The organism is Flavobacterium sp. 9R (assembly GCF_902506345.1).
Classification (GTDB): domain Bacteria; phylum Bacteroidota; class Bacteroidia; order Flavobacteriales; family Flavobacteriaceae; genus Flavobacterium.
This window is the reverse complement of record NZ_LR733413.1, coordinates 1,400,172-1,861,544: the sequence shown is the minus strand read 5'-3', so window position 1 is coordinate 1,861,544 and position 461,373 is coordinate 1,400,172. Positions and strand designations below refer to the sequence as shown.

General features: G+C 35.4%; 398 protein-coding genes, 6 tRNA genes and 1 pseudogene (2 of these 405 running past the window's edge). 242 read left to right on the top strand and 163 right to left on the bottom strand.

The genetic code is table 11. From position 1 onward, the window contains the following. From FLAVO9AF_RS08235 to FLAVO9AF_RS08215, 5 genes are all read left to right on the top strand, one after another. Nucleotides 1–417, top strand: the 3' portion of a protein-coding gene (locus FLAVO9AF_RS08235; protein WP_159686946.1) for a type I phosphomannose isomerase catalytic subunit. The gene continues 552 nt to the left of window position 1, outside the view; 417 of the gene's 969 nt are visible here — the last part of the coding sequence; the start codon falls outside the window, past its left edge; the stop codon is at nucleotides 415–417. 70 nt (nucleotides 418–487) lie between these two features. Beyond that, nucleotides 488–754 carry a hypothetical protein gene (locus tag FLAVO9AF_RS08230; protein WP_159686943.1) on the top strand — a complete coding sequence of 89 codons (267 nt, stop codon included), beginning with the start codon at nucleotides 488–490 and terminating at the stop codon, nucleotides 752–754. A gap of 78 nt (nucleotides 755–832) precedes the next feature. After that, nucleotides 833–906: transfer RNA gene (locus FLAVO9AF_RS08225), tRNA-Thr, on the top strand. Nucleotides 907–1,043: 137 nt separating this feature from the next. After that, nucleotides 1,044–1,120 (top strand) — tRNA-Thr (locus tag FLAVO9AF_RS08220). A gap of 1,326 nt (nucleotides 1,121–2,446) precedes the next feature. Beyond that, the coding region (locus FLAVO9AF_RS08215) for an IS3 family transposase (protein WP_159690973.1) at nucleotides 2,447–2,638 on the top strand (192 nt) is incomplete at its 5' end. Between the two features lie 70 nt (nucleotides 2,639–2,708). On the opposite strand, the gene FLAVO9AF_RS08210 is transcribed toward FLAVO9AF_RS08215, so the two are convergent. The 10 genes from FLAVO9AF_RS08210 to FLAVO9AF_RS08165 all read right to left on the bottom strand — a co-directional run bounded on the left by FLAVO9AF_RS08210 (nucleotide 2,709) and on the right by FLAVO9AF_RS08165 (nucleotide 12,299). Continuing rightward, entirely contained in the window at nucleotides 2,709–4,565 is a 1,857-nt protein-coding gene (locus tag FLAVO9AF_RS08210; RefSeq protein ID WP_159686940.1) for a peptidase M61, read from the bottom strand. Between the two features lie 122 nt (nucleotides 4,566–4,687). After that, complete coding sequence (locus FLAVO9AF_RS08205) at nucleotides 4,688–4,966, bottom strand: DUF2805 domain-containing protein (protein ID WP_159686937.1); 279 nt, start codon at nucleotides 4,964–4,966, stop codon at nucleotides 4,688–4,690. Nucleotides 4,967–5,082: 116 nt separating this feature from the next. Then, on the bottom strand, nucleotides 5,083–5,910 hold the full coding sequence (locus FLAVO9AF_RS08200; RefSeq protein WP_159686934.1) for a sterol desaturase family protein: 828 nt from the start codon (nucleotides 5,908–5,910) through the stop codon (nucleotides 5,083–5,085). A 26-nt stretch (nucleotides 5,911–5,936) separates the two neighbouring features. Beyond that, entirely contained in the window at nucleotides 5,937–6,539 is a 603-nt protein-coding gene (locus FLAVO9AF_RS08195) for an alpha-ketoglutarate-dependent dioxygenase AlkB (RefSeq protein WP_159686931.1), read from the bottom strand. A 68-nt stretch (nucleotides 6,540–6,607) separates the two neighbouring features. Further along, the gene (aqpZ, locus tag FLAVO9AF_RS08190; RefSeq protein WP_159686926.1) at nucleotides 6,608–7,315 is read right to left on the bottom strand and encodes an aquaporin Z; all 708 of its coding nucleotides are present in this window, start codon (nucleotides 7,313–7,315) and stop codon (nucleotides 6,608–6,610) included. 50 nt (nucleotides 7,316–7,365) lie between these two features. Continuing rightward, a complete protein-coding gene (locus tag FLAVO9AF_RS08185) occupies nucleotides 7,366–7,722 on the bottom strand; it encodes a MauE/DoxX family redox-associated membrane protein (protein WP_159686923.1) in 357 nt (118 codons plus the stop codon). Nucleotides 7,723–7,796: 74 nt separating this feature from the next. Next, nucleotides 7,797–8,690: a DMT family transporter gene (locus tag FLAVO9AF_RS08180; protein ID WP_159686920.1), complete on the bottom strand. Its 894-nt coding sequence runs from the start codon at nucleotides 8,688–8,690 to the stop codon at nucleotides 7,797–7,799. Nucleotides 8,691–8,761: 71 nt separating this feature from the next. Next, on the bottom strand, nucleotides 8,762–9,928 hold the full coding sequence (locus tag FLAVO9AF_RS08175; protein ID WP_159686917.1) for a DUF1501 domain-containing protein: 1,167 nt from the start codon (nucleotides 9,926–9,928) through the stop codon (nucleotides 8,762–8,764). 9 nt (nucleotides 9,929–9,937) lie between these two features. Continuing rightward, nucleotides 9,938–11,320 carry a DUF1800 domain-containing protein gene (locus FLAVO9AF_RS08170; protein ID WP_159686914.1) on the bottom strand — a complete coding sequence of 461 codons (1,383 nt, stop codon included), beginning with the start codon at nucleotides 11,318–11,320 and terminating at the stop codon, nucleotides 9,938–9,940. A 55-nt stretch (nucleotides 11,321–11,375) separates the two neighbouring features. Beyond that, the gene (locus FLAVO9AF_RS08165; RefSeq protein ID WP_159686911.1) at nucleotides 11,376–12,299 is read right to left on the bottom strand and encodes a LysR family transcriptional regulator; all 924 of its coding nucleotides are present in this window, start codon (nucleotides 12,297–12,299) and stop codon (nucleotides 11,376–11,378) included. A gap of 282 nt (nucleotides 12,300–12,581) precedes the next feature. On the opposite strand from FLAVO9AF_RS08165, the gene FLAVO9AF_RS08155 reads away from it, so the two are divergent. From FLAVO9AF_RS08155 to FLAVO9AF_RS08140, 4 genes are read left to right on the top strand one after another with little or no spacing between them, the layout of a single operon-like run. Further along, nucleotides 12,582–12,866 (top strand): hypothetical protein, encoded by a 285-nt coding sequence (locus FLAVO9AF_RS08155; protein WP_159686906.1) that lies wholly within the window; start codon nucleotides 12,582–12,584, stop codon nucleotides 12,864–12,866. Further along, nucleotides 12,844–13,701 (top strand): DUF6671 family protein, encoded by an 858-nt coding sequence (locus FLAVO9AF_RS08150; RefSeq protein ID WP_236552298.1) that lies wholly within the window; start codon nucleotides 12,844–12,846, stop codon nucleotides 13,699–13,701. Before FLAVO9AF_RS08155 ends, FLAVO9AF_RS08150 begins: the two co-directional genes overlap by 23 nt. 3 nt (nucleotides 13,702–13,704) lie before the next feature. Then, a complete protein-coding gene (locus FLAVO9AF_RS08145; protein WP_159686903.1) occupies nucleotides 13,705–14,661 on the top strand; it encodes an L-threonylcarbamoyladenylate synthase in 957 nt (318 codons plus the stop codon). A gap of 23 nt (nucleotides 14,662–14,684) precedes the next feature. Continuing rightward, nucleotides 14,685–15,653, top strand: a complete 969-nt coding sequence (locus FLAVO9AF_RS08140) for a sodium-dependent bicarbonate transport family permease (RefSeq protein WP_159686901.1) — start codon at nucleotides 14,685–14,687, stop codon at nucleotides 15,651–15,653. On the opposite strand, the gene FLAVO9AF_RS08135 is transcribed toward FLAVO9AF_RS08140, so the two are convergent. The 4 genes from FLAVO9AF_RS08135 to htpG form a co-directional block, all read right to left on the bottom strand. Next, nucleotides 15,626–16,057, bottom strand: a complete 432-nt coding sequence (locus FLAVO9AF_RS08135) for a DUF2721 domain-containing protein (RefSeq protein WP_159686898.1) — start codon at nucleotides 16,055–16,057, stop codon at nucleotides 15,626–15,628. The two genes, FLAVO9AF_RS08140 and FLAVO9AF_RS08135, sit on opposite strands and share 28 nt — an antisense overlap. A gap of 101 nt (nucleotides 16,058–16,158) precedes the next feature. Next, entirely contained in the window at nucleotides 16,159–16,992 is an 834-nt protein-coding gene (locus FLAVO9AF_RS08130; RefSeq protein ID WP_159686896.1) for a hypothetical protein, read from the bottom strand. 108 nt (nucleotides 16,993–17,100) lie between these two features. After that, nucleotides 17,101–18,048: an MASE1 domain-containing protein gene (locus FLAVO9AF_RS08125; RefSeq protein WP_159686893.1), complete on the bottom strand. Its 948-nt coding sequence runs from the start codon at nucleotides 18,046–18,048 to the stop codon at nucleotides 17,101–17,103. 149 nt (nucleotides 18,049–18,197) lie between these two features. Beyond that, nucleotides 18,198–20,084: a molecular chaperone HtpG gene (htpG, locus tag FLAVO9AF_RS08120; protein WP_159686889.1), complete on the bottom strand. Its 1,887-nt coding sequence runs from the start codon at nucleotides 20,082–20,084 to the stop codon at nucleotides 18,198–18,200. A gap of 181 nt (nucleotides 20,085–20,265) precedes the next feature. Between htpG and FLAVO9AF_RS08115 the strand changes: the two genes are divergently transcribed. The 3 genes from FLAVO9AF_RS08115 (at nucleotide 20,266) to FLAVO9AF_RS08105 (ending at nucleotide 22,541) form a co-directional block, all read left to right on the top strand. Beyond that, nucleotides 20,266–20,766: a lipocalin family protein gene (locus FLAVO9AF_RS08115; protein ID WP_159686886.1), complete on the top strand. Its 501-nt coding sequence runs from the start codon at nucleotides 20,266–20,268 to the stop codon at nucleotides 20,764–20,766. 10 nt (nucleotides 20,767–20,776) lie between these two features. Continuing rightward, on the top strand, nucleotides 20,777–21,466 hold the full coding sequence (locus FLAVO9AF_RS08110) for an OmpA family protein (protein WP_159686882.1): 690 nt from the start codon (nucleotides 20,777–20,779) through the stop codon (nucleotides 21,464–21,466). 130 nt (nucleotides 21,467–21,596) lie between these two features. Beyond that, complete coding sequence (locus FLAVO9AF_RS08105; RefSeq protein ID WP_159686879.1) at nucleotides 21,597–22,541, top strand: ABC transporter ATP-binding protein; 945 nt, start codon at nucleotides 21,597–21,599, stop codon at nucleotides 22,539–22,541. Between the two features lie 278 nt (nucleotides 22,542–22,819). Here the strand turns inward: FLAVO9AF_RS08105 and FLAVO9AF_RS08100 are convergent, their stop codons facing one another. Beyond that, complete coding sequence (locus FLAVO9AF_RS08100; protein ID WP_159686877.1) at nucleotides 22,820–25,228, bottom strand: S9 family peptidase; 2,409 nt, start codon at nucleotides 25,226–25,228, stop codon at nucleotides 22,820–22,822. A 400-nt stretch (nucleotides 25,229–25,628) separates the two neighbouring features. Here FLAVO9AF_RS08100 and FLAVO9AF_RS08095 point away from each other — a divergent pair, with 400 nt between their 5' ends. From FLAVO9AF_RS08095 to FLAVO9AF_RS08025, 14 genes are all read left to right on the top strand, one after another. Beyond that, nucleotides 25,629–26,636, top strand: coding sequence for a 3-oxoacyl-ACP synthase III family protein (locus FLAVO9AF_RS08095; RefSeq protein ID WP_159686872.1), 1,008 nt, complete (start codon nucleotides 25,629–25,631; stop codon nucleotides 26,634–26,636). A 255-nt stretch (nucleotides 26,637–26,891) separates the two neighbouring features. Further along, on the top strand, nucleotides 26,892–27,038 hold the full coding sequence (locus tag FLAVO9AF_RS08090; RefSeq protein ID WP_201296286.1) for a hypothetical protein: 147 nt from the start codon (nucleotides 26,892–26,894) through the stop codon (nucleotides 27,036–27,038). Between the two features lie 132 nt (nucleotides 27,039–27,170). Continuing rightward, nucleotides 27,171–28,166, top strand: a complete 996-nt coding sequence (locus FLAVO9AF_RS08085; protein ID WP_159686869.1) for an isoaspartyl peptidase/L-asparaginase family protein — start codon at nucleotides 27,171–27,173, stop codon at nucleotides 28,164–28,166. A gap of 259 nt (nucleotides 28,167–28,425) precedes the next feature. Next, nucleotides 28,426–29,100: a copper homeostasis protein CutC gene (locus FLAVO9AF_RS08080; protein WP_201296285.1), complete on the top strand. Its 675-nt coding sequence runs from the start codon at nucleotides 28,426–28,428 to the stop codon at nucleotides 29,098–29,100. Between the two features lie 375 nt (nucleotides 29,101–29,475). After that, nucleotides 29,476–30,699 (top strand): DUF3883 domain-containing protein, encoded by a 1,224-nt coding sequence (locus FLAVO9AF_RS08075; RefSeq protein WP_159686865.1) that lies wholly within the window; start codon nucleotides 29,476–29,478, stop codon nucleotides 30,697–30,699. 75 nt (nucleotides 30,700–30,774) lie between these two features. Continuing rightward, nucleotides 30,775–31,419: a hypothetical protein gene (locus FLAVO9AF_RS08070; RefSeq protein WP_159686862.1), complete on the top strand. Its 645-nt coding sequence runs from the start codon at nucleotides 30,775–30,777 to the stop codon at nucleotides 31,417–31,419. A gap of 205 nt (nucleotides 31,420–31,624) precedes the next feature. Beyond that, the gene (locus FLAVO9AF_RS08065; RefSeq protein ID WP_236552297.1) at nucleotides 31,625–32,200 is read left to right on the top strand and encodes an outer membrane beta-barrel protein; all 576 of its coding nucleotides are present in this window, start codon (nucleotides 31,625–31,627) and stop codon (nucleotides 32,198–32,200) included. Between the two features lie 157 nt (nucleotides 32,201–32,357). Next, complete coding sequence (locus FLAVO9AF_RS08060; RefSeq protein WP_159686859.1) at nucleotides 32,358–32,873, top strand: hypothetical protein; 516 nt, start codon at nucleotides 32,358–32,360, stop codon at nucleotides 32,871–32,873. 73 nt (nucleotides 32,874–32,946) lie between these two features. After that, entirely contained in the window at nucleotides 32,947–33,555 is a 609-nt protein-coding gene (locus FLAVO9AF_RS08055) for a hypothetical protein (RefSeq protein ID WP_159686856.1), read from the top strand. Between the two features lie 869 nt (nucleotides 33,556–34,424). Then, the gene (locus tag FLAVO9AF_RS08050) at nucleotides 34,425–35,873 is read left to right on the top strand and encodes an NAD(P)/FAD-dependent oxidoreductase (protein ID WP_159686855.1); all 1,449 of its coding nucleotides are present in this window, start codon (nucleotides 34,425–34,427) and stop codon (nucleotides 35,871–35,873) included. A gap of 793 nt (nucleotides 35,874–36,666) precedes the next feature. Further along, nucleotides 36,667–37,149: a glutathione peroxidase gene (locus FLAVO9AF_RS08040; protein ID WP_201296304.1), complete on the top strand. Its 483-nt coding sequence runs from the start codon at nucleotides 36,667–36,669 to the stop codon at nucleotides 37,147–37,149. Nucleotides 37,150–37,151: 2 nt separating this feature from the next. Beyond that, entirely contained in the window at nucleotides 37,152–37,601 is a 450-nt protein-coding gene (locus FLAVO9AF_RS08035) for a MarR family winged helix-turn-helix transcriptional regulator (protein WP_159686852.1), read from the top strand. Between the two features lie 169 nt (nucleotides 37,602–37,770). Then, the gene (locus FLAVO9AF_RS08030; protein ID WP_159686850.1) at nucleotides 37,771–38,007 is read left to right on the top strand and encodes a hypothetical protein; all 237 of its coding nucleotides are present in this window, start codon (nucleotides 37,771–37,773) and stop codon (nucleotides 38,005–38,007) included. Further along, complete coding sequence (locus FLAVO9AF_RS08025) at nucleotides 37,998–38,315, top strand: type II toxin-antitoxin system RelE/ParE family toxin (RefSeq protein WP_159686848.1); 318 nt, start codon at nucleotides 37,998–38,000, stop codon at nucleotides 38,313–38,315. The genes FLAVO9AF_RS08030 and FLAVO9AF_RS08025 overlap by 10 nt, the downstream gene beginning before the upstream one ends. Nucleotides 38,316–38,436: 121 nt before the next feature. Here the strand turns inward: FLAVO9AF_RS08025 and FLAVO9AF_RS08020 are convergent, their stop codons facing one another. After that, nucleotides 38,437–40,851: an outer membrane beta-barrel family protein gene (locus FLAVO9AF_RS08020; protein ID WP_159686846.1), complete on the bottom strand. Its 2,415-nt coding sequence runs from the start codon at nucleotides 40,849–40,851 to the stop codon at nucleotides 38,437–38,439. 342 nt (nucleotides 40,852–41,193) lie between these two features. Between FLAVO9AF_RS08020 and argS the strand changes: the two genes are divergently transcribed. From argS to FLAVO9AF_RS08000, 4 genes are all read left to right on the top strand, one after another. Next, nucleotides 41,194–42,972 carry an arginine--tRNA ligase gene (argS, locus tag FLAVO9AF_RS08015; protein WP_159686844.1) on the top strand — a complete coding sequence of 593 codons (1,779 nt, stop codon included), beginning with the start codon at nucleotides 41,194–41,196 and terminating at the stop codon, nucleotides 42,970–42,972. 31 nt (nucleotides 42,973–43,003) lie between these two features. Then, nucleotides 43,004–44,482 carry an SGNH/GDSL hydrolase family protein gene (locus FLAVO9AF_RS08010; RefSeq protein ID WP_159686841.1) on the top strand — a complete coding sequence of 493 codons (1,479 nt, stop codon included), beginning with the start codon at nucleotides 43,004–43,006 and terminating at the stop codon, nucleotides 44,480–44,482. Nucleotides 44,483–44,549: 67 nt separating this feature from the next. Next, nucleotides 44,550–45,878, top strand: coding sequence for a GDSL-type esterase/lipase family protein (locus FLAVO9AF_RS08005; protein ID WP_159686839.1), 1,329 nt, complete (start codon nucleotides 44,550–44,552; stop codon nucleotides 45,876–45,878). 9 nt (nucleotides 45,879–45,887) lie between these two features. After that, on the top strand, nucleotides 45,888–47,585 hold the full coding sequence (locus FLAVO9AF_RS08000; RefSeq protein ID WP_370516452.1) for an MBOAT family protein: 1,698 nt from the start codon (nucleotides 45,888–45,890) through the stop codon (nucleotides 47,583–47,585). A 227-nt stretch (nucleotides 47,586–47,812) separates the two neighbouring features. On the opposite strand, the gene FLAVO9AF_RS07995 is transcribed toward FLAVO9AF_RS08000, so the two are convergent. The 4 genes from FLAVO9AF_RS07995 to FLAVO9AF_RS07980 form a co-directional block, all read right to left on the bottom strand. Continuing rightward, nucleotides 47,813–49,240, bottom strand: a complete 1,428-nt coding sequence (locus FLAVO9AF_RS07995; RefSeq protein ID WP_159686836.1) for a TolC family protein — start codon at nucleotides 49,238–49,240, stop codon at nucleotides 47,813–47,815. 34 nt (nucleotides 49,241–49,274) lie between these two features. Next, nucleotides 49,275–52,397 (bottom strand): efflux RND transporter permease subunit, encoded by a 3,123-nt coding sequence (locus tag FLAVO9AF_RS07990; RefSeq protein WP_159686833.1) that lies wholly within the window; start codon nucleotides 52,395–52,397, stop codon nucleotides 49,275–49,277. Between the two features lie 28 nt (nucleotides 52,398–52,425). Then, nucleotides 52,426–53,538 (bottom strand): efflux RND transporter periplasmic adaptor subunit, encoded by a 1,113-nt coding sequence (locus tag FLAVO9AF_RS07985; protein ID WP_159686830.1) that lies wholly within the window; start codon nucleotides 53,536–53,538, stop codon nucleotides 52,426–52,428. Nucleotides 53,539–53,641: 103 nt separating this feature from the next. Further along, nucleotides 53,642–54,004: a hypothetical protein gene (locus FLAVO9AF_RS07980; protein ID WP_159686828.1), complete on the bottom strand. Its 363-nt coding sequence runs from the start codon at nucleotides 54,002–54,004 to the stop codon at nucleotides 53,642–53,644. A 477-nt stretch (nucleotides 54,005–54,481) separates the two neighbouring features. Between FLAVO9AF_RS07980 and ffh the strand changes: the two genes are divergently transcribed. The 5 genes from ffh (at nucleotide 54,482) to FLAVO9AF_RS07955 (ending at nucleotide 59,308) form a co-directional block, all read left to right on the top strand. After that, complete coding sequence (gene ffh / locus FLAVO9AF_RS07975; RefSeq protein WP_159686825.1) at nucleotides 54,482–55,834, top strand: signal recognition particle protein; 1,353 nt, start codon at nucleotides 54,482–54,484, stop codon at nucleotides 55,832–55,834. A 125-nt stretch (nucleotides 55,835–55,959) separates the two neighbouring features. After that, complete coding sequence (locus FLAVO9AF_RS07970; protein ID WP_159686821.1) at nucleotides 55,960–56,838, top strand: bifunctional 5,10-methylenetetrahydrofolate dehydrogenase/5,10-methenyltetrahydrofolate cyclohydrolase; 879 nt, start codon at nucleotides 55,960–55,962, stop codon at nucleotides 56,836–56,838. Between the two features lie 122 nt (nucleotides 56,839–56,960). Next, nucleotides 56,961–57,575, top strand: a complete 615-nt coding sequence (locus FLAVO9AF_RS07965) for a hypothetical protein (protein ID WP_159686818.1) — start codon at nucleotides 56,961–56,963, stop codon at nucleotides 57,573–57,575. Between the two features lie 6 nt (nucleotides 57,576–57,581). Next, nucleotides 57,582–57,875: a transcriptional regulator gene (locus tag FLAVO9AF_RS07960; RefSeq protein WP_159686814.1), complete on the top strand. Its 294-nt coding sequence runs from the start codon at nucleotides 57,582–57,584 to the stop codon at nucleotides 57,873–57,875. 53 nt (nucleotides 57,876–57,928) lie between these two features. Further along, entirely contained in the window at nucleotides 57,929–59,308 is a 1,380-nt protein-coding gene (locus FLAVO9AF_RS07955; RefSeq protein ID WP_159686812.1) for a DUF4173 domain-containing protein, read from the top strand. Nucleotides 59,309–59,352: 44 nt separating this feature from the next. Here the strand turns inward: FLAVO9AF_RS07955 and rluF are convergent, their stop codons facing one another. The 4 genes from rluF to FLAVO9AF_RS07935 all read right to left on the bottom strand — a co-directional run bounded on the left by rluF (nucleotide 59,353) and on the right by FLAVO9AF_RS07935 (nucleotide 63,045). Continuing rightward, the gene (gene rluF, locus FLAVO9AF_RS07950) at nucleotides 59,353–60,171 is read right to left on the bottom strand and encodes a 23S rRNA pseudouridine(2604) synthase RluF (RefSeq protein WP_159686809.1); all 819 of its coding nucleotides are present in this window, start codon (nucleotides 60,169–60,171) and stop codon (nucleotides 59,353–59,355) included. Nucleotides 60,172–60,258: 87 nt separating this feature from the next. Next, nucleotides 60,259–61,110 (bottom strand): alpha/beta fold hydrolase, encoded by an 852-nt coding sequence (locus tag FLAVO9AF_RS07945; RefSeq protein ID WP_159686806.1) that lies wholly within the window; start codon nucleotides 61,108–61,110, stop codon nucleotides 60,259–60,261. Between the two features lie 36 nt (nucleotides 61,111–61,146). Next, complete coding sequence (locus FLAVO9AF_RS07940) at nucleotides 61,147–61,926, bottom strand: zinc ribbon domain-containing protein (protein WP_159686804.1); 780 nt, start codon at nucleotides 61,924–61,926, stop codon at nucleotides 61,147–61,149. 3 nt (nucleotides 61,927–61,929) lie between these two features. Further along, entirely contained in the window at nucleotides 61,930–63,045 is a 1,116-nt protein-coding gene (locus FLAVO9AF_RS07935) for a Nif3-like dinuclear metal center hexameric protein (RefSeq protein WP_159686801.1), read from the bottom strand. 229 nt (nucleotides 63,046–63,274) lie between these two features. Between FLAVO9AF_RS07935 and FLAVO9AF_RS07930 the strand changes: the two genes are divergently transcribed. The 3 genes from FLAVO9AF_RS07930 to FLAVO9AF_RS07920 are packed head-to-tail and all read left to right on the top strand — an operon-like array spanning nucleotide 63,275 to nucleotide 65,880. Then, nucleotides 63,275–64,015 (top strand): hypothetical protein, encoded by a 741-nt coding sequence (locus FLAVO9AF_RS07930; protein WP_159686798.1) that lies wholly within the window; start codon nucleotides 63,275–63,277, stop codon nucleotides 64,013–64,015. A 55-nt stretch (nucleotides 64,016–64,070) separates the two neighbouring features. Continuing rightward, nucleotides 64,071–65,096 (top strand): tetraacyldisaccharide 4'-kinase, encoded by a 1,026-nt coding sequence (lpxK, locus tag FLAVO9AF_RS07925; RefSeq protein WP_159686795.1) that lies wholly within the window; start codon nucleotides 64,071–64,073, stop codon nucleotides 65,094–65,096. Continuing rightward, the gene (locus FLAVO9AF_RS07920) at nucleotides 65,068–65,880 is read left to right on the top strand and encodes a purine-nucleoside phosphorylase (protein ID WP_159686792.1); all 813 of its coding nucleotides are present in this window, start codon (nucleotides 65,068–65,070) and stop codon (nucleotides 65,878–65,880) included. Before lpxK ends, FLAVO9AF_RS07920 begins: the two co-directional genes overlap by 29 nt. On the opposite strand, the gene FLAVO9AF_RS07915 is transcribed toward FLAVO9AF_RS07920, so the two are convergent. From FLAVO9AF_RS07915 to FLAVO9AF_RS07865, 11 genes are all read right to left on the bottom strand, one after another. Next, the gene (locus FLAVO9AF_RS07915; RefSeq protein ID WP_159686789.1) at nucleotides 65,877–68,060 is read right to left on the bottom strand and encodes an ATP-binding protein; all 2,184 of its coding nucleotides are present in this window, start codon (nucleotides 68,058–68,060) and stop codon (nucleotides 65,877–65,879) included. The genes FLAVO9AF_RS07920 and FLAVO9AF_RS07915 overlap by 4 nt on opposite strands. Next, nucleotides 68,060–69,064, bottom strand: a complete 1,005-nt coding sequence (gene gap / locus FLAVO9AF_RS07910; protein WP_159686786.1) for a type I glyceraldehyde-3-phosphate dehydrogenase — start codon at nucleotides 69,062–69,064, stop codon at nucleotides 68,060–68,062. Before gap ends, FLAVO9AF_RS07915 begins: the two co-directional genes overlap by 1 nt. A 28-nt stretch (nucleotides 69,065–69,092) precedes the next feature. Then, nucleotides 69,093–69,962, bottom strand: coding sequence for a lipoyl synthase (lipA, locus tag FLAVO9AF_RS07905; protein ID WP_159686783.1), 870 nt, complete (start codon nucleotides 69,960–69,962; stop codon nucleotides 69,093–69,095). 124 nt (nucleotides 69,963–70,086) lie between these two features. Next, nucleotides 70,087–70,908 (bottom strand): energy transducer TonB, encoded by an 822-nt coding sequence (locus FLAVO9AF_RS07900; RefSeq protein ID WP_159686780.1) that lies wholly within the window; start codon nucleotides 70,906–70,908, stop codon nucleotides 70,087–70,089. 198 nt (nucleotides 70,909–71,106) lie between these two features. Next, nucleotides 71,107–71,658, bottom strand: a complete 552-nt coding sequence (locus FLAVO9AF_RS07895; RefSeq protein WP_159686777.1) for an RNA polymerase sigma factor — start codon at nucleotides 71,656–71,658, stop codon at nucleotides 71,107–71,109. Beyond that, complete coding sequence (locus FLAVO9AF_RS07890; RefSeq protein WP_159686774.1) at nucleotides 71,649–72,755, bottom strand: glycosyltransferase; 1,107 nt, start codon at nucleotides 72,753–72,755, stop codon at nucleotides 71,649–71,651. Before FLAVO9AF_RS07890 ends, FLAVO9AF_RS07895 begins: the two co-directional genes overlap by 10 nt. A 73-nt stretch (nucleotides 72,756–72,828) precedes the next feature. Continuing rightward, complete coding sequence (locus FLAVO9AF_RS07885) at nucleotides 72,829–73,443, bottom strand: FMN-binding negative transcriptional regulator (protein WP_159686771.1); 615 nt, start codon at nucleotides 73,441–73,443, stop codon at nucleotides 72,829–72,831. A 148-nt stretch (nucleotides 73,444–73,591) separates the two neighbouring features. After that, nucleotides 73,592–74,605, bottom strand: coding sequence for a UDP-N-acetylmuramate dehydrogenase (gene murB / locus FLAVO9AF_RS07880; protein ID WP_159686768.1), 1,014 nt, complete (start codon nucleotides 74,603–74,605; stop codon nucleotides 73,592–73,594). Nucleotides 74,606–74,636: 31 nt separating this feature from the next. Then, a complete protein-coding gene (locus FLAVO9AF_RS07875) occupies nucleotides 74,637–75,308 on the bottom strand; it encodes a DUF2461 domain-containing protein (protein ID WP_159686765.1) in 672 nt (223 codons plus the stop codon). Between the two features lie 2 nt (nucleotides 75,309–75,310). Continuing rightward, the gene (locus FLAVO9AF_RS07870; protein WP_159686762.1) at nucleotides 75,311–76,009 is read right to left on the bottom strand and encodes a thioredoxin domain-containing protein; all 699 of its coding nucleotides are present in this window, start codon (nucleotides 76,007–76,009) and stop codon (nucleotides 75,311–75,313) included. A 194-nt stretch (nucleotides 76,010–76,203) separates the two neighbouring features. Continuing rightward, a complete protein-coding gene (locus tag FLAVO9AF_RS07865; protein WP_159686759.1) occupies nucleotides 76,204–77,283 on the bottom strand; it encodes a DNA replication/repair protein RecF in 1,080 nt (359 codons plus the stop codon). A 201-nt stretch (nucleotides 77,284–77,484) separates the two neighbouring features. Between FLAVO9AF_RS07865 and FLAVO9AF_RS07860 the strand changes: the two genes are divergently transcribed. The 6 genes from FLAVO9AF_RS07860 (at nucleotide 77,485) to FLAVO9AF_RS07835 (ending at nucleotide 83,966) form a co-directional block, all read left to right on the top strand. Beyond that, nucleotides 77,485–78,258 carry a tol-pal system YbgF family protein gene (locus tag FLAVO9AF_RS07860; protein ID WP_159686756.1) on the top strand — a complete coding sequence of 258 codons (774 nt, stop codon included), beginning with the start codon at nucleotides 77,485–77,487 and terminating at the stop codon, nucleotides 78,256–78,258. Between the two features lie 321 nt (nucleotides 78,259–78,579). Next, nucleotides 78,580–79,152 carry a 6,7-dimethyl-8-ribityllumazine synthase gene (gene ribH / locus FLAVO9AF_RS07855; protein WP_159686753.1) on the top strand — a complete coding sequence of 191 codons (573 nt, stop codon included), beginning with the start codon at nucleotides 78,580–78,582 and terminating at the stop codon, nucleotides 79,150–79,152. 174 nt (nucleotides 79,153–79,326) lie between these two features. Beyond that, a complete protein-coding gene (mutL, locus tag FLAVO9AF_RS07850; RefSeq protein ID WP_159686750.1) occupies nucleotides 79,327–81,192 on the top strand; it encodes a DNA mismatch repair endonuclease MutL in 1,866 nt (621 codons plus the stop codon). Continuing rightward, nucleotides 81,189–81,947 (top strand): rhomboid family intramembrane serine protease, encoded by a 759-nt coding sequence (locus tag FLAVO9AF_RS07845; RefSeq protein ID WP_159686747.1) that lies wholly within the window; start codon nucleotides 81,189–81,191, stop codon nucleotides 81,945–81,947. Before mutL ends, FLAVO9AF_RS07845 begins: the two co-directional genes overlap by 4 nt. Nucleotides 81,948–82,004: 57 nt before the next feature. Beyond that, on the top strand, nucleotides 82,005–82,871 hold the full coding sequence (locus tag FLAVO9AF_RS07840) for a rhomboid family intramembrane serine protease (RefSeq protein WP_159686745.1): 867 nt from the start codon (nucleotides 82,005–82,007) through the stop codon (nucleotides 82,869–82,871). A 51-nt stretch (nucleotides 82,872–82,922) separates the two neighbouring features. Continuing rightward, complete coding sequence (locus FLAVO9AF_RS07835; RefSeq protein WP_159686742.1) at nucleotides 82,923–83,966, top strand: endonuclease/exonuclease/phosphatase family protein; 1,044 nt, start codon at nucleotides 82,923–82,925, stop codon at nucleotides 83,964–83,966. A 135-nt stretch (nucleotides 83,967–84,101) separates the two neighbouring features. Here FLAVO9AF_RS07835 and FLAVO9AF_RS07830 read toward each other — a convergent pair whose 3' ends face one another. The 7 genes from FLAVO9AF_RS07830 to FLAVO9AF_RS07800 all read right to left on the bottom strand — a co-directional run bounded on the left by FLAVO9AF_RS07830 (nucleotide 84,102) and on the right by FLAVO9AF_RS07800 (nucleotide 90,210). Next, nucleotides 84,102–84,725 (bottom strand): WbqC family protein, encoded by a 624-nt coding sequence (locus FLAVO9AF_RS07830; RefSeq protein WP_159686739.1) that lies wholly within the window; start codon nucleotides 84,723–84,725, stop codon nucleotides 84,102–84,104. A 78-nt stretch (nucleotides 84,726–84,803) separates the two neighbouring features. Continuing rightward, nucleotides 84,804–86,360: a signal peptidase I gene (gene lepB, locus FLAVO9AF_RS07825; protein ID WP_159686736.1), complete on the bottom strand. Its 1,557-nt coding sequence runs from the start codon at nucleotides 86,358–86,360 to the stop codon at nucleotides 84,804–84,806. A gap of 38 nt (nucleotides 86,361–86,398) precedes the next feature. Further along, nucleotides 86,399–87,103: a 4-hydroxy-tetrahydrodipicolinate reductase gene (dapB, locus tag FLAVO9AF_RS07820; protein ID WP_159686733.1), complete on the bottom strand. Its 705-nt coding sequence runs from the start codon at nucleotides 87,101–87,103 to the stop codon at nucleotides 86,399–86,401. Nucleotides 87,104–87,129: 26 nt separating this feature from the next. Next, nucleotides 87,130–87,690: a DUF5683 domain-containing protein gene (locus FLAVO9AF_RS07815; RefSeq protein WP_236552296.1), complete on the bottom strand. Its 561-nt coding sequence runs from the start codon at nucleotides 87,688–87,690 to the stop codon at nucleotides 87,130–87,132. Beyond that, nucleotides 87,690–88,589 carry a ParB/RepB/Spo0J family partition protein gene (locus FLAVO9AF_RS07810; protein ID WP_159686730.1) on the bottom strand — a complete coding sequence of 300 codons (900 nt, stop codon included), beginning with the start codon at nucleotides 88,587–88,589 and terminating at the stop codon, nucleotides 87,690–87,692. The genes FLAVO9AF_RS07815 and FLAVO9AF_RS07810 overlap by 1 nt, the downstream gene beginning before the upstream one ends. Before the next feature lie 5 nt (nucleotides 88,590–88,594). Beyond that, nucleotides 88,595–89,362, bottom strand: a complete 768-nt coding sequence (locus tag FLAVO9AF_RS07805; RefSeq protein ID WP_159686727.1) for a ParA family protein — start codon at nucleotides 89,360–89,362, stop codon at nucleotides 88,595–88,597. A gap of 215 nt (nucleotides 89,363–89,577) precedes the next feature. Next, nucleotides 89,578–90,210: a PliI family lysozyme inhibitor of I-type lysozyme gene (locus FLAVO9AF_RS07800; RefSeq protein WP_159686723.1), complete on the bottom strand. Its 633-nt coding sequence runs from the start codon at nucleotides 90,208–90,210 to the stop codon at nucleotides 89,578–89,580. 232 nt (nucleotides 90,211–90,442) lie between these two features. Here FLAVO9AF_RS07800 and FLAVO9AF_RS07795 point away from each other — a divergent pair. From FLAVO9AF_RS07795 to FLAVO9AF_RS07775, 5 genes are all read left to right on the top strand, one after another. Beyond that, a tRNA-Pro gene (locus tag FLAVO9AF_RS07795) sits at nucleotides 90,443–90,517 on the top strand. Between the two features lie 218 nt (nucleotides 90,518–90,735). Continuing rightward, nucleotides 90,736–91,683, top strand: coding sequence for a thioredoxin-disulfide reductase (trxB, locus tag FLAVO9AF_RS07790; RefSeq protein ID WP_159686719.1), 948 nt, complete (start codon nucleotides 90,736–90,738; stop codon nucleotides 91,681–91,683). A 786-nt stretch (nucleotides 91,684–92,469) separates the two neighbouring features. Then, entirely contained in the window at nucleotides 92,470–92,772 is a 303-nt protein-coding gene (locus FLAVO9AF_RS07785) for a GIY-YIG nuclease family protein (RefSeq protein ID WP_159686714.1), read from the top strand. A gap of 796 nt (nucleotides 92,773–93,568) precedes the next feature. Further along, nucleotides 93,569–94,507 carry a glycosyltransferase family 4 protein gene (locus FLAVO9AF_RS07780; protein WP_159686710.1) on the top strand — a complete coding sequence of 313 codons (939 nt, stop codon included), beginning with the start codon at nucleotides 93,569–93,571 and terminating at the stop codon, nucleotides 94,505–94,507. A gap of 751 nt (nucleotides 94,508–95,258) precedes the next feature. Further along, the gene (locus FLAVO9AF_RS07775) at nucleotides 95,259–95,720 is read left to right on the top strand and encodes a dTDP-4-dehydrorhamnose 3,5-epimerase family protein (RefSeq protein WP_159686706.1); all 462 of its coding nucleotides are present in this window, start codon (nucleotides 95,259–95,261) and stop codon (nucleotides 95,718–95,720) included. A 197-nt stretch (nucleotides 95,721–95,917) separates the two neighbouring features. Here FLAVO9AF_RS07775 and FLAVO9AF_RS07770 read toward each other — a convergent pair whose 3' ends face one another. Further along, nucleotides 95,918–96,751, bottom strand: coding sequence for a hypothetical protein (locus FLAVO9AF_RS07770; RefSeq protein ID WP_159686703.1), 834 nt, complete (start codon nucleotides 96,749–96,751; stop codon nucleotides 95,918–95,920). A 1,326-nt stretch (nucleotides 96,752–98,077) separates the two neighbouring features. Here FLAVO9AF_RS07770 and rfbC point away from each other — a divergent pair. The 33 genes from rfbC to FLAVO9AF_RS07605 all read left to right on the top strand — a co-directional run bounded on the left by rfbC (nucleotide 98,078) and on the right by FLAVO9AF_RS07605 (nucleotide 137,704). Further along, entirely contained in the window at nucleotides 98,078–98,626 is a 549-nt protein-coding gene (gene rfbC / locus FLAVO9AF_RS07765; RefSeq protein WP_159686701.1) for a dTDP-4-dehydrorhamnose 3,5-epimerase, read from the top strand. A 936-nt stretch (nucleotides 98,627–99,562) separates the two neighbouring features. After that, complete coding sequence (gene rfbD, locus FLAVO9AF_RS07760; RefSeq protein ID WP_159686698.1) at nucleotides 99,563–100,417, top strand: dTDP-4-dehydrorhamnose reductase; 855 nt, start codon at nucleotides 99,563–99,565, stop codon at nucleotides 100,415–100,417. Nucleotides 100,418–100,523: 106 nt separating this feature from the next. Next, nucleotides 100,524–101,393 (top strand): glucose-1-phosphate thymidylyltransferase RfbA, encoded by an 870-nt coding sequence (gene rfbA / locus FLAVO9AF_RS07755; RefSeq protein ID WP_159686696.1) that lies wholly within the window; start codon nucleotides 100,524–100,526, stop codon nucleotides 101,391–101,393. 693 nt (nucleotides 101,394–102,086) lie between these two features. Continuing rightward, entirely contained in the window at nucleotides 102,087–104,030 is a 1,944-nt protein-coding gene (locus FLAVO9AF_RS07750) for a polysaccharide biosynthesis protein (RefSeq protein WP_370516451.1), read from the top strand. 1,671 nt (nucleotides 104,031–105,701) lie between these two features. Further along, nucleotides 105,702–106,571 (top strand): ABC transporter permease, encoded by an 870-nt coding sequence (locus FLAVO9AF_RS07745; protein WP_159686693.1) that lies wholly within the window; start codon nucleotides 105,702–105,704, stop codon nucleotides 106,569–106,571. A gap of 55 nt (nucleotides 106,572–106,626) precedes the next feature. Beyond that, nucleotides 106,627–107,928: an ABC transporter ATP-binding protein gene (locus tag FLAVO9AF_RS07740; protein ID WP_159686690.1), complete on the top strand. Its 1,302-nt coding sequence runs from the start codon at nucleotides 106,627–106,629 to the stop codon at nucleotides 107,926–107,928. Further along, nucleotides 107,921–108,625, top strand: coding sequence for a class I SAM-dependent methyltransferase (locus tag FLAVO9AF_RS07735; RefSeq protein WP_159686684.1), 705 nt, complete (start codon nucleotides 107,921–107,923; stop codon nucleotides 108,623–108,625). The genes FLAVO9AF_RS07740 and FLAVO9AF_RS07735 overlap by 8 nt, the downstream gene beginning before the upstream one ends. Then, a complete protein-coding gene (locus tag FLAVO9AF_RS07730) occupies nucleotides 108,606–109,727 on the top strand; it encodes a glycosyltransferase (protein WP_159686680.1) in 1,122 nt (373 codons plus the stop codon). Before FLAVO9AF_RS07735 ends, FLAVO9AF_RS07730 begins: the two co-directional genes overlap by 20 nt. Next, nucleotides 109,720–110,622: a glycosyltransferase family 2 protein gene (locus FLAVO9AF_RS07725; RefSeq protein WP_159686677.1), complete on the top strand. Its 903-nt coding sequence runs from the start codon at nucleotides 109,720–109,722 to the stop codon at nucleotides 110,620–110,622. The genes FLAVO9AF_RS07730 and FLAVO9AF_RS07725 overlap by 8 nt, the downstream gene beginning before the upstream one ends. Beyond that, entirely contained in the window at nucleotides 110,622–111,458 is an 837-nt protein-coding gene (locus FLAVO9AF_RS07720) for a glycosyltransferase family A protein (RefSeq protein WP_159686674.1), read from the top strand. Before FLAVO9AF_RS07725 ends, FLAVO9AF_RS07720 begins: the two co-directional genes overlap by 1 nt. Continuing rightward, nucleotides 111,458–112,360 carry a glycosyltransferase family 2 protein gene (locus FLAVO9AF_RS07715; RefSeq protein WP_159686672.1) on the top strand — a complete coding sequence of 301 codons (903 nt, stop codon included), beginning with the start codon at nucleotides 111,458–111,460 and terminating at the stop codon, nucleotides 112,358–112,360. The genes FLAVO9AF_RS07720 and FLAVO9AF_RS07715 overlap by 1 nt, the downstream gene beginning before the upstream one ends. After that, nucleotides 112,357–113,268 carry a glycosyltransferase family 2 protein gene (locus FLAVO9AF_RS07710; RefSeq protein ID WP_159686670.1) on the top strand — a complete coding sequence of 304 codons (912 nt, stop codon included), beginning with the start codon at nucleotides 112,357–112,359 and terminating at the stop codon, nucleotides 113,266–113,268. The genes FLAVO9AF_RS07715 and FLAVO9AF_RS07710 overlap by 4 nt, the downstream gene beginning before the upstream one ends. Continuing rightward, entirely contained in the window at nucleotides 113,265–114,212 is a 948-nt protein-coding gene (locus FLAVO9AF_RS07705) for a glycosyltransferase (RefSeq protein WP_159686667.1), read from the top strand. The genes FLAVO9AF_RS07710 and FLAVO9AF_RS07705 overlap by 4 nt, the downstream gene beginning before the upstream one ends. Then, nucleotides 114,202–115,113, top strand: coding sequence for a glycosyltransferase family 2 protein (locus FLAVO9AF_RS07700; protein WP_159686665.1), 912 nt, complete (start codon nucleotides 114,202–114,204; stop codon nucleotides 115,111–115,113). Before FLAVO9AF_RS07705 ends, FLAVO9AF_RS07700 begins: the two co-directional genes overlap by 11 nt. Next, nucleotides 115,110–116,123, top strand: coding sequence for a glycosyltransferase family A protein (locus FLAVO9AF_RS07695; protein WP_159686662.1), 1,014 nt, complete (start codon nucleotides 115,110–115,112; stop codon nucleotides 116,121–116,123). The genes FLAVO9AF_RS07700 and FLAVO9AF_RS07695 overlap by 4 nt, the downstream gene beginning before the upstream one ends. Beyond that, nucleotides 116,113–117,039 carry a glycosyltransferase family 2 protein gene (locus FLAVO9AF_RS07690; RefSeq protein WP_159686660.1) on the top strand — a complete coding sequence of 309 codons (927 nt, stop codon included), beginning with the start codon at nucleotides 116,113–116,115 and terminating at the stop codon, nucleotides 117,037–117,039. Before FLAVO9AF_RS07695 ends, FLAVO9AF_RS07690 begins: the two co-directional genes overlap by 11 nt. A 99-nt stretch (nucleotides 117,040–117,138) precedes the next feature. After that, on the top strand, nucleotides 117,139–117,861 hold the full coding sequence (locus tag FLAVO9AF_RS07685) for a cytidylyltransferase domain-containing protein (protein WP_159686657.1): 723 nt from the start codon (nucleotides 117,139–117,141) through the stop codon (nucleotides 117,859–117,861). Between the two features lie 61 nt (nucleotides 117,862–117,922). Continuing rightward, on the top strand, nucleotides 117,923–118,963 hold the full coding sequence (locus FLAVO9AF_RS07680) for an N-acetylneuraminate synthase family protein (RefSeq protein WP_159686655.1): 1,041 nt from the start codon (nucleotides 117,923–117,925) through the stop codon (nucleotides 118,961–118,963). A 716-nt stretch (nucleotides 118,964–119,679) separates the two neighbouring features. Beyond that, nucleotides 119,680–120,804, top strand: a complete 1,125-nt coding sequence (gene neuC, locus FLAVO9AF_RS07675) for a UDP-N-acetylglucosamine 2-epimerase (RefSeq protein WP_159686652.1) — start codon at nucleotides 119,680–119,682, stop codon at nucleotides 120,802–120,804. A 70-nt stretch (nucleotides 120,805–120,874) separates the two neighbouring features. Further along, nucleotides 120,875–122,278 carry a UDP-glycosyltransferase gene (locus FLAVO9AF_RS07670; protein WP_159686649.1) on the top strand — a complete coding sequence of 468 codons (1,404 nt, stop codon included), beginning with the start codon at nucleotides 120,875–120,877 and terminating at the stop codon, nucleotides 122,276–122,278. Between the two features lie 183 nt (nucleotides 122,279–122,461). After that, the gene (locus tag FLAVO9AF_RS07665; protein ID WP_159686646.1) at nucleotides 122,462–123,895 is read left to right on the top strand and encodes an MBOAT family protein; all 1,434 of its coding nucleotides are present in this window, start codon (nucleotides 122,462–122,464) and stop codon (nucleotides 123,893–123,895) included. A 608-nt stretch (nucleotides 123,896–124,503) separates the two neighbouring features. Beyond that, entirely contained in the window at nucleotides 124,504–124,836 is a 333-nt protein-coding gene (locus tag FLAVO9AF_RS07660; RefSeq protein WP_159686643.1) for a GIY-YIG nuclease family protein, read from the top strand. Between the two features lie 489 nt (nucleotides 124,837–125,325). Then, nucleotides 125,326–126,216 carry a hypothetical protein gene (locus FLAVO9AF_RS07655; protein ID WP_159686640.1) on the top strand — a complete coding sequence of 297 codons (891 nt, stop codon included), beginning with the start codon at nucleotides 125,326–125,328 and terminating at the stop codon, nucleotides 126,214–126,216. Nucleotides 126,217–126,248: 32 nt separating this feature from the next. Further along, a complete protein-coding gene (locus tag FLAVO9AF_RS07650) occupies nucleotides 126,249–127,397 on the top strand; it encodes a glycosyltransferase family 4 protein (protein ID WP_159686637.1) in 1,149 nt (382 codons plus the stop codon). After that, a complete protein-coding gene (locus FLAVO9AF_RS07645; protein WP_159686634.1) occupies nucleotides 127,397–128,944 on the top strand; it encodes a glycosyltransferase family 2 protein in 1,548 nt (515 codons plus the stop codon). The genes FLAVO9AF_RS07650 and FLAVO9AF_RS07645 overlap by 1 nt, the downstream gene beginning before the upstream one ends. After that, nucleotides 128,934–129,932: a glycosyltransferase family 2 protein gene (locus FLAVO9AF_RS07640; RefSeq protein ID WP_159686631.1), complete on the top strand. Its 999-nt coding sequence runs from the start codon at nucleotides 128,934–128,936 to the stop codon at nucleotides 129,930–129,932. Before FLAVO9AF_RS07645 ends, FLAVO9AF_RS07640 begins: the two co-directional genes overlap by 11 nt. After that, a complete protein-coding gene (locus FLAVO9AF_RS07635) occupies nucleotides 129,932–130,741 on the top strand; it encodes a bifunctional 2-polyprenyl-6-hydroxyphenol methylase/3-demethylubiquinol 3-O-methyltransferase UbiG (protein WP_159686628.1) in 810 nt (269 codons plus the stop codon). The genes FLAVO9AF_RS07640 and FLAVO9AF_RS07635 overlap by 1 nt, the downstream gene beginning before the upstream one ends. A 6-nt stretch (nucleotides 130,742–130,747) precedes the next feature. Next, nucleotides 130,748–131,863, top strand: coding sequence for a glycosyltransferase family 4 protein (locus FLAVO9AF_RS07630; RefSeq protein WP_159686625.1), 1,116 nt, complete (start codon nucleotides 130,748–130,750; stop codon nucleotides 131,861–131,863). Nucleotides 131,864–131,879: 16 nt separating this feature from the next. Then, nucleotides 131,880–132,869 carry a hypothetical protein gene (locus FLAVO9AF_RS07625; protein WP_159686622.1) on the top strand — a complete coding sequence of 330 codons (990 nt, stop codon included), beginning with the start codon at nucleotides 131,880–131,882 and terminating at the stop codon, nucleotides 132,867–132,869. Further along, nucleotides 132,869–133,939, top strand: a complete 1,071-nt coding sequence (locus FLAVO9AF_RS07620; RefSeq protein ID WP_159686619.1) for a glycosyltransferase — start codon at nucleotides 132,869–132,871, stop codon at nucleotides 133,937–133,939. The genes FLAVO9AF_RS07625 and FLAVO9AF_RS07620 overlap by 1 nt, the downstream gene beginning before the upstream one ends. Nucleotide 133,940: 1 nt before the next feature. After that, the gene (locus FLAVO9AF_RS07615; RefSeq protein ID WP_159686616.1) at nucleotides 133,941–135,281 is read left to right on the top strand and encodes an O-antigen ligase; all 1,341 of its coding nucleotides are present in this window, start codon (nucleotides 133,941–133,943) and stop codon (nucleotides 135,279–135,281) included. After that, nucleotides 135,253–136,269 carry a glycosyltransferase family 4 protein gene (locus FLAVO9AF_RS07610; protein WP_159686613.1) on the top strand — a complete coding sequence of 339 codons (1,017 nt, stop codon included), beginning with the start codon at nucleotides 135,253–135,255 and terminating at the stop codon, nucleotides 136,267–136,269. The genes FLAVO9AF_RS07615 and FLAVO9AF_RS07610 overlap by 29 nt, the downstream gene beginning before the upstream one ends. A 43-nt stretch (nucleotides 136,270–136,312) precedes the next feature. Then, nucleotides 136,313–137,704, top strand: a complete 1,392-nt coding sequence (locus tag FLAVO9AF_RS07605) for a sugar transferase (RefSeq protein WP_159686610.1) — start codon at nucleotides 136,313–136,315, stop codon at nucleotides 137,702–137,704. A 105-nt stretch (nucleotides 137,705–137,809) separates the two neighbouring features. On the opposite strand, the gene FLAVO9AF_RS07600 is transcribed toward FLAVO9AF_RS07605, so the two are convergent. The 3 genes from FLAVO9AF_RS07600 to FLAVO9AF_RS07590 form a co-directional block, all read right to left on the bottom strand. After that, entirely contained in the window at nucleotides 137,810–138,940 is a 1,131-nt protein-coding gene (locus FLAVO9AF_RS07600; protein WP_159686607.1) for a DUF4105 domain-containing protein, read from the bottom strand. A 296-nt stretch (nucleotides 138,941–139,236) separates the two neighbouring features. Continuing rightward, nucleotides 139,237–139,554 (bottom strand): rhodanese-like domain-containing protein, encoded by a 318-nt coding sequence (locus FLAVO9AF_RS07595; protein WP_159686604.1) that lies wholly within the window; start codon nucleotides 139,552–139,554, stop codon nucleotides 139,237–139,239. 1 nt (nucleotide 139,555) lies between these two features. After that, nucleotides 139,556–139,849, bottom strand: a complete 294-nt coding sequence (locus FLAVO9AF_RS07590; protein WP_159686601.1) for a rhodanese-like domain-containing protein — start codon at nucleotides 139,847–139,849, stop codon at nucleotides 139,556–139,558. Nucleotides 139,850–140,226: 377 nt separating this feature from the next. On the opposite strand from FLAVO9AF_RS07590, the gene tgt reads away from it, so the two are divergent. The 9 genes from tgt (at nucleotide 140,227) to FLAVO9AF_RS07545 (ending at nucleotide 148,844) form a co-directional block, all read left to right on the top strand. Next, a complete protein-coding gene (gene tgt, locus FLAVO9AF_RS07585; protein WP_159686598.1) occupies nucleotides 140,227–141,357 on the top strand; it encodes a tRNA guanosine(34) transglycosylase Tgt in 1,131 nt (376 codons plus the stop codon). A gap of 96 nt (nucleotides 141,358–141,453) precedes the next feature. Beyond that, a complete protein-coding gene (locus tag FLAVO9AF_RS07580) occupies nucleotides 141,454–142,545 on the top strand; it encodes an LptF/LptG family permease (protein WP_159686595.1) in 1,092 nt (363 codons plus the stop codon). After that, complete coding sequence (locus tag FLAVO9AF_RS07575; protein ID WP_159686592.1) at nucleotides 142,532–143,422, top strand: DMT family transporter; 891 nt, start codon at nucleotides 142,532–142,534, stop codon at nucleotides 143,420–143,422. Before FLAVO9AF_RS07580 ends, FLAVO9AF_RS07575 begins: the two co-directional genes overlap by 14 nt. Nucleotides 143,423–143,531: 109 nt before the next feature. Beyond that, the gene (locus FLAVO9AF_RS07570) at nucleotides 143,532–144,485 is read left to right on the top strand and encodes an acetyl-CoA carboxylase carboxyltransferase subunit alpha (RefSeq protein WP_159686588.1); all 954 of its coding nucleotides are present in this window, start codon (nucleotides 143,532–143,534) and stop codon (nucleotides 144,483–144,485) included. A 141-nt stretch (nucleotides 144,486–144,626) separates the two neighbouring features. Further along, entirely contained in the window at nucleotides 144,627–146,165 is a 1,539-nt protein-coding gene (gene dnaB / locus FLAVO9AF_RS07565) for a replicative DNA helicase (protein WP_159686585.1), read from the top strand. A 120-nt stretch (nucleotides 146,166–146,285) separates the two neighbouring features. Next, a complete protein-coding gene (locus tag FLAVO9AF_RS07560; protein WP_159686580.1) occupies nucleotides 146,286–146,663 on the top strand; it encodes a hypothetical protein in 378 nt (125 codons plus the stop codon). Between the two features lie 2 nt (nucleotides 146,664–146,665). Further along, nucleotides 146,666–147,295 carry a hypothetical protein gene (locus FLAVO9AF_RS07555; protein ID WP_159686577.1) on the top strand — a complete coding sequence of 210 codons (630 nt, stop codon included), beginning with the start codon at nucleotides 146,666–146,668 and terminating at the stop codon, nucleotides 147,293–147,295. Nucleotides 147,296–147,387: 92 nt separating this feature from the next. Further along, nucleotides 147,388–148,179 (top strand): sensor histidine kinase, encoded by a 792-nt coding sequence (locus tag FLAVO9AF_RS07550; RefSeq protein WP_159686574.1) that lies wholly within the window; start codon nucleotides 147,388–147,390, stop codon nucleotides 148,177–148,179. 2 nt (nucleotides 148,180–148,181) lie between these two features. Beyond that, complete coding sequence (locus FLAVO9AF_RS07545; protein WP_159686570.1) at nucleotides 148,182–148,844, top strand: response regulator transcription factor; 663 nt, start codon at nucleotides 148,182–148,184, stop codon at nucleotides 148,842–148,844. 7 nt (nucleotides 148,845–148,851) lie between these two features. Here FLAVO9AF_RS07545 and FLAVO9AF_RS07540 read toward each other — a convergent pair whose 3' ends face one another. Continuing rightward, the gene (locus FLAVO9AF_RS07540; RefSeq protein WP_159686567.1) at nucleotides 148,852–148,992 is read right to left on the bottom strand and encodes a hypothetical protein; all 141 of its coding nucleotides are present in this window, start codon (nucleotides 148,990–148,992) and stop codon (nucleotides 148,852–148,854) included. Nucleotides 148,993–149,272: 280 nt separating this feature from the next. On the opposite strand from FLAVO9AF_RS07540, the gene FLAVO9AF_RS07535 reads away from it, so the two are divergent. Together FLAVO9AF_RS07535 and cobA are read left to right on the top strand one after the other, a co-directional pair. Beyond that, nucleotides 149,273–150,535 (top strand): asparagine synthetase B, encoded by a 1,263-nt coding sequence (locus tag FLAVO9AF_RS07535; RefSeq protein WP_159686563.1) that lies wholly within the window; start codon nucleotides 149,273–149,275, stop codon nucleotides 150,533–150,535. A 234-nt stretch (nucleotides 150,536–150,769) separates the two neighbouring features. Then, on the top strand, nucleotides 150,770–151,543 hold the full coding sequence (gene cobA, locus FLAVO9AF_RS07530) for a uroporphyrinogen-III C-methyltransferase (protein WP_159686561.1): 774 nt from the start codon (nucleotides 150,770–150,772) through the stop codon (nucleotides 151,541–151,543). Nucleotides 151,544–151,751: 208 nt separating this feature from the next. On the opposite strand, the gene FLAVO9AF_RS07525 is transcribed toward cobA, so the two are convergent. The 3 genes from FLAVO9AF_RS07525 to FLAVO9AF_RS07515 form a co-directional block, all read right to left on the bottom strand. Beyond that, entirely contained in the window at nucleotides 151,752–152,300 is a 549-nt protein-coding gene (locus tag FLAVO9AF_RS07525; RefSeq protein ID WP_159686557.1) for an acyl-CoA thioesterase, read from the bottom strand. Nucleotides 152,301–152,456: 156 nt separating this feature from the next. Beyond that, the gene (locus FLAVO9AF_RS07520; protein WP_159686554.1) at nucleotides 152,457–153,896 is read right to left on the bottom strand and encodes a rubredoxin; all 1,440 of its coding nucleotides are present in this window, start codon (nucleotides 153,894–153,896) and stop codon (nucleotides 152,457–152,459) included. A 50-nt stretch (nucleotides 153,897–153,946) separates the two neighbouring features. Beyond that, on the bottom strand, nucleotides 153,947–157,459 hold the full coding sequence (locus FLAVO9AF_RS07515; RefSeq protein ID WP_159686552.1) for a nitrate reductase: 3,513 nt from the start codon (nucleotides 157,457–157,459) through the stop codon (nucleotides 153,947–153,949). A 272-nt stretch (nucleotides 157,460–157,731) separates the two neighbouring features. On the opposite strand from FLAVO9AF_RS07515, the gene FLAVO9AF_RS07510 reads away from it, so the two are divergent. The 5 genes from FLAVO9AF_RS07510 (at nucleotide 157,732) to FLAVO9AF_RS07490 (ending at nucleotide 163,583) form a co-directional block, all read left to right on the top strand. Continuing rightward, a complete protein-coding gene (locus FLAVO9AF_RS07510) occupies nucleotides 157,732–158,436 on the top strand; it encodes a Crp/Fnr family transcriptional regulator (RefSeq protein WP_159686549.1) in 705 nt (234 codons plus the stop codon). A 308-nt stretch (nucleotides 158,437–158,744) separates the two neighbouring features. Then, the gene (locus tag FLAVO9AF_RS07505) at nucleotides 158,745–160,172 is read left to right on the top strand and encodes an alginate export family protein (RefSeq protein ID WP_159686547.1); all 1,428 of its coding nucleotides are present in this window, start codon (nucleotides 158,745–158,747) and stop codon (nucleotides 160,170–160,172) included. A 118-nt stretch (nucleotides 160,173–160,290) separates the two neighbouring features. Then, nucleotides 160,291–161,502 carry a CmpA/NrtA family ABC transporter substrate-binding protein gene (locus tag FLAVO9AF_RS07500; protein ID WP_236552295.1) on the top strand — a complete coding sequence of 404 codons (1,212 nt, stop codon included), beginning with the start codon at nucleotides 160,291–160,293 and terminating at the stop codon, nucleotides 161,500–161,502. A 264-nt stretch (nucleotides 161,503–161,766) separates the two neighbouring features. Further along, complete coding sequence (ntrB, locus tag FLAVO9AF_RS07495; RefSeq protein ID WP_159686544.1) at nucleotides 161,767–162,654, top strand: nitrate ABC transporter permease; 888 nt, start codon at nucleotides 161,767–161,769, stop codon at nucleotides 162,652–162,654. 122 nt (nucleotides 162,655–162,776) lie between these two features. After that, complete coding sequence (locus FLAVO9AF_RS07490) at nucleotides 162,777–163,583, top strand: ABC transporter ATP-binding protein (RefSeq protein WP_159686541.1); 807 nt, start codon at nucleotides 162,777–162,779, stop codon at nucleotides 163,581–163,583. A 488-nt stretch (nucleotides 163,584–164,071) separates the two neighbouring features. Here FLAVO9AF_RS07490 and FLAVO9AF_RS07485 read toward each other — a convergent pair whose 3' ends face one another. The 10 genes from FLAVO9AF_RS07485 to ric all read right to left on the bottom strand — a co-directional run bounded on the left by FLAVO9AF_RS07485 (nucleotide 164,072) and on the right by ric (nucleotide 175,236). Beyond that, the gene (locus FLAVO9AF_RS07485; protein ID WP_159686538.1) at nucleotides 164,072–165,409 is read right to left on the bottom strand and encodes an MFS transporter; all 1,338 of its coding nucleotides are present in this window, start codon (nucleotides 165,407–165,409) and stop codon (nucleotides 164,072–164,074) included. 373 nt (nucleotides 165,410–165,782) lie between these two features. Then, the gene (locus FLAVO9AF_RS07480; protein ID WP_159686535.1) at nucleotides 165,783–166,448 is read right to left on the bottom strand and encodes a response regulator transcription factor; all 666 of its coding nucleotides are present in this window, start codon (nucleotides 166,446–166,448) and stop codon (nucleotides 165,783–165,785) included. 101 nt (nucleotides 166,449–166,549) lie between these two features. Continuing rightward, a complete protein-coding gene (locus tag FLAVO9AF_RS07475; protein ID WP_159686531.1) occupies nucleotides 166,550–168,361 on the bottom strand; it encodes an ATP-binding protein in 1,812 nt (603 codons plus the stop codon). A 6-nt stretch (nucleotides 168,362–168,367) separates the two neighbouring features. Next, nucleotides 168,368–168,955: a DUF4202 domain-containing protein gene (locus FLAVO9AF_RS07470; protein ID WP_159686527.1), complete on the bottom strand. Its 588-nt coding sequence runs from the start codon at nucleotides 168,953–168,955 to the stop codon at nucleotides 168,368–168,370. An 80-nt stretch (nucleotides 168,956–169,035) separates the two neighbouring features. Beyond that, nucleotides 169,036–169,413: a nitrite reductase small subunit NirD gene (gene nirD, locus FLAVO9AF_RS07465; protein ID WP_159686525.1), complete on the bottom strand. Its 378-nt coding sequence runs from the start codon at nucleotides 169,411–169,413 to the stop codon at nucleotides 169,036–169,038. 93 nt (nucleotides 169,414–169,506) lie between these two features. Beyond that, nucleotides 169,507–172,014 (bottom strand): nitrite reductase large subunit NirB, encoded by a 2,508-nt coding sequence (gene nirB / locus FLAVO9AF_RS07460; protein ID WP_159686522.1) that lies wholly within the window; start codon nucleotides 172,012–172,014, stop codon nucleotides 169,507–169,509. A gap of 303 nt (nucleotides 172,015–172,317) precedes the next feature. Continuing rightward, nucleotides 172,318–172,752, bottom strand: coding sequence for an Rrf2 family transcriptional regulator (locus FLAVO9AF_RS07455; RefSeq protein WP_159686520.1), 435 nt, complete (start codon nucleotides 172,750–172,752; stop codon nucleotides 172,318–172,320). Between the two features lie 26 nt (nucleotides 172,753–172,778). Further along, entirely contained in the window at nucleotides 172,779–173,231 is a 453-nt protein-coding gene (locus FLAVO9AF_RS07450) for a CopD family protein (protein ID WP_159690950.1), read from the bottom strand. Beyond that, complete coding sequence (locus FLAVO9AF_RS07445) at nucleotides 173,225–174,436, bottom strand: hypothetical protein (RefSeq protein WP_159686517.1); 1,212 nt, start codon at nucleotides 174,434–174,436, stop codon at nucleotides 173,225–173,227. The genes FLAVO9AF_RS07450 and FLAVO9AF_RS07445 overlap by 7 nt, the downstream gene beginning before the upstream one ends. Nucleotides 174,437–174,504: 68 nt before the next feature. Then, on the bottom strand, nucleotides 174,505–175,236 hold the full coding sequence (ric, locus tag FLAVO9AF_RS07440) for an iron-sulfur cluster repair di-iron protein (RefSeq protein ID WP_201296284.1): 732 nt from the start codon (nucleotides 175,234–175,236) through the stop codon (nucleotides 174,505–174,507). Nucleotides 175,237–175,495: 259 nt separating this feature from the next. On the opposite strand from ric, the gene FLAVO9AF_RS07435 reads away from it, so the two are divergent. The 28 genes and pseudogenes from FLAVO9AF_RS07435 (at nucleotide 175,496) to moaA (ending at nucleotide 203,754) form a co-directional block, all read left to right on the top strand. Further along, nucleotides 175,496–175,930 (top strand): cytochrome c, encoded by a 435-nt coding sequence (locus FLAVO9AF_RS07435; RefSeq protein WP_159686515.1) that lies wholly within the window; start codon nucleotides 175,496–175,498, stop codon nucleotides 175,928–175,930. A gap of 106 nt (nucleotides 175,931–176,036) precedes the next feature. Continuing rightward, nucleotides 176,037–177,371, top strand: coding sequence for a cbb3-type cytochrome c oxidase subunit I (locus tag FLAVO9AF_RS07430; protein ID WP_159686513.1), 1,335 nt, complete (start codon nucleotides 176,037–176,039; stop codon nucleotides 177,369–177,371). Between the two features lie 244 nt (nucleotides 177,372–177,615). Beyond that, the gene (locus FLAVO9AF_RS07425; protein WP_159686510.1) at nucleotides 177,616–178,407 is read left to right on the top strand and encodes a CbbQ/NirQ/NorQ/GpvN family protein; all 792 of its coding nucleotides are present in this window, start codon (nucleotides 177,616–177,618) and stop codon (nucleotides 178,405–178,407) included. Between the two features lie 124 nt (nucleotides 178,408–178,531). Then, nucleotides 178,532–180,307 (top strand): nitric oxide reductase activation protein NorD, encoded by a 1,776-nt coding sequence (locus FLAVO9AF_RS07420; protein ID WP_159686508.1) that lies wholly within the window; start codon nucleotides 178,532–178,534, stop codon nucleotides 180,305–180,307. Nucleotides 180,308–180,314: 7 nt separating this feature from the next. Next, nucleotides 180,315–181,280 carry a DUF438 domain-containing protein gene (locus FLAVO9AF_RS07415; RefSeq protein ID WP_159686506.1) on the top strand — a complete coding sequence of 322 codons (966 nt, stop codon included), beginning with the start codon at nucleotides 180,315–180,317 and terminating at the stop codon, nucleotides 181,278–181,280. Between the two features lie 74 nt (nucleotides 181,281–181,354). Further along, the gene (locus tag FLAVO9AF_RS07410) at nucleotides 181,355–181,936 is read left to right on the top strand and encodes a cytochrome c oxidase subunit 3 (RefSeq protein ID WP_159686503.1); all 582 of its coding nucleotides are present in this window, start codon (nucleotides 181,355–181,357) and stop codon (nucleotides 181,934–181,936) included. A 370-nt stretch (nucleotides 181,937–182,306) separates the two neighbouring features. Next, nucleotides 182,307–183,791, top strand: coding sequence for a copper-containing nitrite reductase (nirK, locus tag FLAVO9AF_RS07405; protein WP_159686500.1), 1,485 nt, complete (start codon nucleotides 182,307–182,309; stop codon nucleotides 183,789–183,791). 91 nt (nucleotides 183,792–183,882) lie between these two features. Next, nucleotides 183,883–184,206: pseudogene (locus tag FLAVO9AF_RS07400) on the top strand (cytochrome c); the annotation flags it as partial. A gap of 26 nt (nucleotides 184,207–184,232) precedes the next feature. Beyond that, complete coding sequence (locus FLAVO9AF_RS07395) at nucleotides 184,233–185,003, top strand: formylglycine-generating enzyme family protein (RefSeq protein WP_159686494.1); 771 nt, start codon at nucleotides 184,233–184,235, stop codon at nucleotides 185,001–185,003. Between the two features lie 27 nt (nucleotides 185,004–185,030). Further along, nucleotides 185,031–185,663 carry an SCO family protein gene (locus tag FLAVO9AF_RS07390; RefSeq protein ID WP_159686491.1) on the top strand — a complete coding sequence of 211 codons (633 nt, stop codon included), beginning with the start codon at nucleotides 185,031–185,033 and terminating at the stop codon, nucleotides 185,661–185,663. Between the two features lie 554 nt (nucleotides 185,664–186,217). After that, a complete protein-coding gene (locus FLAVO9AF_RS07385) occupies nucleotides 186,218–187,486 on the top strand; it encodes an alginate export family protein (RefSeq protein ID WP_159686488.1) in 1,269 nt (422 codons plus the stop codon). Between the two features lie 102 nt (nucleotides 187,487–187,588). Then, nucleotides 187,589–189,061: a nitrate/nitrite transporter gene (locus FLAVO9AF_RS07380; RefSeq protein ID WP_159686485.1), complete on the top strand. Its 1,473-nt coding sequence runs from the start codon at nucleotides 187,589–187,591 to the stop codon at nucleotides 189,059–189,061. Nucleotides 189,062–189,138: 77 nt separating this feature from the next. Then, entirely contained in the window at nucleotides 189,139–190,731 is a 1,593-nt protein-coding gene (locus FLAVO9AF_RS07375) for a magnesium transporter MgtE N-terminal domain-containing protein (protein WP_159686482.1), read from the top strand. Nucleotides 190,732–190,786: 55 nt separating this feature from the next. Beyond that, entirely contained in the window at nucleotides 190,787–191,836 is a 1,050-nt protein-coding gene (locus FLAVO9AF_RS07370) for an MFS transporter (RefSeq protein ID WP_159686479.1), read from the top strand. 112 nt (nucleotides 191,837–191,948) lie between these two features. Further along, a complete protein-coding gene (locus tag FLAVO9AF_RS07365; RefSeq protein ID WP_159686476.1) occupies nucleotides 191,949–194,165 on the top strand; it encodes a molybdopterin oxidoreductase family protein in 2,217 nt (738 codons plus the stop codon). A 16-nt stretch (nucleotides 194,166–194,181) separates the two neighbouring features. After that, nucleotides 194,182–194,751 carry a 4Fe-4S dicluster domain-containing protein gene (locus tag FLAVO9AF_RS07360; protein ID WP_159686473.1) on the top strand — a complete coding sequence of 190 codons (570 nt, stop codon included), beginning with the start codon at nucleotides 194,182–194,184 and terminating at the stop codon, nucleotides 194,749–194,751. A gap of 112 nt (nucleotides 194,752–194,863) precedes the next feature. Then, nucleotides 194,864–195,379 (top strand): Rieske (2Fe-2S) protein, encoded by a 516-nt coding sequence (locus FLAVO9AF_RS07355; protein ID WP_159686470.1) that lies wholly within the window; start codon nucleotides 194,864–194,866, stop codon nucleotides 195,377–195,379. Nucleotides 195,380–195,443: 64 nt separating this feature from the next. Next, complete coding sequence (locus tag FLAVO9AF_RS07350; protein ID WP_159686467.1) at nucleotides 195,444–195,692, top strand: DUF6755 family protein; 249 nt, start codon at nucleotides 195,444–195,446, stop codon at nucleotides 195,690–195,692. Nucleotides 195,693–195,768: 76 nt separating this feature from the next. Continuing rightward, complete coding sequence (glp, locus tag FLAVO9AF_RS07345) at nucleotides 195,769–196,944, top strand: gephyrin-like molybdotransferase Glp (protein WP_159686464.1); 1,176 nt, start codon at nucleotides 195,769–195,771, stop codon at nucleotides 196,942–196,944. A gap of 101 nt (nucleotides 196,945–197,045) precedes the next feature. Continuing rightward, a complete protein-coding gene (locus FLAVO9AF_RS07340) occupies nucleotides 197,046–197,351 on the top strand; it encodes a hypothetical protein (protein WP_159686461.1) in 306 nt (101 codons plus the stop codon). Nucleotides 197,352–197,573: 222 nt separating this feature from the next. Beyond that, nucleotides 197,574–197,903, top strand: coding sequence for a winged helix-turn-helix domain-containing protein (locus tag FLAVO9AF_RS07335; RefSeq protein WP_159686458.1), 330 nt, complete (start codon nucleotides 197,574–197,576; stop codon nucleotides 197,901–197,903). Next, entirely contained in the window at nucleotides 197,900–198,649 is a 750-nt protein-coding gene (locus tag FLAVO9AF_RS07330; protein WP_159686455.1) for a sulfite exporter TauE/SafE family protein, read from the top strand. The genes FLAVO9AF_RS07335 and FLAVO9AF_RS07330 overlap by 4 nt, the downstream gene beginning before the upstream one ends. A 13-nt stretch (nucleotides 198,650–198,662) precedes the next feature. Next, nucleotides 198,663–199,232 carry a molybdenum cofactor guanylyltransferase gene (locus FLAVO9AF_RS07325; RefSeq protein ID WP_159686452.1) on the top strand — a complete coding sequence of 190 codons (570 nt, stop codon included), beginning with the start codon at nucleotides 198,663–198,665 and terminating at the stop codon, nucleotides 199,230–199,232. After that, nucleotides 199,229–199,471, top strand: coding sequence for a MoaD/ThiS family protein (locus tag FLAVO9AF_RS07320; protein ID WP_159686449.1), 243 nt, complete (start codon nucleotides 199,229–199,231; stop codon nucleotides 199,469–199,471). The genes FLAVO9AF_RS07325 and FLAVO9AF_RS07320 overlap by 4 nt, the downstream gene beginning before the upstream one ends. A gap of 459 nt (nucleotides 199,472–199,930) precedes the next feature. Beyond that, nucleotides 199,931–201,007 carry a HesA/MoeB/ThiF family protein gene (locus FLAVO9AF_RS07315; RefSeq protein ID WP_159686446.1) on the top strand — a complete coding sequence of 359 codons (1,077 nt, stop codon included), beginning with the start codon at nucleotides 199,931–199,933 and terminating at the stop codon, nucleotides 201,005–201,007. Between the two features lie 215 nt (nucleotides 201,008–201,222). Beyond that, nucleotides 201,223–201,744 (top strand): molybdenum cofactor biosynthesis protein MoaE, encoded by a 522-nt coding sequence (locus FLAVO9AF_RS07310; protein ID WP_159686443.1) that lies wholly within the window; start codon nucleotides 201,223–201,225, stop codon nucleotides 201,742–201,744. 98 nt (nucleotides 201,745–201,842) lie between these two features. Continuing rightward, nucleotides 201,843–202,757 (top strand): bifunctional molybdenum cofactor biosynthesis protein MoaC/MoaB, encoded by a 915-nt coding sequence (gene moaCB, locus FLAVO9AF_RS07305; protein WP_159686440.1) that lies wholly within the window; start codon nucleotides 201,843–201,845, stop codon nucleotides 202,755–202,757. Then, nucleotides 202,747–203,754 (top strand): GTP 3',8-cyclase MoaA, encoded by a 1,008-nt coding sequence (gene moaA / locus FLAVO9AF_RS07300; protein WP_159686437.1) that lies wholly within the window; start codon nucleotides 202,747–202,749, stop codon nucleotides 203,752–203,754. The genes moaCB and moaA overlap by 11 nt, the downstream gene beginning before the upstream one ends. 266 nt (nucleotides 203,755–204,020) lie before the next feature. On the opposite strand, the gene FLAVO9AF_RS07295 is transcribed toward moaA, so the two are convergent. From FLAVO9AF_RS07295 to FLAVO9AF_RS07250, 10 genes are all read right to left on the bottom strand, one after another. Further along, nucleotides 204,021–204,824, bottom strand: a complete 804-nt coding sequence (locus FLAVO9AF_RS07295; protein WP_159686434.1) for an endonuclease/exonuclease/phosphatase family protein — start codon at nucleotides 204,822–204,824, stop codon at nucleotides 204,021–204,023. 92 nt (nucleotides 204,825–204,916) lie between these two features. Next, nucleotides 204,917–205,324, bottom strand: coding sequence for a hypothetical protein (locus FLAVO9AF_RS07290; RefSeq protein WP_236552294.1), 408 nt, complete (start codon nucleotides 205,322–205,324; stop codon nucleotides 204,917–204,919). A 187-nt stretch (nucleotides 205,325–205,511) separates the two neighbouring features. Next, nucleotides 205,512–206,489: a hypothetical protein gene (locus FLAVO9AF_RS07285; RefSeq protein ID WP_159686431.1), complete on the bottom strand. Its 978-nt coding sequence runs from the start codon at nucleotides 206,487–206,489 to the stop codon at nucleotides 205,512–205,514. Nucleotides 206,490–206,519: 30 nt separating this feature from the next. After that, on the bottom strand, nucleotides 206,520–207,746 hold the full coding sequence (locus FLAVO9AF_RS07280) for an SMP-30/gluconolactonase/LRE family protein (RefSeq protein ID WP_159686428.1): 1,227 nt from the start codon (nucleotides 207,744–207,746) through the stop codon (nucleotides 206,520–206,522). A gap of 208 nt (nucleotides 207,747–207,954) precedes the next feature. Continuing rightward, nucleotides 207,955–208,317: a BRCT domain-containing protein gene (locus tag FLAVO9AF_RS07275; RefSeq protein ID WP_159686424.1), complete on the bottom strand. Its 363-nt coding sequence runs from the start codon at nucleotides 208,315–208,317 to the stop codon at nucleotides 207,955–207,957. Nucleotides 208,318–208,545: 228 nt separating this feature from the next. Further along, nucleotides 208,546–209,232, bottom strand: coding sequence for a PH domain-containing protein (locus FLAVO9AF_RS07270; RefSeq protein ID WP_159690941.1), 687 nt, complete (start codon nucleotides 209,230–209,232; stop codon nucleotides 208,546–208,548). A gap of 309 nt (nucleotides 209,233–209,541) precedes the next feature. Beyond that, complete coding sequence (locus FLAVO9AF_RS07265) at nucleotides 209,542–209,811, bottom strand: hypothetical protein (RefSeq protein WP_159686421.1); 270 nt, start codon at nucleotides 209,809–209,811, stop codon at nucleotides 209,542–209,544. A gap of 117 nt (nucleotides 209,812–209,928) precedes the next feature. Further along, on the bottom strand, nucleotides 209,929–210,597 hold the full coding sequence (locus tag FLAVO9AF_RS07260; protein WP_159686416.1) for a response regulator: 669 nt from the start codon (nucleotides 210,595–210,597) through the stop codon (nucleotides 209,929–209,931). A gap of 7 nt (nucleotides 210,598–210,604) precedes the next feature. Then, nucleotides 210,605–212,326 carry a tetratricopeptide repeat protein gene (locus tag FLAVO9AF_RS07255; RefSeq protein ID WP_159686412.1) on the bottom strand — a complete coding sequence of 574 codons (1,722 nt, stop codon included), beginning with the start codon at nucleotides 212,324–212,326 and terminating at the stop codon, nucleotides 210,605–210,607. Nucleotides 212,327–212,371: 45 nt separating this feature from the next. Beyond that, entirely contained in the window at nucleotides 212,372–212,548 is a 177-nt protein-coding gene (locus tag FLAVO9AF_RS07250) for a hypothetical protein (protein ID WP_159686409.1), read from the bottom strand. Nucleotides 212,549–212,894: 346 nt separating this feature from the next. Between FLAVO9AF_RS07250 and FLAVO9AF_RS07245 the strand changes: the two genes are divergently transcribed. Further along, nucleotides 212,895–213,749, top strand: a complete 855-nt coding sequence (locus FLAVO9AF_RS07245) for a hypothetical protein (protein WP_236552293.1) — start codon at nucleotides 212,895–212,897, stop codon at nucleotides 213,747–213,749. Between the two features lie 139 nt (nucleotides 213,750–213,888). Next, complete coding sequence (locus FLAVO9AF_RS07240) at nucleotides 213,889–214,065, top strand: histone H1 (RefSeq protein WP_159686403.1); 177 nt, start codon at nucleotides 213,889–213,891, stop codon at nucleotides 214,063–214,065. A 608-nt stretch (nucleotides 214,066–214,673) separates the two neighbouring features. Here FLAVO9AF_RS07240 and FLAVO9AF_RS07235 read toward each other — a convergent pair. Beyond that, complete coding sequence (locus tag FLAVO9AF_RS07235; protein WP_159686398.1) at nucleotides 214,674–214,991, bottom strand: nuclear transport factor 2 family protein; 318 nt, start codon at nucleotides 214,989–214,991, stop codon at nucleotides 214,674–214,676. An 18-nt stretch (nucleotides 214,992–215,009) separates the two neighbouring features. Continuing rightward, nucleotides 215,010–215,804: an SDR family oxidoreductase gene (locus FLAVO9AF_RS07230; protein ID WP_159686395.1), complete on the bottom strand. Its 795-nt coding sequence runs from the start codon at nucleotides 215,802–215,804 to the stop codon at nucleotides 215,010–215,012. A 124-nt stretch (nucleotides 215,805–215,928) separates the two neighbouring features. Here FLAVO9AF_RS07230 and FLAVO9AF_RS07225 point away from each other — a divergent pair, with 124 nt between their 5' ends. After that, the gene (locus FLAVO9AF_RS07225) at nucleotides 215,929–216,288 is read left to right on the top strand and encodes a helix-turn-helix domain-containing protein (protein WP_159686390.1); all 360 of its coding nucleotides are present in this window, start codon (nucleotides 215,929–215,931) and stop codon (nucleotides 216,286–216,288) included. A gap of 41 nt (nucleotides 216,289–216,329) precedes the next feature. On the opposite strand, the gene FLAVO9AF_RS07220 is transcribed toward FLAVO9AF_RS07225, so the two are convergent. The 7 genes from FLAVO9AF_RS07220 to FLAVO9AF_RS07190 form a co-directional block, all read right to left on the bottom strand. Beyond that, complete coding sequence (locus FLAVO9AF_RS07220; protein ID WP_159686387.1) at nucleotides 216,330–216,767, bottom strand: Rid family detoxifying hydrolase; 438 nt, start codon at nucleotides 216,765–216,767, stop codon at nucleotides 216,330–216,332. 54 nt (nucleotides 216,768–216,821) lie between these two features. Beyond that, nucleotides 216,822–217,730, bottom strand: coding sequence for an alpha/beta fold hydrolase (locus tag FLAVO9AF_RS07215; protein WP_159686383.1), 909 nt, complete (start codon nucleotides 217,728–217,730; stop codon nucleotides 216,822–216,824). 107 nt (nucleotides 217,731–217,837) lie between these two features. Next, entirely contained in the window at nucleotides 217,838–218,659 is an 822-nt protein-coding gene (locus FLAVO9AF_RS07210; protein ID WP_159686379.1) for an alpha/beta fold hydrolase, read from the bottom strand. 19 nt (nucleotides 218,660–218,678) lie between these two features. Next, nucleotides 218,679–218,873, bottom strand: a complete 195-nt coding sequence (locus tag FLAVO9AF_RS07205) for a hypothetical protein (protein WP_159686375.1) — start codon at nucleotides 218,871–218,873, stop codon at nucleotides 218,679–218,681. 93 nt (nucleotides 218,874–218,966) lie between these two features. Further along, nucleotides 218,967–219,542, bottom strand: coding sequence for a Crp/Fnr family transcriptional regulator (locus FLAVO9AF_RS07200; protein WP_159686371.1), 576 nt, complete (start codon nucleotides 219,540–219,542; stop codon nucleotides 218,967–218,969). A 103-nt stretch (nucleotides 219,543–219,645) separates the two neighbouring features. After that, nucleotides 219,646–220,470, bottom strand: coding sequence for a helix-turn-helix domain-containing protein (locus tag FLAVO9AF_RS07195; RefSeq protein ID WP_159686368.1), 825 nt, complete (start codon nucleotides 220,468–220,470; stop codon nucleotides 219,646–219,648). Between the two features lie 485 nt (nucleotides 220,471–220,955). Beyond that, nucleotides 220,956–221,975 carry a hypothetical protein gene (locus tag FLAVO9AF_RS07190; protein ID WP_159686365.1) on the bottom strand — a complete coding sequence of 340 codons (1,020 nt, stop codon included), beginning with the start codon at nucleotides 221,973–221,975 and terminating at the stop codon, nucleotides 220,956–220,958. A 199-nt stretch (nucleotides 221,976–222,174) separates the two neighbouring features. Here FLAVO9AF_RS07190 and FLAVO9AF_RS07185 point away from each other — a divergent pair, with 199 nt between their 5' ends. The 10 genes from FLAVO9AF_RS07185 to aspA all read left to right on the top strand — a co-directional run bounded on the left by FLAVO9AF_RS07185 (nucleotide 222,175) and on the right by aspA (nucleotide 231,923). Then, the gene (locus tag FLAVO9AF_RS07185; RefSeq protein ID WP_159686362.1) at nucleotides 222,175–222,690 is read left to right on the top strand and encodes an RNA polymerase sigma factor; all 516 of its coding nucleotides are present in this window, start codon (nucleotides 222,175–222,177) and stop codon (nucleotides 222,688–222,690) included. Nucleotides 222,691–222,739: 49 nt separating this feature from the next. Further along, the gene (locus tag FLAVO9AF_RS07180; protein WP_159686359.1) at nucleotides 222,740–223,639 is read left to right on the top strand and encodes a FecR family protein; all 900 of its coding nucleotides are present in this window, start codon (nucleotides 222,740–222,742) and stop codon (nucleotides 223,637–223,639) included. A gap of 84 nt (nucleotides 223,640–223,723) precedes the next feature. After that, nucleotides 223,724–226,171, top strand: a complete 2,448-nt coding sequence (locus FLAVO9AF_RS07175; protein ID WP_236552291.1) for a TonB-dependent receptor plug domain-containing protein — start codon at nucleotides 223,724–223,726, stop codon at nucleotides 226,169–226,171. Between the two features lie 130 nt (nucleotides 226,172–226,301). Further along, the gene (locus FLAVO9AF_RS07170) at nucleotides 226,302–226,697 is read left to right on the top strand and encodes a hypothetical protein (protein WP_159686353.1); all 396 of its coding nucleotides are present in this window, start codon (nucleotides 226,302–226,304) and stop codon (nucleotides 226,695–226,697) included. Between the two features lie 17 nt (nucleotides 226,698–226,714). After that, complete coding sequence (locus tag FLAVO9AF_RS07165) at nucleotides 226,715–227,557, top strand: DUF5777 family beta-barrel protein (RefSeq protein WP_159686350.1); 843 nt, start codon at nucleotides 226,715–226,717, stop codon at nucleotides 227,555–227,557. Nucleotides 227,558–227,580: 23 nt separating this feature from the next. Then, nucleotides 227,581–227,952: a cytochrome c gene (locus FLAVO9AF_RS07160; RefSeq protein WP_159686347.1), complete on the top strand. Its 372-nt coding sequence runs from the start codon at nucleotides 227,581–227,583 to the stop codon at nucleotides 227,950–227,952. A gap of 139 nt (nucleotides 227,953–228,091) precedes the next feature. Beyond that, nucleotides 228,092–228,646, top strand: coding sequence for a YceI family protein (locus tag FLAVO9AF_RS07155; RefSeq protein ID WP_159686344.1), 555 nt, complete (start codon nucleotides 228,092–228,094; stop codon nucleotides 228,644–228,646). A gap of 119 nt (nucleotides 228,647–228,765) precedes the next feature. Continuing rightward, nucleotides 228,766–229,200 carry a hypothetical protein gene (locus tag FLAVO9AF_RS07150; protein WP_159686341.1) on the top strand — a complete coding sequence of 145 codons (435 nt, stop codon included), beginning with the start codon at nucleotides 228,766–228,768 and terminating at the stop codon, nucleotides 229,198–229,200. A gap of 395 nt (nucleotides 229,201–229,595) precedes the next feature. Then, entirely contained in the window at nucleotides 229,596–230,363 is a 768-nt protein-coding gene (locus FLAVO9AF_RS07145) for a DUF2490 domain-containing protein (RefSeq protein WP_159686338.1), read from the top strand. Between the two features lie 150 nt (nucleotides 230,364–230,513). After that, entirely contained in the window at nucleotides 230,514–231,923 is a 1,410-nt protein-coding gene (aspA, locus tag FLAVO9AF_RS07140; protein ID WP_159686335.1) for an aspartate ammonia-lyase, read from the top strand. 220 nt (nucleotides 231,924–232,143) lie between these two features. Here the strand turns inward: aspA and FLAVO9AF_RS15770 are convergent, their stop codons facing one another. The 5 genes from FLAVO9AF_RS15770 to thrS all read right to left on the bottom strand — a co-directional run bounded on the left by FLAVO9AF_RS15770 (nucleotide 232,144) and on the right by thrS (nucleotide 236,164). Further along, nucleotides 232,144–232,362 (bottom strand): RepB family protein, encoded by a 219-nt coding sequence (locus FLAVO9AF_RS15770; RefSeq protein ID WP_159690938.1) that lies wholly within the window; start codon nucleotides 232,360–232,362, stop codon nucleotides 232,144–232,146. Nucleotides 232,363–232,807: 445 nt separating this feature from the next. After that, nucleotides 232,808–233,152 carry a 50S ribosomal protein L20 gene (gene rplT, locus FLAVO9AF_RS07130; protein WP_035623056.1) on the bottom strand — a complete coding sequence of 115 codons (345 nt, stop codon included), beginning with the start codon at nucleotides 233,150–233,152 and terminating at the stop codon, nucleotides 232,808–232,810. A 146-nt stretch (nucleotides 233,153–233,298) separates the two neighbouring features. Next, on the bottom strand, nucleotides 233,299–233,496 hold the full coding sequence (gene rpmI, locus FLAVO9AF_RS07125) for a 50S ribosomal protein L35 (RefSeq protein ID WP_024982756.1): 198 nt from the start codon (nucleotides 233,494–233,496) through the stop codon (nucleotides 233,299–233,301). 147 nt (nucleotides 233,497–233,643) lie between these two features. Continuing rightward, a complete protein-coding gene (gene infC / locus FLAVO9AF_RS07120) occupies nucleotides 233,644–234,201 on the bottom strand; it encodes a translation initiation factor IF-3 (protein WP_370516465.1) in 558 nt (185 codons plus the stop codon). Between the two features lie 16 nt (nucleotides 234,202–234,217). Next, a complete protein-coding gene (gene thrS, locus FLAVO9AF_RS07115; RefSeq protein WP_159686332.1) occupies nucleotides 234,218–236,164 on the bottom strand; it encodes a threonine--tRNA ligase in 1,947 nt (648 codons plus the stop codon). Nucleotides 236,165–237,401: 1,237 nt separating this feature from the next. On the opposite strand from thrS, the gene FLAVO9AF_RS07110 reads away from it, so the two are divergent. The 3 genes from FLAVO9AF_RS07110 (at nucleotide 237,402) to hemN (ending at nucleotide 239,826) form a co-directional block, all read left to right on the top strand. Next, nucleotides 237,402–237,749: a hypothetical protein gene (locus FLAVO9AF_RS07110; RefSeq protein ID WP_236552290.1), complete on the top strand. Its 348-nt coding sequence runs from the start codon at nucleotides 237,402–237,404 to the stop codon at nucleotides 237,747–237,749. 101 nt (nucleotides 237,750–237,850) lie between these two features. Continuing rightward, on the top strand, nucleotides 237,851–238,324 hold the full coding sequence (locus FLAVO9AF_RS07105) for a hypothetical protein (RefSeq protein ID WP_159686326.1): 474 nt from the start codon (nucleotides 237,851–237,853) through the stop codon (nucleotides 238,322–238,324). Between the two features lie 137 nt (nucleotides 238,325–238,461). Next, nucleotides 238,462–239,826, top strand: coding sequence for an oxygen-independent coproporphyrinogen III oxidase (gene hemN, locus FLAVO9AF_RS07100; RefSeq protein WP_159686324.1), 1,365 nt, complete (start codon nucleotides 238,462–238,464; stop codon nucleotides 239,824–239,826). Nucleotides 239,827–239,840: 14 nt separating this feature from the next. Here the strand turns inward: hemN and FLAVO9AF_RS07095 are convergent, their stop codons facing one another. The 8 genes from FLAVO9AF_RS07095 to FLAVO9AF_RS07060 all read right to left on the bottom strand — a co-directional run bounded on the left by FLAVO9AF_RS07095 (nucleotide 239,841) and on the right by FLAVO9AF_RS07060 (nucleotide 248,582). After that, a complete protein-coding gene (locus FLAVO9AF_RS07095) occupies nucleotides 239,841–240,542 on the bottom strand; it encodes a sulfite exporter TauE/SafE family protein (protein ID WP_159686321.1) in 702 nt (233 codons plus the stop codon). A gap of 27 nt (nucleotides 240,543–240,569) precedes the next feature. Next, nucleotides 240,570–241,025, bottom strand: a complete 456-nt coding sequence (locus tag FLAVO9AF_RS07090; RefSeq protein WP_159686319.1) for a FixH family protein — start codon at nucleotides 241,023–241,025, stop codon at nucleotides 240,570–240,572. Between the two features lie 31 nt (nucleotides 241,026–241,056). Next, complete coding sequence (gene ccoG / locus FLAVO9AF_RS07085) at nucleotides 241,057–242,475, bottom strand: cytochrome c oxidase accessory protein CcoG (protein ID WP_159686317.1); 1,419 nt, start codon at nucleotides 242,473–242,475, stop codon at nucleotides 241,057–241,059. Between the two features lie 84 nt (nucleotides 242,476–242,559). Continuing rightward, entirely contained in the window at nucleotides 242,560–243,504 is a 945-nt protein-coding gene (locus FLAVO9AF_RS07080; RefSeq protein WP_159686314.1) for a cbb3-type cytochrome c oxidase N-terminal domain-containing protein, read from the bottom strand. Nucleotides 243,505–243,522: 18 nt separating this feature from the next. Then, complete coding sequence (locus tag FLAVO9AF_RS07075; RefSeq protein WP_159686312.1) at nucleotides 243,523–243,702, bottom strand: CcoQ/FixQ family Cbb3-type cytochrome c oxidase assembly chaperone; 180 nt, start codon at nucleotides 243,700–243,702, stop codon at nucleotides 243,523–243,525. Between the two features lie 8 nt (nucleotides 243,703–243,710). Continuing rightward, nucleotides 243,711–245,894, bottom strand: coding sequence for a cytochrome-c oxidase, cbb3-type subunit I (gene ccoN / locus FLAVO9AF_RS07070; RefSeq protein ID WP_159686307.1), 2,184 nt, complete (start codon nucleotides 245,892–245,894; stop codon nucleotides 243,711–243,713). Between the two features lie 7 nt (nucleotides 245,895–245,901). Further along, on the bottom strand, nucleotides 245,902–246,084 hold the full coding sequence (ccoS, locus tag FLAVO9AF_RS07065; protein WP_064715144.1) for a cbb3-type cytochrome oxidase assembly protein CcoS: 183 nt from the start codon (nucleotides 246,082–246,084) through the stop codon (nucleotides 245,902–245,904). A gap of 107 nt (nucleotides 246,085–246,191) precedes the next feature. Then, entirely contained in the window at nucleotides 246,192–248,582 is a 2,391-nt protein-coding gene (locus FLAVO9AF_RS07060; RefSeq protein ID WP_159686304.1) for a heavy metal translocating P-type ATPase metal-binding domain-containing protein, read from the bottom strand. 109 nt (nucleotides 248,583–248,691) lie between these two features. Between FLAVO9AF_RS07060 and FLAVO9AF_RS07055 the strand changes: the two genes are divergently transcribed. Continuing rightward, nucleotides 248,692–249,372, top strand: a complete 681-nt coding sequence (locus FLAVO9AF_RS07055) for a Crp/Fnr family transcriptional regulator (RefSeq protein ID WP_159686301.1) — start codon at nucleotides 248,692–248,694, stop codon at nucleotides 249,370–249,372. 5 nt (nucleotides 249,373–249,377) lie between these two features. Here the strand turns inward: FLAVO9AF_RS07055 and FLAVO9AF_RS07050 are convergent, their stop codons facing one another. The 4 genes from FLAVO9AF_RS07050 to def form a co-directional block, all read right to left on the bottom strand. After that, a complete protein-coding gene (locus tag FLAVO9AF_RS07050; protein WP_159686296.1) occupies nucleotides 249,378–250,820 on the bottom strand; it encodes an APC family permease in 1,443 nt (480 codons plus the stop codon). 44 nt (nucleotides 250,821–250,864) lie between these two features. Beyond that, complete coding sequence (gene mazG, locus FLAVO9AF_RS07045; RefSeq protein WP_159686294.1) at nucleotides 250,865–251,638, bottom strand: nucleoside triphosphate pyrophosphohydrolase; 774 nt, start codon at nucleotides 251,636–251,638, stop codon at nucleotides 250,865–250,867. A 78-nt stretch (nucleotides 251,639–251,716) separates the two neighbouring features. After that, nucleotides 251,717–252,190 (bottom strand): DUF5606 domain-containing protein, encoded by a 474-nt coding sequence (locus tag FLAVO9AF_RS07040; RefSeq protein ID WP_159686289.1) that lies wholly within the window; start codon nucleotides 252,188–252,190, stop codon nucleotides 251,717–251,719. A 78-nt stretch (nucleotides 252,191–252,268) separates the two neighbouring features. Then, nucleotides 252,269–252,856, bottom strand: coding sequence for a peptide deformylase (def, locus tag FLAVO9AF_RS07035; RefSeq protein WP_159686285.1), 588 nt, complete (start codon nucleotides 252,854–252,856; stop codon nucleotides 252,269–252,271). 194 nt (nucleotides 252,857–253,050) lie between these two features. Between def and FLAVO9AF_RS07030 the strand changes: the two genes are divergently transcribed. Beyond that, on the top strand, nucleotides 253,051–255,264 hold the full coding sequence (locus tag FLAVO9AF_RS07030) for an FUSC family membrane protein (RefSeq protein ID WP_159686282.1): 2,214 nt from the start codon (nucleotides 253,051–253,053) through the stop codon (nucleotides 255,262–255,264). A gap of 53 nt (nucleotides 255,265–255,317) precedes the next feature. Here FLAVO9AF_RS07030 and FLAVO9AF_RS07025 read toward each other — a convergent pair whose 3' ends face one another. The 3 genes from FLAVO9AF_RS07025 to FLAVO9AF_RS07015 form a co-directional block, all read right to left on the bottom strand. After that, a complete protein-coding gene (locus FLAVO9AF_RS07025) occupies nucleotides 255,318–256,808 on the bottom strand; it encodes a malate:quinone oxidoreductase (RefSeq protein ID WP_159686278.1) in 1,491 nt (496 codons plus the stop codon). Between the two features lie 131 nt (nucleotides 256,809–256,939). Next, nucleotides 256,940–257,350: a Holliday junction resolvase RuvX gene (ruvX, locus tag FLAVO9AF_RS07020; protein ID WP_159686273.1), complete on the bottom strand. Its 411-nt coding sequence runs from the start codon at nucleotides 257,348–257,350 to the stop codon at nucleotides 256,940–256,942. Between the two features lie 108 nt (nucleotides 257,351–257,458). Beyond that, nucleotides 257,459–258,073 carry a PAS domain-containing protein gene (locus tag FLAVO9AF_RS07015; protein ID WP_159686268.1) on the bottom strand — a complete coding sequence of 205 codons (615 nt, stop codon included), beginning with the start codon at nucleotides 258,071–258,073 and terminating at the stop codon, nucleotides 257,459–257,461. Between the two features lie 268 nt (nucleotides 258,074–258,341). Here FLAVO9AF_RS07015 and FLAVO9AF_RS07010 point away from each other — a divergent pair, with 268 nt between their 5' ends. The 3 genes from FLAVO9AF_RS07010 to FLAVO9AF_RS07000 all read left to right on the top strand — a co-directional run bounded on the left by FLAVO9AF_RS07010 (nucleotide 258,342) and on the right by FLAVO9AF_RS07000 (nucleotide 261,148). Then, nucleotides 258,342–259,157 carry a 2,3,4,5-tetrahydropyridine-2,6-dicarboxylate N-succinyltransferase gene (locus FLAVO9AF_RS07010; RefSeq protein ID WP_159686265.1) on the top strand — a complete coding sequence of 272 codons (816 nt, stop codon included), beginning with the start codon at nucleotides 258,342–258,344 and terminating at the stop codon, nucleotides 259,155–259,157. Nucleotides 259,158–259,293: 136 nt separating this feature from the next. Further along, nucleotides 259,294–260,370, top strand: a complete 1,077-nt coding sequence (locus FLAVO9AF_RS07005) for a glycosyltransferase family 9 protein (RefSeq protein WP_236552289.1) — start codon at nucleotides 259,294–259,296, stop codon at nucleotides 260,368–260,370. Continuing rightward, nucleotides 260,360–261,148: a glycosyltransferase family 2 protein gene (locus tag FLAVO9AF_RS07000; protein WP_159686262.1), complete on the top strand. Its 789-nt coding sequence runs from the start codon at nucleotides 260,360–260,362 to the stop codon at nucleotides 261,146–261,148. Before FLAVO9AF_RS07005 ends, FLAVO9AF_RS07000 begins: the two co-directional genes overlap by 11 nt. Here FLAVO9AF_RS07000 and FLAVO9AF_RS06995 read toward each other — a convergent pair. Beyond that, the gene (locus tag FLAVO9AF_RS06995) at nucleotides 261,145–261,909 is read right to left on the bottom strand and encodes a lipopolysaccharide kinase InaA family protein (protein ID WP_159686259.1); all 765 of its coding nucleotides are present in this window, start codon (nucleotides 261,907–261,909) and stop codon (nucleotides 261,145–261,147) included. The two genes, FLAVO9AF_RS07000 and FLAVO9AF_RS06995, sit on opposite strands and share 4 nt — an antisense overlap. Nucleotides 261,910–262,157: 248 nt before the next feature. Between FLAVO9AF_RS06995 and FLAVO9AF_RS06990 the strand changes: the two genes are divergently transcribed. The 3 genes from FLAVO9AF_RS06990 (at nucleotide 262,158) to FLAVO9AF_RS06980 (ending at nucleotide 267,930) form a co-directional block, all read left to right on the top strand. Next, nucleotides 262,158–263,057, top strand: coding sequence for a polysaccharide pyruvyl transferase family protein (locus tag FLAVO9AF_RS06990; RefSeq protein WP_159686256.1), 900 nt, complete (start codon nucleotides 262,158–262,160; stop codon nucleotides 263,055–263,057). A gap of 488 nt (nucleotides 263,058–263,545) precedes the next feature. Further along, complete coding sequence (locus FLAVO9AF_RS06985) at nucleotides 263,546–266,542, top strand: TonB-dependent receptor (protein WP_159686253.1); 2,997 nt, start codon at nucleotides 263,546–263,548, stop codon at nucleotides 266,540–266,542. Nucleotides 266,543–266,553: 11 nt separating this feature from the next. Next, nucleotides 266,554–267,930, top strand: coding sequence for a RagB/SusD family nutrient uptake outer membrane protein (locus FLAVO9AF_RS06980; RefSeq protein ID WP_159686250.1), 1,377 nt, complete (start codon nucleotides 266,554–266,556; stop codon nucleotides 267,928–267,930). A gap of 431 nt (nucleotides 267,931–268,361) precedes the next feature. On the opposite strand, the gene FLAVO9AF_RS06975 is transcribed toward FLAVO9AF_RS06980, so the two are convergent. Then, the gene (locus FLAVO9AF_RS06975) at nucleotides 268,362–269,318 is read right to left on the bottom strand and encodes an arginase (RefSeq protein WP_159686247.1); all 957 of its coding nucleotides are present in this window, start codon (nucleotides 269,316–269,318) and stop codon (nucleotides 268,362–268,364) included. 8 nt (nucleotides 269,319–269,326) lie between these two features. Next, nucleotides 269,327–270,610 (bottom strand): ornithine--oxo-acid transaminase, encoded by a 1,284-nt coding sequence (gene rocD, locus FLAVO9AF_RS06970; RefSeq protein ID WP_159686244.1) that lies wholly within the window; start codon nucleotides 270,608–270,610, stop codon nucleotides 269,327–269,329. 244 nt (nucleotides 270,611–270,854) lie between these two features. On the opposite strand from rocD, the gene FLAVO9AF_RS06965 reads away from it, so the two are divergent. The 9 genes from FLAVO9AF_RS06965 (at nucleotide 270,855) to FLAVO9AF_RS06925 (ending at nucleotide 279,292) form a co-directional block, all read left to right on the top strand. Next, the gene (locus FLAVO9AF_RS06965; RefSeq protein WP_159686241.1) at nucleotides 270,855–271,307 is read left to right on the top strand and encodes an Lrp/AsnC family transcriptional regulator; all 453 of its coding nucleotides are present in this window, start codon (nucleotides 270,855–270,857) and stop codon (nucleotides 271,305–271,307) included. A gap of 11 nt (nucleotides 271,308–271,318) precedes the next feature. Beyond that, a complete protein-coding gene (locus FLAVO9AF_RS06960) occupies nucleotides 271,319–272,413 on the top strand; it encodes a cyanophycinase (protein ID WP_159686238.1) in 1,095 nt (364 codons plus the stop codon). Nucleotides 272,414–272,467: 54 nt separating this feature from the next. Then, on the top strand, nucleotides 272,468–273,322 hold the full coding sequence (locus tag FLAVO9AF_RS06955; RefSeq protein WP_159686235.1) for a cyanophycinase: 855 nt from the start codon (nucleotides 272,468–272,470) through the stop codon (nucleotides 273,320–273,322). Between the two features lies 1 nt (nucleotide 273,323). Continuing rightward, nucleotides 273,324–275,525: a penicillin acylase family protein gene (locus FLAVO9AF_RS06950; protein ID WP_159686232.1), complete on the top strand. Its 2,202-nt coding sequence runs from the start codon at nucleotides 273,324–273,326 to the stop codon at nucleotides 275,523–275,525. 90 nt (nucleotides 275,526–275,615) lie between these two features. Then, the gene (locus tag FLAVO9AF_RS06945; RefSeq protein WP_159686229.1) at nucleotides 275,616–276,389 is read left to right on the top strand and encodes a dienelactone hydrolase family protein; all 774 of its coding nucleotides are present in this window, start codon (nucleotides 275,616–275,618) and stop codon (nucleotides 276,387–276,389) included. Nucleotides 276,390–276,607: 218 nt separating this feature from the next. Beyond that, the gene (locus FLAVO9AF_RS06940; RefSeq protein ID WP_159686226.1) at nucleotides 276,608–277,621 is read left to right on the top strand and encodes a M28 family metallopeptidase; all 1,014 of its coding nucleotides are present in this window, start codon (nucleotides 276,608–276,610) and stop codon (nucleotides 277,619–277,621) included. Nucleotides 277,622–277,862: 241 nt separating this feature from the next. Continuing rightward, on the top strand, nucleotides 277,863–278,432 hold the full coding sequence (locus tag FLAVO9AF_RS06935) for a Crp/Fnr family transcriptional regulator (protein WP_159686223.1): 570 nt from the start codon (nucleotides 277,863–277,865) through the stop codon (nucleotides 278,430–278,432). Nucleotides 278,433–278,510: 78 nt separating this feature from the next. After that, entirely contained in the window at nucleotides 278,511–278,864 is a 354-nt protein-coding gene (locus FLAVO9AF_RS06930) for a YciI family protein (RefSeq protein WP_159686220.1), read from the top strand. An 11-nt stretch (nucleotides 278,865–278,875) separates the two neighbouring features. After that, nucleotides 278,876–279,292, top strand: coding sequence for a hypothetical protein (locus FLAVO9AF_RS06925; protein WP_159686217.1), 417 nt, complete (start codon nucleotides 278,876–278,878; stop codon nucleotides 279,290–279,292). A 576-nt stretch (nucleotides 279,293–279,868) separates the two neighbouring features. Here FLAVO9AF_RS06925 and FLAVO9AF_RS06920 read toward each other — a convergent pair. From FLAVO9AF_RS06920 to FLAVO9AF_RS06905, 4 genes are all read right to left on the bottom strand, one after another. Further along, nucleotides 279,869–279,942, bottom strand: a tRNA-His gene (locus FLAVO9AF_RS06920). Nucleotides 279,943–280,018: 76 nt separating this feature from the next. Then, nucleotides 280,019–280,735, bottom strand: a complete 717-nt coding sequence (gene bshB1, locus FLAVO9AF_RS06915; protein ID WP_159686215.1) for a bacillithiol biosynthesis deacetylase BshB1 — start codon at nucleotides 280,733–280,735, stop codon at nucleotides 280,019–280,021. A 227-nt stretch (nucleotides 280,736–280,962) separates the two neighbouring features. After that, nucleotides 280,963–282,063, bottom strand: coding sequence for an isochorismate synthase (locus FLAVO9AF_RS06910; protein WP_159686211.1), 1,101 nt, complete (start codon nucleotides 282,061–282,063; stop codon nucleotides 280,963–280,965). Nucleotides 282,064–282,090: 27 nt separating this feature from the next. After that, the gene (locus FLAVO9AF_RS06905; RefSeq protein ID WP_159686209.1) at nucleotides 282,091–282,516 is read right to left on the bottom strand and encodes a PaaI family thioesterase; all 426 of its coding nucleotides are present in this window, start codon (nucleotides 282,514–282,516) and stop codon (nucleotides 282,091–282,093) included. 172 nt (nucleotides 282,517–282,688) lie between these two features. On the opposite strand from FLAVO9AF_RS06905, the gene FLAVO9AF_RS06900 reads away from it, so the two are divergent. The 9 genes from FLAVO9AF_RS06900 (at nucleotide 282,689) to FLAVO9AF_RS06860 (ending at nucleotide 299,019) form a co-directional block, all read left to right on the top strand. Beyond that, nucleotides 282,689–284,218: a hypothetical protein gene (locus FLAVO9AF_RS06900; RefSeq protein ID WP_159686206.1), complete on the top strand. Its 1,530-nt coding sequence runs from the start codon at nucleotides 282,689–282,691 to the stop codon at nucleotides 284,216–284,218. A gap of 111 nt (nucleotides 284,219–284,329) precedes the next feature. After that, entirely contained in the window at nucleotides 284,330–286,099 is a 1,770-nt protein-coding gene (locus tag FLAVO9AF_RS06895) for an endonuclease (RefSeq protein ID WP_159686204.1), read from the top strand. A gap of 101 nt (nucleotides 286,100–286,200) precedes the next feature. Continuing rightward, nucleotides 286,201–289,863 (top strand): phosphoribosylformylglycinamidine synthase, encoded by a 3,663-nt coding sequence (gene purL / locus FLAVO9AF_RS06890; protein WP_159686201.1) that lies wholly within the window; start codon nucleotides 286,201–286,203, stop codon nucleotides 289,861–289,863. A gap of 286 nt (nucleotides 289,864–290,149) precedes the next feature. Further along, complete coding sequence (locus tag FLAVO9AF_RS06885) at nucleotides 290,150–290,590, top strand: hypothetical protein (protein WP_159686198.1); 441 nt, start codon at nucleotides 290,150–290,152, stop codon at nucleotides 290,588–290,590. A 208-nt stretch (nucleotides 290,591–290,798) separates the two neighbouring features. After that, on the top strand, nucleotides 290,799–292,580 hold the full coding sequence (locus tag FLAVO9AF_RS06880) for a long-chain fatty acid--CoA ligase (RefSeq protein ID WP_159686195.1): 1,782 nt from the start codon (nucleotides 290,799–290,801) through the stop codon (nucleotides 292,578–292,580). Nucleotides 292,581–292,865: 285 nt separating this feature from the next. Continuing rightward, the gene (locus FLAVO9AF_RS06875; RefSeq protein ID WP_159686192.1) at nucleotides 292,866–293,357 is read left to right on the top strand and encodes a MarR family winged helix-turn-helix transcriptional regulator; all 492 of its coding nucleotides are present in this window, start codon (nucleotides 292,866–292,868) and stop codon (nucleotides 293,355–293,357) included. A gap of 66 nt (nucleotides 293,358–293,423) precedes the next feature. Further along, entirely contained in the window at nucleotides 293,424–295,814 is a 2,391-nt protein-coding gene (locus tag FLAVO9AF_RS06870; protein WP_159686189.1) for a 3-hydroxyacyl-CoA dehydrogenase/enoyl-CoA hydratase family protein, read from the top strand. Between the two features lie 77 nt (nucleotides 295,815–295,891). After that, on the top strand, nucleotides 295,892–297,073 hold the full coding sequence (locus FLAVO9AF_RS06865; RefSeq protein ID WP_159686186.1) for an acetyl-CoA C-acyltransferase: 1,182 nt from the start codon (nucleotides 295,892–295,894) through the stop codon (nucleotides 297,071–297,073). Between the two features lie 155 nt (nucleotides 297,074–297,228). Then, complete coding sequence (locus FLAVO9AF_RS06860; RefSeq protein ID WP_159686183.1) at nucleotides 297,229–299,019, top strand: acyl-CoA dehydrogenase family protein; 1,791 nt, start codon at nucleotides 297,229–297,231, stop codon at nucleotides 299,017–299,019. Nucleotides 299,020–299,094: 75 nt separating this feature from the next. On the opposite strand, the gene FLAVO9AF_RS06855 is transcribed toward FLAVO9AF_RS06860, so the two are convergent. The 3 genes from FLAVO9AF_RS06855 to FLAVO9AF_RS06845 form a co-directional block, all read right to left on the bottom strand. Further along, the gene (locus tag FLAVO9AF_RS06855) at nucleotides 299,095–300,039 is read right to left on the bottom strand and encodes a hypothetical protein (protein ID WP_159686180.1); all 945 of its coding nucleotides are present in this window, start codon (nucleotides 300,037–300,039) and stop codon (nucleotides 299,095–299,097) included. Nucleotides 300,040–300,198: 159 nt separating this feature from the next. After that, nucleotides 300,199–301,413: a TCR/Tet family MFS transporter gene (locus tag FLAVO9AF_RS06850; RefSeq protein WP_159686177.1), complete on the bottom strand. Its 1,215-nt coding sequence runs from the start codon at nucleotides 301,411–301,413 to the stop codon at nucleotides 300,199–300,201. A 35-nt stretch (nucleotides 301,414–301,448) separates the two neighbouring features. After that, nucleotides 301,449–302,513 carry a hypothetical protein gene (locus tag FLAVO9AF_RS06845; RefSeq protein WP_159686174.1) on the bottom strand — a complete coding sequence of 355 codons (1,065 nt, stop codon included), beginning with the start codon at nucleotides 302,511–302,513 and terminating at the stop codon, nucleotides 301,449–301,451. Nucleotides 302,514–302,608: 95 nt separating this feature from the next. On the opposite strand from FLAVO9AF_RS06845, the gene FLAVO9AF_RS06840 reads away from it, so the two are divergent. The 5 genes from FLAVO9AF_RS06840 (at nucleotide 302,609) to FLAVO9AF_RS06820 (ending at nucleotide 314,930) form a co-directional block, all read left to right on the top strand. Further along, nucleotides 302,609–303,502 carry an ABC transporter ATP-binding protein gene (locus FLAVO9AF_RS06840; protein ID WP_159686171.1) on the top strand — a complete coding sequence of 298 codons (894 nt, stop codon included), beginning with the start codon at nucleotides 302,609–302,611 and terminating at the stop codon, nucleotides 303,500–303,502. 36 nt (nucleotides 303,503–303,538) lie between these two features. Further along, the gene (locus tag FLAVO9AF_RS06835) at nucleotides 303,539–304,375 is read left to right on the top strand and encodes an ABC transporter permease (RefSeq protein WP_159686168.1); all 837 of its coding nucleotides are present in this window, start codon (nucleotides 303,539–303,541) and stop codon (nucleotides 304,373–304,375) included. A 15-nt stretch (nucleotides 304,376–304,390) separates the two neighbouring features. Beyond that, nucleotides 304,391–306,715, top strand: coding sequence for a T9SS type B sorting domain-containing protein (locus tag FLAVO9AF_RS06830; protein ID WP_159686165.1), 2,325 nt, complete (start codon nucleotides 304,391–304,393; stop codon nucleotides 306,713–306,715). Between the two features lie 347 nt (nucleotides 306,716–307,062). Beyond that, nucleotides 307,063–312,084 carry a T9SS type B sorting domain-containing protein gene (locus FLAVO9AF_RS06825; protein WP_159686162.1) on the top strand — a complete coding sequence of 1,674 codons (5,022 nt, stop codon included), beginning with the start codon at nucleotides 307,063–307,065 and terminating at the stop codon, nucleotides 312,082–312,084. A 65-nt stretch (nucleotides 312,085–312,149) separates the two neighbouring features. Beyond that, on the top strand, nucleotides 312,150–314,930 hold the full coding sequence (locus FLAVO9AF_RS06820; protein WP_159686159.1) for a T9SS type B sorting domain-containing protein: 2,781 nt from the start codon (nucleotides 312,150–312,152) through the stop codon (nucleotides 314,928–314,930). Between the two features lies 1 nt (nucleotide 314,931). Here the strand turns inward: FLAVO9AF_RS06820 and FLAVO9AF_RS06815 are convergent, their stop codons facing one another. Then, the gene (locus FLAVO9AF_RS06815; RefSeq protein WP_159686156.1) at nucleotides 314,932–315,777 is read right to left on the bottom strand and encodes an AraC family transcriptional regulator; all 846 of its coding nucleotides are present in this window, start codon (nucleotides 315,775–315,777) and stop codon (nucleotides 314,932–314,934) included. 174 nt (nucleotides 315,778–315,951) lie between these two features. Between FLAVO9AF_RS06815 and FLAVO9AF_RS06810 the strand changes: the two genes are divergently transcribed. From FLAVO9AF_RS06810 to FLAVO9AF_RS06790, 5 genes are all read left to right on the top strand, one after another. After that, on the top strand, nucleotides 315,952–317,859 hold the full coding sequence (locus tag FLAVO9AF_RS06810; protein WP_159686153.1) for a beta-L-arabinofuranosidase domain-containing protein: 1,908 nt from the start codon (nucleotides 315,952–315,954) through the stop codon (nucleotides 317,857–317,859). Between the two features lie 12 nt (nucleotides 317,860–317,871). Then, nucleotides 317,872–319,707, top strand: a complete 1,836-nt coding sequence (locus tag FLAVO9AF_RS06805; RefSeq protein WP_159686150.1) for a glycoside hydrolase family 13 protein — start codon at nucleotides 317,872–317,874, stop codon at nucleotides 319,705–319,707. 7 nt (nucleotides 319,708–319,714) lie between these two features. After that, a complete protein-coding gene (locus FLAVO9AF_RS06800) occupies nucleotides 319,715–320,635 on the top strand; it encodes an alpha/beta hydrolase (protein ID WP_159686145.1) in 921 nt (306 codons plus the stop codon). A 94-nt stretch (nucleotides 320,636–320,729) separates the two neighbouring features. Further along, nucleotides 320,730–322,862: a GH92 family glycosyl hydrolase gene (locus FLAVO9AF_RS06795; protein WP_159686141.1), complete on the top strand. Its 2,133-nt coding sequence runs from the start codon at nucleotides 320,730–320,732 to the stop codon at nucleotides 322,860–322,862. A gap of 38 nt (nucleotides 322,863–322,900) precedes the next feature. Then, nucleotides 322,901–323,317 carry a DUF2141 domain-containing protein gene (locus FLAVO9AF_RS06790; RefSeq protein ID WP_159686137.1) on the top strand — a complete coding sequence of 139 codons (417 nt, stop codon included), beginning with the start codon at nucleotides 322,901–322,903 and terminating at the stop codon, nucleotides 323,315–323,317. A 182-nt stretch (nucleotides 323,318–323,499) separates the two neighbouring features. On the opposite strand, the gene typA is transcribed toward FLAVO9AF_RS06790, so the two are convergent. Beyond that, complete coding sequence (gene typA, locus FLAVO9AF_RS06785; protein WP_159686133.1) at nucleotides 323,500–325,296, bottom strand: translational GTPase TypA; 1,797 nt, start codon at nucleotides 325,294–325,296, stop codon at nucleotides 323,500–323,502. Between the two features lie 171 nt (nucleotides 325,297–325,467). Here typA and FLAVO9AF_RS06780 point away from each other — a divergent pair, with 171 nt between their 5' ends. Beyond that, nucleotides 325,468–327,168 (top strand): BhlA/UviB family holin-like peptide, encoded by a 1,701-nt coding sequence (locus FLAVO9AF_RS06780; RefSeq protein WP_159686130.1) that lies wholly within the window; start codon nucleotides 325,468–325,470, stop codon nucleotides 327,166–327,168. Nucleotides 327,169–327,178: 10 nt separating this feature from the next. Beyond that, complete coding sequence (locus FLAVO9AF_RS06775) at nucleotides 327,179–327,580, top strand: response regulator (protein WP_159686126.1); 402 nt, start codon at nucleotides 327,179–327,181, stop codon at nucleotides 327,578–327,580. 62 nt (nucleotides 327,581–327,642) lie between these two features. Here the strand turns inward: FLAVO9AF_RS06775 and rpsT are convergent, their stop codons facing one another. From rpsT to proS, 4 genes are all read right to left on the bottom strand, one after another. Then, the gene (rpsT, locus tag FLAVO9AF_RS06770; protein ID WP_159686122.1) at nucleotides 327,643–327,894 is read right to left on the bottom strand and encodes a 30S ribosomal protein S20; all 252 of its coding nucleotides are present in this window, start codon (nucleotides 327,892–327,894) and stop codon (nucleotides 327,643–327,645) included. A gap of 140 nt (nucleotides 327,895–328,034) precedes the next feature. Then, nucleotides 328,035–328,106, bottom strand: a tRNA-Glu gene (locus tag FLAVO9AF_RS06765). Between the two features lie 47 nt (nucleotides 328,107–328,153). After that, nucleotides 328,154–328,225: transfer RNA gene (locus FLAVO9AF_RS06760), tRNA-Glu, on the bottom strand. Nucleotides 328,226–328,303: 78 nt separating this feature from the next. Next, nucleotides 328,304–329,782, bottom strand: a complete 1,479-nt coding sequence (gene proS, locus FLAVO9AF_RS06755; protein ID WP_159686117.1) for a proline--tRNA ligase — start codon at nucleotides 329,780–329,782, stop codon at nucleotides 328,304–328,306. Nucleotides 329,783–329,885: 103 nt separating this feature from the next. Between proS and FLAVO9AF_RS06750 the strand changes: the two genes are divergently transcribed. The 5 genes from FLAVO9AF_RS06750 (at nucleotide 329,886) to FLAVO9AF_RS06730 (ending at nucleotide 335,464) form a co-directional block, all read left to right on the top strand. Next, a complete protein-coding gene (locus FLAVO9AF_RS06750; protein WP_159686112.1) occupies nucleotides 329,886–330,878 on the top strand; it encodes a hypothetical protein in 993 nt (330 codons plus the stop codon). Nucleotides 330,879–330,920: 42 nt separating this feature from the next. After that, nucleotides 330,921–332,423: an OmpP1/FadL family transporter gene (locus FLAVO9AF_RS06745; protein WP_236552288.1), complete on the top strand. Its 1,503-nt coding sequence runs from the start codon at nucleotides 330,921–330,923 to the stop codon at nucleotides 332,421–332,423. 323 nt (nucleotides 332,424–332,746) lie between these two features. Further along, nucleotides 332,747–334,057: a 30S ribosomal protein S12 methylthiotransferase RimO gene (gene rimO, locus FLAVO9AF_RS06740; protein ID WP_159686107.1), complete on the top strand. Its 1,311-nt coding sequence runs from the start codon at nucleotides 332,747–332,749 to the stop codon at nucleotides 334,055–334,057. Nucleotides 334,058–334,089: 32 nt separating this feature from the next. Continuing rightward, on the top strand, nucleotides 334,090–334,542 hold the full coding sequence (locus tag FLAVO9AF_RS06735) for a hypothetical protein (protein ID WP_159686103.1): 453 nt from the start codon (nucleotides 334,090–334,092) through the stop codon (nucleotides 334,540–334,542). A gap of 22 nt (nucleotides 334,543–334,564) precedes the next feature. Next, nucleotides 334,565–335,464: an N-acetylmuramoyl-L-alanine amidase gene (locus tag FLAVO9AF_RS06730; RefSeq protein ID WP_159686098.1), complete on the top strand. Its 900-nt coding sequence runs from the start codon at nucleotides 334,565–334,567 to the stop codon at nucleotides 335,462–335,464. A gap of 56 nt (nucleotides 335,465–335,520) precedes the next feature. Here the strand turns inward: FLAVO9AF_RS06730 and FLAVO9AF_RS06725 are convergent, their stop codons facing one another. Then, nucleotides 335,521–336,162 (bottom strand): hypothetical protein, encoded by a 642-nt coding sequence (locus tag FLAVO9AF_RS06725; RefSeq protein WP_159686094.1) that lies wholly within the window; start codon nucleotides 336,160–336,162, stop codon nucleotides 335,521–335,523. A gap of 78 nt (nucleotides 336,163–336,240) precedes the next feature. After that, nucleotides 336,241–338,754, bottom strand: coding sequence for a mechanosensitive ion channel domain-containing protein (locus FLAVO9AF_RS06720; protein WP_159686091.1), 2,514 nt, complete (start codon nucleotides 338,752–338,754; stop codon nucleotides 336,241–336,243). Between the two features lie 279 nt (nucleotides 338,755–339,033). Between FLAVO9AF_RS06720 and FLAVO9AF_RS06715 the strand changes: the two genes are divergently transcribed. Continuing rightward, on the top strand, nucleotides 339,034–340,599 hold the full coding sequence (locus FLAVO9AF_RS06715; protein ID WP_159686088.1) for a YdiU family protein: 1,566 nt from the start codon (nucleotides 339,034–339,036) through the stop codon (nucleotides 340,597–340,599). A 46-nt stretch (nucleotides 340,600–340,645) separates the two neighbouring features. On the opposite strand, the gene FLAVO9AF_RS06710 is transcribed toward FLAVO9AF_RS06715, so the two are convergent. Then, nucleotides 340,646–341,341 carry a hypothetical protein gene (locus tag FLAVO9AF_RS06710; RefSeq protein ID WP_159686085.1) on the bottom strand — a complete coding sequence of 232 codons (696 nt, stop codon included), beginning with the start codon at nucleotides 341,339–341,341 and terminating at the stop codon, nucleotides 340,646–340,648. 127 nt (nucleotides 341,342–341,468) lie between these two features. Here FLAVO9AF_RS06710 and FLAVO9AF_RS06705 point away from each other — a divergent pair, with 127 nt between their 5' ends. The 5 genes from FLAVO9AF_RS06705 to FLAVO9AF_RS06685 all read left to right on the top strand — a co-directional run bounded on the left by FLAVO9AF_RS06705 (nucleotide 341,469) and on the right by FLAVO9AF_RS06685 (nucleotide 345,703). Then, nucleotides 341,469–342,050: a hypothetical protein gene (locus FLAVO9AF_RS06705; protein WP_201296282.1), complete on the top strand. Its 582-nt coding sequence runs from the start codon at nucleotides 341,469–341,471 to the stop codon at nucleotides 342,048–342,050. Between the two features lie 140 nt (nucleotides 342,051–342,190). Continuing rightward, on the top strand, nucleotides 342,191–342,751 hold the full coding sequence (locus tag FLAVO9AF_RS06700; protein WP_159686082.1) for an L-threonylcarbamoyladenylate synthase: 561 nt from the start codon (nucleotides 342,191–342,193) through the stop codon (nucleotides 342,749–342,751). A 35-nt stretch (nucleotides 342,752–342,786) separates the two neighbouring features. Further along, entirely contained in the window at nucleotides 342,787–343,170 is a 384-nt protein-coding gene (locus FLAVO9AF_RS06695; protein WP_159686079.1) for a GxxExxY protein, read from the top strand. 23 nt (nucleotides 343,171–343,193) lie between these two features. After that, on the top strand, nucleotides 343,194–344,615 hold the full coding sequence (locus FLAVO9AF_RS06690) for a CCA tRNA nucleotidyltransferase (protein WP_159686076.1): 1,422 nt from the start codon (nucleotides 343,194–343,196) through the stop codon (nucleotides 344,613–344,615). A 65-nt stretch (nucleotides 344,616–344,680) separates the two neighbouring features. Further along, a complete protein-coding gene (locus FLAVO9AF_RS06685) occupies nucleotides 344,681–345,703 on the top strand; it encodes a COX15/CtaA family protein (RefSeq protein WP_159686073.1) in 1,023 nt (340 codons plus the stop codon). A gap of 14 nt (nucleotides 345,704–345,717) precedes the next feature. Here the strand turns inward: FLAVO9AF_RS06685 and FLAVO9AF_RS06680 are convergent, their stop codons facing one another. After that, entirely contained in the window at nucleotides 345,718–346,188 is a 471-nt protein-coding gene (locus FLAVO9AF_RS06680; RefSeq protein WP_159686070.1) for a hypothetical protein, read from the bottom strand. A gap of 162 nt (nucleotides 346,189–346,350) precedes the next feature. Here FLAVO9AF_RS06680 and FLAVO9AF_RS06675 point away from each other — a divergent pair, with 162 nt between their 5' ends. After that, nucleotides 346,351–347,124 (top strand): CDP-alcohol phosphatidyltransferase family protein, encoded by a 774-nt coding sequence (locus tag FLAVO9AF_RS06675; protein WP_159686067.1) that lies wholly within the window; start codon nucleotides 346,351–346,353, stop codon nucleotides 347,122–347,124. 94 nt (nucleotides 347,125–347,218) lie between these two features. Here FLAVO9AF_RS06675 and FLAVO9AF_RS06670 read toward each other — a convergent pair whose 3' ends face one another. From FLAVO9AF_RS06670 to FLAVO9AF_RS06640, 7 genes are all read right to left on the bottom strand, one after another. Beyond that, the gene (locus FLAVO9AF_RS06670; protein WP_159686064.1) at nucleotides 347,219–347,986 is read right to left on the bottom strand and encodes a LytTR family DNA-binding domain-containing protein; all 768 of its coding nucleotides are present in this window, start codon (nucleotides 347,984–347,986) and stop codon (nucleotides 347,219–347,221) included. 107 nt (nucleotides 347,987–348,093) lie between these two features. Further along, complete coding sequence (locus tag FLAVO9AF_RS06665) at nucleotides 348,094–348,444, bottom strand: 2TM domain-containing protein (protein WP_159686061.1); 351 nt, start codon at nucleotides 348,442–348,444, stop codon at nucleotides 348,094–348,096. 26 nt (nucleotides 348,445–348,470) lie between these two features. After that, entirely contained in the window at nucleotides 348,471–348,776 is a 306-nt protein-coding gene (locus tag FLAVO9AF_RS06660) for a 2TM domain-containing protein (protein WP_159686058.1), read from the bottom strand. Between the two features lie 2 nt (nucleotides 348,777–348,778). After that, nucleotides 348,779–349,105 carry a 2TM domain-containing protein gene (locus FLAVO9AF_RS06655; protein ID WP_159686056.1) on the bottom strand — a complete coding sequence of 109 codons (327 nt, stop codon included), beginning with the start codon at nucleotides 349,103–349,105 and terminating at the stop codon, nucleotides 348,779–348,781. A gap of 2 nt (nucleotides 349,106–349,107) precedes the next feature. Continuing rightward, a complete protein-coding gene (locus FLAVO9AF_RS06650; protein ID WP_159686053.1) occupies nucleotides 349,108–350,463 on the bottom strand; it encodes a histidine kinase in 1,356 nt (451 codons plus the stop codon). A 73-nt stretch (nucleotides 350,464–350,536) separates the two neighbouring features. Continuing rightward, entirely contained in the window at nucleotides 350,537–351,160 is a 624-nt protein-coding gene (locus FLAVO9AF_RS06645) for a hypothetical protein (RefSeq protein ID WP_159686050.1), read from the bottom strand. A gap of 135 nt (nucleotides 351,161–351,295) precedes the next feature. Then, nucleotides 351,296–351,700, bottom strand: a complete 405-nt coding sequence (locus FLAVO9AF_RS06640; RefSeq protein WP_159686048.1) for a DUF2141 domain-containing protein — start codon at nucleotides 351,698–351,700, stop codon at nucleotides 351,296–351,298. Between the two features lie 224 nt (nucleotides 351,701–351,924). Here FLAVO9AF_RS06640 and FLAVO9AF_RS06635 point away from each other — a divergent pair, with 224 nt between their 5' ends. Beyond that, nucleotides 351,925–352,167 (top strand): hypothetical protein, encoded by a 243-nt coding sequence (locus FLAVO9AF_RS06635; protein WP_159686045.1) that lies wholly within the window; start codon nucleotides 351,925–351,927, stop codon nucleotides 352,165–352,167. Continuing rightward, nucleotides 352,160–352,456: a type II toxin-antitoxin system RelE/ParE family toxin gene (locus FLAVO9AF_RS06630; RefSeq protein WP_159686043.1), complete on the top strand. Its 297-nt coding sequence runs from the start codon at nucleotides 352,160–352,162 to the stop codon at nucleotides 352,454–352,456. The genes FLAVO9AF_RS06635 and FLAVO9AF_RS06630 overlap by 8 nt, the downstream gene beginning before the upstream one ends. A gap of 311 nt (nucleotides 352,457–352,767) precedes the next feature. On the opposite strand, the gene FLAVO9AF_RS06625 is transcribed toward FLAVO9AF_RS06630, so the two are convergent. Next, nucleotides 352,768–354,954, bottom strand: coding sequence for a TonB-dependent receptor (locus FLAVO9AF_RS06625; protein ID WP_159686040.1), 2,187 nt, complete (start codon nucleotides 354,952–354,954; stop codon nucleotides 352,768–352,770). A gap of 264 nt (nucleotides 354,955–355,218) precedes the next feature. Here FLAVO9AF_RS06625 and FLAVO9AF_RS06620 point away from each other — a divergent pair, with 264 nt between their 5' ends. From FLAVO9AF_RS06620 to FLAVO9AF_RS06550, 15 genes are all read left to right on the top strand, one after another. Continuing rightward, the gene (locus tag FLAVO9AF_RS06620; RefSeq protein ID WP_159686037.1) at nucleotides 355,219–355,875 is read left to right on the top strand and encodes a carbonic anhydrase; all 657 of its coding nucleotides are present in this window, start codon (nucleotides 355,219–355,221) and stop codon (nucleotides 355,873–355,875) included. A 70-nt stretch (nucleotides 355,876–355,945) separates the two neighbouring features. Then, on the top strand, nucleotides 355,946–356,341 hold the full coding sequence (locus FLAVO9AF_RS06615) for a hypothetical protein (protein WP_159686035.1): 396 nt from the start codon (nucleotides 355,946–355,948) through the stop codon (nucleotides 356,339–356,341). A 155-nt stretch (nucleotides 356,342–356,496) separates the two neighbouring features. Then, nucleotides 356,497–357,036 (top strand): hypothetical protein, encoded by a 540-nt coding sequence (locus tag FLAVO9AF_RS06610; RefSeq protein ID WP_159686032.1) that lies wholly within the window; start codon nucleotides 356,497–356,499, stop codon nucleotides 357,034–357,036. A gap of 65 nt (nucleotides 357,037–357,101) precedes the next feature. Next, a complete protein-coding gene (locus FLAVO9AF_RS06605) occupies nucleotides 357,102–357,521 on the top strand; it encodes a four helix bundle protein (protein WP_159686030.1) in 420 nt (139 codons plus the stop codon). Nucleotides 357,522–357,616: 95 nt separating this feature from the next. Then, nucleotides 357,617–358,675: a nucleoid-associated protein gene (locus tag FLAVO9AF_RS06600; protein WP_159686027.1), complete on the top strand. Its 1,059-nt coding sequence runs from the start codon at nucleotides 357,617–357,619 to the stop codon at nucleotides 358,673–358,675. A gap of 112 nt (nucleotides 358,676–358,787) precedes the next feature. Beyond that, on the top strand, nucleotides 358,788–361,160 hold the full coding sequence (locus tag FLAVO9AF_RS06595) for a GAF domain-containing protein (RefSeq protein ID WP_159686024.1): 2,373 nt from the start codon (nucleotides 358,788–358,790) through the stop codon (nucleotides 361,158–361,160). A 381-nt stretch (nucleotides 361,161–361,541) separates the two neighbouring features. After that, the gene (locus FLAVO9AF_RS06590) at nucleotides 361,542–362,105 is read left to right on the top strand and encodes a hypothetical protein (RefSeq protein WP_159686022.1); all 564 of its coding nucleotides are present in this window, start codon (nucleotides 361,542–361,544) and stop codon (nucleotides 362,103–362,105) included. A gap of 149 nt (nucleotides 362,106–362,254) precedes the next feature. Then, nucleotides 362,255–363,073, top strand: a complete 819-nt coding sequence (locus FLAVO9AF_RS06585; RefSeq protein ID WP_159686020.1) for a hypothetical protein — start codon at nucleotides 362,255–362,257, stop codon at nucleotides 363,071–363,073. 193 nt (nucleotides 363,074–363,266) lie between these two features. Further along, entirely contained in the window at nucleotides 363,267–363,554 is a 288-nt protein-coding gene (locus FLAVO9AF_RS06580) for a hypothetical protein (RefSeq protein WP_159686017.1), read from the top strand. Nucleotides 363,555–363,626: 72 nt separating this feature from the next. Beyond that, entirely contained in the window at nucleotides 363,627–364,172 is a 546-nt protein-coding gene (locus FLAVO9AF_RS06575) for a hypothetical protein (protein WP_159686015.1), read from the top strand. Between the two features lie 134 nt (nucleotides 364,173–364,306). After that, nucleotides 364,307–364,615 carry a DUF3784 domain-containing protein gene (locus tag FLAVO9AF_RS06570; RefSeq protein ID WP_159686012.1) on the top strand — a complete coding sequence of 103 codons (309 nt, stop codon included), beginning with the start codon at nucleotides 364,307–364,309 and terminating at the stop codon, nucleotides 364,613–364,615. A 183-nt stretch (nucleotides 364,616–364,798) separates the two neighbouring features. Continuing rightward, on the top strand, nucleotides 364,799–365,092 hold the full coding sequence (locus tag FLAVO9AF_RS06565; protein WP_159686010.1) for a type II toxin-antitoxin system HigB family toxin: 294 nt from the start codon (nucleotides 364,799–364,801) through the stop codon (nucleotides 365,090–365,092). Between the two features lie 5 nt (nucleotides 365,093–365,097). Then, complete coding sequence (locus FLAVO9AF_RS06560; protein WP_159686007.1) at nucleotides 365,098–365,454, top strand: type II toxin-antitoxin system HigA family antitoxin; 357 nt, start codon at nucleotides 365,098–365,100, stop codon at nucleotides 365,452–365,454. A 268-nt stretch (nucleotides 365,455–365,722) separates the two neighbouring features. Then, nucleotides 365,723–366,460 carry a carboxypeptidase-like regulatory domain-containing protein gene (locus tag FLAVO9AF_RS06555; protein WP_159686003.1) on the top strand — a complete coding sequence of 246 codons (738 nt, stop codon included), beginning with the start codon at nucleotides 365,723–365,725 and terminating at the stop codon, nucleotides 366,458–366,460. 11 nt (nucleotides 366,461–366,471) lie between these two features. Continuing rightward, nucleotides 366,472–367,224: a DUF1835 domain-containing protein gene (locus FLAVO9AF_RS06550; protein ID WP_159686000.1), complete on the top strand. Its 753-nt coding sequence runs from the start codon at nucleotides 366,472–366,474 to the stop codon at nucleotides 367,222–367,224. Nucleotides 367,225–367,277: 53 nt separating this feature from the next. Here FLAVO9AF_RS06550 and FLAVO9AF_RS06545 read toward each other — a convergent pair whose 3' ends face one another. Continuing rightward, entirely contained in the window at nucleotides 367,278–368,468 is a 1,191-nt protein-coding gene (locus FLAVO9AF_RS06545; protein WP_159685996.1) for a Pycsar system effector family protein, read from the bottom strand. 25 nt (nucleotides 368,469–368,493) lie between these two features. Between FLAVO9AF_RS06545 and FLAVO9AF_RS06540 the strand changes: the two genes are divergently transcribed. Then, nucleotides 368,494–372,222: a metallophosphoesterase gene (locus FLAVO9AF_RS06540; protein ID WP_159685991.1), complete on the top strand. Its 3,729-nt coding sequence runs from the start codon at nucleotides 368,494–368,496 to the stop codon at nucleotides 372,220–372,222. On the opposite strand, the gene FLAVO9AF_RS06535 is transcribed toward FLAVO9AF_RS06540, so the two are convergent. Together FLAVO9AF_RS06535 and FLAVO9AF_RS06530 are read right to left on the bottom strand one after the other, a co-directional pair. Beyond that, complete coding sequence (locus tag FLAVO9AF_RS06535) at nucleotides 372,205–373,083, bottom strand: hypothetical protein (RefSeq protein WP_159685986.1); 879 nt, start codon at nucleotides 373,081–373,083, stop codon at nucleotides 372,205–372,207. The genes FLAVO9AF_RS06540 and FLAVO9AF_RS06535 overlap by 18 nt on opposite strands. Before the next feature lie 90 nt (nucleotides 373,084–373,173). Beyond that, on the bottom strand, nucleotides 373,174–374,484 hold the full coding sequence (locus tag FLAVO9AF_RS06530) for a T9SS type A sorting domain-containing protein (protein WP_159685983.1): 1,311 nt from the start codon (nucleotides 374,482–374,484) through the stop codon (nucleotides 373,174–373,176). Between the two features lie 447 nt (nucleotides 374,485–374,931). On the opposite strand from FLAVO9AF_RS06530, the gene FLAVO9AF_RS06525 reads away from it, so the two are divergent. Together FLAVO9AF_RS06525 and FLAVO9AF_RS06520 are read left to right on the top strand one after the other, a co-directional pair. Continuing rightward, nucleotides 374,932–375,219, top strand: a complete 288-nt coding sequence (locus FLAVO9AF_RS06525; RefSeq protein ID WP_159685979.1) for a hypothetical protein — start codon at nucleotides 374,932–374,934, stop codon at nucleotides 375,217–375,219. A 60-nt stretch (nucleotides 375,220–375,279) separates the two neighbouring features. After that, nucleotides 375,280–375,759, top strand: coding sequence for a hypothetical protein (locus FLAVO9AF_RS06520; protein WP_159685976.1), 480 nt, complete (start codon nucleotides 375,280–375,282; stop codon nucleotides 375,757–375,759). Nucleotides 375,760–375,826: 67 nt separating this feature from the next. Here FLAVO9AF_RS06520 and FLAVO9AF_RS06515 read toward each other — a convergent pair whose 3' ends face one another. The 9 genes from FLAVO9AF_RS06515 to FLAVO9AF_RS06475 form a co-directional block, all read right to left on the bottom strand. Beyond that, nucleotides 375,827–377,545 carry a cellulase family glycosylhydrolase gene (locus FLAVO9AF_RS06515; RefSeq protein ID WP_159685972.1) on the bottom strand — a complete coding sequence of 573 codons (1,719 nt, stop codon included), beginning with the start codon at nucleotides 377,543–377,545 and terminating at the stop codon, nucleotides 375,827–375,829. A gap of 4 nt (nucleotides 377,546–377,549) precedes the next feature. Next, nucleotides 377,550–378,542, bottom strand: a complete 993-nt coding sequence (gene mgrA, locus FLAVO9AF_RS06510) for an L-glyceraldehyde 3-phosphate reductase (protein ID WP_159685967.1) — start codon at nucleotides 378,540–378,542, stop codon at nucleotides 377,550–377,552. A 31-nt stretch (nucleotides 378,543–378,573) separates the two neighbouring features. After that, nucleotides 378,574–380,088, bottom strand: a complete 1,515-nt coding sequence (locus FLAVO9AF_RS06505; RefSeq protein ID WP_159685964.1) for a hypothetical protein — start codon at nucleotides 380,086–380,088, stop codon at nucleotides 378,574–378,576. A gap of 191 nt (nucleotides 380,089–380,279) precedes the next feature. Then, complete coding sequence (locus tag FLAVO9AF_RS06500) at nucleotides 380,280–380,735, bottom strand: hypothetical protein (RefSeq protein ID WP_159685961.1); 456 nt, start codon at nucleotides 380,733–380,735, stop codon at nucleotides 380,280–380,282. A gap of 5 nt (nucleotides 380,736–380,740) precedes the next feature. Continuing rightward, nucleotides 380,741–383,725, bottom strand: coding sequence for a beta galactosidase jelly roll domain-containing protein (locus tag FLAVO9AF_RS06495; protein ID WP_159685958.1), 2,985 nt, complete (start codon nucleotides 383,723–383,725; stop codon nucleotides 380,741–380,743). Nucleotides 383,726–383,867: 142 nt separating this feature from the next. Further along, nucleotides 383,868–384,554, bottom strand: coding sequence for a carbohydrate-binding protein (locus FLAVO9AF_RS06490; RefSeq protein ID WP_159685955.1), 687 nt, complete (start codon nucleotides 384,552–384,554; stop codon nucleotides 383,868–383,870). After that, nucleotides 384,541–385,179: a hypothetical protein gene (locus tag FLAVO9AF_RS06485; protein WP_159685952.1), complete on the bottom strand. Its 639-nt coding sequence runs from the start codon at nucleotides 385,177–385,179 to the stop codon at nucleotides 384,541–384,543. Before FLAVO9AF_RS06485 ends, FLAVO9AF_RS06490 begins: the two co-directional genes overlap by 14 nt. Before the next feature lie 11 nt (nucleotides 385,180–385,190). Next, complete coding sequence (locus tag FLAVO9AF_RS06480; protein WP_159685949.1) at nucleotides 385,191–388,199, bottom strand: discoidin domain-containing protein; 3,009 nt, start codon at nucleotides 388,197–388,199, stop codon at nucleotides 385,191–385,193. Nucleotides 388,200–388,378: 179 nt separating this feature from the next. Continuing rightward, nucleotides 388,379–389,251 carry an AraC family transcriptional regulator gene (locus FLAVO9AF_RS06475; protein ID WP_159685946.1) on the bottom strand — a complete coding sequence of 291 codons (873 nt, stop codon included), beginning with the start codon at nucleotides 389,249–389,251 and terminating at the stop codon, nucleotides 388,379–388,381. Between the two features lie 506 nt (nucleotides 389,252–389,757). Between FLAVO9AF_RS06475 and FLAVO9AF_RS06470 the strand changes: the two genes are divergently transcribed. The 10 genes from FLAVO9AF_RS06470 to FLAVO9AF_RS06425 all read left to right on the top strand — a co-directional run bounded on the left by FLAVO9AF_RS06470 (nucleotide 389,758) and on the right by FLAVO9AF_RS06425 (nucleotide 405,731). Continuing rightward, a complete protein-coding gene (locus FLAVO9AF_RS06470; RefSeq protein WP_159685943.1) occupies nucleotides 389,758–392,814 on the top strand; it encodes a TonB-dependent receptor in 3,057 nt (1,018 codons plus the stop codon). 21 nt (nucleotides 392,815–392,835) lie between these two features. Then, nucleotides 392,836–394,515, top strand: a complete 1,680-nt coding sequence (locus FLAVO9AF_RS06465) for a RagB/SusD family nutrient uptake outer membrane protein (RefSeq protein ID WP_159685938.1) — start codon at nucleotides 392,836–392,838, stop codon at nucleotides 394,513–394,515. 104 nt (nucleotides 394,516–394,619) lie between these two features. Then, nucleotides 394,620–396,269 (top strand): IPT/TIG domain-containing protein, encoded by a 1,650-nt coding sequence (locus tag FLAVO9AF_RS06460; RefSeq protein ID WP_159685935.1) that lies wholly within the window; start codon nucleotides 394,620–394,622, stop codon nucleotides 396,267–396,269. Nucleotides 396,270–396,416: 147 nt separating this feature from the next. Further along, nucleotides 396,417–398,087, top strand: coding sequence for a glycosyl hydrolase (locus tag FLAVO9AF_RS06455; protein WP_159685930.1), 1,671 nt, complete (start codon nucleotides 396,417–396,419; stop codon nucleotides 398,085–398,087). A 152-nt stretch (nucleotides 398,088–398,239) separates the two neighbouring features. Next, nucleotides 398,240–399,382, top strand: coding sequence for a glycoside hydrolase family 26 protein (locus FLAVO9AF_RS06450; RefSeq protein WP_159685927.1), 1,143 nt, complete (start codon nucleotides 398,240–398,242; stop codon nucleotides 399,380–399,382). A 30-nt stretch (nucleotides 399,383–399,412) separates the two neighbouring features. Further along, nucleotides 399,413–400,798: an MFS transporter gene (locus tag FLAVO9AF_RS06445; protein WP_159685924.1), complete on the top strand. Its 1,386-nt coding sequence runs from the start codon at nucleotides 399,413–399,415 to the stop codon at nucleotides 400,796–400,798. A gap of 29 nt (nucleotides 400,799–400,827) precedes the next feature. Continuing rightward, on the top strand, nucleotides 400,828–402,015 hold the full coding sequence (locus FLAVO9AF_RS06440) for a glycosidase (RefSeq protein ID WP_159685921.1): 1,188 nt from the start codon (nucleotides 400,828–400,830) through the stop codon (nucleotides 402,013–402,015). A gap of 4 nt (nucleotides 402,016–402,019) precedes the next feature. Further along, nucleotides 402,020–403,204: an AGE family epimerase/isomerase gene (locus tag FLAVO9AF_RS06435; protein WP_159685918.1), complete on the top strand. Its 1,185-nt coding sequence runs from the start codon at nucleotides 402,020–402,022 to the stop codon at nucleotides 403,202–403,204. 9 nt (nucleotides 403,205–403,213) lie between these two features. Beyond that, entirely contained in the window at nucleotides 403,214–404,446 is a 1,233-nt protein-coding gene (locus FLAVO9AF_RS06430; RefSeq protein ID WP_159685915.1) for a glycoside hydrolase family 26 protein, read from the top strand. Nucleotides 404,447–404,453: 7 nt separating this feature from the next. Beyond that, complete coding sequence (locus FLAVO9AF_RS06425; RefSeq protein WP_159685912.1) at nucleotides 404,454–405,731, top strand: cellulase family glycosylhydrolase; 1,278 nt, start codon at nucleotides 404,454–404,456, stop codon at nucleotides 405,729–405,731. A gap of 69 nt (nucleotides 405,732–405,800) precedes the next feature. Here the strand turns inward: FLAVO9AF_RS06425 and FLAVO9AF_RS06420 are convergent, their stop codons facing one another. From FLAVO9AF_RS06420 to FLAVO9AF_RS06400, 5 genes are all read right to left on the bottom strand, one after another. Further along, nucleotides 405,801–406,757, bottom strand: a complete 957-nt coding sequence (locus FLAVO9AF_RS06420; protein ID WP_159685910.1) for an aldo/keto reductase — start codon at nucleotides 406,755–406,757, stop codon at nucleotides 405,801–405,803. A gap of 97 nt (nucleotides 406,758–406,854) precedes the next feature. Then, on the bottom strand, nucleotides 406,855–409,149 hold the full coding sequence (gene bglX, locus FLAVO9AF_RS06415) for a beta-glucosidase BglX (RefSeq protein WP_159685908.1): 2,295 nt from the start codon (nucleotides 409,147–409,149) through the stop codon (nucleotides 406,855–406,857). Nucleotides 409,150–409,412: 263 nt separating this feature from the next. Beyond that, nucleotides 409,413–410,792, bottom strand: coding sequence for a sialate O-acetylesterase (locus FLAVO9AF_RS06410; protein WP_159685906.1), 1,380 nt, complete (start codon nucleotides 410,790–410,792; stop codon nucleotides 409,413–409,415). Then, nucleotides 410,782–411,909, bottom strand: a complete 1,128-nt coding sequence (locus tag FLAVO9AF_RS06405; RefSeq protein WP_236552286.1) for an SGNH/GDSL hydrolase family protein — start codon at nucleotides 411,907–411,909, stop codon at nucleotides 410,782–410,784. The genes FLAVO9AF_RS06410 and FLAVO9AF_RS06405 overlap by 11 nt, the downstream gene beginning before the upstream one ends. Nucleotides 411,910–412,124: 215 nt before the next feature. Beyond that, nucleotides 412,125–412,550: a DUF1573 domain-containing protein gene (locus tag FLAVO9AF_RS06400; protein WP_159685904.1), complete on the bottom strand. Its 426-nt coding sequence runs from the start codon at nucleotides 412,548–412,550 to the stop codon at nucleotides 412,125–412,127. Nucleotides 412,551–412,705: 155 nt separating this feature from the next. On the opposite strand from FLAVO9AF_RS06400, the gene FLAVO9AF_RS06395 reads away from it, so the two are divergent. Both FLAVO9AF_RS06395 and FLAVO9AF_RS06390 read left to right on the top strand, forming a co-directional pair. Then, on the top strand, nucleotides 412,706–413,971 hold the full coding sequence (locus FLAVO9AF_RS06395; protein WP_159685902.1) for a sensor histidine kinase KdpD: 1,266 nt from the start codon (nucleotides 412,706–412,708) through the stop codon (nucleotides 413,969–413,971). Beyond that, nucleotides 413,964–414,647: a response regulator transcription factor gene (locus tag FLAVO9AF_RS06390; protein WP_159685900.1), complete on the top strand. Its 684-nt coding sequence runs from the start codon at nucleotides 413,964–413,966 to the stop codon at nucleotides 414,645–414,647. Before FLAVO9AF_RS06395 ends, FLAVO9AF_RS06390 begins: the two co-directional genes overlap by 8 nt. Before the next feature lie 73 nt (nucleotides 414,648–414,720). On the opposite strand, the gene FLAVO9AF_RS06385 is transcribed toward FLAVO9AF_RS06390, so the two are convergent. The 4 genes from FLAVO9AF_RS06385 to FLAVO9AF_RS06370 all read right to left on the bottom strand — a co-directional run bounded on the left by FLAVO9AF_RS06385 (nucleotide 414,721) and on the right by FLAVO9AF_RS06370 (nucleotide 420,613). After that, nucleotides 414,721–416,262, bottom strand: a complete 1,542-nt coding sequence (locus FLAVO9AF_RS06385; protein WP_159685898.1) for an acyl-CoA carboxylase subunit beta — start codon at nucleotides 416,260–416,262, stop codon at nucleotides 414,721–414,723. 37 nt (nucleotides 416,263–416,299) lie between these two features. After that, nucleotides 416,300–417,739 carry an acetyl/propionyl/methylcrotonyl-CoA carboxylase subunit alpha gene (locus tag FLAVO9AF_RS06380; protein WP_159685896.1) on the bottom strand — a complete coding sequence of 480 codons (1,440 nt, stop codon included), beginning with the start codon at nucleotides 417,737–417,739 and terminating at the stop codon, nucleotides 416,300–416,302. A 7-nt stretch (nucleotides 417,740–417,746) separates the two neighbouring features. Next, a complete protein-coding gene (locus tag FLAVO9AF_RS06375) occupies nucleotides 417,747–418,232 on the bottom strand; it encodes an acetyl-CoA carboxylase biotin carboxyl carrier protein subunit (protein WP_159685894.1) in 486 nt (161 codons plus the stop codon). A gap of 161 nt (nucleotides 418,233–418,393) precedes the next feature. Further along, nucleotides 418,394–420,613, bottom strand: a complete 2,220-nt coding sequence (locus tag FLAVO9AF_RS06370; RefSeq protein ID WP_159685891.1) for a radical SAM protein — start codon at nucleotides 420,611–420,613, stop codon at nucleotides 418,394–418,396. A 157-nt stretch (nucleotides 420,614–420,770) separates the two neighbouring features. On the opposite strand from FLAVO9AF_RS06370, the gene FLAVO9AF_RS06365 reads away from it, so the two are divergent. Next, a complete protein-coding gene (locus FLAVO9AF_RS06365) occupies nucleotides 420,771–424,847 on the top strand; it encodes a T9SS type B sorting domain-containing protein (RefSeq protein ID WP_159685889.1) in 4,077 nt (1,358 codons plus the stop codon). 41 nt (nucleotides 424,848–424,888) lie between these two features. On the opposite strand, the gene FLAVO9AF_RS06360 is transcribed toward FLAVO9AF_RS06365, so the two are convergent. Continuing rightward, nucleotides 424,889–426,172 (bottom strand): MFS transporter, encoded by a 1,284-nt coding sequence (locus FLAVO9AF_RS06360; protein ID WP_159685886.1) that lies wholly within the window; start codon nucleotides 426,170–426,172, stop codon nucleotides 424,889–424,891. Nucleotides 426,173–426,294: 122 nt separating this feature from the next. Here FLAVO9AF_RS06360 and bshC point away from each other — a divergent pair, with 122 nt between their 5' ends. The 3 genes from bshC (at nucleotide 426,295) to FLAVO9AF_RS06345 (ending at nucleotide 429,695) form a co-directional block, all read left to right on the top strand. Beyond that, entirely contained in the window at nucleotides 426,295–427,884 is a 1,590-nt protein-coding gene (gene bshC / locus FLAVO9AF_RS06355) for a bacillithiol biosynthesis cysteine-adding enzyme BshC (RefSeq protein WP_159685884.1), read from the top strand. A gap of 14 nt (nucleotides 427,885–427,898) precedes the next feature. Further along, nucleotides 427,899–429,167, top strand: a complete 1,269-nt coding sequence (locus FLAVO9AF_RS06350; RefSeq protein WP_159685881.1) for an acyltransferase family protein — start codon at nucleotides 427,899–427,901, stop codon at nucleotides 429,165–429,167. A 108-nt stretch (nucleotides 429,168–429,275) separates the two neighbouring features. Continuing rightward, nucleotides 429,276–429,695: a nucleoside-diphosphate kinase gene (locus FLAVO9AF_RS06345; protein ID WP_064715300.1), complete on the top strand. Its 420-nt coding sequence runs from the start codon at nucleotides 429,276–429,278 to the stop codon at nucleotides 429,693–429,695. A gap of 188 nt (nucleotides 429,696–429,883) precedes the next feature. On the opposite strand, the gene FLAVO9AF_RS06340 is transcribed toward FLAVO9AF_RS06345, so the two are convergent. The 12 genes from FLAVO9AF_RS06340 to FLAVO9AF_RS06285 form a co-directional block, all read right to left on the bottom strand. Further along, on the bottom strand, nucleotides 429,884–430,180 hold the full coding sequence (locus FLAVO9AF_RS06340; RefSeq protein WP_159685879.1) for a DUF721 domain-containing protein: 297 nt from the start codon (nucleotides 430,178–430,180) through the stop codon (nucleotides 429,884–429,886). Continuing rightward, on the bottom strand, nucleotides 430,161–430,601 hold the full coding sequence (locus FLAVO9AF_RS06335) for a hypothetical protein (protein ID WP_159685876.1): 441 nt from the start codon (nucleotides 430,599–430,601) through the stop codon (nucleotides 430,161–430,163). The genes FLAVO9AF_RS06340 and FLAVO9AF_RS06335 overlap by 20 nt, the downstream gene beginning before the upstream one ends. 458 nt (nucleotides 430,602–431,059) lie before the next feature. Continuing rightward, nucleotides 431,060–432,013 (bottom strand): signal recognition particle-docking protein FtsY, encoded by a 954-nt coding sequence (ftsY, locus tag FLAVO9AF_RS06330; RefSeq protein ID WP_159685873.1) that lies wholly within the window; start codon nucleotides 432,011–432,013, stop codon nucleotides 431,060–431,062. Between the two features lie 114 nt (nucleotides 432,014–432,127). Then, nucleotides 432,128–432,280 carry a DUF4295 domain-containing protein gene (locus tag FLAVO9AF_RS06325; RefSeq protein WP_066310049.1) on the bottom strand — a complete coding sequence of 51 codons (153 nt, stop codon included), beginning with the start codon at nucleotides 432,278–432,280 and terminating at the stop codon, nucleotides 432,128–432,130. A 69-nt stretch (nucleotides 432,281–432,349) separates the two neighbouring features. Next, the gene (rpmG, locus tag FLAVO9AF_RS06320; RefSeq protein ID WP_007805817.1) at nucleotides 432,350–432,532 is read right to left on the bottom strand and encodes a 50S ribosomal protein L33; all 183 of its coding nucleotides are present in this window, start codon (nucleotides 432,530–432,532) and stop codon (nucleotides 432,350–432,352) included. Nucleotides 432,533–432,560: 28 nt separating this feature from the next. After that, on the bottom strand, nucleotides 432,561–432,797 hold the full coding sequence (rpmB, locus tag FLAVO9AF_RS06315; RefSeq protein ID WP_024980263.1) for a 50S ribosomal protein L28: 237 nt from the start codon (nucleotides 432,795–432,797) through the stop codon (nucleotides 432,561–432,563). A 74-nt stretch (nucleotides 432,798–432,871) separates the two neighbouring features. After that, complete coding sequence (locus FLAVO9AF_RS06310; RefSeq protein ID WP_159685870.1) at nucleotides 432,872–434,122, bottom strand: CinA family nicotinamide mononucleotide deamidase-related protein; 1,251 nt, start codon at nucleotides 434,120–434,122, stop codon at nucleotides 432,872–432,874. Between the two features lie 42 nt (nucleotides 434,123–434,164). Further along, complete coding sequence (locus tag FLAVO9AF_RS06305; RefSeq protein WP_159685868.1) at nucleotides 434,165–434,509, bottom strand: Hpt domain-containing protein; 345 nt, start codon at nucleotides 434,507–434,509, stop codon at nucleotides 434,165–434,167. After that, nucleotides 434,509–435,120, bottom strand: coding sequence for a fumarylacetoacetate hydrolase family protein (locus FLAVO9AF_RS06300; RefSeq protein WP_159685865.1), 612 nt, complete (start codon nucleotides 435,118–435,120; stop codon nucleotides 434,509–434,511). Before FLAVO9AF_RS06300 ends, FLAVO9AF_RS06305 begins: the two co-directional genes overlap by 1 nt. Nucleotides 435,121–435,196: 76 nt before the next feature. Next, nucleotides 435,197–435,967: a 3'-5' exonuclease gene (locus FLAVO9AF_RS06295; protein WP_159685863.1), complete on the bottom strand. Its 771-nt coding sequence runs from the start codon at nucleotides 435,965–435,967 to the stop codon at nucleotides 435,197–435,199. A gap of 175 nt (nucleotides 435,968–436,142) precedes the next feature. After that, nucleotides 436,143–437,453: a dihydrolipoamide acetyltransferase family protein gene (locus FLAVO9AF_RS06290; RefSeq protein WP_159685861.1), complete on the bottom strand. Its 1,311-nt coding sequence runs from the start codon at nucleotides 437,451–437,453 to the stop codon at nucleotides 436,143–436,145. Nucleotides 437,454–437,536: 83 nt separating this feature from the next. Further along, complete coding sequence (locus tag FLAVO9AF_RS06285; RefSeq protein WP_159685857.1) at nucleotides 437,537–438,700, bottom strand: glycosyltransferase family 2 protein; 1,164 nt, start codon at nucleotides 438,698–438,700, stop codon at nucleotides 437,537–437,539. 115 nt (nucleotides 438,701–438,815) lie between these two features. Here FLAVO9AF_RS06285 and FLAVO9AF_RS06280 point away from each other — a divergent pair, with 115 nt between their 5' ends. The 9 genes from FLAVO9AF_RS06280 (at nucleotide 438,816) to secA (ending at nucleotide 451,310) form a co-directional block, all read left to right on the top strand. Beyond that, nucleotides 438,816–439,739 (top strand): T9SS C-terminal target domain-containing protein, encoded by a 924-nt coding sequence (locus FLAVO9AF_RS06280; RefSeq protein ID WP_159685854.1) that lies wholly within the window; start codon nucleotides 438,816–438,818, stop codon nucleotides 439,737–439,739. Between the two features lie 71 nt (nucleotides 439,740–439,810). After that, nucleotides 439,811–441,673 (top strand): ABC-F family ATP-binding cassette domain-containing protein, encoded by a 1,863-nt coding sequence (locus FLAVO9AF_RS06275; protein ID WP_159685851.1) that lies wholly within the window; start codon nucleotides 439,811–439,813, stop codon nucleotides 441,671–441,673. Nucleotides 441,674–441,716: 43 nt separating this feature from the next. Continuing rightward, nucleotides 441,717–442,190 carry an FKBP-type peptidyl-prolyl cis-trans isomerase gene (locus FLAVO9AF_RS06270; protein WP_159685848.1) on the top strand — a complete coding sequence of 158 codons (474 nt, stop codon included), beginning with the start codon at nucleotides 441,717–441,719 and terminating at the stop codon, nucleotides 442,188–442,190. Nucleotides 442,191–442,348: 158 nt separating this feature from the next. Next, the gene (locus tag FLAVO9AF_RS06265; RefSeq protein ID WP_159685845.1) at nucleotides 442,349–443,128 is read left to right on the top strand and encodes an O-methyltransferase; all 780 of its coding nucleotides are present in this window, start codon (nucleotides 442,349–442,351) and stop codon (nucleotides 443,126–443,128) included. A gap of 115 nt (nucleotides 443,129–443,243) precedes the next feature. After that, nucleotides 443,244–443,930: an ABC transporter ATP-binding protein gene (locus FLAVO9AF_RS06260; RefSeq protein ID WP_159685842.1), complete on the top strand. Its 687-nt coding sequence runs from the start codon at nucleotides 443,244–443,246 to the stop codon at nucleotides 443,928–443,930. A gap of 24 nt (nucleotides 443,931–443,954) precedes the next feature. Further along, nucleotides 443,955–446,882 (top strand): pitrilysin family protein, encoded by a 2,928-nt coding sequence (locus tag FLAVO9AF_RS06255; RefSeq protein WP_159685839.1) that lies wholly within the window; start codon nucleotides 443,955–443,957, stop codon nucleotides 446,880–446,882. Nucleotides 446,883–446,981: 99 nt separating this feature from the next. Further along, on the top strand, nucleotides 446,982–447,551 hold the full coding sequence (locus FLAVO9AF_RS06250; RefSeq protein WP_064715265.1) for a cob(I)yrinic acid a,c-diamide adenosyltransferase: 570 nt from the start codon (nucleotides 446,982–446,984) through the stop codon (nucleotides 447,549–447,551). Between the two features lie 106 nt (nucleotides 447,552–447,657). Then, nucleotides 447,658–447,879: a DUF2795 domain-containing protein gene (locus FLAVO9AF_RS06245; protein ID WP_007138072.1), complete on the top strand. Its 222-nt coding sequence runs from the start codon at nucleotides 447,658–447,660 to the stop codon at nucleotides 447,877–447,879. 86 nt (nucleotides 447,880–447,965) lie between these two features. Then, nucleotides 447,966–451,310 carry a preprotein translocase subunit SecA gene (secA, locus tag FLAVO9AF_RS06240; RefSeq protein WP_159685836.1) on the top strand — a complete coding sequence of 1,115 codons (3,345 nt, stop codon included), beginning with the start codon at nucleotides 447,966–447,968 and terminating at the stop codon, nucleotides 451,308–451,310. A gap of 100 nt (nucleotides 451,311–451,410) precedes the next feature. Here the strand turns inward: secA and FLAVO9AF_RS06235 are convergent, their stop codons facing one another. After that, a complete protein-coding gene (locus FLAVO9AF_RS06235) occupies nucleotides 451,411–452,073 on the bottom strand; it encodes an RNA methyltransferase (RefSeq protein WP_159685833.1) in 663 nt (220 codons plus the stop codon). Between the two features lie 370 nt (nucleotides 452,074–452,443). Here FLAVO9AF_RS06235 and FLAVO9AF_RS06230 point away from each other — a divergent pair, with 370 nt between their 5' ends. The 4 genes from FLAVO9AF_RS06230 (at nucleotide 452,444) to FLAVO9AF_RS06215 (ending at nucleotide 457,635) form a co-directional block, all read left to right on the top strand. After that, nucleotides 452,444–453,151, top strand: coding sequence for an NAD-dependent deacylase (locus FLAVO9AF_RS06230; RefSeq protein ID WP_159685830.1), 708 nt, complete (start codon nucleotides 452,444–452,446; stop codon nucleotides 453,149–453,151). Between the two features lie 58 nt (nucleotides 453,152–453,209). After that, the gene (gene purB / locus FLAVO9AF_RS06225) at nucleotides 453,210–454,556 is read left to right on the top strand and encodes an adenylosuccinate lyase (protein ID WP_159685827.1); all 1,347 of its coding nucleotides are present in this window, start codon (nucleotides 453,210–453,212) and stop codon (nucleotides 454,554–454,556) included. Nucleotides 454,557–454,566: 10 nt separating this feature from the next. Beyond that, nucleotides 454,567–455,205 carry a hypothetical protein gene (locus tag FLAVO9AF_RS06220; protein ID WP_159685824.1) on the top strand — a complete coding sequence of 213 codons (639 nt, stop codon included), beginning with the start codon at nucleotides 454,567–454,569 and terminating at the stop codon, nucleotides 455,203–455,205. A gap of 198 nt (nucleotides 455,206–455,403) precedes the next feature. Beyond that, nucleotides 455,404–457,635, top strand: coding sequence for a cation:proton antiporter (locus FLAVO9AF_RS06215; protein WP_159685821.1), 2,232 nt, complete (start codon nucleotides 455,404–455,406; stop codon nucleotides 457,633–457,635). A 237-nt stretch (nucleotides 457,636–457,872) separates the two neighbouring features. Here FLAVO9AF_RS06215 and guaB read toward each other — a convergent pair whose 3' ends face one another. Continuing rightward, the gene (gene guaB / locus FLAVO9AF_RS06210; protein ID WP_159685818.1) at nucleotides 457,873–459,345 is read right to left on the bottom strand and encodes an IMP dehydrogenase; all 1,473 of its coding nucleotides are present in this window, start codon (nucleotides 459,343–459,345) and stop codon (nucleotides 457,873–457,875) included. Between the two features lie 150 nt (nucleotides 459,346–459,495). On the opposite strand from guaB, the gene FLAVO9AF_RS06205 reads away from it, so the two are divergent. Then, nucleotides 459,496–461,373: the 5' portion of a cation-translocating P-type ATPase gene (locus FLAVO9AF_RS06205; RefSeq protein ID WP_159685815.1), read on the top strand. Its footprint extends 624 nt past the window's final position; 1,878 of the gene's 2,502 nt are visible here — the first part of the coding sequence; its start codon is at nucleotides 459,496–459,498; its stop codon lies beyond the right edge, outside the window.

Here is a 461,373-nt window from a genome sequence, read left to right as displayed (position 1 = left end):
GGATTAGTCATCGCCGAAATTCAGCAAACCTCAGATATAACCTATAGATTGTACGATTTTGATCGTGTTGATGCTCACGGAAATACTAGAGAACTGCATATTGATTTAGCTTTAGATGCAATCAATTATAAAAAGGTTGACACACAAAAGCAATATACTAAATTAGTTAATCAATCTAATACTATGGTTGATTGTCCCTATTTTACAACGAATTATATTCCGTTGCAAGACGAGATGGTAGTAAGTAAAACAGGAGAGTCTTTTACTGTGTATATGGTTGTTGATGGATGTTTTTCTATAGATATAAATGGGGTAGAATACGACTATCAAACTGGTGACACGGTTCTTGTTCCAGCTGCATTACAGTCTTTTAAGTTAAACGGAAATGCTTCTCTTTTAGAAATTTACATTTCATAGTTAGTAATCGAAAGATTATATGTACTTTTGCAAACGCAAATTTTAGTACAATATAATAAATTAAATAAAAATGGCAAACGTTAAGAATTTAAAGAAAGACATCAACTACGTTTTAGGAGATATTATTGAAGCAGTTTACTTGTATGAATTAACTACTACAGGAAAACCAACCGAAGAAACTAATGCTTTAATTGACGAAGCTATTGCTGCTTTTGATGCTTTGATTGCAAAAGTGAACCAAAAAAATGTGGAAAGTAAAAAAGCACATTTCAAACAAATTAATTTGGAGTTAGAACAAACTGCAAATCAATTGATTGCTAAAATCAACGAATTGTAATCGAAAAAAAGTAAAAAAAAGTCTGAATTTGTTTTGGAGAATTCAAATTCAGACTTATATTTGCACCCGAAATAAGACGCCAGCGTAGCTCAGTCGGCTAGAGCAGCTGATTTGTAATCAGCAGGTCGTGGGTTCGAGTCCCTCCGCCGGCTCTAAAGAAAACCATCTAAGAAATTAGATGGTTTTCTGTTTTTGTTGTCTAGCAACAGATTTTAAAGTTCTTGTAAAACTTTGTGAATTTGTTTTGCAAAATTGAAATATGTATTTATATTTGCACCCGAAATAAAACGCCAGCGTAGCTCAGTCGGCTAGAGCAGCTGATTTGTAATCAGCAGGTCGTGGGTTCGAGTCCCTCCGCCGGCTCCAAAGAAAACCATCTAAGAAATTAGGTGGTTTTTTGTTTTTAGCCTATTTTCTTTAATGGTTTATCTTTTGTTTTGTTGGTTGTTCTCTTCTGGTAAATGCTAATGGTGTTTTTCTTTTATTTTCTTTTTCAGGAGCTATTTCCGGCTGTCCGTTCTATCTCTTAGGGCGAACCCCGCCCCAAGAGGATGCCACTACCATCCGGGCTAGGGCATTTGTGTTTACAACAGGTTTTTGTCTTTGTTTTTACATGTACTTTATGTTTTACGCTTTGTTCTGATTTTTTACAATGAAGTTAATTGCTGTTTTGTCATTCCGACAAAGGAGGAATCACATAGTACAATAAGTAGTATGGTTTTTTAGATTGTATTTCTGCTTATTTCTAATATATCATGCTGTGTCTAGTAATCCTCGAGACCGCCCATAAAGACGATGCTAGTGTGTTTGTCGTAAAAAGGTGTTCTGTATTTCTTTTTATGTTTAATGTATTATTCTTTATTGCTACATATATAATGTATAGATAGAGTATGAATAGAGTATGGATAGAGTATAGATAGAGTATAGATAGAGTATAGATAGAGTATGGATAGTGTATGAGTAGAGTATGAAGACACTATATATATAGTACTTATGCAATAATGAATTAATAAGTATTACTATATATAATTAGTGATTGGCTCTTGAATGTCTTCGATACGTCCTGTAAATAGAGTAAGAACGGGGTATAATGTGCGCTAATTGGGCTTTAAGAGTAGAGTGTCTGTGGTAGACCATTTTTTTTACGGCGCTAATGTTTGTGTTAAATAATGATTATCAATGTTTTATTGTTGCATTAAAAAATAAATCAAAAAAAGGTTTGCAAAAGGCTTGTTTAAACGAAAAAAGGTGCTACTTTTGCACCCGCAACAACGCAGACGTTCTTTTATATACTGGCAGGTTATTGAGATATTCGGGATTAGATTTCTGAAAAAAAATATCAAAAAAAGCTTGTGAGAAATAAAAACGTTGCTTACCTTTGCACCCCGCAAAATACGGAAAGTTCCTTGAGAGATTGATAAGAGAATGAGATTTAAAATGAGATAAAAATTTTCAAAAAAAAGTTTCAAATTTTCTTGCCAGTTAAAAAAGAATTACTACTTTTGCACCCGCTTTGAGAAACAACGAAAGGCGGAAAGAAACTGAAATAAATTCAGTTTAAAATAAAGAAGAATACGTTCCTAGACATATTGAATTGACAGCCGTTTCGATGCAAATCGAAACAAAGAAATAAGAGTAAGATAATCGAGAGATTAGAATAAAACCGAGAGTAACTGATTCGAATAATAAAANGATAATGCCATTATTGAAAACTTCTTCGGAATATTAAAATCAGAATTGTTTTATCTAAAAAAATACACCTCAATAAAGCAATTAAAAATGGAAATCAAAGAATATATAAACTATTACAATAACGACAGAACCAAGTCCAATTTAAACAAAATGAGCCCGACTAAATATCGAGCTCATCATTATCAAAATTAATTATAAATTTGTCCAAACTTTTGGGTTCAGTCTATATTTCTAAATTGGGATTTGTGTATTTTAAATTGAATTAGCCTTTTAACCAAGCTTCTTTTATTGTGTTTTTTGAAGCATCTTTTGAGCTAAAGGTTTCTTTTTCTTCATATGGTAAAGCTACTTTTCCGTTTATTGTTTCTTCTTTTCCATCTCTTTTTATCTTTAACGAAATAGTCTCGTTTTCTTTCCAATCTTGACTAGTCGTTATCAATTCAAATATGTTTTCTTTATTAAAGTTTTTTCCATTGATGGCAACTATAATGTCTCCACCTTTTAATGATAATGCTTTAAAAAATTCATTTAGTTCGATGTTTGGAAGTATTACAATTTCATTAGTTTGTGGATTAATTGTAATATATGGTCTTTGACCTTTCAAAAATATTCCACCTGGAACTTTAACGGTTGATTTAGATACTCCTACTTTGTTTAGAAATAAGTCGTAAGGAATTGGTGTTGGGCCTGAAACATAAGTTTTTAGGAAATCACCTACTTCTGGATAGGTTAATGCGACAATTTTATCAAACAATTCTTTGTCATCAAAAGCTTTTGTAACTCCATATTCATTTGATAATTTGTGCATTAAATCAAGGATTCCTCTTTTTCCTTCTGATTTTTCACGAATTATAATATCAATGCACATTCCAATTAAAGCTCCTTTCTGATAAACATTTAGATATTGTGCTTTGTACGGTTCTTGTAATACATTAGCGCTCATTGTTGTGAAAGGCATAGTATCATTCATTCTTTTGGCTTGCTCGATTTTGTCAGCAATTCTTTCATAGAAAGCTTCCTCTGTAATCAGACCTTGATTGATTTGGAAAAGGTTAGCAAAATATTCAGTTACCCCTTCGTACATCCAAAGGTGTTCAGACATTTTTGGTGTGTTGTAATCAAAATATTGAATCTCTTTTGAATGTATGGTTAGTGGCGTAACAATATGGAAGAATTCGTGCGAAACAACATCTTTCATTTGTTCTTGAAGCATATTTAATGGAATTGTTTCTGGCATTACAACTGTAGTTGAAGTTGGATGTTCTAGAGCTCCAAAACCTTTCGCATCATTAGGTTTCATGCTTGACAAATACAATAGCACAGTGTATTTTTTATTTGCATTGATTTTACCCAAAAAAGTTTTTTGAGCCATCATCATTTTCTTCATTTCAGGTGTAATGTTCTCAGCAGTTACTTTTTTTCCTGGAGAAAAAACGGCAATTGTAATGTCCATTCCATCTACAGTAAAAGTAGTATAATCTGGTTTTGCATACATTACTGGGTTTTCAACTAACTCTCCATATCTTGAAACTACAAATTCGTCTGAGTTGTTTTTTGAATCTAAATCAATCATAGATGTAGCACCCCAAAGTGTTTCTGGGTGAGTAATGTTAACTCTGTATGGAATTTCTTTTTTGTCTTGAAAGTAGCCAACAAAACCGTGCATGTTAACCATAAAATTGGTTCCAGCTTCTATGTTTGTTCCTGCAGGAGAAAAAATGTCTTCTTGACCAAAGCCTGCACCTTTTTCAGAATCAAAAGTGTCATTGACTAAGTAAGTGATTTTGTATAATTTTTTTGCACCTGGAATGGTCCACGTATTTTCATCCGTTTTTTTTACTTCTAATAGTGTACCTTTATTATCGAATGCTTTTAAATCGTCGATATATCTGCCGTAATTGTCATTAGAGTAAGTTCCTGGGATGATTTTTGGAATACTATAGGTTATTTGGTCTGAGTTGATTTTAGGTGCTAAGATGGTTACTTGTACTTTATCGTCTTTTACATCAATCAAATCTATTGTTACATTTACTTCTTCTTTTTTGTTTGAAGTAGATACGGTTGATTTACAACTTAGCAGCACAGATGCAAGCGCTAAGGACACTATTATTTTTTTCATTTTTTTCATTTAAGTTTTAGATAGGTCTATTAATCTATACACTTGTTACATAATTGTTGTAGTAAATTTATTTTCTTTTGTATCAAAAAAAACTCCTACAAGAAAGTAGGAGTTACTATGTGTTAGTCTAATTTATTTTTAATGTAATATTTTCCGTCTAAATCTTCATCAAAATCGTCTATTTTTAATGGTTTAGGTTTAGGTTTACTTGCAATTGCTTTCTTCTTCCACATTTCATATTTTTCGGCAGGCATCTTCTTTTTCATAAATTCTAATACTTCTTTTTCAGAAAGTCCGAATTCTTTTTTAATTATCTCGAAGGGATTTCTTTCTTCTAAGGCCAACGTAACAAGCTTTTCTGTTTGTTCCCAGTTCAATTCTTTGCGGTTACTCTTTTTCATCACATGAAAATTAATTCAAATTGGTGTTAATGATTAATAAAATAGGTATCTAACGATATACCAATATTAATAAAAATAATAATTACTTTAATTAAAATGCTTCTTTTTTTTGTCTCTTAATCAATTTCGGGAGACCTATGTTTTTGGAAAGGAATATTTAATAAGTTTTTTAACTCATTGTGTTCTTTTGGGTCTTGATGGGTATCAATTCCGTAGATTATATCTTTTCTTGGCATAGTTTTAAAGGTTCCAAACAGACGGTCCCAAACTGAAAATATATTGCCATAATTACTATCCGTATATGGGAGTTTGTAATGATGGTGAATTTTATGCATATCAGGTGAAACAATGAAGTAACTTAAAAAAACATCTAATTTTTTTGGTAAGGCTATGTTAGCATGATTGAATTGAGTTGCTACAACCGATAATGTTTGGTATAAAAACACCATCCACATTGGACTTCCAATGATAAAAACTCCTAATAGTGTAAAAGCAAATCTAATGACACTTTCTCCAGGGTGATGCCTATTGGCTGTAGTAGTATCTATCCAAGTGTCTGAATGATGGATAAGATGGAAACGCCACAAAACTTTTGTTCGATGTTCGATGAGATGTACCAAATAAGCTCCAATCAAATCCAATAGCAATAATCCAATAATTGCGTACAACCATAATGGCATTTCTGGTAGTATTTGAAGAATTCCGAAATTATTTTCAACAGTCCAATCGGCTGTTTTTAATAAAAGATAGGCTAAACAAAAATTAATGACAATGGTCGTTAATGTAAAAAAAATATTAATTCCGGCATGTTGCCATTTTTTATAATCAAAACGGAACAATGGAAATGCATTTTCGATAAGCCAGAAAATCGTAATTCCTCCAACTAAAATTAGGCTTCTATGCGAAGAAGGAATAGTGGTAAAATAAGAAACAATTTCATTCATAATCAATTTGGTTAAGTTTTTTGGTTTTATGGAATAATTCTGAAAGTTAGGTTAATTCTGGGGCCAATTGGTTTTGTTGTTTTTGGAATTTGATGTTTCCAAAAGTGCTGGGTAGTCCCTTTCATTACTAAAAGACTGCCGTGTGCTAAAGGTATATTTATTTTTTGATTTGGAATAACATTGTGTTTGAGTTGAAAAATTCTTTCTGCTCCAAAACTCAATGAAGCTATGATGGGATTGGTTCCTAATTCTTTTTCATTGTCAGCATGCCATCCATTACTGTCTTTGCCGTCACGATAATAATTAAGTAATACCGTAGAATAAATTGTTTCTGTTGCTTTTTCTACTTTTTCTTTAATGTTCATAAGCAGTGGTGACCATTTATGAGGATGCATAGTAATATTCGAGTAGGAATAGGATTTTCCTTCGTTGCCAAAAAGCGCGGTTAATCGGGGTTGTGGATACACTTTTCCGTAGACTTTGATGTCGTCTTGTTGCCAAGGAATTTCCTTTTGTAAAGTGTCAAAAAAGATGGTTGCTTCTTCAGTTGAGAAGAAATTAGGGTAATAAATAATGGATGCATCTGGGACATCAAAAACAATAGGTTCAGAATCAAAAAGGGATTTCATTTGGTAAAAATAAAGAGAAAAAGAACATCAATTTTGTCCTTTTTCTCTTTTTGATAAAAGATTATTTTTTATGCTTCTGAGTGGTCTTGTAATAGATTTTTATAGATAAAACCAGCAACTACTGCTCCTAAAATGGGTGCTACCCAAAATAACCATACTTGCCCTAAAGGTTCTCCTCCCACAAAAATAGCTTGTGACAATGAACGAGCAGGGTTTACAGAAGTATTGGTAATTGGAATACTGATTAAATGAATTAGCGTCAGTGCTAAACCAATGGCAACTCCAGCAAATTTTCCATTTGCAAATTTATCGGTAGCGCCTAGGATAACCAATAGAAAGAACAAGGTTAAAACAAACTCTGCTATAAATGCAGCTTGCATAGAATAACCATCAGGTGAGAAAGCTCCAAAACCGTTAGAAGCGAAAGCTCCAGCTTTGGTATTATCAATCACGAAGCCTACTTTTCCAGAAGCAATAGTGTACAATGTACCAGCGGCTGCTATTGCTCCAACAGATTGTGCGATGATGTATGGAACTAAATCTTTGGCTGAAAATCGTCCACCAGCCCATAAACCAAAAGAAACGGCGGGATTAAAATGCCCACCAGAAATGTGTCCAACAGCATAAGCCATTGTTAATACGGTTAATCCAAAAGCTAGAGCAACTCCAGCAAAGCCAATTCCTAAATTAGGTATGCCCGCAGCGAATAAAGCGCTACCACATCCTCCAAAAACAAGCCAAAATGTTCCAAAAAATTCTGCAAATAGTTTTTTCATAAGTATTTAGTTTTTATATGGTTACTAGTTTGTTGTGAATTCTTAAAAATTTATAAAGTATAAGTGTAAGCCCAATACATCAGCAGGAATTGTAAGGGTAAACGCAGGTATAGCAACCATTTGGGAAGCCCCATACTTGCTTTTGGATTGGTTAACATAAAAATATGTGTTGGAAAAACAGCAATTAGCAGCAGAATAATTCCCCAAGCAGCATACTGGGTAGTTGGAGGAAAAAGTAATGAAACCCCTAGAATAATTTCGATAGCTCCGCTTAAAATGTTTAGTAAAGAGGGATTAGGAAAATAGGTAGGTATGATTTTTTGATATAAACGAGGGACTCTAAAATGATTGATTCCAGCAATTATATAGAGAAAAGCCATTACATACAAATGCCAAGGTGAATTCATAACAAGTTGTTTGTTACGAATTTATAAAAAAATTAACAGTTTGATGATGTTATTGAAAAATATTTTGGATTTGATTACTTTTTTGAAGAATTGGTATTCATTATTATGATGGCAACGATGATTAAAATTATTCCAAACCATTGAACAACGTTAACGTCTTCATTCAAAAGAACGTAAGCCATTGTTACAGAAACAGGTAATTCGAGGGCAGAAACTATACTGCCAAGTCCAATTCCAGTAAGAGGAAAACCTGCATTCATCAACAAAGGAGGAATAATTGTTCCGAAAAGAGCCAAAACAATTCCCCATTTCATAAAAATTCCCATTTGAAAAGGACCTACTTGGGTAACTAGCGCAAAACCAAACACGATGATGGCACCACCAAGCAGCATATATAAGCTTCGTTGAGCAGATGAAATGTGATTAGCAATATGATTTGCGGTAAACATAGTAGCAGTAAAAGATGCAGCGGCAAGTAAACCTAGGGCAATTCCTCTCCAATCCAAAGAAGCCGTTGTAGCAATTACGTTTGTAGCCAAAAAAGTTCCTATTAAGACAATGATGACTGCGATTATTTTCTTGAGTGCTGGTAATTTTTTGTCGATGGCCATTTCTACTACTACACCCATCCAAACGGTTTGCATCAACAGTACGATAGCAATAGAAACAGGAATGTATTTTACAGCTAAATAATAGAAAACACTCGTCATTCCCAATGAAGTCCCAGCGGCGATGAGTTGGAAAATGTTTTTAGAAGTCGCCTTTACAACCGTATTTCCTTTTTTGTTTTTTTGAAATAAATTAATCAATAGCATACCAAGAATACCAAGTACGAATTGAGCAGTCGTTACTTCTGGAGTCGAATAGCCTTCGTCGTAGGCCATTTTTACAAAAGTAGCCAACATACCATAACTCGTTGCACCTAATCCTACCAGAAAAACTCCTTTTAATACTTGATTCTTTGTCATTTTTTAATTTTTAAAAAGCGGGCAAAGATAAGGCATTTCTTTTTGAATCGATGCTTAAGTAGGTAATAGGTTTAGAATAAACCCTGAAGCGGACTATTTTTTATGCCGATTTTCGTTGGTTCAAAGGCCAATTTCTGTTGTAAAAGAGAGGCATACACACTTCTAAAGTCGATTTGGTATTTTAAATCGCCTGCATCTAAATCTGTTAGGTTTGGATTTTTTCCAAGTACCTTACCTTTTGTAGTGCCACCAATTACAAAAAGCGGTGCTGCCGTTCCGTGATCGGTTCCCTTTCCGTTGTCTTTTACTCTTCGACCAAATTCAGAAAACACTACTATGGTTGTGTTTTGCAATACTTGTGCTTTTTTCAAATCGGAATAGCAACTAAAAATGGCATCATTAAGTTCGCTTAATTTATTTTGATGAATGGCCAATTGATTGTCGTGCGTATCAAATCCTCCGAGTGAGGTATAGTATACTTTAGAATTCAAATTTCCTTTTATCAGTTTAGCAATCCATTCTAAATTTTTGGCTAAGCCAGTTTTTGGATAGCTAACTTCAGAGGGAGTGCTTTTTTTGAGAGCATCTTGAATGGCATCGGCGCCTTCTGAAACAGAATTGGCAATTTTTCGAACAAAATCCAATTGTGGGTTGTTAGATAATTGATCTTTGGTTTCTGCAGCGTTACGGCTGTTGAACCGATTGGGGTCTTTTACTGTAATACTGTTGGGTTCTTCGCCTTTTAATGCTAATGTATCAATAGTATCGATGTTGATTCCTGCTGTGGGTTGGTGGTCATTGCATTGCAAATCCAAGTAGCGTCCAAGCCAACCTTGACTGAGGTATTCTTGATTAGTTGGAGCAGTTTGCCAAATTTCTTGGCTTCTAAAATGAGAGCGAACAGGATTAGCATATCCTACATTTTGGATGACCGTTAAATCACCATTTTGTTGCATTTTAGCAAAATCCTTTAGCGCCGGATGAAAGCCCATTCCGTTATTTCCAGCAATAACGTTTTGTTTCGCTATTCCAATTGATGGACGATGGTGATAGTACAATTCATCTTGATAAGGAATGTAAGTATTGAGTCCGTCGTTTCCGCCATTCAACTGAATAAAAATCACGCATTCATTTCCTGTAACAAGTTGTTGTGTGCCAAAGGCGTGAAGAAACTGAGGAAGAATCAATGTTCCTCCTGTAAAAGTTCCTGTTAGCGCTAAAAAATTTCTTCTGTTCATAACTTGGATTTAAATAAGTTGAAATTCAGGTGATTTTATGATAGCATTAAAAAGCCGAAGTACAGCGTTATTAGCTCCAGTGGATTGAGGGTCAAAGTCGTACTTTAGTAATTTTTCAAGGTCTTGTTGCAAAGAGGCATCGGTAGTGAACAACAATCGGTCAGTCAGTTCTTTTATGATTTCTTTGTTTGTTCCTGTGTTGTTCCATTCCAATGAAATAGATAATGACTGCTTTTTATCTAATGTATTTTCTCTCTCTTGTTTTGGTCTTGGAATACTTTTTCCGCTACAAAGCAAATCGGCAACATTGTTTCGTTGTAAGTAAATTTGCGAGGTAAGCCAACTTTTTCCGCCGTCCCATCCTTTTACATTGGGTGGATTGAACAAATCCATACCTTGTTGTTTTAAGAAAAAAGCAATAGTACTGGATTGTGGTCTTTGGGTGTGTAATTCGTTAGTTAGTAATAGAATGTATTCTAATGGGTTTTTAATTTTCGAACCTCCAGTATCGTTTTTAGCATATTCTTCCGAAAATATTTTGACTAACAAAGGTTTAATTTCAAAATTGACTTTTCTGAAGTAGTCACCATAATAGGTCACTAATTCTTGTTTTGGTTCGTCGTAAAGGAACCATTTTAGCATTTTTTGTGTTAGTAAATAGGGGATTTTTGGGTGGTCAAAAATGGCATCTACCATTTCATCCAGTTTTAAAACACCTTTTTTGCCAAGGTATTCAATGGGCTCATTGTCTTCTAAAAATCGACGATACATCGCAGTGGTTTCTCCAATTCCTAATCCTGCCAATCCTTTGGCTCCATTTTTTATGTCGGTTTCAGAGTAGTTGCCTATGCCGAGAGTGAAAAGTTCTAGGAGTTCTCTACTCAGGTTTTCGTTCAATTTCCCTTTTTTATTATCAACATTATCGAGGTAGCGTACCATTGCGTTGGTTTGCATTACTTTTTTGGTCAATGTTTTAAAATTGCCAAAAGCATTTTCTCTAAGGAGTTGGTTCTTTTGGAAAATCCAATAATTGACTTTGACTTTTTGATAAGCTGTAACAAAATGATTCTCCCAAAAAAGTGTCATCTTTTCTCTCAACGGAAACTCGGTTGTTTTCATTTCATCAATCCACCAAGCTTTTAATTCATTGGAGGTTTGAATTTCTTTTTTTAGCAATTCTTTACCAACTTCTGAATCTTCTTTTCTGGTTTGTCTGATTTTTTTGAGATCTTCTAATGACTTTGGACTGTCAGAAAGTAATGCAGGTGCGCTAGTATTGAAGGACGCTTGAAACGATTGTTGAAGAAAACGTTCCATCCCTAATTTTTGAATCGTAAGTGCTTGTTGATTGCTAAAACCTAGTCGTTGAGACCAAAGAAACTCTTTTTTCATATTCCAAGCTATTTCAGGATAAGACTCAAGGAGTTGCTAAAAGTTTAATTAACCTTTAAAAGGAATTGGCCCAATCAAATTTACTTTTGATGATGTCTTGCTTGTATTCTTCCAAAAACGCAAGATAGGCCTTGGCTATTGGGGAGAAATTTTTGTTTTTGTGCCAAATTAAATTCCAAGTAGACTGTATGGGTAAGCCACGCACAGGAATGATTTGAAGATTACCAGTAGTGATTTCATTTTTTATTCCAATGATGGGCATAATCGAACATCCTAATCCTGCAATGACGGCTTGTTTTACGGCTTCATTACTAGTGAGTTCTAATTTTTTCTTAACGTTCAAATTGTTCAAAAGCATAAATTGCTCCATACTTTGTCGGGTTCCTGATCCCATTTCTCGCAAAATAATTGGAATGTTTTCTAAAATGTTTTTGTCATAAATTTTTTCTGGAAACTCGGTAGCTGAGTTCGAAACTAGAAACAAGCGATTGGGCATTAGCTCTATTCGATTGACGGTTAAAGTCTCGGGTAAAATAGAAACCAAAGAAAAATCGACTTCATTTCTTTCTAAACTTTTAATCACTTTTGATTTATTGGTTACATCCAAAATTAATTCTACATCGGGATGCAGTTTTAAGAAGTCGGCCAGAAAATAAGGCATAATGTATTTTCCAGTGGAGACGATAGAAATCTTAAGCCTTCCGCTCAATTTTCCTTGATAGGCCTGCATTTTATAATTGATGGCGTGTACTTCATTGATGATTTTTTCAGCGGCTAGTACAATTTCTTTCCCGAAATCAGTTACATACAATTTTCTACCAATAATTTCTGTCAACGGAATTTCAAATTGATCTTGGAAATTTTTGAGTTGAATAGAAACAGCGGGTTGTGTCAAATGCAGTTCTTCAGCCGCTTTAGTAATACTTTGACATTGTGCTACTTTTAGAAATACTTGTAATTGGTGGAGTGTATAGTTCATAAAAATATTTAATGATGTTTATTACAAATATAAATAAAAATTAATGACTTGATTTATTGAATTTTGCCACAGAAAAAATAAAATTATGAACCATCAAGAATTGACATTGTTTCAAAAAGTGAAATTGACAGCAGTACTTATTGTGTTACTTGTTGTGCTAGCCTTTGCTTTTTTAGAACCTGAGAATTCCTTTTTTAGTGTACTGTTAGTAATTGGTATTCTTTGTGGTACACAGATATTGAAAGATTTAAAATATAAACTTTAATTAAAATAGCCCTTTTTATGGAAAAAGACTTCCAATTTCAATTAATCGATGGGGAATTTACTCCAGCAGGAGCAGCCAAAGTGCTATTCCCTTTGATTAACAATAAGATTAATTATCATTCTTTGGAGAGTTTTAGTAATGAAATTCGGTTTGAGAAAGATGCTACCAACTCTAAGAAGAGAATTTCAGAGTTGCAAGAAGTACAGTTGCAAATTCAAGAATTATTAGAGAATGCAGAAGAAAACGGTTTTAAGTTAAAAATCACTAGCCAAATTAAAATTGAGTTGGACAACGCTAAATAGTTTCAAAGGGCGTCAGCTTGTGATAGCCACTATGCATCATAAAGAGCAAGTGATGGCTCCTATTTTAGAAAAAGGTTTAGGTGTTATTTGCACTACTCCAAAAGATTTAGATACCGATAGTTTTGGTACTTTTTCAGGAGAAATAACTAGAGTTTCTGATGCCTTGACCGTGGCGCGTCAGAAATGTTTAGCAGCAATTGTTGCCACAGATTGTGATTTGGCAGTAGCCTCCGAAGGTTCATTCGGTCCTCATCCTTCTGCCTATTTTGCAACAGCAGACGACGAATTGGTTGTTTTAATTGATCGACTACATAATTTAGAGATTATCGGCAGAGCAGTAAGTTTTAAAACCAATTTTGCAGGGAAGGTTGTTGAATGTGAAAAGGATCTTCTCGATTTTGCCTCACAAGTAGATTTTCCGACGCACGGATTGATTTTGAGAAGTAGTCAGGAAAGTACTGAAGGAATGGTAAAAGGTATACTTTCTGAGAAAGTGCTATTGGAAAGTTTTCATACTATACAATCTAAATATCATTCGGTGTTTGTTGAAACAGATATGAGAGCTTTGTACAATCCTACCCGAATGGAAATCATTAGCGTAGCAACTAAGCAATTGGTTCAAAACGTTCAGTCCTTGTGTCCAGAATGTCAAACTCCTGGATTTACCATTACAGATGTCAAAACGGGACTGCCTTGTTCTTGGTGTGGGAGTGCAACATCCTCTGTATTGAGCCATATTTATAGTTGTAAAAAGTGTTCTTATACCCAAGAAGATTGGTATCCGAAGCATAAAAAAACAGAGGATCCAGGTTTTTGTAATTATTGTAATCCTTAACGAATGAATAATACTAAAGATTTAACAAAAGCAATACAATTGCTACAAAAGGAATCAGTAGTAGCTATTCCTACTGAGACTGTTTATGGTTTGGCTGGCAACATATATAGTGAAAAAGCCATCCGAAGTATTTTTGAGTTAAAGAATCGCCCAATGTACAATCCCTTGATTGTGCATTTAAAATCGTATACCGAATTAGAAAAAGTTGCTGCGAATATTCCAGATAAAGCGAGATTGTTAGCTGAAACTTTTTGGCCTGGGCCATTGACATTGGTTCTTAAAAAACAAGAGAATATTTCCGACTTGATAACTGCAGGAAAGGATACAGTTGCGGTTCGAGTGCCCAATCATCCAGTTGCGCTGGCACTTTTAAATCAGTTGGATTTTCCCTTAGCTGCTCCAAGTGCGAATCCTTTTGGCTCAATCAGCCCTACTACAGCAGCGCATGTTGCGAATTATTTCGATTCCAGTTTAGTCCATGTTTTAGATGGAGGAGCATGTTCACAAGGTATCGAGTCAACCATTGTTGGATTTGAAGAAGACCAAGCTGTTTTGTATCGAGCTGGTGCTACATCCATAGCGGATATTGAAGCAATAGTTGGGCCTTTAAAAGTTTTTACTAAAGATGATGTAGCTCCTGTAGCACCTGGGATGTTATCCAAGCATTATGCTCCTTCTACTAGTACAATTTTCTCAGAAGATGTTGAAAAAATACTTGCAACAATCACTGAAAAAAGGGTAGGGGTAGTGTCTTTCTGCAAAGAATATAACCACCCAGCTATTCATTATCAAAAAAAATTGTCAAGCAATGGTAGTTTAGAAGAAGCAGCCAGTAGATTGTATGCAACACTTCATGAAATGGATGCTCAGCCTATTGATGTTATTATAGTCGAAAAAGTTCCTAACGAAGGCATTGGGGTAGCCATCAACGACAAGTTGTTAAGAGCCTCAGCAGTATAAATTTTAAAAACAAAACAAAACCTATGAATTTAGACTTACTAATTGAAAACGTTACTAATCCTGCATTGCTTTTCTTTCTTCTCGGAATCATAGCCGTATACTTAAAAAGTGATTTAGAAATTCCAAACAATACCTCCAAGTTTATTTCTCTTTACCTTTTGTTTTCTATTGGGTTTAAAGGAGGGCAGGAGTTGGCGCATAGCGAAATCAATATTGATATATTCTGGTCCATTATATTTGGAATGGCAGTTTCTGTTTTGATACCCTTATACACTTTTTTCATCTTAAAGAAAAAATTTAGCATAGACAATTCAGGAGCTATTGCTGCGGCCTATGGTTCTGTGAGTGCGGTTACTTTTGTGACGGCGATTTCTTTTTTAGAGATGCAAGGTCATAGTTTTAGTGGACATATGGTCGCGGTTATGGCACTTATGGAAGCTCCAGCAATTATTGTGGGTGTAATCTTAATCAGAATGTATAGTAAAAAAAGTGCTACTGAACAGCCATCTAAATTATCTGAGGTTATTAAACATTCATTTACGAATGGAAGCGTATTGTTAATTATAGGTAGTTTAATAATTGGTTTGCTGGCTAGTGATAAAGCTGCTTTAGGAATCAAACCTTTTACAACAGATATTTTTAAGGGGTTTTTGGCAATATTCTTACTTGATATGGGAATTGTAAGTGGTAGAAAACTAGGTGACTTCTTTAAAAGTGGTTGGTTCAGCTTTTTCTTTGCCATCATTATTCCTTTGATTAATGGTTGTATTGTTGCTTACCTGAGTCAATATATTACAACAGATATTGGGAATCGCTTCATATTTGCCGTACTAGCTTCTAGTGCATCTTATATTGCTGTACCTGCGGCAATGAAAATTGCAGTTCCAAAAGCGAATCCGGGGATTTTCTTACCAATGGCTTTAGCAGTCACGTTCCCTTTCAATATTACTTTCGGAATGCCAATTTATTTGTCGATTGTATTAGCGGGATAGTCTTTTGTTTTTTCTTTTTGAGTCAAATCACTTAGATGCAATCGCAAAGCACCGACAGAAATATTAATTTCCCAAAATGATAATCCTAAGGAAAGCAATAAGGCCAATAAACTAAAACCAAATAAGTAAATCCCAGCAATTTGTTGGTTGAGATACAGCAATAACATGGCGAAAACAGATAGAAATAAACTCATTACGCCTGCCATTTGCATGTACCGAATTAGTGTTAACCGCAAATTTAGATTTTTGATTTCTAACAAAATCATGCTGTTCTCTTTCTCTTTGTAGGCTTTTTTTAACCCACGTATAATCGTGGCTAAAGTTAAAAAACGATTGGTATATGCCAATAAAATCAAGGAAGTTGCAGAGAATAGTAGTGCTGGGGTTTCTATTTGTAGTGTCATCTTTTTTTTTACAAAGGTCGGATAACTTTGACTTGAATTCAAAAAAAAAAATCTTCGTTTCAGTAATTGAAACGAAGATTTTTTTTAATGAAGATTTTGAATTACATAGTTAAGTTAAAAACTAAACCATTTTCATGGGTATAGGTGAATTTGTTGTCACAATCTCCATTTCCGTAATCAATTGTACCGTTAAGTAGACTACCTTTTACGGTTAGTTTTCCTTTTGAAACATAATCACAATTGTATTTCTTTACCAAAGATTCAGCTACAGTTAAAGTTAAACTTGGTCCGTTTTCTTTGCTTACAGTATGATTTCCTTGTGTCATCTCGTAAGTGTTGTCTGCAAGTACTAATGGAGTACCTACTCCTTCCGTTTGTTTGATGGTATGCGTTCCAGAATTTAAGAACACCATTCCTTCTAAGTTGGTAAGTTTACCATTGGTAATGGTTCTGCTCCATTGTGGAATATTTGGGGTTACAGTTTCATTAACATATACTACTGTTCCCTCTACTTTTAATCCGTTTACATAATAGTTTTCGCGTTCTATTTTCATAGTGGCTTTTGGAGTGCTTACTAAACCAGACAAAGTAACTTTTAATTTTCCTTTTCGAGTGATGTTGTTAGTAGTACAACCCGTTCCAAAGTCTATCGTTATCACTTTTGGAAAAACATTAGGCGTTAAGTTGTCTACAGTAATAGTAGCACAAGCTCCTACTAAAGAATTTACAGTAGATTTATTGGTTGATTTCGATAAAGAATTTTCGAAGGTAACTTGCGTTCCCGTTTTGAAATCCAGTTCGTTGATGGCGTCAATTGTGGCTGAAGCTACTACGGTGTTCGTGTCTGTTGCATTTACTATTTCATCTTTGGTACAAGAAGTAACAGAAAAAGCAGCTGCAATTATGACTAGCAGTACTTGTTTTACATTTTTCATACGGATAAGTTTAAGGTTTGGTTGCTTCAAAAATAGTAAAAGCAATGACATAGCCATAATAAATCGCAGAAAATAATTAACAGCTGTTTGAGTGCGTGGTTTCCTTTTTTAGGCTTTTATTTTGTCAAGTTTTTTATGCAAATAATCAGAGTAGAAACCAGCCATTATCAAAGCAATCATAGTACTTAACCCGAAAAAAGAATTAATATACGTCAATGACGCTTCTGGTGTTGTCATGGCAAAAGAACCATAGCCCAAACTTCCGTAAATTGTCGATAATAGGGCAAACAAAGCCGCAATAATTGAAACCCCTCGAATTCTGAAACGGAAAGTAGCCCAAAGTAAAACGATGATTAAAAGGTATTGGTCGTCTGCATGGTCGAAAGCGACCAAAACACAGATAAAAATAGTAACCAATCCTAAGGCCAAAGCCTCTAATAAAGAAGTAGCGATAATTTTGATATGATAACGGTATAGCCAAGAAGTCAAAAATGGCGTGAGGATTATCGTTCCAATAAAGTCTCCTTGCCACCAAGTTGTCCAGTTGAATATGAAATGATTTGGAGCACTTAGACCAAAAAGGGATATGACACTTACTCCAAGTAAAGAACAGATGGCGGAATAAAACACACTAATTGCCAAAAATATAATAACTCCCCATCCTGTCTTTAAAGGATAAGTTCCTTTATTTAGAAGATTAATAAAATACGCACCTAAAGCGGCACCTAACGTAACACCAGAAGCCACTAAAACAGCCGACAAAACAGTTGAAATTAAGGGTAGTTCAAGCATTTGGCTGGTGTCCCAAAATGAAAACATGTTAGCTACCACTGAGCCAATCCAAATCCCAATTAGCGTTTTTCTGCCCATAATTAAAACCGAAGCTAGTGCAAATCCTGCTGCTGTGTATATTGGAGCGATGTTATCTGGAGTAACAGTAATTTGATAGCTAATAAAAGCTAGGGCGTTATAAATAAAAGCTACTAGTGCAATTTTTATAGGAGCTGATTTCAAAAAAGACGGCAGGAAATAATCGTTGGGAGCTTGTTTGTACATGTTTTGAGAGCTTTGAAAATTCTCAATAAAAATACATAATTTTTTGATTCGGTTAAACAGTTGTAAAAGTTCTGTTTTTTCTCAGTAGGAAGCATAAAAAAAACCTGCAAATGAAGATTTGCAGGTTGATGATTATGGTAAAAAATATTTTATTTAATCATTTCAAAACTTCTTTTTACAAAGGCAGTCAAAGCTTCTCCTTTTAATAAGTTTTGAGATAGTTTCGCCAAATCTAAGGCTTGTTTTACCAAGTTTTCTTGAACCGTTTTGTCTTCGTTGTTCAAGATGCTTGTAGCCAAATCTGAATTGGTGTTTACCACTAAGTTGTACATTTCTGGGAAATTACCCATTCCAAACATTCCACCGCCACCGGTTTGACTCATTTCTTTCATACGACGCATGAATTCTGGTTGTGTGATGATGAATGGTGCTGCACTGCTATCCAAAGCTTCTAACTGAACGGTATACGTTTGTTTAGGAACAATAGTTTCCACTACCGTTTTTAAACTTTCTTGTTCTTCAGTAGATAATTTAGAAATCGCAGTTTCTTCTTTTTTGATTAAATTATCAATGTGGTCAGAGTCCACACGAACAAAAGTTAATCCACTATTGTCTGATTCTAATTTTTGAATCAAGTGAGGAATGATTGGAGAATCTAGCAACAATACTTGGTAGCCTTTATCTTTTGCAATTTCGATATAAGAGTGTTGTGCTTCTTTGTTTCCAGCATACAATACTACCAATTTACCATCTTTGTCTGTTTGGTTTTCTTTGATAGCTTCTTTCAATTCTTCAAGTGTGAAATATTTATCATCTACCGTTGGATACAATACGAAGGCTCCTGCTTTTTCGTAGAATTTATCTTCAGAAAGCATTCCGTACTCTAGTACAATTTTGATATCGTTCCATTTGGCTTCAAAATCGGCTCTGTTTTCGTTGAATAATGATTTCAACTTATCCGCAACTTTACGAGTGATGTAGTTTGAAATTTTCTTCACAGCACCATCAGCTTGTAAACCAGAACGAGAAACGTTCAACGGAATGTCTGGAGAATCAACTACTCCGCGAAGCATCATTAAGAATTCAGGAACAATACCTTCTACGTTATCAGTTACGTAAACTTGGTTTTGGAACAATTGAATTTTATCTCTTTGGATTTGTAAATCTGCTCCTAATTTTGGGAAGTACAAAATTCCAGTTAAGTTGAAAGGATAATCAACATTTAAGTGAATATGAAATAAGGGCTCCTCAAATTGCATTGGATACAATTCACGATAGAAGCTTTTGTAATCTTCATCTTTTAAATCTACAGGTTGTTTAGTCCAAGCTGGATTTGGGTTGTTGATGATGTTGTCAACTTCAACGGTTTCGGCTGTATAATCTTCTGGAGCATCTTCTGGCTTAGGAAGCGTTTCAGTTTTGGTTCCAAATTTAATTGGAATTGGCATGAACTTGTTGTATTTGTTCAACAACTCTCTGATTTTACTTTCTTCCAAAAATTCTAAAGAATCTTCTGCTACGTGCAACACGATTTCAGTACCGCGGTCGGTTTTGTCGCAAGGTTCTAATGAAAATTCTGGGCTACCGTCACAAGTCCAGTGAGCAGCTGGTTCGTCTTTGTACGATTTAGTGAAGATTTCTACTTTTTCAGCCACCATAAAGGCAGAGTAGAATCCTAAACCAAAATGTCCAATAATACCTGAGTCTTTAGCAGAATCTTTGTATTTGTCCAAAAACTCTTCTGCACCAGAAAAAGCCACCTGATTGATGTATTTTTCTACTTCATCAGCAGTCATTCCTAGACCTTGGTCAATGATGTGAATTTTTTTTCCCTCTTTGTCAATTTTAACTTCAATGATTGGATTGCCATACTCTACTTTAGCCTCTCCTATACTGGTTAGGTGCTTTAATTTTAGAGTAGCATCGGTTCCATTTGAAATCAATTCACGCAAGAAGATTTCGTGATCACTGTATAAAAACTTTTTGATTAGAGGAAAGATGTTTTCTACTGAAACATTAATTTTACCTGTTGTCATAATTAAATACTATTTTAAGTTGAATTTGATGCAAACCACGCTTCAAATAGAATACCATTTGCTATGAAAATGACAAAATGTCGCAACGACTATTTTTTTAAAAAAAACAGTTGAATTCGTGTTAAAGCAATTTTTTGCGTCGTATATTTGTTAATCTATTAATTTTAAACCAGTTATAGTTATGAGGAAATTTATTCTATTGGGCACCTTTGTTTTTTTGCTTTTTGCCTGTAAATCTAGTGCCCCAGCAGTTGCCCCCACCGCTCCCGTTGCAGCAACCAAATTGGATAAAAAATCACAAGTTGCCATCAAAGGAAATTGGCAAATTGCAGATGTGACGTATCCCGGTTCTGAGTATTTTAAAGTAAATTCATTCAACATTGCAGATTCTAAATGCTTTATCGGTAGTACTTGGAATTTTATTTCTAATAACAACAAAGGTAGTATGGCTTTAGCTGGTGCTGGTTGTACTTCATTTTCCTCACCTATCGTTTGGAGTATTAATAGTGAAGGAATGTTTGTTCTGAAAATAGTAGAAGCAGGTGTAAAATCCAAAACCGTACAATCCGGATTTTTATTGAAAGTTGCTAATCAAACCGAGACTAGCTTTGAACTTATCGATAAAATAGATGTTGCGGGACAACAGAAAGACATCGTTTATCATTTTAAAAAAACTAATTAATTTATAACTTATGAAAAAAATCACCATACTAAGTCTAACTGCTCTATTTCTATTTAGCAGTTTTTTCACAGCTTGTAGTTCAGTAAAAAATGCCAATAACACGCAAAAAGGAGCGGGAATTGGTGTAGCCGCTGGTGCTTTAATTGGAGGAATCCTTGGTAATAATTTAGGTAAAGGAGGAAATGCAGCATTAGGAGCGGCCATTGGAGCAGCTATTGGTGGAGGAGCCGGTGCCCTGATTGGAAACAAAATGGACAAGCAAGCTCGCGAAATTAGTCAAGCTTTGCCAGGAGCAGATGTACAACGCGTGGGCGAAGGAATCCATTTGACATTAAATGAAAATGCTGTGCGTTTTGATTTGAACAAATCGAGTTTGACTCCTCAAGCACAAGCCAATCTGGACAAACTGATTCCAGTTTTTAAAGAATACGGCGATACCAATATTGAAATTTTTGGGTACACTGATAGTTCAGGAAAACCAGAATACAATTTGACTCTATCTGAAAAAAGAGCCGAATCCGTAAAAACCTATTTGATTGGAAAAGGATTGGACGCCAGCCGATTTAAAACCTCAGGTTTTGGAATTGCAGACCCAATTGCTCCAAATGATACTCCAGAAGGTATGGCCAAAAATCGTAGAGTAGAATTTGCGATTACCGCCAATGCCAAAATGATTCAAGATGCGAAAAATGGTCAATAATTTGATATAGAAAAGAAAGCTAAAAAGCTGTTTCTTTGGAGACAGCTTTTTTTTATATAAAATGAAATTTTCAACCGCTTATTTTTTTTAAAGCCACTATCTTTGTTTTTTATTAATGATACAATAAATAATGCTTGAAGTTCAAAATATTTCCTTCGCTTATACAGACAAAGCGATTATTCAGAATGTTGATTTTACCGTAGAAAAAGGACAAAATATTGCACTAATTGGCGAGAGCGGTTGTGGCAAAAGTACTTTGTTGAAACTTATTTATGGTATCTATGATTTAAATGAAGGGAAAATTTTCTTTAATAAGACACGCGTGCTAGGACCCAAATACAACTTGATTCCGGGGATGCCCTTTATGAAATATCTGGCACAAGATTTTGATTTGATGCCTTATGAAACGGTTGCCGAAAATGTGGGCAAGTTTTTGTCTAATGGATTTTTGCCTTTAAAAAAATTGCGTATTCAAGAGTTACTCGAAATGGTCGAAATGACAGAGTATGCCAAAGTACGCGCCAAAGATTTGAGTGGAGGACAACAACAACGCGTTGCCTTAGCCAAGGTTTTAGCCGTAGAACCTCAGGTGTTGTTGTTAGATGAGCCGTTTAGCCATATTGATAATTTTAGAAAAAACGCTTTACGTCGTAATTTATTTGCTTATTTAAAGAAAAAAGAAATTACCTGTATTATTGCTACCCATGACAGTACCGATGCACTCTCTTTTTCAGATGAAACCATAGTTTTACAGCAAGGGAAAATAATTGAGAAAGCACCTTCGGCAGAAGTCTATCAATTTCCGATAAATAAATATGTGGCCTCTTTATTTGGTGAAGTCAACGAATTGAGAATGTCGCAATTAATGCCTATTGAAGGAGAAGATGAAATGGTATTGCTGTATCCACATCAATTAAAGGTCTCTCCTGTTGGTACAGTGAAAGCCGTGGTCAAACAATCCTATTTTAAAGGAAGCCGTTTTCTAATTAAAGCCGCTTTTGATAGAAAGGCCATTTTCTTTGAACACGAAACAGCATTAGAATTGAACCAAGAGGTACTATTGAAGATTATGTAACTTCTAATTGAAAGTATAAAAAAAAGAGACAACTTTTCGGGTTGTCTATTTTTTTTGCACCAAATTGAATTTATGTATTTTGCACTTTGGTTGAAATTATTTTTTTTACCACATAGAAACATAGAATTTATAGCTTTATTAAAGAAAAAATAGACGTTTTACTGTTCACATAGATATTCTATGTGTAAAATAGTGCTATTTCTATTTTTTCTTTGGCTTGTTATCATTAATCTATGATTCTATGTGGTTATTTTTTTATTTTAAGTTCGTCAAAAGCCTTAGTTTTTCAAATGCTTTTCTAAGAATTGGTCTTGTTCCCATAGTAAGTGCAAGATGTTTTCTTTGGCGGCGTAACCGTGACTTTCTTTAGGTAAAATTACCATACGTGCAGGGCCACCCAATCCTTTTATAGCTTGGAAATAACGTTCTGTTTGCAAAGTAAAAGTACCAGGATTATTGTCCGCTTCTCCGTGAACTAATAGTAAAGGAGTTTTCATTTTGTCTGCGTGCATAAAAGGCGACATCGTATTGTATACCTCAGGTGTTTCCCAATAATTACGTTGTTCGCTTTGGAAACCAAAAGGCGTTAAAGTTCTGTTGTAAGCGCCACTTCGAGCAATTCCGCAAGCAAAAAGATTGGAATGTGTCAATAAATTAGCCGTCATAAAAGCACCGTAAGAGTGACCACCCACAGCGACTTTTTTTCTGTTGATATACCCCAAAGCGTCTACTGCGTTGATAGCAGCTTCGGCATTGTCTACTAGTTGGGAAATAAAGTTGTCGTTAGGTTCCGTTTTTCCTTCTCCGATAATTGGGAACGAAGCGTCGTCTAAAACCACATAGCCTTTGGTCACCCAGTACACAAACGAACCATAGTTAGGAAAGGTAAATTCGTTAGGATTTTGAGTGCTTTGTCCTGCGCTGTTTTTGTCTTTGTATTCGGCAGGGTAGGCCCAAATTAGTAACGGCAATTTTTCTTTTTTGGCTTTGTCATAACCTACAGGCAAGTACAAGGTTCCAGATAATTCAACACCATCTTTACGTTTGTACTTGATTACTTCTTTGCTCACATTTTTGATGCTTTCAAATGGATTTTTGAAATCGGTGATAGGAGTAAGTTTGTCTTTTTGGTTGATGTTTCTGAAGTAGTAATTTGGGTAATCGTTTTTGGACTGAATTTGTACCAAAACCGTTCCTTTTTTGAAATCCTCTACTTCAATCAAATCTTCTTTTTTGTCTTTATAAGCCGAGGTATACAAACGTTTGCTTTGTAACGTTTTTAAATTCAATTCGTCAATGAATGGAAACTGTCCTTCTTTGGTGTACCCATCTCCAATACGGAAAGCTTTGTCGTTTTCGATAGCCAAAACATAGCGGTTGTATTGGTTTTTTCTAGTTTCAAAATTACCTGGATCAGCGTAAACGTCTTGTGAGTTTCTGTCGGTAATTACTTTTGGTTGTTGTGATGGATTTGACGGATTGATTAAGTATGTTTTGGTGTTTCTAGTGTCATACCATTCATCTGAAACGATAGCAACGTTGTCATTCCCCCAAGTAATATCGCTAAAACGTTGAGGTGTTTTTACTAACGAAGTTGGATTGGCTGTAAAGGGAGCTTCCCATAAAAACATTTCGTCTCTAAACGCAACTTTATTCGCTGGATCTCCTTCGTCTAGTGCTTCTACAAAAGCCAAAGTAGCTGGTTTGTCGTTTCTCCACATCAGGGATCTTTTTCCTTTTTGAACCGCCATAAATCCTTTTGGCATAATTTCGGTCAATGGAGTTTCGTTTACGATTTTTACTTCCCTTCCGCTTTTGTCATACACTACGGATTTCATTGGGAAACGATTCAAAGGAACGATATAAGAAAACGGTTTTTGAATCGTAGTAATCATAATATAATTTCCATCAGGAGATAAACTTTGACCTGCAAACATATCTGCCGATTTGAATAGCGTTTTATTACCACTTAAGGTGATTTTGTATAATTCAGAAGTGATGATGTTTTCAAAATTGATCTCGTCATTTTTGTTTTTCAACATATCTGGATACGTTCTGTTTTGAGATTTTGCACCACTAGCATTCGAGATAATTGGCCCAGCTGGCAAATCTTTTTTGGCATCCAATAAAGGTTTTCTGTTGCTAGGCAAAAGTTTTACTAATACTGTTTCGTTGTCGCCAAACCAGCTAAACGGAGCGCCTAAGTTGGCATTCAAATTCGCCTCGGTTAATTTTTTGGCTTGAGCCGAAGCCACATCAATTACCCAAAGTTCTACACCATTGGCAGCGGTATTTGTAAACAAAATTTTAGTATCGTTCGGCGACCAAGACAGATTGCTAATTTTTGCATTAGCTGGTAATCCCGCCACTTGAACTTCGTTTTTGTCTTTTATTTTTCGAAGTTTTAAGTTGTTGATGTACGTTACTGTACTCGAAATGTTGGTAATAGGATTGATACGCAATCCGCCCAAACGCAATTCTTCTTGGTTGAGGTCGTCAAGCGTTTTGTAGGTGTTTCGGTAAGAAAGCAAAAGGTATTCTTTTTTGGTATCCATCGAAACCGAAGGGGCTCGTTCGTAATCGGCTAAGTCTAAAATGGATTTAGAAGGTTTTTGATAGCTCAGGTTTTCTTGAGCCAACATAGAAAAACCGAAACCTAGAAACAGGAGTGTGAGTTTTAACTTCATGAAGTAGTGAATTAGTTGAAAGAATTAGTTATGGTCTAATTAGTCCAACGGTAGCAAAAAATGTTACAGCTCGAAAGTGTTAAATTGATTTTTATTGTGACCTATGATTTTTTATGGTTTGATGAATCTATGGAGTGTTCAAAGCTATAGTTTTCTAGGATTTCATTCGTAGAAATGGATTGTAATAAAGAGAGATGACTATTGCATTTTTCTGGAAAAGATAGAAGAGTTAGACTTATTTTTAGCCTTATTTTCAGTACAAGAGCATATTGACTTAAATATAAATGATTTATTTTTTTAGGTTAAAAATGATTATATCAAAAAAAAGACTAAATTGTGTGGCGTCTTTTTAAAAGATGTTTAATTTTGTCAATCAATTTTTAATGAAAAACAAGTACTTATGTATCACTCTAAAATAGCAGGGTTAGGATTTTATGTTCCTTCGAATGTGGTTACAAATGACGATTTGTCAAAGATAATGGAAACCAATGATGAATGGATTCAAGAGCGTACAGGAATCAAAGAACGTCGTCACATTATCAAAGGGGAAGATACGACCACTACAATGGGAGTAAAAGCAGCCGAGATTGCTATTCAGCGTGCCGGTATAGCCAAAGAAGATATTGACTTTGTAGTTTTTGCTACTTTAAGTCCCGATTATTATTTTCCAGGACCAGGAGTTTTGGTACAACGCGATTTAGGTTTAAGAACTGTAGGCGCTATTGATATTAGAAATCAATGTTCAGGTTTTGTGTACGGATTGTCAGTTGCTGATCAATATATCAAAACTGGAATGTACAAAAACGTTTTGGTGATTGGATCTGAGGTGCATTCTTCAGGATTGGACATGACAACTCGAGGTCGTGGTGTATCAGTAATTTTTGGTGATGGAGCAGGAGCAGCTGTTTTGTCAAGAGAAGAAGATTTGACCAAAGGAATTTTGTCTACGCATTTGCATTCAGAAGGGCAACATGCTGAGGAATTATCACTTATTGCGCCGGGAATGGGTGGTCGTTGGGTAAATGATATTTTGGCCGATAATGACCCGAATGACGAAAGTTATTTCCCTTATATGAACGGACAATTTGTATTCAAAAATGCTGTAGTTCGTTTTGCTGAGGTAATCAACGAAGGATTACAAGCCAACAATTTAGAAGTTTCAGATATTGATATGTTGATTCCACATCAAGCGAATTTGAGAATTTCTCAGTTCATTCAGAACAAATTCAAGTTGAGTGATGATCAAGTATTCAATAACATTCAGAAATACGGAAACACAACCGCAGCTTCTATTCCAATTGCTTTGACCGAAGCTTGGGAACAAGGAAAAATCAAGTCGGGCGACACCGTTGTTTTAGCTGCTTTCGGTAGTGGATTTACTTGGGCAAGTGCGATTATTAAATGGTAAACTAAAGTTACGACTAATTATACGAAAAGGTCTAGAGCAAATGTTCTAGACCTTTTTTTGTTAATTGGCATTGACTCGTGTAAGTTCGAGAGTTTTATTGTTTTTAGCTAATTCAAAAGTCTTTAGTGGTTTATGAACAGTTAGTGATTGATTTTTTCTATATTTGGAAGTGTGGAAGAAAGAAACTTATACATTATTGCAGTAATCAACTTATGATTCTTGATGAAAAAAAGTTTACTGAATTAAAAAAATAGTATGACCACTGAAACTAAAATAGAGCGAAGAAATAAAATTCTAAAGGGACTTGAAAAAGCCTATGAGAAAATGCTTGATTTTAAAAAAGAGCGTAAAAGTGAGCTTGTAATTATTAGAGACAATAAAATAGTGAAGATAAAATTATAAGATAGCTAAAGCACTATTCTTGCAAGTTAGTTGATTTTTCCTTTTTTAAATTTTTTGATTATTGGTATTTTGTTATATGTTTGGGATTGCATTTATTTCCCTAATTTGGTCACAACCAAAAAAAATAGTACAATGACCAATCGTCGCCATTTTCTAAAAACCGCCACTATAGCTTCAGCCGCAGTAGTCTTGCCTTCTTTTGCTAGTACTTCTGAAGAAACACCTATTCCAACCCCTTCCAAAATCCGAAAACCTATAGTACTGTCCACTTGGCGTTTTGGCCTTCAAGCCAATGCTGCCGCTTGGGAAGTTCTCAAAAATAATGGTAAAGCCTTAGACGCTGTGGAAGCAGGAGTGAAAGTTCCCGAAGGCGATCCCAACGAACGCAGCGTAGGTTACGGTGGACGACCTGATCGCGACGGACGTGTCACGCTCGACGCTTGCATTATGGACGAAAAAGCCAATATTGGTGCCGTGGGTTGTTTGGAACACATCAAGCATCCTATTTCGGTGGCGCGTGCCGTAATGGAAAAAACGCCTCATGTGATGTTGGTAGGCGATGGCGCTTTGCAGTTTGCCCTTTCACAAGGTTTTACCAAAGAAAATTTATTAGTCGAAGCCAGCGAAAAAGAGTGGAAAGAATGGCTCAAAACCAGCGAGTACAAGCCCATTGCCAATATCGAAAACCACGATACCATTGGAATGATTGCTTTGGACAGTCATGGCGATTTGTCTGGCGCTTGTACTACTAGCGGTATGGCGTTCAAGATGCACGGCCGTTTGGGCGATTCGCCCATTATTGGAGCAGGTTTGTATGTCGATAACGAAATTGGAGCCGCTACCGCCACAGGACATGGCGAAGAAGTTGTGCGTATTTCGGGTTGTCATTTGGTGGTCGAGTTGATGCGACAAGGAAAATCCCCTCAAAAAGCCTGCGAAGAAGCCGTGGCGCGCATTGTAAAACTCACCCAAAACCGTGGCAAAAACCTCAAAGACATCCAAGTTGGATTTATTGCATTGAACAAGCAAGGCGAGTATGGCTCGTATTGCATTCAAGGTGGATTCAATTATGCGGTGCACGATGCTTCGGGCAACCAGCTCATCGATGCGAACTACTTTTTAAAATAATTTAGGCTTGAATTTAAAGTTTAAAAAATAACCACATAGAAACATAGATTAAATGTAAAGCGTTAGAGCAAATAAGAAATAGCACTATTTTCCACATAGAATGGCTATGTGAATAGTAAAACGTCTTCCTTTTTCTTTAAAGACTATAAACTTCTATGTTTTAGCCTGCACTGAGGCATCGAAGTGTGGTAAAAAATGATGTAACTAATACCTTCAAGTTTATATTCAAACTCATTTTAATCTACCCAATACAATAAAAATGAACCAATTAGAAATCGCCTGTTTTAGCTTAGAAGCAATTGCCATCGCCCAAGAAAATGGCGCCGACAGAATCGAATTGTGTCTCGACCGAGCCGCTGGTGGCATCACACCTCCCGCCGAAATGGTGCAAGCCGCACGTGCCCTGACCACCGTAGCGCTCAACGTGATGATTCGCCCACGCGAAGGCGATTTTGTCTACACCGAAACCGAGTTCCAAGAGATGAAAAACAGCATTGCCGCTTTCAAAAATCTTGGCGTCGATGGTTTTGTGTTTGGGATACTCCATCCCGACGGCAGCATTCATACCGAGGCCAATGCGGCTTTGGTGCACTTGGCGCATCCGTTGCCTTGCACCTTTCACCGCGCTTTCGATGGCATTGCTAATCCGCTGCAAGGGTTAGAAACGTTAGTGACTTGTGGCTTCAAAACCGTCCTCACTTCTGGCGTGCGCACCAATGTGACCGAAGGCGCTGACCTCCTACAACAATTGGTCGCACAGGCTAGTGACCGCATTACGGTGATGCCTGGAGGCGGATTGCGCTCGAGCAATGCCCACTGGCTGAGTCAAACCACCCGAGCCGTGTACTATCACTCCGCCGCGATTACCGACCACAGCGAACTTCCCAACCCCACCGAAGTCGCCCTGCTAAAACAACAATTGAATACCCTTTAACATCGTATTTTGGGCATGACCCCGAGGCAAACGACCCTGCATAACCACAAATCCCTGCTCCTCGGGGTCGGGCTGTACGCTATATCTCTTGGGGCGAACCCCGCCCCAAGAGGATGCCGCTCCCATCCCTTATGCGGGCAAGTCGGCAGTTTTTAGTGCTTAGAAAGCAGTAAGCAATGGGCAAATTTTGTAAGAAGATTTCAGAAAATTTTTATAAGTTTCGCTGAAAAAAGGATATATTTGGGATTACATAAAGTATGACGCTTATCATACCTGTCTGCCCCAATTTGGGTGGCTTTGTATGCTTTTATATATTTATTGAACTTGTTCCATTTATAAAGCAGAGCCTGAAAACTGGCCATAATATTAACCTAAATGAAAATAGCTGAATTAAGAGATTACCAAATTGAATTTGAAAAAATCAGAGCAGATTATAGTTCAGGTTTTAAAGTGATTGATCGTGTACGAAAAAAATTCACATTCGACTATCCAATCCACGTAATTGCAAATTTGACAAAAGATGAATACGTAATAGGAAAAGGTGATTCAACATTTTGTAATAGAATAGAAAATGATCTTAATGATTGGGGAAATATTCACGGAAGTCCAGCAATAAAATTTGGTTTATATTTTGGAAAATACGGTGAAGATAAATCTCGAAAATATAGAATTGGACGAAACGAATATGGAACGGATGAAAATATCGCACTTAAAAAAATACTTTTTTCAATAGTCGAACTTTTAGAGAACAAAGATAATTTTAATGTATTAAGGAGAAATCCGATTTCTCCAATGTATAAAGGAAAAATATTATCAGTTTATTATCCAAACGATTTTTTAAATATTTTTTCTGCAAAGCACTTAAATTATTTCATTAATATTCTTGGTTTAGATAATGACTCGAAGTCTGAATTAGATAAACAAGCATTGTTACTTAACTACAAGAATAGTGATAAAGTGATGAAAGGATGGAGTGTCTTCGAGTTTAGCAAATTCTTATACAAATCGTTTGGAAACCCTAATGACGAAGTAAAAGAAGATAATATTTCCAAAGAACTCAAAGATTTTAGATTAAAGGATTTTCCGCCAATTGAAAGTTTGAAATTTGACTATGTTGATTTACAAACAAATGAACTTCCAGAGCCGAACGAAAAAGAAATATGCAAAGAAACAAAAATTGATTATTTTAATCGCTCAAAAAAAATCAAACGAATTGGAGACAGAGGTGAACAAATTGTTTTAAGAGCAGAAAGGCACTTTTTAAAGAAAAATGGCAAAATGGATTTAGCAAAATTAGTTGACCGAGTTTCTGAAAGAGATGATAGTGTTGGATATGACATAAAATCCTATGATTTGGACGGAAGCGAAAAACTTATTGAAGTCAAATCAACTTTAAGAAAAATTGGTAAAAGCAATATTTTCCTTTCAGCAAACGAATTACAAGTTGCGGAAAATAAGAAAAATTATTATTTCTACATTATTTATGAAGTTGGAAGTACAAGACCGAAGATATGGAGAATTAAAAGTTCCGATTTATTAGGCGATGAAAATATCGTAAAAGAACCTATTTTATATAAAATAAGTATGAACACAAAATAACTTGGTACAACACACATTACAAGCAATTTGTCCAATTGGCTTAACTTAGATTAAAACCACTTATTTACACAAACTATGAAACGACCAAATTTCAATACTCAAGTATCAAATGCTATTAATAATGGTGAAACAACAATAGAGGAATTAAAGGCTATTGAGCCAATTTTAATAGAAAATTGTAAAACGAGTATTAAACAAATGTATAATTATTATTTTATAACACTTGTATTAATTTTTTTATGGTTTCTTGTTGATAACTCAATAATTACTGAAGTAAAATTGTTTGATGTAAATCTAAAAAACAAAAAAATATTGATTATTGGAATTCCTTTTTTAGCAATTGTATGTTATTATTTTTCTATAACATATATGGCTTTTAATCAATTAATTGATGCTGGATTAAAACAAATTCAAGAAAAAATATATCCAAATATTGGTAAAAGTTCAATCTTAGAGTTAACAATATTTCCTTCTTTGATAGAGTTAGAAAGTATAAAAATGAGACTATCAGAGGAATCTTTATTACGTACAATATTAAGTACAACAGGATTCATTTTGATATCTGTATTGTTTATCTTTTTACCATTAGTAATTAACAGTGTAATTTGTTATGAACTTTTTATAAATGAAGACGTTTCGTTTTGGTATCCTTTAATTTATTCTTTAATTCTAGTTAAGATATTTTGCAATATAATTTTCTTTTTTTGTCAAGTGCAATAAGCTGCTTTTTCGCCATACTCTAAATGATTAACCAATAAAGTAAAACACTAAACTATACAAAAATGAGAAAAATTATAATTATTGCTTTTCTAGTGCTAACGAACCCCGGCTAACGCAAGCGTCCCCCTCGTGCCCATAACGATGTCTCATCCAAAAGTAAGTTTACATAATTAGAATAATCCATTTATCTAGATTTCAATACAAAATGAAGAATTTGTCTTTTTCCTTACGTGCTATTGTTGCATTCGTTTTTTTTCTTTTTTCTTTTTCATCCCAAGCGCAATTACAGCCTGGGAACTATCTTACTGCTGCGGTGGGTATTGGGTATAGCTTTCCTGATTCAGATATCGATATTAGTGGTTCTGGGTTTTATGCTCAAGGTGAGTATGTGCACAATATAACCAAATGGTTCGGAATACGTCCTTATGCTGGTCTTGTGATTACCTCTCCAGATGACAACAAAAACCAACAATTTTCGGAAGATTTTCAGGTTACAACAAAGGCCTTTTTTCTAGGAGGAAAAGCCCGTGTTGCAGCACCCATTCCGTGGGTGGCTCCTTATTTTGAAGTGGGTATTGGAGCTTCGATTGGTTCATTCAAAACCATCACACCCGAATTCAATATCAAAAAAAGCGGCGTTTTGATGCACGTGCCTTTTAGTATTGGTTTGGCTCTTGGTCGTAAGCATAATTTTGATGTTGGATTTACATATTATATTCACGATGCTGCTAAGCAATTTAATGGTGCTTTTGCTGTTGGATATTCTTTTCCTTTAGATTAATAATTTAGTGATGTAGATTCCTAGATATTAACTTGGATTTTCATTTATTCGACCGCGAACAGCTATGAAAATGAAACTAAGGAATTTAAAGAGTAATGCTGATTTAGTAGAAGAGACAATAGAAAACAGGGACTAAATAATTTTAAAAAATATAATTATGTTTGAATTAATTTGGGGGATATTTAATGGAATACTGCTTTTGTACTTCATTGTTATTTGTTTTAAATCAGTAAAGCTTATTAAAGAGGAAGTAGGATTTCTAGCATCCTTAGTTTTTGTTTTAGGTTTGTTATCATTTATGTCAAACTCAAATGATAAAAATTTAGCAGATAAGAATATTGATTTTTTAAACCAGACAAATCCTAAAAAAACTTTTAATGGGAATTCATTTTTTCATGAAGTTTTATTAGAAGATAATTTAATATCTAAGATTGGATTGTCAATAATTGTTGGTGAAAAAGGAACTGAATTAATAATCTTAAATGCAAACTGTCATAGGTCTGGTATTATAAGTGGTACAAATTGGAATGTTGAAAACGTAGATATCGACAAACAAAAAGATAAAAATTACTGTTCCTACTTAGTCAGAGGAAAAATGGATTGGAAAATTCTGGGAATCACCATTTTTTCAGAGTATAAAACATTTCGAGGGAATGCATTACTAAGAAAGTAGCGTTTCCCCCCTCGCTAGCGCGAGCGTCCCGCTCGTGCCCATAACAATTTAACCCGAAACCTAAAATAAGAAAATGAAAAAAAGAGTACTGCTATTTTTATTGTTTAGTGTAACGCAGCTGCATTACAGTCAAAAATCCATTACAATGACGAACAGCTACGGAAGTGAAAACCAAGAAATTCAAAACTTAATGGATTTTGAGAAAATTTACACCGAGCGATTAAACTTTGCAAGTGAAGAGCTAAAAGGAAAGCATTATGAAGTGAGTCTTGAAGAATTCAAAAATGGTAAACTCATTAGGACTAGTTCTCTTTTTGATAGTTCAGACAGTGATTATTTTAAAATTGAGTCAAATAGCGAATCTTTAAGTTTCTTTTTCAAACTAAGTGATGGAAAATTAAAAACCTATATAAGAGGAAAGAAGTTCGGGAGTAAAAAGTATTACTTTAAATTGTATAGCGATTCAGATGAATATGCATTAAAAGACTTTTTTGGAGGTAAAAAAGAGGTGACTATTGATTTTCAAAAGAAAAATGCTGTTTTTGGAATTATAACCCCTACTATACATAAAGACGGTTCAGGTTCTTATTGTGAAGTCGCACAATCCGATATTGCACCTGAAAAATTGGGTGAGCATTTTAATATTCCTCATTATTTTATTGTTTCGATAAAGTTCAAGTAGAAAAGTATTTTTACTCAGGCCTTCTATAAAATCTTTTGAATTTACTTAAATAGCTTTGTATACATCCTGAAGTGTTCTTACTTCTAAATAAATTTATTGCGTATGCTGCTCGAACGTCTCTGACTTCGAGCTATTTTAAATTATGTCGATGTCCGTAAACACGATAAAAGTCTCACGACTTTTTACGATAACTATCTTTAGAATGATTACCTCTTCAAAAGGGTAAAGAAAACTACAAAATTACCTTGGGCTATTTTGTGGTTTTTTGTTTTTATATAATTTGGTATTGGGTTATGAAAACAAAACGTACTCGCTTAGCCCCGATTACTATGATATATACAAACTAAAAATTCATTTATTTTTTAGTTTAAAAAAAAGACATAACAAGCCTTCGAATAAGAATTACACGAAGGTTTGTTGTGCCTTTCATAAGTTATTTTTATTCGTAAACATCATAAATTTATCAAGATAGGTTTCTTTATTCAATAAAACTGACAAAGTCCTAATCGGGGCATAAGTAGCTAACTTTGATCGAAGAGAAGGTTCACTTTGTCAGTTTGGTTGTTGATTAAAAGTACTTTAAATTTATTTAGCAAATCTAAAGGATTGCAGTGGCATCCTTGCTTGCCGGGGTTCGGCAAGCAAGATATAACGTAAAGCGGGACGACTCGTGTGGTGCGCAAAGAAGTGCTGCTTCTATTAATAAAATTACTGTTGGCGCCAATGCTTCTTCAGCTCAACATCAGATGCAGTACTTTACTATTCCTGCTTTTTATTTGTCCCTTCCTAGTAGTACAGCAACTCTAAAAAACCGACTCGTTTTTTATCGCTATTTTTGCACCCAATACTGTTGAGTAGTTGAATAGGATATGGATAAAAAGAATACGCCTTGCTGGAGCAGTTGTCCAGACTGTCAGGGGCAAGGCAAGAAAAGTCAAAGACTTCGTAAAAAAGTGCGATTGCAATATCAGCAGTTGGTAGCCAAACTCACGGTTGCTGGTGAAGTGGCTTTGCCTGAAGCGCCTAAAGCCCCTTTGGTGTCTTGTTCGTTATGCGGTGGTTCGGGATTGCTTCCATCAGAAAATTTTCCTGTAGTAGATTATGAAAACTATCCCCATATCGCCATTATTGGTGGCGGAATTGGTGGCGTGGCGTTGGCTGTAGCTTGTTTGCATCGCGGCATTCCGTTTACGCTTTTTGAGCGTGACACCCACTTTGAGGCCCGTTCGCAAGGCTATGGACTGACCTTGCAGCAAGCGAGTAAAGCCATAGAAGGTTTTGGGATTTTTTCTTTGACCGAAGGCGTGGTTTCTACACGGCATTTGGTCCATAAGACTGACGGAACAGTTGTAGGCGAGTGGGGGATGAGAAAATGGGTGCAGCCAACCGAAAAAAAATACACCAAACGTTCCAACATTCATATTGCGCGACAAGCGTTACGTTTGGCACTAGTGGAGCAACTCGGAGGGAAGGACAACATACAATGGGGACATCAATTGCTCGATTTTCAAGAGGAAGCTTCGGGTAAAATCCAGTTGCGTTTTCAAGTCGGTGCGCAAATCAAAACAATTGCAACCGATTTGGTCGTGGGTGCCGATGGGATTCGAAGCGTCGTCCGTCAGCAATTGATTGGAGAGGAAGTTACTCCTTTGCGTTATTTGGGTTGTCTTGTGATTTTAGGAATTTGTCCTTTGGATGCCCTGCCAACCCTAACTTCAGAGTTGTTGGATTCGGCTACTGTTTTTCAGACGGCGAATGGTCACGAACGTATCTACATTATGCCTTTTACAGAAGATTCGGTGATGTGGCAATTGAGTTTCCCGATGGAAGAATCCGAGGCCAAAAAATTAAGCGCACAAGGTGCACAAGCCTTGAAGGAAGAAGCGTCTCGAAGAACGCAATGGCATTCTCCAATTCCACAAATAGTCGATGCCACAGCGGCTGCTCAGGTATCGGGTTATCCCGTATATGATAGAACTTTGTTGACCACAGCTCAGTTTGAGAACGCAGGAAATAGCACTTTGATCGGCGATGCTGCACATCCTATGAGTCCGTTTAAAGGGCAAGGAGCGAATCAAGCTTTGTTGGATGCTTTGGCGTTGGCTCGTGGCATCACCAAAGGCTGTAAACCTTCTTCTCAATGGAGGACAGTAGGATTGCGAAAAAGTGTTTTGCTCCCCTTTGAAGCTGAGATGATTGCCCGAAGTGCTGTTAAAGTCAAGGATTCTGCCGCCGCCGCCGAATTTCTGCATTCGGATATCGTACTTTATGAATCGGATGAACCGCGAGGACGAATACTCAAACGCAAAAAGCAGTAAGATTTAAAACTAGAACGCGGATGACACGGATGGTACGGATTTTCGCTGGTTTGTTTTTATATTGAATCTGTTTAAATCTGCGTCATCTGCGTGCCATTTTCAAAGTATTTTCAATAACAAGTTGTCGAAGCCAAAGTATAAAATTTATTATTATTAGAAAGCTGATGACACGGATGGTACGAATTTTCGCTGGTTTGTTTTATATTGAATCTGTTTAAATCTGCGTCATCTGCGTGCCATTTTCAAAGTGGTTTCCAGTAAAGGGTTGTCCAATAAAAGTTTGACATTGTATTTATTTCTAAAGGGTGTGTTTTTTTATTTAAAAAACGCATACATTTGTATCGCACACGATTTAATCGTAAAAGATAAAATAATGAAAACAACATTCTTTCAAAACAGTATGCGCATTCTTTTGGGCGCATTTATGACTTACGCAGGTGTAAGTCACTTAACATTTAACAGAACGGCATTTTTAGCACAAGTTCCCAAATGGCTTACAACAGACCTTGGTTTTATGGATTTTGTGGTGTTGTCTTCTGGGATAGTCGAGATGGCATTGGGATTGGCACTTATTTTTTGGGTGAGTCAAAAAATATACGTTGGAATAGCGCTTGGGATATTCTTTATTTTGATTTTTCCGGGGAATCTTTCACAATACTATTACGGCATCGATTCTTTCGGATTGAATACCGATAACAAGCGTTTGATTCGTTTGTTTTTTCAACCCGTTTTAGTGCTTTGGGCACTTTGGTCCACTGGAGTTTTGGCTTATTTATTGAAAAAGAGAAAGGCTATTTCGCAACAGTCTTTTTATGATTTTGAAGCTGAATCCATTCAAGGCAAACGAATTCCAATGAGTGCTTATAAAGGAAAAACAGTACTCGTTGTCAACACCGCTAGTCAATGTGGATTGACGCCTCAATACGAAGGTCTTGAAAAGTTGTATCAAAAATATGAGAGCCAAGGGTTGGTAATTTTGGGATTTCCTTGTAACCAATTCGGGAAGCAAGAAAAGGGAAGTGCGACAGAAATTGAAACCTTTTGTCAAGTCAATTACGGTGTTAGTTTTCCAATGTTTTCGAAAGTTGAGGTAAATGGAAGCCAAGCGCATCCTTTGTTTGTGTATTTGAAAGCAAGTTTAGGAGGTATTTTGGGAAGTACAATAAAATGGAATTTCACTAAATTTGTCATCGATAAAAATGGACGTCCTGTACAACGTTTTGCACCGATTACAACCCCTGAAGCCATCGAAAAATACCTTCAAGAAATCCTCTAACAATGGAAAAAGATTTTAGCACGTTATATCTCGAGAACCAACTTTGTTTTCCGTTGTATGCGGCTTCGCGTTTGACCACAAAGCTGTATACTCCTTTTTTGGAAGACCTGGGGATTACGTATCCGCAGTATTTAGTGTTACTGGTTTTATGGGAAACGGACGCACAAACTGTAACTGAAATAGGCACTCGTTTGGCTTTAGAATCGAATACGTTGACGCCTCTTTTGAAACGCCTCGAACAAAAGGAATTGCTCTCTAGGTCACGTTCTTCGAAAGATGAGCGAGCCGTTTTGGTTACTTTATCAGCAAGTGGGCAAGCACTCAAAGAACAAGCCGTTTGCATTCCGCAAAAAATTATGGAATCTTTTGCCAATGCTTCTGTCAGCCAAGAGGAGCTTTTAGCTTTTCAAAAAACATTGACTAAGTTAGTGGAGTTGTTGCGTGAAGAATAGCGGTTGTATTTTCCTTACTTTAGGTAGCCTTTTATTGTTCGTTTTTAGAGCAAAAGTTATCTAAAAAATGTCTTTTAATTCATTAGGTTGTATAATCTTTATTTTTAAAATAGTCATAAAGCAATTTAGGAGTTATTTTAATTTGTAATTTTGAAAAAAAGATTGGAAAATGGATTTACAAACACGAAAATTAAATTTCATCCAAGACTTTCTAAAATTAGAGAGTGAGAAAACGATTGCTCAATTTGAAAAGTTGCTTAGGAACACAGCTGCGAATGAGGAAGAACTGAATCCAATGACAGTAGATGAATTTCATAAAAGAATTAATAAGTCTTTGGAAGATGTTAAAAATGGTAAAGTAACAGATGCGAATGACCTTTTAACAGAAATTGAAAAATGGAGTTAAAAGTCAAGTGGACCGATTTTTCTAAGAATGAGTTGAAAAATATTTTTGAATACTACAAAGACAAAGCCAGTGTTGCTATTGCTAGAAAACTTGTCACGGGAATTGTAAATGAAACGTTGAGGTTAAAGCTTCAACCGACAATTGGACAAGAGGAAGAATTGTTGAAAAATAGTGATAAGGAGTTTCGATATATAGTTTTTAAAAATTATAAAATCATTTATTTCGTCAATAGTCAACTGAATACGATTGAAGTAGTTGATGTTTTTGATACTAGACAAAATCCAATCAAAATCAAGAGAACTAAATAGTAAATGAGATTGTAACTATTGTTTTATACTTCTCATTTCAAAACAAAGAACCCCTAGAGTTGGCAGTCTCTAGGGGTTCTTTTTCTACAAGTAAAATAAAAAATAAGGAAAGGATTCTGGGTTAAAACATACCTCCGCCTCCTTTATTCGTGTTGTCGTCTCTTTGTTTGCGTTGTAGACTTTTGTTTTTTCCACCACCAAAACCGTAGGTTACACCCAAGTATACTGTTTGGCTTTCCCAAGTAAATTCTCCAGTTTGCGGATAAGGATATTCAGCATCAAAAGCATAACGCATAGTGTTGAACATATCGTTGAAACGCACACTAATGTTCATTTTGTTGTCTAGCAAAGTATAGCGCGCACCACTGTCAATTTTGTACATTTCTTTGCTGTTGTTTTGCAATCCATCCACACTTCCTCTGTAGAATCCGAAAAGTAAAAAACTTAAGCGTTTGTTGGCTTTGAAGTTAGAGTTCAATCGACCATTGAAAGCTGAAACAGTCACATTTCTTTCCAAAGGTTTGCTAGTGTTGGTAGTTGGATTGAATTGGAAAACCACACCTTGTTGTTTGATGCTCGAAAAATCAATAGCTGGCTGTATGTCCCACCATTTGGTGATTTTATAATTGGCAGACACTTCAAATCCAGAAGCCGTATTGTTGTCGAAGTTGGTGTAGGTCAAAATCTGTCTTTGTCCACTTGGATCATTTTCGTCAGGGTATAAGATACGGCTGATTTGGTCGTTGATGCTTCTCACGAACACCCCAGCGGTAATGCTTCCTTTTGTTAAAACTTTGGTGTAATTCACTTCAATCGAATTGGTGAATTGAGGCAATAATTCTGGATTTCCAAAAGAAGTCACCAAAGGAGTTGCAAATTCACGAATAGGTTTGGTTTGTTCTAAACCTGGGCGGTCCACACGACGGCTATAGCTCAATTGCAACGTATTTTTCTCATTCAAATTATAAGTCAAATACGCAGAAGGATACACTGTAATGTAATCGTCATCAAAGGTGGTTTTTCCTCTGTTCAAGTTGGCTGCTACTTTATAACTTTCAAAACGGGCTCCCACTTGGTAACTAATATTTTTGAATTTTTGACCAAAAGTGGCATAGGCAGAATAAATGTCAATATCGTAAGTGTAATTCGATTGTTGATCAGCTGGAGCTACTAATGGATTTCCGGTGCTGTAGTTGTTTTCTGTTCTCGTGATTCTGGCTTCGGCACCAGCTTCAAGTGTTGATTTTTCGTCAATTGGATTAACGTAATCAATGTTGAACGTGCTTAGTTTTTGAGCGTCTTTGATATTGTCTTTGAAAAAAACAGTGCTGTTTGAATTGTTAGTCGTAGTCGTTTCGGTATCAAAACTCGCTCTTTGGGTTTCTTTGTAATCGTTAAAGTTGGCTTCTACATCAAGTGTGTGGCCTTCTTTTTTGAAAATATGCTTGTACGCCAAGTTGTAAGTTCCGGTTTGATTGGGTCCTTCGTAAGTGGATTTTTGAAGAATTCTGTCAATCGTTCCTCCGTTGTTGTAGTCAATATTGGTGTTTACATTTCCAGTTCCATCCGCTTTGTTTTGGGTGGTGTAAAATGACAAGGTATTGTGGTCGTTGATCAAATAGTCCATTCCTACTTTGTATAAAAATGAATCATTTTCATTCGAAATATCTAATCTTTGCACTAGATCTTGATCCAATCTCGCGATTTTTCCATCGTTGAAATAAGTACCAAAGTTGCGTCCTCCGTTACCAAAGAAATTTACTTTGCCAACTTTGTAATTCATATCCAAAGATTGGTTGTATTTGGCAGTTTCACCAAAGGTAATTCCACCGCTAAAGCTTCCGTTAAAACCAGTATTAGCATTTTTGTGCAAGATGATATTGATGATACCCGACATTCCTTCAGGATTGTATTTGGCACTCGGATTGGTAATCAATTCTATTTTTTTGATAGAAGTCGATGGGATTTGTTTTAGCAATTGCGCTGGGTCAATGTTGGTTGGTCTACCGTCAATTAAGACACGAACATTTTCATTGCCACGCAACGATAGTTTTCCGTCTTGATCCACATTTACTGAGGGAATATTGTTCATAATGTCAGAAGCCGAAGCGCCTGCCGTGGTCAAATCTTTTCCAACAGTGATTACTTTTCGGTCGATTTTTTGTTCGATTGTAGAGCGTTCGCTTACGATGTTTACGCCTTTCAATTGCGTCGCTTCTTCTTCTAAACTAACTTTAAAAGTAGCTTCTTTTTTGTTTTCGCTTAAAATGGCTGACCCGATGTATTTTCTAAATCCGATGTATTGAATTTCGATAGTATAGCTTTTTAAAGCCAAATTCTTGATGGTGAATTCACCCTTGTCATCAGTGTTTGCGCCCGAGATAACTTTTCCGTTATCTTTGATTGAAACGATAGCATAAGATATCGGAGCGTTTGAAGTTTTTTCGGTGATTTTTCCAGTGATTTTCCCAGAATTTTGTGCCGTTCCTATTCCGACTACGCATAGTAGTAGAAAGGTAATTAGTTTGATTTTCATGATTGATTGATTTTGATTGATGTTTTATTTAGACTGAAAAGCTTGCGATATGTTACAAAGAAAATTAAGAAATGTTTACTTTGAAAGACGATTATTCCTTTTTTATGGGCTTTTGAGACTCATTTTGGTTAAACAATGTTTGGTTTTAATCGATTTTTAGTCAGGAACTTATCGCTAGAAAAGGATAGGGTGCAATCTTTTTTTGGAACCCTTTCAAAAAAAACAGAAAACACTCTGATTTTTTTGAGCATCTTTAGGAAAAATCAAACAAATTCGTTGGGCAAGCGGTTTTCTAATTGCTAAATAAGCAGTATCTTTGCGCACTTTTAAAATACACTATACATGTCATTACAACAGATTCTTACTCCGTCGATTCACAAAGCCGTTCAAACCTTGTTTGACGTAACTCTTGATAAAGTTGAATTTCAAGCGACTCGAAAAGAATTCGAAGGAGATATTACCTTAGTTATTTTTCCCTTATTGAAAGTAATCAAAAGCAATCCGGTAGAATTAGGAAACAAAATAGGAACTTATTTGGTAGAAAATGTAGCCGAAGTGGCTCGTTTTAACGTAGTATCTGGTTTTTTGAATATTGTCATTGCCGATGCCTACTATTTGAATTTTTTCAACGGAATCAAAGACGACAACTGTTATGGTTTTGTAACGCCAAGTCCAGATGCGAAAGCGGTAATGGTAGAATATTCTTCTCCCAATACCAACAAACCTTTGCATTTAGGACACGTTAGAAACAATCTTTTGGGGTATTCAGTGGCGGAAATCATCAAAGCTTCTGGAAAAAAAGTATACAAAACACAAATCATCAACGATAGAGGAATTCATATTTGTAAGTCGATGTTGGCTTGGCAAAAATTCGGAAACGGAGCCACTCCAGAAAGCACAGGCTTGAAAGGAGATAAGTTGGTGGGTAATTATTACGTAGCTTTTGATAAGGCATACAAAGAAGAAATCAACCAATTAATGTCTGAAGGTAAAACGGAAGAAGAAGCGAAAAAACAAGCGCCTATTCTTTTAGAAGCCCAAGAAATGCTATTGAAATGGGAAGCTGGTGATGCTGCCGTGAAAGCGCTTTGGAGCACAATGAACCAATGGGTGTATGATGGTTTTGCGACTACCTACAAGAATTTGGGCGTTGATTTTGATAGTTATTATTACGAAAGCAATACCTATTTGCTAGGAAAAGATGTTGTGCAAGTAGGATTAGATAAAGGTATTTTCGAAAGAGATCCTGATGGTTCCGTTTGGATTGACTTGACTGATGAAGGTTTGGATCGTAAGATTGTTTTACGTTCAGACGGGACAGCGGTTTATATGACGCAAGACATTGGAACAGCCATTCAGCGTGTAAAAGATATGTCTGATGTAGGAGGAATGGTGTACACAGTAGGAAATGAGCAAGATTACCACTTCAAAGTATTGTTTTTGATATTGAAAAAACTAGGTTTTGATTGGGCTTCTAGCTTGTACCACCTTTCGTACGGAATGGTAGATTTGCCTTCAGGAAAAATGAAAAGTCGTGAGGGAACTGTAGTAGATGCCGATGACTTGATGCAAGAAATGACCAATACGGCTCAAAAAATTGCAGAAGATTTAGGGAAATTAGATGAATATTCAGCCGAAGAAAAGGCTGCTTTATATAGCACCATTGGATTAGGAGCTTTGAAATATTACATTCTAAAAGTTGATCCTAAAAAACGCATCTTGTTTAATCCCGAAGAATCGGTTGATTTTGCTGGAAATACAGGACCTTTCATTCAGTATACCTATGCCAGAATCCAGTCGATTATTCGTAAAGCTGCTTTCGATTTTTCTGCGCCAAGTGCTCTAAACGAATTGAATGACAAAGAAAAAGAACTCATCAAACAATTAGAATTGTTCCCAGAAGTGATTCAGAATGGAGCTCAATATCATAGCCCTGCTTTGATTGCCAATTACACTTATGAGTTGGTTAGAGAGTATAATTCGTTTTACCAAGCGGTTTCTATTTTAGGAGAGGAAGACCAACAGAAGAAAATTTTTAGAGTACAATTGTCTAAAAAAGTAGCCGATACGATTGCTGCAGCTTTTAGTTTGTTGGGAATTAATGTTCCTGAACGTATGTAATTTTAAATGTTTAAAATCAAAAGACATTCTTGTGAATACACCTAAATCGTATTTTTTTCGCTCTTTTCTGATTATCCTGATGGCAGCTTGCTTTTTCTTAGGATTAAAAGAAGTATTGCCAAAAAAAATATTTGCAGCAGCCAAAGGTCCTTCTAAAAATGTATTGATTGACAGTATGTTGATTGATGCATTTGAATCGGAGCCCGACAGTGTAGCGATTACGCCCAATGATACGATGTCCGATCAAAAAATTGTTTTTGAGGAGTCCTTTGGCGTAACTTTTCCTGAAGAATCAATGGATAGTTACAAAGGGTATCAGTATTTGATTCCTTTTTATGAGCGATTGTATCAATTAGAAACCAGTCAAAATGGTAAAGTTCGTATCGCTTATTTTGGTGATTCTATGACCGATGGCGATATGATTGTGCAAGATGTTCGTGCAGCATTTCAAAATAATTTTGGTGGAAAAGGCGTTGGTTTTGTTTCGATTACTTCAGAGTCTGCGGCTTCTAGAGGTTCTGTTTTGCACCAGTTTTCTGAAAATTGGAAAATGCAATCCTATCTGAATGTCAAAAATCCAATTCGTCCTTTTGGAGTAAATGGTCACGTGTTTTTTGCCAACGATACCAATAAAGATATTTGGGTGAAATTTGGCGCTGGTAGAGCTAGAAATACTGCCTCGTTAGATAATCCCACTTTGTTTTACGGAAGTTCCGCAAATACTTCTGGATATATAAGTTACCAACTCGAAAAGGACACCATCAACAAAAGTTTGACCGCCAATAATCTGCTAAATACAATCGTTTTGAAAAACGGTAATATGAAAGCGTTAAAGGTGAATTTCAAAAACGCTCAATCTGTTCCGATATATGGGTTTAATTTTGATGACGGAAAAGGGGTTCACGTGGATAATTTTTCACAACGAGGTAATTCTGGAATTCCTATTTCAAAGTTTGATCCTGCTTTGATGCAAGCTTTTCAAAAGAAATTGAACTATAATTTAATCGTTTTGCATTACGGTACGAACGTGTTGAATTATGGTACAAAAGATTACAATTGGTACGCTAGAAGTATGACCAAAACCGTAAACCGTTTACGAGAAGGTTTTCCGGGAGCTTCGATTTTGATTGTTTCGACTGCTGATAAAGCTTCGAAATACAAAACCGAAATGAAAACCGATTCGGCTGTAGTACCTTTGACTAATGCTCAACGCAACTATGCCCTCAAAACCCAATCCGGATTTGTGAATTTGTACACGCTTATGGGTGGAGATGGCTCAATGGTAAAATGGGTTGAGCAAGAACCCGCTATGGCCAATAAAGATTATACGCATTTCAATATACGAGGTTCTAAAAAAGTAGCAGGAATGATTTATGACCAAATTATGAATGGCTATCAGGAATACAAAAGATTGCGTAGAACAATAAAAACTGTAAAACCGGTAGCTCCTAAGGATAGCGTGATAGCGCAACCCGTTGTTCCTAAAACAGAAGAAACCGATGAGAACTAAATTCCTTTTTTTCTTTTGCTTTGTAGTCTTTAAAATGTTTTCTCAAAACGCGTATTTACCTGTGCTTATGTCTATATCATCTGTTAACGAAATCATTGATCCTGAGTTTTATCCAAGAGGAATTCAGAATACGGAGCGACTTACAACATTTTTTACCAAATTAAAAGTGTTGCAAAGTACCCAAAAGGGGAAATTGAATATTGTCCACATTGGGGATTCCCATATTCAAGGGGATGTAATGACGGCAGTTTGTAGAAACAATTTGCAAAAGAATTTTGGGAATGCTGGTCGTGGTTTGGTGTTTCCATATACACTAGCGCATACGAATGGCTCTCCAGATGTCCGTTTTTCATCAAATGTAAAATGGACGAATCACCGTAATATCTTGCCTTTGAATGGAAGTCCAGTCGGTATAAGCGGTATTTCATTGACTAGTAAATCAAAAAGTTTGCGTCTTACGTTACAGGTAAAAAACAAAGACTATTTTTTTAATACTTTAAAAATAATCACTCCTAACAACGAATCGCTTTTTGAAAGAGCGGGTGAGGTTGAAAAAATGGTTACTATAAAAACTGTTCCAAAAAAGGTTGTTCATACCATTAAGAAAGGCGAAACGCTTTCGACCATTGCGGATCATTACAACGTAAGTACGGCAAAACTTAAAAAAGAAAACAAACTCACAAGTACTAAAATTACGGCGGGTAAGACATTAAAAATTCCTACCAACCAAACCAGTGAGAAATCGGTAGTAAAGACAAAGTATCATTCTGAATCTTTTGAAGAAGATATGAATTATCATTTTTTTGAGTCAGAAAAACCATTAGATCGTTTTGTTCTTTTGCCAAATGAAGAAGCTCCCTTGTATGCCTTGAATGGAGTGGTTTTAGAAAGTAACAACGCAGGAATTATTTATCATAATATTGGTGTAAATGGCGCTAAATATTCTGATTACAATAAATATCCTCTGTTTTTTGATCAGTTAAAAGCCCTGCAACCCGATTTGATTATTGTGTCTTTGGGAACCAATGAATCCTATGGTAAAATCACGCCATTGGATTATCTAAGACAAGTGCAGGAATTTTTATTGAAAGTTAGAGCACAAAATCCAGAAGCAGATGTTTTGATTATTACGCCACCGCCATCATTTTTGCCTCATCATCGTCTTAATACTTATGTAGATGAATATGCTAAGAGTTTGGTGAGTTATGCAACCTTAGGGCAATACGCAGTTTGGGATTTGTTCCAGACGTTAGGTGGAATGCACGGCGTTAGTAAAATTTATGGCAAAGGATTAATGAATCCAGACCGCGTGCACTATACCACAAACGGGTATCAGTTACAAGGGAATATGTTGTCGAATGTGCTGCTCAACGCTTTTAAAGAATTTAATAAATAAAACTAGATTGTGATTACTATTACAGATATAACAAATTGGTTAAAAACCACTTTTGGCACTATAGATGCAGCTCAAGTGAATGAATGGATTACGTTCAATCCAAAAGAGCCTATTCTTTTTAATACCGCTTTTTTCTTAGGACTTTTTTTATTGTTCTATCCTATTTATATTCTTACGACCAAAGCCAAAACTAGGGTGTACCGACACATTTATGTTTTTGCTTTCTCGTTATTCTTTTATTATAAATCCAGCGGAATCTATTTTTGCCTCTTGTTGTTTTCTGGTTTGGTCGATTATACGTTGGCTAAATTTCTGTATGAAGAAACCAAAGAAGGTTATCGTAAATTTTTCTTGATAATCAGTATTATTTTCAATTTGTCTTTTTTAGGCTATTTCAAATATTCTAATTTCTTAATCGACAATTACAATCAGCTATTCGAAGGTCAGATTCATTTTATCGATGTGATTTTACCTGTTGGGATTTCGTTTTATACCTTTCAATCGATGAGTTATATCATCGATATTTATAGACGAGAATTAGAGCCCACAAAGAATATGTTGGATTATATGTTTTTTGTGTCCTTCTTTCCACAGTTGGTGGCGGGGCCAATCGTTCGTGCTTCGGAGTTTATTCCGCAAATTTATAGCAAGATTCAATTGTCTCGTGCCGATTTTGACTCAGCCGTATTTCTTATTATGGGCGGTTTAATCAAGAAGACCGTCATTTCAGATTATATCTCTTTGAACTTTGTCGATCGCGTATTCGATGCACCCAAAAGTTATACTGCTTTCGAAAATCTTATGGCATCGTATGGCTATACGATTCAGATTTATTGTGACTTTTCAGGTTATTCCGATATGGCTATCGGGATTGCTTTATTGATGGGTTTCAAATTGTCAGTCAATTTTAGAACCCCTTATCAATCGGCCTCTATCACCGAGTTTTGGAGAAGATGGCATATTTCATTGTCCACTTGGTTACGCGATTATTTATACATTTCCGTAGGAGGAAACCGTCGTGGTAGTTTTGGAGGGTTTTTATTTCCTTCGTTATTCTTTGCTGGGTTGATTGCTTGGGCAACTTGGTATTATCCCGTGAGTCCAATTCCGTTGGTGATTGCTATTGCTTCACTGTTGGTTTTCTGTTTGACATTCTTATTAGCCAAAGACAAGAAAAGAACGATGTTTACCAATGTGAACTTAATGACTACGATGTTACTGGGTGGCTTTTGGCACGGCGCAAGTTTGAAATTTATTATTTGGGGTGCTTTACACGGCATTGCTTTGGCGGTTAATAAATTGTTTTCAGATTATTTTCCTTCTTCCAAAGATTCTAAATTCACGTTTTGGAAAGCTATCACCACAGCTATTTCGGTACTAGTTACCTTTCATTTTGTGGTTTTCTGTTGGATATTTTTTAGAGCCAAAGATTTCTCTGTGGCCTTAGATATGATTACTTCAATCGGGGAATTACAATTCAATTGGGAACAATGGGCGATAGTCATTTCTGGTTATGAAAACGTGTTTATAATGATTGCTATTGGGTACGCGCTCCATTTTGTTCCAGCCAAAATCACTCAAGGACTAAAAACGATTTTCGACAAGCTACCGATGCTTTTCAAAGCCTTAATTCTAGCGCTTACCTTCTGGTTGGTTGCTGCAATGGCTTCAAGCGAATTAGTACCTTTTATTTATTTTCAGTTTTAATTTTTTAGGATGGTATCAGTTGCAACACTAGATTTAGCAATACTTGTCAAGTGTAAAAAAAATTGATTTATATAAAAACTTCAGAAAGTACGTATCATTTTGTTGTGATGATTTTCTGGTTTTATCATTTTATAACTGAACTCTTATTTATTTAAGTTTAGTATAAAAACAACAAGGGCTTAAAGCCCTTGTTGTGTAAAGTAATATGACTAGCAGGATAAGTTTTACTAGTTTATTCCACCACCTAAAGCTTTATATAAATTGATAATGGCTTGATGTTGTAGTTTTTTGGTAATGATGAGTTCAATTTTTGAGTCTAAAGCAGTTCTTTGTACTAATAATACTTCTAAGTAAGTGGCTCTTCCGGATTTAAACAAATCGTTGGCAATTTCGGTTGACTGTGTATACGAAGAAACCTCTTTGTTTTTTAGTTCATAAAGTTCATTCAAGTTTTTTACATTGGACACTTCATTGGACACTTCGATATAGCCGTTCAGTATTGTCTTTTGATAATTGAGTAATGCTTCAGTTTGATTCGCTTTCGTCGTGTTAAATTGTGATTTAATAGCACTTCTGTTTAAGAGAGGTGCAGTCATTCCTCCAAGAATAGTGTATGCTATTGATTGTGGAGATTGAAAAAGCAATCCAGTAGTAAAGGCTTGGAATCCCGCTGCTCCTGTAATTGTAAAGCTAGGATAAAACGCTGCTTTTGCTGCTTTTACATCACATTTAGTAGCAAGTAGCGTAAGTTCTGCTTGTCTGATGTCGGGTCTATTGGTTAGTAATTGCGAAGGAATACCTAAGTTAACAATGGAAGGGTCTAAGGTGTTGAATTTAGTTTTGTCTCGAATTATAGTTTGCGGAAATTGACCACAGAGGAAGTTAAGTTTATTTTCTACAACGGTAATTTGTTGTAGTATTTTAAACTCAAATCCTTTGGAATTGTTGACTTGTCCTTCAAATTGTTTTACAGCCAATTCATTGAGTATACCCGTTTGTTTTTTTATCTTGATGATTTCAAGAGCAGCTTGTTGCAACGTAATGGTTTCTCGAATAATATCGAGTTCATTGTCTAAGGCTAGTAAATCAAAGTAGGTCGTAGCGACTTCGGCAATTAATGCCGTTTGAATGGCATTTCTACCTTCTATAGAACTACTAAAGCGGGCAACTGCGGCTTTTTTATTAGAGCGAAGTTTCCCCCAAACATCCACTTCCCAGCTTGCATTGAAGCCCGCAAAGTAGTCAGGTAGGTTTTCTGGAACTACTCTTCCAGGTTGAATATCTGTACTGGCGTTTCCAGCGCCATCCATTGTAAACAATCCAAATTTGCGCTGTGCGGCTGATAATCCGGCACTCAAAACAGGAAGCTGAGCTCCTTTAGTGAATTGGACTCCTGCACGGGCAATTTCAATTTTTTGAATCGCAATCTGCAAATCGTAATTGTTGTTGATGGCAGAGGTAATCAGTTTCTTTAGATTATCATCTTTGTAAAATAGCTCCCATTTTACCTTCGCACTGTTAAGCGTATCTTTTGATTCCAAATAGGTAGCGGGTAAAGGCGTAAGTTGTTGTTCCGCTACATTATTTGTTGTCTTGCATCCAAAAAGACCAAGAGTTATAATGAGGAAAAAAACGATTCTTTTGAATTGTAACATAATTGTTTGAAGTTGATTCTTTAATGAATAAAATTTATTTTACGGCTGTATTTTTATAAGTCAAACTCGCAAAAATGTAGTAAAGCCCGGGAATAATTAGAATCCCGAAAATGGTACCAAACAACATTCCTCCAGCAGCTGCTGTACCAATAGTTCTATTTCCGATGGCACCAGCACCCGAAGCAAGCATAAGTGGAAGCAAGCCAGCAATAAATGCAAACGAAGTCATCAGAATAGGACGCAAACGTGCTAGAGCTCCTTCTATGGCGGCTTGAAATGGAGTTAACCCTTCCTTTTGTTTTAGAATGGCGAATTCAATAATTAATACGGCATTCTTTCCTAGTAGTCCAATAAGCATTACCATAGCGACCTGAGCATAAATGTTGTTTTCTAAACCCAATGCGACCAAGAGGAAAAATGCTCCAAATACTCCCGTTGGCAAAGATAAAATCACCGGCAGTGGCAAAAGAAAACTTTCGTATTGTGCCGCTAACAAGAAGTAAATAAATAGTAAACAAATAAGAAATATATAAATGGCTTCATTTCCAGCATTCGCTTGCTCTCGCGAAGAACCACCCCAGTCAAAACCGTATCCCTTTGGAAGTTTTTCGCTAGCAACAGCTTTGACAGCAGCAATGGCTTGCCCACTACTGAATCCCTCTTTTGGTTCACCGTTTAACATCGCTGCTGGATACATATTGTAGCGAGTGATTTGTTCCGGGCCATATACTTTTTCAATGGATAAAAAGGAGGACATCGCAACCATTTCACCTTGAGAGTTCTTAGTATAAAGCTTTAAAATATCCTCAGGCTTTGTTCTGAACTCAGGAGAGGACTGCACCATAACTTTATACATTTGATTAAATCTGATAAAATTGGTGGCATATTCACTTCCTAAATAGGTTTGTAGCGTATTCAGAATTTCGCTTATTACCACCCCTTTTTGCGCAGCTTTGGTATTGTCAATGTTTACAAGGAATTGAGGGAAGCTTGCATCAAAAGAAGAGAACGTGTTTTTTATTGCTTCATTTTTGTTCAATTCTAAGGCAAAATTTCGTGCTACTTCTTCTAATTTTTTCAAATCACTTTTGCCTGTTTTATCTAGAATTCGCAATTCAAATCCACTTGAGTTTCCATACCCAGGAACAGGGGGAGGGGTAAAAAATTCAATTTTACCATCTTTGATGTTTTTAGTGTCTTCTTTTAGCTTCTGGATTATTTCCTGGTCTGTCGTTCCTTTTCTTTCTTTCCAGCTTTTTAAGCTAATTAAGTTCATCCCGAATGACGCACCAGTTCCATCGGTAAGGAAATTGTAGCCTGCTAAGGTAGAAACAGAGGCAACACCTTCTATTTTTAAAGCAGCTTCTTGTATGGCATCTACTACTTTTTCAGAGCGTTCTAATGTGGCGCCTGAAGGAGTTGTGATACTTGCATAAATGGTTCCTTGGTCTTCATTTGGAATAAAACCAGTTGGTAAGAATTGTCCAATTCCAAAAGTTCCAACGCAAAATAAACCAAGCGCTAAGGCCGTTACTACACGTCTATTCACAACGTACTCTAGTATTTTTCGGTATCGTATTGCTACTGAATTATAGCGAGCGTTAAAGGCATCTATAAAGCGATTGATAAGGGTATTTTTGCGTTCTTGATTGTGAGTATTCTTTAGCATAAGAGCACACAAAGCGGGTGTCAATGTTAATGCAATAACACCTGAAAGTACAATTGCGATAGCCATTGTCACAGAGAACTGTCTGAAAAATACCCCTGAAGGTCCTGGTAAAAAGGCTACCGGGATAAATACAGCAGACATTACCAAAGTAATCGCTATAATAGCTCCACCAATCTCTTTCATAGCACTTTCTGTAGCTTCTTTTGGATTGAGATGTTCTTCTTCCATTTTGGCGTGTACGGCTTCCACAACAACAATGGCATTGTCTACCACAATTCCAATGGCTAAAACCAATGCAAAAAGCGTGATTAGATTGATACTAAACCCAAAGAGTTGCATAAAGAAGAAAGTACCTATTAGTGATACGGGTACCGCTATAGCAGGAATCAAAGTAGACCTAAAGTCTCCCAAGAAAATAAAAACTACTAAAGCAACCAATAGAAAAGCTTCTAGTAAGGTATAAAGTACACCTTCAACAGAGGCGTTCAAGAAATTGGAAACATCATAACTATAAGTGTATGATATTCCTGCCGGGAAAGAGGACTTTAACTCGTCCATTTTATTTTTAATATTTTCAATTACATCGCTTGCATTACTCCCGGGACGTTGTTTTAAAACAATTGCAGCAGATGGTTTTCCGTTTTCTTTGGATAAAACATCATAATCTAGTGAGCCAAATTCTATATCGGCAATGTCTTTCAATCGCAACAGTTCTCCCTGAAAATCACGCTTTATGATTACATTTTCATATTGTTCTTTGGTATTGTATTTTCCAGTATATTTTACTACATATTGTAGGGATTGTTCTATTTTTCCGGAGCTTTCGCCCACTTTTCCAGGGGCCGCTTCTATGTTTTGCTGCTTAAGATTTTGAATGACTTCTTCGGTCGAAATATTATAAGCAGCCATTTTTACTGGGTTGAGCCAAACACGCATTGCATATTCTCGTTGTCCCATTATATCGGCATAACCCACTCCTTCAATTCGCTTTAGTTCTGGTATGATATTGATATCAGCAAAATTGAATAGGAATTTTTCATCAAGATTGGTGTCTGAACTTAATATGTTAAGATACAACAGCATACTGTTTTGTACCTTTTCAACAATTACTCCAGACTTAATTACTTCTTCGGGCAATTCATCCAGAACAGAAGAAACTCTATTTTGTACGTTGACAGCGGCAATTTCTGGGTCTGTCCCCGCTTTAAAGATGATGTTGATGACACTGGTTCCGTCGTTTCCTGATACAGACGACATATAAGCCATTCCAGGCACACCATTCACAGCACGTTCCAAAGTAGTTACCACTGCTTTTACACAGGCTTCAGCATTTGCTCCAGTATATTTAGTGGTAACCGTCACTTCTGGTGGAGCAATATCTGGGAATTGGGTCATAGGTAATTGTGTCAATGACAATACCCCTAAAAGAACAATAATTAATGAGATAACTATTGATAGTACAGGTCTATGTATAAATTTTGAGTACATTGTTTTGTTTTTTTTAAGTCTACAGACTTTATAGTTTTGAAATTAATTCTTGCATTCGTTTGGTTTCAGGGAATATTTTATCTCCTTCTTTCAAGTTCTGAATGCCTTCATATATAATTCTGTCCGATGTTTTTAATCCCGACTCGATTACATACAAGTGTTGAATGCGTTGTTTGATTTCAATATTTCTTGCGCGTACAATGTTGTTGTCATCTACTACATAAACGTATACTTTGTCTTGTATTTCAAAGGATGCTTTTTGAGGAATAAGCAAGGCTTTTTTTATAGTATTGGTCAGCTGAATTTTTCCACTTGACCCATGCTTTAATAGTAAATCTGGGTTTGGAAATTTGGCTCTAAAAGCTATGTTTCCAGTTGTTTTGTCAAATTCTCCTTCAATTGTTTCAATGCTTCCTTTGTAAGCATGTGCTTTGTTATTGGCTAAGAGTAAAGTAATATCTGCAGCGTTATTCTCTTTTTTTTGCTCTTTAAATTGCAAGTATTCCTTTTCGGATACATTAAAATAGGCATAGACAGAGCTGTTATTGGATATTGTGGTAAGAAGCGTTCCCTCATTGATTAAACTTCCAATTTTGAAAGGAATTCGATTGATTACACCATCAAAAGGAGCTTTTATTTTTGTCAATGAAACTTGAATTTCTGCACTAGATTGATTCGCTCGATATTCATCAATACGAGCTAAAGCGGCTGTATAAGCGGCTTGTGCTTTCTCTAATTCTGTTTTGGATACAATGTTTTTGTTGGCTAGTGTTTTAATGTTTTGCAAGTCAAGTTCTGCAGTTTTTGCCTCAGCTAAAGCATTTTTGACCATTGCTTTCGCTTTAAGAACATCTTTTTGTAAAGTTTGGCTACTTATGGTGAAAAGTAATTGGCCTGCTTTTACAGGTTTACCTTCATCAACGTATATTTTTTCGATGTAGCCATTAATTTTTGTTCTAATCTCAACATTTTGAAGGGATTGTATTTCTGCTACATGGTCTATCGTAAAAGTGGTGTCTACCAAAATAGGATTAGTAGTAGGGTATTTTTCTAAAGCTATTTTTTCGCTTTTGTTTGAGTTGCAAGAGAAAGTAGTCCCAATAGCAAGAACTAGGACAAAAATCAAAATAATTTTGTTCATTTTTATGAAAATTAAATAATAGTAAGTACAGTGTTTTTCTGCTTTATCGACAATCCTTTTGCTTAGGATGCACAACAAAACAGCAACTTAGTGTAATAATTATTTAATTTTTTGGAGGAGGAGGAACAATATCTTGGTGACACTGACGTGGCTCTATATGGATATAATTATCAGATATTTTTCTATAATTGAAAACCAAGGGTAGCTGATAATGAAAGCTAATAGGAAATAAGGAAGTCTCGAAACTATCCTCAATTTCGTTTACAGAGTTTTGTTCGCTATCATTTGTTGTTTCAAGCGGTGAGTCTGAGTTTGTATCTTTAGATGTAGTCGATAAATAATTCAAAACAGTTTGTTTACTCTTTTTATCGCTTAATGAAATAGAGGAATACGCTCCTGTACTGGCAAGTGCAGTAGTGTCAACAAAGAGTAGTAGCGTAATAAGCCATATCAATACTGAGCGCATATGAATAAATCTTTTTTCCATTATGAGCTGCAAATATATACGAATTCCGTAATGCGTTTTGCTATTTAAGAATATCTTAGGTATTTTTTAGTAAAATCATAAGACTTGTTTTTTTACTCTTTGTGTTTTTTTGAATTTGGTTGGTTATAGCAATGATTTTGAGTGAGTTGACACTTATGTTCTAGCGTACAATACTTTTTAGGAGCGGAGGCAATAGGCTTTTTTTGTAGGCAGGTTTCCCGCTGTCCACTATATCTCCTGCCTTGTTTGGTCACAAGTCAGGAGTATGCCGTTCCCATCGGGGCTAGGAAGTTAGCATAAAGCTTTTTTGGATTCATACCAAAAAGCAAAATTGAAGAATTTGCAATTACCTTTTTTTAGTTTCCAAAAACGTCTAAAATCTCCAAAGTTTAAAGTTCAAATCTTTGTGCCTCTAAACCTTTATAGTATATTTGCATTTCAAAAAAATAGAAAATTATGTTCGATAATTTAAGCGATAAGTTAGATAAAGCGTTCCATATTCTTAAAGGTCACGGGAAAATCACCGAAGTCAATGTAGCCGATACCTTAAAAGAAGTTCGTCGTGCGTTGCTAGATGCCGATGTTAACTTTAAGATTGCTAAAGATTTTACAGCCAAAGTTAAAGAAAAAGCCATTGGTCAAGACGTATTAACGACCTTGCAACCAGGACAATTGTTGGTAAAATTGGTCAAAGACGAATTAACAGAATTAATGGGAGGTGATGTTGCTGGAATCAATTTGTCTGGTAATCCATCCGTAATTTTGATGTCAGGTTTGCAAGGTTCTGGTAAAACTACCTTCTCTGGAAAATTAGCCAATTATCTTCAAACCAAAAAAAATAAAAAAGTCCTTTTAGTTGCTTGTGATATTTATCGTCCAGCAGCGATTCAACAATTATATGTTGTTGGAGATTCTATAGCCGTTGAGGTCTATTCTGAACCAGAAAACAAAAATCCAGTTGAGATTGCACAAAATGCGATTAAACACGCCAAATCCAATGGATTCAATGTTGTAATCGTCGATACCGCAGGTCGTTTGGCTGTGGATGAAGAAATGATGAACGAAATCGAACGCGTTCACAAAGCCATTCAGCCACAAGAAACCTTGTTTGTCGTAGATTCGATGACAGGTCAAGACGCAGTAAATACAGCAAAAACCTTCAACGACCGTCTAAACTTTGATGGAGTAATCTTGACGAAATTAGATGGTGATACTCGTGGTGGAGCAGCATTGTCTATCAAGACTGTTGTAAACAAACCGATTAAGTTTGTAGGAACAGGAGAAAAAATGGACGCCATTGATGTGTTCTATCCTGTTCGTATGGCAGAACGTATCCTTGGAATGGGAGACGTTGTTTCTTTGGTGGAGCGTGCGCAAGAGCAGTTCAACGAAGAAGAAGCTAGAAAATTACAAAAGAAAATTGCTAAAAATGAGTTTGGTTTTGATGATTTCTTAACCCAAATTCAGCAAGTAAAGAAAATGGGTAATATGAAGGATTTGGTTGGAATGATACCAGGTGCTTCTAAAGCAATGAAAGATATCGAAATTGAAGACGATGCGTTCAAACATATTGAAGCCATTATCCATTCTATGACACCTGGCGAAAGAAGCAAACCAGCACTAATCGACGCCAAACGTAAGATTAGAATCGCAAAAGGTTCTGGTACAAAAGTGGAGCAAGTCAATCAATTGATGAAGCAATTCGACCAAATGAGCAAAATGATGAAAATGATGCAAGGTCCAGGCGGAAAGAATTTGATGAAAATGATGGGCGGAATGAAAGGAATGCCTGGAGGAATGCCTAGATAATACTGATAGTTTCAAGTTTCAGGTTTCAAGTAATTGATACTTAAACTTGAAACTTTTTACTTTAATAAAATAGAAGTCTCAATTACTTGAAATTTTAAACAATAAACCTGAAACCTTTTTTAGAAATGCAACTACTAGACGGAAAAAAAACATCAGAAGATATTAAGAAAGAAATTGCCATTGAAGTACAACAAATGAAAGACAATGGGGAGAAAGTGCCTCATTTGGCTGCAGTAATTGTAGGTACAGATGGTGCTAGTTTAACTTACGTTGGTAGTAAAGTGCGTTCTTGTCAGCAAATTGGTTTTGAATCTACTTTGGTGAGTTTGCCAGAAAGTATTACAGAAGCAGAGTTGTTGTTGAAAATTAAAGAATTGAATGAAGATGATGATTTAGATGGCTATATCGTGCAATTGCCATTGCCAAAACATATTGATGAACAAAAAATATTAATGGCAATTGACCCTGACAAAGATGTAGATGGTTTCCATCCAGCTAATTTCGGAAAAATGGCTTTAGATATGGATACTTTTATTCCTGCTACGCCCTTCGGAATTATGCAATTGTTAGAGCGCTATAAAGTTGATACAGTAGGGAAACATACAGTTGTAATTGGAAGAAGTCATATCGTAGGCCGTCCGATGAGTATCTTGATGAGTCGTAAAGGGAATCCAGGTGATTCAACCGTTACCTTAACCCATAGTAGAACCAAAAATATTGAGGAATTTACTAAAAATGCTGATATCATTATCACCGCATTAGGTGTTCCAAATTATTTGAAAGCCGATATGGTAAAAGATGGCGTTGTTGTAATTGACGTAGGAATAACTAGAGTAGAAGACGCTTCTCACCCAAAAGGATATGTAATCACCGGCGATGTTGATTTTGATGGGGTAAGTAAAAAATCCTCATTCATCACTCCAGTACCTGGTGGTGTTGGGCCAATGACCATTGCAATGCTGTTGCAAAATACATTATTAGCGAGAAAAATGAGAATGAAGTAATTGTTCTTTTTTTATAATTTATAGAGCCACTTTTTTAAGTGGCTTTTTTTTAAAAATCAATTAAAATAAATACGTGGTGTTTGATTTATTTTATTAACTTTGTATTTCAAAGTACTTTTATTATGACTGAAAAGCATCAAGAAGATTTAGTGCATATCCGTTCCATGATGGAGCGTTCTTCACGTTTCATTTCTTTAAGCGGTTTGTCTGGCGTTTTTGCTGGTTTGTCTGCTCTACTAGGAGGTGTATATGTGTACCAATTGTTTAAAGACAATGGTATCGAGTATTTTGAAGATAATCATCAGTTATATTCTACTAGTTTAATTACCGAATTAATCCTTACAGCATTTGTTATCTTGTTCTTTGCACTTGCTTTTGGTATTTTTTTTACAGTTAGAAAAAGTAAAAAATTAAAGTTGCCAATCTGGACTTCAGCTACCAAAAATATGCTTTTCAATTTAGCAATTCCTCTAATTGCTGGTGCTATCTTTTGTTTTGCACTTGTTTATCATCAGATGTTTATTTTGGTAGCGCCTAGTACCTTGATTTTTTATGGTTTAGCATTGTTGAATGCTGAAAAATATACTTACTCAGATATCAAATACCTTGGATTTTCAGAGGTAGTTTTAGGAAGTATTGCTTTGTTTTTTGTGGGATACGGTTTAGTATTTTGGATTCTCGGTTTCGGTATATTGCACATTTTCTATGGTTTATTATTATTCAAAAAATATAAATAACCATCAATGGGAATTATAGATAAATTAAATAAAGATTTCGAGAGTCGCGTCAGATTAGGCATTATGTCTATTTTGATGGTTAACGATTGGGTAGATTTTACCGAAATGAAATCGCTATTGGATATAACCGATGGAAATTTAGCCAGCCATTCCAGTGCTTTAGAAAAAGGGGAATATATCGAAGTTAAAAAAGAATTTGTTGGTAAGAAACCCAAAACTTCTTATCGAGTAACGAATAAAGGACGTGTTACCTTTGAACAACACCTCAAAAGTCTTGAAAAATTATTGAAAACTAAATAACTATTTTTTTGTCTAATTACTTTGAAATGCAAAGTACTTTTAAATTTTAAATTATGAAAAAACACCATTTCATTTTTGCCTCAAGCTTTGTTTTTACCTTGCTTTTTTACAATCAGTCTGTTGGTTTAAACCTTGCTATTTTTGGTTTGTTTCTGACAGCAATGATTGTTTATTTTTTTAAAAATCAGTTCGTAAACAAATCCCATTGGTGGCTAGTTTTTACTTCTGTCTTATCTTGTTTGTCGTTTGCTTGGTATGGCGATTTTGCTTCTTTTTTAGCGCTTTTTCTCTCTATTATTATGCTACAATTTAGGACACAATTGGTCGAGTTAAAATTGATTCAATTAGTTCCATTGATTGTTGTTAATGGATTTGCTTCTTTAGGTCGCCCTTTTTTGTTTGGACAATGGTTGCCTAAACGAGAATTAAAAAATGATTTTGCCAAAAAACTAATTGCCTATGTAGTGATTCCACTAGTGTTTTTGTTGTTGTTTTTTGTCGTATATTCTTTTGGTAGTGACCATTTTTCGGCACTTTTTACAGACTACACTTTAGACTTGGATATTTTTGAACTGCTTTTAATGGTCTTGATTGGGTTTTATGTTTCCTTTACTTTCTGGAATTATTGGGTTCCCGATATGTCTTATGAACTTAATGAAAAGTTAGCTAATGACTTCGTAATAGCCAAGGAGGTAAATCAACCCACTTTTTCTTTTTTGGATTTAGATTTTGAAAGAAAAAGTGGTGAAATTACTTTGTGGTTGCTTAACGTTATGCTTTTGGTTTTTATAGTCACCTACAACTACGAACAATTTTTTGAAGTATCAGCAAGTAGCTCATTGAGTAAAGCGACGCACGAAAGAGTGAATGCCGTTATTTTTTCAACAATTATGGCGGTTGGTGTTTTATTGTTTTACTTTAAAGGTGGTTTTAATTTTGATAAAAAAGCGGTTAATCTTAAACGCTTGGCCAAAATTTGGATTGTTTTAAATAGTGTGTTAATCATAAGTACGTTTATTAAGAATTCAGAATATGTTGCTTTTTTTGGTCTGACATACAAAAGGTTGGGGGTTTATGCCTTCTTGATTTTGGCTTTTATAGGTTTGGGGTATACTTTCATAAAGATTATTCGTCAAAAGACCAATGCATATATTTTTAATCAAATGGCGTGGTTTTTTTATGGAACCATTCTGGTGTGTGCTTGTATCAATTGGGGAAATGTAATTACAGTCTACAATATTTCGGTAGGGAAAGGAGTTGAGCCTGCTTTTCTATGTAGCTTGAATTTTAATGATGAAGCGAGGGAAAACTATTTTTTAGCGAACAAAATCAATGCTCCTGAGCAATATTCCTATAGACAAGGTTTTATCCATCAACAAAAACAGGAATCTTTTTTATCTAAGGTTTTGTATTATGAATTTATAAAAGACTAAGACATAAATAATAAAACCCAAGACATTTATCTTGGGTTTTCTATTTAGTATTCTCCTCTTTTCTTAAATCTAGGGTCGTCTTTTTTGATGAACTCGGCTCTTCGTTTTGGAGCTTCAGCTTTAGCTTTGGGTAAGCTGGCTTCTTCTGTTTTACTTGAAGGTTCAATTAGTGTATTGAGTTCCTTGATTTCGGCATCGGTTAAATCTCTGTAGCGTCCTACTGGAATATCCAATGAGATATTAATGATTCGGATTCGTTTCAAAGCAGTTACTTCATAGCCTAAATATTCGCACATTCTTCGTATTTGACGATTTAAGCCTTGTGTTAAAATAATTTTGAAGGTGTATTTACTGATTTGCTCTACTTTGCATTTGCGAGTTACTGTTTCCAAAATCGGAATACCGTTACCCATTCTTTGAATGAAACGGTCGGTTATGGGTTTGTTTACAGTAACTGTATATTCTTTCTCGTGGTTGTTTCTAGCACGCAAAATTTTGTTCACAATATCTCCGTCATTGGTCATAAAAATTAAGCCTTCACTGGCTTTATCCAATCGGCCAATAGGAAAAATACGCTTTGGGTAATTAATGTAATCTACGATATTGTTACGAACTTCTAGATTGGTTGTGCACTCAATGCCTACGGGTTTGTTGAAAGCCAAGTACACTAATTTTTCGTGTTTTTCAGTAATCAATTTTCCGTCTATGCGTACTTCATCTTGAGGCGAAACTTTGGTTCCCATTTCAGGAACCACACCATTAATAGTTACGCGGCCTTCTTCGATTAGTTTATCGGCTTCACGACGAGAACAATATCCTGTTTCGCCAATGAATTTATTGAGTCGTTTTAGATTTTCTTCCATAATGCAAAAATACAAAATTGAATAGCAGTTTATGATACTAATACAATTGTTTGTTTTTATAATTAAAATTGTTTGTTGGGAGGATTCTTAGCTTTCTTTTTCGAATAAAAAATCACTTACTTTATGATACAGTTGGTTGTCGTGCATACTGTGTCCCAAACCATTAGTTTCATAGAAAATGGCATCTTTCCAAGTGGAAGCAATTTTTTTAGCTTCTGCAATTTTTACCACAGGGTCTAATGTATCGTGCGCAATAAAACCTTTTGTATCCACTTTTTTAGCAAACAGTTGACTTGAGAATTGATGAATGTCTAACTTAAAATGGTTTAAATAATGATTCTCGATATTTTTAGCAATGGTAGTATTGAGTCGCAATAATTTGATAAAATTCGAAAGTATAATGGTAAAATCACTTGGAGTACCTAAAATCACCATTTTTTTTATCGCTTTGTTTTGATACATCGATTGGTAATACAAACACGTTTGGCCTCCAATGGAATGACCAATAAGGTAATCTGGATTGAATTTCTGAACTGCAAGATGAATGAATGCTGCATATTGTGGAATACTAAATTCTTTACCGCTAGAGAGACCGTGGGCGGGTGCGTCAATAGCGACAATGGTGCTACCAGACTTTTTTAGGAACGGTAATAATTTTTCCCAACGAGAAGCATTGCTTTCCCATCCGTGAACTAATAAAATTATAGTGTCATTCCCTTTCCAAGTATAGGTTTGAAAGAAAGAGTCTTCATAACTTATTTTTTCGGATTGCGCCTGTTGTAGAATCTCAGGAAGTTGTTCGTTATTTAGTTTCCCAGCTCTTGGTTCACTAAATAAACCATAAGCAATTTTGGTTGCTTTTTTTGGGAACGCAAAACTTAGTAGATTTAGACCTAAACCTAAGAATTTGATATAAAGATAAAGTGCGGTTTTTTTCATATCAAAAAAGCCTCCTAAAAAGGAGGCTTGTTAGATTTAGATTGTTGAGAACAATTGTTCCATTTTTTCTCTTTCTTCCTCAGCAAGGACACTATCAACCAAGATTCTTCCTGAGTGCTCATCGATGATGATTTTCTTTCTTGCAGCAATTTCAACTTGCGTTTGTGGTGGAATAGTGAAGAATGAACCTGCAGACGCTCCTCTTTCAATAGAAACTACCGCTAATCCGTTACGAACGCTGCTTCTGATTCTGTTGTAAGCAGACAAAAGACGTGGTTCAATATTCGCTTGATATTCCGCAGATTTTTCAGTTAAAAATTGCTCTTCTTTTTGAGTTTCAGCCATAATAGCTTCTAACTCTGATTTTTTATGTTTTAAATGAGAAGTTTTAGCTTCTAATTTTTCTCTAGAATTAGTGATAACTTCTTTTTTGTGTTCGATAGAAGCTTTCATTTCTTTGATTTGCTTTTCAGCCAATTGAATTTCTAATTCTTGAAACTCTACTTCTTTTGTCAAAGAATTGAATTCACGATTGTTACGAACCGTTTCTTGTTGTTTGGTGTATTTTTTAATCGCTTCTTTGTGCTCATCGATGGCATTTTTCTTTACTTTAATCAAGTCTTCGATAACCTCAAGATCTGCTTTTAATTTTTCGGTACGAGTGCTCAAACCTGCAACTTCGTCTTCTAAATCTTCCACCTCTAAAGGAAGCTCTCCTCTTACGTTTCTAATTTCGTCAATTCTTGAGTCAATAAGTTGTAAATCGTAGATTGCTCTTAACTTTTCTTCAACACTTAATTCTTTCGTAGTAGCCATATTCTATAAGTACTTAACTGGATTTGTATTTTCTTCTGATAAAATGATTCCGCTTGGTAGCGAGACGGGTGCAAAATTAAGGATTTTTTTTCGAAGATACTCAACAATATAATTTTTTGTATAACGTTCGCTTTCAAAATGTCCGATATCTGCTAAAAGTATTCGATTTTCTGCTTCATAAAACTGATGATATTTCAAATCTGCGGTCAAATAGGCATCGGCTCCTGCCTGAATGGCTTGTGAAATGGCAAAACTTCCTGCACCACCCAAAACGGCTACTTTTTTGATGGGACGACCCAAAAATGCCGAATGTCGAATGCCCTCTGCTTGCATTTTTTCTTTTATAAAATGCAAAAAGGAAGATTCCTCCATCGGTTCTTCTAGTTCACCGACCATTCCTAGTCCAATCTTTTGGTAATTGTTTTGCAAATCATAAATTTCGTAAGCTACTTCTTCGTAGATATGAGTAGTAAATAATGCTTTTAAAATTTTTGACTGCAAATGTTTTTCAAAAACAACTTCTATTTTAGTTTCAGTTCCTGTTGATAAAACGCCTTTTTGTCCTACCACGGGATTGCTATTTTCGTTGCCTAGATAAGTGAAAGTGCCTTCTGAATTAAAACTACAATTATCATAATTACCAATGCTTCCTGCGCCTGCTTGAAACAAAGCGTTTCGAACGGCATCTGCATTTTCTCTTATCGTGTAGGTAACTAATTTGCGAATATAGTTTTGTTTGGGAACCAATATTTTGGTGTTCGACAAGCCCAAGGCATCGCAGAAGATTTGATTTACGCCTTCAGGATGATTGTCTAAAGCGGTATGAACGGCATATATGGCAATGTCATTTTTAATTGCTTTTAGAATTGCTTTTTCAACATAATTTTTGCCTGTAATTTTTTTAATGCCCGAAAAAAGAATGGGGTGAAAGCAAACAACCAAATTGCAATTTTTATTGATGGCTTCTGTAATTACATTTTCTAAGGCGTCGTGACAAACCAAAACACCCGTAGTTTCAGCATCTTGGTCACCAACTAATAAGCCTACATTGTCGAAATCTTCGGCATAACCTAGTGGCGCCATTTCTTCAAGTAAAGCAAGGATTTGTTTTATTTTCATTCAAAAGAAATTTTGAGTATTAGATTGATTTTGTTTTCAGTTGTGAGTACTTGAAAAGCCTAACAAATATACTCTTTTTAGTTTTTTTATTGAATAATTATCAAAGGGCTATTTGTTCTCTTTTTTCGTCTAAGAATAAAATTTAAATATTCATTAACAGTAAATTAGGATAGTTTTTGAAAGACAGAATGATAATTGGGTATTTTTGTAGTCTAATTTTTATGTAATTATGAAGCAACTGGCCATTGTTTTTGGACTTTTATTTTTCTCTTTTGGAAAGGCACAAACCACTAATCTGTTGAAAGGAAAAGTGATGTGCGATACATTGGCAGTTAGCGGAATCGAAGTAATCAATTTGACTTCAGAGCAAAGTACCAAAACCGATAGTCGCGGTTTTTTCGCTATTTCCGCCAAAAGCAAAGACGTTTTAGCGTTTTATTCGAAAGAGTATGTTTTTAAAAAGGTGGTTGTTGTTCCAGAGTACTTTCAGATGAAACAATGGAAGGTTAGCCTCATTAAGTCAGCTATCGAATTGGATGAAGTAGTCGTTAAAAACACCAAATTAAATGTCCCTAAGTTTACATATGAGCAAGCGGCTGCAGCTCGAATTTCTAAAGAGGCTGCAAATCCGAAAAACCCAAATGTATATGATGGTACCATTACCAACGGTATGGATTTTATGGAAATTGGAAGAAAAATAATCAGTCTTTTCAAAAATCCAGACAACCCAAAACAAAAAAAACAGCCTGAGGAAGATTTTATAGCTTATGCTAAAGCTAGTATTGACGAGTCTTTTTATAAGCAGAAGCTTGGTCTTCAGAAAAATGAAATAGATAATTTCTTAAGCTATTGCAAAGAAGACCCTGAATCAAAAATAGTTTTTATAAACAAAGACGAATTGACATTGTTGGATTTTTTACTCAAGAAACAAAAAGCATATCTCGAGTTAATTCGTGAGAATAATAAGTAATGACTTTTTCTTAGATGATGCGTCTCAAATGCTCAATTTGTTATAATTTCGTAGTATGAAATTACTCCGAATATTACTTTTTCCTTTTGCTGTTGTATATGGCTTTATTACTACTATCCGAAATTTTCTTTTTGATATCGGATTTTTAAAATCGTATTCGTTTTCAATACCCATTATAGCTGTTGGTAATTTAAGTGTTGGCGGAACGGGCAAAACGCCTCAAATTGAATATTTGATTCGGTTGCTTTCAAACAAATATAGTGTGGCAACTTTGAGTCGTGGGTACAAGCGACAATCTAAAGGTTTTCTACTAGCGGATTCATCTGTAAATGCAGCGATTTTGGGAGATGAACCTTTTCAGTTTTTTCAAAAGTTTCCTGCTATTCAAGTAGCTGTAGACGCTGACAGGAAAAATGGTATAGAGCAATTGTTGTCTCAAAAAAAATCTCCTGAAATTATTTTGTTAGATGATGCTTATCAACACCGCAAAGTAAAAGCAGGTTTTTATATTCTATTAACGGCTTACGGAGATATTTATGCTAATGATTATATATTGCCAACAGGAAACTTAAGAGAGAGTAGAAGGGGGGGGCAAAGAGCAGCGATTGTGGTGGTAACCAAATGTCCAAAAAACCTTCCTACTTCGGAACAAATAAGGATAAAAAACCAACTCAAGTTAGCCGATAATCAGCAATTATATTTTACCTTTATTGATTATGAGGATTCGGTTTACTCAAAAGAGACCAAGCTAAAATTGGCCGATTTAGAAAATGAATCCAAATTGCTTTTGGCAGGAATTGCAAAACCAGAATCTTTTTTTGAGCATCTCAAAGCAGAGGATGATGAATGTTTGACATTTCCAGATCATCACCATTTTAGCGAAAACGAAATTACGGCTATTCAAAAGCAAGCCAAGGGTAGAAAGATTATTACCACCGAAAAAGATTATGTTAGATTGAAAGATTCCATTCTTTCTGAACAATTGTATTATTTACCAATTCGTAGTTCTTTTATCAGTAATGAAAAAGAATTCGACCAAACCATTTTAGATTATGTGGGAACAAGTTCAAGAAACCGTTAGTTTTATTCAAAATAAAATCAATTTTGCACCTGAGTATGGGGTGATTTTAGGCTCAGGCTTAGGAAGTTTTACAGAAGAAATGGAAATTGTGTACACGTTGCCGTATACCGAAATCCCAAATTTTCCAGTATCAACAGTACAAGGTCATAAAGGCGCCTTGGTATTTGGAACAATTGGTGACAAAAAGGTAGTGGCGATGCAAGGGCGCTTCCATTTTTATGAAGGCTATTCAATGAAGGAAGTGACGTTTCCTGTTCGTGTGATGAAATATTTAGGCATTACCAAATTGATTGTTTCTAATGCTTCGGGAGGAGTAAATTCTGAGTATCAAGTGGGTTCGATAGTGGTGTTGAAAGACCATATTAATTTCTTGCCAGAGCATCCTTTACGTGGGAAAAATGACGAACGTTTTGGTCCACGTTTTGTCAATATGAGTGAACCGTATAGCCGAAAAATGATTGCTCACGCTTCTTCATTGGCGGAACAATTAGCCATCAAAGTGCATATCGGAATATATTTAGGTTTGCAAGGCCCTACTTTTGAAACGTTGGCTGAATATAAAATGGTAAAAATTCTAGGCGCTGATTGTGTCGGAATGTCAACCGTACCCGAGGTTATCGTTGCTCGCCATATGGAGGTCGAGACTTTTGGTGTTTCGGTTATAACTGATATGGGGGATGCAGATAGTATTGATACCATTTCACACGACGAAGTCCTCGAGGCAGCCAAAGGTGCTGAGCCTAAAGTCAGACAATTAATTAGAGAATTGATTCTGACCTATTAATTAGCAATGTATTTTGATATGATAGTGTAAAATTCTTCTGGTATGAATGGTTTGGTAATCACATCATTCATACCGTAAGAAAGTAGTGTTTCTCTATTTTCGTCTAGTGAAATTGCTGTCAAGGCGATAATTGGTACAGTATTATCAAATTCTCGAATCTGTTTGGTGGCTTCGGTGCCATTAATTCCAGGTAAGTGCACATCCATTAAGACCAAGTCATATTCGTGGTTGTGCATCAATTTGACTGCATCTTCACCATTGTCTATAATGATGCAAACAATTCCTTTATTCTCAAGCATTTTCTTGGTAATCATTTGGTTGATTTTGTTGTCTTCTACCAATAATATTTTTTTGCTTCTGAATTGTTCTTCATCATAATTTACTACTTTTTCTGTAGCTTCCTCTAAACTTTTTGCTATTGTAAATGGTAAGCTAAATGAAAATGTAGACCCTTTTCCTTCTTCACTCACCAGCTTTATTTTTCCACCCAAGACTTTGACTAGCTTTTTTACAATGGTTAATCCTAATCCTGTTCCACCGTATTTTCTGTTGATTTCTACCGAGCCTTGAGAGAAGTTTTCAAAGACTAATTCGAGTTTATCCTGTGGGATTCCAATTCCAGTATCGATAATTTGAAAATTGATTTTGGCTTTGTCGTCTTTAATTTTAATCAAATTGGCTACAATTGTGACCGTTCCGTCGTGGGTAAATTTTAAAGCATTATTGATTAAATTCAAAAACACTTGCGAAAGTTTTGTGGGGTCGCCTATGAGATAATTCGGAATATTGTTATCAAATTCTAAGTTGAATGCATTGTTGTTGGTCAATGCAAATTTGTTCAACGAGCTTTGAATATTTTCTAATAGCTCTTTTAGGTGAAACGAGATGTTCTCTAGTTCAATTTTATTGGACTCGATTTTGTTGATTTCAAGAATTTCATTGATAAAAGTGGCTAAGTAATTTCCTGAAAATTGAAGTGATGCCAAATAATTCAACTGCGATTTTTTTGGTTTTTCCTCTAGTAACAAATGGGTGATTCCGTTGATGGCATTAAGAGGTGTTCGCAATTCGTGACTTACAGTCGAAAGGAATTCAGCTCTGGCTTTAGAAGCTTTTTCTGCATTGTTTTTTGCAATGATTAATTCTTGATTTTTTTCCTTTAAGAGCTTGTTGCTTTCATTTCTGATGATGTTGTTTTTGTACAGGGACAAACTCAAAAGTGACAAAATCGTGATTAGTGCAATAGCTAAAATATTGATTAGCTTAGAATACTTATTAGCATCTTCTGCTTGTTGTTGCTCTTTGTTCTTCTTTATGATGGCTTTGTATGCTTCATCACGCTTGAATTGTTTGAAGTTTTCTTGATTTTGCTTTGCGTTGATGATTTCGGCCAAATGCATTTTGAGTAAATGATATTCTTCCAAGTAAGAATAGGCTTGGTCAAAATTGCGCATTCCTTTGTAGCATTTGCTGAGTTGTAGCAGGATGTTTTCCTTACTTTTTAGGTTTTTGGTGGTTTTGTTCAAAGCCAAAGCTTTTTCCAAAAGGGCAAGTGCTTCTGGATATTGTTTGTTTTGTAGTGTTATAATTCCAGTATATAGATAGACTGCTTCTATATTGTTTTTTTCAGTAGCAGGGTCTGAATTTGAAAGAACTCTGTCGAAATTGACAGAAGCAATATCGTATTGATTGTTGCTGAAATATAGTTTTGCCTTTCTTAAAAGCAATAAGTTGACCTTTTTTTTGAGTGCGGGCGTAATTGGTAAATTGTCCGCTTTTGCAAATGAAAGGGATGCTTTGTTCCAATCTTTTTTTTCAATAGCACAATACCCTTCAAAATAGATGGCTTTGAATTTATTGAAATCCGCTGGGTTTTTGGTGTTCAGTTGACAGCTTTGTTCAAAATAATTCTGAGCCTCATTGTATTTTTTTAAATCAAAATACAGCTTACCAAGTACAAAGTTTCTTTCGATTTGTGCTTCGATATTTTTGGTAGTTTGGCTGTATTTTAGCGATTTATTTGCAAAATGAAGGGCTTTCTCGTAATTGTGAATTTTGAAATTGTATTGTGATAAATTATGATAAATAGAAATACTGTCGATGATTTGTGTAGAGGAAGCAGATAGCATAGTGCTACTGACCAATAATAGAATCCAAAAGTATTTTATTTGTTGTTTCATTATTTGTATTCCTGTTTTGTGTGTAAAATCAAATCAATAATTCTAGAGGAATAGCCTATTTCATTGTCATACCAGCCCACAACTTTTACCATTTTGTCTATCACAGAAGTTAGTTGACCGTCAAAAAGACAAGAGTGGGTGTTACCCAGAATATCTACAGAAACGATAGGGTCTTCAGTATAATCTAGAATTCCTTTCAGTTCCTTTTGAGAAGCATTTTTAAAAGCTTTGTTGATTTCTTCAATCGAAACGGCTCTTTTTACATTAAAAGTTATATCAGTTAGAGAGCCATCCGGAACGGGAACACGTATACCACAACCTCCAATTTTGCCTTCCAATTTAGGAAAAATTTTTGTGAGTGCTTTGGCTGCACCTGTTGTCGTGGGGACGATAGATTGACTTGCACCACGAGCTCTTCTTAAGTCTTTGTGGGGTTGGTCGTGTAGACTCTGATCGGTTGTATACGAGTGTATGGTGGTAATGTAAGCTTGCTCAATACCGCATAATTCATCAATAATTTGAATCATAGGTGCGGCATTGTTTGTGGTGCAGCTGGCATTGGATATAATGGTTTCGGTTCCGTCAAGGATGTGCTCGTTTACGCCCAAAACCACCGTTTTTATTTGTTCTACTTCGGCGGGAGCGGATAAAATCACTTTTTTGGCACCTGCTAAAATATGTGCATTGATCTCGTCGAAAGTTTTGTATTTACCCGTAGATTCGATGACATAGTCAATGTTGTGTTTTTTCCAATCCAGATTGGCTATGTTTTTTTCATTAAAAAACAAGTAATGTTTGTCGGCAATGATAAGGCCAGTAGTGTCGTGACTTACTTTTTCAGGTAAGATTCCGTGAATACTGTCGTATTTTATCAAGTGAGCCATTGTTGCTACATCGGCAATGTCGTTTATAGCGATCACTTCGATGGTAGGATGGTTGACCAAAAGGCGGAATAAATTACGTCCAATCCGTCCAAAACCATTAATTGCAATTCTTGTTTTCAATTCTGTATTTGCTATTTTGAAAATCCTTTTATAAAATATGTTTTTGTGCTTTGTAAGAAGAACGAACAAGTGGCCCGCTTTCTACGTGTCTGAAACCAAGTTCTAATGCATAGGCTTCGTATTTAGCAAATTGTTCTGGCGTGATAAATTCTTTTACAGGAAGGTGTTTTTTGCTAGGTTGTAGGTATTGACCAATGGTAACAACGTCTACTTTAGCTTCGCGTAAATCTCTAAGTGTTTGAAAGACTTCCTCTTCTTGTTCTCCAAGACCTAACATAATTCCAGATTTGGTTCTGTTGATGCCTTTTTCTTTTAAATAACGCAGTACTTCTAGGCTACGGTCGTATTTGGCTTGTATGCGCACTTCACGAGTTAGTCTTCGAACGGTTTCTACATTGTGTGAAACCACTTCTGGATTGGCTTCAACAATGCGGTCAATGTTTCTTTCTATACCTTGGAAATCTGGGATAAGTGTTTCCAGTGTGGTGTTTGGATTCATTCTACGAATCGCTTTTACGGTTTCGTTCCAAATAATAGAACCGCCATCTTTTACATCATCTCTGTCTACACTGGTGATTACAGCGTGTTTGATGTTCATTATTTTTATTGACCGTGCTACTTTTTCAGGTTCGTCCCAGTCAATGGTTTCTGGTCTTCCTGTTTTTACACCACAAAAACCACAAGAACGAGTACAAATATTTCCTAAAATCATAAATGTAGCGGTTCCTTCTCCCCAGCATTCTCCCATATTTGGGCAGCTTCCTGAGGTGCAAATGGTGTTTAAGCTGTATTTATCTACTAATCCGCGTAATTCAGTATATTTTTGTCCAATCGGCAATTTTACTTTTAACCATTTTGGTTTGCCTATTGGTAATGTGTTATCTGTTGTCGTTTCCATATCTTCATTTTTTCAGAGTCACAAAGATAGGGCAAAGTTGTATGTAAAAAAAGAAGTTAACACATCAGTTTTTGAGTGAATTTTGCATAAAAAAAGCAGAACATTTAGTTCTGCTTTTTTGAAGTTATTCTGCTTTTATGATGATGGGCAGAGTATAAGCTGTACGCATAGGTTTGCCGTTTAAAATTCCAGGATTCCATTTGGTTTTTAAAGATTTCAAAACTCGAATGGCTTCTTGTCCTAATCCGTATCCAGGGTCTTTTAACACGCGAATGTCAGTCAAGCTTCCGTCTTTTTCGATTACAAAAGCTACCGATATGCGGATGGTTTCTAATCCTTCGATATCTGGTTTTGCAAAGTTATTCCCCACATAGCTATAGAATTTTTTCATTCCTCCAGGAAATTCTGGCGATTTGTCTAGTATAGCGGTGTTAACAATGTTATTATTGGGTGCCTCTACTTCAGGAGTTGTGCCGAGTGTTGCAGTAGTCACCGTTCCAGTTGTAGCCTCACCTGTAACAGCAGTTGTTGTATTCGATTGTGAAAACTCATTGTTTTTTGGAACGTCTGGAGTGGCCACATCTGCATTTACAACTTGCGGATTGGTCATGTTTTGGGTAGTTACTACGTTTTCTACAGGATTTTTTACCGTTGGGAGTGCTGTTTTTTTAACAGGTTCTTCAGGTGTCACCGGAATGATTTCGTCTAAATCTATAGGTCGTATTTCAAATCCTGGAATTTCTGGTGCTACAATGGTATTTGGGCTTAGCTTGTTAATGACCATAGCAATGCAGACGATAGTGGTAATTAATAAAACGCCAAGAAAAAAAGCAGATACCGTGTTTTTGGTACTTTCTTGTCGTAATTGATAGGCTCCATAATTTTTGTTTTTGTCTTCAAAAACAAGATCAATCCAGCGGCTTTCGTAAATACTTAATTTTGACATGGTGTATAGTTTTAGAGGTTAAGTAACTATAGAATCATAAGCAGTATTTTTATATTTAACAACGTCAACAAGTATTTTCTTATTGTGTTAAATTACAAAAATAATTGCAAGTATTTAACTTTATTGATGTAAAATGTAATGTTATTGCTTGTTTTTGTTGAAAAAACTGAAGAATCGAAGTTTTGCTTTTTGATGAAACTAGCGTTTTTGCTGGATAATTTCTGCTAGTAACTTTTTAGCTCTCAGGAGTTTGATTTTTACATTACTAATGGGTTCGTCAATTTTAGTAGCGATTTCTTGGTAGCTTAATTCTTGAAAATAACGCAATTGAATGACTTCTTGGTAATGTGGTTTTAATTCTTTGATGAATTGTAATAAACGAGATAAATTTTGTTCCGTAATCAATTCGTCTTCTGCTGATGGGGTAGTGTCAGCAATATTTTGAGCTTGGCGGTCTTGCTCCTCGGTGATTTCTACGAAAAGATTGGATTTTTTTTTGCGCAATAAGTCGATGTGGACATTTTTTGCGATGGCAATAAGCCAAGTATTGAATTGAAATTCGCTGTTATAGGTGCTAATTTTATCGAACGCTTTTGAGAATGTTTCGATAGTGATGTCTTCTGCATCGGTTTCGTTTTCGGTTCTTTTGAGCATAAAGCCGTATACCTCATTCCAGTAGTGATCTAGTAAGAAAGTGAAGGCAATTTGGTCCCCTTTTTTAGCTTTTTCAATTTTTTTATTTATTTCCAATGTACAGGTTTTGAGAAAATATTGGTAATAAAGATATTAATTTGTGTGAATATAAGCCAAAATTCAAGAACAGGATACCAATAGATGATGTCTTTTTCTTTTAGTTTTTTAGCTCCTAATCCAAAGCTAATCCAAGTGAATAAATATCGGAAAGCAATTAAGCTTGCAACGATTATCCATTCAAATTGAAAAGCAAGTAATACAATTGCGGTTATTATGAAAAGTAATTGGGAACAATAAAAGACACCAAGTTGGAATTGGTCTCCCAATTTGTAATGTTCAGCGGTTGCTGCGTGTCGTCTTTTTTGATTGAACCACTCTTTGAATGTTTTTTTAGGTTCAGAATACGTAAAACTTTCTGGAGTGTAAGCAATGGTTGTGTTTTCTTTATTTGCTGCTTGATTGACAAATAAATCATCGTCGCCAGAACGCACTTGAATGTGGTCAATAAATCCGTTTACATCAAAAAAAACGTCTCTTTTGTAAGCTAAATTTCGTCCGACTCCCATATAAGGACGGCCTGATTTTGCCCAAGAAAAATATTGTATTGCTGTTAATACGGTTTCGTAGCGAATGATTTTGTTTAAAAAAGAATTGGCGATTTTGGTATAACCTCCATAGCCTAAAACTATCTTTTTGTCACGGTCAAAATGAGCGGACATATTGGTAATCCAGTCTTTGGTAAGCGGGAAGCAATCGGCATCGGTGAATAACAAATGCTCATATTTTGCTGCTTTAATCCCTAAGGTCAAAGCATATTTTTTATTGCCCCAAAAGGCTTCGTTGTTTTTTACTTTAACTAATCGAATGTTGGGATATTGTTGTTCAAAGGCTTCAAAAACCTCTAATGTTTCATCGCTAGAAGCGTCATCTATCAGTACTAATTCGAAGGTTGGATAGTCTTGTTGTGCAAGAATCGGAATGTATTCTTTTACGTTTTCTTCTTCATTTTTGGCACAAACGATTACCGAAATAGGAATATTTTTAGCGTTGATTGCATCAGGTTTTGTGAAGGAAAATTTACTAAAAACGCCAATATAGTATACAAATTGTATTACGATTAGTGCGATAAAAAAGTATAGTAGATATAAAAACATTGTGTTAATTAGTTTCTGATAGGATGGCTGCAAAGTTAATTATCAATTGTAAACTTTCCATACAATCGGTGATTTACTTTCTTAATTTTTTCATTTCTTCTGCAACTGCAATAGCTGAAGGAGATTGTGTTTTTGCTAACTCTTGAATTATGTTTTTGTAATTGTGGTCGTCGCGATTTTGTGACATTTTTTGTGTCGCTTCAATTTGAGTGATTTCAATTTCAAAACCAATTACGCCCTTGGCTTGTCGCATCGTAGCTTTGGATAATTCGCTAACTTTTACCGGACAGGCTGAGGCTTGTTCGTATTTGTCTACCAATTTTGTTAGAGAATCGATTACAGCTTCTCCGTGAATGATTTTTACTTTTCCGTATACGTGAACGGCTGTGTAATTCCAAGTGGGTACGTTTTCGTGGTCGTACCAAGAAGATGAAATGTAAGCGTGCGGCCCCGTAAAAATAGCTAAAACTTCGGTGTTATCTTCAAAAGCGATGCCTTGTGGATTTTCTTTGGAAAGATGACCGTGCAAAATTTCTTTACCCTCGCTATTGTAATCCAATTCCATTGGGATATGCGTGGCCCACAATTTTCCGTTGGTTTGATTGATTAATATGCCAAATGCATTTTCTTTTAGAAAGGCGCGAATGCTATCGGGATTTTCTAGTTGGTAAATATCGGGTGTGTACATTTTTTGAGATTTTTGGATGTTTACAAAAAAGCCTTTTGTGGCTCTTTAGCCCCGATTGAAGCGGAAATCCTTTTGTGCCGGGGTTCGGCACAAAAGATTATAGCGAAAAGCGGGAACCTTGTTTCCTGAATAGCCTATTGTTTTGCTCCTAAATGATATTCACTTCGGCCTCGATGTGTATGCCAAAAGTGTTGAAAATAGTTTCTTGAATGTTTTTGGAGACCGCCACGATTTCTTGCCCCGTTGCGTTGCCATAATTGACAAGAACCAGCGCTTGATTTTTGTGAATTCCGGCGTCGCCAAAGCGTTTGCCTTTGAAGCCCGCTTGCTCGATTAGCCAGCCAGCAGGTACTTTGATCTCGGTAGGAGAGACCTCGAAAAAGCGCATTTCGGGAAATTTTTTATGAATGCTTTCGAAATCGGCTTTCGGAAGGATTGGGTTTTTGAAGAAGCTACCGCTATTGCCAAGCTCTTTTGGGTCTGGTAATTTGCTTTGTCGGATGGCAATTACGGCGTTGCTCACGTCTTTTAGCGTGGGTTGTGTAATGCCGTTTTTGGCTAATTCTCCAGTAATATCGCCGTAAGAGGTGTTGATGTGGTGATTTCTCTTGGTTAATTTGAAAATCACGCTAGTAATTACGAATTGACCTTTTACTTCGTTTTTGAAAATGCTTTCGCGGTATCCAAAATGGCAATCGGCATTGGTAAAACTTTTGATTTCTTGAGTGGCTATGTGCATAGCGTGGCACGAAACAAAAGTATCCTTGATTTCAGTGCCATAAGCGCCAATGTTTTGAACCGGAGTAGTGCCCACATTGCCCGGAATAAGCGACATATTTTCTAATCCACCAAAATCTTGCTCGATGGTCCAAAGTACAAACTCGTGCCAGTTTTCGCCAGCTTGGGCTTCCACCCAAACAAAATCGTCATTGGCATCGATTATCTTTTTTCCTTTCAAATCGATGTGGATGACTAAGGCGTCAACGTCTTGGGTCAATAGCATATTGCTGCCTCCACCCAAAATGAATTTTTTTTCGTTGGGATGCTGTGCTAACACCTGTTGCAGTTCTTCGGTAGAGTGAACGGCAACGAATTGTTTGGCTTTGGCTTCAATGCCAAAGGTGTTGTAATTTTTTAATGAAAAATTTTTGAGGATTTCCATAGGGAGTAGTATTTTGTCTGTTGCAAACAGGTTATTCTATTTCTAAAGCTCTGTTGAGGAATTCGTTTAGCGGTCGCAAAGCAATCATTTTTTGGACCATTAACGGAATGAAATCTTTGTGCGTCAAAAGTTCAGGCTTGAAGTTTTCTGTAGCGGTATAGCTTTTTAACTTTAAAAATTCAATGGCTGGGTTGTCTTTTTCGCAGCCTCTTGGTGGATTTTTTAGCGTTGAATTTTCGTCACGATTCAGTGCTTTGTAATTAGACACGAAATCTTTGTCGCTAGTTATGGCTACTAAATCGTCATAAAAAAAGTTGATTTCTTTTCGAATTTTCTGAATTTGTTCGGGTTGAGGACAATACATTCCACCACCAACAAAAGGGTTTTCAGTATCGATTTGTAAATAATATCCAGCCGATTCTACATTTTTTGCGCCAGTAGAAAGCCAAATGCCTAAATGGGTTTTGTAAGGTGATTTATCCTTTGAAAAACGAATATCACGATTGATTCTGAATACACAGTTTTTTACTTCCAAAAGTGCTAAAGTTGGGTCCAAAGGCTTCATACTATCCAATAGGTCAGATGTTAGTTGGTAGTATTCTTTTTTTACAGCTTCGTATCGTTTTTTATTGTCTAAAAACCACTCTCTGTTGTTGTTGGTTTTTAAATCTTTCAAGAATTGTATCGTACTTTCCGAAACCATAGTTATAGTATTTGTTTTTTCAAATCTTCTTCGCTTACAAAACCGCTACTTTTCCATTTAAGGTTGTTGTTTTCGTACAAAAGTAAGGTTGGAAGTTCTTCTACTTTTAGTTCTTTCATAATGGTTTTATTTTCATCGGCGTTCAAACGAACAATAACAACTTTGTCGCTATTTTCTTTTTGCATTTTTAATATGAAAGGTTCCATTTTTTTGCAAGGCGCACACCAAGGCGCGAAGAAATTGATTAGTACTTTTTTGTCTGACTTCAAAAGTGCTTCAAATTGTTGACGGTTTATTCCAACAAGTTTATCACTTGGTTTTGAAAGGCCAGCCGCTTCCCATTTTAGAATACCACCTTGTAGGTCATAAATGGTTGTAAATCCCATTTCTGCTAATTTTGCTGCAGCTTTATTGCTGCGACTTCCTGCTTTGCAGTATACAAATACGGGTTTTGTTTTGTCTAATGTTGCAGCATTTGTGGCAAAATCAGCATTGAGCCAATTGACGTTTTTGGCATTTTCAATATGGTCGCCTGCAAATTCTTGAGGGGTTCTTACGTCAAGGATTTGTGCGTTAGGGGTGTTTTTTATTTTCTCTGCAAAAGCTGAAGCTTCTAGTAGTTGTATGTTTTTTGAAGTTTGACTTTGACAAGAAGTAAAACTAAAAAGCATTGCCAATGCGATGATAATAATGTTTTTCATATATGTAAAATTTATTTTTTAGTGGTCATATATGCAATCGCCTTTTATTTATTGGTGTTTGCTTGCAGCAAACTCTTTGTTAATGGCGATTTCATAGGTATTGAATGATTTTATGTAAAAGTAATTATTTTTTAGGCTTTGGTTGAAATAAAACACTTCAAATCTTGAATGCTAAAGCGTGTTCTTTTTGTTTGCTACAAATTGAAAACGGTATAGCTTTGATAAGTCGATTGCAGTATGGCCTCAGTTCTTTCGGGATGAGTGTCCGAAATAAAGAGTTGTCCAAACGAATCGTCTTTTACCATTTCGATAATTTTGGCTACTCGAAATTCATCTAGCTTATCAAAAATATCATCAAAAAGCAGTATTGGTTTTACGCCACTTTGTTGTTTCAGAAAATCAAATTGAGCCAGTTTTAGCGCAATCAAAAATGATTTTTGTTGGCCTTGTGAACCAAATTTTTTGATAGGAAACGAATCAATCTCAAACGACAAATCGTCTTTATGGATGCCAACGCTGGTGTACTGTAACGCTCGGTCTTTGGCTAAATTTTCATTTAGTAAGTTCAAAAGAGAATTTTCATAAAGATGACTTTCATAAACCAATTGTACTTGTTCTGCGCTTCCTGTAATGGCTTGATGATGCTTATTGAAAATGGGTAAAAATTCGGCAATAAAGGCTTTCCTTTTTTCGAAAAGTAAGGCAGCAAAACCATCCAATTGCTCGTTGTAAATAGATAAGGTGTCCTTGTCAAAAACGTGATTCAAAGCAAAATACTTCAATAAAGCGTTGCGCTGACTGATTGTTTTTTGATACTGAATCAATTGCTGTAAATAGGTCGCGTCGAGTTGCGAAATCACGCTGTCCATAAACTTTCTTCGGGTTTCGCTGCCTTCTATAATAAGGTCACGGTCGGCAGGCGAAATAATTACCAGTGGAATAAAACCAATGTGGTCCGAAAATTTGTCGTAGGCTTTTCCGTTTCTTTTTAAAATCTTTTTTTGCCCTTTTTTGATGCTGCAAACTATTTGTTCGTTGCGCTCATTTTTTTCAAACAAAGCATCAATTACAAAAAAATCCTCACCGTGTTTGATATTTTGAATGGCCAGCGGATTGAAATAACTTTTACCGTAAGCCAAATGATAAATGGCATCCAGAACATTCGTTTTTCCAATTCCGTTTTTGCCAACAAAACAATTAATCTTGTTGTCAAATTCAAATTCAGCTTCGGCAAAATTTTTATAATTGAATAAAGAAATTTTTTTTAAATACATAGTGAAAGCTCCCTTTTTATGGACAACAACCTCGTTTATGAGGGCTAGTTTAGAGGGGCGCAAATTATTGAAAATTATCCATATTATTAAGGTTTTCAAGAATTGAAAAAAGAAAGAAGATAAAACTGAATATAAAATCAATTTTTTTTACGTCTGTTTCAATAAAAATTTTATTTTTGCGGCTCACTAAATTAATTTTAAATGGCTACTTACAGCAAACGAGGATATAAAACACCAAAAGAGAAAGAAGTAAAAGAACCAATCGAAGAAGTTCAAATTAATGAAAAAGACAGTGCTACAGCTGAAGTTTTCTCTAAGCTAGACGAAACAGCATCAAGAACTGAAGATTTTGTTGCCAAAAACCAAAAAATCATTATTGGTATCGTAGCAGGTATTGCTTTGATAACTGTAGGATATTTAGCGTACCAAAAATTTATTGCTACTCCACAAGAAGAAGAAGCAGCTAACGAAATGTTCGTAGCCCAACAAAACTTCCAAAAAGCAACTGACGGTGTAGCTAGTGATTCTTTATACAAATTATCATTAAACGGGTCTGAAGGTAAATTCGGATTTATCAAAATCGCTGACGAATATTCAGGAACTTCTGCTGGAAATTTAGCCAACTACTATGCGGGTATTGCTTACCTAAATACAGGTAAATATGCAGAAGCAATCTCTTATTTAGAGAAATTCAAATCTGATGACATTATCCTAAGCGCATTGGCAAAAGGAGCTATTGGAGATGCTTATGCTCAAACCAACAAGCAAGAAGAAGCTTTAGATTTTTATGTAAAAGCAGCTGAATCGAACAAAAACGATTTTACTACGCCACGTTTCTTGATGAAAGCTGGTAAAACGGCTTTGAGCTTAGGCAAAAAAGAAGACGCTTTGAAATACTTTACAGATATCAAAGAAAATTATGACGCAACTCCAGAAGCTGCTGTTGTAGATGGATTGATAGGATTAGCGCAATAAAAAGCACTTTTTTCCAAAATAATTTGAGGTTAGAAACCAAAGGAGTTCGAATTAATTTTTGAATACTTTCATTTCTAACCTCTTTTTTTATGCCTATATTTACTACTGTTTTTTAGGAGCAGCAACAATAGGCTTTTCAGCGAAAATCGTCCCGCTGTCCTTCCTATCTTTTGTATACAGCTGTCAGGTTTTATCACCTGCCAGCTGTATACAAAAGGATATTCCCTCCCATCGGGGCTAGGAGTAATGTTTTTGCTTTTTTGGCATCATTCTTAAAAGGCAACAAAAAGTACAAGAGTTTAATTTAAATAAAACAATACAATGGCAACCGTAAACAAAAATTTATCGGATTATAATAAAAACGAAGTTCCAGATGCCAAAGATTTCCGTTTCGGAATTGTGGTTGCAGAATGGAATGAAAATATAACAGAAGGGCTTTTCAATGGCGCTTACCAAGCCTTGATAGAAAACCAGGTGCCCGTTCAGCACATTATCCGTTGGAATGTTCCAGGTAGTTTTGAGCTGATTTATGGAGCTAAAAAAATGCTTCAAACTCAAAACGTAGATGCGGTTATCGTGATTGGTTGTGTGATTCAAGGTGAGACCAAACATTTCGATTTTGTTTGCGAAGGCGTTACCCAAGGCATCAAAGACCTAAACGTACAAACCGATATTCCTGTAATTTTTTGCGTACTAACCGATAATACGATGCAACAATCGATAGACAGAAGCGGAGGAATTCACGGTAACAAAGGTACCGAAGCCGCCATCGCAGCTATAAAAATGGCATACATTCGTCATCAAGCTACGCTAACGCATCAATTTCAACATCAAAATCTTTTAGGAGCTGGCGCTTTGCAAATTGAAGACAAGCCATTACAACTTGAAGAATAGCGTTATAATTTCTTAATTTATACAACCTATACTTCGAATTTTAAAGTATAGGTTTTTTGTTTTTTTTATGAGTGCGACGCTAGCAAAACCCAATAGTTTTTGCTTAAATTTGTCCTCCTCGGTTTTTGATTTTTTTAATCACAAATCCTTAATCTCTAAATCTAATTTTTTTTAATGTCGAGTATTATTCAATTGCTGCCAGATCACGTCGCTAACCAAATTGCTGCTGGAGAAGTAGTGCAAAGACCTGCATCTGTAGTCAAAGAATTGCTAGAAAATGCAGTCGATGCCAAAGCAACCGACATTAAATTAATCATAAAAGATGCCGGAAAATCACTGGTACAAGTCATAGATAATGGCGTTGGAATGAGTGTGACAGATGCGCGTTTGTGTTTTGAACGCCACGCTACTTCTAAAATCCGTTTGGCCGAAGATTTATTTTCATTAAACACCAAAGGGTTTCGTGGAGAAGCATTGGCTTCTATCGCAGCGATTGCCCACGTAGAAATGAAAACCAAGCAAGATCAAGACGAATTGGGTACTCACATTATCATCGAAGGAAGTAAGTTTGTTTCCCAAGAAGTCGCTGTTTTACCCAAAGGAACATCTTTTGCCGTAAAAAATCTTTTCTTTAATATTCCAGCCCGTCGTAATTTCCTAAAATCGGATACTGTTGAATTTCGTCACGTGGTCGATGAGTTTCAACGTGTGGTTATGGCGCATCCCAAAATTCATTTCACTTTTTATCACAACGGAAATGAAATGTTCAATTTGCCTCCTGCCACTTTGCGTCAGCGTATAGTTGGAATTTTTGCTGGTAAAACCAATGAAAAGTTAGTTCCAGTTAGCGAAGAAACGGAAATAGTAAGCATTCAAGGTTTTGTTAGTAAACCCGAATTTGCAAAAAAGAGTAGAGGAGAGCAGTTTTTCTTTGTCAATGACCGATTCATAAAAAGTGGCTATTTGCACCACGCGGTAATGGCAGCTTTTGATGGTATTTTGAAAGATGGTTTGCAACCTAGTTACTTTTTGTACCTCACCGTTGAGCCCAATACGATTGATATCAACATTCATCCTACAAAGACTGAAATTAAATTTGACGATGAACACGCTTTGTATGCTATTCTAAGAGCTTCTATTAAGCATAGTCTTGGGCAATTTAATGTAGCTCCTGTATTGGATTTTGATAGAGATGCCAATTTGGATACACCGTATCATTATAAAGATTTGGAAGGTTCTTTTCCTACGATTGAAGTTAATGGTAATTTTAACCCTTTCGCTGAATCGACTCCAACACCTCAAAAATCCTATTCAAGTTATAAGAAACCAGAAGCTACGGCAAGTTGGGAAAGCTTATATGTTGGGTTAGAACCAGAGATAGAACGTGACCCAGAACCCGAGCAATTTTCTAGTATGGCTTTTGAAACAGATGCGATTTCTTCCTCATTGTTTTCGGATAACGAAGTAGAACAAGCGGTTCAAAAAACATATCAAATTCATAAAAAATATATTGTTTCGCCTATAAAGTCAGGAATGGTTATTGTCGACCAACAGCGCGCTCACCAAAGAGTGTTGTATGAGCAGTTTTTGGCCAATATGACTATGCACCAAGCGGCTAGTCAGCAGTTGTTGTTTCCGTTGAATTTATTCTTTTCGACCGATGAAATGGCGTTGATTGCAGAATTGCAAAGTACATTGACTGCAACAGGCTTTGTTTTTGATACTTCGGCTACAGACCATGTGGTGATTTCAGGTATTCCTGTTACGATTTCAGAAAGTGAAGTGGCTTTGGTCATCGAACAATTATTAGCTGATTTGCACGATGGGATTCCAGAAAATAGTTTTAGTCAAAGCGATACGATAGCCAAATCAATGGCCAAAAGTTTAGCAGTAAAAACAGGAACGTACTTAACCGAAAAAGAACAAGAAAATGTGGTAAACGGTCTTTTTGCATGTAAAGAACCCAATATTTCTCCTTTTAATAAACCTACTTTCATTACTATGCGTGTGGAAGATTTAGATAAAAAATTTGCTGTATGATGAATATCACACCTACCGTTAAGCAATTGTTGATTATTAACGTGCTGTTTTATATTGGTTCTATGATTGTGGGCGAACCCGCGTATCGTTTATTGTCTATGTATTATTTTGACAATCCAGATTTTCATGTGTGGCAAATTTTCACGCATATGTTTATGCATGCTCCATTACCAAATGTCATGCATATCTTGTTTAATATGTTTGCTTTGTATTCTTTTGGTTCTGCCTTAGAGCACTTTTGGGGCGGCAAAAAGTTTTTGTTTTTTTACATTTCATGTGGATTAGGAGCGGCTTTGTTGCATACAGGAGTGAATTACTATTTCTTTGAAAATGGCTTGAATACTTTAATTTCAAATGGTTTTACTAAAGCTGATATTTTGCAAGTTTTGAATGAAGGAAAAATAAATACAAGATGGCAAGAATTGCTTACAGTTACTGAGTTCAATGAGTTTGTAGGAGCTTATTTTGGGACAGTAGTTGGCGCTTCAGGAGCAATTTACGGACTGTTGGTTGCCTTTGCTTTTATGTTTCCTAATGCAGAGTTAGCATTGATGTTTATCCCAATTCCAATCAAAGCAAAATACTTTGTGCCAGGATTATTATTAATCGATTTATATTCTGGTGTAACAGGAGGTTCTATTTTTGGCGGTTCTTCAGGAATTGCTCACTTTGCGCATTTGGGAGGTGCTCTGCTAGGTTTCTTGATGATGTGGTACTGGAAAAAAAATCAATTCAATAACAATCGTTGGAATTAAAAAAGATAGTTCTTTTTTATAGCTTTGCTTATATTTGAGTCATTAATGCATCACTTTATGAATATATTCGATGATTTAAAATCGCGTTACCGTTTGGGAGATGTTGCATTGCAATTCATTTTCTGGAATGTAGGCATCTTTTTAATCTCTATACCTCTTTTTTACCAATTTAAGTTTGGTCAATTTGTTTTTCCTGATTGGATTGCTTTATCATCAGACCCTTTGGTTTCTTTACGACATCCTTGGACATATCTATCGTATGCTTTTTTTCACGACGGGATTGGTCATTTATTTTTCAATATGCTTGTCTTGCATTTTTGTAGTCAATTATTTTTGACCTTTTTTACTACTAAGCAGTTTGTGGGACTCTATGTGCTAAGTTCTATTTTTTCGGGGATAGTGTTTGTGGTTTCTTATTATTTTTTACAGTATACTTCGTTAATTGTTGGAGCTTCGGCAGCAATTTATGCAATATTGGTAGCCACTACAGCCTATCAACCTCTAATGGAAGTGCAATTGTTTCTTTTTGGTAGAGTAAAGTTGTGGTACATAACAGCTTTTGTTTTATTGCTTGATGTGCTTCAATTTCGTTTAGAGAATATGGGCGGGCACATCGCTCACTTTGCTGGTGCCTTTTTTGGTTTTTTATTTATAAAACTATTGGTTAATGGTTTGGATTTGAGTAAATTGGTTTCTGGAATAACTGATTTTTTTATGAGTTTGTTTCAAAAGAAAGAGAAAAAACCGTTCAAGAAAGTACACGTTAATTACGCAAGAAAAGAACCAACAAGAACGACTTCTAGAATTGTTACTAAAGACAAAACCCAACAACAAATCGATGAAATTTTGGATAAAATTAGTCAGTCGGGTTATGATTGTCTGACCAAAGAAGAAAAAGAATTTTTGTTTAAAGCCGGAAAATAATGTCGTTTTAGATGCAGTACATCTAAATCTTCAACTTGAAACTAATAAAAAATGAAAAACCTATCTTGGTTCAATAAAATAATGTTTTTCTTGAATATAGTGCTAACTGTATTCACCTTTACGGCTTACATTTTTCCTTTTTTGTCGCCCAAAGTGTTTCCGTTGTTTGCGGTTTTTACCCTTTTTATGCCTGTCTTTTTTGTGCTTAACGGTTTGTTTTTCATTTATTGGGGAATTCAGTTCAAAAAGCGAATGATTCTATCGGGTTTGGTATTACTGATGGGGATTACTTTTATCAATAAATTTTACAAGTTTTCACAAAAAGTCCACCCTGAGTCTCCAAAGGACTTTAAAATAATGAGTTACAATGTCCGTCTTTTCAACGTATTCAAATGGATTGATAGAGACGACATACCAGAAGTAATTTTGGCTTTTATCAATCAAAACAATCCTGATATTCTGTGCATTCAGGAATATTCCAACCACGGGAATATTGATTTAAAAGTCTATCCCTATCGTTATATTTTTATTGAAGGCGACAAAATTCGTACAGGTCAAGCCATTTTTTCAAAATTTCCTATAATTAATCAAGGCAATATTGTTTTTCCTCATTCTAACAATAATGCCATTTTTGCCGATATCAAGCGAGGAAAAGACATTATTCGCGTATATAATATCCATTTTCAATCCATAAAAATTTCGCCAGACGTACACGAAATTTCCGAAAATATCGAAGTCATCAATCAACAAAAATCACAGAAATTATACAACCGAATTAGCAAAGCTTTCAGGCAACAACAAGAACAAGCCGAAATTTTTATCGCTCATAAAAAAGAATGTACCTATCCGTTAATCATCTGTGGCGATTTGAACAACAGCGCCTTCTCGTACGTGTATCGCAATGTAAAAGGCAAATTGAGAGACACTTTCGAAGAAGCCGGAAAAGGCTTTGGGCAAACCTATACCTTTCGATACTACCCTGCGAGGATTGATTATATTTTTGCAGACAATCAAATGGAAGTTAAAGATTTTCAGAGTTTTCCCGAGTTTCAAAACTCAGACCATTATCCCATCATAGCCAAATTGAGTTTTTAAAAGTAGTTTTAGGAGCGAAACAAAAGGCTTTTTTGGAGTTATGGTTTCCCGCTTTTCGCTATAATCTTTTGTGCCGAACCCCGGCACAAAAGGATTTCCGCTTCAATCGGGGCTAAAGGACCGTCAATAGGTAATTTATTTCACAATAATCTTTTGATTTTTCAGATAATCCAAAGCAAATTTTCCTTCATTAAAAATCAAATCCAACACACTTAAGTTGTTAATAAAGCCGTGTTTATCATCAAAAACTTGAGTATAGGTTTCAAAAACATTAGGGTCTTTTTTGCCATTTACTAGGCTTCGAGCGTCAAAAATGTCATCTGCTACTTCGTGAAAATATTCATCTGTCTTTTTAAATTCTAGCGGATATCTTAGGCATTTTTCCACTAAAGCAATGGTTTCAAAATTCAAATCCATCAAAAAGTGGTGTTTTTTTTCAAAAAATGGCATAAAATCATCTTCAAAAAACTCAAAGAAAGGAGAGCTTCTATAACCCGCTTCAAGCGATTTAAAGTGCTGCTTTTGCCAATCAAAATCATTTTCAATGGTAATGTCTTTTGTTTTTTGATGTCCTTTGTTGGCGTGCTTAATAGGAATATTTAGCATTTGAATCCCATTCGGGCTATAAATGTAAGTTCTATTTCTATTCGTCTGTTTTTGAAAATTATCTTCAACTTCAAAGGTCACCACTTCCGACTGTACCATAGCCGCAAACTGACTGATAGAAGGGAAATACGAGGGGTGTATTAATGTATTCATACTACTTTTTTTAAAGTCAAAAGTCATATCTATCCGAAAAGGAAAAATATGACTTTTGAAGAAACGTTGTACATTGGGTTAAATCTCAGTTTTAGCTTTTCTTTTTTTCCAAAAATATTCTCCAATAAAGAAAGCAACTAAAGCAAATAAGAAGTACTTGAAATAAGATTGTGGTTGGCCTTCTCCGCTAACCGTTGTGAAAACGCGGTCCCAACGGATTTTGTTGATGCCTTTTCCGTTAGTATCCCAACTCAACCAAATAAAAATAGGTTTACCCACAATATGGTTTTCTGGAACAAATCCCCAATAACGACTGTCTTCAGAGTTATGGCGATTGTCTCCCATCATCCAATAATAATTTTGATCAAAAGTGTAATTAGTAGCTACTTTACCATCAATTCTGATTTCGGTTCCGTTTACTTCTAATTTTTTATTTTCATAATCGGTTATGATATTTTTGTAAAAAGGAAGCGTTTCTAAATTCAAAGCCACCGTTTTTCCTTTTTGCGGAATATAAATTGGTCCGTAGTTATCTTGATTCCAGTTTTTGGTATGAGGAAAGACACTTTTCTCTCCTCCTTTTGAAATTATTCTAGTCACCGAAGTAATACCTGGTACTTGTTTAAAGCGTTCAGCTCCAGCAGCCGTTAGGGCACTAATAAATAAAGTATCTCTTTTTTGGTCATCTAAAAAGCCTGCAGGGTCTGTAATGTCTAGTTCTTTGAATAAAGTTTCAAAATCAATTGGCGTTTTACCATCCAAAGCCAATTTGTATGAATATTGAGGTTTGGCTCTTTCTGGTAAGATAAGTTCTTTTCCATCAATGTAAATTAAACCATCTTTTATAGATAAATTATCGCCAGGTAAACCTACACAACGTTTTACGTAGTTTGATTTTTTATCGATAGGTTTGTCAACACGCAAACCAGATTTGTCTCTAAATTTATATACTGTGTCTACTGGCCAGTTGAATACTACGATATCATTTCGTTTGATGTCTTCGATAGAAGGGAATCGCATATATGGCAATTGTGGCCAATTTAAATACGATTTTTTCTTAGTTAATGGAATGGTGTCGTGAACCATTGGCATTGCAACGGTAGTCATCGGAACTCTTGCTCCATAGTTCATTTTGCTTACAAACAAAAAGTCTCCTACCAATAATGATTTTTCCAAAGATGAAGTCGGAATGGTAAATGGTTGAATGAAATAAGTATGAACAATCGTAGCAACAATAACTGCAAATAGCAATGAGCTTACAGTATCAGCCGCTTTGTGGTCAGGCGCTGTGTCTCTGTCTGCTATATAATTTAATGGTTGTGTATAATTGATGTAATACAAATAAAAACCAAAGGTTAGGATTACCAAGATAGTGTCTACTGTTGAGCGTCTTCCAAAACTACGTAAGGTTTCTACCCAAACCACAGGAAACATAATTAAGTTGATTACTGGAATGAACAATAAAATCGTCCACCAAGTTGGTCTACCGATTATTTTCATTAATACGATGGCATTGTAAATAGGAATAGCCGCTTCCCAGCGTTTTCTTCCTGTACTTTCGTACATTTTCCATGTCCCCAAAAAATGGACTATTTGAATAACTAAAAAGAATACAAACCAAGAATATAGTGTCATAGGATTCGGTATTTTTTAAAACTAATGTAGCTCTATGATTATTTAAAATTTAAAACATCTTTCATTGTGAAAACGCCTTGTTTTCCTGCCAACCATTCTGCAGCAATGACAGCACCTAAGGCAAATCCTTCTCTGTTGTGAGCAGTATGCTTGATTTCGATGGCGTCGATAGGGGAATTGTAGGTTACCGTATGCGTACCAGGTACTTCCCCAGTTCTAATGGCTTCAATGTGGAGTTCGTTTTCTTTTGGACTTGCATCCAAAGTCCATTTAGAATAGTTACTATGTTCCATAACTCCCTCGGCTAGGGTTATAGCCGTTCCGCTTGGTGCGTCTAATTTGTGGATATGGTGAATTTCCTCCATTGACACTTTATAAGAATCGTAAGGAGCCATTATTTTTGACAAATAGGAATTCAATTCAAAAAAAAGATTTACTCCTAAACTGAAGTTAGAGCTAGAAATAAAACCACCCTTTTTTTCTTTACATAAGGCAATCATTTCGTCATAGTGTTCTAACCAACCAGTAGTGCCAGAAACTACAGGGACATTGTTGTTAAAACTAGCCGAAATATTGGCAACTGCTGCTGCTGGGACACTGAAATCTATAGCAACATCGGCTTTTTCTAGTCCTTCGTAAGTATTGAATTCGTCTTTTTTCAAAACAATTTCGTGGCCTCTTTCAAGTGCAATTCTTTCAATTACTTGGCCCATTTTTCCGTATCCTAAAAGCGCAATCTTCATTTTTTTTGATTTAAAATAAGTACTTCTTAAAAAGTATAATTGAAAGTTAGTCCAACGTTGGGACGAAACGTTACATCGTTTGGGTAAATTTCAGGTTTTAAAGAAAGATTTTCATTTACATTAAACTGAATTAAAGCCGCATCTACATTGGCGTCTATAATGTTTAAAACATAAAAACCAACGGTTACTAATGCCGATAAATCTCTGTTGCGTTGGTAGAATTTTTGTCCTGCAATGAGTCGGCTATTGTCTAAATAAGAAAATTTATCATCGTTGTAGCCTTCTAATCTTCTTTTGTAAGCATCCCGGTATTGATTGTATTTTCTATTATTGTCAATATAAAAATACAAGCTTGTGCCTATTCCAGCATAAACTAATGGAATTTTCCAATACTTTTTATTGTAGGCTTGACCTAAACCTGGCAAAATAGCAGAGTAAAAAGCAGCTTTTGCAGGTGTTAGTGGGTCAATATCATTGGATTGGACAGTGTCTTTTGCAACTAAACCTTCCGTTTTTTTATCTTGTGCAAAAACAAAACCATTCCCGAGAAAAAAAGTGAGGATACATGTGGTTAGGAATTTAGTCACTACCCTTTGATTAATTTGATAATTCGGTTTAAATCTTCTTGAGAGTGAAATGGAATTGTTATTTTTCCTTTTCCGTTACCAGCCACTTTTAAGTCTACTTTGGTTCCAAAATAAGAATTAAAACTGTGTTGTTGTTCGTCATCAATTTCAAAAGCTGCAGATTTTGAAGGGGTATTAGATTTTGGCAACAAACTTTCGTGATAGTTTTTTACCAAAGTTTCTGTTTCACGCACAGATAGATTCTGGCTAACAATTTTCTGATACATCTGGGCTTGTACGTCTAAATCCTCAACATTGATGATGGCACGACCATGTCCCATACTGATGAAACCGTCTCTAATTCCAGTTTGAATAATTGGGTCTAGTTTTAAAAGACGTAAATAGTTGGCAATGGTAGAACGTTTTTTACCCACTCTTTCACTCATTTGTTCTTGAGTCAACTGGATTTCATCCATTAAACGTTGGTAGGAAAGTGCAATCTCAATTGGGTCTAAGTCATGACGTTGAATGTTTTCCACCAAAGCCATAACCAATGATTCGTTGTCATTGGCAATTCGTATGTATGCAGGCACTGTGGTAAGTCCTACTAAAACAGAAGCGCGCAAACGACGTTCCCCAGAAATTAATTGGTATTTATTAAAATCTAATTTACGAACCGTAATAGGTTGAATCACACCTAATTCTTTAATAGAAGTGGCTAATTCACGCAGTGATTCTTCATTGAAATTAGTCCTAGGTTGAAATGGATTAATTTCAATAGCATCAATTTCAAGCTCAATAATATTACCAACAACTTTGTCTGCATTTTTATCCTCAACCGATTTAATATCGTTTTCAGGGTCTTTTAATAATGCGGATAATCCTCTACCGAGTGCTTGTTTTTTTACTGCTTTTGTCATAAAACCTATTTGCTATTTTTCTTTATTATTTCTTGAGCTAAGTGAATATAGTTTACTGCTCCTTTGCTAGTTGCGTCATAGTTGATGATGCTTTCACCAAAACTAGGAGCTTCACTCAGTTTCACATTTCGTTGGATTACAGTTTCAAAAACCATATCGTTGAAATGCTTTTGTACTTCTTCTAAAACTTGATTAGATAATCGTAGTCTAGAATCATACATAGTTAGTAATAATCCTTCGATGTCTAAATCTGGGTTATGAATTTTTTGAATACTTTTTACGGTATTCAATAATTTTCCTAATCCTTCGAGTGCAAAATATTCGCACTGAATAGGGATAATTACAGAATCCGCGGCAGTAAGTGCGTTCAAAGTTAGTAAACCTAAAGATGGAGCACAATCAATTAAAATGTAATCGTATTCATCTTTGATGCTTTCTAATGATTTTTTGAGCATGTACTCACGGTTTTCTTTGTCGACCAATTCGATTTCGATAGCCACAAGGTCGATATGGGAAGGAATCACGTCTACGTTTGGAGCGGTACATTTAAGTAAAGCTTCGTGTGGCGTATGACTGTGTTCTAAAATTTGGTAGGTGCCAATTTCAACTGACTCAACGTCAATTCCAAGTCCTGACGTGGCATTAGCTTGAGGGTCAGCATCAATTAATAAAACTTTTTTTTCTAAAACACCTAATGATGCTGCAAGATTTACGGATGTTGTGGTTTTTCCAACGCCTCCTTTTTGATTAGCAATCGCAATGATTTTGCCCATTTGTTTTTGAATTTTGAGCGGTAAAAATACAATTTTTTATGGTTATTGAAAATCTATTTTGTTAACTTTTGCTAATGCTTAGTTAATCATTTCTTACCATTGTTGAATTGCTAATTATAATCTCTTTTTATTTCATTTTTATTAAATTTTTTGCTTTTAAAAAGTGTCTTTTTTGTAAGTAGTATCAATCAATATAAAGTAATTTGATACCTCGATTAGTATTCAATGATTTTGTCAACTGCAAAAACTTTTGAAGCTTCTCCGTTTTTTAATTTGTACTGAATTTGTCGCATTCCACCTGTTGGCTTGCTGTTAGTGTCTCCTTCTTTATAAATAGGAAATCGTTGCACTAAAGTGCCCTCAACAATTGCAAATTCATCATGGCCCATATATCCTTTGTTCGCTTTAGGATTGTCTACCATACTTGGGATGGTGATTTCGCTCATTGATTTATTGTTGTTCCCAGAAAAACCAATTGCCGTACCATAACTTCCACTTCCAGCACTAGTAATATAAATCATTAGCTCTGGAGAGCCATCCGTATTTACATCATCTACTTCTACATTGGTAACGGTACCGTCAATCGTTTTGGAGACTTTTGTGTTGTCTGATTCAAAACCTGAGGGTTGAATCGTTAAGGTATCGCCTGATTTAGTTATTTCAAAACGTATCGTTTTATAAGCTACAGTCTTTTTAAAATCTGTTTTTGGTTCTACTGGTTCTGAACTGGTAGTAGTAATGGAATCTTTTGGTTGAGTAGATTCAGTAGTGGTTTCAGATTTCTTTTGACAACTAATTGACAAAAGAAGAAAAGTTAGTGCTAAGCTGGTTAAATGATTTTTTTTCATTTTAAATAATTGTTTTTTAATTGATTAGGAGATTAAAGTTAGTAAAAATGAAATAACAATGCCAATTTTTATCTTAATAATTGCTACATACTTTTGTTATTCAAAGTTGGTCTAAGTAATTGTAATTGAATTGAATCTTTTGTTTTACTGCTTGGTGTAAGGCATTAAATAATTTTATTTTTGAAATAACTTGTGATAGCCAAAAAAGTGTTCTATATTTGCACCCGCGTTACGGGGTGTAGCGTAGCCCGGTTATCGCGCCTGCTTTGGGAGCAGGAGGTCGCAGGTTCGAATCCTGCCACCCCGACAAAAACCTTTCTGGATTTCAGAAAGGTTTTTTTATTTTCTACTTGTTACGTTTATGATAAGCGACTTCAAAAGAAACATTTTATAACAAATACTATTGTAGTTTACTTAGTAAGAATGTGTTTTTTTATTACTCCATAATCAAAACAAATACTTCAAAGCGAGTTATTATTTTTTAAAATCCTATTTTTGCGTGTATTTTAAAAAACTCAAAACACAATGTCAAATACTATCGAAAAAATAAAATGCCTAATTATAGGTTCAGGTCCTGCTGGTTATACCGCTGCTATTTATGCTGCTAGAGCCAATATGTATCCTGTTTTGTACCAAGGAATGCAACCTGGTGGACAGTTGACAACGACCAATGAAGTTGAAAATTTCCCTGGTTATGTAGATGGTGTAACTGGTCCAGAAATGATGATTCAGTTGCAACAACAAGCACAACGTTTTGGCGCTGATGTGCGAGACGGTTGGGCTACCAAAGTTGATTTTTCTGGTGATATTCACAAAGTTTGGATTAACGATACTATCGAATTGCACTGCGAAACTGTAATTATTTCTACAGGGGCTTCTGCAAAATATTTAGGTTTACCATCAGAACAACATTATTTAAAAATGGGTGGCGGAGTTTCAGCTTGTGCCGTTTGTGATGGCTTTTTCTATAGAAACCAAGAAGTGGTAATCGTTGGAGCAGGAGATTCTGCTTGCGAAGAAGCACACTACTTATCTAAATTGTGCAAAAAAGTAACAATGTTGGTTAGAAGCGAAAAATTCAGAGCTTCCAAAATTATGGAAGAAAGAGTACGCAAAACCGAAAACATCGAAATCCTTTTAAACCATGATACAGTTGAAGTTTTAGGAGATGAACAAGTGGTTTCAGCTATCAAAGTAAAAAACAAAACCACCGATGAAGTGTATGACATTCCAGCTACCGGATTTTTCGTGGCCATTGGTCACAAACCTAACACCGATATTTTCAAAGATTACTTGACCTTAGACGAAACGGGTTATATCATAAACGTTCCAGGAAGTTCAAAAACGAATGTAGCAGGAGTTTTCGTAGCAGGAGACGCCGCCGATCACGTGTACCGCCAAGCCATTACCGCTGCAGGTACAGGTTGTATGGCAGCATTGGATGCCGAGCGTTATTTGGCTGCCAAAGAGTAATTTTTTTAGGAGCAGTATTCAAATCGCTTTCTTGTGAGCAAAGTCCCGCTCTCCGTTATAATCTTTGTTGCCGAACCCCGGCAACAAAGGATTTTCACTGCGATCCTTTAGATTTGCTAAATAAATTTAAATTACTTTTAATCAACAACCAAACTGACAAAGTGAACCTTCTCTTCGATCAAAGTTAGCTACTTATGCCCCGATTAGGACTTTGTCAGTTTTATTNTGCAGAGAGGCGTCGTTCTCGATACATTTTCTATACCCTTGTTGCCGCAGGGCATAGAAAACACTCGAACTGACGCTTGGAGGACTCAAGAAGTTCTCGAAATACGAATCGTCAGACCGAGTGGTTTTTAGAAAATGCGTTAGCTTTTTCTGAAAATTGTATCGAGGGCGTTTGGGTGCAGAGAGGCGTCGTTCTCGATACATTTTCTATACCCTTGCTGCCGCAGAGCATAGAAAACACTCGAACTGACGCTAGGGGGACTCAAGAAGTTCTCGAAAAGTGAAACGTCAGACCGAGTGGTTTTTAGAAAATGCGTTAGCTTTTTCTGAAAATTGTATCGAGGGCGTTTGGTTGCAGAGAGGCGTCGTTCTCGATACATTTTCTATACCCTTGCTGCCGCAGAGCATAGAAAACACTCGAACTGACGCTAGGGGGACTCAAGAAGTTCTCGAAAAGTGAAACGTCAGACCGAGTGGTTTTAAAAAAATTGCTGTCGCATTGTCTTTAAAAAACACTCGAACTGACGGAAGATTTGAATTGTAATTATTTGCTGATAATCTATGAAACTTTCTTATGTCTATATTCTAAAATGTTCAGATGGTAGTTATTATACTGGCGTTACTAGTAATTTGGGACAAAGATTGTTTAGACATAATACGGGCTATTATCCAGATTGTTACACCGCTAACAGAAGGCCACTTGAACTTGTTTTTTATTGTGAGTTTACGGATATTACTATAGCAATTGAAAAAGAAAAACAAATTAAAAAGTGGTCAAGAGCAAAAAAAGAGGCGTTAATTAATGGCGATTTCGAAGCTTTAGTGAATTTAGCTAAAAAAAGGTTCTCGATACGCATTAAATAGCTATGGCAATTTAATGCACTCGAACTGACGCCTCGGTTATCTCGTTGCTTGCTTAGGGAAATTAAGAGGTTCTCGTAAAACGAATCGTCAGACCGAGTGGTTTTAAAAAAATTGCGGTAGTTTTTTTTGAAAATTGTATTGAGGGCGTTTGGTGCACATAAGGGTTCTCGATATGAATTGAAAAGCTATCGCGTTTCAATTCTACTCGAACTGACGCCTCGGTTATCTCGTTGCTTGCTTGGGGGAACCCAAGAAGTTCTCGAAAAGTGAAACGTCAGACCGAGTGGTTTTTAGAAAATGCGTTAGCTTTTTTTAAAAATTGTATCGAGGGCGTTTGGGTACATAAGGGTTCTCGATATGAATTGAAAAGCTATCGCGTTTCAATTCTACTCGAACTGACGCCTCGGTTATCTCGTTGCTTGCTTGGGGGAACCCAAGAAGTTCTCGAAAAGTGAAACGTCAGACCGAGTGGTTTTAAAAAAATTGCGGTAGCTTTTTTTGAAAATTGTATCGAGGGCGGTTTGTTTCTCGATATGAATTGAAAAGCTGTCACGTTTCAATTCTACTTGAACTGACGCATCGGTTAACTCTTTGCTTGCTTGGGGGACTCAAGAAGTTCTCGAAATACGAATCGTCAGTTCGAGTGATTTTCGAAAAATGCGATAGCTTTTTTTGAAAATTGTATCGAGAACATTTGGGTGCACAAAAAGCTTCTCAATACGTTTTAAATAGCTGTAGCAATGTAATGCACTCTAGCTAACGGCTGGGAGTTATAAATCAAAATTTAGTTTAAAAAATGATATATATTCTATTTTTTCTAGTTCTGCTACTAGCGGAACTTTTTTATTTTAAAATTGCGGATCGGTTTAATATTATCGATAAACCTAACTTGCGTTCTTCTCATACCCAGATTACCCTACGAGGTGGAGGGATTTTATTTCCCATAGCGGTGGTGCTTGGTTTTGGGATGGGGTACGTGAGTTGGCCTTTGTCTTTGTCGATCTTACTCGTTGCAGTGGTTAGTTTTATTGATGATATCCGTCCATTGTCGCAATTTCCAAGATTATTGGCTCATCTGTTGGCTATTGGTTTGGTGTTGTATGATTTAGAACTCATAACATTGGGCTGGTGGTGGCTGCCGGTAGTAGCAATTTTGTTAATCGGTTGGACCAATGCCTTTAATTTTATGGATGGCATCAACGGGATCACGGTCTTGTATGCTTTGGTGAGCCTCGTTTCTTTCCGTTTTTTACCAGAATTGGTAGAAGATGTGCCTATGCTTGATGTTATGGGAATAGCCTGTTTGGTATTTGCTTTCTTTAATTTGAGAAAAAGAGCTAAAACCTTTGCGGGTGATGTAGGGAGTGTAGCTATGGCTTTGTTTTTGGGTTACTATATGGTGAAGTTGATTGTGGCTACGCAACAAATAGGCTATTTGCTTTTCTTCGCTGTTTATGGTATAGATGCAGTTCTGACCATTTTCAATCGCCTTCGCAAAAAAGAAAATATACTCGAAGCACATCGTTCGCACTTGTATCAGTATTTGGCTAATGAAAAGCGCTTGCCCCATGTGGCTGTGGCTGTAGGGTATGCTGTGGTGCAGTTGGGAGTGAATTACTCTGCCATTTATTTGATCCAACAACAGGCTTTGACGCTTACTGTTTTTATATTGATTTTAATAGTGATGAGTGGGGTGTATTTGGGTATTAGGTATTGGGCGACGAAAGAAGTTTAATGGTTTAATCGGTTAACTGGTTAATCGGTTAATTGTTTAACTGTTTAATCGGTTAACTGGTTAACTGGTTAATTGTTTAAAATTGTTTAATCGGTTAACTGTCTAATCGGTTAATTGTGCGGTTGTTTAAAATTGTTTAACTGTTTAATCGGTTAATTGGTTAACTGGTTAATTGTTTAAGGTTGTTTAAAGGTTTAATTGGTTAATCGGTTAACTGTTTAAAGTTGTTTAAAATTGATTAATCGGTTAACTGGTCAATTGGTCAATTGTGCGGTTGTTTAAAATTGTTTAACTGTTTAATCGGTTAACTGGTTAATCGTTTAAGGTTGTTTAAAGATTTAATTGGTTAACTGGTTAATCGGTTAACTGTTTAATTGTTTAATCGTTTAAGGTTGTATAAAGGTTTAATTGGTTAATCGGTTAACTGTTTAAAGTTGTTTGAAAGTTTAATAGTTTTACCGCGAAGTTCGAAAAGTGTTTCGCAAGGTTCGCCAAGGAAGTATTCAGTATTCAGTTGGAAAGTGATCAGTGGGTGTTTTCAGTTTAGCCAATCTTAAATAGACCTGAAAACAGGTTTTATTGAAACAAAGCCTCTCGACTGTACTTCGACTTCGCTCAGTATAAACTACTCGAGGTGACAATCAAAGGTAGAAGATAGAATGTAGAAGATAGAATGTAGAGGTTAGAGGTGGAAGGTAGTTGACAATGTACAGGAAAGTTCAGTTGGAAGTTAACAAGACAAGAAAATGATATGGGAGCTATAGTGAAACAACCTAGACTAATAGAAGGAGGTATCCATACCGATCTTAGAGGGCAAATTTCGTTTGTGAATGGGATGGTCTTTGAAGAGATTGCTCGGTTTTATATTATCAGTAATTCTGAGGAGCACCCTTTGCGTGCTTGGCAAGGGCATCGCATTGATAACAAGTATTTTTATTGTGTACAAGGTTCCATCCGAGTACATTTTGTCAAAGTGGACCACTGGGAATCTCCTTCGAAAGACCTGTCTGTGGAGAATGTCTTGCTTTCGGCTAACGAAAGTAAAGTCTTGCACATACCTGAAGGCTATGCTAATGCCATTGAGTCGCTTGAAGCGGGTTCAAAATTGATTTCTTTTTCGACTTTACCACTGGAACGTACGGCTGAGGATGACGTGCGATTTCCTCCGGAGATGTGGCCTATCGAATATGCTAATGGAAATTCCAAATTTTAAAATTCCAAAAAGTGAACCGCGAAGACACAAGGTCGCAAAGTGTTGTACATGGTTCGGAAAGTTTAGTGAGGAGGATAACCGCAAATTCACAAATTTTTTCGGATTTTGAGCTATCGGGTAGGCTTTATAAGGAGTTAATTGATGCTATTTTTAAACCCTTTCTGAGTTTTGGATTCTGAAAGGGTTTTTTATTGGGGTTAGGAAAAGCTAAATGGAGGTTTTAAATTTTCAGCTGAGGTTTCGGTTTGAGCTGGAGTATTATCGTTGAGGTGTTGGGGAAAGTAGTGGTAAGCTATTAGGGTTGCCGTGTTGTGTTTGCGGTGGAGCGGGATGTGTTTGCTACCGATTTGGTTGGAAAAGCCAATAAATAAAAAAGTGAGGTGGAGGTCTTGGTCTGTAGGCGGTTTAACCGTTATGGTTATGTCTTGTGGGGTACTGGTTTTGGGAAAAAATTGTGGTTCGCCATAGATGGTGGTGAAGTGGTTGGTTTCTAGGTTCCAATTGGCAATGGCTAGATTGAAGGTGATATGAGTGGCATCTTCAGGCCAATTGAGGTCGGTTTCTAAATTACAATTTGAATACTTAAAACCGTGGTTTTTTAGTGTCCATTTATTTGAGGGTAGTACCAGTGGAAGGGGGCGTAATTTGTTGCTTTCAAAGCCTAAAAGGAGTTCTTGACCGTATTTGGATTTGATGCCTTCAGTTACTAAACGATTCCCTCGTTCATTATTATGGTCTTCTTTTACGATATTCAAAAAGAGGGCGTTGGCTCTTCCTGCATAACTGCCGTCTTTTGCGTTATTATTAAAGGCTTGCGTTAATCGACGAAATATTTTGGAAGTTTTAGAACAATGGCTCATTTCTTGGCCTTGCATTTTTATGAGGTGATCGTTGGATGCGTTTCGGTTCTTTTTGGTCGTCTTAGCCGAATCTGCTTTTTTGCGAACGCGGTTGATTTTATCTTGATCGAGATAAAAGTTTAGGTCGTCTATCGTGCCAGTGATTGCAAAGGGTGCTTTTACTATAGCCATACTTTTTTTTGTTGAAAGATATTGCATACTGTTTTTCGTTTCTTGATGGTTGTCATTTTTGAACATAAAATGACACAAATGTCACAAATGGCTCAGTGCAAACGATGTGGTTTGCCACGGATGCACGAATTAATTTTGAAAAGTTTGTGATGTGGGATTACCGGTTATCGGTTATCTGTTTAATCGGTTAACTGTTTAATCGGTTAATTGTTTAAGGTTGTTTAAAGGTTTAATTGGTTAATCGGTTAACTGCTTAATTGTTTAAGGTTGTTTAATGGTTTAATCGGTTAACTGTTTAATCGGTTAATTGTTTAAGGTTGTTTAAAGGTTTAATTGGTTAATCGGTTAACTGCTTAATTGTTTAAGGTTGTTTAATGGTTTAATCGGTTAACTGGTTAATCGGTTAACTGTTTAATTGTTTAAGGTTGTTTAAAGGTTAATTGTTTAACTTGTTAACTGTTGAATTGTTTAACTGGTTAATCGGTTAATTGTGCGGTTGTTTAAAATTGTTTAAAAGTTTAATCGGTTAACTTTTTAAAGTTGTTTGAAAGTTTAATAGTTTTACCGCGAAGATTGCAAAGGATTACGCAAGGTTCGTTAAGGAAGTATTCAGTGTTCAGTTGAAAAGTGATCAGTTTGTGTTTTCAGATGAGACCTACCTTAAATAGACCTGAAAACAGGTTTTATTGATACGAAGCCTCTCGACTGTACTTCGCTTCGCTCAGTATGAACTACTCGAGGGAACAATCAAAGGTAGAAGGTAGAGGTTAAAAGGTAGAGGCTAGAAGTGGAAGGCGGTTAACAATGTACAGGACAGTTCAGTTAAGTATGCTAAATGTGTAGTGTTTACTATAGCGCCTCCCCTCTAGAAATCGAAGATTTAACGACTCCAAAAATAAATAGTTACTGGAGTTATAGGTGCTGGGGGTGTGTTTTGAAGTAAGATACTGTGAGTTTTCGTTTACCCCAAACCTAAAGGGAGCCGAAAACAAGAAATTCCGAATTTCAAAAATCAATTTTATAACTTTTGGTCATCGTTACTTTTTCGACCCTTTAAGGTAGGGGGAATGAAAAAGGAACTAGCAGCCTCTCGATTGTGTTTATGGTGCCATTCATCAAGATATCACTTTTCCTGTGAGGAAACTAGCTAACTAAGTAATCAATTAATTAATAGTTAACCCCTTAACCGATTAACCAGTTAACCAGTTAACCATTTCATCTATTAACCCATTCAACAGTTAACCAGTTAAACGATTAACCAGTTAATCCATTAACCGATTAACCATTTAACCTTTCCCATCTAAAATAAAAATATAAATTTGCAGCATGAATAAAGAAGAAACATTTATTAAAGATTTAGTAGTACTTACTCCTGATGTTTTTGAAGACGCTCGTGGGTATTTTTTTGAAGGCTACAATAAAAACAAGTTCAGTGCTCTTGGCATTGCCATCGATTTTGTACAAGACAATCAGTCGTTTTCCCAAAGAGGGACTTTGAGAGGCTTGCATTATCAAAACCCACCTTATGCACAAACGAAATTAGTTCGGGTGTTGCAAGGGGAGATTATGGATGTGGCGGTCGATTTGAGAAAAGATTCTCCGACCTATGGACAGCATTTTGGCATTAAATTAACTGCTGAAAATAAAAAACAATTGTTAGTACCTCAAGGTTTTGCTCATGGCTTTTCGGTTTTGAGTGAAACGGCGGTGGTATTGTATAAATGCGATCAGTTTTATAACAAAGCCAGTGAGGGTGGGATTCGTTTTGATGATCCTACATTAAATATTGATTGGGGAATGGAATTGAAGAAGGCAATTGTTTCAGAAAAGGATTTGGTTTTGCCTGATTTCGCTAATTGTAATAGTGAGTTTTAGGAGATGAGGGTAATTGGTTGTCAGTTATCGGTTATCGGTTATGTGTTATCAGTTGTGAGTTATTAGTTGTGAGTTATCAGTTGTGAGTTATCAGTTGTGAGTTATCTGTTATCAGTTATGAGTTATGGGGTGGTTATAGTGTTTTAATTTAACCGCAAAGTTTTAAAGGGTTACGCGAGGGTCACAAAGATTGCTTAACTGGTTAGTCGGTTGTCAGTTATCTGTTATCGGTTGTGAGTTGTGAGTTATCAGTTATGAGTTATGGAGTGGTTATAGTGTTGTAATTTAACCGCAAAGCTCGCAAAGGGTTACGCGAGGTTCGCAAAGATTCCTTAACGGGTTAGTCGGTTGTGAGTTATCTGTTATCGGTTATGAGTTTGAGTTGTGGGGTGTGAGTTATGGAGTGGTTATAGTATTGTAATTTAACCGCAAAGCTCGCAAAGGGTTACTCGAGGTGCGCAAAGATTGCTTAACGGGTTAGTCGGTTGTCAGTTATCAGTTATCAGTTATCAGTTATCAGTTATCAGTTATCAGTTATCAGTTGTGAGTTATGAGTTATGGGGTGGTTATAGTGTTGTAATTTAACCGTAAAACTTGCAAAGGGTTACGCGAGGCTGGCAAAGATTGTTTTAAAGGTTAATCGTTTAATCGGTTAAGTGTTTAATCGATTATACTTTGTAGTTAGGTAGAGGATGATTGTTTAAGATGGTTTAAAATTGTTTAATTTGTTACCTGCTTAATCGGTGACTTGTTTAAGGTTGTTTAAAGGTTTGATGATTTAACCGTAAGGTTCGTAAAGTTTGGTTGTTAAGTCTACTTGTTTGAATGGAAGGTTATATAGAGTACCTGACTTAGTTCGCCTTTTATTACAGGGTACTGCTTAGCGTCAAGCATCAAGCATCAAGCACCAAGCATCACAAACCACTAAAAAAATATATGAAAAAAATACTAGTTACGGGAACGAATGGACAATTGGGGTCTGAATTAAGGGTTTTGTCTAAAAGGTATACTCAATTTGAGTGGGTTTTTACAGACAGAGGAGAATTGGATTTGTGTGATTTGGTTCATTTGACAATGGAATTATCTAGAATGCAACCTAATTATATCATTAATTGTGCTGCCCACACAGCGGTAGATCGGGCAGAATCTGAATTCGAATTGGCCGATGTATTGAATCATCAAGCGGTAGCGGTGCTAGCGAAATGGAGTGCCAAAAACGATTGTAAGTTGCTCCATATTTCTACTGACTATGTTTTTGATGGAACCGCTGCCACACCTTTGGCAGAGTCGGCTCCTACGACGCCAATTAATGTCTATGGACAAACGAAACTAGCAGGTGAGTTGGCTTGTGCACAGGAATGCCCAAGCAGTATCATTATCAGAACTTCATGGGTGTATTCTAGTTTTGGTGCCAATTTTGTAAAAACGATGTCGCGTTTAATGCAAGAAAGAGATAGTTTGAATGTGGTCAACGATCAAATTGGTAGCCCAACTTATGCGGCAGACTTAGCCCAGGCTGTACTAACCATTATTATCCATCCTACTTGGCAAGCAGGAATCTACCATTTCTCCAATGAAGGCGAAATCAGCTGGTATGAATTTGCCCTAGCTATTCAAGAGATTGGTGGATTTGATTGTAAGGTAAGTGGTATTCCAACTTCTGCTTATCCGACTCCAGCGAAACGTCCACAATATTCGTTATTGGATAAAAGTAAAATTAAAGCTACTTTTGGAGTGATGGTCCCGGATTATAAGGAGAGTTTAGAGCTTTGTATGAGGCTGTTGCAATAGTTTTCAGTTATCTGTTTTCGGTTGTCAGTTATCAGTTTTCGGTTATCAGTTGTCTTAATACTTAATACTTAATACTTAATACATAGTACTTAATACTAAAACAAAAATGAAAGGAATAATACTAGCCGGTGGATCCGGTACCCGTTTACATCCCCTAACATTGGCGATGAGCAAACAAATGATGCCCGTTTATGACAAACCAATGATTTATTATCCGTTATCGACCCTAATGATGGCGGGAATACACGAGATTTTGATTATCTCTACGCCGCACGATTTGCCTAATTTTAAAAAGTTATTGGGTGATGGTAGTCAGATAGGCTGCCAATTCAGCTATGCGGAACAAGCGATTCCTAATGGTTTAGCACAAGCTTTTGTGATTGGGGCAGATTTTATTGGTGATGATTCGGTGGCCTTAGTTTTGGGGGACAATATCTTTTTTGGAGCCAACATGCATGAATTGTTGCAATCGAATACAAATCCTGAGGGAGGAGTGGTTTTTGCGTATCATGTTTCGGATCCAGAACGGTATGGGGTGGTTGAGTTTGATGAAAATCAGAAAGCACTTTCAATAGAAGAAAAGCCACTACAACCTAAGTCCAATTATGCAGTACCAGGTTTGTATTTTTATGATAATTCGGTTGTAGAAATTGCTAAAAATATTCAGCCTAGTGCTCGAGGAGAATATGAAATCACCGATGTGAATAAAGTGTATTTGGCACAAGGCAAACTCAAAGTAGGCATACTGAGTAGGGGAACGGCATGGTTGGATACAGGTACGTTTAACAGTTTGATGCAAGCCGGTCAGTTTGTTCAGGTTTTAGAAGAACGTCAAGGTTTAAAAGTGGGTTGCATTGAAGAAATCGCTTGGAGACAAGGCTTTATCTGTGAAGCCGAATTAAAGGCCATCGCTGAACCCCTTCGCAAGTCGGGTTATGGCGATTATTTGTTGGGCTTGTTGAAGCAGAGAGGTTAATCGGTAGATTGTTTAATCGGTTAATTGGTTAATTGTTTAATCGTTTAATGTTGTTTAAAAGTTTAATGGTTAACTGGTTAATTGTTTAATCGTTTAAGGTGGTTTAAGGGTTTAATTGTTTAATGTTGTTTAAAAGTTTAAGGATTTAGTCGGTTAACTGGTTAAAGGTTTAATTGTTTAAGGTTTTTTAATGGTTTGGCGATTAAAGGAGAATTGTTTAATCGTTTTACTTACTAGAAATAATCCTTTGGTTGAAGGGCAAATTAAAAAGGAGTAGTAAACAGCTTTTATCCGTGAGTAATTGCTAGAATCATAGATTAAAGCTAGTCAACATAGAAAAAACAGCAATAGCACTTTCTGAAACTGATAAGCTGTGTGAATTGTAAAAGGTCTATTTTTTCTCTTAAACAAAACTATCTTTTCTATGTTTCTCCTACGTGGTAAAAAAACAATTGCACTCAACGGAAAATGATAGTAAATTCAGTTCAACAATGAATCAGTTCAACAATTAATGAATTTTAATGATTAACTAGCTTAACAATTGCCAAATTCAACAATTAACCAGTTAACCATTTCCACGATTAACCAGTTAACCAACAAATACTACCGGTAGGATATATTAACATTTTTATTGTCCATACTTTCCCAATAATTTGTATTTTTGTTCACATTAATTTTAAAAGAAATCGCATTTTGAGTACAGCTACACAAAATTTTTTTTCTAGAGCGAACCTGAAGTTCAATATTCATAATTTGAGTTATTTACCTCGATGGATTATCGTGGTGATGGATACTATGGTACTCAATGTCTCTTTCTTTTTTACGGTATTGATTTTTAAGGGAACTGGTTTAGAATATATCGTTACGCCACATTATTTAGTGTACATCAGTTTGTTGATGGGGGTTAATGTGTTTTTCTTTTGGTTGTTCCGTACCTATTCTGGTATTATTCGTCATTCTTCTTATATTGATGCTGTCAAGCTATTGTTTTCTCAAATGGCGGTATTGGTAGTTTTTTTAATCACTAATTTCTTTTATGAAGTCAGTACAGGGGAAAAAGCCATTTTGAATACGGCCTTGTTTATTAATATTGTACTTTCTTTTTGTGGTTTGTTCTTGTATCGCGTGGTGGTCAAACAAACTTTCGAATTGTATTTTTCGGATAAAGGAACTAATAAATTGATTCGCACCATTATTTATGGGACGGATGCCAATGCTATTTCAGTAGCCAATGCACTGAAGTTTGAAACTCCATCGCGATTTAAGATTGTTGGTTTTGTGGATAAGAACAATATGAATTCGAATAAACGAATGTTGGATTTGCCCATACTTGTTCAAAAGAAAAAATTACCCACTTTGATGCGATCTGTTGGTGCTGAGGCTATCATTATAGCGGATAAGTCCTTAAGTAAGGAAGAACAATTGCAAATTGTAGATAAGTGTTTAGAATTCAATTACAGGGTATATACAGTGCCTTTGATTTCGAACTGGGAAAATCAAAAAGAGATTTCAGAAAAGGTAAAAAACATTCAAATTGAAGACCTTTTGGAGCGTAATCCTATTATTTTGGATAACAAAACCATTTCAAAAGATTTAAAAGATAAAACCATATTAATCACAGGAGCTGCTGGTTCTATAGGAAGTGAAATCGTGCGTCAAGTGATTCAATTCAAGCCGCATTCGATAGTTTTAGTGGATCAAGGGGAGACTCCATTGCATCAATTGACTTTAGAATTAGAAACTATTGTTACCGATTCCAATTTGCATAGTGTTATTGCTGATGTTCGCAATAAAGAAGTAATGCGCAGAGTATTTAGAACGCATTCTCCACAAGTGGTGTATCATGCAGCAGCCTATAAGCATGTTCCTTTGATGGAAGAAAATCCTGCACAGGCTATACAAACGAATGTTGAAGGTACCAAGAATGTTGCGGATTTATCTTGTGAATTCAAAGTAAAAAAGTTTGTTATGGTTTCTACTGACAAAGCGGTTAATCCGAGCAATGTCATGGGAGCAAGTAAGCGAATTGCGGAAAAATATGTGCAATCGTTGCAATTGAAAAGTATCAGAGAGAATAATGGAAAAGGAACCAAATTCATTACGACTCGTTTTGGAAATGTATTGGGTTCTAATGGCTCTGTAGTACCTTTGTTTACCAAACAAATTGCAGCTGGGGGGCCTGTTACCATTACGCACCAAGATATTATTCGTTACTTTATGACGATACCAGAAGCCTGTCAGTTGGTTTTGGAAGCGGGTTCTATGGGCAAAGGTGGCGAGATTTATATTTTTGATATGGGTAAGCCTGTAAAAATTATTGATTTGGCTAGGAAAATGATAAAACTGGCTGGTTTTATTCCGGATAAAGACATTCCAATCAAAATTGTTGGATTGCGTCCAGGTGAAAAATTGTATGAAGAACTTTTAAATGACACTTCTAAAACCATTCCAACTTATCACGAAAAAATCATGATTGCTGAGGAAATTCAGGATGAATTTGAAAATCTGCACCTTGAAATTGAAGAACTAATCGGAATGTCTACTTTCTTTAGTAATGAAGATATTGTAGGTAAAATGAAAAAAATTGTACCTGAATTTAAAAGTATGAATTCTGCCTTTCAGTTTTTGGATAGTTAGTGGGGGTTAATTGGTTAATTGTTTAATCGGTTAACTGTTTAATCGGTTAAACGTTAATGAGTTAAGGGTTTAGTCCTGATCATTAAGTTCACTAATAATACTGATGCTTTCAGTATAAGAAATAAAACCCTTTCAGGTCTTGAGATTTGAAAGGGTTTCTCTTTGTTTTCAATTCTAAAGAATACTGAAAAGGGAAAATTTAGTAGTTTGTATTTCAAATTCCAAAAGTTTAACCGCAAGGTTCGCAAAGTGATTACGCTAGGATCGCCAAGGAAAATTTCAATAAAAAAATCTTAATTCCGAAAGTTTAACCGCAAGGTTCGCAAAGGGATTACACTAAGTTCGCCAAGAGAAATTTTAATAAAATATCCAAATTCGAAAGTTGAACGCTCAGACCCTAAAACTTACGGTTTCCAATACTGTCAAGTCGAGCGCAGTCGAGACTGTTTAGAAGCACATAATTCATATTGCTTGTTAAGATAAAAAAGTTCAAAACACCCTACTCTTCAAAATATCGTCCTTATTACTTTTTCCTCCGTTTAGGGTGGGGATAAGAAAAAGTAATTTCTACATAAATCGAGACTATTTTTTACTACGACTACTTTGTGTTCCTTTGCGTAAATATTTGTTAGCATTGCGGTTAAATCTCTATGCTAACGCTATCTGTGTTTTTTTAAGCCAAGAACTTATATGCCCTTATTTGCCTTATATGGTTCAAACCACTTCCGTTTTCAATCCAAAACTTTATTGACTTAATATGTTTTAACCTTTGCGTTCAATGGCGTAATCCTTTACGGACATTGCGGTTAAATTTCAATGCTAACGCTATTTGTGGTTTTTTTAAGACAAAAACTCATATGCCCTTATTTGCCTTATATGGTTCAAACTACTTCCTTTTTCAATCCAAAACTTTATTGACTTATATGTTTTAACCTTTGCGTTCAATGGCGTAATCCTTTACGGACATTGCGGTTAAATTTCAATGCTAACGCTATTTGTGGTTTTTTTTAAGACAAAAACTCATATGCCCTTATTTGCCTTATATGGTTCAAACTACTTCCTTTTTCAATCCAAAACTTTATTGACTTATATGTTTTAACCTTTGCGTTCCTTGCGTAACCCTTTGCGTTCCTTGCGATTAAATCTCAATGCTAACGCTATCTGTGGTTTTTTTAAGCCAAAAACTAGTATGCCCTTATTTGCCTTATATGGTTCAAATCACTTCCGTTTTCAATCCAAAACTTTATTGACTTATATGTTTTAACCTTTGCGTTCCATTGCGTAATCCTTTGCGGACATTGCAGTTAAATTTCAATGCTAACGCTATTTGTGGTTTTTTTTTTAAGACAAAAACTCATATGCCCTTATTTGCCTTATATGGTTCAAATCACTTCCGTTTTCAATCCAAAATTTTATTGACTTATATGTTTTAACCTTTGCGTTCATTGCGTTATCCTTTGCGTTCATTGCGGTTAAATTTTTTATTAGCCGACTACGTTTTTGTTATGTATACTAAATAGTCGTTTTCTAAGATAAATAAAACCCTTGCTGCGTCTTGCATACTGAAAGGGCTTCTCTTTGTATAGGATTGAAAGATTATAGCTATCTTTGTCGCAAACAAAGCTAAAAATCGATTGTTACTGATTTTTAGCAATAGCTTTTGCACCCAAAATGAATACCACACCTACCCAAAATGAAGATTGGTTGTTTGAAATAACACCCAAGAATTCCTTTTTTTCACTGCCTCTGAAAGAGGTCTGGCAGTACCGTGATTTGTTGTTCCTATTTGTGAAGCGAGATATTGTAACAGTTTACAAACAAACTGTTTTAGGACCCTTGTGGTATTTGATTCAGCCCTTATTCACTTCGATTACTTTTACCATTATTTTTAATTCCGTTGCTGGAATCGAAACAGGAGTTGTTCCGCCATTTTTATTCAATATGGCTGGGATTACCGTTTGGAATTATTTTACGGCCTGCTTGAATGGTACCTCTGATACTTTTAGAGCCAATGCTGCAATATTTGGAAAAGTGTATTTTCCAAGAATCATCACTCCAATTTCTATAGTAGTTTCCAATTTAATAAAGTTGGGGATTCAGGTTTTTATTTTTCTAGTCTTTTATGCCTATTTTTATGTTCAAGGAGCAGAAGTTGGTTTCCATTGGACGGCAGTTTTTTTTCCATTCTTAGTGTTACTTATGGGAGTTTTAGGTTTGGGACTGGGAATGATCATCTCTTCTTTGGTTACTAAATATAGAGATTTTACGCATCTGATTGGTTTTGGAGTGCAGTTGTTAATGTATTTATCGGCAGTGATGTACCCTTTAGCGCTTATTGAAGATAAACTGCCGAAGTATGGATGGTTAGTCCATTACAATCCCTTGGCTTATATCATTGAAACATCACGATATATGTTATTGAATGTGGGGACCTTGTCTGTAAAGGGGCTACTTTTTACTTTTGTAGTTACTATGCTCGTTTTTTTTCTGGGTCTGCTTATATTTAATCGAACAGAGAAAAGTTTTATTGATACGGTGTAGTTTAGTGTTCAGTAGTCAGTTTTTAGTATTCAGTTGATTTATAGTGCGATAATTAATGGGTAAAGATATTATTTTAAAAGCCGAAAACATCTCCAAGCAATACCGATTAGGTACCGTTGGGACAGGTACGCTCAGTCACGACTTGAACCGTTGGTGGCACAAGATAAGAGGAAAAGAAGATCCGTATTTGAGAATTGGCGAGACTAATGATAGAACCACAAAAGGAGCGTCGGATTATGTTTGGGCTTTGCAAGATATTAATTTTGAGGTACAACGAGGAGAGGTACTGGGAATCATAGGAAAGAATGGCGCTGGGAAATCGACTCTGCTAAAGATTTTATCCAAAGTAACCGCACCCACCACGGGGAGCATCAAATCACGAGGACGTATTGCCTCTTTATTGGAAGTAGGTACTGGATTTAATGGTGAACTCACCGGACGCGAAAATGTCTATTTAAACGGTGCTATTTTAGGGATGACCAAAAAAGAAATCACTGCCAAGTTAGACGAAATCATAGCTTTCTCGGGTTGCGAGCGTTATATAGATACTCCTGTTAAAAGATACAGCAGTGGAATGACCGTGCGTTTGGCCTTTGCCGTAGCCGCATTCCTAGAACCTGAAATCTTAGTAATCGATGAGGTGTTAGCCGTAGGCGACGCCGAATTCCAAAAGAAAGCCATCGGTAAAATGCAAGACATCTCCAAAGGCGAAGGAAGGACGGTCTTGTTTGTGAGTCATAATATGGCGGCGGTGAAGAGTTTGTGTACGAGGGGGATTGTGATGGAGCAGGGGAGAGTGGTGTTTGAAGGGGGGATTAATGATTCAATCAACTTATATTTAAATTTAGATAAAAAGAAAAATACAAGTACCGAAGTTGTTATATCGGATAGTAATAGAAGGTTTGTTAATACCAAAGAGATTGAATTTTTATCAGCTAAACTTTTAAATCCGTTATACGAAAATTGTTTTGCTAACTCAAAAGATATAGTAGTTGGTTTAAATTTTAAGGTAAATAAAAAAGTAGCTAAGTATAGAATTGCTGGGTCAATTTTTAATAGTGAGGAATATAAAGTTGGTACTTTTTTTACGAATGACAAAGACTTTTATGCGCAAGGAGAGTTAGTATATGAGGAGCTTTCTATACATAACCATAATCTTGCAAAAGGAGAGTATTATTTTGCTTTATCAATTGGAATAGGGAATGAAGAATATGGTAATGTTGAGTATGATATTGTTTATGAGGTTTTAAATTTTGAAATTACTCACAAATTTGATTTGGATTCTCCAATTAATAAGTGGCCTAGAGATTGGGGAAATTTATCGTTTCAATCAAAACTAAAGGTATCAAATGAATAATGAATTTGTCAATATAAAGTGTACTTGCTATAATTTAGATAGGTTTTATATTAGGATGTCTATATTTAATGCTTTGAAAGTTACAATTCCTAAATTAAAAGATAATCTTCTAGATATAGGTTGTGGTAAGATGCCCTATAGAGAGTATATTTTAAAAAATAGCAGAGTGAATAACTATGTAGGTCTAGATATAGAAGATGCATTACAATACGATTCTGAAATTAAACCTGATTTTACTTGGAATGGAAAAGAAATGCCTTTTGAGGATAGTTCATTTGAATGTGCTTTTGGAACAGAAGTTTTAGAACACTGCCCAAATCCTGAAGTTGTTTTGAAGGAAGTTTTTAGGGTTTTAAAACCAAATGGGCTTTTCTTTTTTACGGTTCCATTTATATGGAATTTGCATGAAGTACCAAATGATGAGTATCGTTATACTCCTTTTTCATTGCAACGCCATTTGGAAGCATCAGGGTTTACTGATATAAAAATAAAAGCGACGGGTGGTTGGCACGCATCAATGGCTCAAATGCTAGGACTTTGGGTAAGAAGAAGCCCAATGAGTTCTAGAAAGCGAAATGTTTTGTCTTGTATTTCGAAACCTATAATTAAGTATCTAATTAAGTTGGATAAACCAGAGCATGTTGTTTTTAAAGAAGGTCAAATGATAACAGGATTGTATGGAACTGCAAAAAAATAAAATTGCGATGGTATCACCATCACAAAATGCATATTCTGAAACCTTTATTCAAGCCCAGAAAAAAGGACTTGATGGTATGGTGTTTTATTATTATGGAGGTGGCTTGCCGACTCATTTAGAGCAATATGGAAAATTGCTTCGTCGGAAATTTTTTTTAGTTTACAAAATTAAACGAAAATTAGGGTTTACTCATTTTAATGCAGATGAATTGGCTTTTATAGACTCTTTAAAAAAGAATAAAATACAAGTTGTATTAGCACAATATGGAACAACTGCAAACTGTATCGTAAAAATTTGTGAGTACTTGAGGATTCCTTTAATTACTCATTTTCATGGATACGACGCATCCGTCAATTCTGTTATTGAAAATTGTGACAACTACAAAAAAGTATTTGATTATAGTTCATCTGTAATTGCTGTTTCCATTTCAATGAGTGAAAAACTCATACAATTAGGTTGTTCAAAAGATAAAATATTATATAATACATACGGGCCAGATTGTTCCTTTGCAAATATTGTTCCCGAATTTATTGATTCAACTTTTATCGCCTTAGGTCGTTTTGTAAATAAAAAGGCTCCGTATTATACGATTTTAGCATTCAAGCAAGTGCATAGCCAATTTCCTGACTCAAGGCTTATTATAGGCGGTACTGGAGAATTATTAGAAGTCTGTATAAATTTAGTAAGAACTTTGGGATTGGAAGATGCTGTACAACTGCCAGGTATTATGGATAGAACTCAATTTGTAGAATATTTATCAAAAGGATTGGCTTTTGTACAACATTCCGTTACCGCTCAAAACGGTGATCAAGAGGGTACTCCGTTAGCTGTTTTAGAGGCATCAGCTGCAGGTTTACCTGTGGTTTCTACAAAGCATGCAGGTATTCCCGATGTAGTTATTGACGGAGAAACGGGTTTTATAGTCCAAGAACACGATGTGGATACTATGGCTGAAAAGATGATATTACTCTTAAAGAATAAAGAATTGGCAGTACAGTTGGGTAAGAATGGAAAAGAGAGAATTAAAAATGAATTTTCATTACATAGACATTTGAATGTTATCGATGATTTAATTGCAAGAATAATCAATACTTATGAATAATCCACTTTTTTCTATTTTAATAGCAAATTATAATAATGGTCATTTTTTTAAAGATTGTTACCAAAGTATTATATCCCAATCTTATGAGAATTGGGAAGCTATTATTGTAGATGATGGTTCAACGGATGATTCTATTACAATAATTCGAAATTTAATCCAAAACGATTCACGATTTAAGTTGTTTCTAAATGATAAAAACAGAGGTTGTGGTTATACAAAAAGTAGGTGTGCTACTCTAGCCAATGGAGTAATTCTTGGTTTTTTGGATCCTGATGATGCATTAAAAGAAAATGCTTTAGAGGCGATGATTCAGTCACATTTTGAAAATCCTGATGTTGCTATCGTAACTTCAAAATTTGATTTGGTTGATTTAAACATGAATTTTATAGAAGCTGGAAGACAAGGTGCTAGTATTTCAAAGGACAAATCATATTTAACTTCTGTACAAGGAATATTAACAGCTTTTGCGACTTTCAAAAAAGCCAAATACATTATGTCTGAAGGTATTGATGTTAAAATGAAAAGAGCTGTGGATCAGGATTTGTATTATAAACTAGAAGAGCAAGGAAGGCATTTATTTTTAGATGTATCTCTTTATTTATATCGTATTAATGAGAATAGTATTTCGGCTAATGCTAATGTTTATAAAGCACAATATTGGCATTTTTATTCGCAGGTTAAAGCATACAAAAGAAGAAAAAAGTTAAATTTAGTAATAGATAATTTTTCTAAAGTTCAATTAAAGAAGTTAAAGTCTAATTATTATATGCTTCGATTTGAAAGAGCGAAAGATTTGAACCAGTTTTGTAAAAGATATTATTTTTTGATAAAAGCTATCGCAATTTTTCCTACACATAAACTACAATATAAATTAAAATCATTATTTGACCTGTGATGTATCACCCTAGAGTATCAATTATTGTTCCTTGTTATAACCAAGCCCAGTATTTGGCTGAGGCTTTACAATCTGTATTGGGCCAGACGTATGAGAACTGGGAATGTATTATCGTTAACGATGGTAGTCCAGATAATACAAAAGAGGTAGCTCAAGAATGGGTAAAAAAAGACTCTAGATTTATTTATTTGTATAAAGAAAATGGAGGACTGAGTAGTGCTAGGAATGCTGGTATTGCTATTGCAGATGGAGAGTTTATTCTCCCGTTAGATGGGGATGATCGAATTGGAAAAGATTATACTTTATTAGCTATGAAAGCTTTTCAAGAAGATTCTGATTTAAAATTGGTCTACTGTAAAGCTGAAAAGTTTGGAGAGGAATCGGGGAGTTGGGATTTGCCTGATTTTTCGCTTCTTAATTTGGCTAGGCAAAATATGATCTTTTGTTCTGCTTTTTTTAGAAAAAAGGAATGGGAGAGAGTTGGAGGTTATGATGTTAATATGATTTATGGTTGGGAAGATTGGGAATTTTGGATTACCATTTTAAAAGCTGGGGGTGAAGTAAAATGTTTGGATGAAGTTGGTTTTTACTATAGAGTTAAAGAAGTCTCTATGATAAAAATGATTGATAAAATCAACCAGCAAAAAAATTTGGAATATGTAGGTGTTAAACATGCTGATTTTTTTATCCAACAGTTTGGTACATTTTGGAGTATCGAAAATCAAATATCAGTTATTAAGAAAAAGCATGAAACTAATTTAAAAAGCGAAAAGTTTGTTGTTGATTTGTTTTGCAAGACTTTTTTTGGGTTTACGATTTTTGGAATTTTAAAATAATGCTCGCAATAGTTATCCCATATTATAAACTTACCTTCTTCGAGGCAACCTTGCAGTCCTTGGCACAACAAACGTGTCAAGATTTTAAGGTGTATATAGGTAATGATGCCAGTCCTGAAGATCCTTCGATGATGATAGAAAATTATAACGGAATGTTTGATTTTTTGTACCATCGATTTGAAAGCAATTTAGGAGAGACTTCATTGACAAAACAATGGGAAAGATGTATAGCACTATCGGGTAATGAAGAGTGGTTGATGATTTTGGGGGATGATGATGTGTTGGGAGAAAAAGTAGTTGAAGAGTTTTATAAAAATTTAGAGGAGATTACGCAAAGGGGAATCAATGTTGTACGATTTTCAACTCAAATTATAGATGAAATAACCAATACAACTTCTAAAATTTTTGTAAATCCTAATTTTGAAAATGCTGCTGATTTTTATTGCAGGAGAAATTTAGGTTTAGTAAGATGTTCTTTATCTGAACATATTTTTAGAAAGAAAAGTTATGTAAAGTATTCTTTTCAAGATTATCCACTGGCTTGGCATAGTGATGATTATGCTTGGATTCAGTTTTCAGAAAGCAAACCAATACTAGCCATAAATAGTGAAAAAGTAAGCATACGAGTGTCAAATGAAAGTTTGACAGGAAGTAAAACTAATCTAAAAGATAAGAGAATTGCTGAATCTATGTTTTATATGGATTTAGTTAAGCATAATTTGAATTTATTTAACAAAGGAGAGCGATTTAAGTTTTTAATGAAAGCTGAAGTGTCAATTAAAAAGTATAGGAAATTAAGCTTAGAAGAATGGAATATTTTGTTTTTGAAATATGTTCATAATTTTGCATTTATTCCTTTTTTAAAATTTACAAGAAGATTCTTGAAAAGTTTTTATCAATGAAACAGGCTCTAATATCCATAATCATCCCTACCTACAATCGAGCCCACTTAATTGGTGAAACCCTTGATAGTATTTTGTCGCAAACATATTCTAATTGGGAATGTATTATTGTGGATGATGGGAGTTCTGATGATATTGCTGGGGTTTTGATAAGTTATATTGAAAGAGATTCTAGATTTAAGTTTTTTAGAAGAGCAGATGATAAAATAAAAGGAGCAAGTTCGTGCAGGAATATTGGTTTTGAATTGAGCCAAGGGGAATATATTCAGTATTTAGATTCGGATGATATAATTTCTGCTAATAAATTAGAAGCTCAACTTGAGGTGCTTTTGCGAGAAAGTGAAACTACTTGCGCAATTTGTAAATGGGGAGTTTTTGATAAATATCCTGAGGAAAGTATTGTAAAGGAAAGTATGCCTTATTACAAAAATTGGGTTTCTATTAAAGATTTTTTTGATGTTTTAGGAGAATATGGACTATATGTTCCAATACACTCGTATTTGATTTCAAGAAATATGGTTGTAAATGCAGGAAAGTGGAATGAAGATTTGTGTATCAATGATGATGGAGAGTTTTTTACTAGATTATTATTAAAAACAACTAAAATTGTATATGTAGAAAAAGCAATGGTTTTTTACAGGAAAAATAATGAAAATGGGTTAAGCAGCTATAATAATCAAAAATTAAAAAAAATAAAATATAGTTGGAAACTAATTGAAAATCATTTGAAACCAATTTATATAGGTGAGAAAATACAATATGTCTTAAGTGCCAAGAAGAGAATTTTTGAACAGACTAAAGAGGGATTTCCTTTCTTTTTTGTTTTGAATTTCTATTTTTTTAGAGAGATTATTGTTCACTATTATTCTAAACGAATATGGCAAAAAATAAAAAATAATTATAAATGATTTCTGTAATAATTCCAGTTTACAACTCAGCATTGTATATCCAAAAAGCAATTGAATCTGTTTTGGAACAACCTGAGGATATTGAGATTGTTATTGTCGATGATGGAAGTACAGATTCCTCTTTGACTATTTGTCAAAAGATGGCAAATGATAATAGTACAATTAAAGTAATTCAGCATCCAGATAAGAGAAATCATGGTCGTTCAGCCAGTAGGAATTTAGGGATTAAAACTTCAGTGGGTAAGTATATAGCATTTTTGGATGCTGATGATTATTATTTGCCGGGTAGGTTTGCAAATGATTTAAAAATACTGGATTCGGAGGAAAGTATAGATGGTGTTTACAATGCAATAAGTGCTCATTTTTATAGAGAATTTACTTTAACAGAAAAGAACAAATTGCAGTTAACAACGCTACGAGAGAAAGTAGCACCAGATAAGTTGTTTGAAAGTATGGGACCAATTGGTCATTTGGGCTATTTTTCTGGCATTGGGTTAACGGCAAATAGGAGCGTTTTTGAAAAAACAGGTTTTTTTAATGAAGAACTAGTCGTTGCAGAAGATACAGAATTATGGATACGAATGGCACTTGTTGCCAACTTGAGATCGGGGAATATCAATCAACCAGTAGCAATGCGTGGTGTACATTACAGCAATAGTTCTTTTAAAGAGCATGATTTGTATGAAATTAATAATCTGAAAATGTATGAGTCATTATTAAGGTGGAGCTTCGAAAAACAAGTACCAAATAGGAGAATAGATTTGCTCTGGAAAAAAATATGGGTTAATAGGGGGATAAATAATAAAGGCTTAACTTCGGATTTAGTTTATTGGTTCGGTAGTGTTATAAATCACCCTACCTTATTAAGTTTAAAAAGGGTTTATACAACATTCCCAGTTTTTAAAAGAGTCAAATATATTTTACAATTAAAAGATGTCAGATAAATTAGTTTCAATTATTATACCAGTTTACAATAGAGCGCTTTTGATTGGAGAAACACTTGAAAGTATTTTGTGTCAGTCCTATGCAAATTGGGAGTGTTTATTAATTGATGATGGTTCATCTGACAATACTGCTCAAATAGTCAATGATTATGTTTTAAGAGATAGTCGTTTTCAGTATTACTTTCGACCTATAAATAGAAAAAAGGGCGCCAATGCTTGTCGTAACATTGGATTTGAATTGAGTAAAGGTGACTATATCCAATGGTTTGACAGTGATGATTTGATGCACAAAGATAAACTGAAACTCAAAATAGAATGTTTAGACCAATCTAAAGTAGATTTTGTCGTTTGTGAAGGAATCGAATATAAAAATACTATAGATAATGTTGTTCACCATTGGAATGAGATTCAGAGTAATTCAGTATTGTTAGATCATATTCTTGGAAAAGTTAATTTTCATACTAATGGACCATTATTTAAAAGATCATTTTTAAAGAATGTTCCTCTTTTCAATGAGAGTCTTCAACGAAAACAAGAATGGGAATTTTATTCAAGATTGCTCACTCTCTCAATAAATTATAAACCACTGAATTTACCTTTGTATTATTTTAGATTACATAATGAAAGTATAAATGGTTTAAATGCTATTACTACTTTAAAATCAAGAATTATATCCAATAGTTTAGTTTTTAAATTAGCTAAAAATAATTTAAAAGAGTATGATTTGGAGATTGTGAGGAAACAATTTTTTAATAAATACCTTATGTTTTTTAAAATTGCTAAGAGTCAAAACAAAGTTTATTTTATGTTCTTGTCTGTATTCTATGCCATTTTAATTTTGACACCGAGAATGTTCTTTAGCTTACTTTTTAAAGTTATAAAAAGAAAATTAAAAAGATGAGAATAGGCTATAATCCACAAAAAGACAAAGTTCAAGAAGAATCTAGATATCTTCATCAGGTGATTATTCCTGTGTATATTCCGAGCCAAGAAGGGTATTTTAAGGATAGTTTTGCGATTTTAAAATTGTGTTTAGAGTCCTTATTGACCACGGTACATGAAAAAACATTTATCACAATAGTTAATAATGGGAGTGAAAAAATTGTTGCAGCTTACCTTGATTTACTTTTAGAAGAAAATAAAATACAAGAACTCATTCATACCGAAAATATTGGGAAGCTTAATGCTATTTTAAAAGGCTTGGCTGGGAATGCTATTGAGTTGGTTACTATCTCTGATTCGGATGTATTATTTTTGCCAAATTGGCAAAAAGAAACCCTAAAAGTATTTATGGAGGTTTCGAAAGCTGGAGTGGTTGGTATAGTTCCTCAATTTAAGACGTATGAGAGTAATTGTGGGAATGCGTTATTTGATTCTCTATTTAATTCTAAACTTCGATTTGTACCAGTAAAAAACAAAGAATCCTTAATTCGTTTTTATGATAGTTTGGGTTGGGATAGGAATTATAACCAAGATTACTTAGCCTATGCATTAGCTTTAGAAGTCAATCCTGAGTTAAGCGTTTTGATAGGTTCGGGACATTTTGTAGCTACTTATAAAAAAGATATTTTTGAATCTGTGCTTACTTATATTGGGTACAAAATGGGAGGATCAAGTGAAGGTTATTTGGATACTTTGCCTTTGGAAAAAGATTATTGGAGATTAACCACAGCGGATAATTATGCCTATCATATGGGCAATACAATCGAGAATTGGATGGTGGTCGATATTCCAAATAAAAGTAAAGAAAATGTTATTGTTGAATACAGTTTTCTGAAAAGAAAAAAAATAAACAGCATTTTGTATTTTATAAAAAACAGACTTTTTGTAAAGTTTATTTCTGTAAAAATTTTAGTAAAACTTTTTTTGAAATGGAAAAAATTGCCTAAAGAAATGATTGATGCCTACTAAAATACAAGACAAAATAAAATTTTCTATCCTAATCACAACCAAAAACCGTTTGCCTGATTTGGTGTATACGTTACAACGCATTCAGCATTTGATTGAAAGAGAGGACGTAGTTTGTGTGATTTGTGATGATGGTTCTCAAGACGGAACTTCGGATTATATACTGCAGCATTATCCAAACATTATTTTGCATACTAATGGACAATCTAGAGGCTATTTATTTTGCAGGAACAAAATGTTGAATGAAACTCAAGCAGATTATGCCATTTCATTAGATGATGATGCACACTTTGTTACTGTACAGCCGCTAGAAAGCATTGCTGCCTATTTTGGAGAAAACCTCAAGGTAGGTTTGCTAGGACTTAGAGTCTTTTGGTCTAAAGAACAACTATCAGAAACTACGTCAACTGAACATTCTATTCGAATGAAAAGTTTTGTAGGTTGCGGTCACGTATGGCGAATAGCGGCTTGGAGAGCTATTCCGAATTACCCTGAATGGTTTGTTTTTTATGGAGAAGAAGATTTCGCTTCGTATCAATTATTCAAACAGCATTGGGAAATTCATTATTTGCCTGAAGTTTTAGTACATCACAGAGTGGATATCAAAGCAAGAAAAACTCAAGCGGATTATAGTCTTCGTTTAAGGCGTTCATTACGTTCTGGATGGTATTTGTATTTCTTGTTTTATCCTTTAAAAAGTATACCAAGAAAAATGGGCTACTCTCTTTGGATGCAATTCAAATTGAAAGTATTTAAAGGAGATTGGAGAGCTTTACAAGCAATCGTTTCGGCATTGTTTGATTTACTAAAGGCTACTCCTAAAATTATAAAAAACAGCAATCGATTGACTTCAGAGGAATATAGAGCTTATCAAAAATTAGAAGACGCTAGAATTTATTGGGCACCCAAAAAAGAATAGCTTTGCTATAATCGTTCAAATTGAAAAGAGCATTTTCAATTTGAACGATTTATGATAAAAATTTTTATAACTTGTTAGTTATTATATAATTGTTTGCAAATGAAAACTATAGCAATAATTCCCGCTAGAGGAGATTCGAAGCGACTTCCTAAAAAAAATGTACTGCCTTTAGGAGACTTGCCTTTATTGGTACATTCCATACGCTATGCTTTGGTAAATAGTGAAATTATTGACGCTGTTTATGTTTCTACTGATGATGTAGCAATAAAAGAGATAGCCATAGCAAACGGAGCTCAAGTTATTGATAGACCTAAGAATATTTCGGGTGATTTGGAACCCACTGTTTCTGCATTGCGGCATGTGTTGGAATCGATAAATGAGGAAGTGGCGTATGTTATTTTGCTACAACCTACCAATCCATTGCGACCATTGAATTTGTTAAAGGAGGCTTTTGATATTTTTACAAAAGGAAACTATAACAGCCTTTTTACCGTTACTAGAAACCATCAGAAATTTGGGAAAATAATTGACAATACATTCCAGCCTTACAACTATAAACTGGGGCAACGCAGTCAGGATTTAGAGCCTTTGTTTTATGAAAATGGATTGCTGTACATAACCAAAGCATCTCTGATTTTGCCTCTCGATTTAGCCTGTCCTGAGCGAAGTCGAAGGGCTCGAGATGACAGTAAAATTATTTCAGAAAATGCTTTTCCATTCGAAGTAAATCATATTTTTGCCACTGTTGACATCGATACTCTAGAAGACTTTGAGTATGCGGAGTATTTAATGGATAAAGTGTCTCGACTGCGCTCGACTTGACACAATACGATATATTTGTCACCTCGAGCGCAGTCGAGAGGCATAACTCATAACTCATTTTATGAATCCATTTATAGAAATAGCAAGTAGAAAAATAGGCCCAGATTATCCACCTTTGGTGATTGCCGAAATTGGCATAAACCACGAAGGGTCATTGGAAGTAGCCAAAGCAATGGTAGATGCTGCTCAACGAGCTGGAGTGGAAGTAGTGAAACACCAGACCCATATCGTCGAAGATGAAATGGCAGGAGCAGCCAAGAATGTAATTCCAGGAAATGCCGATGTTTCTATCTACGAAATTATGGAGCGTTGCTCGTTGAATGAAGCAGACGAATTGGAATTGAAAAAGTATGTAGAAAGTAAGGGGATGATTTTTATCTCAACTCCTTTCTCTCGAGCCGCTGCCGAACGATTGAAAAAATTCGATATACCCGCTTATAAAATTGGATCAGGAGAGTGCAATAATTATCCGCTTTTGGAACATATTGCTTCTTTTGGCAAACCAGTTATTTTGAGTACCGGAATGAATACTATTGAAAGTATTTGCAAAGCGGTGGCTATTTTTGACCGTCATCAAGTACCAGTGGCTTTGTTGCATACCACCAATTTGTATCCTACACCTATACATTTGGTTCGATTTGGAGCCATGACGCAAATGCATAACGCTTTTCCAGATAAAGTATTTGGATTAAGCGATCATACACTGAATAACAATGCCTGTTTGGGAGCAGTCGCTTTGGGAGCTAGTATTTTAGAACGCCATTTTACGGATCACATGCAGCGCACCGGACCCGATATTGTATGTAGTATGGATGAGGCAACTACCAAAGAATTGATTGTTAGTTCGAATGAAATTTGGCAAATGCGAGGCGGTGTTAAAGCTCCTGCCCAAGAAGAGCAAGTGACTATTGATTTTGCTTTTGCTACCGTTTGTGCTATTTCGGATATCAAAGAAGGAGAACTATTTACCAAACAGAATATTTGGGTAAAACGCCCTGGTACTGGTGCCATTTTGGCGGAACACTTTGAATCGTTAATAGGTAAAAAAGCGACTCGAGTTATTGCAAATGATGAACAGTTGAGTTGGGAGGATATTAGATAACACACCCCCAGCCCCTCTCTAGAGGGGAGTTAGGAGTGCAAATAATCAGCTGAACGGAATAGAAGAATGACTTATAAAGCCTTAAATGTTAATGTTAACATTGGCGCATTCCTCTCTTGAAATCGTAGATTCAACGACTCCAAAAAAAAAAAATAGTAACTGGAGTTAGAGGAGTTAGGGGTGTATTTTAAATAATAACAACTCGTTGGTTGAAATGTAAATTAAAATAAAGAATTAACCACACTTCGATGCCTCAGTGCAGGCTAGAATCATAGATTAAAGCAAGTCTACAGAGAAAAAACAGAAATAGCACTATTTCTCACATAGATAAGCTATGTGGATAGTAAAACGTCTATTTTTTCTCTTAAAAAAACTACAAATTCTATGTGTCTATGTGGTAAAAATAATTTCACCAAACGAGTATTAATAGTAATATTTTATACATTTACCTCCCAACCTCCTCTAATTCCTTTTTTATCTTTTATTAAGGAATCGTTGCATCTTTGATTTTATGAGTGGACTTAAAACTTAATTATCAAAATTTAAAAATTACATCTCATCATTATTGACCAAAATAGCTAATTTAGCACTCACGAATCTCCTCTATAGAGGGGTTAGGGTGTGTTCAATTGAAAAGTTGAGTCAGAACAAAGCCATAAATTTGAACACCCCCTTTAAAGGATGAGTCAAAATCATGTCTCACATTCAATAAGTAAATGAAAAAAATCGTATTTCTAACGGGTACTCGTGCCGATTTTGGTAAAATAAAATCATTGATTTCAATTCTGGAATTACATCCTGAATTTGAAGTTTTTGTTTTTGTGACGGGTATGCATTTGCAGGAGGAATACGGCTATACTTTATTAGAGATTGAACGTTGTGGTTTTAGCCACATTCATACTTTTTCAAATCACACCCATGAAACGACTATGGATTTGACTTTGGCAAAAACCATAGAAGGCTTGTCAGGGTATGTAAAAGAAATACAACCCGATTTAATCGTCGTTCATGGGGATCGAGTAGAGACTTTGGCGGGAGCGATTGTAGGTTCTTTGAATAATATTTTGGTAGCACACATTGAAGGCGGAGAGGTGTCGGGCACAGTAGATGAATTGATTCGCCACAGTGTGAGTAAATTGAGCCATATTCATTTTGTTTCCAACACTGAGGCAGCACAGAGATTACAGCAGATGGGCGAAATCAAGGAATCTATTTTTACTATCGGTTCGCCTGATATTGATATTATGTTTTCGGAGCAACTTCCGGATCTAGCCGTTGCTAAAAGCTATTATCAATTGGATTTTGAAGCATATGCCATTGCCATGTTTCATCCTGTAACTACCGAGATTGATCAGATGGAAGCCTATGCCCAGAACTTCGTTGGTGCCTTGCTTGCTGATCGTCATAATTATTTGGTGGTCTATCCAAATAATGATTTAGGCAGCCGATTGGTTTTAAAAGCTTACGAAGCTTTGAAAGACAATCCCAGATTCCGCATCATACCTTCTTTGCGTTTTGAATATTTTCTGACCTTGTTGAAAAATAGTCAATTCATTATAGGCAACAGCAGTGCAGGGATTCGAGAGGCACCTTATTACGGAATTCCGATTATCAATATAGGAACTCGTCAACAAAACAGAGCGGTTCATGCGGATATCCTTCATGTTGATTATCAATCAGCGTCTATTTTGGCAGCACTTACTACTATCGATGTTCATAAAGTAAACGTCGGGAATTCAGATTTTGGACAAGGGAACAGCGCACAGTTGTTTTTGGAATGTCTTAAGGAAACAACGCTTTGGAATAGCAATCATCAGAAACAGTTTAGAGATAACTTTTAAACCTTTTGAGGGTTTGGAACTCGGAAAAAGGTATACCTCAAAAAGAGTGGAATAAAACAAAAACAAACAATTGACAACAAAACCAAAAATAGTAATCTTATTGCCTGACGGTATTGGACTTCGAAATTTTGCCTATTCTGAATTTCATACTATCGGAGAAAAAGAAAATTTCGACCTCGTGTTTTGGAATAACACCCCATTTGATTTAAAGACACTTGGTTTTACCGAAATTAAAATCGGAAATTCTAAATCCCATCCTCTAACCGAGACCTATAAGAATGCTCGCAAGCAAATAGAGTTAAACCTGAATATTCGAAGGACTAAAGACCGCGTTTATGACACCTATCGTTTCCCTTTTTCGTACAATACTGTAAAAAAGGCGATTAAGAGCAGTGTTACTCAATTAATGACTTTTACGCATTCTTCTCAATATGGATTAACTCGTATTCGGAAAATAATCAAACAGAAAGAGCGTAAAACCTTTTATTATCATCAGTGTTTGGAAACCTTACAAAAGGAACGACCTGCCCTTGTGTTTTGTACCAATCAGCGTCCGATGACGGCTATTGCTCCTTTGTTGGCGGCAGAAGAATTGGGTATTCCGACAGCCACCTTTATTTTCTCTTGGGATAATTTGCCCAAAGCCACAATGGTAGTCGAAACGGATTATTATTTTGTATGGAGTGATTTGATGAAAAAGGAATTGCTAATGTATTATCCTTATATCAAAGTATCGCAAGTTTTCATCACTGGCACTCCACAGTTTGAGTCGCATTTTGATAAGGCCAAGATACTGTCTAAAGAAGATTTTTGTAAACAGTACCACTTAGATTTAAATAAAAGATACATCTGCTACTCGGGTGATGATGTGACTACTTGTCCTGATGATCCCAAATATTTAGAAGATGTGGCTATAGCTGTTCGTGAATTGAATCAAAAAGGGCATGCACTAGGTGTTGTTTTTAGACGTTGTCCAGTTGATTTCTCTACTCGTTATGATAAAGTCTTGGAAGACTATAAAGATGTAATTGCTCCAATTGTTCCTCTTTGGGAACGAATCGGAGAAGGTTGGAATACGATATTGCCTACGCCTGATGATATTGCGCTACAAAATGTAACCATTGAGCATACGGAAATGGTTGTCAATTTGGGTTCTTCTATGGTATTTGATTATGTGGCGCATCACAAACCGTGTGCTTTTATCAATTACGATGTTGACCAAAAGATAATTACCGATTGGTCGGTTAAAAAAATATACCAATATGTTCATTTTTGTTCCATGCCCAACAAAGAAGCTGTTTTATGGATCAATAGTCCAAATGAAATCTCGGCAATCATCGAAAAAGGAATCACAACACCTTCGTCAATAATCGAAAATGCCCAAAAATGGTTTGAAGTAATCAATCAACAGCCACCGCAAGTAGCTTCTCAACGAATTTGGAAAGCCATAAAAACTATCATTTCTAAAGAATAATGCGTTTCTTTGCACTTAAAAAAAGCGAGTAGTATCAAAAAAATAAACAAAGCCATTCTCATTACTAGTTTTTAAAATTTGTGTAATCTGTGCAATCCGTGTTTTTTGATTTAAATCATTTATTTATTAGTATTCATACTATTCGTGTTTGATTTTTATTTTGAGTGAATTTTAATATAAAGTATGTTTTTCAATTCTTTGGCTTTTGCCATTTTCCTTCCCTTAGTGTTTTTTTTGTACTGGTTTGTTTTCAATAAAACCAAAAACACTCAAAATGCTTTACTTATACTTGCTAGCTATTACTTCTATTCCTGCTGGGATTGGCGGTTTTTATTCCTGTTAGTGTTTTCTACTTTTTTGGATTATTATACAGGTATTCAAATTGAAAAAAGCACCAATGAAAAAGGACGAAAGTTTTGGTTTTGGCTTAGTGTTATTGTCAACTTGGGATTTTTAGGGGTTTTTAAATACTTCAATTTCTTCTCGAATTCGTTTGCTCAATTGTTTACTTCTCTTGGGTTTAAAGCGAGTCCACTACTTCTGGATGTGATTCTTCCTGTTGGAATTTCTTTTTACACCTTTCATGGCTTATCCTACGTCATTGATATTTATTACAAGCGCATCAAAGCGGAGTATAACTTTGTCGATTATTCTTTATTTGTGAGTTATTTTCCCCTGTTGGTGGCAGGACCAATCGAAAGAGCCACTCATTTGTTGCCTCAGGTCAAAGTACAACGAACCTTCGATTTAGAAAAAGCTAAAGAAGGCCTTGCTCAATTCGTTTGGGGATTGGTCAAAAAAGTAGTCATTGCGGATACCTGCGCTACTTATGCGAATGCAGTTTTTGATAACTATCCCTCAATGAATTCGTTATCCTTGATGCTGGGAGCTATTTATTTTGCATTTCAAATTTATGGTGATTTTTCAGGCTATTCCGATATGGCTTTAGGGATGTCAAAACTGTTTGGAATTGATTTATTGAAAAACTTCAATTATCCCTATTTTTCAAGAGATATCGCCGAGTTCTGGAGACGTTGGCACATTTCGTTGTCCTCTTGGTTCAGGGATTATTTATATATTCCGCTTGGAGGCAGTCAAGGTGGAATGTGGTACAAGATTCGCAATACCTTTATTATTTTCTTAGTGAGTGGCTTTTGGCACGGTGCCAATTGGACCTATGTGGTTTGGGGATTATTAAATGCCATTTACTTTCTACCTTTATTGGTATTGCAAAAAAACAGGAACAATACCGGCCCTGTGTTATGGAGCTACGACTGGAAAGGAATACAAACCATTTGGAACATTCTTTTGACTTTTACTTTAAGTACAATTGCTTGGGTCTTTTTTAGAGCAAAATCCATAACCGATGCGGTTTTGTATTTAAAGCAAATGGTCATCAACGGAGATTTTAGTTCGCAGTATTTGTCAAACGAAAGGTACAATTACGAAATACTCCTTTTAATTGGTGTTTTTGTAGTGGTAGAATGGAACAACAGAAACCGAGTAGAGCCCTTATCAGGGCGCTATAGTCTTCTTAAATTTGGTTTAGCTATTGCAGCCATTATGGCTTTAGGGACTTTTTCGGATTATAAGGAGTTTATTTATTTTCAGTTTTAAGAATAAAGCGTCTCGACTGCGCTCGACGTGACAGAGAGATATGATTTAATTAGTTGTCAAATCGAGCGCAGTCGAGATTGTTGTTTATAAAGGAAAATTGCTATTTAAAGGGGTCTCGACTGCGCTCGACTTGACAGTTTGAGTTGAGAGTTTTGTTGTCAAATCGAGCGCAGTGAGATTGTTGTTTATAAAGAAAAATTGCTATTTAAAGGGTCTCGACTGCGCTCGACCTGACAGTTTGAGTTGAGAGTTTTGTTGTCAAATCGAGCGCAGTCGAGATTGCTTTATTAGAAATAAATTTGAGTATACAGTAGGGTCTCAACTGCGCTCGACCTGACAGTTTGAGTTGAGAGTTTTGTTGTCAAATTGAGCGCAGTCGAGATTGCTTTATTAGAAAGAAATTTGAGTATAAAGTAGGGGCTCGACTGCGCTCGACCTGACAGTTTGAGTTGAGAGTTTTTGTTGTCAAATCGAGCGCAGTCGAGATTGCTTTATTATAAAGAAATTTGAGTATAAAGTGGGTCTCGACTGCGCTCGACCTGACAGTTTGAGTTGAGAGTTTTGTGGTCAAATCGAGCGCAGTCAAGATGATTTTTAAAATATAAATTATGAAATTCTACTATGTTTATATTTTGGAGTGTAAGGATGCTTCCTTGTATGTGGGAGTCACCTCGGATATGGACAGAAGATTGAATGAACATAATGCAGGTAAATACCCAGATGCATATACACATTCTAGAAGACCAGTAAAATTGGTTTTTTGTCAAGAGTTTATGGATCCTAATCAGGCAATTGAGTTTGAGAAAAAAATTAAGAAGTGGAGTAGATTAAAAAAGCAAGCTTTGATTGATGGCAATTTTGATAGGTTGCAAAATTTATCAGAATGTAGAAATGCTACTCATTATAAATATGATCCTAATAAGGGAGAAGAGTTTGAGTAAAGGGTCTCAACTGCGCTCGACCTGACAGTTTGATTTGAGATCATTTGTTGTCAAATTGAGCGCAGTCGAGATTGCTTTATTAGAAAGAAATTTGAGTATAAAGTAGGGGCTCGACTGCGCTCGACCTGACAGTTTGAGTTGAGAGTTTTTGTTGTCAAATCGAGCGCAGTCGAGATTGCTTTATTATAAAGAAATTTGAGTATAAAGTGGGTCTCGACTGCGCTCGACCTGACAGTTTGAGTTGAGAGTTTTGTTGTCAAATCGAGCGCAGTCGAGATTGCTTCATTATAAAGAAATTTGAGTATACAGTAGGGTCTCGACTGCGCTCGACCTGACAGTTTGAGGCAAGAGTTTTTGTTATTAAATCGAGCGGAGTCGAGATTGCTTTATTAGAAATAAATTTGAGTATATAGTAGGGTCTCGACTGCGCTCGACCTGACATAGAGCATAAAGTAACATAAGAATAAGATAGAATCACAAGAATCACAAATGAAACAATTTTTACTATACACATTAAAAATAGGATTACTTACAGTGTTTATCGCTGTGGTATTGGATTTTGGCTATACTAAAGTTTTTTTGCAATCCTCGAATAGAGGGAAAATTGAAAAAGTCTTCAATTCCAAAGACGAAAAGTATGATGTGGTCATTTTAGGGTCATCCAGAGCGAACAATCATTTTGTGTCACAAATGTTTGAAGACAAAGGGCTGAAAACGTTTAATTACGGGATGAGTGGCGGCCATTTGTTTGAAGCTTCCTTGTTGTTGAAATTGATGATTGAACGCAATTATCAAATTAAAAACGTCATTTTAGAAGCCGATTTGAATTTGTCGAACGACCATCAAGCGGAAGGAATATCGGCGAAATTCTTGCCATTCCTCCACGAATCCGAAACCATAAGAAGACATTTTGAAAAGGAATCCGATTATATGGAGTTGTATTATATTCCTTTTTACCGTTATGTGAAATACGATGCCAAAATAGGAGTTCGTGAGGTTTGGGATACTGCTAAAAAGAAACCTACGAGTTTGTTAGATAACAAAGGCTACTATCCTTTGGGCAAGAAACCGAATGCCAATATGAAAAATAATATTGCGAATTTGAACCCCTTGAAAAAGAACCAATATTATTATGAAATCAAACAGCTTTGCGAACAAAAAGGAATTAACTTTATTGCTGTAATGACTCCTATGTGTGGAAACACCAAAGGAATGGATTATTTTGATAAAGTGAAAAAACTATATCCAGAAATCCATAATTATGAAAAGGTAGTTTCAGAAGATCGTTATTTTTCATCTTGTGGACATCTCAATGATGCTGGAGCTAGGTTGTTTACAGCTAGAATTTTAAAGGATTTTTTTAATACCCCTCACAAGTAATTGTATCAGTTTTAAACGTGATTAACGAAAAAATGAATATAGCTTTTTTAACTCCAGAATATCCTCACCCCAATACGGGCCACTCTGGTGGTATTGGCACAAGTATTAAAAATTTGGCGATTGGTCTTTTGGCTCAAAAATGTAAAGTGCGAGTACTAGTTTATGGGCAAAGGGAAGATGCTATTTTTGAGGATGAGGGTATTTGTATTCAACAAATAAAAAACATAAAGTGTAAAGGATTATCATGGTGGTTGACTCGAAAAAAGATTCAAAGAATAATTAATCAATTGTATGATTCAAAAGAAATTGATTTGGTTGAAGCACCTGATTGGACTGGAATCACTTCCTTTATTACACCCAAGAAATGTCCAATTGTAATTCGATTACATGGATCTGATACTTATTTTTGTCATTTAGATAAACGCCCAGTGAAATGGATTAATAAATTTCATGAAAAAAGAGGGTTACAAAATGCTGATGGATTACTATCGGTAAGTCAATATACAGCCGATGTTACCAAAGCTGTTTTTGGGTTGGATAAAAAAATCACAATTATTCCAAATCCGATTGATACGCATTTGTTTAGTGCTAATGCTGAAAATTCAAATGAAGAAAAAAGCATATTGTATTTCGGAAGTATTATTCGAAAAAAAGGGTTGTTGGAATTGCCCTTGATCTTTAATAAGGTTATTGAAAAGAATCCTAAAACAAAATTGGTTTTGGTAGGCAAAGATGTTCCTGATATTACTACCGGAAACCCTTCTACTTGGCAAATGATGCAAGTATTATTTTCGAAGCAAGCTAAGGAGAAAGTGATGTATTTAGGAAGTATTCCGTATGCCGAAATAAAAGCTAAAATAGCCGAGGCTACGCTATGTGTTTTTCCTTCATTTGCAGAGGCCTTTCCAGTTTCTTGGTTGGAGTCAATGGCGATGCATACACCGATTGTCGCTTCCAATATTGGTTGGGCCAAAGAAATGATTGATGACGGTAAAAGTGGTTTTTTAGTAGATCCTAAAGATCACAATTTATTTGCAGATAGAATTAACGAATTATTGGAAGATATTGAATTGAGAAAGAATATTGGTATTTCAGCGCGATGTACTATTGAAAATGTATTTGACATAAAAAAAATTGCACTACAAAATGTCGATTTTTATGAATCTATAATTAGTAAATAGTGATTGTTATCTACCACAATACCAGACAAGTTACTCGGGTTACATCGGATAATCTAGAAGTAATTGATTTTGATGATTCAAAGTCAATAGCTTGGGTGCTGATGCATATTGCAATGCAATTTCCTGATAAAAAAATAGCTTGGTGTCATCAAGATTGTGAAAAGTTTGTGAACTGGAATGAATTTCCAAAGGTATTGCACCATAACAAAATTATGGCATCATTTTCTCCTTCTATTCAGATTTATTTAGGAAGCGAAATTGGTTATGTAGAGGAGTCTCCATTTATAAATGTGAATAAACGAGTGAGCTATCCTACTTGGCAAATGAGTAGTATTATTGGAGGGATGCACGCTTCTGTACTAGTTCGATTTAAAGAAAAAATTAAGGAGCGTCGTAATTTTGATTATTTTTTAAATAGTATGGCAAAATTGGGAATGCCATTGGGTTTATTATGTTATTCGGAGCCTAAATTGTTTAAAAATTTTCCTGAGTGCCCTCAAAATAAAGCAACTATTTTCACGCTATTTCAATTCGTATACCAACACTATAAAACGAGTTGGATGTTTTTGTTGTTGCTCAATTTGATGGTATACGAAAAACGATTGCCGATTTTTGCTTTTTTGAAGGTACTGTTTTATAGAAAGAGAAATAATAGTGCAATTTCTTTGGATAGTATTGTTGTTCATTCAAATAGAGAAGTGGTACAAGAAGCCACAATTGATGTTATTATTCCTACGATAGGTAGGAAGGCCTATTTGTATGATGTACTAAAGGATTTATCACGACAGACCCACTTGCCTAAGCGGGTAATCATAGTGGAACAAAATCCGATGGAGGGAAGTATGTCTGAATTGGATTATTTAAAAAATGAAAACTGGCCATTCAAAATCAAACACATATTTACCCATCAAGCGGGAGCTTGTAATGCGAGGAATCTGGCATTGTCTAAAGTGGATAGTGAGTGGGTTTTTTTGAATGATGATGACAATAGGTTTGAAGAGGACTTATTAAAAAAAACTATAGAGAACATTAAAAAGTATGGCGAAAAATGTATTACAACATCATACTTACAGCCCTACGAAAAATTACAGTATTTTAGTGTTCATCAAACAGGGATATTTGGTTCAGGTAACAGTTTTATAAAAGCAGAACTATTACGGAAGGTTTCTTTTGACAAAGCTTTGGAGTATGGTTATGGTGAGGATACTGATTTTGGATTGCAGCTCAGGAAAATAGGCGTAGATGTGATTTATTTCCCTGACCTAAATATAGTGCATCTTAAAGCGCCTATGGGAGGTTTTCGAACCCAACCTGTGCTGCATTGGCATAAGGAAGCTATACAGCCCAAGCCTTCGCCAACAATTATGTATGTTAAGCAAAAACACAATACTCAAGAGCAGATTTTAGGCTATAAAACAGTTTTGTTTTTCAAATTTTATAAGATGCAAAAAACTAGAAACCCTTTTATATACCTAAGGAAGATGAAAAGGCAATGGGATAGAAGCGTTTTTTGGGCTAATCAATTAAGAAAAATAAATGAAATTTAGTTTAATAATTTGTACCTACCAGCGTCCGAAGCCTTTGTTGCAATTGTTGCAGTCGGTTCAGGAGCAAACTTTGTATCCCGATGAAATTCTGATTATTGACGGGTCAACTAACGAGGCAACCCAAGTTATTTTGGAGCAAAATCATTTCCAAAACGTATGCTATTTTTTAGTGCCCAAAGAACAAAGAGGTTTGACCAAGCAACGCAATTTTGGAATCAATATGATAAGTGCGGATAGTGAAATCGTTTGCTTTTTGGATGATGATACGGTTTTGTCAACCGATTATTTTGAGCAATTACTAAACACTTATCAAAAATATCCAGATGCGCTAGGAGTAGGCGGGTACATTCATAACGAAACCAAGTGGGAACCTATAGATACTAATTATAAGCCTCTAATAGATGAGTTTTGTTTTGATGGATGGAAAAGAAAAGACGGAAGTCGATTTGTTTTAAGGAAAAAGTTAGGATTAGATAGTGATTGTTCGCCAGGATTTTCTTCTTTGTATTCACACGGAAGAAGTGTAGGCTTTTTACCTCCAAGTGGCAAAATTTATGAAGTAGAACAATTGATGGGGGGTGTTTCTTCTTTTACTAAAAAGGTGTTTGAAACACATCAATTTTCCACTTATTTTGAAGGCTATGGCTTGTATGAAGATGCAGATTTTTGTTTGCGAGTTGCTACAACAGGCAAATTATACCTGAATACAGCGGCTACATTGAACCATTATCATGCAGGATCAGGCCGTCCCAATCAATTCCATTATGGCAAAATGGTTGTGCGAAATGGTTGGTATGTATGGAGGATAAAGAATCCAAACCCCTTGTTAAAACACCAATTGAAATGGCATGCGATTACTTTATTATTGACTTTCATTCGATTTAGCAATACCTTTACTTCAAACCAACGTGAAAAGGCTTTTACTGAAGCTTGTGGAAGAATGATGGGATGGTGGAGTTTGATTTTTAATAAACCAAAAGAGAAGTAATGAAAACTATAGAATCAACCGTAGCAATAAATAAAAAGCAAGCTGAATTTTACAATACTAAAAAGAAAAATTGGATCACTCAGATTTGGTCTAAATTTAGAAATGGTACTTTGAATAGGATAAAAAAAGGTGTTGGTATACAAGATCAGGCTTATCTTAAACATAAGGAATGGTTTGGTGATTTGAGTTCGAAAAGAGTTTTAGATTTAGGATGTTTTTCTGGAAATTATTGGTCAATGTACTTGGCTGAGCATTCAAAAGTATACATCGGAATCGATTTGAGTGATGTGGCTATTGAAAAACTGCGTCAGCGTTTAATCGCTTTTCCCAATGCTAGTGCTTTAGCTATTGATTTTTTATCATCGGAGTTCAAAGAAAAGGATTTTGATTTAATCTATGCCTACGGAGTTTTGCATCATTTTGAAAATACAGAAATGCTAGTTGATAAGCTCAATGAAAAATTAGCACCCAAAGGACAAATTATAAGTTATGATCCATTGCAAACGAGTTTGCCCATAAAACTAATCCGATTACTATACCGTCCATTTCAATCCGATGCCGCTTGGGAGTGGCCATTTACCAAAAAAGTGTATTATCAGTATGAAGAGGCTTTTGCAATTATAGAAAGACATGGGCTTTTGGGTAAATCAAAATGGATGGCTTTGTTGTCTGTGTTGCCTTTTTCTGAAAAATGGAAAGCAAAAATAGGACAAAAGTGGCACAAAGAGGATTGGGAAAAATCTAGCACGTCCAACTCTGTATTGTTTAGTTGTATGCATTTAACTATGTTAATGGAAAAAAAGAAATAATTAGAAATGAAATTCGCTATTATCACTCACGTCATACATAAACAACAGGGGGATAAGTATTTTGCATACGCACCTTATGTACGAGAAATGAATGTTTGGGGGCAATTTGTAAAGCAGCTACTAATTGTTGGAGTATTTGAAGAACAAGAACCCACGGCTATTGATTGCGCTTATCATCATAAGGAGATTATTTTTATACCAATTGGCGCTATTGATGTGTTAAATTGGCAGTCAAGAATCACTACTTTTTTTAAACTACTAAAAATAGCTTGGCAAATTTTCAAAGCGATGTATCAAGCCGATCATATTCACTTGCGTTGTCCTGGGAATATCGGTTTGTTGGGATGTTTGGTTCAAATTTTATTTCCTTTCAAATCGAAAACGGCCAAGTACGCTGGTAACTGGGATCCTAAAGCCAAACAACCTTGGAGTTATCGTTTGCAAAAATGGCTATTAAGTAATCCCTTTCTAACTCGCAACATGCAAGTATTGGTTTATGGGGAATGGGAAGGCAGTAGTAAAAACATACTCCCTTTTTTTACCGCCACGTACTGCGAAGCCGAAAAAACATCTTTAAAAACTCTTACCTTTGGGAATACCATTCGATTTGTTTTTGTAGGAACTTTGTCTGAGGGCAAACGTCCGATGTATGCTGTAGCATTGATTGAAGCCTTATTTAAAGGAGGACATGATGTTTACTTAGAACTGTATGGGGAAGGCCAAGAAAGAGCAGTGTTGGAAAAGTATATTGAAAAAAATCATCTGGGGAGCTTCATCGAATTGAAAGGCAATCAATCAAAAGAAGTTGTTATGACAGCATACCAAAACAGTCATTTTGTACTCTTGCCCTCTCAAAGCGAGGGTTGGCCTAAAGCGATAGCGGAGGGGATGTTTTGGGGAAGTGTCCCATTGGCTACTTCTATTTCATGTGTCCCTTTTATGCTGGATTATGGTAATAGAGGGGTTTTGTTAACTGCTCGATTAGAACAAGATGTACAGGAAATTGAAGCTGTGTTGAATGATGAAATAGATTATTTGAGAAAAAGAAAGAATGCCTCCGATTGGTCCCGAAACTACACTTTGGATGTGTTTGAAAAAGAGATTAAAAAATTGATCAAATAAAATAAAATGAAATGAAATGAAGAAGTATTTAATTGGTATTTTGTTTTTTGGATTAATGATACTACTGGTCATTAATAATAGGACCCCTTTTTTTCAGCAAAAATCAGGAGGTTGGTCTGTAGGTTATGGAAGCTCTAAAGTTTATCCAAAGACTATACAAGTAAATCAAAATGAAATTTATTCTATAGAAGCTTTAAAAGCTCAAAATGACAGTACAGTATTTTTAGCAGATCCCTTTTTTGTAAAAGAAAAAGACACTTTTTATCTTTTTTTTGAACATAAAAAAACAAAATCCAATGCGGATATCGGTTTACTGACCTCAACAGATGGTAAAAACTATATCTACAGAGGTACTGTACTTAGTCAAGATTTCCACCTTTCCTATCCTCAGGTTTTTAAATATAAAAATGAGTTTTATATGGTGCCTGAATCTAAACAAGCTAATGCCGTTTTGCTGTATAAAGCGTATCGATTCCCTTTCGATTGGAGAGTTTGTGATACCTTGCTTTATAACATTAGATTAAAAGACCCATCGATTTATATTTCAGATTCCTTAAATATTATGATGGCTTCAGATGATAAGTTAAATTTATACTTGTATGAAGCGGATTCTCTTTTTGGAAAATGGAAACTTCATAAAAAACCAATTGCACTTATGGGAACAGAAGCTAGGGCAGGAGGTCGTTTTTTTGCTGATGCTAAAGGTTTGATAATACCCGTTCAGAACTGTACTAATGGCTATGGCTATGGTTTGTCGCTGTATCGTTTATCTTTTAATAACGATAACTACTCAATGAAAAGGGAAGTTCCGTTTTTCTTGAAAGGACAGATTAACATCAAAGAGTTTCGCGCCGGAATGCATCAATTGGATATCCAACAATTAGGTCCCAATCAATTTTATTATGTTTATGACGGAAATTATTTGAAGAACGATTCTAAAACCTTTAATTTATGGGGGCCTTTGAAATGGACTTATATTGATTTAAAAAACTGGCTATTTAATTAATGCGTATACTACAACTAATAGACTCCTTAGAAGCCGGTGGTGCGGAGCGAATGGCGGTAAATTATGCCAATGCACTTGCGAGTACCTTAGAGTTTTCGTCACTTGTAGCTACGCGAAAAGAAGGTTCTTTGTTAGAACAAATGGATTCAAAAGTGGCTTATCTTTTTTTGAATAAAAAAGGCAAACTCGACTTTGTAGCGCTATGGCGCTTGCGTTCTTTTGTTTTGCTACATTCGATTACCCATATGCATGCCCATAGTACTTCTTTTTTTATCGCCTTTCTATTAAAATTATGTTGTCCATCCTTAAAACTAATATGGCATTACCATTATGGAAACGATAAAGGAATATCGAATAAAAGACTTTTAATTTTTAAAGTTATAATTCCATTTTTTAACGGCGTAATTGCAGTGAACCAAAACCTGAAGGTTTGGATTGAAGATAAGTTGAAATATAAGGAAGTTATCTATTTACCCAATTTTGCATCTTCTAATAAAGCAGAGAATAAAACAATTCTTGAGGGTGTTGAAGATAAGCGAATACTATTCTTAGCAAATTTGAGACCAGATAAAAATCATTTTTTACTTTTGGAGGTGGCTTGTATGCTTAAAATTTCTCATCCTGATTGGACCTTTCACTTGGTAGGGAAAGATTTTGATGACGCATATTCTCTTGCAATAAAAAACAAGATAAGAGCATTTCAATTAGAAAATCAAGTATTTTTGTACGGAACAAGAGAGGATATTAACTGTATCTTGGATCAAAGCGATATAGGAATTTTAACTTCTGCTTCAGAGGGCTTGCCTGTAGCCTTATTGGAGTACGGGATGCAACCGTTGGCAGTAGTGGTAACAGCAGTAGGCGAATTACCGAACATCATAAATAATGGTCTCAATGGTTGGCTAGTACCTCCTAATGATGCTGTATCTTTTAGCAAGGCTTTAATTTCCTTAATTTCGAATACCTCTATAAGGAAAAGTATGGCATTGGCTTTACAACAAACGGTTTCGGAAGGATATTCCTCAAAAGGGGTTTTGCAAAAATACCTACAATGGTTAGAAAGTTTATAAAATGAAAAAAGAAGAGGTCGTTTATCTTTATTTAGTAGCCTTACATGCATTTTTTGGCTATGTGTTTTTTTTGTTTCCTTTTCTTAGTAAAGTGTATGGCATTGCGATATTGGGTTTTGGAATATATTATATTATCGAATCTAAAAATAAACATAACGAAGCGCTGCTAATGGCGGCTTATGCAGTAAGTGCCGAAATCATGCTCCGAATGACAGGCGGAACGTTTGTAAATGAATACGGCAAGTACCTCGTCATGCTCTTCCTTTTTTTAGGAATGCTTTTTTCAGGTTTTTCTAGAAATGCCTTGGTCTATTGGTTATTTTTGTTTTTTTTAGTGCCAAGTTTGGTATTATCAACGGTCACTTTAGATCTTACTACTGACGTTAAAAAAGCCATTGTGTTTAATATATCAGGACCAGTTTGTTTGGGGATTTCGGCTATTTATTGCTATAAACGGGAGCTCACTTTTCAGCGGATGCTTGGGATAATCACGGCTTTTTCTTTGCCTTTACTCTGCTTGGTCACCTATCTTTATTTTTACACCCCCAACATACAAGATGTGGTTACAGGGACACAATCCAATTTTGAAACTTCAGGAGGATTTGGGCCTAATCAAGTTGCTACCATTTTGGGATTGGGAATCTTTATCTTTTTTGTACAATTGATGCTTAATTCCTCTAATGGGATACTCCAAATCATTAATGGAGGTTTAGTGTTGTTTTTTGCTTATAGAGGCTTGATTACTTTTTCAAGAGGGGGAATCTACACAGGTGTTGCCATGGTACTTTTATTATTAGCGATATTGTATTTTCAAGCTAATTTTCAAACCAAGCCAAAAATTGCAGGGATTATTGTCTTGTCCTTCTTAGCTACTTTGGCGGTTTGGAGTTACAGTTCCATAAAAACCAATGGGCTCTTAGACAAACGCTATGCCAATCAAGATGCTGCGGGTAGGGAGAAGAAAAGCCAACTTTCTGGAAGGGAAGTTCTTATAGAATCAGAGTTAAAGATGTTTTATGAAAATCCAATTCTAGGAGTAGGTGTGGGAAAGAATAAAGAGCTTAGAAAAAGTCAAACAGGTATCGATTTGGCTACTCACAATGAAATTACTCGTATGTTGGCTGAGCATGGAACTTTAGGTATAGTTGGTTTGCTGATTTTATTGATAACGCCACTGTATTTATTTGCAGTTGACCGACAAAACATACTGGCGCTTTCTTTTTATGTATTTTGGTTGTTAACCATCAATCATGCAGCGATGCGGTTATCAGCGCCAGCTTTTATCTATGCCTTATCACTTTTAAAAGTTTATCGTGAAGCACCTGCTGTATATAGGAAATAAGCTCGCTAAAAATGGAAGCAATCCAACAGCCATAGATGTCTTAGGGCCTCTTTTGGAGCAAGAAGGATACCAAATCAGCTATGCTTCTATGAAACGCAATCGGCTGTTTCGTTTGTTAGACATGCTGTTTGCGACTTGCTTTGCTAGAAATATAGACTATGTTTTGATTGATACCTACAGCACCACCAATTTTTGGTATGCCTACTTGGTAAGTCAGTTGTGTAGAATAAGGAAGTTAAAGTACATTCCTATTCTACATGGTGGGAATCTTCCCAATAGATGGCAAACACATCCGAAAAGTTGTCAACGCCTTTTTTATCATGCTTATCGTAATGTTTGTCCTTCGCTTTACTTAATGGAAGCTTTTGGAAATGTGGGTTGCCCAAATTTAGTGCATATCCCCAATGCCATAACCCTGGAGAAGTCTAGTTATAAAGAACGCCCTTTAGCTAACCCAAAGATACTATGGGTAAGGGCATTTGCAGCACTATACAACCCAGAAATGGCTATTCATGTTTTTAATAAACTGCTAAAAACTTTCCCTAATGCGGAACTTTGTATGGTAGGACCAGATAAAGACGGGAGTGGTATAAAGACAAAAATACTGGCAGAAAATTTAGGAATTAAAGCGGATTTTAAAGGAAAACTAACTAGAGAGGAATGGACAGAATTAGCGCAAAACTATGATCTCTTCATTAATACGACTCATTTTGATAATACCCCAGTTAGTGTCATCGAAGCCATGAGTTTAGGTTTGGCAGTGGTGTCTACTAATGTTGGCGGCCTTCCTTTTTTGATAAATAATGGTGTAGACGGTCTTTTAGTAGCTGATAATGATGTGGAAGGCATGCATAACGCCTTACTTTTTTTGTTAAAAAACCCTTCAGAATTTATCAAAATCACAAAAAAAGCCAGAATAAAAGCTAGTTTTTTTGAATGGAATCAAGTAAAAGATAAATGGTTCTTAATTTTTAATAAAGACACCTAGAATAGTTAAAATTCAGTAACTTGCGTCAGAATACCACAGTTATATGAATAAGAAGAGAATGCATTTTGAACTTTCAGAACGAAAGTTCTTGTTACGGCTAGTAGACCTCATTGTAGTACTTGGGTCTTTGTACCTGATGACAGAAGTGTTCCATTTCACCTATTTTGAATTTTCAACCAACACTTTTTATTGGCCTATCGTTTTTTCTAGTTATTTACTGCTTCTCGGAGGTGTTTTTGAAATGTATAACCTTCAAGTTGCAGGCCATCCTTTTCAAATTCTCAAAAGTATTTTACTGACTACTTCAGCAACCGTTTTGTTGTATTTGTTGACTCCTTTTCTGTCTCCCCAATTGCCAAAAAGTAGAATACAGTTATTAGTGTTTTACAGCACGATTTTTTTTGCACTCTACCTATGGCGCATGTTTTATGTACAATTTTTAGCTTCGAATCGCTTTGTTCAAAATGTCATTTTAATATGTGATAAAGGGCAGCTAGAGCAATTAGTCTTAGATCTTGAAGATGCGGATCCCTACTATCGAATTATTGGCTATGTGAACTCAGACAGAGAGAATCAAGAAGCGATAGATTACAAACTAAAAAAGGAAATTCCAATAGACCAATTGACTAAATTTGTGAGGAGGTTTGGGGTTTCTGAGATTGTGGTTGCCTCCCAAAAAACAGATGGAATCACAACAGAATTGTACCAGCAATTACTTCATTTGTTGGAGTCTGGAAAAAGTATTCGAGAGTATGTTCATGTCTATGAAAACAAAACCCAGCGCATACCTGTACATCAAATTGCAGAGGATTTTTACCGTTTTTTTCCTTTTAGTAGGAGCAATCAAAACAAATTGTATTTGTATCAAGTGCGTCTTTTTGAACTTCTTTTTTCTGTAACGGGTATTGCAATAGGTGCCTTGATGGTCCCTTTTTTAATGGTAGCCAATTGGTTATGGAATAGAGGCCCTTTGTTTTACACACAAGAGCGTGTAGGGAAAGATGGAGCGCTATTCAAAATTTACAAATTTAGGAGTATGGTTGAAAATGCTGAAACTAATGGTGCCGTATTTTCTAAAATTGGAGACACCAGAGTAACGCCATTTGGGAAGTTTTTACGAAAAACCCGTATAGATGAAATCCCTCAATTTTTAAATATTTTAAAAGGTGATATGGGGGTAATAGGTCCACGCCCTGAGCGACCTATGTTCGTTGAAGAAATTTCAGCAATTATGCCTTTTTATGAAACCCGACATATTATTAAACCTGGACTTACTGGTTGGGCACAAGTGAACTACAATTATGGAGAATCCATAGAAGAAAGCTTGGTGAAACTACAGTATGATTTGTACTATATCAAACACCGTAGTGTCTTTATCGATATTAGCATTATTTTTAAAACCATTTCAACAGTAGTTTTTTATCGAGGGCAGTAAAATGAAAAAATCTCAATTCTCAAATTCCAAATTCCAAACTCAAATTCCAAACTCAAATTCCAAACTCAAATCCTAAATCTCAAATCCTAAATCCTAAATCAAAATCTATCGATTCTCCTTGTTTATTCGATAGACGATGAATGAAGTGACTCCAATCAAAGGTAAAAGAAACCAAAATGACGCTTTATTGATTAGTAATACAGTGTATAGTAAGAAGCAACCCCAAATAATGTAGCTCAACAATTGTATGGCTTTGTTGTTTTTTTGAAGTACAAAAAACATAAATACTAGCAAGGTAGGATTGAATAATAATACATTGTAATTGTTGGCCAATTCCGGATGTAACGAATACTCACCCATAAAAATAAAAAAGAGGCCTAAAATCCCAAGTGTAGTTAAAAAGACCATAGCAACACTTTTTTTTCTCCAAAACACAAGCAGCAACAAAAAAGCGCCATAGGTATAGGCGTTATTCCACCATGAACGATTTTGGGTTGGCGCTATAGTTAAAAGTGCAACAACAGGTTCACTTAAGGGTTGATGGTTAAGTTGGCTTTTTTTTAGACTTTCCAATAAATCGAACGGAAGAAATAGGGAAGTAGCTTTTTGATCTACTTTGGTTCCAAAAATACTACTTGTACCCAGTTGTTCGTAGAAATGATTTTTGAAGTAGGGGAATAATACCTCTCTGTAGGTCTTTTCAGTAGCGTCTTTTTTTGTGATTGCTTTTGTGCCAATTGTTTCGTTAAGCAAATCGACTACCATAGTTGTACAATTGCGATCAATAAATTTATAGGTATAGAAGCGTTCTTCTGACTTTAATGTTTTGTTGAGTTGATCAAAAAGCTGCTGTTTTAAGGGAAGTGATAAGCGAAGCTTTTGTTCATAAACACTTCTTCCCTCATATTGGTATCGTCCTATAAACTCCGAAAACGAGTCGGCTACCACAAAGTATTGTAAATCTCCTTTTGCAAATTTAGCTACAAAATTAGGTGTCGAAAAATCAAATGCGCCATAATTATAAACAACATCTAGGAATTGTTCTGGGTCAGCAATACGGACTGCGGTATGCCCGAAAAGGGAATACGATTCGTTTCCTGTAGCACAGGTTAGTACACTTACTGTTGCTTTTGGTGAAAGCGGTGCTAGCTGAGCTGAAACAACAGCGCCCCACAAAAAAAGAAGTACAGATAGATTTATTTTGTTTAGTCTTGCAAGTAAGGAAGTGATAGGCATAAAAGTACGCTTGAATTGATTTCAGGCGTAAAAATAAAGCATTCTACTGAGTTTACTTCAAAATTAATTTCAAAAAAGAAGTAAAAGCAGCTTGCCTTTTAAGCTTATTTTTTAGGTATTCCATTCTTTTGATGAACGCGTTTTGTGATTTTACTAGATTTATGTTGTTAGCAAACAAAAAGGCGCTACAAGATCTGTTAGTATCGCCTTTTTATTGTGCATTAGCTTTCTTCTATTACAGTCACAGAAAAGGAATAGTTTTGACTGTGACTAATAAGTTTTTTTATGTTAATGTGTTACAAGAGTTTGCTATTCAAGCTGCTCCATCCACCTCCATTGTAAACTTCTGTATAGCCACTTGCTTTTAAGATGCTTTTGGCAGAAGCGCTTCGCATTCCAGAGGCACAGCAAGTAATAATGACTTGATTTTTATTTTGTAATTGATTTAAATTTTGACGCAATACATCAACGGGGATATTAAGGGAACCTTTGATGTGACCTCCTCGGAATTCACCTTTGCTTCTTACATCTACGATTATAGCTCCTTGCTGAAGTAATGTTTTATAATTTATGGCTGGGCCAAGGCCGAAAAGGCGTTTTAAAAGAGTAAGCATATTAATCGATTTTGTTTTGTAAGGATTGATAAAAATTCACGTTCAACCAAGAGCCGCCATTCAGACACTCTATACCTTGCTGTGAAAGATAATATTCTGCCTGACCGCTGCGTCCACCAGAAGCACAACATAAAATGAGGGGAGTAGCCAAGGCTTTTATTTCCTCTAGGCGTTCTGGAATTTCATTTAGTGGAATATTGATAGAAGTAGCAACATGACCGCCCATAAATTCTTCTCGGGTTCTTACGTCTACAATGGTACCGCGGCTTTCTTTAATGAAATGTTCTAATGTCATAAGTATTCGTTTTTTTGTTTGAGTAAGGCAAAAGTAAAGGTACAAAATGGGTTTTTGAGTAACAATTGTTACACAATCAAATAAATTTTGGATTCCCGTAGGGACAGGTCGCGACTTGTTTCTAAATTATATGTATTGACAATATGTTGTAATTTATGTTTAGGTGTTTCTATAGATGCGTAAGGGATGGAAGCGGCATCCTCTTGGGGCGGGGTTCGACCCAAGAGATATAGTGTACAGCCCGACAGCGCCGTAGCTTGCGGAGGTGGTGATACGCCCAAAAGATAGCATTGTTAAATAAAATCCTAAATCGTAATTCGTAAATCTGAAATAAATTATCTTTGCCGTCCCGAACGGTCGGGAGAAAAACGAGAGAGATGAAATTTGATTTATTACAAAAAGATACACAGTCTAAAGCAAGAGCAGGTAGTATTACTACCGATCATGGGGTAATTGAAACCCCTATTTTTATGCCTGTGGGAACTGCAGGAACGGTAAAAGGAGTGCATCAACGCGAATTGGCAGACGATATTAATCCGGATATTATTTTAGGAAACACTTACCATTTATACCTGCGTCCGCAAACTGATATTTTGGAAAAAGCGGGAGGATTGCACAGATTTATGAATTGGGATCGTAATATTTTGACCGATTCAGGAGGTTATCAGGTGTACTCTTTATCGGCAAATCGAAAAATAAAGGAAGAAGGAGTGAAGTTCAAGTCACATATTGATGGGTCATACCATTTTTTTACACCTGAAAATGTGATGGAAATTCAGCGTACTATTGGAGCTGATATCATTATGGCTTTTGATGAATGTACTCCTTATCCTTGTGATTATCGCTATGCACAGCGTTCAATGCACATGACGCACCGTTGGTTGGATCGTTGTATCAATCATTTAGAAAAAGTACCTTATAAATATGGATATGAGCAAACATTTTTTCCTATAGTGCAAGGGAGTACTTATAAAGATTTGCGTCGCCAATCGGCAGAATACATTGCCAATGCGGGACAACAAGGAAACGCTATTGGTGGACTTTCGGTAGGGGAACCAGCAGAAGAAATGTATGCAATGACCGAAGTTGTTTGTGAAATCTTACCAGAAGACAAGCCTCGTTATTTGATGGGGGTAGGAACACCAATTAATATTTTGGAAAATATTGCTTTAGGAATAGACATGTTTGATTGCGTAATGCCAACACGTAACGCTAGAAACGGAATGTTATTTACCGCTAATGGTTCCATCAATATTAAAAATAAAAAGTGGGAAGCCGATTTTTCACCAATTGATGAAATGGGAATTACCTATGTAGATACTTTTTATACCAAAGCTTACTTGCGCCATTTGTTTGCATCGAATGAAATGCTAGGAAAGCAAATTGCTACGATTCATAATTTAGGATTCTATATGTGGTTGGTTCGTGAGGCAAGAAAACATATCTTAGCGGGCGATTTTAGACCTTGGAAAGAAATGATGGTCAAAAATATGAGCCAAAGATTATAAAAAAAATAGGAAGTTAGAAGTTAGAGATTAGAAGTGTCGGGAGACCAACAAATTTCTAACCTCTAACCTCTAACCTCTAACCTCTAACTTTAAGAAATGAAATTGACCATAATAGACAAATACATTCTGAAGCGCTACTTGGCGACTTTTGCAGTAATGTTATTGTTGTTTATCCCGATTGGAATTGTAATTGATGTTTCGGAGAAGATCAATAAGATGCTGGAAAACCAAATTCCATTTAAGGATATTGCTATTTATTATTCTAATTTCACCATTTATTTTGCCAATTCGCTTTTTCCGATATTTTTGTTTTTGTCTATCATTTGGTTTACTTCCAAATTGGCGAATAATACAGAAATCATTGCCATTTTAGGTTCAGGAATTTCATTTACACGTTTTTTAAGACCTTATATTATTGGTGCTTCTATCGTTTCTGTTTTAGTGCTGTTGATGGGTTTTTTCCTAGTGCCCTCTGCAAGTGAAGGCTACAACAATTTTAGATATACGTATTTGAAAGGAGGCGGGAAAGAAGCCATGCGAGGCGATAATACAGATGTGTACCGACAAATCAACGACCACGAATTCATCTATGTGAATAGTTTTAACCCAGAGACTAAAATGGCTTTTAATTTTTCGCTAGAGAAGTTCAAAAAAGAACAATTGGTTTCTAAAATTACCGCAAGTAGAATCAAATGGAATCCCAAGGACAGTACGTATACGCTTTATGATTACACCAAAAGAACTTTGGGACCAATGGGAGATAAAATTGAGAAAGCCCCTGAGAAAAAATTTGTTTTTGCATTTGATTTAGAAGATTTAACTCCTGTAGTGTATATTGCGGAAACCTTGAATCTTACCCAATTGAACGCCTTTATTGAAAAGGAACGCAAAAGAGGTTCTTCTAATATTAATACCTATTTGGTGGTGTTGTATAAAAAATACAGTGTACCTGTGTCCGCTTTTATCCTTACGATAATTGCGGTTTCGGTTTCGGCGATGAAACGCAGAGGCGGTATGGGAACCAATTTAGCTATTGGAATCGCCATTGCTTTTGCTTTTGTTTTCTTTGATAAAATCTTTGGCACTATTGCCGAGAAATCTTCATTTTCACCATTATTAGCCGTTTGGCTGCCCAACATCTTTTTCGGAATATTAGCAATTTATTTATTACGCAATGCCAAACGATAATTTAAAAAGTTACTTGAACCTCCATCTAATTGTTTTTATCTGGGGTTTCACTGCCATATTAGGCGCCTTAATTACCATCGATGCCGATTTTTTAGTTTGGTATCGAATGCTTTTTGCAGCACTTTTTTTGGGAAGTTTTTTGTTGATTAAGAAAATTCCTTTTCAAATTGCGTACAGTGCCGTTTTGAAATTAGTCTTTGTTGGATTGCTAATTGCCCTGCATTGGATTTTCTTTTTTGAGTCGATAAAGGTGTCAACAGTTTCCATAACCTTGTCTGTTTTTTCCTTAGGAGCTTTTTTTGCTTCTTTGTTAGAACCTATTTTTTATGGTCGAAAAGTATTGTGGTATGAAGTGTTTTTTGGGCTAGTAATTATAGCGGGATTAGCGTTGATACTTCAGGTAGAAATCAATTACTTACACGGTATGCTTTTGGCTTTGGTTTCTATTATTTTGGGAGTGGTTTTTACGTTATTTAACGGGAAACTAATCGCACATCACGAACCTTCGGTAATTGCTTTTTATGAGTTTTTGGCAGGCTTCCTTTTTATCAGTATTTATTTCCTTTTCAAAGGTTCATTTACTGTGGAATCCTTTGTTTTGACGCCTAAAAATTGGCTGTTAATTTTACTATTGGCTTCCATTTGTACTGCTTATGCCTTTACGGCTTCGGTGAAAGTAATGCGTCGCTTGTCTCCTTATACTGTGATGCTTACTACGAATTTAGAGCCGGTTTATGGCATTGTTTTGGCGTATTTTATCATTGGTGGTAAAGAAAAAATGAGTACCGAATTTTATATTGGAGCCTTGATTATTGTGATTACGGTCATCTTAAATGGTATCATCAAGCACTATATGGAAAAATCGAAAAAGGAGTAGTTAAATTGGATTTAATTTCGAGTTAAATAAAAAATAATCTTTCGAAACGATTTTAAATTTTTACATTTGCACATCCAGAATTGCAAAATAATACAAACGCAAAAATCCTATGGAATATTTAGATTTTGAGCTTCCCATTAAAGAACTAGAGGAGCAGTTAGAAAAATGCGTCATTATCGGTAAAGAGTCGGATGTTGATGTTACCCCAACTTGTAAAGAAATTAACAAGAAGTTAGTGGAGACCAAAAAAAACATCTATAAAAACCTTACAGCTTGGCAACGTGTTCAGTTATCCAGACATCCTAATCGTCCCTATACCTTAGATCATATTCGTGCTCTTTGCGGAGATACTTTTTTAGAATTGCACGGAGATCGTGGATTCAAAGATGATAAAGCAATGATTGGTGGTTTGGGTAAAATTGGAGGACAATCGTTCATGATTGTTGGGCAACAAAAAGGATACAATACCAAAACACGTCAATACCGTAATTTTGGTATGGCTAACCCTGAAGGATACAGAAAAGCATTGCGCTTGATGAAAATGGCTGAAAAATTTGGTATTCCTGTTGTAACCTTAGTAGATACTCCTGGTGCTTATCCTGGTTTAGAAGCAGAAGAAAGAGGTCAAGGAGAAGCCATTGCTAGAAATATTTTTGAAATGGTACGTTTAAAAGTGCCAATCATCACTATTATTGTGGGTGAAGGAGCTTCTGGTGGAGCTTTAGGAATTGGGGTTGGCGATCGTGTGTATATGCTTGAAAATACTTGGTATTCTGTAATATCTCCTGAGTCATGTTCTTCTATTTTATGGAAAAGTTGGGAGTACAAAGAGCAAGCAGCAGAAGCATTAAAATTGACTTCAGCTGATATGAAAAAACAGAAATTAGTCGACGATATCATTCCTGAGCCACTTGGTGGAGCACATTATGACAGAGAAACGACTTTCAAAACTGTTGAGCATTATATTTTGAAAGGTTTCAATGAATTGAAAGACTTATCAACAAGTGAATTAATCGCTCAAAGGATGGATAAATACAGTAAAATGGGTCATTTTAAAGAATAAATTCCTACAGAATATTTTGAAGTCCGAAGCCGTTTGGTTTCGGACTTTTTTTATGGTTATTAACAACAAAACGCGAGTTATGAACATTTATTTGTAATAACTCTAGGCGCTATACTATCTATTTTTTTTTAAATTCGCTTTATGGAAAATTTTAAATCAATAAGCCCTATAAAAGTGGATAAATCCACAATAATTAACCTAGAAAAAGGAAAGTTACCACCGCAAGTCCTAGAATTAGAAGAGGCTGTTTTGGGAGCGATGATGATTGATAAAAAAGGGGTTGATGAGGTTATTGATATTTTGCAACCAGATGCTTTCTACAAAGATGCACACAAACATATATTTGAGGCTATTGTTCAGCTGTTTACAGAGTCACAACCTATTGACTTATTAACAGTTTCTGCACAGCTTCGAAAAAACGGAAAATTAGACTTATCAGGAGGTGATTTTTACTTGATTCAATTAACGCAAAAAATATCTTCCTCTGCACATATTGAATTTCACTCAAGAATCATTCTTCAAAAGTACATTCAAAGAAGTTTGATTCGTATTTCTTCTGAAATTATTGAAGAATCGTATGACGAGACCACCGATGTTTTTGATTTATTGGACAAAGCGGAGTCAAAGCTGTATGAAGTGACGCAAGGTAACGTAAAACGTAGTTCCGAAACGGCTCAGAGTTTGGTGTTGCAAGCTAAAAAAAGAATTGAAGAAATTGCAGGTCAAGAAGGGCTTAGTGGTGTAGCAACTGGTTTTGAAAAATTGGATAAAGTAACATCGGGTTGGCAACCTTCAGATTTAATTATTATCGCGGCTCGTCCGGGTATGGGTAAAACGGCTTTCGTATTATCTATGGCCAGAAACATTGCTATCGATTTTCAAAAACCTGTAGCTGTTTTCTCTTTGGAGATGTCTTCCGTACAGTTGATTACGCGTTTGATTTCTTCTGAAACTGGTTTGTCTTCTGAAAAATTACGTACGGGTAAATTAGAAAAATTTGAGTGGGAACAATTAAGTACCAAGGTGAAAAACTTGGAAAAAGCACCTTTGTTTATAGATGATTCTCCTTCGCTTTCTATTTTTGACTTGCGTGCGAAATGCCGTCGTTTGGCTTCACAGCATGGTATAAAATTGATTATCGTCGATTATTTGCAGTTAATGACTGCAGGAGGAAATGGAAAAGGGGGCGGAAATCGTGAACAAGAGATTTCAACCATCTCTAGGAACTTAAAGGCTTTGGCAAAAGAATTAAATGTTCCTGTAATAGCGCTTTCACAGTTATCTCGTGCCGTTGAGACACGTGGTTCTAGTAAACGTCCTTTGCTTTCGGATCTTCGTGAATCGGGTGCGATTGAGCAGGATGCGGATATCGTTTCCTTTATTTATCGTCCCGAGTATTACAAAATTGAAGAATGGGATGATGAAGAGCAGTCTCCAACCGCTGGTCAAGCAGAATTCATTATCGCAAAGCACAGGAACGGTGGTTTAGAGAACGTTAGATTAAAATTCGTAGGTAGCCTTGGTAAATTTGACAACTTAGAGGATTACAGCAGTGGTTATGACGATTTGCCTTCTAGTATGAATCAGGAGGATTTTACTAGAAATTTACCAACAGCAAATGAAGCTTTTGGTAGTACCTTTAATAATGATCCAGAGGATGACAGTGATGTCCCTTTCTAAGACACCTTTATGAACAGCTACAATTCTTAGAAAGAGAATTCTTCCTTATATTTTTTATTTTGTAATAAAAAAATGACTAGCTTAGCTTAAACTATTATCAACCAATAATTTATTAAAGTTATGAGTGAAGAAAAATTACCTAAAGAAATTGAAATTACCTTGCCAACTGCTCAAGAATGGGTAAGAAAATACAAAGAAACGGCGATTGAGGCTGAATCAAGAGCTAAAAAAATTGATGGGTATCTTATTCCTATCGAATCCCTTCAAGGGGTTATGAAACAAAAAATTGATGCCGTTAGGGCTTATGTTGGAATAAACGATCAGGGAGAGCAAGCCTTAATGTTAGTAGGGACACGTTTGAACGTAAAGACAGGGATCTACGAAGATGTATTTCCAAAAACTTTGAATAATGAAGCGGCTAAAGAAGCTGAGATTGTATATGATGGTACTCGTCTTTGTCCGCCATTTGGAGATCCCAATAGTCCAATGAATATATAAAAATGATTGATTTTTTAATTTATTTTGGATATTCTGTTTTAATACTAGATTCAGTCTTATTTGCCATTAGCTTTTTCAAAAAAGAAAAAGTTAATGGCTTTTTTTTAATCTACCTCCTTTTTGCTACCATCATGCAGTTAAGTATGGAGGCATTTTACCATTTGCACAAGAATAATTTATTTTTAATGAATTTGTTTTTTATTGGGCAAATGATGGCGCTAGGATTTTTTTATGGTTCGTTGATGAATTCTAGAAGCCAAAAAACAATCATTCATACTACAATGGTTTTGAATGCAATAATAATTGGAGTGCAAAGTTTGTTGGATTATGAACAATTTTTTAAATATAACCTATTGGTAATAGTGATTACCAATTTGAGTGTCATTGTATTTGCGGTTCTTCATTTGTACAATATGCTGACTTCAGAAAAAAAATATTATTATGTCACTATAGGGCTTATTCTATATTTACTTGCTAGCACATTAATTTATATTGTAGGAAATATTAATGTGAAATTAGATAATGATTTTAAATTTCTTCTTGTATATTTTAACTCTTTTTTATTAATTGTTTATTATTTGTTTATATTATATGATTGTAAAGTAAGTTTTTTAGGTAAAAAAAAGCGTTAAAGCCTTTTTTTTAGTTAATTTTTGTGGTTTATAATAAATTAAGCTATTTTTGATACCATTATAGTCCCCAAATAGATAATACCACACAATACATGGATGCAACTTCCATTACAGAGAAAGAAATTGTTCTAGTTATTTTGTACACTTCCTTCTTTTTTACAATTCTGGCAGTGGTGCTTATTGTTTTTTTCTATTTTTCTAGAAAAAAAATTATTCAAAAAGAAATTGAAAAGAAAGATGCTGAAATATTTCATCAAAAAGAGCTCTTAAAAGCAGTAATTGAAACGCAAGAAGCAGAGAGAAAGCGAATTGCTCAAGATTTACATGATGATATCAGCTCAAAGTTGAATGTAGTAGCTTTAAACGCCCATTTGTTGGCTACTCCTAATCTTTCAACTGCTGATGTAGAGAAAATTAAATCCAATGTAATTACGCTAACAGGAAAGGCATTGGAGAATTCGAGGAAGATTGCGCATGATTTATTGCCGCCAGTTTTAGAAAAATTTGGTTTAGATGCAGGGGTAGAAGAATTATGTATGGAGTTTAGTTCCGCCAAAGGTGTACAAGTTATTTATGAAAATGAAGTAACTTTTGAAGAATCCGAAATAAGAAAGCAACTGCATGTTTTTAGAATTTTGCAAGAGTTATTGAATAATTCCATTCGTCATGGAAAAGCAACGATTATAACGGTGACCTTTCTCAAAGAAGGGGAGTATACAAAATGTATGTATACTGATAACGGAATCGGATTTGATGCAGGCGATTGTTCACATCAAAAGGGCTTAGGATTAAAAAATATCGAAAGTAGGATCTCATTCTTAAAAGGCAAACTGTCTTTTTATTCTGAGGTTTCGAAAGGAGTACAAGTAGAATTTGTTTTTTAGTTATGACCAAAACGATCAAAATTATTTTAGTAGACGATGAAGAGCTCTTTAGAAAAGGTTTGGAATTTATTTTAAGTAGAGAGCCCAATTTTTCAATACTACACGAAGCCAATAACGGACAAGAATTGATTGCTTTTCTTAGAAGTACGTATGAGCTTCCCGACATTGTAATAATGGATTTAAAAATGCCCATTATTAATGGTGTAGAAGCCACAAAAATCATTCATAAAGAGTTTCCCGAAATAAAAATTATTGCGCTAACAAGTTATCATTCTAAGGCATTTATTGCTAACATGATTGATGTTGGTGCGTCATCTTATCTATTGAAGAATGCTTCTCCAGAAGAATTGATTGCTACCATCAATGAGGTGGCTTGCAAGGGATTTTATTATTCGGATGAAGTAGTTAGTGTAATTAAAGAAGCATCGCTTTCTGGAAGTAAGCTAAAAAGCTGTTTGGATAAAAGCATGCTCTCGGAACGTGAAATTGAAGTCCTTAAACTGATTTGTAAGCAAAAAAATGCGGTAGAAATAGGGGACTACTTATTTATAAGTCCTAGAACAGTTGAAGGGCACAGAACTAATTTGTTGCTAAAAACCAACTCAAGAAATGTGGCTGGATTAGTGGTTTTTGCCTTGCAAAATGATTTGGTGAGTTTGGAGTAATCTTTTATTAACTTAATAAAAAATCAAAAGATAAGGCATAAAATAGGATTACTAAAATAAGCACTACTCCCATTACAATTTTTTTTGCTACTGGATAATGAGTAAGGTTTTTTGTGTTTTCTGTGGTGTAATTAACGGTGAATTTCATAACTGTCTGGTGTTTATGCAAATGTAATTGGGATGATTCAAATGAGAACACGTAGTTTTACGTGTTTTTTGCATTAATGTTAGTAAATCTTCATTGTTTTTTTGAATCTAATTAGAACAGTTTTTTTGTTTACACTATGGTAAGTTGTCCATAACGATTATCTTTGAGCTACAATAAATGATGCTATGAAATCGCCATTAACAATAGGTCTGTTGTAAACAAAAAACAATAAGTAAAAGGCGACACTATATATGACCTATAAAAAATATAATTTACATATATGAAGCCAAAAAATCTTTGTTTCCTTTTCCTATTTTTTGTGTCGACTATTGCAAAGGCTGGATTTCTTTTACTGCCTATGGACGAAACCTCCCAGCAAAACCATTTAAAGGCCTATGGGATTACCTATTGGTGTTTGGATAAAAATTACAAAGCGAGTTGGTTGCTAAACTACAGAGGAGGCTCTTTTTTGTTGCCAGATGCTCCAGAAATTAGAAAAGAGTGTCAGATTCGAGGCGTAAGTTTTGAAGTTGTATCGGATAGTGAAGAAGTGGAGTTACTAAATCTTATAGCAAGTCCTTCGCAAAATATGGAATCGGTTTTGTTAGAAAAAGCGCCTAAGATTGCGGTGTATACTCCCAAAGGGAAACAACCTTGGGATGATGCAGTTACCCTTGTTTTAACCTACGCCGAGATTCCTTTTACGGCTGTCTATGACGAAGAAGTGTTGTCGGATCAATTGCTGCTATATGATTGGTTGCATTTGCATCACGAAGATTTTACGGGACAATACGGCAAATTTTATGGCACCTACAAAAATACCCCTTGGTATATTGAGCAAAAAAAAGAGGCCGAAATTCTTGCAAAGAAGCTCGGTTTTGCCAAAGTATCCGATGAAAAAGGTGCTGTAGCACAGAAAATTAGTCATTTTGTAATTGGAGGAGGGTTCATGTTTGCCATGTGTTCCGCTACCGATAGTTTTGATATCGCATTGGCTGCTCAAGGAATCGATATCTGTGAGACCATGTTTGATGGTGATGCAAGTAGTCCCAATTACCAAGCACAATTGGATTATTCAAAATCTTTTGCTTTCAAGAACTTTACTTTAGAACGTCGCCCCGAACAATATGAATTCTCTAATATTGACATGACGGGTAGAAGAAAAATTCCAATGGAAAAAGATTACTTTACTTTGATGGAATTCTCAGCCAAGTGGGACCCAATCCCTAGTATGCTGTGTCAGAATCACACTCAGCTTATCAAGGGTTTTATGGGACAAACTACTGCTTTTGACTCGGAATTAATTAAATCCAACATCCTGCTTTTGGGAAGTTGTGAGCTCAATGGAGAGGCGCGTTATATTCATGGGCAAAAAGGTAAAGGCATGTTTACCTTCTATGGCGGACACGACCCCGAGGATTTTCAACACCAAGTAGGCGATCCCGCCACTGTATTAGACTTACATCCGAATTCGCCAGGTTATCGTTTGATCTTAAATAATGTCTTGTTTCCTGCGGCTAAAAAGAAAAAGTTGAAGACATAAGGAACAAAATATTTTTTGTATGTAGGGCTTTTATTTATTTTTCCTCCGTGTTACTATTTGGGGTTTCAATTAAGGATGGGTTGCTAAGTAGTAAATGAAATGGGTCGATATTATTTTTTAACTTAAAATGATTTTCTTGTCTGATAAAATAAAGTAACAAACATTGCTTCTTATTTAAGTATAAATACTTATATTTGAAATAAGTATTTTTTCTTATTTTAAAAATTATAGCAAATGAACCAAACAGTACAACCTTTGTTAACCATCGTAGGTGCTGGTCCAGGAGACGAAGAGTTAATTACTTTAAAAGCCATCAAAGCATTACAAAATGCAAATGTTGTATTGTATGATGCCTTAGTCAATGAGAATTTATTGCACTATACTTCAGCGACCGAAGTGATTTTTGTTGGTAAGCGTTTTGGATGTCATGCCTACACGCAAGATCAAATCAATGAGTTAATTGTGGTAATGGCTCAAAAATATGGACACGTAGTCCGCTTAAAAGGAGGCGATCCATTTGTTTTTGGACGAGGAATAGAGGAAATTGACTATGCAGAACAACACGGTATTGCTACAGCTATAGTACCCGGAATTTCTTCAGCTTTGGGAGTTCCTGCTGCCAATGGAATTAGTTTAACACAGCGTCATATTGCCGAGAGTTTTTGGGTAATTACTGGTACAACATCCAATCATGAATTATCTAAAGATGTTACTTTGGCCGCACAATCTGCTGCTACAGTTGTTATTTTGATGGGGATGCATAAATTGGAACAAATTCTTAGTATTTATCAACGTCATAGGGATGACGATTTACCTATTGCTATCATTCAAAATGGAACCAAAAGCGATCAAAAAAGAGTAATCGGCACCCTTTCTTCCATAAGTCAGTTAGTAGAACAACACCAACTTTCCTCTCCCGCGATTATCATTATTGGTGCAACCGTGAGACACGCTAGTCTTGACCAACATTATTTGGAGAGTATAGGGGTAAAAGAGATTAGTTTATAGTGCTTAGTGATTATAGTCCTATTGATTAGTTTATAGTCTTTAGTCCCCAGTGAGTAGTCCTTAGTTTTTAGTCCATATTCGATAGTAATTGGTTGTCAGTACTAAATCTGTGAATCTTATATAGCATTTGAAGTTTCTATTTTCAAACGCTTTTTATTTTAAATAAACTAACTCTACTCACTAAAAACTAAGAACTATGTACTACACCTTACTCCAACGCCACCTTAACTTTGTACTGATTGGATTTCAAAATTGATTCAATCGTGCCGAAAGTGGCAATGCTTTTTTGATAGTCTCTTTCTTTTTTTAAGGCAATTTGTCGCACACCGTTTTCAAACCTGCTAACTTCTTTTAGTGTGGTTAGTAATAAACCAGGAACAGGGGCGTTTTTTCCTTCTTTATCTTTGGAAACCATTGTAAAATAAGAAGAGTTGCAATGTTTAATAGCGCCAGTTTGTATATTTTCGGCCTCAACTCTAATACCTATAATCATAGAACTGTTGCCTACATAATTGACACTGGCCTTCATTGTTACCAATTCACCCACTTCAATTGGCATCAAAAAATTGACGGTATCAACAGAAGCCGTGACACAATAATTCCCCGAAAACTTAGAGGCACAAGCAAACGCAATTTGGTCCAATAAGGACAAAATATAACCGCCATGAATTTTACCACTAAAATTAGTGTGGGACGGAAGCATTAGTTCCGAAATGATAACATGTGATGAACTCACTGTTTTAAAAGTAGTTTCCATAAAGATAATGCTGTTTTGTTTTTGGATATGCCTAAGTCTAGTCATACCTCCATATCATCTGTTGCCTGTTGTATGTTCTCATTTCCCATTGAAAGAACGATGCAATCTCTCAAGCAAAGCGAATTGCAGCCTGTTTTATTTGTATAAATGGGCTTGTTATTTTACTCCTATTTTTTTGGAAGTGATTTGTTTAAAGCGTTCTTTGGGAGCATCGCATAGAGAACAACAATAGTACTCAGGCAATGCAGTAAAGTGAACACCCTCTTGAATTCCCTGTGAACGGTCACCATACAAAGGATTGTATAGTGTTAAACAATCCTGACACTGGTGCAATTCTTCTCTTACAGGTTCTTTTTCAGAGGTATTGGTACTAATTTCTAGGATAGAATTGCCAAGTTCTTCAAAGTATTTCTTACTTAATTCAATCAATATAGTGGGGAGTTCTAGTTTGTCTACGTCTTGTGTGTGTACGATATATTCTTTAGTATTCGGGTCAAAATTTTTGGCATACAAGACATTAAAAGTAGCCCGTATTTTAATTGACTCAAGGTCTTTTGGAATATCATTTCTTTCAATCACTATAGAGGTAAAGTAATGACCTTCCCTGTTGTAGTGGGATAATCCGAAGGTAAGGCCGTAAGTGCTAATGTCAAACTGGTCCAAAGTTCTTACCAAAAAGGTTTTCAGATTTAGCGCCCATTCTGCAGCTACGGGTAAATGCCAATTCAGTTCTAAAAGCGAGTGCCTAACATTAATTCCATTCTTTCCTAAGAATTTTTCCCAATCGAGTTTTCGCTCTTTAGGTATTCCCTTTACAATAAATGATTTCCATGGCGTAATACAAATTTTTCCAATTTTACAATCAAAGCATAGGTCACACATTTCCTTTAAAAATGCCAAATCATACAAGTTATTTCTCCAGTATAAACCTAGCCAATATTGATCAATTCCTAGTCTATTCATTCCCTCATAATATGGGAAAGGATAAAACGGAACATGCAATGGCTTGTCTATTGTACGATTGTTGGTATCTAGTTTGTCATTGATTAACTGAAAAATCATTTCTGCATTTATTGGTTCTTCAGTTAGTATAGACTCAATTGCATAATAAACTGCTGCAATATTCCAACTATAAATGAGTACAGGATACATTTCCATTTTATCCCATTGAGGTAATCGAACGTATAAAAACCAATAGTCCTCATGTTCAGATGCAACAAAGTTGATTTGACCAGTAAATAAAGGAACAAGTTGTTGTTTGGGATCGGTTATGTTTATTTTTAATCTTGGATTTTCTTTAAATTGTTCGAGTATGTACAAGAATTTATTACCTGTAACCCAGGGCGTATTTCTAAAAATATCTGTTGAAACATAAGAGGACACTATATTGTTTCCACTTTTTTCATCAGGATATACAAAATGAAACAATTTATTGTTTTCTAAATGAAGTGGATTAAATCCTACTGGAAAAATGATATCTTGTCTCGAACCAAATGAAATGGCTTTGAGACCTTGTTCTAATGCCATTGTTGCAATTTCTTTTAATTCTCCTGGAGAAAGCACTCCGCCCTTAATAATCAAACGTGTTAAATCCATCGATATGAGTTTTGTAGCCTTGTGGTAGCACCATGGGCTGTTGTGAATCGTTATTTTACTTTTGCTAATAGTTCTTTTACCTCTGTTTTGCAACTTCCACAGCCTAAACCTGCACCAGTGGTTTTGCATAGAGTGGTAAAGTCTGTAACACCGCTTTTGATGGTTGCTTCTATGTTCCCGCTTCCAACTTGGCTACAAGAACATACAAGTTTACCAAGAATTGGTTTTGCAGTAGTGCTTCCTCTTAATAATGTATTTCGTTTATCCGAAAGTTCAATTTTACTTTCAATCATAGTTTTGAATTCGGCAAATTCATTTTTATCCCCCATTAAAATAGCTCCAATCAACAAGTCGTTTTTAACGATACACTTTTTGTAATAGCGTTTGCCTAAATCAGAAAAAACAATTTCTTCATACGAGTCATCGTTTTCTGGTACTTCAATCTCGCCAATACTACATAAATTGATATCTTCTAACTTTAAGATATTCATTAAAACAGAACCTTTGTAATGGCTACTAATATCGCCTGCCAGATAATTAGCAAGAATATCGGCTTGTTCCTCTGCTGCTGAAGTAATACCAAAAAGTTGATTATTAAATTCGGCTATTTCGCCAATAGCAAATATTGAAGGATTAGAGGATTGCAAATACTGATTCACTTTTACACCACGGGCACAAGTAAGCCCAGCTTCTTTGGCGACCTCAATATTCGGTATTGTTCCTATTGTGTAAACTATGGCATTGGCAGTTAGGGTTCTACCACTTTTTAAAGCTATTTCTAATTCATGGGCTCGATTGGTGCTAAAAACTGTACTTACTTCATTGTCAAAATAAATTTGAATATCTCTTTGCTGTACTTCTTCAGCTAGTAATTTGCTCGAAATACGGTCCAATTGACGTTCCATCAAACGGGATGCTCTTTGGATAATGGTGATTTTTACTTTTTTATGTTTAAGTGCTGCAGCCAATTCAAGCCCTAACAATCCGCCACCTACTATCACAACGTGCTGTTCTTCTGGAGGCAATTGTGTTTGCTCTAAATAGTTACGCAATCGGTCGGCATCATCTTTTTTTCTGATAGTAAATCGGCCAGGTAGATGAAGTTGTGCATTTTCAGATACAAAAGGGCGGCTCCCAGTAGCAAGAATTAGCGTGTCATAATGATGAATAGCACCATTACTATCTGTTATCTTTTTTTCGTCTGTACTAATTTGGTTGATAGCAACTTCAGATTGTAACGTGATATTCAGTTTGGCTAAGGCTTCTTCTTTTATTTTTAAAAGTTGCTCCCAAGAGAGTTCGGCGGTAACGTATTCAGGAAGTAAAACTCTGTTATAAAATGGATTTTTTTCATTCGAAAAGACTACTATTTCATCTTGCGTATTGATTTCTCTGTAATTTTGTATGAATCGAAATGCGGCTGCTCCTGCGCCTACTACGACAATTTTTTCGGTTGGTTTTTTGTATTTTTCAATAGCAACACAAGTGTATTTAAAATCAGGTTCCTTAGAAAGTGGATCTATGAGCGTATTGGTTAAGTTATTGGTACGATTCAAATCATTATCCAATTGTTTGCCCCAATGCATGGGTAAAAAAACAACCGACTCACGAGTAGTATTAGCAACTTTCGCTTTTACTCTAACAGTACCGTTTTTGCTACTTACAGTAACTATATCATCCGTTTCTATTTCTGCTTTGTAAGCATCAATCGGGTTCATTTCCAAAACGGGACTAGGGATATGAGTCATCAATCGAGACACTTTACCTGTTTTGGTCATAGTATGCCATTGATCTCTTATGCGTCCAGTGGTAAGGATAAATGGGTAATTGGAATCAGGAGCTTCAGATGTGTTTTCTATAGCAGTAGGCAGATTGAAAATCGCCTTTTGTGAAGGAGTGTAAAACTTTTTATCAGTAAATAATCTTGGAGTTCCCGGATGACCGTAATCAGGAACAGGCCATTGGAAGGAACCCTCGTTTTGTAATCGATTGTAGTTTAAAAACGAAATATCTATAGTCGTGTTTTTTGTGAGCAAAGCATGTTCTCTGTAGATTTCTTCGGTAGAAGCATAATCAAATCCACTAAAGTTCATTTTTTTTGCAAATCGTGTGATTATTTCGATATCAGAAAGCGCTTCGCCTGGTGGGTTAATTCCTTTTGATAAATAGGTAATTCTTCGTTCTGAATTGGTCATGGTCCCCTCTTTTTCTAGCCAGCCAGCTGCTGGAAGAAGGAGGTCGGCATATTTAGTGGTGTCGGAGCGGTGTGAAATATCTTGAACTACCACAAACTTGGCATTTTGTAAAGCCTTTTCTATTTTTCGTGATTCGGGTAAACTAACCAAGGGATTCGTGCAAACTATCCAAATGGCTTTCATGGAACCTGAGGCCAATGCGTCAAACATCTCAGTAGCAGTTAAACCAGGTTGTTCTTTGATTTCTGTTACCCCCCAATAGTCAGCTACTTCTTTGCGATGGATGGGGTTACTTAACTCTTTATGGGCAGCCAATAGATTGGCCATACCGCCAACTTCCCTTCCTCCCATTGCATTGGGTTGGCCAGTTAGCGAAAAAGGTCCTGAACCAGGTTTTCCGATTTGTCCAGTAAGCAATGAAAGATTTAGTAAGGCAGTGTTTTTATCTACACCAATTGCACTTTGGTTCAATCCCATAGCCCAAAGTGAAAGAAATCCTTTGGCCTTGCCAATCATGTCTGCAGCAAGTTTGATATCATTAACCGATATACCGCATAGTTTTGAAGCTTTTTCCAAAGAACTCGCTCCCACTAATGTTTTATAGGCTTGATAATTCTCGGTGTGATTTTTTATAAAATCGTGATCCACATACCCTTTCTCTATGATTCTTTTGGCTAAGGCATGGTACAAAATGATATCGGTTCCAGGTATAATTTGTAAATGCAAATCTGCGTTCAATGCTGAATCGGTTTTGCGAGGGTCAATAACAATGATTTTAACTTTTGGGTTCTTCTCTTTGTGCAATTCAATTCGTCTGAAAAGAATTGGATGACACCAAGCAGGGTTAGCACCCGTTATCAAAAAGGTGTCAGCGAGTTCAATATCATCATAGGCAACAGGAACACTATCTTCTCCAAATGTTTTTTTGTAGCCCACTACTGCTGAGCTCATGCACAATCTAGAATTGGTGTCTATATTATTTGTTTTTAAAAAGCCTTTTACCAATTTGTTAATCAAGTAATATTCCTCTGTTAGGCATTGTCCTGAGATATAAAAACCGACACTATCAGGGCCGTATTTTTTTATGATAGTTGAAAAAACAGCTGCTGCACGCTCAATGGCTTGTTCCCAGCTAACTCGCTCTAGTGGTTGCTCTTTGCTCCAACGCATTTCTGGATAGAGAATACGATCTGATGTGTCATTGGCTACATAATGAAGATTCATGCCCTTCGAACAAAGCATTCCTTTGTTTACGGGGTGATTAGGGTCTCCTTTTACGCTTACTCCTTTTTTGGAATCATTGGTAACGATGATGCCACAACCCACACCGCAGTAGGAACATGTAGTTTTGATTTCAGAATTTTGCATTATTACACTTCTTTATTTACACTTTTCTTTATAATGATTATCTAAAATTGTATTTCGATAAATCAGTTGTAAAAATAAGTATTTTTACGTAAAAATACGTATGTAATTTATTTTTTTTCTTAAGTTTGAATAAAAATTCGAGATACGATAAATCCCAAGCTCATTTTTTAGAATACTACAATTTATAGCGTGGTAAAAGCAAAATAATGCAGGAAATCGCGACGGTTAAATGTTTATATAAAGTTTGAATTTAATTTTAAAAAGATACAATTATGAAGGAAGCCTTAGCACATTGCAATAGTTGTAACAATGAAAACTGTATTATAAAAAAGCATTTGCATTTGGATAAAATGAAACCTTTTTTGGATAAAAAAAATAGCTTTTTATGCAAAAAAAGTCATCAATTTATAATTGAGGGTGCTCCTATGCAAGGGCTGTATTTTATAAAAAAAGGGAAAGTTAAAACCATAAAAACCGGTATTAATGGTAGAGAGCAAATTGTTCGCTTTACCAAAGACGGTGATACATTAGGTTTTCGAGGTTTTGGTACCAGTAAACGCTATTTGATTGGGGCTTACGCCTTAGAGGATACTGTTTTGTGTAATTTTAGTAATGAAGTTATGCTCGAAATTTTGCATACTGTTCCAGAATTTACGTATGATTTAATGTTGTTCTATGCAGAGGAACTCAATAAAAGTGAAAATAATATTCGGAAAATTGCACACATGAATGTTCGCGAACGTGTGATTGACTCTTTATTGTACATCCATAGAAAATTTGGTCAAACAGATGGCACTATAGACATAGCGTTATCCCGTAAAGAGATAGCAGATTTTGCCGGTACCACAGAGGAACAAGTGACCAGAATGATCTCTAGTTTAAAAAAAGAACAATTAATAGCAACTACTGGAAAAAGAATAGGATTGTTAAATATAACTAAGCTAAGAACCGAAATTATGGATCATAAATACATTTAAATTTAGATAGTTTACCGTATTTATTTGAAATGCAGCACGCAAAGCCTCTTTAATGAGGCTTTTTTTATGCATTTGAATACTATAGCGTTGTTTTGTTGTGAACTAGTGGTAATTATCTACGTATTGGTATTGTGCTAAAGGGCTGTTTTTATTGGGATTCTAATTTTTTTATTGCGAAAACGCATAAAATAGCCCGCTTTTTAGTACTATAAAAGAAGGGGTAAAAAGAGTTTTTTGTTTGTAAAATTACAATACGTAAGTAAAAATACTTAATTAAGTTTGTAATGTACTAATCAAAACCGAAAACTATGTTAACCAACAAAAAACATTCATTTAAAAAAGAAGTAGCAAGTACAGCAACAAAAGGATACAAAATCGCTTTACTAGCTGGAGTGATTACTCTTTTTTCTGTAAACACCACTAAAGCACAATTAACGGCAACTGGACAAATCAGAGAAAGGACAGAAATTAGAGCAGGATTTGGAACTTTACAAAAGAAGGGAGAGAAGACGGCCTTGTTCAATTCACAAAGAGCCAGATTAAATTTGGGCTATTCAGGATACCGTTTCAAAGTTTTTACTGCACTACAAGACGTGAGAGTTTGGGGGCAGGATGCTTCCTCAATCAATAGAACCACTACAGAAGTGAATAATGGTGTTTTGTTACACGAAGCTTGGGGAGAAATAAGTTTGATAGATACACTAAGCACTATTCAAAATATGTCAGTAAAGATTGGTCGTCAACAAATTTCTTATGATGATCAAAAAGTATTAGGGGGGTTGGATTGGTTGCAACAAGGACGTCGCCACGATGCCATTGTATTTAAATATGCCAACAAAGGATGGATTGCCGATGTAGGGGTAGCTTTTAATCAAAACAAAGAACTTAGTTCAGGAACAATTTATAATGGTACTAATCCTGCTTATGGCGCTGGTACTAATGGAATTGGGACGATGTACAAATCTTTTCAGTACTTATATGTTGACAAAAAGTTTTCTTTTGGAGACATTTCCTTTTTATTCTTTAAAGACGACTTTAATAAGTATACCACTGTAACTAGTGGAACACCAGCAGTGGTTACAAAAGTGAATACAGAAGGCGTTTGGAGCCGAAACACTGCGGGATTTTTCTTCAATACTTTTCTAACTCGAAAATTGAACCTTACAGGAAGCATCTATCACCAAGGAGGTAAAGACAAAGACGGTCGCTCTATTAATGCAAATTTAGCTTCTGTTACTGCTACTTATCAAATGGGACGCAAATGGTTTGTAGGCCCAGGAATCGATTACCTTTCTGGAAATGACGGAACAAAAGCAGTGACTGCAACAAGTAAAAGCAATCGCTTTGATCCTTTGTATGGAACACCACACAAATTTTGGGGATACATGGACTATTTTTATGTAGCTAGCGGTTTTGGAAGCCAAGGGTTATTGAATTATTTCTTAAAAGCGAAATACAATGCTAAAGATAATTTGAGTTTCACTTTTGATTTGCACGGATTTGAATCGGCCAATACCTTGGCAGGGAACCTTAACAAATATCTTGGTACCGAATTAGATGTTACTGTAAAATATGGTTTGACTAAAATGATCAATTTAGAGGCTGGTTATTCTTATATGCAAGCCACCAATACTATGGCTTCTGCAGCTGTAAAAAACGTTGCGAATGCTGATTTAACACCTCACTTTGGATACATTATGCTCAATATTACCCCTAATTTTTTAGCTAAAAAGTAATGCTATGGTGAGTGTTAGGTGTTGTGCATTAGTGATTTGATAATTCTGTTTATTTCAAACCATAAAACAGCAAATCACAAACCACGAACAATAAACTATAAAACTTAAAACAAAAAATATGAAAACATTAATAAACAAAGCCATTCAATCTGTTTTTGTGATTGTAGCTGTCGCATTTTTTCAATCCGTTGCAGCACAAAATGACCCTGTACGATTAGGATTTATTCCTTTAACCGATTGTTCCCCAATCGTAATGGCCAAAGAATTGGGACTTTTTAAAAAGTATGGTGTTGAGGTAGTAGTGACCAAAGAATCTTCTTGGGCCAATGTTCGTGATAAGATTTTAACAGGCGAACTCGATGGTGCTCATTGCTTATATTCTATGCCTTTCTCTGTTTACACAGGGGTAGGAGGGAAAGCAGGTTCAGAAATGATGATTGCTATGATGCTTAACGTAAACGGTCAAGCCGTTACTTTATCCAATGATTTTTGTGGTAAAGTTGGTTTTAAACAAATGAATAAAGTTACACCAGTAGTTGCGGCCAAATTGAAAGCCGAGAAAGAAGTCACTTTTGCTATGACTTTTCCAGGAGGAACGCACGATTTATGGTTGCGTAACTGGATGTCTGTAGCAGGATTGAATCAAAAAGCAGTTAAAATCATCACAATCCCACCGCCACAAATGGTTGCCAATATGAAAGTGGGGAATATGGATGGATTTTGTGTGGGCGAGCCTTGGGGAGGAGTAGCGGTAAAGCAAGGAGTTGGATTTACTCAAGTTGCCTCTCAGGATATTTGGAAAGACCATCCAGAGAAAGCCTTGGTAGTTAACAAAGAATTTAGTGCCAAACGCAGAACCGATTTAGTAAAAGTTATGAAAGCGGTTATGGAAGCTTGTAAGTGGCTTGACGTACCATCAAACAGAAAAAAAGCCGCCGCGATTATTGGTAAAGCACCTTATGTAAATGCACCAGCTGATGTTATCGAGGCAAGACTTATGGGAGATTACAATTTAGGTTGTAACCTAGGAGTAGAAATCTATGATAATGATTATATGCTATTTCATAAAGGCGGAATGGTAAATTATCCTAGAAAATCGCATGCTATTTGGGCTATGGCGCAGTTTGTTCGTTTTGGCTACTTAAAGGAAGCGCCCAATTATACCGCCATTGCTGATAAACTTATTCTGGATGATTTATACAAAGAAGTGGCCAAAAGTATGAATGTAAAAGTACCCAATGACGATATGAAACCTTTTGCCTTAACGATGGATAAAACCGTATTTGATCCTTCCAATCCAGCGGCTTACCTAAAAGTGGTTAGAAAATAAAGATAAACATATAAGTCATATTAGAAAACAAAAGTACAGGGCTATCTATATTAAAAACAAAAATAAGTCAAACAAAAAAAGTATGTTTTACTCAGATGAACTTCGGCTTTACTTATCCCTATTCAGATAAAACTTCTATGACTTATATGTTTAAATAGAATAATATTAACATTTAAGGCATTTAAGTATTTGAAATAGAGAAAAAAACTTTTATGACTTATATGTTTCAAAAAATAAAAAAAATAGAAATTTAATTAGCATACTATGTCAGATAAAAACACCCTCACCATCGATGCTTTGAGTATAGAAAATAGTCAAGAGCAAACCGTCGCTTACAGCAGCGAAAAAGGAAACACAAGTTTGAAGCTTCTATTTAATAACGTGTTTCAAAAATCGAAATCAGCCCTATTCGCTTTAGTTGGATTGGTATTTTTCGCTGGATTTTGGAGTCTAGTAAGTTATTTTACAGAACAAGCCTTACCTGGTCCAGTAGCGACACTTACGGTGCTCAAGGAAATGTTGAGCGATCCTTTTTATGATTATGGTCCTAATGACAAAGGCATCGGATTGCAGTTGTTTACCTCCATCAAAACGGTACTTTCAGGATTTTTAATTGGGTCATTATTTGCCATACCCATCGGAATATTGATGGGAGCCAGCACGATTTGCAAACAAATCTTTTATCCCATTGTGCAATTGTTAAAACCGGTGTCACCTTTAGCTTGGTTTCCAATAGGTTTGGTGGTTTTTAAAGACACCGGAATGGCTACTATTTTCATCGTTTTTATTACCTCATTATGGTCAACGCTCATCAACACCTCTTTTGGAGTAGGGTCCATACCACAAGATCATAAAAACGTGGCTAAGGCCTTTGGTTTTTCCAAAATGCGTTACCTTACCAAAATACTGATTCCTTATAGCTTACCGCACATCATCACCGGATTGCGATTGAGTATTAGCGTGGCTTGGCTGGTAATTGTAGCAGGCGAAATGCTTTCTGGTGGAGCAGGAATCGGATTCTTTGTTTGGGACAGTTGGAACGCCTTAAGTCTCGAAAAAGTAATTTCGGCCATCATTATCATTGGATTGGTAGGATTACTTTTCGATAGGATTTTTACTTACATCGAGCACAAAGTTGCTTACAAAGGGTAAAAAAATGTTTAAAGTTTAAGGTTTAAGGTTGTTTAAACCGGATAAGTTCTTGAACAACTTAAACCCTATTAAACTTTAAACAACCTTAAACCTTGTCAAAACCTCAAAAAAAACAAATCAAAATGAGCTATTTAGAAATCAAAAACTTAGAAATATCCTTCCCAACTCCCAAAGGGAAATATACCGCTGTACGTGATATTAACTTATCCATAAAAAAAGGCGAAATCATTTCCATCATTGGTCACTCAGGTTGCGGAAAATCAACCATTATGAATGCCATCGCTGGAATGCTAACTCCCTCAGGAGGTACGGTCGAGTTAGACGGTAACACCATCAAAGGACCAGGCCCTGATAGGGGTATAGTATTTCAAAATTACTCCTTATTGCCTTGGTTGACGGTTCACGAAAATATTTTTCAAGCCGTAGATTCGGTAATGAATTGTTCCAAAAAAGAAAAACACGACATTGTAGATGCCAACCTAAAAATGGTCAACTTGTTAGAACATCGAGACAAATTGCCAGGCCAGTTATCTGGAGGAATGAAACAAAGAGTTGCCATTGCAAGAGCTTTCGCCATCAATCCTGGAGTACTACTTTTGGACGAACCTTTTGGAGCTTTGGATGCCTTTACCAAGAGTTCTATGCAATTGGAAGTGTTGAAACTTTGGAATCTCAATAATCGCGATAAAACCATCATTATGATTACACACGATATTGAGGAAGCCTTATTTTTATCGGACAGAATTGTGGTGTTAAAAGATGGTCCTTCGGCCACTATAAGAGAAATAGAAGAAGTGCATTTGCCAAGACCGAGAAACAAAATTGAGATTGTAAAAATGCCAGAATACATTGAGTTGAGAGATCGTTTGCTCCACTTATTGACCGATGCATTTTCTATTGAAGACATGGGAATGACCTATAAGAGTTAGTTTCAATTCAATTTGGTGGAAAGAATCCTTGCGTTGTTTAGGCAATTTGCAAGGATTTTTTATGGATTAAAGTAGCTTTTGAAAAGGAATGAGTTTAGCTCGTTCTTTTTTTGTAAAGTTTCAATAGAACTAAGCTTTAGTTCATTCTAATATTCTTTTTAATGTGCATTTGAATAGCAATGTTTACCCGTTCTTTTTTTGTAAAGTTTTAATAGGAATGGGCTTTAGCCCATTTTTTAAAATGAGATTCAAAAAAGGCTTTAGCCAAAATTTAACCTAGTTTCGATTAAAGCCTATTTAATAATTATTCTCACTGCTGTGAGATGTATTTGTTTACATCAATCCTTGATTTACGAGACTACTTTGAATAATTCCCGTGCTATACAGGAACGTAAACAAGCAAAAAAAGGAATGAAAGTATATCCAAAATTGCTGGTATAATTTCATTCCTTCTTTATTTAAGTGCTAGTTACCCAAAGCGGAAGTAGTTATTCACTATCCTTTGTTTTGATGGCATATTTTACTGCTAAAACAATGATTCCTGTAATAAAGATGATGATTCCCAGTGTGTAAAAAGCATCAGTATAATCAATTAATTCTTTGGTTTTAGAAAGACCATTAGTATCGATCACGTCTTTTGTTACTTTAACTGCTTTTGCTTTAAATAAAAACGCAATTAGCATAGCACCTATGTTTCCTCCGGCTCCAACAATCCCTGCCACGCTTCCAACAGCCTTTGGGTTAATAAAAGGAACTAGGCTATAGGTAGCACCATTCGCCATTTTTAGGCTCATTCCGAAAAGAAACATTAAAAAGATAGCAAGCCCCAGCTGCTCTGTCAGCCCAAAGAAAATGATTCCAATTCCTTCTACAATTAATAGCAAAGCAAGCAATACGTTTTTTCCAGAAAAACCATATATTTTGCCTACTTTATCGGCTACAATTCCTCCTAAGGGACGAGCAAAAATATTAATCATGCCAAAGATTCCTGCACATAATCCAGCTGTTTTTAGACTTGCTCCAAAAGTATCTGTAAAATAAATTGGGGCGAAATTATCAATAGTAATTTCAACACCAAAACAAGCTGCATAGGCAACCGTTAAGACCCAAGTGCGGTAGTCTTTTACAGCTAACATAAAGGTATTTTCTTTATTTTCGTTGGTAATTCCTAATTCTTTATAATTCCCGTTGGGTAAATCTTTTGTATATCTAACATAGAAAAAGGCGCAAATTAATAGTATAACCCCAGGAACTATCATTGCGTATCTCCAACTATCTTCGTGTGTACAAAATCCTAATCCTACAAAGCCAGCAGCAATTAATGGCATTGTGCTATTTGCTAAGCCAGCACCAGCATTTCCAAACCCTCCCGCTGTAGCATTTGCTGTTCCTTTTATTGAGGGTGCAAACATTACAGAAGTATGAAATTGTGTAATAACAAAAGAAGCTCCAATAACACCTATGGCTAATCGAAACAGTAAAAAGCTTTCATACGATTGTGAAGTTCCTATTAACAAAACCGGTACAGCACATATCACTAGCAGCCAAGTGTACACCAATCGTGGGCCGTAGGTATCTACTAGTCGACCGATTAGTAATCGAGCTATTATTGTTGCAGAAACAGAGGCAATTTGAATATTACCCAATTGATCTTTGGTAAGGTGTAACTGTTCTTTTGCCAAGGGCATTAGTGAAGCCATACCAAACCAGGCAAAAAAACTAAAGAAAAAGGTAAGCCATGTAATATGGAAAGTTCGCATTTGAACGCCTTTAAAGCTGAAAATGTTTAAACGAGTAAGCGGTTGATGGGTTGAAATTGAGCTCATGTTCGATAGGTTAGTTATTTTTACATTATTTTAATACGTAGATGAAAACCTTTGTTTAAGTATTTCGTGTACTTTAATGGCAAAAATAATGACGAATGATATTGTAAAACCTGCCAAAACGCAGTTTTTGAAAAAAATTTAAGTATTTATACTTAATTTTTATAAGTATTTTGCTTAAAGCCTTGTTTCGATAGCTGAAGAACTAACTAATAGTTTAAAAAAGACTTTTTTAATCTTTTTTATGGCAGCGTTGCATTTGGTGTAAACTGTAGGGAATCTATGAGGGATAGCTCATTTAGGAATTTGTAAAGCAAAAAAAAAGTGGTAAAATTACCACTTGTACGCATTGAATCAATAAGTTTTTGAATAAACACTAGAGCAGCGAATACTCTTTTGCTTTGTTTGCTAATTCAATTAAATTTTTAACCTTAAGTTTTTTCATCAAGTTAAAGCGATGCACTTCTGCTGTTCGTTTACTAATTTCAAGGGCTTCTGCAATTTCTTTATTGCCTTTTCCTGATAATAAAAGCTGTAAAATTTCTTTTTCTCTTTTGGTTATAACTAGCTCTTCGTCTAGTTGTTGTTTTTTTTCAGTGGTTAGTGGTACGTTGCCATTAGTAAGTTGGTTAATTAAAATAGAGGAAATATCGCCGCTAAAATATTTACCACCATTAGCAACAGTGTGCAATGCTTTTAAGAATTCTTCTTTACTAGATCCTTTAAGCAAGTAACCATCCGCGCCTGCTTTTATAGATTTTAATACATATTCTTCAGATTCGTGCATGGATAGTACTACAATCTTGAGTGGGGTATTCTCTTGACGTATTTTTTCAACCACTTCAATGCCAGTAAAGTGAGGCATTCTAATGTCTACGATAAGTAAATCAGGTTTTTCAGAGGCTACTATAGTCAAGGCTTCTTGTCCATCTGTAGCTTCCCCAACAACTATGATGTTATTTTCATTCTCTAACAGTGATTTGATACCATCACGAACGAATACGTGGTCATCTGCTAATACTACTCGAATGGGATGATTCATAAGTATTGATTTTTTTTTAAGTAAAATTAACTAATCTTGGGGCTAAGATACGTATTTTGTAATTATGTAGAATACATATCAAAACTATAAAGAGCGAATTCCTATATAGGAATATTGAAGGTAATTCGAGTACCTTCACCAGGAATTGAGTTAATAAAAATACGCCCGTTAATGTATTGTATTCGTTCTTGCATAAAAACAAGCCCCATTCCAGATGAGCTATTGCGCTTTTTTTCTACAGATTGTAGGTCAAATCCTTTGCCATTATCATCAATCGTGATGCTTAAAATGCTAGTGCTATGCGATAATTGAACAATAATGTGTGTTGAATCAGCATATTTGATAGCATTATTTATGGCTTCTTGCGAAAGTCTATATATATTAATTTCCGTTAGTGAGTCCAAACGCTGTTCAAACTGGCTTTTGTTATAAAAAACAATACTTTTCCCAGTTAATTTGGATAGTTCTTGGCATAACTTGGACAAAGATGAGACGATGCCATGATCGCTCAATTCGGGAGGCATTAAGTTGAAAGTAGCTGTTCGAACACCTTTTATAATGTCTAAAGAAAGTTGTTTGAGGTATTCCATTTTTTGGGAGGTCTTTTCTTTATCATCTAGATTGATACTCTCAAGACTAAACTTAAGGCCTGTTAGCATTTGGCCTATTCCGTCATGAATTTCCTTGGCAATGCGATTTTGTTCGTTTTCTTGATTTTCGATAATTTTACTCGAAATTATTTTTTGCTGATTGATTTTTGCCTCACTGCTTTCAATGTTAAGGCGCTCCACTTCTTGTTGTGCTTTTTTTCTTTCCGTTATATCAAAACAGATAATCAACAGCTCAGATGCTCCTTTTTTTATAGTTACAGGAACCATAGACAAGTCCAGCCAAATGGTAGTGTCTTCTTTACTTGTAAAGGAAATTTCTCCTTGCCAACCGCTTCTATGTTTTTCTGCAATAATACGATCAATGCTATGCTGTTCTTTTTCTGAAGCGGTAAGTACTTGTGAAAAACGTTGTTCAGTAGTGGATTTATTATAGTGTAATAATTTGGAAAATTTTTCTCCTATGTGAATTAAAGTTCCGTTAGGTGCTACTCTACAGTAAAGTAGTGTGTTTTCCATAGCATAATTTAAAGATTTGAGTTCTTTTACAGAGTTTTCTTTTATTTCACTCAAAACTTCGGTATTGTAAGCTAATTTAAGTGCTTTTCTTTCTGAGGTTAACAGTTTTGAAATTAGTATCTCAATCTTTTTATTAGTAGGTTTAAAGATAAAAAGGAATTCTAAAACCAATACCAGCAGGGTAAAAAGCAGTATGCCATATTCTGTTTTGCTTTGTAACGTTACCTTTTCCAAAGCTTCTTGATCATATTGTTCAACGATTTGATTCATTTTGGTCAAAAAAATACGTTCATTGTCCAAAATAATAGTTATCAATTGCTGTAGCTTCTCAGGATTTTGCTCGTTTTTTTTAATTTGTAAATACTGATGGCTCGCTGCTATTATGGCTTCGAAATTGGGTTGAATCGATTGATACAATTTGTTCAATAGCGCGCTTTTTTCTTCAGGAAAACCTAGTTTTTCATTGCCATACACTAAAGTATTATGATTAAATTTCCATTTATTTAGAATAGAATCAATCCTTTTTTTTTCCAATTCAACTTTGGAGGGATCTGTTGCAGCATGAAGGATTAAAAGTTCTTTAGTCAACTTTTGGCTTAACATTCTTTGTTTTCCAGAAGTGTTGATGATTTTGGAATCACTTAATTGACGGTTGAGATTGTATTGTAGAATAAACTGACTTACCAAAACAGTCAATGCAATTGTTAATAGTGCAAAGAGATACAATCTCCTTAAATTTTTGAAGGAAATGGAGTCTATTGTGGTGTCGTTTTTTGAACTACTCATAGTCAATTATAAGTCTAATGCCTCTTTTATGAGTTGTAAACTTGACGTTGAAAAAGATAAGGTTAAGGCTGTTTGCTGTCCTTTTTCAGACATTTTGTTCCAGGTTTTTATAATAATATTTTTGAGCTTCTCTGTGTCGTGTTTTAGGATAAACTCTTCTAAATAATATTCAAGAAAGACCAAACAAATTACGTCTTCGAGCAATTGGGTTTCAGCATCTTTTTTGAGTAATTTTTTTTCAATCAAAAAGCAAACGCGTTCAATGAACGAAGATTCATAACCCACTTCTTCAAGGATTGAAGTAGTTTTCGAAGCATGAAATTTTTTGAGTGCTTCTCTCCATTTTAAGTAGCCCACCCGGTCCATAGGATAGGAATTTCTAGCGATTTCCCAACGGCAAATATGTTGCCCTTTGGCGGCAATTTGAATGGCTTCAGATGCATCGGGAGCAAAATCCATCAAGCGGTTTAGCATTCTATCAGAATACAATAATTCTTTTGCAACTATGGCGTCATCAATTACAACTTTATTGGGGTCTTTTGCATTGGCAGCATCAATGCGCTGTAGCGCATTTTGAAAACGATTCACATTCATTGAAAAGGAAGTTATAGACGTTTTTTTAATCGGCTTAAAATAAGAAAAAGCAATATTTTTTATCAACCAAATATACGTATTTAATCCAAAAAGCCAACGAAAACTTCGTCACCTTCAATCTTTACTGGGTATGTGGCAATTTTGTAATCGTCTCCGTTTAGGTTGCTCCCGTCAATAAGAGAAAAGGTTTTTTTGTGCATTGGACAGGCTATTTTTGGAACTCCGTCAGCAGATCCTGTCATACCTCTCGATAATACCATTTCCATTTTGTGTGGACAAGCATTTTGGCAAGCATACCAAGCATTTCTTCTTTCAAAATTGAAAACAGCAATTTGTTTGTTTTTGTATTTAATACAGCCACCTCTATTACTTGGAAAATCTTTAATGTTTCCTGCTTTGAACCAAATTTTTACATTTTCGGTAGCTACTGTTTCGTATTGATTTAATAATTCTTCCATATTTTTTTGATTTAAATAACGCTTTACTCTTTCCTAGATGAATAGGAGGTAGGAAAGAGGTAGCGTTAAAGGGAAACGTTATTTTTTATATTTTTACCAAGGTCTTGGCATTTTTTGATCTCTTAAAGGAACAAATTCTATGGCATCATCTTTCTCGTCAGTATTCACAAAATGACTAAAACGCTTTAAAAGTCTTGGTTTTTCGAGCACTTGCTTCCACTCGCATTCAAAAGTGCCCACTAGTTTTTCCATTTCATTTTCTAAAGTTTCACAGATGCCAATGCGATCGTGAATGATGATTTCTTTTAAGTAATCCAAACCTCCATCCAACTTATCTAGCCAAGTAGCAGTTCGTACTAGCGGGCCAGCGGTGCGGATATAGTACATCAAGAAACGATCGAGATATTTTATAACGGTTGCTTTATCTATTTGTTCGGCCAAAAGTACGGCGTGTTTTGGATTTGCCCCTCCATTGCCGCAGATGTAAAGATTCCAACCTCCTTCTACTGCGATTACGCCAAAGTCTTTGCCTCTTGCCTCGGCGCATTCTCTAATACACGCCGAAACGCCTCCTTTGAGTTTGTGTGGTGCACGAATACCTTTGTATCGGTTTTCGAGTTCAATAGCAAAGCCAGCGCTATCGTCCATACCGTAGCGACACCAAGCATTGCCTACACAGCTTTTAACTGCTCTTAAGGATTTGCCGTAGGCATGACCACTTTCAAAACCATTTTCTATTAAAATTCTCCATATTTCAGGGAGATCACCCACGTGAGCTCCAAACAAATCAACACGTTGAGCACCAGTAATTTTGGTGTACAAATTAAATTGTTTGGCTACTTCACCAATGACGATTAGTTTTTCTGGTGTGATTTCACCTCCTGCGACACGGGGTACAACAGAGTAAGTACCGTTACGTTGAATATTAGCCAAAAAGCGATCATTGGTGTCTTGGGTTGTAACGTGTTTATTGGCTGTATCATTATAGATACTAGAAAAAATGGAGGCAACTACCGGTTTACAAACTTCACAGCCATCTCCGTTGCCATGATGGTCGATTACTTCGTAGAAGTTGACATATTTGTTGATTTTCACCAAGTCAAATAGTTCTTGACGAGTATAATGAAAATGCTCACATAGGTTTTCTTTTACTTCTTTTCCAATTGATTTTTGAGCTGCTTTTACCAAGTCCACAACCATTGGTTTGCAGCCACCACAACCCGAAGTCGCTTTGGTGAGTTTGACTACATCCGAAAGAGTTTCGCAACTTCCTTCGGTGATGGAACAGCAAATGGCGCCTTTGGTTACGTTCTCACACGAACAGATTACAGCTGTATCAGGCAAATCCATTGCGCTACCCATAGTGTTGCTTTCGCCTCCTCGAGATCCTAGTATTAAATCTTCTGGATTGGCAGGCAAAGCCAAAGCATTGTTGTAAATCTGAAACAGCGCATTATAGTCGGAGGAATCGCCAACAAGAATACCGCCAAGTAAGGTTTTGCCGTCTTTGGTGACATTGATTCTTTTGTAAATGCCGTTGAATTTATTTTCGTAAACGATAGCAGTCACCTCTTCATTTTCTATGAAAGGATCACCAAAACTCGCCACTTCAACACCAATTAACTTTAATTGTGTCGACATGTCGATGGTGTCTCGCATCGTTTTTGAACCTTTGAGTATTTGTTCTGCCGCTACGTCTGCCATTTCGTAACCTGGTGCGACCAAGCCATAAATCATGTTGTGGTATAACGCTACTTCTCCAATAGCATAAACAAAAGGATCCGATGTTTGCATTTGATTATTGACTACAATTCCTCCACGATTACCAACAACTAATCCAGCGCCTCTTGCGAGTTCGTCACGCGGTTTGATTCCAGCAGATATGACTAGCATGTCTACTTTAAGTAGTTCATCGTTGGCAAACATCATCCCCTTGATACAATCTTCTCCATCAATATATTGTGTCGCTTTATTGAGATGGATACCTATGTTGAGCGCTTCGATTTTAGCTTGCAGCATATTACTAGCTCCCTGATCCAATTGTCTTGGCATTAATCGAGGGGCAAATTCTACCACATGAGGATTCAGTCCAAGATCTCTGACTGCTTTCGCAGCCTCCAGTCCTAGCAAACCTCCGCCAAGTACAGCAGCTTCAGTAGCACCTTTGGTTTTTATCTTTTTGGCATAGGTCATAATGGCATCTAAATCTTCGATAGTTCTGTACACGAAAACGCCTTCTTTTTCTACCCCTTTTATGGGTGGGACAAATGCCGCGGAACCTGTTGCTAGTACTAAGTAATCGTACGTATAATTTTTGCCAGTATGTGTGGTTATGGTCCGATGGGTAGTGTCGAGTGCAGTGACCAATTCGGAAGTATTCAATACAATGTTCTGCTCTTTGTACCATTCCGGTGTGGATAAGGCTAAATCATCGGCACTCTTGCCACTGAAATATTCGCTTAAATGCACGCGATCATAAGCTCTTCTGGGCTCTTCGCCAAATACTGTGATGGCATAATTTTCTTGCCCCGATTTTGAAACAAATTTTTCACAAAATTTATATCCTACCATGCCGTTACCGACTACAATTACCTTGATCATAACTCAATAATTAAGTATTACAAAGCAAATATAAGTATAAATACTTAATTATAAATTTATTTTACGTATTTTTTTTACGTAGAATTAAAAAAAAGGTACTTAACTTTTAAACATCTTAAGGTTGAGTGCAAAAGTTCAAGATGTGTGGTAGTGGCGTCAGCAAGGAATACTTAAAAAGATTCCCTGCAATTGTTATAGAGTCAAAAGTAATAGTGGCTAATAAGAGAAATCAAGTTTCTAGGAATACTTTCTTTTGTAGATACCCAATTTGTATTGGTTTAGAATTAGAGACATGGTAGTGAATCAATATCGTAAAAATGTATCTCCCGTTTTTAAACCCAAAGTCAATTCTTCGAGGGTGGTATTTTCTAACATATTAGAAAGATCGTTTCTGATTGATTTGAATTTTTCATGCATCGGGCAAGGATGTTCTTCGGAACAATTACTTAATCCTAAACCACATCCTCTAAAAACGCGATCGCCTTCTAACGCATTTACTATTTGCGAAAGTTTAACTTGGGACAAACGTTCTGTTGGGATTTCAAAACCGCCTCCGACTCCTTTTACAGAATCTATCAGTTTGTTTTTGGTTAAAATTTGCATGATTTTGGCCGTAAAAGCTTCTGGAGAATCTATCTTTTTAGCAATATCCTTTAGCCCGGATCTTTTGTTTTGATGCGATTCTGATGCCACAAAAATTGCAGCTCGAATGCCGTATTCAGTAGTTTTTGAAAACATAGCACGTTTTTTTACAAATTTATGATTTAATAGCCTCCAAAACGAACAAAGGAACCCAAAATTAGCATTGCAATCCCAATTATTGTAACACATAAAATATGCAAAGCCATTTCTGGTAAGTATTTTATGTTATTATTGAGTTTAGGGAGTACTTTAAATTGAGCACTCAAAGCAAAGAGTAGGGTTGCAAATAACAAAAGCAATTTAGTCGATACGATTTTTTCTATTGGTGTTGCAAATTCAAACCAATGCTCAATGGTCACTCCATATTTATATGCCATTAAAATCCCTGACAATACAAGTAATATCAAAGACAGCATGCCTATTGGTTCATACTTTTTTTCATAATTCAAAATATAGTTTTGATTTTTTTCTTTAATGGCTCGTGGTAAATAAGATGCAACCAATATCAAATGACCGCCAACCCAAACAGTAGCGCTCATTAAGTGAATAATAAGTAATAAATGATGGTTCATAATATTTTTATTTTACAAAGAAAACAATTGATAGTAACAGAAAGGATTCCTAAAGGCAAAAAAATACTTAGTGCAAAAAGTAGATGAGGATAAAATGGCAAAATTCCATTTTCTAAAAATTGCCAGATTCCTTGAAAAAAAAGTACAAGCTCTGTTGAACAAAATCCAATGATGATAAAGATTATACCTAACTTGTATATTTTAGCCTCCTGATGAAAGAAGGTGCTTTTGGATAAAAATGCAAGAATGAAAAAAGTAATTATTCCCAACATTGACAAATGAATATATCCAATTATAAAAGGCCTTATATTGTGAATTGTTTTACTCATTTCAGGGTAAAGTAGTATAACTTGTAATCCTAATTTGAACAATAAAGAAAAAAATGCCAACTGATACATTTTTTTTTCAAGTTTTGTATTGCTAATGAAATACGTTTGGATTCCCTTGGTGGGCATTTTAATAAAATAACAAATTGCAATACATAGAAAAACTACACCTAAATTATTTAAATAATACAATATAGGGTGGGTTAGGGACCAACTTATAGGTAGCGAAAATGTAAGTAGTGTTCCAAGAACAAAGCATAAGTAAAACAAATTGAAAAATTTTTTCTCTAGCTTAATGTTGCTAATTCTAAGCAGCAAAGCTATTACTATAAACAAAAACCAACCATTAAACTGAAAGTGCAAAAAAAACTGAATGGCAATTTGATAAAAGGCACTCGCTTTTCCCACTAATCCCACAGCAGGGCCTAAACACCAAACTCCTATTGTTGAAAATATCATAAAAAGTAATGCTGTGTCAAGTAGTATTTTTTCTTGGTATTTGGTGTTTTTTGTTTCTTTCCAAACCTTGTAGGCAAAGAAATAGCTACAAAAAATATGGAGTGTAGAGAAAAAAATCGATAACATTGCATAGCCTTCTATTGGGAAATCAATCATCATACCAACTACTGCAATTTCGGTTGTCCAAAATAAGCGATTAAAAACAGGTTTTTCTTGACTCTTTTTTGGAATGAAATAATGTATTATAAGACAAGAAATCGATAAATAAGTCCAGCCAAGCAAGGCAATATGAGAATGCCCATGAACTAAAAATTGAAAATTTATAGAAGGGATGGGACTAAGATACATCCACCGTAAGATTAGTCCCATTGTGGCTGCCACAAAGAAATTAATCAAACAAACAATCAACCATGATTTTTTCATAATGACTAAATACAGAAAGCCCCAAATACCATCAGTTCATGCAGGAGTAATTGGGGCAAATCAAAGAATTAAGATTGAGCTATGAAGTCTTTTTCCAGAGCAACAGCTGCCGGAAATAAAATGTTGTTTTCTAAATGAATGTGTTTGTGAAGGTCTTGTTCAAATTCTTGAAGCATAGCAAAAGTTACTTTATAAGTGTTGCAAGCATCAGCTGGAGGAGCGTAATTAGAAGTTAACATAGCAATTTTTCTAAAACGTTCTCCTTCAGTATCATGTTCATGCTTCATCATTGCAATTGGATTTTCGACTGTTCCGAAATGAGGTTGGGAGATGAGTTCATCTGTAAGTGTAGCTTGTACCATTTTTTTTATAAATGGAAATAGTATTAATTCTTCTTTTTTCATGTGTTGCGCCAATTCACCAGAACACCCAATGAATAATTCATTAATCTCGAAAAGTTCCGGATGATGTGCGCCGTGTACTTTGCAAAGTTTACTCAAAAATGGTAATAGGACTTGTGTTTTCTCTACTACATAACGATGATGTGTCTTTTCTATATAGTCAGCTAATAAATCCAATGGCCAAGATTTGAAATCAATGCTGTTGTCAGTTTTACTTTCTAAAACAGCTTTAATTTCAGCAAGTATGGTTTGGCTATCTGCGCCTTTTTTCTCGCTTGCTTCTTCGATAGTTCGATTTCCTTTGCAGCAAAAATCTATACCAAATTTTGAGAATACTGCTGCCGTTCTAAAATCTTTCGCTACAAATTCTCCTATGGTTGTGTTTTCAATGGTGTTCATAATGATATGTTTTAATTGGGTACAAATATATATAATTTTTAAATAAAAGATAAAATTATCTTTTATTGTTTTTTATCGTAAGTTATAGATTATCAGATTGGTTTTGTTTTTTTTATTATTACTAAAAAGAATATATTTAATTTATGATTTTTATCATGTTTTTACTTTTTAATATACTCTTAATTTGCTGTAATTAAATAAAAGATAAATTTATCTTTTATTGTTAATCAAAATTCAATACTAATAAAAACCATTTATTATGCTTTCAAAATCACAAGCTCGAGCATTTTTTCTGGGAGGAACTTTGGTCACCTTTTTAATCTTCATAGGATTGACCATTTATTCGTTTATGCCTAGAAATGACCAAACTAATTACAAGGCTATTACTAAACAAGTCGCCAGAGGAAAAGAACTTTGGGAATCCAATAACTGTATGGGGTGTCACACTATATTGGGAGAAGGAGCCTATTATGCGCCTGAACTTACTAAAGTAGTAGATAGAAGAGGAGAAGGGTATGTTAAAGCTGTTTTGATGTCGCCTGTACCTTGGGCTCCAAATGGTCGTAAAATGGTTGTTTATAATATGGGCGAACAAGACGCAGAGGCTGTTGTTGCTTACCTAAAGTGGATTGGTAAAATAGATTTGAATGGGTTTGACCGTGTGGTTTCACCTTTAGCGAAAGAGAATAATTAATAAATAACATAACAATTGAATTCACTATTGTAAGCAAGTTTACGTTTATCATCATTATTTGATAAAATCCGGGCAAAAATTGAATTCTAACAAGAAAAATACAAATATGAAATATCAATCACAAAAAGTAGCCTACTGGTTTTTTGCACTATGTATGCTATTATTTTCCTTACAGATTATCTATGGTTTTATAATGGGTTTTGACAGAATTGGAATCCAAGGATTGCATGACATTATTCCTTTTAATACCGCTAGAGCAGTGCATACTAATTTACTAGTAGTGTGGTTACTAACTGGTTTTATGGGAGCGGCTTATTATATTATTCCTGAAGAAGCTCAACGTGAGTTAATTAGCGTGAAGTGGGCTTACATTCAACTGATTTCATTGGCTGTTGTTGGAGTTGTAGCAATAGTAGGATTTCATTTAAACCATTGGGAAGGACGTAAATTTTTGGAGATACCAAGAGAATTAGATTTTCTGGTAGTTGTAAATGTTCTCTTATTTTTAGGTTTAATTTTGGGAACTTTATTTAAAGCGAAACGAAGAACTACTACAGCATTGGTTTTATCAATGGGATTGCTGTTTGCTGCCTTGTTGTATTTGCCTGGAATGATTTGGTTTGACAGCCAAGTAGTGGATTCTTTTTTCCGTTGGTGGGTTGTGCATTTGTGGGTTGAAGGTGTATGGGAATTAATTATGGGAGGTATTCTTTCCTATTTATTAATCAAATTGACAGGTGTTGATAGGGAAGTTATTGAAAAGTGGCTATATGTGATTGTAGGGTTAACGTTTCTTTCAGGAGTTTTAGGGACAGGACACCATTATTATTACATAGGAGTTAATAAGATTTGGTTAATCATTGGTGGGATTTTCTCTGCATTAGAACCTTTAGCTTTCTTGGCTATGGCTTTGTTCGCAGTCAATATGTATCGCAAAGGCGAAAAGAGTCATCCTAATAAAATTGCATTATTCTGGACTATTGGCTCGTCTATTGTTTCCTTTGTGGGGGCTGGTTTATTAGGTTTTGCACATACTCTTCCGCAAACTAATCTATATACTCACGGGACATTGGTTACTGCTATGCACGGGCATTATGCTTTTTGGGGTGCCTATGCTATGATAGTTTTAGCAATTATTAGTTATGCATTGCCCAATGTAACAGGTCGAAAACGATACCAAAGTAATACGGGAATGGCTGCTTTTTGGTTGTCAAATATTGGAATGTTGGGGATGACTGTTGCATTTGGAGTCGCTGGAGTGGTGCAAGTCTACTTGGAGAGAAAATTAAAAATGGAATTTATGATAGTGCAAAATGAAATAAGTATTCACTTCGTTGTATTACTCATCTGTGCGACAATGTTTACAACAGGAATTTCATTGTTTATATATGATTTTATAAAATATGGCCGCCCAACTAATGAAGCATTGATTGAACGATAGTTTTTTTTAATTGAAATTTTATAACGTTATTTTAATGATAAATCCAGTTTTAAGCCATAGGATTTAAATTTAATAAGAGGTGCAAATGAATTATTTAAGGATATAAAAGTTTTTTACTCAATAAAATAGATACATATAATATAACGATTCCATTTTTAACCGGAACGTTTGGATAATCGTTTAAGAATTTGCATTTCCATAGAGTGATTGTTCTACGTTTCGGTTTTTTATAATAATAAAGAAAATGCTAACAGATAATTTAATAAAAATCCCATATTACCAAGCTACAGGTAAAGAGACAGAAATCTTTGTTCATTCCTATAGTAACAAAATTCCTTTTTTGTTAAAAGGTCCTACAGGAACAGGGAAGTCACGTTTTATTGAGTTTATGGCACATCAGTTGAATAAAAAATTGATTACCATTAGTTGTCACGAAGAAACGTCTTCCACAGATTTGATTGGTCGATTCATCATTAAAGGAGCCGAAACGGTTTGGTTGGATGGCCCATTGACAACAGCTGTAAAAGAAGGTTCTATTATCTATTTGGATGAGATAGCAGAGGCTCGACCAGATGTTATTGTCGCTATCCACTCTCTTACTGATCATCGACGCGTGCTATTTATAGATAAATTAGGAGAGACTATACAGGCGCATAATGATTTTATGCTCGTAGCTTCTTTTAATCCAGGTTATCAAAGAGGTTTCAAAGAGCTTAAACCATCAACTCGTCAACGATTTATTGCAGTTACTTTTGATTATCCAGAACCAAAAATTGAAACAGAAATCTTAGTAAATGAAACTAATATTGACAGCGATACTGCCAAAAAATTAGTAGCTATTGGTAACAAAATTAGAAATTTAACCGAATTAGGATTAACCGAAACTGTTTCTACTAGGCTTTTAGTTGATGCGGCCAAAATCATTCAAAGCGGATTGCCTAAACGATTGTCTGTTCAAGTTGCTATTGTAGAGCCTCTTACAGATGATTTGCAAACCATAGAATCACTGAAGGATTTGTGCAATTTGATGATATAATCCCCCTAACCCTCGAAGGGGAATACAACTTTACATAAATAAATTATATTGATTAAATTTTTAACAACTTAAATCCTATTGCCTCCTGATAGGAGTTCCCCCTTCGGGGGCTAGGGGGATTATTATGGGTTTCGAAATAGATGAATACTTAGTAGGGAAGTTTTTTAAACACTTAAAAAACAGAAAAAAAATAAATCCCGGCGTAGAAGCAAGAACGGTTTTTTTGAATGATATTAAACCACGACTGACTATCATTGCCAGAGCCATTACAGGAAAATCAATTGAAATATTTCCTGCAGAAAGAGAAGGTGGTTACAAAAACAATAATTTTTTTCTTCCAATTTCATTTTCGGAATTTTTAACAGTAAAAGAGAATCTTATGTTTTATCACTTTAGAATTTTGTACCTAAGCGTTCAGCAGAGGTTGAATCTAAATTGGACATCAGATATAACTGAACCCTCCTTATTACTTTCTCAACAAAAAGCATTAGAAACTTCGGAAAGTATTTTATCCGTTTTGTTTGAAGAATTTTCAATAGAGAAACAGTTTCTTCTAAATGCAAGGAATCATTTTATTCAAAAAGCAACTGCTACTAAGCCACCTGACTTTTCTTGGCTTTATGGGAAATGGATGAAAAATGAAGCGATTATCGACAATGAAAATGAGCTTCATAATTTTACGGATGCGACAAAAAAAAACAGTACAAGTAAACCTTTGACCACTCTCAATGCGAAAGCAGTCGAGGAAGTTAATACGCTTGAAATCGATAAAAAACAACAAGAGGACTATGTCTTACTCCATAGTTTCGAAAAGGTAGAAACCGCAGAAGAATTCAATGGTAACTGGCGCGATTTCGACGGTTCAGATGAGCTCGAAGACCATCAAGATGCTTTGGAAGAATTGAATATGAAATATACTGTAAGGGTAGATGATGCTACACATTCGGTATATCAAGCTGATTTTGTAGAAAACACCAGCATTTCTGAAAGTGCTAATATCGATGAGAAAGGGTATCATCATAGTTATGATGAATGGGATTTCAGAAAGAATGCTTACAAAGACAATTTTTGTAAAGTGTATCCAAAATTGCAACTCAAAAAAAACAGTGATTATTACAAAAAAACAATTGTAAAGAATGCTTCAACTTTAATGAGTTTGCGCAAGATGCTAACGAATATTAATAATAAAATGCAACAACAAAAGCGTCAAAATCAAGGAGATGAATTGGATATAGACGCGATTACTGATTTGTTTGTCGATGTACACTCTCGGAGAACACCTTCTGAAAATATATATATATCTAGTCGAAAAAAGGACAAAGATTTGTCTATAATATTACTATTGGACATTAGTTTATCTAGTGACGGCTACGCTGCTGGAAATCGAGTGATTGATGTAGAAAAAGAGGTTTCTATTTTGTTTGGCGAAATTTTAAATGAGTTCGATATTGATTTTTCTATTGATAGTTTTTATTCCAAAACTCGCAATTATTCCACTTATTTAACAATTAAGGATTTTGATGAAAGCTGGAATATCGCCAAAAACAAAATTGGAGCAGTTGAGCCAAGTGGCTATACTAGGATTGGAGCCGCTTTACGGCATGCTGGAGTTCGTCTTGATAAACGAAGGACCAAAAACAAATGGATTATCCTGATTTCTGATGGTAAGCCCAATGATTATGATAAATATGAAGGAAAATATGGAGTGAATGATGTAAAACAGGCCCTTCGAGAACTCAACTCTAAAAATATTAATTCCTATGCATTGGCCATAGAATCAGAAGCTAAGTATTATTTGCCACAAATGTTCGGACAAAATCACTATCAAATTTTGACAACTCCAGTTGAGTTGTTGCAATCTTTGGTGAAATTATTTGAGAAAATAAAACATCAAAAATAAAATTATTATGCAAGATACACATCAAACACCAAGACTACCAGAAGGTCATCCTGTTTGGATTTATTTACAAGAAAAAAAACTAATTGAATCACTGTTGCAAGAGATCAAATATGTTAAACCGAAAAATGATTTGCTACAATTTATCAATATATTTAATCAATTGTTTACAATTGAAAAACGTTTCGCAAGAAAAGAAAATCAACTTTTTCCCTTTTTGGAGAAAAAAGGTTGGTTGGGACCTTCACAAGGAATGTGGTCATTTCATGATACCTTGAGAGAGCAGTTTCGATTGATTCAGCACTATCTCAAAATGGATAATCTAGAAAAAATAGAAGTCAATACTCCATTTTTAATCAATGGAATCAATCGATTGATGAGTGTCGAAGAGGATGTTCTATTTCCAAATGCATTAGATATCTTAACCGAAAGTGATTGGATAGAAATGCGTAGAGGTGAGGAAGAAATTGGTTGGATGTTAGCTGAAACACCCCCGTCTTTTCCAAAAATGGAATATGTGCATCCAAGCGAAGATTTTAAGGTTCGCGAAATTCCTTTTGCATTAGAAAACACTTCTCATTATGATGAAGGGTATATGACTGTCGAGCAAGTCAATTTATTATTTAGAACGATGCCATTGGATTTGACTTATGTGGATGAAAACGACAAAGTAATTTTTTACAATAGAGGCGAAGAGCGTGTTTTTCCGAGAAGCGCTGGGATTATTGGTCGTGAAGTAAAATTTTGTCATCCGCCAAAAAGCGTTGGAACGGTGCTTAAAATTTTGGAAGAATTTAGAAAAGGCACTCAAAATGAATCTTCATTTTGGATAAACCACAAAGAGCGATTAATTTACATACGTTATTTCGCGGTGAGGGATGCTAATAAAAATTATAAAGGTGTGATCGAAATGTCTCAGGATATCACTGATATTAAAAAAATTGAGGGAGAAAAACGGTTGTTGGATTGGAAATAAACCGGAAGTAAACTCATTGAATGATCGAGTCTTATTTTGGAAAGCTATGTTTAGTGGAACTTCAATAATAACTTATGGATAGATTAAAAATAAATTATCAGAATTTCTACTATCCACCGGGAGGAATTCTAATGTGGATAATCATTTTTTTGGAACTCATCACTTTTGGGATTGCATTGGTAGCATTTGCGTATTACGGAAATGAAAACACGGCTATTTTTCATCAATCAAGAATGCAGTTAAACACTACTTTTGGAATAATAAATACGGTATTTTTATTAACAAGTGGATTTTTTATGGCAAATGCTGTGCATCTATATAAGAACAATGAAATTCAAAAATCGTCAATGTTTTTTCAATTGGCTATGTTGGGAGGCGTTTTGTTCTTGATACTTAAGGGGACAGAGTATTATCAAAAAATAGAAAGTGGTATTTCATTAGATACCAATCTGTTTTATACTTTTTATTGGTTATTGACTGGATTCCATGTAATTCATGTTATCGTTGGATTAATAATTTTGGTTTGGATAAATTACTTGATGACCAAGAAAAATTCAGCTACTACACTTGAGGATGTTGAAGCAAGTGCCGCTTTTTGGCATCTTTGCGATCTGATTTGGTTGTTATTATTTCCAATTATTTACACACTTTTTTGAACATGAAAAGGAGTTTAATTTTAAGCTATTTTATATTGATTTCATTCACTATTTTTTCAGGATTGATAGCTTCTTTTAATTATAGTATTTTACCAAAAGTTGGATTAATTCTTTTCTTAAGTGTTTGTAAATTTTTAGTTGTAAGTTTTCAGTTTATGGAGTTAAAAAAAGCAAACTCGTTTTGGAAAGGCTCTTTACTTCTTGTGCTTTTTTTGTTAATGGGAATAATTCTCTTTGTAAAAATATCTTAAATAAAAGTTAATAACATGATAATTGTCAGTTTTTAATCCGCTAAAGTATTATAATTTTATGTTCAAATAAAAGACAAAAAAGTCTTTTATTTGATAACTAACTTTTAACATAAAACATTATGAAAACCAAATTAAATATTCAAAAACATTTCATCTGGTTCCCTTTTTTTATATTGGGATTGTTAATTTTTTCTTCCTGTTCCAAAAAAGAAAATGGAGTTAACGATTACCAAGATATAATAGTTGAAGGACAAAAAGAGGCAGAGTTAACCGCACCACCATTTGTACCTAAGCCCATAGGTGATAGATCCGCAACAAAACTAGTTGTGAATATGGAAATTAAAGAAGAAGAAGGCGAAATGGTCGATGGTGTAAAATATACTTATTGGACATTTGGAGGATCTGTTCCCGGAAGTTTTATACGAACTAGAGTTGGTGATGAGGTAGAATTTCATTTGAAAAACCACCCCGATAATAAAATGCCGCATAATATTGATTTGCATGCGGTGACAGGTCCTGGTGGAGGAGCGACCTCTTCACTAGTGGCTCCAGGTCATGAAAAAGTTTTCAATTTTAAAACAATAAATCCTGGGTTATATGTCTATCATTGTGCTACAGCTCCAGTTGGTATGCATATTGCCAACGGTATGTATGGTTTGATATTGGTGGAACCCGAAGGGGGATTACCTCCAGTAGACAAAGAATATTACATCATGCAAGGAGACTTTTATACCAAAGGTGCTTATGGAGAACAGGGATCTCAGCCTTTTGATATGAATAAAGCAATAAAGGAACAGCCAGATTATGTTGTTTTTAACGGAAAAGTGGGAGCAGTGGCTGGAGATAAGGCAATTACGGCTAAAGTAGGAGAAACCGTTAGGATTTTTATGGGAAATGGAGGTCCTAATTTGGTGTCTTCTTTTCATATTATAGGTGAAATATTTGACAAAGTGCATATTGAAGGGGGAGATTTGATTAACGAAAATGTCCAAACAACACTAATTCCAGCTGGTGGCTCGGCTATAGTAGAATTTAAAGTAGATGTTCCTGGAACTTTTATTTTGGTAGATCATTCTATTTTCAGAGCCTTCAACAAAGGCGCTTTGGGGATGTTGAAAGTTGAAGGAGAGGAGAAGAAAACAATTTATTCGGGAACTACACAAGAGGGAATATATCTACCAGAAGGAGGAACTATTCAAAATATGCCAAAAGAAAATGGAGCCTCCAAGAAAGTGGTAGCTAAGAATGTTCCTGAGCAAATTAAATCAGGTAAAGAATTGTACGGTAGAACCTGTTTTGCTTGTCATCAGTCCGAAGGACAAGGAGTTCCTAATGCATTTCCTCCATTGGCAAAATCTGATTTCTTAAACGCAAATACAGAAAGAGCAATCGGTGCTGTATTAAACGGTTTAAGTGGAGAAATTACTGTGAATGGTAAAAAATTTAATAATGTTATGACTAGTCAAAACTTAACAGATGAAGAAGTAGCTGATGTTTTGACATACGTATATAACAGTTGGGGAAATAATAAAACAGTGGTAACGGCTGCAAAAGTAAAAACGGTAAGAGCTAAACCAACACCAAAACCAGTTGCATCGCATTAATATTTTACAATCAATTATAATCTAAAAAAAAAAATCAATGAAAAAGTATGTTTTGACTAGCGCAATGCTAGTAATGAGTTGGTGTGGTTTTAGCCAAAATGCTGTTAAAGGAAAAGGAGTTTATGATAAAGTTTGTGTAGCTTGTCATCAGCCAACTGGGCAAGGTATTCCTGGTGCTTTTCCTCCATTAGCAAAATCCGATTATCTAAACAAAGATGTTAATCGCGCCATAAAAGGTGTAGTAAAAGGACTATCAGGACCTATTACAGTAAACGGAAAAAAATTCAGTGGAGCAATGCCTGCACAAGCGTTAAGCGATCAACAAATTGCAGATGCATTGACTTATGTATATGCAAGTTGGGGTAATAATAAAACAGTGGTTACACCAGCTATGGTAAAAGCCCAAAGAAAATAATACAGATCCAGCAAAAAAGTTTTTCAATGATATCCTTTAAAAAAATATTTATCTTCATTTTATTCTTCATTGATTATACTTTTTATGCTCAAAATGTAAAAATGGCTACCATAAATAGGGGGGCTTTTGTCCCCCTCTATGGTACAACTTCAAAAAAACCAGTACAAGTAGCTTCTTTTAGTATCGATATATATCCAGTTACCAATGCGCAATATCTTGCATTTGTAAAAAAAAATCCAGCCTATAGTCGTTCTCAAATGAAAGCCCTTTTTGCCGACAAAAGTTATCTCTATCAATGGCAAGGTGATTATAATTATGGTAAAAATAACTTGGAAAACGCTCCTGTGACTAATGTTTCTTGGTTTGCTGCCAAAAAATATTGCGAGTGTCAAGGGAAACGATTGCCTACTATGGACGAATGGGAATATGTTGCTATGGCTGATGAAAAACGTATCGATGCCCGTGCCAAAGAGGAGTTTAATAAATACATTATGTCTTGGTACGAAAAACCCAAAACCTATTTAAATCCGATAGGGAAAACCTATAAAAATTATTGGGGAGTGTATGATATGCATGGTTTGGTTTGGGAATGGACAGCCGACTTCAACAGTATTTTTCTTTCTGGTGAGTCTCGAAAAGATAAAGCTACCGATAAAAATCTCTTTTGCGGAAGCGGTTCGGTAAATGCTACCGATTTGATGAATTATGCCGCTTTTATGCGTTACGCTTTTAGGGGGAGCCTCAAGGCAAATTATACAACTAAGAATTTAGGTTTTAGATGTGCTAAAGATAAGTAGTATCCAAATCTATAAAAACGTTTCAAAATGAAATTATTGTTATTCAATCACAAAAAAACGAGGGTGTTATTGAACCGATCCTCTATTTTAGCATTACCTCTTCTATTGTTTTTTCTTTCTTTGCAAAGTTGTCAAAAAAAGGAGTCTGTTGTCAAAGAAAAACCAATTTCAGATTTGTCTATCTATAATTTGCCTTCACAATGGACCTCACAAGAGGGTCAAAATATGGAGATGAAAGATTTAAAAGGCAAAGTTTTGGTTATGGTCATGATTTACACCTCCTGTAAAGCAGCTTGCCCTAGACTCGTTGCCGATATGAGAAACATAGAAAGTCGCTTACCAAACAAAATTAAAGACAAGGTGCAACTCATTTTGGTGAGTATTGATCCAAAAGTGGATACTCCAAAACGATTAAAGGCTTTTGCAATAGAAAATAAAATGGATGCCAAACCATGGCTTTTTCTTAGGTCTTCTGAAGAGAATACCCGTGAGTTTGCCGCAGTATTAGCCGTTAATTACAAAAAAGTTTCTCCTATAGATTTCTCTCATTCTAATATTATTAGTGTGTTTAATACTCAAGGTGAACTTGTTTTTCAGCAAGAAGGGCTTGGGGTTAATTCAGATGCTACAGTGACTAAAATAATTGAGGAAGCAAAATAGTTATATTCTTATTAATTTTCTGTTTTGTAATTAAAAAAAACATTTGTTTTGTTGATTTTTACTTTTAATTAAGTACTGACTTTCAAAATATTATGAGACTTATTAATTCATTTTAGAAAACTAGAACCAACAATTATACATTGATTGATTCTAGTTTTTTTCTTTTTTTTTAATTGATGATGTTTTATTCCTTGCTATGAATAGGTCATCAAGGCTTGTGGATATAACATCGAAATAATTAATTGAATAACTATAACTGAAATGAGATTTGGTCTCAGATACACTTATTGAAATTTTGCTGGTTTAATAAATAGTAACAAATTCTCTAAAGAATAGTTATAAAGACATACTTTCTTTAATTTTTTACTTCTATTAATGTGTTGTTTAATAATGGATTATATATCCTTGGCTCAAAATATTGTTATACTTGCGCCATTTTAAATATGCATATTCATATTTTTTTTAATAAATTTATAATAAAATGATTTTTATCATAATTAAGGATAAAAACATCTTTTATCTTTGAATCGTTATAAAATCAAAAAAATATGTGTATGACTACTTTGAAAAGAATAGTACTGACTGTTTTTATAGTTGTAAATGCCAATGCAATTGCACAAGAATTTGATATAAATCTTCAATTACGCCCTCGTTTTGAATTTAGAAATGGTTTTAAAAGTCCTCTTTTAGATACAGAGGAAGCCACCTCGTTTATTGCACAACGTTCTCGATTGAATCTTGCTTTTCACCAAGAAAGATTGACCGCCAAATTAAGTGTTCAAGACATTCGAACTTGGGGCGATGCAGCTACGACGGCCACAGCAGGTAAAAATGGTTTAGCTGTTTTTGAAGCTTGGGCCAAATACCATTTTAATGAAAATTGGAGCACAACATTAGGCAGACAGGTACTTTCTTATGATAACGAGAGGATTATGGGGGGAATTGATTGGTTGCAACAAGGGCAAAGTCACGACGCAGCATTAATCAGCTACAAAAAAGAGAATAGCCTTTTGGATTTAGGTTTTGCATTAAATGCTAATGCTGAGAACTTGGTAACACCCACAACACCCTATACTACTAATTACAAAGCAATGCAATATGCTTGGTTGCACCACAATTGGACAAAGATTGGTTTGAGTTTGTTATTTTTAAACACAGGTTACGAATTTCAGAAAAGTCCAAACGATTTAGAAGTAGATTACAAACAAACTTTTGGAACGTACATAACGTTCAAAGACAAAAAATGGGATGCTAATTTTGGATTTTATGGACAAACAGGGCAAAGCGTAGGTAAGCAACTTGGTGCGTGGTATGCTTCAGGTTATGTAAATTATGCTATTGTCGATAGTTTTTCTGCAGGATTAGGCTATGAATTTCTTTCTGGTAAAGACCAAAACGATACCGATACGAAGCTAAAATCCTTTACTCCATTGTTCGGAACCAATCATGCTTTCAACGGATTGATGGACTATTTTTATGTTGGAAACCATCAAAATAATGTGGGTTTACAGGATGCTTATTTGAAATTAAATTACAAAAATAAGCAATGGCAATTTGCTTTAGTTCCTCATATTTTCAATGCTCCTAATAAAGTATTGGATGCGCAAGGCAAACAAATGGATAGCTATTTAGGAACTGAAATTGATTTGACAGCGTCTTATGTAGTGCAAAAAGATATTGTGATTTCGGGTGGTTTCTCTCAAATATTTACGTCTACTACTTTAGAGCGAGTAAAGAATGTTACCAATGCTGCTGATGCCAATAACTGGGCTTGGCTAATGGTCTCTTTTAGTCCAAGATTATTTAGTACCAACAAGAATTAAATCTAAAGAATTGATTTTCAGATTTTTTGATTAAATTAGATACTTCTAAGGTTCTTTTATTTGATTTTGAAGTTTTACCATAAATTTTATACGGCACTCTCTATGAATAATTTAGCGCAGTCACACAAAATTCTTTTTCTAAATACCTTAGCATTTACCATTTGCTTTGCCTGTTGGACACTCAATGGTGTATTAGTTACTTTTTTGGTAGATAGAGGTATATTTAACTGGAGTGTGGTTGAAGTGGGGTGGCTTCTCGGAATTCCAATTCTTTCAGGGTCAATATTTAGATTACCAATTGGTATTTTGACGGATAAATTTGGTGGAAAAATAGTTTTTTCTACTTTATTATTACTCTGTGCAATTCCGTTGTTTTTATTGCCTTTTGCTACTAGTTTTTGGAGTTTTGCCGTTTTGAGTTTTCTTTTTGGATTGGTAGGTACCAGTTTTGCAGTAGGCATTGGGTTTACTTCGGTTTGGTATCCGCAGCATTGGCAGGGTAGAGCCTTGGGGATTTTTGGAATGGGAAATGCCGGTGCCGCTATCACAACTTTTGTAGCTCCCACTTTACTTACAAATTTTTCTCAAGATAATCCTGCAGAGGGTTGGAAAATGTTGCCCGTCACTTATGGTATAGTCTTAGTCGTGATAGGATTGCTTTTCATCTTTTTGGCTAAAAATAAAAAACCAGCTGTTGAAGCTAAAGAGCTTAAAAATCTTCTAAAACCTTTACAATCGATGCGTGTTTGGCGTTTTGGGGCGTATTACTTTTTGGTTTTTGGATGTTTTGTAGCATATTCCCAATGGTTGTTACCCAATTTTATGAACGTTTACCAAACTTCATTGGTAATGAGCGGTATGTTTGCCACCTTATTTAGTTTGCCTTCGGGTGTAATCAGAGCTTTTGGTGGGTATTTATCGGATAAGTTTGGGGCACGAAAAGTAATGTATTGGGTATTGGGTTCCTCTATTGTAATCAGCTTTTTATTGATGTTTCCAAAAATGGAAATATTTACCGCAGGTCCAGGTGTTTTGGCTACCGAAAGTGGGGTAGTTACCCAAGTGAGTTCTAGTGCCATACTAATTGACAATAACGTACATACTGTAATTCCTCGGAAAACTGTTGAACATGAAAAAACAGCCATTTTACCTGAAAAAGCATCTTGGCAAGAAATTGTGGTGAAGCAGAATCAATCCGTTAAAAAGAAAGAACTAATCGCTAAAGGAATCACACAAATTAAGTTTGAAGCGAACATGTGGGTATACTTAGTTTTAGTGATTTTAATCGGAATCTCTTGGGGAATTGGTAAAGCAGCAGTTTACAAACATATTCCAGAGTATTTTCCAAATGAAGTGGGTGTAGTTGGAGGAATGGTTGGATTAATAGGTGGTTTGGGTGGTTTTTTTGGGCCCATTATTTTTGGGTATTTGCTCAGTACCACTGGTCTGTGGACGAGTTCTTGGATTTTTATTTTTGCTATTTCAACGATTTGTTTGATTTGGATGCACAAAACCATTATCAAAGCCATTCGCGTTCAAATCCCTCAATTTTCAAAACATATCGAACATGAGTAAATAAAGCCTTTGCATAAAAAGCTTAGGCTATTCAGATTAATAATTTTCAAATAGTACTAACAGTAAATAAACATCATATGAAAACATGGCTAGACAAGTGGGAACCAGAAGATAATGAATTTTGGCAAAACACCGGTAGTGCAATCGCTTGGAAAACACTCACCATTACTACACTTTCATTAATCTTATCCTTTGCTTCGTGGTTTATGATGAGTGTCATTGCTGTCAAATTACCCGGACTTGGATTTGCATTTTCAAAAGACGAATTGTTTTGGTTGGTGGCTATTCCTGGTTTAGCTGCTGGTTTTCTTAGAATCATTCACACCTTTATTTTGCCAATTTTCGGCACACGACACGTAGTAGCATGGGCAACTTTAATCAAATTGATTCCTGTAGTAGGTATTGGATTTGCGGTTATGGATACGAGTACACCTTTTTGGGTATTTGCTATTTTAGCTTTTACCTGTGGTTTTGGTGGTGGAGATTTCTCATCTTATATGCCCAGTACAAGTTTGTTTTTTCCTAAACGATTAAAAGGAACCGCATTGGGTATTCAAGCGGGTATTGGTAATTTTGGGGTGTCTTTGGCTCAATTTGTTACCCCGCTTATTTTGGGTGTTAGCCTTTATGGAGCTAGTGCTGTTTCTACCAGTATTGATGCTAAAGAGGCGCTGTCCGTTTTTCAAACTGTCGAGTCAACCAAACAAAAAGATGTATTTAGTGCATTAGAACCACAAGTACAAACCGCATTATTGTCATCTGTAAAACCTGCTGTTTTAGATTCGGTAAAAGCTACTATTGGTACTACTGATAATGCGACTCTATTTGTTGCATTACCCGCCAAAGCAAAAGCCAAAGTTATGGCAAATGCTAATCCAAAATTAGCTGAAAAAATAATGAATCAGTTGAGCCCTGATACTAAAGCTGTCGTAAATAAACCCATTTATATTCAATCGGCAGCCTTTTGGTATGTTCCATTTCTTATTATTTTATCGATTATCAGCTGGTTTTATCTCAGAAGTATTCCGATGCATTCTTCTATAAAAGAACAAATGGATATTTTTGGTAACAAACATACTTGGTATTGTACCATAACTTATGTCATGACTTTTGGAACTTTTGCTGGACTATCAGCAGCATTTCCCTTAATGATTAAGTTTTTATATGGTGATTTTCCCAATGCTCCTGATCCTTTAGTGTATGCTTTTTATGGACCATTAATTGGTTCCGCGAGCCGTGTTGCCTTTGGTTTTGTAGCTGATAAAGTGGGGGGGGCTATATTGACAACGCTGACAGGAGTAGGGATTATTGGAGGGGCTATTGTTTTAATAACCCAAGGTTTGGTAGCGCCAACTAGTTTAGAACAATTCCCAATGTTTGTTGGGGTTATATTTTTAATGTTCTTTTTTACTGGTGTGGGTAATGCAGGAACTTTTAGACAATACCCTATCATATTTGCAGATAACCAACGTCAGGCTGCAGGAGTTATTGGTTGGACGGCCGCGATTGCTGCATTTGGACCATTCATTTTTTCTAAACTTATTGGGGGTAATTTAACGCTTAATGGTACTGTTAATCAATTTTTTATAGGCCTCATTCTTTTTTGTATCTTAGCTACTATCATCAATTGGTGGTTTTACAATAGAAAAGGCTGTGAGAAACCAAGTTAGAAGTGAAACCAAGTTAGAAGTGAAATCTAAAAGTATTAATTTGTTATGCTATACAATGAAAAATAAAAATCTTAATACTAAAGCATTATTAATAGCAACAGGACTTTCCATCGTGATGATTGCCTTGGTGTTTTTTGGTTCTAGAAAATTGCAAAATTTCGATGCGGCTTTAATTACGTATTTGTTTGGAACTGTTTTCGCTTTTTTCGGAATTGTCTATCGCTATTCGGTGTGGTTGCAACGACCGCCCACTTGGATTTATTTCAAAAGAGGCATTACGTATTTGGTTACCGGAAAGGTGTTTTCTCATTTTTGGTTTGCTACCAAAGAGTCTATTGAAAATATCGCTTTTCAAAAGTTTATTTATCCTAGAGGAAAATACCGTTGGGTGGCGCATTTTATGATAGCCGTGGGCTGTACCTCTGCTTTTTTGATTACCATTCCACTCACCTTCGGTTGGATTCACTTTGCTATGGCACCCAATACCATTTCTACCTATGAAGCCTATTTCTTTGGATTTAAAGTAATGGATTTTGAACTCGATTCCATTATGGCGTTTCTAACTTTTCATGCCTTGAATTGGTCTTCTTATTTAGTAATTTTTGGGTCTTTATATTATTTAAGAAGACGTTTGACCAATCCTGGTTTGATTGCTACTCAAACTTTTGAAGGGGATTTATTGCCGCTGATTTTGTTGATAGCTATTTCAGTGACAGGTTTAGGATTGACCTATTCGTATCAATTCATGAAAGGTTTCGCTTTTGATTTCTTGGCGGTTTTACATGCCGTTACCGTGATTTTGTTTTTGATTTGGATTCCCTTTGGAAAGTTTTTTCACATCATTCAAAGACCAGCCCAAATTGGCGCACATATCTATAAAAAACAAGGAATGAAAATGGGTATGGCCGTATGTCCTCATACTGGAGAAGAATTTGCTACCAAATTACACATCCAAGACTTGAAAACGGTTACAGAAGAATTAGGATTCGATTTTTCGCATGAAGATGGTACTTCTCATTTGGATTTGAGCCCAGAAGGCAAAAGATCACGATTGGCACAAGCCCATTTGAAGGCAAGACAAGCGGGAGGGAATTTGTTTGGATAATTTCAGAAGTTAGAAGTTAGCCCTTTGACTCCGCTCAGGATGATGAGGTAAAGGATAGAAGGTAGATTTTAGAAGTAAGGAACGGAATACTGACAATTGTAAAAAATATAAAATGGCAAAATTACCAGTCGCAGAAGAAAATATTATTGCCAAGTTTGGTCCACATTTGAATTATGCTCCCAAAGATGGCTATGAAGGTAGAGATGAACCCGATAAAAATGTAAAAACCCATTGTTGTTTTTGTGGCATGCAATGCGGTATCGAATTGTTGGTCAAAGACAACAAAGTGGTTGGTTTTGAACCTTGGATGGAATTTCCATTTAATGAAGGGAGATTGTGTCCCAAAGGCGTACAACGCTATTTGCAAAACAACCACCCCGACCGATTACTCTCACCTTTAAAGAGGGTAGAAGGACAGGGATTTATGCCTACTAGTTGGGATGACGCCATGGGAAAAACGGTTTCAGAGATACAGCGTATCCAAGAAAAATACGGGAAAGATGCTTTTTCGATGCTCTCTGGTGTTTCCTTGACCAATGAAAAAAGTTATTTGGTGGGTAAATTTGCTAGAGTCGCTTTGAAAACCAAAAACTTAGACTACAATGGTCGTTTGTGTATGGTGAGCGCAGGAGCGGGTAATAAAAAAGCTTTTGGTTTGGATAGAGCCTCTAATAATTATTCCGATTTAGAATATGCTGAAGTAATTATTGTGGCGGGAGCCAATATTAGCGAAACGTTTCCGACCTTAACCCATTGGATTTGGAAAGCCCGTGATCGTGGTGCTAAGATTATTGTGGTAGATCCGCGCATGATTCCTCTAGCTAGAACTGCCGATATTCATTTGGATGTTCGTCCGGGAACGGATTCAGCCTTGTATGGAGCCATGTTGAACTATTTAGTAACGCATGATCTTTTGGATCACGATTTTATTGATAATTACACTTCTGGATTTCAAGAAACCATTGATGCAGTAAAAGACTACACGTTAGAATGGGCTGAGGAAGTAACTGGAATCGATAAGAATAAAATAAAAGCTGCCGCCGAATTATGGGGCAAAGCCAAAACCAGTTTTTTATTGCATGCTCGAGGAATAGAACACCATTCCAAAGGAGTGGACAATGTTGTAGGCTGTATTAATTTAGTATTAGCAACAGGTAGAATCGGGAAACCTTATTGTGGTTACGGAACGATAACAGGGCAAGGAAATGGTCAAGGAGGTAGAGAGCACGGGCATAAATGCGACCAATTGCCTGGAAATCGAGATATCGAAAATCCAGAACACCGTAAATATATTTCAGAAGTTTGGGGAATCAATGAAAAGGATTTACCCGGAAAAGGATTGTCCGCTTATGAAATTATAGAAGCCATTCATCGTGGTGAAATAAAAGGATTACTTTCGATTTGTTTCAACCCTCTGGTGTCTTTGCCTAATAGCAATTACGTTCGCGAAGCCTTAGAAAAATTAGAATATTATGTTTGTATCGACTTTTTCTTGAATGAAACTGCTCGTCATGCCGATATGATTTTGGCGGGTTCTTTACAAGAAGAGGAGGAAGGTACCACCACCTCGGCAGAAGGGCGCGTTATTCGTATTCGTCAAGCGGTAACCCCTCCTGGAGATGCAAGAACAGATACTTCCATTTTATTAGAATTGGCAGATCGTTTGGGGGCTAAGGATAAATTTACCTACGACAATAGTGAAGCCATTTTTAATGAATTGCGAGTAGCGTCCAAAGGAGGAACAGCCGATTATAATGGAATTACCTATAAAAGAATAGAAGATAATATGGGCATTTTTTGGCCTTGTCCTACCGAAGATCATCCCGGAACACCTCGACTTTGGGAAGATAAAAAATTTAAAACTCCCGATGGGAAAGCTCATTTTAACCCAGCACCTTATAAATTGCCAGGAGAAGTAGTCGATGCAGCATATCCCGTGGTTTTGACAACAGGTCGAGTGGTCTCTCAGTATTTGAGTGGTACGCAAACCCGAAGAATAGGAAAATTAGTCGATCAATTTCCAGAACCCTTGCTAGAAATTCATCCCAAATTAGCTCAGCAGTATGGTATCCAACAAAGAGAATTGGTGAAAGTGTCCACCCGAAGGGGAGAAGGAATTTTTCCAGCGAATATCGTTGAAACCATTAGAGAGGATACGGTTTTTATCCCGTACCATTGGTCCGGAAAAAAATCGGCCAATCAGTTAACACCAGGAACTTTAGATCCGGTTTCTAAAATACCCGAATTTAAAGTGAGTGCTTGCCATTTGGAACCTCTCAGGAAAATAGCGGGGCCATCTACAGAATCAACAGCTTATGCTAGTGTTTAATCTATAAAAAAGAAATATGAATTACACCAGTTTCAATACAAACGAGGAATTTTTTGTAGACATGCAACGATGCATAGGCTGCAAAGCTTGTGAGATGGCTTGTGCCGAATGCGAAACCAATGGGCAAGATTCTATGATTCATGTCAATTATGTAGATAGAGCGTCGACCATTCAAACTACGGTACAGGTTTGTATGCATTGCGATGATCCAGTGTGTGCTAATGTGTGTCCAGCTGATGCTATTTCAAAAGATGAATTTGGTATAGTGCATACTGCCAATACCGAGCGTTGTATTGGTTGTTCTAATTGTGTGATGGCTTGTCCGTTTGGCGTGCCTAAAAAGGAAGAATCCTACGATTTGATGATGAAGTGTACTATGTGTTATGACCGAACAAGTATTGGTAAAAAACCCATGTGTGCAACCGTTTGTCCTAGTGGAGCATTATTTTATGGTACTAAAGCAGAAATTGAAGAAATGCGACCAAATAGTACACCCATTAATACGTTTGTATTTGGAAAAGAAGTGGTCAATACCAAAGTTAATATAATGATGCCTAAAGGAAGTACGGAATTAATCATTTATTAGAAATTCCCAACTCCAAAGGGTAACTTCACAGCACATTGAATACCCATAACTTACAACTCATAACAGAAAACCCTTAACTGATAACAGAAAACCGAAAACAGATAACTGTCTTATGTCAAAAGAAGATAACCTAAATAAAAATTGGAAGAAAGATTTTCCAATTCTCAAGCAACAAGCTAGTAATGTGAGTCGCCGTGATTTTGCCAAATTCCTTACGCTGGTTTCTGGCGGATTGATGGTGGGAAGCGGATTAGTTGCGGCCAAAGCCTATATACTCCCAAAAGAAGAAGTAGCAGGCGAACATTTCGTGTGTAAAAAAGACGAAATTCCTGTAGGAGGTACTCGTGCTTTTGTGATTGAAGGCAGCACCATTCCTTATATTTTAATTCATTTAGAATCGGGGGAATTCAAAGCCTATGAACAAAAGTGTACTCATTTGTCTTGCTCTGTTTTTTATAAGCCCGGTACGGATATTATTTATTGTCCTTGCCATAATGGTTCTTTTGATGCCAAAACAGGAGAAGTATTAGCCGGTCCTCCACCAAGAGCATTGCCAAATCTAGAAGTATTTTTAAAAGGGAATGACATTTTTGTAAAAGCTTCCAGCAGTGAAGCACAGTCGGTTTAAACTGAGAAATAAGTATCAGTAATGCAAATAGAGCATAAACAATAAACTTAAAACAAACGGATAAATGAGCACTTTTAGAACCCGTCAAAATCAAGCGAATCCCAACAAACTGAATAATATTCTCTCTACCTTGATATTTATATTGATATTGAATGTTACGATACAAATTTGGTTGTTGTACGCTTCTTTGAACAATGCTTTAGAAAATAATCGGGAGATTTTGATTCCGGCATTTATTGCCTCATTGATTCTCTTTTTAATTGGTTTTGGATGGTTGTATTATTTGCCTTCAGGAAATAAACAACAACAATAAATGCAATTTATGTTACATTCTGACACAGTAAAATCAATTCAGAATTGTACTTTTGAAAGCATCAAAAACTAATTTTATGATTACCGTTTCAGAAGCGTTTTCAATTTTAAAAAATAATATACCCACCCCTCAGGAAGAAAATAGTGCTTTGCTCGAAGCTAGAAAAAAAACACTTTCACAGTCCATCCTTTCTCCAATCCACATGCCGCCATTTCGACAATCGGCTATGGATGGTTATGCGGTTGGTATACACGATAAGCTGACCTATCAAATTATTGGTGAAATCAAAGCGGGTGATGCCGAATCTTTTATTTTGAAACCCGGTCAAGCTGTTAAGATTTTCACAGGTGCTCCTGTCCCAGATACAGCTCAAGCTATGATTCCGATTGAGAAAGTTACTGTAACACAATCGGTTTTGACAGTACAAAGTGTGCCAAAACTAGAGGATAACATTCGGCCTATAGGAGAACAAATCAAAAAAGGAGAGCTAGCCCTAGAAAAAGGCACTGAGTTGGATGCCGCAGCCATAGGTTTTTTGGCGGCTTTAGGAATAACGACTGTTCCGGTATTTAAAAAGCCAAGTGTTGGAATAGTGGTAACGGGCAACGAATTGCTCACCCCAGGTACACCTTTAACGTATGGGAAAGTCTATGAAAGTAACGGCATAATGCTCGAAGCTGCTTTAATGGATGCTTTTTTTCAGGAGGTTGCGCGTTACACTGTAAAAGATGATTTTGAAAGTACCAAAAACGCCCTTCAAACCTCCATAGAAAAGCACGATGTGATTTTGGTTTCTGGCGGAATATCAGTAGGGGATTATGATTTTGTTGCACAAGCATTGCAAGAGTTAGAAGTAAAGACGTTATTTCACAAAGTCAATCAAAAGCCAGGGAAGCCTCTTTTTGCCGGAAAAGTAAATGAAAAGATGATTTTCGCATTGCCTGGAAATCCAGCCGCTTGTTTGACCTGTTTTTATGTGTATGTGTTACCTACCTTAAAAAGAATTTCTGGACAGATTACGCAATATGAAGCAAGGAATAGCTTGCCATTAGAACATCATCTTTCTGTAAACAACAGCCGAGCTCAATTTTTGAAAGCAAAAATCACGAATGGTAAAGTGGCGATTCTATCGCATCAGGCTTCTTCTATGTTAAATACTTTTTCAACAGCAAATGCTTTAGTATATGTAGTTGATGGGAATTATGATTTGAAAGAAAATGAATTAGTTACGGTATATGGGGTAAAGAATTAGTATTTTATTTGCAAAAAGATAATACTATTTTTATACTTTTATGTAAAATATAATACAACTATTGATTAGTTAGTTTAATAATAACCGAAAAAATAGCCGATATGATTTTAGAATACCAAGGTACGCACAAGGGTGTTCCAACAAAATTTACGATACGAATTGTTGGAAACAATTTATCAAAAAGTAGCTCCAATTATCAATTGGACTTGTATGTAGGGGATAAACAATTGCCTATGTTTACAACCTTTATCCATCAAAGTTTGTCCAATTGTTTAAAAGAAATCTATTTATTTAGAAAGCACAATCAAATGACTTTTGATAGCCATTCTGAAAAGATTCTTTCATTATATGTGCCTTACGATAAAGTACTGTACAATTATCATAAGGGAATGATATTTAGAGCTTAGTATCTAGTTTTAAATGAAAAGCTGTCCAAAAAGGGCAGCTTTTTTTATGCGGATATTGGAGAAAAAATTTCAGTTGCACGAATTAGATATGTAACAGATTCAATGCGATAATCAATTTTTTATAAAATCAAATTCGTTATATTTGTGAAAGTATAACGAATAGTTTTAAATCTAAAGTAAGTACAAATAAATAGTAACCGTTATCAAAATAAATTTTACCGAATGAAAATTAAAAGTAAAATTTGGATTGAATCCGAAGAGGGAGTTTTGATTAGCGAAGGCCGAGTACATTTGCTAAAGCTAATTGATGAAACAGGTTCGCTAAATAAAGCGGCAAAAGCGATGAATTTGTCTTATCAAAAAGCGTGGAAGTTAGTCGATGAATCCAACAAGGCAGCATCAAGCCCTTTGATTACTACTCAAATTGGCGGAAGCAAAGGCGGAGGAACTGTGTTGACGCCTTACGGTAAATCGTTAATCGCTTCTTTTGAAAGCATCAATCGAGCTTGTTGGGAGTATTTAGACGAACAATTAAAAAAACAAAATCTATGACGGTTGCCACACTTTTTGACACGCCTCTTTTGTTGCTTTTATTGCCTATTGTTGCTTTTTTGTATGCAAGTGTGGGACACGGAGGCGCAAGTGGTTATTTAGCCTTGATGAGTCTTTTTTCATTCCCAATGACTTTTATGAAACCTACAGCTTTGGTACTGAATATCTTGGTTTCGGCAGTGTCGTTTTATTTTTATTATAAAGAACGAAAAATGAATTGGTCGTTGTTTTATCCCTTTGCCCTTACTTCGATTCCGTTTTCATTTTTAGGTGGTTTTTTGACCATCGATGCTTTTTATTACAAAATAATTTTGGCCACTGTTTTGGTTTTTGCAGTACTTCGATTGCTGGGTGTCTTTGGTAAAGAAAATACAGAAGTAAGACCCATATCCATTCCGTTGGCGTTGACCATTGGAGCCATCATCGGCTTTTTGTCGGGTTTGTTGGGAATAGGAGGAGGAATTATTTTAAGCCCTGTTTTGTTACTCCTGCGATGGGCTACCATCAAACAAACCGCAGCGGTTTCGGCCTTGTTTATTTTGGTAAATTCTATTTCAGGTTTGATAGGATTTGCGACTAAAGGCGGTACGATGCCAGAAGCTTCCTTACTTTTAATTGCGATTGTCTTTGTAGGAGGAGTAGTGGGGGCTTTTTTTGGAAGTAAAAAAATGAACACCAGTCAATTGAGATATGTGTTGGCTTTGGTTTTGGGAATTGCTATTTTTAAATTATACACAACCGCTTAATTAGAAAATGAATATGGAAAATGCCATCACAGCCTATATTTTAGCAGGAGGAAAAAGTCAACGAATGGCTACAGACAAAGGGTTTTTGGAGTGGAAAGGGCAGTCTTTTGTGGCCAATATTCTCGCTGCTGTAAAAGAAGTAGTGGGGAACAATGTCGTAATTGTCTCTTCGGATGAAAGATACGATGCTTTGGGGGTAACCCGAATTTCGGATATTGTTACCAACAAAGGACCTCTTGGCGGAATCTATACGGCTTTGAAACATACTGCTACCAAACGCAATCTAATTTTGAGTGTAGACGTTCCAATGATTTCCTCCGAATTGCTGCAGTGGTTGGTTAATGCGCATTCCGATGCCTGTCAAATGACGCAAGTGCAAGTTAATGATAAACCAAGTCCATTGGTGGCGGTGTATGATCGATCAGTACGTATTTTGTTACCTGAATTTTTAGCAGGCAACCAACTCAAAGTAAGAAGATTTGTGGAAGAACTCACACACCAAACGATTAATGTCCCTGAACAATGGAGCGCCCAATTGCAAAACATCAACACGCCAGAAGAATATAAAAATTTAAAAGGATGAGAGTTACCCTAAAATATTTTGGCTTGCTGGCAGAAATTACCCATTGCAACGAAGAACAAATGGAGTTGACAGCTGATCTCAATACACTTTTGGGATTGAAAAGGGCAGTAGAACGTCGTTTTCCCGATTTTCAAAAAACGGCTTACAGCATCGCTTTGAATCAAACATTTTGTAATGACGAAGTTGTTTTACAAGAGGCCGATGTCATTGCTTTTTTGCCTCCCTTTGCTGGTGGATGATAAAGCACTTTTTTTGCTATTCACTAATTATTAAAAAAATAAAACATTTAAGTCAATTAAGTTTTTAAATAGTAGCAATTTTATTTGTAAAATGAGTAGTAAAAGTTCATAGGAGTGCGTTGAAAATAGTATTTAAAGTAAATTGTGTATGATTGTTTTTATGAAAGGCTCGAATTCAAAGATTTACTTTTATGGGCTTCATTTTTCTTTAAAACCTAGTCAATAAAAAGGATACTAATATGACATATATGTTTAGAATTAATGTACAACAAGTAGTAAAAGTTCATTGGAGCGCATTGAAAATAATTTTTAAAGCAAAATGTGTCTGATTGTTTTTGTGATTGGTTCGAATTCAAAGATTTACTTTTATGGGCTTCATTTTTCTTTAAAACCTATTCAATAAAAAGGAATACTTATGTGACTTATATGTTTAAAAAGAATTAATTAAAATATTTTAAAATGCCTAACAACACCCGCTATTCCCGACAAATCATTCTCCCAGAAGTGGGAGACCTCGGTCAGCAAAAACTACAAAACGCTCGTGTTTTGGTGATTGGTGCTGGAGGATTGGGCTGTCCGGTTTTGCAGAGCTTAGTAATAGCTGGTGTCGGACATATCGGAATTGCAGATGGCGATGTGGTGGACGAATCCAATTTGCATCGTCAGTCCTTGTATACCCATTCGGATGTGGGAAAACAAAAAGTTGTCGTGGCCAAACAAGTGCTACAGGCACTCAATCCTGAGGTAGAGCTAGTTGTTTTTCCTGAATTTTTAGAGTCTAATAATGCGGCTATGGTCGAGAAGTACCAAATCATTGTAGATTGTACCGATGCCATTGCCGTTAGGTATTTGATAAACGATGTGGCGGTGGCTAAAAGAATTCCAGTAGTATACGCTTCCATTCATAAATTTCAAGGGCAGGTTTCGGTGTTTAACTATCAAAACGGACCTTCCTATCGTTGTTTGTTTCCTGAAAAAGAAGGGGGAATCACCATACCGAGTTGTGAAATGTCGGGAGTGCTGGGAGTAGTTCCACAGACGCTAGGGAGTTTTCAAGCCACCGAAGTACTGAAAATTATTTTAGGAGTTGGAAAAGTGTTATCGGGAAAACTTTTACTATTTGATGCACTTCTTGGGCAAACCCAAATTATGACTTTCGCCAAAAATCAAAAAGCGATAGAGAAGGGTGTCATCAACGGAAATAAGATATTGAATACTAAGGAAAAGCACAACGGTCTAAATGCAATAGCTTTTTTAGAAAAATGCAATTCATCTGAAATAGTAGTTATTGATGTTCGGGAAGTGGAGGAACTTCCGGAGTATAAAGGAACGAATATCATTCAGGTTCCTTTGGGTCAACTAGCAGAGTACAGTAAGAATTTGAATAAAAATCAGGAAATAGTATTGTTTTGCCAAACGGGACAACGCAGTCTTGCAGCGATGCAGTTCCTGAAAAAATCAGGATTTACTAGCGTTTCCCATTTGGAAACAGGCATCGAATCCTTGAAAAACCAAAATAAAAGTATAACCACATAGAATCATAGTGTATGTATAAAGAGTTAAAGACCTAATTAGGAATAGCACTATTTCTCACATAGATAAGCTATGTGAATAGTGAAACGTCTATTTTTTCTTAATTAAAACAACTACAAATTCTATGATTCTATGTGGTAAAGACCTTTACCAATCCAACATAATTAAAATAATAATGGGCAAAACTATGTGTCAATTGTTACCAAAAAAATAAAAATATGAGCAAAAAAGAAAATATAGTTCCTAAAGCTGCTCCCTCCCTTTCGGAGAGGGCTGGGGTGGGGCACAAAAGTTCCTTTATCCAAGGACAAATCACCGCCGAGTTCATTGGGAATTCAATCGCCAAGCACCAAAGCAAAACCAGTATTGGAGCCCATAATATTTTTCTTGGGCAAGTACGTGCCGACGAAATTAACGGGAAGAAAGTAACCGCCATTGACTATTCGGCTTATGAAGAAATGGCTGAAGCTTCCTTTCATACCATACGCGAATCAGCTTTTGAAAGATATGAGTTGACCTGTATGCATATCTACCATAGTTTGGGTAAAGTGAATGCGGGCGAAATTTGCCTTTTTGTCTTTGTTTCGGCCCCGAGACGCAAAGTAGTTTTTGAAGCTTTGGAGTATTTGGTGGAGAAAATCAAAGAAAAAGCCCCCGTTTTCGGAAAAGAAATTTTTGGAGACGAAACTTATGTGTGGAAAGAGAATAGCCCTCTAGCCCCCAAAGGGGGAACAACATAGCTTGTTTTAATTTTTGGTTGAAATGCTAAAACTCTAAATCCCAATTCCCAAATCCCAATTCCCAATTCCTAAATTCCAATTCCTAAATCCTAAATCCAATGGTAGACATCACCCATAAAATAATCACCCAACGTACGGCAACCGCTCAAGCGATAGTAAAAGTAGGGACTCCTGCCACGATGCAAGCGATTGTAAACAAAACTGTACCCAAAGGCGACGTTTTGGAAGTGGCTCGAACTGCTGGTTTGTTCGCGGTAAAAAATACGTCGAATGCCATTCCAGATTGTCATCCTATTCCGATTGAATACACTGGAATTGAATACGAATTACTCGAAGACGCTGTAGTAATTAACGTAACCGTAAAAGCCATTTACCGAACAGGTGTTGAGGTTGAAGCCATGCATGGTGCCTCAATTGTAGCGTTGACCATGTATGACATGCTCAAACCTATCGACAAACAAGTCGAAATTTCAACCATCAAACTCTTGCACAAAAAAGGCGGTAAATCCGATTTTGGAACCAAAGAGAGGCGGGATTTGTCTGTAGCGGTAATTGTGTGTTCGGATAGTGTTTCGGCTGGCAAAAAAGAAGATCGTGCTGGGCAGGTCATTACTGAGAAAGTCACGAATCTTGGCTTAAAAGTGTCTCATTATGTCATCATTCCAGATGAAATCAAAGCCATTCAAACTACAATCAACCAACTCTGTGAAGCCCAAAAAGAGTTGATTATTTTAACGGGTGGCACAGGTTTGTCCAATCGAGACGTTACACCAGAAGCAGTGATTCCGTTGCTAGATCGTCGTATTCCTGGCATCGAAGAAGCGATTCGTTCGTACGGACAACAGCGCACGCCTTATGCTATGTTATCTAGAAGTGTGGTGGGTTTCAAAGGCAATACGTTAATTATGGCTTTGCCAGGATCTACGGCAGGAGCTAGCGAATCTATCGATGCTGTTTTTCCATCGGTCTTACATTTGTTCCAACTTCTAAATGGCTTCAATCATGGTCAATAATTCCCTTTTGTTGCAGGACACGCATCTTCGTACGCATTCTTATTTGCGCATTTCGATTACAGAAAAGTGCAATTTGAGATGCACGTATTGCATGCCTGCCGAAGGAATTGCATTAACGCCCAGACCGCACTTAATGACCGAAGAGGAGATTGTTACCATTGCGCAAACCTTTGTGGATTTGGGCGTGACCAAAATCCGACTCACAGGCGGTGAGCCTTTAGTGCGTAAAGAAGCCCATTCCATTATCGATCGATTGGGAAAATTGGGTGTGCAACTTACTTTGACAACTAACGGACTTTTGGTACACGATTTTATTCCAACGTTTAAAAAAGCTGGAATAAAAGCCTTGAATGTAAGTATTGATAGTTTGCAAAAGGAAAAATACAAAACCATTACTCGTAGGGATGCTTTCAATCAGTTATGGAACAACATTGAATTGTTGCAGCAAAATGATTTTCAAGTCAAATTGAATGTGGTGGTGATTAAAGGCTTTAATGACAATGAAATTTTGGATTTTATTGCATTGACCAAAAATCAAAAGCTTCAAATTCGTTTTATTGAGTTCATGCCTTTCGATGGCAACCAGTGGAATAAAGAAAAACTCGTTTCTTATGCCGAAATTATTGAACAAGTCCATTCGGTCTATTCGGAAACCCAATTGCTCCGAATGCAAGACCAGCCTAACGATACCTCTAAGAATTATAAAATAGATGGGTTTAAAGGTAGTTTTTCGATCATCAGTTCGGTTACGAATCCATTTTGCAGCACCTGCAATCGCATTCGTCTTACCGCCGACGGAAAACTAAAAAATTGTTTGTTTTCCAATTCAGAAACAGCCTTGTTGCCCACCTTGAGAGCGGGAAATTCCATCGAATCGCTTATTTATGAAAACATCCAATCCAAACACGCGATGCGCGGCGGTATGGACAATGATGCTAAGTTTCACAATCCCGATTTATTCTCTCAGAATAGAAGCATGATTAAGATTGGTGGGTGAGAGGATTTGAGATGCATTCCATAAAAATTAAGTTCTCCTGACTTTTACCCAGTTCCTCAAAGTGTCCTAATTGATAGATAAATGTGTTGTTTATGCTGCGCAAAGTGTCCTCACTTTGCGCCCTTTTAAATCGTCTAATATTCCGTAAAAGTGTCAAAAGTCTCCTGACTTTTTAATCCTAACACATCAGATTTAGAATTTTAGTTTTGGAATTTCATCCGAATGTTTGGAATTTGAAATTTTATTTTTTGGAATTTCCTTCCCCTTTATTTCAATTCAAATGTCATCCAAATAGGAACGTGATCCGAAATTTTTCGGGCATCTTTCAAGCTGGGAAAAGCAGTGTAGAAAGGAAGAATCCCTGATTCATAGACCTTGGTTTTGTTAGAGAGATAAAAGAAGTTATCGAATTCAGAGGCCAAACAAGCATTGTGCTGACAAGCTTTTTTCAAGGAAGTTTTCTGTCCTTTCAAAGCGGAGTCATAGCCCATTTTTTTCAAAGGAGTAAAAACAGAATGGGATTGCGGACAGTTGAAATCACCCAAAAACAAGAGATTCAATTGTGGGTATTGAGCAGGTAAATACTTAAAATATTTGATTTCTCTTTCGGGTTGTTTGCTTTTGGTAATGGCGTGAAAGTTCACGAGCGTAACTTCTTTTTGGTTAATTTCAAAAGTGGCCAAATACGGTTCGCGGTCTATTTCGAGTTGGAATTTCGACTCCAACCACGGTCTTCCTTTCAGGCGTGCCCGACTCGTTTTCCATAAATAGGCATAGCGCTCCGTTTTGTAAGCACTGCTGCTAGTGGGATCGCTAATGGCATAGTCCCATTTACTCCCTTTGCGGTTGAGTTCGGCGGCGAGCTGGGCTATGGTTTGTGCACCTCCATCACCAGCCACCACTTCTTGTAGGGCTACGATATCATAGTCCTTTATTGTATTGGCAATAAACTCCAGTTCAAGATTCGATTTAGAACGGCCTAAGTTTTCGATATTCCAAGACAAAAGCCGCGTTTGAGCATAAAAGGAAGTACATAAAAGTATAAGAAACAGGCTGTAGGTCTTGTTCATGAATGGGGAAATTTGGGTCCCAAAGATAAAGATTGTAAAAGAAACATCAGACTTCCCAGCCAGAGAGCAAGACCTAAATTCTTTACTAATCACTAATGGACTCTCAACTCATAATAGCGGCCTCGTTGGTCTTTCCCTTTGAGCACGCCATAATCGATCCATTCTACTTCTACGGTAAGCGTATCTTGGTTGTTGTCGATGAGAATTCCAGCGCCATATTTTCCTTTGATGTTGATCAAGCCGTTGATGGAGTCTTTGGCCTCATTCAGCCCATATACTTGGTATTGGTACTCATAATTTCCAGAGGTACCTGTGCGGTATTCGTAGTCATATACCGTGTCCCGATGGTATGTTTTTGCTTCCTGTGGCGTAAGCGTTTTGACATCCTCTGGAGTGATTTTCTCTTCATACAACGATTGGACTTTAGGCTGGCTGGGTTCTTTTTGGCAGGACAGCATACACCCAAGGAAAAGCAACAAAAGAAGGAATGGTCGGTTCATATCTTTTTATTTCAAAAGTAGAAGCCTTGTCTTTTAGTTCCTTACGGGAAACCGTAAAGAGAATAAAAAAAAACACCATTTAGAAGGTGTTTGAGTGGAAGGATTTTAAAATTTGATCTACTTTAAAAACAAAATAAACTTAATACACAATTCGTTTTTTAACTTGTGTAATGCGTTCGTTACTTTTTTAGAAATGATATATTTTTCTATTCATACCTAATTCAGTATGTATAAAATGTTTTAATCTGAAAAAATCTGGTCCACCTTTATACTCCATAAAACTTTTTGTGTAATTTGGAATAATTGACTCGATTAATTCCAAATGTTCTAATTTCTGGCTTTTTCTATATGGATTTCTAAAGCCTACTATAAATGATTTTTCAAACAGCCAAGACTCCTTGTTTAATTTAGTTTCGTCTATTTCTGAATTATGTTTATAAAACAAATTACTTAAAAAAATAATATCTACTAAATCAAATTCACTATGCTGAATTAATGGATTTTCAGAGAAAAAACCTCTATCTCGTGAAAATAAATAATGATATTGATTTTGAATGTCATCTGAATTATTACAGCCAATAATTAACACATTGCAAAAATCATTATTATTTTCTCTTGGTAATTTCGATTGAGTTGATGTTAAATGAGATTTTAAACTATTGTCATATCTTTTTTCGCACTTAAGATTTGGTAAAAATGGTTTAAGTAAATTATATCCTTTATTATAATTATCTAAATTACCCATACCTATTGCTCGAAGGTAGAATTCGTCATTACTTTTCAAATCATCATTAATATATTTACTTGCTTTTACCTCTATATTAAATGTCAAGTTATTTATTTTAAACTGACACTCAACATCAGTATTATTTCCTGCAATTAAATTTGGTTCATATTTGAAATTTTCAGGATAATTATTAGCAAAATATCTAACCACAGTCAACTCAACTGCAGATTGAATATACTGATTCAATTGGTCAGTTGAAATATTATTCTGATTTAAGAATAATTTATCTTGAAGGTTTTTTAATTTTTTATTAGTGTTTAGAAATACTGAAAAGTCTTTTATCACCTTTTGAAATTCTGAGCCATATTCATTATCCCACATTTTATTCAATAGGTGATTTTCAGATTTTGGTTTAAAATTTTCTAGATTAATACTCATACAGTTTTCTGTTAAATTTTGTTATGTAAATCATTGTTTCACTATCTTTTTAGAAACGATTCCTTTGTCTGTTGTAATTTGCATAAGATATATACCATTGACAAGATTACTTATGTTTATTACCGTTTTTTTATCAAGAATATTTACAGATTTGTGTTTTCTGCCGTTCATATCTAAAATAATAACTTTGGAAGCTGTAATATCGTCTAACTCAATATTGATTAAATTTGAAGCAGGGTTTGGATATAACAAAACTTGATTTTCCAATTGAAAATTTGGTATAGATAAAGCATTAGTGATTTTTCGGATGCGATTATTACCTGTATCTGCTACAAAAATAGTTCCATCAGAAGCAATAGTTACACCACTTGGGTTAGAAAAGCGTGCTTCAGTTCCAGTACCGTCAGCAAAACCTTGAGTGCCTCCTGCCAAGGTGGTCACTACTCCGTCAGCCGATATTTTTTGGATGCGATTATTCCCTGAATCTGCTACATAAACATTCCCAGCAGTATCGACAGCCACCCCATTAGGAGAGCTAAATTGTGCTGCAGTTCCTGTGTCGCCTCCAGACAAGGTTGTTACCACTCCGTCAGCCGTTATTTTCCTGATGCGACCGTTACTTGTATCCGCTACAAAAATATTTCCAGAAGCATCCACAGCCAAACCATTAGGATTATTGAACTTTGCTGCAGTTCCGGTACCATCAGAAGTGCCAAAAGAGCCTCCTGCCAGGATGGTAACCTCTCTAGTAGTCGTTATTTTCAGGATACGATTGTTGTTTCTGTCCGCTACATAAACATTCCCAGCTGCATCTACAGCCACACCATAGGGAATATCAAGATGTATTGTTTGTCCTGAAGTGCTGTTGGACAGTAAGACGGTTATCACTCCGTTAGGTGTTATTTTACTTATGTGTTTATAATATAAATCCGTTGCATAAACATTCCCAGCTGCATCTACAGCCACAGCATAAGGATAAAAAAAACGTGGTGCCGCTTCTGTCCACGTGGTTACTACTCCGTTAGCCGTTATTTTGCGGATACGGCTATTCCTTGTGTCTGCTACGAAGACATTTCCAGCAGCATCTACAGCCACTCCATTAGGCACATAAAATTTTGCTGAGGTTCCGGTACCGTCAGTAAGACCTTCGGTACTTCCAGCAAAAGTGGTTACGGTTTGAGCGCTGGTAGTAAGGAGATAAAAGTATGAGAAAAAAAGAAAGATTGTTTTTAGGTTGTTGTGTATAATTTGATTCATAGTAACTTGTGTTTTTTTATTTCGATACTTTTTTGATTTTGGTTTATTCAAGTTCTGCGGTATAATGATGTCCAATGTCACCGCGCAACAATCAGCTTAATATTAAATTAAGTCTATTCTTCTGCTTAGCCAAATTATTATAATTATTTAATCAACTTTTCTTTAATTCAAATGCCCAAATCCCTTAGAGTAGTTGTTGCGTTAAGCATTATCTTGGTATTTCTCCAGTTTCTATTAAATTGCGAAACTCTTCTGCATTTAATAAAATAACATTTTGTTCTTGTGCTTTTTTCATTTTGGATGGTCCAGCATTTTCACCAAAACACAAAAAATTTAAATTAATTGTTATGCTTTTCGCAATACGAAAATTATTATGTTCTGCAATTTTTGTAAGTTCACTTTTATCTTTTGGTGAAAATCCAGTAAAACAAATTTCTATTTTTGGCTCTGCTTTAGGCTTTAATGAGTAAACTATGTCCCAGCCTTGTCTTTCAGTTAAATTGTTTAAGTCTAATTCTGATAAATTAGTATTTGAGCGTAATATTTTTGTGAGTTTTTCTGATAATGCCATTTTAATAGTGTTTTTGAAAAAATACTTCAATTGTTTCATTTCGTGCAATGTTTTTGATTTAGCAATGACCTGAAGGGTTGTATTCTTTCCAATAAAGAACATCTTCAATTTCAAAATTGTAATCAGATAGCATTTCAAACACTGCGATATTATTATCTTCAGTTGCAACAGTAACTTCTCCTTTTTGATAATTTATTTTTTTACAATTGCTTTCATTATTAAATACTTTTAGAGTTTTTCAAGTAGTTTTTTCTTTTGTTCAAAAAACTCATCTTCTGTTAAGATTCCACTTTCTTTAAGTTTTGCAAGTTTTTCAAGTTGGTCTAATATGCTAGGTTCTGAAATAATTGTACTGGTTATTACCTCTTTTGGTTGAGAGAGTTTGTCTCTTACAAATTCTGAAAAACTTTTGGCGGATGATTTTTCTACGTTATCAATTTTTGCAACATTTCCGGTAGTGAATATTTTAATACTTCCCAAAAGCAAACCTGTTTCATATTGAATAGATGATATTTTATCTAATGGGAAATCTTCAACTTTTAAACCAAAAATTATCCCTTTGTCAACAAAAATTAATCGTCTATTCGTGGAAACTAAAATACCTTGTCCATTGTTATATGTACCTTGAGCGATATTATCAATTTTTTCTGTCGATGCTAAAATGTTTGGTAATTCATTTATTTCTCTTCTTCCTAAATAAACTGAGCTGTTGTGTAAATTTATCGCTTTTATTTGCTTCTTAATTTCTTCAAGGCTTGAATTTTTTTCTTGAAGTAAATCATTAATTTCACTCAAAGTATGTTTTTTTAATCTATTAGCTGTTATTGGATTAATTTTAATTATTTTTTTGAAGCACGGTATACAAACTGTACCACCATCACTTAACTTACCAGCTGAAAATCCTGGTGTATTCATAAAATTTAATTCTTTTGAACAAAGAGAACAATTAGCCATTTTTTTTATTTTTATTATGTGTTAGATTCTTGAGTCATCTATATATTTAACGCTAAGTATTTATTAGTTGATATTTACCTAAGTATATCAGCCAAAAAGGATAATTTGGTGATAGGTTATATTTTTCATAATGTATAAAATGTAATTTAACTGTCATACTTGTTATGATATATCATATTGTTTACAGTCTATTTAATTTCGATTTATCAAACCTACCGCTATCAAAATTCAATTCCTTACGGTTTTCCTCATTTACTAATAAAAAATGATTTACAGTACAGGTAAAGCTGCTTTTCCTTTTCCTCTTCTGTGAGAACTATTGCTTTTAAGTAGAAAGGTGTTGGTGGTTTGGAACGCTTTGCTTACTGGCAATTGGGTATAGGAGCGGAAACCATACTGTATTTTTGATAGGGGAGTGGGTATACTATCTACATCCATTTGGATTGCGTAAGCTTGAGCAATTTTTCCTTTAGCACTAACCATAGAAAAGGAAAACAGCAAGCTACAAACTAACGTTGTAATACGGTAAGAAGGCGACATAGGGATTATTTTTGAACGAAATCAAAAGTAATGAGCTAGGCAACCACTTCCTTACGGGAAACCGTAAAGGGATGTTTTTTAACTACCGTAATTATTGAAGGAAGAGGATCTTTCTTTTTAAATCAGACCTAAATCTTTGGTAATCGATACCAAATGGGTTGTATTAAGCGCCTTGAAGTAGATTTTGAGTTTGCTGATGCGTTTTTCGATGGTGCTTTTGCTGTTTGGGGTAATGCCCGCTTGTTTAAAAACGGATTCCATCGCTTCCTGAGAAACGCCTTTCGAGAGATACTCCAGCAGTTGGATGTCATAATCATCAATTTCGTTGACCAATTTATCCTGAAAAATATACTGCAAATCTGCTGGTAAGTAGGGCGCGTCTTGACTTGCCACGGCTTCTACGGCTTTGCGTAGCTCTAGCATCGTGTTACGTCCTTTCATAACAAAACCATTGATGCCCAATTGGTCAAACAACGATTTGATGCGATAGGATTTGTCTTCAATAGAAAAAGCAATGATTTTGATTTCGGGAAACAGTCCCTTTACGGCTTCGATTAAGGCTTCACCCGAGGTGAGTTGGTTCTCACGATGGTCGGCTTTGAAAGACAAATCGGTAATCAATAAATCATAAGGCGAGTGGTCCAGATAGCCTCTTTTGAGTTTGAGCAAGGCATCATCACAGTATTTGGCAAAGTCTATTTGAGGCACAGCCAAAGCTTCTAGAACACTCACTGCTGCTACATCATTGAAATCAATATCATCTACTATCAACACTTTTTGAAACATAATTGGTTTATTTAGGAAACGTTAGTTTGATTTTAAGCCCTTTAGAGCTTGAAGTGTCAAAAATAATACTTCCTCCAATAGCTTGAATACGGTTTTCCACATTATGCAGTCCATTTTTTGAGGGAATGGGATGGGGCATACCGATGCCATTGTCTGAATAATGAATGAGACACTCTTTACCATTCCTTTCAAATTGTAAGACAGCAAAGGATCCTTGACTGTGTTTCTTCATATTCACCATCAGCTCTTGTAAGATACGATACAACGCAATTTTCTTCTCTTTAGCTATTTTATCCCAGGGAATACTGTTTACATCTTTTACAATGACTTGTACTCGAGAAGACGAAAAGCCAGAAAGCATTTCTTTTAGTGCTATTTCGTAGGAATCTCCCGTGACTATGGCACTGTTTTCTCGGGATATATTGCGTGTTCGAGTGTAAATTTTATCCAAATTGTCCAATAGCGTTTCTTTCTGCACAGGGTTGTGCAAGTCTTGAGTTTCGGCAAAAGCAATGGTTTGATAGACATCATTGGCCAGTTCGTCGTGTAGTTTTTTGGCAATGCGAGTTTCGCTTTCATATATAGCGGCTTGCTTTTCTTTTTTGCTTTTATTTTTCAGATAGAAATACAATAGGAACACCGAGATTAGCCCTAGCAACAGTAAAAAAAACAGTAAATAATTGTTGAATCGTTGTTGGGCTAAGGCCAAGTCATTTTCTGCTTTTGCCGCTTTTAATTGTAAATTCTCATTGCGCTCTTGAGTCGCATCGTATTTGATTTTGGCAAACTGATTCTTCGCGATTTGCTTGACTTTGCTAACACTATCGTTGAGTTGCAGGTAGCGTTTAGTGTAGTTAGGAAGTTGTGAAGGCGTACTTACTTCCATCAAGAGGGCTAGGGCCAACAAACGATCTTCAGTACTCTGGATGGCAGTAGCTTTGGTATAGGATTGTTGAGCATAGCTAAAGGCCAATTGGGGTTGACTCTTTTGATAGTATTTTGCCAAATTACTGTAACTGGTAATCAAGCCATAATCAAATTGCAATTGTTGGTGAATGGCTAACGCTTTCTTTAAATAAGCACCACTTCTGGAATCTTGGATTTTAAAATAACAAAAGCCCAAATTGTCCAAAACTCTGGCTTGATGCTCCAAATTATTCTGTACGATAGGAGATTGAGAGAGCGCCGTCAATAGTTGAATGGCTTGCTTGTAGTGCTTTTGATCCATATACACCACAGCGATGTTGTTTTGAATGACTGCTTTTTGTAGGGGTGTATCGGCTAAGGCACTTGCTTTTTGATAGTACCGAATGGCATTCGCGTAATCAAAAAGATGTTGGTAATTAATGCCGAGGGTATTATAAATGGCCACTTTGTATTGGGCTTCGGTGTTTTTTTGAAAAAAGGGTAGGGCTTCGGTAGCGGTAGACTCACTACCCACATAATCGCCTTGCGTTTGTTGAATGGCTGCCATTTTGAGCAAGGCATAAACAATTTTATCCCCTTCGGTTTGGGTATTACTTTGCGTTCGAATTTCATTGTAGTAATAGTAAGCGCTGTCGTAAACGCCTTTTGCATAAAAATCTTCTGCGGGGCTAATGTATTTATGATAAGCTGTTTCAGGAGTTGCTTTGTTTGTGGAAGGCTCATTTCTAGTACATGAAAAGAGAAAAGTGCCCAACAACAGTAGGGATATAAAAAACGGGAAATGTACTCTTTGAAGTATCATTTCCCGAAAATATCAAATTAATTCCATTTAATGGAGGATCATCTTTTATTTTTTTGGAGGAGTTGTTGGGGTTTGACCCGTTGAATTCCCACCTGTATCGCCATCATCAGCAAGGACAGTAGTGGTGGCAGAAGGCGAACTTGGTTCTATTTCATCATTAGTACAAGAAACAAACGCCATAGCGGACAATAAAAAACACGAAAGGATTACTATTCTTTTCATTAGATTTGATTTAAAAATTAGACATAGGAAGGGCGGTCCGATTATGAAATCGAAGCTTGTTGGATAAGGAGTGTTTCCTTAAAAACCCTTTGGATTGATACTACTGGGAAGTGAAGTGTGCTAAAACAGTTGATCCAGAATTTATACTTCCCGGATAAATCGAACCCGCTGTTTAGCCACACTTTTTTTTGAACTAGTTTTGTACATTTGTTCGTATCGCGAAATAGAACAAGAACTAATTCTGTAGCAAAGGAATGGCGTTTGTGTTGAATGATTTCAATGGAATTCCAGTAATTCCAGTAATTCCAATAGTTTCCATTAAATGTTAATTAATTCCAGTAATGAGATGAGTAAAATTATTTTCGATGTTTACAAGAGAACTATTAGAGCTCAATATGAAAAGAAGAAAATGGAAGATATCACTGGGATTCTTATGAATCCAAGTCCTGCACAACTTCGTAATTTGTGTCTGATTCTTTTTGACCAGTCCCTTTCCAATAATGATGAGATAACAATGAAAAATTTTTTCTATGTAAAAGAAAAAGAGGGTTTGAGAAAGGCTATTGAGAAATGTGAAATAAGTAGATTTAGACCTATACGATCTTTTTTGTTGGGTGAACAAAATTCAGATGATATTACGAGAATTGATATGGCAGCCATTCTCGTAGATTTTAATCCAAGACCTTTTAGTAATTTTTTCGCAAATAAAAAGAAAGAGTTAAAAATAGAGGAGGAGCCTTTACAAGACATGAAAGGCAAAAAAGAAGAGGCAGTACTTTCTTTAGTTTCTGAAGAGGGTAATAAGATAAAAGGTTATCAAAATAAATCAATACTCAACCGTCATAAAAAGGTATTGACTAAAGTTGCTCTGTTGTGCAGTGTAGGAATAGGGGTGGTCACATTACTCCCAAAAAAAGAATGCATGCAGTGGAATACTAATCATTATGAAGTAGTGGATTGCTCCACAGAAAGTAGTGGTTTTTTAGACCCACGAATACCAATAAACAAAGACAGATTAGGTCTAAAAAAATTGGATCCAAAGACCATAAAAACCTATTTTGAAAATGGCCAACCTAGTGTTTGGTATGCTAAAATTGACGATAAGATTGAACTTTTCAATCAGCCAGGTTTGCATCCCACTACTGGTAAGACTTTAAAACCCATAACTCAATATATTATTAATAAATACCTTATGGAGTAGTACTTTTTTTTGATTTCACTTTTTAGTTTGGGCTATTCCATTGCTTTATCGAATGATGCAGTACTTTAGATAAATTCATTTGATTTATAAAAGGATTCTTATATTTTTGCAGCCTAAAATTTAAAACAATAATTGTATTATGAAAGATTTAGTAGCAAGAATTAACGCTGAAATGGAAAACTTTAAAACAGAATCAGAAGCACTTGTTGAAAAAGGAGTAAAAGCAGCTGGAGCTAGAGCTCGCAAATCAAGCTTAGAAATAGAAAAACTATTAAAAGAATTCAGAAAAGTTTCTATCGAAGAATCTAAGAAATAATTGCTTTTAAAGGAATTTAAAAAATGGGGTTTTTAAACCCCATTTTTTTTTACTCAAGTTTTTTTGGGTAGTTTCTTTTACAGCTATTTTTGTTTGATGATAGCCCCAGCTCTGCAAAGTGTCCTAATTTAGAGATAAATGTGTTTTGTGTGCTGCGCGAATGTCTCCTGACTTCGCGCAATTTTAAAATGTATGGTGATCCGAAAAAGTGTCAAAAGTCCCAGCCCAGCTCTGCAAAGTGTTCTAATTTAGAGATAAATGTGTTTTGTGTGCTGCGCGAATGTCTCCTGACTTCGCGCAATTTTAAAATGTATGGTAACCCGCAAAAGTTTAAAAAGTCTCCTGACTTTTAATCCTGAGACTTCTCGGTTAAGTTTGGAATTTTAATTTTTGAAATTTTTCCCTTATTACTTCAATTCAAACGCCATCCAAATAGGAGCATTATCCGATATTTTTCGGTACTTATCTCATCCTTGTTTGTGATTATTTTTATAAATTGTAAAAAATATACCTCTTAAATGAAAACACAACTCCTAGTGTAAACAGTCCGCCACACGAGAGTTGAGGTGTCTTTTAACTGCTATCTAATTTTCATTGTATATTATTTATTACACAATTTTGAGTGATTGAATCTTATGGTCAATGATTTCAAATTGATAAGTTAACACTAATGGACTTCCAGGAAAAGAACCTGAAATTTCAGCTTGTAAGGTTTGATCTGTACCCAAATAGACAAGAGGTTTCATCACCACTTGATAATCCTTATTGGCTTTTTCAATCCATTGTTTTATCTCTTTTTGTCCTTTATGTATTTTTCCTTCGTCAAATACCATAGCAGTTGCTGTAAAGCAGTTGGCATATGCAGTACTGTTAAAATTATCTTGTGCTTTTATAAGGTCCACAATTACGTTAGGTAAATTTTTCATATCGTTTTTTTTTGATTTTTATATGGTCGGTAGTGTTCCGCCATCAATTATAAACTCGGTTCCTGTCAAATAGTTGGCTCTAGGCGAAACTAAAAAGCCAATAAGTTCTGCTACTTCTTCCGGTTGTGCGGGGCGACCTATTGGAATGCCCCCTAAAGCATCCATAACACTTTTTGTAGCTTCTTCAATAGTTGTATTGGAACTTTCTGCAATGCGTTCCATCATAGCCTTTGAAGCTGAAGTGTTAATCCAACCAGGAGAAACGGTCAACACTCGAACACCTTTGGGGGCAACCTCGTTGGATAAGCCTTTGCTGTAATTAATTAAACCTGCTTTTGCTGCCGCATAAGGTAAAGTTGAATCATATAAAGGCAATTTCCCCTGAATAGAAGCTATGTGAACAATAACGCCACTTTTTTGTTCAACCATTTGTGGTAGAAAACCACGATCTAGCCGAACAGGTGCGAGCAAATTATTCTCAAGTGAATGTAACCAATCTTTATCATTTAAAACAGAATATCCACCACTTTTGGTTTCCGAACCTCCTAAATTATTTACTAAAATATCCAGTTTGCCAAATTGTTCTAAAACCTCATTCACTACTTTTTCGGTTCCTGATGCTTTTGTTAAATCGGCAGCAATAAAATGTTGCTTTGCATTAGGTTGCTCTGGCGGATTTCTTGCCGTGATGATTACTGTTGCGCCTGCAGCTTCGAGTCTTTCTGCTATGGCTTTTCCAGTTCCTTTTGTTCCACCTGTTACTAAGGCGATTTTCCCTGATAGTTCGTTGTTGAAATTAAATGTATTTTCCATTGTTCATTTTTTTTGTACAAAATTGAGTTATATATGAATATCAGTCAATTACGGAAATACGATTCGCATAGGGATAAATTTTTCCCCTATTGTAGCATTTAGAACATTGATGTAGTTTTGTAGTATGTATGAAAGAAAAACTATACCAAATTTAAACTGTGGTTTAGATCTAATAGGAGAAGTACTGTATGGTAAATGGAAAATGCGTTTGCTGTGGTTTATAAATGAAGGGTACCAACGACCAAGTGAATTACAGCGTAAAATTCCTGATGCTTCCAGAAGAGTGTTAAATATTCAGTTGAAAGAATTGGAGGAGCATGAACTGGTTTCAAAAATTATTTATCCAGTGGTTCCCCCAAAAGTTGAATATTCCTTAACTGAATTTGGAAAGACATTACTTCCAGTAATTTCCACCATAGGAAATTGGGGTGATGAACATGAAGAGCGATTGCGAACGCTGATTATGAAAAAGTGGAAAGATTAGCTAAGCGCAACTTTCTGAGGAGTATTTTGCCTTGGAAGTCCTTATTTTTTAACCGCTATGCACTCTATTTCAATAACAGCATTCTTTGGTAATGCAACAACAACAATAGTGCTTCGGGTAGGAAATTGACCTGAGAAATAAGTACTGTATATTTTGTTGACCGTTTCAAATTGATTGATATCAGTAAGGAAAATGGTTGTTTTGAGGATATGATTTACGTCTGAATCATTGCTTTTAAGAATCTCTTTTAAATTTTTGAAAATCTGATTGGTTTGTTCTTCTATTCCTTCTTTTAAAGTATTTGTGACCGGATCTATTCCAATTTGTCCTGAAACCAAAATCAAATCTTCATAGCGTTTTGCATAACTATAGGGGCCAATCGGTTTTGGCAAGTTTGTTGTGTTTTTGACAACCAATTTATTCGTACTGTTACAGGCAACAAGTACGAGGATACTAAAAATGGAGATAAGATATTTCATAAACGTTAGGAATAAAAAAGGCTGATTGTAAATCAGCCTTTTCAGTTTATATTTTTATTTTATAAAATTCAGTAATTCAGTATTGAACTTGTCTAATTCCTCAATAAATAGAGCGTGTCCGCTTTTTTCAAAAGGTACTAATTTTGAATTTTTAAGACCCTTGTTCATTTGTTCTGCTAACTCATAAGAGCATATTTTATCTAATTTACCGTGTAAGATAAGCGTTGGAATTGTAATTTTTGTCAAGTCTTCACGTAAATCACTATCACGTAAAGTTTTTAATCCCTCGGCCATGGCATAAGGAGAAGCTTGTGCCTGAATGGTTCCTAACCAAGCACCTTGTCCGGCTGAAACACTAGTTTCGTTTGCAGGGAAGATGGTTCCGAAATTAGCTAATAATTGAGGTCTGTTCGTATTGTTTAAACTAATCAAACCATTTACATCCTCTTTGGTCCAGAAACCATAGTTGAAATCGGCTCTTTTGGTCCAAATTGGTGCTGCTGCACCAAACAATGCCATTTTAGAAACGTGTGCTGCTTTATATTTTGCAACATAGTGAATCACCGTTGCACCACCCATAGAAAAGCCACCAATTGTTGCATTTTCTATTTTCAGTTGATCTAAAACTACTTTGATATCGTCTGCGAAAACATCATAATTGTATTTACCAGCAGGTTTGTCTGATAAACCAAAACCTCTTAAAGTAATACCAATTACTCTGTATCCTTTTTCTAGGAAATAAGCATATTGATATTCGTACATAGCATCGCTTAGTGGCCAGCCATGAATTAATACTAAGGGTTGACCCTCGCCTAAATCAGTAACGTGTAGTTTTACATTTTTTTCTACTTCTACATATTCTGCTCTACCAAAAGAAGCGGGTGTTCTTTTTTGTTGTGAAAACGATACATTGCTAGTTAGTAATGTTGTAAATAATCCAATGGTTAAAATTAAATTTTTCATGTTTTTAAATTTTTATTTGTTACTTATTATTTGAGGAAGCAAAGTTGAAGCGAAAAGAGCAAGTATTCAATGGACGCTTTCCCCTTTGCATTGCACTTTTTTCCTTGTTATTCGTTGATAAATTCTAAAATGTCTTTGTTGATGGTTGCGGCTTCTGTCGTTGGCATACCATGAGAGAAACCAGGATAGATGATTAACTTTCCGTTTTGTAACAATTCTGCAGCTTTTACAGCAGTGGTTTCATAAGGTACTATCTGGTCGTCATCACCATGCAATACCAAAATCGGAATGGTTATACTTTTTAAATCTTCAGTAAAATCAGTTTCAGAAAACACCTCGATACAATCGTATTGTGCTTTGATGCCACCCATCATTCCTTGTCTCCACCAATTGTCTTGAATACCTTTTTTGATTGTTACACCCTCTCGGTTATAGCCAAAGAAAGGGATAGTGATGTCTTGAAAAAATTGAGCTCTGTTGTGTAGTGTATTGTAACGAATATCATCGAACACAGATAAGGGAACGCCATTTGGATTGTTCTCATCGGCAATCATATAAGGAGTGATGGCACTAATCAAAACTACTTTCGATACGCGGTCTTTTCCATATTGTGCTGCATAACGAAGTGCTTCCCCGCCGCCTGTGGAATGTCCTACGTGGATTACGTTTTTCAAATCTAAAAATGCAACTAATTCAGCTACATCAGCAGCATAAGTATTCATATCATTTCCTTGGAATGTTTGGGTAGAACGACCATGGCCGCGTCTGTCGTGTGCAATTACTCTGTACCCTTTCTCTAAGAAAAACATCATTTGAGCATCCCAATCATCTGATGATAATGGCCAACCGTGGTGAAAAAAAATGGGTTGTCCTGCTCCTAAGTCTTTGAAATAAATCTCTGTTCCGTCTTTTACTGTAAACTTGTTCATAATTTTGATATTTAAAATGTTAGTAATAATTTGATGAGGCAAAGTTGCGGCAAATAGCAGCGTCACTCAATGGACGTTTTTCGCCTTGAATTGCACTTTTTGCACTAATTTTGTAAAAGGTTGTTTTTTGAATAGAAAAGAGAGAAAAAACAAGGACTATTTTGCAAATTATACTGTCATAAAAATTTGATTTTGCAAATAATACCATTGTCATTTTTGTTTGTTTTAACAAAAATGCAGCAATGATTTGATAGAAAACGATGATAAATAGCTACGTAAATTAAAAACTATATGCTTATAGCTTATTTTAAGAGCGTTTGTTTCGCACCCTACTTAATGTGTCTTTCGTAATTCCAATATAAGAGGCAATTACATGTTGAGGAAAACGCTTTATAAAATCTGGATATTCCAAAGTAAAATCAGTATAGCGGCGTTGAGAAGTATGGCTAATTGTAGAAGTTATTCTTTTTTGTGTGGCAATAGTATTTTGTTCGTCCATTTTCCGCATCATTTCCATAAGTGCTGGAAATTGTTGACTTACTTTCAATACATCTGCATGTGAAATAGTTAGTATTTCAGTATCTTCCCAGGCATCAATAGTGTAACGCGATGGTGTGAGCATTGCCCAACTTTCTCTGTCACCCATCCACCAATTTTCTATACCTAATTGCACAAAATGCTCAGTTCCTTTTTCGTCAATGTAATATTGTCGCATTGCACCTTTCAAAATAAATGCAAAATGTTTGCAGACTTGACCCTCTTGTAAGAAATATTGTTTTTTTCTTAGCTTTTTAAAAGTAAAATAACTTTTAATAATCTCGAAATCATTTTCTGATACTAAAGAGGAAGAGTATTTTCTGATATAGTTTAATAATAGTTCCATGAGAAGTAAAGTAAATGATTGAATATAAATAAAAAGTTGATGAAAGTCTGATATTTGTTGTGCTTTCTGAAAGGCCTTTTACTTTTTAATACATTATAAAGTTTTAAAATTGCTTCCTAAATGCCATTGGTGACAGACCGGTTTGTTTGGTAAAAAACCTCACAAAATAAGCATCGTCATCATAATTTAAGCTATAGGCGATTTCTTTTACGGTCATTTTGGTATGAACTAAAAGACGTTTGCTTTCTAATAGTATTCGGTCTTTGATGATATCGTTTGGAGTACTTTTACTAATTAATCCTATTTTTTTGCTGAGGTTTTTTGGAGTTACAAATAATAGTTCTGCATAATCAGCAACGGTATGATGTGTTTTGTAATTTTGTTCTACCAATTTGCTGAACTTTCTTAAAAACTGTACATCGGCATGTTGGGTATTCTCTGCTAATTGGTGTTGCTCTTTCCAAATTCGAGTTGACTTAAGAATGATCAGTTTTAATAAGATGCGAAGCATTTCTTCTGTGTTAGCATCTTCATGATTCATCTCCGTTTTGATTTCTTGAATAATGTTTTGGATATCTTTGGATTGATTCTCATTAAGATTAATAAAAGGAATTTCAAAAACATTATTGTAAAGAATCCCATCACAAGCCACTTCTTGATCGTGAATTTCGATGCAATAAAAATCTCTGTTGAAATGGATTAATATACCATTTATTGTTTCACATGGTTTTACAATTACTTTTGGATTAATAAACAAGAGAGCATCAGTTTTCATATTAAATTCTTGAAAATCTACTTGGATGATAGCATTTTTTGGAATCAAGAGAATTTTTATATGGTCTGCTATTGAAGTAAGTGTAGTTTCTTCCAAAGCTTTTTTGCTGAATTCGATATTTCCGAATTGTTTATATGAAAATTCTTTTAGCATAATTTAATAGTCAATTTTACAAGATGAAGTGTGCTTAATCAAATTCAAATTTACTGAAATATTGTAAAAGGATAAGATGAAACTATTTTCCCAATTATCTTCAGTACAACTATTGCTCTCAACTAAAAGATGAAAGATATTAGTAAATAAGGGTAGATTTTTTAATCGAATAATTACCTATGAATCAATTGAAAATAGCAATAAGACCTCAATAAATTGACTTTAAATTTTACATTTAAATACAACCAAATATAGTATTTAGGACCAACAAAGCATTTACATCTGTTACTTGAATTGGTGAATGATATTTAATCGCGGTATTACTGGATTAGTTTGAAAATATGGATTTTTTGATTTTGAATTTAATCCCTACCAACAAGAAAAGACAAGTTGTAGTTTTGTCAACTACTTTTTCTCTAAAAGTTTTATAGCTAAATGAATTTATAGTATTTTTTGCAAATCATTCAAAGAATCGTTGTTTGGATTTACTTTTTCTCAAAATAGAGATAAGTGGAGTTGATGCCTACATTTCGTAATCGTATTTGAGAATTATTGAACTCAAACAATGTCCAATTACTATCCAATTTACTTAGTAATGTTGAACTAAAATCCAATTGTAATGCCTTAACGCCACTATACATAGTTATGCTCCACTGACCCGTTTCAGAAACACCACCTTTTGTGGCGACAACTGTATAATCATTTTTAAAGACAAATGAATAACCGCTATACATAGAAGTAGTATCTGAAGTAATAAAAAAATACGGGATGCTCCAAGATCCTTTTGTTAGCACTTCTTCAAAATCAAGCGACACAATATTGTTCTCTGGACAATAATCAATAGCATATTTTATGGCATCTTCGAATTCTTGATTATTGGAAATCGTCCTTGGTTGATAATTATAATCCACTATCGAAATGGGATATTGTAAGGAGATATATTGACTAGCACTCAGATTTTTTATAAAATAAAAAAAAACCTGATCGCTAATAATAGTTGTAGAACTTGCGGACTGATTAGAACTGTTATAGGTATTTATCGTTATGGGATAATTGATGTTTAGACCATTGATTTTAGACAAAAGATCGGGGTAAAGATTCCAATAATCGATTAAAGAATTAAAATTGGTTTCATCAGGGATTAATTTTTCGATGTAATTATAATAAACCATCTTTACTGGAAAATCTATTTTTACAATATCGTCATCAGTAGTACTGGCATTAACATTATCAACTACTTTTTGATAATCAGCTATAGTATTCAATGTTATTTTTGCATTATTTACTGTAACAGTATAGGGAAATTGTATAGTGCAATAATTAGACTTGTCTATAATGTTATCGTGTACGGTTTTGACCATTGCTATTCTTTGCAAATAGGTAGTAAGAGGAGAAACAGGTGTAATGGTTCCCTGCAAATTATTGTCCTGCTCATCAATTTCGCTTTGGCAAGAAAGCAAGAAGAGTAGGGGGATAACTGCTAAATATTTTTGTAAAGAAAACATAAATAGTATTTTGGCAAAGGTAATGATTTTCAAGAAACTGTTTTTCAATAAATTCGCAGCTAAGATTTTTGTTGTCTTTTAAAATCACTAAGAATCAAAAACACCTACTAAGCTACGCTACTATAAAACAATCAGCTTTACTTTTACCCTACTTAAACTAAAAACAAATACTTTTGCAAAGCACCAACAGGAAATCTAAATGCCAAATACAAACCAATCAAACACTTGTGACGAAATAATCTTTTCCTCTTTTTTCAAAAGTCAAATAAAAGCACTTCGGAATTTTCTTTTTTACAAATTTGGCAACAAAGAACAGGCAGAAGATATCGCACAAGAGGCGTTTGTCAAACTTTGGCAAAACTGCGGTTCCGTACCGATTGAAAAGGCAAAGTCTTATATTTATACGATAGCAAACAATAGCAGTCTTAATGAAATTGCTCATCAAAAAGTGGTGTTGCGATATGAAAAAAACTTTACAGGTTTAGATAAAACAAATGAAAGTCCAGAATATCTTTTGGAGGAAAAACAATTTCAAACCAAACTGTTGAAAGCCATTGAAAATTTAAACGAAAAACAGCGCGTAGCTTTTTTGATGCACCGTATTGATGGAAAGAAATATAGCGAAATTGCATCAGCACTCAATATTAGCATTAAAGCTGTCGAAAAGCGTATTCATTTGGCTTTGCTAAGTTTACGCAAAGAAATTGATTTGTAAAAGTAGGGTAAATAGAGTTTTAGTTGTTTAAACATATAATAAAAGTACAATGAAAGAAAATCACTTACTAGCGAAATGGCTCAACGATGATTTGTCAGAGGATGAATTAGTAGCATTTGAAGCAAGTCCCGATTTTGAAAAATACCAAAAGATTAAGAACTATACTGCATATTTAGAAGTAGAGGATTGGGATGAAAATCCGATGCTTGCGAATATTCTAAAGCAGAAAAAAACGGTTACAAAAGTAGTTCCTTTATACAAAAAATGGTTCTTTCAAGCAGCGGCAATCCTTGTTTTGGCTCTTGGAATTACGTTCGCTATCCAAAATTTTGTACAACAAACACAAACGGCAAACTTTGGTGAAAAAAACACTTTTTTATTACCGGATAATTCCGAAGTGGTGCTGAATTCGGGTTCTGAAATACACTTTAAAAAATGGAATTGGGACAGCAACAGACATCTTGAACTAAACGGAGAAGCTTATTTCAAAGTAGCCAAAGGAAAACGTTTTGAAGTGCAGACCAACCTAGGGAAAGTATCGGTTTTAGGAACGCAATTCAACGTAAAAGCTAGAAAAAATAGGTTTGATGTTGTCTGTTACGAAGGACGTGTAAAAGTAAATTATGGGAACATTCAAGTGCTGTTAACGCAAGGACAAAGCATTATTTTTGAAAATGGTAAGCAAATAAATCGAGGAACAATTTCATCGAAGCCAGAATGGATGGATAATCAAATCGCTTTTTATAAGGAAAATATCAAATCCTTGCGAGACGAAGTTCGTAGACAGTACAATATCACGATTGAAGTAAACGCAAAAGATACCACGTCTCTATTTACGGGAAAACTGCCAACTAAAAATTTAGATGTTGCTTTACAAATCATTAGTACAACCTATAATTTAGAGATGAAAAAAGTCTCAAAGAATACAATAATTTTTGACGAAAAATAAATGTTGCACCCCAAATCATTTCATTTTTCCTTTTTTTTCTTTTTCCTTGTCCTACATCTTTTGGCTCAAGAGAAAGAAAAAAGTATGCCTTTTAAGGAAATTTTATTTGAGATTGAAAAACAACATAAAGTAAGCTTTAATTACACTGAAGACAATATTATAGGACTTTACCTAAATCCCCCTAAAAGATCACTTTCACTAAATCAAAAACTACAATATCTTGAGAGAAACACCAATTTGTCTTTTGAAAATATAGGAAATCAATTCATTAATATTTACAAAAAAGACAAGGAAGCCAGTATAATTTGTGGCTACGTTTTTTCGGCAGACAAAAAACCTATCGAGAACGCAAATATCAATTTAAACGATAAAATCCAGCTTACAACGGATGCTAATGGTTATTTTGAAGGTGAAAAATCTGAGAAAAACATACTCTGGATTAGTCATATCGGATACATAACAAAAAGAATTGTTACTACTAATTCAGGTCCCAAAAAGTGTTTGGAAATTCTACTATCTCCTGATATCACAGAACTGGAAGAGATTAAAACCAATGCTATTTTAGCTTCGGGAATCTCAAAAAGTAAGGACGGTTCATTTGAAATTAAACCCAAGAAATTTGGTATTTTGCCAGGACTTATCGAGCCAGATGCATTGCAAACAATGCAGCAAATTGCAGGTGTAAACAGTATCGACGAAAGCGTGTCAAGCATCAATGTGCGCGGTGGGACTCACGACCAAAATTTGTTTTTGTGGAATGGAATACGCATGTTTCAAACGGGACATTTTTTTGGTTTAATATCGGTTTTTAATCCCAATTTGGCTCATACCATTGCTATATACAAAAATGGAAGTTCTGCTTTTTATGGAGAAAGTGTTTCTAGTGTAGTAGCTATTTCTTCAACTCCTCAACTAGCGGAGAAGAATACTTTTAGCGCAGGAATCAATATGATTAATGCTGATATGTATGCAAAGTACAACCTTTCGAAAAAGAGTTATATCGAAATTGCTGCACGTAAATCGATTACTGATTTTATAGAAACTCCTACCTTTAAAGAATACTTCAATAAAATATTTCAAAATACGACAATCTCTGATTTTTCCAAAAATAAAAATATCAAGTACCAAAGCGATAAAGAATTTGATTTCTATGATGCAACACTTAAATATGCTCAAAAAATAGGAACCAAAGACCAAATAATACTGGATGTAATAACCATAAAAGACAATTTGAAAGTGTTGCAAAGTGCGGCTACAAACGACTTAAACAAATCAGAAAACAACGGGTTACAACAGCAAAATTTTGGGGGAAATTTATCTTGGAAAAGAGAATGGAATAGCTGGAATACCACTAAAATTAATGCTTACAACTCTTCCTATAAACTTTTGGCCAACCAGAAAGCTACTACTGGGAATCAAATCGTTATTCAGGAAAATACAGTGGAAAATAATGGAATAAATTTGGAAAATAACCATACCATTAGTGCTGATTTTAGTCTTAATAATGGTTATCAGTTCAACGAAATAGGGGTTACGAATTTGGAGCAGGTAACTAATCCAGATTTTTATCGTAAAACCAAGGAAGTGTTGAGAACACATACTTTGATTTTGGAAGGAATATATAATGACACCATTTCGAGAATATATGCTAAGGCGGGAACACGAATGAATTATATCGAAAAATTCAAGAAATTTATAGTAGAACCTCGATTACAGTTCAACTACGGCATTAGCAAAAGTCTGAATATAGAACTCCTGGCTGAGCTAAAAAGCCAGAATTCGCAACAAATGATTTATTTGCAAAAAGATTATTTCGGCATCGAAAAAAGACGTTGGGTTCTATCAGACAACAAGACAATTCCTATTCAAAGAAGCAAACAAGTATCGTTGAATTTATGTTATAAAAAGGATGATTGGTTGCTAGAAGTAGAGAATTTTTATAAAAAAGTTACTGGAATTACGACTTCAAGTCAAGGTTTTCAAAACCAATTAGAATTTATTAGAACTACAGGAGACTATGAAATTTTGGGAACAGAAATTCTGATTCAAAAAAAGATGAATCACTTCCTTACTTGGGTAAGTTATACATACAATGATAACAACTATGATTTCTCTAAGTACGAACACCCTATTTTTCCAAACAACTTTGAGTTGATGCATACCTTTTCGTGGGCAGGAATGTATGAGAAAAATAATTTCAAAATGGCACTCGGTACAAAATGGACTTCAGGTAGACCAAAAACCTCTCCAGCTAGTTCACAAATCGACCCTTCTAATCCCGTGATTAACTACAATAAACCCAACAATACCAATGTAAATGTTTTTTCACAAGTTAATCTTTCCGCTACTTACAAGTGGATGACTGTAAATGGAGTTCAATATAAATTAGGAATATCCATCTTAAACATCTTGAACAGAAAAAATGAGATTAACGAGTACTATAGAATTAGCTCTTTATCAAACGCTATAGAGGAAGTAGCAACTTTTTCACTTCGAAGAACACCAAACATAAGCTTTAGAGTTTCACTATAAAGCTTTCTTAACAAGGTTTTTACAAAGAGCCTTGTCCTTCTTTTTATTTTTTTTCTAAAAATAGCAATTATTTAGGTAGGGTAATCCTTGATCTAGCTGTTTTAGTATTGAATCATTTCCAATGAAAAATATGAAAAGGAAAAAAACAACAACTGTAATTGTGGCTTTACTACTATTGGCTTCTGCAGGTAGTTATTTTTATTATGGTTTTCTATTCAAAGAAGCACGCAATATAGAATCGGAAAAACCAACACTAAGCACATCTGCGACAAATTTGATGAATGCTTATAATTCAAATCAAGAAAAATCAGATGCACTGTATCTAAATAAAACTATTGAAGTAACTGGAAAAGTGACCAAAGAAACGGATTCTGTAGTGGTTCTCGACAACACTGTTTTTTGCCTTTTCATTCAAAAGAAAAGAAACAAACTTTTGAATAGTCACCTAAGCATTAAAGGCAAATGTATTGGTTATGACGAACTATTTCAAGAAGTCAAACTCGACCAATGTATCATTAATAAATAAAACAAATTAATCCATTTATGAAGAAAATTTTAATTTCCGCCTGTCTTTTTTTGGCTACTATAGCCTATTCACAGGACGATTTACTAAACAGTCTTGATACGAATCAAACCACTGAGAATTATAGTACCGCTACTTTTAAAGCACTGCAACTGGTAACTTTACAGACGACAAAAATGCCTGCCAAAAAAGAATTTTATTTTGTGGTATCTCATCGTTTTGGTTCTGTTGAAGATGGTTTGGATAGTTTTTTTGGTCTAGATAATGCCACTACAAAACTTGGAGGTATTTATGGAATTACCGATTGGCTATCCGTGAATCTTTCTCGACATACGTTAAACAAAATGTATGAAACGGGAGTAAAGTACCGAATAGCGAGACAAGGAAATGATTTCCCACTAGACATTGTAGGGTACTCCGTTGCAGATATCAATACGTTTTTAGAAAAAAAACAATATCCTGGCTTAGAATTTAAGCATCGCATAGCTTATGTTCAGCAGCTATTGATATCTAGAAAAGTGAATGAAAAACTGTCATTAGAATTGGTTCCATCATTTATACACAAAAATCTTTACAATCCCGACATAGAAAGAGACAATCAGTTTTCTTTTGGAGGAGGTGGACGCTATAAAATCACCAAGAGATTATCTGTCAATCTAGAATACATGCACAATTTTGACAAGCCTAAATTTTATACAAACCCATTATCAGTAGGGCTTGATGTAGAAACAGGAGGACATGTTTTCCAACTCATATTTACCAATTCTCAAGCCATGAGCGAAAGCGGGTATCTGACCAATGCATCTGGCGAATGGGGTAAAGGAAATTTCTTTTTCGGATTTAACTTATACAGAGTATTCTAATTAACCATAAAACAATAAATGCTATGAAAAAAACAATTGCACTTACGATTTTACTAACTGGATTATGGAGCTGTAGTTCTGACACTACTGACACTATTGAACCAAAACCAGATGTAATAACACCACCAACAGCAACAATAATTACCTATAATGCCAATGTGAAGGCAATTGTAGATAACAATTGTATAAGCTGCCATTCAAGCGGAGGTTCTGCTTCATTTAGACCTTTAACTACATTTGCACAAGTAAAAGCAGCTGTAGAAAATACAAATTTATTAAGCCGCATACAATTGCAAAACGGACAATCAGGACTTATGCCACAAGGAGGAAGAATGTCTCAAGCAAATATTGATGCAATCGTAAAGTGGAATACAGATGGGCTTAAAGAGAATTAATTAATTTGAAATGAGTGGATCTGTGAATTAATTGGAGTAGAAAATCATCAAAAACCAAGATTAAACAGAAAGCGATGAGCTAAACGCCAACAATACTAAGCGGATTTCATAAAACCATACAACCAATATAGCTAAACATATGAAAAAATCGTTTGTTAATTCCTTTTTAGTACTATTGATTATCCTTGTAAATACCACTGGATTTTCTCAAAAACTAATAACAAAAACTGGGAGTGTAAAATTTCAAGCTTCTGTGCCTTCCTATGAAGAAGTTGCAGCAGAGAACAAAAGTGTATCCGCAGTTTTAGAGCAATCAACGGGTGATTTTGCCGCTTTAGTTCTCATAAAAGGCTTTCGTTTTAAAGTAGCTTTAATGGAAGAACATTTCAATGAAAACTATATGGAATCCGAAAAATTTTCAAAAGCAACTCTAAAAGGAAAAATTGAAGATTTTGATATTGCAACAATAACGTCTTCTCCTAAAACTTTTACTTTAAAAGGAGATTTAACCATACATGGTAAAACCAAAACAGTATCAGTAATCATAAAAGTTGCAAAAGTTGCAAACGGAGTGAATGTAACTGGCACATTTGAAGTAAAACCTGAGGATTTTAATATTGATATCCCAAGTATGGTGAGTAAAAAGATTGCAGATAAAGTTAAAATTACTTACAATTTTGCATTGCTCAAATAGCCTTTTATATAGTTAAAGGATTAAAAGTAGCTATTTACTCATTGTGTAATTTGTACCCTCATTTGAGGTCAGTTTAAAAGTAGACTGACCTCTTTTTATTAACGCTAAATAGATTAAAGATGATTGGCAAAAATTATGTTGTTACCGGAGACGATGTAAATGATTTTATGATAATGGAAAATGAGGCATATATTTCATATACATTGCGATTGTTGTATATTTTTTTGTTTTATAATGGATTTTCAAAGGAAAAACTAAATGCCTTACATATTGGTTTTAAAGAAGGGAATCAGAGATTAATTTGTAATAAAGACCTAATGTTTACAGAACCATTTTATATTGAAATGAGTGATTGCTATATTGATAATAAAGTCATAATTAAAAGTCGATTTTTCAATCTAAAAAAAGAATGCTGTGCTGAAGTTACTAAAGAAGTAGAATGGTTTGATTATGCGCGAAGAGTGGTGATTCCTGCGCCTAGAAAAATTATTAAACATTTCAATCACATTGCCGTAGGGACAGGTCGTGACCTGTCCATTTGGAATCATATGTAAAAATACAATGTTGTACAGATTATCATCGAATGTTTTAAAAACAACCACCCAATGTAATTTAGCAAGTCGTATTATTCACGTAGGGACAGTTCATGACCTGTCCATTTGGAATCATATGTAAAAACACAATGTTGAATTGATAATCCTCTACGCTCCGTGGACTAATTAATTTTTGGCACGTGTGGTTAACGTCTCGGTTTTCCTGATGTTTTTGTTTTGTATCACGAGCGGTAAAAATGTAAAAGGCTATCATTTATAGTCAATAAATACCCAAAAAAAGAAAAAATAGACATTACTATTTGTGTCAAAATTGCCTAACTTTAGCAGAAGAAAGCAACAATAGGGACGCTAGTTCGCTAAATTTGAGTTTTTACCATCCATTTAATTTGCTTAAAATGTCACGAATCATAATATTTTTTCTAGTACTGAGTAGTTTTTTTAGCAACTACGCTCAAACCCAAACAGCCAAAGAAGTCAATCATCAAGCCCAAACTTGGGTGAGTCTCAATACCAATTACAAATTCAATGACCGCTGGGGAATGATGAATGATGTTCACATCCGCAGAACAGATTTTGCCGCCAAAGAAAATTTTTATTTCGCCAGAACCGGAATTACTTATGCTGCTTATCCTAATCTAACGCTAGCTTTAGGTTATGCTCATTTGTGGTTAGCACCAGCCAAACCAGAATGGAATAACTTTGCCGATGAGAATCGTATGTATCAGCAAGTTGTTTATACTTCTAAAATTGGAAAAGTCAGCGTGCTCCAGCGACTAAGAAATGAACAGCGATGGCAAGACAAAATGGCGAATGATGTGGCTGTCGATACCCGATTCACCAATAGAGTCCGCTATTTGTTGAGCTTTACAATTCCTGTTTTTAAGGACAAATCACTCCCATCATTGGTTGTGGCGGATGAACTATTGCTGCACTTCGGTAAAGAAGTAGTGTACAATACGCTAGACCAAAACCGAATTTTCCTAGGAATCCGACAAAACATAACCCCAAAACTCAGTTATGATTTTGGCTATATGTACGTTTTTCAACAAAAATATTCTGGCTATCAGTACGATGCCAACCACACACTTCGATTATTCTTCTATTACAACGGAGGTAAGACACCCGAAAAGAAAGCAGTAGAACATCAAGACGGCCAAGAGTAGATTTTTTATATTTCTTAATTTTGAACAGTAAAAAATAAAATTAACTTATTTTTTGTTTCTTTTGTTTTATATTTTATTTATTTTGTATTTTTAAAGAAAATTTATTTTTTAACAATACGCCCAAACACCACGTAAAAAAACAATAGTTTTATGAAAGCAACACGTAAAGAACACGATTTTTTAGGAGAACTTGAAATCCCAAACGAAGTATATTACGGAATCCAAACATTTAGAGCAATCGAAAATTTTAACATCACCGGAATTCCAATATCAAAAGAACCTTTGTTTATAAAAGCCTTAGGCTATGTAAAAAAAGCAGCGGCCATGGCTAATAAAGATTGCGGTGTTTTAGACGCCAAAATTGCCGAAGCCATTTGTTATGGTAGCGACCAATTGATTGCTGGGAAATTCGACCAAGAGTTTGTGAGTGATTTAATTCAAGGAGGAGCAGGAACGTCTGTAAATATGAATGCAAACGAAGTGATTGCTAATATCGGCTTAGAATACTTAGGACACAAAAAAGGGGAGTACCAATACTTGCACCCAAACAATCACGTAAATTGCTCTCAGTCCACAAACGATGCCTATCCTTCAGCCTTTCGAATTGCGTTGTACCTTAAAATGGAAAGCTTTTTAACCACTTTAGAGGAATTAGAAAAAGCATTTACAGCTAAAGGACGCGAGTTTAGTAAAGTCTTAAAAATGGGACGTACGCAGTTACAAGATGCTGTGCCTATGACTTTAGGACAAGAGTTTCACGCTTATGCAACAACAATAGGTGAGGACATCAAGCGCTTAAAAGAAGCACAAAGTCTAGTACTCGAAATCAATATGGGGGCAACTGCCATTGGTACCAAAGTGAATGCACCAGAGGGTTACCCAGAGATATGTGTCAACTATTTAGCCAAAGAAGTTGGTATCCCGCTAACATTATCTCCAGATTTGATTGAAGCTACTGTAGATACTGGAGCTTATGTACAAATAATGGGAACCTTGAAACGTACCGCAGTTAAGATTTCCAAAATTTGTAGCGATTTACGTTTGCTAAGTTCAGGTCCAAGAACCGGTTTCAACGAAATCAATTTGCCCGCTCGTCAGCCAGGATCGTCTATAATGCCAGGAAAAGTAAATCCTGTAATTCCAGAAGTAGTCAACCAAACTTGTTTCTACGTAATCGGACAAGATTTAACCGTGACTATGGCTGCCGAAGCGGGTCAATTACAGCTAAATGTAATGGAGCCCGTAATCGCTTTTGCGATGTTCACTTCCCTTGATTATTTGTCCAATGCTCTTCATACCCTAATAGACAAATGCATTGTGGGGATCACAGCCAACGAAGCGCATTGCTATGACCTAGTGATGAACAGCATCGGAATCGTGACGCAATTGAATCCGATTTTGGGTTACGAAGAAAGTGCCAGTATAGCTGGGGAGGCATTAAAATCAGGCAAAAGCGTCCATCAAATCGCGGTTGTCGAACGCCAATTAATAAGCCAAGAAAAATGGGATGAAATCTATTCCATAGACAATCTCATCAATCCTAGATTTATCAATTCCTAAAAGCAGTAGGAGCGGTAAAATGAGGTAATATCAGCAGGCATCGTCCCGCTCTCCGCTATATCTCCTGTTTTGTCTCGTTCTTTCGAACGAGACAAAACAGGAGGATGCCGCTGCGATCGGGGCTATAAGGAAAGAGGGTTTTTAATATGGAATCATTTAAAAGCTTGAACTCGATAAATAACACTAAGCTTTTCTAGATGTAATCAAGCTGTTATTTTTCCTATAAGGTCTCTTTTATGACCTTGGTTTTTTTGCATAAGACAGTTGGCAAATTGTATTTTGTTATTCCTTCCTGCAAGGTTTTTTTTAACCTTGTAGGAATAAAAACTTCGGGTATTTTTTTAAATAGCAGTAATGTACTACTTATTCCTGCAAGGTCTTTTTCCAGACCTTGTAGGTATTTAAATTTCCGATAAAAGTTTTTTAGTACAGACGTAATTTGTTAATCATCCCAGCAAGGTCTTTTTTTAAGTCTATAAAGTGAGTTAGTGAACTATTTGTTTACTTATTTCAATAGGAATAGACTTTAGTTCTATTCTATTTGTTTGTAAAATTTCAATAGGAATGGACTTTAGTCCCATTCTATATTGTTTGTGAATTTGAATAGGGATGGGCTTTAGCCCATTCTCTATTGTTTGTAAAATTTCAATAGGAATAGGCTTTAGTTCCATTCTGTTTGTTGATAAAACTTGAATAGGAATGGGCTTTAGCCCATTCTTTAAAATGAGTTTCGTATTCGGCTTTAGCCAAAATCTCCACTTTGATTTGAAACGGTAGTCGGTCAACAAAGGGTAGTCAATCCCAAAAAGACATAAAAAAAACCCGAGAGAATTTCTCGGGTTTTTCTATATAAGTAAGTAATCTAAATTGAGTTGATAAAACGTTTATTTTACTTTATTAAGTATTGCTTTGAAAGCTTCTGGGTGATTCATCGCTAAATCTGCAAGAACTTTACGGTTCAATTCGATTCCGTTAGCTTTTACTTTACCCATGAATTGTGAATAAGACATTCCTTCTAATCTAGCTCCAGCGTTGATACGTTGAATCCATAAAGCACGGAAATTTCTTTTGTTCACTTTTCTGTCACGGTATGCGTAGCACATTGCTTTTTCTACCGCGTTCTTAGCAACTGTCCAAACGTTTTTACGTCTTCCAAAGAAACCTTTGGCTTGCTTCATTATTTTTTTTCTTCTTGCTCTTTTAGCAACTGAATTTACCGATCTTGGCATAATTTTACTGTTTTTTTGTAGCAGGCGTCCTGAATTAAATCAAAGGAACTTATGGCCATACTCCAAGGTTATTAAATGTTTTTTAACCTAAAGAATTCTTTAAAGTAATAGTCTTAATACTCGATTCTCAAGACCTAATGCTTTTATTAGATGATTCTTAATTGTTGTTTGATGCTTTTCATATCTGTTGTGTGAACTAGCGCTGAGTGAGTCAAAGCTAATTTACGTTTTTTAGATTTTTTAGTCAAGATGTGACTTTTAAAAGCATGCTTTCTTTTAATCTTTCCAGAACCAGTAACTTTGAAACGTTTTTTGGCGCTAGATTTGGTTTTCATTTTAGGCATTTTTTCCTAGATTTTTAATTTATTCTTACTTACTTATTTTTGACTTTCAAGCTCCACCGAACGGGGGAACGAGAAATGATATTATACTCACCCTATGAATCTTGTTAGAGTTTCTTCTTCCCTCTTTTGGAGTGGCTGGGGGAGGCTTTACTTCTTTTTCTTTGGTGCAATAAACATAATCATACGTTTACCCTCAAGTACAGGCATAGCTTCTACTTTTCCATGCTCTTCAAGATCCGTTGCTAAACGTAACAGCAAAATTTGACCTTGATCTTTATAGATAATAGAACGTCCTTTAAAGAATACAAACGCTTTCAATTTAGCACCTTCTTTTAGGAATTTCTCTGCATTTTTTCTTTTAAACTCGTAATCGTGCTCATCTGTTTGAGGACCAAAACGAATTTCTTTTACCACCACTTGCGAAGATTTGGCTTTAAGGACTTTGTCACGTTTCTTTTGTTCGTAGACAAATTTCTTATAATCCATAATTTTACAAACCGGAGGCTCTGCATTTGGAGAAATTTCAACTAGATCCAATTCAAATTCATCCGCAAGACGTAATGCTTCGGCTAATTTAAAAACACCAGGTTCTATGTTTTCACCTACAAGTCTTACTTCTTGTATCCCACGAATGTTGTTGTTGATTCTGTGGGCATCCTTTTTTTCTACGCGAGGTTGATAACCTCTGTTGCTTCTTATTGCTATGACTTTATAATTTAAGTTAAACTGTAAATACTTTCAATGTTTTGCTAATTTCTTCTTCAACAATAGCGGCAAATTCATCTATCGTTACGCTTATATTTCCTTTGCCTTCTTGACCGTGACGGCGGATTGAAATCGTGCCGTTTTTCTCTTCTTCCTCACCTACGATTAACATAAATGGGGTTTTCTGCATTTCGGCATCTCTGATTTTCTTTCCAATAGTCTCGTTTCTATTGTCAATTAGGGCGCGAATTTCGTGATTTTCTAGCAGATTTAAAACTTTTTTAGCATAATTTTCATATTTCTCACTCAAACACAAGATTATAGCTTGTTCTGGCATCAACCATAGAGGGAAATTTCCTGCAGTGTGTTCAAGCAAAATCGCAATAAATCGTTCCATTGATCCGAAGGGTGCTCTGTGGATCATCACAGGTCTATGTAATTCGTTGTCAGAGCCTTTGTAGGTCAATTCGAAACGTTCTGGTAAGTTGTAATCTACCTGAATAGTTCCCAATTGCCATTGTCTACCCAAAGCATCTTTTACCATAAAATCCAATTTTGGACCATAAAAAGCAGCTTCACCATATTCAACAACAGTGTTTAGTCCTTTGTCTTTGGCAGCATTGATAATGGCATTTTCTGCTTTTTCCCAGTTTTCATCACTACCAATGTATTTCTCTCTGTTTTCTTTATCTTGCAAAGACACTTGAGCGGTAAAGTTTTCAAAGCCCAAAGACCCAAAAACATAAAGTACCAAGTCAATTACTTTCTTGAACTCTTCATCTAGTTGTTCTGGAGTACAAAAAATATGAGCATCGTCCTGAGTAAATCCTCGAACACGAGTCAACCCGTGCAGCTCTCCACTTTGTTCGTAACGGTAAACTGTTCCAAATTCAGCATAGCGTTTAGGTAGGTCTTTATAAGACCATGGACGTACATTGTATATCTCACAGTGATGAGGACAGTTCATTGGTTTTAGCAAGAACTCTTCTCCTTCTGCAGGGGTGTTGATGGGTTGGAAACTGTCAGCACCATATTTGGCATAATGTCCAGAAGTTACATACAATTCTTTTTGTCCAATGTGTGGAGTTACAACTTGCTCGTAACCTGCTTTCTTTTGGGCTTTTTTCAAAAATTGCTCCAAACGATCTCTTAATGCGGCACCTTTTGGTAACCACAATGGCAAACCTTGCCCTACTTTTTGTGAAAAAGCGAACAACTCCAATTCCTTACCAAGTTTTCGGTGGTCACGGCGTTTGGCTTCTTCTAATAATTCTAGGTATTCTGTTAGGTCTTTTTGTTTAGGGAAAGACGTACCATATACTCTTGTTAATTGCTTATTCTTTTCATCACCTCTCCAGTAAGCACCTGCAACACTCATTATTTTTACTGCTTTTATGATGCCTGTGTTAGGAATATGACCTCCTCTACACAAATCTGTAAAAGTTGCGTGATCGCAAAAAGTAATAGTTCCGTCTTCTAGATTGCTTATTAACTCTGTTTTGTAGACATTGTTTTTATAGGTTTCTAATGCTTGAGCTTTAGTAACAGCACGCATTTTGAATTCGTGTTTCTCTTTTGAGATTTCCAAAATTCGACTTTCGATAGCTTTGAAGTCGGCTTCAGTTATCTTTTGTTCACCAAAATCAACATCGTAATAAAAACCATTGGCAATTGCAGGACCAAGAGTCAATTGAATCCCTGGAAACATTTCTTCTAGCACCTGCGCCATTACGTGTGAGGTTGAGTGCCAAAATGCTTTTTTACCTTCGGCGTCATTCCATGTGTATAATATCAGACTACCGTCAGTGGTCAAGGGCGTGCTGGTTTCAATAGTGGTGCCTTCAAAAGATGCCGAAATGACATTTCTTGCAAATCCCTCACTAATGTTTTTGGCAACCTCCATCGGAGTTGTTCCCGGCGCAAACGCTCTAATCGACCCATCGGGCAAAGTAATACTAATCATTTTTATATATTTTAGGAATGCAAATATAAACGTTTACCAAAACACCTTCAATATATAGTTGTGTTTTTTTTAGGAGCTATTTCCGGCTGTCCGTTCTATCTCTTGGGTCGAACCCCGCCCCAAGAGGATGCCACTCCCATCCGGGCTAGGGTAGTTGTGGTTAAAAAGCTATTTCCGTGTTTCTCGTTTTTTAGTCTATTGTTATTTATTACTCATTATATATAATGTATAGATAGAGTATATATAATGTATAGATAAAGTATGGATAGTGTATGGATAGTGTATGGATAGAGTATGAGTAGAGTATGAGTAGAGTATGAAGACACTATATATATAGTATGTATACAATAATGAATTAATAAGTATTACTATATATAATTAGTGATTGGCTTTTGAATGTCTTCAATACGTCCTGTAAATAGGGTAAGAACGGGGTGTAATATGAGTAAATTGGGTTTTAAGAGTAGAGTGTCTGTGGTAAGTCATTTTTTTTACGATGCTAATGTTTGTGTTAAATAATGATTATCAATGTTTTATTAATGCATTAAAAAATAAATCAAAAAAAGCTTTAAAAAAGGCTTGTTTAAACGAAAAAAGGTGCTACTTTTGCACCCGCAACAACGCAGACGTTCTTTTATATACTGGCAAGTTATTGAGATATTCGGGATTAGATTTCTGAAAAAAAAATATCAAAAAAAGCTTGTGAGAAATAAAAATGTTACTTACCTTTGCACCCCGCAAAATACGGAAAGTTCCTTGAGAGATTGATAAGAGAATGAGATTTAAAATGAGATAAAAAGTTTCAAAAAAAGTTTCAAATTTTCTTGCCAGTTAAAAAAGAATTACTACTTTTGCACCCGCTTTGAGAAACAACGAAAGGCGGAAAAACAAAGAAGAATACGTTCCTAGACATATTGAATTGACAGCCGTTTCGATGCAAATCGAAACAAAGAAATAAGAGTAAGATAATCGAGAGATTAGAATAAAACCGAGAGTAACTGATTCGAATAATAAAATAATTGCACGAATAATGTTTTTCTAATACTAATTTTACGCATTCAAGTTTAAATGAAGCATCATATCTGACTTTTCTTTCCATAAAAATACCCCCAAATAGTGTCTAACTTTTTGGGGGCAGTCTAAAATTGAGGATTTTTTTTATTCATTATACTAAAGATTAACATTCATTTAAGTACATTAATTATCGATACCTATCGGAGAGTTGTAATTTTGCAAGATGACTTTTTTGCGTAAAATAGTAATGCTATCAGGAATATTGTTTTTGTTTTGCCTTGCACAAAACGAAGACAAAAGGCAAAGTATTTCAATTATAGAAACACAAAAAGACGCCAACTTACGCCAACAATTTGTCAGCTCATCTTGTTTTATTCAGCCGAAAACGGTTCATTTTACAGCAATAAGCAAACGTCTTCTTACTCCTATTTTTGCCTTATTCACAGCATTTTTTTCTACTCTACCACTTGTTACCAATGAAGAAGTTATTGCTAAAGCATTTTCTTCAAAAAGCATCAATAGAGTACCTACAGTATCTTTTTTACTCTTTCCCGTCCATTATTTTTGGTGATTGTATTGAAATAATTGCATTCAGATACGCTTTGTGTCTTAATTATTGATTTTCAAAAGTGAATTTCAACATTTCATTATTTATCATTTAAAACAAAAAATATGGATACCGCAGTAACAATCATCGGTTTAGTAATAACCATTTTAATAGCAATCCCCTTGTACTTCGTTATAAGAGGAAATAATATCGACAAAAAGAAAATTAAAGCAATACAAGCACTTCATAATCCAGACAATACCCTAGATTTTGAAGAGACCGAAAAACAAAACAAGAAAGTTTTTTCGATTGACAAAAAGAACAAAGCCTTTCTTTTTATTGATTTCAATCCAAAAGAAACACTCTCTAAATTCATCGATTTAAACCAAATCGTAGGCTGCCATATGCTCTACACAACAGATGCGGAAACTAACAAAACGGTAAAGATTGAATTTGAGTTGCTTTACAAACGCATCAATCACAAAGAAGTTTTTACTGTGTATGATGCAACATTCGACCCTATGAATCAAGTCTGTCTTTTTGAGGATGAAAAACTAGCCAAAAACTGGAGACAAAAGATTAATTCTTTGTTGGTGTAAACCACATAATGCATACATAATTAACAACTGAGGAAAGATTTTTTTTATTCTTTTCTCAGTTTTTTAGTGTTTATGATAAATATCATTTCCTTAGGAAGCAATAACAGATATTTTTGTAGTCTAAATTTAAGTTAATTATGAAAAAAAATCTAATTCAAAAATACAATGTACCAGGACCTAGATATACTAGTTACCCAACGGTACCGTATTGGAATGAGTTGCTTTTTTCTAAAGACTTATGGGTAGAAACGCTAAAGCGCTCATTCAAAGAAAGCAATTCAACTGAGGGTATTAGTTTATACATTCATTTGCCTTTTTGCGAAAGTCTTTGCACCTTTTGCGGATGCAACAAAAGAATCACAAAGAATCATAATGTTGAGCATCCCTACATCGAAGCTTTGCTAAAAGAATGGGACTTATATTGTGAGCTACTTGAAAAAAAACCAATCATCAAAGAGATTCATTTGGGTGGAGGTACTCCTACTTTCTTTTCTTCGGAACATTTAGAGAAATTAATCCACGGAATTCTAAGCAAAGCCAAAAAAGCGCCTAACTATGAATTTAGCTTTGAAGGACATCCAAACAACACTACTAAATCGCAACTTCAATCGCTTTATGGTTTAGGTTTTCGTAGAGTTAGTTTCGGCGTTCAAGATTATTCAGAAACAGTTCAAAACGCAATACATAGAATACAGCCTTTTCATAATGTAGCCAAAGTAACTTTTTGGGCAAAAGAAATTGGCTACACCTCAATAGGCCACGATATAATTTTTGGTCTTCCGTTTCAAAAACTCGAAGATGTTGTTGACACCATCGAAAAAACAAAATCCTTACATCCCGATCGATTGGCATTTTATAGTTATGCCCACGTTCCTTGGATCAAAGGAAATGGACAAAGAGGTTTTAAAGATTCTGATATTCCGAAGGATGAAGAAAAACGTCAACTCTATGAAGTTGGTAAAAAATTATTAAGCAAAAATGGCTACTACGAAATTGGAATGGATCATTTTGCTCTAGAAGAAGACAGTCTTTTTGAGTCATTCAAAAACAAAACACTACATCGCAATTTTATGGGCTACAGCTCCTCTAAAACGCAACTTATGATTGGTTTGGGTGTATCTTCAATAAGTGATAGTTGGTATAGTTTTGCTCAAAATGTAAAAACCATTGAAGAGTACTATGAATGTATTGAGAAAGGAGAATTACCTGTTTACAGAGGTCATATTTTAACTCCAGAAGACTTAATCATCAGACAGCATATTCTTAATCTAATGTGTCAATTTCAAACTTCTTGGAAAAATGAAGACACTTATTTTGAAGAGCTCCCTAAAGTTATTGCACAGTTAGAGGAAATGCAAAAAGATGGATTAATCACCATCAAGAATCAAAAAATTACCGTTTTGGAAGCTGGAAAACCTTTTGTTCGTAACATTTGTATGGCCTTCGACTTACTACTAAAAAGAAAAGCACCTGAAACGGCGCTTTTTTCTATGACTGTATAAAAGTAAAATCTTTTTTAATGGCAATTTGGATTCTGTTGCACAAATAAACTTGTTGTATTGGGCGAAATATATGGAATCCCTAAGCCTAACCCTCTTAGAATAAACAATACGCCAATAAATACGGCAACATAAGGTATTATTTTTTGAATTTTATTTCGAACCTTTAGCGTCAAAAAAGAGTTGATATATACTACTATGCTCATCAAAGGAATCGTTCCTAATCCAAACAAAATCATATAAAAAACTCCCATTTCAGGGCTTTGCATAGCAATAGCACCAAAGAGAGCTACATACACCATTCCACAGGGTAGAAATCCATTAAACAAACCAATTGTAAATAATGACTTGTACGTTTTTTGCTTGAATTGACTTCCTAGTTTTTGCTTCAAATTAGAAATTAATCGATAAATGGGTTTCGAAAAATTGTACTTTGCAAAAATGTTTTCTGGGATTAAAACCACTACAATCATTACAATACCAATAACAATAGAAAGTTTTTGCTGAATTCCGGCCATAAAAAAACCTTTGCCTAATAATCCAAAAAGCAATCCCATACTTCCATAGGCCGTGAGTCTTCCAATATGATACGTTAAAATCTGAGTTACCTTCTTAGCCTGATTTGAGCGATCTACTGGCAAAAGCATTGCTATAGGTCCGCACATCCCAACGCAGTGAAAACTACTTATTAATCCGAATAAAAAAGCGGTATATAACATTTGGAGATAACTTTAAATGCTTATTACTTACTTGATGTAAATCGTTTCTTTGGTCAAATAGGCTTTGCCTTCATACTGCCATTCCATATTGATGTCCCAACTTCCTCCAACAAGGTTCGTTTTTGGAATATGCAAAACTGGTTCTGTCAAGACTAATTTCACTTGAAAATCCAATTTCTTATTAGATGGACGGTATAAAGCTACATTACCAGTAATTTTTTTTGGATCAAAGTTCGCTGGAAAAGTAATCGTAACTTCATTTTCCAATTGTGATACTAGAGGCTTATTAGGTAAATCTTGCGCATTTTGAACCCTTTGCATTTCTTCTTGATAATGAATATCGTGTTTATAATATTCCTCAACCACTAAGTCATTATCGTATTTAGAATCTGATTGTACTTTTACAACAAAGTAAAGGATAAACGTCATAAACAAAGCAAAAGCTACTACAATGTATGTCCCCCAATTTAACTTTAATTTCATCTTTTTATAATTTATTTATTTAAAAACAATACTAATCAAAACTACGTGGTCCTAAAAAATTGGTCGCTGTAGTTTGTATCAATTCATCGCCTTCGTACACTTCTATTTCAACTTTGGTTTTATCGCTCTCTAATAAGTATTTATTGATTTCGATAAAAAGGGTTCCACTACTCATACCTTGTCTTGGCACCACTAGATTTTGTTTTCCTACCACATTCAATGTTCCTTTAATGTCTTTTAATTTAAAGTGAACATCTTTAATTTCATTATTTGACTTATTGATAATCTTGAAGGTGTATACATTGCTTATGTTATTGCCTTTGTGTTGAAACAATTGTCCAGGCAAGCGCAAAATAGACGTTTCTATTTCTGCACGTAAAAACAACAAACCAGAGAGAATTCCAATTAAAATAAACAGCACAGCACTATAGCCTTTCATTCTAGTTGTGAACTTGAACTTTTCGTTTTTCTCAATTTCATCTTCTGAAGCATAACGAATTAATCCTTTAGGCAAGCCAACACTTTCCATAATCGTATCACACTCGTCAATACAAGCCGTACAATTGATACACTCTAATTGAGTTCCATTTCTAATATCAATTCCAGTTGGACACACATGAACACATTGTTTACAATCAATGCAGTCGCCTTTTCCCGTTGTCGCTCTGTCTTCTTGTTTATTAAATTTTGCACGTCCTTTTTCTTTTTCTCCACGTACAAAATCGTAGGCTACATTTATTGATTTATTATCTAACAAAACACCTTGTAAACGACCATACGGACAAGCAATAATACAAACTTGTTCTCTAAACCAAGCGAAGACAAAATAAAATACTCCAGTAAAAATCAATAGTGAAATTAACGTGCTCAAATGTCCTTTAGGCCCATCTTCAATCATATGAAGCAACACATCACTACCTATTAAATAGGCTAAAAATACGTTGGCAATAAAGAAAGAAATCAAAAGAAAGATAAACCATTTTGCAACTTTCTTTCTTATTTTATCAGCATTCCATTCTTGCTTATCCAATCGGATTTGAGCTCCGCGATCACCTTCAATCCAATATTCAATTCTTCTAAAGACCATTTCTAAGAAGATGGTTTGAGGGCAAATCCATCCACAAAAAATACGTCCAAAAATCACAGTAAATAGTATCACAAATACTACTCCCACTATCATGAACAAAACAAAAAGATAGAAATCTTGTGGCCAAAATGGAAAGCTAAAAATATTAAAACGACGTTCTAAAACATTGAACATCATAAACTGATTGCCATTAATTTTAATAAATGGATTGGAAACAAGAATGATCAACAAAAAATAACTTAACCATTTGCGATAGTCGTAAAATTTCCCAGAAGGTTTTTTGGGAAAAATATACTTTCTATTGCCTTCTTCATCGATAGTTGCAATACTATCACGAAAAGATTCATCAGGTAAAACTGCCATGGCTTTTGTTTTTATAAGACTTTTTAAAACGACTGTGTCAAAGCAAAACACTTTGACACAGACTATACAACTATTAAAATTATATTATTTAACTTGAGTGCTATCTTTAGCTGCAGCAACTGGAGCAGTAGCGCCGTCTGCTTTTGGAGCGGCATCATCAACCCAAATTTCACCATCTGGAGCTTTTGGATCTTTAGGGTTAGTACCTCTTAAAGATAATACATAACTTGCCACTTTTTGCATTTCTTTTGGTTTTAATGTTCCTTTCCAAGAAATCATTCCTTTTCCGTCACGACCACCATTCATAATGGTATGAAAAACGTTTTTGATACCTCCACCCAAAATCCAATGATCATCGGTTAAGTTTGGACCAATTTGACCACCGCCATCTGCACGGTGACAAGCAGCACAATTGGTCGTGAAGATTTCTTTTCCAATCGCTAATTCAGCTGGATCAGTCAACAAAGTAACTGTTTTCTCATCCATCAAATCAGGAGCCGTTTTCATATACTCGGCCACTTCAATTTTAGCTTGGGCAATTTCATTTTTCAATTCAGTTTCTTGATCTGGAGCGCCTAATATCTCATAACGAATTAAATATACAGCTGCAAAAACGATACAAGTATAGAATAAATACACCCACCAAGGCGGTAGACTATTATCTAACTCACGAATACCATCATAATCGTGATCCAAAAGCAACTCCCCTTCTTTTTCAATTGGAGCCGATTTGGTTAATTTTTTCATTAGATTTTTATACCAATCACTTTCTCCTAAACTTACAGAAGAAGCTTCTTCTAATTTGGCTTTTTGCTCATCTGTTAATAAGCTATACGTAATAGCATCAATAGCGCTTACCGTTATCTCGATGGCAATCAATAAGAAAAGAAAGACAAACAAGAATACAGAAACCATTGGGAATTTAATAAATGCAGGACGATCCCCTGAGTCGATAAAATACTCCATCGCACCAAAAACAGCGAAGAAAATAAGGGGAACCCTAACGTATACTGGAATTAATTTTTTCATTTTTTTTACGCTTTAAAATTATACAGAAGGATTGTCTTCAAGAGGAATATTGCTCATTTCTTGAATGGTTTCTTTTTTATATGAAAACACCCAAAAAGCTAATCCTACAAAGAAGAAAAAGAAAATCAATAATGAAAGTACTGGATAGATTTCAATCCCTGCAATCGTCTCCATATTGTGTTTAATTTGTTCAAACATCGTCTTTCTTATTTATTGTCCTTTACTTTGATATCAGTACCTAAACGTTGCATATAAGCAATCAAAGCTACAATCTCTCTTTCGTTCATCGGAACAAATTTCTCTCCTCTTGCTTCTGCTTTCTTTTTACTCTCTTCGTAACTTTTCACGAAGTCAGGATCATTTTTCAAGCTCTCTTCAATTTTGATAGCTTGTGCTCTCAGGTCTTTTTGTCCGTTGGCAATTTGTGCCTCTGTATATGGAACACCAAGAGTAACCATTGCTTTCATTTTCTTTTCGGTCATAGAAACATCCATCGGCTTGTTATCAAACAACCATTTGTAACTTGGCATAATAGAACCTGCTGAAATACTTTGTGGACTCCAGAAATGGTTAAAGTGCCAGTTATCATTGTATTTTTGACCAACACGTTGCAAATCTGGACCTGTTCGTTTTGACCCCCAAAGGAATGGATGATCGTAAACAAATTCTCCTGCTTTAGCCTGAGGACCGTAACGCTCTACCTCACTTCTGAATGGTCGAACGGATTGAGAGTGACAGCTAACACAACCTTCACGGATGTACAAATCACGTCCTTCTAATTCTAGAGGAGTATAAGGTTTCACACTCGCTATGGTTGGAATATTCGATTTGACCATAATAGTTGGAACAATTTGAATAATACCTCCAATTAAAATAGCTACAGTAGCTAAAATTGCCATTTGTATTGGTCTTCTTTCTAACCAAGTATGGTATTTTTCACCTCTAAAACGTTTTGAGCTGATATCTTGTAGTGCAGGAGCTTCTGCTAATTCATCTTCAATTGCATCGCTGTTGCGCACGGTTTGTACAATGTTATACACTAACACCAACATTCCAGTTAAATACAAAGTTCCACCAACAGCTCTCATCCAATACATTGGCATAATTTGAGTTACTGTTTCTAAGAAGTTTCCATAAGTTAATGTTCCATCAGGATTGAACTGTTTCCACATTGAAGCTTGCAAGAAACCTGCAACATACATTGGTAATGCATAAAGTATAATTCCTAAAGTTCCAATCCAGAAGTGGAAATTCGCCAATTTAGTAGAATATAAAGTTCCTTTTGACATTCTTGGGATTAACCAATAAATAATACCAAAAGCCATAAATCCGTTCCAAGCTAATGCTCCTACGTGAACGTGTGCAATAATCCAATCCGTATAGTGTGCAATAGCGTTAACATTTTTCAAAGACAACATTGGTCCTTCAAAAGTTGCCATACCATAACCCGTCATTGCCACTACGAAGAATTTCAAAACAGGCTCAACTCTAACTTTGTCCCAAACGCCTCTCAAAGTCAACAAACCATTAATCATACCTCCCCAAGATGGCGCAATCAACATCACTGAGAAAACTACTCCTAAGTTTTGTGCCCAAGTTGGCAATGCAGAATACAATAAGTGGTGTGGTCCAGCCCAAATGTATAAGAATATCAGTGACCAAAAGTGAATGATTGATAAACGATAAGAATAAACAGGACGATTGGCTACTTTAGGCACAAAATAGTACATTAAACCTAAGAACGGTGTTGTTAAGAAAAATGCCACTGCGTTGTGACCATACCACCATTGTACTAAAGCATCTTGAACCCCAGCATAAACTGAGTAACTTTTCATTGCCGAAATAGGCAATTCTAAACTATTGAAGATATGTAAAACAGCTACGGTAATAAAAGTAGCTATGTAAAACCAAATCGCTACATACAAGTGACGCTCTCTTCTTTTAAGCATTGTTCCAATCATATTGATACCAAAAACAACCCAAATCAAAGCAATAGCAATATCAATTGGCCATTCTAGCTCAGCATATTCTTTAGATGAAGTATATCCTAAGGGCAATGAGACTGCTGCGGCAACAATGATTAACTGCCAGCCCCAAAAGTTAAGATTACTCAAGAAATCGCTAAACATTCTTGCTTTTAGTAATCGCTGTAAAGAGTAGTAAACCCCGGCAAACATTGCGTTTCCTACAAAGGCAAAAATAACAGCGTTAGTATGTAAAGGTCTCAATCTACCAAAACTTAACCAAGAAATCCCCTCGGTTACGTTTGGAAAAAGAAACATAAAAGCCAAAATAAGGCCCACAAGCATTCCCACAACACCAAAAACGATGGTTGCGTAAATGAACTTCTTTACAATTTTGTTGTCGTAATAAAATTGTTGCATTTCCATAATTAAATTAGTTTTCTTTTGTTATTGTTGATTTTTGATTTTTTTTGGCTAACTCATCATCAAAGAGCATTCGCACAGAAGGGGTGTAATCGTCATCGTATTGTCCGGTTCTTACTGCAATAACAAAAGCAACAAAAAAGCCTATAGCGACAAAAATACTGATGGAGATTAAAAGATAAATGACACTCATACTATAAGTTTTATATGGACAAAAATACTTTTAAGAAAAATTTCAAAATATGACTTTTATCATATTTAATCTTGTTTTGTTAAAATTATGCAAAAAAAATAATATTTCTAACTAAATCTGTTAGTTTTTTTTCGTGCATAGTAATTACTCATAATCGTTACAAAACTCACTATCGTAATGGTACTCAGAGGCATAATGATGGCAGCGACCAACGGCAAGAGGTTTCCAGTGATAGCAAATGATAACCCCACTACATTATACAACAAGGATAATCCAAAGCTCATTTTTATGGTTTTTATAGCGTCTTTGGACAGATTTAAAAAGTAGTTTAATTTGAAAAATTCCGAGGCATCGAGAATCGCATCACAAGCTGGTGAAAACACATTTACATTCTCTGAAATTGAAATTCCAATATTACTTTGCGCTAAAGCTCCAGCATCATTTAGACCATCGCCCACCATCATCACATTTTTGCCTTGCTCTTGCAATTCTTTGATAAAAGCTAATTTTTCATCTGGTTTTTGATTAAAAACCAATTCCACACCATCAGGAAGTATTTTTTCTAAAGTAGGCCTTTCACCTTCGTTATCTCCGGATAAAATTTTTACTTCATACTTTTTATTCAACAACTGAAATAAATCTTCTAAACCAGTTCGATATTCATTATTAAACACATAATGACCGTAATACACCTCATCAATTTTGATATGAACCGCGGTTTGCTGCAGCCCTTCCTCTTGCACTTTACCTACAAAAGAAGCAGAACCAATTTGAACTTGCCTATCTAAAATCTTGGCTTGAATTCCTTTTCCCGGAATTTCATCAAAAAGAATAACTTTTTCTCTTTTGGTTTCAGGCAAAAAATCATAGAGCATCCTACTCAAAGGATGATTAGAAGCTCTCAAAACACTCTTAATCAAAGCTTGTTCTTCAATGCTCAACTCAATACCCTGATAACTAATATTCGATTTTTTATTGGTCGTTATAGTTCCTGTTTTATCAAAAACTATAGTATCGACTTTGGCCAATTGTTCTATTACCAAAGCATTTTTGAGATAGAACTTTTGTTTTCCCATAATTCGCAACACATTCCCCATAGTAAATGGCGCAGTCAAAGCCAATGCACAAGGACAAGCTACAATCAAAACTGCGGTGAAAACATTGAAAGCCGTATTGGCATCAAAAAATATCCAATACCCAAAACCTGCAAATGCAATCAATAACAAAATAGGAGTGAAATAACGCGAAATTGCATCGGTAATGGTTTTGTGTTTTTGCTCGACTTTCTTCTGAAAAACATCATTACTCCACAACTGCGTCAAATAACTTTGAGAAACAGAATGCAATACTTCCATTTCGATTACTTTCCCAATTTGTTTTCCTCCTGCGAAAATTTTATCTCCTGATTGCTTCACAATTGGAATTGCTTCACCCGTAACAAAACTATAATCAATCTCTGATTTTTCGCTAATTAAAATACCATCAACAGGTATCAACTCTTGATTTCGAATCAATAAACGGTCTCCTTTTTGAATATCAAAAACAGGAATACTTTCTTCAGAAGCATCAGGATTAATTCGGGTAATAGCAATAGGAAAATAGGATTTAAAATCTCTTTCAAAACTCAGAAAACTATAGGTTTTTATCTGAAACATTTTTCCCAAAAGCATGAAAAAAATCAGTCCACATAAACTATCAAAAAATCCAGAACCGTAATCCATGATAATATCAAAGGTACTTCTGATAAACATGACTACTATCCCAAGCGCAATTGGAATATCAATGTTCAGCATTTTGGAACGAATACTTTTATAAGCCGATACATAATATCCACTTGCCGAATAAAAGAAACTAGGTAAAGAAAGGGCAAAAATCAACCAACGAAAAAAACCACGATATTGATTCAACCAATATTCTTCCACTTCAAAATATTCAGGAAAAGAGAGCAACATAATATTACCAAAACAAAAGAAGGCTACCCCTAACTTGTAAGTCAAACTTCTATCAATCTTTTCTTTTCCAGTCTCGTAATTCTCAAGACTTATGTAGGGTTCATACCCAATAGAACTCAAAAGATAAACGATATCTTTTACCGATACCAAGTTTGGATTGTAATTGATTCTAACTTTCTTCTCAGGAAAGTTAACCTGCGAAGTATTGATTCCTGGTTGCAATCTTTGCAGATTTTCTAAAATCCAAATACAAGAACTGCAATGAATATGTGGAATGCTTAAGGAAATAATTTCTGTGTTTTCTTCCTGAAAATCAAGAAGCTTGGCAACAATAGTTGGGTTATCTAAAAAATCATATTTTCCTGCAATGTCAAGAGGCGTTGCTCCAGGCGATTGTTCAAAGTCATAATAGCAAGAAAGGTCATTCGCACTAAATATTTCATAAACCGTTTTACAACCGTTACAGCAAAAAATCTTAGTATCAAAATGGATTTCATCAGCCTTCTCAATGTCTAAGCCGCAGTGAAAACAATTTTCTTTTTCCATAATTTATTTTTCCTATTAAAGTGCCGCAAAGGTTGCCAATTGATTCGCTTAAAAATATGATTTTTGTCATAATTTTGTTTATTTTTGCTCAAAATTATTCCAGACATTAATGAGCAAATGTGAGCAATGTATTGTACGTGAATTTAGTTCTTTAAAAGCACTAAACAAAGAAGAACTCTTAAAAGTTGCTAGTTGTAAAACTTCTTACACCATTAAAAAAGGTGAGCCTCTCTTTGAAGAAGGTGAAGTGATTAACGGTGTGTATTGTGTTAAAGATGGTTTTTGCAAACTATCCAAACTCAGTACCAACGGAAAAGATCAAATTGTAAAATTGGTAAAAGCTGGTGAACTTCTTGGCCAGCGTTCAATGGTTAGTGACGAACCTGCAAATCTTTCAGCTATAGCGCTTGAGGATATGGAGGTATGTTTTATTCCAAAATCTGAAATCTTGAGTTTTTTCAATAAAAACAATCAGTTTTCATTAAGCATGATGAAATCTATTTGTGGTGACTTGAAAGAATCTGATTTACATGTTGTCTCAATGGCACAAAAGACAGTCAAAAATAGATTAGCAGAAACCTTAATTTATTTACAAGAGACTTTTGGCAAAAATACCGACAACACACTCAAAGTACAACTTTCTAGAGAAGAATTAGCGGGAATGATTGGTACTGCTACTGAGAGCTGTATTCGTATTCTATCCGAATTCAATAAAACTGGATTAATTGAATTAGTGGGCAAAAAAATCGCCATTAAAGACTTGAATAAGCTAAAAAAAGTAGCCGAATAAGCGCTTTACTCTTTCTTAAAAACAGCATAGTAAATAGGAATTCCCAAAGCAACAATTGCTAGTCCAATTCCTGTATTTACTGTTTCATAAACTAAGAGTGTCAAACATATACCTGTAGCAACTAGAATGTAAAGTGCAGGAACAATAGGATAACCCAATGCTTTGTATGGTCGCAACGCATTGGGTTCTTTTTTTCTTAAAATAAAAACACCCAATATCGTTAAGATATAAAACAATAGAGAAGCAAAAGTGGCATAGGTCAATAAATCACCAAACTTTCCAGATACACAAAGCACAGATGCCCAGATACATTGTACCCAAAGCGCCTTGGCAGGTACTTGATGTTTATTGAGTCCTGTAGCTTTTCTAAAAAACAATCCTTGATTAGCCATTGCATAAAATAATCGTCCTCCCGATAGTATTAGTCCACTATTACAACCAAAGGTGGAAATCATTATTAATGCGGTCATCACGAAAACACCCGTATTTCCCATAATCATACTCGCAGCTGCAGCACCTACTCTATCATTGGAGGCGAACATAATTCCGTTTGCAACTACTTCATTACTATTAGGACTTCCGTGCATTGGCAATAATGATAGATAAGCTAAATTGGCCAAAACATAAATCACGGTAACAATCAAAGTTCCCAAAAACAAACTTCTTGGAATATTTTTCTTGGGGTCTTTTATTTCACCTGCGATAAACGTGACGTTATTCCATGCATCACTAGAAAACAATGAATTTATCATCGTAGCAGTAGCTGCTCCTAAAATTGCTGTTCCAACTAATTTTGTCACTGTAACAGAACCATCAGGATGCACAACTGTCTTGCTAGCTTCCCACATATTGCTGAAATTAGCCGACAAAATATCTTTTTGTAACCCAACATAGATTCCTAAAATTATAAGCGCAAAAAGTGCCAATAATTTAGTAGCCGTTAATATCAATTGAATCCATTTTCCGTTCTCGATTCCTTTGGTATTAATATAGGTCAAAATAAAAATACTAAAAACGGCAAGTACCTGTTTATTAGAAAAAACAAAACTCCCAGATTGGAATAAAACGGTATCCAAAACAGGAAAAAATACAGCACTGTAATTCGCAAATGTAACAGCAATAGCAGCAATTACGCCCGTTTGTATCACCGAAAAAACCGTCCAGCCGTAGAGAAAAGAAACCAGGCGACCGTAGGCTCTTTGAATGTAAACAAACTGTCCACCTGCATTAGGCATCATTCCTGCCAACTCTCCGTAACTCAAAGCAGCAGCAACAGTAATCAAACCGGTCACAACCCAAATCAATAGCAACCATGCGGCAGAACCAACATCTCTGGCCATCGCTGATGTAACAATAAATATCCCTGAACCAATCATTGATCCGGCTACTAAGCTAGTAGCGTCTAATAACCCTAAAGAACGCTTTAATTCGGTTGTGTTTGCTGACATGTATGAGTTTGAATAAAATAGAATATAAAAGGCTTAATTTGAATTTAAAGTTTCTTGGCTTCGTTCCAAAAAACATCCATTTCTGCCAAAGTCATATCCATAAGCGGTTTCCCTAGTTCTTCTGCTTTGCTTTCTAAGTATTGAAATCGCTTGATAAACTTTTTGTTGGTTCGTTCCAGAGCATCTTCGGGATTGATGTTTAAAAAACGGGCATAATTAATCATTGAAAATAAAACATCTCCAAACTCCGATTCCATTTTGTCTTGATTTCCCGACGCCACTTCTTCTTGAAGTTCTTGCAATTCCTCTTGCACTTTGTCCCAAACTTGATGCGGTTCTTCCCAATCAAATCCTACTCCTTTTACTTTATCTTGAATTCGGCTAGCTTTCACCAAGGCTGGTAAACTTCTAGGAACGCCTTCTAAAACTGATTTTTTTCCTTCTTTTAATTTAAGTTTTTCCCAGTTTTGCTTTACCTCTTCCTCATTCTCCACTATAGTATCTCCATAAATATGAGGATGACGATGAATGAGTTTTTCGCAAATTTCATTACACACATCGGCAATATCAAAATCCTGTGTTTCGCTACCAATTTTGGCATAAAAAACCAAATGAAGTAGCAAATCACCAAGCTCTTTTTTAACTTCATTTAAGTCATTATCTAAAATAGCATCCCCTAACTCATAGGTTTCTTCAATGGTTAAGTGACGTAATGATTGCAAGGTTTGTTTCTTGTCCCAAGGGCATTTTTCTCGCAATTCGTCCATTATTGTTAACAATCGATCGAAGGCTGCTAACTGGTCGGCTCTAGAATTCATGATTTTGGTTTTTGGTAAAAATAAAAAAATCCTGTCAAGAAAACGACTTAACAGGATTTTATATTGGTATAAGTACTACTACTCTTTTTTAGCTTTCGCTTTTTTTGGTTTTGCTTCAGCAGCTACTTCCTCAGTAACTGATTCTTCTTTCCCAACCGCTGGTGGCGCATCATCAGTAACTAAACCTCTTTCTTGTAACATATTGTACCAGTTCAAGATTTTTTTAATATCTGATGCATATACTCTTTCTTCATCATATTCAGGAAGCACTTCTCTAAAATAAGCATTCAAAGTAGCGTTATCTTCTTTATGAGAAATAGCCTTTCCGTTGTTCTCTTTTTTAGCAATATTCGACATTACTTCAGCCAAAGGTTTCTCAGCATCATAAGTATAAACAGAGATTTCAGTCAACAAACTCACGTTACTTTTTAAACTTACTGTTACTTTTTTTCCATCTAATAAAGATTCTGCAACAAAACCTGTTCTTGTTTGTACTTTCAATGCAAATAAACCTGGTTTACCTGAAATCGCTAAAATTTTTTCTAAATTCATTGTATCTATTTTTATTGTTGGTTGTTAATAGTTTGGCTAGCATTATTTTGAAAATAAGCAGTAAAACTACACCCTAATTTATCTTCCTTTTTTGGCAAAAAATTTCATTCGGTACTCCTGAAATGTTTTTCCTTCCATGATATTTTTCAACTTCTTTTGAATCAATCTTTTTTTCAAAGATGATATTTTATCTGTGAACAAAATCCCTTCAATATGATCATATTCGTGTTGAATAACTCTTGCTATCAAACCCTCAAAAACTTCGGTTTTCATCACAAAATCCTCTTCACAGTATTCTATCGTCACAATCGGTTTTCTGTAAACGTCTTCACGCACATCTGGAATACTCAAACAACCTTCATTGAAAGCCCATTCTTCACCTTCTTCTTTGATGATTTTGGCATTAATAAATGTTCTTTTGAAACCTTTTAACTGATTTTGAGCCGCAGTTTCTAAATCGTCATCATCACTGAACGGTGTCGTATCAACTACAAACAAACGCAAAGGTAAACCTACTTGCTCTGCAGCCAAACCAACTCCAGAAGCATTGTACATGGTTTCATACATGTTTGCAATTACTTCTTTTAAGTTAGGATAATCTGGAGTAACTTCTTCTCCAACTTTTCTTAAAACAGGATCACCGTACCCTATAATTGGTAAAATCATTATTAATGTAATTAAGTTTATGCCACAAAAGGGATTCTTTCCTTTTTTATTGGTTGGCAAAAATAGTAAAATTTCAACAATGCCGAATTCCTAATGGAGAATAAGTTTCGTTTTTCCTCAATTAACCAAATTCGAAGCACAATTGTACATCTTCAGAAGCATACAATTCTTACCTTTGAAATGAAATTACCACTATGTTTGAAGAAATACGAAAATTTACCGATAGCACGCATTTCACCAATGCTTTGAAAGTCACTATAGCAACAGTAACTCCAGTGTTGGTTTTTGCATATTTGGGACATTTTGAAGTAGGTTTCACTATTGCTTTAGGTGCTTTTTTCACCTATCCAAGTGATATACCAAGTAGCTTGAAGCATAAAATTAATGGGCTTATAGTAGCTGCTATTTTGGTTGCTTTTGCCAATTTATTGGTCAATCTGGCATATCCTTACGGAATTATTTTTTATCCATTATTTGGCTTGCTCATTTTTCTATTCTCGATGATTTCGGTGTATGGACAAAGAGCAACAGCGGTTTCATTTTCGTGCCTATTAGCTATTTGCTTATCGTTTGCTCATTTGCATTCGGGTTGGGAAATGCTGCAATATTCTGGATTAATGTTTGCTGGAGGATTATTTTATCTCTTGATTTCGTTGGTTTTTTATTACCTAAATCCGTATCGTTTTGTTGAATTGCAATTGGCTTCTTGTATTGACTTGACTGCAAAATATTTAAAACTTAGAGCAGATTTATGGAAAATTGATGCGGATAAAAAAACGATAACCGAAAAACAACTGGCTTTACAAGTCGAAATCAACACCAATCACGAGAATATTCGAAAAGTATTAATAGGTAACCAATCATTATCTTCGGATTCGGCTCAAAATCGAAAACTCTTGATTGTATTTGTCAATCTAGTAGAAATATTAGAGTTGGCATTGGCTACCGCTTTTGACCACAAAACGCTACACGAAAAATTTGACGCCCATCCTCAAATCATCAAAAGCTACTCCACAATTGCGACCAATTTAAAAAAGACCTTGAAGCAATTGAGTAAAAATATTGAGAGCAGAACAACCTATCGCTCCAAGCATTCGTTAGTAGATGATTTGAAAAAATTCGAAGCTACTATTTTAGAATATGAAAAAAGTCTAGGAGAAGATTTAGCAAAAGAAGGAGTAATTATGTTGACCACTATGTTGCATTATGCAGAAAGTCAGGTCGAAAAAATAAAGATTATTGAGCGCGCTTTTAATCTAAAAATAAAAGAGGAAGATGTTGTGGTACATCGAAAAGAGTTGGAAAAATTCCTTACACCTCAGTATTATCCCTTGTCTACATTTATTAATAACTTGAGCTTCTCCTCTACTCTTTTTAGACATTCACTACGCTTATCGATTACACTCTTGTTTGGGTTTTTGATTGGTACTTTTTTGCCTTTTCAAAATGTATTTTGGATTTTACTCACCATCATTGTAATCATGCGACCTGGATATGGGCTAACCAAAGAACGTTCGTTTCAGCGAACTTTTGGAACTTTCCTTGGAGGCTTCATCGCTTTTGGTTGTATCTACTTCATTGACAATAATGTCGTTTTGAGTTTGATGGCTATTTTATGTGTGCTTCTGGGTATGTCTTTTACCAACATTAGTTATAAAATCAGCGCTACTTTTGTAACGATGTATGTGGTTTTCTTGTACAGTATACTTACACCCAACATTGCCAATGTAATTGAATTTAGAATTATTGACACCATAGTTGGAGCTGTTTTGGCTTATACTTTCAATCATTTTGTTTGGCCTTCTTGGGAATTTATAAATACACCCAACCATATAGAAAAAGTAATCCTCGCCAATAGAAAATACCTTAATGAAATTGCACTTTTCTACAACAAAAAAGGAAGTGTTACAACGGTTTATAAGGTCGCTAGAAAAAATGCCTTTATTGAGATTGGAAACCTTATGGCATCGTTTCAACGTATGAGTCAAGAACCAAAGTCAAAACAAAAAAAGATTGCTCAAGTATACAAATTGACTGTTTTGAATCATACCTTACTTTCTTCCATTGCATCAATGGGAACATACATTCAATCACACAAAACAACGGCTGCTTCTGACGCCTTCAATCGTGTGATGGCAACTGTCTTACAAAACTTAGACGATGCATTACTGGTTTTAAATCCCTCCTATTCCTCTGAAACCAATCCGATTTCAACTTCTGAAAAAGCAAAAGGATTTACGGAACTTATGGCTATCCGATTAAAGGAAATCACTGAGAAGAACCCTTCAGACGCCGCCAATAAAGTTCAAATGCAAGAAGCGCAACTTATTATTGAACAATTGGTTTGGTTGATTAATCTTTCTGAGAATATTCTAAAAAACACAAAATTACTAGTAGAAAAAGAATAAAAAAAGCCTCAATTTCTGATTGAAAAAGAGGCTTTCTAAAAACTATTGCTATTTTATAATTTCAACACTTCAGCGGCATTTGCTCTAACTTCGGCCAACAAAGCTGGATTTTCATTTAACGCTTGACCATAAGAAGGAATCATTTTTCTGATTTTCTCTTGCCATTCCGCAGATTGCATTTCTTGCTCGAAACATTTTCCAATCAACTCTAGCATTATACTTACAGCAGTAGATGCACCAGGAGACGCTCCAAGTAAAACTGCCAAACTTCCGTCTTGCGTATTGATTACTTCTGTTCCAAATTCTAAAACACCGCCTTCTAACTCATCTCTTTTGATTACTTGTACACGTTGTCCGGCTTTCTCTAAATGCCAATCTTCAGATGAAGCGTTTGGGAAATATTCTCTTAAAGCCTCAATACGCTCTTCTTGAGTAAGACGTACTTGTTCTATCAAATATTTCGTTAATGGCCAATTCTTCAATCCAGCTGAAATCATCGGATAAATATTATCTAACTGAATAGATTTAGGTAAATCAGTATAAGAACCATTCTTTAAAAATCGCGTTGAAAATCCAGCAAAAGGGCCAAACAACAAGGCTTTTTGACCATCAATCATTCGAGTATCTAAGTGAGGAACCGACATAGGAGGCGCACCAACACTGGCTTTACCATAAACTTTAGCAGCATGCTGCGCGATAACTTCTGGGTTGGTACACTTTAACCATTGTCCGCTTACTGGAAAACCACCATATCCTTTTCCTTCTTCTATTTTTGCTTTTTCTAACAAAGGCAAAGAACCACCACCAGCACCAATAAATACGAACTTAGTATAGGCTTTTCTTTTTTGTCCAGTGGCTAAATCTGTGATTTTGATTCTCCAACGTTTGTCTTCTGTTTGTTTTAACTTTCTAACTTCGTGGTCAAAGTAGATAGTTACACCTTCCAATTGAGTGAGGTAATGCAACATTTTTTTTGTCAACTCACCAAAGTTTACGTCGGTACCAATATCCATTTTGGTAGCTGCTACCTTCTTTGATGCTTCTCTACCATTCATAACCAATGGCATCCATTTTTTTAATGCTTCAAAATCTGTAGCATACTCCATGTCCTTGAATAATGGACTCTTTTGAAGTAATTCGAATCTATTTTTCAAGAACTCGACATTTTTTTCTCCCCAAACAAAGCTCAAGTGAGGTACTTTGCTAATGAATTCTTCTGGACTAGTTATTTTATTTTGTTGGATAAGATACGCCCAGAATTGTTTAGAAACCTCATACGATTCGGCAATAGCAATGGCTTTTTTATCTGAAATAGTGCCCGCTTGGTCTTCAGGAGTATAATTCAGTTCACAAAAAGCAGAGTGTCCTGTACCAGCATTATTCCATGCATCAGTGCTTTCAAGAGCTGCTGCATCTAATCGTTCAAAAATTTCAATTTGTAAATCGGGTTGTAACTCTTTAAGTATCAAACCTAGAGTGGCACTCATAATTCCTGCACCAATTAAAACCACATCACTATTGGTACGTATTGTTGTATCTGGCATAATCATTATTTTTTTTAAAGGTGCAAAAGTAGTCTTTAAAAAATCAAAATAAAACCAAATTTGTAAAGAGTTAATTTACAAAACCAACAATAAAAATAAAGTATGTTATAAGTTAAACTAAAGCAATAGAATTACTTTCTGTTCAGATAATCTTGTAGCATTATTGTAGCCGATATTTCATCGATAAGCGCTTTATTTTGGCGCTGTTTCTTGTTTAATCCGCTATCAATCATCGTTTGAAAAGCCATTTTAGAAGTAAATCTTTCATCGACACGAATGACTTTCATCTCAGGAAAATGATTGGTAAAATGCGTCACAAATCCTTTGATGATAGAGGCGCTTTGAGAAGGCTCTCCGTTCATTTGTTTGGGTTCTCCAATCAATACCGCTTCTACTTTTTCTTTGGCAAAATACTCTTTCAAGAAATCAATTGCAGTAGCTGATGGGATAGTTGTTAAGCCAGAAGCAATAATTTGCAATTCATCAGTAACTGCTATTCCAGTTCGCTTTTGTCCGTAATCTATGGCGAGAATTCTTGGCATTTGTAACTTTTTTATTGGCGCAAAGATACACAAAGAAATCTATTGAATTCAAAAACACAAACCTCTCCAATGTATTGAAGCGGTTTGTGTATATTGCAATTCAAAAAACTAAAGAATACCAAAAAAACGTTTAAAGAAACCTTTTTCTTCTTCAACCGCAATTGGTGTCTCAGGTCTTTGTGAACGCTCGTATTCAGTAAACAAGTCATTGATGTATTCAACGTAAGAACGATTTTTTTCTTCTAAAAATCCTATCAAATATTTTTCGCTGTATTCAACTCCACTTGCTTTCTCAATTTGCAGCAATTTCTTATATAATGGTTCAATGTAATTAGTGATTATTTCTTGAGGAACAGCTCTTCTTCTACCAAAGTAATGGGTAATTTCTCCATCTTCATTTTTGGTTGATTCAAAATCAGTAACCACCCAATAGTACCTACCTGATTTTGCTAGATTTTTAACAACAGCGTGAAAATTACCTCCTAGTTTTAGATTTTCCCACAATACTTTAAAAAGTACTTTTGGCATATCTGGATGTCTAATGATACTATGAGGTTGTCCCATAAGTTCGTAATCTTCGTATCCGCAAACATCCACAAAAACCTCATTTGCATATTCGATGATTCCTCGATGGTCGGTTTTACTCATAATGACTCTCGACTTGTCCCAAACTACCTCTTTGTCAATGATAGTCGGCTGTTTAAATAACTGATTTGATTCCATTTTTTTGGTTTAAGGTTGGTTTTACTTTTGTATTGCTTATCGTACAATTAAGATAAAGGGCAAAAATATATATTACACATTTTTTAAAATATGATTTTTATCATTTGCCTTTCGATATCGATATCGAAAATGGAATTTTCTTTTGTTTTACGCTTATAGATTCGTTTTACTAATTATTTTTCACAAAAAGATTAAAAATGTTACTATTAATTGAACAAAGTTAGATTTACAAAAAATCGAATTATCTTTGTAAAAAAATATTTTTAACATGAACGAATTACAAACTATAATAGAACAAGCTTGGGAAAACAGAGCTTTATTACAAGAAACTACTACAACTGATGCAATAAGAGAAGTAATTGAATTACTTGATGCAGGTAAACTTCGTGTTGCAGAACCTGTTGGAGATGGATGGCAAGTAAATGAATGGGTAAAGAAAGCAGTGGTAATGTACTTCCCTATTCAAAAAATGGAAACTTGGGAATCTGGAATTTTTGAGTATCATGACAAAATGTTATTAAAAAGAGGATATGCTGAAAAAGGAATTCGTGTAGTTCCCAATGCCGTAGCACGTTATGGAGCATACATCTCAAGTGGTGTGATTTTAATGCCTAGTTATGTTAATATTGGTGCTTACGTAGACGAAGGAACTATGGTTGATACTTGGGCTACTGTTGGAAGTTGTGCCCAAATTGGTAAAAACGTACACTTAAGTGGTGGTGTTGGTATTGGTGGTGTATTGGAACCTTTACAAGCAGCTCCAGTAATTATTGAAGACGGTGCTTTCATTGGCTCTCGTTGTATTGTTGTTGAAGGTGTTCACGTAGGAAAAGAAGCGGTTCTTGGAGCTAATGTTTGTTTAACTGCATCTACAAAAATTATAGACGTTACTGGTGATGAACCTGTTGAAATGAAAGGCTTTGTTCCTGCACGTTCAGTTGTAATTCCTGGAAGTTATACTAAAAAATTCGCTGCTGGTGAATTCCAAGTTCCTTGCGCTTTAATTATTGGAACTCGTAAACCTTCAACAGACTTAAAAACCTCACTAAACAATGCACTTCGCGAATATGATGTAGCAGTTTAATTTCAATAAAAAATGCTGAAATTCCAAATTCCAATTGACTTCAAGAGGAATTTGGAATTTTTTATTTCTAGAACAAATTAGCAATATTTGTTTTTTTTGCTTCAATTTGTAACTGTAAAAAAGATGCCGAAATAAAATGAAAATACTTGTCATACAACAAAAAATGATTGGTGATGTTCTTATCAGTTCTATCATTTGTAATAATCTAAGAAAAGCCTATCCCAAAGCTCAAATTGATTATTTGGTTTATGAAGCTACAACTCCCGTTTTGGAAGGGAATTCAAGTATTGACAATATCATTTTATTTCAAGAAAAACATCGTAAAAGCAAGAGTGCTTTATTACAATTAGCACTTTCAATCCGAGCTACAAAATATGATATATTAATTGATGCTTACTCAAAACTAGAAAGCTGGTTAATCGCAGCCATAAGTGGAGCCAAAAGAAAAATATCCTATAAAAAACCAGGACGTACTTTTTTATACACTGATAATGTACCTTTTGAAGCTTATCCAGAAACCAATCTTGGTTTAGCTATCGAAAGACGCCTTTCGTTAATTAAACCTCTGGGATTATCAATATCCATAGATCCTTTACCTCAATTATTCGTAACAGAGGAGGAAACCAGTAAAGCGAAGACACTTTTAGAACAGCATCTTGTAAAAAGCGATAAAAAGAAAATAATGATTAGCCTTCTGGGCAGTGAGAACTTAAAAACCTATCCACTGCACTATATGGCTACTGTAGTAGATAGCATTGCTAGTAATAGAGATGTTGCAATTCTTTTCAATTATTTTCCAAAACAGTTAGAAGCTGCCAAAACCGTTTATAATGCTTGCCAAAAAGAAACCCAACAAAAGATTTATTTTGAGGTATTGGGAGGAGATTTGCGCTCCTATATCGCCCTTATGAACGAATGTGACGTAATTATAGGTAATGACGGAGGAGCTATCAATATGGCAAAAGCGTTAAACAAACCTTCCTTTATCCTCTTTTCTCCTTGGATAGAAAAGAAAATTTGGGCCACTTTTGAAGATGGCATAAGACATTGTTCTGTTCATCTTCAAGATTTCAAACCTGAATTATTTACTTCAAAATCAGAAAAAGAACTTAAGAAAGAAGCGCTTGAATTGTATCAAGAGTTCAAACCTGAATTTTTCATAGAGCAGTTAAATCAATTTCTAGATCAAAATGTAACTGATTTTGGAAAATAGTAGTAGCAATTCTGCAAAATTAGAAAATGGTTTAAGTGCTTTAATAATCACTTTCAATGAAGAAAGTAATATAAAAAGCGCCATCGAAAACTTGTCTTTTGCTGATGAAATCATTATTGTAGATTCTCACAGTACAGATGCTACGGTAAGCATTGCGTCAAGTTTTGAAAATGTGAAAATCATCCAAAACAAATTTATCAACTACGCCGACCAACGCAATTTTGCGATTAATTTGGCTTCCTATCCTTGGATTCTTTTTATTGATGCCGACGAAAGAATCAACCCAGCTCTCGAAGAAGAAATAAAAAACATCATTCAAAAAGAAAACTCGATTATTGCCTATGAATTCAATCGGACTTTCTTGTTCAATAAGCAACCCTTACATTTTAGTGGCTGGCAAACCGATAAAATTTATCGCCTTTTTCGAAAAGAAAATGGGTACTATGATGGTAACAAAATAGTTCACGAAAAACTGATTGTCAATGGAAAATCAGGTGCAGTTAAAAACAAACTCCTGCACTATTCTTATACTGATTATTCTAGTTACAAATACAAAATGATTCAATATGGAAAAATGAAGGCTATAGAGGAATTGAACAAAGGTACGGTTCCAAATGTTTTTCATTTTTATATTCGACCCGCATATCAATTCCTATATCAATACATTATTCGATTAGGAATATTAGATGGAAAGAAAGGAATGATTATATGCTATTTGAATGCTTACAGCGTTTATGAACGCTTTCAAGAATTAAAAAAATTGCGTTCAAACAACTAAGCCTTCCAAAATTTTAATTTCTTTTTCAATCGTTGCTTTTTGGCAAATTTTTGTTGAAATTCTTGAGTAAAAAACCACATTTTTTCAAAAACAATTTCTTTAGGTTGGGGATAAAACTTTGCATATTCATCACTCATTATAGCAATCATTTCCTTTTTTGGCGTCAATCTACTTAGGTTTTTCATTCTCATATCAAAATCCATAGTTGTATGGAAATTCATTCTATTTAGATCTACCAAATAAAAAGCATATTTCTGGTCTCCAACTTTTTTAATCAAAGTATTCCCCGGCGAATGGTCTAAAAACTCAATTCCTTTCTCATGTAAATCAAAACAGAATTGTGTAAACTGTCGTAAGATGATTTCATTTTCAGGATATTCTGGAATTTCAACCAATTCTCTAAAAGTTAATTCGGTTACCAAATGTTCACTTACGTAAAAACTACTCGTCAAACCAAGCCAATTATAATTCTCTAAATAAGCGATAGGCTGCGGAGTACCAATTCCTTTTTCTAGCAAAGTGGTTGCATATTCAAAAGAACGTCTTGCTTTTGATTTCCTAAAATAACGATAAGCGATTTTATTGATTAGATTCGGAATTTTGAATGATTTTATATTGATAGTACGATCATTCCATTCAAACAATTTAATTTTATTTCGTTGCCCATCTCCAAAAAGAGTACCAGATGATTGAAAAGTAAAGATGTACTCTTGAATTTTCGCAGCAAAAGCGGCAAATAATGGACTTACTATATATTTCATATACTAAATGAATTAAAAATTGAAGACTCAAATTGAAATTACTGCTTAAAGGATTAGCCTCTTTCAAATAAAATCTTTAGGGCAAAGGTAAGTTTTGCTAAGCGTTTTACAAACTGTTTCAATTTTGAAAGTAAATTTTGTACAACTAAGTAAAAAATGTTGAATTCATAAAAATTTGGTTATAGAAACACAAAGCATGTATCTTTACGTTTTAAAATTTTATAATTGATTTAACTAAACCCATAATAATGGCGATATCCTCTATCTTCTCATCATTACAAAAAACAATCTCTTCTAAAATTGTTCTTGATACTATTGCTCGTAATTCACAAGAGAATAATGGAATCGTAAACATCCACAGGATTGATGAAAAAAACATAGGAGACTATTACTGTGCACCTCACCACTACTTTGATCAATTACAACAATCTCTAGACATTTTTGATTACAAAAGCTTAAATCCTACTATAAAACAAAACTTTATAGATACAATTTCTCAAAATTCCTTGATTATAGGCGGAGGAGGTTTACTTAATAGAGGAAGCTTTGATAAACAAATGCATTTATTTGAGAAATTAAGTCATAAAAATAAGAAAATGGTCTTATGGGGTTTGGGACATAATGAAAAGAATCCAAAAGCCTTTGGTAAAGTGACAGAATATAATATTGACACCAAAAAATTTGGTTTAGTAGGCGTACGTGATTATGACATGAAAGAAGAATGGATTCCTTGTGCGAGTTGCTTACATCCTATACTAGACACAAAATCAGAGGTAATTAACGAAATTGGATTAATATTTCACAAAAAAACACTTAACAATCCCAAAGTTTTAGCAAAATTCAAGGATTATCCTTCGACTTCAAATACTACAAGCTTAGAAGATATTATTTCATTTATTGCACAAACAGATACCATAGTAACCGATAGTTATCATGCTATGTACTGGAGTTTATTAATGAATAAAAAAGTGGTGGTCTTCCCTAACTCCTCAAAATTTTATACTTTTAAATACCAACCTTTTTTTTCATCCATAGACACTTTCAAATCCGATTGTAAAAAAGCACAAAATTATTCAGGCATTTTGGAAGAGTGTCGAGACATCAACTTAAAATTCTCCGAAAAAGCATTTGATTATTTAGGGTACTAATACATCTTACTATTATTAATAGAAATCTTTCTCCTGATCATAGAAAAACAGTAATGAATAAAAAAGAGTAAAAGACAAAATATTGTTTTTTACTCTTTTTCTTAATTGAAAAAAAATTGTGCTCTTTTTTAGGGATATCACAAAAGTTGCAAATTATTTATTTGAAACCTAAAAAAAATATCTTAAAATTTTCGACTAGACCAGAGTTTAAAGTTGAATATTAACTTAAAAACATCTTTTAAAAGAAAAATTTTAACTTAAAACAAGTCCTAAATAGTCAAATAGCATTTTTAACAAGACGAATCTCAAGATTAAAAATGAAAATTTATCAAAAAACAAAGACTAAAAACATAAATTAACGATAATTTTAAGTTTAAAAGTCAATTATTCACAAAAAACGCCGAAATAAAGACATTTAATCAAATTTAATTTTTTTCCTTAACATTATATTGTGATATTTGGCTCAACTAATCTTAAATAATTTTAACATGAGAATCAATTTTAAGCATTTTTTGAGTTTGCTTTTTGCATTGTTTGTGCAAATAGCAGTAGCTCAAGAAATAACAGTATCTGGAGTTGTTACAGATCAAGCTGGAATACCAATTCCAGGAGCTAACGTACTTGTTAAAGGTACAAAATCAAGCACACAAACAGATTTTTCTGGAAACTTTGCAATCAAAGCTTCCTTAGATGATGTTATAGTAGTAAGCTTTGTAGGTATGTCAACAGTTGAAGTGAAAGCTTCAGCAAAAGTTGCTGTTAAACTGAAAGATGCTTCAAATTTACTAGAAAATGTTGTAGTGGTAGGTTATGGTACTCAATCAAAAGGGAAAATGACTGATGCTACTGTAGGGGTAAAAGCGAAAGATATTCAAAACATCCCTGTTTCGAATGTGCAAAATGCATTAGTTGGAAAGTTAGCTGGTGTACAAATTACTCAAACTAACGGTAAAGTAGAAGGTGGAATTAATATCCGTGTACGTGGACAAGCAAGTATCAGCGCTGGTACTCAACCTTTATATGTATTAGATGGTATGCCTTTGATTAATCAAAACGAATCTACTAATGGTGCACCATTAAACCCCCTTTTAACATTAACTCCAAGCGAAATCGAATCTATCGATGTACTTAAAGATGCTTCTTCTGCAGCAATCTACGGAGCTAGAGGGGCTAATGGAGTTGTTTTAATTACAACAAAAAAAGGGAAAGCTGGAAAAACTTCCTTTTCTGTAAACTTATCACAAGGTATTAGTGAAGCTACGAACAGAAGAGAATTTTTAAATGCTGACCAATACATCGAGCTATTTACTGAGGCTAGATTAAATGAAGGATTCTCAGATCCTACAGGACCTGGAAGAAAGTTTGATCAATTAGCCGCTGGTACTGATTGGAGAAACAGAGAAGTAGATACAGATTGGCAAGATCTAGCTTTTAGAACAGGTTACACTACTGATGCTGACATCTCAGCTGCAGGTGGAAATGACAAGACTACTTATTTTATATCTGCTGCATATCAAAAAAATTCTGGTATTTTAGTAGCTAATGATTTAGAGCGTTTTAACTTTAGAAACAATATCTCAACTAAAATTTCAGATAAATTTTCTGTTGGAATGAACTTGGCTTTTTCAAGATCATTAATTCACCGAAATACAAATGACAACTCATTTACTACTCCTTTGCAAGCAATTGCACAAGCGCCAATCTCGCCTGCTAGAAACGCTGATGGAACAGCAAATACTGCTACACAATATGTAAATTTCTTGGCTGCATTAGATAATGGTAATAATCAAACAGTTATTAGAAGAGTTACAGGTAAATTCTTTGGAGAATTAAAATTATTTGATGGTTTAAAATTCAATTCAGATGTTTTGTATGATTTATACTCTCAAACACAAGACAACTGGTATGGAGCAAATTACCCATTCATTGCAACAAATGGAGAAGTATTTGCAGCTTCAGTAAACAATGAGTCGTATACTCTATCAAATTACTTTACATATGACAAAACTTTTGGAGAATCACACAACATTAACTTAGTAGCTGGTCACGAATTCACTAGTTTTGCAAGTCGTTACCAAGATGTAACTTCTATCTATTTCCCTAGTGATGATTTACAAACAATCGATTCTGGTGCAGAAGTAACAGATGGCTCTGGTAGTGAATCTGACTACGCATTTGATTCATACTTTGCGAGAGCTTCTTACTCATTTAACAACAAATACTTACTAAAAGCGAGTATTCGTAGAGACGGTTCTTCTCGTTTTGGTGTAAACAAAAGATACGGTATATTCCCTGCATTTTCTGCTGGTTGGGTAATTTCTGAAGAAGATTTCTTAAAAGATAACAGTGTTGTCTCTAACTTAAAGTTAAGAGCCTCTTATGGAGAAACTGGTAATGCCGAAATTGGTAATTTCCGTTCAAGATCTTTGTATGGTGGTGCTTCTTATAACTTAAAATCAGGTTTACTTCCAACTCAACCAGGAAACGACGATTTGACTTGGGAAAAATCAAAACAATTAGATTTAGGTATCGATTACGGATTCTTAAATAATAGAATTACTGGAGAAATTGACTACTACAATAAAAGAACTGATGGTTTATTATTTGATGTGCCATTATCAATAAGTTCAGGTGCGGCTACTATTGCAAGAAATATTGGTTTAGTAGAAAGTAAAGGATTTGAGTTTGTAGTTAATGCTAAAATCATTGATACTAATGACTTTAATTGGACAACCTCATTGAACTTAACTACGAATAATTCAAATGTTCTTGAGTTACCAGATAACAATCAAGACATCATCGGTTCATTTACAATAAACCGTGTAGGGGAAAACATCAACTCTTTCTATTTAGTAGAATACGCAGGTGTAGACCCAGCTAATGGTGATGCTTTATTTTATAAGAATACAAAGAATGCTGATGGTTCAATTGACAGAACCAAAACAAATGATTATAGCGAAGCAGATAGAGTTATTGCAGGAAACCCTTTCCCAACTTTAATGGCAGGTTTAACTAATACAATAAACTATAAAGGTTTAGATTTCTCATTCACTTTCCAAGGAGAATGGGGAGCTAGTATCTATAATTCAGCAGGTATCTACCAATCTGCAAATGGTGACTTCTGGGATAACCAAACTGTGGATCAAATGAATCGTTGGCAACAACCAGGAGACATTACTAATGTTCCTCAAGCAAGATACTTAGGAGGTAATGGAACTCAAGCATCTACAAGATATTTAGATGCAGCTGATTTTATTCGTTTAAGAAACTTAACTTTGGGTTACACATTACCAAAATCTGCTATTGAAAAAACTGGATTAAGTAAAGTAAGAGTTTATTTAACTGGTGTAAATGTATTAACATTTACAAACTACAGTGGCTATGATCCAGAAGCTAGAGCAGACCAAGGAAACAGAATTGGAGAAGAATTCTATTCTGCACCACCTGCTAGAACTTTCGCAATTGGAGCTAACTTTAATTTCTAAAATTTTTAAACATGAAAAATATAAAAATATACCTTACTGCTTTACTTACTGCAACTCTATTTAGTTGTGAAAGTGAGCTTGAACTGAATCCAAAACAAAGCTTAGAAAGCAGCTCTGTATTAAACACAGAAAGTGGAGTTAAACAAGTTCTTGTAGGAGCATATGCAAACCTCGCAAATGGTTCATTGTACGGTGGTAGAACTCAAGTAATGGGTGACTTACTAGGAGCAACAGTCAGATCTAGTACTACACATGTAGAATGGTATGGTACTTTTGCAGGATTTGGTGATATTTTCTCAAAAACAATTGTAAATGACAACATATTTGCAGAAGACTTGTATCGCGAAAGCTATGATGTAATCAATGCAACAAATATTGTTATTGAGAATGCTGATAAAATTGCTGATGCTGGTGACAGAAAAGTAGCCATAGCAGAATCAAAGTTTATCCAAGCATTAGTGTATTTTGACCTAGTTCGCTTTTTTGCATTACCATACGAAAGCGGAAAAACTAATTCACAATTAGGAGTTGTAATTCGTCCAAAAGCTATCTACAAATACTTAGGTGTAGATCTTTCTGCTGAAAGAAGTTCAGTAGAAGATGTGTATACTCTTGTAGTAAACAACTTGAAAAGTGCCATTACTGATTTACCATCTACAAACGGTGAATTTGCAAACAAATATATGGCCGAAGCATTATTGGCTAGAGTATATTTACAACAACAAAAGTATACTGAAGCTTTAGCAGCTGCAAACAATGTAATTACAAATGGAGGTTACAGTTTATCTTCAAGCTTAACAGCAGCGTATAACCATGATGTAGATCAACCAGAGGATGTTTTTGCTATCCAAATTACAACACAAACTGGAGACAACCAAATCAATAATTTACATGCTTCTACTCAAAATGGAGGAAGAGGTGGTGATATCGCTATGGGTAACGGTTATTTTAATTTATTTACTGATGCAAATGACCAAAGACAAGATTTCTACTACGAAAACAGCTTTGGCGATGCATTAACTTTAAAATACACCAATCAGTTTGCAAACGTTCATGTTATCCGATTAGCTGAATTATACTTAATTCGTGCTGAAGCAAATATTCGTTTGAATTCAGCTGTTGGAGACACCCCTGCAAATGATATTAACAGAATTCGTAATCGTGCAAAAGCCTCTAGTATTGCAGCTCCAACTTTGGCTGATGTACTTACTGAAAGAAAATTAGAATTAGCCTTTGAAGGTTTCTGGATTCACGATATCAAAAGAAACAAGCAAACAATTGTGGGGCAAACTGCTACTTACCAATACAATGATCCTCGTTTAGTATTCCCAATTCCATTGCGAGAATTAAATACTAACAAACTGATCACTCAAAATCCTGGATATTAATAATTTCTTGATTTAGTTATATAAAACCACTCCAAAATCGGAGTGGTTTTTTTTTATGGCTCAAAATGATTGAACACAAGCTTAGTTCGATTAAAAAAACCTCAAAATCATTTATTCTTTCTATCTGACAAAATTAAGCTTTACATCGCTCGTTACATTCAAATTTGAGACAGAGAGAACAATATAAAATAGTTAAGAATGACAATAATGAATTGAAATGAATTTCAAATTAACTTTGAGTTTCATTATAATTCACAGTGCTTTACAGCTTTTTTACCAACCATTTTTATCAAAACTATCTTATACACTTTTTAATATTTCATTCAACATTTTTGTCTTTTAATATTTGAGTTTAGACCAAAAAAAAAGACTTAAAATCAAAATGATTTTAAGCCTTTTCAACTAAATCAACATATATAAAAAAAACCTACTTACTCAATGGGTAAAACTAAAGTTGAAGTAACTGCCTCCAGCACCTGAAATGCCGTCTCTGCCATTTTATTCCCTTTTGTATCCAACAAAGGATTCACCTCAACTACTTCTATACAAACTACTTTTTTGGTCTTAATGATTTGATCTATTATAGCAATCACTTCATATTGATCAAATCCTTTGGCTACTGGTGTTCCTGTTCCATAAGAAATCAAGTCGCAATCCATCGAATCAACATCAAAGGATATATACAAAACTTCGCAATGAGACAGCTTTACCAAAGCTTCTGCCACACAAGTCTCTAAACCTCTATAACGTACTTCGTCTACTTTATAATTGCGAATAGACAGTCGTTCCATTTGTTGGTCTTCTGCTTCTTCCGTATCGCGAACTCCAAAATACACCAAATTCTCTGGCTGAATTTTAGGTCCTTTGTACCCTATCTGTTTCATTTCTTCCCAATACTTTTGAGTATCAGAATCAACAGCATTTGTCTTAGCATCCAAATTATCATTCGCCAATGCTGCCGCTAAAGGCATTCCGTGAATATTACCGGATGGCGAAGTATATGGTGAATGCAAATCGGCGTGGGCATCAATCCAAATCACTCCAACATTTTGTTCTGGAAATGCAGATTTTATGCCACTAATCGTTCCTAAAGCCGAGGAGTGATCTCCTGAAAGTACAATAGGAAAATAATCTTTCAAGTTTTTCTGAATCGAGTTATTTACACGAATACATTGCTCCACAACGTGCTCAATACGCTTAGCTACTGTACTTCGATCTTTATCATAAATCGACTCGTTGTGCGTTTTAATATCTTCAAAAGGAAACTGGTTAAAATAATCACTTCCTTGATTGATAGCTGCAATTTCAATAGCATCTACTCCTAAATCAGAGCCGCGAGTTCCCGCTCCGATATCCGATCTATTTTTAATTAATTTGATAGGCTTCATACAACTTCCTAGATAAAGTCATTTAACGCTTTTTCAATAATCGCTAAACACTCTTGAATTTGCTCTTCGGTAATTACCAATGGTGGTGCAAAACGAATTTTGTTTCCGTGAGTTGGTTTGGCTAACAAACCATAATCTCTAAAACGCAAACAAATATCCCAAGCCAAATCAGAATCTTCATCGCTGTTGATGACAATAGCATTCAACAAACCTTTTCCTCTCACCAAAGCAATTAATGGATTTCTGGCAGCTATATCATTTAAACCTTGTCTTAGTATGTTTCCTAAGCGATCTGCGTTAGCAGCCAAATTCTCATCTTTTATCACTTCCAAAGCAGCAATAGCGACAGCAGCAGCCACTGGATTTCCACCAAAAGTAGATCCGTGTTGCCCTGGTTTGATCACATTCATAATCTCATTATTGGCCAAAACTGCCGATACTGGATAAACGCCACCAGAAATGGCTTTCCCTAGAATAAGAATATCTGGTTTTACTTCAGGTGTTTTCTCACAACCTTTTTCACAAGAACAATTCCCGCAAGTAGCCAATAAACGACCGGTACGAGCAATTCCAGTTTGTACCTCATCAGCAATAAAAAGTGCATTATGCGCTTCACAAAGTGCTTTAGCTTTAGCCAAATAACCTTCTGATGGAACATAAACTCCAGCTTCACCTTGGATAGGTTCCACTAAAAATCCAGCAATATTTGGCGAAGATTGTAACGCTTTTTCTAATGCATCAATATCATCATATGGAATCCTGATAAAACCTTCGGTGAATGGACCAAAACTTTTACGCGCTCCTTCATCATTAGAAAAAGAAATAATAGTAGTAGTTCTACCGTGGAAATTATTTTCGCAAACAATCACTTGTGCTTGATTTTCTGGAATACCTTTCACTTCATACGCCCATTTACGGCATAATTTTAAAGCAGTTTCTACCGCTTCAGCTCCAGTATTCATTGGTAAAACTTTATCAAAGCCAAAATAATCAGTAATATATTCTTCGAATACGCCTAATTTATCATTGTGAAAAGCACGAGAAGTTAAGGTCAACTTTTGAGCTTGCTCTACCATTGCTCCAACAATTTTTGGATGACAATGTCCTTGATTCACGGCTGAATAAGCAGAAAGAAAATCAAAGTATTTTTTCCCATCAACATCCCAGACATAAACTCCTTCCCCTCGCTCTAAAACTACCGGTAACGGATGATAATTATGTGCGCCGTATTGGTCTTCTTTTGAAATCAAAACTTCGGATTTTGAAGAGAGAATTTGTTCTGTATGTATCATTTTATAGGTCTTTAATTAATATTTATGAGACAAAAGTAATATAATTAATTTAAATATTTCTAAAAAAAGTAAATTTTGACTCATTTTTTTCTTTAAAAAAATATTTTTTTGTTTTTTTTGCACTTATTAAAGTCATTTTGTTATTTTTGAAATCGAATTAATACTTTAATTTTGAAATGAAATAAAAATAATTACTTTTATAAATGAAATAAAAAGTGATTTTAACTTAAAAATACATTTAAAAATGGAAGTATTAGACGAATTTGACATCAATATTATTAAGGAATTAGAGAAAGATGGTAGAATGGCTTTTTCTGCTATTGCCACTAGTCTCAAAATTTCGAATACGATGGTGCATCAACGAATCAACCGATTAATTGACCAAGGTGTAATTACTGGAATCAAACCTGTAATTAACGAGAAAAAAATTGGTTATGACTGGGGTGCTTTTACCGGTATTACCTTAAATAAAGATGCCGATTCAAAAAGAGTTATTGACGAATTGAAAGAAATTCCAGAAATAACCGAATGTTATTTTATTACCGGCTCCTTCACCTTATATATAAAGTTGATTGCAAAAGATCACGAACATATGAGAAAATTGCTGTATGAAAAAATAGATAACATTCCGGGTATAGCCAAAACCGATTCTATAATCGAGTTAGGTTGTGCCTTTAAGCGCAATGTAACCTTATAAACCACTAAATAATGTTCCCTGATTTTCTAACCAAACCAACCAAAAATGGCGTTTTACTAGCTTCTTCTTTTCTTTTATCATTCAGTTTACTGGCTTGTAGTAGTGATTCTAACGAATCCGAAAAACCAACTCCAACCCCTACTACCTACACTCCTATCCCCTCTTCGATAGGAATCGTGGGAGACCCAAAAGATGTTACAGTAACGACTAGTGCTGGGACAGTTTTAATGGGAGGTTCTACTGATGTAGACAGTGCAATGAAATGGATGATCAACAAAAGCATCGGAGGAGATGTAGTAATCATTAGAGCATCAGGGGCAACAGGTTACAATCAATACTTATACGATTTAGTAAAAGTAAATGGCATCCGCCAAGTAAATTCTGTTGAAACCTTACTTATAAACAGTGCCGAACTTGCCAACAATCCAAAAGTAGCTGAACGTATCAAAGAAGCTGAAATGCTATTCATTGCTGGTGGAGATCAAGCCAATTATATTCGCTTTTGGAGAAACACTCCCGTTGAAGAGGCGCTTAATTACCTAATTAATGTAAAAAAAGTACCCGTTGGAGGAACTAGCGCAGGTTGCGCCATTATGGGTGAAGCCGTTTTTACCGCTGAAAACAATACTATTACTTCTGAGGAAGCTTTATTGAATCCTTTTGACTTAAAAATGACTTTAGCAAAAAGTGATTTTATCAACAATCCTTTTCTTAAAAATACAATTACCGACACCCATTATAACAACCCTGATAGAAAAGGCAGACAAATCACTTTTCTAGCACGTTTAGCTACTGAATTTAACTGGCAACAACCCAAAGGTATTGGAGTGCAAGAAGAAACAGCCGTTTGTATTGACGAAAACGGCAAAGCGGTAGTTTATGGAACTGGTTTTGCTTATTTTTTGAAAGCTAGTAGTGAAAAACCTGAGAAATGTGTAGCAGGCAGCAAGCTCAATTGGATAAACAATAAAAAAGCCATTCAAGCCTACTTAATCACAGGTAAAGAAACTGGAAATGGTTCTTTTGATTTGACCAATTGGAGCACTATTTCTGGCGGAACTTCTAAAAATATGTATGTTACTGATGGTGTTCTTTCTATAGAATAAACGAAGTAACATCAACCCATTCTGAATACTTTTTCACTATTAATACCATTTATTATGCAATTGCCAAAAGTAAGACTAAACCAGCTTTTTATTACCCTACTTTTACTATCAACCACTATAGTTGAAGCTCAAAAAAACAAAGGAAAATTATTCATCATTGGTGGCGGAAAACGCTCTGATGTATTGATGAATCAAATGCTAAAAGTAGCTGATTTAAAAACCAAAGATTTTATTGTAGTGCTTCCAATGTCCAGTGAAGAACCTGATAGTGCCTATATTTATTTCAAAAAACAATTAAGTAAATTAACCCCACATCCTATCGTGATGCTCAATTTTGACAAAACCAGCAGTCAAAATAAAGTTCTTACCGATTCGCTTCAAAAAGCCAAACTCATCTTCATAAGCGGTGGAGATCAAACCCGTTTTATGGGAGTAGTTCGCGGAACTCCGATTTATGATGCCATTCACAAAGCGCATCAAAACGGCAGTACTATTGCAGGAACTAGTGCTGGTGCAGCTGTGATGTGCGAAAATATGATTACTGGCAACCAAAAATTAGAAACCAAATACACCGAAACTTTTGATAATATCCGTTATGACAATCTTGAAATCAACTCAGGTTTGGGCTTAGTAAAAAACGTAATTATTGACCAGCATTTTCTAAAAAGAAGTCGTTACAATCGCTTACTGACAGGCTTAGTCGATTTTCCAAATCACGTTGGAATTGGAATTGACGAAAGTACCGGCATTGTCGTGAGAGACAAAAACATAGAAGTCGTAGGCGAAAGCGAAGTCATCGTGGTTAAAAATCCTAAAGAAATCAAGAAAGCTCCAAAGAATCATCTCGTTAGCATCAAATCTTTAGAGATGAGCGTTTTGATTGAAGGTCAAAAATTTAATATTCAATAAAATGAAAACACAACACTATTGGGCGATTGTTTGGATGCTACTATTGAGTCCAATGACTTCGATTTGGGCACAACAATTAACTGCTTCAGAAATAAAACGAATGGAGCAACAAGCCAAACAAGTCACCATCATCAGAGACAATTGGGGCATTGCTCACGTATACGGCAAGACCGATGCTGATGCCGTTTTTGGTATGTTGTACGCGCAATGCGAAGACGACTTTAAGCGTGTCGAAATGAACTATATCGATAAGTTAGGACGTTTGGCCGAAGTAAAAGGCGCTGGCGTTTTGTACAACGATTTAGAAACCCGTTTACTTATTGACGCTGAAGAAGCCAAAGCCGATTACAAAAAAGCGGCGCCTTGGCTCAAAAAATTAATGAACAGTTATGCCGATGCCATCAACTATTACTTGTACAAGCATCCTGAAGTAAAACCATTATTGCTGACTCGTTTTGAACCTTGGTTTCCTTTGCTTTGGACCGACGGCAGTATTGGCGCGATTAGCACCGCCGACTTAACTACTGGTGAATTGAAAGCTTTTTACTCTGGCAATAACGACAAAGTAGCTTATGTAGAACGAGATGTAAATGTACAAACGGGTTCTAATGGATTTGCCATTGCACCTTCAAAATCAACTTCGGGAAATGCGCTTTTGTACATCAATCCACACACAACTTTTTATTTCAGACCCGAAATCCAAATCAGCAGCCAAGAAGGATTGAATGCCTACGGAGCCGTGACTTGGGGACAATTTTTTATTTACCAAGGTTTTAATGAAAACTGTGGCTGGATGCATACGTCTTCGAATGTAGATGTAGCCGATATGTATGCAGAAAAAATAGTTGAGCAAAAAGGTAAACTTTTTTATGAATACGATGGAAAATTATTGCCAGTAAAAGAAAAAAATATCGTTCTTAAATATTTAGATAAAGGACAATTGGCCTCCAAAACCATCAAGACGTATTTTACGATTCACGGTCCGATTATGGCTAAGCGAGACGGAAAATGGATCAGCTTGAAATCCAAAAACCGCAATATGGAAAGTTTGGTCCAAAGTTGGGTGAGAACCAAATCAAAGGATTTCAAGGACTATCAAAAAGCGATGGATTTAAAAGCCAACACGTCTAACAATACTGTGTATGCAGACAACAAAGGGAACATTGCCTATTGGCACGGGAACTTTATTCCGATGCGCGACAAAAGCCTCAATTGGGCAAAAGTAGTCGATGGAACCACATCCAAAACCCAATGGAAAGGTTTGCATCCAGTATCTGAAATCGTGCATTTGTACAACCCTAGTAACGGATGGCTCCAAAATTGCAACTCCACGCCCTATTCTGTAGCAGGTAACAACAGCCCAAAAGAATCCAACTATTTGCCTTATATGGCGCCTGACGGGGAAAACTTTAGAGGAATCAATGCCGTTCGTATTTTTAGCCAAGACAAAAAATACACCTTAGACAATTTGATTGCAGATGGTTACGACACCAAATTATCAGCTTTTGAAGTGTTACTTCCTGCTTTGATTGCCAATTTTGAAAAAGACGCTCAAGCCCAAGAACCCAAATTCAAAGATTTAGAAGCTCCTATTCAAGTGTTGAAAAATTGGAATTATTATTCGAATGTAAATTCTGTGGCGACTACCTTGGCCAATGAATGGGCGTTCAAATTGAATCCAATTTTGCAAAAAGTCTACATTGACGAAGGTGAAAAAGACCAAGTAGAGAATATGTCCGAGTTTGCCAAAACTGCTGGCATTGATGATATGTTACCACAATTGCGAGAAGTTATACAAGAACTGCGAACTAAATTTGGAAAATGGGAAATTCCGTGGGGAGACATTAACCGTTTTCAACGTCCATCGGGAGACATAGATTTAACCTATGACGACAACCAAGAAAGCTTAGCTATGGGCACCGCTTCTGTATTGTGGGGAAGTTTACCTGCTTTCAAAAGTTCGTATCAAAACAACAGCAAAAAACGCTATGGTTACAACGGTAACAGCTTTATTTGCGCGGTTGAATTTGGTCCAAAAATAAAAGCCAAGTCTTTATTGGCAGGAGGAAATTCAGGAGACCCTAACTCGAAACACTTTTTTGACCAAGCCAAAATGTATCAAAACGCTCAATTCAAAGACGTTTTATTCTACAAAGATGACGTCCAAAAAAATGCTGAGAAAACCTATCATCCTGGTGAGTAATCCCAATCGATAATTCAAATGCCCTCGTAAATTTTTCACGAGGGTATTTTTTTTGAGTAATATTACTGATATTTGTTAAAAACTAACCCTATGAGAAATATAACTGTCCTATTCTTAACGCTACTATTTTGTAGTCTATCAAGTAATGCCCAATTAAAAGCCATTTCTTATCAAGATGGCAATCAAAAACTAAACGGCTTTGCTATTCAACCCAAGAAAAAAAGCAGCCAAAAACCAGGAATCCTGATTCTTCCCGCGTGGAAAGGTATTGATGACCATTCCAAACAAACCGCTATCGAATTATCAAATCTAGGGTACCACGCCTTTATTGCTGATATTTACGGCGAAGGAAACTACCCAAAAGACAATACCGAAGCTGGGAAAAATGCAGGTTATTACAAAAAGAACACCGATTTGTATCAAAAAAGAATTAGCCTAGCCTTGGCACAACTCATTCAATCTGGCGCTAATGCTGATAATATTGCCGTTATTGGTTTTTGCTTTGGAGGAACAGGCGCTTTAGAAGCTGCAAGAGGCAATATGAACATCAAAGGAGTGGTATCCTTTCACGGCGGCTTAGGTAAAGATGCAGCCCGTGCCACTGCTCCAATCCAAGCTAAAGTTTTAGCTTGTCACGGTGCCGATGATCCCTTTGTACCCAAAGAAGAAATTGCAGCCTTTCAACAAGAAATGCGCGATGCCAAAGCCGATTGGGAAATGATTTATTATGCCAATGCCGTGCACTCCTTTACCGATCCAAACGCAGGAAACGACAACTCCAAAGGAGCTGCTTACAATGAAAAAGCTGCAAAACGTTCCTTCGAACACATGCAACTTTTCTTAAACGAAATTTTAAAAAAATAAAAAAGTTAACCGCAAATTCGAAAATTGATAGAAATTCAAAGCAAAAAAATTCACTCTAAAGCTATAGAAAAACAACCGCAAATTTGCAAATTGAAACTATACCAACGAAAAAATAATTTGCGAATTTGCGGTTAATTAAATTAATGCATTAGTGGCCATACTAACCCACTACATCCCCTAAAATAATTTGAATTTGCGTTAAATAAAATCCTTAAAAAATGATTCAAAAAGCACTAGTATGCGCTGTACTTGTTTGCCTTTCATGTACGGCACAAAACAAAACCAAAGCAGCTCCTATACAAAAATACCTGGCTACCATTACCCAAACCGACCTAAAAAAACACCTGACTATCGTGGCATCCGACGAAATGGAAGGACGTGACACAGGAACCGAAGGCCAAAAAAAAGCCGGTCGTTATCTCATCGAACAATACAAAAAAAATGGCATTTCGTTTCCCGATGGTGCTACCGACTATTACCAAAAAGTACCCGCCGAGTTCATGAACACCCGTTACGGATCAAAACTCAATGATTCCGAAAACATTTGGGCATTCATCAAGGGGACTGAAAAACCAGAGGAAATCTTGGTCATTTCTGCCCATTACGACCATGTTGGCGTTAAAAATGGTGACGTTTACAACGGTGCCGACGACGATGGCTCAGGAACCGTGGCACTTTTAGAAATCGCACAAGCCTTTCAACTGGCAAAAAAACAAGGTCACGGGCCTAAACGTTCCATCTTAATTTTGCATGTAACAGGCGAAGAACACGGCTTGCACGGTTCTCGTTATTATGCCAAAAACCCATTATTTCCTTTAAAAAATACCATTGCCGACATCAATATTGACATGATTGGACGTCGCGATTTCGACCATCCCAAAACCAACAATTACGTTTATGTCATTGGTGCCGATAGATTGTCGAGTCAACTACACGAAATCACTGTGGCAGCCAACGAAAAATACACCAAATTGGATTTGGATTTCAAATACAACGACAAGAAGGATCCCAATCATTTTTATGAGCGTTCCGACCATTACAACTTCGCCAAAAATGGCATTCCGTCGGTATTTTTGTTCAATGGCGTACACGAAGACTACCATAAAAAAACCGATGAAGTCAGTAAAATCGAGTTTGATGCCCTAGCCAAAAGAACCCAATTGGCCTTTGCTATGGCTTGGGAATTGGCCAACAGACCCGAACGCATCGTAGTAGACAAACCTTTACAATAGTTGCCTCCTAAGGAGCAGGAAAAACAGGCTTTTTTGCCAGCATAGGTCCTGCCATCCGCTATATCTTTGCTTTTCTAAAGAAAAAAAGCAAAGGATGCCGCTGCTGTCGGGGCTAAAAGGAAACATTTTTGATGATTTGAGAGAAAAAACAAAGCGAAACGAACCTTCTAGTTGTATTGAGAGAAAGTTTACTGCCTCTATGCAACTAACCACCTTTCAAACATAAAAAGAGAAACAAGAAATGATAGAAGTTTTACGCAACCATATAACTAGCAGGCTTGGAAACGACATTGCCAATTTAGACAAGGTTCTTTCTTCTTTCAAACACATTAAAACGAAAAGAAACGAGCAGCTTTTACAACAAGGCGAACCTTGTCAATACGTTTACTTTATTGCCAAAGGATGTTTGCAGATTTATGTTTACGACAAAGACTTCAACGAAACCACTAGGGACATTGTAATTGAAGACAATTGGTGTTCTGAACTTTTAAGTTTTGGAAGCGGCAAGCCTGCAACAGAAAATATTAGAACAGTTGAGCCCTGTGAACTTTTTGCAATTGACAGACAATCGTTTCAAACAATGATGGAGACCGTTCCGCAGTTTGACAAAGTTTACAAACAAATCCTTGAAGCATCTTATGCGAACTCCGTTTATCGCATTAACACTTTTGTTGCTTTGACAGCATTGGAAAGGATAAAGTGGTTAATGGAATACCGCCCTTTGCTAATGACAAGACTTTCAAGCAAACTAATTGCTTCCTATTTAGGCATCAACAAAGACGTTTTTAGCCGACTTAAAACCAAATTATAAAACATCGACTTTTGTCATCATTCACGGAAGTTTAATTGCTGAAATTTGAATCATTATTAACAATTAAACTTTCAAAAAATGACAGAGTATTTATTATTATTTCGAAACGCAAGTGCCGACAATGGGTACTTGGCAACTTCACAAGATATGGCCGAAGATATGCCCAAATGGCAATCTTGGATTGGCAATATCGCAATGCAAGGAAAATTGGTTCATACAGCGCCAGTTCATTATGACGCCTCAATTGTAACTAACAATATCGTTAAAGTTGGTCCTCACAAAGAATCAGATAGTGTTTTGGTTTCAGGTTTTTTAATCTGTAAATCTGACAATTTAGAAGAAGTGCAAGAATGGAGTAAGACTTGCCCAATTTTTAAATATCCAAACAGTTCGGTAGAAATAAGACCACTTATACCGTTTCCAACAAATTAAACCTCATTACAATGGACAAGATTTTAAATTTAGGAAAATACATTTTTCCAATCTCTTTTTTACTTTACGTGGGCTTGCACCTTGGCAAACCTGATGTTGGGGCTTCATTTGTGCCTGACTACATTCCATTTCCACTTTTTTGGAACTACTTCACTTTGGTGTGTATTCTATTGTTTATTATAAGTGCTGTTATTGGCAAATACGACAAATTAGCTTATTCTCTAATGGCTTTGTATGTTATTTTAATGGCTGTTTTGGTTCATTTACCTAGAGCAATGGGAAATGAATTAGGAAGTGAAAATATGACTGCTGATTTAGCAAGAGAAAAAGAATTAGAAATGGTGAACTTTTTCAGGAATATAATGATAACAGGGGCATTATTAGCTTTTGCTAAATTTGTTGCAAAAGACAAAAGAGTAATTGGATAATTAAAACGATATTTTAATTATCCACTTCACAAAGACTGACTAATTCGTTGAACCAGTTGTTAGAATATCTCCGACCTGCCGCGATTATAGTTTCGATTTGTAATTCTTTAGGGGCAAATGTCTCCCTGCTATTTATTTGAAATTTTTCAATAGGAATGGGCTTTAGCCCATTCATTAAAGTGAGTTTCTTATTCGGCTTTAGCCAAAATCTATAATAATTTCGGCTAAAGCCAATTTGGAGCAAATGCTAATTGAATTCCTCCAGATAAATCTGGAGGCAATTAAATATGAGAAAATAACACTCTACTAATCCAATTTAGAATGCTATTTATTTGCAAAGTTTCAATAGGAATGGGCTTTAGCCCATTCATTAAAATGAGTTTCTTATTCGGCTTTAGCCAAAATCTATAATAATTTTAGCTAAAGCCAATTTGGACCCAATGCTAATTTAATTCCTCCAGATAAATCTGGAGGCAAATAAATTTGAGGAAATACTAAAAAACACTTCCCTAAAAGCAAAGCCTTCACTACAAACCACAAAAAAAGCCTTGAATTTCTTCAAGGCTTTTTATTTTGGGTGGCTGACCGGGTTCGAACCGGCGACCCGCGGCACCACAAACCGCTACTCTAACCAGCTGAGCTACAACCACCATTTTGCTTAGCGGTTGCAAATATAGAACAATTGTTTGCTTCTGCAAAGATTTTTTCAAAAAAAATACTAGAATTTTACTTCAAATCACTTAAGCTATTGACAGCCAAATACCTTTCGGCAGTAAAACCTTCGGCGTGTTCGAGTCCTGTTAAACGTCCTAAATCTCGGGAACGATAATTCAAGCTTTCCAAAAAGTTTTTACTCGAAATCGGTGATTCGGGTTCTTTAGAATTGGGGTCGTAAAACTGAGAACTATAGGCCAAAATAGCCGCTGTTTTTTGCTCCACATAACCCGTAATATCGACTACGAAATCTGGCACAATGTTTTTCCATTGCATATAATGGTATACTACTTTGGGACGCCACGCTTTTTGTCCTTCGCCATCTAAACTGGTCGCAATCCGAATCAATCCTGATAAAAAACACGCATCCGAAACCAGTTGGCTTCCTTTGGGATGGTCGATATGACGGTCATCAACAGCATTACACAACACGATTTCGGGTTGGTATTTGCGAATCATTTTTATGATTTCGAGTTGGTGTGCTTCGTCATTTACAAAAAAGCCATCTCGAAACGCTAAATTCTCGCGTACTGAAACTCCTAAAATTGCAGCAGCAGCTGCGGCTTCTTTGTCTCTAATTTCGGCTGAACCACGTGTGCCCAACTCCCCTCTTGTCAAATCTACGATGCCTACTTTTTTTCCTAAAGCGACTTCTTTTAAAATAGTGCCTGCGCAGCCCAACTCTACGTCGTCTGGATGGGCACCAAAAGCTAATATATCTAGTTTCATATATTTAAAAAATTAAACAGCTAAGACTGTTGTTGACTTTGTATGATTAAAATTTTCTCTTTTACCCAAATAACGACTCACAAAACGGAACCCAAAAAATCACTTTGTTGCTCTCTAGCCCCGATGGAAGTGGCATCCTTTGCCTTTTTTCTTTAGAAAGGCAAAGATATAACGGACAGCGGGACTATTACTGGCTAAGAAGCCTTTTGTTGCTGCTCCTCATCAAGCTATTGTTCCATTTTGTCTAAGACCCTTTTCATCGTCATCGATTTGTTGACACTTTCCTCCCATTCTTTCTCTGGAATACTTTCTAAAGTAATGCCGCAACCCATATATAAATACGCTTTTGCTGTATCGGATTTGTCTTCACTTTGCTTAATTTGCATACAACGCAAATTTACAAATAAATGAGATTTTGGTTTATTCAAATAATCTCCTTTTACATTTAGCTCACCCAAAAAACCAGTATAATAACTACGGTCATAGCCTTCATTAGCCAAAATAAAATCTTTGGCTTGCTGCTTGGGTAATCCGCAAACGGCGGGAGTTGGATGCAAAACCGAAACCACTTCTTTCAAACTCGAACTTCGTTTTAGTACGCCTTCGATATCTGTGTTGATATGTAGTAACTTTCCTGCTTGAATTGTGTAAGGACTCGAAAGTACAATCTCAGAAGTATGGTTTTTAAGACTATCTAAAATAGAATCCGTAACATATTGTTGCTCTTTTTGTTCCTTATTTCCCCAAACTGCCGTTCGTTTTTTAGGGTCAAAAATTTGCGTTCCAGCCAAAGCAGTGGTGTAAAACTTAGATTTGTTCGCTTTCAACAATCGTTCAGGTGTAGCCCCCATCCAAAGCCCTATTTTGGGATGAAACCAACAATACGTAAAAGCAGTAGGATACAAAGCAATTAATTTTTCGAAAGTAGTAACAACATCAAAATTAGATACATTAACTTCTTCTTGTCGAGACAAAACTACTTTATCAAAAATTCCTTTTTTAATCGTTTCGACTCCTTTTTCAATTAGTGCTAAAAAATGATTTTTCGCCTCCTGATTTTCATCTGAAGAAGTACCTTTTGTTTCTTCAAAGTCAACGGTTGGCACAATCGTTTCCCATTTAACAGACTCCTTGAGTGGAATCAAAATCATCTGATTCCCATTGAAAGGTGAAAAAACAAATCCACTTTCTTTAAAATCATCTACGAAAAACAAGTGGTCATTTTTTTGAAAAAAGCCTATTAACTTACTCTTATTAGGTTTGTGATAGATAACGAAAGGTAAGTTTAAGGCAATTTGCTGCTGTACTTTTATAAAAAAATCAATCATAACCGCAATTTTATGGTTCGTAAATAATTAAGGCTTTTTTTGCAAAACCATATTGGTCAATTTACATAAGGAAATCAAATTTCCGGCTTCGTCGGTGATTTTTATTTCCCATAAATGTACGGTTTTACCTTTATGAATAATTTTGGCGGTGCCGAAAACTACTCCTTCGCGTATGCTTTTTAGATGATTGGCCGAGATTTCAATCCCGCGAACTTCTTGCTCTTTAGGATTGATAAAAAAGTGGGAAGCCGCACTCCCAACGCTTTCTGCCAAAGCCACTGAAGCACCACCGTGCAACAATCCCATAGGCTGATGTACTGTGGAATTGACTGGCATTTTGGCCACCAAAAAACCTTCGCCAGCATCTATATATTCTATATTTAAGGTCTCCATCAACGTATTCTTCGAAAAGTCATTGCAAAATTGGAGCATTTTTTCTTTGTCTATTTCCATTGTCAGTATATTTCCCGTAAAAATAAGCGAACTAATTGGTCAGTACAAACCAATCACTGTTTTTTAGTATAATTGACTAGATTTAAAGGCAACAGCCATAACCATCAAATTTGTAGGATTTGCGATGGCATATTCTAATTAATCGTTATTTTTACCAAAAAAAAAATAAGAAATGCGCTCCATTGCTACCGTATTTATTCTTGGAATTATACTGCTTCTGGCTTCTTGCCGAGCTGATTTTGAAACTGTGGCTAGCACAGGTGATTTGAAATTTTCTAAGGATACGGTGTATTTAGACACGGTTTTTACCAACATTGGTTCAAGTACGTACCAACTAAAAGTCTACAATAAAAGTAAAAACGACATCAATATTCCGATTATTCAATTTGAAAAAGGACTCAATTCGAAATACAGAATGACCGTAGACGGACAGCAAGGAACAGCAGGTAAAATCTTCAAAGACATTACGTTGCTAGCCAAAGATAGCTTATATATTTTCATAGAAACCACAGCAAGTATCGCTGATGCTAACCCTACTGATTTTTTGTATACGGATAAAATTCAATTTGATAGTGGTGCCAATTTGCAAACGGTTGAATTGGTTACTTTAATACAAGATGTTATTTTTCTTTATCCACAGCGATTCGCAGATGGCACGACTGAAACTCTACCTATTGGAAGCGAAAAAGTCGAAGGTTTTTATTTGGACGAAAATGACCCAATCAATGGCAATGAGTTGCATTTTACCAAAACAAAACCCTATGTGATTTATGGTTATGCCGCAGTTCCTTCTGGAAAAACAGCAGTTTTTGATGCAGGTGCTCGAGTGCATTTTCACGCTAATTCTGGATTGATTGTAGCCAATCAAGGAAGTATTCAAATCAACGGAACCACCTCGACCACAAAAGCTTTAGAAAATGAAGTCGTTTTTGAAGGCGATCGTTTAGAGCCCGGATTTTCTGATGTTGCAGGACAATGGGGAGCGTTATGGCTGACCAACGGAAGCACCAATAACCGCATCAACCATTTGACTTTAAAAAATGCAACCATCGGACTTTTGATTCAAAATAACGATGGAACAACAGTACAACTAAAAAATACTCAAATCTATAATTCTAGCAACTACGGCATTCTAGCTCAAACTGGGAAAATAGTAGGCGAAAATATAGTAATAAACAATGCAGGTGTAGCGAGTTTAGCTTGTTTGTATGGTGGAGACTATCATTTTACACATTCTACTTTCAATAACAATTGGAACAGTTCTTCACAAGTCGCAGTTTTGGTCAGCAATTTTATTACTGGCGCCGTTCCTGAGTCTAAAGATTTGACGCAAGCTACTTTTAATAACTGTATCATCTACGGTTCTTATTCCAATGAAATGTTGTTGAATAAAAAAGCTACTTCGATTTTCAATTATCAATTCAATCATTGTTTGCTTAAATTCAACAATAGCAGTAATTCATTTACAAATGACCCTTTGTACCAATTTGAGACGGATGCTACACACTACAGTGGGATAATTTTAAACAAAGATCCTAAATTTTTCAAAGTAAATCAGAACCAACTCAACATTGACAATACTTCGGCGGCTTTTGCCAAAGGGAATACTAGTTATTTAATTCCATTGGACATTTTAGGAACAAGCAGAACCTTGCCTCCTGATTTGGGTGCTTATCAAAGCAAAGCGTTTCCGAAAAAATAAAATAGCAAAAAACCTTCTATAAGAAAAATAGCATTTATTTAATGATTTGATTACATAGTAGCTAAGGATGTGAAGTAAGTTTGTTGGAATTTTTTAATCAAATTTCAAATTATGAAACAAATCTACTCCCTACTATTAGTAGTACTCTTTTCAGTGAGTTTTGCCCAAGCTCCAGCTGGATACTATTCGACCGCAACGGGTACAGGCTACACGCTAAAAACTCAATTATACAACATTATTAAAGACCATACTGTTATTGATTATGCAGGGTTATATGTCACCTATCAAACTTCTGATATTGACAATTTTTTCGAAAAAGACGGTTCCGTTTTAGATATGTATTCTGAAAATCCTGCAGGAACAGACCCTTATAACTACAGCATTGCAGCTACTCAAAGATGTGGAAATTATACCAACGAAGGTGATTGTTATAACAGAGAACACATTATTCCGCAATCCGTTTTTAATGAGCTTTCACCAATGGTTTCTGATGCGCATTTCATTACGCCAACCGATGGAAAAGTTAACGGAATCCGTTCTAACTATCCGCATTCTGTAGTTGTAACGCCTTCACAAACTACCTTAAATGGAAGCAAACTGGGAACAAGCACAACAGCAGGTTATAGTGGACTTGTTTTTGAGCCCATCGATGAATTCAAAGGAGATATTGCTAGAATGTATTTTTATTTTGCTACCCGTTATGAAAATACAGTAGCGGGCTACAACTATGCAATGTTCAACAATACCAGCAATCAAGTTTTTACCACTGCTTTTTTAAATCAATTATTAGCTTGGCATAATCAAGACCCCGTAAGCGCAAGGGAAATTGCAAGAAACAACGCCATATATGCCAGACAAAACAATAGAAATCCCTTCATTGACAACCCAACCTATGTAACCGAAATTTGGAAATCAGGTACCGTTGATACTGAAGCTCCAACTGCTCCAACTAATCTAGTAGTAACCGAAACTACGACCAATTCTGCAACTTTAACTTGGACTGCTTCAACAGATAATGTGGGAGTTACAGGCTATGATGTATATGTAAATGGTACTTTAAAAACTTCAGTAACTGGGGTAACCACAACCATCACTGGTTTAGCAGCTGAGACAACTTATACCTTTTATTTAATTGCTAGAGACGCTGATAGAAATTCTTCTGTAGCGAGTGCTTCTGTAACTGGAACTACGAAAGCGCCTGCCGCTGGAACAACCGCTTGTGCTTCTGAAGATTTTCAAACCATTCCCGCCAATGCTACTTCTTATGCCACTCAAACCTGGACTAATGCAGGAATCACTTGGACGGCAACCGATGCAAGAACCGACCAAACTTTAAATTCTAGAGCAATCACTATCAGAAATGGTTCACTTACGTCCTCTTCTGTGGCTAATGGAATCAAAGATTTAACGGTTACTACTCAACTTATTTTTACTGGAACGGCAGGAACATTTAAACTCAACGTAAATGGAACTGAAGTAGGAACAATTCCCTATAGTGCTACTTCAACTACAACAACTATTTCTGGAATTAATGTAACTGGAAACGTAGTAATCAGCATAACTGGAAATAGCTCTACTTCTAATCGAGTACGATTTGATGACCTGTCTTGGAGTTGCAACACAATACTTACAGTGGATGAATTAGAAAAAGAAAGTTTTGCGATTTATCCTAATCCTTCTAATGGAACGGTAAAAATCAATTTTGAAAATGCTAACGACAAACACGACGTTATCATATTTTCAGTTTCGGGACAAAAAGTTTTTGAAAAAGAATACAATAACACAGCTGCAGCGGCTGTAAATAATCTTCAAAAAGGATTTTATTTGGTTACCGTAACAAAGGAAGGAAAATCAACAACCAAAAAGCTAATTGTAAATTAGATAACGATAAAATAATTTTATTTGAAGCGGCAGCAATTGCCGCTTTTTTTTTAGGCCTTAATTAACTAAATTTGCACCGCAATACAACAAACCCTACAACAATGATTCATTTCTTTGAAAACCAAAGTAACACTGTTTTTGCCGTACACACGCAGAACGAAATTTCGGCTCAAGACATCTCAAAACTCAACTGGCTATTTGCTGATGCCACTAAAATAGAAAAATCCGTCTTGTCGGATTTTTTTGTTGGTCCACGCGCCACTATGATTACACCTTGGAGTACCAACGCAGTAGAAATTACTCAAAATATGGGGATTTCTGGCATCATCAGAATAGAGGAATTTCAACGTGTTACCGAAGATTTTTCGGATTTTGACCCTATGCTTTCGCAAAAATTTAGCGAACTTAATCAAGATATTTTTACTATCAATATCCAACCAGAACCTATTTTGGAAATCGATGATATTGAAGCGTATAATCAATCTGAAGGTTTGGCATTGAGCCCAGAAGAAGTACAGTATCTTTCTGATTTAGCGACTAAATTAGGTAGAAAATTAACCGACTCTGAGATTTTTGCGTTCTCGCAAGCGAATTCAGAGCACTGTCGTCACAAAATTTTCAATGGAACTTTTGTAATTGATGGTGAAGAAAAGCCGACTTCCCTTTTCAAATTAATTAAGAAAACGTCAGAGACAAATCCAAACGATATTGTTTCTGCCTATAAAGATAATGTGGCTTTTGTAAAAGGACCAAAAGTGACCCAATTTGCACCAAAAAGTGCCGACAAACCTGATTTCTACAAAGAAAAAGAATTTGACGCCGTACTTTCCTTAAAAGCCGAAACCCACAACTTCCCTACTACTGTGGAGCCTTTCAACGGAGCTGCTACAGGTTCTGGAGGAGAAATTCGTGACCGTTTAGCTGGAGGACAAGGTTCGTTGCCATTAGCAGGAACAGCGGTTTATATGACTGCGTATTCTCGATTAAACAATGAACATTCTTGGGAAAAAGGAATGGCAGAAAGACCTTGGTTGTACCAAACACCAATGGATATTTTGATTAAAGCTTCGAATGGAGCTTCTGATTTTGGAAACAAATTTGGACAACCGTTGATTACTGGTTCTGTTTTGACTTTCGAACACGAAGAAAACAACCGTAAAATTGGCTACGACAAAGTCATTATGCAAGCGGGTGGAATTGGTTACGGAAAATTAGACCAAGCGATAAAAAAGAAACCTACCGCTGGCGATAAAATCGTTATTTTAGGTGGAGAAAACTATAGAATTGGAATGGGTGGTGCAGCGGTTTCTTCAGCTGATACAGGTGCTTTTGGCTCTGGAATCGAATTGAACGCCGTACAACGTTCTAATCCTGAAATGCAAAAACGTGCTGCAAATGCAATTCGTGGACTTGTAGAAAGCGACCATAACCCTATCGTATCAATTCACGACCACGGAGCGGGTGGACACCTCAACTGTCTTTCGGAATTAGTAGAAGAAACCGGTGGATTGATTGATTTGGATAAACTTCCAGTTGGTGACCCAACGCTTTCTGCTAAAGAAATTATTGGTAACGAATCGCAAGAGCGTATGGGATTGGTGATTGGTGAAAAAGATATCGACACCTTACAACGCATTGCCGATAGAGAACGTTCTCCAATGTACCAAGTAGGTGACGTAACTAACGACCATCGTTTCACATTTGAATCCAAAACTACAGGAGTAAAACCTATGGATTATGCTTTGGAAGATTTCTTTGGAAGTTCTCCAAAAACGATAATGACAGACAAAAAAGTAGCTGTAAATTATACAGAACTAAATTATACTACTGAAAATATCCCGAACTATCTTAATCAAGTACTGCAATTAGAAGCGGTTGCTTGTAAAGACTGGTTAACGAATAAAGTAGACCGTTGTGTGGGAGGTCGCGTGGCCAAACAACAATGTGCTGGTCCATTGCAATTACCTTTAAACAATGTGGGAGTTATGGCTTTGGATTTTAAAGGCAAAGAAGGAATTGCGACCACTGTAGGTCACTCGCCAGTAGCTTCGTTGATTGACCCTGTAGCGGGAACAAGAACCGCTATTGCAGAAGCACTTTCTAATATCGTTTGGGCTCCGCTAAAAGACGGTTTACAATCGGTTTCTTTATCAGCTAACTGGATGTGGGCTTGTAAAAACGAAGGCGAAGATGCTCGTTTGTACGAAGCAGTGCAAGCGTGTTCTGATTTTGCCATCGAATTAGGAATCAATATCCCAACGGGTAAAGATTCGCTTTCTATGAAACAAAAATATCCTAACGACGAAGTAATAGCACCAGGAACAGTGATTATTTCGGCAGCAGGAAATTGTACCAATATTACCAAAGTTGTTGAACCTGTTTTACAACGCAATGGCGGCAACATTTACTATTTGAACTTATCTCAAGATAGTTTCAAATTGGGAGGTTCATCATTTGCTCAAATTTTGAATAAAGTTGGTACCGATGTGCCAAGCATTACTAACGCAGCTTATTTTAAAACAGCTTTCAATACCCTACAAGACGCTATCAAAAACCGCCAAATCAAAGCGGGCCACGACGTAGGTAGCGGTGGTTTGATTACTACTTTATTAGAACTTTCTTTTGCAGAAGTAGACTTAAGTGCTACGTATGACTTGAGCGTTCTTGGTGAAGCGGATACAGTAAAAACATTATTTAATGAAAATATTGCTGTGGTTTTCCAAGCCGATGCAGCCATTGAAGCCCTTTTCGCAGCTAAAAATATTGAAATTTTCAAAATTGGAACCGTTACCGAAGGAGATTTGGTAACTATCCAAAACAATGCAGATACGTTTACTTTTAATGTAAATGAAACAAGAGATACTTGGTTTAAAACTTCTTATTTGTTAGACGCTAAACAATCTCGCAACGGAATGGCTGAAGCGCGTTATGCAAATTACAAAAACCAACCGTTAGACTATCAATTCCCAGCGCATTTTACTGGTAAAGCAGCTGTCATTTCGAGCGCAGTCGAGAGACCAAAAGCGGCTATTATCCGTGAAAAAGGAAGTAATTCCGAGCGTGAAATGGCAAACGCAATGTACTTGGCTGGTTTTGATGTGAAAGATGTACATATGACCGATTTGATTTCAGGTCGTGAAACCTTGGAAGACATTCAGTTTATTGGTGCTGTGGGTGGTTTCTCTAACTCGGATGTTTTAGGCTCTGCCAAAGGTTGGGCGGGTGCTTTCTTGTACAACGAAAAAGCCAATACCGCATTGAAAAACTTCTTCAAACGCGAAGATACTTTATCTGTGGGGATTTGCAACGGTTGTCAGTTATGGATGGAATTAGAATTAATCAATCCAGAACATAAAGTACACGGAAAAATGCACCACAATACTTCGAACAAACACGAGAGTATCTTTACCTCTGTAAAAGTGCAAAAAAACAACTCGGTGATGCTTTCTAGCTTAGAAGGCACTACACTGGGAGTTTGGGTGTCACACGGAGAAGGAAAATTCCATTTACCAGAACAAGAAGCGAATTATAATATCGTTGCAAAATATGGTTACGAAGGCTATCCTTCTAACCCAAATGGTTCCGATTACAACACGGCTATGCTATGTGATACAACTGGTCGTCACTTGGTGATGATGCCGCATATTGAGCGTTCTATTTTCCCTTGGAACTGGGCACATTACCCAGACAACGGGCAAAAAGATGAAGTTTCGCCTTGGTTAGAAGCTTTTGTAAACGCTAGAAAATGGATTGAAAAACAATAAACATTTTTTACTTTCTGTAAAAAGCTCATTCTACTAGGAATGAGCTTTTTTTATCAAAAGTTGAAATGATAATGACAACAAAAAAGAAACCATAATTCCTCATAGCCCCGATGGCAGTGGCATCCTTTGCCGACGGGGTTCGGCGGGAAAGATATAACGAACAGCGGGACCCGTGACAACAAGAATACCTTTTGTTGCTGCTCCTTACAAATACTAAAAAAATAATACATTAATCCGAGCACGCCCCTTGCTCAAAATCTACCCTAATAACTAAACTAACCTACTTATGAAAAAAAAATCTTTATGGCTTACGGCACTTTTGATGAGTGCTAGTGCCACTTTTGCTCAAATCAAAACGACAAAAATTAAGAATCAAAACACCGAACACTACATAACTACCATTATCAATTATCCTATTGCTGGACTTTATGCGTTGCAAAAACAAGTTGAGCCTATAACCGTTCTTAATGCCGACGGAACTGGAATGATGCAAAATGAGGATTTGGTAAAAGAACCGATTGTTTGGGGTATAGAATGTTCTGAATCTGGAATTCCGATTTTTAAAGAAGGATTTGATAGCGCAGCCTATTCGTTTTGGTATAAAAAAGCGAAGGCTCACGAAGAAGAATGGACTTACCAGTCGTTTACTATTCATTTTAATAAAATGAAGATGTTTATTGCGGGTGAGCGCTTTAAGGAGTTTACAGAAGAAGAGTTAAAAAGGTAAAAAGTCAACTCACTGAAGGTCTTTTGTTTGAGGATTTGTTTTCAGCATAAAACGCCTAAGTAATCGTTTTTAACACAAATTTATCAATTTCAAGAAATCGATTTCGCTGAATACCAACTAATTAGTATTCAGAATAATAATTAGTTTTTAAAAACCTAAAAATGTTAGCATTTTTTATTTAATTTGCGAAAAATTCAATTCATTTATAATGGTAAATATCACACGCCTATTTGATTTTCCTTACTATCAATTAGAGAAATTCAACTCAATTCCCGATGCTTTGGTGACTAAGCAAAATGGAGTTTGGAACAAAACTTCAACCGAAGAGTACATTGCACAATCGAATACTATTTCTAGGGCTTTGATTAGAATGGGCATTCAAAAAAACGATAAAATTGCCATTATATCCTCCAATAATAGAACCGAATGGCATATTATGGATATTGGTGTGCTCCAAACCGGAGCCCAAACCGTGCCTATTTACCCAACTATTGGAGAAGAAGACTACGAATACATTTTGAACCACTCTGGTTCGTCATACTGCTTTGTTTCGGATATTGAAGTCTACAATAAAGTAAAAAACATTCAAGCCAATGTTCCGGCTTTGAAAGGAGTGTATTCTTTTAATGAAATTGAAGGTTGCGAAAATTGGTCTTCGCTATTGACTCTTGGAGCAGATACTAGCAATCAAGATGTTGTAGAAGACCGCAAAAATAATGTGACGGCTCAAGAGTTGGCTACCATTATTTATACCTCTGGAACCACTGGAAAACCTAAAGGAGTTATGCTTTCGCATCAAAATATTGTTTCTAATGTATTGAATAGCGCGCCTAGAATTCCGTTTGAACCCGGAAAAAATACGGCTTTAAGCTTCTTGCCTATTTGCCATATTTTTGAACGTATGATTTTGTACTTGTACCAATATTATGGTGTTTCGGTGTATTTTGGAGAATCGATTGAAAAAATTAGCGACAATATCAAGGAAGTACGTCCAAACGTAATTACAGCTGTTCCTCGTTTGTTAGAAAAAGTATACGATAAAATTTATGCTAAGGGAGCTGAACTAACGGGTATTAAAAAAGCCTTGTTCTTTTGGGCTATCAATTTAGGATTGCGTTACGAACCTTATGGAGCCAACGGATTCTGGTATGAATTCCAATTAAAAATAGCCCGAAAACTGATTTTTAGTAAATGGAAAGAAGGTTTGGGTGGTAATCTAGACTTAATGGTTTCAGGAAGTGCTGCTTTGCAACCACGTTTATCAAGAGTGTTTGCCGCGGCAGAAATTCCTGTGATGGAAGGATATGGTCTGACTGAAACTTCGCCTGTTATTTCTGTAAACGATATGAGAAATAAAGGCTTCAAAGTAGGGACAGTAGGAAAACTAATCAACGGTGTAGAAGTAAAAATTGCTGAAGATGGTGAGATTCTTTGCAAAGGTCCAAACGTAATGATGGGCTACTACAAAGATGAAGAAAAAACAAATGAAGCTTTGGCTAATGGCTATTTCCATACTGGAGACATTGGTAATATCGATGCTGAAGGTTTCTTGAAAATCACGGACCGTAAAAAAGAAATGTTCAAAACTTCTGGTGGAAAATACATTGCTCCACAATTGATTGAGAATACAATGAAACAATCTCGTTTTATTGAACAAATTATGGTGATTGGTGATGGCGAAAAAATGCCAGCTGCTTTTATTCAGCCAAGTTTTGAATTCATCAAAGAATGGGAAAAACTACACGGAATTGAAGTGGGTCAAACCAATCAAGAAATCATTTCTAATCCAAAAGTAATTGCGCGTATTCAAGAAGAAGTAGACCACTTGAATGCTAAATTTGGAAATTGGGAAAAAATCAAACGTTTTGAATTAACACCAGATGTTTGGTCTATTGATGGAGGACAACTTACTCCTACCCTAAAACTAAAACGTAAAATTGTACTAGAAATGTACAAACCACTTTATGAGAAGATTTATGGTCAATCATAAATAGATGATTTTATAAAAAACGAAAAGTCCTGAATTTATTGTTCAGGACTTTTTTTGTGAGATAGGTTTTGGGATATTTTTCGAAAACATTTTTGTAAATTTCTCTATTTTTCAAACTCACTTCTTTTTGTTAGCAAAATCATAATGTATTGGCAAAAAAAATAATTTAACAACACCATAAACTCCTGAAAAACAATGGAGTTTTTTTATTTTTATAAAAAAAATTAAAAAATAATATGCGTGCATAGTATTTTTTATATATATTTGAAATCGATATAGTAAACTATGAAAGACAAAACAATTGATTATGTTTTAAGAGCAACTTGGCAAGCCGTTTCTAGAATGTACAATGAAGAAGCAGCTAAATATGATGCAACAATGGCAACTGGATTTGCCCTTTTGAGTATTGATAAAGAAGATGGAACACCATCGACTGCTTTAGGTCCTAGAATGGGAATGGAAGCCACGAGTTTGACCAGAACCTTGAAAACGATGGAAGAAAAGGGATTAATCTTCAGAAAGAAAAATCCAGACGACGGCAGAGGGGTTTTACTATATCTAACTCCTTTTGGAAAAGAGAAAAGAGAGCTTTCAAAAAATACAGTGCTAAAGTTTAATGAAACAGTAAAACAACATATTTCAGAAGAAAAATTAGCTCACTTTATGGAGGTCGCAGAAATCATCAACGAATTGATTCTTGAAAAGAGCATTTTCACAACTACTGAAAATGAATCCAATGCAGGCACAATAGTAATGAATGAAAACACTGAACAGTAACTCACTGCTTAAAAAGCTACACCTCAATCAAAAAACAAAATAAAAAAAAATAAATAGTAACTAAGTATGAAACGCACAATTAAAAAAGTCGCAGTAATTGGATCTGGAATTATGGGATCTGGAATTGCTTGCCATTTTGCCAACATTGGTGTTGAAGTCTTACTTTTGGACATTGTTCCAAGAGAATTGACGGATGCAGAAGCCAAAAAAGGATTAACTCTCGAAAGCAAAATCGTGAGAAACCGATTGGTAAATGATAGTTTAGCTACCGCTTTAAAATCAAAGCCCTCTCCTATTTACAATCAAAAATTCGCAAACCGTATCAGTACTGGAAACACTACAGATGATATGGCGAAAATTGCAGGTGTAGATTGGATTATCGAGGTAGTTGTTGAGCGTTTAGACATCAAAAAATTGGTTTTCGAACAAATTGAAAAATTCAGAAAACCTGGAACTTTGGTAACCTCAAATACTTCTGGTATTCCGATTCACTTTATGAGTGAAGGTCGTAGCGAAGATTTCCAAAAACACTTCTGTGGCACTCACTTTTTTAACCCTGCACGTTACTTAAAATTATTCGAAATCATTCCTGGCCCACAAACTTCTACTGAAGTATTGGATTTCTTAACAGGATATGGTGAGAAATTCTTAGGAAAAACTTCGGTAGTAGCCAAAGATACTCCAGCTTTTATCGGAAACAGAATCGGTATCTACGGCATCCAAAGTTTGTTTCACTTAGTAAAAGAACTAGGATTAACTATAGAAGAAGTAGATAAATTGACAGGACCAGTTATTGGTCGTCCAAAATCGGCTACCTTCAGAACAGTTGACGTTGTAGGACTAGATACTTTGGTACACGTAGCCAACGGAATCTACGAAAACTGTCCAACTGATGAGCAACACGAGTTGTTCAAACTACCCGATTTCGTTAACAAAATGATGGAAAACAAATGGTTGGGAAGTAAAACAGGGCAAGGTTTCTACAAAAAAGAAGGCAAAGAAATTTTATCTTTAGACTTAGACACTTTAGAATATCGTGCTGCAAAAAGAGCTTCTTTTGCTACTTTGGAATTGACAAAAACAATTGACAAACCGATTAATAGATTTAAAGTTTTAGTAAAAGGAAAAGACAAAGCGGGTGAATTCTACAGAAAAAGTTTTGCTGGAATGTTTGCTTATGTTTCGAACAGAATTCCTGAAATATCTGACGAATTATACAAAATTGACGACGCTATGAAAGCAGGTTTTGGATGGGAAAATGGACCATTCGAAATTTGGGATGCCATAGGTGTTGAAAAAGGAATTGAAATTATGCAAGCTGAAGGTTTAGCACCTGCTGCTTGGGTTACCGAAATGATTGCTGCTGGAAACACAAGTTTTTATACTGTGAAAGAAGGGGCTACTTATTTCTACAATGTTCCTACAAAATCACAAACAAAAGTTCCTGGTCAAGATGCATTCATCATCTTGAACAACATACGCGAAACTAAAAAAGTTTGGAGCAACAGTGGCGCCATTATTCAAGATTTGGGAGATGGTATCTTAAACCTAGAATTCCAATCTAAAATGAATACTATTGGTGGCGATGTATTGCAAGGCATTAACAAAGCAATCGATCTAGCCGAAAAAGAATACCAAGGTTTAGTAATTGGAAATCAAGCAGCAAACTTTTCTGTTGGAGCCAATATTGGAATGATCTTTATGATGGCTGTTGAACAAGAATACGACGAATTGAACATGGCGATCAAAATGTTCCAAGATACTATGATGCGTGTACGTTACTCTGGAATTCCAGTAGTAGTTGCACCACACGGTATGACATTAGGTGGTGGTTGCGAAATGAGTTTACATGCTGACAAAGTTGTAGCAGCAGCTGAATCGTACATTGGATTAGTAGAATTTGGTGTAGGTGTAATTCCTGGCGGTGGTGGATCAAAAGAAATGGCGTTGAGAGCGTCTGATTTGTTCCGTAAAAACGACGTAGAATTGAATGTACTTCAAGAGTATTTCTTAACAGTGGCTATGGCCAAAGTATCTACATCTGCTTATGAAGCTTTTGACTTAGGTATTTTACAACATGGTAAAGACATAGTGGTAGTCAACAAAGATCGTCAGATTGCTGAGGCTAAAAAACATGCTTTATTGATGGCCGAAGCTGGTTACACGCAACCTATTCGCAGAAAAGATGTAAAAGTATTAGGAAAACAAGCCTTGGGAATGTTCTTAGTTGGAACTGACCAAATGCAAGCTGGTAAATACATCTCTGAACACGACAAGAAAATTGCCAACAAACTGGCTTATGTTATGGCTGGTGGTGACTTATCTGAAGCGACCTTAGTATCTGAACAATACTTATTGGATATCGAAAGAGAAGCTTTCTTATCTCTTTGTACAGAAAGAAAGACATTGGAGAGAATTCAATTTATGTTAACTAAAGGGAAACCACTTCGTAATTAGAAAATAGAAAATAGAATAGAGATGTAAGTTAAAGTCTATTTCTATTCTCTAGATTCTCTACTCTTAAAAATAAAAATATGAAAACAGCATATATAGTAAAAGCTTATCGTACAGCCGTAGGAAAAGCACCAAAGGGAGTTTTTAGATTCAAACGCCCTGATGAATTAGCAGCAGAAACCATTCAATATATGATGAATGAGTTGCCTGATTTTGACAAAACCCGTATTGATGACGTAATGGTTGGAAATGCTATGCCAGAGGCTGAGCAAGGTCTAAATGTCGGACGTTTGATTTCTTTAATGGGATTAAAAGTGAATGATGTACCAGGTGTAACCGTAAACAGATACTGTGCCTCTGGATTAGAAACTATCGGGATGGCGACTGCCAAAATCCAATCAGGAATGGCGCATTGCATTATTGCCGGTGGAGCAGAAAGTATGAGTTATATTCCAATGGGAGGTTACAAACCAACACCAGATTACAAAGTGGCTGCAGCTGGTCACGAAGATTACTACTGGGGAATGGGATTAACATCAGAAGCGGTGGCGAAACAATTCAACATTTCTCGTGCTGACCAAGATGAGTTTGCTTTTCAATCGCACAATAAAGCCTTAAAAGCCCAAGCAGAAGGAAAATTTGACAACCAAATTGTACCAATTACAGTTGAGCAAACTTTTATCAATGAAAATGGTAAAAAAGAAACCAAATCGTATGTAGTAACTAAAGATGAAGGACCTAGAGCTGGTACTTCATTGGAAGCTTTGGCAGGTTTGCGTCCTGTTTTTGCTGCCGATGGAAGTGTAACTGCTGGTAACTCTTCTCAAATGAGTGATGGTGCTGCTTTCGTTTTGGTGATGAGCGAAGAAATGGTAAAAGAATTAAACATTCAGCCGATTGCTCGTTTGGTAAACTTTGCTTCTGCAGGTGTAGAACCAAGAATTATGGGAATTGGTCCAGTAAAAGCGATTCCAAAAGCCTTAAAACAAGCCGGATTGACACTAAATGACATCGATTTGATTGAGCTAAATGAGGCTTTTGCTTCTCAAGCTTTAGCAGTAACTAGAGAACTCAACTTAAATCCTGAAATCATCAACGTGAATGGTGGAGCTATTGCTTTAGGTCACCCTCTAGGTTGTACAGGTGCTAAACTTTCGGTTCAATTATTCGACGAAATGAAACGCAGAGGCAACAAATACGGAATTGTTTCTATGTGCGTAGGTACAGGACAAGGAAGTGCGGGGATTTTCGAGTTGGTGTAAAAGCCCTCTATCCCTTCCTCTATGTAGGAATTAATTTAATGCATTCAATTAAAAAAAAAATAGTTTAACAATTTATACCCTACTTACCCCTAGTAGGAATTCCCATAAAGCTTACTCTACATTCGTGGTTTGGGTGCTTGGGTTAGGGGGCTACTATGAGCAATAAAACAAGAGGTGGTCAATTCATCGTAAAAGAAACAAAATGTGAAGATATTTTCACACCAGAAGATTTTAATGAAGAGCAGTTAATGATGCGTGACTCTGTAAAAGAGTTCGTAGACAAAGAATTATGGGCGCACAAAGATCGCTTTGAGAAAAAAGATTACGCTTACACCGAAGAAACTATGCGTAAAGCAGGTGAACTAGGTTTACTTGGCGTAGCTGTTCCAGAAGCTTACGGTGGTTTAGGAATGGGATTCGTATCGACTATGTTGGTTTGTGACTATATCTCTGGAGCTACTGGATCATTTTCAACTGCATTTGGAGCACACACAGGTATTGGAACAATGCCAATAACATTGTATGGAACAGAAGAACAAAAATTAAAGTATGTTCCAAAATTGGCTTCAGGTGAGTGGTTTGGTGCGTATTGTTTGACTGAGCCAGGAGCTGGATCAGATGCTAACTCAGGAAAAACAAAAGCAGTTTTATCTGAAGATGGAAAATATTACACAATCACAGGACAAAAAATGTGGATTTCAAACGCAGGATTTTGTTCGCTTTTCATTGTTTTCGCTAGAATTGGTGATGACAAAAACATTACAGGTTTCATCGTAGAAAACGATCCAGCTAACGGAATTTCTATGAATGAAGAAGAACATAAATTAGGAATTCGTGCTTCTTCTACTCGTCAGGTATTCTTTAATGAAACCAAAGTTCCTGTAGAAAACATGTTGTCTGAAAGAGGAAACGGATTCAAAATTGCAATGAACGCCTTGAACGTAGGACGTATCAAATTGGCAGCAGCTTGTTTGGATGCACAAAGAAGAGTTATCTCTGGTGCAGTAAACTATTCTAATGAAAGAATTCAATTCAACACTCCTATTTCTCAATTTGGAGCTATCCGTTCTAAATTAGCTGAAATGGCTACATCATGCTACGCTGGTGAAAGTGCTTCATACCGTGCTGCTAAAGATATCGAAGACAGAATCGCAGAACGTGAAGCTGCAGGATCTACGCATCAAGAAGCAGAATTAAAAGGGGTTGAAGAATATGCTATCGAATGTTCTATCTTGAAAGTAGCCGTTTCTGAAGACGTTCAAAACTGTTCTGATGAAGGAATTCAAATTTTTGGTGGAATGGGATTCTCTGAAGACACTCCTATGGAAAGTGCTTGGAGAGATGCTCGTATCGCACGTATCTATGAAGGTACCAACGAAATTAACCGTATGTTATCAGTAGGTATGTTGGTTAAAAAAGCCATGAAAGGACACGTAGATTTGTTAGGACCAGCTTCTGAAGTGCAAGCAGAATTAATGGGAATTCCATCTTTCGAAACGCCTGATTATTCTGAATTATTTGCTGAAGAAAAAGAAATGATTGGCAAATTGAAAAAAGCTTTCTTGATGGTTGCTGGTGGAGCGGTTCAAAAATACGGTCCAGACTTAGACGGTCACCAACAATTGCTAATGGCTGCTGCAGATATCCTTATCGAAATCTACATGGCTGAAAGTACCATTTTGAGAACAGAAAAATTAGCTAAAACGAAAGGTGAAGCTGCTGTAAAAGAACAAATCGCTATGGCTCAATTGTACTTATACAAAGCAGTTGACATCATTACTCAAAAAGGAAAAGAAGGAATCGTATCTTTTGCTGAAGGTGATGAACAACGCATGATGTTAATGGGACTTCGTCGTTATACTAAATATACAAACATGCCAAATGTGGTAGGTTTAAGAGAAATTATTACATCAAAACTAGTAGCTGAAAACGCTTACTGTTTCTAAGATTTTTTTTTTAGTTTTTATTTGTTTAAAAAAGTCGGCTTGTGTGGTACAAGTCGGCTTTTTTATTTACAAAATTCAATGCCATTTATTATTTCCAAAAGAATATGAAGCTTTCAAAAAAATACCATTATTTCCCCATCGAAAATCCCCCATTAATCGTTTTTTTTCAGCTTCAACTTTAAAATTAAAACCTGTCAATCCAGTAGCAATATCAAATCGTGGAAGCACTCTATAAGAAAAAGCGGCGTCAAAACCGATAATTGACCCTTTAACATCATTAATTTTTAATGCAAAATAATTAAGCTCTCCTGTAAAAGAAAATCTTTCACTAAAAGCATATCCACCCCATAACCCAAAATCAGGTAGCGGAGCTGTAAATCCGAAATCATCACTACTTGCAACGGAAATATTACCATTTTCTAATTCGATTCCAGCTTTTGCTCCTACTACATGAGTTCCTATTGACAAGCCTAATTCATAACTAGGCTTACTCAAAATAGCATATCCATAAGAAAATCGATAAATCGCAGTATTAAAAAAAGCATGGACTTTTGCATCTACAGCATAGGTATTATCTCCAAATTCAATTTCTTTTTTTAATTTATAGTCGGAACTTCTGCGAAGATTGTAATAATTGAGTACAAACTTTGAACGACTTGTTGAACGCCATTCTAAGCCAACTAAAAAAGTAGGAGAATATTTTGACAGACCCAAATCGTTTTCAAAATCAACATCTGTTCCAATTGATTTTGTAGTACTTCCCAATTGAATGTTAGTATTATTAAGTGCTTCATAGAAACCAGCACTCGCTTTAAATCTATCGACAAACCAAGGAACGTCGCGTTCTGTTCTGCTTTTTCGTGCATAACCAAAATCATTAGTCATAGCAGTACCGTCATTTAACATTAAGTCCTTTTGGCCAACCATTAGTAAAAAACTATCCAACGGTGGAGTCACATCTTGTGCAGAAGCAAAATAACTAAGACTATAAACTAGTACTATTATTAATTTATTTTTCATTGTGCTTGAATTAGGTTTATAAAATTATCTATTGCCGAAAAAAATTGAATTAAGAAACTAAACTCAATTAAATTTACAAAAAATAAATCATAAACATCTTTAATTCAACATAATAACAAAAAATAAATACTTAAACTAAAAAACAACTTGTACTATTTATTACTTAAATTCTTTAGATAATACTCTATAAGATAGAAAAAAGCTTACCAAAGTAAGAAAAGACGCGAGAAAAAAAGGAGCGCCTGGTACATGAAACGGACTATTTTTGGCTGTAGCAAAAGCGAACAAATTAGTCATGAGCAAAGGACCAAAAACGCCACACAAACTCATTAAGCTCGTAAGTGCACCTTGCAATTCTCCTTGCTCATTGGCGGGTACTTGGCTCGAAATAACGCCTTGTATACTTGGTCCAGCAATTCCTCCCAAACAATAAGGAATCAGGAAAGCAAACATCATCCAGCTTTCTGATGCTAATCCGAAAAGCAATAACCCAAGAGCGGAAAAAGACATTCCTAAATAAATGGATTTGACTTGTCCCAAACGCGGAATGATTTTTCGAATCAAAAATCCTTGTACAAAAGCGACTAAAACTCCAACAACAGCAAGCGAATATCCAACAATTTCAGGAGTCCAATTGAATTTATAAATGGTATAAAACGACCAATTGGATTGTACGGCATGAGAAGCAATAAATGTTAAAACCAAAGAAATCACCAAACCTGAAACCACTGGATACTTCTTTAAATTTTGTAACGAACTTATAGGATTTGCACGTTTCCAATCAAAAGCCCTACGATTGTCTTTTGACAAGGATTCAGGCAAAACAAAATAACCGTAGATTACGTTCAATAGTGTAAGTCCAGCAGCAATCAAAAAAGGAACATTAGTTCCCCATTTACTACTTATTCCACCTATTACAGGACCAATAATAAATCCCAAACCAAAAGCGGCTCCAATTAGTCCAAAATTCTGTGCTCTTTTTTCTGGTGTACTAATATCTGCAATGTAAGCAGTAGCCGTACTAAAACTCGCTCCCATAATTCCCGCAATAATTCTGCCCACAAAAAGCCAAGCAATTGTAGGAGCAAAGGCGTGAAAAATATAATCTAAACCCAATCCAAAAAGGGAAAGTAATAAGATAGGACGTCGTCCAAATCGATCACTTAATCCTCCTAAAATTGGAGAGAAAATAAATTGCATCATGGCAAAAGAAAACAACAACCAACCTCCATATTTAGAAGCTTCGTTGATGCCAAGACCCGTTAAATTTTCAATTAATTTTGGCACAATCGGAATAATAATTCCAAGACCAATAACATCAACTAAAACAGTAATAAAAATAAACAGTAAGGCATTATTGGGTGTGGTCTTCATAAAAAAAGATAGAATTAAAAAGGTAAAAATAGCATTTAAAAGCCAGCTCGCATACTATTCATGTTTTTAAAATTGCGAGTAATAAAATCAAAGGCCGCCGTCATAATACCCCCCATTGATTTTGCATTTTTGAAGTTCAAATCATGAGTGTAATTATACAACTCCATTTTTAATTGGTTCAAATGCTCAACTGGAGCCAAAGTTTCACCAGACATAATTTGTACTAATCTTTTTATTCTATTTTCAGAAGATTGGATTCTCTTGGCCATTGCAGAGCGCTCTTCCTTTTTATATTGTTCTATAGAACTTTCTTGAAGCTTGTCTTTTACCAACAAAATCATTGGATAATTTTCTTTAAAAAACTGAGGACGATAGACTTTAAAATTCCCTTCATAACACTGTTGATCAAAATCTATTGCGCGAATTTTATACACTACTTGATCAAAATCATGTGTGGGTACAATCACATAATTATAAGCACGCATGTCTCCCAAAAGACGAATCATACATCTTTCATTGAATTTTACGAACTCTTTGGCAATTTGAGCTTTGGCCATTTCGGTACAATCTTTTAAAATCGTTTTCATAAACACATCACCAGGAATTCCCATAATGTGTTCCTCGACCAAAGTATCATTATAGACCAAAAAATTGATTTTGTCTGGTGATAAAATGTGTTCAAACTCTAAACCATACACCCTAGAGGCATCGGCTTTTTTGATATAAAAATGGGTGTAGTTATCATTAAGAATGTTTCTCACTTTCACTCGAAAAGGTTTCGAATTTCCAAAAGTGCAATAATCAATGGAATCGACATTAAGGAATTTGATGATATTCAAATTACCATCAGAATGAAGTAAAGAATAGATTTTCATCAAGGTCAAATCAATTTCTTTGCGTTCAAATTCGTTATAATACACTCTAATCCAAAGGGTGTCATTGTTATTTTTGTCATATACATTTATAGAACCCGAAAAACGCAACAAATCATCATAAAAAATAGGAACTTTAGAAATGCGTTCAAATCGTTCTAAGTATTCCATTAAAGGTTTGTTTATTGGGTAGGACGGTTTTTTAAAAACCATTAATGGCTCGCTCATAGGTCTATGTTTTCTACAAATTTACAGTATTTTCTATTTTAATAGTAACAAATTACAATTTGACTCGTCCTACATAAAACTAAATAACTAAAAACTTGGAAACGATACTAACCATCAAAAACCTCAACAAACGCTACGGAAGAATCCAAGCGTTAAAAAACGTTTCTTTCGAAATCAAAAAAGGGAATGTTTACGGAATCTTAGGACCTAACGGAAGTGGAAAATCAACCACACTAGGAATTACACTCAACGTAGTAAATGCTACTTCAGGAGAATACCAATGGTTTGATGGAGCACTAGAAACACATGAAGCCTTAAAAAAAGTAGGAGCAATTATCGAGCGTCCTAATTTTTATCCGTATATGACAGCATACGAAAATCTCAAACTGGTTTGCAAAATTAAAAACATCAATTATTCTAAAATAGAAGAAAAGTTAGAACTGGTTGGACTTATCGAGAGAAAAGACAGTAAATTCAGTACGTTTTCTTTAGGGATGAAACAACGTTTGGCCATTGCCTCAGCTTTACTCAACGACCCCGAAATTTTAATTTTAGACGAACCCACTAATGGTCTCGACCCACAAGGAATTCACCAAATTCGGGACATCATAAAAAAAGTAGCTAGTTTAGGAACCACTATCCTTTTGGCTTCGCATCTTTTGGATGAAGTAGAAAAAGTATGTTCGCACGTAGTAGTTTTGAGAAAAGGAGAAATTTTGTACGCAGGTTTGGTAGACGGAATGGCTGCCAATGAAGGCTTTTTTGAACTTGAAGCAGATGACAATAGTACACTTAAAACTGTACTCGCTACACATCCAGCAGTGGATAAAATTGCTGCAGAAGAAAACAAAGTATTAGTCTATCTAAAAACTGACTTGAAAGCTTCGGACTTGAATCAGTATTTGTTTCAAAATGGCATTGCGCTAAACCATTTAGTCAAACGAAAAAACAGTTTGGAGGAGCAATTCTTAGAATTAACCAAAAAATAGTTTTTTTATCTCTTAACCTTCCCAAAAAAATATATTATGAAACGATTACTCTCTATAGAATTACAAAAAATCTGGCTCAACAAAGCCAGTAGAGTCCTTACGCTTACTTATTTCATATTACTTTCCTTCATTGCCTTAATTGCATCCATCAAATTTGATTTGGGTGTATTCAAGTTTCATTTGGCCGAGATGGGAATTTTCAACTTTCCATTTATTTGGCATTTTAATACCTATATCGCGGCCATCTTAAAATTCTTTTTGGCGATCGTCATTGTTTCGATGATGGCCAATGAGTACAGTTATGGCACGCTGAAACAAAACCTCATCGACGGAATGAGCAAAAAAGAACTGGTACTTTCTAAATTTTTAACTGTAGTTGCTTTTGCTTTAGCCTCGACAGTATTTGTTTTTGTAATGAGTTTAATTTTGGGGTTATGCTTCTCCTCGTACACTGAGGCGAGCATCATTTTCTCTGATTTAGAATACGTCCTTGCCTTTTTTGTAAAACTAACCGGATTCTTTTCTTTGTGTTTGTTCCTTGGAATTTTAGTAAAACGTTCTGCATTTGCTATAGGATTTTTATTGGTTTTATCCATTGCTGAAGGAATCGCAAATGGTATTTTAACTTTCAAAATCTTTCCTGATAGCCCAATTGCGGGATATATTACCCAATTTTTCCCACTAGAATCCATGTCGAATTTGATTGTAGAACCTTTTTCAAGATTATCGTTAGTAAAAATCATTGGAAGTCAAATTGGCGTTGAAAACACCAAAGACTATGGAGTAGCTTTTACAACTATTCTCATTGTGTTGGCTTGGGTTTGTATTCTTAATTTATTGTCTTACAAAATCTTAAAAAAGCGTGATTTATAGTATATTTGCTGTACTATGAAGATTAAATCCTTACTTTTTTTACTAGCTTTTTTTTGTTATTTTCAAAAAGCAAAAGCACAATATATTAAAGTTGATGATACGTTTAGCACCCAATATTTAGTTGAAAAAGTATTGGTCAATAGTTCTTGTGCCCAAGTTTCGGATTTTAGTGAATCAGGCGACAACTTTACGCCTAGTAGAAAAAGTTTAGGTTTTTTTGATTTTAATGGCACTTCTTTCCCTTTTAAACAAGGGATATTTTTAAGTACTTCGAGCAGTTCTAATGTTCCTGGTCCCTACATCGATAATCAGAGAGGTGGTGGTTCAAGAAATTGGGGTGGTGATGCAGACTTAGATGCAGTCCTTGGCATTTCGAGCATTAATGCTTCTGTTATTGAATTTGACTTTGTGCCATTAACGGATTATGTAAGTTTTAATTATTTGTTTGCTTCTAATGAATATCAATCTTACTTTCCTTGTGAGTTCTCCGATGGATTTGCTTTTTTAATTAAAGAGAAAGGAAGTACTACCCCATACAAAAATTTAGCTGTTTTACCAGGAACTACAACTCCTGTTTCATCCCAAATTGTCCACCCATTAATCAATCCAGTTAATACTAGTAACGGAGTTAGACCGGGTTGTCCTGCGATTAACGAAAACTTTTTCAATGGTTATAATGCTTCTAATAGTCCTATTAATTATGCTGGACAAACCAAAGTATTGACCGCCGAAACCAAGGTTACAGCGGGAAAAACCTATCACATCAAATTAGTAGTTGCCGATGATCGAGAAGAAGTTTTTGACTCAGCAGTTTTTATCGAAGCAGGAAGTTTTAACTCTAAAATCGATTTGGGTCCGGATCGCTTGTTGGCAACCAACAATCCGATTTGTTTTGGAGGACAACTGCTTTTAAACACTAATTTACCCGCAACAAATTCTTTTGAATGGTTTAGAAATGGAGTAAGAATCACAGGCGCAAATCAACCAACATACCAAGTTACCTCAGCAGGAACTTATAGAGTAGACGTGGCATTTTCGCCAACTTGTATTATTTCTGAAGAAATTAAAATAGAGTACACATCAGATTTGATTCTGAATAACAGCAGTGTAGTGCAATGTGATATTGATGCAGATGGTTTAACCATTTATGATTTAAGTACCACTGACACCAACATAAAAAGCAATGATGCAAACATTACAAAAACTTCTTGGCACAGCAACCTTACTGACGCTCAGAATTCGACCAATGCTATAACTAATTTAACGAGTTTCAATAATACGAGTCCAAATCAAATACTTTATGTGAAGGCTAGCTCTAACTTCGGTTGTTCTAAAATTGCAACAGTTACGTTGAGTACGGCTACCACAGTTGTTCCAAGTCCAAATCCGATTGCTGTTTGTGACGAAGATGATACGCAAGATGGATTGTATAGGTTTGATTTAGCAACACTTGTAACACCACTGCTATTAAATGGTTTGCCCACAGGTTTGGCAGTAGAGTACTACCTTTCCCTTGCTGATGCTTTGGCAGAAAAGAACAAAATAGGCCCTGTTTTTACCAATACTCAAGCTTTGCAACAAACGATTTATGCTCGAATTAAAAACGGTTTAGATTGTTACGGTATAACACCAGTTACCTTGGTGGTCAACACTTTTGATCCGATCAATTTTGAAGAAGAAACTACCTTTTTATGTACGGGAAGCAACTTAAATCTGAGTGTAGATTCGGGTTTTTCTAGTTACCAATGGAATACTGGCGCTACTACTGCAGCAATTACAGTACTACAAGTAGGCACTTACACGGTAGTCGTGACTAACGATAAAGGTTGCAAAAAAACAAAGACTTTTATAGTGAAAGCTTCTGAAAAAGCAATCTATGAGAGTGCGGTGGTAAAAGATTTTGCTGGGAATAAAAATAACATTACAATAAATTCTAAAGGGATAGGAAACTATGAATTTTCGTTAGATGGTACAAGCTATCAAGACAACACTACTTTTACCAATGTAGCTCCCGGTAGTTACACCATTAGTATCCGAGATAAAAATGGGTGTGGTATCACTACTAGTGATTTGATTTATGTATTGGACTATCCTCGTTTTTTTACCCCAAATGGTGATGGTTTTAATGATACTTGGAAAATCAATAATTTAAACACTTTGCCACAATCGAGAATCGTAATTTTTGACCGATATGGAAAACTACTTAAGGAATTAACTACTGCAGGTGATTCCTGGAACGGTACCTTTAATGGGGCACTTTTGCCTTCGGATGATTATTGGTTTCAACTTATCTTTTCCGATGGTAAAATCATCAAAGGACATTTTAGTTTAAAACGATAATTTCTTCACTCTTTTATAAAAAAATTGCTTTTCGTGCAAAAAACATAAAAAAAGATGCCTTGAGTTTGCATAAAAACTTATAAATAATTCTTTTTAGTACTCTTTTTTAATCCACTTATTAAACCTATTTTTGGTTTTAAAATCTAAAAATCAATTGTATTGGTGATAACCAAGTAATCGATGTCTTAGTTTTTAGCCCCGGTAGTAGCGGCATCCTTTTTCTTTTTTCTTTAAAAAGGAAAAGATACAGCGGATAACGGGACGATGTTACCTAATAAAGCCGATTGTTACTGCTTCTAAAAAAAATACAATTTGGCAAACCATAAACCATTGTTTTTAACTACCCTATGAAGAACCTTTTTTCCTTTATTTTTCTATTTTTTGTTGTTACCTCACAAGCACAGTTTAGTAAAACGCATTACTTACCGCCTATTACCGCGCAATCGGGTGTGGTAGAAGATCATTACATTTATATTTCTACTCCAAATACTACAAATGTTCCTTTTAAAATCATTGAGAATGGTGGCAATGTGATTTCAGGTGTGGTAAATAATTTGAATCCGTATCGCTATTTTATTGGCACAGGAGATTTTACGCAATTGTTTACTCCGAAAACTGTAATTGGAAAAGTACAAAACAAAGGATATGTAATTGAAGCTGAGGATTTGGTGTATGCCAATATTCGTGTAAATGCCGCAAGAACCACTTCTAATGCTTATAATCACGCGGGTGGTATGGTTTCAAAAGGGAATAGTGCTTTGGGCAAAACATTCCGTTTGGGAGCGATGTTGAATCCTCTTTTTGATACTACTTTATTGAATTTTGCTTCTATTTTAGCTACTGAGAACGGAACAAAAGTTACGATCTCAAATTTGCCAATCGGAACTATTTTGACAGATGGTACCGTGATTAATGGGCCAATAACGGTGACGCTAAACAAAAATGAAAGCTATGTTTTGGCCTTAGAAAACAATAGTTCTGGGGGTATACCTTCAAATAGTGCGAAAATGATTGGCGCCTTGGTCGAATCAGATAAGGCGGTGGCAGTTAACGCGGGTTCGTTTTGTGGAAGTAACAGTACAGTGGTTAACGGCGCTGGAAATCCAATAGGACGTGATGTAGGATTTGATCAAATTGTACCCATTGAACGCACAGGAACCGAGTACATTTTTGCCAAAGGAGAAGGAACGGACGAATTAGAGCGAGTTTTACTAGTAGCACATACAGACCAAACCAAAATATTCCTTAACGGTGGTACAGCTCCTTTTGCAACCTTGAACAAAGGAGAGTATGTAGCGATTGATGGTACCAATTTTATCAATGGCAGTATGTTTGTGACCACTTCTGAAAAAGTATTTGCTTATCAAAGTATTGGAGGAACAGCTTCGCCAGCCAATCAAAATATGTTTTTTGTTCCGCCTTTGAATTGTTCTACACCAAACGTGGTGGATAATATTCCTAATATTCAAGAAATTGGAAATATTTTTTATGATGGTGGATTGAATATAATTACTGAAACTGGGGCGACCGTTTTAATTAATAACAGTCCAATTGGAAGCAGTCCTCAAACTATCACTGGAAATCCAAACTTTGTAAAATACACTGTTTCTGGACTAAACGGAAACATAGCTGTAAAATCGACCAAACAAGTGTATGTTTCTTATTTTGCTACAAATGGAGCAGCAACCTATGGAGGTTACTATTCTGGTTTTGATGTAAAACCAGAGATTGTATCGGATAAAATTGCTGTTGGAACCTCATCTTGCATTCCTAATGTTGTTTTAAAAATTAGTAGTTTATCGGCTTATGATACGTTTCAATGGTACAAAGATGATGTAGCTATTCCGTTGGCTACTACCAACACCTACACCCCTACTACTCCTGGTTATTATCAAGTTAGAGGAAGTATTTCTGGTTGCTTGAGTGATGTCTTTTCGGATAAAATCCCTGTTAGCGATTGTGCCAAAGACGATGACAATGATGGTACCAACAACAACATTGATATTGACTGGGACAATGACGGCATCTTAAACAATACCGAAAGCAATACTACGTTGCTTAACCAAAGTACACCTTTAGCATCAAGTGATTATGATGGAACTATTACAGGCCCAGGAACGATTTCTGGTTATCCTTTTTATGGATTTGTTTCTGAAGTACCTGCAGTTAAAAACACTCCAAATAGCTATACTTTGACCTTCAAAAAACCTGAAACCATTACTTTTCAATACATAATTGATGGCACTTCTCAAACTACACCTGTTGGAGATTTAGCCAATGGGGATGGAGATTTCGTAGTTAGTGCACCAACGAATCAGACGCTGACTATTACCAATCCATTCGATGATGTCTTAATTGATACGAATTTTGATGGAATTTACGAAAGTGGTGTAAAAGAATTTACTTCTTTTGAAATTCGTTTTCGATTTAAAAGCACTACACCTATTCCCCAAGGTGGTGCACGCTTCAAAATTCAAGGATACAAAATTACAGCCTTAACATTTAAACATTACAACCTTTCGGAAACAACTAGCAATCGTGCAGCATTTATGCTAGGCCAAAATATAGAAAATGACTCTGATGCAGATGGTATTGCGAACGCATTAGACATTGATAGCGACAATGATGGAATTCCTGATAGTATTGAAGCACAAGGAAAAGGATTCAAATCATTCTCTGGTATAGATACCAATAAAGACGGTTTGGATGATGCCTTTGAACCTGGATTACAACCCATTAATTTTGATACTGATGCAACTATTAGTTACACTGGATATGACTACTTAGACCTTGATAGCGACAATGATGGTATTTTTGACCTTGATGAAGCAGGTCACAACGCCTCCGATGCTAACAAAGATGGCAAAGTAGAAGGAAATGTTGGCTTGAATGGTTTATTAGACAGTTTAGAAACCAGCCCAGATAGTGGAAAATTAAAGTATACCATAGCGGATTCTGATGCAGATGGTAATTTCAACTATTTTGAATTAGATAGCGATGATGATGGTTGTAAAGACGTCATCGAAGCTGGGTTCCAGGATGCTGACGCAGATGGATTATTAGGAAATAGTCCAGTCACTGTAAATGACAAAGGGATTGTTACATCGGGTACTGGATATACTACTCCAAATGCCAATTATACTATTGGAGCTCCCATTGCCATTACTACACAGCCTAGCAACAAATCACAATGTTTATTGCAAAGTACAACTTTTGACGTAGTCTCTAATGCAGACAGTTTTCAATGGGAAATGAGTACTGATGGAACAATTTGGACCGCACTAGCAAATAACGCAAACTATGCTGGCGTTACAACTAAAACACTACAAGTCAATGCTATTTCAGTGGTTATGAATGGCTACAGCTATCGTGTGCAATTAAACAGAGTAGGAAACTCTTGTGGATTAACTTCTACAGCGGCAATATTAACCACATTAGCACTACCAACTGTCGCTTCAAGTATCACGTTGAAACAATGTGATGATAACATTGACGGTATCTCTGATTTTAATCTCACCGAAAAAAATAGTTTCATTAGTACAAATTATCTAAACGAAACGTTTACCTATTTCAAAACTGCTGCTGGAGCTACAAACAATGATGCGGCAACAAAAATTGCTGACCCAACCAAATATACCAGTGGTATAGGAAGCGTTTGGACAAGAGTTGAAAACGCCAATGGATGCTTTAATACAAGTGAGATAAAATTAATCGTTTCTGCTACACAAATTCCAGCAACTTTTCAACGTAATTTTACGGTTTGTGATGATTATGTGGATGCTGCAAACGACGATAAAGACGGAATAGCCGCCTTTAATTTTAGTAGCGTTACTAATGATATTCAAGCATTGTTACCTTCCCCATCTACAGCTTACACTATAAAATATTTCCCTACACAAGCTGATGCTTTAGCTGAAACTAACGAAATCACAAATACTACATCTTATAGAAATACCATAGCAAATCAACACCCTATTTATGTAAGAGTGGATTCTAATCTAGACAACGCTTGCTTTGGTTTAGGAAATTATGTAACACTAACCGTTGAAAAATTACCTGTTGCAAATCCAATTATAGATTACAAAGAATGTGATGAAATTAGCAATGATGGTATTTTCACATTCAATACGGCCACCTTACAAGCTGATCTATTAAAAGGACAAACCAACGTTGCGGTTACCTATTTTGATGAGAACAACAATCCGTTGCCTAGTCCGTTTCCATCCAATTTTTCGACTAAATCACAAACCATAAAAGCTCGAGTGACCAATACCATTACTAACACAAACAATGGTGTTCCTTGTTATGACGAAACAACCATCAAATTTATCGTAGATTTTCATCCCGTAGCCAATGCAGTAACTATTCCTGCTGCTTGTGATGATGCCAACCCGAGTGATACCGATGGACTAAATACGTTTGATACCAGCACTATAGAAAGCCAATTATTAAATGGGCAAACTGGAATGATCGTTCGCTATTTTGATGCTAACAATAATACATTGCCAAGTCCGTTGCCTAATCCTTTTACAACCGCTACTCAAAATGTTAGAGCAACAGTTGAAAACCCAAAAAACACAACCTGCATTGAAGAAACCTTACTCTCCTTTGTGGTAAATCCATTGCCAAATATTAATTTGAATACCGATGGATCTGAAGATGCCTTGGTATGTACAAATTTACCGACCTTCTCGGTACAACTCAACGCTGGAATTAATGATGGAAGTCCAATATCAAATTACACCTATATTTGGAAAAAAGACGGAGCTGTACTATCAGGACAAACTGGTTACACTTTAGATGTTACTAGCGAGGGAATTTATACTGTTGAAGTAGCAACAGCACAAGGATGTAGTAGAACAAGAACAATAAAAGTAACCGCCTCCGACATTGCCAAAATCGAATCTGTTGAAATTGTTGATTTGACCGATGTAAACAAAGTTACAATCAATGTTAGTGGCCAAGGAGATTATGAATACAGTTTGGATGATGCTACAGGTCCTTTTATTTCTTCGAATGTGTTTGAAAACATTCCTTCTGGAATTCACACAATCTATGTAAATGATAAAAATGGATGTGGAATTGTGAGCAAAGAAGTCGCTGTTGTAGGTGCTCCCAAATACTTCACCCCAAACGGAGATGGATACAACGATTACTGGAACGTAAAAGGAACCAATACTGCCGCCAACTCAAAATCTGTGATTCGTATTTTTGATCGATACGGTAAATTACTCAAACAAATTTTCCCTAACAGTAATGGTTGGGACGGAACCTTTAATGGTCAAGCTCTTCCCTCAGATGATTATTGGTACACAGTCGTACTCGAAGATGGTCGAGAAATTAAAGGCCATTTTGCACTGAAACGCTAGTTCATAAAAGGTTTGACTGTCTGAATTGTCTAGGCGTCAAACCTTTTTACTATCTTTAATAAATTATGAAAATAAAATATATAATCTTTCTATTGTTACTCGTTAACCAAACTACATTTGCTCAAAAAGAGGCGGCGGTTTGGTATTTTGGAAATTTTGCTGGAATTGATTTTAATTCAGGCTCACCCGTTTCTATTACTAATGGAAAGTTGTTTACAAATGAAGGATGCACTTCCATTTCAGATAATAATGGAAACATTCTTTTTTACACTGATGGCTCTTTAGTATACAACAAGCAACATCAAGTCATGCCTAATGGGAATGGGTTATTAGGACATAGATCTAGTACGCAATCCGCTATCATTATTCCAAAGCCAAAAAATAAGTTTCAATATTACATTTTTACCGTTGACGAACCGAATCCAAAAAACACAGACGATACTACATTGAACGATGAAGATCCTCCCAACAATGGATTAAATTATTCTTTGGTTGATACCAGACTAGACAATGGTAATGGAGATATTGTAATTTCAGAAAAAAACATTCCTTTAATCACTTATAATGTAAATGATCCTGAAGAAGTAAAATATAAATGCTCCGAAAAAATCACAGCAGTTCAACATGGAGATGGAGAATCCTTTTGGATTGTTACACATTTCAAAAATAATTTTTATGCCTTTAAAATTAGTGCATCAGGAGTTATTAAAAACCCAATAAAAAGCACAACAAACCTAGTCCCAACTGGAGGTTATATAACTAATGCTATTGGATATTTAAAAGCCTCTCCCAATGGAAAAAAAATTGCAATAGCCAATTCTTCTATCAAAAACACTAATGAAACTGGACCAAAAGGTGAAATAAAGAGAGACACAGGCAATGTTGTTTTATATGACTTCGATTCAACAACTGGGCAAATAAACAACAACATTACACTAATAAGTAATATAAATCCTTATGGTGTTGAGTTTTCAGCTAAATCAAAAAAATTATATATAACAACCAACAATTTTGATGCACAAGGAGTAGTACTTGGGAGCACATTGTACCAATTTGATCTAAAAAGTTCAAACATTGTTAATTCAAAAAAAGCTATTATAAACTCATCCTATGTTGCAGGTGCCCTTCAATTAGGAATTGACGAAAAAATTTATCGCTCAGGGTATCCTATTTTAACCGATAGCTATGATAAACTATCCGTGATAAATAATCCTGAAGCCGATGGATCAAATTGCAATTACATACAAGATGCCATAAGCTTAAAAGTTCCAACAAGAGTAAGATTGGGGTTACCTCCATTTATCACTTCATTATTTCTTTACTCTTTCAACTATGAATTCAACTGCTTTGGAGATAACACCCTTTTTTATTTTAATACAAATGAAAAAGTAGATCAAGTCATTTGGGATTTTGGAGACGGATCGACTTCCTCTGATACTAATGCCTATCATATTTATAAAAATGCAGGGGTTTATAATGTGAAGCTAACTAAAATAATAAATGGTGAACAAAGAGAGCCATTAGAAAAAAAAGTTACTATATACGAATCACCAATTATCTCGGCAAAACCAATTGTATTAGCAGAATGTGATAGTAATGATGAATTCCCTGAGGATGAAAAAACTACATTTAGCTTATCTTCTGCAAACTATGAATTAACTCTAAATAATAATGACTACGAAGTTTATTTTTATCATTCGACGACTGAAGCAATAGCCGATTCTCAAAATATAAATGCTCTTCCAAACGACTATAAAAATACACAGCAAGATGAAATACTAATTGCAAAAGTAACACAACCCAATTCAAACTGTTACAGCCTTGGTAGTATCATTTTACATGTTGACAAAAACATTGAACTCCTTCCCTCTCCCTTCTATTCCTGTACTTTATCTGAGGATAAAGCAAACTTTAATATAAATAACATCAAGGAACATATAAAAAAAGAATTAAATCTTCCTGCTAGTGTTGTTCTCTTTTTATATCAAAATAACAAAGATTTTCAACTTAGAACCAATCCATTAAATGGTGATTTTCTATCAACAAATACAACATTATTCATTAGAGCTGAAAATGATTCAAAATGTTATGGATCGGGAAAGATTACAATTAGTACAATGGCTGTTCCAAAAATAAAAGCCAGCGAAACAGTATATATATGCAAAAATAATCCTAATCTGGTGGCTTTAGGTACTGGAATAGTAAATTTGAATGAAGCTAATAACTATAGTTATCTATGGTCAACTAAAGAAACCTCCCCAACAATAGAAACAAAAAAAACTGGCATTTATACGTTAACTTTAACTAATTTATCTGGCTGTTCATCAACAATTACTTATGAAGTACTCTATTCTTCATTAGCAAAAATTGATAACATCACGATTGATGAAACTGAAAATTCGAATAATGTAGTTGTGACTTTAAATGACCCTCAAAAATACCGCTACAGTATACAACTTGAAGGAGGAAACATATTACCTTTTCAAAATACTCCATTTTTTCAAAATGTTCCTGGCGGTATTCACGAATTAATCATAGAAAATTTAGATGGATGTGGAAGTGTAAAAAAAGAAATTATAATAATAAACTTCCCCAAATTCTTCACCCCAAACGGAGATGGATACAACGATTACTGGAATGTTAAAGGAACCAATACTGCCGCCAACTCAAAATCAGTGATTCGTATTTTTGATCGATATGGTAAATTGCTCAAACAAATTTTCCCTAACAGTAATGGTTGGGACGGAACCTTTAATGGTCAAGCTCTTCCCTCAGATGACTATTGGTACACAGTCGTATTAGAAGATGGTAGAGAAATTAAAGGCCATTTTGCACTGAAACGCTAGTTCATAAAAGGTTTGACTGTCTGAATTGTCTCGGCGTCAAACCTTTTTTCTTTAAAAATATTCGGTTGAAATAACTCAAAGACTCATAGCCGCATTGCATAGCAATCTGATTGATATCCAAATCTGTTTTCAATAAAATTTGGCAACTTTCTTGTATCCGAATATCATTCAAATAATCTGAGAAAGTTTTACCTGTAGCTTTTTTAAAGAACTTACAAAAATTACTTTCCGAAAGTGAAATCAAATTCGCCAACTCACTCAAAGTAATTTTAGTGGTAAGGTTTTGTTCCAAATAACCACAAACTTTATTAATTCTCTTTTCTGTTTCTAAAGAATGTAAGGACACAAAATTTTCTGTTGCCAATGGAAAAGATTCCATAGTACTCAATTGGTTCATTACTGACAAAAAAGAAAGAATACGATCAAAACCGTTGGCCTCCGTAAGTTGAATCATCAAACTTTTAATTTCCTCGTTAGCAGAAGTAAAAAAAAGTCCTTTTTGAGCGGTATTCAATATTTTTTGCAAAGCATCACTCTCTTCAAAACCTAAAAAAGAAGCTATAAATGAGGAAGAAAACTGTAACACAACTGCTTCAAATAATGTATCATCTTTAGATTTTCCTACCCAAGTATGAGGCAAATTAGGACCAATCAAAACCAAATCCCCATCCGTAAAAGATGCATAGCTATTCCCTACTAATCGAAATCCATTGCCTTTGACAATATAAGTCAATTCATATTCGGGATGATAATGCCATTTGAATTCAAAAAAGGGAACTTCAAAACGATAGCTATAAAAAGTAGCATTGGGTTGCTGCAATCTAATTTGTTCTAAAATTGGCTTCATAACACAATACCATTCATTTACACATCAAATATAATCACATAAATTCAATATAGTATCATAATTGAATGAAATAGGATTAATTACAAACCTTTTATTCCACTAATTTTGATAAATCTAGTATTTTTTATCTCAAAAAGTAAAATTTATTGCTTCAAAAACATCAAATTCAAGATTATGAAAAACTATTATATTCTTATTGCCTTATTATTTTTTAGCACTATGAATGCACAACAAAAAAAACAGGAACATTACACGGCACTTCCTTTTGGAAGCATTACACCTTCGGGCTGGATAAAAAATCAAATGGAAAAAGATATGCAAGGTTTCGTTGGTCATCTTGATGAATTAGTTCCCGATTTGATTAATGATCCCATATACGGAAAAGGCAGATTGCAAAAACACAGCAAAGCAAAAGATTTGGGCAATCAAAAAGAGGGAGATGCCGAAGGAGATGATCAATACAAATGGTGGAATAGTGAGACGCAATCCAATTGGTGGGATGGCTACATTAGAAATGCCATTTTGCTGAATGATACCAAGGCTTTACAAAAAGTAAAAAAACATATTAACGAAATCTTAGCCACACAAGATGCTGATGGCTATCTTGGAATCTACGATCCTGAACTACGTTACAAGTTCAATTCAGAAAACGGAGAATTATGGGCCAAAGCCACTTTGTATCGCGGTTTATTAGCCTATTATGACTATTCCAAAGATCCTAAAGTTTGGAAATCTTTGGTAAAAGCTGTCGATAACGTAATGCAAAATTATCCCATAAACGCGTCAAGTCCGTTTAGTTCAGGGGAAAAATTCAATGGTGGAGTCTCTCACGGCTTAACATTTACAGATGTTTTAGACAAAATGTACCAAATCACCAAAGAACAAAAATACCTAGATTATGCATTGTTCTTGTACTTGGATTACTCAAAAACCTATCAATCTGAAAAAGATGCACAATTACAAAACATTTTAAATCCAAATTACAAACTGCAGTCGCACGGCGTTCATACATTTGAACATTTACGCCCTCTTATTGTGGCTACTTATGCCAAAAACAATCCTGAAATGGAACAAGCTCTTATTTTGTTTTTACAACGCATCAGAGAAGTTACCACCTCCACAGGAGGACCAATAGGTGATGAATGGATAGCTGAAAGAAAAGCCAATGCAACACATACAGGTTATGAATATTGCTCTATTCACGAACTTTTGGACAGCTATAGCGTCTTGCTACAAAAAAATGGAGAAGCAAAACTCGGAGATGAAATTGAAACTATATTTTATAATGCTGCACAAGGGAGTCGAGATCCAAAACATTCCTGCATAGCGTATCTTAAGACTGATAACTCCTTTGAAATGATGGGTACTAAAAATGGAGAAACTGAACCCGATAGAAAACAAACCCGATACAAATACTCACCAGCGCATCAAGATGTAGCAGTTTGTTGTAATCCAAATGCTGGTAGAATTACACCTTATTTCCTAGAAAAATCGTGGTTATTGGAAGATAATAATACACTTGTTGCCAGCTTACTTGGTCCTTCAACTGTAAAATCAACCATAGAAAACAAACCCGTTCAAATTGAAGAGATCACCCAATATCCATTTGAAAACCAGTTTACATTTAGGATAACTAATCCCAAAAAGGCAAAATTTAATCTAAAAATCAGAAAACCTAATTGGGCAACTAAAATAATCGCATCAAAGCCATACAAAGAGATTCACGGATTTGTACTTTTTGAAGAAAACAATAAACAAAAAGAGGAGATTACGCTAGAATTCGAAGCAGCAATCATTGTCAAAAAGGACGACAACAACGAAAAATATTTCACCTATGGCGCTCAAGTTTTTGCGCTACCCATTCAAGCCGAAGAAATAAAAGGGAGACAGTACAAAACTGGTTTTTATGATGTAGAATATGCTCCTAAAGAAAAGTTAAGTTACTCCTTTATTGAGGAAAATAATGCTAAATTTAAAAATGGTAAAATAGAGGTAACTTTAAAAAACAACAGTACCCAAACCACTGAAAAAGTGACTCTTATTCCTTTTGGAAAAACCATTTTAAGACAAGTTTCCTTTTAAAAAATTGCATTTATGAAAAAAATAGCCTTTCTATTTATCCTTATCACCACTACCTTTCAAGCACAGATCCAACGCATTGAGCCAGCAAATTGGTGGGTGGGAATGAAACTCAATCAAATCACTTTATTGGTCTACGGAGATAATATTCAAGATTTAGAACCTAGTACAACATACAGTGGTTTGAATATTGTAAAAACGGAAAAAGTCGAAAATCGCAACTATCTTTTTGTGACGATAAACATAGCTCCCGATACTAAAGTTGGAAAAGCTAAAATTGACTTTAAGAAGAATGGAAAAACCATCATTACCAAAGATTTTCCTTTATTAGCAAGAGAAAACAATAGTGCGAACCGAGCCAGTTTCTCTCCAAAAGATGCTATACTCTTAATCATGCCCGATCGTTTTGCAAATGGTAATCCCAAAAACGATAACCTGTCAGGTAGTTTAGAAAAAGCCAATCGCGCTGACGAAAGCGGAAGACACGGTGGTGACATTCAAGGAATTATTATCAACTTAGATTACATTCAATCGCTTGGTTATACTCAAATTTGGAATACGCCGCTTGCAGAAAACAATATGCCAAAGTATTCATATCACGGTTATGCTGCTACTGATTTTTATAAAATTGACCCTCGCTACGGCACCAATGAAGATTTTAAAAGACTTGTACAAGAAGCTAAAAAAAGAAACATAGGCTTGATTTGGGATGTTGTTTTAAATCATTGTGGCTTAGAATATTATTTTATCAAAGACATGCCAATGAAGGATTGGGTTAATGTTCCAGATACCAAAACAAGAACCAATCACTTGAAATCGACACTTTTGGACCCTTATGCCACTGAACAAGATAAAAAAGGGTATACCGATGGATGGTTTGATTCCACTATGCCCGATTTAAACCAAAAAAATCCATTGATGGCGAGTTATTTAATTCAAAATACCATTTGGTGGGTAGAATATGCTGGGCTTTCTGGATTTAGAGAAGACACCTTTTCGTATGCTGATAAAGATTTCTTGGCCAAATGGACCAAAACCATTCTAGAAGAGTATCCCAACTTTAATATCGTAGGTGAAGAAATGACACATGTCACAGAAATCGCTGCTTATTGGCAAAAAGACAAAAAAAATGTAGATGGATACCAATGTTACTTGCCATCCTTAATGGATTTTGCTCTAACCGATAATTTGGTAAAAGCCTTGAACAATAAAAATGATTGGGAATCAACATGGAAAGAAATATACAGAGGTTTGGGACAAGATTACCAATTTCCGAACCCCAATAATTTGCTGATTTTCCCAGACAATCACGATATGGATCGTATATATACTAGATTACAACACAATCTGGACCATTGGAAATTAGCCATGACCTTATATGCAACTATGCGAGGAATTCCGCAAATGTATTATGGCACTGAATTATTGTACAGACAAGAAAAACCAGGTAATGATGGGTTCAGAAGGGTCGATTTTTATGGTGGTTGGGAAGGAGATTCCAAAAATGCTGTTACTGGAAAAGGACTAACTAGTGAAGAAGTAGAGGCACAAAAATTCTTTACCCATCTTTTCAATTGGAGAAAAACAGCCACCGCTATTCACAATGGAAAATTCAAACATTATGCTCCCGAAAAAAATGACGCTTACGTCTATTTCCGATACAACGATACTCAAAAAATAATGGTGATTTTGAATAAAAACGATAAAAAAATCACATTGGATATGAAAACCTATCAAGACATGATTCCTTCCAATTTCAATGCAAAAGAAGCACTAAGAGGTAAAGAAATAAATGTGAATGGAACACTAGAAGTAGACCCAAAATCGGCCTTGATTCTAGAAATTAAATAGCATAGCAATGAAAAAACAGCTCACCATTTTCTTGGTTCTCTTTTTAATGTTTGCCGCAACAGCACAAGTACAAGTCACTTCAGGCAAAGTACAGCGTTTTGAAAATTTCAAATCAAAACTAATTGATGCCCGAAACATTGATGTTTGGCTGCCCGATGGCTATTCTGAGAAAGAAAAATATGCCGTTTTGTATATGCATGATGGTCAAGCGTTATACGATGCACAAAGTACTTGGAACAAACAAGCTTGGGAAATAGATGAAGTGGCAGGAAAATTAATTGCCGAAAGGAAAACTCAAAAATTTATTGTCGTAGGCATTTGGAACAACGGCCCAAAACGCCACCCAGAATATTTCCCTCAGAAGCCTTATGAAAGTTTGACCCAAATTCAAAGAGACACCGTAACAGCTCAATTACAAAAAGCAGGTAGAACCAAGGACATTTTTAAACCGTATTCTGATTTGTACCTTCAGTTTTTAGTTACCGAGGTAAAACCCTTTATCGACAAGACATTCTCTACAAAAAAGGACCAAAAAAATACTTTTGTTGCTGGCTCAAGTATGGGTGGACTCATTTCGATGTATGCTATTTGTGAATATCCAAAAGTTTTTGGAGGTGCCGCCTGTTTATCTACACATTGGCCAGGCACTTTTTCTTCAGACAATAATCCAATTCCAAATGCCTTTGTAGATTACCTCAAAAAGAAGCTTCCCAATCCTAAAAACCATAAAATCTACTTTGATTATGGCGACCAAACCTTGGATGCACTTTACCCACCGCTACAACAAAAAGTAGATGTTGTGATGAAAGCCAAAGGTTTTACCAACAAAAACTGGGAAACCAAATTCTTACCCGGAGAAAACCATTCGGAAGTAGCTTGGGCGAAGCGATTGGATATCCCACTATTGTTTCTGTTAAAAAATGAATAATGAAATCGCCACTGACAACAAGTTTGTTGCAAACAAACACCGATAAGTAAAAGGCGATACCATATATGACCTCTAACAAATAAAATTTTCATATATGAAAAAGGCACTACTAATTCTGTTTGCTATCGTATTATTTCAAGGGTGTTCAAAAAAGGAAGAAGCGACTGATTTTACTCAATTTGTCAACCCTTTTATTGGAACCGATGGAACAGGTCATACTTTTCCGGGAGCCTGTTTGCCTTTTGGAATGGTACAGCCAAGTCCAGATAATGTAGATATAGGTTGGGATTACACCTCAGGCTATCAATACAAGAATCCTGAAATTCTAGGCTTTTCCCAAACCCATTTGAGTGGAACCGGAATTAATGATTTAGGGGATGTACTATTGCTTCCTTTTGTAGAAAACAAAGGCGAAAATTTCAAAACGGGTTATAACAAAAAAACTGAAAAAGCTAGCCCAGGTACTTATTCTGTCACCTTAAATGACAGTATAAAAGTTAACCTTACCGCTACTGAACGAGTTGCTTTTAATCAGTTTGTCTACCCAACAAACAAGGCAAAATTATTAGTTGACATTCAACACGGGTTGCGCTTTTTGACCGATTCTTTGGTTTTAGATAGTAAAGTTAGCATTGAAAACAACAACACTATTTCGGGTTATTGTCATAACAAAAACTGGGTGGAACGAAAATACTTCTTCACGCTCACTTTTGATACTTCATTTTTGAATGCAACAGAACTTCCCAAAAAACCTAAAGAAAAAGCGCCTCGATACATTCTTGATTTTGAGCTAAAAAACAAGACACTACAAGCCAAAATTGCCTTTTCGACTGTAAGTATTGAAGGAGCCAAAAACAATTTAAAAACAGAATTACCTCATTGGGATTTTGAACAAACGGTGGCTAATGCCAAAGAAAAATGGAACGACTATTTGTCTAAAATTGAAATTGAAGCACCTCTAAAACAAAAGCAAATATTTTATACTTCTTTGTACCATTTATTTACACAACCCTCCAACATTGCTGATGTTGATGGTCAATATCGAGGTGCAGATGATAAAATAGCAAAAGCCCCCAATGGAGAATACTACTCTACGCTATCCTTGTGGGATACTTATAGAGCAGCCAACCCTTTGTATACTATCTTGGTGCCTGAACGCGTGAATGGTTTTATAAACACTATGCTTTTGCATCATAAAGCTGCTGGTTATTTACCAATTTGGACCGATTGGGGACAAGAGAACAATTGTATGATTGGCAATCATGCCATTCCAATAATAACCGATGCTTACAATAAAGGATTCAAAGGATTTGATGCCAATGAAGCTCTGCAAGCTATGATTGAAACAACCAACAAAAACCATCCAAATAACGACTGGGATTTATACAATACATATGGCTATTATCCTTTTGATAAAATAGATAACGAAGCTGTTTCACGCACATTAGAAAGTGGCTATGACGATTACTGTGTGGCATTATTAGCTGAGAAATTAGGCAATAAAGCAGTTGCCGAAACCTATTACAAAAGAGCCTCCTACTATAAAAACCTATTTGATAAAAACACAGGCTTGATGCGAGGAAAAGAAACGAATGGAAATTGGAGAACGCCATTTGAACCTTTGAAACCGACCTCCCCTATGAACAATCCAGGTGATTATACCGAAGCTAATGCGTGGCAATACTCTTGGGCTTCTACTCAACATGACGTAGTAGGTCTTACCCAATTATTAGGAGGAAAAGAACAGTTTACCAAACAATTGAATACTTTTTTTACTCTTAGTGGAGAAAAAGACAACAAACATCTTGGTCAAGAAGGAATGATTGGTCAATACGCCCATGGCAATGAACCAAGCCATCATATTTCGTATTTGTATGCTTTTTCAAACGAACCCGAAAAAGGAAGAAAATTAATCACTCAGATTTATAATCAGTTTTACAACAACACTCCAAATGGAATCACAGGTAATGATGATTGTGGTCAAATGAGCGCTTGGTACATATTAACGACACTAGGTTTTTACCCTGTAAATCCAGCAACAGGTGAATTTGTTTTCGGGATGCCACAAGTAAAAAAGGCAACTTTGCATTTAAAAGACAACAAAAAACTAATCGTTGTATCATCTGGAAATTCAAAGTATACAATAAAACTAAATGAAAAAAATAGCACGAAGAATTCCATTTCCTATTCTCAAATAATGAATGGGGGAAATTTAACTTTTGAATAAAAAAGCTTTTCATAAACAAATCTATAATTATCCATAAAATGTACCGATTCATCATCCTCTTTTTATTCGTTTGCAGTATGGCTTTTTCTCAAAACACAAGTCTTACTGCTACTGTCACAGGTATAAAAAACAATACCGGAAAACTTACCGTCGAAGTCTACAACTCGAAAGGAAAGTTTTTAAAAAGTGTTTTTAAAACCACTTCTTCAACTATCAAATCCAATTCGGCTATTGTTGTTTTTAGTGATTTACCCAAATCCGAATACACTGTTATGGTATATCACGACGAAAACAATAATGGAAAATTGGATAAAAACTTCATCGGAATGCCAAAAGAAGCTGTAGCTTGTTCGAACAATGCTAAAGGATTTATGGGTCCACCAAAATATGAGGATGCAAAGTTTTCTCTTGTTGCTGACTCAAAAATTACAATTAAAATGAATGATAAGCTATAATTTCTAATGGTATCAATATTGTGTTAGGGATAGGAGCGGCATCCTTTTTGGGGCTTTTTTCTAGCCCTAAAAAGATATAGCGGATAGCCCGACCCGCATTTTTCTTGCGGGAAACACCATAAAAAAATCCCAAACTCCATTACTTTGGAATTTGGGATTTACTATTTTGAGATTTAAAAAAATTAAACTTTAAATCTTTTTCTATCTGTTTCTGTTAAATAGATTTTTCTCAAACGAATAGATTTTGGAGTAACCTCAACATATTCATCTTTTTGAATGTACTCTAAAGCTTCTTCCAATGAAAAGATAATTGGAGGAATAATTCTAGCTTTATCATCATTTCCAGAAGAACGTACGTTAGATTGTTTTTTCTCTTTAGTTACGTTTATACACATATCATCTCCACGAGAGTTTTCTCCAATAACTTGTCCTTCGTAGATTTCAGCATTTGGCTCAACGAAAAACTTACCACGATCTTGTAATTTATCGATAGAATAAGGAATAGCTTTTCCTTTTTCCATAGAGATCAATGAACCTTTGTTACGTCCAGCAATTTCACCTTTGTAAGGCTCATATCCGATAAAACGGTGTGCCATAATAGCCTCACCAGCAGTAGCAGTAAGCAATTGGTTACGTAATCCTATGATACCACGAGATGGAATATTAAATTTAATAATCATACGCTCTCCTTTAGTTTCCATAGAAAGCATTTCACCTTTACGCAAAGTAACAAATTCAACAGCTCTTCCAGAAAGATTTTCTGGTAAGTCGATAGTTAACTCTTCAATTGGTTCACATTTTTTACCATCAATTTCTTTGATGATTACTTGTGGTTGACCAATTTGTAATTCGTATCCTTCTCTTCTCATGGTTTCAATAAGAACAGATAAGTGCAATACACCACGACCAAAAACCATAAACTTATCAGCTGAATCAGTTTCACCCAATTTCATTGCTAAGTTTTTTTCTAATTCTTTTGTTAAACGCTCTCTAATATGACGAGAAGTTACAAATTTACCTTCTTTACCAAAGAATGGAGAATCATTAATGGTAAACAACATACTCATTGTAGGTTCATCAATTGCAATAGAAGCTAATCCTTCAGGATTTTCAAAATCAGAGATAGTATCACCAATTTCAAAACCTTCAACACCAACAATTGCACAAATATCTCCAGCAATTACTTGTTCTACTTTTTTACGTCCAAGACCTTCAAAAGTGTGTAATTCTTTAATTTTAGATTTAGATACAGAACCATCTCTTTTTACTAAAGAAATTGGCATCCCTTCTTTCAAAATACCTCTTTCCAAACGACCAATAGCGATACGACCTGTAAAAGCAGAAAAATCAAGAGAGGTAATCAACATTTGTGGATTTCCTTCTGACACTTTTGGCGCAGGAACATTTTCAATTACCATATCCAACAAAGGCTCGATGTTTTCTGTTTGATTTTTCCAATCATCAGACATCCAGTTGTTCTTAGCAGAACCATATACTGTTGGGAAATCTAATTGCCATTCTTGTGCTCCTAATTCAAACATTAAGTCAAAAACTTTTTCGTGAACTTCTTCAGGAGTACAGTTTTCTTTATCTACTTTATTGATAACTACACAAGGCTTTAGACCTAAGTCAATCGCTTTTTGTAATACAAAACGAGTTTGTGGCATTGGACCTTCAAAAGCATCCACTAGTAAACATACACCATCGGCCATGTTCAATACACGTTCTACTTCACCTCCAAAATCGGCGTGACCAGGAGTATCGATAATATTGATTTTTGTTCCTTTATATTGAACTGAAACGTTTTTAGAAGTAATAGTAATACCTCTCTCACGCTCTAAATCGTTGTTATCAAGAATTAAATCACCTGTATTTTCGTTGTCACGAAATAATTGACAGTGATACATAATTTTATCAACCAAAGTGGTTTTACCGTGATCGACGTGGGCAATAATTGCAATGTTTCTAATAGATTCCATCTGTGATTTTTAATGGCTGCAAAGGTACACTTTATTTTCATATAAAAAACTTTCCAACACGGTTTCCTAAAACAATGAATAACAAGTAGTTCATTATTTATCAATTTTAAGAGACAAAGTTTTATAACAGAAATTTAAAATTCTAACAAATAAATTATTTATATTTGATTGATGAGAAGTAAAACCAACCAAATAATTAGTATTTTCATTCTTTTCTCCATATTCATGGCCATACTTTGGCATAAATTCTCAAACAATCTTCAACTTGAAAATCCTTACTATTACAACCTTATCAAAGATGTTATTTTTATCTTATTTGTAGGTTTATTATTTCGATATATTTTATCCAAAAACGAAAAACGCAATAGTAGAATTTTAGAAAAAATAAAATCCAACAATAACGAAATAAAAGAATCTAACGAGAAATACGATATTGTATCAAAAGCCACTAGTGACACTATTTGGGACTGGAAAATACAAGATGATACAATAACTTGGAACAAAGGAATTGAAACTATTTTTGGCTACACACAGGAAGAGGTTGGCAATAATTCTGCGTGGTGGTTCGATAAAATTCATCCTGAAGACAGTATAAAAATGTCGGTAAAACTCTATTCATTTATTGAACAAAAATCAGAAAAATGGCAAGACCAATACCGTTTTAGATGTGCTGACAACACCTATAAATATGTACTAGATAGAGGCTTTCTATTAAAAGACAAAAAAGGGAGAGCACTTAGAATGATTGGAGCCATTCAAGACATAACCAAACAAAAAAAGGAAGAAGAAAATCTTAAATTATTAGAAACCGTTGTAACACAAACCAAAGATGCAGTTGTAATTACCAAATCAGATTCCAACAGCGAAACATTCCCAAATATAATATATGTAAACAATGCTTTTTGCGCCATGACTGGCTACAAGTCGAAAAAAGTATTATCAAAACCATTCAACCCCTTCAATACTGAAGAGCTAGATAGTCATGAATATGAAAAATTCATTGCTGCAATTGAAGAAAAAAGAGAATGTCAGATAGAAACTTTAACCAAAAAGAAGAATAAAGAAGAATATTGGGTGCGCTTTTCTATGATTCCAATTTATAACTCAGACAACGAACTCTCCCATTGGATTTCTATTCAAAAAGATGTAACCGAGGAAAGAAAACAAGAAAAGGAAAAAGAGCAACTAATTCGAGAATTAACACAAAACAATAAGGATTTAAAACAATTTTCATACATAACCTCTCATAATCTTAGAGCTCCATTGTCAAATCTTATAGGGCTTTTAAATTTAATCGAAGACATCCCTATTAACGACTCTGAACTACTAGAAATAATTAATGGTTTTAAAAAATCGACACATCTTTTAAACGAAACTATAAATGATTTAGTAAAAATCATCGTAATCAAAGACAAAATATCCATTCAAAAAGAAAACGTAACAATCAATGAAGTTGTAGAACATGTTTTTAGTCAACTCAAATTTCAAATTGAGCAATCAAAACCCATACTCAAACTAAATTTTGACGAAGCAGATACAATTTACACCAATAAAGCGTACCTTGAAAGCATTTTGATCAACTTGTTAACGAATTCTATTAAATACAAATCGGAAACAAAAAAGTTAAAAATTTCAATTACAATTAAAAAAATAAACAATTCGACCATATTAAAATTTAAAGACAATGGTATAGGAATTGACCTTAAACGAAATTCAGAACATATTTTTGGTTTATATCAAAGATTCCATGATTATCCTGATAGCAAAGGATTAGGACTCTATTTAGTAAAATCTCAAATAGAATCATTAGGCGGCACAATAAGCATTGAAAGCGAAGTAAACAAGGGGACAGAATTCACCTTAACCTTTTAAACAAAAGAAGATGTACAACACCATTTTTTGCATAGATGACGACCCTATTTCGTTAATGATTAGTAAAAAAATCATATCTAAAACCTCTTTCGCAAAAGAGATTTTAACCGCATTGAATGGAGAAGAAGCGCTAAAAATGTACAATGAACTCAACAAAAACCAATCATTAAGTTCAAAACCAGAGTTTATTTTCTTAGACCTAAATATGCCAGTAATGGGAGGATGGGAATTCTTAGAACGATTTACCCAACCTGAATATGCCGCTTTTAACAATACGAAAGTAATTATTCTATCCTCCACTATCGACCCACAAGATTTAGCTAAAGCAAAAACCTATAAAATAGTCGCTGATTTTTTACCAAAGCCAATTACCGTAGGAATGTTAGAGTATATTACAGAAAAATTCAGATAAATACAAAACAAAAAAAGCTCCTAAAAAGGAGCTTTTTTTATATATCAAATACTAAATGTTTATTACAATTTAGCAACGTGTTTCGTTAATTTAGATTTTAAATTAGAAGCTTTATTATCATGAATGATGTTTTTCTTAGCTAATTTATCAATCATAGATATAACAGCAGACAATTTAGCTGAAGCATCAACTTTATCTGTAGCAATTCTTAACGCCTTGATAGCATTACGAGTAGTTTTGTGTTGGTATCTATTTAACACTCTTTTCTTTTCGTTACTTCTAATTCTCTTTAAAGCTGACTTATGATTTGCCATTGTACTATTTTTTTATCTTTATTATTTTATTTTGAAGTCTATAAAGAAGCTAATACTTATTTTGGCCAAAACCGGCTTTACTATTAAAAAAACAAAGTAAATGTCTTTTTACATCTTAGTACTACTTCAATAAAAATTTGTAGTCCGTGGGGGAATCGAACCCCCCTTACCAGGATGAAAACCTGGCGTCCTAACCGATAGACGAACGGACCAATCTCCTGATTAAAGTACAGGAAAACTATATTTAAAACAAAATTTGTAGTCCGTGGGGGAATCGAACCCCCCTTACCAGGATGAAAACCTGGCGTCCTAACCGATAGACGAACGGACCCTGCTTCTGTATTGCGGATGCAAAAATACAACTATTTTTGAGAAGCACAATAGCTGATGCAAAAAAAATTAATTTTTTTTAATATGCCTTTGCAAAAAGCACTCTTCCAACCGAAGGATTCCCAGTAAACACACAGCTTCCCGCCTCCTCTACTCTATCCAAAGGAATACATCTTATGGTTGCTTTTGTCAATTCTTTTATCTTTTCTTCAGTAGCCGCAGTTCCGTCCCAATGGGCTGAAATGAACCCTCCTTTGCCTTCCAAAACAGACTTAAATTCCTCAAAACTATTTACTTCTGTAATATGACTCTCTCTGTAAGATAGCGCATTATTAAATAAATCCGTTTGAATTTGAGAAAGTAAATTAGCAATATAATTTTCAATACCATCTGCAGCAACGACCTCTTTGGACAAATTATCTCGTCGAGCTACTTCAAAAGTTCCATTTTCTAAATCTTTTGGACCAACTGCAATTCGAACTGGAACACCTTTTAATTCCCACTCTGCAAATTTAAATCCTGGTTTCTGTGTGGTTCTATCATCATACTTAACACTAATATTAAGTTTGCGCAACGCTGCTGAAATAGTAGCAACAGCAGCAGAAATAGCTTGCAATTGTTCTTCTGACTTATATATAGGCACAATTACAACTTGAATTGGCGCCAAATTAGGAGGTAAAACCAATCCTTTATCATCAGAGTGCGTCATAACTAAAGCCCCCATCAATCGGGTCGAAACTCCCCAAGAAGTTCCCCAAACATATTCTTGCTTACCTTCTGCATTGGCAAACTTAACATCAAAAGCTTTGGCGAAATTTTGACCTAAAAAATGTGATGTACCAGCTTGCAATGCCTTCCCGTCTTGCATCAAAGCTTCGATACAATACGTTTCTTCAGCACCTGCGAATCGTTCTGTTTCTGTTTTCAAGCCTTTTACAACAGGTATAGCCATAAATTTTTGAACGAAATCAGCATAAACATTCATCATTTTTTCCGATTCTTCAATCGCTTCTTTTTTGGTTGCATGAGCAGTATGTCCTTCTTGCCACAAAAACTCAGCAGTTCTTAAAAACAAACGAGTTCGCATTTCCCATCTCACTACATTCGCCCATTGATTAATCAACAATGGCAAATCTCGATACGATTGTACCCAACCTTTATAAGTAGACCAAATGATTGCCTCACTAGTTGGACGTACAATTAACTCCTCTTCTAATTTAGCATTTGGATCCACCATTAATTTTCCAGGCTTATCAGGATCATTTTTTAATCTATAATGAGTTACTATCGCACATTCTTTCGCAAATCCTTCAGCATTCTTTTCTTCAGCTTCAAACATACTTTTCGGAACAAACAAAGGAAAATAAGCATTTTGATGTCCCGTTTCTTTAAACATACGGTCTAATTCTGCTTGCATTTTTTCCCAGATAGCATATCCATATGGCTTGATCACCATACAGCCTCTAACACCTGAATTCTCGGCTAAATCAGCTTTTACAACTAGCTCATTATACCATTTAGAATAATCTTCTTCTCTTGTAGTAAGGTTCTTGCTCATATCAAATAGTTTGGCACAAATTTTGTTTTATTTTTTTTTAACTTATTAGTTAGGCAAAACTAACTATTTTTGTATTGTTCAACAATAAAAAATCCCATAGAATATGAAAACTACTGTTTTTTTCTCAAGAAATATAAGCCAATTTACATTTATTGGATTTTTATGTTTACTAATTTCATCGTGTGGGTCTTACCAAAACAGCTCCTATTACGAAACAGACGGTGTTTACGGCTCAAATTCTTCGAGAGTTGTTTACAATGAATCACAAAACACCTCTGGTAATCAATATCAAGAATATTTTAGGTCATTGCAAAACACCAATTCATCTTCAGAAATTTTCACAGATGTAGAAAGCTATAATAATTATGAAGATGTTAATGATAGTATCCAAGCACCAAATACTGGCTATGCAAGCTGGGGAAGCAATCCACAAAGTACCACTATATACATAAACGACAATGGCTGGAACAACTGGTATGGTGCCGGATGGGGATGGAACAACCCTTGGGGATGGAATGGCGGCTGGGGTTGGAATACTGGATGGGGCTGGAATACTGGATGGGGTTGGAATGCTGGCTGGGGCTTAGGTTGGGGATGGGGTTATCCTGGTGGTGGCTGGTGGGGTTATCCTGGCGGATACTGGGGATACCCAAGTTACAGATACAACAATTATGCCTACAATGCTAGCAGAAGAGGTTCTGGATACACCAATGGAAACTACGTTAACAGAAGCTACAATAGCCGTAACAGTCAAAACATGACTACTTATAATAGAAGAAGTAGTACAGATTACAGAAGAGGTACTACTGATTTCAGAAGAAACAGCAACTCTAGCTACACAACTAACAATTCTTTCACTAGAAGAAACAGCAGCTCAACATCAAGCAACTCAAGCTACAATCCAACAAGAACCTCAAGAGAGAGCAGTAACTACACAACAAATTCTTCTAATTCTTCTAGAACAAGAAGCAATAGCTACACTCCTAGTCGATCTTATTCTCCAAGTTCTTCAAGTGGAAGTATGCGTTCCTCAGGAGGTAGTAGCGGAGGTGGAACGAGATCGTCAGGCGGAGGCGGAAGAGGCGGAAGGGGTTAATAACTTCCTAAAACAACTATTCAATCAAACAACTTAACCAATATGAAGAAGACCTATATAGTAATCGCTATTGCTTTTTTGTACACTTCAGCAAAAGCTCAAGAAATATCGGATGCTTTACGTTATTCTGTAGACAACCTCAACGGTACAGCTAGATACCGATCGATGAGCGGCGCTTTTGGAGCATTGGGTGGTGATTTATCCTCTATCAATGTAAATCCAGCAGGTTCTGCTGTGTTCAACAACAATCAATTAGGACTAACTATAAGCAATTATAGCACTAAAAATAATTCCAACTATTTTGGAACCCAAACTAGCGATAGTGAAAATTCTTTTGACTTGAATCAAGCTGGAGGTGTTTTTGTATTTAAAAACCACAACAGAAATGCCGACTGGACTAAAATTGCCTTTGCGGTTAACTATGAAAATACCAACAATTTTGACAATGCAAAATTTTCTGCAGGAGTAAATCCAACAAATTCTATAGCTAACTATTTTTTGAGTTATGCTAATGGAATTCCGTTGAACATACTTGAAAACGGGAATTATCCTGAATTAAGCTATGCAGAACAACAAGCTTTCTTTGGTTATCAAGGATATATAATCAATCCTGTTTCAAATGCAACTAGTAATACCGCCTATACCTCAAATGTTCGCGAAGGAGGCAATTACTACCAAGAAAAAGCGATTTACTCCAATGGGTACAACGGAAAGTTATCCTTTAACTTTTCCTCATCCTATAAGGACAAACTATATATAGGTATTAACCTTAATTCGCATTTTTCTAATTATACTCAATCAACTAGATTTTACGAAGACAATGATAACACTTTAACAAACGAAGATCGAATTACAAGAATGCGTTTCAGTAATGATTTATACACTAACGGAACGGGATTTTCTTTTCAAATAGGTGCTATTGTAAAAGCAACAGAGGAATTAAGATTTGGTGCGGCTTATGAATCTCCAACTTGGATGAATTTGAGTGATGAATTAACACAACGATTAAGTTCCGTTAGTAGCAATACCTCTGGAGAATTACCTACTGATGTAATTGATCCACGTATTACTAATTATTACGCTCCTTACCGTTTGCAAACTCCGAGTAAATTTACTGCAAGTGCGGCTTATGTGTTTGGCAAAAAAGGATTAATAAGTATTGATTACGCTATAAAAGACTATAATAATGTCAAATTTAGACCTACAAGTGACGATTATTATAGAGATTTAAACGCTGAAATGAATGCATCTCTTAAAACTTCAGGCGAATTACGAATTGGTGCTGAATATAAAATTAAAGCGTTGAGTTTGAGAGGTGGCTACCGAATGGAAAAAAGCCCTTATAAAAACAAAACTACCATTGGAGACTTAACTGGCTATTCTGGAGGTTTAGGATACAATTTTGGAGCAACACGAGTTGACCTTGCTTATTCTTACGCAAAACGAAATTACCAACAAGGTTTTTTTAGCACGGGACTTACGAATGCAGCAAGCATAGATGCTATCAACAACAATGTTTCTCTGACGGTGCTGTTTGAATTATAAAAAGAAATAGAAAAAGAAGCCAAGTTCGGCTTCTTTTTTTTGCTGTTACTTTATCGAGCCTTCTTTTAAATGACAACAAAAAAGCCCTATCTTCCTTATAGCCCCGGTAGGAGCGGCATCCTTTGCCTTTTCTTTCAAAAGGCAAAGATATAGCGGATGACGGGTCTTTGAAGCCAAGAAAACCTTTTTCTTCCTGCTCCCAATTCACTCCAAAACTTTATATAAAATCCAATGCATATTGGGATGTGATGTGTAATAAATGCTTTTTCAGAACAAAAAAAAGCGTATTTTTGCCAATTCCTAGAAGAAGGGGAATCTATACTATGAGAACAAAATCAACAAAAAAGAATAAAATCAACGTCATCACTTTAGGGTGTTCAAAAAATATTTACGATAGCGAGGTTTTGATGGGACAACTTCGTGCAAGCGGAAAAGAAGTTACCCATGAAGCAAAGGCAGATGAAGGAAATATTATCGTAATCAATACGTGTGGTTTTATTGACAATGCCAAGGCCGAATCTGTGAATATGATTTTGGAATATGCTGATAAAAAAGAAAAAGGATTGGTTGACAAAGTTTTTGTAACTGGTTGCCTTTCTGAAAGATATCGTCCGGATTTAGAAAAAGAAATTCCGAATGTAGACCAATACTTTGGAACCACTGAATTGCCTGGTTTATTAAAGGCATTAGGCGCAGATTACAAGCATGAATTATTAGGCGAGCGTTTGACAACAACTCCTAAAAACTATGCTTATTTGAAAATTTCTGAAGGTTGTGACCGACCTTGTAGTTTTTGTGCAATTCCATTAATGAGAGGAAAAAATGTTTCCCAAACCATTGAAAAGTTGGTTAAAGAAGCTGAAGGATTAGCCAAAGACGGTGTAAAAGAATTGATTTTGATTGCTCAAGACTTAACGTATTATGGTCTTGATTTGTATAAAAAACGTGCGCTTGGCGATTTATTAGAAGCGTTAGTAAAAGTTGAAGGCATTGAATGGATTCGTTTGCATTATGCATTTCCTACCGGTTTCCCAATGGATGTTTTGGAGATTATGAAGCGTGAACCAAAAATATGTAACTATATTGATATTCCGTTGCAACACATTTCGGATAGTATTTTGAAATCGATGCGTCGTGGTACTACGGAAGCTAAAACTACTCAATTATTGAAAGATTTTAGAGCGGCTGTTCCGGGAATTACAATTCGTACCACATTAATTGTAGGTTATCCTGGTGAAACCCAAGAAGATTTTGAGACCTTGAAAAACTTTGTTCAAGAAATGAAATTTGACAGAATGGGTTGTTTTGCTTATTCACACGAAGAAAATACACATGCCTATTTACTAGAAGACAATGTTCCTGACGAGGTAAAACAGGCTCGTGTAAACGAATTAATGGAACTACAATCTCAAATTTCATGGGATTTGAACCAAGAAAAAGTAGGTAAAACGTTCAAATGTATTATTGATCGCAAAGAAGGAGCACACTTTATTGGAAGAACCGAATTTGATAGTCCAGATGTTGACAATGAAGTATTAATTGATGCTTCAAAACATTATGTGAAAACTGGGGAATTTGTTATGATCAAAATTACAGATGCAACAGAATTTGACTTATACGGAGAACCTGTATAATTTAGTATATTTGAATCCATAAATAGTTTACAATGCAAAAATTTCAATATTTATTGTTTTTAGGGTTTACGTTATTTTTCACTCAGACCAATTGGGCACAATACAATAACGGTTATGGCAATAATGGCTACGGTGGAGGTTACAATGGTAGAATGAATCAAATGGGAATGGGACCTGGGGCAGCACAAAGCGCTCCTAAACCACCATCTAACGAAGAAACCGCTTCAAGAGTAATGGAAAGTTTAAAAGCTGATCTTAATTTTGATGCTTTGCAAGAAATTGCTATCAAAAATTTATTAATAGAGAGTTTAAATGCACAAGGTGTAATCATAAAAAAAGATGGTTCAAACGAAAGTAAGAGCGAAGATCTTAAAGTAATTTCTGAGAATACCGACCGAAAAATACTTGAACTTTTGAATCCAGACCAGAAAGAAATTTATAAAAAAATTATTGCTGGAGGATTTAAAAAGAAGAAAAAGAAATAAAAAAAACAAAAACCAACTACCAATGTTTAAACAACTTCTACTTACTATTGGATTGGGCTTGCTTATTAGTTCGTGCGGAACAAATCCATACAAAGAGAGCAATAAAGTATACGAACAGCAATTAAAGGTTTTACAGCAAAAATTAGCTGAAAAAGAAGCTATTGCGCTAAAAAAAGTAGAAACTACTACCACTCACGATACACTTTATACAAAACAAATCAATACGCTGAAGGACTCTATTTCTAAATTCAATCCAACAGCTTTAGAAAATGTTACAACCGAATGGATTGGAACGGTTAACTTCAACTTAAGAAAACCTAATTTTGTAATCATACATCATACCGCACAGGATTCCTTAAAACAAACCTTAAAAACATTCACATTAGCAAGTACTAAAGTGAGCGCCCACTATGTAATCGCCGAAGATGGCAAAGTGGTTCAAATGCTAAATGACTATTTAAGAGGTTGGCATGCAGGCAATGGAACTTGGGGAAGAAACAGCGATATCAACTCTGCCTCTATCGGTATTGAACTTGATAATAACGGCTCAGAGCCATTCTCTGAAGCACAAATTAATAGTTTATTGGCTCTTTTAACAAAATTAAAAAAAGACTACAACATTCCGACTCAAAATTTTATAGGTCACTCTGATATTGCTCCTACTAGGAAAGTAGACCCTAGCGCTTTGTTTCCATGGCAATTATTGGCTGAAAAAGGTTTTGGTCTTTGGCCAGAAGCGCAATTGGAAACAGCTCCTACAGATTTCAATGCCGAAATGGCTTTGCGAATAATTGGATATGACACAAAAAACCTGAATGCCGCTATCAAAGCATTTAAATTGCATTATATCAAGACAGAAATTGACTCAATTATAGATCAAAAAACATTAAATGTTATTTACGCTATTTATAAAAAGCAATAACAGTGTTATCTAAATAAAAAAGGGCTTTTGATATTCAAAAGCCCTTTTTTTATTACTTAAAACTTAAACCAAGCATAAGGTTCATGTTCAAAATCCAATGCTCTTGGCAAACCATCGCCTGGAGTCACTTTTAGTTCAGGTTGCATTGATGGATTGGACGGATAAGTTTTTCCATTAAACTTTACAATACGGTATTTACTTCCGCTGTAAATAAACAAGTCCTTCCATCCGTTGGTTTTATTCGTATCGATTACAACCGGATTACCTGATACCGAAAATTGCGTAATTACATTTCCTTGATCATCCAACAGCAGTTGAGTACATCCTCCAGTACCACAAAAATAACCTCCAGTTAATCCAACTAGAATCTCTTTTTTTCCATCTTCGTTTAAATCATATTCAAAGAAAATAAACTTTTTACTATTGTCATCGATAAAATTCTTTGCCAAATCATCTTTGTACAAGTCTTTCAAAGTTAAACGAATCAAATCGGCTGTTTTTAAACTTGAAGAATTAATACCGTAGCTTCCAGCTGGTATAGTATCTGTTGGATCAGGATCTACCATAGCTTCCGCTTTTGAAGAGTCTACTGCAACAGCGGTTGTATCAGCGGTTGATTCCTCAAGTTTTGCTTCTTTCTTACAAGAAGTTATTCCAAAAAATGCCAAAAGTGCTAGTGTTACAATTACTTTTTTCATGTGTATTTTTATTAAAGTTAGTATTCAATTTTATAGTGCTCATCATGCATTTACAAAAAGCATTCCACTTTATGAAAATCATTCTTTATCCAAATTTTCATCATTGTTCGCAGAGACATTGGAACGAATATGCAAATCTTGCTGTGGAAATGGTATTTCGATTCCATTTGCTTTAAAAGCTACATCAATTGCTATAATAAGATCATTGCGAACATCATTCCCAAAATTAAAATGAGGCACCCAATATTTTACAGCAAAATCTATAGAACTATCGTTGAATTTAGTCACCCAAACCATCGGAGCTGGATTTTTCAATACCAATTCGTGTTGCATTAATACCTCAATCAAAATAGTTTTTACTTCATTCAGATCTGAACCATAAGCTACACCCAAATCAATTTCAAATCTACGGCGATTACTCCCCATAGTCCAATTCACCAAATGTTGACTCAACAAATCGCCATTTGGTATAATCACATCGGCTCCATCCCAAGTAGTAATAACACTGCTTCGAATTCCAATTGATTTCATTTTTCCCGTCTGCCCACCTACCTCAACAATATCATCCAAATTGATGGGTTTTTCAAAAGCAATAATTAATCCGCTTACCAAGTTGTTAATTACATTTTGCAAACCAAAACCAATACCCACACTCAATGCGCTAATCATCAATGCTATTTTATCCATAGGTATTCCCACTGATATGAAAGCGATTAAAACACCAATGGTGATTATAGCGATACGTATCAATAATAACCAACTGCCTAAACCTGATTTTGGTGTTCCATTGTTTGCTCCTTTACTATCGGTGGTTAAAAAAGAAACAATTTTGGCGCTTAACCCTGACATGAATAAAATGAAGAAAAATAAGAATATCGCGTTAAATGAAAACTTGAATTCACCAAATTGTTTTTCTTCATAAAAAGCCTCGGAAATAGGCTCTATAAAACTTTGAAAACTATAGGAATTTCTACTTATTAAAACATACCAAGCTATCGCAAATAAAACATAGATAAAACTTGGTACTTTAAAACTCTCCTCTTCTTTTTCTTCTTCTAAAAGTGCTTCTTCTTCAGATTGTGATAAATATTTTGAAAAGTTTAAAATATCTAAACTTAAACCAAATGACCAAATTAATTGGTAAGCGATTAAAATTGTAAAATACCCATTTGTCATTAAAATTTTTGCCAAATTATAACAATTTGCAAACGATAAAATCATCGCAGCACATTCAAAAACCATAAATACCAATAATGCAATTACAAAACTTTTTTCTTGAATTTCTTTATCTTTTTTCTTTCTGTTCAAAAACACATAAAGACCTAAAGCAAGACCTATAACACTTAAAAACAATACGAATCGAGACTCTGACACGGTATAGAGCAACAATAAATTATCTTGAAAAGCCAAATTATTGAGCACAAAAAATGCTATCCAAATTAAAAACAAGTATTTACTAACCGACCTGTATAAAATAAGCGTTAGTGCTAATCCAGCGATAATCCATAAAAAGGCACTAAATACAAAGGGTGGTGAAGGCAAGAAAAATTGAAAAATAGAAATCATAATCAATATAGAGGCTGCCAAAGGATAATTCAAAACGTGCCCAGGGTATTTTAAATCCTCATACAAATCGGCCTTCTTATATTTGCTTCTAATGACTCTTAAATAAAGTGTTAATCCAATTATAAAGAGAAATAATAAGGACAGAATACCTGTTTGATTTGCAAAATAAAAAATAAACAACAAGTAGCCTTTTATAAAAGAATGCACAAAATTTTCAACAAATGATAAGCCTTTTCCATTTTTATCAGCTATATCTGGCGAAAATGAGTTTACCTTTTCACTTAGTTTCTTTCTTGCATTATTTACAACAGCTAAATCTGACTCCAAACTAAATTTGAACATTTTTCCGTTAACCTCTAACTTTTGGATACTATCAATAGCATTTTTTAAGTTGGTATTGGCAATATTCAAATCTTTAGCCATTAATACCATCCGCTGATAATAATTTTTTTTGGCTGCTTCTTGAGCAGGGATTTGATAAAAAATCTTATCTGTAGCTAAGGAATCCATTCTTCTTTGAATTCCACTCAAAGATTTATTATTTGACGAAATCTTATCTAATTGATAATCAGTTCTTTTCAATAATTCGTTTAATAAAAGTGAAGTTGTAGTTAAATCCCTAACGGTTTGCATCTTACTCACATTCTTTACGATGCCTTTTACTGATTTTTCTTTCCATTCAACTAATAATTCAAGTTCTTTGGTGAAGCCCTTATAATCGATACCTTCTTTCAGTATGGTATTTGCTTTCTGAATTTCCTCATTGAGCAAATTAAAACTAGCATTTTGCCTGTTTGTCAACACATTAAACTCATAGTTTGTTTTATTTTCTTTCAAACTCGCTTCATTCAATTGTTGCATTAACAAATCTAACTGCTTGTTTTCCTTTGCCAAAGTATCCTTGTTGACTTCTTTTTTAGCTTGACCAAAAGAGACCAAAGTAAGGGCAATAAAGAATACAGTACAGTAGGTTTTAAAATTTAAAATAAAGAAATTATTCAACACTCTTTTTGGGTTAGTTTTCATAAAAAATGGAATTATTAATGATCGAATAAAAAAAGGGTCTACAAAATAAGCTTTCACGTAAGTAATCATAGATTAACTAAAAACTTGTCATAAAAATAGTTAAAAAAACAGAATTACAATCAATTAATCTTTAACACACTATGAATTTTTTGATCTAATCATTCGTTAATTAAAATCAAAAAGAATAAGAAATTAGTGTAGATTGATTTATTTTTACTAACGAATTTAGTATTCCCAAATGGAACAAAATTTTTAGAATACTACTATTTTATCAAAAAAATGACACTCAATCTCAACAATATTTTTACCAAAGAATTACCTGCTGACTCGGACACTAACAACATTCCTAGGCAAGTATACCAGGCTTGCTTTTCATACGTATCCCCCAAAGTACCTTCAAAACCATCATTAATTCACGTTGGTATTGATGTTGCGAAGCAAATTGGATTAGAACAAGATGAGTTGCTGGACGATGATTTCTTAGCTGTTTTCTCAGGAACAAAAATTTATCCTAATACACAACCTTTTGCAATGTGTTATGCAGGACATCAATTTGGGAATTGGGCAGGACAATTAGGAGATGGAAGAGCCATTAATTTGATGGAAATCAAACATAAAGAAAAAAACTTTACACTACAATTAAAAGGTGCTGGTCCAACTCCCTATTCACGAACTGCAGACGGATTAGCCGTTTTACGTTCTTCCATTCGTGAATACTTATGTGCAGAGGCGATGCATCATTTAGGAGTACCCACTACCCGCTCCCTTTCATTGGTTTTAACTGGAGACGAAGTACTTAGAGACATTATGTACAACGGGAATCCAGCTTACGAAAAAGGCGCTATTGTTTGTAGAGTAGCACCAAGTTTTATTCGATTTGGAAATTTTGAAATTTTTGCCGCCAGACAAGATCATAATAATCTGAAATTACTGGCTGATTTTACCATTCAACATTATTTTCCATCCATAAAAGAAACTGGCAAAGAAAAATACATTCAATTTTTTGAAGAAATTTCAAAAAGCACACTCAAAATGATTCTTCACTGGCAAAGAGTAGGTTTTGTCCATGGAGTTATGAATACAGACAATATGTCAATTCACGGCATTACTATTGACTATGGCCCTTATGGTTGGCTAGAGGACTACAACCCTACTTGGACACCAAACACAACAGACAACCAACAGAAAAGATATCAATTTGAAAATCAACCTCAAATTGGCTTATGGAATTTGTATCAACTCGCCAATGCATTGTACCCATTAATCGAAGAAACCCAACCTCTCGAGGCTATTTTGGACGCCTACACTAAAGAGTATGATGTAAAATATCTCCAAATGATGCAATCAAAATTGGGATTACAAATAAAAGACAAAGAAGATCGCAACTTAATTCAAGAACTTATCGATTTGCTACAAGAAATAGAGACCGATATGACTATTTTCTTTAGAAGCTTGAGTTTAGTACTTAAAAATGATACTCCAGAAACTGCTTTAACAAAAATTGAATTTGCTTTTTATAATGCTAATGATTGTACTGAAAGCATAACTCTGAAATGGCACAATTGGTTCACTAAATACATCAGCAGACTTCAATTGGAAGTACTCTCTGACATAGAAAGAAGTACCGCTATGAATCAAGTTAACCCAAAATATGTACTTCGAAATTATATGTCACAATTGTGTATTGATGCCGCTGAAAAAGAAGACTATTCTATACTAAAAGAATTGTTTGAACTTTTACAAAAACCTTACGAAGAACAACCTGAATATGAAAAGTGGTACTCTAAACGACCCGATTGGGCAAGAGTGAAGATAGGTTGCTCTATGCTTAGTTGCAGTTCATAAAAAAAAGGAAGCTTTACGGCTTCCTTTTTCATTTAAAAATCATTTTTTACTTTGAGAAAGAGGTCAACAACTCCGTTTTCTCAATCTTGCCATTCTTAGCATAGGTTTCTTGCTTCACCATACCCACTCCTTTAGCAACCCATTGCTTAGTAGTACCTTTTTTGGCAAAAAGCAATTTAGTATCTGTTGTGGCCGTAATAACCATACAATCAAAAGTACCTGCAGGAACGGTTATTTTCTCTTGCCCAACTACCTTTCTATCCAAGGTTTTAAAATACATATTCATATTCATTGCTGAGGATTTTACAGCAATATCAATTTCACTATCTGGTAATGTCTGACCCACACTTAAATCTAGCGGTGACTCAACATCTTTACCAGAAACATCTACTGTAATGTTGGGATCTTTCATATTAGATTTTAATTGATTGCTTACAATCTTCTTCTGATCCATGATAGCTACCTTACCATCACAAGTGATATCGTACTCGGTATTCAAAGTTTCCTTTCCTTTGGAATTGGTCACAAGATGAATGACAACTTTGCCTGATGAAGCATCTTTTACCAAAAAACTAGAAACTGCCTCTACCTCATTTTTTTTATCATAGGCAGTAATTTCATATTTAGCTCCTTTGTGGGCAGCAAAATATCCGTCGCACGGTTTTTGACCATATACCAAAGTTGTTGAGTATACTAAAACCAATACTAAAAACCCAAATTGGCGCAATGCTTTTCGTTTCATATTATTTCTTTTTAAGTTGATACATAGACAAATATAATTTATTTTTGGAAAAAAAAAGGTAAAAAAAATAGAATTATTTATTTTGAATATCTTAACTTTGAGTGATAACTTTAAAAACTAAATTTTTATGAAAACGATTAAACTAAATTTTTTATCATTGCTTCTAATGTTTTTTATTGGAATAACAGGGTTTGCACAAAACTTACAAGATCTAGTTGGAGATAAAGCGGCAGGTGCTTTTAATGAATTAAGAGATAGAGGTTATACCTATATAAACGGAAGTAAATCTGGAGATAGTGCCTATCAAAACTGGTACAACAGAAATCAAAACAAATGTGTAACTGTAAAAGTTAATGATGGTAGAATAAACTCTATTGTTAAATCAACTTTGGAAGATTGTGGTAAAGGCAAATACAGCAATAACAACAACAGATACAATAATGACTATAACGACAGTTATAACAACAACAGATACAACAACAACAAAAAGAACTATAACGGGAATTTTGATTATGGTTATTTGAATCGTCAAAAAGCGACATATGCGTATAGCGAATTAAGAAAAAATGGCTTTGACGAGCAAAAAACACACGAGCAAGGTGGCAACACTTACAAAGTTTGGTTCAACAACGACTCCAATCAGTGCTTGAAAACAACAAGTAGAGATGAAAAAATCACTTCCATAGTGGTTTCTACACATTGTAAATAATTTTATAATTTAAAATTATACAACCAAAGCCCGACTTACGTTGGGCTTTTTTTTTGTTTAAGGCTATTAAAATAGCGATTCATACCTCAATTTAGGAATCAAATGGATAGCTTTGCAAATGAAATAAACATAATGACCTTATGAACGAAGAAATCATCAATGCTTTTGAAGTTATAAAAAACGGCGGCATCATTCTTTATCCAACGGATACGGTTTGGGGCATTGGTTGCGATGCGACGAATCCTGAAGCCGTGGCCAAAATATACCAACTCAAACAAAGAACCGAAAGCAAAAGTATGATTTGCCTTATGAATGGGGAAAAAATGATGTACAACGTATTCAAGGAGATTCCCGAAGTAGCTTGGCAAATTCTAGATTTATCCGAAAAGCCAACAACTTTAATATTAGATAATCCAAGAAATGTAGCGCCTAATTTAATTTCTGAAGACAAATCATTAGGTATTCGACTGATAAAAGAACCTTTTTGCTTTAAATTACTAGAACGTATGAAAAAGCCATTAGTGTCTACTTCAGCTAATATTTCTGGACAACCCACACCATTATCTTTCAAAGAAATTAGTCCAGAAATTATAAAAGGCGTAGACTATGTTGTAAATTTGCAGCAGGAAAAAATTGCAGGAAAACCTTCTACGATTATTAAATTGACGAATGATTCTCAGGTTAAAATCATCAGAAAGTAGTAGTTAACCGCAAATTCGCAAATTGTATTATTTATATGGAAGAATACATTTATAGAGAAGAAAATTATGCAATCGTAGGAATACTTTTTGAAGTTCATAAAAATCTTGGAAAAGGATTTTCTGAAATTGTTTACAAAGATGCAATAGAATTTGAACTTCAACAAAACAACATTCCATATCAACGTGAAAAAGAATTTGCAGTAAACTATAAAAACACGACTCTAAAGCATAAATTTTATGCTGATTTTGTGGTTTATGACAAAATCATTCTTGAAATAAAAACAGTTGATTGTTTCAATAACAGTCATTATAACCAATGTTTAAATTATTTAAAAGTTTCCAAAAATAAATTAGCCATATTGGCAAATTTCAATTTAGTTTCTTTAGAATACAAACGCATAATAAATTCAAAAAATTAATTTGCGAATTTGCGGTAAAAATTATGAATTATAAATCAGCACTTAATAACACAATATTCGAAGTAATATCGAAAGCTTCCCAAGAACTAAACATAGAAAGTTATGTAATTGGCGGGTTTGTTAGGGATTTACTTTTAAAAAGAGGCACCAAAAAAGATATCGATGTGGTGGCCGTGGGCAGTGGCATCGAATTGGCTCTTAAAGTTTCCGAACTTTTACCTAAAAAACCAAAGGTGCAAGTATTCAAGACGTACGGCACCGCTATGCTCCGTTTTGAAGATACTGATATCGAATTTGTTGGCGCTAGAAAAGAATCCTACACCCACGATAGCCGAAATCCTATCGTAGAAAATGGAACCTTACAAGATGATCAAAACCGCCGTGACTTCACCATAAATGCTTTGGCTTTGTCTTTGAATCCATCTAACTATGGAGAACTCTTAGATCCCTTCGGTGGAATTTCGGATTTAGAAACTAAAACGATAAAAACTCCGCTTGACCCAGATATTACCTTCTCGGATGACCCGTTAAGGATGTTGAGAGGCATTCGTTTTGCTACGCAATTAGGTTTTGATATTCATCCAGAATCTTTAGCTTCCATTACCAAAAATGCAGAAAGAATAAAAATCATTTCAGGAGAACGCATTGTAGAAGAGTTAAACAAAATTCTTCTGACCGAAAAACCTTCTTTGGGCTTTTTATTGCTTTACAAAACGGGATTATTAGAACTAATTCTGCCTGAATTAACAGCCTTGAATCAAGTAGAAGAGATAGAAGGTCACACGCACAAAAACAATTTTTATCACACACTTGAAGTAGTCGATAACATTTGCCCGAACACAGATGATGTTTGGTTGCGATGGGCTGCTTTATTGCACGATATCGGAAAAGCTCCAACGAAACGCTTCAACAAAAAACAAGGATGGACGTTTCACGGTCACGAGTTTTTGGGTGGTAAAATGGTTAAGAAAATCTTCGAAAGATTGCATATGCCCTTGAACCATAAAATGAAGTTTGTACAAAAAATGGTAGTGATGAGTTCTAGACCAATTGTATTGGCGCAGGACACTGTTACTGATTCAGCAGTACGTCGTTTGGTTTTTGATGCAGGAGAAGATGTAGAAAACTTAATGACACTTTGCGAGGCCGATATCACCACTAAAAACCCAAACAAATTCAAAAAATACCACAGTAATTTTGAAATTGTACGCAAAAAAATTGTTGAAGTTGAAGCACGTGACCACGTCCGTAATTTTCAACCTCCAATAAGTGGTGAGGAAATAATGGAGCTCTTCAATTTAAAACCATCCAGAGAAATTGGCATCCTAAAAGAAGCGGTTAAAGAAGCTATTTTAGAAGGAGAAATACAAAATGAGTACCAAGCTGCTTATGAATTTATCTTAAAAAAAGGAGCCAAATTAGGGCTAAAGATTAACGATTGTTAGCCCTTTTTTTCGTTGCCAAACCCATAAATTTGCAATAAAATAATTGATTTTTTATCACTAAAAAAATGACTAAATCTAATAAACCTGTTATCATTTGGCTGCTTTCTGGTTGCCTACTTTTATTTTTAATGGTTGTGGTTGGCGGAATTACCCGATTAACTAATTCTGGACTCTCAATGACCGATTGGCATTTGATTACCGATACCTTCCCTCCTATGACAGAGGCGAAATGGAGTCAAGCTTTTGAAGAATACAAAAAGTTTCCTGAGTATCAAAAAATCAATATTCACAATGATTTTACCTTATCTGATTATAAATTCATTTACTTCTGGGAATGGTTTCACCGTTTTATTGGTCGAATCATCGGGATGGTGTTTTTAATCCCTTTCTTTTATTTTTTAGCAAAAAAAAGATTAGAAAAATCGACCATCAAAAAATGTATTGTTCTTTTGTGTATGGGAGGATTTCAAGGATTTTTGGGTTGGTTTATGGTAAAAAGTGGATTAATTGACAATCCAGATGTGAGTCATTTTAGACTGGCTTTGCACCTTACTTTTGCATTCATCACCTTTGCTTATACCCTCTGGGTGGCTTTGGATTTGATTTATCCTAACAAAGACAACTTTTATCCTCAATTGAGAACTATTGCACGATTTGCCTTTGTGTTTTTGATTATTCAAATCATATACGGTGGTTTTGTTGCAGGTTTAAACGCTGGATTAATTCACAACCATTGGCCATTAATGAGCGATGGCCAATTCATTCACGATAGTGTATTTATCGAAAAAAACAGTTTTATCCTCAATTTGATTGAAGGAAAAAGCGGCGTGCAATTCGTGCATCGTACTACCGCTTATCTTGTAGTGGCGTTAATGGTTTTGTTGTATTTCAAAAGCAAAAAATACTCTTTGTCAATTGCACAACAAAACGGTCTCAATGCGCTTGTTATACTTGTTTTTGTACAATTTGCACTAGGCGTTTTGACTTTGTTATACAGCGTGCCCCTTTGGTTAGGATTAGCACACCAAATCACAGCTTTCTTTTTATTGACAGCTATGACTTACACGCTACACCGTTTCACTAAATAAGATAAAGAGATGGTCTAATACATCATCTCTTCTCTTTCAAACGTTGGCAAAACGATGTGATTGATGTTTTGTTCCATCCATTGGTTCTCTAACAAATCTGCCCACGCATTCATATATTTTACCGTATCTGACATCACATTTCTATTGAAAGAAGCCACACCAGCTTTGGCTAAAATCTCGGGATTGGACAAGTTTTCGAGCTGTCTCAAATCTGATTGCGTAAAACCAAATTCAATCATTCTACCGATAATTAAATCCATAGGATAACCACTCGTTGGACAATAATCTATAACTTGTTCCGACCAATCACCTCGCTTTTGCAAGGCAAACTGTTGAATTTCTGCTCTGGTAAACGAAGTTATATTTTGTGCCAAATGCCCACAATTACAACTCCCCATATGCCCCCATTCATAACGACCGCTAGTTGCTATTTGTGTCGCCGTTTCTCTTAGGGCTTGAATTACTTTTAAATTTGGTACCGCCATAATACAATAAATTTGGTTTTTTAATACCATAAAAGTACTAAAACTCGAAACGCGCTTTTTTTACTTTAACACAAAGTAAACTATTGTTTAGGCAACTATTCCGCTTAAATTGAGCTACTTTTGCGCCTCGACTATATTGTCATTTTACTTTTACAGCTTATAATGTCAAAACTTGCAACACAAGATAAGTTCTTCGACCTCTCCGATTATGGTCGCCCATTTGGTAAATTTCTGGCGCAACAACTAAAAGAAACTCGATTTACCCCAATTCACGTAACGCTACTTTTTGGCATCTCTGGCTTGATTGCCATTTTTTGCATACTCACTAATCATTATTTTTTGGCCGCCTTTTTCATTATTTTAAAATCTGGAATTGACGCTGCAGATGGTGAATTAGCAAGACTAAAAAACAAACCTTCATACGTTGGTAGATACCTCGATAGTGTCTTTGATATCGTCTTAAATTTTATGATTTTTATGGCCATTTGTTGGGTCTCAAAAACGACATTTTGGTATGCGTTTGCAGCTTTTTTTGGCATCCAATTACAAGGAACTTTATACAATTATTACTACGTAATTTTGAGACATAAATCAATTGGAGGAGACAGTACTAGTAAAATATTTGAGTACAAAACACCCAAAGCTTTGCCTGGAGAAACACAAAAATCGGTGACTTTTTTGTTCCGAATTTATACAATCGTTTATGGGCTTTTTGATAAAATAATTCACGCATTAGACCAAGAGGCATACAAAGTAAAAACGTTTCCGAATTGGTTTATGAGCTTGTTATCCATTTATGGTTTAGGCTTTCAATTGCTAATTATTGCCGTGATGTTACCGTTGCATCTTATTGAATACATAGCACCATTTTTTATTGCCTACACACTTATGGTTTTTGTTCTTATTGCTATCAGAAAACGGTTTATTAGTGAATAAAAGCGTAATAGATAAATCCTATGACAAACACGTAAATAACTAATAACCAGTATTTTTAACTGTTTTTATCTAAACTAAAAAATGAAGCCATTTTTTAACCAATCCAGTTTCTGAAATCGGCTACTTTTTCTCTACTTACTATCACTTCTTCGGCTTTATAAGTAGGTAAAATAATCTTTAAACGAGAGTTACTGTACACCACTATCTCCTTTATGGCCTTTAATGGAATGATAAATTTTCGGCTGATTCTGTAAAAAGCAGTAGGGTCTAATTCTTGTTCCAAAACCTCTAAAGTGGTTTCCAGAAGATAATCTCTGTTGTCGAAAGTATGCAAATAGGTTCCTTTATTTTCGCTGTAAAAACATTCAATTTCATCAACTGAAATCACCTTCAAATGTTGCCCAATTTTTAGTGTAAATCGCTTTTTATAATTTTTCTCAAATGGGTTGGTCAGCATCTTTTTGATAGCTTCAAAATCTAACGCAAGCGAAGGATTTTCAGGTGCCTTTTCTGGGACTCTTGATTTGTATTTATTCACTGCAATTTCCAAGTCATCTTCATCGATGGGTTTGAGTAAATAATCAATACTGTTGAGTTTAAAAGCACGCAAAGCATATTCGTCATAAGCGGTGGTAAAAATGATAGCACTCTTAATTTCGACTGCTTCAAAAATGGCAAAAGACAAGCCATCGGATAATTGAATATCCAAAAAAATTAGGTCGGGATGGGGATGGTTCCAAAACCATTCGATAGCCTCTTCTACCGAGTGCAGCAGTACTGTTACATTGATTTGTAGTTTTTCGAGTTTACGTTGCAACAAACGTGCTGCTGGTTTTTCGTCTTCGATGATTATAGTCGTCATTATTTGAGGTTAGAAGTTAGAAATTAGAGGTTTGAAATTAGAAATTAGAGGTTAGAAATTAGAGGTTAGAGGTTAGAAAACTGAGAACTGAAAACTGAGAACTGAAACTATTTCCACTGTTGTTGTTTTTCAACTTCTTCTTTTAAAAATTCCTCCATTTTTCTTTTCTCCCAATCTTTGCCTAAAAACAAATCTTTCCCAAAAACAGAAGCTCCGTGTGCTACCAATCCAATGCCCCAAAAGAAAGCAGTATTAAGTGTTTGCCAACTCCAAAAATTGGTATCTAGTGAATCAAAATGTCTTGCTCTCATAGCGATTAATCCGATATTAACTAAAACATACACTATTAGATGCACATAAAATCCTTTTATTTTTTGCACTCTTTTAAATGCGATATCGTAACGCTCTTCTTGAGTTCTGTCTAAAAATGAATCGTATTGATTTTGCTTATTTTCCATTTTATTTTCTATTTAAACTTATTTTTTTATTTCCAATCGTTTCTGGATTGTTTCTCTTTTTCCATAAACTCTTTAATTTTTTGCTCTTCCCATTCTTTGCCGAAAAAAGGCATCCAATTGAACACTTTCATTGCGTGAAACAACACGCCTACACCCCAACCTAGTAAAGGCCAAAAGAACCATAAATATCCTGGAGAGGTTAGTAAATTGATTACTGCTAAAAATATATTCACTACAATGTAAGAGGTCAAATTTCCATAAAATCCTTTTAAATCCTCCACTCTTTTCTTGGCTTGATAGTATCTATCTTCTTCTTGAAAATTCGTTTCCATAATTATTTCCAGATTTGTTTTTCGTTGTTCTTTCCGATTATTCTTTTAATTTGCTTTTCTTCCCAAGATTTACCCAAAATTACTTCTGTAAAAAACAATTGAACCGCTTGAATAGCAAAAAAGGTAGTCCAAATCGCCATTACAAAACCGTTGATGTAACGTATGGGAAAAAAGTTCAAAGGTGCGCCATAATACGTTTTCAAAACATAGATTACTACGCCTAGCATAAAAAACACCATATGAAAATAAAAATCTTTCAGCTTTTTTACTCTTGCTTTGGCCATTTTCACCAAACCTTCTTGTTCTTGACTGGTATCTATTCGTTCCATCGTTATTTCCATTTTTGTTGTTCGTCTTCTTTTCTTAAAATCTCTTGAATTTTTCGTTCTTCCCAGCTAGAGCTGTAACCAAAAACTTTAAAACCGTGCATAATCAAACCAAATCCCCAGCCTCCTAAGGAGAACCAAAACCAATGAAATTGTGGGACAAAAGTAAGATTCACATAAATTAAAATAGGGATAACTACACAATACGAAATCAGGTTGCCATAAAATCCTTTTAATTCTTCTACTCTCTTTTTTGCGCGGTAGTACGCATTGTTTTCTCTGTAATTTAATGTCGTTTCCATAACAGTTATTTGTTGGGTTAAAATGGGTATTTTAACGGTAAAAGTTTGTTCGTTTTGTTCAATCAGTACTTTTCGTTTGGTAATGATGGCGTATCGATTGATGATGTTTTGTAATCCAACGCCTTGTCGGTCTTGTAATACTTCTTTCTTTTGATAATCATTCTGAATCACTAAATAATCATTTTCAATATAAATTCGGATGTGTAGAGGTCTTTGCTCGCTTACCACATTGTGTTTTACGGTATTTTCTAATAACAATTGCAGTGAAAGCGGTACTACTTTGGCCTCTGGATTTTGAACTTCGGCAGTCACTTCATAAAACAAACTGTTCTCAAAGCGCATTTTCAGCAATTTCATATACGTAGTTGCAAAACTCAATTCCTCTGCTACCGATACCAATTCTTTATCTTTTTGTTCCAACACATAGCGGTAAATTTTAGACAAAGAAGTAGTGAAACGTTGGGCATTATCTGGATTTTCCTCAATCAGCGAGCTTAACACATTCAAACTATTGAAAAGAAAATGTGGGTCGATTTGATTTTTTAAGGTTTCAAATTTAGCCGAAGCTGTTCCTGCAATAATCTTTTGTTCGAATACTTCTTTTTTAGAAGCTTGTTTCCAATTGAGCATAAAACTACGTGCGTGCATAAATGTAGAAACTCCCAAAGAAAGAATGATGTAAAACATGTGTACCCAAACCATTCTGTTGTTAAAAAACTCCGAAACTTCTAGTTTTTGAAACACTACGAATGTCAAATAATCGATTCCCAAGACCACAGGAATAGTGTAAAGAATAGTGCAAATTATTCCAAAATACACTCTTAAATTAGTCTGTTCTAACCAATCCCATCTGCGATCCAAAATATCATTAATAATACCGTTTCCAAAACCAATTCCATAAGAATAAAGAGCACTAACTAGAAAAGTAATCAGTAGACTTTGAGGATTAAAATCCCCTTGCAACAACGAAAAAACAAGCGTAAATACTAGTGTAATCTTCAAACAATCTATAAAGCCTTTTTTGATTCCTTCTAGTGTACTGTATTTCTGTTTTTCCATATTCTTTGACTTTTTGTTTTTGGTTTTTCAACCCTTTCAGCGTTTTTGACTCCAAAAGGATTTAAAATTTATACTATTTTTTACAATTTTTTTGAGCTTCTTGAGCACGGTCTAACCCCCATTTTGGTGAGAAAGCTGTTTCTGGTTTAAAAGTAGCAAAAAGTCCGATAGCTTTATCAATTTGTGTACACATAGGTGTTGTATCTGTTCCCCAAAACTTGGCTCCACCAATTTCAAACTCGGCTTTACAGAATACCACTCTTGGATTTTCTGGAGCAATAGCCTGTGCTTTACCGTAGAGTCCCATTACTTTTCCAGACAACTTTTGTCCGTTGGTCATTGGGTCATAAGCAATCCAAGCGGTGTGAATCATAGCTTGCATTACTAATAACTCTGGATTATTTTCGTTTTTGATTAGTTCTACATCCAAAGCGTTTTGTGCCTTGGTTAGCAAAGCTGTTACTTCGTCTTTTCCTTTGGTTCTAAAAGCGGTTGTAGTATTTACTAAAGCCACATAATAGTTAGGCAACCAATTGTTTTTTTCGACTGCTGCAATTCTTTCGAATAAAGCGGCAGCTTCGGTGTTTTTGCCTTCTCCCCACAATTGGAACGCTTTTCCCATTCCTTGTTCGTATTGTCCTTGGGCAGCTAATAAACTGCAAATAAATAAAGCGGTGGCGGTTAAAACTTTAATCATAATTTCTATTTTTTAGTTGTTAATTTCTTTTAAATGGTTGTTGTTATTTTGATGATGTAAAAGTACTACTGATGTAACTGCTGTAAAATTGATTGTGACTGAACTGTCGTTTTTTGAGGATGAATTGTAAACTGATTATACTTTCAATACGATGTGCTTGTTTTGGGTGGCTTGGAACTTAGCGTCTTTGTATTTTGGAGGTCCCATAAACCCTTTGGCACCGTTTGAAGCCGCATAAGCTTCTTTTGGAATTCCCATAAAGTTGGTGTCTAATTTTCCGTTGCTGTTTTCATCGTGAAAAACACTAATCGCATACTCGCCAGCTGGAAGGTTTTCAAAAGTGACCGTTGCTTTTGCGTTTTTGATTAAAGCGACATTGCCTTTGTAGACTTTTTTTAGAAAATGATTCTCGGAATTGTACAATCCGATTAGGACTTGACCTTTGTTGTTTTTTAGACCAACGATGTCTACTTTGATAGCGACTTGAGCGGTTGCTATTGCACTTATGGCTAAGAACAGGATAAGAACTGATGTTTTCATAGTTTATTTTTTTAAAGGTTGTTTATTGTATTATGCTGATGTAAAAGTAGTTTGGACCAATCGAAACTAAAATTGATTGTAACTGAACTGTTGTTTTTGGTGGATGAATTGTAAAAAACAACAACTATTTTTCTTTCTGATTAAGAATGAGTTACTATTATTAAATTCAATGGAAAACAAATTGTTGCTACTATTTTTGTATTTTTGATAAAATTTAAAAAAAAATGTCAACAAGCGAATTGAAATTAAAAATTTTGAAAACGTTGGACCGTTTAGACGAATCTAACTTGAAGAAGTTTTACGCCCTATTGATATCCGCAACCGAATCAAAAAAAGACATTTCTGATTGGGATTCTTTATCTCAAAACCAACAAAAAGGTTTGATTGAAGCTATTGAAGAAATGGACCATTCAGAAGGAATGGAACACGAAACTTTATTAAATACGCTTAAAAATAAATATGCTTAAATCTGTTAGGTGGTCTTCATTTGCTTCAAAAGACTTAAGTAATTTATTAGATTATTTAGAAGCTAAATGGAACAAAAAAGTATGTTTGAATTTTATTGAAAAATTAGACCATTCTATCCATCAAATACAAATCAATCCTGCTCAATTTCCATACTTTAATGCATCGTTACAAATTAGAAAATGTGTTATTACCAAACACAATTCTTTGTTTTATAGAGTAACCTCTACTCGTATTGAAATTCTAAGGTTATACGATACCAGACAAAATCCAAATGATTTCAGTTTTTGAGCTGTGTAGAATTAAAACATCTCTTACCTTTTTTTTAGACGTATCATCATCTCCATCAAACCTACAAGGTTTTAAAATAAACCTTGCAGGATAAACGATTCTTTTGATGACTATCTTTTAAAATATAACCCTTTCAGCGTTTAGAACGCTGAAAGGGTTATGCTATTTCTACAAGTATTTTGAAAACGATTCTTCCTAACTAGCCCCGGGAGGAGCGGCATCCTTTGCTGACGGGGTTCGGCAGCAAAGATATAGCGGATCACGGGACGATGCCTGCTGGAAATGCCCTATGCTTACTGCTCCTAATTAGTCTATAAATTCTTTAATTGGTTGTCGTTTTTGTTGTCGCTGATGGTCCAAAAGAAACCTACGAAAAAGAAACTATCTGCCGTTGGTGTGATGGCTCTTCGGTTGTAAACGCCCGATGCATCTGGAGTATTGGCGTACTCGTAACCAAAGACATTTTGAGTTTGTAAAATATTGGACACAGAGAAATACAGGATTTTTTGTTGCGACACTAAATACGCCCAATTGAAACTCAAATTATTGAAAGCTTTGGTTTTTCCGTTCATAAATTGGGTCTCGTTTGGATTGTTGTACGGACGACCTGTGGCGAAAGAATGGGTAAAACCGATTTGTGATTTCCAGTCGGTGATGAAATATTTGGTCACCAAAGACGCTGTATGGTCCGCTACGAAACTTGGCGTAACTTGTTTAGGGAAATTGCGATAATCGCGCTCGGTATCGATGTAAGAATAGGAAATCCAATATTCTAAATTCTTAATCGAGCTGCCATCTCTCCAAAACAAATCGAGTCCTTTGGCGTAACCAGAACCATTGTTATTGTACACTGAATTAAACATTGGCGTTGTTGTATTGAATTTTACCAAATTGCTGTAGTCTTTGTAATAGGCCTCGGCTCTAAACGTTTGACGGTCGTTGTTGTATTGAAAGTTTAAGATGTAATGTGAGGCTTTTTCGCTTTCGAATTGGTGCATTTTGGAATATTTGATAAAATCAACACTTGGCGCCTGAGTGAAATCGCCATAAGCGAAAGAAAACTGACTGGTTTTATTCAATTTGTAAGCCAAGGAAACACGAGGAGCAACTGCGGTTTCGTCCAACAAATCGTTGTATGAAGCACGAACCCCTACTTTGGCAGCAAAGTTTTTGGTGAATAAAATATCGCCTTCGGCAAAAGCTGCTGCTATTGAGGAATTGTATCCGCTAGTCCCTCCTATGCCTGAATTTGGCGTGAAATCTTCGTTGAAACGAGTAATGAAATAATCCGTTCCGAAAGCTAATTTAACGTGTTGCGAAATGCTTTTACGGAGTTTGAATTTAAGATGTGAGGCGTTTTCGTCATTGTTTAGTTTATCCAAATCCAATCCCACTTTGTTTTTTGAATAGCCATAACTCAATCCCGTTGTCACTTGCCAATTGTTTCCAAATCCTCCTTTATAAGAAGTATTTAAGTAAAAGTTGTTATTGTTCAAATCGACTCTGACTTTGTTAGGCGAATTAACGCTTTCTTGATTCAAATCGAATTTGGAGGAATCAAAAGCTGCATATAATTTTAGAATTCCGTTATTGAAGTTGTAGCGATACACGGTTTCGCCAGAAAGGGATTGAAAAGGATTGTTCCATTCGATATTTTGAGGCACCACTTTTTGATACGGCGCCAAATTAATGTAAGCGGCATTGACACTCAAGGAGCTTTTTTTCCATTTTTGTGTATTTCCAACACCCAAACCTACGGTCATTAAGGCAATTTCGGTTTTGTTTTGGTCGGGTTCGTCTTGGGTATTCAATAATAACACACTTGACAAAGCCTCGCCATACTCGGCAGAATAACCTCCAGTAGAAAAAGAAATTCCGCTAAACAAAAAAGGAGAAAAGCGTCCGCGAGTAGGCAAATTATTCGTGCTAGCGCCATAAGGCTGTGCCACTCGGATACCATCGACAAAAGTTTGTGTTTCATTGGCTTCGCCTCCACGAACGAATAAGCGACCGTCTTCACCCACGTTTTGAGTACCCGGCAAAGTTTGTAGCGCTGCAATTATATTTCCAGCAGAACCTGCTGTGGTGACAATATCCAAAGGTTTCAATACTGAAACACGAGCTTTGTCTCCCGACTCTAAAGTTCCAGCCGTAATCACCACCGCGTCTAAGGTGTTGACATTCTCTTTGAGGGTTATCGTTTTGTCTTTGTAATTGGCAACATCTACTGCAATGGTAGCTGTTTCGTGTACCAAAGAGCTTATGATTAAGGTCGCATTTCCTTTGACTGTGGTTTCGAATGAGAACAATCCTTTCTCGTCGCTTGTCGCACCGTCATAAGTGCCTTCGATATAAATATTGGCGCTAACGACGGGCTTACCTTTTGGATCAATAACTTTTCCTGAAATGGTGTTTTGAGCAAAAGTAACACTACTCATCAAAACCAATAGGGTTGCTAAAAAGAATTTGTGTGCGATTTTTTTGATACTTGTTTTCATTATACTGTTTGTTTTTTGATGAAGCAAATATCTTTCGGGATTATGGATTCTCTAAAAAGTTATGACCGAATTGTAGAAAAACGAGGCTGAATTGTAAAATCATTTAAAACAGCGATTTTCTTAATCGATTTCGACAAAAAAACACTGCATTTTATTCAATCGAGACCGATTTTAAATATGCTAAAAACAGTCAAAAAGCCGTACCAAAAATGGCTTTTACCCCTTGAATTCCTTACATTTATTGGATATTTAATACTTGAAAAAATGAAATTTTATTCTCTTGGCTTTTTGCTACTCGTTCTTGTAGCTTCAAGCTGTAATGACTCACTAAAAGAAACCCCAGCGCATTCAAATATAACAGAACTTACTCTGGGAAACCAACGTTTTTTAAACAATCAACCCATTCATCCTCATCAGAACAAAGCGGCAGTTTTGGCCAACGAAAAAGCACAGCATCCGTTTGCAGTTGTTATTACCTGCTCCGACAGTCGCGTGAGTCCTGAAATTGTTTTTGACCAAGGAATTGGTGATTTATTCGTAATAAGAAATGCAGGAAATCTTATCACTGATATTGATATGGGAAGTGTAGAATATGCCGTTGAACACTTAAAAACAAAACTTATCATTGTGCTAGGTCATACCGAATGTGGGGCTATCAAAGCTTTTGTTGAAAATGCAGACACTAAAAAATTAGAGCCTAAACACGACCACATCGAAGACATCATCAATACACTCAAAAAAGAAGACGAAGAAAAACAAGTTCCAAGACCTTACAAAACGCATCTTAATGAATGCATTGTGGCCAATATCAAACATTCTACGAATCAAATCTTAAAAAACACTTGGATTGACCAAAAAGAAATTCAAGTCATTCCGATGCTGTATGACATTCATACGGGCCGAGTGACTCGTGTGAATTAAATCAAAAAAGAGCGTTTTATAACAGTAAATTAATTTATACCTTTGAACCAATAACTTTTAAACAATAACCATGAAATCTTTAAAATTCTTACCTGTTTTGTTCTTCTTTTTGGTGGTTTCCAATTTGTCTGCACAAACTACTTTTGAAAAATGGCCTGCTATCAAAACCTTTCACGGAGTAATGTCACAAACTTTTCATCCTGCTGAAGAAGGTGATTTGAATCCTATTAAAACACGTTCTGAAGAAATGGTTCAAAAAGCTGATGCGTTGTCAAAAGAAGCTATCCCAGCTGAATTCAAAACACCAGCAATTTTGGCTTCTATCAAAAAATTGCAAGAAGGTGCTAAAGGTTTGGACAAACTAGTAAAAGCCAAAGGTTCAGACGAAGCTACCCTAAAATCATTGACTGCCTTGCACGATGTATTCCATGAAATCGTAGGTTTGTGTTCTGAAGAGAAACATTAAAACTTCACAATTGATCATAGTAAAAGCTGTCTGTTAAGGACAGCTTTTTTTGTTTGCACAGCTTTTGAAAATAAAATCTTTTCAACAAAATAAGATTGCAAAAGAGTTTTCTAAAATTAAATTTTACCTTTGACGTTTCAACAAAAACAAAAATTATGGTTTATAAATTTAGGGTTATTCTAGATGCCGAAGAAGACATTTTTAGAGACATAGCAATACTTTCTGACGATACTTTAGAAGATTTACACAACGCTATTTTTAATGCATTTGGCTTTGATGGTATGGAGGTAGCTTCCTTTTATACCTGTGATGAAACTTGGAATCAAGAAGATGAAATTCCTTTGTTTGATACGGGAGATGTTCCTGGCGAACAACGTACCATGAGCGATTACGCTTTATCGGATATCCTTGATGAAGCCAATACCAAAATCATCTATGTGTACGATTTCATCAACATGTGGACGTTCTTGGTTGAATTAGCCGCTATAGAAGAACCAGTTGCTGGTGGTACCTATCCAGAAACCTTATTCTCTCACGGTATTATGCCTGCAGAAGCCGGTGAAAAAAACTTTGAAGCCGATATGAATGATGACATCTACGGCGAATTCGAAGACGATCTTGACGAAGACGACCTAGACATGTTTAGTGGTGACGATAGCTTCGAAGACTACGGATTCGAGGAGAATTGGAACTAAGAGTTTAATTGTGCTGTAAAGGTTTAATGTTGTTTAAGATTGTTTAAAAGTTAAAACTATCTGGTATGGCTACTATAAAAAGATTTGAAGATTTAGAAATTTGGCAAGACGCTAGAAGACTTTCAAAAGAAATCATTTTTATATCTAAAAACACCGATTTAAACAAAGATTTTAAATTTAATGCTCAAATAAAAGACTCATCGGGATCTGTTATGGATAACATTGCTGAAGGATTTGAAAGAAATGGAAACATAGAATTCCGTCAATTTCTTTCAATAGCAAAAGGATCTGCCGGAGAGACTCGCTCTCAATTGTATAGAGTATTTGACAATGATTATATCAATGAAGAAAAATTAAACTATTTAGTCATTGAATATGAAAAATTGAGTGTTAAAATCCATAATTTCATCACATACCTAAACAAAAAAGACTTTAAAGGAACAAAATTCATAGACGAACATTCCCAAAACCACAATAAGCTTTAAACTCTTAAACCCCTTTAAATTTTAAACTTTTAAACAACTTTAAACTTTAAACAATTTCAAACTTTTAAACAACCTTAAACCTTCATACTTCCTTAATGATCAACTTATTCAACACCCACATCGAAACGCTTTCCATACATCGTGTTGGAAACAAGAGTCGTAATGAAGCGATTTTCTTATCAGAACAACCTTTTAACCTCAACGATGAAATTGTTCCGTTGATTAAAGAATTCTTCTTAAAACCTTTTAGAGAAAAAGAAGAAAATTACTTTCAATTTGCACACGAAGTAGATTTGGATTACAACGACATGTTCAAATTTGCCACTCAAATTTTTGATAATCCAGGCAGTTTGCACGAAGTTTCTAAACAAATCACACAACATTTGTTCGAGCAATCCAATCATCCGCACATCAAGAATGGCGAGGTGTATGTGGCGCACTTGACGAATGTTTCGATAGACAATAACATAGTAGACGCTATTGGTATTTTTAAAAGCGAAATCCAATCCGACTTTTTACAATTTGAGGAAAAAGAAACGCATTTGGAGATGATTCTACAACACGGCGTGAGCTTGAACAAACTCGACAAAGGTTGTTTAATCTTTAACCACAAAAAAGAAGAAGGTTACAAAATATTAACCGTAGATAGCAATCGTTATGATGCGCGCTACTGGTTGGAGCATTTCCTTTCTGTAGATGCTTTTGAGGACGAAAACTTCATCACCAAAAAGTATTTGAAATTTTGTCAAAACTTTGCCAAAGATGTTGTTTTTCCTGCCGAAGACAAAAAAGAAGAAGTGATGTTTATGAACCGCTCGGTGAATTATTTTGCTAAAAATGACCAATTTGAAGAATCGAATTTCTTGAACGAGGTTATTGATAATCCCGATTTGATTCCTGAATTCAAAAACTATAAAGTTGACAAAGGAGAGAAATACAGCATTGAAGATGTGACCTCCTTCCCTATTGCCAATGCTGCCGTTTCGGACGCGAGAAAATCCATCAAAAACGTAATTAATCTGGATACACATATCCAAATCAAAATGGATTTTATCAATCCAGAAAGTGCCGAAAAATTTGTAGAAAAAGGCTGGGACGAAGAAAAACAAATGTATTACTACCTAGTATATTTCAACAAAGAAGAGAAAAACTAGATTTTTTTCAGACTTCAAAAGTACTATCCTCAATTGCCCCGTGCAGTTGAGGATTTTTTTTGAGCCATAGCACACAAAGATTGCGTAAATTTGCATTCTTAAGCCTACGCATATGAAAAGCATTACACTCAAAGAAAGTCCTTTCAAAACGCTCATTTCGTTTCATAAACTCATCGAATCTTTAGAAGAAATTGCACAATCCGATGTGGACTACCGTTCCAACTATGCCAAAGCCTTACTCAAAGAAATCGAAGCTTTTCCTCAATTTAGAGACGGAATCGAGGATTTAAGCCTAATACAAGACAACGAAGCCTTAGTACGCAATTTACTCGCCGACTTGTTTCCTACCGCTTTAACCCACAACGAAATCAAAGCGGTGGCCATTCCTTTTCAAAATCTGACCTTCAATTATACCGAACGTTTCAAAAAAATACTCCAGCACCAAGGATTTACGCCCGAATTCTCGATAAGAAATGTAGACGATGACCAATTGTATATTATGAATTGTGCCTTGATTCTGAATGAATTCTACGGTCAAAAAATCAATTTCAACCAACCTTTGTTTTTTGATATCCAAGACCAAAACGGTATTATGAATCATTATCGCATTTTGTACAATGCCGATTTTGTCGAAATCATTCCTACCGAGAAATCCTTGACTTTAACCCAAGAAGAAGTGCACGAATTGCTCGATAATTATGACAATATCGACCTTTGGAAAGCCAAATTCCCTAAAGAAAGCTGGATTCTCAAAGGCTTTGGAATTGTGTCTTTGTATGATGCCACGACCGAAAGCGCCATTTCGAATTTAAAAAGTAACCTTTTGAAGTCCGAAATCGAAAAGGCTGAATATGTTGATGAATTTGAAACCATTTTCCGTTCCGTGTTTCGAATTCCTGAGCTAAGAGTGGGATTCATTTTGTACAATCAAGAAGAAAACACCTTTGTCAAACCGCCATATTCTGATGAGACCTTGTCGAGCTATTTGCTGTTTAACGAGCAAGAATTGAGTTGTTCCGACTCGCTGTTTAGCTGTTGTTTCGAAGAAGCCATCGCAGAAAAAAAATCGCTTATCATTGCTGATGTAGACCAATATTTACTGCAAACAGAAAATAAAGTCTTGTGTGAACATTTGCTTTCGCAAGGCATCAAAAGTGCCGTGTTTTCGCCTGTCATCAAAAACAATGTGTTACTGGGGGTAATTGAACTCGTGGCACCAACGGCTAGAGTGCTCAACAGCCTCAATGCCGAAAAACTCGATTTGATTATTCCTTATTTAGTCGACACTATAGAACGTCACAATACCGATATTTTGCATCAGGTCGAAGCGGTGATTCAACGTGAGTATACCGCCATTCACCCTAGCGTGTATTGGAAATTCCGTAAAGAAGCTTACAAATACATTCAAACCAACAGTTTCAATAAAGAGTACATTTTCAAGGAAATTGTCTTCAAAGAAGTGTTTCCGTTGTACGGTCAAATCGACATCAAAGGCTCTTCCGTTCACCGTAACGAAGTCGTCAAAGAAGATTTGAAAAACCAATTAAAAACCTTGTTGGACATTTTTTCGAACCAAAAATCCAATCAGCATTTGTTGTTGCTTGAGCAACGCCAATTCGAATTGCAGTCGTTCTACAACGAACTCGACGCACCGCTCAAAGCCGACTCCGAGCAACTGATTCAGAATTACATCGAAAACGAAATTCACCCCATTTTGAGAAACACCAAAATGGATTTTGATACCGAAAAAGTAGAAAACAGCTATTTTGCGAGTTTGGACCCCAAAACGGGATTGTTTTACCACGCCCGCAAAAAGTTCGATAACGCTATGTCGATTATCAACAAAAAACTGGCTGCTGTCCTCGACAAAAAACAAGTCGAAGCACAACAAATTTACCCGCATTACTACGAACGCTTCAAAACCGATGGCGTAGAACACAACCTCTACATAGGCACCAGCATTGCGCCCACCCGAAGTTTCGATATGATGTATTTGCACAATTTGCGTCTTTGGCAGTTGCAAACCCTTTGCGAAATGGAGTTGGAACACCATCAGCTCAAAGCCACTTTGCCGTATGAACTCGACGTCACCTCGCTGATTTTGGTCTTTAGCGCCCCGCTTTCGATTCGTTTTCGCATGGACGAAAAACGTTTTGATGTAGACGGCACCTACAATGCCCGTTACGAAGTGGTCAAAAAACGCATCGACAAAGCCCACATCAAAGGCACCCAAGAGCGCATCACCCAAAAAGAAAAAATCACCATAGTGTACTCGCACAACAACGAAGAGCAAGAGTACCTCAAATACATCAAGTACCTACAATTCAAGAACATCCTTGAGCCAACCGTAGAGCAATTCGAAATCGAGGATTTACAAGGCGTTTCGGGTTTGCGCGCCCTACGCGTCAAGGTCAAAAACACCACCGAGAGCGACACTCCCACCAAAACCTATACCTACCAAGAGCTACTCGACGAAATCAAGTAATTGTAGGCAACATACCTCATCCGCATTTATTTACTTTGGGCATGTCCCCCGCCAGACGTTTGGATTTTCACCACAACCAAAGGCCTAGCGGGGGTCGGGCTCTACGCTATATCTCTTGGGGCGAACCCCGCCCCAAGAGGATGCCGCTCCCATCCCTCATACGAAGGTAGAAGTTAGAAATACGAAATTAGAAGTTGCAAAAAGGAAATGAAAAGAAGCAAAACAGAAGGCTATATTTCAGAAAATATTTATATTTTTTAAAGGAAAAAGAATATATTTGGGGAAGAAAAAAATCTGACTACAGTCAGACCTATCTCTCTAATTTAGGTGTGATAGGTCTGATTTTGTTAGACCTACATGCTAATTAGTAGCCATTTCAGTATGACACAATCAAAAATTCAATATAAAAGCTGGAAAGAATTCTTCAATAAAAATTTTGAAGAATCAAAAAAATATTATTTAGCGAATGAAAAGAAAGTTGGAAGCTCAATTGTAGAAGAATATGTTGCTGTAGATAAAAATGACGAAACAATAATTAGTATTTGTTACTACGAAAACAAACTTTTATACTGGAAATTTGAAAATCCAAAGACAGAGGGTTTTACTAAACAACAAGAAGTTGAATATTTTTACCGTTTTGATTTTACAGAAGGTAAATCATATGGAAATCCAGGTCTTGAATTTATAGATAATAATGTCAATGTGATTCAAAAACAATTTCATACGGGATTGCAAGGAAAAGAGATTCAATATTACAAAAATGGTGAGCATATAAAATCTTTAATTTCAGTTAAATATTATGATAATAAAGAAGCTTATCCAGAAATTGTCTATTTTCAAAAAAGAAGCTTTTGGCAAAAAATTTCTAAACTATTTTCCAAAAGCAAACCAGACGAATTTCAAACTAAAGAAATTGATTTAAATAAAATATTTGGAGGAATATAGAAACGGCTACTAACACACGCTACAAGCAATTTGGGTATTAGGCTTAATTTGAAAATGGTTTTGTATTTGGCAGTTTAGTAATAACCGAAAAATAAATCTTTATTTTAAAACCAAACTCGCTGTAGTGCCAGAACGTTAATTGTTATTTTATGAAAAAACACTATGGAATTTATTTAGTTATTTTATTTTTTGCAATTAGTTGCAAAAAAAACTCAAATAATAAAGTTGAAGAAAAAAAACCTGAAACTGTAAAGTTATTTTTTAATAATCGTGACCCCAAATATTTATTAAACCCTCCAAAGTCTGACACATTATGTAGAAATGATGTTGAGAGAGCTAAAAGTGACATCAATAAATATCATAAATTATTTATAAAAACTATTTGCTTTGGATGTCGTTCAAAACCGTTTGAAATAGAAATTGAAGAAGTTTTAAAAAAGCGCAAAATTAAACCAGTCATAGAAGACATTGGCTGTGTTATTTTTGAAGGACAAACTCAAGGATGTTATAGCGGTTACATTAATTTAAAAATGAAAGAACAATTCGGAGAGAATTATTTTTCTGATATTGAAAAAGAAGCGGAAAATATTTTTATCAAAAATATCATCAAAAAAAACAAAGTCGTAAGCATATATGATTTAGAGGATGATGAAAAACCAAAAATAATAAATCCAAAAGTCTACATCGAGAGTGATTATTATACAACTATAAAATCAAACCTACCAATTAAAATAAATAGTTATAAATCTTTGTTTGTAGACGTTACTTTTACAATAGAAAAAGATGGAACAATAAGTGATTTAACCGTGTCGAATTGGGTAAATGACGCTGTTGATGAAAAATTTAAAAAAGATTTAATTGATACAGCTTTAAAAGCTTTAAAAGAAGATTATAATCGTTGGAATCCTGGAAAATATAAAGGGAACGTAGCAAGAACCGAAAATACATTAAGAATTAGTTACAAGTGAACAAACAACATTTGAAACACGCTACAAGCAATTTGGATATTTGGTTAAATGGGAAAATTAGTTTTGCATTTGGAACATTTGCAAAATCCAAAGAATGATTTGATTTAGTATAAACCATATTAATTAGACAAACTAAACTGACATTTTTAAAAATAAAAACTTGATATCATAACAATAATCAAATTACGACTTAATGAAGGATTCAAATTGGAGTATACTTGTATCGATAATGAGCTTAGCTTTAAATATTTTTTATTTTTTACCAATTACCGCTTCCAACATCTTTAACTCTGGTGGTCCTTTTGGATTTGGGTTTTTAATTCTTTTTTATACAATTCCTTTAAATGCGCTTATGATTCCAGCAATTTTAAGTTTTACTAAAAAATACAGAAATTTAAAATTGCTTTTCTACATTAACTTTTTCGCTTTAATAACATTAACATTGATTTACGCTTTTTTAGAATTTATGCAGAATAATTAAACAATAATATCCCTATATGCTAGTTGTAGGCAATTTTAAAGAACATTGGAATAATTTAACCAAATAAGAAACATGAGAAATGTTATATACTTAATACTCTTAATTACTGTTTTTTCATGTTCAAAAAAACAAGAGTTACCTAATGATGAAAACAACATTAATTCAACTGTTTTTTTTGATCCAATTCTATTAGGCGCCACTGGAGTTGATGCGAGTCTAAAAATAAATTCAAGATTTAGTGAGTGCGGAGAATGGGGTGGACATAATGAAAAAATAAAAATTTATTCAAAAGAAAGAAACTATAAAGACTATTTTCTAGACTATGAAAAAACTAAAATTGATTGCGACAAACGTGATAAGAATGGAGAAAATATTGAAACAGTAATCTTTCAAAAGACAATAAAATTAGATGATTCAGGAAAAAAGTCTATAACTGATTATATCAAAAGGATGATAACATCAAAAATTGAAGAAAGATTTCCTGGAAATGCTGGTAATTCATTTACTGTGATTAATTGTGATTCTACATTAGTAATTAAAGTTTATGATTCAAATTCACGTAATCTAAAAAGTTACAATACCCTTTTGGAAGAATTAGATTTGAAAAACGTTAAGTAAAAACTGCCTTCGCTCCCCAAAGTCTAATTAATTCTGCACTCGCGCTCTGCGAATGTCTCCGACTTCGCAGTATTGTAGTTTTATAAACTTATTCATAATTTAACCAAATAAAATAGCAACTTAACTAGTAAAAAATGATTGGAATAGCGATACTTTTTATAATTCTTGGCCTCTTAATTAAATACGGAAAAATGTATTTTTTAATTGCGGGCTATAACACTATGTCAAAAGAAGAAAAAGAAAAGATTGACATCAAAGGAATTGCCACTTTATTTAGAAATGTGCTGTTTGGAATGGCTTTAATAATTATAATTGGGTATTTCGTTGCAAAAAGCTTTGAAAATTCAACTATTGAAAGCATTGCGTTTTTTACTGCAGTTGTAATCGGTGTACCTTATTTATTGATTGCATCAAATTCAAAAAAATATAAAATTCGTCCCTAAAGATTAGCTATTTTGGTACTCCCACTCTGCGAATGTCTCCGACTTCGCAGTATTATAGTTTCATTTAGAATCCAAACCCGCTGTAGTACCAGAACGTTAGCAGTTATGAGCCGTTGCGAAAAAAAAGCTAAATAACTTCCCGTTTTGGGAACTTTTGTTATCTTTGTAAAAAATTAGAAACGTTTGAGAGTAATTGCCAAAAAAATATTGAGAGATTTTTGGGAATCCCATGCAGATTGTGAACAACAATTAATGGCATGGTTTCAAGAGGCAAGTAAAGCTGAATGGAAAAATCCAAATGAGATAAAGCAAGAATACCCAAGCGCAAGTATTTTGAATGATAATCGAGTTGTTTTCAACATAAAAGGGAACAATTATAGATTGATAGTCAAAATAAATTATGATTATCAAATGATTTGGATTCGTTTTATTGGGACACATTCAGAGTATGACAAAATTAACGCTAACGAAATTTAATAGCTATGGAAATTAAACCTATAAAAACAGTTAAAGATTATAATCAAGCACTTGAAAGACTTGAAATGATTTTTGAAGCAAAAAATGGCACATCGGAAGGAGATGAACTTGAAGTACTTGGAATTTTGATTGACCAATACGAAAATGAGCACTTCCCTATTGGTTTGCCAGACCCAATAGAAGCTATTAAATTCAGAATGGAACAGATGGGCTATAACCAAAATGATTTGGCAAACATTGTAGGCCTAAAAAGCCGTGCAAGCGAAATTCTAAATCGAAAAAGAAAGCTATCTCTTGAAATGATTAGAAAATTAAACAAAGCGCTACATATTCCAACTGATGTTCTAATTCAAACTTATTAATAATCACGACTGCTAACACACGCAACTGTCTGGCAAACCTACCCCCAAAGTCTAACTAATTCGGTACTCCAACTCTGAGAATTTATCCAACTTCGAAGCATTGTAGTTTCGTTTTGTAATCCATAAAATATCAAAAATCTCCTGACTTGTATCGTTTTTGTAAGGGATGGACTTTTGAATTTTCACTCATAACACCTTAAATTCTAAACACATATATAAAAACCAAAAGACTTTTAGTAGCTTTACATATCACAAAAAAGATTTATTTATGAAAAATATCCTTTTTCCCCTTGTAACTATAGTCTCTGTCTTCCTTTTCTCTTGCAGCAACAACGATAATGAACCTACAACACCTACAAAAGCCGCTATTTCGGGTTCGGTCATTCTTTATGATGAAGGAACAACCTTATTGGACAAATCGAATATGAATGTAAAGGTCGTTGGTACTACTCCTTTGATTCAAACCAATACTAACGCTGAGGGAAAATTTGTGCTTCCCGAAGTACCCTTTGGCACCTATACCCTAGAATACTCAAAAACGGGATTTGGAACTTTTAAAAAAATTGGAGTGGTACACGGAACCAACGGACAAGCCACCTTCATTAGCGACATTCCCTCCATAGGACAACTGTCTACTACTACCGTAACGAACGTAACGGCTGCTGTTTTGAACAATCAAGTAAAGTTGTCCATTACAACAAACCCAGCAGGAAATACAGCCAACCGTCGCTATGTGCGTTTCTTTTTGTCCACAAATGCTCAAGTAAGTGCCACCAATTACACTTATTTTTCTGCTGTTTTTGTGGCACAAATCAATCCTTTTGAAAAAACCATCACTCAAAGTGAATTACTTTCAGCAGGCTTTACATCGGGTCAACAAGTGTATGTGAGAGCCTACGGGGATTCGTTTTGGGACAATGCCTATGATGACCCAACCATAAGTAAAAGAATATTTCCAAATCTAAATGGTACTACTGTAGCCGCCACTTCATTTGTGGTTCCGTAAATCCTCCAATAATGACATCCTATCATCTATTAAATGGAGACTGTTTGGCTGAGCAATTGAGACAAACCAACATCAATCAAGACTTTATAATTTGCAGAGAATGTTTGATTGTTGGGCCTGTCGCTGCCAATAGCCTTGATGTCTTTTGGAACATTCGAGCTCAATTTATTGCTGGTACTTATCAAGAATCGGTCGAAAAGTATTTTGACAAAACAGTCCGTGAATTAAACAAAATCAACAACTTGCCGGAGCAGTCCGAAATTTGCCTTTGGTTTGAAAATGATTTATTTTGTCAGGTCAACATGTGGTTTGTGCTCTCCTTACTTTCCAAGTATCCCTCTTTTAAAGTCTTCAGAGTGTTTCCCGTCATCACAAACAAAGCGGATATGTGGAAAGGTTTTGCCCAATCCACTCCCGAAACACTAGAACAAGCCTATCATTCAAAAATTCAATTTTCACCTGATGATATCAAGTTGGGGAAAAAACTATGGTCTGCGTATCAAAATAATGACTTAGACAAACTTATTACATTAGCCAAAACTCCATCAGACTGTTTTGAATACCTAGAAGCAGTTTGCCAAGCACACAGTGACCGATTTCCATTAGACCAATCCTTAGGAAGACCCGAAAAAGTGATACAAGAAATACTTGACACACAATCAAGAGATTTTCAACTTGTTTTTTCGGAATTTGTAAAACGAGAAGGAATTTATGGCTTTGGCGATATTCAAATTAAGAGCATGTTTGACCGATTGATTCAATAGTGTTTATGCTATGAAACATTTTTTTACAAAAAGAATCATTTTCCCTACGAATATTACACGCCTGCCATTTTAAAAGCCACCACAAAAGCGATTACCGAAGCCACAATCCCAAACATAAACAGATTATAAGCCACACGAAGCAAGCGGTATTTGCGCTCCAAAACAATGCCCAAAAAGTATAAATCTTTAATCATAGTGTTGTAAATATAATCACGGTCTTTGATCATTTCGTTCATTGCCCATTGGTATTCGTCGAGAGGCATTTTATAAAAATTACCAAAAAACAAGAGGTTCACTTTTTGCTCTTCGATGTCTTTTCGGGAGAAAAAGCCTTTGGTTACTTTGGGACGCGTGGAAAGAATCGCAAAAATAATCGTCGTTACGCTAGCAACAATCATAAAAAAAGTCGGCATCATTAAATGCGTGTATTTTGGGTTGTCCAACTTCGGAATAATCGTAGACAACGCAATAGAAATGATAATGGCATTTACGGATAACAAGATATTCGCCTTACTATCTGCAATGCCACTCAAGCGGGTGTGATTGCCCAAGGTAACTCTAAAAACCGTATCAATTCCACGATCCGGTTTGTCGGGCTTGTCTTCTTTTGGAGTAGTGGCTTTCTTTTTCTCCTTTTTGCCTTTTTTATCTTCTTTGGTGTTAATTATTTTTTGCAAAGCGATACAGTTTTTATCTTTTAAAGGTTGCCAATTCGTTTTGGCATAATCCGTATAAAATTTATGGTTGTTGACCATAAAATCAAAATTAATCAAAGCCCATTCTTTGTCGGTATACGTTACCTTTTCGGTTGTTTCCCATTCCTTACGGAGTTTTTCACAACTGAACAAATAGTCGGCTCCAAAAAGATGGTAATAATCAGCATCCTTAATTATTTTTTCCAAAAGCGTTTGAGGAACATATGTTTTTTCGGTGGCCGCAATCAACTGACAGACTTGCGTAATAAATGCATTAGAAGCCCCTTGCTCTGTCAAAAAAGTGGTTACCAAATCACAGCTACATAATTCATGGTTGCTACAACCTGTAATAAATCCTGTATCATGAAACCAAGCGGCAATAAGTAAGGCCTCACGGTCTTCACCTTCTACTTTTTCTTCTTGACACAAAGTATTTACAGCTGCCACAACACCTTTCGTATGCGTTAAATTGTGATAGGTATATTCGCTAGAAAGCTTATCTTTGAGCAAAGTAGTGACAAAATCTTGAGCTTTAGAAATCAGGATCATAAACAAATTTTTATACGACTAAATTATGGAATTGTTTTGGGATTATCGTTTTAAAGCTATTAAAACTAGAATTACCCTTCTTATCTTTATACTATTGCTTCAATCCTGTGCCACACACCAGGCACAATTTGGAAAAGAAGCAACAAAAACAAGGACTACTAACGGCATTGATACCACAAAAATTGCCCACACTTTTTATTTAATTGGCGATGCTGGCAATGCCGACTTACCATTACCCCAACAAACGCTTGAGCTCTTGAGCCAAAAGTTAGCTTCGGCACACAAAAATAGTACTTTATTGTTTTTGGGAGATAATATTTATCCCAAAGGAATGCCAAGCGATAAAGAACCTGAAGCAAAGGCCTTGGCCGAAACCAAATTGAATACACAACTGGCTTTGGCTAAAAACTTCAAAGGACAAACAGTATTCATTCCCGGAAATCACGATTGGTACAGCGGCATCAAGGGATTAGAACGTCAAGCGCAATTCATTACCACGAAATTAAATGATAAAAAAAGCTTTCTTCCACAAAAAAACTGTGCCATAGAGAGTGTAAAAATCAACAGTAATCTAACAATGATTGTAGTGGATAGCCAATGGTTCCTAGAAGATTGGAATCAACATCCAACCATCAACGAGTTTTGTGACATCAAAACCAGAGAAGATTTTTTCGAAGAACTTGAAGACCTCTTGAACAAAAACAGAGATAAAAAAGTGATTTTGGCTATGCACCATCCTTTGCAAACTAATGGCTCGCACGGCGGGCAATTTTCTCTAGAAAAACAACTTTTCCCTTTGGAACAAAAAATTCCGTTGCCTGTAATTGGGTCTGTTATCAATTTACTACGCAAAACATCAGGAATAAGTCCACAAGACATTCAAAACAAGCAGTACACCATCCTGACCAAACGCATCAAAACCCTATTACAAGCCCACAATAATGTGGTAGTCGTTTCGGGACACGACCATAATTTACAGTACATTGACCACGACAACATCAAACAAATCATCAGTGGTGCTGGCTCAAAATCTGAAGCTGCGAGAGCAATCTTTCCAAATGATTTCTCCTATGGTGGCAATGGTTACGCCACGCTTTCTGTTTATAAAAATGGTCGTATCACAGCTTCTTTTTTTGGAAATGAAAAAGGAAAAGAACAACTTTTATTCGAAACTACTCTTTTCGATTCGGATGAAAAAAGTGCTACTATAGCGCCAAAAGATTTTCCAAAAACGACCACTGCCTCAATTTACACCCAAAAGCAAACCCGAAAAAAAGGATTCTACAAGTTCCTTTTTGGCACGCATTACAGAAAAGTATACAGCACCAAAATTGCCGTTCCTACTGTCACTCTCGACACGCTTTATGGCGGTTTACAACCTAAAAGAGCGGGTGGCGGACATCAATCCAATTCCCTTCAATTGGTAGACAAAGATGGAAAAGAATACGTGATGCGCGCCTTGAAAAAAAGTGCCACTCGTTTTCTGCAAGCCGTAGCCTTCAAAGACCAATACGTGGTTACTGATTTTGAAGACACATATGCCGAGGATTTTTTGTTTGATTTTTACACGACATCGCATCCTTATACGCCTTTTGCCGTGGGCAATCTTGCGGACAAAATTGGAGTATACCACACCAATCCAAAATTGGTTTACATCCCGAAACACAATGCTTTGAAAGAATTCAATGCCAATTTTGGTAACGAACTGTATATGGTGGAAGAAAGACCAAGTGATAGCCAAGTCGACAATGAGTTGTTCGACAATCCCGATAAAATCATTGCCACCGATGATTTGCTCAGTAATTTACACAAAGATGAAAAATACCAAGTCGATGAAAAAGCCTATATCAGAGCGCGATTGTTTGATATGCTCATCGGAGATTGGGACCGTCATAGTGACCAATGGCGCTGGAGTGCCTTCAAAGAGGGGAAAAATGTTATTTACAAACCAATTCCAAAAGACAGAGACCAAGCCTTTAGTAAATACGATGGAGCGTTGCTTTCGTTATTAATGAATATGCCTGCTTTACGCCATATGCAAACTTTCAACTCGTCTATTCGCAATGTAAAATGGCTCAACAGAGAGCCTTATCCATTGGATTTGGCTTTATTAAGAACTGCTACAAAGGAAGATTGGATTGAAGAAGCCAAATACATTCAAAACCATTTGTCTGATAAAGAAATAGAAGAAGGTTTTGCATCAATTCCAAATGAAATAAAAGGAGCCACTATCAACGACATCATTCAAAAGTTAAAAGTTCGAATGCGAGACTTACCGAATTACGCAAAGGCGTATTATGAAGTGCTTCAAAAAACAGTGGTGATTGTCGGGACCAACAAAAAAGAACAATTTTCCATTTCATTCCCTTCAAAAAACGAAGTTGAAGTGGTAGTTTCTCGTCTCAAAAAAGAAGGACCCGAATGGTGGTACACCAAACGATTTGATGCAAAAACCACCAAAACTATTTGGATTTATGGCTTGGATGATGATGACGTTTTTGAAGTAAATGGAAAAAACAAGTCTGGAATTTTACTACGCCTTTTGGGTGGACAAAATAACGATAGTTATACCGTAACGCACGGCAAAAACATTATGGTTTATGATTTTAAATCGAAACCTAACACTTATAATTTGGATGGAAAAACCAAAAAAGTAATCACAGATGATTATGACACCCAGTATTACAATTATGAAAAACCCAAATACAATGCGATTTCAGGACTTCCGTTTGGTGGATACAATCCAGATGATGGCGTAAAATTGGGGTTGATTGCCAGCTATACGGTGAATCGTTTTAAACAAAATCCTTTTACCCAAAAACACATCCTAAAAGCCAATTACTTTTTTGCGACAAGCGGTTTCGAACTTTTGTACAACGCTCATTTTCCAAAGGCTTTGGGCAATTGGGATTTGGATGTAGCTTCTAAGTATACTAGCCCTAATTTTACCATCAATTTCTTTGGTTATGGGAACGAAACCATCAACAACGACGAAACGTTTGGAATGGATTATAACCGTGTGCGTCTAAGAACATTATCCGTTACTCCTACGATAAAAAAAACAGGAAGAATGGGCAGTGAATGGAACTTTGCAGCACTTATAGAACGCATTACCGTAGAAGAAAGCACAAACCGTTTTATCAATACGCCTGGTGTAGTTAATCCAGAGGTTTTTGAAAGACAGAAATTTGCGGGTGCCAGTGCCTCCTATTCTTTTGAAAACTACGATTTGCCTGCGTATCCAAGTATGGGATTTGGTTTTTCGATAAAAGGAACTTGGAAAATGAATTTAGAAGAGCTCAACCGAAACTTCACGGCTTTGGAAACCAAAATTAACCTCAACCATCGCTTAGATAAAAAAGGAAAACTAGTCCTAGCCACGATTCTAAAATCAAAAATACTTTTTAATGACCATTACGAATTCTATCAAGGTGCCACATTAGGTGGAGATTATGACCTTAGAGGTTTTAGAAATGAACGCTTTTTAGGAAAACGTTCGTTCTATCAAAGCAGTGATATTCGTTGGCAATTGGGGAAAATCAAAAAAAGCTTGTTACCACTTTCTTATGGTCTTCTTGGCGGATTCGATTATGGCCGTGTTTGGCTCCCTAGTGAAAGTTCCAGCAAATGGCACCAAGCCTTTGGTGGCGGCCTTTGGCTAAACGGATTGAATGTGCTAACTGCTAGAATAACTTATTTCAAAAGTAGGGATGAAGAAGCGAGACTTTCTATAGGCTTAGGGTTTGGATTTTAATTGGCGTAACGAAGTCAAATACATTTTTGACCTTCCTTTTTTCTCGGCTTCATCAGCGATTAGTAGTTGATTATTGTCGATAAAAGCAATGGATTCTTTTTGTGAAAAATGCCCTAATTCAAAAAGAGTTTTGCTTCCGTTTAGTACCGTTCCTCCTTTGAATCCTGATAACAAAAACACTTTGTCGTGGCAAAGCAATACAATTTTGCTCTTATCAGGACTTAGTGCTGCTCCGGTGATTTGGCAACTGTTATAAGTGTCACAGGTTTTAATTTTTCCAATTAATTGTGCTTGCTGTACTCCTGCCGCATTTCGAATTTTATAAACCAGCGAAGTACCGTCAAAGTTTTTGCTTCTGTTTTTGGTAAACAAATAAAAATAGCCTTGGTATTCAATAAACGCTTCGGTATCGAAAAGTAGTGCCGATTTTTTGGGTGGAAATTCTTTTTGCTCTGGAAACGAAAAGGAAATTTTATAGTCCGCTTTTGCAGAAGATGCATTGAGTTTTGAAGATGCAATTTTGTAAATACACAAATCACGACGGGTATTGTCATTGTTCCCAAAATCGCCAATATACACATTGCCTTGCGCATCTTTGGTTAACTCTTCCCAATCTATATTAGAGGCATTGGAGATGGTGCACGTCTTTTTGAGGTCACCCGAATTCGCATCTAAACCAAAGAGCACGTTATCATTACCGCTATCTTCTAATCCCCAAATCATTTTGGTTTGAGGCATATATACCATTCCCGAAATTTCCTTTATTTTTTTTGGTAGTTCAAATTGTATTGTCAAAACACTGCTGTCACTTTGACAAGCCAAACATACAATCCCCATCAAAACTATAATTCCCTTTTTCATAATTAAGTCTTTAATATGGGCTCAAGTTAAGAAAGATTACTAAAAAAGAGGCTTATGTAGCCTCTTTTAAAATAATATTAGTTTTGACATTTACTTTTTTATAAACTTCCAAGTGGTGCCATTTGAAGCTATTTTGAGCGTACATAAATACAATCCTTTGGGTAAAGTAGATAAATTGAGAGCTATTTTCTCTGCAGCATTCACTTTTTTTGACCATAAAAAAACTTGGGCACCTGAAGTTGAAAACACTTCAATGTTGGCCAAACCTTCCATACTTTCAGGTAATTCGACCGTTAGCATTGAATCGACCAAAGTTGGATAAAACTGTACCTTACTCAGCTTAGACTCATTTTGTCCCAAAGAAGCACAGCCTGAAGAAATAACTCCTGTTGTGGTTACATTCAAGGTTGCACCGGCTCCACAATTTCCGTTAGCCACTGCAGTAGCTACTTCCGCCACGGGTAAAACAGTATAAGCATAAGATGGTTTTGAAACCGAACCTACATTGGTACTTCCGTTCATACAACCATCGAAAATGAGTCCAACCGAACCTCCATCGGTGCTATTGTAATTGCGATAAACACTTGCAATGTTGGCAAAATTGGTATTTTCTACATAGCAAGTCGTGTTATTATTTCCGCCACCTAAGCCAATGGCCAATGAACCAGAAACCGAAGTGTTGTAATAACAATTTAATAGATGTAATTCTGCATTTCTGGCTCGAGGCATTCTTTCTTTGCAACCTTCAGCCCAATAGCAGTTTTGAAAAGTGATGCTATAATGTCCATCTGCAGGGAAATCCGACTTACTAGACCCCACCAAATTGGTAAAACGATGGTCATCTGCACCGCCAGGACCGCCAGCTTTTGCCGGTTTTAAATAGGTAAACTTACACCAGGAAATGGTAGTATTGTCACCAGCTCCTTTATTGTCAAAATTTCCGTCGGTGCCATCTTGAAACTCGCAATGGTCTACCCAAAGATTGGTACACTCTGAAGTGAGATTGTCTCTACCATCTACATCATAGGCGCCAGGCCCTTCAAAAATAAGATTTCTAATAATCACGTTATTCGAACCTGGTTTTAGATAAAGAATTCCTGAACCCGTTGCCGTTTGATTAGTATTGACCAAGCGTGCTCCTTTCAACCCGATGATGGTTTTATTGGTGAGTGTTTCACTAGTATAACTACAATTAATTGTTCCAGAAACCAAAATAACTTGGGGTGTAGTCAATTTGATTGCGGCCTTAAATTCATCATAGGTAGTAACAGTTATTGGCGTGGCATTACCCCCACCGGTAGCGGCAGCTCCAAAGCCTTCGGGTTTGGACATATAATAATTTTGTCCAAAGGCAACCAAAAACACGAAAAAAAAGAAAGGCGTAAGTATTGTTTTCTTCATAAAATAGAATAATTAGTAGGTTAAGATTTTGGGAAATCAGTGCAAAATACAATATTCTTAGCTGATGTAATCCATTACCCAACCAGATACTATTTATTATTTACAATAACTTAATTGATGAGATATCACCCATTTTCTCTAAGTAAAAGACGATTACTGGCATTTTGTTTTGAATTATTGAATTAAAAATCTTATTAAAAATATTCGAAATAAGCGACTGCTCTTTAAAATTCTAAAATTAGTTTTTTACTCCATAACAACAGACCCCCGTCTAAAAACAGGAAAAAACATATTTATCAATAGAGAATCAAGAACCTACCCCCTTGTAATGAGTTTAATAAGGGAATAAGTATCAAAAGAAAGATATAAATCTAGTAAAAAGCAAATTAACTGTTTTTTAACCAAAACGAAATTGTGCGTATTTCTCTGTTTTAGTAACTTTACATTGTGAAAAAATCAAAAAACATAGCATTTTTATTTCTTTTATTTTCATATTCTTTATTATGGACCCTAGACTGCTATTTAGACATAAAAGACTCTAAAACAATAGAATGGACTGTAAAGAATGAAAATCAAAAAGAATTGGACTCCGAATATTTCTGGGTGTTCAAAGCTGAGTCTTTGAACAATACTAAAAGAGAATACTTCAGCATACGAAGACCAAAAGTGATTATGGATTCTTTTTATACGACAGGAATTTATTTGCAAAAACATTGTCCCCCTCCAGAATGCTAGTTTTTTTTCAGATCACATATAATTTAAAACAAAAACAACAACAAGAAAAAAATTAGTCCTATGAGAACTTTTATAACTTTATTATTTTTAGCTATTGCTACACCATTTTTTGCACAATCACATGTTTTGGTAAAACATAATGGTGAAAAATTGAATGTAAATTACATCAAAACTGACAACAATTTAATCTACTTCAACTCTGGAAAAGACCAAGTAGAGCAAACGATAAGCACTTTTGCGGTAGCAGAATTGATTAATTCTACAACCAATGCGACAACTAAAGTTTCGGATAAAATTGTGGTAAGCGGTGAGCAAGATTACAACAAAGTAATTGTGATTGCTCCTAATGCAACTACTGGTTTATCTTCAACTGCTAATGACTCTAAATTCGTTAACCGAGTAAAAGGACAAACTCCATTAGCTGTTCAACAACAAAATATCATCGCTTTGAAAAGAAAAGCTGCTAAAGAAGGTATTCCTTTTGTTTCTTTAGCACAAAACAACAGAGCAGAATCAAGTGCTACGATGTACACTTACTAAATACCACTTTTACAAACAGAAAAAGCCGTTTCTTGATAGAAACGGCTTTTCTGTTTAAACAAACTAATTAAAAAATAAAAACACGAAATTGATTCGCTTCCAAAGTCAAAGCTCCTAAACTAACCTTATTATCATTCACTTCATTAAGCTGAATCGAATTAAATACACCATCTTTAGTATCATACTCTGTTCCGTTTTTATTCAAACTTGAAGCATTTGCAAATTGAATAATTGCAGTTTGAGTTTCAGCACTAGTATTTACCACAAGTAAAAAAGATTTACTTTTCCCCTTTACTAAGTAACACTGAATTTTAGGGTTTACAGATTGGACGTCTTGCAAGTCAAACGAACCATTTGAATCCGCAAGCATGATGTCATTTATTGCTTTAATATGTTTAAAATAAGACATCATTCCTCTATCTTCAAAAAACTCCCACCACCATGACATGGGTAAAACTGGAGTTGGTGAAAAAACACCTAACCATAAACCGAGTTTAAAATGGCTGTCGAATTCATTACCAAATTTATTAAAATCAATACTCCAATCCCAATGGTAACCTGCCTCTCCGATGACGTAAGGCTTGTTATATTTTGTTTTTTGGGTTGTTATTACCTCGGGAATAGCAAGTGTATTACAATAGATATGTTTTTGATTAAAATCTATAGTTGGAATCTCATTTAATCCTTCTATCTCACGATGTGAAATGGACGTTGTAACAATATGATTGAATGGGTCAATACTCTTTAAATAACTGCTCATTTCCCTATGCCAATCTGAAACTACAGTATGACTAATATAGTCTTCAGGTTTCCCTTGATACATTGCATTATCTACTTCGTTAAAAAATTCCCAAGCACCAATTGAAGGACTATACCCATACCTAGCAACCATCAATCGCAGTTTATTCTTATATTGTTTCCTTGCATTTGGAGAAGCAAAAAAATCATTTGGAGTTACTGCAAAACCACCATTTTTAACATTATAACTACTAGTTTCCCATCCGGTTCCCATAAGCCCCACGTGACTTTCTAATGCTAACATCATATAGATACCCAAAGAATCACATAATTGCACAACATGATCCAAACGTTCCATACCTGATGGATTAAATGGCTTTTCTGAATTGACATATCTTTTATTGTTTTGAACTTGTTTCCAATCTACAGGTAAATTCCAATAAATCATCCAAGTTCTAAAAAAATTACCTCCGTTTTGAGCTAATTTTTTTAACATAAAATCGTAGTTAAATCTAGGGTTTTCATGCAATGCCTTAAAATATTTTGAATCATCTGTATCTCGAGATTCCCATCCTATATTCTCTCCAATCCCTCGAAATAAAGCACCATTATCTGATTTAAATGTCCAATCGGTATTCATTCTTAAAAAACCTAAGTCCTTAGATGGATTAGCAATGAAAGAAAGTTTTTTGGATTGCGAAATCAATCCTTTGCTGTTTTTATATGAGCAGTAGTAAGTGTACTTACCTAGTTCTGTTGGTGCAAATCTAGCTGCCCAAAGAGAGGCTTCCCCGGAATTACCAGAAACGTAAAAACAAGGTAAGATTAACTGTTTGCCTGAAGGAGTGGTAAAATGCATGTCAATCACTAATTCATCCTGATCGTAAGGATTGATCCAATTTCCTTTTACATTAATATGCCATTCTACTTTTTGATATAAAAAACATTTTTTATTCAACTGTTTTAAAGACAGAACCTGAGCAAACAATGCAACATTGGAAAAAAGAAATACAGTAACAGCAGCAACCAAAAATCGTTTAAATAGCATAACTCTAGGGTTTTAAAACTTTTTCAATCATAGTAATCTCTTCATCGGTAAAAGAATAATTAGCAAGAGAAGCTAAATTATCATTTAATTGAGTGACACTACTTGCTCCAATTAAAACAGATGTCACTCTATTATCTTTGAGCAACCAAGCAATAGCCATTTGAGCAAGGGATTGCCCTCGCTCTAAGGCTATGGTATTGAGTTGGCCTATAGTTTTGAGAATCTCTGGTGTAATTGCATCCGATTGTAATGCCCCGTGCTGTTTACTTGCACGAGAATTTTCAGGAATTCCTCTTAAATATTTATTGGTAAGCAATCCTTGAGCCAATGGAGAAAATGCGATACACCCTACTCCATTATCTCCTAAAACCGTAATAAGTTCCTCTTCTACCCAACGCTCAAACATTGAGTATTTGGGCTGATGAATCAGACAAGGAGTCCCTAAATCCTTTAAAATTGCAATTGCTTCTCGAGTAGCAGCAGCGGGATAATTAGAAATTCCTACATACAACGCCTTGCCTTGACGAACTATTTGTGCTAATGCTCCCATAGTTTCTTCAAGAGGTGTTAAAGGGTCGAATCGATGAGAATAAAATATATCTACATAATCGAGATTCATTCGCTTCAAACTCTGCTCAATACTAGCAATCATATATTTACGAGAACCCCATTCGCCATAAGGTCCTGGCCACATATCATAACCCGCTTTTGAAGAGATAATCAATTCATCACGATAAGAACTCAATTGAGAATGCAAAATTTTTCCAAAATTAGATTCTGCTGAACCAGGAGGTGGTCCATAGTTATTGGCCAAATCAAAGTGCGTAATCCCCTTATCAAAAGCATTCAAAACTATACTTTCATAATTTGAATACACGTCTACATTCCCGAAATTATGCCAAAGTCCTAAAGAAATGGCTGGTAATAAAAGACCACTATTACCTGTTCTTCGATACACCATTTCGTTATATCTATTTGTATTTGGTTGGTATTTCATAAAAAATCGTTACAAGATTAATAATTATAAATTAATTGACTTTAAGCACATTGGAGTAGCTAGAAGCGCCTGCTTTGTTTTCTCCTTTTACTCGATAATAATATGTTTTTCCTGACACTTTGGTTTCATCATAAAATAATTCAAGAGGATTAGCAGCACGATCAGATGGTTCAAATGTCTTCACATCAGCAATAACTGCATCCTCGATTCCAACGGCTAAAACATTCCAAGGGCCTTTTGGTGACTCACTTCGTTCTATCGTATAACTTGCTGCTCCTGTTGCTCCTCTCCATGTAAATCCTTCTCCTTGTACCATTAAAACTGGAGCTGGAGCTGGAACTTTTTCACTAGGAATCGCTTTACCTGCCATTAAAAAAGCGTTTGCTTTGAGTAAATCAAGTAAGCGTTGTTCTTCATATTCAAATCCTACGGAAAATCCAGGGACATGAAATGAATTTACAGGAGTCCCTCCTTCATTATGATAGTACCACCCTCCATCTCGTCTATGCCCTCTTATGGACCACATTAAACCACCTACAATAGAGCTATTTTGAATAGTAGTCATTAATTTTCGTAGATTCTCAGTTGTACCTAATCCAAATTCATCAATCACCAAAGGCTTCTTTCCTAAACATTGATTATGCGATTCTAATGCAATTTTAGCCAAATCATAAGGGCGACCTCCCATTTTGTTCCAATATTCATACAAATGATCACTAATCAGGTCAATATTTGGGCTATCAATAAGAGCGTTTCTATCACAACCTCCTGCTTCCATAATCAAGTGATTAGGATCAACAGATTTAATATAGGCTGCCATTTCTAGACTCCAAGACAAGATTTTGGGCTCCCATTCTGGATAACTCAAGCCTCTATCTCCTGGATAGCTTCCGAATTCATTTCCTAATTGCCACGAAAAAATTGCTGGATCCTCTTTATAAAGTAAACCGTTTACAGTATTTTTTCGGTTTAACATAAAATCAAGAAAATGCTTAAAATCCGCTTTTTGTTCCTCATCATACCAAAAAGAGCCTTTTGGTTTACCAGCTATCGCAGAAAATTCATCAACTCCGCGAATACCTCCAAAAGTTTGTGAGGCTATAAAAGGAATAATCAATCGTACATCGTATTCATGGCAAAGAGCGATGACTCTATCCAAGCATTTGAAAGCTTCTTCATTATATTGTCTATGTCCTGAAATATAAACAGGCATGTCTTTGTCATCTGGACTATAAACAGATAAAGAAAAGGTTCGTGTAGCCCTTCCTCCAACACGTTGTAAACCACTTAAAATGTCACGTATTTCATATTCATCTGGAAATCTATTGGTTCTATCTAGACGAATTTGTGATTCATTTTGTTGAATGTTTGGGGCTGCTAAGCTCATAAAACGAAACACCTTAGTCCCTTCATATACTTTATCACCTTTGCGAGTGATGATAGGCCAATTCTTAGCAGGTGCAACTTTTAATTGAGCCAATACAAGCTGTGTCATAAGCAAAGACGCAAACAACAATACAATACTAGTTTTATAGTTCATTTTCATATGTAGATAATATTTTGTTTTTTTTAAGGTCATATGTAATTCGCATATCTTTATTAGTATTTTCGACCAATTTTCAGTTATGCTCATTTCATATATGTAAATTTTATTTTTATTGGTCATATATGCTATCGCCTTTTACTTATCGGTGTTTGTTTGCTACAAACCTATCTTTTAATGGCGATTTCATAATTTTAAGCATGATTTTTAACATCAACAATTGCTATAGCTCTTTTTACGATTTCTAAGTCATTACATCCTCGAAATCCACTAAACCCTATTGACAGCTTCGTCCCATCAGAAAGTTCAATAGGTTGTCCTCCTTCCCATCCAAAAAGATCGGGTTTATTGATTCCAAACTTTTCTTCTGAAAATTCTTCATTATAAAGGCGTCTTTCATACTCACCAGTTTTCATTCCTGTAATCCAAACTTGACTGCATTTAAGCCATGCATTTTTAAAAAATTGACGTCCGATAATTTTATCATTCCCCCAAATATTTCCGTATACCAATCCCGATTCATCTTGAACACAAACTGCTACGTTTCCATTGGCAAAGGCATCAAGTGGGTTGACAGCGTACTCAGGAATGAGTTCATTTATTACATCAAAAAAATGACGGATAAATGTGTTTAATTCATTTTTGTTCATAATTTCTATTTCTTTTGTACCTCCACCATTGTTTTCTTGTTAGAGGAGTAGGTTTTATATTCAATTTTGATATCATTTAAAGTATAATCATTATCCACTTTCACTGAAAGTATTTTGGTTTCACCGGGTAGCATTGTAACATAATTATCCGACCATAAACTAGGCAATAACTCCACATTAGACTGCTTGCCAACTACTTTAAAAGCTGCTAAAACTGCTACTGAATTTCCGCTATTTTTCACTGTAACAGTAATGGTTCGATTTTCATCTAATGCCGACTCAGCCTTTACTTCAAGAGTAGGTTCTGGAATTACATTTAAAGATGTAAAATCATTATTCTCTTGAAGCCAATAGATATTATCAGCTATACCTTTTCCTGTTGCTGAAAAGGCTTCCAATTTTAAAAAGGAAACTTCTTTTGAAGGAGGAATTACAATTCCAGTGTTCGTAGCGCTATCAGGCAAAACGTTGAGCGTCTTTTCTGCCTCAAAAAATGGAATTCCAGAAGCAGAAACAAGAGTCGCTTTCACTTTAATATTGGATTCAGAAGTAGAAAGCAATGAAATAAAATCGACTGACATAGTGGCTTTATTTAACTGTACATGTACTTTTTCACTGGCTTTTTTTGCGCCATAATATCCTGCATGTGACTGCAAATACCAATCATAAATTTGCCATGTTAAACTTGGCCAACTTGAATTCGATTTCCATAAAAGTACGCCACTTGCCGTATCCCATAATTGACGGTTAATAGACTCAATACTTGCCTTATACACCTCATAATTTACCAATTGACATTTTCGAATATAAGCTTCCACCCCATTTTCTGTAGTTGCCTCGACACTGCCATAATACTTTCTTACCATATCATCATAGCTCGTAAACTTTCGACTATCTTCTCCTGGCCAGTTATTAGCATCATGGTACGCCCAAACCCCATCAATAGGGAATCGTTTAGCTGCAAAATCGTTGGTGGTTGTTGGAATAAAATAGGCAATACTCTCATATTCTGGGACGCCACTTGGGCCAATCTCACTCGAGAATCCTTTCAATTTTGGATGTGTAAAATAGTCTTTTGGTTCTAGCGTATGATAAGGTCCTCCTCCGTGTAAACCATCTCCGTCGGATTGTTTTAAATAATGACGAGAATCTCCTGCATCGTATTTTTTTAGAATGGTATTTACCAATACCTCTTCTCTTGGATTCACGCCCTCATTTCCACCACACCAAATGATTAAAGAAGGATGATTTCTGAGTTTTTTTACAATTTCAATTGATGCTTTTGTAAACAAAGACAATTCCGGTTGATACCCTGGTGTATTTTTATAAGTGCCCCAAAAATCATTTAAAAAATCTTGCCACATTAAAATTCCATGTTTATCTGCAGCATCAAACAAAGCCTGTGGTGGTACTCCTGTAGGTCCCCAAACGCGCAACATGTTAAGATTTGCATTAGCGGTGAGCAAAATCTCTTGTTCATAACGGGAATGATTCCAATTCAGCATCATATCCATCACCCAATTACCTCCTTTTGGATATATTTTGCGTCCGTTAATTTTGTATACCCGTTCTGCCTCACTTATATAAGTTTCCACTTGACGAATCCCGAAGGATGTTAATTGTTCCGATACAACATTTCCGTTTTCAACTAACTTTACATTGGCGGTGTAGAGATTTGGTTTTCCATATCCTGCAGGCCACCAAAGATTAGGATTTGAAATGGTTAACAGCTTGCTTACATTTTTATCAATGAGAATTTCCTTTGCCTCTAAAGCTTTAATTGAATAGGGCATATTAACTGAAAAAACACTCCCATTTTCAAACGTGACACTAGCATTTACAATACCTTTTTTTTCTTCATTCGAATAATTTTGAATCATTGTGGTGATTGCAATATCTGCAAAAGAAGTATCGGGTAAGTTTAATTTTGAGCTTACATATAAATCACTCAATTCTACGCTTGATGTTGACGAAAGGAACACATCCTCTGTAATCCCCATATCTCTATCACGAATTGCTGGTTGCCAATCCCAACCCATTACATCCCATTTGGTATAATCTCTACTAATGACTCCATCTGCCATATTCTGACCAGGGTCTGAAAGCGGAGCTAGTGGTTCAATGGCTGGTTTTCCTGTATGGTCCGGAGGATAAATCGAAACCGCAAGAACATTCTTCCCTTTAGCTTTTAAATATTTAGAAACATTAATTTTAAAAGAACGTTCCATTCCTACAATAGCGTCTTTATCTCCTATTTTTACTCCGTTTAACCAAATCTCCGCACGATAATTAATTTCGCTAAAATTCAACCACCAAATTTTGTTTTTCAACTGTTTAGGAGATTCAAACTCTGTTCTATACCAATAGGGCTGAATCCAAGGGTTTTTATTGGGAATATGACTATAACGCAACAAATCGTACTCACGATTGTAGTCATCATTAGCATCAGGTATTAGCATATTGTTCTTGGCTATATACGGATTGGGATACAATCCATTGCGAACCAATGCCGTTAAAACGGTTGCGGGAAGTGTTGTCTCAGACCATTTTTTTGTGTCAAGATTAGGTGACGCAATTGTTCTTCCATCAGCCCCGACTTCTTGTGAAGATTTTACTTTCCAATTGTATCGTAACAACACATCTCCTTCGTTAATTCTTGCCAAAGGTTTATCATCGATGGTAAAATTGCCTGTTTTGCTTGTTATGTTCCCTGATTTAGTTATAGCTACAACTTTCCAAACGTGTTTTCCAAACGAAAGAGGAAATGGCACCGTTGAATTACGACTACCTTCTACACTTTCCATCTTTATATTATCAATGTAAATATCGTATTTTGAAGCTGCAATTTGATTCCAAACTAAGGTTGGTCTATTATTTTTAAACCTTGAGTTGTTCTCAGGTGCAAGCAATTTCAAGCTTTGACCATAGCCTAAAGAGTAAAGCATAAGTAGCAAAAACGCCAGAAGATTGGTCTTAAAATGTTGTTTCATGTATTCAAAATTTATTTGTTAGTGGTCATATTATGGTATGCTTCGCCAATTCGCTTCGCTCGGATTACCTTTTACTGATAGGTATTTGTTTGCAACAAAGCCGTTATTAGTGGCTATTTCATAAAAATTTTTATTTAAAAAATTATTTAAATTCCTCAACGAGCAAAAAATCAAGATACGCCCAGTTTGCTCCACGGTTATACTTAAACGTAATCAAATGCTGACCCGCTTTTTCAAATATTATTTCACCTACAGTAGCTTGATCCCAGTAATGCCAATTTCCGGTACTTAAAGGTAATTTTAGTTTTGTTTTTGGCACACCATCTACCCATAATTCAGCTACATTATCATCATTGCTATAGACGGTAATAATTCTATACTTACCTGCTTTCAATACATCTACAGTATAATTTGTCCATTCGCCATCCTCTTCCCAGCCTATGTACAATTGATTTACCTTAGGATCTACTTTGTTAGGATGATTAAAATCTGCCCAATCTTTGGTGTAGGATATGTCAACTCCTTCCTTTTCGCGAAAAAAAGCCACGTAAGGAGTAATCCCTGGACGATGGTGACCATTGGTGTGGTTTAAAACCGCACCATCATTGGTTACGGTAGTATCGTGATAAGCAACTCCTTCTCCGCCATCATCAAAAAAAGCCAATTCCATTCTACCCGGAATTGTTTGCATTGAAAAAGAAGAAATCCCATCTATAAACGGTTTCCCTTTGTAATTCAGCGGTACTTGAGCCAAAAGAGGAAAATCATTAGTGCATACTATCACTACTATAAAGCACCAATTTATTTTCCAAAAATTATTCATTGCCATTAGGTTCAAAATTTGAAATCATTAAATTATCAAAGTCAGCATCAATACTACCTGCCGTTTTTCCCTTTCCTTTGCGCAAGCCTACTTCAAAACAACGAACTTCGGTGGTTTTAAAATCAGGTTGATTGCCTCCTTCTTTTCCCCATTTTTCATAGCTAAGCTTTGAGAGATTGTATTTGTAAAAGGTCCATTTATTGGAAGTTATTAGCGTCATGTCCTTACATCCCCATTTGCCTTTATGATTAGCACTTAATACCATTGGATGCACGTATAGTGAATCTTTGCTGTTTACTCTACACCAAAAAGACAACCAAATTGTACTACCCAATGATTTTCTATAGGGTTCCATTTTTGGATTTCTCAAGGAATCAATTTTAAGATCGGTAAACCAAGTATACTCGTCTTCTTGCCCAGAATAAGGCCATTGAACCTTTAAAAAGGCTCCAGAAGCAACTGGTTTTACATCTTTACCACCAACTCTGAATTCAAACTTGACTTTATCATTATAGCGCCACCATTCTTTAGTACTGGGTCTATCGTCATAATTTAAAAGAATCGATTTTTCTTTTTTAATAAAAGAAAAGGATAAGATTGCAAGGAGAAAAAAGAACATTACTCGTTTCATATTGTACCTATTTAATTTATTTGTGCTGTATCCACATTCCACCCTTCATATTGAAAATTGATAGTATCTTTTGAGTAGGCTTCAATAGGAATTTTCACTTCGATAATTTTAGAAGCTCCAGGAGTAAGTGATACATAATTATCATTACACCATAATGGTAAAACCCGCTCGCCATTTTTGTTATAATGGCCCATAAGACGAATCATCAAGGCTACTTGGTCGCTAGTGTTTTTCAATGCAACCTTAACATTTACTTCATTTTTGGATTTTACAGTAGTTATAGAAGTCGATATTTGTGCTTTGTTAATGGACTCCAAAGCTTGATAATTCATATAATCCGTTCCTCGCCAATAAAAATTATCCGACAACAAATCGCCATTTTTAGTAAACCATTCCACCTTAATGAATTGCACAGGAGTACTCAAAGCCGTAAAATCTATTTTTTCAACATCAATTACAGCATTGGAAGGGCAATCCAACTGTTTTACAATTTTAGTAACTTGTTTTCCATTTAAATCAAAAACCTGAATAACAGCAAGACTTTGGCTAACCTCCTTAAATGTATTATTGACAATTTGAACTTTTTCATTATCGGCACGCCATAGGATATGAAGGGGTTCCCCAGCTTTTTTGAAAGCATAATAAGCTGCCGTTGCATCAAAATAATAATCATAGGTTTGGCAAATTAACGATGGCCAAGCGGGATGTGACATCCAAACCAATACTCCTGGTCCACGATTACTTTGCCAACTCTCAAACATTGCTTTTGGTCCTTCCATATTGAGCATTTGAGCTTTTTTACTAAAGTCTTTGGCATCTTTAGGCAAACCATAGCTTTTAATCAGATCATCATAAAAAATAGAAACTCGTGGTTGTGTCCAATCATGCAGTCCCCACAAATCATTAATTGGCCAAACTTTATCCTGTGGCATCATAGCCGCCAAACTTTCATAATTTGGAGGAGCCACAATTCCTTGTTCGCTATGAAAAGTAGTCCCTCGTTCTGTGAAATACCATTTCGGATCTTTGGTTTCATAAGGTCCTAAACCTGTTACTGGTGAATGGGCAGAACTAGACAAATAAAATCGTGTTAGGTCTAGTGTAGCTGTGGCAACAGTCATTGCTGAATCGAGAACTGCTGGGGGATAGCCTTCGTTTCTACCACACCATAAAGCAATAGAAGGATGATTGCGAAGTCTCAAAATTTTGTCCTCAACTGTAGAAACAAATAAGTCATTATCTATTGGATGAGGGCCATCTACAGGGTTGGCAAGCCAAAAATCATCCCAAACCAATATTCCATATTTATCACAAGCAGTATAAAATTCGTCGTGTCCTACACTACCAATCCAGTTACGAATCATGTTCATGTTCATATCTTTATGCAATCTAACACGAGTGTCATATCCAATACTGTCGCATTGCAACATGGATTCCGCCATACCCCAATTTCCACCTTTTACAATAATAGGCTTTCCATTTACCGAAATCCTAAGATTATTGTTATCGATTGTATAAGAGAAATGCCTGATTCCAAATTCAATTTTTTTCTTATCCGATAAATTGCCTTGTGTATAAAACTCCAGTTGGCATTGATATAGTGCTTGCTCTCCGTAACCATTAGGCCACCATAACTTAGGGTTTTTAATTCTGAGAGCACTTATTTTATCCGAACTAAGCTTTACTATTTTCTTTTCATTGGGTAAAAGTGTCACTGGCCATTCAAACTTTTGCCCATCAATAACCCCACGCAAAAGACCTGTAACTTCTTGATTTTTAAAATTATTTAGTTGACATTCTATTTTTAGATTTGTTAAAGTAGTATCAGGTAAGTTGAGCGAAGTGCTGACAAATGGGTTTTCAATAAGTACATCATCTGTGAAATTCAAAAAAACATCATTCCATATCCCTATGTTTCGACCACGAATGGTTGGCATCCAATTCCATCCAATGCTAGCTAAAATTGCAGGGCTATCCAATCCTATACTGCCACCATTACCATCAGGGTCCTTCAAGTGCTGTTCTGTAACCTCACCTGGATTGTCATTTTTATGGATTAAAACTGCAATACCATTGGGTTTTCCAAATTGAACAAATGAGGTAACTTCAAATACTGTGCGTTTGTAAACCCCTTGAGATTTACCTAAAAAGTGTCCATTAAAATAAATATCCCCTTTCCAGTTTATACCATTGAAGTTTAACCAAATTCGTTTATTTTTTTTAGCTTCAGAGACAACAAACTTGGTTTGATACCAAAAATTAGAAGTGAAAAAACTTTCAGAAATCATCAATTGTTGATTGGAATAATTGGGATCTGGTACAGCGCCATTTGCAATATAATTAGACAAAACAGTTCCAGGCACAGTTGCCGAAATCCATCCATTGGGTACAAAAGAAGCTTTCGAGATTTCTTCCCCTTTTTTGTCTACAAATGCAGAATGCTGAATAAACCAATTCCTTCCGTTTAAGGATAAATCACCTTTGACTTCGTATTTTAGTTCGGGAGGAAGAACCAGTGGTAATACCTTACCATACACCTCCAATTCTGCTATTTCGAAATAATCATTTTCAGCAATAGCTTCACATTGGATTTTAACAAATCTGCAATTGGTCTTTGCAATAGAAATTATATTCTCATCGTTGCTCGAACTAGCTTTTGCAGTTACTTTTTTCCAGTTTACAGGTGAAGAGGCATTGCCTTCTGATGAAAGTTCGACACTAAACAATGAGGCCTTTTTAGCACCCCATTTTACAATAATTTTAGAAACAGAAGTTACACCGCCTAGATCTACATAAATCCAAGATACTTTTTCTTTTTTACTTCTCCAAAAAGTAGAAAGGTGTCCATCAGTTGCAAGATGAGCAACATTGTTATAATCACTCGCATTAGATTGATAGCAAGCTCGATGTACTGCAATATTCTTTAAATTATCTGCAAAAACAGCTGTTGATAGAAAAAATACTATATAGATGTATAAAGACGATTTGAAATTCATGAATTGTAATTTATAGAGATTCATTTTTGAGACATACTAAAATGAATACCAAAATTACCACATGAATCTATTTTTAATTAATAGTATTATGGCTAAAAAATATACTATATTATCATTTTTTAACCTAAAAAAAAGTGCTATTAATTATAATACCTATTTTTAAATACAATAAATACAAATTGTAAATAACTACAAACAATAGATTAAAATATTTTTTTTGACCCTACAAATTTATTCCTAAACTCAGTTGGCGTACAATTTTTGCTCTTTTTAAAAATTCTATTAAAATTGGATATATTATTAAAGCCACAGTCAAAACAAATCTCATAAACACTTTCATTTGTTTCGATAAGTTTTCTGGTTGCAACCCCCAATCGTAGTTCGTTTACAAATTCAACAAAAGTCTTACCTGTTTGCTGTTTGATCAATCTACTAAAAGAAACAACGGTCATATTTACCATCTCAGCAGCTTCTTCTAAACGAATTACGTCGGAATAATTTGATTTTATGTGATTAAATATTTTTTCGATTTTCACACTTTTAAAAGAATCCGAATGTTCCTTAAAGGAGTTACTTGCCAAAAGTTGTTGGTTTTTTGAAATAGCCATTTCATAAAGCAAGGATTGAAAGTTTAAAAAATTTTCAAATGGATTGGTGCCATTGAGAGAAGATAACTTTGACTCTAATTTTATAGTTGTTTCCGTTGAAAATAAAATTCCTCTTTCAGATGCTTCAAACATCCTTTTGATGGGTTCAAGAATATTTTTATTCAGCAATAAAGTATCAAATAAATTTTCTGGAAATTGAATTGTGATTTCATGAGTGATTTCATTAAGGTCTTTTTTATGATCCTCCCACCCGTGATATAAATTTGGACCAACCATTACCAATTCATAAGTACCAATTTCATCGACATGATCGCCCACTGTGCGCTTTACACCTTTAGCATTATAAATAAAATTAATTTCATACTCAGGATGAAAATGAATGGGAAAGTCAAAGCTAGTTTTCGATCTTTCAAATACCAAAAAACAATCTTGTTGGTTTAAAGGCGTTATTTCTCTATGAATATCCATGTAATATAAATTTTATAAAAAAGCGCATAAATTGACAATATAGTACACTTTTATTAAACAAATATAGCATATTATGAATAATGAAATTAAAATTTAAAAAAAAGCAACAAAAATAAATTTTAAAATATTGATTTACAGTACTTTAAATAAAAAACAAGAAGAAAATAAAATTATAAAACAGAGCAGATTTGTTAAATTTATACGCACATGTAATCAAATCACTTTTAAATATCACAATTTATTTAGGTGTTTTTTTCAAAAATTCATTTTTTTGAATATCAAATATTATGTATATATTAATTATCATATTCAAGATTACTACTAAAAGTAAAAATTGTATTAGTTTTTGAAATAAAAATATTAGACAACTCAATTACAATATTCTACTTTTGATTTATTAGTTTATAAAACTATACAATCACTTTTTAAACCATTTTTTATTAACCAATAAAGCACATAATTACAACAAGAAGTAGTTATTACTTTTGACTTAACCAATTTTTATTATGAAAAAAAAACTTAGAATTATTTTACTGTTTTTTTTAATTGTTTTGTCTTGGGAATCCTTTGCTCAAGTAAAAACAATAAGTGGAACAGTAACTGACGGAAGCAATGTTCCTCTACCAGGAGTATCTGTAACAATTAATGGTTCAAAAAACGGAACCATCTCAGATTATGATGGAAGTTTTACTATCAGAGTTACTAACGAACAAGACGTATTGGTTTTCTCCTATAACGGATACAAAACTCAGAAAGTTACAGTTGGAAACAAGAGTTCAATAAAGATAGCCCTTGTAACAGAGATTACTGAATTACACGATGTTGTTGTAGTAGGTTATGGAACAATTAAGAAAAGTGATGTTACAGGTAGTGTTGGTAAAGTAAATGTAGCAGATATTCAAAAAGTAACTTCTATAGATGCTGCTAGAGCACTTCAAGGCCGTGTAGCTGGAGTAAATGTACTTTCCAATTCAGGTAGTCCAGGATCAGGCGTAAGTATCCGTATTCGTGGTATTGGTACCATTAACAATTCGGATCCGCTTTATGTAGTTGACGGTTTCCCAATGGGAGATATCAGTCATATTGCACCTTCGGACATTGAAACTATGGAAGTATTAAAAGATGCCTCTGCAACAGCGATTTATGGTTCTCGTGGTGCAAATGGGGTAATACTTATCAAAACTCGAACAGGTTCAAAAAATAGTAAAGTTGAGGTTTTAGCAACCGCTCTAACTGGTGTTTCTGTTGCTAACAAATTTTTAGATCTTGCTGATGCTACAGAATTTGCGACGGCACGTAAAGCAATTGGTTTAGATGATGACATTATTAACTATGTTCTTGACCAACAAGCTGCCGGAAATTATTTAAAAGGAACAGACTGGCAAAAAGTAATTTATCGTCAAGCACTTAATACCCGCTTTAATGTTGGAATTTCTGGTAATAAAGATTCTTATTCTTTTGATCATGGTTTTACAACATCTCATGAAGAAGGTATTGTTAGAGGAACTAAACTTGACAAATTGATGTTCCATTCCAATAACAACATAAAATTGACAGAGAAGATAAAACTTGGCTTGAACTTCAACTATGTTCATTTTGAAAGACCTGGAGAAAGAAATGATTTCTATAGCGGTACAATTCCTGGCGCTTTACGTTCTGACCCAATCTCTGTACCTTTCGACAACTATACCAATTTCTTTGGAGAAATTTATTATTCTCAAGCTGCAACAAATCCGGCTTTAGCGATTCATCTTGCAGAAAAAGAAAAAAATATCGGTAATCGATATATGGGTAACTTCTACTTCCAAGTCGATGATTTGTTTACAGAAGGCTTGTCATTCCGAACTCAGTTTGGGGCAATTATGGATTATAACGAGACAAAAACATACAGCCCACAGTATTTCATTACTCCTACTCAAAGAAATGAGATTTCATCACTTTATCAAAGTAGAGGACAAGGTTTGAATTGGGTGTTTACTAACTATTTTTCATATAATAAAAAAATTGACAAGTTAAACATCAATTCAACTTTAGGTACGGAGATGCAAGCCAATAAATACTCTGATATTTGGGCTAGAGGTTACAATGTTCCAGAAACAGCTTCTCTTCAATATCTTGGAGCTCACAAAGATGCTGTCTTATTTGGACTTGGTGGAGGACAAAGCGAAAACAGATTACAGTCCTTTTATGCACGTGGTAATTTTTCTTGGGATAATAAATACGTAATAACTGCAACTGTTAGAGCTGACGGAAGTTCAAAATTTATGCCTAATCAACGCTGGGGAACCTTCCCTTCTTTTGCTGCAAGTTGGAATATTCATAAAGAAAAATTCATGTCAAACTTAGAAAGTACCCTTCCAACATTAAAACTACGCGCTGGTTGGGGACAAGTGGGTAACCAAGGAAGTGCCGGAAATTTTGATTTCGTTTCAAGTGTAAACGGTGGATATAATTATACTTTCAATGGAATTCCAGTAGAAGGTGCCGTACAACAACAACTGGCGAATACAGAATTAACTTGGGAGAGTTCAGAGCAATTTAACGTTGGGCTAGATTTTGGATTATTCGACAATACTCTTAAAGGAACTTTTGATTACTTTATCAGAAACACGAATGATATGATTCTTTCTAAACCAATTCCTACCTATGCTGGAAAAAGAAGACCAGCTGTAAATGCAGGTACAATGCAAAATAAAGGATTTGAATTTAGTTTAAATTACGCTAATAATAAAAACGATTTCAAATATGATGTTGGTCTAAATCTAGCGATAATCAGAAATGAAATAACAAGTTTAGCAGGTGGAGATCCTATCCGTAGTGGTGGTGTTGGACGATTAGGTAATACTACAAAAACAGAAGTTGGTAGAGAAATAGCTTATTTTTATGGGTACCAAACCGATGGACTTTTTAAAACGCAAGCCCAATTAGATGCTTACCAAAATAACAATGTGCCTATTCAACCTAATGCTGGACTAGGAGATGTGAAATTTGTGGACAGAAATGGTGATGGCAAAATTACAGAACTTGACATGACGTATTTAGGTAGCGCAAGTCCAGATTTAACTGGTGGACTTAATATCAACTTATCTTACAAAGGAATTGATATGGTAATGTTTTTCGTAGGTTCTTATGGAAATGAAATTGTAAATTCAATGCGCCAAACGTTATACAACTCTAGAATGTTCGAAACAAATATTAGTAGAGATATGGCAGTAAACTCTTGGACACCTAACAATCCAAATTCAAATATTCCTCGATTAAATGCGGCGGATTTAAATAAAAATACTGAGAATTTTTCCGATTTATATGTTGAAGATGGTTCTTATATTCGTTTAAAAAACATACAGTTAGGATATACAATTCCTGAAACAAGTTCTAAAAAAATTGGTGTTAAAAGCTTAAGATTCTACACAACTATCGATAACTTGTTAACCTTTACCAAATACACTGGTCTTGATCCTGAGTTATTTGGACTATACGGAAATCCATTCTATTATGGAATTGATATGGTAAATTACCCACAACCAACCACTTATTCATTTGGTGTAAATATTAACTTTTAATAAAAGCAAAAACTGATAGTTATGAAAAAAGCAAAATACATTATCCTAATTACAGTCTCAATACTAGGTTTTTGGAGTTGCTCAGACTTCCTAGATCTTGAGCCACAAGGAGCAGAAAATAGTGCCAACTTTTTTGATAGTCAAGAAAATGGTGTACGTGCAATAATAGGTCTTTATGATATGCTCCAACTAGATGAAGGAGCAGGTCCTGATGGACAATGGATGGGACATCACCACGATTTTTTCTTGAGTGATATCCGTTCTGATGATGCTGAAAAAGGTAGTAACGACGGTGACTATGCTGCCATGTGGGAAATGCTAGACTTCACAATGACTCCTCAAATTGGTTTTGCAAGTGATTTTTGGATTCATGGTTTTTGGGGCGTTTCACGTGCTAACTTCGCACTTGATAACCTTCCTAACGTAAGTTGGAATCCATCTGTACGCGACAGATTAATTGGAGAAGCTTCTTTTATGAGAGCGTATTTCTACTGGTATCTAGTTCGTACTTATGGCGGTGTACCACTCTTTACAACCTCTGTTAAACCATCTGATTTTGGTAAAATAAAACGTGCTAGTTTAAACGAATGCTATACTCAAATTGCTGCCGATTTAACTAAAGCAATTGATTTATTACCTGAAAAAGGCGCAATTCCATTAGCAGAAGCTGGTAGAGCAAGCAAAGGAGCTGCTAGAGCTTTATTAGCTCGTGTCTATATGTATCAAATTGGTACAGATAAAGACAGTAAGATTACTTGGCAACAAGTTTACGATCAAACCAATGCAGTAATAAACTCTGGGGAATACTCCTTAATGCCTAACTATGCTACATTATGGGAAACAGAAAGTAAAAACAATGCAGAATCAGTATTCGAAATTCAATTTGGAGTTGGTGCAAGTGATTTAGCTCCAGGTTCAATTGGAACCAATTTCTATAACTTTCAAGGAAACAGAAAAGACGATTCTGGTTGGGGTTTCAACAATCCAACACCAGATTTAGTTGAAGCCTATAATGTATCTGTTACAAATGACCCTCGATTATCTTGTGTTGTTTATGGTGAAAGTTTTAACAATGGAATTTTATACGGTGTTAAAAGAAAATACGATCGTAATGAACAAGGATCAGATTGGCTTAATAGAAAAGCAGCACTTCCTGTAAAACCAGCACTAGCTAAAGCGGGTGACAGAAACATAAAAATTATTCGTTATGCTGATGTTTTATTAATGCACGCGGAGGCTGCTTGGTACTTAAGTAGATTCAGCGAAGCTACCTCTAAACTAAACATGATTAGAAATAGAGCAAGAAACAGTACCTATTGCAAAGGATATGCTGAAGGCAAAATGGATTATAGCGCAGCTCCAACATCTGTAAACCTTCCAGATATTAACTCAACAGGTAATCAACTCTTAACGGATATTTGGAAAGAAAGACGTTTAGAGCTAGCGATGGAACAAATTCGTTTTTATGACCTAGTTAGAACAGGAAGATATTTTAATGTGATTGACAATGAAAAAAATATTCGTCGTGCTCCAGGAAGTAATTACGGATTAGGTGTTAAAGCCTATAAACAATTCCCAAATATAAAAGCAAGCGGAATAGCGAAATCAATTGATGGGCCTAATGGTAATAAAGTACCTCTATTACCAATCCCACAAACAGAAGCTCAAGCATGGAATCTTGACCAAAACACAGGATATTAACAACTAAATTATAGGATACTAAGTATGTTGCTCTAAAATGAGCCATAAAAACGACCATAAATTGCAATATACTAGTCTCCTATAAACAAAAAACCAAATTTTATATGAAAAAGAATATAATTAAAACCGCATTGATTGCCTTTGTTGCTGTACTGTTGTACAATTGCGAAGATGTGGCATTCTCAGACGATTCCGATATTAATTTACCTGCTTCAACAATCACAGAAATATCAAATGAAACACCATTTGTTGGGACAGAAATTATTTTAAAAGGAACAAACTTAAATTTCGTAACCAATGTTTCAGTAGGTGCTAGTGAATTTAAAATCATAAAACAAAGCGCTGACAACATGACTGTTGAGGTTCCTCGACAAATAGAGAGTGGTCCAATAACTCTTTTTAATAAGTACAAAAGAAAATTTGAATCCATTCAAATCATTAAACCTCAATTTTATCCAGCTAAAGTAATCACTTGGCCAGTTAATATTCAAAAAGGAAAACCTTTTTTAATGATAGGTGAGAATTTAGATTTGATAAAAGAAGTTAAAGTCAATGGTAAAGTTGTTGCCTTATTTGGTGCAGCAAGCCCTCAAAAAGTTTCTTACTCTTCAGCTGGAGTTGAAATGGAAATTGGCGAGTTTGCTACTATTGAAGTTACCCCTAAAACAGGAGAAAAACAAACCTCTCCAGCAATTCTAGTGGTTAAACCGGTTAACACTTATACACCAAAACAAACATTAATGATTAGCGATTTTGATGCTCCATTCAATGCGGTTAATGGTGATGCTTCAAGTCCATTTACTCATACAACAATAGCTGGAGAATACGGCAAAGCCTTAGAAGTTAAAGCTGCTTCAGCAAACGGATGGAATGGTGTTTATTTGAAAGTAGAAAATGACAATGGTGGTAAAGGATATGATTTATCTGCATACAATAAACCTCACATTACATTCTTAGTGAATACAGCTGGTGGCCAAGGTTATGTACAACCTATTATTACTGCAGGTGGAAAAACTGAAGACCGACACTTTACAGGCGCATTCGGATATGGTGATGATTATAAAATCAATACTACAAATTGGGAATGGCGTTCTTATGACCTTGAAAAAATGGGATTCCCAGTAGTAAAAGGTAAATTGGATAGAATTGGAATTCAATTCCGTGGTGGTAATGTAAATGGAACTCCTTTCTATATTGCAGTTGACCAAGTAATGATTACAGATGGACCTTTAAACCCAACCATAGCTTGGAATTGCGAAACGCCAGCTGGATCTACTTGGAATATTTTGCCAAATTCAAGCAGCTTACAAGGTTACAACCAAGGCTCTAACTATGCTAGTTTAACAGGAGTTTCTCAAGGATGGGATAATAAATTAGGTCAAGCATCATGGGATGTAAAAGCACTTGATCCAGCAGTTTATGCCAATGGAATTTGGATTAACTTCCTTTTAAATACAGGAAACAAAGAAGGATATTTCCAATTTGACTTTGGTCAAGGTTGGATGCATTTTACAAAATCGCAAGGGTATGGAGATGATTATAAATTTGTTCCAACAAACAACAAGTGGGTTTGGCGTTCCATCAAACTTACCCCAGGCGAAGGTGATTTGAGCAAATTTGATCCAACCAAAGCCTTTACAATGGGAATCCAATTATATGGTGGAAACCTTGCTAAAGGAACTGCAATGGAAGTAAATGTAGACTCATTTATTTTTACAACTGCGCCTTTAGATCCAAACTTAGTAACAGATTAGTATTGTCCACCTAAATTGACATTTTTAGGTATTAGTTTCATATTTTGTTTTTGTTTGAATGGTTTTTTAATTAAACAGGGTGGGTAACACACCCTGTTTAATCAAAAACATGTCGAGTAAAATACTTTAAGTCATAAAATAAATCAAATGAAAAAAATTTTTAAAATATTTATCTTGACAGTACTAGTGTCTTCTTGCTCTAGTAACGAACCCACTGTAGAAAGTGACAAGAAATTACTTTCTTTCAGTATCGTTGAACTAACCAACACCCCTTTTACTATAAATAGCGATAATTCAATTACTGCAAATGTCCCTTCAGGAACAAGTTTAAACAACTTAACGGCTAAATTTGAATTACCTTCTGAAACTAGTCTATATGTTGGGTCTACGCTACAAATATCTGGTCAGACCAAAAATAATTTTACGCTACCAGTACAATACGATTTAAATTTTAAAGGAGAAAAAAATAAAAAGTATACCGTTACCATCAATTCATTCCCAAATAATTTGCCTGTTGCAATGGCTGGTGATGACAAATACATTATTCTTCCAAAAGGAACAAATACTGCAACAGTAACATTGGATGGCTCAAAATCGTCCGATTCCGAAGCGGCTCTTGTTGCTTATGAATGGAAAAATGGAAACACTATACTTGGCACTACTCCTACGCTATCAACAAACTTAAACCTTGGAATTCATACCATAGTTTTAAAAGTGACTGACACTAGTGGTGACACAGCGACAGATACAATAACAATAAGTGTTACGCAACAAGGAGTTTATACCCCTATCGACAATAATGCAACTCAAGAAACTAAAAACCTGTTTACAAACATTGCATCAATTGCAAATAGTGACAAATTCATTTTTGGGCAAGAATTCCCTTTATCTTTTCAATTAAAAAGTCTTGATTTTGACTTAAACACCTCCGACTGCAAAGACGTTACAGGAGACCACCCAGGTGTTTATGGAATTGATCCACATTACATGCTTTATAAAACTGCCTCACAAAAACAACTTCACATTGATGAAGCTAAACATGCATATGCAAATGGATCAATTGTAACCTTTGATTTTCATCAACAAAGCAAAAGTGATAACAAAATATATTTTAATGATATTACAACAAGTACAGACAAAAGTCTAATGTTTGATATTGTAAATAATAGAAACAATGCAAGAGATTGGTTTTATAAAGAATTAGATCAGGTACTAAATATCATTAACAATGATTTAGGATTTCCTATCGTTTATAGACCATTTCATGAAATGGATGGAAATTGGTTTTGGTGGGGTACACAAGCTACCAATCACAGCCCACAACTGTACATCGATTTTTATAGATTGACCGTAGACTATATGAGAAATAAATCAAATTTGATTTTATTCGGTTGGACTCCTAATGAGAAAATAAATAGCAGTTATTATCCAGGTGATGACTATGTAGACCTTGTAGGCATTGATGCATATAGCCAAAATGTGACAACACTAAAAAACAACCTTATTGATTTGACCAAATTCGCAACTACCCACAATAAAGTAGCCATCTTATCTGAAACTGGAAAAGGAAATTATATAAACGACGCTCCAACATTCTGGACATCAACTATTTTAAAAGCGATTCAAGACGGTGGAAGCGACATTAGAATAGCTTGGGCTCTAGCATGGTTTAATGCACCTTGGGATTCTAATCAAAGTAATTTATTTATTCCAAATAGTAGCTCATCAACAGAGGTGAAAGAAGACTTTAAGAAATTTTACAATAGCGAAACAACTTTATTTCAGAATGAAGTAAAAGCGTTAAAAGTTTACAATTAAAACGGAAGTAATTTCCTATTTGCAAACTAAAATTAAAAGCTCCTATTACATAAAAATGATTATATGGATTACCAAGAAATATTTTTTAAAAGACCTCATTTTTATGTATTCTAATATACAAAACATTGCTTGCCATCGCTAAAACCAAATAAATGCAAACCATAAAAATAAAAAGACTATTTCTCGTTTTTTCCTTTGGGATAACCATCTTCAGTTATGCTCAGAAAAGTGCTTCTACCCCATTGCTCGTAGATAAAAAAGCTACTCCTGAGACGCAAAAGTTATACAAAAATTTACAAGCCTTGACACAAAAAGGTATTCTTTTTGGACACCAAGATGACCTAGCCTATGGCGTGAAATGGAGATACGAAGAAGGTCGTAGCGATGTAAAAGATGTAACAAATGATTATCCAGCAGTATATGGATGGGATTTGGCAGGACTCGAAAAAAAATCTGATAAGAATATAGATGGAGTTCCTTTCGACAAAATGAAACAATACATTATTGAAGGCCATTCTCGTGGAGGTGTTATAACCGTAAGTTGGCATTGTGACAATCCATTGACAGGAGGTCCAGTATCGGATACCACCCCAAATTCATTAGCAGCTGCATTACCAAATGGTACAAGTCATGAAAAATACAAATCTTGGCTAAATGAAATTGCAACATTTTTTAGTGCTCTAAAAGACAAAAAAGGGAAACCAATTCCTGTTTTATTTCGCCCTTTTCACGAACTAAACGGAAGCTGGTTTTGGTGGGGAAAAAACAACGCAACTTCTGAAGATTTGATTGCACTATGGCGATTTACTTTTGACTATTTACAAAGCAAAGACGTTCATAATTTAATTTATCTATACAACACGGATAGGTTTAAAACTAGAGAAGAATACTTAGCATCGTATCCCGGAGCTGATTATGTAGATATGTTGACTTTCGACACCTATCATAGTTATCCGCCAACTGCTGAGTCATTTATAGAGAATTGTCAACGGCAACTCAAAATTGTAAGTACCCTTGCAAAGGAACAGAATAAAATCATGGCTTTTGCTGAAACGGGATTCGAGACAATTCCTTATGATAAATGGTGGACCGACACTTTGATGAAAGCTATTGGTGACTATAAAATTTCTTATGTCCTATTATGGAGAAACCAAGGTTGGCAGGAAAAAGAACAAAAGATGCATTACTACACCCCTTTTAAAGGACATCCAAGCGAAAAAGATTTTGTTGACTTTTACAATTTGAAACAAACTTTATTTGGACGTGATGCTGCAAAGGCTAAACTTTACAAATAACAAAAAATAACAATTAAGTTTTATTTACAAATGCACGAAAAAATAAGTTTAAAAGAAAAAATAGGTTACGGACTTGGCGATGCTGCCTCTTCTATGTTTTGGAAAATATTCAGCATGTATCTACTGTTTTTCTACACAGATGTATTTGGTCTAGCACCAGCAGTAGTTGGAACCATGTTTTTAATCACTAGAATTTGGGATTCTTGCTTTGACCCCATCGTAGGAATTCTGGCAGATAGAACAACATCAAAATGGGGGAAATTCAGGCCTTATTTATTGTGGACTGCCATACCCTTTGCAATAATTGGAGTCCTAACTTTTTACACGCCAGACTTTGACGAAAAAGGCAAAATCATTTACGCTTACGTGACCTACTCTTTAATGATGATGGTGTATTCTGTAATCAATGTACCTTATGCCTCATTGCTTGGCGTTTTATCCTCTGACCGAAAAGAAAGAACAACCCTTTCCTCTTACCGTATGGTTTTTGCATTTGGAGGAAGTTTATTAGCACTTTGGCTTATCGAACCCTTAGTAAATTATTTTGGTGGGAACCTGAATTCAAAATCAGGTTGGTTGATAACAATCGCCGTTTTTGGAGTGATTACCACCATTTTCTTTTGGGCCTGTTTTTTATGGACTAAAGAAAGAGTACAACCTATCTCTGACGAAAAATCGAATTTGAAAGAAGATTTAAACGACTTACTAAAAAATCGCCCTTGGTGGATTCTACTAGGCGCCGGAATTGGGGCATTGATCTTCAATTCGATTAGAGATGGAGCTGCGGTTTACTATTTCAAATACTATGTAAGTAGTACCATTAATTTTGATTTCACCCTTTTCGGGACTGATTTTCATATGACACCTACTTCTATTTATTTGGTTTTAGGACAAGCTGCCAATATTATTGGGGTTGTAATTGCTACACCTATTGCCAATAGATTAGGAAAGAAAAACACATTCCTTGGCGCAATGTTTCTAGCAGCAATTTTTAGTTTGATTTTCTATCTGTTCAAAAACGATGAAATCTATTGGATCTTAAGTTTTCAGGTATTAATAAGCATTTGTGCAGGTTGTATCTTCCCATTAATCTGGTCGATGTATGCTGATAGTGCTGATTATTCTGAATGGAAACAAGGTAGAAGAGCAACGGGATTAGTTTTTTCTGCTTCTTCAATGTCACAAAAGTTTGGCTGGACAATTGGAGGCGCAGGAACTGGATGGTTATTAGGGTATTATGGATTTCAAGCGAATGTAGCGCAAACTGCCGATACTCAAAACGGTATTCAACTTATGCTAAGTGTACTCCCTGCAATAGCAGCAGCAATATCCGTGATTTTCATCTTCTTTTACCCTCTGAACGAACAAAAATTACAAATAATAGAAGACGAACTCAACAATAAAAGAGAACAATAAAATAAATTTTGAACTAGCATTTTTATAGCATGATTACATCTGAAAACAACATAGTAACACAAAGATTAGAAAACTTGAAAAAAGAATTTCAAGTGCTAATTGAGAAAAAAAACGAACCAGAAAACACCGCTGGAAACGGAATATATACCCGTTACAAAAACCCAATTATAACCGCTGGTCACACTCCACTTGAATGGCGTTATGACTTTGACCCAAAAAGCAATCCGTTGCTTTTGGAACGGATTGGCATTAATGCAACATTCAATGCTGGAGCCCTAAAATGGAACAACAAATACATCACTGTGGTGCGTGTAGAAGGTGTAGACAGAAAATCTTTTTTCGCTATTGCTGAAAGTCCAAATGGAGTGGATAATTTTAAATTTTGGGACAAACCTTGTGTTATCCCTCAAACCGGAGAACCTGATACCAACGTGTACGATATGCGTTTAATTTCACACGAAGACGGCTGGATTTATGGCATCTTTTGTACCGAACGCAAAGACCCAAAAGCTCCTGCTGGTGACACGAGTATGGCTATTGCCAATGCAGGAATTGTTCGTACCAAAGATTTAGTGAATTGGGAGCGATTACCTGACCTAATCTCAAATACGGGACAACAACGAAATGTGGTTTTACATCCTGAATTTGTAGATGGAAAATATGCATTGTACACTCGTCCACAAGATGGCTTCATAGATGTTGGTAATGGAGGCGGTATCGGTTTGGGTTATGTAGAAGAAATGACCAATCCAATAGTAAAAGAAGAACAAATTATTTACGGAAAACAATACCATACCGTTTATGAACTAAAAAATGGTTTAGGCCCCGCTCCTATCAAAACATCAAAAGGATGGTTGCATTTGGCACATGGTGTTCGTAATACGGCAGCTGGTCTTCGCTACACTCTTTATATGTTCATGACTGATTTAAATGATATTTCGAAAGTAACACACTATCCTGCTGGACATTTTATGGCTCCAGAAAACACGGAAAGAATCGGCGATGTATCAAATGTATTGTTCTCAAACGGTTGGATTGCCGATGAAGATGGAACCGTTTATATCTATTACGCTTCATCGGATACGCGCATGCACGTAGCTGTTTCAAGTATTGAGCAATTAGTTGACTATGTAACCAACACACCCGAAGATACGTTTACTTCTGCAGGTTCCGTACAAACCATTATCAAACAAGTAGAAAAAAATAAATCAATCTAAACCTGTGACAACCGAATTAAAAAATCTAAAAATCGAGTTACGATTAGAACTCCAAAATATTCTCGAGTATTGGATGACCCATACAATCGATAACAAAAACGGAGGATTTATCGGTCAAATTGATTTTGAAAATCATAAAAATGAAGATGCTGAAAAAGGCGCTGTCTTAAATGCCCGAATTCTTTGGGCATTTTCGGCAGCCTATCATTTGTCTAAAAACGAAGAACATAAAAACACCGCTACAAGAGCTTTTGAATACATCAAAAACTACTTTCTTGACCCTGAACATGGTGGAATATTTTGGAGTCTAAATTTTGATGGTACTCCAAAAGATACCAAAAATCAAATTTATGCCCTAGGTTTTGTAATCTACGGAATGGCTGAATATTACTCGATTTCGAAAAATGAAGAAGCGTTAACGATAGCCCTTCAGCTTTATAAAAAAATAGAAACTTATAGCTTTGACCCAATAAACAAAGGCTATTTAGAAGCCTTTACTCGTGACTGGCAACTCATTGACGACCTGCGTTTGAGCGACAAAGATGCCAACGAAAAGAAAACGATGAACACGCATTTACACATCGTAGAAGGGTACGCCAATTTGTATAAAGTTTGGAAAGACGAAACGCTACGTCAAACGATAATCGAACTATTAACTACTATAGAAATCCATTTCATCAATACCGAAAATGGTCATTTGCGTTTGTTCTTTGACGAAAATTGGATAGAAAAACCGGATGTCATTTCTTATGGTCACGATATTGAAGCTGCTTGGTTATTGCTACAATGCGCCGAAATAACTGGTGATACTACTTTGATTGCTAACTATAAAAAATATGCAATACAAATCGCCGAAGTGACCAAAGAAGGCATCGATACTGACGGAGGACTATGGTACGAATACAATCCTAAAACACAAAAATTAATGGCCGAAAAACATTCATGGCCACAAGCCGAATTGATGATTGGCTATTACAATGCTTGGCAACTTTCGGGAAGTCAAGGCTATTTAGACATCGTTTTAAAAAATTGGTCTTTTGTCAAAAAACACATCATTGACCATCAAAATGGTGAATGGTTTTGGGGTATAAATAGCGATTATTCTACTATGCAGAAGGACAAAGCGGGTTTCTGGAAATGCCCTTACCACAACAGCCGTGCTTGTATAGAATTGATTCACCGAATTTAAAAGAACAACATGAAAAACCACTTGCTTAAAATACTATTTTTCGTCACAATAATAGGATTAAATAGTTGTTCAAAAGACAATCCAACTTCTGAACCAGTAGTGGTTGATCCTCCGGTAGTAGTTACTGATTTGCTTACGACCAAAAATGTAAAAACCTATATGGTCGATGCCAATGCAACCGAAGCAACAGTAGCCTTATTTTACAATTTAAAAAAACTTGCTAAAACCCGTTTTGCCATAGGTCAACAAGACGCCTTTAATGGCTTTTACAACAACGGTTCATCAGCACAATCTGATATTAAAAAAACGACAGGAAACGACCCTGCAGTTTTAGGTTTAGATTTTATGTTCATTACCGACAAAAGCAACAATGGACAAAGCGATAATTGGTTTTACCAACAAGAAAAAATAATCATTGATGATGCCAAAGAAGCCTTCGGCAAAGGAATGATCACCACTTTTGCGTGGCACTTGAGAGAACCCTTGAAAGAAGAAAGTTTCTATGCTGCCGATATGACTACAGAACAAAAAGCAACAGCTTTCAAAAGTATTTTACCCGGCGGAAGCAACCACAATTGGTACAAACAAAAGTTAGACAAAGTCGCTTCTGTTTTCTTGAACTTAAAAGATGCCAATGGTGTATTGATTCCTGTAATTTTCCGTCCATTTCACGAATTTGATGGCAATTGGTTTTGGTGGGGACAAAATTATTGCACCGCAGAAGAGTACAAAACAGCTTTTCAATTCACGGTCGATTACCTCAAAAACACCAAAGGAGTACATAATGTATTATATGCCTTTTCACCTGACAATTCATATAGCACTGCAACCAACTATTTGAGCAGATATCCAGGTGACGCTTATGTGGATGTTCTCGGAATGGATAATTATGGTGACTTTAATAACCAAGGGCAAACCGGAGCCGATCGCGCCAATACGAAACTAAAAATGATTTCGGAACTTGCCATTAGCAAAGTAAAAATTGCAGCTATGACCGAAACAGGTTACCAAGTTACAGCTACTACTCCTGCCATAGCCAATTGGTTCTCGACTTATTTATACAGTTCCCTTACCAACAACAACATCGAGATAAGTTACGTACTCTTTTGGACCAATTCAAAAGATGGTTATTATGTACCCACACCAGGCACTTCAAACGTAGCAGATTTTACCACTTTTGCTACAAAAACCAAATCGGCTCTGGTTAATAAATTACCTAAAATGTACGTTTTACCTAATTAATTTTCAAATGAAGAAAGTATTCCTATTGTCATTTTTACTTGTTTGTACTGCTATTGGACAAGCTCAAAAAATGATTACCGTAAAAGATAACCAATTCATCAAAAACGGTAAAGCCTACCATTTTATTGGAACAAATTATTGGTATGGTGCGATGATTGGTACCAAAACAGGCGACCGAAAGCGTCTTTTAAAAGAATTGGATGAACTCAAAGCTAATGGCATAACCAATTTAAGAATCCTTGTGGGTGCCGAGGGCGGCGATCAAGATTATACTGTTACACCAGCCTTACAACCCAATAAAAATAGTTATAACACTGAACTATTAGAAGGTCTAGATTATGTGTTATCCGAAATGGGTAAACGCGATTTGAACGCCATTTTGTACCTCAACAACAACTGGGAATGGTCAGGCGGAATGGCAAAATATTTAGAGTGGAATGGTTACGGAAAAGTACCTAACCCCAATATTGCCCCCAACACTTGGCCGCAGTTTATGGAATTCACCTCCAAATTTCATACTTGCGAACCCTGCAAAGCCGATTTTATAAAACACCTTCAGTTTATTATGGGAAGAACCAATACAATAACCCATAAAAAATACACTGAGGATCCCGCTATTATGGCTTGGGAAGTAGCCAATGAGCCTCGCGTATTTACTAAAGAAAATGAAGCCGCTTTCACCCAATGGCTCAATGAAGTGGTAAACGAAATGAACCGATTGGATCCTAATCACCTCATCACAACGGGTTCTGAAGGGAAAGCGGGCTCTAATGACGATTTAGCCACCTTCGAAAGAACACATACCAATCCGAATATAGACTATTTAACTATGCACATTTGGCCCAAAAACTGGGGCTGGTACAAGATAGAAGATGAGAAAGAATCCACTCCAATCGCTATTGAAAAAACAATAGCTTATATCGATGAGCATATCGTAGTCGCCAAGAGATTGCAAAAACCAATTGTATTAGAAGAATTTGGATATCCAAGAAGCCAAGAAAGTCTAGACAGAAAAGCTTCAGTAGTATATAGAAACGAATTTTATAAAGTTGTATTCGATAGACTGTTGAAAGCTATTAAGGAAAAAGAACCTTTTATTGCTTTGAACTTTTGGGGGTATGCGGGCATAGCCAAAAACAATCCCAAAGATGGAAAATGGAAAATAGGCTTAGACTTCACCACTGATCCTCCTCAAGAACCACAGGGATTAAACTCTGTTTTCTCGTCAGAAACCAGCACTATGGAGTTGATTAAAAAGTACAATAAAAGCATCAAAAAAATGTAATAAAAAAAGGATGAAGCCTATCAAAACTTCATCCTTTTTATTTATCAATTACTATTTCAAAAATTGTATTCAACTCAAAACACGTTCAATAGCCTCCAATTCATCCGCTGTAAAAGACAATGCATTCAAACTGTCGAGATTATTATTCAGTTGTCCCACAGAACTTGCTCCAATCAACACCGAAGTAATCCTACTGTCTTTGAGTAACCAAGCCAAAGCCATTTGTGCCAAAGATTGATTTCGCTCTTTTGCTATTTCGTTCAATCGAATGATTTTCTGAATGCGTTCCTCCGAAACTTCGGCTTCTTGTAAATGTCCATTAGGATTGTGAGCCCGAGAATTCTCTGGAATTCCTTTCAAATATTTATCGGTCAAAAGACCTTGTGCTAAAGGCGAAAAAGCAATACAACCCACACCCTTTTCTTCGAGAACATTTAGCAATCCTTCTTCGGGAGTTCTTACAAACATTGAATATTTGGCTTGATGAATCAAACAAGGAGTACCTAATCGCTTCAAAATTTCGGCTGCCTCTCTGGTTTGTTCTGGATTGTAATTCGAAATACCAGCATACAAGGCTTTCCCACTTCGAACGGCAAAATCCAATGCCATCATCGTTTCTTCTAAAGGCGTTTCTGTATCAAAACGATGCGAATAAAAAATATCTACATAGTCTACATTCATTCTCTTCAAGCTCTGATCCAAACTTGACAACAGGTATTTTCGTGATCCCCAATCGCCATAAGGACCTTCCCACATAGTGTAGCCCGCTTTGGTCGAAATTACAATTTGATCTCTTAGATTTCCTTGAAAATTATTCTTTAGTATCTGACCAAAATTCGACTCTGCCGAACCTGGAACCGGCCCGTAATTGTTGGCCAAATCAAAATGAGTTATCCCTCGATCAAAAGCAGTTTTGGCGATACTTTCCGCATTTTCAAAAGAATCCACCGAACCGAAGTTGTGCCATAATCCCAAAGAAATTTGCGGTAATAACAAACCACTTTTTCCACATCTGTTGTATTGCATAATCCTGATTTAAATTGAATTAAATATAAAACACGAATTTCACGAATTTACACTAAATAATTGGTGCAAATTCGTGAAATTCGTGTTTGTTTATGAATTACTCCAACTCAAATCGGCCTTCCAAACCTTTATCCGAGCTTCCGCCAACCATCAGTTTAAAGGTTCCCGCTTCTACCAAGTACTTCCCTGCATTGTCATAGAATCCTAACTCCTTCTCAGTCAAAGTAAAGGTTACGGTTTTGGTTTCTCCTTTTTTCAAAGCAATCAACTCGAAGCCTTTTAGTTCTTTTACAGGTCTGGCCAAACTTGCCGCAACGTCTTGGATATACAATTGCACCACCTCTTTACCATCATAATTACCGGAATTGGTAATATCCACCGAAACCACAACCGGCTCTCCTTTTGCGAAAGAAGCTTTGCTGATTTTTAAATTTTTATAGTCAAAAGTGGTATAACTCAACCCAAAACCAAAAGGAAACAAAGGCGTTTTCTCTACATCAGTATAATGCGACCAGAACACATTTTTGTCGCTATTTACAGGTCTTCCAGTGTTGTAATTGTTATAATAAATCGGCACTTGACCTACATTTCTTGGGAAAGACATTGGCAATTTACCACTCGGATTGTAATCACCATACAACACCTGAGCCACCGCATTACCGGTCTGTGTACCCAAATGCCAAGCCTCAACAATCGCAGGAATATGTTCCGCTGCCCAAGGCAAAGCCAAAGGTCGACCGTTGTTTAAAACCAAAACAATATTTGGATTCACTTTATACACTTCTTCTAATAATTCTTGTTGAACGCCCGGTAAATCTAGATTCGTTCTACTACGTCCTTCTCCTGATTGAAAACCGTGCTCACCCAAAACCATCACTACAACATCTGCGCTTGCTGCAACTTTTTTAGCAGCAACAAATCCACTTTTATCGTTAGTATTGAACACCAGTTCGTCAATAAACGTGGTTTTACCCACCGTCAAATCGGCACCTTTTTCAAACGTTAGTACGTTGCCTTTATACTTTTGCATTCCTTCCAAAACCGAAACCGCTGTATTGTCATCCGAAGCAATTCTCCAGCTTCCCAACGGACTGTTTTTATCATTAGCCAAAGCCCCAATCAAGGCTATTTTTTGACCCGATTTTTTTAGCGGAAGTATCCCCTTTTCGTTTTTCAACAATACAATCGACTTCTTTGCCATATCTAGCACTGCCTCATTATTAGATTTACTACCCAAGGTCGCTTTCTCACGCTTTTCATCGCAATATTTATAAGGATCATCAAACAAGCCCAATTCAAACTTCACACGCAAAATTCTGCGAACGGCATCATCAACCAGCGCTTCTTTTACTTTTCCTTCTTTGACCAACTTCACCAATTCGACCACATACAAATGCGATTCCATATCCATATCCGAACCTGCAATCACTGCTTTTGCAGTCGCTTCTGCTCCATCTTTGGCAAAACCGTGCGGAATCATTTCCCGAACCGAAGCCCAATCTGAAACCACAAAACCGTCAAATTTCCATTGTCCTTTTAAAATATCCCTTTGCAAAAATGCATTGCCTGTAGCGGGAACGCCATTCAAAATATTAAACGAATTCATCAACGTACGCACACCCACATCTGTCGCCGCTTTAAACGGAGGCAAAACGGTATTGTATAATTTAGAATCGCTAATGTCTACCGTATTGTAATCCCTTCCTGATTCGGCAAAACCGTAGGCCGCAAAATGTTTCGCGCAAGCCGCTATCGTATTCACTTTCATTAAATCGGCTTTGGTGTCGCCTTGAAAACCGGTCACTCTAGCTTTGGCAATTTTACTTCCCAAATAAGGATCTTCTCCCGCACCTTCCATCACTCGTCCCCAACGCGCATCATTCGAAATATCTACATTTGGGCCAAATGTCCAGTTGATCCCAACCGCCGATGCTTCGTCTGCTGCCACTTGAGCCGATTTTTTAATCGCTTCCAAATCCCAGCTCGCAGCCTCAGCCAACGGAATTGGACTCAAGGTTTTGTATCCGTGAATCACATCAAAACCTATAATCAGAGGAATCCCCAATCGGGTTTCTTCGACTGCTATTTTTTGAACCGCTTTAACTTCCTTCACGCCACGAACTGTAAGCATTGAGCCCACCCATCCTTTGCGTAAATGTTCGTATTTCTTTGCTGCATCGCCTCCTTTGGGCGCTGGTCCCGTTACTTCCCAAAAACCATTGTACTGGTTCATTTGTCCCACTTTTTCCTCCAACGTCATTTGTTGCATTAACAAATCAATTCGTTCTTCAATGGGTTTCGTTTGATCTAAATGTGGTATTTTTTGTGCATTCATACTTCCAGTTATCATCAGGGTAAAAATCCCTGTCATTACTACTATTTTTTGCTTCATATTATGTTTTTTTTTTACTTTTTGGGCGTGCCCCGCCAGATACTTCGACAAGCTCAGTAGGCGGGTCGGGCTATCCGCTACAAGTCCTCGCTCCGAGAAAATCGGAGCTGTGGCTTTTCACTCCTATCCCTCACGTGAAATCCCATAAATCAATGCGTTTTTTGGTTATTCTGGGGAACGAAGAATCACATATTGTGAACAGCTTGTATCATTCAAGATATGGGATTTCTCCTCCGTCGAAATGAAAAATTTATGCTATGTACTTACTCACTTATAAAAGTCGAAGCCGGTAAATTCGCTTGATTAAAAAGTGTAGCTTGATCCGTATTTTTCCAAGCGTAACGCACTTTAGTCGGCGCCTTTACTTTATCAGATTGTACGATGACCGAATTATTCTTAATCACAGCTGTTGCTTTATAAAACACATTGTCAGCACCCGCAACTTCAAACAAATTGGATTTTTTATCCTTAAAATACAAGCCTTCTGCATAGTCAAAAGTGACTAGTACTTTACTTTTTTCCATTTTTATGGCTTTAAACAATGGACCATTCACCAATGTTTTGTTTGTTTTATAAATATTTGCCAAAGCCAAATTACCCAATCGAATCCCCACCGATTTTTTATCCTTTGGATGAATATCATCAATAGGCGAAATATCGCTAGTAACCACCAATCCTGTATTGGGAACTTGTTGGACTACTTTTCGCTGAGCATCGCGAATCACAGCACCACCAAAATGATCTTCTCCATACTTATAAGGAGCAATTTGCACCACATAAAACGGAAAGTCGTACTGCCACAATTGTCTCCACGAAGTAATCAAAGCCGTGAGGGTTTTATCATAAACTGTAGATCCCACATTGCTTTCTCCTTGGTACCATAAGGCCCCTGCAATTTTGAATTTAGTCAACGGATAAATCATAGCATTAAAGGCGCGTCCCGGCTGATTGGGACCGTAACTTTCTTCTTTTCTAGTTTTGGCAGCTTCCAACAAAACAGCATCCTTTTGAATCACTTCTTCGGGCATCCAAATCTCCGCTGGCGTTCCTCCCCAATTGGATGAAATCAAACCAATCGGTACATTTTTTAATTCTTCTTGTAAACGCTGCCCAAAAAAATAGCCCACAGCGCTAAAGTATTTCATCGTCTCTGGTGTACAGGTGGTCCAAGTTCCAGATACATTATTTTGCGTTGTGGACGCTGTTAATTTGGGGATTGAAAAGAATCTTATGGTGGTATTTGTGGCATTTTTTACTGCTTCATCGCCATTGGTTATTCCCCATCCGGCATTCATTTCCATATTTGATTGCCCAGAACAAATCCAAACTTCTCCAATCAAAATATTTTTAAGAACAAGTTCGTTGTACCCTTTTATGGTAATTGTATAAGGCCCTCCTTCTTTGGGCGTTGGAATCTTAATTTCCCATTGGGCTTGATTGTTCGCTTTGATTTTGTACGTTTCATTGTTCCAACTTGGAGTAATCACTACTTCTTCCTGCGGATTTGCCCAACCCCAAAATGTCACATCAGCATTGCGTTGCAAAACCATATTATCCGAAAAAACATTCGGAAGCGTAACATTGGCGAAGGCGGTATTTGAAAGTATCAGTAAGAAAACAATTCTAAAGATGTTATTTTGCATCGAGTAATTTTTTAAAGAAAGGATTTAATTGGTCGGCCATCACTTTATCATCAGCAATATCGGGATGATAACCACAACCTTTCGGAGACATCGGCTGGAACTCGAACAAGCCTATCGGTTTGTGAGCTTTGTCCGTTTCAAAAGCTTGGATTACTTTTTTCAAGCATCTCACCAAAGTCACATTACGATCTCCCGAAACCATAGGGCTGGTCAACAAAACAATTCGGGTATTGGGTGAATGTTTGTATACCGTTTTGATAAAATCAATATAATTCGCTACGTATTTTTCTTCATTAAAAGGCAATCTAGGCTTTTTTCCATCACCATCCGAAAGGTCATTAGTACCCAAACAAATACTCACCAAATCCGGCTGAAATGCAAAATCATACGATTTGGATTGGTCTTTGTTCAAATGTAAATTTTCGTAAACATCAGGCATAATAGCTTCTTCCAAATGCTCGTCATTCCAGTTGCGATACATTCCAATTCCAGAAACAGAACTCAACAAATAATCTGCATCCAAACGTCTAGAAAGCACTGGTCCGTAGGCCAAATAGCCGTTGTGTTGATCGTACCATTCGCCCGACCCACAAGGAATCGGATTGGAATCATTGCCCATTCCACAAGTAATAGAATCACCAATGAACTCGATTTTCTTTTTCTTTTTGATTTTTGTTTTCGAAGGAATCACTTGGGCTGTGGTGCCTGCAAAAAGTACACTGCCATTGGCCGCCTCCGTGGCTTTATACACCTCTAATCGGTGTGTTTTTTGAGCAGAAGTAACTTGTATTGGAAAAGATTGAGCACTTCCTTTTTCTATTCGTAAACGGCCCAGATACTGACCATCTACTACCAAAGAAACATAATTATGATGTTCAAAACCATCCACACTTTGAAGCGAAATAGCACAAGTCGAACCCGTAAACTCAAAAGCCACCGAAGCAGCCGAACCAATAAGAAGTACTTGATTATTCTCGAGTGGGTTTACTCGACCTGACAAAGTATAATAATTAGAGCTTTCTTGTTTTTGTTGTGCCGATAGATTCATCGCTAGCAACAAAACCAAAGCAAAACGTAACTTATTTAAAAACATTAATTTTGGAAATTTATTTAACATAAGCTACAAATTTAAAGGGATAGATTAGTAAATTTAGATACTATTATTTCATTTTCTAATCAAATAATACCAAATGAATTTATAGCATTCGCCTTTTTATAAATTCACTTCCCATTTGATACCCTAAGCGTCTAATTTTTTTCACCTGAAAAGTAAACGCACAAAAAAACCACCCTTTTGAGAGTGGTTTGATTGCTTTTATAATCTATAATGTATTAGCTTTTCACTGTAGCCGCAACTACTGTTCCTTTGATAGTTAATACTTTTGGAGTCGCTTCTGCATTAGAAGTAACAGTTACTGTTTTAGTAAAAGCTCCCATAGCTGCTGCATTGTAAGTAGCAGTAACCGTTCCTGATTTTCCTGGAGCGATTGGAGTTTTAGTATAATTAGTAGCTGTACAACCACAAGAACCTTGAACATTAGTCAAAATTACAGGAGTTTTTCCAGTGTTTTTGAATTCAAAAATAATAGGTTTTGGAGTACCTTGAGGGATAGAACCCACATCAATAGTTTCTGATTTCCAAACCAAAACGCTTGCATAATTTGCTACTTTGGTTACCATTGTTTTAACTGGAGTAATAGCTGAGAAAGACATTAATCCAAAAGCTACTGCCAATAAAGAGATTTTTAACATTTTCATAATTTCTATATTTAATTGTTTAGTTTTCTATTTTTCAAATATAGTTACTCTTTTTGGGATTGCTGTTAAACAAATTCAAATGATTGTTAACGACTTGTTAATGCCTTAAAAACAACTTATTTTTACTTAATATTACATCAAAAAAAGACCCTTTCTTGAAAATCAATCGCCTCAATAGTATCATTGTCATTGGACTCATTGCCATCATCGGTATTTTATTGGCACAACTATTATGGACCAAAGAAGCTTTTCGAATCGAAGAAAAAAAATTCAGTCAAAAAGCTCATATAGCATTGTATGAAGTAGCTAAAAACTTGTACAAAGGCAACAATCAGGAAATTCCAGTGCAAAATCCAGTGCAAAAAATCTCTAATGATTATTACATCGTCAACGTAGAGAATGATTTTGATGCCTCGATTTTGGAATTTTACCTCAAATCCGTTTTCAAAAAGTTGGGCGTTACTACAGATTTTGAATATGCAATTTATAATTGTCAGAGCGACGAAATGGTCTATGGCAATTATGTTTCCCTTGACGAAAAAGACACTTCTAAACATTCCATTCATTTTCCCAAACACAAAAACTTGGTCTATTATTTTGCCATTCGTTTTCCCAACGAAACGAGCTTCTTATTCAGTTCTCTTAAGTTTTGGTTTGTGCTTTCTTTAGTTTTGGTGTTGATTCTTTTGATTTATGTGTATTCAATTTATACGCTTTTGCAACAAAAAAAATATTCCGATTTGCAACGTGATTTCATCAACAATATGACTCACGAATTCAAAACACCTTTGTCGTCTATACTCATTGCTTCGAATTATTTGAGCAAACAAAAACCAATTACTGATGACGAAAAGCTGGAAAAATATGCACAAATCATTGTGGAGCAAAGCAACAAACTGAACCAGCACATCGAGAAGATTTTGACGGTTGCCAAATCGGATGCTAGGCCCTTGCAACTCCAAAAAACTACGTTTGAATTTCTTCCCATCATCAAAGAAATCATAGAAAACTGTCAACTCAAACATCCAATGGTGGTGTTTCATTTAGATAATCAAAGTAGCAAAACTCAACTAAACGGTGATGTTTTTCATTTTTCAAACATCATCTATAACTTAGTAGACAATGCGATAAAATATTGCGAAAAAACACCCGAAATCACACTTCGTTTTACCGATACCAAACAGCATTTACAAATTGACTGCATCGATAACGGAATTGGGATTGAACCTAAAAAAATTCCTTTTATTTTTGATAAATTCTACCGAATTCCATCCAAAAAAAGCAATGAAATCAATGGTTTTGGACTAGGGCTGTATTATGTAAAAAAAATTTGCGATTTACATCATTGGAAAATAACTGCAAAAAACAACGAGACTTTTGGGACAACTATAACTTTAGTATTGCCGATAAAAAATGAATAATCCAAAAATTTTATATGTCGAAGATGATGCCACTTTGGCTTTTTTGACAAAAGACAATTTAGAACAAAATCAGTACGATGTTTACCATTGTGAAGATGGCGTGGCTGCTTTAGAATGCTTTCATAAAATTGATTTTGACATCTGTATTTTCGACATTATGTTGCCCAAAAAAGATGGTTTTGAATTGGCCGAAGCCATACGAAAAATCGATACTCATATTCCCATCATTTTCCTTTCGGCCAAAACACTCAAAGAAGACCGCATCAAAGGATTGCGTTTGGGCGCCGATGATTATTTGGTAAAACCCTTTAGCATCGAAGAGTTATTGCTCAAGATTGAAATTTTCTTAAAGCGTTCTCAAAAACAGGACAAACTCGAATCTGCTCCCTATCAAATTGGAAAATACACCTTCGACACCAAAAACTACTTGCTTTGGAATGCCTCCGAAAAAATAAAATTAACCCAAAGAGAATCCGAGTTATTGAAGTTATTTCTCGACAATAAAAATGTCGTCTTAAAACGAGAAGAAATCCTAACTGCACTTTGGGGTGATGATGATTATTTTATGGGTCGCAGCTTGGATGTTTTTATTTCGAGATTGCGTAAAATTTTAGCCAATGAACCTGGCATTTCCATTGAAAACCTACACGGTATTGGCTTTCGTTTTTTTTGCTAAACCCTCAAACATAACTCTATAAAAACAACAAAACCACCTTATTCAGGTGGTTTTGTTGTTTTACTCCAATGAACTACAACGGAATATTACCGTGTTTTCTGTCTGGTCTATTGACTGTTTTTCCTTCGAGCATACTGAAGGCTTTCAACAACTTTCGACGGGTATCTTCTGGAAGAATAACCTCATCTATAAATCCGCGTTGTGCTGCGGTATACGGATTGGCGAATAACTCAGCATATTCCGCTTCTTTTTCTAATAACTTCGCTTCATGGTCTTCGGCTTCGCTAATTTCTTTTTTGAAGATAATTTCAGAAGCTCCTTTGGCACCCATTACCGCAATTTCTGCCGTAGGCCAAGCAAAATTCATATCGGCACCAATGTGTTTTGAATTCATTACATCATAAGCACCTCCATAGGCTTTTCGAGTAATCACCGTCACTCTTGGCACGGTCGCCTCACTAAAAGCATATAATAATTTAGCACCGTGTACAATGATTCCGTTCCATTCTTGGTCGGTTCCTGGTAAGAAACCTGGAACGTCTTCCAACACCAACAACGGAATATTGAAACTATCACAAAAACGCACAAATCTCGCGGCTTTGATCGAACTCTTCACATCCAAACAACCGGCTAAAAACATTGGATTGTTGGCTACAATTCCGATACTTCTTCCTCCCAAACGGGCAAATCCAACAATAATATTTTCGGCATACTCTTTATGAATTTCATAAAAAGAATCGGCATCAATAATCCCTCGAATCACTTCGTGCATATCATACGGTTTGTTGGCACTGTCTGGAATAATCGTAGCCAATTCCATTCGTACTTCATCACCCAAAACATAAGGTACTTTTGGAGTCGTTTCTTTATTATTTTGTGGCAAATAGCTCAAAAGATTTTTGATACTGTTCAACAAAGCCACTCCGTTGGGAGCAGTTAAATGTGCCACTCCCGATTTGGAAGCGTGCGTTACGGCTCCACCTAAAGCTTCTGAAGATACTTCCTCATTGGTTACCGTTTTCACTACATTGGGACCCGTAACAAACATATAACTGTTGTTTTCTACCATCATAGTAAAATCGGTCATCGCTGGGGAATACACCGCACCTCCCGCACAAGGTCCCATAATTGCCGAAATTTGTGGAATAACCCCTGAAGATTGTACATTGCGATAAAAAATATCAGCGTAACCTCCCAAAGAACGAACACCTTCTTGAATTCGGGCACCTCCAGAGTCATTTAATCCAATCATTGGCGCACCCACTTTCAGTGCCATATCCATTACTTTGCAAATTTTCTCTGCGTGTGTTTCGGACAAAGAACCACCAAAAACGGTGAAATCTTGGGCAAAAACATAGACCAATCTTCCATTAATGGTGCCGTAACCTGTAACTACACCATCTCCGTAAATCAGGTCCTTCTCCATACCAAAATCGGTAGTTCTATGAGTAACCAGCATCCCAATTTCTTCAAAAGAACCTTCGTCCAACAAATACATCACTCGCTCTCTTGCGGTTAGTTTCTTACCAGCGTGATGTTTATCAATTCGGGCTTGACCACCACCCAATTGGGCTAGTGCTATTTTTTCGTTTAATACTTTTATTTTAGATTCCATACTTTTCTGTTATTATTAAAATGTACCAAGCACCTATTTAATTAGGCAATCGAAGCACTTTTTGGTCCTGTAAATACTGTTGCAAAGCCAATTTTGCTGCAATCAATGCTTCTTTCTGGGTTTGTTCTTTTAAAATCTCAGGATTGTAATACTTCTTTACAAAATTGGTATCAAAATCTCCCGAACGAAACGCCTCGTGCTGCATTACAAAAGCACCAAAAGGTAATGTGGTTTGCACGCCTTCCACTTTATAATCAGCAATAGCTTGTTCCATACGCTGAATAGCTTCTTCACGAGTGGCTCCGTAAGTGATTAATTTGGCCAACATCGGGTCATAATAAATAGGCACATCCATTCCTTGAGCATATCCGTTATCCACTCGGACACCTTCGCCTTCTGGCAATTGGTATACTTCTAGATTACCTACACTCGGTAAAAATCCATTCAAAGTATCTTCGGCATACACACGTAATTCTACAGCGTGACCGTGAATTTTCAAATCTTCTTGTTGCAATGTAAGCGCTTCGCCTCTAGCCACACGAATTTGCATTTCGACTAAATCGACTCCAGCAATAATTTCAGTAACAGGATGCTCTACTTGCAAACGCGTATTCATTTCTAAGAAATAAAAATTCAATTGTTCATCTACCAAAAATTCCACGGTTCCTGCACCTAAATAATCACAAGATTTAGCAACCAATACAGCGGCTTCACCCATTCTTTTTCGAATTTCAGGAGTGATAACCGCAGAGGGCGCTTCCTCCACTACTTTTTGATGACGACGTTGAATACTACATTCTCTTTCAAACAAGTACAACACATTGCCGTGACTATCAGCCATCACTTGAATTTCGATATGTCTTGACGACGCCACATATTTTTCAATAAAAACTGCTCCGTCTCCAAAAGCAGCCACTGCCTCGCTAATAGCTCGGTTCATTTGCGCTTCAAAATCGGCTTCATTATCTACAACGCGCATCCCTTTTCCGCCACCTCCTGCAGAAGCTTTGATTAGAATAGGAAAACCAATAGCTTTTGCGGTAAGCTTAGCCTCTTCAATATCGGTAATCGCGTGGTCCACTCCAGGAACCATTGGAATATCGTATTGTAGAACGGCTTCCTTGGCTGCCAATTTACTACCCATTATATGAATGGCTTTGGATTTTGGACCAATGAATATGATGTTATTTTTTTCAGCTTCTTCGGCAAACTCAGCATTTTCGCTCAAGAAACCATACCCTGGATGAATCGCATCTGCTTTTACCGATTTGGCAACTTCTATAATTTTACTTCCTAACAAATAGGACTGATTGGATGGTGCTTCACCAATACAAACCGCTTCATCTGCAAAAGCTACGTGAGGCGCGTTTCGGTCTACAGTAGAATACACAGCCACTGTTTTGATTCCCATTTTTCGAGCAGTTTTCATCACGCGAATCGCGATTTCTCCTCTATTGGCAACTAGTATTTTTTTCATTTTTTTTCTATTCAAATTCTACTAACAATTGTCCTTTATCTACGGCATCGCCAACAGCTACAGCAATCGATTTGATTACTCCATTTCGTGGCGACTGAAAACTGTTTTCCATTTTCATCGCTCCCAAAATGAGTAAATTATCGTTTTCTTGAACGGTTTGTCCCACACTCACATTGATTTCTAAAATTAAACCAGGCATAGGTGCTTTAATGGCATTTACTTTTTGTACCGTGCTGGTATCAAATCCCATTTCTTTAATCAAAAGGTCCAAAGCGTCAGCAATGGCAACAGTATACACTGAATTGTTCACTTCAATAGTGTATTCCTTCTTATGAAAATCAGCAGCTATAATCTGAGCTTGATACCGCTTGTTTTCACTTAAAATATGAAATTGATTGTCAGTTGTCGCAACCGCATCCAGCGCATTGGCTGAGACTGCATCGCATTCGAAATGAAAAGTATCATTTACTTTTAGTTGATAACTACTACTCATGTTTACGTTTTTATTACTGGTAAATGTAATTAAAGAAAACGTTTTCGTAATACAGCTAAAGCGAGATTTATGCAAAAATTAGTAAGTAGCTAACTGTTTTACAAGAAATCATAGTAAATGGTTTTACTAACGATAGATTTCGAAAGAAAATTGTAAAGAAATTATAAAATTAATAATCCAAAGGACTGCAACGTTTGCATCGGTTTTGAATACCAAAACAGCTCAAAATCGGGTAAGTGGTGTTCAAAATCAGTTTTAAGTTCTTGATAAGTATACACTTTGGATTGTGAAACGGCAATTTTGTCTAAAATAGCAACCAACCATTCGCCTTCAGCTTTATTGGTTTGAACAGCAAAACTTTCTTTTTTATCGTGAAAGGTCAATTTAACGAGTTCCCAAGAATTACCTTTTTTGGATTTTGTGAAATATTCAACCGAAGGTTTTCCTCCCAACCAAACTACTTTGGCTGTAGGTTTGGTGTTGAAATTTTCTTCTTCTTGAAGTGCATTAAAAATAAAATCAGGGTGAATTTTGGTTTTTGGAATTTTGAAATCAAACCATTCTTGCAGCTCAAAGTCGAAACAAATACCGTGCATAAAATTAAACAACGATTTCTTCAATCCGAAACTAAATTTTTCGTGGTCAATACCTGTCTTGTCTGTATAATTAATGTCATTGATGGCAAAAATCCCCTTCTCTGAACCTTGTAATGGAATGAGTTCTGGTGTAACACCAAATTTTTCAGGATACAATCCTACTGGGCTGTGAGCGGTCATGGCAAACTGGTGCCAAAATCCGGATTGCAACACACCCGCTTCAAACAATTGACGGACCATTTCGAGACTGTCTATCGTTTCTTGAACCGTTTGGGTTGGGTAACCGTACATCAAATACGCATGCACCATAATACCTGATTCCGTAAAATTGCGAGTCACTTTGGCCACTTGCTCAACCGTTACTCCTTTATCAATTAATTGCAACAATCGGTCAGAAGCTACTTCCAAACCACCTGAAACTGCTATACAACCAGAAGCTTTGAGTAATCGACATAAATCGGCCGAAAAACTTTTCTCAAAACGGATATTCGTCCACCAAGTAACCGATAATTTTCGGCGTAAAATTTCGAGTGCTAAAGCTCGCATTAAAGCTGGTGGTGCTGCTTCGTCAACAAAATGAAAGCCATTCTGACCCGTTTGTGTCATCATTTCTTCCATTCGGTCACACAACAAATTGGCAGCTATAGGTTCGTAGATTTTGATGTAATCCAAAGAGATGTCACAAAAAGTACATTTGCCCCAATAACAACCATGCGCCATCGTCAACTTGTTCCAACGCCCATCGCTCCACATCCGATGCATCGGATTCACCACTTCGATTACCGAAATGTATTTATCCAACAGCAAATCCGTATAATCTGGAGTACCAACTTGCGATTGTTTATAATCAGGTCTTGAAGCATTGTTTTTATAAACGACTTTTCCCTCTTCTAAAATAAAAGTTCGTTTGAATTCTTTGGTATTTGGATTTTGAATATTAGAAATTAGTAATTCAACAGGAAGTTCCCCGTCATCTAAAGTAATGAAATCGAAAAACTCAAACACTCGAGCGTCCGAAAGCGAACGCAATTCGGTATTAGGAAAACCGCCTCCCATAGCAATTTTGATATGCGGATAGTGCTTTTTCACCCATTGAGCCGAACGAAAAGCGCTGTACAAATTCCCGGGGAAAGGCACAGAAATCAGAAACAATTCTGGCTGAATTCTGGCTATTTTTTCTTCTAAAATAGACAATAAAATACCATCAATATAGCTAGGTTCTATTTGCAAAGCTTCGTATAACTCGTCGAATGAATTGGCGCTTCGACCCAAACGTTCGGCATAGCGACTAAAACCAAAATTTTCATCGACACATTCGACTATAAAATCCGAAAGGTCTTCAAGATACAAAGTTGCCAAATGTTTGGCTTTATCTTGTGTTCCCATCGTACCAAAGGCCCAATCCAACTCCTCCAATTGCGCAAAACGTGACGCTTCGGGCAAATAATCTTCTTGACAAATTTGCAAAGCCAAAGTTGGATTTTTGCCTTGCAAAAAAGCAATCACTGGATCTATGGATTTGATATATTCGTCTTGTAGGGCAATTATACGTTTCGAATTATCCGAAATAATTTGCTCAGAAACTTTAAACTTTAAACCTTGAACTTTGAACAAATTTTGAAGTCCTTCTTTCGAAAACAATTTCAAAATCACCTCAATCCCCAAATCCGCTTGCTCTGAGGGTAATTCAAGGGTATTCAAAAAACCTTTGATATATGCCGTCGCTGGATACGGGGTATTCAGTTGCGTAAACGGTGGAGTGATGAGAAAGAGTTTTGGTTTCAAGAGTGAGATTGTTTTGATGCAAAAATAAGGGATAAAAATTGTTTTTTTTGAAAAAGATTGGTTGCCAAAATTTTAATTAAAAAATACACATAATCTCGAAGATAGATTGCTCTTTTTATATATAATTAGCTACATTTATGCCTGTTAAATTTGAAAAATGAAATACAAAATATTCCTACTACTTATTTTAATAATCACTTCTTCTTTTGCTCAAAATAAAAACAAAACAATTGGTTTTAAAGAGAATAAAGGCCAAATTATAAACCAAAATGGCAACCCCAATGATGCAGTAAAATATCTTCTAAACTCATCTGGATTGAATGTTCAAATTAAAACTAATGGTTTTTCATATGATATTTATGAAACCAAAAAAAATCCACTGACTGAAAAGCAAAAAGCAAAAATTCATCCATCATTACAACCCAAAAAAAATAAAGAAGTAATTCCTGAATATTCTTTAGAACGCATTTACCATAGGATAGACATTGACTTTATGAATTCAAATCCTAATGTAGAACTCATAAAAGAAGAAAAATCGAAAGATTACGATAATTTTTATAACGTTTCCAATAAGCCCAATGGTGTTTTGAAAGTTCATAGATACCAACAAATCACCTATAAAAACATTTACCCTAACATTGATGTGGTTTTCACGGTTCCAAAAGACACATTAAAAACCGTAGAATACAATTTTGTAATCCACCCAAAAGGAAATATATCAGATATACAATTAAAATTTAAAGGAGCTGAAACAGCATTAGTTGACAATAAAATCCGAATGAGTGTTCGTTTTGGCGAAATGGAGGAAACCCTACCTGCCAGTTGGACTGAAGATGGAGAAGTTAAAAAAGAGATTGCGGTTGGATATAAAAAAATTAAGAAGAATGTGTATGGCTTTGAAAGTGCTGAAAATGTATCTGGCAAAACTGTGGTAATTGACCCTGTACCCATTAGGCTATGGGGGACGTATTATGGTGGAAATAGCGGGTCTTTTTTAGCAAGGAAAATAAAAGTAGATAAAAACAATCAAGTAATTATAGCAGGAGAAACTTCAAGCGCTACCAACATAGCAACTTCAGGTGCATTTCAATCCACTAAAATTTCAATTGGAGACGCCTCGTTCTTTGCTAAATTTGACACTAATGGAATGAGAATTTGGGGTAGTTATATTAACTCCGCTTACATTTCTGACCTTGCTTTAAATTCTAATAGTGAAATCTATCTTGCAGGCTCTGATTACCTCGATGGCTCCGGAAATTACCTTACTACTACTGGAGCTCATAAAACTAAAAATTCCGATTTTGCTAAAGATGGAATACTTCTAAAATTTGACGCCAATGGTAATCAAATTTGGGGAACATTATATGGAGGTACTAGCCATGATTGGATTAACACCATTAGTCTAGATAATCAAGAAAATATAATCTTAGCAGGAGAAACCCACAGTACGGATGGAATAATTACTACTGATGCATATCAAAATACCAATAATGACACTTTTGGAGGTTGTGGATTTATTGCTAAATTCTCACCAACTGGCAATAGAATCTATGGAAGCTATTTTCCTGGAAAAATAAACTTGTCTACAATAGACAATGACAACAATCTAATCTTTGCAGGTCAATATTTGATTTTGAATGCTAACCAACCCGATATTTCAACTGTTGGAGCACATCAAACTCAAATGCATCATATGGATGGTTTTGTCGTTAAGTTTAATCCAATAGGACAACGAATATGGTGTACTTATTACGGAGGGGATGCTTCTTTTTTTATATCAGTGAATGATTATTTCGATCGTATCACGGGAATTGGTTCTGATAAATTCAACAATATCTATATCTCAGGAACAACAAACAGCATCAATAATATAGCTACAGTTGGTGCCTATAAAGAAAACCTAATTCAGGATGGAGTCAATGCATTTATAGCAAAATTTAATCCTAACGGCGTTAGGCAATGGGGAACATATTACGGTTCAAACTCTTCATCACCATCTAGTCGAGACAAAAGTGAAAGTAGCTGTACATCTGAAGATGGAAATATATACATTACTGGTAATACAAGAAGTACAACAGATATAGCTACACCTGATAGTTACCAAGTAACAACAAATGGTTCTGACGAAGGCTTCATAGCAAAATTTGATACAGATGGAAATCTCAGTTGGGGTACCTACTATGGAGGTGATGGCCAAGACTATATTGAAAGTATTTCTTATAGTCAAGGTAACATTTACACAATGGGTAATACTTTTGGAAGTACAAATTTGGGAACATCAGGCACTGTATTTCCTTCATTATCAGGTGGTAATTTATTCCTTGCTAAATTCCAAGATTGCCTTTCAAACCCCTCAATCACAAGCAACTATCCTATTTGCGTGGGCTCTACTCTTGAACTTAAGGCCTCAGGTGGAACCAATTATTCCTGGACTGGTCCCAATGGATTTACTTCATCACTGCAAAACCCTACAATTACTAATGCTACTGCCATAAATAGTGGCAAGTATTATTGTAACATTACTGGAACAGGAGGTTGTGATGACACAAAAAGTATAGAGGTTTTCGTTGGAGATGCAGAAGCACCTATACCAGATTTAACAACATTACCTACTATTTCAGGAGACTGTCACACCTCAATTACAACAACCCCAACTGCTACAGATGCTTGTGCAGGAACAATTACAGCTACTTCTGCAAGTCCGCTATCTTATAATTTACCCGGAACTTACACGATTGTTTGGCTCTATCAAGATGGAAATGGAAATTCGGTTACTCAAGAGCAAAAGGTAATTATTAATGCTCAACCTTTGCCTGTTTCAACCTCTCCCCAAACCTTTTGCATCCAACAAAATACAACTTTAAATTCGATTGCCATCACAGGGCAAAATGTAAAATGGTATGATGCTTTAACCAATGGAAATCTACTCGCTAGTAATACTTCTTTGCAAAACGGCGTTACTTACTATGCATCACAAACTTTAAACGGCTGCGAAAGCGAGAGAACTGCTGTTTTAATCAATATTCAAAATACACCTACACCAATCACAAATACAAATCAAACCTTTTGTAGTAATCAAAACCCAACGATTGCTGCTATTCAAATAACTGGAACCGACATAAAATGGTACGATGCATCTAGTAATGGTTCTTCCATAGCAGCAACTACAAATCTTATTGATGGCACAACTTATTACGCTACTCAAACCATTAATAATTGTGAAAGTAAACGATTAGGAATTACTGTTTCGATTATAAATACTCCGCCTAGCCCCACTGCAAACACATTTAAATCTTTTTGTAAAAATGAAAATGCATCGCTTAGTACTATAAAGATATCAGGACAAAATATAAAATGGTATGATAGTGCTATTTCGACAATTACTCTCCCTAATGACAAATTGTTAGTAAACAATACTACCTATTATGCTTCTCAAACCATAGGTTGTGAAAGTAGTAGAATTCCAATTCTAATTAGAATTCAAGATACACCATTACCATTAGCGAAAAGCAATCAACAATTTTGTATCGATGAAAATCCACTTCTTTCTAACTTAACTATTTCTGGAACTACCATCAAGTGGTATGATGCTCAAGTAGGTGGCAACCTTTTATCAAACAACACTACTCTTCAAAACGGAAAGACCTACTTTGCAGCACAAACAATTAATGGTTGTGAAAGTGAACGACTAGCGGTTACTTCAATTATACAAGATAGTACTCCACCAACAGCAGATTCAATACAATCCTTTTGCGTTCAAAAAAATGCAAAAATTAGCGATATTTCGATTTTAGGACAAAATATAAATTGGTTCGATAGTCTCACGTCTTTGATAAGTTTACCTGAATCCACTTTACTAACTAACGGAATAACCTATTACGCCTCTCAAACTGTAAACAATTGCGAAAGTACCCGAATCCCAATTTTAATTACTATTCTTGATGCGACAAATGATGAATGTATTAATTTGGTAGATGAACTTCCATATCCAAAATTCTTTACGCCAAATAATGATGGCTTCAACGATAGTTGGACAATTGATTTTAACTATTTAAAACTTAATTCGTCCATTAGAATATTTGACCGCTATGGTAAACTGGTCAAAGAATTAAGAAATAATGATTCTTGGGATGGAACATATTTTGGTCGTGTACTTCCAGCTACTGACTATTGGTTCACGGTTACTCGAAAAAACGGTTCTGAATTTAAAAGCCACTTTAGCTTAAAACGATAAAAAAAAGGCTGTCCGAAAAACATGGACAGCCTTTTTTAATTTTAGAATTTATGCTCAGCTCTACTAATTGCTAGCAAAGCAAGTAAAGAAAGACAAGCAGCCCCCGTCAAATAATACCCCACATACGAAATGTCATAATCCGTAGCCAACCAAATGGCAATCATAGGAGCAAAAGCAGCACCAAATATTCCTGCTAAATTAAAGGTTAAGGAAGCTCCTGAATAGCGGACTTGTGTTGGAAACAACTCAGACAAAAAGGTGCCTAAAGGACCATAGGTAAATCCCATTAATGCCATTCCGATACAAACGAAAACAGTTACCAATACAGCACTTCCCGAACTAAGAAAAAATTGGAAGAAAAAACCAAAAACAGCTATGGCAATAGTAGCGAAAATAAGCATTTTTCTACGCCCAATAGCATCTGCAACCACTGCCGAAACAGGAATAAACAGAGCAAAAAAGAGTACGGAAAACAACTGAATCAACAGAGCATCTCTTTTGGTGAAACCCAAATCAGAGGTTGCCCAACTTAACGTAAATACCGTCATTAAATAAAAAACCAAAAAAGTAGTCACTGCCGCCAAGGTTCCAAAAATCAATTGATTCTTGTAAGAGGTAAGCAAAGTAAGAAACGGTATTTTCACTTCTTCTTCTACTTTTTTAGCCTGCTCAAAAGAAGGCGTTTCAGAAATTTTAGTTCGAATATAAAAACCAACCACTACCAAAAGCGAACTGGCTATAAAGGGAATTCGCCAACCATAATTCATAAAATCATCGTTACTCATACTGTCAGTTAAAAGCAAAAAAGTCCCTCCTGAAAGCAACAAACCTATCGGAGCGCCTAACTGTGGGAACATTCCGTACCAAGCTCTTTTATTGGGTGGCGCATTTTCGATGGCTAGTAAAACAGCTCCTCCCCACTCTCCTCCAAGACCAACGCCTTGCCCAAAACGACACAACATCAACAACAAAGGTGCAGCAATACCTATACTAGCATAACTCGGCAGAAAACCAATGGCAACAGTAGAAACTCCCATAGTAAGTAATGCGGCTACCAAGGTAAATTTACGACCTATCTTATCTCCAAAATGACCAAAAAAAGCCGACCCCAAGGGACGTGATAAAAAAGCAATCGAAAACGTAGCTAGTGACTGCAACGTAGCCATAGTAGCATCTGTACTCGGGAAAAAAAGTTGTGGAAAAACCAATACCGCGGCATTGGCATAAATATAAAAATCAAAAAACTCAATGGTCGTTCCTATCAAACTGCCAAAAAGCACATGCTGCAATGAATTTTTTCCTTTAGAAGGAGTATCTGGGGTCATTTGTGGTGGTTTTAGTTAGTGGTTTAGAATTACAATAATAAGTTAAAATGCATTGCTATTCAAAAAGGGAAGCCATTTAATTCCGCTTTTTTTGGTAATTTAGCCCTAAATCTATTTTAATTATGCCATCCGACTGTATCAGCTTTCAAAATTCAGGGTATTTTTCCTCACTAATCAATGATTATTTAGACCAAAAACCAAACGTACAGCCATTGTACCATCGATTCCCAACTGTTGAAAACTTTGGCCCTCAAATAGAAGAAAAGAAAGCCAACTTCGAAGACAATAAAAGAGCCGTTTTAGTTGCTGCTCTAGAAGCCCAATATGCTAAAATCAATGCTTCATCGGCAACTTTAAACAACATCAACCTTTTAAATCATTCCAATACCTATACCATTACAACAGGTCATCAACTGAATTTATTCAGCGGACCTTTGTATTTTCTATATAAAATCATTTCGACCATCAATCTGACTAAGGAATTACAACAAAAATATCCTGAACAAAATTTTGTCCCAGTCTATTGGATGGCTACCGAAGACCATGATTTTGAAGAAATCAATTACTTTACTTTCAAAGGAAAAAAATTCTGTTGGAACAGAGAAAGTACTGGACCAGTAGGACGTTTAACCACTGAAGGTCTCGAAGATTTTTTAGCGATTTTTGCACTAGAGTTAGGAAGTAGTACCAATGCCGAAACGCTAAAAACACTATTTCAAGAAGCCTATTTGAAGCATACCAATCTAGCAGACGCGACCAGATATTTGGCCAATGCTTTATTTGGTCACTACGGATTAGTCATTTTGGATGCTGATGATGCCAATTTAAAAAGACAATTTATTCCGTTTGTTGAGGAAGAGTTGAAACATCAAACGGCTTTTTCAAAAGTGAATGAAACTATTGAGCAATTTGGTAACTATACCGTTCAAGTCAATCCTCGTGAAATCAATTTGTTTTTTATTGAAGATGACTTGAGAGAGCGTATTATTTTTGAAGATGGATTGTACAAAATAAACAATACTAAACGCCATTTTTCAGAACAAGAACTGCTCGCCGAACTGGAACTTCATCCCGAAAAATTTAGTCCAAATGTAGTGATGCGTCCTTTATATCAGGAAGTTATTCTACCCAATCTAGCCTATATTGGTGGTGGTGGAGAAATAGCCTATTGGTTAGAGCTAAAATCATTTTTTGATGCGGTAAAAGTGACTTTTCCAATGCTTATTGTGCGTAACTCCGTAGTTTTAGCTACTGAAAAACAGCTAAAAAAAGCCGATGCCTTAGCCTTGACTTGGAGCGATTTATTCCAAAAACAAAACCGTTTAATCAACAACAAAACCAAACAATTATCGGAATTTGCAATCGATTTGAGCGATTTGAAACAGCAATTACAACAGCAGTTTCAAACCCTAAACGAACTCGCTTCCAAAACCGACCGTTCTTTTGAAGGTGCCGTAAAAGCGCAAGAAGTAAAACAAACTAAAGGTCTCGAACAGCTAGAAAAAAGATTACTAAAAGCACAAAAACGAAAATTAGCCGATAGTTTGAACCGAATCACGGCACTTCAAAATGAACTTTTCCCCAACCAAAGTTTGCAAGAACGCCAAGCTAATTTTGCTGAATTTTATTTAGAAAATGGCGAGCAACTACTTCCTAAATTGGTTGATGAAATAAAACCTTTGTCTACCAATTTTACCATTATTACCTTTTAAAACCTACTTTTTTCATGAGCAAAGACCGACTGATTTCATTGGATGTATTTCGAGGATTTACTATTTTATTAATGACTGTTGTCAATAATCCTGGAAGTTGGTCCACGATTTATGCTCCCTTACAACACGCAGAATGGCACGGCTGTACTCCAACCGATTTGGTATTTCCATTTTTTGTTTTCATCATGGGAACCGCCATTGCTTTTGCCATGCCAACTAAAACCTATGATAGTTCAACCTTCAACAAAATCTTTGTTCGTTCATTGCGGATGATAAACCTAGGTTTGTTCTTTAACTTTTTCGGTAAAATTCAGTTTTTAGACCTTGAAGGAACACCATTAATGATTATTCGTCTACTTATAACTGCTATTGTTGGTTATGCTTTAATGGGGAATTTCAATCAAAAAACCAAAACCTATTTGGCCATTGGATGTTTTATTCTTTTTATGTTCCTTGCTTACAGCGGTATCCCAGCTTATGAAAACGTACGTCTTCCTGGGGTTTTGCAGCGTATCGGAATTATATATTTCATCGCTTCTCTTTTGTATTTAAAAACCACTCCCAAAATTCAAGTCATCGTTAGCAGTGTTTTACTATTGGGCTATTGGGCACTAATGACTCTAGTTCCTGCGCCAGGCTTTGCACTTACCAATCTCGAAAAAGGAACCAATTTAGCTACTTGGGTGGACCAAATGTTGTTATCAGGACATGTTTGGGAAGCTACCAAAACTTGGGATCCTGAAGGAGTTTTAAGTACTATCCCTGCTATAGTAACAGGCTTATTAGGCCTTCAAATTGGGCAATTACTCAACATAAATGCATCCAAAAAAGCAAAAGCACAAAAAATGCTGAGCATTGGAGCACTATTACTGCTCTTGGGTTGGCTTTGGAATTTTGTTTTCCCAATCAATAAAGCCTTATGGACCAGTTCGTATGTACTTTATACCGCTGGATTGGCCACGCTTATCTTGACGATTTTATACTATTGCATCGACCTACTCAATTTCAAAAAAGGAATCACGTTATTTTTGGTTTGGGGAGTTAATCCTATGATTGTTTTCTTTTTATCGCAAATCATTCCTCAAGCTTTGGTAATGATTTCGGTACAAAATCCAAAAGATAAAACTCCAATCGACTTTTGGACCTACAGTTATGAATTTGGAGTTTTGCCTCATTTCCAAAATCCAATGAATGCTTCGCTGGCCTTTGCTTTGCTTTATGTAGGTTTTTGGAGTCTTTTATTGTGGTATTTCTACCAAAAGAAACAGTTTTTTAAAGTATAATCACACTATTTTATCGCATAATCAAAAAATTGACTTAAAAATGACAATTTCACAAATTGTATTTGCAAAAAAAGTCTATTTTTGCACCAAATTTTAAAAAACCAAAAAATGGCTACAAATAGAACTTTTACAATGATTAAGCCTGATGCTGTAGAAAACGGACACATCGGAAACATCTTAGCAATGATTACTAACGCAGGTTTCAAAATTGTTTCTTTGAAATTAACGCAATTGACTGTTGCTGACGCACAAGCATTTTACGCAGTACACTCAGCTAGACCTTTCTTTGGAGAATTAGTAGAATTCATGACTCGTGGTCCTATTGTTGCTGCCATTTTAGAAAAAGAAAATGCAGTGGAAGATTTCAGAACTTTAATTGGAGCAACTAATCCAGCTGAAGCTGCTGAAGGAACTATCCGTAAAGCTTACGCAACTTCTATCGGAGAAAATGCAGTTCACGGTTCTGATAGCGACGAAAATGCTGCTATCGAAGGTGCTTTCCACTTTGCTGGAAGAGAGCAATTCTAATTAGTAATCAGTGATCAGTTTTTAGTAGGCAGTAAAATGCACTAAAAATAGTTATCTCATAAAAAAAATCCCATTTTGCTATAAACAAAATGGGATTTTTTATTACCTAAAAATTATAATTCAATAAACGGGATTTAGTAACTACAGTAAATTGAACACTAAATTACTGAACACTGAACACTTTTACTTTATCTCAACACCACGTCTCTAACCACATCACGACGCAATTCCTCATTAATCATCGCAATTATTTTCGATTTCCCGTGGCTCAATTCTTCCCGTAAAACAGAAGAAGACAATTCAACATACAAAACGGACCCTTTCAAAATCACATTTTTGGTATAATGATTCACACCGTTCCCCATCAAATTTTTCCAAGCTTCACGTACATCAATCTGGTTAAGTCCCGTTTGCAGTTTATTAACTTCAATAATATGCTTCAAGACATCACCTACCGTATTCTGATCATTTAGTCGTTTTGCCATTGTCAATAATTTTTATCGGACCTGTTTTTTTATAGTGATACTCTTTTTGCTCTGCATTCCTCAAGACCAATTCCTTTGCATCAATCCTTACCAATTCCTCTGACCATTGCGCAAAATCAGTCTTGAAATCAAGAAAAATTTGATCATCTTTCTCTCGAATACGAATCGTTTCTACCAAATCATTCGCCTGAAACGTACCGTCCAATTGCGGCATTACTTTCTTTCTAAATCCGGTATCGCCTTTAATTTCAAAATAATCAAAACTATCATTGCTCGGGTATTCTTTATCTTCACCTTCCTCGAAAACCACTCTCTCAATCTCCCAATACCCATTCAACAAAGTCACCGAATCCTTCTCAACTTTAGGTTGGCACCCTAAAAAAAACAAACAAAGGGTTACTACTACAACTACTTTTTTCATATTATATTGACTTTTTTTTTTAGGAGCTACTTCCTGCTGTCCACTATATCTTGTCGTCCCGAACCCCGGGACCACAAGGATGCCGTTCCCATCAGGGCTAGAAAAACAGTGCACAACAACACGTCTGCTCTAATTACAAAGTACGCGTAAATCAAGTAAAGAAACAAAGAAAAAGAGTTCGCATTCCACATTTTAAAACAAAAGGGAAAGTAACAAAAAGAAAAATTAAAAAGATGAAAAAACAATAAACTAGTACAAAAAAAGCAAGGAAAAATCAGCTTTTATCAAATTTTACTTAGCACTAAACTTCTTGTAAATACCTATTAAAAAAAGAACCACACCAACTCCTAGAAAAAAGCCATACGCATAATCCATTTTGCCTCTAACAAAATTCGCTAGGACAAGACAAATCATACTGATGAAGTACAAATATAAAGGACTCAAATTTTTCATATAAATTATTTAAAGAAAGAATCTACAAACTCAAACTTATTAAAGACTTGCAAATCTTCAATTCCCTCACCTACTCCAATATATTTTACAGGAATCTGGAACTGATCCGAAATACCAATCACAACGCCACCTTTGGCCGTTCCGTCTAATTTCGTAACTGCAAGAGAAGTAACTTCGGTAGCAGCTGTAAATTGTTTGGCTTGTTCAAAAGCGTTTTGGCCTGTAGAACCATCTAGTACCAAAAGTACATCATGAGGCGCATCAGCAACCACTTTTTGCATCACACGTTTCACTTTTGATAGCTCATTCATTAAATTGATTTTATTATGCAAACGTCCAGCAGTATCAATAATCACAATATCGGCATTTTGAGCCACCGCTGATTGCAAAGTATCAAAAGCTACAGAAGCTGGGTCACTTCCCATCTCCTGACGCACTATAGGCACTCCAACACGATCTGCCCAAATTTGTAACTGATCGATAGCTGCCGCACGGAAAGTATCCGCCGCACCTAGAACTACATTGTACCCTGACTTCTTAAACTGATAAGCCAATTTACCAATAGTAGTGGTCTTACCCACTCCATTCACACCAACCACCATCAATACATAAGGTTTAGTATTGATTGGAACCACAAATTCTGTAGCTTCACCATTATTGGTTTCAGATAACAAACCAGCAATTTCTTCCTGAAGAATTGCATTTAACTCATCAACTCCTAAATATTTATCTGCTGCAACACGATTTTCAATACGTGTAATAATTTTCAAAGTAGTAGCAACTCCAACATCCGAAGCTACTAAAATCTCTTCTAAATTATCCAATACATCATCATCAACCTTTGACTTTCCAGCAACGGCTTTCGTTAATTTAGTAAAAAAGTTAACTTTCGTTTTTTCAAGACCTTTATCTAAAGTCTCTTTCTTTTCAGTAGAAAATATACGTTTAAAAAAACTCATGGGGTAGTTATTTATAAATACAATAAAAAGGCAATCACTCACTTAGAGCGTAAATATAAAAAATAAAAAAGCTACTTCCGAATGAAAGTAGCTTATGTATAATGTGTGTATGAATTATTTCTTTTTCAAAAATTCATCAACAGCTTCAGGAGCCATAATTGATTCTACGAATGTATATGCACCAGTCTTAGGAGATTTCACCATTTTGATGGCTTTTGATAATCTCTTAGAAGCGGTTTGTAACGATGCTACGGTTTTCTTTGCCATGATTTAAATGTTTTTTATATTTTAATAAATTTCTAATTTTTAAAAACTAGAGGCTATTAAAATCTTTAATTATTTAATTTCTTTGTGAACAGTTACACGTTTCAAGATTGGATTAAATTTTTTAATCTCTAATCTATCTGGAGTATTTTTTTTGTTCTTTGTTGTTATATATCTTGAAGTTCCCGCAACACCAGTTGTTTTGTGCTCAGTACATTCTAAAATTACTTGGATTCTATTACCTTTCTTTGCCATCTTGCTATATATTTATTTAGGAAAAAGATTATTTTATAAATCCTTCAGACTGCGCTTTTTTCAAAACAGCTGCAATTCCATTTTTGTTAATTGTTTTTATCGTAGATGCTGCTACTCTAAGAGTAATCCATCTATCTTCTTCTGGAAGATAAAAACGCTTTTTCACTAAGTTTACAGAAAACTTTCTCTTAGTTTTATTCATAGCGTGAGAAACGTTATTTCCTACCATCGCTCTTTTACCTGTAAGGTCACAAACTCTTGACATTATGCTTATCTTTTATCGTTATTCAAAATCAGGGTGCAAAGAAAAGAAAAATAAACGGATGAAACAAAAAATAATTACACAATTTTTAAAATTTCTTTTTGCAACATTTCCAAACTCTTAGTAACCGCTCTATCTATTACTTTTTCTCGGGGTTGACCAAAATTAAAGCCCTCAACTATGACACCATTAGGTGTGGCCAAAGCAATAAAAACGCTACCAACACTAGCATCCGAATCCCCTTTTGATGGTCCAGCATTACCAGTTGTAGCAATTGCATAATCAGTTTCGAAGATTTTTTGACAATTTATTGCCATTTCTTTTGCTACTTCTGCACTAACAACACTATACGCTTCTATAGTCGACAAAGAGACTTCTAACAACTTCGTTTTCATCTCGGTAGCATAAGCCACCACACTCCCTTTAAAATAATTTGAAGCACCTGGAAAACCTGTAATTAAGTGTGCAATTTTCCCTCCCGTGCAACTTTCTGCTGTAGCTAAAGTCTTATTTTTTTGAGTTAATTTTTTCCCAATTACAAACTCTAAAGTTTCCTCTTCATCAAAACCAACAATAATATCCCCAATTAGCGCACTCAAAGCGGCTAATCGAATTTCTAATTCAGTTTCCAGAATTTGTTTATCCTTTCCTTTTGCTGTTAACCGCAGCCGAACCCTTCCTGGCGCTGGCAAATACGCTAATTTTATAAAACTTGGCAAATCATTCTCCCAATCTTCTATACGTTCCGCTACCAAACTTTCACCTTGGCCATAAGTCAAAACGGTTTTATGAATAATAAAAGGTCGCTCATATTCTTTAACAAGCTTAGGCACCAATTGATAATCTACTAAATACTTCATTTCATAAGGAACTCCTGGCAAAGAAACAAAGAGCGTTTGTTCTTTTTTAATCCACATTCCCGGCGCAGTACCAACTTCATTATGCAAAACAGTACACTTTGAAGGCACCAAAGCCTGATCAATATTCATTTGCGAAGCTTTTCGTTGTAGCGCTTTCTCTATAAGTGCAATCACATGAGCTTCTACAGCACTATCTCGAACTAATACATCATCAAAATAGTCACAAATTGTTTTCTTAGTGATGTCATCTTTTGTAGGACCCAATCCTCCAGTTATAACTACAATATCAACATTGTTCTGCAAATAAAGAAAAGCATCCAATATAGCTTGTTTGTCATCACTAATAGACAACATTTCTTTTATCTCAATTCCTATGCGATCCAAAGCTTTGGCAATATAACCAGAATTGGTATCAACAATTTGACCAATAAGAATTTCGTCACCGATAGTAATTATGGCTGCTTTCATTTAATAGTAAATAAATTATGGATAGAGAAAAATTAAAAAAAACTATAAATCAAAATCTTTCTTGATTTCCTTAACAGCTTCTTTTACACGCTTTTTTATACTTTTAAAAGTCTCAATAATATCTTTTTTTCTTCCCTCTACTTTTGTCCAAGCTTCTACTTGAAGTATTTCCTCGAAAGCAACATTCAAACCAATTAAATCTAAAGTAGGCTTGATTTTATGTGCAAACGCATAGGCTTGTTTGTGGTCTTTATTATTAATTCCCTCTTTGATTTTTTTTAAATCTTCTGGAACTTCAGTAACAAATAAGATCAAAATTTGCTTCACAAATTCTGGATCATTATCGGAAAGTGCATACACTTTGGAGAGGTTGTATTTTAAAGCCATTATTTTACTTGTATTCTAAATAGTTGTTGTCCTTCTAAAAATCCTTCTAAAATATCATTTGGACGAACGGATGCTACTCCTGCTGGCGTACCAGTAAAAATAATGTCTCCAATTTTCAAAGTAAAAAACTGAGAAACGTAAGCAATCAACTCGTCAATCGCCCATAACATATGACTTGAACAGCCTTTTTGAACTGTTTGCCCGTTATTGGTCAACTCAAATGTAAGATTTTCTAATGAACTAAATTGCGTTTTGGGTAAAAATTCTCCAATCACCGACGATCCATCAAAAGCCTTTGCTTTTTCCCAAGGCAACCCTTTTTGTTTTAGTTTTTCCTGTAAATCTCTTGCTGTAAAATCGATTCCAACACTAATTTCATCATAATATTTATGTGCAAACTTAGGTTCGATGTATTTTCCAACTTTACTAATTTTTACAATCAACTCAATTTCGTGATGAATATCTTCCGAAAATTCTGGAATCACAAATGGATGCTGCTTTAGCAAAATAGCCGAATCAGGTTTCATAAAAACCACCGGTTCCGTTGGTCGTTCGTTTTTCAACTCTTCTATATGGTTGGCATAATTTCTGCCGATACAGATTATTTTCATATTCTTAGTGAATAGTAATTAATGAATAGTAATTAGCAAACAAACGCTATTCACCAATTACTCTTCACTAATCACTCTATTTAGTGTTTAACTTTCTTAATTTAATGGCCGTAAGCACTTTTTTGGTATACAAAGGAAAATCAGCATTTTGAATCCAACTAAAATAACCTGGCTCAGCTTCTAACACCTTTTCAACCTTAACACCTTTGTGTTTGCCGAAGGTAAAAATCTCTTCATTGTCTTTATCAAAAGCTATCATTCCAGCAAAATCGGCTATTTTTTTTCGAGTTGTGAACTCTGACAAAGCCTTCATATCATTCTCTAGCTCAGGATACCTATCCAATTGTGCTTTTAAAATTTCATAGGTCGCCATAGTATCCGCCTCAGCAGAGTGGGCATTTTCGAGGGAATTCCCAGTATAAAACTTTAAAGCTGCTGCTAATGTTCTCTCTTCTTTTTTATGAAAAATAGTCTGAACATCAACTGATACGCGATTTTTCATATCAAAATCTACTCCTGCCCTTAACAACTCTTCAGCCAATAAAGGTATATCAAAACGATCTGAATTGAATCCCGCCAAATCACTGTCTTTAATCATCAAATGCACTTGAGATGCTAATTCTTTAAAAGTAGGTTCATTGGCCACTTTCTCATTGGTAATACCGTGTACCGCAGTAGATTCAGAAGGAATAGGAATTGTTGGATTTACCAACCAAGTTTTACTTTCTTTGTTTCCGTTTGGAAAAACTTTAAAAATTGAAATTTCTACAATACGATCTTTCCCAATATCAATGCCTGTTGTTTCCAGATCGAAAAAACAAATTGGTCTATTTAGTTTCAGTTCCATTTTTGGTATTTATAAGGCTGCAAATATAAATCTTTATAAACGATTAAAGAACACACATTTACAACAATTAAAAGAAAAAAAATAGTATGAAGAGCTAATGCAAAAAAAATAACTAAAAAAAAACCGACAAATGAATTACTCATTGTCGGTTTTAACTATTAGTATCGTAAAGCGATTAAAAATCTCTATTCACATCAAAAGCTTCTAAATATTCAGCAACTCGCTTAACAAAACTTCCTCCCAAAGCTCCGTCTACCACTCTATGGTCGTAAGAATGAGACAAGAACATTTTTTGACGAATTCCAATAAAATCTCCTTCTGGTGTTTCAATAACCGCAGGCACTTTTCTAATGGCACCTAAAGCTAAAATTCCAACTTGTGGCTGATTGATAATTGGTGTTCCAAAAACAGAACCAAAAGTCCCCACATTAGTAACTGTATAAGTTCCTCCTTGCGTATCGTCTGGTTTTAATTTTCCAGCTTTAGCACGATTTCCTAAATCATTTACCGCTTTAGCCATTCCAACTAAATTCAATTGGTCTGCATTTTTGATAACAGGAACAATTAAATTTCCGTTTGGTAAAGCTGCTGCCATACCTAAATTGATGTTTTTCTTTTTGATGATAAAATCACCATCAACAGAAATATTCATACCTGGAAAATCTTTTAATGCTTTGGCAACCGCTTCCATAAATATAGGGGTAAAAGTCAATTTCTCACCTTCTCTCTTTTCAAAAGCGGATTTAACTTTGTCTCTCCATTTTACAATATTCGTCACGTCAACCTCAATAAATGACTGTACGTGAGCCGAAGTTTGAACAGAAGCCACCATATAACCAGATATTAGCTTACGCATTCTATCCATTTCTACAATTTCCTCTCCTCCATTAACAGAAACTGGAGCTGCTTTTGCCGCTACTGGTGTCGCCACAGGTGCGATGGTATCAACCATTAAGGATGGCGTTGCAGTAACTTTAGGTTGATTTCCTCTATTTTTAATGTATTCTAAAATATCTGCTTTGGTAATTCTTCCTTCTTTTCCTGTTCCAGAAATAGTCTGAAGTTCTGCAATAGAAATACCTTCTTCTTTAGCTATATTTTTAACCAAAGGCGATAAAAACTTATCCGATTCGGTAAAATCTACTGGAGCAAGTACCGTTTCTTTGGCTACTTCTATCGCTTTTTCGATAGCTACTGCTTCTTCTGGTACTTCATTAGCAACAACAGATTCTGTAACTGCACCACCTTCGGTTTCAATAATAGCAATTGTTTGCCCTACTTGAACCAAATCATTTACCTGAAATAATTGCTCAACCAATACTCCCGAAACTTCACTTGGAACTTCACTATCCACTTTATCTGTTGCAATTTCTAAAACTGCTTCATCCGCTTCAATTTTGTCTCCAACTTGTTTCAACCAATTGGTAATAGTTGCTTCTGCAACACTTTCTCCCATTTTTGGAAGCTTTAATTCAAATCTTGCCATATTATTAACCTAAAAGGTGATTTTTATTTTCTGCTTGCGAAATTAATAAATAATTTAAATATAAATTACATTTAATGTAATTTTTACCGAATTTCTATAATCGTACCTCTTTCGTTATTATTATTGCTTCCTATCAAAAAATTAGAACTTTTTGGGATAATTTTAAAAGTAAACCCTTGGTTCTTTAACGATTCTAAAATTGAGATACAATCCTTAAAAGAGATATGTGAATTATCTAAAAGTATTTCTACGCTTTCATTTGTTTTAAAAAGAGACGAATTTACCATTTTTTCTCCTTCAAAAAGTCTAAAAACTACTTTTTTTCCCAAAACAGATTCTAATTCTCCCACTAATTTATCATTTGAAGACAACAACAAATAATGATTTGGCGCTTTGATTTTTTTGGATTTTCCTTGTATTCTTTTTAATGCCGAAAAAAAGAAAATCCCTATCTGCATAAAAAACTCGAAGAAAAACGGAACCTTAAAATGTTTTTGATAAAAAAAACGCATCGCTTGCTGAAAGCGCTTCATATAAGCGCCGTCTTTGATGGTACTTTCACCTTTATAATGCAAAACAGTAGTATCGTGAAAATAAAAATTGTCTTTCCCTTTTTGTGATACCTGATACGACAAATCAATATCATCGGAGTACATAAAGCAGTTTTCATCGAATCCGCCCACTTCAAGATACATTTCACGTGACATAAACATAAAAGCACCGACCAATATATCTACTTTGCCTGTTTGATTTGAACCAAGATGAGAAGCATAATACTTTGTAAAGAGAGAGACCTTAGGAAAACATCGATACAAACCCATTATTTTTGTAAAAGCTACCCAAGGTGTTGGAATCCCGCGTTTACTTTCGGGTAAAAAATTACCTGAACCATCAACCAATTTTACTCCGATAATCCCAAGATTTTTTTGTGCTTTGGCAAAAGCCAATACTTTTACAAAAGTATCCTCAGCAACTACAGTGTCTGGGTTCAAAATACAGATATACTCCCCTTGAGCTGCTGCTACTCCAATATTATTCCCTTTTGCGAAGCCAATATTACCAGCATTTCTAATAAGTGTTACCTCTGGAAAACGCGTTTGCATCATAGCACAACTATCATCTGAAGAGGCATTATCTACAACAATAATTTCCCCTTCAATGTTTTCTAGTGCTTTTTGAACACTAAGTACACATTGTTCTAAGAAATAGCGAACGTTGTAATTGAGTATGATAATAGATAGTTGCATAATACAAATGTAATTTGATAACCTTCTTTTAAAAATTTAAATAATAATTCTTATCCAGAAAAAAAATGCCACAAATGTATTTGTTTATTTTTACAACATCATTCGAAAAAATACTATGAAGAATTTTTTATTTATATTGTTTTGTATTTCAATATCCTACAGCCAAAGCTACACACATAGCAATAGCAAAGAGACACCTTCTAGTATAAAAACAATAAAAATAAAGTCATCCGTAAAATTATCAGATACGATAAAAGAAACGTCCGGCTTATTGTTCTTTGACAATCAAATATGGACACATAATGACGATAGCGATGCTACAATTTATGGACTGAATACTTCAGGTGCAATTCAGAAAAAAATCACGCTCAAACAAATCAAGAACAAAGATTGGGAGGCTATCACTCAAGATAGTTTATACATTTATATAGGTAACTTTGGCAACAATTACAGAGGCAATAGAAATGATTTATGCATTTACAGAATTGAAAAAAAATCGTTTTATGACACCACACCCATCATTGACACTATCGCTTTTTCGTATGCTAAACAAACAGATTTCTCTGTTCAAAAAGCAAATACTACCAACTTTGATTGTGAAGCCTTTGTAATTTTAAAAGACAGTATTTATTTGTTTACCAAAGAATGGAGTTCAAGAAAAACCAGCATCTATTCTGTACCAAAAACACCTGGGAATTATACAGCGCAGCACCAAGAAACACTTAACGTAAAAGGATTAATTACAGACGCAACTTTATTACCAACAAAAAACGGAATCGTTCTATGTGGTTATTCCAAAACACTTCAGCCCTTTATTTTTGTGATTGATGATTATCAAAATAATGCCTTTTGGAAAGGTAAAAAACGTAAAATAAAAATTAAACTTCCGTTTCATCAAATTGAAGGAATCACAACCGATGACGGCAAAATATTTTATCTAACCAATGAAGCAACTATAAAAAAACCTTTTATAAACACTTCTCCTCAATTGCATACTATCGATTTAAATAGCTTTTTAAAGCCACAAAACCAGAAGTAACAGCTAACCATTTGAATAGTAAGGATAGCAACTTCCGTTTTAAAAACTTACTTTTGCAAAAAATTACACTCGTGAATTACCTTTCTGTAGAAAATATATCAAAATCTTTTGGAGAACGAACACTCTTTAAAGACATTTCGTTCGGAATCAACAAAGACCAAAAAATTGCTTTTATTGCTAAAAATGGTTCTGGAAAAACAACAATAATGAGCATTATTAATGGTCTTGATGAACCTGATACTGGGCAAGTTGTTTTAAGAAAAAGCATCAGAATGGCTTTTTTATCTCAGGATAATAAATTACAAGACGAATTAACAATCGAGGAAAGTATTTTTGCTTCCGATAACGAAAGCTTGAAAGTTATTGAAGCCTACGAAAAAGCACTAGAAAACCCAGAAGACGAAGAAGCTTACCAAAAGGCTTTCGATGCTATGGACCGTCATAATGCTTGGGATTTTGAAACACAATACAAACAAATCTTGTTCAAATTAAAGCTGGAGGACTTCAAACTTAAAGTAAAAAGTCTCTCTGGTGGCCAAAAAAAGCGATTATCCTTAGCTATTATCTTGATTAATCGACCTGATTTATTGATTCTTGACGAACCAACGAATCACCTCGATTTGGAAATGATTGAATGGTTGGAGAGCTATTTTGCAAAAGAAAACATCACCTTGTTTATGGTTACACACGACCGTTTCTTTTTGGAGCGCGTATGCAATGAAATCATTGAACTCGACAACGGAAAAATATACCAATACAAAGGCAATTATTCTTATTATTTAGAAAAGAAAGAAGAACGTATTGCCTCTGAAAATGCTAGTGTAGATAAAGCTCAAAATTTATTCGTCAAAGAGCTTGAATGGATGCGTCGTCAACCAAAAGCAAGAACTACAAAATCCAAATCACGTCAAGACGATTTTTATGTAATTAAAGAAAAAGCACAAAGTCGTAGAAAAGAAAACGTAGTTGAACTCGAAATTAATATGGAGCGAATGGGAAGCAAAATCGTAGAGCTTCATAAAATTTCCAAAAAGTTCAAGGACCACGTTATTCTGGATAATTTTAGTTATGATTTTCAACGTGGTGAACGTATCGGAATTATTGGCAAAAACGGAACTGGGAAATCAACCTTTTTAAATCTACTTACTGGTACACTTCCTTTAGACAACGGAAAAGTAGTGGTTGGAGACACAATCAAAATTGGATATTACACACAAAGCGGTATCAACCCAAAACCAGGACAACGAGTAATTGATGTAATCAAAGAGTACGGAGAATTCATCCCTTTAGCCAAAGGAAGAATGATTTCAGCTTCTCAATTATTGGAACGTTTTCTATTTGATGCAAAAAAACAATACGATTATGTAGAAAAATTGAGTGGAGGCGAATTAAAACGATTGTATTTATGCACCGTTTTGATTCAGAATCCAAACTTTTTGATTCTGGACGAACCAACAAATGATTTAGACATTGTAACGCTGAATGTCTTAGAAAGTTTTCTTTTAGATTACCCAGGTTGTTTGGTGGTTGTATCGCACGATCGTTATTTTATGGATAAAATCGTAGACCAACTATTTGTATTTAGAGGACAAGGCGAAATAGAAACTTTCCCAGGAAATTACTCTGACTTTAGAGCTTATGAAGACAGTAACGATGTAATTCAAAAAGAAGACAATAAAGCAGAAAAAAAAGAATGGAAACAAAATAATCCATCGGGAAATTTAACGTTCAACGAACAAAAAGAGTTCCAAAAAATTGAACGCGAAATCAAAGATTTAGAAATCGATAAGTCCAAAATTGAACAGCTTTTTTCAGACGGAAAAGTTGCCGATACAGAAATCGAGAAAAAAGCCAAAGAACTAGAAAACATCATCAAAAAAATTGAAAGCAAAGAAGAACGCTGGTTTGAACTTTCAGCCAAATTAGAAGGATAAACTTTATATCCTAATTTCATTAATTAACAATTTAATCAAAATTATGACAAAGAAAATCTTCACATTGTTTGCCTTTTTACTATTATTTTCTTGCTCTGACTCTGAGCCGATTGCTCCGTCTGAAACGGTAGATTACACCGCAAAAAATGAACAAGAAATAAAAGAATACTTAACAAAAAACAATATCACGACAGCACAACGCACAGATTCTGGATTGTACTACACTATCTCAGAACAAGGCACAGGTACTAATCCTACAGTAAGCTCAAATGTTACTGTGGCCTACAAAGGTTACTTGACCAATGGGCAGGTTTTTGACCAAAGCACCACAGCTGGTGTAGCATTTCCTTTGTCGAACTTGATAAAAGGCTGGCAAGAAGGCATTCCATTCTTTAAACCAGGTGGAAAAGGGGTGTTATTTATTCCAGCACACTTAGGTTATGGCGGAAGACCTCAAGGTCCGATTCCAGCGGGTTCTGTGATAATTTTTGAAATCCATTTGATTTCGGTAAACTAATTCTGAAACTAAAAAACATAGTAAAGTCACAACTAAAATTATTTTGTTGTGGCTTTTTTTTGCACTTAGATTTAAATTGTTCTTTTTTGTGCTTTTCTTTGTAACAGGAGATGAATGGTTATTTTAAACTTTCAACTATTAAAATCTTTTGACACAACATGCTTTTTCAAATAAAATCCTATTTACTTTTCCTTTGGAACTCCAAGAATGAACACGGTGTACATTCGCCTTTCGTTTTTTCTTTAGTCACAAAATGTTTTTATGACAAAAAAAACAAACCCGAGTATGCCATAATAAAACACTACAGAAAAGCATTATTAGAAAACAAAAACACTATCGATGTTACTGATTTTGGCGCAGGTTCAAGAGTTTTAAAATCCAACAAAAGGCAGATTTCAAGAATTGCAAAAACAGCTGGTATTTCATCAAAACGAGCCAAGTTATTATTCCGAATAACACGGTATTTTCAGCCAAAATCAATTTTGGAAATCGGTACTTCCTTGGGATTGGCGACTTCTGCTCTAGCTTTAGGCAATCCAAAGGCCAAGCTAACGACTCTAGAGGGCTGTCCCGAAACTTCAAAAATAGCCAAAGAGCAATTTCAACAATTCAACTTTAACGCAATTGAATCAATTACTAGTCAATTCGAATCTTTCTTGAATGCTGATAATCTCTATTTAAAAAACTATGACCTTATTTACTTTGACGGCAATCATTCGAAAAAAGCAACTTTAACCTACTTTGAACAATTATTACCAACCGTAAACAATGAAACCCTTTGGATTTTTGACGATATTCATTGGTCAAATGATATGGAAGAAGCTTGGGAACAAATAAAAGAACACCCAAAAGTTCGAGTTACAATAGACACCTTTCAGTGGGGATTTGTTTTTTTTAGAGAAGAGCAAGCCAAAGAACATTTTACAATTCGCTTATAAAAACATTAAAATTACCATAAAGTTGTAACGGAAATCAAATTCGGTCAACTAATGAAAATCTATTTCGTATTTTTAAAACGAATTTAAAACAACATTAATCTTTATTCAATAGTCGATGGCAGAATCACTAATTAAAATAACCAATATTAAACGAAATTTTTCATTGGGTAACGAAACCGTTTATGTACTAAAAGGAATTGATTTAGAAATAAAAAAAGGGGAATATGTTGCATTAATGGGGCCATCTGGTTCAGGAAAATCAACATTGATGAATCTTTTAGGTTGTTTAGACACACCTACTTCCGGCAATTATATTCTTAACGGGAAAGATGTTAGTAAAATGAAAGATGATGAATTGGCCGAAATTAGAAACAAAGAAATTGGCTTCGTTTTTCAAACTTTTAACCTTTTGCCAAGAACTACCGCACTAGACAATGTAGCTTTACCAATGATTTATGCTGGTTACTCTAAATCAGAACGTGTAGCAAGAGCCACTGATGTACTCCAACAAGTAAATCTAGCCGATAGAATGGATCACCAACCTAACCAACTTTCGGGAGGTCAGCGTCAGCGTGTTGCTATTGCAAGAGCCCTTGTCAACAAACCCTCAATTATTCTTGCTGATGAGCCTACAGGAAATCTAGACAGTAAAACTTCTGTTGAAATTATGAAGTTATTTGGTGACATTCACGCACAAGGAAATACCGTTATCTTAGTTACACACGAGGAAGATATTGCTGCTTATGCACATCGTGTAATTCGTTTGCGAGATGGATTGATCGAAACAGATACTACAAAATAATTCACATTAACCAAGACTATAAATATGTTCAAAAAACCAATTTTATCTTTATTATTCTTATGCTCAATTTCGACTGTTGTAGCACAAGATCCTATTGAATGGAAAGAAGCTTCAAGTAAAGGATATACTTACAAGTATGTCACTAATGACGCTACCAAAGCCCGTTTCTACACTTTAAAAAACGGCTTAACTGTAACCTTAAGTCCGACTAAAAAAGACCCTCGTATTCAGGCTTACATCGCTATCAAAGCAGGAAGCAAAACCGATCCCTCTACCAATACTGGATTAGCTCATTACTTAGAGCATATGCTTTTTAAAGGAACTGACAAATACGGAACCTTAGATTGGTCTAAAGAAAAAGTTGAATTAGACAAAATTGACGCTTTGTATGAGCAATTCAACAAATCAAAAGACAGCATCGAAAGAAAAGAAATCTATAAGAAAATCGATCAAACTTCGGGAGTTGCCAGTAAATACTCTATTGCCAATGAATACGACAAAATGATGTCTGCTATGGGCGCACAAGGAACGAATGCTTTTACATCTTTTGAGCAAACGGTATATACTGATGATGTTCCAAGTAGTTCTTTGGACAAATACTTGGCCGTACAGGCGGAACGTTTTAGAAATCCAATTCTAAGAATTTTTCATACCGAGCTAGAAGCCGTTTATGAAGAAAAAAACAGGAGTTTAGATAATGATGGTCGTAAAGTTTCGGAAGCTTTATTTTCCAACTTATTCAAAAAACACAATTATGGTTTACAAACCACTATTGGAACAGTTGAACATTTAAAAAATCCATCCTTAATAGAAATCAGAAAGTATTTTAACAAATACTACGTACCTAACAATATGGGAGTTATCTTGTCAGGTGATTTCAATCCAGATGAGGTAATTGCAAAAATAGACAAGGCTTTTGCTTATATGCAACCTAAAGCAATTGAAAAATACACTTTTGAACCAGAAGCTCCAATAACAGCACCAATAGCGATTGAAGTTGTTGGCCCAGATGCGGAGAGTTTTGCCATCGGTTACCGTCTTCCTGGTAACAAAGACAAAGATGCCTTATTAGCAAATTTAGTTGGACAAGTGCTTACTAATGGCAAAGCTGGTTTATTGGATCTTAATTTAGTTAAGAAACAAAAAATGCTTCGCGCAAGTGCATTCAACTACAGCCTAATCGATTATAGTGTTCTTTATTTATCTGCAGCACCTACTACTGGTCAAACCTTAGAAGAAGCAAAAGCATTAGTCTTAGCTGAGATTGAAAATTTAAAGAAAGGAAATTTTGATGATGATTTAATTCCTTCAATCATCAATAACATTAAAAAAAGTAAAATCTACGAAACTGAAAAATACGGAGATCGCGCTAGCAATTTAATGAGCAATTTCACTTCAGAATTAGACTGGAGAGATCAAGTAGCTTATGTAAACGATTTGTCAAAATTAAAAAAAGAAGATATTGTAGCCTTTGCTAACAAATATCTTGGAGACAATTATGTAGTCGTTTTCAAAAGAAAAGGAGAAAACAAAAACAAGGTTAAAATTGAAAAACCACAAATTACTCCTGTTGAAACCAATGCGGACAAACAATCTGACTTCTTAAAACAAGTCAACGCGATTCCAAGCATTGCTTCAACACCTGTATTTTTGGATTACAACAAAGACATTCAGAAATCTAAAATCGAAAAAGCAGAAGTACTTTATGTTCAAAACAAAGACAACTCTATTTTTAGATTAAAATACCGTTATAAAATCGGTACTTTAAATGACTCAAAACAAGCCTTAGCAACACAATACATTCAATTTTTAGGTACCGATAAAATGAGTACTGAACAAATTTCAAAAGCATTCTATAAAATTGCCTGTAGTTTCAATATCTCAAGTGGTGAAGAATATACCACCGTGAGCATTGAAGGATTACAAGAAAATTTTGAAAAAGCAGTTCAATTGTACGAAGAAGTGATTTCAAATGCCAAAGCTGATGAAAATGCGTTGAAAGCTTTAAAAGCAAGGATTGCAAAATCTAGAAAAGATGTAAAAGCAAACAAAAATGCTATTTTACAAGGACTAACTAGCTATGCTACTTATGGCCCAGTAAATAAATTCAACTCTATTTTAACAACAGCTGAATTAGAATCCTTGACAACAGAAGATTTAATGAGTCGTTTGAAAAATATGAACAATTACGAACAAACGATCATTTATTATGGTCCAGCACCATTAACTACTTTTGTGAATCAATTAAAAGCCCTACACAAAGTTCCAGCAACTTTTACTGCAACACCAGCAGCCAAAGTTTTCAAGCCATTGGTTCAAACTCAAAACCAAGTGTTTTTTACCAATTATGATATGGTACAAGCTGAAACGCGTTGGGTAAGAAATACGGAAACCTATGATGCCAATAAAAATGCAATCATTAACGTATTCAATAACTATTTCGGTGGTGGTATGGGATCAGTGGTTTTTCAAACTATCAGAGAAAGTAAAGCCTTAGCTTATAGCACCTATGGATATTATGTAGAACCTCAAAAGAAAGAAGACAACTATCTTGTTTTGAATTATGTCGGAAGTCAAGCGGACAAATTCAAAGAAGCTACAACAGCGATGAATGAACTTTTGAACAACTTACCTGAATTAAGCGAAAATTTAAATTTAGCCAAAGGTCAAGTTAAAAAAGACATTCAAACCGAAAGAATTACGCAAGACAATATTATTTTTAATTACCTAGCTGCAAAACAATTGGGATTAAAAGACGATATTAGAAAAAAGACATTCTCAACTGTAGAACAAATTTCTATGAATGACCTCAAAACTTTTCACAATAACTTCATAGCTAATAAACCTTACAGTTATGCCATTGTAGCTTCTGAAAGTAAGATTGATATGAATGAAATGAAAAAATTAGGAGAAATAAAGAAAGTATCTTTAGAAGAAATTTTCGGATTCTAATTTTTTTATCCACTAAAGAAAGACTGCTTTTAGCGGTCTTTTTTTATATTTACAGCCATCAACAACCATTGATAAAATAAACTTAGAACACTTACCCTAATGAAAGTATATACTAAAACTGGTGACTCAGGAACTACATCCCTATTTGGAGGAACTCGAGTACCGAAAGATCACGCTCGAATTGAAAGCTACGGTACAGTCGATGAGCTGAATTCCTACATTGGCTTGATTCGCGACCAAGAAATGGACAACCATTACAAAAACACGCTCATAGAAGTGCAGGATCGCTTATTTACTATTGGAGCTATTCTTGCCACTCCACCAGAAAAAGAGGTGCTAAAAAACGGTGAATTGCGTCTAAAAAACTTAGGCATTACTGATCAAGATATTGAATTCCTTGAAATAGAAATTGACACAATGGAAGCTTTATTGCCTCCAATGACGCATTTTGTACTTCCAGGCGGACATACCACAGTGTCATATTGTCATATTGCCCGTTGTGTATGTCGACGTGCTGAGCGTTTAGCGGTACATTTAAGTCATAACGAGCCAGTAGCTCCAATAGCAATTCAGTACTTAAACCGACTTTCTGACTATCTTTTTGTATTGGCACGAAAGTTGACCCTAGACTTAAACGCTGAGGAAGTAAAATGGATTCCGAGAAAGTAAATCTTTTCCTAAAAAAAACGTTCTTAACTTTACGCAAAAATAAATCCCTTTTTACTTGTTTTATTCCGTAAAAAAATTATTTTTGCACAAATTAAATCGACAAAATATGTATTGGACATTAGAATTAGCATCTTATTTAAGTGATGCACCATGGCCTGCTAACAAAGACGAACTTATTGACTACGCTATTAGAGCTGGTGCTCCATTAGAAGTAGTAGAAAACCTTCAATCTATTGAAGATGAGGGCGAGATATATGAATCAATGGAAGAAATTTGGCCAGATTATCCAACTGACGAAGATTATCTTTGGAACGAGGATGAGTATTAAAAAGTAACCCAAGAAAAAGTCTCAAAAAAGAGGCTTTTTTTTTGTTATAAATAACACAAAATATAAAACAGAAATACAACTAAATCATGAGTTTCATAAACAGCATACTAAAAGTATTTGTAGGCGATAAGTCTCAAAAAGACGTTAAAGCATTACAACCTTATCTAAATAAGATAAAAACTTTTGAAGCACCTTTACAAGCGTTGTCTCACGACGAATTAAGAGCTAAAACTATCTTTTTTAAAGAAAAAATCAAACAAGCAAGAGCTGAAAAAGACGCCAAGATTGCGGCTTTGAAAGATGAAGTAGAAACTATTTCTGATATCGATAAAAGAGAAGATATTTATATCGCCATCGATGCTCTTGAAAAAGAAGCTTATGACATTTCTGAAAAAACCTTAATGGAAATTCTTCCTGAAGCTTTTGCAGTAGTAAAAGAAACAGCTAGAAGATTCAAAGAAAACACAACAATTAGCGTTACTGCTACTCCAAAAGACAGAGAATTATCAGCTACTAAAAGCTACATCAACATTGTTGGCGATACGGCTAATTGGGCTAATTCATGGAATGCCGCTGGTAAAGAAATCACTTGGGATATGATTCACTACGACGTTCAGTTGATTGGTGGTATGGTGTTGCACCAAGGAAAAATTTCTGAGATGCAAACGGGTGAAGGAAAAACTTTGGTTGCGACGCTTCCATTGTATTTGAATGCATTGACAGGAAATGGGGTACACTTAGTCACGGTAAATGACTACTTAGCAAAACGTGATAGTACTTGGAAAGCTCCTTTGTTCGAATTTCATGGTTTGACTGTTGATTGTATTGACAACCACGAACCCAATTCTGAAGGAAGAAAAAAAGCCTACGATGCAGACATCACTTACGGAACCAATAATGAGTTTGGTTTTGATTACCTAAGAGATAACATGGCGCATTCGCCAGAAGATTTAGTGCAACGCAAACACAATTACGCCATAGTCGATGAGGTGGATTCTGTTTTGATTGATGACGCTAGAACTCCATTGATTATTTCTGGTCCAGTTCCTCAAGGAGACCGCCATGAGTTTAATGAATTGAAACCAAAAATCGAAAACTTAGTTAGTTTACAACGTCAATTGGCTAATGGTTTTTTGGCAGAAGCTAAAAAACTAATCAAAGAAGGAAACACCAAAGACGGTGGTTTCAATTTATTGAGAGCCTACAGAAGTTTACCTAAGAACAAAGCATTGATTAAGTTTTTGAGTGAAGAAGGTATCAAACAATTGCTTCAAAAAACCGAAAATCAATACATGCAAGACAACAATCGTGAAATGCATATTGTTGACGAAGCTTTATATTTCGTAATTGAAGAGAAAAACAATCAAGTAGAATTGACAGATAATGGAATTAAATTCCTTTCTGGTGATACAGATGCAGACTTTTTCGTTCTTCCAGACATTGGAACTGAAATTGCTGCTATCGAAAAGCAAAATTTAGACAAAGATACTGAAGCGGAAGCTAAAGAAAGATTGTTCCAAGATTTTGGAGTAAAAAGCGAGCGTATTCACACTTTGACACAATTATTAAAAGCTTATTCTCTTTTTGAAAAAGATGTAGAATATGTAATCATGGACAATAAAATCCTTATTGTTGATGAGCAAACAGGACGTATTATGGATGGCCGTCGTTACTCAGACGGATTACACCAAGCCATTGAAGCCAAAGAAAATGTAAAAATTGAAGCAGCTACTCAAACTTTTGCTACTGTTACTTTGCAAAACTACTTTAGAATGTATAACAAACTAGGTGGTATGACAGGAACAGCTGTAACAGAAGCAGGCGAGTTATGGCAAATCTACAAGTTGGATGTAGTTGAAATTCCTACCAATAGAGGAATGGCTAGAATTGACAAAGACGATTTGATTTACAAAACGACTCGTGAAAAATTCAATGCCGTAATCGAAGATGTTACCGAATTATCTAAAGCAGGAAGACCGGTATTAATTGGGACAACATCAGTAGAGATTTCAGAGTTATTGAGTAGAATGCTTAAGATGCGTGGTGTAACGCACAACGTATTGAATGCAAAAATGCACAAACAAGAGGCTCAAATTGTTGAAGAAGCAGGAAAACCAGGTGTGGTAACTATTGCTACCAACATGGCGGGTCGTGGAACGGATATCAAATTGACATCAGAAGTAAAAGCAGCTGGTGGATTGGCCATTATCGGTACGGAACGTCACGATTCACGTCGTGTTGACCGTCAGTTACGTGGTCGTGCAGGTCGTCAAGGAGACCCAGGAAGTTCTCAATTCTATGTTTCGTTAGAAGATAATTTAATGCGTTTGTTTGGTTCTGAAAGAGTAGCCAAAGTAATGGATAGAATGGGCTTACAAGAAGGCGAAGTGATTCAACACTCTATGATGACCAAATCTATTGAACGTGCACAGAAAAAAGTAGAAGAAAACAACTTTGGAGTTCGTAAACGTTTATTAGAATATGATGATGTTATGAATGCACAACGTGAAGTAGTGTACAAACGTCGTCGTCACGCTTTACATGGAGAGCGTCTAAAACTAGACATCGCCAATATGTTGTATGATACTTGCGAATTAATTGTGACAAACAATAAATTAAGCAACGATTTCAAAAACTTCGAATTTGAATTGATTCGTTATTTCTCAATTACATCACCAGTTAGCGAAAGTGATTTTGCTAAACTGAATGAAATGGAATTAACTGGAAAAGTGTACAAAGCTACTTTGGATTTTTACACCGAAAAAACAGCAAGAAGTGCTAGAGAAGCTTTCCCTATTATCAAAAGTGTATATGAGGACCCAAACAACCAATTCGAGCGCATTGTAGTTCCTTTCTCTGACGGCATCAAATCATTGAATGTAGTGACCGATTTGAAAAAAGCTTACGATACTGAAGGAGCGCAATTAGTAGCTGATTTTGAGAAAAACATCACTTTAGCGATTGTAGACGAAGCTTGGAAAAAACATTTACGTAAAATGGACGAATTGAAACAATCGGTTCAATTGGCAGTTCACGAACAAAAAGACCCATTGCTTATTTACAAATTAGAAGCCTTCAACTTATTCCGTTCTATGTTAGATAATGTGAATAAAGAAGTGATTTCATTCTTGTTTAAAGGTGACTTACCTGCTCAAGAAAACCAAAGAATTCAAGAAGCTAAAGAAGTAGAACGTCCAAAAGACGATTACCAATTGAATAAAGACGAAATCGAAAACAGCGAAAGTATCAATCGTGAGGCAGGGCAAACACAAGCCCGTCAAGTGACTGAAACTATTGTTCGCGACCAGCCTAAAATTAATCGTAATGACACTGTAACTATTCAAGAAGTAGCTACTGGCAAAACAGAAACGATGAAATACAAGAAAGCTGAAAGCTTATTAGCAGCTGGAACTTGGGTTTTAGTAAGCTAAACCCAATTTTATATAATATAACAAAACAAAGGCTACCCAAAAGGTAGCCTTTGTTTTGTATGCTATTTGCTACAAATTATTTTTGTTCAGAACTATTGCATTATTTCCCTTTCTCCTCAAAATAACGCGCCTCGATGCGTTTGATGTCTTTGATGGATTTTCGTGCCCAATCGAGTCGTTTTTCGAGAATTTGGGCTTCGGTTAATTGCCAAGGAATATCGGAATTGCGCAAACGATTGGTTAGATTTTGCAAAATAATTGCTGCGGATACTGAAATATTCAAACTTTCTGTAAAACCAACCATAGGGATTTTGAGAAATCCATCGGCTTTTTGCATAATCTCTTCGGATAAACCTTCTTTTTCGGTACCAAAACACAATGCGCTGGGTTTAGAAAAATCAAAATCCTCCAAATCACAATCATTGGTATGAGGTGTGGTGGCAATGATTTGATAGCCTTTACTTTTTAGCGTATCGATACAATTGCTTACCGAATCAAACGGGGTAATATCGACCCACTTTTGAGCGCCCATAGCGATTTGTTTGTCGATTCGTTTACCAAAACGCTGCTCAATTACATTCATATTTTGTACACCAAAAACTTCACAACTACGCATTACCGCACTAGCATTGTGCATTTGAAACACGTCCTCGACTACCACTGTAAAGTGATTGGTTCTGTTTTTAAGTACTTTTAAGAAATTTTCTTTTCTATTGTCGGTTAAAAATCCTTCTAAATATTCTAGGTAATCCAAATCTATCATCCCTGATTTTTTTTTTGGCAAAAATAAGAAAAGTAATTAGTGATTAGTAATCAGTGATTAGTAATTAGTGATTAATAGTTAGTGATTTGGATTTTGGAATTTGAAATTTGGGTTTTGGGTTTTGGAATTTGGATTTAGAGTTTTGGATTTTGAGTTTTGGATTATGGAATTGGGAATTGGGATTTGAATGAAAAAATGATTTTATTTGAGTAATGTTTTTTTTTTGCGTGAGGGATAGGAGCTGGCTACCGAAGTAGCGCGGATAGCCCGACCGCAGCTTCGCAAAGGGGCGCATAACACGCTTGCTGAATGCCCCTTTGTGAAGCTGTGGGCACGCCCAAATAATGGTAAACAAATTAATTTTCGACAAATGAAAAAGAAATTAGTGGTATTAACAGGAGCTGGAATAAGTGCTGAAAGCGGCATAAAAATCTTTAGAGATAGCGATGGATTGTGGGAAGGGCACGATGTAATGGAGGTGGCAACGCCAGAAGGTTGGCGAAAAAATCCTGCATTGGTTTTGGATTTTTACAATCAAAGGAGGAAGCAATTATTGGAGGTCAAGCCGAATTTGGCGCATCAGGTTTTGGTGGAATTGGAACAGGATTTTGAGGTTAATATTGTTACACAAAACGTGGATGATTTGCATGAGCGTGCGGGAAGTCAGAACGTTTTACACTTGCATGGAGAGTTGCTAAAAGTACGAAGTACGCGAAATGAATCCTATGTTTTGGATTGGTCTGGCGATTTGCAACTGGGCGATTGTGATACGAACGGCAACCAATTGCGTCCGCATATTGTGTGGTTTGGTGAGGCGGTTCCTGCGCTAGAAGCCGCGATTGATTTGGTAGAACAAGCGGATTATATCGCGATTATTGGAACTTCGTTGCAAGTGTATCCTGCGGCAGGACTGACGGATTTTGCACCAAAAAATGTTCCTATTTTTTATATTGACCCAAAAGCGACTACAATTTCGAATTTGAGAAATCCTCTGACTTGTATTGCTATGAAGGCTACAGAAGGAATTCTTGTTTTGCAACAAAAGTTATTGGAATTAGAGAAAAAAACTAAGTCTTGAAAACTGAATACTGAACACTTATGCTTATTTTTGTGCCTTTCGAACAAAAAACACAACAATGACTACTTTAAACGAATTAAATGCCATTTCTCCTATTGATGGAAGATATAGAAATAAAACAATTGCATTAGCGCCTTTTTTCTCAGAAGAAGCGTTGATTAAATACCGTGTTTTGGTTGAAATCGAGTATTTCATTGCCTTATGCGAACAACCTTTGCCACAATTGACTGGAGTAAACCCAAGTGTATTTGAGAGTTTACGCAACATCTACAAAAACTTTAGCACCGAAGATGCGCTTTGGATTAAGGAAACTGAAAAAGTTACCAATCACGACGTAAAAGCGGTAGAATACTTTATAAAAGACGCTTTTGAAAAATTGGGTCTATCGGCTCACAAAGAGTTTATTCATTTTGGATTGACTTCTCAGGACATCAACAATACGGCTATTCCGCTTTCGACAAAAGAAGCGTTTGAAAAAGTATATATGCCATCTTTGATTGGTTTAATTGCTAAATTGAAAGAGTTAAGTCAAGAATGGGCTCACGTTCCTATGTTGGCACGTACGCACGGACAGCCTGCCTCTCCTACTCGCTTAGGAAAAGAACTTGGGGTTTTCGTGGAGCGTTTAGAGGAGCAAATGCGTTTGTTGTTCAACATTCCTTTTGCGGCTAAATTTGGTGGTGCTACTGGAAATTACAATGCACATCACGTAGCGTATCCACAAATTGACTGGAGACAATTTGGTAAAAAATTCGTGGAAGATATTTTGGGATTACACCACTCTTTTCCAACGACTCAGATTGAACATTACGACCATTTTGCTGCATTTTTCGATGCTTTAAAAAGAATCAACACCATCATCATCGATTTGGACCGTGACATTTGGACGTATGTTTCGATGGAATATTTCAAACAAAAAATCAAAGCGGGCGAAATTGGTTCATCGGCTATGCCACATAAAGTAAACCCTATCGATTTTGAAAACTCCGAAGGAAATTTAGGTATTGCCAATGCGATTTTTGAGCATTTGTCAGCCAAATTACCGATTTCAAGACTACAACGCGATTTGACCGACAGTACGGTTTTGAGAAATATTGGTGTACCTATGGGTCATACACTTATTGCTTTTGAAGCGACTTTGAAAGGATTGAACAAATTGTTATTGAACGAAAGTAAATTCCACGAAGATTTAGAAAACAATTGGGCAGTAGTTGCAGAAGCTATTCAAACGATTTTACGTCGCGAAGCCTATCCAAATCCTTATGAAGCGTTAAAAGGTTTGACAAGAACGAACGAAGCAATCACTAAAGATTCTATGCATGCATTTATTGCTACGTTAGAAGTTTCCGATGCCATAAAAGCAGAATTACTTCAAATCACACCAAGTAATTTTATTGGGATTTAATTAATTAGTGATGATGAAAACTATTAGAATTGCAAAATATATTCTGCTATACTTTTTTGTTTTACTAACTTTTCAAATTTCTTATTCACAAAATAAAATTATTGTCGATAGTTTAAGTATTGAGATGGAAAAGGCGAAAGAACCATCAGGTTTTTCCAATTCAATGTTAAGAAGTGTACGATTTGACCAAACAAAATTGAAATTTATAATGGTAAAATGCCAAATAAAATCAAAGGGTGAATATCGGGCAGAAATTAGTGCATTTTCTCTTTTAGACACTGTAAATAAAGTTAGGTACAGAGTTGGTGATTATTTGGGATATGCTGGTTTTATTGGTTTTCCTGAAGTAAATCCATACCGAAAAGAAAAACCTCAGGATAGTAAAAAATATTCTTACATTCTACCACAATACAATTCTGATGTAATCGATGTTTTTGATCAATTTAGTATGAAAGATTATAAAGATTTTGGTGTTCCAATTGAATTTGGAACTAAAAAAAATCCAGACAAAAGCTTAATATATTTCGGTAAAACAACTTACAAAAATTTTAGAGCTGAATTATTCTTTATAACATTAAAAGAACTAAAAAATTCTGTTTATGCACTTTATTATAAGAATTCTAAAGTCGGAACTTTTCAAATAGAATGAAATTAAATATTATCAAATTAAACCTAGTAATTTTATTGGGATTTAATCGTCCAAAAAATATTTTTACCTACAAAAGCTATCCTAACCGATAGCTTTTTTTGGTTTTAACTTTTTGTTGTAGCTCAAAAACAGGATTTCAAAAACGATTTTTGTAAATTAGCCAAAATCGAGATTTTATAATTTTCAAAACCAAAAATAATGAGTGCAGTTGCAGAAGCATCAACCCATCTTGAACCACTAATTACTGATTTGGGGTTAATACTTATGACGGCAGGAATTGCTGTATTACTGTTCAAAAAATTAAAGCAACCTTTGGTTTTAGGGTATTTGATAGCTGGATTTTTGGCTGGGAATAATTTTGACTTTTTTCCAACCATTCGCGATACTAAAAGTGTTGAAGTTTGGGCTGAGATTGGCATCATCTTTTTACTTTTCAGTTTGGGTTTAGAATTCAGTTTTAAAAAACTAATCAAAGTAGGCGGAACAGCATCAATTACTGCTATAACACAAATTAGCTTTATGATTTTTTTGGGCTATTTTGTGGGACAATTGTTAGATTGGTCCAAAATGGATAGCCTTTTTTTAGGCGTAATTCTATCCATTTCATCAACAACAATTATTTTGAAAAGTTTTGATGAATTAGGTATTAAAGTGCAACGATTTGTAGGCAATGTAATTGGTGCGTTAATCGTACAGGATATTATTGCCATTCTATTAATGGTTCTTTTGTCTACTATAGCCGTTAGTGAAAATTTCTCGGGCGGCGAGTTGATTCAATCGATTTTGAAATTGGTTTTCTTTTTAGTGCTTTGGTTTTTGAGTGGGATTTTTATCATTCCAACGGTATTAAAAAAAGCCAAGCATTTATTAACCGATGAAATGTTGCTCATCATATCTATAGCCCTTTGCTTGTTAATGGTAATTTTGGCTGCCAATGTTGGTTTCTCTCCCGCTCTTGGTGCCTTTATTATGGGCTCTATCATTGCAGAAACCACTCAAGCCGAACATATTGAACATTTAGTAAAGCCCGTAAAAGATTTATTTGGTGCAGTTTTTTTTGTTTCTGTAGGAATGTTGATAGACCCGCATACACTAGTAGAACACGCAATTCCAGTTCTAATTTTATCCCTAGTTACTATATTTGGTCAATCTATTAGTTCAACCATTGGATGTCTTCTCTCTGGTCAGCCACTTAAGGAATCCGTACAAACAGGAATGAGTTTATCACAAATTGGAGAGTTTTCATTTATCATTGCTACTTTAGGAATTACGCTCCAAGTGACTAGTTCATTCCTTTATCCAATAGTTGTTGCCGTTTCTGCGATGACTACTTTTAGTACGCCCTATATGATTAAATTTTCAGGACCTTTTTCTGATTTTTTAAGTAGAAAACTACCCAGAAAATGGCTTAAAAGAATTGAACGTTATAGCGCAAGTACCCAAGCTATCAAAACAGTTAACAATTGGAAAACTGTCATTAATGCTTACTTGACACAGGTTGTTATTCACTCTATAATAATTGTTGCCGTTATTTTACTTTCGTCAAGATTCATTCTGCCATTAGTAAAAGAATATCCTTTTGGAGCAGCTATAGGAGCTTTAATTACATTGTTTTTTTTAGCACCATTTCTTTGGGCATTATCGTTAAGAAGAGTTGCGGTTGCCGAGGTTAGTATTCTTTTGGAAGAGAGAAAATCTAGAGGCCCAATGGCCATGTTGTTCTTGTTTAGAATACTAATAGCAATTGTTTATATTGGATTGTTATTGAATATCTTCTTTTCTCCAAAAACAGCTTTAGTTGCTTTTGTAGTGGCGATTATTCTTTACTTTTTGTTCCAAAAAAGATTAAACCATCAGTACCATAAAATAGAGAATCATTTTTTATCCAATTTAAATGATAGAGAAATTAGCAAAGCTAAAAGAAGTCGCAGTGATTTATCGCCTTGGGACGGTCACATGGCGGTTTTTGATATTGCAGCCGAATCGAATATTGCTGGTGAGACTTTAAAAAAATTACAACTAAGAGAACAACTGGGAATTAATATTGCTTCTATCAAAAGAGGGGAAATTACCATTCATATTCCAGACGCGAATGAGCGTATTTTTCCTGGAGATGAAGTATTCGTGATAGGCAATGATGCACAGGTACAAGAATTCAAAAAATATTTGGACCAACACGAAATTGAAGCCACACCAGAAATCAGAGAACCAGATATTGTACTCCGACAAATCGAGTTAAAAAATCATGCCTTTATTGGAAAAAGCATCAAAGAGTCTAAACTTCGTGAAAAGACAAAAGGCCTCGTAGTGGGAATTGAAAAAAGAGGACAACGGTTCATGAATCCTGAATCGAACGTCTTGCTAGAAAAAGATGATATTTTGTGGATTGTGGGCGATAAGAAATTATTAGCTGATTTGGTGCATGAATAAACAACTATGAACTTATTGGTTAGCAGACTTAAGTCTGCACGTTTGAAAACATAAAAACCGTAAATTCGCAAATTACAAACTTAAAAGCATATTATAATTTGTGAATTTGCTGTAAAAAAATTTAGAACCTGAAAGGAAAATGCACTAAAGCACATAGTTTTAACTGAAATTTGAGACCATAAAAAAAGTGCAAAATCGAAATTTTGCACTTTTTAAAATTTATTGATAAAATTAGAACTACCTAGAATAATTAGGTGCTTCTTTAGTAATCGTTACGTTATGTGGATGGCTTTCGTTAATTCCACTTGCTGTGATTCTAACAAAACGACCTGTTTCTTTTAAAGTTGGAATGTCTTTTGCTCCGCAATACCCCATACCAGCACGAAGTCCACCGATGAATTGTTGCATACTTTCGTTCAACTCTCCTTTGTAAGGTACACGTCCAACAATTCCTTCTGGTACCAATTTCTTAACATCGTCTTCTACATCTTGGAAATAACGATCTTTCGATCCTTCTTGCATGGCTTCAACAGAACCCATTCCTCTGTAAGACTTGAATTTTCTTCCTTCAAAAATAATAGTCTCTCCTGGTGATTCTTTTGTTCCAGCCAATAATGACCCTAACATTACACAGTCAGCTCCAGCTGCAATTGCTTTAGGAATATCACCTGTATAACGAATTCCACCATCTGCAATAACTGGTACACCAGAACCTTTAATAGCGGCAGCAACTTCAAGCACTGCAGAAAACTGAGGAAAACCTACACCCGCTACAATACGAGTCGTACAAATTGACCCTGGACCAATTCCTACTTTTACCCCATCAGCTCCACTTTCAACCAAGTACTGTGCTGCTTCTGGTGTTGCAATATTACCAACAATAACATCAATTTGTGGGAATTTAGATTTTACTTCTTTTAATACATTAACCACTCCTTGGGTATGACCGTGAGCTGTATCGATAATAATAGCGTCTACTCCTGCGTGAACTAAAGCCTCAGCTCTTTGAACTGCATCGCCTGTAACACCAATGGCTGCTGCTACTCGTAAACGACCATAAACATCTTTATTGGCAATTGGTTTTTGAGTCAATTTAGTAATATCTCTAAAGGTAATCAAACCAACCAATTCGTATTTATCATTTACTACAGGTAATTTCTCGATTTTATGACCTTGCAAAACCACTTCAGCTTGTTCTAAAGAAGTTCCTTCTGCAACCGTAATCAAATTATCTTTAGTCATTACCTCAACGATAGCTCTTGATGTATTTTTCTCAAAACGCAAATCTCTGTTGGTAACAATTCCTTTTAATATTTTGTTTTCATCAACAATTGGAATACCTCCAATACCATATTCTTTCATTGCCATTTTAGCATCGGCAACCGTAGAAGTCAAAGGCAAAGTAACAGGATCGATAATCATTCCTGACTCAGCTCTTTTTACTTTTCTTACTTTGGCTGCTTGTTGCTCAATCGTCATGTTTTTGTGCAACACTCCAATACCTCCTTCTTGAGCCATAGCAATAGCCATAGCGCTTTCAGTCACTGTATCCATAGCTGCAGATACAATAGGTACATTTAAAGTTATGTTTCTTGAAAATTTTGATTGAATACTCACTTCGCGAGGAAGAACGCTAGAGTAATTTGGAACTAATAATACATCATCGTAAGTTAAACCTTCGCCGATAATCTTGGAATTGTGTGCTTTCATGGTGCAATTTCTAGTTGAATTGCGTGCAAATATAGACAATCTTAAGCAAAAAAACACCTAATTTTTACATTAATTGACTAAATTGCAGGAATTGGAACATTTGCCACTATTACTTCACCAGACAAAAATCCAATAGAAACTACAATCATTATGTCTGAATCCAATACTACCTCTATCCAAGGGCTTTCTTCAGAAGAAGTTATTGCCTCTAGAACAAAAAACGGTGCCAATTCAACCGAACATCAACAAAAAAACAACTTTTTGCACTCGCTCTTCGAATTGATAAAGGAGCCGATGTTTTTATTACTACTCACGGCTTCCAGTGTTTATTTCATAACTGCGGATTACAATAATGGCATTTTTATGCTTTTGGCTATTATTTTGGTCGTATCAATTTCCTTGTACCAGGAATCGAAAAGTAGAAATGCCATCGAAGCATTATCTAAATTAACACAACCCAAAAGCAAAGTCATTCGAAATGGAATTGTTGTTGAGATTCCGAGTGAAGAAATTGTTTTGGGCGACTTTATACAAACAGAAGAAGGAACTTTTGTTCCCGCTGACGGAATTATCATCCAATCCAATGACTTTTCGGTTAATGAATCCATATTAACTGGCGAATCTTTATCGGTTTCAAAAAATGAACAATCCGAAAACAAACAAGTGTATCAAGGAACTATAGTCGCAAGCGGATTAGCTATTTGCCAAGTTACCGCCATTGGAAGTCAAACGCAATTGGGAAAAATTGGGAAAAGCCTAAACAGCATCGCCGAAGAAAAAACACCATTACAAATTCAAATCAGCAATTTTGTCACTTATATTTCTTTGATTGGTTTGGTTGCTTTTATAATTGTCTGGGGAATCAACTATTGGAATTCTAAACTAATTTTAGACAGCTTACTTAAAGCATTAACCCTCGCTATGAGTATTATCCCCGAAGAAATCCCAGTAGCTTTTACCACTTTTATGGCACTTGGTGCTTGGCGATTACTTCGAATGGGAATTATTGTAAAGCAGACTAAAACAGTAGAAACTTTAGGAAGTGCCACCGTAATTTGTACCGACAAAACAGGCACCATCACCGAAAACAAAATGAGTCTTGCGGAATGGTTCACTCTTGATGCCACAACGGTTACGGCAAGCCATACCAATTTAAACTCTAAAGAACAAGAACTTATCAAGGCTGCAATGTGGGCGAGCGAGCCCATCCCTTTTGATGCTATGGAAATAGCATTGCATGAAGCCTACATAAACTCCACAGCAAAAGACGAGCGTCCTCTCTATAAAATGATTCACGAATATCCTTTGAGTGGAAAACCACCCATGATGACACATTTATTCAAAAACAAAGAAGGAGTGCGAATTATTGCAGCCAAGGGAGCTCCAGAGGCTATAATTACCCGTTCAAAACTATTGGAATCTGAAAAAGAAAAAATCAACACGGCTTTTCTTGCCATGACCAAAAAAGGATTTCGAGTATTGGGTGTTGGGACAGCTGATTTTAACGGAACCAATTTTCCTAAAACACAACAAGAATTTGAACTAGATTTCAAAGGGCTAGTTGCTTTTTATGACCCTCCAAAAAAGAACATCAAAGCTGTTTTAGAAACTTTTTATAAAGCTGGAATTGCCGTAAAAATAATTACAGGCGACAATGCCGAAACAACCTCTACGATTGCTCAACAAATTGGTTTTAAAAACCCTGAAAAAATACTAAATGGAGACGAATTAATGACCATAAGTCCCGCTACATTGAAAGAGAAAGTAATGGAAACTACTATTTTTACTAGAATGTTTCCAGAGGCAAAACTCAAAATAATTCAGGCGCTAAAAGACAATAATCAAATTGTAGCTATGACCGGAGATGGTGTAAACGACGGGCCTGCGCTAAAATCAGCACACATCGGAATTGCTATGGGCAAAAAAGGGACAGAAATTGCCAAACAAGCCGCGAATTTAATTTTGGTTGACGATGATTTTTCAAAAATGACAGATGCCATTGCAATGGGAAGAAAAATCTATATGAAT

What these genes read in the sequence shown, in the direction of transcription:
- FLAVO9AF_RS08230 (WP_159686943.1), top strand. Translation starts at nt 488, where the DNA reads ATGGCAAACGTTAAGAATTTAAAGAAAGACATCAACTACGTTTTAGGA.
- FLAVO9AF_RS08210 (WP_159686940.1), bottom strand. Translation starts at nt 4,565, where the DNA reads ATGAAAAAAATAATAGTGTCCTTAGCGCTTGCATCTGTGCTGCTAAGT.
- FLAVO9AF_RS08205 (WP_159686937.1), bottom strand. Translation starts at nt 4,966, where the DNA reads ATGAAAAAGAGTAACCGCAAAGAATTGAACTGGGAACAAACAGAAAAG.
- FLAVO9AF_RS08200 (WP_159686934.1), bottom strand. Translation starts at nt 5,910, where the DNA reads ATGAATGAAATTGTTTCTTATTTTACCACTATTCCTTCTTCGCATAGA.
- FLAVO9AF_RS08195 (WP_159686931.1), bottom strand. Translation starts at nt 6,539, where the DNA reads ATGAAATCCCTTTTTGATTCTGAACCTATTGTTTTTGATGTCCCAGAT.
- aqpZ (WP_159686926.1), bottom strand. Translation starts at nt 7,315, where the DNA reads ATGAAAAAACTATTTGCAGAATTTTTTGGAACATTTTGGCTTGTTTTT.
- FLAVO9AF_RS08185 (WP_159686923.1), bottom strand. Translation starts at nt 7,722, where the DNA reads ATGAATTCACCTTGGCATTTGTATGTAATGGCTTTTCTCTATATAATT.
- FLAVO9AF_RS08180 (WP_159686920.1), bottom strand. Translation starts at nt 8,690, where the DNA reads ATGACAAAGAATCAAGTATTAAAAGGAGTTTTTCTGGTAGGATTAGGT.
- FLAVO9AF_RS08175 (WP_159686917.1), bottom strand. Translation starts at nt 9,928, where the DNA reads ATGAACAGAAGAAATTTTTTAGCGCTAACAGGAACTTTTACAGGAGGA.
- FLAVO9AF_RS08170 (WP_159686914.1), bottom strand. Translation starts at nt 11,320, where the DNA reads ATGAAAAAAGAGTTTCTTTGGTCTCAACGACTAGGTTTTAGCAATCAA.
- FLAVO9AF_RS08165 (WP_159686911.1), bottom strand. Translation starts at nt 12,299, where the DNA reads ATGAACTATACACTCCACCAATTACAAGTATTTCTAAAAGTAGCACAA.
- FLAVO9AF_RS08155 (WP_159686906.1), top strand. Translation starts at nt 12,582, where the DNA reads ATGGAAAAAGACTTCCAATTTCAATTAATCGATGGGGAATTTACTCCA.
- FLAVO9AF_RS08145 (WP_159686903.1), top strand. Translation starts at nt 13,705, where the DNA reads ATGAATAATACTAAAGATTTAACAAAAGCAATACAATTGCTACAAAAG.
- FLAVO9AF_RS08140 (WP_159686901.1), top strand. Translation starts at nt 14,685, where the DNA reads ATGAATTTAGACTTACTAATTGAAAACGTTACTAATCCTGCATTGCTT.
- FLAVO9AF_RS08135 (WP_159686898.1), bottom strand. Translation starts at nt 16,057, where the DNA reads ATGACACTACAAATAGAAACCCCAGCACTACTATTCTCTGCAACTTCC.
- FLAVO9AF_RS08130 (WP_159686896.1), bottom strand. Translation starts at nt 16,992, where the DNA reads ATGAAAAATGTAAAACAAGTACTGCTAGTCATAATTGCAGCTGCTTTT.
- FLAVO9AF_RS08125 (WP_159686893.1), bottom strand. Translation starts at nt 18,048, where the DNA reads ATGTACAAACAAGCTCCCAACGATTATTTCCTGCCGTCTTTTTTGAAA.
- htpG (WP_159686889.1), bottom strand. Translation starts at nt 20,084, where the DNA reads ATGACAACAGGTAAAATTAATGTTTCAGTAGAAAACATCTTTCCTCTA.
- FLAVO9AF_RS08115 (WP_159686886.1), top strand. Translation starts at nt 20,266, where the DNA reads ATGAGGAAATTTATTCTATTGGGCACCTTTGTTTTTTTGCTTTTTGCC.
- FLAVO9AF_RS08110 (WP_159686882.1), top strand. Translation starts at nt 20,777, where the DNA reads ATGAAAAAAATCACCATACTAAGTCTAACTGCTCTATTTCTATTTAGC.
- FLAVO9AF_RS08105 (WP_159686879.1), top strand. Translation starts at nt 21,597, where the DNA reads ATGCTTGAAGTTCAAAATATTTCCTTCGCTTATACAGACAAAGCGATT.
- FLAVO9AF_RS08100 (WP_159686877.1), bottom strand. Translation starts at nt 25,228, where the DNA reads ATGAAGTTAAAACTCACACTCCTGTTTCTAGGTTTCGGTTTTTCTATG.
- FLAVO9AF_RS08095 (WP_159686872.1), top strand. Translation starts at nt 25,629, where the DNA reads ATGTATCACTCTAAAATAGCAGGGTTAGGATTTTATGTTCCTTCGAAT.
- FLAVO9AF_RS08090 (WP_201296286.1), top strand. Translation starts at nt 26,892, where the DNA reads ATGACCACTGAAACTAAAATAGAGCGAAGAAATAAAATTCTAAAGGGA.
- FLAVO9AF_RS08085 (WP_159686869.1), top strand. Translation starts at nt 27,171, where the DNA reads ATGACCAATCGTCGCCATTTTCTAAAAACCGCCACTATAGCTTCAGCC.
- FLAVO9AF_RS08080 (WP_201296285.1), top strand. Translation starts at nt 28,426, where the DNA reads ATGAACCAATTAGAAATCGCCTGTTTTAGCTTAGAAGCAATTGCCATC.
- FLAVO9AF_RS08075 (WP_159686865.1), top strand. Translation starts at nt 29,476, where the DNA reads ATGAAAATAGCTGAATTAAGAGATTACCAAATTGAATTTGAAAAAATC.
- FLAVO9AF_RS08070 (WP_159686862.1), top strand. Translation starts at nt 30,775, where the DNA reads ATGAAACGACCAAATTTCAATACTCAAGTATCAAATGCTATTAATAAT.
- FLAVO9AF_RS08065 (WP_236552297.1), top strand. Translation starts at nt 31,625, where the DNA reads ATGAAGAATTTGTCTTTTTCCTTACGTGCTATTGTTGCATTCGTTTTT.
- FLAVO9AF_RS08060 (WP_159686859.1), top strand. Translation starts at nt 32,358, where the DNA reads ATGTTTGAATTAATTTGGGGGATATTTAATGGAATACTGCTTTTGTAC.
- FLAVO9AF_RS08055 (WP_159686856.1), top strand. Translation starts at nt 32,947, where the DNA reads ATGAAAAAAAGAGTACTGCTATTTTTATTGTTTAGTGTAACGCAGCTG.
- FLAVO9AF_RS08050 (WP_159686855.1), top strand. Translation starts at nt 34,425, where the DNA reads ATGGATAAAAAGAATACGCCTTGCTGGAGCAGTTGTCCAGACTGTCAG.
- FLAVO9AF_RS08035 (WP_159686852.1), top strand. Translation starts at nt 37,152, where the DNA reads ATGGAAAAAGATTTTAGCACGTTATATCTCGAGAACCAACTTTGTTTT.
- FLAVO9AF_RS08030 (WP_159686850.1), top strand. Translation starts at nt 37,771, where the DNA reads ATGGATTTACAAACACGAAAATTAAATTTCATCCAAGACTTTCTAAAA.
- FLAVO9AF_RS08025 (WP_159686848.1), top strand. Translation starts at nt 37,998, where the DNA reads ATGGAGTTAAAAGTCAAGTGGACCGATTTTTCTAAGAATGAGTTGAAA.
- FLAVO9AF_RS08020 (WP_159686846.1), bottom strand. Translation starts at nt 40,851, where the DNA reads ATGAAAATCAAACTAATTACCTTTCTACTACTATGCGTAGTCGGAATA.
- argS (WP_159686844.1), top strand. Translation starts at nt 41,194, where the DNA reads ATGTCATTACAACAGATTCTTACTCCGTCGATTCACAAAGCCGTTCAA.
- FLAVO9AF_RS08005 (WP_159686839.1), top strand. Translation starts at nt 44,550, where the DNA reads ATGTCTATATCATCTGTTAACGAAATCATTGATCCTGAGTTTTATCCA.
- FLAVO9AF_RS07995 (WP_159686836.1), bottom strand. Translation starts at nt 49,240, where the DNA reads ATGTTACAATTCAAAAGAATCGTTTTTTTCCTCATTATAACTCTTGGT.
- FLAVO9AF_RS07990 (WP_159686833.1), bottom strand. Translation starts at nt 52,397, where the DNA reads ATGTACTCAAAATTTATACATAGACCTGTACTATCAATAGTTATCTCA.
- FLAVO9AF_RS07985 (WP_159686830.1), bottom strand. Translation starts at nt 53,538, where the DNA reads ATGAACAAAATTATTTTGATTTTTGTCCTAGTTCTTGCTATTGGGACT.
- FLAVO9AF_RS07980 (WP_159686828.1), bottom strand. Translation starts at nt 54,004, where the DNA reads ATGCGCTCAGTATTGATATGGCTTATTACGCTACTACTCTTTGTTGAC.
- ffh (WP_159686825.1), top strand. Translation starts at nt 54,482, where the DNA reads ATGTTCGATAATTTAAGCGATAAGTTAGATAAAGCGTTCCATATTCTT.
- FLAVO9AF_RS07970 (WP_159686821.1), top strand. Translation starts at nt 55,960, where the DNA reads ATGCAACTACTAGACGGAAAAAAAACATCAGAAGATATTAAGAAAGAA.
- FLAVO9AF_RS07965 (WP_159686818.1), top strand. Translation starts at nt 56,961, where the DNA reads ATGACTGAAAAGCATCAAGAAGATTTAGTGCATATCCGTTCCATGATG.
- FLAVO9AF_RS07960 (WP_159686814.1), top strand. Translation starts at nt 57,582, where the DNA reads ATGGGAATTATAGATAAATTAAATAAAGATTTCGAGAGTCGCGTCAGA.
- FLAVO9AF_RS07955 (WP_159686812.1), top strand. Translation starts at nt 57,929, where the DNA reads ATGAAAAAACACCATTTCATTTTTGCCTCAAGCTTTGTTTTTACCTTG.
- rluF (WP_159686809.1), bottom strand. Translation starts at nt 60,171, where the DNA reads ATGGAAGAAAATCTAAAACGACTCAATAAATTCATTGGCGAAACAGGA.
- FLAVO9AF_RS07945 (WP_159686806.1), bottom strand. Translation starts at nt 61,110, where the DNA reads ATGAAAAAAACCGCACTTTATCTTTATATCAAATTCTTAGGTTTAGGT.
- FLAVO9AF_RS07940 (WP_159686804.1), bottom strand. Translation starts at nt 61,926, where the DNA reads ATGGCTACTACGAAAGAATTAAGTGTTGAAGAAAAGTTAAGAGCAATC.
- FLAVO9AF_RS07935 (WP_159686801.1), bottom strand. Translation starts at nt 63,045, where the DNA reads ATGAAAATAAAACAAATCCTTGCTTTACTTGAAGAAATGGCGCCACTA.
- FLAVO9AF_RS07930 (WP_159686798.1), top strand. Translation starts at nt 63,275, where the DNA reads ATGAAGCAACTGGCCATTGTTTTTGGACTTTTATTTTTCTCTTTTGGA.
- lpxK (WP_159686795.1), top strand. Translation starts at nt 64,071, where the DNA reads ATGAAATTACTCCGAATATTACTTTTTCCTTTTGCTGTTGTATATGGC.
- FLAVO9AF_RS07920 (WP_159686792.1), top strand. Translation starts at nt 65,068, where the DNA reads ATGTGGGAACAAGTTCAAGAAACCGTTAGTTTTATTCAAAATAAAATC.
- FLAVO9AF_RS07915 (WP_159686789.1), bottom strand. Translation starts at nt 68,060, where the DNA reads ATGAAACAACAAATAAAATACTTTTGGATTCTATTATTGGTCAGTAGC.
- lipA (WP_159686783.1), bottom strand. Translation starts at nt 69,962, where the DNA reads ATGGAAACGACAACAGATAACACATTACCAATAGGCAAACCAAAATGG.
- FLAVO9AF_RS07900 (WP_159686780.1), bottom strand. Translation starts at nt 70,908, where the DNA reads ATGTCAAAATTAAGTATTTACGAAAGCCGCTGGATTGATCTTGTTTTT.
- FLAVO9AF_RS07890 (WP_159686774.1), bottom strand. Translation starts at nt 72,755, where the DNA reads ATGTTTTTATATCTACTATACTTTTTTATCGCACTAATCGTAATACAA.
- FLAVO9AF_RS07885 (WP_159686771.1), bottom strand. Translation starts at nt 73,443, where the DNA reads ATGTACACACCCGATATTTACCAACTAGAAAATCCCGATAGCATTCGC.
- murB (WP_159686768.1), bottom strand. Translation starts at nt 74,605, where the DNA reads ATGGAAATCCTCAAAAATTTTTCATTAAAAAATTACAACACCTTTGGC.
- FLAVO9AF_RS07875 (WP_159686765.1), bottom strand. Translation starts at nt 75,308, where the DNA reads ATGGTTTCGGAAAGTACGATACAATTCTTGAAAGATTTAAAAACCAAC.
- FLAVO9AF_RS07870 (WP_159686762.1), bottom strand. Translation starts at nt 76,009, where the DNA reads ATGAAAAACATTATTATCATCGCATTGGCAATGCTTTTTAGTTTTACT.
- FLAVO9AF_RS07865 (WP_159686759.1), bottom strand. Translation starts at nt 77,283, where the DNA reads ATGTATTTAAAAAAAATTTCTTTATTCAATTATAAAAATTTTGCCGAA.
- FLAVO9AF_RS07860 (WP_159686756.1), top strand. Translation starts at nt 77,485, where the DNA reads ATGGCTACTTACAGCAAACGAGGATATAAAACACCAAAAGAGAAAGAA.
- ribH (WP_159686753.1), top strand. Translation starts at nt 78,580, where the DNA reads ATGGCAACCGTAAACAAAAATTTATCGGATTATAATAAAAACGAAGTT.
- mutL (WP_159686750.1), top strand. Translation starts at nt 79,327, where the DNA reads ATGTCGAGTATTATTCAATTGCTGCCAGATCACGTCGCTAACCAAATT.
- FLAVO9AF_RS07845 (WP_159686747.1), top strand. Translation starts at nt 81,189, where the DNA reads ATGATGAATATCACACCTACCGTTAAGCAATTGTTGATTATTAACGTG.
- FLAVO9AF_RS07840 (WP_159686745.1), top strand. Translation starts at nt 82,005, where the DNA reads ATGAATATATTCGATGATTTAAAATCGCGTTACCGTTTGGGAGATGTT.
- FLAVO9AF_RS07835 (WP_159686742.1), top strand. Translation starts at nt 82,923, where the DNA reads ATGAAAAACCTATCTTGGTTCAATAAAATAATGTTTTTCTTGAATATA.
- FLAVO9AF_RS07830 (WP_159686739.1), bottom strand. Translation starts at nt 84,725, where the DNA reads ATGAATACATTAATACACCCCTCGTATTTCCCTTCTATCAGTCAGTTT.
- lepB (WP_159686736.1), bottom strand. Translation starts at nt 86,360, where the DNA reads ATGACACTATATTCTTGGTTTGTATTCTTTTTAGTTATTCAAATAGTC.
- dapB (WP_159686733.1), bottom strand. Translation starts at nt 87,103, where the DNA reads ATGAAGATTGCGCTTTTAGGATACGGAAAAATGGGCCAAGTAATTGAA.
- FLAVO9AF_RS07810 (WP_159686730.1), bottom strand. Translation starts at nt 88,589, where the DNA reads ATGACAAAAGCAGTAAAAAAACAAGCACTCGGTAGAGGATTATCCGCA.
- FLAVO9AF_RS07805 (WP_159686727.1), bottom strand. Translation starts at nt 89,362, where the DNA reads ATGGGCAAAATCATTGCGATTGCTAATCAAAAAGGAGGCGTTGGAAAA.
- FLAVO9AF_RS07800 (WP_159686723.1), bottom strand. Translation starts at nt 90,210, where the DNA reads ATGAAAAAAAATCATTTAACCAGCTTAGCACTAACTTTTCTTCTTTTG.
- trxB (WP_159686719.1), top strand. Translation starts at nt 90,736, where the DNA reads ATGTCAAATACTATCGAAAAAATAAAATGCCTAATTATAGGTTCAGGT.
- FLAVO9AF_RS07785 (WP_159686714.1), top strand. Translation starts at nt 92,470, where the DNA reads ATGAAACTTTCTTATGTCTATATTCTAAAATGTTCAGATGGTAGTTAT.
- FLAVO9AF_RS07780 (WP_159686710.1), top strand. Translation starts at nt 93,569, where the DNA reads ATGATATATATTCTATTTTTTCTAGTTCTGCTACTAGCGGAACTTTTT.
- FLAVO9AF_RS07775 (WP_159686706.1), top strand. Translation starts at nt 95,259, where the DNA reads ATGGGAGCTATAGTGAAACAACCTAGACTAATAGAAGGAGGTATCCAT.
- FLAVO9AF_RS07770 (WP_159686703.1), bottom strand. Translation starts at nt 96,751, where the DNA reads ATGGCTATAGTAAAAGCACCCTTTGCAATCACTGGCACGATAGACGAC.
- rfbC (WP_159686701.1), top strand. Translation starts at nt 98,078, where the DNA reads ATGAATAAAGAAGAAACATTTATTAAAGATTTAGTAGTACTTACTCCT.
- rfbD (WP_159686698.1), top strand. Translation starts at nt 99,563, where the DNA reads ATGAAAAAAATACTAGTTACGGGAACGAATGGACAATTGGGGTCTGAA.
- rfbA (WP_159686696.1), top strand. Translation starts at nt 100,524, where the DNA reads ATGAAAGGAATAATACTAGCCGGTGGATCCGGTACCCGTTTACATCCC.
- FLAVO9AF_RS07745 (WP_159686693.1), top strand. Translation starts at nt 105,702, where the DNA reads ATGAATACCACACCTACCCAAAATGAAGATTGGTTGTTTGAAATAACA.
- FLAVO9AF_RS07740 (WP_159686690.1), top strand. Translation starts at nt 106,627, where the DNA reads ATGGGTAAAGATATTATTTTAAAAGCCGAAAACATCTCCAAGCAATAC.
- FLAVO9AF_RS07735 (WP_159686684.1), top strand. Translation starts at nt 107,921, where the DNA reads ATGAATAATGAATTTGTCAATATAAAGTGTACTTGCTATAATTTAGAT.
- FLAVO9AF_RS07730 (WP_159686680.1), top strand. Translation starts at nt 108,606, where the DNA reads ATGGAACTGCAAAAAAATAAAATTGCGATGGTATCACCATCACAAAAT.
- FLAVO9AF_RS07725 (WP_159686677.1), top strand. Translation starts at nt 109,720, where the DNA reads ATGAATAATCCACTTTTTTCTATTTTAATAGCAAATTATAATAATGGT.
- FLAVO9AF_RS07720 (WP_159686674.1), top strand. Translation starts at nt 110,622, where the DNA reads ATGTATCACCCTAGAGTATCAATTATTGTTCCTTGTTATAACCAAGCC.
- FLAVO9AF_RS07715 (WP_159686672.1), top strand. Translation starts at nt 111,458, where the DNA reads ATGCTCGCAATAGTTATCCCATATTATAAACTTACCTTCTTCGAGGCA.
- FLAVO9AF_RS07710 (WP_159686670.1), top strand. Translation starts at nt 112,357, where the DNA reads ATGAAACAGGCTCTAATATCCATAATCATCCCTACCTACAATCGAGCC.
- FLAVO9AF_RS07705 (WP_159686667.1), top strand. Translation starts at nt 113,265, where the DNA reads ATGATTTCTGTAATAATTCCAGTTTACAACTCAGCATTGTATATCCAA.
- FLAVO9AF_RS07700 (WP_159686665.1), top strand. Translation starts at nt 114,202, where the DNA reads ATGTCAGATAAATTAGTTTCAATTATTATACCAGTTTACAATAGAGCG.
- FLAVO9AF_RS07695 (WP_159686662.1), top strand. Translation starts at nt 115,110, where the DNA reads ATGAGAATAGGCTATAATCCACAAAAAGACAAAGTTCAAGAAGAATCT.
- FLAVO9AF_RS07690 (WP_159686660.1), top strand. Translation starts at nt 116,113, where the DNA reads ATGCCTACTAAAATACAAGACAAAATAAAATTTTCTATCCTAATCACA.
- FLAVO9AF_RS07685 (WP_159686657.1), top strand. Translation starts at nt 117,139, where the DNA reads ATGAAAACTATAGCAATAATTCCCGCTAGAGGAGATTCGAAGCGACTT.
- FLAVO9AF_RS07680 (WP_159686655.1), top strand. Translation starts at nt 117,923, where the DNA reads ATGAATCCATTTATAGAAATAGCAAGTAGAAAAATAGGCCCAGATTAT.
- neuC (WP_159686652.1), top strand. Translation starts at nt 119,680, where the DNA reads ATGAAAAAAATCGTATTTCTAACGGGTACTCGTGCCGATTTTGGTAAA.
- FLAVO9AF_RS07665 (WP_159686646.1), top strand. Translation starts at nt 122,462, where the DNA reads ATGTTTTTCAATTCTTTGGCTTTTGCCATTTTCCTTCCCTTAGTGTTT.
- FLAVO9AF_RS07660 (WP_159686643.1), top strand. Translation starts at nt 124,504, where the DNA reads ATGAAATTCTACTATGTTTATATTTTGGAGTGTAAGGATGCTTCCTTG.
- FLAVO9AF_RS07655 (WP_159686640.1), top strand. Translation starts at nt 125,326, where the DNA reads ATGAAACAATTTTTACTATACACATTAAAAATAGGATTACTTACAGTG.
- FLAVO9AF_RS07650 (WP_159686637.1), top strand. Translation starts at nt 126,249, where the DNA reads ATGAATATAGCTTTTTTAACTCCAGAATATCCTCACCCCAATACGGGC.
- FLAVO9AF_RS07640 (WP_159686631.1), top strand. Translation starts at nt 128,934, where the DNA reads ATGAAATTTAGTTTAATAATTTGTACCTACCAGCGTCCGAAGCCTTTG.
- FLAVO9AF_RS07635 (WP_159686628.1), top strand. Translation starts at nt 129,932, where the DNA reads ATGAAAACTATAGAATCAACCGTAGCAATAAATAAAAAGCAAGCTGAA.
- FLAVO9AF_RS07630 (WP_159686625.1), top strand. Translation starts at nt 130,748, where the DNA reads ATGAAATTCGCTATTATCACTCACGTCATACATAAACAACAGGGGGAT.
- FLAVO9AF_RS07625 (WP_159686622.1), top strand. Translation starts at nt 131,880, where the DNA reads ATGAAGAAGTATTTAATTGGTATTTTGTTTTTTGGATTAATGATACTA.
- FLAVO9AF_RS07620 (WP_159686619.1), top strand. Translation starts at nt 132,869, where the DNA reads ATGCGTATACTACAACTAATAGACTCCTTAGAAGCCGGTGGTGCGGAG.
- FLAVO9AF_RS07615 (WP_159686616.1), top strand. Translation starts at nt 133,941, where the DNA reads ATGAAAAAAGAAGAGGTCGTTTATCTTTATTTAGTAGCCTTACATGCA.
- FLAVO9AF_RS07605 (WP_159686610.1), top strand. Translation starts at nt 136,313, where the DNA reads ATGAATAAGAAGAGAATGCATTTTGAACTTTCAGAACGAAAGTTCTTG.
- FLAVO9AF_RS07600 (WP_159686607.1), bottom strand. Translation starts at nt 138,940, where the DNA reads ATGCCTATCACTTCCTTACTTGCAAGACTAAACAAAATAAATCTATCT.
- FLAVO9AF_RS07595 (WP_159686604.1), bottom strand. Translation starts at nt 139,554, where the DNA reads ATGCTTACTCTTTTAAAACGCCTTTTCGGCCTTGGCCCAGCCATAAAT.
- FLAVO9AF_RS07590 (WP_159686601.1), bottom strand. Translation starts at nt 139,849, where the DNA reads ATGACATTAGAACATTTCATTAAAGAAAGCCGCGGTACCATTGTAGAC.
- tgt (WP_159686598.1), top strand. Translation starts at nt 140,227, where the DNA reads ATGAAATTTGATTTATTACAAAAAGATACACAGTCTAAAGCAAGAGCA.
- FLAVO9AF_RS07580 (WP_159686595.1), top strand. Translation starts at nt 141,454, where the DNA reads ATGAAATTGACCATAATAGACAAATACATTCTGAAGCGCTACTTGGCG.
- FLAVO9AF_RS07575 (WP_159686592.1), top strand. Translation starts at nt 142,532, where the DNA reads ATGCCAAACGATAATTTAAAAAGTTACTTGAACCTCCATCTAATTGTT.
- FLAVO9AF_RS07570 (WP_159686588.1), top strand. Translation starts at nt 143,532, where the DNA reads ATGGAATATTTAGATTTTGAGCTTCCCATTAAAGAACTAGAGGAGCAG.
- dnaB (WP_159686585.1), top strand. Translation starts at nt 144,627, where the DNA reads ATGGAAAATTTTAAATCAATAAGCCCTATAAAAGTGGATAAATCCACA.
- FLAVO9AF_RS07560 (WP_159686580.1), top strand. Translation starts at nt 146,286, where the DNA reads ATGAGTGAAGAAAAATTACCTAAAGAAATTGAAATTACCTTGCCAACT.
- FLAVO9AF_RS07555 (WP_159686577.1), top strand. Translation starts at nt 146,666, where the DNA reads ATGATTGATTTTTTAATTTATTTTGGATATTCTGTTTTAATACTAGAT.
- FLAVO9AF_RS07550 (WP_159686574.1), top strand. Translation starts at nt 147,388, where the DNA reads ATGGATGCAACTTCCATTACAGAGAAAGAAATTGTTCTAGTTATTTTG.
- FLAVO9AF_RS07545 (WP_159686570.1), top strand. Translation starts at nt 148,182, where the DNA reads ATGACCAAAACGATCAAAATTATTTTAGTAGACGATGAAGAGCTCTTT.
- FLAVO9AF_RS07540 (WP_159686567.1), bottom strand. Translation starts at nt 148,992, where the DNA reads ATGAAATTCACCGTTAATTACACCACAGAAAACACAAAAAACCTTACT.
- FLAVO9AF_RS07535 (WP_159686563.1), top strand. Translation starts at nt 149,273, where the DNA reads ATGAAGCCAAAAAATCTTTGTTTCCTTTTCCTATTTTTTGTGTCGACT.
- cobA (WP_159686561.1), top strand. Translation starts at nt 150,770, where the DNA reads ATGAACCAAACAGTACAACCTTTGTTAACCATCGTAGGTGCTGGTCCA.
- FLAVO9AF_RS07525 (WP_159686557.1), bottom strand. Translation starts at nt 152,300, where the DNA reads ATGGAAACTACTTTTAAAACAGTGAGTTCATCACATGTTATCATTTCG.
- FLAVO9AF_RS07520 (WP_159686554.1), bottom strand. Translation starts at nt 153,896, where the DNA reads ATGGATTTAACACGTTTGATTATTAAGGGCGGAGTGCTTTCTCCAGGA.
- FLAVO9AF_RS07515 (WP_159686552.1), bottom strand. Translation starts at nt 157,459, where the DNA reads ATGCAAAATTCTGAAATCAAAACTACATGTTCCTACTGCGGTGTGGGT.
- FLAVO9AF_RS07510 (WP_159686549.1), top strand. Translation starts at nt 157,732, where the DNA reads ATGAAGGAAGCCTTAGCACATTGCAATAGTTGTAACAATGAAAACTGT.
- FLAVO9AF_RS07505 (WP_159686547.1), top strand. Translation starts at nt 158,745, where the DNA reads ATGTTAACCAACAAAAAACATTCATTTAAAAAAGAAGTAGCAAGTACA.
- FLAVO9AF_RS07500 (WP_236552295.1), top strand. Translation starts at nt 160,291, where the DNA reads ATGAAAACATTAATAAACAAAGCCATTCAATCTGTTTTTGTGATTGTA.
- ntrB (WP_159686544.1), top strand. Translation starts at nt 161,767, where the DNA reads ATGTCAGATAAAAACACCCTCACCATCGATGCTTTGAGTATAGAAAAT.
- FLAVO9AF_RS07490 (WP_159686541.1), top strand. Translation starts at nt 162,777, where the DNA reads ATGAGCTATTTAGAAATCAAAAACTTAGAAATATCCTTCCCAACTCCC.
- FLAVO9AF_RS07485 (WP_159686538.1), bottom strand. Translation starts at nt 165,409, where the DNA reads ATGAGCTCAATTTCAACCCATCAACCGCTTACTCGTTTAAACATTTTC.
- FLAVO9AF_RS07480 (WP_159686535.1), bottom strand. Translation starts at nt 166,448, where the DNA reads ATGAATCATCCCATTCGAGTAGTATTAGCAGATGACCACGTATTCGTT.
- FLAVO9AF_RS07475 (WP_159686531.1), bottom strand. Translation starts at nt 168,361, where the DNA reads ATGAGTAGTTCAAAAAACGACACCACAATAGACTCCATTTCCTTCAAA.
- FLAVO9AF_RS07470 (WP_159686527.1), bottom strand. Translation starts at nt 168,955, where the DNA reads ATGAATGTGAATCGTTTTCAAAATGCGCTACAGCGCATTGATGCTGCC.
- nirD (WP_159686525.1), bottom strand. Translation starts at nt 169,413, where the DNA reads ATGGAAGAATTATTAAATCAATACGAAACAGTAGCTACCGAAAATGTA.
- nirB (WP_159686522.1), bottom strand. Translation starts at nt 172,014, where the DNA reads ATGATCAAGGTAATTGTAGTCGGTAACGGCATGGTAGGATATAAATTT.
- FLAVO9AF_RS07455 (WP_159686520.1), bottom strand. Translation starts at nt 172,752, where the DNA reads ATGTTTTCAAAAACTACTGAATACGGCATTCGAGCTGCAATTTTTGTG.
- FLAVO9AF_RS07445 (WP_159686517.1), bottom strand. Translation starts at nt 174,436, where the DNA reads ATGAAAAAATCATGGTTGATTGTTTGTTTGATTAATTTCTTTGTGGCA.
- ric (WP_201296284.1), bottom strand. Translation starts at nt 175,236, where the DNA reads ATGAACACCATTGAAAACACAACCATAGGAGAATTTGTAGCGAAAGAT.
- FLAVO9AF_RS07435 (WP_159686515.1), top strand. Translation starts at nt 175,496, where the DNA reads ATGCTTTCAAAATCACAAGCTCGAGCATTTTTTCTGGGAGGAACTTTG.
- FLAVO9AF_RS07430 (WP_159686513.1), top strand. Translation starts at nt 176,037, where the DNA reads ATGAAATATCAATCACAAAAAGTAGCCTACTGGTTTTTTGCACTATGT.
- FLAVO9AF_RS07425 (WP_159686510.1), top strand. Translation starts at nt 177,616, where the DNA reads ATGCTAACAGATAATTTAATAAAAATCCCATATTACCAAGCTACAGGT.
- FLAVO9AF_RS07420 (WP_159686508.1), top strand. Translation starts at nt 178,532, where the DNA reads ATGGGTTTCGAAATAGATGAATACTTAGTAGGGAAGTTTTTTAAACAC.
- FLAVO9AF_RS07415 (WP_159686506.1), top strand. Translation starts at nt 180,315, where the DNA reads ATGCAAGATACACATCAAACACCAAGACTACCAGAAGGTCATCCTGTT.
- FLAVO9AF_RS07410 (WP_159686503.1), top strand. Translation starts at nt 181,355, where the DNA reads ATGGATAGATTAAAAATAAATTATCAGAATTTCTACTATCCACCGGGA.
- nirK (WP_159686500.1), top strand. Translation starts at nt 182,307, where the DNA reads ATGAAAACCAAATTAAATATTCAAAAACATTTCATCTGGTTCCCTTTT.
- FLAVO9AF_RS07395 (WP_159686494.1), top strand. Translation starts at nt 184,233, where the DNA reads ATGATATCCTTTAAAAAAATATTTATCTTCATTTTATTCTTCATTGAT.
- FLAVO9AF_RS07390 (WP_159686491.1), top strand. Translation starts at nt 185,031, where the DNA reads ATGAAATTATTGTTATTCAATCACAAAAAAACGAGGGTGTTATTGAAC.
- FLAVO9AF_RS07385 (WP_159686488.1), top strand. Translation starts at nt 186,218, where the DNA reads ATGACTACTTTGAAAAGAATAGTACTGACTGTTTTTATAGTTGTAAAT.
- FLAVO9AF_RS07380 (WP_159686485.1), top strand. Translation starts at nt 187,589, where the DNA reads ATGAATAATTTAGCGCAGTCACACAAAATTCTTTTTCTAAATACCTTA.
- FLAVO9AF_RS07375 (WP_159686482.1), top strand. Translation starts at nt 189,139, where the DNA reads ATGAAAACATGGCTAGACAAGTGGGAACCAGAAGATAATGAATTTTGG.
- FLAVO9AF_RS07370 (WP_159686479.1), top strand. Translation starts at nt 190,787, where the DNA reads ATGAAAAATAAAAATCTTAATACTAAAGCATTATTAATAGCAACAGGA.
- FLAVO9AF_RS07365 (WP_159686476.1), top strand. Translation starts at nt 191,949, where the DNA reads ATGGCAAAATTACCAGTCGCAGAAGAAAATATTATTGCCAAGTTTGGT.
- FLAVO9AF_RS07360 (WP_159686473.1), top strand. Translation starts at nt 194,182, where the DNA reads ATGAATTACACCAGTTTCAATACAAACGAGGAATTTTTTGTAGACATG.
- FLAVO9AF_RS07355 (WP_159686470.1), top strand. Translation starts at nt 194,864, where the DNA reads ATGTCAAAAGAAGATAACCTAAATAAAAATTGGAAGAAAGATTTTCCA.
- FLAVO9AF_RS07350 (WP_159686467.1), top strand. Translation starts at nt 195,444, where the DNA reads ATGAGCACTTTTAGAACCCGTCAAAATCAAGCGAATCCCAACAAACTG.
- glp (WP_159686464.1), top strand. Translation starts at nt 195,769, where the DNA reads ATGATTACCGTTTCAGAAGCGTTTTCAATTTTAAAAAATAATATACCC.
- FLAVO9AF_RS07340 (WP_159686461.1), top strand. Translation starts at nt 197,046, where the DNA reads ATGATTTTAGAATACCAAGGTACGCACAAGGGTGTTCCAACAAAATTT.
- FLAVO9AF_RS07335 (WP_159686458.1), top strand. Translation starts at nt 197,574, where the DNA reads ATGAAAATTAAAAGTAAAATTTGGATTGAATCCGAAGAGGGAGTTTTG.
- FLAVO9AF_RS07330 (WP_159686455.1), top strand. Translation starts at nt 197,900, where the DNA reads ATGACGGTTGCCACACTTTTTGACACGCCTCTTTTGTTGCTTTTATTG.
- FLAVO9AF_RS07325 (WP_159686452.1), top strand. Translation starts at nt 198,663, where the DNA reads ATGGAAAATGCCATCACAGCCTATATTTTAGCAGGAGGAAAAAGTCAA.
- FLAVO9AF_RS07320 (WP_159686449.1), top strand. Translation starts at nt 199,229, where the DNA reads ATGAGAGTTACCCTAAAATATTTTGGCTTGCTGGCAGAAATTACCCAT.
- FLAVO9AF_RS07315 (WP_159686446.1), top strand. Translation starts at nt 199,931, where the DNA reads ATGCCTAACAACACCCGCTATTCCCGACAAATCATTCTCCCAGAAGTG.
- FLAVO9AF_RS07310 (WP_159686443.1), top strand. Translation starts at nt 201,223, where the DNA reads ATGAGCAAAAAAGAAAATATAGTTCCTAAAGCTGCTCCCTCCCTTTCG.
- moaCB (WP_159686440.1), top strand. Translation starts at nt 201,843, where the DNA reads ATGGTAGACATCACCCATAAAATAATCACCCAACGTACGGCAACCGCT.
- moaA (WP_159686437.1), top strand. Translation starts at nt 202,747, where the DNA reads ATGGTCAATAATTCCCTTTTGTTGCAGGACACGCATCTTCGTACGCAT.
- FLAVO9AF_RS07295 (WP_159686434.1), bottom strand. Translation starts at nt 204,824, where the DNA reads ATGAACAAGACCTACAGCCTGTTTCTTATACTTTTATGTACTTCCTTT.
- FLAVO9AF_RS07290 (WP_236552294.1), bottom strand. Translation starts at nt 205,324, where the DNA reads ATGAACCGACCATTCCTTCTTTTGTTGCTTTTCCTTGGGTGTATGCTG.
- FLAVO9AF_RS07285 (WP_159686431.1), bottom strand. Translation starts at nt 206,489, where the DNA reads ATGAGTATTAATCTAGAAAATTTTAAACCAAAATCTGAAAATCACCTA.
- FLAVO9AF_RS07280 (WP_159686428.1), bottom strand. Translation starts at nt 207,746, where the DNA reads ATGAATCAAATTATACACAACAACCTAAAAACAATCTTTCTTTTTTTC.
- FLAVO9AF_RS07275 (WP_159686424.1), bottom strand. Translation starts at nt 208,317, where the DNA reads ATGGCATTATCAGAAAAACTCACAAAAATATTACGCTCAAATACTAAT.
- FLAVO9AF_RS07270 (WP_159690941.1), bottom strand. Translation starts at nt 209,232, where the DNA reads ATGAATACACCAGGATTTTCAGCTGGTAAGTTAAGTGATGGTGGTACA.
- FLAVO9AF_RS07265 (WP_159686421.1), bottom strand. Translation starts at nt 209,811, where the DNA reads ATGTCGCCTTCTTACCGTATTACAACGTTAGTTTGTAGCTTGCTGTTT.
- FLAVO9AF_RS07260 (WP_159686416.1), bottom strand. Translation starts at nt 210,597, where the DNA reads ATGTTTCAAAAAGTGTTGATAGTAGATGATATTGATTTCAATGATGTA.
- FLAVO9AF_RS07255 (WP_159686412.1), bottom strand. Translation starts at nt 212,326, where the DNA reads ATGATACTTCAAAGAGTACATTTCCCGTTTTTTATATCCCTACTGTTG.
- FLAVO9AF_RS07250 (WP_159686409.1), bottom strand. Translation starts at nt 212,548, where the DNA reads ATGAAAAGAATAGTAATCCTTTCGTGTTTTTTATTGTCCGCTATGGCG.
- FLAVO9AF_RS07245 (WP_236552293.1), top strand. Translation starts at nt 212,895, where the DNA reads ATGAGTAAAATTATTTTCGATGTTTACAAGAGAACTATTAGAGCTCAA.
- FLAVO9AF_RS07240 (WP_159686403.1), top strand. Translation starts at nt 213,889, where the DNA reads ATGAAAGATTTAGTAGCAAGAATTAACGCTGAAATGGAAAACTTTAAA.
- FLAVO9AF_RS07235 (WP_159686398.1), bottom strand. Translation starts at nt 214,991, where the DNA reads ATGAAAAATTTACCTAACGTAATTGTGGACCTTATAAAAGCACAAGAT.
- FLAVO9AF_RS07230 (WP_159686395.1), bottom strand. Translation starts at nt 215,804, where the DNA reads ATGGAAAATACATTTAATTTCAACAACGAACTATCAGGGAAAATCGCC.
- FLAVO9AF_RS07225 (WP_159686390.1), top strand. Translation starts at nt 215,929, where the DNA reads ATGTATGAAAGAAAAACTATACCAAATTTAAACTGTGGTTTAGATCTA.
- FLAVO9AF_RS07220 (WP_159686387.1), bottom strand. Translation starts at nt 216,767, where the DNA reads ATGAAATATCTTATCTCCATTTTTAGTATCCTCGTACTTGTTGCCTGT.
- FLAVO9AF_RS07215 (WP_159686383.1), bottom strand. Translation starts at nt 217,730, where the DNA reads ATGAAAAATTTAATTTTAACCATTGGATTATTTACAACATTACTAACT.
- FLAVO9AF_RS07210 (WP_159686379.1), bottom strand. Translation starts at nt 218,659, where the DNA reads ATGAACAAGTTTACAGTAAAAGACGGAACAGAGATTTATTTCAAAGAC.
- FLAVO9AF_RS07205 (WP_159686375.1), bottom strand. Translation starts at nt 218,873, where the DNA reads ATGACAATGGTATTATTTGCAAAATCAAATTTTTATGACAGTATAATT.
- FLAVO9AF_RS07200 (WP_159686371.1), bottom strand. Translation starts at nt 219,542, where the DNA reads ATGGAACTATTATTAAACTATATCAGAAAATACTCTTCCTCTTTAGTA.
- FLAVO9AF_RS07195 (WP_159686368.1), bottom strand. Translation starts at nt 220,470, where the DNA reads ATGCTAAAAGAATTTTCATATAAACAATTCGGAAATATCGAATTCAGC.
- FLAVO9AF_RS07190 (WP_159686365.1), bottom strand. Translation starts at nt 221,975, where the DNA reads ATGTTTTCTTTACAAAAATATTTAGCAGTTATCCCCCTACTCTTCTTG.
- FLAVO9AF_RS07185 (WP_159686362.1), top strand. Translation starts at nt 222,175, where the DNA reads ATGCCAAATACAAACCAATCAAACACTTGTGACGAAATAATCTTTTCC.
- FLAVO9AF_RS07180 (WP_159686359.1), top strand. Translation starts at nt 222,740, where the DNA reads ATGAAAGAAAATCACTTACTAGCGAAATGGCTCAACGATGATTTGTCA.
- FLAVO9AF_RS07175 (WP_236552291.1), top strand. Translation starts at nt 223,724, where the DNA reads ATGCCTTTTAAGGAAATTTTATTTGAGATTGAAAAACAACATAAAGTA.
- FLAVO9AF_RS07170 (WP_159686353.1), top strand. Translation starts at nt 226,302, where the DNA reads ATGAAAAGGAAAAAAACAACAACTGTAATTGTGGCTTTACTACTATTG.
- FLAVO9AF_RS07165 (WP_159686350.1), top strand. Translation starts at nt 226,715, where the DNA reads ATGAAGAAAATTTTAATTTCCGCCTGTCTTTTTTTGGCTACTATAGCC.
- FLAVO9AF_RS07160 (WP_159686347.1), top strand. Translation starts at nt 227,581, where the DNA reads ATGAAAAAAACAATTGCACTTACGATTTTACTAACTGGATTATGGAGC.
- FLAVO9AF_RS07155 (WP_159686344.1), top strand. Translation starts at nt 228,092, where the DNA reads ATGAAAAAATCGTTTGTTAATTCCTTTTTAGTACTATTGATTATCCTT.
- FLAVO9AF_RS07150 (WP_159686341.1), top strand. Translation starts at nt 228,766, where the DNA reads ATGATTGGCAAAAATTATGTTGTTACCGGAGACGATGTAAATGATTTT.
- FLAVO9AF_RS07145 (WP_159686338.1), top strand. Translation starts at nt 229,596, where the DNA reads ATGTCACGAATCATAATATTTTTTCTAGTACTGAGTAGTTTTTTTAGC.
- aspA (WP_159686335.1), top strand. Translation starts at nt 230,514, where the DNA reads ATGAAAGCAACACGTAAAGAACACGATTTTTTAGGAGAACTTGAAATC.
- rplT (WP_035623056.1), bottom strand. Translation starts at nt 233,152, where the DNA reads ATGCCAAGATCGGTAAATTCAGTTGCTAAAAGAGCAAGAAGAAAAAAA.
- rpmI (WP_024982756.1), bottom strand. Translation starts at nt 233,496, where the DNA reads ATGCCTAAAATGAAAACCAAATCTAGCGCCAAAAAACGTTTCAAAGTT.
- thrS (WP_159686332.1), bottom strand. Translation starts at nt 236,164, where the DNA reads ATGATTAGTATTACTTTGCCCGATGGGTCGATTAGAGCGTTTGCGCCG.
- FLAVO9AF_RS07110 (WP_236552290.1), top strand. Translation starts at nt 237,402, where the DNA reads ATGACTTTTTTGCGTAAAATAGTAATGCTATCAGGAATATTGTTTTTG.
- FLAVO9AF_RS07105 (WP_159686326.1), top strand. Translation starts at nt 237,851, where the DNA reads ATGGATACCGCAGTAACAATCATCGGTTTAGTAATAACCATTTTAATA.
- hemN (WP_159686324.1), top strand. Translation starts at nt 238,462, where the DNA reads ATGAAAAAAAATCTAATTCAAAAATACAATGTACCAGGACCTAGATAT.
- FLAVO9AF_RS07095 (WP_159686321.1), bottom strand. Translation starts at nt 240,542, where the DNA reads ATGTTATATACCGCTTTTTTATTCGGATTAATAAGTAGTTTTCACTGC.
- FLAVO9AF_RS07090 (WP_159686319.1), bottom strand. Translation starts at nt 241,025, where the DNA reads ATGAAATTAAAGTTAAATTGGGGGACATACATTGTAGTAGCTTTTGCT.
- ccoG (WP_159686317.1), bottom strand. Translation starts at nt 242,475, where the DNA reads ATGGCAGTTTTACCTGATGAATCTTTTCGTGATAGTATTGCAACTATC.
- FLAVO9AF_RS07080 (WP_159686314.1), bottom strand. Translation starts at nt 243,504, where the DNA reads ATGAAAAAATTAATTCCAGTATACGTTAGGGTTCCCCTTATTTTCTTC.
- FLAVO9AF_RS07075 (WP_159686312.1), bottom strand. Translation starts at nt 243,702, where the DNA reads ATGTTTGAACAAATTAAACACAATATGGAGACGATTGCAGGGATTGAA.
- ccoN (WP_159686307.1), bottom strand. Translation starts at nt 245,894, where the DNA reads ATGGAAATGCAACAATTTTATTACGACAACAAAATTGTAAAGAAGTTC.
- ccoS (WP_064715144.1), bottom strand. Translation starts at nt 246,084, where the DNA reads ATGAGTGTCATTTATCTTTTAATCTCCATCAGTATTTTTGTCGCTATA.
- FLAVO9AF_RS07060 (WP_159686304.1), bottom strand. Translation starts at nt 248,582, where the DNA reads ATGGAAAAAGAAAATTGTTTTCACTGCGGCTTAGACATTGAGAAGGCT.
- FLAVO9AF_RS07055 (WP_159686301.1), top strand. Translation starts at nt 248,692, where the DNA reads ATGAGCAAATGTGAGCAATGTATTGTACGTGAATTTAGTTCTTTAAAA.
- FLAVO9AF_RS07050 (WP_159686296.1), bottom strand. Translation starts at nt 250,820, where the DNA reads ATGTCAGCAAACACAACCGAATTAAAGCGTTCTTTAGGGTTATTAGAC.
- mazG (WP_159686294.1), bottom strand. Translation starts at nt 251,638, where the DNA reads ATGAATTCTAGAGCCGACCAGTTAGCAGCCTTCGATCGATTGTTAACA.
- FLAVO9AF_RS07040 (WP_159686289.1), bottom strand. Translation starts at nt 252,190, where the DNA reads ATGAATTTAGAAAAAATTTTAGCGATTTCAGGTAAACCAGGTTTATTT.
- def (WP_159686285.1), bottom strand. Translation starts at nt 252,856, where the DNA reads ATGATTTTACCAATTATAGGGTACGGTGATCCTGTTTTAAGAAAAGTT.
- FLAVO9AF_RS07030 (WP_159686282.1), top strand. Translation starts at nt 253,051, where the DNA reads ATGTTTGAAGAAATACGAAAATTTACCGATAGCACGCATTTCACCAAT.
- FLAVO9AF_RS07025 (WP_159686278.1), bottom strand. Translation starts at nt 256,808, where the DNA reads ATGCCAGATACAACAATACGTACCAATAGTGATGTGGTTTTAATTGGT.
- ruvX (WP_159686273.1), bottom strand. Translation starts at nt 257,350, where the DNA reads ATGCCAAGAATTCTCGCCATAGATTACGGACAAAAGCGAACTGGAATA.
- FLAVO9AF_RS07015 (WP_159686268.1), bottom strand. Translation starts at nt 258,073, where the DNA reads ATGGAATCAAATCAGTTATTTAAACAGCCGACTATCATTGACAAAGAG.
- FLAVO9AF_RS07010 (WP_159686265.1), top strand. Translation starts at nt 258,342, where the DNA reads ATGAACGAATTACAAACTATAATAGAACAAGCTTGGGAAAACAGAGCT.
- FLAVO9AF_RS07005 (WP_236552289.1), top strand. Translation starts at nt 259,294, where the DNA reads ATGAAAATACTTGTCATACAACAAAAAATGATTGGTGATGTTCTTATC.
- FLAVO9AF_RS06995 (WP_159686259.1), bottom strand. Translation starts at nt 261,909, where the DNA reads ATGAAATATATAGTAAGTCCATTATTTGCCGCTTTTGCTGCGAAAATT.
- FLAVO9AF_RS06990 (WP_159686256.1), top strand. Translation starts at nt 262,158, where the DNA reads ATGGCGATATCCTCTATCTTCTCATCATTACAAAAAACAATCTCTTCT.
- FLAVO9AF_RS06985 (WP_159686253.1), top strand. Translation starts at nt 263,546, where the DNA reads ATGAGAATCAATTTTAAGCATTTTTTGAGTTTGCTTTTTGCATTGTTT.
- FLAVO9AF_RS06980 (WP_159686250.1), top strand. Translation starts at nt 266,554, where the DNA reads ATGAAAAATATAAAAATATACCTTACTGCTTTACTTACTGCAACTCTA.
- FLAVO9AF_RS06975 (WP_159686247.1), bottom strand. Translation starts at nt 269,318, where the DNA reads ATGAAGCCTATCAAATTAATTAAAAATAGATCGGATATCGGAGCGGGA.
- rocD (WP_159686244.1), bottom strand. Translation starts at nt 270,610, where the DNA reads ATGATACATACAGAACAAATTCTCTCTTCAAAATCCGAAGTTTTGATT.
- FLAVO9AF_RS06965 (WP_159686241.1), top strand. Translation starts at nt 270,855, where the DNA reads ATGGAAGTATTAGACGAATTTGACATCAATATTATTAAGGAATTAGAG.
- FLAVO9AF_RS06960 (WP_159686238.1), top strand. Translation starts at nt 271,319, where the DNA reads ATGTTCCCTGATTTTCTAACCAAACCAACCAAAAATGGCGTTTTACTA.
- FLAVO9AF_RS06955 (WP_159686235.1), top strand. Translation starts at nt 272,468, where the DNA reads ATGCAATTGCCAAAAGTAAGACTAAACCAGCTTTTTATTACCCTACTT.
- FLAVO9AF_RS06950 (WP_159686232.1), top strand. Translation starts at nt 273,324, where the DNA reads ATGAAAACACAACACTATTGGGCGATTGTTTGGATGCTACTATTGAGT.
- FLAVO9AF_RS06945 (WP_159686229.1), top strand. Translation starts at nt 275,616, where the DNA reads ATGAGAAATATAACTGTCCTATTCTTAACGCTACTATTTTGTAGTCTA.
- FLAVO9AF_RS06940 (WP_159686226.1), top strand. Translation starts at nt 276,608, where the DNA reads ATGATTCAAAAAGCACTAGTATGCGCTGTACTTGTTTGCCTTTCATGT.
- FLAVO9AF_RS06935 (WP_159686223.1), top strand. Translation starts at nt 277,863, where the DNA reads ATGATAGAAGTTTTACGCAACCATATAACTAGCAGGCTTGGAAACGAC.
- FLAVO9AF_RS06930 (WP_159686220.1), top strand. Translation starts at nt 278,511, where the DNA reads ATGACAGAGTATTTATTATTATTTCGAAACGCAAGTGCCGACAATGGG.
- FLAVO9AF_RS06925 (WP_159686217.1), top strand. Translation starts at nt 278,876, where the DNA reads ATGGACAAGATTTTAAATTTAGGAAAATACATTTTTCCAATCTCTTTT.
- bshB1 (WP_159686215.1), bottom strand. Translation starts at nt 280,735, where the DNA reads ATGAAACTAGATATATTAGCTTTTGGTGCCCATCCAGACGACGTAGAG.
- FLAVO9AF_RS06910 (WP_159686211.1), bottom strand. Translation starts at nt 282,063, where the DNA reads ATGATTGATTTTTTTATAAAAGTACAGCAGCAAATTGCCTTAAACTTA.
- FLAVO9AF_RS06905 (WP_159686209.1), bottom strand. Translation starts at nt 282,516, where the DNA reads ATGGAAATAGACAAAGAAAAAATGCTCCAATTTTGCAATGACTTTTCG.
- FLAVO9AF_RS06900 (WP_159686206.1), top strand. Translation starts at nt 282,689, where the DNA reads ATGCGCTCCATTGCTACCGTATTTATTCTTGGAATTATACTGCTTCTG.
- FLAVO9AF_RS06895 (WP_159686204.1), top strand. Translation starts at nt 284,330, where the DNA reads ATGAAACAAATCTACTCCCTACTATTAGTAGTACTCTTTTCAGTGAGT.
- purL (WP_159686201.1), top strand. Translation starts at nt 286,201, where the DNA reads ATGATTCATTTCTTTGAAAACCAAAGTAACACTGTTTTTGCCGTACAC.
- FLAVO9AF_RS06885 (WP_159686198.1), top strand. Translation starts at nt 290,150, where the DNA reads ATGAAAAAAAAATCTTTATGGCTTACGGCACTTTTGATGAGTGCTAGT.
- FLAVO9AF_RS06880 (WP_159686195.1), top strand. Translation starts at nt 290,799, where the DNA reads ATGGTAAATATCACACGCCTATTTGATTTTCCTTACTATCAATTAGAG.
- FLAVO9AF_RS06875 (WP_159686192.1), top strand. Translation starts at nt 292,866, where the DNA reads ATGAAAGACAAAACAATTGATTATGTTTTAAGAGCAACTTGGCAAGCC.
- FLAVO9AF_RS06870 (WP_159686189.1), top strand. Translation starts at nt 293,424, where the DNA reads ATGAAACGCACAATTAAAAAAGTCGCAGTAATTGGATCTGGAATTATG.
- FLAVO9AF_RS06865 (WP_159686186.1), top strand. Translation starts at nt 295,892, where the DNA reads ATGAAAACAGCATATATAGTAAAAGCTTATCGTACAGCCGTAGGAAAA.
- FLAVO9AF_RS06860 (WP_159686183.1), top strand. Translation starts at nt 297,229, where the DNA reads ATGAGCAATAAAACAAGAGGTGGTCAATTCATCGTAAAAGAAACAAAA.
- FLAVO9AF_RS06855 (WP_159686180.1), bottom strand. Translation starts at nt 300,039, where the DNA reads ATGAAAAATAAATTAATAATAGTACTAGTTTATAGTCTTAGTTATTTT.
- FLAVO9AF_RS06850 (WP_159686177.1), bottom strand. Translation starts at nt 301,413, where the DNA reads ATGAAGACCACACCCAATAATGCCTTACTGTTTATTTTTATTACTGTT.
- FLAVO9AF_RS06845 (WP_159686174.1), bottom strand. Translation starts at nt 302,513, where the DNA reads ATGAGCGAGCCATTAATGGTTTTTAAAAAACCGTCCTACCCAATAAAC.
- FLAVO9AF_RS06835 (WP_159686168.1), top strand. Translation starts at nt 303,539, where the DNA reads ATGAAACGATTACTCTCTATAGAATTACAAAAAATCTGGCTCAACAAA.
- FLAVO9AF_RS06830 (WP_159686165.1), top strand. Translation starts at nt 304,391, where the DNA reads ATGAAGATTAAATCCTTACTTTTTTTACTAGCTTTTTTTTGTTATTTT.
- FLAVO9AF_RS06825 (WP_159686162.1), top strand. Translation starts at nt 307,063, where the DNA reads ATGAAGAACCTTTTTTCCTTTATTTTTCTATTTTTTGTTGTTACCTCA.
- FLAVO9AF_RS06820 (WP_159686159.1), top strand. Translation starts at nt 312,150, where the DNA reads ATGAAAATAAAATATATAATCTTTCTATTGTTACTCGTTAACCAAACT.
- FLAVO9AF_RS06815 (WP_159686156.1), bottom strand. Translation starts at nt 315,777, where the DNA reads ATGAAGCCAATTTTAGAACAAATTAGATTGCAGCAACCCAATGCTACT.
- FLAVO9AF_RS06810 (WP_159686153.1), top strand. Translation starts at nt 315,952, where the DNA reads ATGAAAAACTATTATATTCTTATTGCCTTATTATTTTTTAGCACTATG.
- FLAVO9AF_RS06805 (WP_159686150.1), top strand. Translation starts at nt 317,872, where the DNA reads ATGAAAAAAATAGCCTTTCTATTTATCCTTATCACCACTACCTTTCAA.
- FLAVO9AF_RS06800 (WP_159686145.1), top strand. Translation starts at nt 319,715, where the DNA reads ATGAAAAAACAGCTCACCATTTTCTTGGTTCTCTTTTTAATGTTTGCC.
- FLAVO9AF_RS06795 (WP_159686141.1), top strand. Translation starts at nt 320,730, where the DNA reads ATGAAAAAGGCACTACTAATTCTGTTTGCTATCGTATTATTTCAAGGG.
- FLAVO9AF_RS06790 (WP_159686137.1), top strand. Translation starts at nt 322,901, where the DNA reads ATGTACCGATTCATCATCCTCTTTTTATTCGTTTGCAGTATGGCTTTT.
- typA (WP_159686133.1), bottom strand. Translation starts at nt 325,296, where the DNA reads ATGGAATCTATTAGAAACATTGCAATTATTGCCCACGTCGATCACGGT.
- FLAVO9AF_RS06780 (WP_159686130.1), top strand. Translation starts at nt 325,468, where the DNA reads ATGAGAAGTAAAACCAACCAAATAATTAGTATTTTCATTCTTTTCTCC.
- FLAVO9AF_RS06775 (WP_159686126.1), top strand. Translation starts at nt 327,179, where the DNA reads ATGTACAACACCATTTTTTGCATAGATGACGACCCTATTTCGTTAATG.
- rpsT (WP_159686122.1), bottom strand. Translation starts at nt 327,894, where the DNA reads ATGGCAAATCATAAGTCAGCTTTAAAGAGAATTAGAAGTAACGAAAAG.
- proS (WP_159686117.1), bottom strand. Translation starts at nt 329,782, where the DNA reads ATGAGCAAGAACCTTACTACAAGAGAAGAAGATTATTCTAAATGGTAT.
- FLAVO9AF_RS06750 (WP_159686112.1), top strand. Translation starts at nt 329,886, where the DNA reads ATGAAAACTACTGTTTTTTTCTCAAGAAATATAAGCCAATTTACATTT.
- FLAVO9AF_RS06745 (WP_236552288.1), top strand. Translation starts at nt 330,921, where the DNA reads ATGAAGAAGACCTATATAGTAATCGCTATTGCTTTTTTGTACACTTCA.
- rimO (WP_159686107.1), top strand. Translation starts at nt 332,747, where the DNA reads ATGAGAACAAAATCAACAAAAAAGAATAAAATCAACGTCATCACTTTA.
- FLAVO9AF_RS06735 (WP_159686103.1), top strand. Translation starts at nt 334,090, where the DNA reads ATGCAAAAATTTCAATATTTATTGTTTTTAGGGTTTACGTTATTTTTC.
- FLAVO9AF_RS06730 (WP_159686098.1), top strand. Translation starts at nt 334,565, where the DNA reads ATGTTTAAACAACTTCTACTTACTATTGGATTGGGCTTGCTTATTAGT.
- FLAVO9AF_RS06725 (WP_159686094.1), bottom strand. Translation starts at nt 336,162, where the DNA reads ATGAAAAAAGTAATTGTAACACTAGCACTTTTGGCATTTTTTGGAATA.
- FLAVO9AF_RS06720 (WP_159686091.1), bottom strand. Translation starts at nt 338,754, where the DNA reads ATGAAAACTAACCCAAAAAGAGTGTTGAATAATTTCTTTATTTTAAAT.
- FLAVO9AF_RS06715 (WP_159686088.1), top strand. Translation starts at nt 339,034, where the DNA reads ATGACACTCAATCTCAACAATATTTTTACCAAAGAATTACCTGCTGAC.
- FLAVO9AF_RS06710 (WP_159686085.1), bottom strand. Translation starts at nt 341,341, where the DNA reads ATGAAACGAAAAGCATTGCGCCAATTTGGGTTTTTAGTATTGGTTTTA.
- FLAVO9AF_RS06705 (WP_201296282.1), top strand. Translation starts at nt 341,469, where the DNA reads ATGAAAACGATTAAACTAAATTTTTTATCATTGCTTCTAATGTTTTTT.
- FLAVO9AF_RS06700 (WP_159686082.1), top strand. Translation starts at nt 342,191, where the DNA reads ATGAACGAAGAAATCATCAATGCTTTTGAAGTTATAAAAAACGGCGGC.
- FLAVO9AF_RS06695 (WP_159686079.1), top strand. Translation starts at nt 342,787, where the DNA reads ATGGAAGAATACATTTATAGAGAAGAAAATTATGCAATCGTAGGAATA.
- FLAVO9AF_RS06690 (WP_159686076.1), top strand. Translation starts at nt 343,194, where the DNA reads ATGAATTATAAATCAGCACTTAATAACACAATATTCGAAGTAATATCG.
- FLAVO9AF_RS06685 (WP_159686073.1), top strand. Translation starts at nt 344,681, where the DNA reads ATGACTAAATCTAATAAACCTGTTATCATTTGGCTGCTTTCTGGTTGC.
- FLAVO9AF_RS06680 (WP_159686070.1), bottom strand. Translation starts at nt 346,188, where the DNA reads ATGGCGGTACCAAATTTAAAAGTAATTCAAGCCCTAAGAGAAACGGCG.
- FLAVO9AF_RS06675 (WP_159686067.1), top strand. Translation starts at nt 346,351, where the DNA reads ATGTCAAAACTTGCAACACAAGATAAGTTCTTCGACCTCTCCGATTAT.
- FLAVO9AF_RS06670 (WP_159686064.1), bottom strand. Translation starts at nt 347,986, where the DNA reads ATGACGACTATAATCATCGAAGACGAAAAACCAGCAGCACGTTTGTTG.
- FLAVO9AF_RS06665 (WP_159686061.1), bottom strand. Translation starts at nt 348,444, where the DNA reads ATGGAAAATAAGCAAAATCAATACGATTCATTTTTAGACAGAACTCAA.
- FLAVO9AF_RS06660 (WP_159686058.1), bottom strand. Translation starts at nt 348,776, where the DNA reads ATGGAAACGAATTTTCAAGAAGAAGATAGATACTATCAAGCCAAGAAA.
- FLAVO9AF_RS06655 (WP_159686056.1), bottom strand. Translation starts at nt 349,105, where the DNA reads ATGGAACGAATAGATACCAGTCAAGAACAAGAAGGTTTGGTGAAAATG.
- FLAVO9AF_RS06650 (WP_159686053.1), bottom strand. Translation starts at nt 350,463, where the DNA reads ATGGAAAAACAGAAATACAGTACACTAGAAGGAATCAAAAAAGGCTTT.
- FLAVO9AF_RS06645 (WP_159686050.1), bottom strand. Translation starts at nt 351,160, where the DNA reads ATGATTAAAGTTTTAACCGCCACCGCTTTATTTATTTGCAGTTTATTA.
- FLAVO9AF_RS06640 (WP_159686048.1), bottom strand. Translation starts at nt 351,700, where the DNA reads ATGAAAACATCAGTTCTTATCCTGTTCTTAGCCATAAGTGCAATAGCA.
- FLAVO9AF_RS06635 (WP_159686045.1), top strand. Translation starts at nt 351,925, where the DNA reads ATGTCAACAAGCGAATTGAAATTAAAAATTTTGAAAACGTTGGACCGT.
- FLAVO9AF_RS06630 (WP_159686043.1), top strand. Translation starts at nt 352,160, where the DNA reads ATGCTTAAATCTGTTAGGTGGTCTTCATTTGCTTCAAAAGACTTAAGT.
- FLAVO9AF_RS06625 (WP_159686040.1), bottom strand. Translation starts at nt 354,954, where the DNA reads ATGAAAACAAGTATCAAAAAAATCGCACACAAATTCTTTTTAGCAACC.
- FLAVO9AF_RS06620 (WP_159686037.1), top strand. Translation starts at nt 355,219, where the DNA reads ATGAAATTTTATTCTCTTGGCTTTTTGCTACTCGTTCTTGTAGCTTCA.
- FLAVO9AF_RS06615 (WP_159686035.1), top strand. Translation starts at nt 355,946, where the DNA reads ATGAAATCTTTAAAATTCTTACCTGTTTTGTTCTTCTTTTTGGTGGTT.
- FLAVO9AF_RS06610 (WP_159686032.1), top strand. Translation starts at nt 356,497, where the DNA reads ATGGTTTATAAATTTAGGGTTATTCTAGATGCCGAAGAAGACATTTTT.
- FLAVO9AF_RS06605 (WP_159686030.1), top strand. Translation starts at nt 357,102, where the DNA reads ATGGCTACTATAAAAAGATTTGAAGATTTAGAAATTTGGCAAGACGCT.
- FLAVO9AF_RS06600 (WP_159686027.1), top strand. Translation starts at nt 357,617, where the DNA reads ATGATCAACTTATTCAACACCCACATCGAAACGCTTTCCATACATCGT.
- FLAVO9AF_RS06595 (WP_159686024.1), top strand. Translation starts at nt 358,788, where the DNA reads ATGAAAAGCATTACACTCAAAGAAAGTCCTTTCAAAACGCTCATTTCG.
- FLAVO9AF_RS06590 (WP_159686022.1), top strand. Translation starts at nt 361,542, where the DNA reads ATGACACAATCAAAAATTCAATATAAAAGCTGGAAAGAATTCTTCAAT.
- FLAVO9AF_RS06585 (WP_159686020.1), top strand. Translation starts at nt 362,255, where the DNA reads ATGAAAAAACACTATGGAATTTATTTAGTTATTTTATTTTTTGCAATT.
- FLAVO9AF_RS06580 (WP_159686017.1), top strand. Translation starts at nt 363,267, where the DNA reads ATGAAGGATTCAAATTGGAGTATACTTGTATCGATAATGAGCTTAGCT.
- FLAVO9AF_RS06575 (WP_159686015.1), top strand. Translation starts at nt 363,627, where the DNA reads ATGAGAAATGTTATATACTTAATACTCTTAATTACTGTTTTTTCATGT.
- FLAVO9AF_RS06570 (WP_159686012.1), top strand. Translation starts at nt 364,307, where the DNA reads ATGATTGGAATAGCGATACTTTTTATAATTCTTGGCCTCTTAATTAAA.
- FLAVO9AF_RS06560 (WP_159686007.1), top strand. Translation starts at nt 365,098, where the DNA reads ATGGAAATTAAACCTATAAAAACAGTTAAAGATTATAATCAAGCACTT.
- FLAVO9AF_RS06555 (WP_159686003.1), top strand. Translation starts at nt 365,723, where the DNA reads ATGAAAAATATCCTTTTTCCCCTTGTAACTATAGTCTCTGTCTTCCTT.
- FLAVO9AF_RS06550 (WP_159686000.1), top strand. Translation starts at nt 366,472, where the DNA reads ATGACATCCTATCATCTATTAAATGGAGACTGTTTGGCTGAGCAATTG.
- FLAVO9AF_RS06545 (WP_159685996.1), bottom strand. Translation starts at nt 368,468, where the DNA reads ATGATCCTGATTTCTAAAGCTCAAGATTTTGTCACTACTTTGCTCAAA.
- FLAVO9AF_RS06540 (WP_159685991.1), top strand. Translation starts at nt 368,494, where the DNA reads ATGGAATTGTTTTGGGATTATCGTTTTAAAGCTATTAAAACTAGAATT.
- FLAVO9AF_RS06535 (WP_159685986.1), bottom strand. Translation starts at nt 373,083, where the DNA reads ATGAAAAAGGGAATTATAGTTTTGATGGGGATTGTATGTTTGGCTTGT.
- FLAVO9AF_RS06530 (WP_159685983.1), bottom strand. Translation starts at nt 374,484, where the DNA reads ATGAAGAAAACAATACTTACGCCTTTCTTTTTTTTCGTGTTTTTGGTT.
- FLAVO9AF_RS06520 (WP_159685976.1), top strand. Translation starts at nt 375,280, where the DNA reads ATGAGAACTTTTATAACTTTATTATTTTTAGCTATTGCTACACCATTT.
- FLAVO9AF_RS06515 (WP_159685972.1), bottom strand. Translation starts at nt 377,545, where the DNA reads ATGCTATTTAAACGATTTTTGGTTGCTGCTGTTACTGTATTTCTTTTT.
- mgrA (WP_159685967.1), bottom strand. Translation starts at nt 378,542, where the DNA reads ATGAAATACCAACCAAATACAAATAGATATAACGAAATGGTGTATCGA.
- FLAVO9AF_RS06505 (WP_159685964.1), bottom strand. Translation starts at nt 380,088, where the DNA reads ATGAAAATGAACTATAAAACTAGTATTGTATTGTTGTTTGCGTCTTTG.
- FLAVO9AF_RS06500 (WP_159685961.1), bottom strand. Translation starts at nt 380,735, where the DNA reads ATGAACAAAAATGAATTAAACACATTTATCCGTCATTTTTTTGATGTA.
- FLAVO9AF_RS06495 (WP_159685958.1), bottom strand. Translation starts at nt 383,725, where the DNA reads ATGAAACAACATTTTAAGACCAATCTTCTGGCGTTTTTGCTACTTATG.
- FLAVO9AF_RS06490 (WP_159685955.1), bottom strand. Translation starts at nt 384,554, where the DNA reads ATGGCAATGAATAATTTTTGGAAAATAAATTGGTGCTTTATAGTAGTG.
- FLAVO9AF_RS06485 (WP_159685952.1), bottom strand. Translation starts at nt 385,179, where the DNA reads ATGAAACGAGTAATGTTCTTTTTTCTCCTTGCAATCTTATCCTTTTCT.
- FLAVO9AF_RS06480 (WP_159685949.1), bottom strand. Translation starts at nt 388,199, where the DNA reads ATGAATCTCTATAAATTACAATTCATGAATTTCAAATCGTCTTTATAC.
- FLAVO9AF_RS06475 (WP_159685946.1), bottom strand. Translation starts at nt 389,251, where the DNA reads ATGGATATTCATAGAGAAATAACGCCTTTAAACCAACAAGATTGTTTT.
- FLAVO9AF_RS06470 (WP_159685943.1), top strand. Translation starts at nt 389,758, where the DNA reads ATGAAAAAAAAACTTAGAATTATTTTACTGTTTTTTTTAATTGTTTTG.
- FLAVO9AF_RS06465 (WP_159685938.1), top strand. Translation starts at nt 392,836, where the DNA reads ATGAAAAAAGCAAAATACATTATCCTAATTACAGTCTCAATACTAGGT.
- FLAVO9AF_RS06460 (WP_159685935.1), top strand. Translation starts at nt 394,620, where the DNA reads ATGAAAAAGAATATAATTAAAACCGCATTGATTGCCTTTGTTGCTGTA.
- FLAVO9AF_RS06455 (WP_159685930.1), top strand. Translation starts at nt 396,417, where the DNA reads ATGAAAAAAATTTTTAAAATATTTATCTTGACAGTACTAGTGTCTTCT.
- FLAVO9AF_RS06450 (WP_159685927.1), top strand. Translation starts at nt 398,240, where the DNA reads ATGCAAACCATAAAAATAAAAAGACTATTTCTCGTTTTTTCCTTTGGG.
- FLAVO9AF_RS06445 (WP_159685924.1), top strand. Translation starts at nt 399,413, where the DNA reads ATGCACGAAAAAATAAGTTTAAAAGAAAAAATAGGTTACGGACTTGGC.
- FLAVO9AF_RS06440 (WP_159685921.1), top strand. Translation starts at nt 400,828, where the DNA reads ATGATTACATCTGAAAACAACATAGTAACACAAAGATTAGAAAACTTG.
- FLAVO9AF_RS06430 (WP_159685915.1), top strand. Translation starts at nt 403,214, where the DNA reads ATGAAAAACCACTTGCTTAAAATACTATTTTTCGTCACAATAATAGGA.
- FLAVO9AF_RS06425 (WP_159685912.1), top strand. Translation starts at nt 404,454, where the DNA reads ATGAAGAAAGTATTCCTATTGTCATTTTTACTTGTTTGTACTGCTATT.
- FLAVO9AF_RS06420 (WP_159685910.1), bottom strand. Translation starts at nt 406,757, where the DNA reads ATGCAATACAACAGATGTGGAAAAAGTGGTTTGTTATTACCGCAAATT.
- bglX (WP_159685908.1), bottom strand. Translation starts at nt 409,149, where the DNA reads ATGAAGCAAAAAATAGTAGTAATGACAGGGATTTTTACCCTGATGATA.
- FLAVO9AF_RS06410 (WP_159685906.1), bottom strand. Translation starts at nt 410,792, where the DNA reads ATGCAAAATAACATCTTTAGAATTGTTTTCTTACTGATACTTTCAAAT.
- FLAVO9AF_RS06405 (WP_236552286.1), bottom strand. Translation starts at nt 411,909, where the DNA reads ATGTTAAATAAATTTCCAAAATTAATGTTTTTAAATAAGTTACGTTTT.
- FLAVO9AF_RS06400 (WP_159685904.1), bottom strand. Translation starts at nt 412,550, where the DNA reads ATGAAAATGTTAAAAATCTCTTTATTGGCAGTAGCTTTTGGATTAATG.
- FLAVO9AF_RS06390 (WP_159685900.1), top strand. Translation starts at nt 413,964, where the DNA reads ATGAATAATCCAAAAATTTTATATGTCGAAGATGATGCCACTTTGGCT.
- FLAVO9AF_RS06385 (WP_159685898.1), bottom strand. Translation starts at nt 416,262, where the DNA reads ATGGAATCTAAAATAAAAGTATTAAACGAAAAAATAGCACTAGCCCAA.
- FLAVO9AF_RS06380 (WP_159685896.1), bottom strand. Translation starts at nt 417,739, where the DNA reads ATGAAAAAAATACTAGTTGCCAATAGAGGAGAAATCGCGATTCGCGTG.
- FLAVO9AF_RS06375 (WP_159685894.1), bottom strand. Translation starts at nt 418,232, where the DNA reads ATGAGTAGTAGTTATCAACTAAAAGTAAATGATACTTTTCATTTCGAA.
- FLAVO9AF_RS06365 (WP_159685889.1), top strand. Translation starts at nt 420,771, where the DNA reads ATGAAATACAAAATATTCCTACTACTTATTTTAATAATCACTTCTTCT.
- FLAVO9AF_RS06360 (WP_159685886.1), bottom strand. Translation starts at nt 426,172, where the DNA reads ATGACCCCAGATACTCCTTCTAAAGGAAAAAATTCATTGCAGCATGTG.
- bshC (WP_159685884.1), top strand. Translation starts at nt 426,295, where the DNA reads ATGCCATCCGACTGTATCAGCTTTCAAAATTCAGGGTATTTTTCCTCA.
- FLAVO9AF_RS06350 (WP_159685881.1), top strand. Translation starts at nt 427,899, where the DNA reads ATGAGCAAAGACCGACTGATTTCATTGGATGTATTTCGAGGATTTACT.
- FLAVO9AF_RS06345 (WP_064715300.1), top strand. Translation starts at nt 429,276, where the DNA reads ATGGCTACAAATAGAACTTTTACAATGATTAAGCCTGATGCTGTAGAA.
- FLAVO9AF_RS06340 (WP_159685879.1), bottom strand. Translation starts at nt 430,180, where the DNA reads ATGGCAAAACGACTAAATGATCAGAATACGGTAGGTGATGTCTTGAAG.
- FLAVO9AF_RS06335 (WP_159685876.1), bottom strand. Translation starts at nt 430,601, where the DNA reads ATGAAAAAAGTAGTTGTAGTAGTAACCCTTTGTTTGTTTTTTTTAGGG.
- ftsY (WP_159685873.1), bottom strand. Translation starts at nt 432,013, where the DNA reads ATGAGTTTTTTTAAACGTATATTTTCTACTGAAAAGAAAGAGACTTTA.
- FLAVO9AF_RS06325 (WP_066310049.1), bottom strand. Translation starts at nt 432,280, where the DNA reads ATGGCAAAGAAAACCGTAGCATCGTTACAAACCGCTTCTAAGAGATTA.
- rpmG (WP_007805817.1), bottom strand. Translation starts at nt 432,532, where the DNA reads ATGGCAAAGAAAGGTAATAGAATCCAAGTAATTTTAGAATGTACTGAG.
- rpmB (WP_024980263.1), bottom strand. Translation starts at nt 432,797, where the DNA reads ATGTCAAGAGTTTGTGACCTTACAGGTAAAAGAGCGATGGTAGGAAAT.
- FLAVO9AF_RS06310 (WP_159685870.1), bottom strand. Translation starts at nt 434,122, where the DNA reads ATGAAAGCAGCCATAATTACTATCGGTGACGAAATTCTTATTGGTCAA.
- FLAVO9AF_RS06305 (WP_159685868.1), bottom strand. Translation starts at nt 434,509, where the DNA reads ATGGCTTTAAAATACAACCTCTCCAAAGTGTATGCACTTTCCGATAAT.
- FLAVO9AF_RS06300 (WP_159685865.1), bottom strand. Translation starts at nt 435,120, where the DNA reads ATGAAAATAATCTGTATCGGCAGAAATTATGCCAACCATATAGAAGAG.
- FLAVO9AF_RS06295 (WP_159685863.1), bottom strand. Translation starts at nt 435,967, where the DNA reads ATGGAACTGAAACTAAATAGACCAATTTGTTTTTTCGATCTGGAAACA.
- FLAVO9AF_RS06290 (WP_159685861.1), bottom strand. Translation starts at nt 437,453, where the DNA reads ATGGCAAGATTTGAATTAAAGCTTCCAAAAATGGGAGAAAGTGTTGCA.
- FLAVO9AF_RS06285 (WP_159685857.1), bottom strand. Translation starts at nt 438,700, where the DNA reads ATGCAACTATCTATTATCATACTCAATTACAACGTTCGCTATTTCTTA.
- FLAVO9AF_RS06280 (WP_159685854.1), top strand. Translation starts at nt 438,816, where the DNA reads ATGAAGAATTTTTTATTTATATTGTTTTGTATTTCAATATCCTACAGC.
- FLAVO9AF_RS06270 (WP_159685848.1), top strand. Translation starts at nt 441,717, where the DNA reads ATGACAAAGAAAATCTTCACATTGTTTGCCTTTTTACTATTATTTTCT.
- FLAVO9AF_RS06265 (WP_159685845.1), top strand. Translation starts at nt 442,349, where the DNA reads ATGCTTTTTCAAATAAAATCCTATTTACTTTTCCTTTGGAACTCCAAG.
- FLAVO9AF_RS06260 (WP_159685842.1), top strand. Translation starts at nt 443,244, where the DNA reads ATGGCAGAATCACTAATTAAAATAACCAATATTAAACGAAATTTTTCA.
- FLAVO9AF_RS06255 (WP_159685839.1), top strand. Translation starts at nt 443,955, where the DNA reads ATGTTCAAAAAACCAATTTTATCTTTATTATTCTTATGCTCAATTTCG.
- FLAVO9AF_RS06250 (WP_064715265.1), top strand. Translation starts at nt 446,982, where the DNA reads ATGAAAGTATATACTAAAACTGGTGACTCAGGAACTACATCCCTATTT.
- FLAVO9AF_RS06245 (WP_007138072.1), top strand. Translation starts at nt 447,658, where the DNA reads ATGTATTGGACATTAGAATTAGCATCTTATTTAAGTGATGCACCATGG.
- secA (WP_159685836.1), top strand. Translation starts at nt 447,966, where the DNA reads ATGAGTTTCATAAACAGCATACTAAAAGTATTTGTAGGCGATAAGTCT.
- FLAVO9AF_RS06235 (WP_159685833.1), bottom strand. Translation starts at nt 452,073, where the DNA reads ATGATAGATTTGGATTACCTAGAATATTTAGAAGGATTTTTAACCGAC.
- FLAVO9AF_RS06230 (WP_159685830.1), top strand. Translation starts at nt 452,444, where the DNA reads ATGAAAAAGAAATTAGTGGTATTAACAGGAGCTGGAATAAGTGCTGAA.
- purB (WP_159685827.1), top strand. Translation starts at nt 453,210, where the DNA reads ATGACTACTTTAAACGAATTAAATGCCATTTCTCCTATTGATGGAAGA.
- FLAVO9AF_RS06220 (WP_159685824.1), top strand. Translation starts at nt 454,567, where the DNA reads ATGATGAAAACTATTAGAATTGCAAAATATATTCTGCTATACTTTTTT.
- FLAVO9AF_RS06215 (WP_159685821.1), top strand. Translation starts at nt 455,404, where the DNA reads ATGAGTGCAGTTGCAGAAGCATCAACCCATCTTGAACCACTAATTACT.
- guaB (WP_159685818.1), bottom strand. Translation starts at nt 459,345, where the DNA reads ATGAAAGCACACAATTCCAAGATTATCGGCGAAGGTTTAACTTACGAT.